This is a genomic window from Heliomarina sp. (assembly GCF_052826185.1).
Genome location: NZ_JBRBUI010000017.1, coordinates 1 through 447538 on the forward strand (window position 1 = coordinate 1; position 447538 = coordinate 447538).

Annotated in this window: 433 protein-coding genes, 2 tRNA genes, 3 pseudogenes and 1 riboswitch (1 of these 439 cut by a window edge); of the genes and pseudogenes, 234 read left to right on the forward strand and 204 right to left on the reverse strand. The window is 60.8% G+C overall.

From position 1 onward, the window contains the following. The 3 genes and pseudogenes from ACU0FH_RS05315 to ACU0FH_RS05325 all read right to left on the reverse strand — a co-directional run. Positions 1 to 651 (reverse strand): annotated as a pseudogene (locus ACU0FH_RS05315) (hypothetical protein); the annotation flags it as partial. Positions 652 to 696: 45 nt separating this feature from the next. Continuing rightward, the gene (locus tag ACU0FH_RS05320) at positions 697 to 1653 is read right to left on the reverse strand and encodes an alpha/beta hydrolase (RefSeq protein ID WP_446193685.1); all 957 of its coding nucleotides are present in this window, start codon (positions 1651 to 1653) and stop codon (positions 697 to 699) included. After that, entirely contained in the window at positions 1650 to 2315 is a 666-nt protein-coding gene (locus ACU0FH_RS05325) for a GntR family transcriptional regulator (RefSeq protein ID WP_446193686.1), read from the reverse strand. Before ACU0FH_RS05325 ends, ACU0FH_RS05320 begins: the two co-directional genes overlap by 4 nt. A gap of 155 nt (positions 2316 to 2470) precedes the next feature. On the opposite strand from ACU0FH_RS05325, the gene ACU0FH_RS05330 reads away from it, so the two are divergent. The 10 genes from ACU0FH_RS05330 (at position 2471) to ACU0FH_RS05375 (ending at position 13833) form a co-directional block, all read left to right on the forward strand. Further along, complete coding sequence (locus ACU0FH_RS05330) at positions 2471 to 3340, forward strand: alpha/beta hydrolase (protein WP_446193687.1); 870 nt, start codon at positions 2471 to 2473, stop codon at positions 3338 to 3340. Next, positions 3340 to 4452 (forward strand): C45 family autoproteolytic acyltransferase/hydolase, encoded by a 1113-nt coding sequence (locus tag ACU0FH_RS05335; protein WP_446193688.1) that lies wholly within the window; start codon positions 3340 to 3342, stop codon positions 4450 to 4452. Before ACU0FH_RS05330 ends, ACU0FH_RS05335 begins: the two co-directional genes overlap by 1 nt. Positions 4453 to 4508: 56 nt before the next feature. Next, positions 4509 to 6065: an ABC transporter substrate-binding protein gene (locus ACU0FH_RS05340; protein WP_446193689.1), complete on the forward strand. Its 1557-nt coding sequence runs from the start codon at positions 4509 to 4511 to the stop codon at positions 6063 to 6065. Positions 6066 to 6091: 26 nt separating this feature from the next. After that, positions 6092 to 7039: an ABC transporter permease gene (locus ACU0FH_RS05345; protein WP_446193690.1), complete on the forward strand. Its 948-nt coding sequence runs from the start codon at positions 6092 to 6094 to the stop codon at positions 7037 to 7039. Continuing rightward, positions 7036 to 7884, forward strand: coding sequence for an ABC transporter permease (locus ACU0FH_RS05350; protein ID WP_446193691.1), 849 nt, complete (start codon positions 7036 to 7038; stop codon positions 7882 to 7884). The genes ACU0FH_RS05345 and ACU0FH_RS05350 overlap by 4 nt, the downstream gene beginning before the upstream one ends. A 1-nt stretch (position 7885) precedes the next feature. Next, a complete protein-coding gene (locus ACU0FH_RS05355; RefSeq protein ID WP_446193692.1) occupies positions 7886 to 9667 on the forward strand; it encodes an ABC transporter ATP-binding protein in 1782 nt (593 codons plus the stop codon). Further along, positions 9664 to 10308: an FMN-binding negative transcriptional regulator gene (locus ACU0FH_RS05360; protein ID WP_446193693.1), complete on the forward strand. Its 645-nt coding sequence runs from the start codon at positions 9664 to 9666 to the stop codon at positions 10306 to 10308. Before ACU0FH_RS05355 ends, ACU0FH_RS05360 begins: the two co-directional genes overlap by 4 nt. Before the next feature lie 1019 nt (positions 10309 to 11327). Then, positions 11328 to 11534, forward strand: coding sequence for a cold-shock protein (locus ACU0FH_RS05365; RefSeq protein WP_238372463.1), 207 nt, complete (start codon positions 11328 to 11330; stop codon positions 11532 to 11534). 169 nt (positions 11535 to 11703) lie between these two features. Beyond that, entirely contained in the window at positions 11704 to 12627 is a 924-nt protein-coding gene (locus ACU0FH_RS05370; protein WP_446193694.1) for a fatty acid desaturase, read from the forward strand. A gap of 567 nt (positions 12628 to 13194) precedes the next feature. Continuing rightward, positions 13195 to 13833, forward strand: a complete 639-nt coding sequence (locus ACU0FH_RS05375; RefSeq protein ID WP_446193695.1) for a transglycosylase domain-containing protein — start codon at positions 13195 to 13197, stop codon at positions 13831 to 13833. A 361-nt stretch (positions 13834 to 14194) separates the two neighbouring features. On the opposite strand, the gene ACU0FH_RS05380 is transcribed toward ACU0FH_RS05375, so the two are convergent. The 9 genes and pseudogenes from ACU0FH_RS05380 to ACU0FH_RS05420 form a co-directional block, all read right to left on the reverse strand. Then, entirely contained in the window at positions 14195 to 14749 is a 555-nt protein-coding gene (locus ACU0FH_RS05380) for an ABC transporter ATP-binding protein (protein WP_446193696.1), read from the reverse strand. An 85-nt stretch (positions 14750 to 14834) separates the two neighbouring features. After that, entirely contained in the window at positions 14835 to 15041 is a 207-nt protein-coding gene (locus ACU0FH_RS05385; RefSeq protein WP_446194148.1) for an ATP-binding cassette domain-containing protein, read from the reverse strand. 81 nt (positions 15042 to 15122) lie between these two features. After that, positions 15123 to 15964, reverse strand: a pseudogene (locus tag ACU0FH_RS05390) (iron chelate uptake ABC transporter family permease subunit); the annotation flags it as partial. A gap of 126 nt (positions 15965 to 16090) precedes the next feature. Beyond that, entirely contained in the window at positions 16091 to 16387 is a 297-nt protein-coding gene (locus tag ACU0FH_RS05395) for an iron chelate uptake ABC transporter family permease subunit (RefSeq protein WP_446194149.1), read from the reverse strand. Between the two features lie 25 nt (positions 16388 to 16412). Then, positions 16413 to 16831: pseudogene (locus ACU0FH_RS05400) on the reverse strand (iron chelate uptake ABC transporter family permease subunit); the annotation flags it as partial. 134 nt (positions 16832 to 16965) lie between these two features. Continuing rightward, a complete protein-coding gene (locus tag ACU0FH_RS05405; protein WP_446193697.1) occupies positions 16966 to 17184 on the reverse strand; it encodes a hypothetical protein in 219 nt (72 codons plus the stop codon). A gap of 105 nt (positions 17185 to 17289) precedes the next feature. Continuing rightward, positions 17290 to 18093 carry a CPBP family intramembrane glutamic endopeptidase gene (locus ACU0FH_RS05410; RefSeq protein WP_446193698.1) on the reverse strand — a complete coding sequence of 268 codons (804 nt, stop codon included), beginning with the start codon at positions 18091 to 18093 and terminating at the stop codon, positions 17290 to 17292. A 150-nt stretch (positions 18094 to 18243) separates the two neighbouring features. Next, positions 18244 to 19239, reverse strand: a complete 996-nt coding sequence (locus tag ACU0FH_RS05415) for an isopenicillin N synthase family dioxygenase (protein WP_446193699.1) — start codon at positions 19237 to 19239, stop codon at positions 18244 to 18246. Positions 19240 to 19320: 81 nt separating this feature from the next. Next, positions 19321 to 20298 (reverse strand): LysR family transcriptional regulator, encoded by a 978-nt coding sequence (locus tag ACU0FH_RS05420; RefSeq protein WP_446193700.1) that lies wholly within the window; start codon positions 20296 to 20298, stop codon positions 19321 to 19323. Positions 20299 to 20397: 99 nt separating this feature from the next. Between ACU0FH_RS05420 and ACU0FH_RS05425 the strand changes: the two genes are divergently transcribed. The 18 genes from ACU0FH_RS05425 (at position 20398) to ACU0FH_RS05510 (ending at position 37505) form a co-directional block, all read left to right on the forward strand. Then, on the forward strand, positions 20398 to 21264 hold the full coding sequence (locus ACU0FH_RS05425) for an ABC transporter permease (RefSeq protein ID WP_446193701.1): 867 nt from the start codon (positions 20398 to 20400) through the stop codon (positions 21262 to 21264). After that, a complete protein-coding gene (locus tag ACU0FH_RS05430) occupies positions 21264 to 22049 on the forward strand; it encodes an ABC transporter permease (RefSeq protein WP_238372472.1) in 786 nt (261 codons plus the stop codon). The genes ACU0FH_RS05425 and ACU0FH_RS05430 overlap by 1 nt, the downstream gene beginning before the upstream one ends. Positions 22050 to 22103: 54 nt before the next feature. Then, a complete protein-coding gene (locus ACU0FH_RS05435) occupies positions 22104 to 23243 on the forward strand; it encodes an extracellular solute-binding protein (protein ID WP_446194150.1) in 1140 nt (379 codons plus the stop codon). A 54-nt stretch (positions 23244 to 23297) separates the two neighbouring features. Then, complete coding sequence (locus ACU0FH_RS05440; RefSeq protein WP_446193702.1) at positions 23298 to 24374, forward strand: ABC transporter ATP-binding protein; 1077 nt, start codon at positions 23298 to 23300, stop codon at positions 24372 to 24374. 1 nt (position 24375) lies between these two features. After that, positions 24376 to 25713: an aminotransferase family protein gene (locus ACU0FH_RS05445; RefSeq protein ID WP_446193703.1), complete on the forward strand. Its 1338-nt coding sequence runs from the start codon at positions 24376 to 24378 to the stop codon at positions 25711 to 25713. Positions 25714 to 25716: 3 nt separating this feature from the next. Next, on the forward strand, positions 25717 to 26649 hold the full coding sequence (locus ACU0FH_RS05450) for a 3-keto-5-aminohexanoate cleavage protein (protein WP_446193704.1): 933 nt from the start codon (positions 25717 to 25719) through the stop codon (positions 26647 to 26649). Beyond that, positions 26643 to 27119 (forward strand): N-acetyltransferase family protein, encoded by a 477-nt coding sequence (locus tag ACU0FH_RS05455; RefSeq protein ID WP_446193705.1) that lies wholly within the window; start codon positions 26643 to 26645, stop codon positions 27117 to 27119. The genes ACU0FH_RS05450 and ACU0FH_RS05455 overlap by 7 nt, the downstream gene beginning before the upstream one ends. After that, positions 27116 to 28141, forward strand: a complete 1026-nt coding sequence (locus tag ACU0FH_RS05460) for a histone deacetylase family protein (protein WP_446193706.1) — start codon at positions 27116 to 27118, stop codon at positions 28139 to 28141. Before ACU0FH_RS05455 ends, ACU0FH_RS05460 begins: the two co-directional genes overlap by 4 nt. Beyond that, positions 28138 to 29235 carry an NAD(P)/FAD-dependent oxidoreductase gene (locus ACU0FH_RS05465; protein ID WP_446193707.1) on the forward strand — a complete coding sequence of 366 codons (1098 nt, stop codon included), beginning with the start codon at positions 28138 to 28140 and terminating at the stop codon, positions 29233 to 29235. The genes ACU0FH_RS05460 and ACU0FH_RS05465 overlap by 4 nt, the downstream gene beginning before the upstream one ends. A 311-nt stretch (positions 29236 to 29546) precedes the next feature. Then, positions 29547 to 29951, forward strand: coding sequence for a hypothetical protein (locus ACU0FH_RS05470; protein WP_446193708.1), 405 nt, complete (start codon positions 29547 to 29549; stop codon positions 29949 to 29951). Next, complete coding sequence (locus ACU0FH_RS05475; protein WP_446193709.1) at positions 29952 to 30524, forward strand: hypothetical protein; 573 nt, start codon at positions 29952 to 29954, stop codon at positions 30522 to 30524. Positions 30525 to 30710: 186 nt separating this feature from the next. Then, positions 30711 to 31550 (forward strand): arsenate reductase/protein-tyrosine-phosphatase family protein, encoded by an 840-nt coding sequence (locus ACU0FH_RS05480; protein WP_446193710.1) that lies wholly within the window; start codon positions 30711 to 30713, stop codon positions 31548 to 31550. Continuing rightward, entirely contained in the window at positions 31547 to 32545 is a 999-nt protein-coding gene (locus ACU0FH_RS05485; protein WP_446193711.1) for an ArsJ-associated glyceraldehyde-3-phosphate dehydrogenase, read from the forward strand. The genes ACU0FH_RS05480 and ACU0FH_RS05485 overlap by 4 nt, the downstream gene beginning before the upstream one ends. Continuing rightward, positions 32542 to 33819 (forward strand): organoarsenical effux MFS transporter ArsJ, encoded by a 1278-nt coding sequence (gene arsJ / locus ACU0FH_RS05490; RefSeq protein WP_446193712.1) that lies wholly within the window; start codon positions 32542 to 32544, stop codon positions 33817 to 33819. Before ACU0FH_RS05485 ends, arsJ begins: the two co-directional genes overlap by 4 nt. Continuing rightward, complete coding sequence (gene arsB, locus ACU0FH_RS05495; protein WP_446193713.1) at positions 33816 to 34823, forward strand: ACR3 family arsenite efflux transporter; 1008 nt, start codon at positions 33816 to 33818, stop codon at positions 34821 to 34823. Before arsJ ends, arsB begins: the two co-directional genes overlap by 4 nt. Positions 34824 to 34887: 64 nt before the next feature. Then, positions 34888 to 35205: an ArsR/SmtB family transcription factor gene (locus tag ACU0FH_RS05500; protein ID WP_446193714.1), complete on the forward strand. Its 318-nt coding sequence runs from the start codon at positions 34888 to 34890 to the stop codon at positions 35203 to 35205. A 55-nt stretch (positions 35206 to 35260) separates the two neighbouring features. After that, complete coding sequence (locus ACU0FH_RS05505; RefSeq protein ID WP_446193715.1) at positions 35261 to 36310, forward strand: permease; 1050 nt, start codon at positions 35261 to 35263, stop codon at positions 36308 to 36310. A 4-nt stretch (positions 36311 to 36314) separates the two neighbouring features. Beyond that, positions 36315 to 37505, forward strand: a complete 1191-nt coding sequence (locus ACU0FH_RS05510; protein ID WP_446193716.1) for an MFS transporter — start codon at positions 36315 to 36317, stop codon at positions 37503 to 37505. 42 nt (positions 37506 to 37547) lie between these two features. Here ACU0FH_RS05510 and ACU0FH_RS05515 read toward each other — a convergent pair whose 3' ends face one another. The 3 genes from ACU0FH_RS05515 to ACU0FH_RS05525 form a co-directional block, all read right to left on the reverse strand. Beyond that, a complete protein-coding gene (locus ACU0FH_RS05515; protein WP_446193717.1) occupies positions 37548 to 38651 on the reverse strand; it encodes an ATP-binding protein in 1104 nt (367 codons plus the stop codon). Between the two features lie 386 nt (positions 38652 to 39037). After that, positions 39038 to 39745: an anti-sigma factor gene (locus ACU0FH_RS05520; protein ID WP_446193718.1), complete on the reverse strand. Its 708-nt coding sequence runs from the start codon at positions 39743 to 39745 to the stop codon at positions 39038 to 39040. Then, a complete protein-coding gene (locus tag ACU0FH_RS05525) occupies positions 39742 to 40314 on the reverse strand; it encodes a sigma-70 family RNA polymerase sigma factor (protein ID WP_446193719.1) in 573 nt (190 codons plus the stop codon). The genes ACU0FH_RS05520 and ACU0FH_RS05525 overlap by 4 nt, the downstream gene beginning before the upstream one ends. Positions 40315 to 40524: 210 nt before the next feature. Here ACU0FH_RS05525 and ACU0FH_RS05530 point away from each other — a divergent pair, with 210 nt between their 5' ends. Next, positions 40525 to 41274: an HpcH/HpaI aldolase family protein gene (locus tag ACU0FH_RS05530; protein WP_446193720.1), complete on the forward strand. Its 750-nt coding sequence runs from the start codon at positions 40525 to 40527 to the stop codon at positions 41272 to 41274. Between the two features lie 182 nt (positions 41275 to 41456). Continuing rightward, positions 41457 to 42134: a TetR/AcrR family transcriptional regulator gene (locus ACU0FH_RS05535; protein WP_446193721.1), complete on the forward strand. Its 678-nt coding sequence runs from the start codon at positions 41457 to 41459 to the stop codon at positions 42132 to 42134. Positions 42135 to 42141: 7 nt separating this feature from the next. Here the strand turns inward: ACU0FH_RS05535 and ACU0FH_RS05540 are convergent, their stop codons facing one another. Continuing rightward, positions 42142 to 44079 carry a TRAP transporter permease gene (locus ACU0FH_RS05540; protein ID WP_238372492.1) on the reverse strand — a complete coding sequence of 646 codons (1938 nt, stop codon included), beginning with the start codon at positions 44077 to 44079 and terminating at the stop codon, positions 42142 to 42144. 77 nt (positions 44080 to 44156) lie between these two features. Continuing rightward, positions 44157 to 45347 (reverse strand): TAXI family TRAP transporter solute-binding subunit, encoded by a 1191-nt coding sequence (locus ACU0FH_RS05545; protein ID WP_446193722.1) that lies wholly within the window; start codon positions 45345 to 45347, stop codon positions 44157 to 44159. 542 nt (positions 45348 to 45889) lie between these two features. Between ACU0FH_RS05545 and ACU0FH_RS05550 the strand changes: the two genes are divergently transcribed. From ACU0FH_RS05550 to ACU0FH_RS05570, 5 genes are all read left to right on the forward strand, one after another. Then, entirely contained in the window at positions 45890 to 47173 is a 1284-nt protein-coding gene (locus ACU0FH_RS05550; RefSeq protein WP_446193723.1) for an ABC transporter substrate-binding protein, read from the forward strand. A 97-nt stretch (positions 47174 to 47270) separates the two neighbouring features. Continuing rightward, the gene (locus ACU0FH_RS05555) at positions 47271 to 48155 is read left to right on the forward strand and encodes a branched-chain amino acid ABC transporter permease (protein WP_238372561.1); all 885 of its coding nucleotides are present in this window, start codon (positions 47271 to 47273) and stop codon (positions 48153 to 48155) included. A gap of 67 nt (positions 48156 to 48222) precedes the next feature. After that, positions 48223 to 49182 (forward strand): branched-chain amino acid ABC transporter permease, encoded by a 960-nt coding sequence (locus ACU0FH_RS05560; RefSeq protein WP_446193724.1) that lies wholly within the window; start codon positions 48223 to 48225, stop codon positions 49180 to 49182. Next, the gene (locus tag ACU0FH_RS05565; RefSeq protein ID WP_446193725.1) at positions 49179 to 49919 is read left to right on the forward strand and encodes an ABC transporter ATP-binding protein; all 741 of its coding nucleotides are present in this window, start codon (positions 49179 to 49181) and stop codon (positions 49917 to 49919) included. The genes ACU0FH_RS05560 and ACU0FH_RS05565 overlap by 4 nt, the downstream gene beginning before the upstream one ends. Next, a complete protein-coding gene (locus tag ACU0FH_RS05570) occupies positions 49916 to 50623 on the forward strand; it encodes an ABC transporter ATP-binding protein (RefSeq protein WP_088632200.1) in 708 nt (235 codons plus the stop codon). Before ACU0FH_RS05565 ends, ACU0FH_RS05570 begins: the two co-directional genes overlap by 4 nt. Here the strand turns inward: ACU0FH_RS05570 and ACU0FH_RS05575 are convergent. The 5 genes from ACU0FH_RS05575 to ACU0FH_RS05595 all read right to left on the reverse strand — a co-directional run bounded on the left by ACU0FH_RS05575 (position 50620) and on the right by ACU0FH_RS05595 (position 56133). Next, positions 50620 to 51618 carry an ABC transporter ATP-binding protein gene (locus ACU0FH_RS05575; protein WP_446193726.1) on the reverse strand — a complete coding sequence of 333 codons (999 nt, stop codon included), beginning with the start codon at positions 51616 to 51618 and terminating at the stop codon, positions 50620 to 50622. The two genes, ACU0FH_RS05570 and ACU0FH_RS05575, sit on opposite strands and share 4 nt — an antisense overlap. Next, positions 51615 to 52619, reverse strand: coding sequence for an ABC transporter ATP-binding protein (locus tag ACU0FH_RS05580; protein ID WP_446193727.1), 1005 nt, complete (start codon positions 52617 to 52619; stop codon positions 51615 to 51617). The genes ACU0FH_RS05575 and ACU0FH_RS05580 overlap by 4 nt, the downstream gene beginning before the upstream one ends. Then, positions 52616 to 53515 carry an ABC transporter permease gene (locus ACU0FH_RS05585; protein ID WP_446193728.1) on the reverse strand — a complete coding sequence of 300 codons (900 nt, stop codon included), beginning with the start codon at positions 53513 to 53515 and terminating at the stop codon, positions 52616 to 52618. The genes ACU0FH_RS05580 and ACU0FH_RS05585 overlap by 4 nt, the downstream gene beginning before the upstream one ends. Beyond that, positions 53512 to 54480, reverse strand: a complete 969-nt coding sequence (locus ACU0FH_RS05590) for an ABC transporter permease (RefSeq protein ID WP_446193729.1) — start codon at positions 54478 to 54480, stop codon at positions 53512 to 53514. Before ACU0FH_RS05590 ends, ACU0FH_RS05585 begins: the two co-directional genes overlap by 4 nt. Positions 54481 to 54549: 69 nt before the next feature. Continuing rightward, complete coding sequence (locus ACU0FH_RS05595) at positions 54550 to 56133, reverse strand: ABC transporter substrate-binding protein (protein WP_446193730.1); 1584 nt, start codon at positions 56131 to 56133, stop codon at positions 54550 to 54552. Positions 56134 to 56267: 134 nt separating this feature from the next. Here ACU0FH_RS05595 and ACU0FH_RS05600 point away from each other — a divergent pair, with 134 nt between their 5' ends. Genes ACU0FH_RS05600 through ACU0FH_RS05610 form a run of 3 tightly spaced genes read left to right on the forward strand, consistent with a single transcriptional unit; the run spans position 56268 to position 59488 of the window. Beyond that, positions 56268 to 56900 (forward strand): helix-turn-helix domain-containing protein, encoded by a 633-nt coding sequence (locus ACU0FH_RS05600; RefSeq protein ID WP_446193731.1) that lies wholly within the window; start codon positions 56268 to 56270, stop codon positions 56898 to 56900. 48 nt (positions 56901 to 56948) lie between these two features. Further along, positions 56949 to 58598 (forward strand): amidohydrolase, encoded by a 1650-nt coding sequence (locus ACU0FH_RS05605; protein ID WP_446193732.1) that lies wholly within the window; start codon positions 56949 to 56951, stop codon positions 58596 to 58598. Then, on the forward strand, positions 58595 to 59488 hold the full coding sequence (locus ACU0FH_RS05610) for a CobW family GTP-binding protein (protein WP_446193733.1): 894 nt from the start codon (positions 58595 to 58597) through the stop codon (positions 59486 to 59488). Before ACU0FH_RS05605 ends, ACU0FH_RS05610 begins: the two co-directional genes overlap by 4 nt. A gap of 71 nt (positions 59489 to 59559) precedes the next feature. Here ACU0FH_RS05610 and ACU0FH_RS05615 read toward each other — a convergent pair whose 3' ends face one another. The 5 genes from ACU0FH_RS05615 to ACU0FH_RS05635 all read right to left on the reverse strand — a co-directional run bounded on the left by ACU0FH_RS05615 (position 59560) and on the right by ACU0FH_RS05635 (position 64586). Beyond that, complete coding sequence (locus ACU0FH_RS05615) at positions 59560 to 60237, reverse strand: TetR/AcrR family transcriptional regulator (protein WP_446193734.1); 678 nt, start codon at positions 60235 to 60237, stop codon at positions 59560 to 59562. Positions 60238 to 60299: 62 nt separating this feature from the next. Then, entirely contained in the window at positions 60300 to 61607 is a 1308-nt protein-coding gene (locus tag ACU0FH_RS05620; protein WP_446193735.1) for a TRAP transporter large permease, read from the reverse strand. Then, positions 61604 to 62113: a TRAP transporter small permease gene (locus tag ACU0FH_RS05625; RefSeq protein WP_446193736.1), complete on the reverse strand. Its 510-nt coding sequence runs from the start codon at positions 62111 to 62113 to the stop codon at positions 61604 to 61606. The genes ACU0FH_RS05620 and ACU0FH_RS05625 overlap by 4 nt, the downstream gene beginning before the upstream one ends. Before the next feature lie 57 nt (positions 62114 to 62170). Then, positions 62171 to 63313, reverse strand: a complete 1143-nt coding sequence (locus tag ACU0FH_RS05630; protein WP_446193737.1) for a C4-dicarboxylate TRAP transporter substrate-binding protein — start codon at positions 63311 to 63313, stop codon at positions 62171 to 62173. A gap of 28 nt (positions 63314 to 63341) precedes the next feature. Next, a complete protein-coding gene (locus ACU0FH_RS05635; protein ID WP_446193738.1) occupies positions 63342 to 64586 on the reverse strand; it encodes a serine hydrolase domain-containing protein in 1245 nt (414 codons plus the stop codon). A 168-nt stretch (positions 64587 to 64754) separates the two neighbouring features. Between ACU0FH_RS05635 and ACU0FH_RS05640 the strand changes: the two genes are divergently transcribed. The 3 genes from ACU0FH_RS05640 (at position 64755) to ACU0FH_RS05650 (ending at position 69650) form a co-directional block, all read left to right on the forward strand. Next, positions 64755 to 66665, forward strand: a complete 1911-nt coding sequence (locus ACU0FH_RS05640) for a flavin-containing monooxygenase (protein WP_446193739.1) — start codon at positions 64755 to 64757, stop codon at positions 66663 to 66665. A 49-nt stretch (positions 66666 to 66714) separates the two neighbouring features. Beyond that, positions 66715 to 68367 carry an AMP-binding protein gene (locus ACU0FH_RS05645; protein ID WP_446193740.1) on the forward strand — a complete coding sequence of 551 codons (1653 nt, stop codon included), beginning with the start codon at positions 66715 to 66717 and terminating at the stop codon, positions 68365 to 68367. A gap of 104 nt (positions 68368 to 68471) precedes the next feature. Next, complete coding sequence (locus tag ACU0FH_RS05650) at positions 68472 to 69650, forward strand: iron-containing alcohol dehydrogenase (RefSeq protein WP_446193741.1); 1179 nt, start codon at positions 68472 to 68474, stop codon at positions 69648 to 69650. A 195-nt stretch (positions 69651 to 69845) separates the two neighbouring features. Here ACU0FH_RS05650 and ACU0FH_RS05655 read toward each other — a convergent pair whose 3' ends face one another. Next, positions 69846 to 70286, reverse strand: a complete 441-nt coding sequence (locus ACU0FH_RS05655) for a c-type cytochrome (protein WP_446193742.1) — start codon at positions 70284 to 70286, stop codon at positions 69846 to 69848. A gap of 176 nt (positions 70287 to 70462) precedes the next feature. Here ACU0FH_RS05655 and idi point away from each other — a divergent pair, with 176 nt between their 5' ends. Next, positions 70463 to 70993 carry an isopentenyl-diphosphate Delta-isomerase gene (idi, locus tag ACU0FH_RS05660; protein WP_446193743.1) on the forward strand — a complete coding sequence of 177 codons (531 nt, stop codon included), beginning with the start codon at positions 70463 to 70465 and terminating at the stop codon, positions 70991 to 70993. Between the two features lie 9 nt (positions 70994 to 71002). On the opposite strand, the gene ACU0FH_RS05665 is transcribed toward idi, so the two are convergent. The 6 genes from ACU0FH_RS05665 to ACU0FH_RS05690 form a co-directional block, all read right to left on the reverse strand. Beyond that, positions 71003 to 71815, reverse strand: a complete 813-nt coding sequence (locus tag ACU0FH_RS05665) for a metallophosphoesterase family protein (RefSeq protein WP_446193744.1) — start codon at positions 71813 to 71815, stop codon at positions 71003 to 71005. A gap of 1 nt (position 71816) precedes the next feature. Further along, positions 71817 to 72590, reverse strand: a complete 774-nt coding sequence (locus tag ACU0FH_RS05670) for an ATP-binding cassette domain-containing protein (RefSeq protein WP_446193745.1) — start codon at positions 72588 to 72590, stop codon at positions 71817 to 71819. Beyond that, positions 72587 to 73561, reverse strand: coding sequence for an ABC transporter ATP-binding protein (locus tag ACU0FH_RS05675; protein ID WP_446193746.1), 975 nt, complete (start codon positions 73559 to 73561; stop codon positions 72587 to 72589). Before ACU0FH_RS05675 ends, ACU0FH_RS05670 begins: the two co-directional genes overlap by 4 nt. Then, the gene (locus ACU0FH_RS05680; protein WP_446193747.1) at positions 73562 to 74380 is read right to left on the reverse strand and encodes an ABC transporter permease; all 819 of its coding nucleotides are present in this window, start codon (positions 74378 to 74380) and stop codon (positions 73562 to 73564) included. Beyond that, positions 74377 to 75321: an ABC transporter permease gene (locus ACU0FH_RS05685; protein ID WP_446193748.1), complete on the reverse strand. Its 945-nt coding sequence runs from the start codon at positions 75319 to 75321 to the stop codon at positions 74377 to 74379. The genes ACU0FH_RS05680 and ACU0FH_RS05685 overlap by 4 nt, the downstream gene beginning before the upstream one ends. 67 nt (positions 75322 to 75388) lie before the next feature. Continuing rightward, positions 75389 to 76879, reverse strand: a complete 1491-nt coding sequence (locus tag ACU0FH_RS05690) for an ABC transporter substrate-binding protein (RefSeq protein ID WP_446193749.1) — start codon at positions 76877 to 76879, stop codon at positions 75389 to 75391. A 337-nt stretch (positions 76880 to 77216) separates the two neighbouring features. On the opposite strand from ACU0FH_RS05690, the gene ACU0FH_RS05695 reads away from it, so the two are divergent. Then, positions 77217 to 77735, forward strand: coding sequence for a MarR family winged helix-turn-helix transcriptional regulator (locus ACU0FH_RS05695; RefSeq protein ID WP_446193750.1), 519 nt, complete (start codon positions 77217 to 77219; stop codon positions 77733 to 77735). Between the two features lie 132 nt (positions 77736 to 77867). Here the strand turns inward: ACU0FH_RS05695 and ACU0FH_RS05700 are convergent, their stop codons facing one another. Beyond that, positions 77868 to 78086: a hypothetical protein gene (locus tag ACU0FH_RS05700; protein WP_446193751.1), complete on the reverse strand. Its 219-nt coding sequence runs from the start codon at positions 78084 to 78086 to the stop codon at positions 77868 to 77870. A 363-nt stretch (positions 78087 to 78449) separates the two neighbouring features. Between ACU0FH_RS05700 and ACU0FH_RS05705 the strand changes: the two genes are divergently transcribed. Together ACU0FH_RS05705 and ACU0FH_RS05710 are read left to right on the forward strand one after the other, a co-directional pair. Further along, positions 78450 to 79061: a polysaccharide biosynthesis/export family protein gene (locus tag ACU0FH_RS05705; protein ID WP_238372523.1), complete on the forward strand. Its 612-nt coding sequence runs from the start codon at positions 78450 to 78452 to the stop codon at positions 79059 to 79061. A gap of 61 nt (positions 79062 to 79122) precedes the next feature. After that, positions 79123 to 80493: a hypothetical protein gene (locus ACU0FH_RS05710; RefSeq protein ID WP_446193752.1), complete on the forward strand. Its 1371-nt coding sequence runs from the start codon at positions 79123 to 79125 to the stop codon at positions 80491 to 80493. A 25-nt stretch (positions 80494 to 80518) separates the two neighbouring features. Here the strand turns inward: ACU0FH_RS05710 and ACU0FH_RS05715 are convergent, their stop codons facing one another. Beyond that, the gene (locus ACU0FH_RS05715) at positions 80519 to 80911 is read right to left on the reverse strand and encodes a DUF3307 domain-containing protein (protein WP_088632173.1); all 393 of its coding nucleotides are present in this window, start codon (positions 80909 to 80911) and stop codon (positions 80519 to 80521) included. Positions 80912 to 81102: 191 nt separating this feature from the next. Here ACU0FH_RS05715 and ACU0FH_RS05720 point away from each other — a divergent pair, with 191 nt between their 5' ends. After that, on the forward strand, positions 81103 to 84117 hold the full coding sequence (locus tag ACU0FH_RS05720; RefSeq protein WP_446193753.1) for a cyclic nucleotide-binding domain-containing protein: 3015 nt from the start codon (positions 81103 to 81105) through the stop codon (positions 84115 to 84117). 121 nt (positions 84118 to 84238) lie between these two features. On the opposite strand, the gene ACU0FH_RS05725 is transcribed toward ACU0FH_RS05720, so the two are convergent. The 9 genes from ACU0FH_RS05725 to ACU0FH_RS05765 all read right to left on the reverse strand — a co-directional run bounded on the left by ACU0FH_RS05725 (position 84239) and on the right by ACU0FH_RS05765 (position 94627). Further along, positions 84239 to 85687 carry an amidase gene (locus ACU0FH_RS05725; RefSeq protein ID WP_446193754.1) on the reverse strand — a complete coding sequence of 483 codons (1449 nt, stop codon included), beginning with the start codon at positions 85685 to 85687 and terminating at the stop codon, positions 84239 to 84241. Beyond that, positions 85687 to 86001 (reverse strand): ArsR/SmtB family transcription factor, encoded by a 315-nt coding sequence (locus ACU0FH_RS05730; RefSeq protein ID WP_446194151.1) that lies wholly within the window; start codon positions 85999 to 86001, stop codon positions 85687 to 85689. Before ACU0FH_RS05730 ends, ACU0FH_RS05725 begins: the two co-directional genes overlap by 1 nt. A gap of 14 nt (positions 86002 to 86015) precedes the next feature. Next, a complete protein-coding gene (locus tag ACU0FH_RS05735; protein WP_446194152.1) occupies positions 86016 to 87254 on the reverse strand; it encodes a mandelate racemase/muconate lactonizing enzyme family protein in 1239 nt (412 codons plus the stop codon). Positions 87255 to 87543: 289 nt separating this feature from the next. Continuing rightward, complete coding sequence (gene ggt, locus ACU0FH_RS05740; protein ID WP_446193755.1) at positions 87544 to 89133, reverse strand: gamma-glutamyltransferase; 1590 nt, start codon at positions 89131 to 89133, stop codon at positions 87544 to 87546. Positions 89134 to 89177: 44 nt separating this feature from the next. Continuing rightward, on the reverse strand, positions 89178 to 90197 hold the full coding sequence (locus tag ACU0FH_RS05745) for an oligopeptide/dipeptide ABC transporter ATP-binding protein (RefSeq protein ID WP_446193756.1): 1020 nt from the start codon (positions 90195 to 90197) through the stop codon (positions 89178 to 89180). After that, positions 90194 to 91159 carry an ABC transporter ATP-binding protein gene (locus ACU0FH_RS05750; protein WP_446193757.1) on the reverse strand — a complete coding sequence of 322 codons (966 nt, stop codon included), beginning with the start codon at positions 91157 to 91159 and terminating at the stop codon, positions 90194 to 90196. Before ACU0FH_RS05750 ends, ACU0FH_RS05745 begins: the two co-directional genes overlap by 4 nt. Continuing rightward, complete coding sequence (locus ACU0FH_RS05755; RefSeq protein ID WP_446193758.1) at positions 91156 to 91968, reverse strand: ABC transporter permease; 813 nt, start codon at positions 91966 to 91968, stop codon at positions 91156 to 91158. Before ACU0FH_RS05755 ends, ACU0FH_RS05750 begins: the two co-directional genes overlap by 4 nt. Before the next feature lie 101 nt (positions 91969 to 92069). After that, positions 92070 to 93020: an ABC transporter permease gene (locus tag ACU0FH_RS05760; RefSeq protein ID WP_446193759.1), complete on the reverse strand. Its 951-nt coding sequence runs from the start codon at positions 93018 to 93020 to the stop codon at positions 92070 to 92072. Then, the gene (locus tag ACU0FH_RS05765) at positions 93020 to 94627 is read right to left on the reverse strand and encodes an ABC transporter substrate-binding protein (protein ID WP_446193760.1); all 1608 of its coding nucleotides are present in this window, start codon (positions 94625 to 94627) and stop codon (positions 93020 to 93022) included. Before ACU0FH_RS05765 ends, ACU0FH_RS05760 begins: the two co-directional genes overlap by 1 nt. A gap of 220 nt (positions 94628 to 94847) precedes the next feature. Here ACU0FH_RS05765 and ACU0FH_RS05770 point away from each other — a divergent pair, with 220 nt between their 5' ends. Both ACU0FH_RS05770 and ACU0FH_RS05775 read left to right on the forward strand, forming a co-directional pair. After that, complete coding sequence (locus tag ACU0FH_RS05770) at positions 94848 to 95489, forward strand: GntR family transcriptional regulator (protein ID WP_238372534.1); 642 nt, start codon at positions 94848 to 94850, stop codon at positions 95487 to 95489. A gap of 51 nt (positions 95490 to 95540) precedes the next feature. Continuing rightward, positions 95541 to 96365: a sulfite exporter TauE/SafE family protein gene (locus ACU0FH_RS05775; RefSeq protein WP_446193761.1), complete on the forward strand. Its 825-nt coding sequence runs from the start codon at positions 95541 to 95543 to the stop codon at positions 96363 to 96365. Positions 96366 to 96373: 8 nt separating this feature from the next. Here ACU0FH_RS05775 and ACU0FH_RS05780 read toward each other — a convergent pair whose 3' ends face one another. The 6 genes from ACU0FH_RS05780 to ACU0FH_RS05805 form a co-directional block, all read right to left on the reverse strand. Beyond that, the gene (locus tag ACU0FH_RS05780) at positions 96374 to 97891 is read right to left on the reverse strand and encodes a tripartite tricarboxylate transporter permease (RefSeq protein ID WP_446193762.1); all 1518 of its coding nucleotides are present in this window, start codon (positions 97889 to 97891) and stop codon (positions 96374 to 96376) included. A gap of 9 nt (positions 97892 to 97900) precedes the next feature. Beyond that, on the reverse strand, positions 97901 to 98527 hold the full coding sequence (locus ACU0FH_RS05785) for a tripartite tricarboxylate transporter TctB family protein (protein WP_446193763.1): 627 nt from the start codon (positions 98525 to 98527) through the stop codon (positions 97901 to 97903). After that, on the reverse strand, positions 98520 to 99458 hold the full coding sequence (locus ACU0FH_RS05790) for a tripartite tricarboxylate transporter substrate binding protein (protein ID WP_446193764.1): 939 nt from the start codon (positions 99456 to 99458) through the stop codon (positions 98520 to 98522). The genes ACU0FH_RS05785 and ACU0FH_RS05790 overlap by 8 nt, the downstream gene beginning before the upstream one ends. Before the next feature lie 44 nt (positions 99459 to 99502). Beyond that, a complete protein-coding gene (locus tag ACU0FH_RS05795) occupies positions 99503 to 100021 on the reverse strand; it encodes a hypothetical protein (RefSeq protein ID WP_446193765.1) in 519 nt (172 codons plus the stop codon). Between the two features lie 21 nt (positions 100022 to 100042). After that, complete coding sequence (locus ACU0FH_RS05800) at positions 100043 to 102007, reverse strand: primary-amine oxidase (protein WP_446193766.1); 1965 nt, start codon at positions 102005 to 102007, stop codon at positions 100043 to 100045. Positions 102008 to 102258: 251 nt separating this feature from the next. Beyond that, complete coding sequence (locus ACU0FH_RS05805) at positions 102259 to 103287, reverse strand: AraC family transcriptional regulator ligand-binding domain-containing protein (protein WP_446193767.1); 1029 nt, start codon at positions 103285 to 103287, stop codon at positions 102259 to 102261. A 48-nt stretch (positions 103288 to 103335) separates the two neighbouring features. Between ACU0FH_RS05805 and ACU0FH_RS05810 the strand changes: the two genes are divergently transcribed. After that, positions 103336 to 103587: a hypothetical protein gene (locus tag ACU0FH_RS05810; RefSeq protein WP_446193768.1), complete on the forward strand. Its 252-nt coding sequence runs from the start codon at positions 103336 to 103338 to the stop codon at positions 103585 to 103587. Here the strand turns inward: ACU0FH_RS05810 and ACU0FH_RS05815 are convergent. The 10 genes from ACU0FH_RS05815 to ACU0FH_RS05860 form a co-directional block, all read right to left on the reverse strand. After that, positions 103577 to 104665 (reverse strand): Zn-dependent alcohol dehydrogenase, encoded by a 1089-nt coding sequence (locus ACU0FH_RS05815; protein WP_238372542.1) that lies wholly within the window; start codon positions 104663 to 104665, stop codon positions 103577 to 103579. The two genes, ACU0FH_RS05810 and ACU0FH_RS05815, sit on opposite strands and share 11 nt — an antisense overlap. 73 nt (positions 104666 to 104738) lie before the next feature. Next, on the reverse strand, positions 104739 to 105986 hold the full coding sequence (locus tag ACU0FH_RS05820; RefSeq protein ID WP_446194153.1) for a TCR/Tet family MFS transporter: 1248 nt from the start codon (positions 105984 to 105986) through the stop codon (positions 104739 to 104741). Next, positions 105970 to 107313, reverse strand: coding sequence for a lyase family protein (locus ACU0FH_RS05825; RefSeq protein ID WP_446193769.1), 1344 nt, complete (start codon positions 107311 to 107313; stop codon positions 105970 to 105972). Before ACU0FH_RS05825 ends, ACU0FH_RS05820 begins: the two co-directional genes overlap by 17 nt. Continuing rightward, entirely contained in the window at positions 107313 to 108026 is a 714-nt protein-coding gene (locus ACU0FH_RS05830; RefSeq protein ID WP_446193770.1) for an alpha/beta fold hydrolase, read from the reverse strand. The genes ACU0FH_RS05825 and ACU0FH_RS05830 overlap by 1 nt, the downstream gene beginning before the upstream one ends. Next, positions 108026 to 108592 carry a protocatechuate 3,4-dioxygenase subunit alpha gene (pcaG, locus tag ACU0FH_RS05835; RefSeq protein ID WP_446193771.1) on the reverse strand — a complete coding sequence of 189 codons (567 nt, stop codon included), beginning with the start codon at positions 108590 to 108592 and terminating at the stop codon, positions 108026 to 108028. Before pcaG ends, ACU0FH_RS05830 begins: the two co-directional genes overlap by 1 nt. Then, positions 108592 to 109302, reverse strand: a complete 711-nt coding sequence (gene pcaH, locus ACU0FH_RS05840) for a protocatechuate 3,4-dioxygenase subunit beta (protein WP_446193772.1) — start codon at positions 109300 to 109302, stop codon at positions 108592 to 108594. The genes pcaG and pcaH overlap by 1 nt, the downstream gene beginning before the upstream one ends. Continuing rightward, a complete protein-coding gene (gene pcaC / locus ACU0FH_RS05845; RefSeq protein WP_446193773.1) occupies positions 109299 to 109679 on the reverse strand; it encodes a 4-carboxymuconolactone decarboxylase in 381 nt (126 codons plus the stop codon). Before pcaC ends, pcaH begins: the two co-directional genes overlap by 4 nt. Beyond that, entirely contained in the window at positions 109672 to 110460 is a 789-nt protein-coding gene (gene pcaD / locus ACU0FH_RS05850) for a 3-oxoadipate enol-lactonase (protein ID WP_446193774.1), read from the reverse strand. Before pcaD ends, pcaC begins: the two co-directional genes overlap by 8 nt. Before the next feature lie 138 nt (positions 110461 to 110598). Beyond that, entirely contained in the window at positions 110599 to 111570 is a 972-nt protein-coding gene (locus ACU0FH_RS05855) for a threonine ammonia-lyase (RefSeq protein ID WP_446193775.1), read from the reverse strand. Positions 111571 to 111615: 45 nt separating this feature from the next. Continuing rightward, positions 111616 to 112305: a haloacid dehalogenase type II gene (locus ACU0FH_RS05860; RefSeq protein WP_446193776.1), complete on the reverse strand. Its 690-nt coding sequence runs from the start codon at positions 112303 to 112305 to the stop codon at positions 111616 to 111618. 180 nt (positions 112306 to 112485) lie between these two features. On the opposite strand from ACU0FH_RS05860, the gene ACU0FH_RS05865 reads away from it, so the two are divergent. Further along, positions 112486 to 112923, forward strand: coding sequence for an FKBP-type peptidyl-prolyl cis-trans isomerase (locus ACU0FH_RS05865; RefSeq protein WP_238372551.1), 438 nt, complete (start codon positions 112486 to 112488; stop codon positions 112921 to 112923). Between the two features lie 360 nt (positions 112924 to 113283). Here ACU0FH_RS05865 and ACU0FH_RS05870 read toward each other — a convergent pair whose 3' ends face one another. Genes ACU0FH_RS05870 through fabA form a run of 3 tightly spaced genes read right to left on the reverse strand, consistent with a single transcriptional unit; the run spans position 113284 to position 115884 of the window. Beyond that, positions 113284 to 114075 (reverse strand): enoyl-ACP reductase FabI, encoded by a 792-nt coding sequence (locus ACU0FH_RS05870; RefSeq protein ID WP_238370709.1) that lies wholly within the window; start codon positions 114073 to 114075, stop codon positions 113284 to 113286. Positions 114076 to 114104: 29 nt separating this feature from the next. Continuing rightward, positions 114105 to 115334 carry a beta-ketoacyl-ACP synthase I gene (gene fabB, locus ACU0FH_RS05875; RefSeq protein WP_446193777.1) on the reverse strand — a complete coding sequence of 410 codons (1230 nt, stop codon included), beginning with the start codon at positions 115332 to 115334 and terminating at the stop codon, positions 114105 to 114107. Positions 115335 to 115371: 37 nt separating this feature from the next. Beyond that, positions 115372 to 115884 (reverse strand): bifunctional 3-hydroxydecanoyl-ACP dehydratase/trans-2-decenoyl-ACP isomerase, encoded by a 513-nt coding sequence (gene fabA, locus ACU0FH_RS05880; protein ID WP_238370711.1) that lies wholly within the window; start codon positions 115882 to 115884, stop codon positions 115372 to 115374. 179 nt (positions 115885 to 116063) lie between these two features. Here fabA and irrA point away from each other — a divergent pair, with 179 nt between their 5' ends. Both irrA and ACU0FH_RS05890 read left to right on the forward strand, forming a co-directional pair. After that, positions 116064 to 116480: an iron response transcriptional regulator IrrA gene (irrA, locus tag ACU0FH_RS05885; RefSeq protein WP_088632143.1), complete on the forward strand. Its 417-nt coding sequence runs from the start codon at positions 116064 to 116066 to the stop codon at positions 116478 to 116480. A gap of 384 nt (positions 116481 to 116864) precedes the next feature. After that, a complete protein-coding gene (locus ACU0FH_RS05890; RefSeq protein ID WP_446193778.1) occupies positions 116865 to 117623 on the forward strand; it encodes a class II aldolase/adducin family protein in 759 nt (252 codons plus the stop codon). A 116-nt stretch (positions 117624 to 117739) separates the two neighbouring features. Here the strand turns inward: ACU0FH_RS05890 and ACU0FH_RS05895 are convergent, their stop codons facing one another. Next, entirely contained in the window at positions 117740 to 118615 is an 876-nt protein-coding gene (locus ACU0FH_RS05895; protein ID WP_446193779.1) for a hypothetical protein, read from the reverse strand. Positions 118616 to 118725: 110 nt separating this feature from the next. Between ACU0FH_RS05895 and miaB the strand changes: the two genes are divergently transcribed. From miaB to ACU0FH_RS05985, 18 genes are all read left to right on the forward strand, one after another. After that, positions 118726 to 120048: a tRNA (N6-isopentenyl adenosine(37)-C2)-methylthiotransferase MiaB gene (gene miaB / locus ACU0FH_RS05900; RefSeq protein WP_446193780.1), complete on the forward strand. Its 1323-nt coding sequence runs from the start codon at positions 118726 to 118728 to the stop codon at positions 120046 to 120048. A 310-nt stretch (positions 120049 to 120358) separates the two neighbouring features. Further along, positions 120359 to 120892, forward strand: a complete 534-nt coding sequence (locus ACU0FH_RS05905; protein ID WP_446194154.1) for an OmpA family protein — start codon at positions 120359 to 120361, stop codon at positions 120890 to 120892. A 10-nt stretch (positions 120893 to 120902) separates the two neighbouring features. Next, positions 120903 to 121202: a hypothetical protein gene (locus ACU0FH_RS05910; RefSeq protein WP_446193781.1), complete on the forward strand. Its 300-nt coding sequence runs from the start codon at positions 120903 to 120905 to the stop codon at positions 121200 to 121202. Positions 121203 to 121345: 143 nt separating this feature from the next. Next, positions 121346 to 122356, forward strand: coding sequence for a PhoH family protein (locus tag ACU0FH_RS05915; protein ID WP_238370717.1), 1011 nt, complete (start codon positions 121346 to 121348; stop codon positions 122354 to 122356). A 67-nt stretch (positions 122357 to 122423) separates the two neighbouring features. Next, positions 122424 to 122924 (forward strand): rRNA maturation RNase YbeY, encoded by a 501-nt coding sequence (gene ybeY, locus ACU0FH_RS05920; protein WP_446193782.1) that lies wholly within the window; start codon positions 122424 to 122426, stop codon positions 122922 to 122924. A 34-nt stretch (positions 122925 to 122958) separates the two neighbouring features. Continuing rightward, positions 122959 to 123861 carry a hemolysin family protein gene (locus ACU0FH_RS05925; protein ID WP_238370719.1) on the forward strand — a complete coding sequence of 301 codons (903 nt, stop codon included), beginning with the start codon at positions 122959 to 122961 and terminating at the stop codon, positions 123859 to 123861. Continuing rightward, a complete protein-coding gene (gene lnt, locus ACU0FH_RS05930; RefSeq protein WP_446193783.1) occupies positions 123858 to 125363 on the forward strand; it encodes an apolipoprotein N-acyltransferase in 1506 nt (501 codons plus the stop codon). The genes ACU0FH_RS05925 and lnt overlap by 4 nt, the downstream gene beginning before the upstream one ends. A 31-nt stretch (positions 125364 to 125394) precedes the next feature. Further along, positions 125395 to 125443, forward strand: a riboswitch (SAM-SAH riboswitch). A 5-nt stretch (positions 125444 to 125448) separates the two neighbouring features. Then, entirely contained in the window at positions 125449 to 126630 is a 1182-nt protein-coding gene (gene metK / locus ACU0FH_RS05935; protein ID WP_238370721.1) for a methionine adenosyltransferase, read from the forward strand. A gap of 57 nt (positions 126631 to 126687) precedes the next feature. After that, complete coding sequence (locus tag ACU0FH_RS05940; RefSeq protein WP_446193784.1) at positions 126688 to 127344, forward strand: ATP-dependent Clp protease proteolytic subunit; 657 nt, start codon at positions 126688 to 126690, stop codon at positions 127342 to 127344. A 43-nt stretch (positions 127345 to 127387) separates the two neighbouring features. Continuing rightward, positions 127388 to 128089, forward strand: coding sequence for a tRNA (guanine(46)-N(7))-methyltransferase TrmB (trmB, locus tag ACU0FH_RS05945; RefSeq protein WP_446193785.1), 702 nt, complete (start codon positions 127388 to 127390; stop codon positions 128087 to 128089). A 137-nt stretch (positions 128090 to 128226) separates the two neighbouring features. Next, positions 128227 to 129588: a 3-phosphoshikimate 1-carboxyvinyltransferase gene (aroA, locus tag ACU0FH_RS05950; protein ID WP_446193786.1), complete on the forward strand. Its 1362-nt coding sequence runs from the start codon at positions 128227 to 128229 to the stop codon at positions 129586 to 129588. Then, a complete protein-coding gene (gene cmk / locus ACU0FH_RS05955) occupies positions 129585 to 130190 on the forward strand; it encodes a (d)CMP kinase (protein WP_446193787.1) in 606 nt (201 codons plus the stop codon). Before aroA ends, cmk begins: the two co-directional genes overlap by 4 nt. A 263-nt stretch (positions 130191 to 130453) precedes the next feature. After that, positions 130454 to 132133 carry a 30S ribosomal protein S1 gene (gene rpsA, locus ACU0FH_RS05960; protein WP_198952215.1) on the forward strand — a complete coding sequence of 560 codons (1680 nt, stop codon included), beginning with the start codon at positions 130454 to 130456 and terminating at the stop codon, positions 132131 to 132133. Positions 132134 to 132489: 356 nt separating this feature from the next. Beyond that, positions 132490 to 132771: an integration host factor subunit beta gene (gene ihfB, locus ACU0FH_RS05965; RefSeq protein ID WP_088632130.1), complete on the forward strand. Its 282-nt coding sequence runs from the start codon at positions 132490 to 132492 to the stop codon at positions 132769 to 132771. Between the two features lie 4 nt (positions 132772 to 132775). Then, positions 132776 to 133117 (forward strand): lipopolysaccharide assembly protein LapA domain-containing protein, encoded by a 342-nt coding sequence (locus tag ACU0FH_RS05970; protein WP_446193788.1) that lies wholly within the window; start codon positions 132776 to 132778, stop codon positions 133115 to 133117. A gap of 49 nt (positions 133118 to 133166) precedes the next feature. Further along, positions 133167 to 133808: a phosphoribosylanthranilate isomerase gene (locus ACU0FH_RS05975; protein WP_446193789.1), complete on the forward strand. Its 642-nt coding sequence runs from the start codon at positions 133167 to 133169 to the stop codon at positions 133806 to 133808. A gap of 73 nt (positions 133809 to 133881) precedes the next feature. Further along, a complete protein-coding gene (gene trpB / locus ACU0FH_RS05980) occupies positions 133882 to 135120 on the forward strand; it encodes a tryptophan synthase subunit beta (protein ID WP_238370728.1) in 1239 nt (412 codons plus the stop codon). 169 nt (positions 135121 to 135289) lie between these two features. Further along, positions 135290 to 136126: a hypothetical protein gene (locus ACU0FH_RS05985; protein ID WP_446193790.1), complete on the forward strand. Its 837-nt coding sequence runs from the start codon at positions 135290 to 135292 to the stop codon at positions 136124 to 136126. A gap of 9 nt (positions 136127 to 136135) precedes the next feature. On the opposite strand, the gene ACU0FH_RS05990 is transcribed toward ACU0FH_RS05985, so the two are convergent. The 4 genes from ACU0FH_RS05990 to ACU0FH_RS06005 all read right to left on the reverse strand — a co-directional run bounded on the left by ACU0FH_RS05990 (position 136136) and on the right by ACU0FH_RS06005 (position 139207). Continuing rightward, on the reverse strand, positions 136136 to 136516 hold the full coding sequence (locus ACU0FH_RS05990; RefSeq protein ID WP_446194155.1) for a DUF2237 family protein: 381 nt from the start codon (positions 136514 to 136516) through the stop codon (positions 136136 to 136138). Between the two features lie 169 nt (positions 136517 to 136685). Beyond that, positions 136686 to 137723: a DUF2332 domain-containing protein gene (locus ACU0FH_RS05995; protein ID WP_446194156.1), complete on the reverse strand. Its 1038-nt coding sequence runs from the start codon at positions 137721 to 137723 to the stop codon at positions 136686 to 136688. Between the two features lie 2 nt (positions 137724 to 137725). Further along, the gene (gene pth / locus ACU0FH_RS06000) at positions 137726 to 138415 is read right to left on the reverse strand and encodes an aminoacyl-tRNA hydrolase (protein WP_446193791.1); all 690 of its coding nucleotides are present in this window, start codon (positions 138413 to 138415) and stop codon (positions 137726 to 137728) included. Positions 138416 to 138562: 147 nt separating this feature from the next. Then, positions 138563 to 139207 carry a 50S ribosomal protein L25/general stress protein Ctc gene (locus ACU0FH_RS06005; RefSeq protein ID WP_238370731.1) on the reverse strand — a complete coding sequence of 215 codons (645 nt, stop codon included), beginning with the start codon at positions 139205 to 139207 and terminating at the stop codon, positions 138563 to 138565. A gap of 101 nt (positions 139208 to 139308) precedes the next feature. Here ACU0FH_RS06005 and ACU0FH_RS06010 point away from each other — a divergent pair, with 101 nt between their 5' ends. Continuing rightward, entirely contained in the window at positions 139309 to 140517 is a 1209-nt protein-coding gene (locus ACU0FH_RS06010) for an MFS transporter (RefSeq protein WP_446193792.1), read from the forward strand. On the opposite strand, the gene ACU0FH_RS06015 is transcribed toward ACU0FH_RS06010, so the two are convergent. Next, positions 140477 to 141097, reverse strand: a complete 621-nt coding sequence (locus ACU0FH_RS06015) for a hypothetical protein (RefSeq protein WP_446193793.1) — start codon at positions 141095 to 141097, stop codon at positions 140477 to 140479. The genes ACU0FH_RS06010 and ACU0FH_RS06015 overlap by 41 nt on opposite strands. A gap of 4 nt (positions 141098 to 141101) precedes the next feature. Continuing rightward, positions 141102 to 142268 carry an alpha-hydroxy acid oxidase gene (locus ACU0FH_RS06020; RefSeq protein WP_446193794.1) on the reverse strand — a complete coding sequence of 389 codons (1167 nt, stop codon included), beginning with the start codon at positions 142266 to 142268 and terminating at the stop codon, positions 141102 to 141104. 130 nt (positions 142269 to 142398) lie between these two features. Between ACU0FH_RS06020 and ACU0FH_RS06025 the strand changes: the two genes are divergently transcribed. Further along, positions 142399 to 142836, forward strand: coding sequence for a MaoC family dehydratase (locus ACU0FH_RS06025; protein WP_238370735.1), 438 nt, complete (start codon positions 142399 to 142401; stop codon positions 142834 to 142836). Positions 142837 to 142839: 3 nt separating this feature from the next. Here the strand turns inward: ACU0FH_RS06025 and ACU0FH_RS06030 are convergent, their stop codons facing one another. The 3 genes from ACU0FH_RS06030 to ACU0FH_RS06040 all read right to left on the reverse strand — a co-directional run bounded on the left by ACU0FH_RS06030 (position 142840) and on the right by ACU0FH_RS06040 (position 144660). Further along, a complete protein-coding gene (locus ACU0FH_RS06030; protein ID WP_446193795.1) occupies positions 142840 to 143187 on the reverse strand; it encodes a hypothetical protein in 348 nt (115 codons plus the stop codon). 95 nt (positions 143188 to 143282) lie between these two features. Then, positions 143283 to 144074, reverse strand: coding sequence for a tryptophan synthase subunit alpha (gene trpA / locus ACU0FH_RS06035; protein WP_446193796.1), 792 nt, complete (start codon positions 144072 to 144074; stop codon positions 143283 to 143285). A gap of 85 nt (positions 144075 to 144159) precedes the next feature. Beyond that, the gene (locus ACU0FH_RS06040; protein ID WP_446193797.1) at positions 144160 to 144660 is read right to left on the reverse strand and encodes an acyloxyacyl hydrolase; all 501 of its coding nucleotides are present in this window, start codon (positions 144658 to 144660) and stop codon (positions 144160 to 144162) included. A gap of 188 nt (positions 144661 to 144848) precedes the next feature. On the opposite strand from ACU0FH_RS06040, the gene ychF reads away from it, so the two are divergent. Next, positions 144849 to 145946 (forward strand): redox-regulated ATPase YchF, encoded by a 1098-nt coding sequence (ychF, locus tag ACU0FH_RS06045; protein WP_446193798.1) that lies wholly within the window; start codon positions 144849 to 144851, stop codon positions 145944 to 145946. Positions 145947 to 146003: 57 nt separating this feature from the next. Here the strand turns inward: ychF and ACU0FH_RS06050 are convergent, their stop codons facing one another. Next, on the reverse strand, positions 146004 to 146312 hold the full coding sequence (locus ACU0FH_RS06050) for a hypothetical protein (RefSeq protein WP_446193799.1): 309 nt from the start codon (positions 146310 to 146312) through the stop codon (positions 146004 to 146006). Positions 146313 to 146627: 315 nt separating this feature from the next. Between ACU0FH_RS06050 and ACU0FH_RS06055 the strand changes: the two genes are divergently transcribed. The 17 genes from ACU0FH_RS06055 to ACU0FH_RS06135 all read left to right on the forward strand — a co-directional run bounded on the left by ACU0FH_RS06055 (position 146628) and on the right by ACU0FH_RS06135 (position 164333). Continuing rightward, positions 146628 to 147398: a GntR family transcriptional regulator gene (locus ACU0FH_RS06055; protein WP_446193800.1), complete on the forward strand. Its 771-nt coding sequence runs from the start codon at positions 146628 to 146630 to the stop codon at positions 147396 to 147398. Between the two features lie 147 nt (positions 147399 to 147545). Next, a complete protein-coding gene (locus ACU0FH_RS06060) occupies positions 147546 to 148499 on the forward strand; it encodes a carbon-nitrogen hydrolase family protein (protein ID WP_446193801.1) in 954 nt (317 codons plus the stop codon). Between the two features lie 65 nt (positions 148500 to 148564). Then, complete coding sequence (locus tag ACU0FH_RS06065; RefSeq protein ID WP_446193802.1) at positions 148565 to 149431, forward strand: amidohydrolase family protein; 867 nt, start codon at positions 148565 to 148567, stop codon at positions 149429 to 149431. Position 149432: 1 nt separating this feature from the next. Then, positions 149433 to 150881: a class I adenylate-forming enzyme family protein gene (locus ACU0FH_RS06070; RefSeq protein WP_446193803.1), complete on the forward strand. Its 1449-nt coding sequence runs from the start codon at positions 149433 to 149435 to the stop codon at positions 150879 to 150881. A 4-nt stretch (positions 150882 to 150885) separates the two neighbouring features. Next, positions 150886 to 152058 carry a serine hydrolase domain-containing protein gene (locus ACU0FH_RS06075; RefSeq protein WP_446193804.1) on the forward strand — a complete coding sequence of 391 codons (1173 nt, stop codon included), beginning with the start codon at positions 150886 to 150888 and terminating at the stop codon, positions 152056 to 152058. 212 nt (positions 152059 to 152270) lie between these two features. Then, positions 152271 to 153293 carry an ABC transporter substrate-binding protein gene (locus ACU0FH_RS06080; protein ID WP_446193805.1) on the forward strand — a complete coding sequence of 341 codons (1023 nt, stop codon included), beginning with the start codon at positions 152271 to 152273 and terminating at the stop codon, positions 153291 to 153293. Continuing rightward, a complete protein-coding gene (locus ACU0FH_RS06085) occupies positions 153290 to 153895 on the forward strand; it encodes a cysteine hydrolase family protein (RefSeq protein ID WP_446193806.1) in 606 nt (201 codons plus the stop codon). Before ACU0FH_RS06080 ends, ACU0FH_RS06085 begins: the two co-directional genes overlap by 4 nt. A gap of 5 nt (positions 153896 to 153900) precedes the next feature. After that, a complete protein-coding gene (locus ACU0FH_RS06090) occupies positions 153901 to 154755 on the forward strand; it encodes an ABC transporter ATP-binding protein (RefSeq protein WP_446193807.1) in 855 nt (284 codons plus the stop codon). Positions 154756 to 154775: 20 nt separating this feature from the next. After that, positions 154776 to 155549 (forward strand): ABC transporter permease, encoded by a 774-nt coding sequence (locus tag ACU0FH_RS06095; RefSeq protein ID WP_446193808.1) that lies wholly within the window; start codon positions 154776 to 154778, stop codon positions 155547 to 155549. Between the two features lie 49 nt (positions 155550 to 155598). Next, a complete protein-coding gene (locus tag ACU0FH_RS06100) occupies positions 155599 to 156447 on the forward strand; it encodes an amidohydrolase family protein (protein ID WP_446193809.1) in 849 nt (282 codons plus the stop codon). A gap of 62 nt (positions 156448 to 156509) precedes the next feature. After that, positions 156510 to 157274: a GntR family transcriptional regulator gene (locus tag ACU0FH_RS06105; RefSeq protein WP_446193810.1), complete on the forward strand. Its 765-nt coding sequence runs from the start codon at positions 156510 to 156512 to the stop codon at positions 157272 to 157274. 68 nt (positions 157275 to 157342) lie between these two features. Next, complete coding sequence (locus ACU0FH_RS06110; RefSeq protein ID WP_446193811.1) at positions 157343 to 157957, forward strand: cysteine hydrolase family protein; 615 nt, start codon at positions 157343 to 157345, stop codon at positions 157955 to 157957. A 52-nt stretch (positions 157958 to 158009) separates the two neighbouring features. After that, positions 158010 to 159278: a 3-isopropylmalate dehydratase large subunit gene (locus tag ACU0FH_RS06115; RefSeq protein WP_446193812.1), complete on the forward strand. Its 1269-nt coding sequence runs from the start codon at positions 158010 to 158012 to the stop codon at positions 159276 to 159278. Further along, the gene (locus tag ACU0FH_RS06120; protein WP_088632101.1) at positions 159275 to 159760 is read left to right on the forward strand and encodes a LeuD/DmdB family oxidoreductase small subunit; all 486 of its coding nucleotides are present in this window, start codon (positions 159275 to 159277) and stop codon (positions 159758 to 159760) included. The genes ACU0FH_RS06115 and ACU0FH_RS06120 overlap by 4 nt, the downstream gene beginning before the upstream one ends. Then, complete coding sequence (locus ACU0FH_RS06125; RefSeq protein WP_446193813.1) at positions 159757 to 160614, forward strand: isocitrate lyase/PEP mutase family protein; 858 nt, start codon at positions 159757 to 159759, stop codon at positions 160612 to 160614. The genes ACU0FH_RS06120 and ACU0FH_RS06125 overlap by 4 nt, the downstream gene beginning before the upstream one ends. A gap of 9 nt (positions 160615 to 160623) precedes the next feature. Beyond that, the gene (locus tag ACU0FH_RS06130) at positions 160624 to 162282 is read left to right on the forward strand and encodes a hydantoinase B/oxoprolinase family protein (RefSeq protein ID WP_446193814.1); all 1659 of its coding nucleotides are present in this window, start codon (positions 160624 to 160626) and stop codon (positions 162280 to 162282) included. Positions 162283 to 162287: 5 nt separating this feature from the next. Beyond that, positions 162288 to 164333 carry a hydantoinase/oxoprolinase family protein gene (locus ACU0FH_RS06135; protein ID WP_446193815.1) on the forward strand — a complete coding sequence of 682 codons (2046 nt, stop codon included), beginning with the start codon at positions 162288 to 162290 and terminating at the stop codon, positions 164331 to 164333. A gap of 383 nt (positions 164334 to 164716) precedes the next feature. Here the strand turns inward: ACU0FH_RS06135 and ACU0FH_RS06140 are convergent, their stop codons facing one another. Together ACU0FH_RS06140 and ACU0FH_RS06145 are read right to left on the reverse strand one after the other, a co-directional pair. Then, a complete protein-coding gene (locus tag ACU0FH_RS06140; RefSeq protein WP_446193816.1) occupies positions 164717 to 165208 on the reverse strand; it encodes an STAS domain-containing protein in 492 nt (163 codons plus the stop codon). Between the two features lie 73 nt (positions 165209 to 165281). Then, on the reverse strand, positions 165282 to 166496 hold the full coding sequence (locus ACU0FH_RS06145) for a cytochrome P450 (protein ID WP_446193817.1): 1215 nt from the start codon (positions 166494 to 166496) through the stop codon (positions 165282 to 165284). Between the two features lie 314 nt (positions 166497 to 166810). Between ACU0FH_RS06145 and ACU0FH_RS06150 the strand changes: the two genes are divergently transcribed. From ACU0FH_RS06150 to ACU0FH_RS06160, 3 genes are all read left to right on the forward strand, one after another. Then, positions 166811 to 168352: an alpha/beta fold hydrolase gene (locus ACU0FH_RS06150; RefSeq protein WP_446193818.1), complete on the forward strand. Its 1542-nt coding sequence runs from the start codon at positions 166811 to 166813 to the stop codon at positions 168350 to 168352. Positions 168353 to 168516: 164 nt separating this feature from the next. Further along, positions 168517 to 172059 carry a hypothetical protein gene (locus ACU0FH_RS06155; RefSeq protein WP_446193819.1) on the forward strand — a complete coding sequence of 1181 codons (3543 nt, stop codon included), beginning with the start codon at positions 168517 to 168519 and terminating at the stop codon, positions 172057 to 172059. A 37-nt stretch (positions 172060 to 172096) separates the two neighbouring features. Further along, on the forward strand, positions 172097 to 175246 hold the full coding sequence (locus tag ACU0FH_RS06160; RefSeq protein WP_446193820.1) for a hypothetical protein: 3150 nt from the start codon (positions 172097 to 172099) through the stop codon (positions 175244 to 175246). A gap of 307 nt (positions 175247 to 175553) precedes the next feature. Here the strand turns inward: ACU0FH_RS06160 and ACU0FH_RS06165 are convergent, their stop codons facing one another. From ACU0FH_RS06165 to trpS, 3 genes are all read right to left on the reverse strand, one after another. Further along, a complete protein-coding gene (locus ACU0FH_RS06165) occupies positions 175554 to 176414 on the reverse strand; it encodes a branched-chain amino acid aminotransferase (protein ID WP_446193821.1) in 861 nt (286 codons plus the stop codon). 141 nt (positions 176415 to 176555) lie between these two features. Then, entirely contained in the window at positions 176556 to 177098 is a 543-nt protein-coding gene (locus ACU0FH_RS06170; protein ID WP_446193822.1) for a VPLPA-CTERM sorting domain-containing protein, read from the reverse strand. 434 nt (positions 177099 to 177532) lie between these two features. Next, a complete protein-coding gene (gene trpS, locus ACU0FH_RS06175) occupies positions 177533 to 178555 on the reverse strand; it encodes a tryptophan--tRNA ligase (protein WP_446193823.1) in 1023 nt (340 codons plus the stop codon). A gap of 89 nt (positions 178556 to 178644) precedes the next feature. Here trpS and ACU0FH_RS06180 point away from each other — a divergent pair, with 89 nt between their 5' ends. Further along, the gene (locus ACU0FH_RS06180) at positions 178645 to 179334 is read left to right on the forward strand and encodes a rhomboid family intramembrane serine protease (RefSeq protein WP_446193824.1); all 690 of its coding nucleotides are present in this window, start codon (positions 178645 to 178647) and stop codon (positions 179332 to 179334) included. A 257-nt stretch (positions 179335 to 179591) separates the two neighbouring features. Here the strand turns inward: ACU0FH_RS06180 and murJ are convergent, their stop codons facing one another. From murJ to ACU0FH_RS06195, 3 genes are all read right to left on the reverse strand, one after another. Then, complete coding sequence (gene murJ / locus ACU0FH_RS06185; RefSeq protein WP_446193825.1) at positions 179592 to 181133, reverse strand: murein biosynthesis integral membrane protein MurJ; 1542 nt, start codon at positions 181131 to 181133, stop codon at positions 179592 to 179594. 98 nt (positions 181134 to 181231) lie between these two features. Next, positions 181232 to 184060, reverse strand: coding sequence for a [protein-PII] uridylyltransferase (locus tag ACU0FH_RS06190; protein WP_446193826.1), 2829 nt, complete (start codon positions 184058 to 184060; stop codon positions 181232 to 181234). Next, entirely contained in the window at positions 184020 to 185195 is a 1176-nt protein-coding gene (locus ACU0FH_RS06195) for a penicillin-binding protein activator (protein WP_238370769.1), read from the reverse strand. The genes ACU0FH_RS06190 and ACU0FH_RS06195 overlap by 41 nt, the downstream gene beginning before the upstream one ends. A gap of 85 nt (positions 185196 to 185280) precedes the next feature. On the opposite strand from ACU0FH_RS06195, the gene rsmI reads away from it, so the two are divergent. From rsmI to gshB, 3 genes are all read left to right on the forward strand, one after another. After that, positions 185281 to 186138 carry a 16S rRNA (cytidine(1402)-2'-O)-methyltransferase gene (rsmI, locus tag ACU0FH_RS06200; RefSeq protein WP_446193827.1) on the forward strand — a complete coding sequence of 286 codons (858 nt, stop codon included), beginning with the start codon at positions 185281 to 185283 and terminating at the stop codon, positions 186136 to 186138. Between the two features lies 1 nt (position 186139). Next, a complete protein-coding gene (locus ACU0FH_RS06205; protein ID WP_446193828.1) occupies positions 186140 to 186511 on the forward strand; it encodes a YraN family protein in 372 nt (123 codons plus the stop codon). A 64-nt stretch (positions 186512 to 186575) separates the two neighbouring features. Then, complete coding sequence (gene gshB / locus ACU0FH_RS06210) at positions 186576 to 187511, forward strand: glutathione synthase (protein ID WP_446193829.1); 936 nt, start codon at positions 186576 to 186578, stop codon at positions 187509 to 187511. On the opposite strand, the gene ACU0FH_RS06215 is transcribed toward gshB, so the two are convergent. Genes ACU0FH_RS06215 through cobU form a run of 4 tightly spaced genes read right to left on the reverse strand, consistent with a single transcriptional unit; the run spans position 187508 to position 190921 of the window. Beyond that, positions 187508 to 189016: a YifB family Mg chelatase-like AAA ATPase gene (locus ACU0FH_RS06215; protein WP_446193830.1), complete on the reverse strand. Its 1509-nt coding sequence runs from the start codon at positions 189014 to 189016 to the stop codon at positions 187508 to 187510. The genes gshB and ACU0FH_RS06215 overlap by 4 nt on opposite strands. Before the next feature lie 58 nt (positions 189017 to 189074). Beyond that, a complete protein-coding gene (locus tag ACU0FH_RS06220; protein WP_446193831.1) occupies positions 189075 to 189764 on the reverse strand; it encodes a glutathione S-transferase in 690 nt (229 codons plus the stop codon). Positions 189765 to 189824: 60 nt separating this feature from the next. Beyond that, a complete protein-coding gene (locus ACU0FH_RS06225; RefSeq protein WP_446193832.1) occupies positions 189825 to 190403 on the reverse strand; it encodes a histidine phosphatase family protein in 579 nt (192 codons plus the stop codon). Next, a complete protein-coding gene (gene cobU / locus ACU0FH_RS06230) occupies positions 190400 to 190921 on the reverse strand; it encodes a bifunctional adenosylcobinamide kinase/adenosylcobinamide-phosphate guanylyltransferase (protein ID WP_446193833.1) in 522 nt (173 codons plus the stop codon). The genes ACU0FH_RS06225 and cobU overlap by 4 nt, the downstream gene beginning before the upstream one ends. A gap of 122 nt (positions 190922 to 191043) precedes the next feature. On the opposite strand from cobU, the gene ACU0FH_RS06235 reads away from it, so the two are divergent. The 6 genes from ACU0FH_RS06235 (at position 191044) to ACU0FH_RS06260 (ending at position 197613) form a co-directional block, all read left to right on the forward strand. Further along, a complete protein-coding gene (locus ACU0FH_RS06235; RefSeq protein WP_238370776.1) occupies positions 191044 to 191922 on the forward strand; it encodes an RNA polymerase factor sigma-32 in 879 nt (292 codons plus the stop codon). A gap of 20 nt (positions 191923 to 191942) precedes the next feature. After that, positions 191943 to 192731 (forward strand): ChaN family lipoprotein, encoded by a 789-nt coding sequence (locus tag ACU0FH_RS06240; protein ID WP_446193834.1) that lies wholly within the window; start codon positions 191943 to 191945, stop codon positions 192729 to 192731. Between the two features lie 87 nt (positions 192732 to 192818). Further along, a complete protein-coding gene (gene coaBC / locus ACU0FH_RS06245; RefSeq protein WP_446193835.1) occupies positions 192819 to 194027 on the forward strand; it encodes a bifunctional phosphopantothenoylcysteine decarboxylase/phosphopantothenate--cysteine ligase CoaBC in 1209 nt (402 codons plus the stop codon). 4 nt (positions 194028 to 194031) lie between these two features. Next, complete coding sequence (gene dut, locus ACU0FH_RS06250) at positions 194032 to 194487, forward strand: dUTP diphosphatase (protein WP_446193836.1); 456 nt, start codon at positions 194032 to 194034, stop codon at positions 194485 to 194487. Beyond that, the gene (locus ACU0FH_RS06255) at positions 194487 to 195539 is read left to right on the forward strand and encodes a HesA/MoeB/ThiF family protein (RefSeq protein WP_446193837.1); all 1053 of its coding nucleotides are present in this window, start codon (positions 194487 to 194489) and stop codon (positions 195537 to 195539) included. The genes dut and ACU0FH_RS06255 overlap by 1 nt, the downstream gene beginning before the upstream one ends. 61 nt (positions 195540 to 195600) lie before the next feature. After that, positions 195601 to 197613, forward strand: coding sequence for a M3 family metallopeptidase (locus tag ACU0FH_RS06260; protein WP_446193838.1), 2013 nt, complete (start codon positions 195601 to 195603; stop codon positions 197611 to 197613). Positions 197614 to 197723: 110 nt separating this feature from the next. Here the strand turns inward: ACU0FH_RS06260 and ACU0FH_RS06265 are convergent, their stop codons facing one another. The 7 genes from ACU0FH_RS06265 to ACU0FH_RS06295 form a co-directional block, all read right to left on the reverse strand. Beyond that, the gene (locus ACU0FH_RS06265) at positions 197724 to 198656 is read right to left on the reverse strand and encodes a 2-hydroxyacid dehydrogenase (protein WP_446193839.1); all 933 of its coding nucleotides are present in this window, start codon (positions 198654 to 198656) and stop codon (positions 197724 to 197726) included. 3 nt (positions 198657 to 198659) lie between these two features. Next, complete coding sequence (gene rodA / locus ACU0FH_RS06270) at positions 198660 to 199811, reverse strand: rod shape-determining protein RodA (RefSeq protein ID WP_446193840.1); 1152 nt, start codon at positions 199809 to 199811, stop codon at positions 198660 to 198662. Next, on the reverse strand, positions 199808 to 201751 hold the full coding sequence (gene mrdA / locus ACU0FH_RS06275; RefSeq protein WP_446193841.1) for a penicillin-binding protein 2: 1944 nt from the start codon (positions 201749 to 201751) through the stop codon (positions 199808 to 199810). Before mrdA ends, rodA begins: the two co-directional genes overlap by 4 nt. Beyond that, positions 201748 to 202287: a rod shape-determining protein MreD gene (locus ACU0FH_RS06280; RefSeq protein ID WP_446193842.1), complete on the reverse strand. Its 540-nt coding sequence runs from the start codon at positions 202285 to 202287 to the stop codon at positions 201748 to 201750. Before ACU0FH_RS06280 ends, mrdA begins: the two co-directional genes overlap by 4 nt. Next, positions 202280 to 203197: a rod shape-determining protein MreC gene (gene mreC / locus ACU0FH_RS06285; RefSeq protein ID WP_088632067.1), complete on the reverse strand. Its 918-nt coding sequence runs from the start codon at positions 203195 to 203197 to the stop codon at positions 202280 to 202282. The genes ACU0FH_RS06280 and mreC overlap by 8 nt, the downstream gene beginning before the upstream one ends. Before the next feature lie 163 nt (positions 203198 to 203360). Continuing rightward, complete coding sequence (locus ACU0FH_RS06290; RefSeq protein WP_273544985.1) at positions 203361 to 204407, reverse strand: rod shape-determining protein; 1047 nt, start codon at positions 204405 to 204407, stop codon at positions 203361 to 203363. A 302-nt stretch (positions 204408 to 204709) separates the two neighbouring features. Then, positions 204710 to 206284 (reverse strand): 2-isopropylmalate synthase, encoded by a 1575-nt coding sequence (locus tag ACU0FH_RS06295; protein ID WP_446193843.1) that lies wholly within the window; start codon positions 206282 to 206284, stop codon positions 204710 to 204712. 548 nt (positions 206285 to 206832) lie between these two features. Between ACU0FH_RS06295 and ACU0FH_RS06300 the strand changes: the two genes are divergently transcribed. Next, on the forward strand, positions 206833 to 208593 hold the full coding sequence (locus tag ACU0FH_RS06300; protein WP_446193844.1) for an ATP-binding protein: 1761 nt from the start codon (positions 206833 to 206835) through the stop codon (positions 208591 to 208593). A 151-nt stretch (positions 208594 to 208744) separates the two neighbouring features. Here the strand turns inward: ACU0FH_RS06300 and ACU0FH_RS06305 are convergent, their stop codons facing one another. Continuing rightward, positions 208745 to 210145: an MORN repeat-containing protein gene (locus ACU0FH_RS06305; RefSeq protein WP_446193845.1), complete on the reverse strand. Its 1401-nt coding sequence runs from the start codon at positions 210143 to 210145 to the stop codon at positions 208745 to 208747. A gap of 159 nt (positions 210146 to 210304) precedes the next feature. Here ACU0FH_RS06305 and ACU0FH_RS06310 point away from each other — a divergent pair, with 159 nt between their 5' ends. Then, on the forward strand, positions 210305 to 211963 hold the full coding sequence (locus ACU0FH_RS06310) for an NAD+ synthase (RefSeq protein WP_446193846.1): 1659 nt from the start codon (positions 210305 to 210307) through the stop codon (positions 211961 to 211963). A 350-nt stretch (positions 211964 to 212313) separates the two neighbouring features. On the opposite strand, the gene ACU0FH_RS06315 is transcribed toward ACU0FH_RS06310, so the two are convergent. From ACU0FH_RS06315 to ACU0FH_RS06325, 3 genes are read right to left on the reverse strand one after another with little or no spacing between them, the layout of a single operon-like run. Then, a complete protein-coding gene (locus ACU0FH_RS06315) occupies positions 212314 to 212955 on the reverse strand; it encodes a DUF3726 domain-containing protein (RefSeq protein WP_446193847.1) in 642 nt (213 codons plus the stop codon). Then, entirely contained in the window at positions 212955 to 214586 is a 1632-nt protein-coding gene (locus tag ACU0FH_RS06320) for a hypothetical protein (RefSeq protein ID WP_446193848.1), read from the reverse strand. The genes ACU0FH_RS06315 and ACU0FH_RS06320 overlap by 1 nt, the downstream gene beginning before the upstream one ends. A 55-nt stretch (positions 214587 to 214641) precedes the next feature. Beyond that, entirely contained in the window at positions 214642 to 215631 is a 990-nt protein-coding gene (locus ACU0FH_RS06325) for a membrane dipeptidase (RefSeq protein WP_446193849.1), read from the reverse strand. Between the two features lie 115 nt (positions 215632 to 215746). On the opposite strand from ACU0FH_RS06325, the gene ACU0FH_RS06330 reads away from it, so the two are divergent. Then, positions 215747 to 216640 carry a LysR family transcriptional regulator gene (locus tag ACU0FH_RS06330; protein ID WP_446193850.1) on the forward strand — a complete coding sequence of 298 codons (894 nt, stop codon included), beginning with the start codon at positions 215747 to 215749 and terminating at the stop codon, positions 216638 to 216640. A 32-nt stretch (positions 216641 to 216672) separates the two neighbouring features. Here ACU0FH_RS06330 and ACU0FH_RS06335 read toward each other — a convergent pair whose 3' ends face one another. From ACU0FH_RS06335 to ACU0FH_RS06365, 7 genes are all read right to left on the reverse strand, one after another. After that, positions 216673 to 217680, reverse strand: a complete 1008-nt coding sequence (locus ACU0FH_RS06335) for a dimethylarginine dimethylaminohydrolase family protein (protein ID WP_446193851.1) — start codon at positions 217678 to 217680, stop codon at positions 216673 to 216675. A 25-nt stretch (positions 217681 to 217705) separates the two neighbouring features. Further along, positions 217706 to 219295 carry an amidohydrolase gene (locus tag ACU0FH_RS06340; protein WP_446193852.1) on the reverse strand — a complete coding sequence of 530 codons (1590 nt, stop codon included), beginning with the start codon at positions 219293 to 219295 and terminating at the stop codon, positions 217706 to 217708. An 18-nt stretch (positions 219296 to 219313) separates the two neighbouring features. Continuing rightward, a complete protein-coding gene (locus ACU0FH_RS06345; RefSeq protein ID WP_088632056.1) occupies positions 219314 to 220108 on the reverse strand; it encodes an ABC transporter permease in 795 nt (264 codons plus the stop codon). Between the two features lies 1 nt (position 220109). Continuing rightward, positions 220110 to 221009 (reverse strand): ABC transporter permease, encoded by a 900-nt coding sequence (locus ACU0FH_RS06350; RefSeq protein WP_446194157.1) that lies wholly within the window; start codon positions 221007 to 221009, stop codon positions 220110 to 220112. Between the two features lie 110 nt (positions 221010 to 221119). Further along, positions 221120 to 222226: an ABC transporter substrate-binding protein gene (locus ACU0FH_RS06355; protein WP_446193853.1), complete on the reverse strand. Its 1107-nt coding sequence runs from the start codon at positions 222224 to 222226 to the stop codon at positions 221120 to 221122. A 28-nt stretch (positions 222227 to 222254) separates the two neighbouring features. Then, complete coding sequence (locus tag ACU0FH_RS06360) at positions 222255 to 223346, reverse strand: ABC transporter ATP-binding protein (protein WP_446193854.1); 1092 nt, start codon at positions 223344 to 223346, stop codon at positions 222255 to 222257. 327 nt (positions 223347 to 223673) lie between these two features. After that, positions 223674 to 224333, reverse strand: coding sequence for a GntR family transcriptional regulator (locus ACU0FH_RS06365; RefSeq protein WP_446193855.1), 660 nt, complete (start codon positions 224331 to 224333; stop codon positions 223674 to 223676). A 184-nt stretch (positions 224334 to 224517) separates the two neighbouring features. Here ACU0FH_RS06365 and ACU0FH_RS06370 point away from each other — a divergent pair, with 184 nt between their 5' ends. After that, a complete protein-coding gene (locus tag ACU0FH_RS06370; protein WP_446193856.1) occupies positions 224518 to 225288 on the forward strand; it encodes a LamB/YcsF family protein in 771 nt (256 codons plus the stop codon). Between the two features lie 4 nt (positions 225289 to 225292). On the opposite strand, the gene ACU0FH_RS06375 is transcribed toward ACU0FH_RS06370, so the two are convergent. Genes ACU0FH_RS06375 through ACU0FH_RS06385 form a run of 3 tightly spaced genes read right to left on the reverse strand, consistent with a single transcriptional unit; the run spans position 225293 to position 227966 of the window. Continuing rightward, positions 225293 to 226573, reverse strand: a complete 1281-nt coding sequence (locus ACU0FH_RS06375; protein WP_446193857.1) for a hydantoinase/carbamoylase family amidase — start codon at positions 226571 to 226573, stop codon at positions 225293 to 225295. Beyond that, complete coding sequence (locus ACU0FH_RS06380) at positions 226570 to 227523, reverse strand: NAD(P)-dependent oxidoreductase (RefSeq protein ID WP_446193858.1); 954 nt, start codon at positions 227521 to 227523, stop codon at positions 226570 to 226572. The genes ACU0FH_RS06375 and ACU0FH_RS06380 overlap by 4 nt, the downstream gene beginning before the upstream one ends. 29 nt (positions 227524 to 227552) lie before the next feature. Beyond that, positions 227553 to 227966 (reverse strand): VOC family protein, encoded by a 414-nt coding sequence (locus ACU0FH_RS06385; RefSeq protein ID WP_238370802.1) that lies wholly within the window; start codon positions 227964 to 227966, stop codon positions 227553 to 227555. 264 nt (positions 227967 to 228230) lie between these two features. Here ACU0FH_RS06385 and pxpB point away from each other — a divergent pair, with 264 nt between their 5' ends. Both pxpB and ACU0FH_RS06395 read left to right on the forward strand, forming a co-directional pair. Next, complete coding sequence (pxpB, locus tag ACU0FH_RS06390) at positions 228231 to 228971, forward strand: 5-oxoprolinase subunit PxpB (protein ID WP_446193859.1); 741 nt, start codon at positions 228231 to 228233, stop codon at positions 228969 to 228971. After that, a complete protein-coding gene (locus ACU0FH_RS06395) occupies positions 228968 to 229921 on the forward strand; it encodes a 5-oxoprolinase subunit C family protein (RefSeq protein ID WP_446193860.1) in 954 nt (317 codons plus the stop codon). The genes pxpB and ACU0FH_RS06395 overlap by 4 nt, the downstream gene beginning before the upstream one ends. On the opposite strand, the gene ACU0FH_RS06400 is transcribed toward ACU0FH_RS06395, so the two are convergent. From ACU0FH_RS06400 to ACU0FH_RS06410, 3 genes are read right to left on the reverse strand one after another with little or no spacing between them, the layout of a single operon-like run. Continuing rightward, positions 229918 to 230709, reverse strand: coding sequence for a dimethylarginine dimethylaminohydrolase family protein (locus ACU0FH_RS06400; protein WP_446193861.1), 792 nt, complete (start codon positions 230707 to 230709; stop codon positions 229918 to 229920). The genes ACU0FH_RS06395 and ACU0FH_RS06400 overlap by 4 nt on opposite strands. A 39-nt stretch (positions 230710 to 230748) precedes the next feature. After that, the gene (locus tag ACU0FH_RS06405) at positions 230749 to 231936 is read right to left on the reverse strand and encodes a pyridoxal phosphate-dependent aminotransferase (protein WP_446193862.1); all 1188 of its coding nucleotides are present in this window, start codon (positions 231934 to 231936) and stop codon (positions 230749 to 230751) included. Beyond that, positions 231933 to 232583, reverse strand: a complete 651-nt coding sequence (locus tag ACU0FH_RS06410; RefSeq protein ID WP_446193863.1) for a TetR/AcrR family transcriptional regulator — start codon at positions 232581 to 232583, stop codon at positions 231933 to 231935. The genes ACU0FH_RS06405 and ACU0FH_RS06410 overlap by 4 nt, the downstream gene beginning before the upstream one ends. An 86-nt stretch (positions 232584 to 232669) precedes the next feature. Between ACU0FH_RS06410 and ACU0FH_RS06415 the strand changes: the two genes are divergently transcribed. The 4 genes from ACU0FH_RS06415 to ACU0FH_RS06430 are packed head-to-tail and all read left to right on the forward strand — an operon-like array spanning position 232670 to position 235802. Continuing rightward, positions 232670 to 233470 (forward strand): ABC transporter ATP-binding protein, encoded by an 801-nt coding sequence (locus tag ACU0FH_RS06415; protein WP_446193864.1) that lies wholly within the window; start codon positions 232670 to 232672, stop codon positions 233468 to 233470. A gap of 20 nt (positions 233471 to 233490) precedes the next feature. Next, on the forward strand, positions 233491 to 234264 hold the full coding sequence (locus ACU0FH_RS06420) for a transporter substrate-binding domain-containing protein (RefSeq protein ID WP_446193865.1): 774 nt from the start codon (positions 233491 to 233493) through the stop codon (positions 234262 to 234264). Between the two features lie 21 nt (positions 234265 to 234285). Beyond that, entirely contained in the window at positions 234286 to 235020 is a 735-nt protein-coding gene (locus tag ACU0FH_RS06425; RefSeq protein ID WP_446194158.1) for an ABC transporter permease, read from the forward strand. Then, complete coding sequence (locus ACU0FH_RS06430) at positions 235017 to 235802, forward strand: ABC transporter permease (protein WP_446193866.1); 786 nt, start codon at positions 235017 to 235019, stop codon at positions 235800 to 235802. Before ACU0FH_RS06425 ends, ACU0FH_RS06430 begins: the two co-directional genes overlap by 4 nt. Positions 235803 to 235848: 46 nt before the next feature. On the opposite strand, the gene ACU0FH_RS06435 is transcribed toward ACU0FH_RS06430, so the two are convergent. The 4 genes from ACU0FH_RS06435 to ACU0FH_RS06450 form a co-directional block, all read right to left on the reverse strand. Beyond that, complete coding sequence (locus ACU0FH_RS06435) at positions 235849 to 237132, reverse strand: peptidoglycan-binding protein (RefSeq protein WP_446193867.1); 1284 nt, start codon at positions 237130 to 237132, stop codon at positions 235849 to 235851. Beyond that, positions 237132 to 237959 (reverse strand): DUF2092 domain-containing protein, encoded by an 828-nt coding sequence (locus tag ACU0FH_RS06440; protein WP_446193868.1) that lies wholly within the window; start codon positions 237957 to 237959, stop codon positions 237132 to 237134. Before ACU0FH_RS06440 ends, ACU0FH_RS06435 begins: the two co-directional genes overlap by 1 nt. Positions 237960 to 238122: 163 nt before the next feature. Then, a complete protein-coding gene (locus ACU0FH_RS06445; protein ID WP_446193869.1) occupies positions 238123 to 239397 on the reverse strand; it encodes a glycosyltransferase in 1275 nt (424 codons plus the stop codon). Continuing rightward, positions 239394 to 240326, reverse strand: a complete 933-nt coding sequence (locus ACU0FH_RS06450) for a GntR family transcriptional regulator (RefSeq protein WP_446193870.1) — start codon at positions 240324 to 240326, stop codon at positions 239394 to 239396. The genes ACU0FH_RS06445 and ACU0FH_RS06450 overlap by 4 nt, the downstream gene beginning before the upstream one ends. A 199-nt stretch (positions 240327 to 240525) precedes the next feature. Between ACU0FH_RS06450 and ACU0FH_RS06455 the strand changes: the two genes are divergently transcribed. The 13 genes from ACU0FH_RS06455 (at position 240526) to ACU0FH_RS06515 (ending at position 252945) form a co-directional block, all read left to right on the forward strand. Further along, a complete protein-coding gene (locus tag ACU0FH_RS06455) occupies positions 240526 to 241572 on the forward strand; it encodes a polyamine ABC transporter substrate-binding protein (RefSeq protein ID WP_446193871.1) in 1047 nt (348 codons plus the stop codon). A gap of 95 nt (positions 241573 to 241667) precedes the next feature. After that, entirely contained in the window at positions 241668 to 242528 is an 861-nt protein-coding gene (locus tag ACU0FH_RS06460; protein ID WP_446193872.1) for an ABC transporter permease, read from the forward strand. After that, the gene (locus tag ACU0FH_RS06465; RefSeq protein WP_238370818.1) at positions 242521 to 243312 is read left to right on the forward strand and encodes an ABC transporter permease; all 792 of its coding nucleotides are present in this window, start codon (positions 242521 to 242523) and stop codon (positions 243310 to 243312) included. Before ACU0FH_RS06460 ends, ACU0FH_RS06465 begins: the two co-directional genes overlap by 8 nt. Further along, positions 243309 to 244370, forward strand: coding sequence for an ABC transporter ATP-binding protein (locus ACU0FH_RS06470; RefSeq protein ID WP_446193873.1), 1062 nt, complete (start codon positions 243309 to 243311; stop codon positions 244368 to 244370). The genes ACU0FH_RS06465 and ACU0FH_RS06470 overlap by 4 nt, the downstream gene beginning before the upstream one ends. A 41-nt stretch (positions 244371 to 244411) precedes the next feature. Then, positions 244412 to 245698, forward strand: a complete 1287-nt coding sequence (locus ACU0FH_RS06475; RefSeq protein WP_446193874.1) for a glycosyltransferase — start codon at positions 244412 to 244414, stop codon at positions 245696 to 245698. Continuing rightward, positions 245695 to 246054, forward strand: coding sequence for a cupin domain-containing protein (locus tag ACU0FH_RS06480; RefSeq protein ID WP_446193875.1), 360 nt, complete (start codon positions 245695 to 245697; stop codon positions 246052 to 246054). Before ACU0FH_RS06475 ends, ACU0FH_RS06480 begins: the two co-directional genes overlap by 4 nt. A gap of 12 nt (positions 246055 to 246066) precedes the next feature. Beyond that, entirely contained in the window at positions 246067 to 246411 is a 345-nt protein-coding gene (locus tag ACU0FH_RS06485) for a cupin domain-containing protein (RefSeq protein WP_088632030.1), read from the forward strand. Continuing rightward, entirely contained in the window at positions 246408 to 247433 is a 1026-nt protein-coding gene (locus ACU0FH_RS06490; RefSeq protein WP_446193876.1) for an aminoglycoside phosphotransferase family protein, read from the forward strand. Before ACU0FH_RS06485 ends, ACU0FH_RS06490 begins: the two co-directional genes overlap by 4 nt. 9 nt (positions 247434 to 247442) lie before the next feature. Beyond that, entirely contained in the window at positions 247443 to 248948 is a 1506-nt protein-coding gene (locus tag ACU0FH_RS06495; RefSeq protein ID WP_446193877.1) for an aldehyde dehydrogenase family protein, read from the forward strand. Positions 248949 to 248961: 13 nt separating this feature from the next. Continuing rightward, positions 248962 to 250455: an aldehyde dehydrogenase family protein gene (locus ACU0FH_RS06500; RefSeq protein WP_446193878.1), complete on the forward strand. Its 1494-nt coding sequence runs from the start codon at positions 248962 to 248964 to the stop codon at positions 250453 to 250455. Further along, complete coding sequence (locus ACU0FH_RS06505) at positions 250452 to 251186, forward strand: NTP transferase domain-containing protein (RefSeq protein WP_446193879.1); 735 nt, start codon at positions 250452 to 250454, stop codon at positions 251184 to 251186. The genes ACU0FH_RS06500 and ACU0FH_RS06505 overlap by 4 nt, the downstream gene beginning before the upstream one ends. Positions 251187 to 251193: 7 nt before the next feature. Next, positions 251194 to 252582, forward strand: a complete 1389-nt coding sequence (locus tag ACU0FH_RS06510) for an NAD(P)/FAD-dependent oxidoreductase (RefSeq protein ID WP_446193880.1) — start codon at positions 251194 to 251196, stop codon at positions 252580 to 252582. 15 nt (positions 252583 to 252597) lie between these two features. Beyond that, on the forward strand, positions 252598 to 252945 hold the full coding sequence (locus ACU0FH_RS06515; RefSeq protein ID WP_446193881.1) for a cupin domain-containing protein: 348 nt from the start codon (positions 252598 to 252600) through the stop codon (positions 252943 to 252945). Between the two features lie 106 nt (positions 252946 to 253051). Here the strand turns inward: ACU0FH_RS06515 and ACU0FH_RS06520 are convergent, their stop codons facing one another. Next, on the reverse strand, positions 253052 to 253969 hold the full coding sequence (locus ACU0FH_RS06520) for an aminotransferase class IV (protein WP_446193882.1): 918 nt from the start codon (positions 253967 to 253969) through the stop codon (positions 253052 to 253054). A gap of 24 nt (positions 253970 to 253993) precedes the next feature. Beyond that, positions 253994 to 254164: a hypothetical protein gene (locus tag ACU0FH_RS06525; RefSeq protein ID WP_446193883.1), complete on the reverse strand. Its 171-nt coding sequence runs from the start codon at positions 254162 to 254164 to the stop codon at positions 253994 to 253996. Between the two features lie 907 nt (positions 254165 to 255071). On the opposite strand from ACU0FH_RS06525, the gene ACU0FH_RS06530 reads away from it, so the two are divergent. The 4 genes from ACU0FH_RS06530 (at position 255072) to gltX (ending at position 258748) form a co-directional block, all read left to right on the forward strand. After that, a tRNA-Gly gene (locus tag ACU0FH_RS06530) sits at positions 255072 to 255145 on the forward strand. A gap of 188 nt (positions 255146 to 255333) precedes the next feature. Next, the gene (locus tag ACU0FH_RS06535) at positions 255334 to 255924 is read left to right on the forward strand and encodes a flavodoxin family protein (RefSeq protein ID WP_446193884.1); all 591 of its coding nucleotides are present in this window, start codon (positions 255334 to 255336) and stop codon (positions 255922 to 255924) included. Positions 255925 to 256022: 98 nt separating this feature from the next. Next, entirely contained in the window at positions 256023 to 257351 is a 1329-nt protein-coding gene (locus ACU0FH_RS06540; protein WP_446193885.1) for an NAD(P)/FAD-dependent oxidoreductase, read from the forward strand. A 74-nt stretch (positions 257352 to 257425) separates the two neighbouring features. Next, positions 257426 to 258748 (forward strand): glutamate--tRNA ligase, encoded by a 1323-nt coding sequence (gltX, locus tag ACU0FH_RS06545; protein ID WP_446193886.1) that lies wholly within the window; start codon positions 257426 to 257428, stop codon positions 258746 to 258748. On the opposite strand, the gene ACU0FH_RS06550 is transcribed toward gltX, so the two are convergent. Continuing rightward, positions 258745 to 259152 carry a universal stress protein gene (locus ACU0FH_RS06550; RefSeq protein ID WP_446193887.1) on the reverse strand — a complete coding sequence of 136 codons (408 nt, stop codon included), beginning with the start codon at positions 259150 to 259152 and terminating at the stop codon, positions 258745 to 258747. The two genes, gltX and ACU0FH_RS06550, sit on opposite strands and share 4 nt — an antisense overlap. A 136-nt stretch (positions 259153 to 259288) precedes the next feature. Beyond that, entirely contained in the window at positions 259289 to 259921 is a 633-nt protein-coding gene (gene parA / locus ACU0FH_RS06555; protein ID WP_446193888.1) for a ParA family partition ATPase, read from the reverse strand. Between the two features lie 139 nt (positions 259922 to 260060). Here parA and ACU0FH_RS06560 point away from each other — a divergent pair, with 139 nt between their 5' ends. Next, positions 260061 to 260738, forward strand: a complete 678-nt coding sequence (locus ACU0FH_RS06560) for a hypothetical protein (protein ID WP_446193889.1) — start codon at positions 260061 to 260063, stop codon at positions 260736 to 260738. A gap of 46 nt (positions 260739 to 260784) precedes the next feature. On the opposite strand, the gene ACU0FH_RS06565 is transcribed toward ACU0FH_RS06560, so the two are convergent. The 3 genes from ACU0FH_RS06565 to ACU0FH_RS06575 all read right to left on the reverse strand — a co-directional run bounded on the left by ACU0FH_RS06565 (position 260785) and on the right by ACU0FH_RS06575 (position 265274). Further along, positions 260785 to 263070: a glycosyl hydrolase family 28-related protein gene (locus ACU0FH_RS06565; RefSeq protein ID WP_446193890.1), complete on the reverse strand. Its 2286-nt coding sequence runs from the start codon at positions 263068 to 263070 to the stop codon at positions 260785 to 260787. 138 nt (positions 263071 to 263208) lie between these two features. After that, on the reverse strand, positions 263209 to 263610 hold the full coding sequence (locus ACU0FH_RS06570) for a DUF4864 domain-containing protein (protein WP_446193891.1): 402 nt from the start codon (positions 263608 to 263610) through the stop codon (positions 263209 to 263211). Positions 263611 to 263699: 89 nt separating this feature from the next. After that, on the reverse strand, positions 263700 to 265274 hold the full coding sequence (locus tag ACU0FH_RS06575; RefSeq protein WP_446193892.1) for a lysine--tRNA ligase: 1575 nt from the start codon (positions 265272 to 265274) through the stop codon (positions 263700 to 263702). A gap of 177 nt (positions 265275 to 265451) precedes the next feature. On the opposite strand from ACU0FH_RS06575, the gene ACU0FH_RS06580 reads away from it, so the two are divergent. Then, positions 265452 to 265820 carry a tellurite resistance TerB family protein gene (locus ACU0FH_RS06580; RefSeq protein ID WP_088632377.1) on the forward strand — a complete coding sequence of 123 codons (369 nt, stop codon included), beginning with the start codon at positions 265452 to 265454 and terminating at the stop codon, positions 265818 to 265820. Between the two features lie 2 nt (positions 265821 to 265822). Here ACU0FH_RS06580 and dacB read toward each other — a convergent pair whose 3' ends face one another. Next, a complete protein-coding gene (gene dacB / locus ACU0FH_RS06585) occupies positions 265823 to 267325 on the reverse strand; it encodes a D-alanyl-D-alanine carboxypeptidase/D-alanyl-D-alanine endopeptidase (RefSeq protein ID WP_446193893.1) in 1503 nt (500 codons plus the stop codon). A gap of 177 nt (positions 267326 to 267502) precedes the next feature. Continuing rightward, entirely contained in the window at positions 267503 to 268111 is a 609-nt protein-coding gene (locus ACU0FH_RS06590; protein WP_446193894.1) for a nicotinate-nucleotide adenylyltransferase, read from the reverse strand. Between the two features lie 200 nt (positions 268112 to 268311). Between ACU0FH_RS06590 and ACU0FH_RS06595 the strand changes: the two genes are divergently transcribed. The 3 genes from ACU0FH_RS06595 (at position 268312) to ACU0FH_RS06605 (ending at position 271628) form a co-directional block, all read left to right on the forward strand. Continuing rightward, positions 268312 to 269091, forward strand: coding sequence for a hypothetical protein (locus ACU0FH_RS06595; RefSeq protein ID WP_446193895.1), 780 nt, complete (start codon positions 268312 to 268314; stop codon positions 269089 to 269091). Between the two features lie 74 nt (positions 269092 to 269165). Further along, positions 269166 to 270821, forward strand: a complete 1656-nt coding sequence (gene ettA / locus ACU0FH_RS06600; protein ID WP_446193896.1) for an energy-dependent translational throttle protein EttA — start codon at positions 269166 to 269168, stop codon at positions 270819 to 270821. 96 nt (positions 270822 to 270917) lie between these two features. Next, entirely contained in the window at positions 270918 to 271628 is a 711-nt protein-coding gene (locus ACU0FH_RS06605; RefSeq protein WP_446193897.1) for a phosphatase PAP2 family protein, read from the forward strand. A gap of 15 nt (positions 271629 to 271643) precedes the next feature. Here the strand turns inward: ACU0FH_RS06605 and ACU0FH_RS06610 are convergent, their stop codons facing one another. Further along, positions 271644 to 272105, reverse strand: coding sequence for an REP-associated tyrosine transposase (locus ACU0FH_RS06610; protein WP_446193898.1), 462 nt, complete (start codon positions 272103 to 272105; stop codon positions 271644 to 271646). 47 nt (positions 272106 to 272152) lie between these two features. Next, the gene (locus tag ACU0FH_RS06615) at positions 272153 to 273130 is read right to left on the reverse strand and encodes a response regulator (RefSeq protein ID WP_446193899.1); all 978 of its coding nucleotides are present in this window, start codon (positions 273128 to 273130) and stop codon (positions 272153 to 272155) included. Positions 273131 to 273563: 433 nt separating this feature from the next. Here ACU0FH_RS06615 and ACU0FH_RS06620 point away from each other — a divergent pair, with 433 nt between their 5' ends. The 4 genes from ACU0FH_RS06620 (at position 273564) to ACU0FH_RS06635 (ending at position 275600) form a co-directional block, all read left to right on the forward strand. Beyond that, positions 273564 to 273770, forward strand: coding sequence for a cold-shock protein (locus ACU0FH_RS06620; RefSeq protein ID WP_238370847.1), 207 nt, complete (start codon positions 273564 to 273566; stop codon positions 273768 to 273770). Positions 273771 to 274070: 300 nt separating this feature from the next. Continuing rightward, entirely contained in the window at positions 274071 to 274628 is a 558-nt protein-coding gene (locus tag ACU0FH_RS06625) for a L,D-transpeptidase (RefSeq protein WP_446193900.1), read from the forward strand. 1 nt (position 274629) lies between these two features. Beyond that, positions 274630 to 275226: a DUF4329 domain-containing protein gene (locus ACU0FH_RS06630; RefSeq protein ID WP_446193901.1), complete on the forward strand. Its 597-nt coding sequence runs from the start codon at positions 274630 to 274632 to the stop codon at positions 275224 to 275226. A 164-nt stretch (positions 275227 to 275390) separates the two neighbouring features. Beyond that, positions 275391 to 275600, forward strand: a complete 210-nt coding sequence (locus ACU0FH_RS06635) for a cold-shock protein (protein WP_088631995.1) — start codon at positions 275391 to 275393, stop codon at positions 275598 to 275600. 79 nt (positions 275601 to 275679) lie between these two features. Here the strand turns inward: ACU0FH_RS06635 and ACU0FH_RS06640 are convergent, their stop codons facing one another. Next, on the reverse strand, positions 275680 to 276321 hold the full coding sequence (locus tag ACU0FH_RS06640; RefSeq protein WP_446193902.1) for an arylesterase: 642 nt from the start codon (positions 276319 to 276321) through the stop codon (positions 275680 to 275682). A gap of 52 nt (positions 276322 to 276373) precedes the next feature. On the opposite strand from ACU0FH_RS06640, the gene ACU0FH_RS06645 reads away from it, so the two are divergent. Both ACU0FH_RS06645 and ACU0FH_RS06650 read left to right on the forward strand, forming a co-directional pair. Continuing rightward, positions 276374 to 277069, forward strand: coding sequence for an ABC transporter ATP-binding protein (locus ACU0FH_RS06645; RefSeq protein WP_446193903.1), 696 nt, complete (start codon positions 276374 to 276376; stop codon positions 277067 to 277069). Continuing rightward, the gene (locus ACU0FH_RS06650) at positions 277066 to 279594 is read left to right on the forward strand and encodes an ABC transporter permease (RefSeq protein ID WP_446193904.1); all 2529 of its coding nucleotides are present in this window, start codon (positions 277066 to 277068) and stop codon (positions 279592 to 279594) included. The genes ACU0FH_RS06645 and ACU0FH_RS06650 overlap by 4 nt, the downstream gene beginning before the upstream one ends. A gap of 6 nt (positions 279595 to 279600) precedes the next feature. On the opposite strand, the gene ACU0FH_RS06655 is transcribed toward ACU0FH_RS06650, so the two are convergent. Further along, positions 279601 to 280071, reverse strand: a complete 471-nt coding sequence (locus ACU0FH_RS06655; RefSeq protein WP_446193905.1) for an RrF2 family transcriptional regulator — start codon at positions 280069 to 280071, stop codon at positions 279601 to 279603. A 95-nt stretch (positions 280072 to 280166) separates the two neighbouring features. On the opposite strand from ACU0FH_RS06655, the gene ACU0FH_RS06660 reads away from it, so the two are divergent. Next, a complete protein-coding gene (locus ACU0FH_RS06660; protein ID WP_446193906.1) occupies positions 280167 to 280745 on the forward strand; it encodes a gamma-glutamylcyclotransferase family protein in 579 nt (192 codons plus the stop codon). Here the strand turns inward: ACU0FH_RS06660 and ACU0FH_RS06665 are convergent. Then, positions 280742 to 281338, reverse strand: coding sequence for a hypothetical protein (locus tag ACU0FH_RS06665; RefSeq protein WP_446193907.1), 597 nt, complete (start codon positions 281336 to 281338; stop codon positions 280742 to 280744). The two genes, ACU0FH_RS06660 and ACU0FH_RS06665, sit on opposite strands and share 4 nt — an antisense overlap. A gap of 204 nt (positions 281339 to 281542) precedes the next feature. On the opposite strand from ACU0FH_RS06665, the gene ACU0FH_RS06670 reads away from it, so the two are divergent. Then, positions 281543 to 281812, forward strand: coding sequence for a GlsB/YeaQ/YmgE family stress response membrane protein (locus tag ACU0FH_RS06670; protein WP_238370856.1), 270 nt, complete (start codon positions 281543 to 281545; stop codon positions 281810 to 281812). 6 nt (positions 281813 to 281818) lie between these two features. Here ACU0FH_RS06670 and uvrB read toward each other — a convergent pair whose 3' ends face one another. Next, positions 281819 to 284017: an excinuclease ABC subunit UvrB gene (gene uvrB, locus ACU0FH_RS06675; protein ID WP_446193908.1), complete on the reverse strand. Its 2199-nt coding sequence runs from the start codon at positions 284015 to 284017 to the stop codon at positions 281819 to 281821. A 79-nt stretch (positions 284018 to 284096) separates the two neighbouring features. Beyond that, entirely contained in the window at positions 284097 to 284840 is a 744-nt protein-coding gene (locus ACU0FH_RS06680; protein WP_446193909.1) for a gamma-glutamylcyclotransferase, read from the reverse strand. Positions 284841 to 285069: 229 nt separating this feature from the next. Here ACU0FH_RS06680 and ACU0FH_RS06685 point away from each other — a divergent pair, with 229 nt between their 5' ends. Then, complete coding sequence (locus ACU0FH_RS06685) at positions 285070 to 285381, forward strand: ETC complex I subunit (protein ID WP_446193910.1); 312 nt, start codon at positions 285070 to 285072, stop codon at positions 285379 to 285381. Between the two features lie 70 nt (positions 285382 to 285451). Beyond that, positions 285452 to 285528: transfer RNA gene (locus ACU0FH_RS06690), tRNA-Arg, on the forward strand. Between the two features lie 22 nt (positions 285529 to 285550). On the opposite strand, the gene ACU0FH_RS06695 is transcribed toward ACU0FH_RS06690, so the two are convergent. After that, positions 285551 to 288769, reverse strand: a complete 3219-nt coding sequence (locus ACU0FH_RS06695) for a reductive dehalogenase (protein WP_446193911.1) — start codon at positions 288767 to 288769, stop codon at positions 285551 to 285553. Between the two features lie 388 nt (positions 288770 to 289157). Between ACU0FH_RS06695 and ACU0FH_RS06700 the strand changes: the two genes are divergently transcribed. Both ACU0FH_RS06700 and ACU0FH_RS06705 read left to right on the forward strand, forming a co-directional pair. Further along, positions 289158 to 289706 (forward strand): carboxymuconolactone decarboxylase family protein, encoded by a 549-nt coding sequence (locus ACU0FH_RS06700; protein WP_446193912.1) that lies wholly within the window; start codon positions 289158 to 289160, stop codon positions 289704 to 289706. Between the two features lie 58 nt (positions 289707 to 289764). After that, positions 289765 to 290229 (forward strand): nuclear transport factor 2 family protein, encoded by a 465-nt coding sequence (locus ACU0FH_RS06705; protein WP_446193913.1) that lies wholly within the window; start codon positions 289765 to 289767, stop codon positions 290227 to 290229. 164 nt (positions 290230 to 290393) lie between these two features. On the opposite strand, the gene ACU0FH_RS06710 is transcribed toward ACU0FH_RS06705, so the two are convergent. From ACU0FH_RS06710 to ACU0FH_RS06745, 8 genes are all read right to left on the reverse strand, one after another. Next, the gene (locus ACU0FH_RS06710) at positions 290394 to 291005 is read right to left on the reverse strand and encodes an amino acid synthesis family protein (protein ID WP_446193914.1); all 612 of its coding nucleotides are present in this window, start codon (positions 291003 to 291005) and stop codon (positions 290394 to 290396) included. Next, the gene (locus ACU0FH_RS06715) at positions 291002 to 291385 is read right to left on the reverse strand and encodes a carboxymuconolactone decarboxylase family protein (protein ID WP_446193915.1); all 384 of its coding nucleotides are present in this window, start codon (positions 291383 to 291385) and stop codon (positions 291002 to 291004) included. Before ACU0FH_RS06715 ends, ACU0FH_RS06710 begins: the two co-directional genes overlap by 4 nt. 18 nt (positions 291386 to 291403) lie before the next feature. Beyond that, positions 291404 to 292183, reverse strand: coding sequence for an alpha/beta fold hydrolase (locus ACU0FH_RS06720; protein ID WP_446193916.1), 780 nt, complete (start codon positions 292181 to 292183; stop codon positions 291404 to 291406). Between the two features lie 57 nt (positions 292184 to 292240). Next, positions 292241 to 293314 carry an LLM class flavin-dependent oxidoreductase gene (locus ACU0FH_RS06725; RefSeq protein ID WP_446193917.1) on the reverse strand — a complete coding sequence of 358 codons (1074 nt, stop codon included), beginning with the start codon at positions 293312 to 293314 and terminating at the stop codon, positions 292241 to 292243. A 40-nt stretch (positions 293315 to 293354) separates the two neighbouring features. Next, the gene (locus ACU0FH_RS06730) at positions 293355 to 294863 is read right to left on the reverse strand and encodes an aldehyde dehydrogenase (RefSeq protein ID WP_446193918.1); all 1509 of its coding nucleotides are present in this window, start codon (positions 294861 to 294863) and stop codon (positions 293355 to 293357) included. Continuing rightward, positions 294863 to 295864 carry a flavin reductase family protein gene (locus ACU0FH_RS06735; RefSeq protein ID WP_446193919.1) on the reverse strand — a complete coding sequence of 334 codons (1002 nt, stop codon included), beginning with the start codon at positions 295862 to 295864 and terminating at the stop codon, positions 294863 to 294865. The genes ACU0FH_RS06730 and ACU0FH_RS06735 overlap by 1 nt, the downstream gene beginning before the upstream one ends. Positions 295865 to 295967: 103 nt before the next feature. Further along, positions 295968 to 297746, reverse strand: coding sequence for a helix-turn-helix domain-containing protein (locus tag ACU0FH_RS06740; protein ID WP_446193920.1), 1779 nt, complete (start codon positions 297744 to 297746; stop codon positions 295968 to 295970). Between the two features lie 4 nt (positions 297747 to 297750). Then, a complete protein-coding gene (locus ACU0FH_RS06745) occupies positions 297751 to 298404 on the reverse strand; it encodes a cysteine hydrolase family protein (RefSeq protein WP_446193921.1) in 654 nt (217 codons plus the stop codon). A 159-nt stretch (positions 298405 to 298563) separates the two neighbouring features. Here ACU0FH_RS06745 and ACU0FH_RS06750 point away from each other — a divergent pair, with 159 nt between their 5' ends. From ACU0FH_RS06750 to proX, 3 genes are all read left to right on the forward strand, one after another. Continuing rightward, positions 298564 to 299691: a quaternary amine ABC transporter ATP-binding protein gene (locus ACU0FH_RS06750; protein WP_446193922.1), complete on the forward strand. Its 1128-nt coding sequence runs from the start codon at positions 298564 to 298566 to the stop codon at positions 299689 to 299691. Then, a complete protein-coding gene (locus tag ACU0FH_RS06755; protein WP_446193923.1) occupies positions 299684 to 300631 on the forward strand; it encodes an ABC transporter permease in 948 nt (315 codons plus the stop codon). The genes ACU0FH_RS06750 and ACU0FH_RS06755 overlap by 8 nt, the downstream gene beginning before the upstream one ends. A 95-nt stretch (positions 300632 to 300726) precedes the next feature. Next, the gene (gene proX / locus ACU0FH_RS06760; RefSeq protein WP_446193924.1) at positions 300727 to 301752 is read left to right on the forward strand and encodes a glycine betaine/L-proline ABC transporter substrate-binding protein ProX; all 1026 of its coding nucleotides are present in this window, start codon (positions 300727 to 300729) and stop codon (positions 301750 to 301752) included. 50 nt (positions 301753 to 301802) lie between these two features. Here the strand turns inward: proX and ACU0FH_RS06765 are convergent, their stop codons facing one another. Continuing rightward, complete coding sequence (locus tag ACU0FH_RS06765) at positions 301803 to 303458, reverse strand: FAD/NAD(P)-binding protein (RefSeq protein ID WP_446193925.1); 1656 nt, start codon at positions 303456 to 303458, stop codon at positions 301803 to 301805. Positions 303459 to 304000: 542 nt separating this feature from the next. Here ACU0FH_RS06765 and ACU0FH_RS06770 point away from each other — a divergent pair. Together ACU0FH_RS06770 and ACU0FH_RS06775 are read left to right on the forward strand one after the other, a co-directional pair. Further along, a complete protein-coding gene (locus tag ACU0FH_RS06770; protein ID WP_446193926.1) occupies positions 304001 to 305644 on the forward strand; it encodes an amidohydrolase in 1644 nt (547 codons plus the stop codon). Beyond that, a complete protein-coding gene (locus ACU0FH_RS06775) occupies positions 305641 to 306510 on the forward strand; it encodes a CobW family GTP-binding protein (RefSeq protein ID WP_446193927.1) in 870 nt (289 codons plus the stop codon). The genes ACU0FH_RS06770 and ACU0FH_RS06775 overlap by 4 nt, the downstream gene beginning before the upstream one ends. Positions 306511 to 306632: 122 nt before the next feature. Here ACU0FH_RS06775 and ugpC read toward each other — a convergent pair whose 3' ends face one another. From ugpC to ugpB, 4 genes are all read right to left on the reverse strand, one after another. After that, positions 306633 to 307643, reverse strand: coding sequence for a sn-glycerol-3-phosphate ABC transporter ATP-binding protein UgpC (gene ugpC / locus ACU0FH_RS06780; protein WP_446193928.1), 1011 nt, complete (start codon positions 307641 to 307643; stop codon positions 306633 to 306635). 67 nt (positions 307644 to 307710) lie between these two features. Continuing rightward, positions 307711 to 308547, reverse strand: coding sequence for a sn-glycerol-3-phosphate ABC transporter permease UgpE (gene ugpE, locus ACU0FH_RS06785; protein ID WP_446194159.1), 837 nt, complete (start codon positions 308545 to 308547; stop codon positions 307711 to 307713). Positions 308548 to 308612: 65 nt separating this feature from the next. Beyond that, complete coding sequence (gene ugpA / locus ACU0FH_RS06790) at positions 308613 to 309494, reverse strand: sn-glycerol-3-phosphate ABC transporter permease UgpA (RefSeq protein WP_238370877.1); 882 nt, start codon at positions 309492 to 309494, stop codon at positions 308613 to 308615. Between the two features lie 48 nt (positions 309495 to 309542). Continuing rightward, positions 309543 to 310850, reverse strand: a complete 1308-nt coding sequence (gene ugpB, locus ACU0FH_RS06795; protein WP_446193929.1) for a sn-glycerol-3-phosphate ABC transporter substrate-binding protein UgpB — start codon at positions 310848 to 310850, stop codon at positions 309543 to 309545. A gap of 319 nt (positions 310851 to 311169) precedes the next feature. Between ugpB and ACU0FH_RS06800 the strand changes: the two genes are divergently transcribed. The 3 genes from ACU0FH_RS06800 to ACU0FH_RS06810 all read left to right on the forward strand — a co-directional run bounded on the left by ACU0FH_RS06800 (position 311170) and on the right by ACU0FH_RS06810 (position 314531). Next, complete coding sequence (locus ACU0FH_RS06800; protein ID WP_446193930.1) at positions 311170 to 312423, forward strand: urate hydroxylase PuuD; 1254 nt, start codon at positions 311170 to 311172, stop codon at positions 312421 to 312423. Between the two features lie 92 nt (positions 312424 to 312515). After that, positions 312516 to 313388, forward strand: a complete 873-nt coding sequence (yghU, locus tag ACU0FH_RS06805; RefSeq protein ID WP_446193931.1) for a glutathione-dependent disulfide-bond oxidoreductase — start codon at positions 312516 to 312518, stop codon at positions 313386 to 313388. 168 nt (positions 313389 to 313556) lie between these two features. Continuing rightward, entirely contained in the window at positions 313557 to 314531 is a 975-nt protein-coding gene (locus tag ACU0FH_RS06810; protein WP_446193932.1) for a calcium/sodium antiporter, read from the forward strand. A gap of 16 nt (positions 314532 to 314547) precedes the next feature. On the opposite strand, the gene ACU0FH_RS06815 is transcribed toward ACU0FH_RS06810, so the two are convergent. After that, positions 314548 to 315183, reverse strand: coding sequence for a GNAT family N-acetyltransferase (locus ACU0FH_RS06815; RefSeq protein ID WP_446193933.1), 636 nt, complete (start codon positions 315181 to 315183; stop codon positions 314548 to 314550). 137 nt (positions 315184 to 315320) lie between these two features. Between ACU0FH_RS06815 and ACU0FH_RS06820 the strand changes: the two genes are divergently transcribed. Continuing rightward, on the forward strand, positions 315321 to 316940 hold the full coding sequence (locus ACU0FH_RS06820) for a GMC family oxidoreductase (RefSeq protein WP_446194160.1): 1620 nt from the start codon (positions 315321 to 315323) through the stop codon (positions 316938 to 316940). On the opposite strand, the gene pdxR is transcribed toward ACU0FH_RS06820, so the two are convergent. Then, positions 316937 to 318415, reverse strand: a complete 1479-nt coding sequence (gene pdxR / locus ACU0FH_RS06825) for a MocR-like pyridoxine biosynthesis transcription factor PdxR (protein ID WP_446193934.1) — start codon at positions 318413 to 318415, stop codon at positions 316937 to 316939. The two genes, ACU0FH_RS06820 and pdxR, sit on opposite strands and share 4 nt — an antisense overlap. Positions 318416 to 318527: 112 nt before the next feature. Between pdxR and ACU0FH_RS06830 the strand changes: the two genes are divergently transcribed. From ACU0FH_RS06830 to ACU0FH_RS06855, 6 genes are all read left to right on the forward strand, one after another. After that, positions 318528 to 319637 carry a mandelate racemase/muconate lactonizing enzyme family protein gene (locus ACU0FH_RS06830; RefSeq protein ID WP_446193935.1) on the forward strand — a complete coding sequence of 370 codons (1110 nt, stop codon included), beginning with the start codon at positions 318528 to 318530 and terminating at the stop codon, positions 319635 to 319637. 26 nt (positions 319638 to 319663) lie between these two features. Then, positions 319664 to 320959, forward strand: a complete 1296-nt coding sequence (locus tag ACU0FH_RS06835) for an NAD(P)/FAD-dependent oxidoreductase (protein ID WP_446193936.1) — start codon at positions 319664 to 319666, stop codon at positions 320957 to 320959. Positions 320960 to 321088: 129 nt separating this feature from the next. Continuing rightward, the gene (locus ACU0FH_RS06840) at positions 321089 to 322162 is read left to right on the forward strand and encodes an extracellular solute-binding protein (protein ID WP_446193937.1); all 1074 of its coding nucleotides are present in this window, start codon (positions 321089 to 321091) and stop codon (positions 322160 to 322162) included. A 96-nt stretch (positions 322163 to 322258) separates the two neighbouring features. Next, entirely contained in the window at positions 322259 to 323326 is a 1068-nt protein-coding gene (locus ACU0FH_RS06845; protein WP_446193938.1) for an ABC transporter ATP-binding protein, read from the forward strand. Continuing rightward, the gene (locus tag ACU0FH_RS06850) at positions 323326 to 324192 is read left to right on the forward strand and encodes an ABC transporter permease (protein ID WP_238370888.1); all 867 of its coding nucleotides are present in this window, start codon (positions 323326 to 323328) and stop codon (positions 324190 to 324192) included. Before ACU0FH_RS06845 ends, ACU0FH_RS06850 begins: the two co-directional genes overlap by 1 nt. Positions 324193 to 324197: 5 nt before the next feature. Further along, on the forward strand, positions 324198 to 325058 hold the full coding sequence (locus tag ACU0FH_RS06855) for an ABC transporter permease (RefSeq protein ID WP_238370889.1): 861 nt from the start codon (positions 324198 to 324200) through the stop codon (positions 325056 to 325058). On the opposite strand, the gene ACU0FH_RS06860 is transcribed toward ACU0FH_RS06855, so the two are convergent. The 4 genes from ACU0FH_RS06860 to ACU0FH_RS06875 form a co-directional block, all read right to left on the reverse strand. Continuing rightward, positions 325055 to 325951, reverse strand: a complete 897-nt coding sequence (locus tag ACU0FH_RS06860; RefSeq protein ID WP_446193939.1) for a transglutaminase family protein — start codon at positions 325949 to 325951, stop codon at positions 325055 to 325057. The two genes, ACU0FH_RS06855 and ACU0FH_RS06860, sit on opposite strands and share 4 nt — an antisense overlap. Next, positions 325952 to 328348: a circularly permuted type 2 ATP-grasp protein gene (locus ACU0FH_RS06865; RefSeq protein ID WP_446193940.1), complete on the reverse strand. Its 2397-nt coding sequence runs from the start codon at positions 328346 to 328348 to the stop codon at positions 325952 to 325954. Between the two features lie 3 nt (positions 328349 to 328351). Continuing rightward, the gene (locus tag ACU0FH_RS06870) at positions 328352 to 331708 is read right to left on the reverse strand and encodes a transglutaminase family protein (RefSeq protein WP_446193941.1); all 3357 of its coding nucleotides are present in this window, start codon (positions 331706 to 331708) and stop codon (positions 328352 to 328354) included. Positions 331709 to 331900: 192 nt separating this feature from the next. Beyond that, the gene (locus ACU0FH_RS06875; protein WP_446193942.1) at positions 331901 to 333274 is read right to left on the reverse strand and encodes an aminotransferase class III-fold pyridoxal phosphate-dependent enzyme; all 1374 of its coding nucleotides are present in this window, start codon (positions 333272 to 333274) and stop codon (positions 331901 to 331903) included. Between the two features lie 260 nt (positions 333275 to 333534). Here ACU0FH_RS06875 and ACU0FH_RS06880 point away from each other — a divergent pair, with 260 nt between their 5' ends. Then, positions 333535 to 334659, forward strand: coding sequence for a PRC-barrel domain-containing protein (locus ACU0FH_RS06880; RefSeq protein ID WP_446193943.1), 1125 nt, complete (start codon positions 333535 to 333537; stop codon positions 334657 to 334659). A 54-nt stretch (positions 334660 to 334713) separates the two neighbouring features. Here ACU0FH_RS06880 and ACU0FH_RS06885 read toward each other — a convergent pair whose 3' ends face one another. Further along, a complete protein-coding gene (locus tag ACU0FH_RS06885; protein WP_446193944.1) occupies positions 334714 to 335964 on the reverse strand; it encodes a DUF2254 domain-containing protein in 1251 nt (416 codons plus the stop codon). 196 nt (positions 335965 to 336160) lie between these two features. On the opposite strand from ACU0FH_RS06885, the gene ACU0FH_RS06890 reads away from it, so the two are divergent. Then, complete coding sequence (locus ACU0FH_RS06890; RefSeq protein WP_088634179.1) at positions 336161 to 336346, forward strand: PLDc N-terminal domain-containing protein; 186 nt, start codon at positions 336161 to 336163, stop codon at positions 336344 to 336346. 40 nt (positions 336347 to 336386) lie between these two features. Here ACU0FH_RS06890 and ACU0FH_RS06895 read toward each other — a convergent pair whose 3' ends face one another. Beyond that, the gene (locus ACU0FH_RS06895) at positions 336387 to 337115 is read right to left on the reverse strand and encodes a Crp/Fnr family transcriptional regulator (protein WP_446193945.1); all 729 of its coding nucleotides are present in this window, start codon (positions 337113 to 337115) and stop codon (positions 336387 to 336389) included. A gap of 88 nt (positions 337116 to 337203) precedes the next feature. Between ACU0FH_RS06895 and ACU0FH_RS06900 the strand changes: the two genes are divergently transcribed. Then, entirely contained in the window at positions 337204 to 337560 is a 357-nt protein-coding gene (locus ACU0FH_RS06900) for a hypothetical protein (protein WP_238370898.1), read from the forward strand. On the opposite strand, the gene ACU0FH_RS06905 is transcribed toward ACU0FH_RS06900, so the two are convergent. The 3 genes from ACU0FH_RS06905 to ACU0FH_RS06915 all read right to left on the reverse strand — a co-directional run bounded on the left by ACU0FH_RS06905 (position 337535) and on the right by ACU0FH_RS06915 (position 339248). Continuing rightward, the gene (locus ACU0FH_RS06905; RefSeq protein WP_446193946.1) at positions 337535 to 337897 is read right to left on the reverse strand and encodes a phage holin family protein; all 363 of its coding nucleotides are present in this window, start codon (positions 337895 to 337897) and stop codon (positions 337535 to 337537) included. The genes ACU0FH_RS06900 and ACU0FH_RS06905 overlap by 26 nt on opposite strands. Before the next feature lies 1 nt (position 337898). Then, entirely contained in the window at positions 337899 to 338225 is a 327-nt protein-coding gene (locus ACU0FH_RS06910; protein ID WP_446193947.1) for a DUF883 family protein, read from the reverse strand. 204 nt (positions 338226 to 338429) lie between these two features. Next, the gene (locus ACU0FH_RS06915) at positions 338430 to 339248 is read right to left on the reverse strand and encodes a response regulator (RefSeq protein WP_446193948.1); all 819 of its coding nucleotides are present in this window, start codon (positions 339246 to 339248) and stop codon (positions 338430 to 338432) included. A 108-nt stretch (positions 339249 to 339356) separates the two neighbouring features. Here ACU0FH_RS06915 and ACU0FH_RS06920 point away from each other — a divergent pair, with 108 nt between their 5' ends. Genes ACU0FH_RS06920 through ACU0FH_RS06935 form a run of 4 tightly spaced genes read left to right on the forward strand, consistent with a single transcriptional unit; the run spans position 339357 to position 343358 of the window. Continuing rightward, complete coding sequence (locus tag ACU0FH_RS06920; protein WP_337926797.1) at positions 339357 to 339524, forward strand: NepR family anti-sigma factor; 168 nt, start codon at positions 339357 to 339359, stop codon at positions 339522 to 339524. After that, on the forward strand, positions 339521 to 340078 hold the full coding sequence (locus ACU0FH_RS06925; RefSeq protein WP_238370902.1) for an RNA polymerase sigma factor: 558 nt from the start codon (positions 339521 to 339523) through the stop codon (positions 340076 to 340078). Before ACU0FH_RS06920 ends, ACU0FH_RS06925 begins: the two co-directional genes overlap by 4 nt. Before the next feature lie 59 nt (positions 340079 to 340137). After that, positions 340138 to 341805, forward strand: a complete 1668-nt coding sequence (locus tag ACU0FH_RS06930; protein ID WP_446193949.1) for a histidine kinase dimerization/phosphoacceptor domain -containing protein — start codon at positions 340138 to 340140, stop codon at positions 341803 to 341805. Further along, positions 341805 to 343358 carry a phospholipase D-like domain-containing protein gene (locus tag ACU0FH_RS06935; RefSeq protein WP_446193950.1) on the forward strand — a complete coding sequence of 518 codons (1554 nt, stop codon included), beginning with the start codon at positions 341805 to 341807 and terminating at the stop codon, positions 343356 to 343358. Before ACU0FH_RS06930 ends, ACU0FH_RS06935 begins: the two co-directional genes overlap by 1 nt. On the opposite strand, the gene ACU0FH_RS06940 is transcribed toward ACU0FH_RS06935, so the two are convergent. The 6 genes from ACU0FH_RS06940 to ACU0FH_RS06965 form a co-directional block, all read right to left on the reverse strand. Beyond that, positions 343322 to 344425, reverse strand: a complete 1104-nt coding sequence (locus ACU0FH_RS06940; RefSeq protein ID WP_446194161.1) for an AI-2E family transporter — start codon at positions 344423 to 344425, stop codon at positions 343322 to 343324. The two genes, ACU0FH_RS06935 and ACU0FH_RS06940, sit on opposite strands and share 37 nt — an antisense overlap. Positions 344426 to 344573: 148 nt before the next feature. Next, the gene (locus ACU0FH_RS06945) at positions 344574 to 345305 is read right to left on the reverse strand and encodes a proteasome-type protease (RefSeq protein ID WP_238370905.1); all 732 of its coding nucleotides are present in this window, start codon (positions 345303 to 345305) and stop codon (positions 344574 to 344576) included. 40 nt (positions 345306 to 345345) lie between these two features. Next, positions 345346 to 346143 carry a transglutaminase family protein gene (locus ACU0FH_RS06950; RefSeq protein ID WP_446193951.1) on the reverse strand — a complete coding sequence of 266 codons (798 nt, stop codon included), beginning with the start codon at positions 346141 to 346143 and terminating at the stop codon, positions 345346 to 345348. Positions 346144 to 346158: 15 nt separating this feature from the next. Then, positions 346159 to 347100 (reverse strand): alpha-E domain-containing protein, encoded by a 942-nt coding sequence (locus ACU0FH_RS06955; protein WP_446193952.1) that lies wholly within the window; start codon positions 347098 to 347100, stop codon positions 346159 to 346161. Positions 347101 to 347104: 4 nt separating this feature from the next. Next, positions 347105 to 348532 carry a circularly permuted type 2 ATP-grasp protein gene (locus ACU0FH_RS06960; protein WP_446193953.1) on the reverse strand — a complete coding sequence of 476 codons (1428 nt, stop codon included), beginning with the start codon at positions 348530 to 348532 and terminating at the stop codon, positions 347105 to 347107. 248 nt (positions 348533 to 348780) lie between these two features. Then, a complete protein-coding gene (locus tag ACU0FH_RS06965; RefSeq protein WP_446193954.1) occupies positions 348781 to 349764 on the reverse strand; it encodes a DMT family transporter in 984 nt (327 codons plus the stop codon). 179 nt (positions 349765 to 349943) lie between these two features. On the opposite strand from ACU0FH_RS06965, the gene ACU0FH_RS06970 reads away from it, so the two are divergent. The 11 genes from ACU0FH_RS06970 to ACU0FH_RS07020 all read left to right on the forward strand — a co-directional run bounded on the left by ACU0FH_RS06970 (position 349944) and on the right by ACU0FH_RS07020 (position 359527). Then, the gene (locus ACU0FH_RS06970; protein ID WP_446193955.1) at positions 349944 to 350453 is read left to right on the forward strand and encodes a CoxG family protein; all 510 of its coding nucleotides are present in this window, start codon (positions 349944 to 349946) and stop codon (positions 350451 to 350453) included. 105 nt (positions 350454 to 350558) lie between these two features. Beyond that, on the forward strand, positions 350559 to 351485 hold the full coding sequence (locus ACU0FH_RS06975; RefSeq protein ID WP_446193956.1) for an ABC transporter ATP-binding protein: 927 nt from the start codon (positions 350559 to 350561) through the stop codon (positions 351483 to 351485). Then, a complete protein-coding gene (locus tag ACU0FH_RS06980; protein WP_446193957.1) occupies positions 351485 to 352246 on the forward strand; it encodes an ABC transporter permease in 762 nt (253 codons plus the stop codon). The genes ACU0FH_RS06975 and ACU0FH_RS06980 overlap by 1 nt, the downstream gene beginning before the upstream one ends. Before the next feature lie 106 nt (positions 352247 to 352352). Then, positions 352353 to 353150, forward strand: coding sequence for a S49 family peptidase (locus ACU0FH_RS06985; RefSeq protein ID WP_238370913.1), 798 nt, complete (start codon positions 352353 to 352355; stop codon positions 353148 to 353150). A 171-nt stretch (positions 353151 to 353321) separates the two neighbouring features. Then, positions 353322 to 354269, forward strand: a complete 948-nt coding sequence (locus ACU0FH_RS06990; RefSeq protein WP_446194162.1) for a calcium/sodium antiporter — start codon at positions 353322 to 353324, stop codon at positions 354267 to 354269. Between the two features lie 14 nt (positions 354270 to 354283). Continuing rightward, entirely contained in the window at positions 354284 to 355063 is a 780-nt protein-coding gene (locus ACU0FH_RS06995) for an SDR family oxidoreductase (RefSeq protein ID WP_446193958.1), read from the forward strand. Positions 355064 to 355361: 298 nt separating this feature from the next. Next, on the forward strand, positions 355362 to 357230 hold the full coding sequence (gene uvrC, locus ACU0FH_RS07000) for an excinuclease ABC subunit UvrC (protein WP_446193959.1): 1869 nt from the start codon (positions 355362 to 355364) through the stop codon (positions 357228 to 357230). A 48-nt stretch (positions 357231 to 357278) separates the two neighbouring features. After that, a complete protein-coding gene (gene pgsA / locus ACU0FH_RS07005) occupies positions 357279 to 357944 on the forward strand; it encodes a CDP-diacylglycerol--glycerol-3-phosphate 3-phosphatidyltransferase (protein ID WP_238370915.1) in 666 nt (221 codons plus the stop codon). Next, the gene (gene moaD, locus ACU0FH_RS07010) at positions 357944 to 358189 is read left to right on the forward strand and encodes a molybdopterin converting factor subunit 1 (RefSeq protein WP_238370916.1); all 246 of its coding nucleotides are present in this window, start codon (positions 357944 to 357946) and stop codon (positions 358187 to 358189) included. Before pgsA ends, moaD begins: the two co-directional genes overlap by 1 nt. 4 nt (positions 358190 to 358193) lie before the next feature. Further along, positions 358194 to 358637 (forward strand): molybdenum cofactor biosynthesis protein MoaE, encoded by a 444-nt coding sequence (locus tag ACU0FH_RS07015; protein WP_446193960.1) that lies wholly within the window; start codon positions 358194 to 358196, stop codon positions 358635 to 358637. Further along, positions 358634 to 359527 carry a DMT family transporter gene (locus ACU0FH_RS07020; protein ID WP_446193961.1) on the forward strand — a complete coding sequence of 298 codons (894 nt, stop codon included), beginning with the start codon at positions 358634 to 358636 and terminating at the stop codon, positions 359525 to 359527. Before ACU0FH_RS07015 ends, ACU0FH_RS07020 begins: the two co-directional genes overlap by 4 nt. A 9-nt stretch (positions 359528 to 359536) precedes the next feature. Here ACU0FH_RS07020 and ACU0FH_RS07025 read toward each other — a convergent pair whose 3' ends face one another. The 3 genes from ACU0FH_RS07025 to ubiA form a co-directional block, all read right to left on the reverse strand. Beyond that, a complete protein-coding gene (locus tag ACU0FH_RS07025; RefSeq protein WP_446193962.1) occupies positions 359537 to 359875 on the reverse strand; it encodes a hypothetical protein in 339 nt (112 codons plus the stop codon). Beyond that, on the reverse strand, positions 359868 to 361856 hold the full coding sequence (locus ACU0FH_RS07030) for an OmpA family protein (RefSeq protein WP_446193963.1): 1989 nt from the start codon (positions 361854 to 361856) through the stop codon (positions 359868 to 359870). The genes ACU0FH_RS07025 and ACU0FH_RS07030 overlap by 8 nt, the downstream gene beginning before the upstream one ends. Before the next feature lie 67 nt (positions 361857 to 361923). After that, positions 361924 to 362886, reverse strand: coding sequence for a 4-hydroxybenzoate octaprenyltransferase (ubiA, locus tag ACU0FH_RS07035; RefSeq protein WP_446193964.1), 963 nt, complete (start codon positions 362884 to 362886; stop codon positions 361924 to 361926). An 11-nt stretch (positions 362887 to 362897) separates the two neighbouring features. On the opposite strand from ubiA, the gene ACU0FH_RS07040 reads away from it, so the two are divergent. The 3 genes from ACU0FH_RS07040 (at position 362898) to ACU0FH_RS07050 (ending at position 365575) form a co-directional block, all read left to right on the forward strand. Continuing rightward, entirely contained in the window at positions 362898 to 363617 is a 720-nt protein-coding gene (locus ACU0FH_RS07040; protein ID WP_446193965.1) for a 16S rRNA (uracil(1498)-N(3))-methyltransferase, read from the forward strand. After that, entirely contained in the window at positions 363614 to 364141 is a 528-nt protein-coding gene (locus tag ACU0FH_RS07045; RefSeq protein ID WP_446193966.1) for a hypothetical protein, read from the forward strand. Before ACU0FH_RS07040 ends, ACU0FH_RS07045 begins: the two co-directional genes overlap by 4 nt. A 63-nt stretch (positions 364142 to 364204) precedes the next feature. Further along, the gene (locus ACU0FH_RS07050) at positions 364205 to 365575 is read left to right on the forward strand and encodes a glutamate--cysteine ligase (protein WP_446193967.1); all 1371 of its coding nucleotides are present in this window, start codon (positions 364205 to 364207) and stop codon (positions 365573 to 365575) included. Here ACU0FH_RS07050 and ACU0FH_RS07055 read toward each other — a convergent pair. The 7 genes from ACU0FH_RS07055 to ACU0FH_RS07085 form a co-directional block, all read right to left on the reverse strand. Beyond that, a complete protein-coding gene (locus tag ACU0FH_RS07055) occupies positions 365569 to 365835 on the reverse strand; it encodes a hypothetical protein (RefSeq protein ID WP_446193968.1) in 267 nt (88 codons plus the stop codon). The two genes, ACU0FH_RS07050 and ACU0FH_RS07055, sit on opposite strands and share 7 nt — an antisense overlap. Before the next feature lie 61 nt (positions 365836 to 365896). Continuing rightward, positions 365897 to 366502, reverse strand: coding sequence for a glycerol-3-phosphate 1-O-acyltransferase PlsY (plsY, locus tag ACU0FH_RS07060; protein WP_446193969.1), 606 nt, complete (start codon positions 366500 to 366502; stop codon positions 365897 to 365899). Next, entirely contained in the window at positions 366502 to 367794 is a 1293-nt protein-coding gene (pyrC, locus tag ACU0FH_RS07065; protein ID WP_446193970.1) for a dihydroorotase, read from the reverse strand. The genes plsY and pyrC overlap by 1 nt, the downstream gene beginning before the upstream one ends. Positions 367795 to 367798: 4 nt before the next feature. Further along, positions 367799 to 368227: a hypothetical protein gene (locus tag ACU0FH_RS07070; protein ID WP_446193971.1), complete on the reverse strand. Its 429-nt coding sequence runs from the start codon at positions 368225 to 368227 to the stop codon at positions 367799 to 367801. Beyond that, positions 368221 to 368754 carry a hypothetical protein gene (locus ACU0FH_RS07075; protein WP_446193972.1) on the reverse strand — a complete coding sequence of 178 codons (534 nt, stop codon included), beginning with the start codon at positions 368752 to 368754 and terminating at the stop codon, positions 368221 to 368223. Before ACU0FH_RS07075 ends, ACU0FH_RS07070 begins: the two co-directional genes overlap by 7 nt. Continuing rightward, the gene (locus ACU0FH_RS07080; RefSeq protein ID WP_238370929.1) at positions 368751 to 369692 is read right to left on the reverse strand and encodes an aspartate carbamoyltransferase catalytic subunit; all 942 of its coding nucleotides are present in this window, start codon (positions 369690 to 369692) and stop codon (positions 368751 to 368753) included. Before ACU0FH_RS07080 ends, ACU0FH_RS07075 begins: the two co-directional genes overlap by 4 nt. A 71-nt stretch (positions 369693 to 369763) precedes the next feature. Then, positions 369764 to 370387 (reverse strand): hypothetical protein, encoded by a 624-nt coding sequence (locus ACU0FH_RS07085; RefSeq protein WP_446193973.1) that lies wholly within the window; start codon positions 370385 to 370387, stop codon positions 369764 to 369766. 53 nt (positions 370388 to 370440) lie between these two features. Here ACU0FH_RS07085 and ACU0FH_RS07090 point away from each other — a divergent pair, with 53 nt between their 5' ends. The 5 genes from ACU0FH_RS07090 (at position 370441) to ACU0FH_RS07110 (ending at position 377360) form a co-directional block, all read left to right on the forward strand. Then, entirely contained in the window at positions 370441 to 371217 is a 777-nt protein-coding gene (locus ACU0FH_RS07090) for a uracil-DNA glycosylase (RefSeq protein WP_446193974.1), read from the forward strand. After that, positions 371214 to 371813, forward strand: a complete 600-nt coding sequence (locus ACU0FH_RS07095) for a metallophosphoesterase family protein (protein ID WP_446193975.1) — start codon at positions 371214 to 371216, stop codon at positions 371811 to 371813. Before ACU0FH_RS07090 ends, ACU0FH_RS07095 begins: the two co-directional genes overlap by 4 nt. Positions 371814 to 371841: 28 nt before the next feature. Beyond that, entirely contained in the window at positions 371842 to 372384 is a 543-nt protein-coding gene (gene moaB / locus ACU0FH_RS07100) for a molybdenum cofactor biosynthesis protein B (protein ID WP_446193976.1), read from the forward strand. Positions 372385 to 372496: 112 nt separating this feature from the next. Continuing rightward, positions 372497 to 373954, forward strand: a complete 1458-nt coding sequence (locus ACU0FH_RS07105; RefSeq protein ID WP_446193977.1) for an efflux RND transporter periplasmic adaptor subunit — start codon at positions 372497 to 372499, stop codon at positions 373952 to 373954. Positions 373955 to 373958: 4 nt separating this feature from the next. Further along, positions 373959 to 377360, forward strand: coding sequence for an efflux RND transporter permease subunit (locus ACU0FH_RS07110; RefSeq protein WP_446193978.1), 3402 nt, complete (start codon positions 373959 to 373961; stop codon positions 377358 to 377360). On the opposite strand, the gene ACU0FH_RS07115 is transcribed toward ACU0FH_RS07110, so the two are convergent. Continuing rightward, complete coding sequence (locus ACU0FH_RS07115; RefSeq protein WP_446193979.1) at positions 377357 to 377776, reverse strand: NUDIX hydrolase; 420 nt, start codon at positions 377774 to 377776, stop codon at positions 377357 to 377359. The two genes, ACU0FH_RS07110 and ACU0FH_RS07115, sit on opposite strands and share 4 nt — an antisense overlap. A 6-nt stretch (positions 377777 to 377782) precedes the next feature. After that, the gene (locus tag ACU0FH_RS07120; RefSeq protein ID WP_446193980.1) at positions 377783 to 378592 is read right to left on the reverse strand and encodes a protein-disulfide reductase DsbD domain-containing protein; all 810 of its coding nucleotides are present in this window, start codon (positions 378590 to 378592) and stop codon (positions 377783 to 377785) included. A gap of 157 nt (positions 378593 to 378749) precedes the next feature. On the opposite strand from ACU0FH_RS07120, the gene ACU0FH_RS07125 reads away from it, so the two are divergent. Continuing rightward, positions 378750 to 379310 (forward strand): YqgE/AlgH family protein, encoded by a 561-nt coding sequence (locus ACU0FH_RS07125; RefSeq protein WP_238370938.1) that lies wholly within the window; start codon positions 378750 to 378752, stop codon positions 379308 to 379310. A gap of 9 nt (positions 379311 to 379319) precedes the next feature. Here the strand turns inward: ACU0FH_RS07125 and ACU0FH_RS07130 are convergent, their stop codons facing one another. Then, positions 379320 to 380273: an L-threonylcarbamoyladenylate synthase gene (locus ACU0FH_RS07130; RefSeq protein WP_446193981.1), complete on the reverse strand. Its 954-nt coding sequence runs from the start codon at positions 380271 to 380273 to the stop codon at positions 379320 to 379322. Between the two features lie 138 nt (positions 380274 to 380411). Here ACU0FH_RS07130 and ACU0FH_RS07135 point away from each other — a divergent pair, with 138 nt between their 5' ends. From ACU0FH_RS07135 to ACU0FH_RS07155, 5 genes are all read left to right on the forward strand, one after another. Then, entirely contained in the window at positions 380412 to 382124 is a 1713-nt protein-coding gene (locus tag ACU0FH_RS07135; protein WP_446193982.1) for an acyl-CoA dehydrogenase, read from the forward strand. A gap of 1 nt (position 382125) precedes the next feature. Further along, positions 382126 to 383178 carry an MBL fold metallo-hydrolase gene (locus tag ACU0FH_RS07140; protein ID WP_446193983.1) on the forward strand — a complete coding sequence of 351 codons (1053 nt, stop codon included), beginning with the start codon at positions 382126 to 382128 and terminating at the stop codon, positions 383176 to 383178. Further along, complete coding sequence (locus ACU0FH_RS07145; protein ID WP_238370942.1) at positions 383175 to 383633, forward strand: DUF6173 family protein; 459 nt, start codon at positions 383175 to 383177, stop codon at positions 383631 to 383633. The genes ACU0FH_RS07140 and ACU0FH_RS07145 overlap by 4 nt, the downstream gene beginning before the upstream one ends. Positions 383634 to 383789: 156 nt before the next feature. After that, complete coding sequence (locus ACU0FH_RS07150; protein WP_238370943.1) at positions 383790 to 383924, forward strand: aa3-type cytochrome c oxidase subunit IV; 135 nt, start codon at positions 383790 to 383792, stop codon at positions 383922 to 383924. A 25-nt stretch (positions 383925 to 383949) separates the two neighbouring features. Then, positions 383950 to 384558 carry a hypothetical protein gene (locus tag ACU0FH_RS07155; protein WP_446194163.1) on the forward strand — a complete coding sequence of 203 codons (609 nt, stop codon included), beginning with the start codon at positions 383950 to 383952 and terminating at the stop codon, positions 384556 to 384558. Here the strand turns inward: ACU0FH_RS07155 and ACU0FH_RS07160 are convergent. Then, on the reverse strand, positions 384544 to 384900 hold the full coding sequence (locus ACU0FH_RS07160; RefSeq protein ID WP_446193984.1) for an AzlD domain-containing protein: 357 nt from the start codon (positions 384898 to 384900) through the stop codon (positions 384544 to 384546). The genes ACU0FH_RS07155 and ACU0FH_RS07160 overlap by 15 nt on opposite strands. Beyond that, entirely contained in the window at positions 384897 to 385613 is a 717-nt protein-coding gene (locus ACU0FH_RS07165; RefSeq protein ID WP_446193985.1) for an AzlC family ABC transporter permease, read from the reverse strand. The genes ACU0FH_RS07160 and ACU0FH_RS07165 overlap by 4 nt, the downstream gene beginning before the upstream one ends. 67 nt (positions 385614 to 385680) lie before the next feature. Between ACU0FH_RS07165 and ACU0FH_RS07170 the strand changes: the two genes are divergently transcribed. The 5 genes from ACU0FH_RS07170 (at position 385681) to ACU0FH_RS07190 (ending at position 390723) form a co-directional block, all read left to right on the forward strand. Next, a complete protein-coding gene (locus ACU0FH_RS07170; protein WP_446193986.1) occupies positions 385681 to 386553 on the forward strand; it encodes a formate dehydrogenase accessory sulfurtransferase FdhD in 873 nt (290 codons plus the stop codon). A 79-nt stretch (positions 386554 to 386632) separates the two neighbouring features. Beyond that, the gene (gene mobA / locus ACU0FH_RS07175; RefSeq protein WP_446193987.1) at positions 386633 to 387253 is read left to right on the forward strand and encodes a molybdenum cofactor guanylyltransferase MobA; all 621 of its coding nucleotides are present in this window, start codon (positions 386633 to 386635) and stop codon (positions 387251 to 387253) included. After that, positions 387250 to 387741 carry a molybdopterin-guanine dinucleotide biosynthesis protein B gene (gene mobB, locus ACU0FH_RS07180; protein ID WP_446193988.1) on the forward strand — a complete coding sequence of 164 codons (492 nt, stop codon included), beginning with the start codon at positions 387250 to 387252 and terminating at the stop codon, positions 387739 to 387741. The genes mobA and mobB overlap by 4 nt, the downstream gene beginning before the upstream one ends. After that, positions 387738 to 389873, forward strand: a complete 2136-nt coding sequence (locus ACU0FH_RS07185; protein ID WP_446193989.1) for a molybdopterin-binding protein — start codon at positions 387738 to 387740, stop codon at positions 389871 to 389873. The genes mobB and ACU0FH_RS07185 overlap by 4 nt, the downstream gene beginning before the upstream one ends. Positions 389874 to 389955: 82 nt before the next feature. Next, complete coding sequence (locus tag ACU0FH_RS07190) at positions 389956 to 390723, forward strand: MBL fold metallo-hydrolase (RefSeq protein WP_446193990.1); 768 nt, start codon at positions 389956 to 389958, stop codon at positions 390721 to 390723. Positions 390724 to 390773: 50 nt separating this feature from the next. Here the strand turns inward: ACU0FH_RS07190 and ACU0FH_RS07195 are convergent, their stop codons facing one another. The 5 genes from ACU0FH_RS07195 to ACU0FH_RS07215 form a co-directional block, all read right to left on the reverse strand. After that, complete coding sequence (locus ACU0FH_RS07195; protein ID WP_446193991.1) at positions 390774 to 392108, reverse strand: TrkH family potassium uptake protein; 1335 nt, start codon at positions 392106 to 392108, stop codon at positions 390774 to 390776. Positions 392109 to 392113: 5 nt separating this feature from the next. Next, positions 392114 to 392794, reverse strand: coding sequence for a potassium channel family protein (locus tag ACU0FH_RS07200; protein ID WP_446193992.1), 681 nt, complete (start codon positions 392792 to 392794; stop codon positions 392114 to 392116). A 72-nt stretch (positions 392795 to 392866) separates the two neighbouring features. After that, on the reverse strand, positions 392867 to 393886 hold the full coding sequence (locus ACU0FH_RS07205; protein WP_446193993.1) for a hypothetical protein: 1020 nt from the start codon (positions 393884 to 393886) through the stop codon (positions 392867 to 392869). Positions 393887 to 393899: 13 nt separating this feature from the next. After that, complete coding sequence (gene greA / locus ACU0FH_RS07210) at positions 393900 to 394370, reverse strand: transcription elongation factor GreA (protein WP_088634117.1); 471 nt, start codon at positions 394368 to 394370, stop codon at positions 393900 to 393902. Positions 394371 to 394559: 189 nt separating this feature from the next. Continuing rightward, positions 394560 to 394958, reverse strand: a complete 399-nt coding sequence (locus ACU0FH_RS07215) for a VOC family protein (RefSeq protein ID WP_238370954.1) — start codon at positions 394956 to 394958, stop codon at positions 394560 to 394562. Positions 394959 to 395062: 104 nt separating this feature from the next. Between ACU0FH_RS07215 and soxR the strand changes: the two genes are divergently transcribed. From soxR to ACU0FH_RS07240, 5 genes are all read left to right on the forward strand, one after another. Next, positions 395063 to 395515 carry a redox-sensitive transcriptional activator SoxR gene (soxR, locus tag ACU0FH_RS07220; RefSeq protein WP_238370955.1) on the forward strand — a complete coding sequence of 151 codons (453 nt, stop codon included), beginning with the start codon at positions 395063 to 395065 and terminating at the stop codon, positions 395513 to 395515. Positions 395516 to 395551: 36 nt separating this feature from the next. Then, positions 395552 to 396397: an isocitrate lyase/PEP mutase family protein gene (locus ACU0FH_RS07225; protein WP_446193994.1), complete on the forward strand. Its 846-nt coding sequence runs from the start codon at positions 395552 to 395554 to the stop codon at positions 396395 to 396397. A 130-nt stretch (positions 396398 to 396527) separates the two neighbouring features. Further along, a complete protein-coding gene (locus ACU0FH_RS07230) occupies positions 396528 to 398177 on the forward strand; it encodes an electron transfer flavoprotein-ubiquinone oxidoreductase (RefSeq protein ID WP_446193995.1) in 1650 nt (549 codons plus the stop codon). Between the two features lie 152 nt (positions 398178 to 398329). Beyond that, positions 398330 to 400042: a tetratricopeptide repeat protein gene (locus ACU0FH_RS07235; RefSeq protein ID WP_446193996.1), complete on the forward strand. Its 1713-nt coding sequence runs from the start codon at positions 398330 to 398332 to the stop codon at positions 400040 to 400042. A 3-nt stretch (positions 400043 to 400045) separates the two neighbouring features. Next, the gene (locus ACU0FH_RS07240; RefSeq protein WP_446193997.1) at positions 400046 to 400831 is read left to right on the forward strand and encodes a 4-(cytidine 5'-diphospho)-2-C-methyl-D-erythritol kinase; all 786 of its coding nucleotides are present in this window, start codon (positions 400046 to 400048) and stop codon (positions 400829 to 400831) included. Between the two features lie 12 nt (positions 400832 to 400843). Here ACU0FH_RS07240 and ACU0FH_RS07245 read toward each other — a convergent pair whose 3' ends face one another. After that, positions 400844 to 401842: a polyprenyl synthetase family protein gene (locus tag ACU0FH_RS07245; protein ID WP_446193998.1), complete on the reverse strand. Its 999-nt coding sequence runs from the start codon at positions 401840 to 401842 to the stop codon at positions 400844 to 400846. Positions 401843 to 401898: 56 nt separating this feature from the next. Here ACU0FH_RS07245 and ACU0FH_RS07250 point away from each other — a divergent pair, with 56 nt between their 5' ends. From ACU0FH_RS07250 to ACU0FH_RS07260, 3 genes are all read left to right on the forward strand, one after another. Next, a complete protein-coding gene (locus tag ACU0FH_RS07250) occupies positions 401899 to 402111 on the forward strand; it encodes a putative signal transducing protein (protein ID WP_238370961.1) in 213 nt (70 codons plus the stop codon). Then, positions 402111 to 402878 (forward strand): tRNA1(Val) (adenine(37)-N6)-methyltransferase, encoded by a 768-nt coding sequence (locus ACU0FH_RS07255; protein ID WP_446193999.1) that lies wholly within the window; start codon positions 402111 to 402113, stop codon positions 402876 to 402878. Before ACU0FH_RS07250 ends, ACU0FH_RS07255 begins: the two co-directional genes overlap by 1 nt. Before the next feature lie 123 nt (positions 402879 to 403001). Beyond that, positions 403002 to 403166 carry a YdcH family protein gene (locus ACU0FH_RS07260; protein WP_088634109.1) on the forward strand — a complete coding sequence of 55 codons (165 nt, stop codon included), beginning with the start codon at positions 403002 to 403004 and terminating at the stop codon, positions 403164 to 403166. Positions 403167 to 403403: 237 nt separating this feature from the next. Here the strand turns inward: ACU0FH_RS07260 and phbB are convergent, their stop codons facing one another. After that, positions 403404 to 404126 (reverse strand): acetoacetyl-CoA reductase, encoded by a 723-nt coding sequence (gene phbB / locus ACU0FH_RS07265; protein WP_446194000.1) that lies wholly within the window; start codon positions 404124 to 404126, stop codon positions 403404 to 403406. A gap of 367 nt (positions 404127 to 404493) precedes the next feature. Continuing rightward, positions 404494 to 405669 carry an acetyl-CoA C-acetyltransferase gene (locus tag ACU0FH_RS07270; protein ID WP_446194001.1) on the reverse strand — a complete coding sequence of 392 codons (1176 nt, stop codon included), beginning with the start codon at positions 405667 to 405669 and terminating at the stop codon, positions 404494 to 404496. A 201-nt stretch (positions 405670 to 405870) separates the two neighbouring features. Here ACU0FH_RS07270 and ACU0FH_RS07275 point away from each other — a divergent pair, with 201 nt between their 5' ends. Then, positions 405871 to 406449: a DNA-3-methyladenine glycosylase I gene (locus ACU0FH_RS07275; RefSeq protein ID WP_446194164.1), complete on the forward strand. Its 579-nt coding sequence runs from the start codon at positions 405871 to 405873 to the stop codon at positions 406447 to 406449. Positions 406450 to 406524: 75 nt separating this feature from the next. Here ACU0FH_RS07275 and ACU0FH_RS07280 read toward each other — a convergent pair whose 3' ends face one another. Both ACU0FH_RS07280 and ACU0FH_RS07285 read right to left on the reverse strand, forming a co-directional pair. Beyond that, positions 406525 to 406950 (reverse strand): hypothetical protein, encoded by a 426-nt coding sequence (locus ACU0FH_RS07280; protein ID WP_238370965.1) that lies wholly within the window; start codon positions 406948 to 406950, stop codon positions 406525 to 406527. 117 nt (positions 406951 to 407067) lie between these two features. Continuing rightward, positions 407068 to 407628 (reverse strand): TlpA family protein disulfide reductase, encoded by a 561-nt coding sequence (locus ACU0FH_RS07285; RefSeq protein ID WP_446194002.1) that lies wholly within the window; start codon positions 407626 to 407628, stop codon positions 407068 to 407070. Positions 407629 to 407650: 22 nt separating this feature from the next. On the opposite strand from ACU0FH_RS07285, the gene argH reads away from it, so the two are divergent. The 5 genes from argH to ACU0FH_RS07310 all read left to right on the forward strand — a co-directional run bounded on the left by argH (position 407651) and on the right by ACU0FH_RS07310 (position 414612). After that, on the forward strand, positions 407651 to 409042 hold the full coding sequence (gene argH / locus ACU0FH_RS07290) for an argininosuccinate lyase (protein ID WP_446194003.1): 1392 nt from the start codon (positions 407651 to 407653) through the stop codon (positions 409040 to 409042). Next, positions 409039 to 409221 (forward strand): hypothetical protein, encoded by a 183-nt coding sequence (locus ACU0FH_RS07295; RefSeq protein WP_446194004.1) that lies wholly within the window; start codon positions 409039 to 409041, stop codon positions 409219 to 409221. The genes argH and ACU0FH_RS07295 overlap by 4 nt, the downstream gene beginning before the upstream one ends. Before the next feature lie 175 nt (positions 409222 to 409396). Then, positions 409397 to 410611 carry a sugar-transfer associated ATP-grasp domain-containing protein gene (locus ACU0FH_RS07300; protein WP_446194005.1) on the forward strand — a complete coding sequence of 405 codons (1215 nt, stop codon included), beginning with the start codon at positions 409397 to 409399 and terminating at the stop codon, positions 410609 to 410611. A gap of 84 nt (positions 410612 to 410695) precedes the next feature. Next, positions 410696 to 411961, forward strand: a complete 1266-nt coding sequence (gene lysA / locus ACU0FH_RS07305; RefSeq protein ID WP_446194006.1) for a diaminopimelate decarboxylase — start codon at positions 410696 to 410698, stop codon at positions 411959 to 411961. A gap of 35 nt (positions 411962 to 411996) precedes the next feature. Then, entirely contained in the window at positions 411997 to 414612 is a 2616-nt protein-coding gene (locus ACU0FH_RS07310) for a TIGR02302 family protein (RefSeq protein ID WP_446194007.1), read from the forward strand. A 16-nt stretch (positions 414613 to 414628) separates the two neighbouring features. On the opposite strand, the gene ACU0FH_RS07315 is transcribed toward ACU0FH_RS07310, so the two are convergent. After that, positions 414629 to 415462, reverse strand: coding sequence for a zinc-ribbon domain-containing protein (locus ACU0FH_RS07315; RefSeq protein WP_446194008.1), 834 nt, complete (start codon positions 415460 to 415462; stop codon positions 414629 to 414631). A gap of 183 nt (positions 415463 to 415645) precedes the next feature. Between ACU0FH_RS07315 and ACU0FH_RS07320 the strand changes: the two genes are divergently transcribed. Genes ACU0FH_RS07320 through ACU0FH_RS07335 form a run of 4 tightly spaced genes read left to right on the forward strand, consistent with a single transcriptional unit; the run spans position 415646 to position 418551 of the window. Then, entirely contained in the window at positions 415646 to 416323 is a 678-nt protein-coding gene (locus ACU0FH_RS07320; protein WP_446194009.1) for a cell division ATP-binding protein FtsE, read from the forward strand. After that, positions 416320 to 417219, forward strand: coding sequence for a cell division protein FtsX (locus ACU0FH_RS07325; protein WP_446194010.1), 900 nt, complete (start codon positions 416320 to 416322; stop codon positions 417217 to 417219). The genes ACU0FH_RS07320 and ACU0FH_RS07325 overlap by 4 nt, the downstream gene beginning before the upstream one ends. Continuing rightward, on the forward strand, positions 417219 to 417959 hold the full coding sequence (locus tag ACU0FH_RS07330; RefSeq protein WP_446194011.1) for a lysophospholipid acyltransferase family protein: 741 nt from the start codon (positions 417219 to 417221) through the stop codon (positions 417957 to 417959). The genes ACU0FH_RS07325 and ACU0FH_RS07330 overlap by 1 nt, the downstream gene beginning before the upstream one ends. After that, the gene (locus ACU0FH_RS07335) at positions 417946 to 418551 is read left to right on the forward strand and encodes a pyridoxamine 5'-phosphate oxidase family protein (protein ID WP_446194012.1); all 606 of its coding nucleotides are present in this window, start codon (positions 417946 to 417948) and stop codon (positions 418549 to 418551) included. Before ACU0FH_RS07330 ends, ACU0FH_RS07335 begins: the two co-directional genes overlap by 14 nt. A gap of 1 nt (position 418552) precedes the next feature. On the opposite strand, the gene ACU0FH_RS07340 is transcribed toward ACU0FH_RS07335, so the two are convergent. The 12 genes from ACU0FH_RS07340 to mdh form a co-directional block, all read right to left on the reverse strand. Next, complete coding sequence (locus ACU0FH_RS07340; protein ID WP_446194013.1) at positions 418553 to 418912, reverse strand: hypothetical protein; 360 nt, start codon at positions 418910 to 418912, stop codon at positions 418553 to 418555. 80 nt (positions 418913 to 418992) lie between these two features. Continuing rightward, on the reverse strand, positions 418993 to 420381 hold the full coding sequence (gene lpdA, locus ACU0FH_RS07345; RefSeq protein WP_446194014.1) for a dihydrolipoyl dehydrogenase: 1389 nt from the start codon (positions 420379 to 420381) through the stop codon (positions 418993 to 418995). A gap of 129 nt (positions 420382 to 420510) precedes the next feature. Further along, positions 420511 to 420900: an MAPEG family protein gene (locus ACU0FH_RS07350; protein WP_446194015.1), complete on the reverse strand. Its 390-nt coding sequence runs from the start codon at positions 420898 to 420900 to the stop codon at positions 420511 to 420513. Between the two features lie 86 nt (positions 420901 to 420986). Then, positions 420987 to 422534, reverse strand: coding sequence for a 2-oxoglutarate dehydrogenase complex dihydrolipoyllysine-residue succinyltransferase (gene odhB / locus ACU0FH_RS07355; protein WP_446194016.1), 1548 nt, complete (start codon positions 422532 to 422534; stop codon positions 420987 to 420989). Positions 422535 to 422537: 3 nt separating this feature from the next. Further along, positions 422538 to 425501, reverse strand: a complete 2964-nt coding sequence (locus tag ACU0FH_RS07360) for a 2-oxoglutarate dehydrogenase E1 component (protein ID WP_446194017.1) — start codon at positions 425499 to 425501, stop codon at positions 422538 to 422540. Further along, complete coding sequence (locus ACU0FH_RS07365) at positions 425498 to 426034, reverse strand: DUF805 domain-containing protein (RefSeq protein ID WP_446194018.1); 537 nt, start codon at positions 426032 to 426034, stop codon at positions 425498 to 425500. The genes ACU0FH_RS07360 and ACU0FH_RS07365 overlap by 4 nt, the downstream gene beginning before the upstream one ends. A 223-nt stretch (positions 426035 to 426257) precedes the next feature. Continuing rightward, positions 426258 to 426665: a hypothetical protein gene (locus ACU0FH_RS07370; RefSeq protein WP_446194019.1), complete on the reverse strand. Its 408-nt coding sequence runs from the start codon at positions 426663 to 426665 to the stop codon at positions 426258 to 426260. A gap of 3 nt (positions 426666 to 426668) precedes the next feature. Next, positions 426669 to 427550 carry a succinate--CoA ligase subunit alpha gene (gene sucD, locus ACU0FH_RS07375; protein WP_088634088.1) on the reverse strand — a complete coding sequence of 294 codons (882 nt, stop codon included), beginning with the start codon at positions 427548 to 427550 and terminating at the stop codon, positions 426669 to 426671. A gap of 16 nt (positions 427551 to 427566) precedes the next feature. Next, positions 427567 to 428610 carry a hypothetical protein gene (locus tag ACU0FH_RS07380; RefSeq protein ID WP_446194020.1) on the reverse strand — a complete coding sequence of 348 codons (1044 nt, stop codon included), beginning with the start codon at positions 428608 to 428610 and terminating at the stop codon, positions 427567 to 427569. A gap of 62 nt (positions 428611 to 428672) precedes the next feature. Beyond that, a complete protein-coding gene (locus tag ACU0FH_RS07385; protein WP_446194021.1) occupies positions 428673 to 428984 on the reverse strand; it encodes a hypothetical protein in 312 nt (103 codons plus the stop codon). A 106-nt stretch (positions 428985 to 429090) separates the two neighbouring features. Beyond that, positions 429091 to 430284, reverse strand: coding sequence for an ADP-forming succinate--CoA ligase subunit beta (sucC, locus tag ACU0FH_RS07390; protein ID WP_446194022.1), 1194 nt, complete (start codon positions 430282 to 430284; stop codon positions 429091 to 429093). Between the two features lie 290 nt (positions 430285 to 430574). Further along, positions 430575 to 431537, reverse strand: a complete 963-nt coding sequence (gene mdh / locus ACU0FH_RS07395; RefSeq protein WP_446194023.1) for a malate dehydrogenase — start codon at positions 431535 to 431537, stop codon at positions 430575 to 430577. A 169-nt stretch (positions 431538 to 431706) separates the two neighbouring features. Here mdh and ACU0FH_RS07400 point away from each other — a divergent pair, with 169 nt between their 5' ends. After that, positions 431707 to 432462 (forward strand): sulfite exporter TauE/SafE family protein, encoded by a 756-nt coding sequence (locus ACU0FH_RS07400; protein WP_446194024.1) that lies wholly within the window; start codon positions 431707 to 431709, stop codon positions 432460 to 432462. Between the two features lie 108 nt (positions 432463 to 432570). Here the strand turns inward: ACU0FH_RS07400 and ACU0FH_RS07405 are convergent, their stop codons facing one another. Next, positions 432571 to 432888, reverse strand: a complete 318-nt coding sequence (locus ACU0FH_RS07405) for a hypothetical protein (RefSeq protein WP_238370990.1) — start codon at positions 432886 to 432888, stop codon at positions 432571 to 432573. A 336-nt stretch (positions 432889 to 433224) separates the two neighbouring features. Between ACU0FH_RS07405 and ACU0FH_RS07410 the strand changes: the two genes are divergently transcribed. From ACU0FH_RS07410 to ACU0FH_RS07480, 15 genes are all read left to right on the forward strand, one after another. Next, positions 433225 to 434079, forward strand: a complete 855-nt coding sequence (locus ACU0FH_RS07410) for an HpcH/HpaI aldolase/citrate lyase family protein (protein ID WP_446194025.1) — start codon at positions 433225 to 433227, stop codon at positions 434077 to 434079. A 51-nt stretch (positions 434080 to 434130) separates the two neighbouring features. Next, complete coding sequence (locus tag ACU0FH_RS07415; protein ID WP_446194026.1) at positions 434131 to 434676, forward strand: NnrU family protein; 546 nt, start codon at positions 434131 to 434133, stop codon at positions 434674 to 434676. Between the two features lie 20 nt (positions 434677 to 434696). Beyond that, positions 434697 to 434900: a DUF1737 domain-containing protein gene (locus ACU0FH_RS07420; protein ID WP_238370993.1), complete on the forward strand. Its 204-nt coding sequence runs from the start codon at positions 434697 to 434699 to the stop codon at positions 434898 to 434900. Continuing rightward, a complete protein-coding gene (locus ACU0FH_RS07425) occupies positions 434900 to 435931 on the forward strand; it encodes a MaoC family dehydratase (RefSeq protein ID WP_446194027.1) in 1032 nt (343 codons plus the stop codon). Before ACU0FH_RS07420 ends, ACU0FH_RS07425 begins: the two co-directional genes overlap by 1 nt. Beyond that, on the forward strand, positions 435928 to 436518 hold the full coding sequence (locus tag ACU0FH_RS07430) for a histidine phosphatase family protein (protein ID WP_446194028.1): 591 nt from the start codon (positions 435928 to 435930) through the stop codon (positions 436516 to 436518). Before ACU0FH_RS07425 ends, ACU0FH_RS07430 begins: the two co-directional genes overlap by 4 nt. A 273-nt stretch (positions 436519 to 436791) precedes the next feature. Further along, complete coding sequence (gene sdhC, locus ACU0FH_RS07435; protein WP_446194029.1) at positions 436792 to 437181, forward strand: succinate dehydrogenase, cytochrome b556 subunit; 390 nt, start codon at positions 436792 to 436794, stop codon at positions 437179 to 437181. Between the two features lie 10 nt (positions 437182 to 437191). Further along, positions 437192 to 437563, forward strand: a complete 372-nt coding sequence (sdhD, locus tag ACU0FH_RS07440) for a succinate dehydrogenase, hydrophobic membrane anchor protein (protein WP_088634076.1) — start codon at positions 437192 to 437194, stop codon at positions 437561 to 437563. A 10-nt stretch (positions 437564 to 437573) separates the two neighbouring features. Beyond that, positions 437574 to 439379, forward strand: coding sequence for a succinate dehydrogenase flavoprotein subunit (gene sdhA / locus ACU0FH_RS07445; RefSeq protein ID WP_446194030.1), 1806 nt, complete (start codon positions 437574 to 437576; stop codon positions 439377 to 439379). Further along, positions 439379 to 439660 carry a hypothetical protein gene (locus tag ACU0FH_RS07450; protein WP_446194031.1) on the forward strand — a complete coding sequence of 94 codons (282 nt, stop codon included), beginning with the start codon at positions 439379 to 439381 and terminating at the stop codon, positions 439658 to 439660. The genes sdhA and ACU0FH_RS07450 overlap by 1 nt, the downstream gene beginning before the upstream one ends. 3 nt (positions 439661 to 439663) lie before the next feature. Beyond that, entirely contained in the window at positions 439664 to 440443 is a 780-nt protein-coding gene (locus ACU0FH_RS07455; RefSeq protein ID WP_238371000.1) for a succinate dehydrogenase iron-sulfur subunit, read from the forward strand. Then, complete coding sequence (locus ACU0FH_RS07460; protein ID WP_446194032.1) at positions 440443 to 440889, forward strand: hypothetical protein; 447 nt, start codon at positions 440443 to 440445, stop codon at positions 440887 to 440889. The genes ACU0FH_RS07455 and ACU0FH_RS07460 overlap by 1 nt, the downstream gene beginning before the upstream one ends. A gap of 116 nt (positions 440890 to 441005) precedes the next feature. Continuing rightward, positions 441006 to 441149, forward strand: a complete 144-nt coding sequence (locus ACU0FH_RS07465) for a hypothetical protein (RefSeq protein ID WP_446194033.1) — start codon at positions 441006 to 441008, stop codon at positions 441147 to 441149. Between the two features lie 43 nt (positions 441150 to 441192). After that, on the forward strand, positions 441193 to 441387 hold the full coding sequence (locus tag ACU0FH_RS07470; RefSeq protein ID WP_446194034.1) for a hypothetical protein: 195 nt from the start codon (positions 441193 to 441195) through the stop codon (positions 441385 to 441387). A 40-nt stretch (positions 441388 to 441427) separates the two neighbouring features. After that, on the forward strand, positions 441428 to 442276 hold the full coding sequence (locus ACU0FH_RS07475) for an urea carboxylase-associated family protein (RefSeq protein WP_446194035.1): 849 nt from the start codon (positions 441428 to 441430) through the stop codon (positions 442274 to 442276). Positions 442277 to 442543: 267 nt separating this feature from the next. Then, entirely contained in the window at positions 442544 to 443200 is a 657-nt protein-coding gene (locus ACU0FH_RS07480; protein ID WP_446194036.1) for a VPLPA-CTERM sorting domain-containing protein, read from the forward strand. A gap of 49 nt (positions 443201 to 443249) precedes the next feature. On the opposite strand, the gene deoD is transcribed toward ACU0FH_RS07480, so the two are convergent. The 3 genes from deoD to ACU0FH_RS07495 form a co-directional block, all read right to left on the reverse strand. Further along, entirely contained in the window at positions 443250 to 443954 is a 705-nt protein-coding gene (gene deoD, locus ACU0FH_RS07485) for a purine-nucleoside phosphorylase (RefSeq protein ID WP_446194037.1), read from the reverse strand. A 21-nt stretch (positions 443955 to 443975) separates the two neighbouring features. After that, on the reverse strand, positions 443976 to 444305 hold the full coding sequence (locus tag ACU0FH_RS07490; RefSeq protein ID WP_088634068.1) for an H-NS histone family protein: 330 nt from the start codon (positions 444303 to 444305) through the stop codon (positions 443976 to 443978). 113 nt (positions 444306 to 444418) lie between these two features. Further along, positions 444419 to 446383, reverse strand: a complete 1965-nt coding sequence (locus ACU0FH_RS07495; RefSeq protein WP_446194038.1) for a protein meaA — start codon at positions 446381 to 446383, stop codon at positions 444419 to 444421. Between the two features lie 357 nt (positions 446384 to 446740). Between ACU0FH_RS07495 and ACU0FH_RS07500 the strand changes: the two genes are divergently transcribed. Next, positions 446741 to 447538: the 5' portion of a 1-acyl-sn-glycerol-3-phosphate acyltransferase gene (locus ACU0FH_RS07500; RefSeq protein ID WP_446194039.1), read on the forward strand. The gene runs 594 nt beyond the window's last position; the window shows 798 of its 1392 coding nt (coding positions 1–798); it begins with the start codon at positions 446741 to 446743; its stop codon lies off the right edge, out of view.

Here is a 447538-nt window from a genome sequence, read left to right on the forward strand (position 1 = left end):
CGCCACTGCAAGCGCGCCGAGCGCTTGAGCAATTTGAGGGCTCCGCGCCCGGCGCGCTTGCCCAAACCGAAACCCATGATTATCAAGATCAAACCCGCAGACTCTCGTTATGAACGAGGGACCGAAGGGGGGCAGGTCAAGAACCTGTCCGAGAGTCGCACTGGCGACGCCCGGCTCCAAACCTGCGTCGGGAAGAAGCGAGGCAATCGTGTCCCCTTCACTCGCCCGGTCTTCGTCGATCGCGAGCAGCGCGAAAAGTCCCGCCAGCGATTTTGTGCAAGACATCATCTGGTGTGGCGTACGAGCGGTCATGCCGTTCAAGTAGCTTTCATGTACGATCGTCTCACCCGATACGACGACAAGGCTGTCTGTAAAGGTTTCGTGCAGGAAGCTGGCAAAGCTGGCGAGGCTGTCGTCAGGTCGACGCACGGCCAGGTTTTCGACCCTCGTGTCATGCGCGATCTTGAGCGGTATAGGTTCGGCCGTGCACCGAATAGGCGCAGTTGGCATCAGCCTGCGCATGTTCTGATAGGCCCAGCGGTTGTAGGGGGCAGTCCAGAAGCCGTTTTCGAGTGTGACCTGCTGCTCCGGTGGGGGCGGAAAACCTTCCATGAGCTTGAGTTCACTGGCAGTCGAATAATCCTGGGTCATGCACACGTCGCTTATTTTCTGATTGAAGCGCAGCTGGTACTGCGGCTATTTTCCCAGATCACCTGCCAGCATTTCGACAATGCGGAAAAAGTGGCGAAGAGCCCGGCCTGAGATACCGCCATGGCACATAAAGCTGTGCAGCATTCCGGGCAGGCATTCGGCCTGCGATTCTACACCGGCCTCGGTCAGAGCCATGGCAAAACGCATGCCCATGTCGCGCAGCGGATCGCATTCGGCGGTGATGATCCTGGTGGGCGGCATCAGATGCAAGTCGGGTTGATGTTCCAGCACATTTTCCGGGTGATCGATGGCGGCGGGATCTTGCAGGTAGTTTGTTACGAACCACTGCATTTCGTCATGTTCGAGATTGGTGCCTTTGCCATATTGCTCAACGGAGCGATAGATTTCCGGCCCGGGCTCGGCGGCGAATGGGCGGGCATCGGTCACCGGGTAGATCAGCGTTGCACCGCGCAGTTCCAGTGCGCCTGTTCGACCTGCGTGAAGGGCGGCATTGACCGCGAGATTGCCACCGGCGCTTTCCCCCATGACCGCAATCCGCGCCGGGTCAATTGCAAGGTCTTTGGCTGCGCTCCCGAGCCATTCGATTGCGTCCTGGGCATCTTCGACCGCGGCGGGGAAGGGGTGTTCGGGCGCAAGTCGATAACCGACGAAAACAACCGCCGCCTCCAGCAGATGGGCCAGAGCGCGTGAGTGGTTGTCATACGTTTTTGCGTCGCCCAGCACATAGCCGCCGCCGTGAAAGTACAATATCGCTGGCAGCGGCCCCTCTGAATGCTCCGGGCGGTAGATGGTCACCGTGAAATGGCCACCCGTTGGCGAAAGTGTCTCAACCCGTGTCGGGTGCACGACCGGGTAACCGTTACCGACAAACATGGCGCGCATGGCGTCGCGGGCATCAAGCAGTGTCATATCCTGCAGGGCTGGGCCACCGGCCGCGCGGTTGCGTTCGAGCAGGCGTTGCAGGTCTGGATGTATGGTCATTCGATTTCGGGCTCTGCGGAGGCGGCACGATTGCCGCTGATATGGTCGGTGATCGCAGACCTCAGCAGCGTAAGGTCACGCTTTTCGATGGCATCAACCAGCTCGAAGTGGCCTTGAGTGGCCTGCTGAAGCTGGTGCATCGTCTGCCATTGGCCGACGGGTGCGGCTGGGCCACGTTGGCGGAGATCCAGCATCAGTTCGCGCAGCACATCGTTGCGGCAAAAGCTGTATAATTTGAAATGAAACGCCTGATTGGCCTCGATCTGGGCAAAGGATGATCCGTGATAGGCGTCGTTTTTGAAGGCTTCGGCGTAGCCGCGCAACTCGGCGATGTCCGCGTCGGTGGCGAATTCAATGACATCGGCGGCTGCCTGGCATTCCAGTATCGCGCGCACCTCGCCAACCTGTTTCAAACGTACCGGGTCGGGCATGGGAACGCGGTAGCCCCGATTCGGGATATGTTCGACCAGACGTTTGGAGTGAAGGTTGGTCAGCGCATCGCGGACCTTGATCCGAGTGCAACCATAGCGTTTCTCCATGTCGATCTGCTTCAGCCACTCACCGGGGCCGAGAGTGCCCTTGTTTATATCGGTGATAATCTGCTGCGAGATCTCATCCAGGGATTGTCTGGCGGGTATCGTCTCTTGCTGTGTAGCGGTCATGAAGGCGTGTCCGGCTGTTATGCGGTTATTCTACGCAGGAAAGAGGCCGCGTTCAATATGTTCTACAAAATTGGCGCCAATTTGTAAAAATATTTTGACGCCACAAATTTGGACCCCTAAGGTCGGCTTAAAATGACGACTGGAGACCATCGCGAATGTTGCCAAGAGTAGGGGATAGCCCCAAGGAACGATTGAGATCGCTTTACCTGACCGGGGATACCACGATCATTGCCTGCAAGGCGGATCCACGCTTTTGCTATACCCTCTACATTCCGGAAAGCGCTTGGGACGAGCCGGAGAGGGACCTGGATCTGCTTGTCGCAGTGCACGGGACGATGCGGCTTCAATCTCTATACCGCGATGCTTTTTCGGGTTTTGGCCGGTTCAACAACTGCGTGATCCTCGCCCCGCTCTTTCCCGTCGGAGTTCTCGGCGACATGGAGTCGGGCGGGTACAAATACATGATTGAAGGCGATATCCGCTATGACGAGGTTCTGCTGGCCATGGTCAAGGAGGCGGGCGATCTACTGGCCCGGCAATTTGAAAAATTCATGCTTTTCGGTTTTTCCGGCGGCGGGCACTTTACCCACCGCTTTCTCTATCTGCATCCCGACCGGCTCAAGGCGGCCTCGATCGGCGCACCCGGCTCAGTCACGCTATTGGATGAAACGATGGATTGGTGGCCCGGCATCCGCAACTTTGCAGAAGTATTCGGGCGGGGCATCGACTTTGACGCACTGAAGCAGGTCAAAGTCCATATGTCTGTCGGCGCACAGGATCTCGAGAGCTGGGAGATCACCTTTCCGGAAGATTCGCCGCGCTACGTTCCCGGGGCAAACAGCGCCGGGAAAGACCGCAATGAGCGCCTGCACAGCCTGCGTGAATCGCTTGAGTCGCGGGGCGTCGATGTATGGCATGACATTGCGCCGGGGGTGCCGCATGACATGCGAGGTGTGTTCCCTTATGTCGAACGCTTTTTCACCGACGTGCTGCAAGACAAGCTTCCCGCACCGGGTGTGCGCTGATGGCTATCGTACCAAAATTGATCGAGCTCGAAGGCCCGCCGCTTGAACGGGGACGCGCCTATGGCCGCGCAGCAGACACCCAGCTGCGTCACGGGCTTGGTGTATATCGCAAGCTGTTTGAGGAGCATCGTCTGGGCTGGGATAGCGTTCTGTCCTATGCGGCAGAGCTGCGCGAAAGCCTTGCCAAGCGGGTGCCGGAGGCGATGGACGAACTCGCCGGCATCGCCGAAGGCGCGGGCGTGCAGCTTGAAGAAGTTCTGGTCATCAATGGCCGCAGCGAGATTATCAATCTCCACGCGCAACGCCCCAAGGATACCTCAAAGCTCGACGATGGCTGCACATCGGCCGTGGTCCTGCCCGAAATGAGCGAGAACGGACAGCTTCTGCATGTTCAGAACTGGGACTGGCTACCGGATTGCGCCGAGAGCACCGTAGTCTTGAAGATCCGGCGCGACAACGGTCCTGACGTACTGACCTTTGTCGAGGCAGGTGGCCTTGCAAGGGCGGGTTTCAATTCGGAAGGGGTTGCGATCACCGGCAACAACCTCGTCTGCGCACAGGACGGGACAGCCCCGTTTGGCGTGCCGCTGTCTGTCATCCGCCGCCGCGTGCTCGAGGCGGGGGGATATTCAAAAGCGTTGACGGAACTCTATCGATTGCCGCGCACCGTCTCGAACAACATGACAGTGAGCTGCGCAAAAAGCGGCGATTGCCTGAATTTCGAGACCACGCCCGACCGAATTTACTGGCAGGCGCCAGAAGGCGGCTGCATCACTCACGCCAACCACTTTACCAGCCCGGCCGCCCGTGTACGCGAGATGGACCTCGGGATCGCCCGCGGGGCTGACACTTTGTTCCGGGATCGTCGCTTGCGGGGCTTGATCGAAAAAAGCGCGTCGAAACACACGCTCGATACTCTGGCCGAAGCTCTGGATGACAGATTTGGTGCGCCCAGGGGGATCATACGCTCGCCTCAGGGCAACGAAGGCGAAACCAATGCCTATCTCTCCGCGACGGTCGCCATGGTTCTGATGAATGCTGGTGCTGGTGAAATGCGCATCCGGCAACTGCCCTACGCTCACAGCGAAACAACGGTTTTCAGTCTCTCGTAGTCTGATCGCGCGGGTCGCTTCAAACATTAACCAATTAAAACAACAGGGAAAATAGCATGACTATGGACAAATTCGGTATCGCGAGGCTCCTCGCAGCAACGGCAATCGGCTGCGCCGCCAGCGGGAGCGTCATGGCAGAGAGCGCGGTCAACATGGCGCTCAATGCCGATATCCGTGGCACCAACCCCGGAGTGACACGGGACGGCAACACCGACATCATTCACTCGCAGTTTGTCGAGGGACTTGTGACCTATGCCGACAACTTTGAAATCATCCCGATGCTCGCCGAAACGTATGACGTTTCCGAGGACGGTCTGACCTACACCTTCAATCTTCGCCACGGGGTCAAGTTCCACAATGGCGAGGAGATGACAGCCAATGAGGTAGAGTGGTCGTGGAACCGGCTGGCCGGGGAAGCGTCGGAAAGTCACTGCAAGAACTACTTCAACGGCGAGAATGGCCTGAAGGTCGTTTCTGCCAAAGCGGTGGACGACTACACGTTCGAAATTACTCTTGATCGGCCCTATGCCGTGTTTCTGGCGACGATGGCGCGGTTTGACTGTGGCTCCATGGGTATCCTGCACCCGGACTCGGTGAATGAGGATGGAAGCTGGAACAAGCCGATCGGCACGGGTCCCTATGTTCTGGGCGAGCACCTTCCCGGCCGCTACGTGGAACTCGAGCGATTCCCCGATTATGTCAGCCGGGACGAGCCGGTAAACGGCCTCGGTGGCGGCAAACATGCAGAGGTGGACACCCTTCATTTTGATTTCGTAGGTGAAGGCGCGGTGGCGAAGACGGCCCTCCAGGCGGGCGATCTAGACATCGTGGCGCTCGACGCAATGGCGGCGGCCGAGCTCAAGGAAGCGCCTGGCTTCAAGGTCGATGCGACACAGTCGGCCGTTTGGGATACCTATTTGCTGAACCCGAACGATCCGGTTCTGGCCGATGTGCGGATTCGTCAGGCCATGGCGCATGCTATTGATCCCAGTCAGATCATGGCCGCGATTACCGAAGGGTTCGGTGAAGCCTCGCCTTCGCCGGTGCCGCCGATGTCGAAGAACTTTACCGAGGTTCAGGCCGAGTACCCGGCCTATGACGTCGAGCAGGCCAAGTCCCTGATGGAAGAGGCTGGCTATGACGGTGAAGAGATCAAGATCATCGCGACCCGCCGCAATGGTGCCTACTACGAACGCGCCCTGATGGCACAGGCGATGCTGGCCGATGCCGGATTCAATGCGACACTCGAAGTGGTGGAGTGGGGCACCCAGCTGGAAGCCTACCGCACCGGTGAAGGCTACACGATGCAGTCTTTCAGCTTTTCGCCACGGCTCCATGCCGGTCTGAGCTTTGAAATGTTCACCGGCGAGGCCAAGCGCAAGGCGTGGCAGGATCCGGAAGCCGTCGCGCTTGTCTATGAATCACTCGAAACCGGCGATCCGGAACGTTTGCAGGAAATCATCGACGAGCTCTCGCATCGCTTCAACAAAGAGGTTCCGGCCATTGGTCTCGGCCACCGGATGCTTTTCACTGGCATGTCTGACCGGGTCTCGGGCTTTGAGAACTGGGGTGCGGGCGTGCTGCGCGGTTGGATGCTGCGGGTCTCTGATTGATCCGAGCAGGCTAGGAGACGGCGACCATGTTCCTTTTCGTTGCAAGACGTTTGCTGATGTCGGTTCCGACACTGATCATCGTCGCCGTCATGGTTTTCTGCCTCGTCCGGGCCTTGCCCGGCGACCCGGCGATCATGATGTTGGGCGGCAATATCGACGACGAGTCGACCCTTGAAATGATGCGCCAGCAACTGGGGCTGGATCAGCCGCTGCCGATCCAGTTCCTCGCGTGGCTGCGCGAGATCTTCTCCGGCAATCTTGGTGTCTCGGTGCTGACCGGTCAGTCGGTCGGCGCACTCCTTCTCGACAGATTCAGCGTCACGGCCACTGTGGTGTTGCTTGCGATCACGACAGCTCTGATTGTCGCCATTCCGGCCGGACTGGTGGCGGCGCACCGGCACAATTCGCGCACCGACTACGCCATCGTCTTCCTGACGATCCTGAAACTCTCGATGCCGAGTTTCTGGGTTGGATTGATGCTGCTGGTCGTGTTCGGCGCTATGCTAGGCTGGCTTCCGACGGTCGGTTACGTGTCGATGTCCCAGGATTTCGGTCTTGGAGTGACTTATCTCATCCTGCCTGTAACTTCGCTGGCCCTGTCCGAGATTGCTGTGATGACCCGCATGATGCGTGCCGGCAGTCTCGAGGTGATGAACCGCGATTACATTACCCACGCCCGGGCAAAGGGATTGCCCGAGAGGCAGGTTCTGTGGCGGCATGTCTTTCCGAATGCCTTTGCTCCGACGTTAACAATGGTCGGCATTGCGCTGGCGGGCCTGCTGGCGGGCGCGGCGGTGACCGAGACGGTCTTTACCCTGCCGGGTATCGGCAAGCTGCTCGTCGACTCGATTTATGGCCGGGACTATCCCGTCCTGCAGGGTGCACTGCTGTTCATTGCGCTGATCTATGTCCTGACAAATCTGTTGATCGACATCGCGTATTCCTTCTTTGATCCCAAGGTGCGACTGACGTGACTTTCCTGTTTCGCCTGCTTGGCAAACCCAATGGCCTCATCGGGGCTATCATGCTTGCCCTAGTTTTGCTCACCGCCTTTCTCGGCGCAGTCTGGACCCCATACGACCCGCTAAAATCCGATCTGCTGAATCGCTTTGCCGAGCCCGGGATGGCCCATCCGTTCGGGACTGATATGTTCGGCCGCGATGTCCTGTCGCGATTGATGCGCGGCGCGTGGGTTTCGGTTTCAATCGGACTTTCTACACTGATCCTTCCGGTTATTCTCGGCACGTTGCTCGGAGCGGCAGCGGGTTACTTCCGAGGCTGGTTCGACCGGCTATTGATCATGATCCTCGATGCGCTGATGGCCTTTCCGGGGCTGCTGATCGCGCTTGGCCTTATGGCTGTCATCGGGGCAAACCGGTTCGGTGTGATCATGGCGCTTTCAGTCGCGTATCTTCCTGCAGTGACAAGGGTGGTACGCGGGTCCGTGCTCTCGATCAGCCAGAACGAGTTCGTCGAAGCGTCGACGGTGATGGGCAATTCCCGCCTCTATACGCTTCTGATCCACATTCTGCCGAATTGTCTCGCTCCGCTGATCGTACTGACCACCATGATGTTTGGTTGGGTTCTTTTGGCCGAAAGTGCGCTGAGTTTTCTCGGACTGGGCGTGCCGCCGCCAGAGCCGAGCTGGGGCAATATCCTGTCGGAGGCCAAGGCACATCTGATGCGCTACCCGCTGCTCGGGCTGCTGCCGGGGGTCTGCATTTCTATTGCCCTGCTCGGCGTAAACCTTCTCGGTGATGCGCTGCGCGACGAACTTGATCCAAAATCCGGGGCAGCGCCCTCGAAGGAGACGATCTGACATGACCCAGCCAAGGAACATAAGCTCAGATGGCGATGTCCTCCTTGCCGTTGAGAACCTGGAGATTTCTTTCGGGCCCGCTGCGGTGGTCAAGGGCGTGAACCTGACTGTCAAGCAGGGCGAAGTACTTGCGTTGGTCGGAGAGTCGGGGAGCGGCAAGAGCATGATCGGGCGCTCGATTCTTGGATTACTGCCCGAACCCGGGCGCGTTACCCAAGGCCATATCCGGTTTGGTAGTGAGGAAATAACTTCTCCAACGAGCCCTGAGGCATTGCGCAAGCTGCGCGGACGTTCCATCGGGCTGATCTTCCAAGAGCCGCTTTCGTCGCTGAACCCGACGATGCGCATTGGTGAACAGATGTTCGAGGCGATGCGGTTGCATACCGACTTTTCCGAGAGCCAGATCCGCGAACGGGCGCTCGACATGCTGCGACAAGTCCGGCTGGACCGGCCAGAAACGCTGCTCAATCACTATCCGCACGAATTCTCGGGCGGGATGCGACAGCGTATCATGATCGCCTCGGTGATGATGCTTCAGCCGAAACTGCTCATTGCCGACGAGCCGACGACAGCGCTCGACGCGGTGGTTCAACGCGAGGTGCTGGATATCATGGAGGAACTTGCCCGGGCCAATGGTACGGCTGTGATCCTTATCTCTCACGATCTCGCTGTCGTGGCGCGCTATGCCGACCGGATCGCTGTGATGGAGCAGGGCGTACTGGTAGAAAGCGGGGTTACACAAAAGGTTCTGACGCGCCCGCAGCATCCGTACACCCAAAGGCTGCTCGAAGCCGCACAACTTGGCGTGCCAGCTCCGGTTGCCGGACGTGAAGGGGAACCGCTCTTGAAGATCGAGAACCTGAGCGTCGATTTCACGGAAAAGGGCTGGCTGGGCCTTTTTGGCGGGAAGGTTCACCATGCGGTCCGGGATGTTTCGTTGACGGTTGCGCCGGGCGAATTTGTTGGTCTCGTCGGTAAATCCGGCAGCGGCAAGAGCACCATCGGGCGTGCGGTCTGCGGTCTGACCCCAAGCGTCGGCGGGCGTGTCACCTTTGACGGGCGTGAATTGGGTAGCCTGTCGTCGGCGGAGGAGCGCAAACTGCGTCAGCGTATTCGGGTCGTTTTCCAGGATCCATTTTCTTCGCTGAATCCCCGGATGCGGATTGGCCGTATCATCCGCGAGGGTCTGCGCCATGACACCAGCCTGAGCCGGGCCGAGCGGCAACGTGCGGTCGAGGAAATGCTGGAGGCAGTCGGCCTGACACGCGAAATGGCAAACCGATTTCCGCATGCGCTCTCTGGGGGGCAACGTCAGCGGGTCGCCATTGCCCGGGCGCTAATTGCGAAACCGGATCTTATCATCGCGGACGAACCGGTTTCGGCCCTCGACGTGACGATTCAGGCACAGATCCTTTCTCTTTTGAAACGGCTACAGGCGGAATTTGGCTTTGCCTGTCTGTTCGTCAGCCACGATCTCCACATCGTCGAGCAGCTTTGCGCCCGGCTCTACGTTCTGCACAATGGCCGCTTAATGGAGACCGCGGCAACTCCAGACCTCTTTGCCGCGCCCCGTCATCCCTATACCCGGCTGCTGCTAAGCGCTTCCCCGCGGCTTCAACAGAGTGAGGACGGGGTTATGCTTGCCGAGACAGAGCTGCCGCAGGACGAAAGTGACGTGACCGACTACTACGATGCGACACGCCCTGACGACCCTTATCATCTTGTTGAGGCCAAAGCAGGCCACATCGTGGCTGTCAGAGCGCGGGAAGCGACCAGCCTATGACACAGTCAATTCGTCGCCCCTATGTTCCGGCGCCCTACAGGATGGGCGAAGATGCCGCGCGAGCGATGATCTTATCCGAACCGTTCTCCTTGCTGGTCACTCAGGGTGAGGCAGGCATCACCGAAGCAACCCACACGCCGCTCTATTTCGAAAACGGACAAGCGGACTGTGGCACACTCGTCGGTCACATCACCCGTGCCAATCCCCAAGCCGCAAGCGTTGGTTCAGAAACTCAGGCGCTCGCGGTTTTTACCGGCCCATCAGCTTATGTGTCACCGGCGTGGTATGTGGAAGATGAGGATGTACCCACGTGGATTTACCAGTCGGTTCAGGTGCGCGGCCCGATAGAGGTGATCGAAACCGAGGAGGAGATGATGGCTCTAATGCTCAACATCGTCTCCCAATCCGAACGTCGCATCGGCGGTACATGGCAGTTGGATCGCATTGAACAGCGCGATATTGATAGAATGATGCACCGGATCGTCGGATTCCGTATTCACATCGAAACGGTTGTCGGGGTCTCCAAGGTCGAGCAGACGCGCTCTGCTGCGAACCGTGCTGCGGTTGCTGCCCAGTTGGAAGGCGGGCGCGAGATTGGTCGCGACCCTCTCCGCGCGCTTCTGGGCGTGTCCCAGATCTGAATCGTTCTCCCTTTTGACGCTGAGGTTAGGTGCCCTTCTGTCCAGGCGTCCAGCCTTGCGTGATACGCCCCACGACGGACCTTTGTAGATCGATGTGGTGTAGCGGTTTGAACCTTTAGAACCATTTGTCGGTCTGCGACCGGCCTCTACGCCCGAATTCGCCTAGGTGTTTTCTAAGCAATGCATCGTCGGCCCAGACCCTAGGTTGGATCTCTCGATATCGTCGATTTGCGCCAATTCAGGACTCGCACCATATTTCTAACAGACATCAAGGCGTGCCAGTAGATTCCCAATCGTGTGGCATTCCTGAAGGGACAGTTACGTGTAAAAGGCTTCGATGAGAATTCGGAAAACGTAACTGAAAAATTTTTTCCGCTCTCTCGCCGTCTCAGCGGCTGCCGCGCCACCGCTACAGCCCACGTCGATTTCCGTCTGGCGTCTTTTAGGCACCACTACAAAAGCATAATTCCTACCTTTGCCTTCGACGCGGCACCCGGAAGTTTATGGTCAACGATTGGCCAATTCCATCGGGCGGAGCGCTCAGCAAATTGTCGTCGGACCACATCTCCGCGACCATGCCATCACAGCACATGGCCACGCGGTGACTGGCACCAGGATAGCCGTCAACTTCCTCGTCCAGGTCCTGCGCATTTATGGCGATTTCGGTTCGTCCCAAACCCTCTGCACGGTTCAGCATGCGCCTGAGGACCCTTTGAAAGTCGCCAGGCTTGGGTACGAGTGCAATCATGAAGCAGCTTTGCACGGCTTTGTTTTCAAAGATACCCTCTTGCCTCAAGGGAACCGTCAGATAATGCGTCGTCTCGTTCAGGCTTTCTCAAAGACACGCTATTTTCTGAAACCGTGTACTTGCTTTTTGCCCTGGAAACATCCACACGAGGTTGGCTAACGTTTTTCTGCGACCCTCTGCCTCCGTTCAACCGGCTTCAGTCGATCACTCAGTCTGATATTGCCGGGCTGCCGCATACTGCGGGCAGCACCAAGAATAGGAGATCACGGATATGGCCAATGGCACCGTGAAATGGTTCAACGCAACTAAAGGCTTCGGCTTCATCGAGCCCGAGACAGGCGGACGTGACGTCTTCGTCCACATTTCGGCCGTCGAACGCGCAGGCCTGACCGGTCTTGCCGACGCTCAGAAGGTTACCTTCGACGTCGAATCGGGCCGCGACAACAGAGAGAGCGCGACCAATCTCGCGCTCGCCTGATCCGAGCATAGCCGGGTGCCCTGACAGGCACCCGGCACACCAATCTCTTCCACACACAGATCCTCGACCAACAGTCCACGGACCGAGTCCGACTCGAGGTTCGGCGCTGGCTTGGAGTCGTCGTCTCGCAGCTTATCGGACCCCGATTCCGTCGCGCAGTCGTTTTGAATTGGTCGCTACAGCACTCCCCTTCGCTTTCATCTTTGCCCTGTCGTGGTGGTCCCTCGCGATCAGCCCGTGGCTTTCGGTCGGCCTGTCGCTGATCAACGCAGCCTTCGTCATCCGTCTCTTCGTGATCCAGCATGACTGCGGACACGGCGCTTTCTTCTCGTCCCGGTTCTGGAACGGATGGTGCGGGCGGGTTATCGGCGTGCTGACGCTAACCCCGTACGCAATGTGGAAACAGAACCACGCGCTTCATCACGCGACGACCGGTAACCTCGACCATCGCGGAACGGGTGACATCCCCACCCTGACGATCGCCGAATATCGCTCCAGGTCGTTGGTCGCGCGTGCCGGATACCGACTTCTACGGAATCCGTTGGTGCTCTTCGGGTTCATCGCGACATTCAATTTCATGATTTGGAACCGTGTACCGCCCAATCCCCTTAAGGCACGACGGGGAGAATGGAAAAGTGCCCTTGGCACCGATGGCGCAATCATCGCTCTGCTCGGATCGCTTTATCTGCTGGGTGGCGTTCCGGTACTGGTCTTCGTCTACCTGCCCATGATGGTGCTCGCGGCGATTGTCGGCACATGGCTCTTCTATGTCCAGCATCAGTTCGAAGAGACATATTGGGATCAGGATACAGAGTGGAGGGTGCAGGACGCGTCGTATCGTGGCTCGTCCCATTACGTTTTGCCGCCAATTCTGACATGGATGACGGGGAACATCGGTGCACATCATATCCATCACCTCGCCAGCCGCATCCCGTTCTACCGACTCCCCGAAGTTCTTCGGGACAACGTTGAGTTCAACGAGGTCGGACGAATTACGTTCTATGAGAGCCTGGGTTGCGCAAAGCTCGCACTCTGGGATGAGGCCGGACGTCGTCTCGTTTCGTTTTCCGAAGCCCGTAAGTTGCCTTCATGATCGCGATTCAAAGGTGCGCGAGAGGAACGGGACGGCTCTCCGAATAACCAGTCTAACAAAGCGAGCGTCAACGTGGGAATAAACGTGCAGTCGATGATGTGCGCACGACCGCCCTAATCTCAGCTTATGGAAAATTTCGTTTACAGTGATCGCCAACTTTTAGGGCGGGCCGGCGTTTGGTGTCGTCTGCGTTTGCGGGGAACTGTTTGCAGTTTCGGGCTTCTAGGTTCAGGGCGCGCGCGTTGCCCGTCGCCTTTGGGCATCTATCCTCTGAGCAGGTGGTTCGGCCATGTCCGTGGTGCCTCCGGCCTTGACGTTGGCGGCTAAAATACTTCTGCGTATAGTCAGAAATCTCTAGGCTAAAAGGCAGAGGTAGGCTGTAATCGGTCACGAGCCGTTTTCATTCAAGAGGTCCGCTATGTGGGACAAAGTTCGCCTTCTCTGCGAATGCGCGAACGGTGACTCTCCGAATGTTGAGAAAAAACTGCAATTGCGTTCCGTGGGTTGACTGGCAATCTGACTTGTTTGGCCTCATTCTGCAAAAAAACCTGTTTGATAAGCTTCCTTATGAGTCCTTCTCAGAAACTACTTTTCAGTATTTTTGTCATCATTGTCGCGGCGGTGGTTGCCAGAGGCGACACCACGGTACCAGAGCTTCCAAGCCCTGATCAAGTACGTAAACACTATCAAGAATTAGCGACCAATTGGCCGACGATACCCCGCGCCGCGCAACTTGCATTTGCCGCGGCAGAGGATCGCTATTTCTTTAAACGTCCACTTCAAAACTCTACCATCACACAGCAGATCGGACGTTGGTACCTTCAACCAAGAGGAGGGAAACTCCAAAGATTAGCACTTTCATTTGTGATAGGTGAAACACTCTCACATGAAGAGGTTTTGAACTGGTATGTGAACCAGATTTTCCTAGGGCAAAATTGCTTTGGCATTCTTGGCGCAGCCTTGGCGTATTTTGGAAAACCTATTGATGATCTGAGACTTGAGGAAATCGCTTACTTAGCAGCACTGCCCAAATCTCCAATCCATTTCCATCCAGTTAGGTCATACGAACGAGCGGTTGAGCGCAGAAATTTCGTGCTGGCGGAAATGTTGAAAGCAGGATTTATATCGCACTATGAAGCCGAAAGCGCCGTTCAGACGGCCTTTATCGTCAGTGACCCATTGGAGCGTTGCAAACCTGAAGAATAGCTGCCAGTTCGCGGGGCATAGCAGACCTCAACTACAACTGTCGCAGAGTTTGTATTAAATAATCGAAGATGTATTATTGGAAGTCGGTATGGTCTGGAAGACATCACGGCGACGACGGTTAACTCGCCAAAAGTTTATAATTCACGAGCCCAGCGATTTTCACTCCTGTAGTAGCCGATCCTGCATTAAATGGAAAAACGGTCGCGATGAGTGGCTTAAAGATCATTAAGATTTTATTCCCGCACGTACACATCCTGAAGCTGACAACATCTTTGATCTTTGCTCTGGCCCAGCAAGAATTATTTCGATGTTATTGATTGCTGCATGAGCTAATTGGCCAGCGTCGCCTTGACCAACTAGATCAAAATTCTCCGTCTATCCGAACTCGCCAGATAGGTGTACAGGCTTTTCTTCTGGCGATAGTTGGGCTTTTATTCGCTTTCAGCGGGACGATCATCGGGCGGCCGCTCACGGGATCGGGTATCACCTGCGATTTTAGGCCATAGGACATTTCCAGATTTTCTGGCGTGATGACCTGTTCCGGTGTTCCGGCGGCGACTAACCCACATTGGCCAAGCAGGATCAGCGTGTCCGAGAAGCGGGCGGCGACGTTCAGGTCGTCCGGCACGCTGATGACTGTCAGGCCATCATCCACGTTCCGCTTGCGAAGCAGGCTGAGCACATCGATCTCATGCACCAGATCCAGATAGGTCGTCGGTTCGTCCAGCAACAAAAGCGGTGCATTCTGTGCCAGAGCTAATGCAATCCATGTTCGCTGACGCTGACCGCCCGACGGTTCCTGCACCGGACGATCCGCCAGTTCGGTCAATCCCACGGCATCCAGCGCATTTTTGAGGCTTGCGAGTCGTGCTCGCTCCACGGGGAGAAAAAACCTCTCCACGGTGTCCGGCCCCATTTGACCAGATCACCAGCATTGATGCCATATAGGGCGAGGGGAGTTTGCGGCAGGATCGCCATCTCGCGTGCCAATGATCGGCTGTTCAGGCGTGGATGTCTCGACCATTCAATGTGACGCGCCCATTCAACGGATTCACCAACCGTGCCAGCGATTTCAGGACAGCCGAATTCCCGCAGCCGTTGGGGCTTAGAATCGTTGTCATATCGCCGCGCTTCAATTCGATGGCCAGATCGTTGATTGCGATATGATCATGACACCCGAGCGACAGGTTTTCAGCTCTCAGAGTCATAATTCGCCCCCTTTCCATTTCTCGGGACAGAAGCCAAAGCAGATACGGTGCCCTGATTAGGCCTGTCATCACGCCTACGGGCAGCTGTATTCCCGGCAGTGCTGCTCTTGCGAAAAGGTCGGCAAGGACGGTGACCCGCGCCCCGGCTGCTGCGGCTGACGTCAGTTTGCCTTTCAAGGATCGGGCTTCCGTGAGGCGGCTGCTAAGCGGGCCGGCCATCAGGGCCAAGAAGGGGATCGGTCCCGCAACGGCGACGCCTGTGGCTGCAAGCAGCCCGCCGGTGACCGCGATGCCCAACGGCAGCGCTGAACATCAATGCCAAGCAGCTCATCGCCTAGTTCAAGCACGGCAAGGGATTTGACCTGTGCTGCGGCTGCGATAGACAGCGAGAGTCCGGGTAACCAGACCTGTAGGACACGGCTCCAGTTGCGAGCCGCGAGCGAACCGACCATCCAGCGTTGTGCGTCAGCCGTTGTCGCGTTCGGCAGGAGTGTCATCAGGAATGTCGTCAGCGCCGAGGCTAAGAACCCTATCCCGAGACTGACGAGAATAAGCGTCAGCGGCTGTGTCGGTCTGCCGGGCTGAAGCGAAGCCAGCGCCACGAGCAATGCAGCAAGCAATCCGCCCAGAGAGGCGACCAACGGCATCGGCAGGTTCAGCCCAAGCGCAATCGTCGCAACCACGGCCAATCCGGCGCACGCAGTGAAGCCAAGGATATCCGGCGCTGCCAGTGGATTTCGGAACAGGGTCTGGAAAAGTGAGCCGGAAAGACCGAACACGGCCTCCGCTCCCAATGCGGTCGCAACTCGAGGGCCGCGAATTGTATCTAGTATCAGCGCGCCGGGACCTTTTCCGGAAGCCAGGAGGGTTAGGAGGTCATGTGCGCCATATCTACCTGACCAATCGATATTGCCGCCAAGCATGAGGCCACTAGGAATATGCTTAGAAGTACAGGGCCTCTCACGCAGTTGCCCCGGGGCGCTGGCTGCGTGCGATGAAGATAAAGACAGGCGCACCGAGCAGCGCCACCATGATGCCGGCGCGAACCTCTAAGGGGTGAGATCAAGGCGACCCAGCGTGTCAGCCAGCAGCAACAGCACCGCGCCGAGGATCGCGGAAGCGACCAGTTCAAGTCGCAGGTTATGGCCCGGAAAGCAGCGGGCAACCGGCGGAATGATCAGCCCGAAAAAAGCGATGAGGGCAGCGACGGCTACGGCCGCGCCGGTTGTCAGCGTCACGGCGACCAGCATTGCGGCCTGAATCTTGCCCGGGTCGGTGCCAAGACCACGCGCAAGCGCTGCCCCAAGGGAAATCGCTTCGAGGCGATGAGTAATTGCCCAAGCGATCCAGCGGTTCTAGTGCGGCCACGCAGGCCATTTCGAAAAGTGGTCTAACCGTGGCCTGCGAAAGAGACCCAGCGACCCAGAAGCGCAGGATTTCGAGTGAATCCTGACGGATCAGCACGACACCCGTCGCTAGTGACAGCAGCAACGCATTCAACGCGGCCCCGGCCAGCGTCAGGCGCACCGGCTCGGCATCCCCCTTGAGCCTGCCGCCAAGGGCGAAGACTGCCATCGCAGCGAGGGCCGCACCGGGAAACGAAAGGAAAGCGATATGGCTCTGGCTTGCCTGCCTGAAGAGATAATAAGGGCAAAGGCTGCGCCGGCATTGACACCAAGCAGCCCGGGATCGGCAAGGGGATTGCGGGTCAGCGCCTGCATCAGGCTGCCAGCCACCTCAAGCGCTCCCCCAGCGATCATTCTCGACAGCCGAATATGAACAATGCTGACATGATCCGGGTCGTACTGATCATAATTGGTGAAAGCCGCGACATAGTCTTAGTCTGAAAAGGCTGGGCTTCTGACGCCGAGGGTCAGGGACACTGCCATGACTGTAAGCAGTCCTAATAAAAGGGCAATCCATTTTACGGGGCGAGACCGGCCAGCTGGGCGGATTGGACTGGCGTTGCCGGATCGCCGTCGATGGCGGCGACCAGATCCTGTTCCAGCTCATTCAGGGCAAAGGGTAGCGACAGGATGCTGCTAAAGGACAACGCTCCTGCGAACACCGGACCTGCAAAGATTTCCCGTCCTTGCCGGTGCGCCGCCAGTGTCCGTCGCATCGGTTCTAGGATAGTATTCATGATTGAAAAGTTGGGAATATGCTCGGGCAATGAGAACTCTCGTAAGTAACGTCTGTTGGGTCAGAACGTTTGGCGAAAACGCAGGCGATCTGTCCGATCTCGCGCTCAAAGGGCCTCCGGGTCGCTCAACGGCAGAGATCGTCCCACGCCCCGTAACAGCCAAAGCGCGTAGAGCGCATTGGGGAGCACCAGCAAGAAGGGAAGGAGCATTACGGCAATGGACGGGGTCGCGCCGACCTGCTTGGGCACCGGCCCTGCAGAGCCAGCAATCCCAACAAAAAGGATCCAGTCCCAGAGGGCGTGATATGCAATCGCAATCCATAGCGATCCGGTGCGCAGCCTTATCGCGATCAACACCAGCCCACTGGCTACTGCCGCGAAAGCCTGAATCGTCGCCGTGCCGAAGTCGCCGGTCACGAATCCATTGAGAACGTGAACAGCACCAAAGGCCACGCTTGTCCAGATGATAGCGGTCCAGATCGGCAGCCTGTCTCGAAGCGCGGAGTAGAAGATGCCGCGGAACATTACTTCTTCGGAAAAGCCCACTAGAAACGTGTTGAGCAGGATCATGACGACGACGGGAACCGGCGGCAGTCCCGAAAGAACCGCCAGGATTCCCATCATCGTCAAGATCAGGAATGGCAGCCAGAGCAGCCTCAGCGTGCCCGCCTGAGGTCCACGCAGGCCTAGATCGCGCCACTTGAAAAACCGAATGACGCAAACGAGGAAAAGCGCCGCTGCAAGGATTTGCCATGCGATGCCGGTCTTCACGACATCGCCCAGCGAGACATCGCCGGAGTAGATCAGCCTCGCCCCGAAAATGGTAATGATTGTCCAGATCACGAGAATGGCGAGGAGCAGGGCAAGGTTCCGGCGCGCGCGGGGTTCAGCAATGTCAGACTGGATCAATGCCTTGGTTCCTTGCCTGTGTCGCGACGCTTAACGCGGGCCTCAATCGGTGCTTTAGGGCACACCATTTACAAAATGGGTCAATCCACGCTGATATTGAACAAAAAGCAGTGCGCCCGACATCTGCCTGTCCTTCGGGGAACCGGGCCATCACGCGGCGCGCTCAACGCCTTGGAATTCGATGAATTTTGACATGTGGTTCCATAGGAAATCACCGTAAGCAAAGGGTGTGAAAGGTTCGCACCCGGCAAGAGGCAGCGGTTCGATGATCGCATCGACTGCCGGCTCAAAGAAGAAGGGGATCGAGACCCTTTCCCGCAGACCGCCAAGCACGCGGTGTCGTGTCGCGCGAACCTGTCCGCCGGTCCACTGTTCCAGCAGCTGTCCGAAATTGACCGCCAGCCCGTTTGCGGTCGCCGGGACATCGATCCAGTCGCCATTATGCGCCTCGGCCTGCAAGCCGCCGTTGTCGTCCTGCCAGAGCAAGGTGACAAAGCCGGAATCCGTATGGGCACCGCCAACCAGCCAGCGCGGATCCCCAGAGCTGACCTGAACCTGTGTAAGATCTTCGGGCAGTGACTCCGCCGATCTTTCCGGGTAACGGATCAGCCGAAGCGTGGAATTCGAGGAGTCGAAAAGCGGCGTCATGAGGGCGGGGTCAAGCGCGAGACCACGGGCAAGCCCGGCAAGTAGCATGCGGCCAAGACCTTCCATCGCGACGTAATATTCGGCGACACTCTCACGCCAATCATCGGCGTTGTCAGGCCACGGAGTTGGCTCGAGCAGCGGATCGCCAAAACTACCTGTACGAGCGCTGTCGACTGCATCCGCCCCGATATCGATCCCCTCCTTGTAGGTGGGTTGGCCGCTCTGCAGCGGAAAATACCCGCGATAAACATTTGGATGTTCGGGGGCGAATTTGCGGCGCGCGAGCTTGCTCTTCTCGGACGTAGGCAGATCAAAGAATTTCAGCAGTTCGGGCCGCAAGTGCGACGACAGCCCCAGCGCCTCGTCGACGTTCGACAGACGCATAAAGCCCGCATCCTTAGCCGCAGCCGCGATTTTCGCGTCCGCTGCCCGGTCTCCCGAGGTGATTTCCCGAGCGTCAATGATCGGAATGGTCGTGTCAGAAATGCCGTTGCCCATGATTGCCCGGATCCGGTTTCGTTATCCCGTGTTCAATTTGAACGCCGGAACAACTTTCAGGTCAACGACGGAAACAGGAATTTACTGATAGGTTCGTTCTTCGATGGGCACCGTTTCAATGGCCTCCAACAATGCCTCAAGCAAAAGCTCTTCCGCCCTGTTCTTGATGGCTTTCGGATTCCAGACCACGTGCACGTCGATTGCCGGTAAGTTATCGAAAGGCGGCACCTGCCACAAATGCCCGTCGGCCACGTCTCGCGCGGCAACATGAACGGGCAGAGGGCCGATCCCCAAACCAGCGACGATCATCCTCCGGACTTCCTCAAGATGGCTCGACAGGCCGGTGATCTTCTGCCCCAGTTCGGCCTGCGCCCGCATGAGTGTCACCGGTCTCAACACATCCTGAAGCCGGTCCGTTTCGAAACTGACCGAACTGTGCCCGGCCAGATCCGCTTGGGTCAGATCGTTCTTTCCGAAAAGCGGATGTGGCGGGCCGCAGAACAGGCCAAAGAATTCCCGGTACAAGCGCCGGTATTCAAGGCCCGGGTTGTGATCCTTTACAAGGCAGACGGCAAAAGAGGCGCGCTTTGCCGCGACCTCGGAAATCGCATCCGCGCTCGATTCAACCTCGATTGTCAGGCTGGCATTGGGGTGCCTGCCGTGGAAATCCGCAAGCACCTGATCAAATAGCGGGCACACCACATGGCTTGCCGCCATCAGCCGAACGTGACCCTGCACCTCGTCTGTAAGCTCGCGCATCAAGGTCGAAAGCCGCAGAACCGATCCGTTGATGTCGAGCGCCTCTCGATATAGCAAACGCCCCGCATCGGTCAGGGTGTAATGCCCGGGTGAGCGATTGATCAGCTTTCGACCAAGCCGATCTTCTAGCCTTTTCAATGCGGTAGAGACAGATGGCTGCTTGAGACTCAGCTTATGAGCCGCTTCGGAAACAGACCGGCTTTCGGCCAGAACGACAAAGGTCCGTAGCAAATTCCAGTCGAGTTCGCGTGCGATCCTGTCCGGTTTCAACTTGGGATCAAGGAACGGTTCTTGACGCATTATAGTTCAGGCCAATATTGATAATACTAATTATCTATTTGATCTATGATCAAGCGTTTCGCAATCCTCTTCTCATTCTGAAATGGAACGCGAGATCACATGTCCGTAGAAGCACGAGAGGCGCGCCAGCCGTGGATCCTGCTCAGCCCCGCACTGACGGCGGTTGCGCTGTTTCTCTTTGTGCCGCTGCTGTTCATTCTGGTTTACAGCTTCTGGCTGCGCACCGCGACAGGGGCGGATCAGGCGGGTTTCTACCTAGACAACTGGCGCGAGGCTCTGACCGACGCCTTCTACCGCGACATACTTCTCAGTACCTTGCGCATCGCGGCCATCACCACGCTCGTCTGCGCACTGATGGGATATCCGGCTGCCTACTTCATTGCCCGGTCCAAGGGCAACAAGGCGATCCTTCTGCTGATGCTAATGCTGCCGTTCTGGATCAGCTACATCATCAGGACGATGAGCTGGATCAACATTCTTGGCGTGTCCGGCGCGTTGAACACCTTTCTGCTTTGGATCGGGATCATCACGGACCCCATCCAGATGCTCTACAATGAAACGACAGTGATTCTCGGGCTGGTTCACTTTCTACTGCCTTTCATGGTGCTGAACGTCTTTGTCAGCCTCGAAGGGATCGATACCAATCTCGAAGACGCGGCCAATTCGCTGGGGGCGACGCGGTGGGAAACCTTTCTGCAGGTGACACTACCGCTGTCCTTACCCGGACTGGCGGCCGGTGGTCTGCTGTGTTTCGTGCTGGGGGCGGGAACCTATATCACGCCGCTGGTTCTGGGCGGGCCACGCGATGCGATGTTCGCCAACCTCGTATTCGAGGCGATTATTACCCAGCTCAACTGGCCACTGGGCTCGGCCCTAAGCCTGATGCTGCTCGCCGTGCTTGGGGTGCTGGTCATGATCTACAACCGCTATCTCGGGATGGCGCAGCTGATGAAGGGGCTGGGCTGATGGGGTGGCAACTGATCCGGGGTTGGGCGATCCTCGTCTACATCTTCATGTTCCTGCCGGTGGCGGTTGTCGTGCTGCTCAGCTTCAACGCCAGCCAGTTCGGCAGCTTCCCGATGACCGGCCTGTCGTTTCGCTGGTTCATCGAACTCGCCAATAACGACGCGATCCTGCGCGCGTTCCGCACGTCGATCATACTTGGCCTTTTGACGGCGATTATCTCCACGACCCTTGGCGTCCTGGCAAGTCTTGCATTGGTTCGCTACCGCGTGCCCGGCGCCAATGCGATTTCAACACTTCTGATTGCGCCGATACTCGTGCCCGAGGTCGTTCTGGCTGTTGCCCTGCTGCTGTTCCTCAACTTCCTCGGGATCAACAAGAGCTTCACCCTGCTTCTGTTTGGTCATGTGATCTTCACGCTGCCCTTTGTGATCCTTGTCGTTCAGGCCCGGCTGATTTCGATCAAGCGCGACGTCGAAGAGGCTGCGATGAGCCTGGGCGCCAGCCCGCGCCAGACCTTCTTTCAGATCACCCTGCCGCTGATGATGCCCGCTGTGCTGGCGGGCGGGTTGTTCGCTTTCACGATCAGTTTCGACGACATCACCGGCACCCTATTCTGGAAGCCCGGAGGCGTGGAAACGGTCCCGACACAGATTTTCGCGATGCTGCGCAACTCGATCAGCCCCGAGATCAACGCGCTGGGCACGGTGATGATCGCAATGACGGTCGGCCTGCCGCTGCTGGGCGCGGCCATCGCAAGACAGATTTCCAAGAAAAGCGGCACGTAGAACCGCAAACACCCAACAAACCATACCGACAAGGAGTGAGAAATGACCAAGAAAATGGACAACACAACCCGATACGAACGGCTGCGCGAACGCTATATGAACGGCGATCTCGACCGGCGCAGCTTTCTGGGCATGATCGGCGCGGCAGGGCTGGCCTATGGCGTTCAGACACCATTTGCCAAATACGCTCATGCGGCGGCCGATCAGGTGCGCTTTGATGGCTGGGGTGGCGTCGTGTCCGAAGCCTTCCGCGAGTACGCCTTTGACCCGTTTACGAAAAAAACCGGGATACCTGTGGTCGATGGTACATTCGGCGGCGGCGACGAATACCTCAGCCGCGTGAAAGCCAGCCAGGAAGGCGAATACAATATCGCGCACCTCTCGGGCGTCTTCGATTATGCCCGGTATTACAACCTCGGCCTCGCCTCGACCCTGAACGAAGACAATATTCCGAACCTGAAATTCGTCATTCCCAAGCTGGTTGACGTCTTCCGCAATGTCTCCGACGGAGCGCTGTCCTGCGTGCCTTATGACTATGGCACGACGGGCCTTGCCTATAATCGCAAGTATATCTCGGACGAAGAGATGAAGGAAAAAGGCGCGAAGATCCTGATCGATGAGGCCTACAAGGGCAAGATCGCGGGTTGGAGCGACTGGCGCACGCGGATCTGGTACGCTTCGCTCCAGACCGGGCAGGATCCGAACGGCGCCACCGATATGGATGCGGTCTGGGATGCGATCCGCACCCATCGCGACCTGTCGCTCAAGTACTGGACCTCGGGCGCCGAGCTTATGAGCCTTCTGGCCGAAGAGGAAATCTATGTCACCGAAGGCTGGTCGGGCCGCATTTACGCATTGCAGGAGCAAGGGCACGACATCGGCTATATGGATCCCCCGAATGGCTTTGGCTGGCAGGAATGCCTGTTCGTCATGAAGGGCTCGCCCATGGAGGCCTGCGAAGAGCTTCTGAACTTCATGCTGGCGCCGGAAACCTCGATCGCCGTGGCCGAGGGGCAGAATTATCCGCCCGCGCTTGATCCGCAACAGGTCGACCTTGGCGACAAGATCCCCACACTGCCCGCCTTTGACCCGACAGGCACCCTGTCAGGCCTGACCTTTGCCGATCCCGATTATTGGAACGGCAACGAAGCTGAATGGTCCAAGACCTTCGGCCGCGTCCAGAAAGGCTACTGAACCCAAAGCCCTTTCCCGCAAGGGAAGGGGCACTTCCATTCGGAGATCATCCACGTGAGTTCTGTCACCCTCAAGAATATCGTGAAGCGGTTCGGCACCTTCACGGCGGTCCATCAGGCCAATCTCGAAATTCCCGAGGGCGACTTCGTCACCCTGCTGGGGCCGTCGGGCTGCGGCAAAACTACCAATCTACGGATGATCGCCGGGTTGCTTGACCCGACCGAGGGCGAAATCCAGATCGGTGGCAAACGTGTCAACGATATCCCGATCCACAAGCGCAATCTTGGTATCGTGTTCCAGAATTACGCCCTGTTTCCCCATAAGACAGTCGCCGAAAACGTAGCCTTCGGCCTAAAATACCGCGATGTGCCGAAGTCCGAGGTCGCTAGCCGGGTACAGGCGGCGCTCGACCTCGTGCAATTGCCGGACGTCGGCGACCGGTATCCCAAGGCGCTTTCCGGTGGGCAGCAGCAGCGCATCGCGCTGGCGCGCGCCATTGTCATCGAACCGGACGTGCTTTTGCTGGATGAACCGCTTTCCGCGCTGGATGCGAACCTGCGCGAAGACATGCGGGTCGAGTTGAAGCGCATTCAATCGAAGATCGGGGTGACGACGGTTTTCGTGACACATGACCAGTCCGAAGCGCTCGCTATGTCAGACAAGATCGTCGTGATGAGTGCGGGACGCATCGAGCAGGTCGGCACCCCCGAAGAGGTCTATAACGCGCCCGCCAGCGAATTCGTCGCAAATTTCCTTGGCGCATCGAACATCCTCCAAGGCACATGTCTCGGGAAGAGCGGCAGTGATGTTGCGGTCGAAACACCTCTCTTTGGTACGGTTCCCGTGCCCGCAAGCAAGGCTTCGGGTCTGGACAATGGCCCCGCGAAACTCGTTCTCAGGTCGGAAAAGCTGACTTTGCTGTCCCCCGGTGCCGATACAACGGGTATGATCACTGCACCCGCGACTGTCGAAACCGTGGATTACCAAGGGCAGACTGTTCGCTATTTCATCCGGATGGCCGATACCCAGTTGCAGGCGATCAACCTGATCGACGAGCGACCATTCCCGGAGGGCACGGAGGTCACAGCAGCCTTCCGCGCCAAGGACTGCGCCGCATTACCCGGAGCTTGAGATGAGCAACCTCTTTTATCAGGGCCGTGGCCGGAAACCCATGCTGGATCAGGCGCGCGGCGTCTATATGTGGGACACGGACGGCAAGCGTTACCTTGACGGGTCTTCCGGCGCGATGGTTTGCAACATTGGCCATTCCAACAGCAATGTGCTGGCGGCAATGCGGCGGCAGATGGAAAAATCCACCTTTGGCTACCGCCTGCATTTCGAAACCGAGGCCTCGGAAAAACTGGCCGCGTCCTTGGTCGAACTGATGCCCGAGCATCTGACGCGGGTGTTCTTTGTCTCGGGCGGTTCCGAAGCCGTCGAAAGCGCGCTCAAGATGGCGCGACAGCACGCCTTGGCAACCGGGCAGGGCAGTCGCTGGAAGGTAATCTCGCGCCAGCCAAGTTATCATGGCTGCACCCTAGGTGCACTCGGGGTGACAGGCTATGCCGCCCTGACTGACCCCTTCAAGCCTATGATGCGCATCATGCCGAAAGTTCCCGCGCCACGGGCCTATCTCGACGGGTTGGATGTAGATGATGAGGCGACCGGCCACCATTATGCCGACATGCTCGAAGAACAGATCTTTGCCGAAGGTCCCGAGACCGTTCTGGCCTTTATCGTCGAACCGGTCGGCGGTGCTTCGACCGGCGCGCTTGTACCACCCAAGGGCTATATGGAGCGCATACGCGAGATCTGTGACCGTTACGACGTGCTCCTGATCATGGACGAGGTCATGACCGGTGCGGGGCGGACCGGGACTTTCCTTGGGTGCGAACATTGGGGAACCCGCCCGGATATCGTTGTGATGTCCAAGGGGATCGGCTCGGGCTATGTGCCGCTGGGCGCGATGATCGTGGATGAGCGTCTGGTAGAACCGGTTCTGGACGCGGGCGGTTTTGCCCATGGCTTCACCTATGCGGGCAACCCGCTTGCCTGTGCTGCGGGGCTGGCCGTCGTTGGTGAAATCCGAAACCAAGGTCTCTGTGACAACGCGGCACGAATGGGGGAAAAGCTCATGACCCGCTTGCAGGCGTTGAAGCAAAAACACGAGATCATCGGAGATGTTCGTGGCAAGGGGCTTCTAACTGCTTTTGAATTCATGTCCGACAGGGATGCGAAGACGCCCTTGCCGCGTCATCTGAATGCCTATCAGCGTTTCGTCGATATCGCCTACGAACGGGGTTTGATCGTCTATTCCCGCCGAACCCATGACGGGTACGAGGGCGACCATATCCTCGTCTGCCCGCCGCTCATCCTGAATGACGGACATCTCGACGAAATCATCGAAGGGCTCGATGGCTCGCTGGAACAGTTCGTCCACGAGCTACACGGCGCGGCGGGAGCCTTCTGAAGAATGTCCAAAATCCTCATCACCTGCGCGGTTACGGGTTCGATTCATACCCCGTCAATGTCGCCCTATCTGCCGTTCAAACCGGATGAGATCGCTCGGCAGGCGGTCGACGCGGCAAAGGCGGGGGCATCGATCCTCCACCTACACGCCCGCGACCCGGAAACCGGTCAGCCTTCTTCAGGCGTCGCCGATTTCATGTCCTATCTGCCGTCGATCCGGAACGCGACAGATGCGGTTCTCAATATCTCGACCGGCGGCAGTGCAGTGATGACGCTGGACCAAAGGCTTGCCGCCCCACGACAGATCGCGCCCGAGATGTGCTCGCTTAACATGGGGACGATGAATTTCGCCCTTTACCCGGCTGTGAAACGCATATCCGAATGGAAGTATACTTGGGAAAGGCCGTTTCTCGAAGGCTCGGATGATCTCGTTTTCAAGAACACGCCACGCGACATAACGCAGATCCTGACCGAACTGGGGGCGGAACGCGGGGCCCGGTTCGAGTTTGAATGCTATGATGTCGGGCATCTCTACATGCTGCGCCATTTCGCAGATCGCGGCCTGATCGAGCCGCCCTTTTTCATTCAGTTCGTCTTTGGCGTGCTGGGTGGCATGGGGGCAGATCCTGAGAACCTCAGCCATATGAAGCGGATGGCAGACAAGCTCTTTGGCGATGACTACATGTTTTCCGTTTTGGCTGCGGGTCGCCACCAGATGCCCTTTGCCGCGATGGCAGCCGCCATGGGCGGACATGTGCGGGTCGGACTTGAAGACAGCTTGATGATCGAACGCGGACAGCTTGCCAGCAGCAACGCCGAACAGGTGCTTAAGATCAGGCGCATTGTCGAGGATCTCGGGCGCAGCGTAGCGACGCCAGACGAGGCGCGTCAGATGCTTGGTCTGAAGGGCGCCGACAGGGTGGTGATGCAATGCTGAGCTACCGGAATGCGACGATCGAAGACGCGGAGGCGCTTAACGAGGCGCTTTCAAACCTGTCGGCTGAGCTGGGCGATACCCACCGGGCCAGCGTGACGGCTCTTCGCGAGCTTGGCTGGGGCGCGAACCCTGTCTGTCGTGCCACCCTTGCCGAAACCGAAGACGAAGTCGTCGGCGTCGCGCTCTTTTCGCCTTATGTCTCGACCGTTTTCGGCAGCGCCGGGATTTACGTTTCGGACCTGTGGACTGCGCCGTCTGTGCGTGGAAAAGGCGTGGGCAAGGGCCTGCTCGCCGCCGCGCTTCGGGACGGCAAACAGGTGTGGAACGCGAAATTCATGAAGCTGGACGTGTACAATTCCAACCTTGATGCACGTCAATTCTACGAACGCCTCGGCTTTCGACCGAGCGATGAACAAACCAAGATGATGTTGGATGAAGCCGGTTGCACGGCGCTGAAAGGAAGAGAATGAAGGCTGTTTTTGATGAACGTCAATGGGGTCATGATCCCAAGCATTTTATGGCCAATGGCGCGATCAAGCCCAACCCGGAGCAACCGCGCCGGATCGAAATTCTGCACGAAGGCGCGTCAAAGGCAGAATGCGATTTTATCACGCCGGAGGATGCCGGGCTGGGTCCGATCGCCGCGCTGCATTCGGCGGAGTACCTCGGTTTTCTAGAGAGCATCTACACCCGCTGGCAGCGCATCGAAGGCGCGGGCGAGGAAGTCATTCCGAACATCCATCCGGGCAATCGAACCGACAGCTACCCGGAGTCGGCTGTCGGGCAGGCTGGCTATCATCAGGCCGATACCGCCTGCCCCATCTCCTCCGGCACATGGGATGCCGCTTATTGGTCGGCGCAGAGTGCGATCACGGGCGCGGATCTGATCTGCAAGGGCGAACGCGGGGTCTATGCCCTCTCGCGTCCGCCGGGGCACCACGCTTTTGGCGATCTGGCCGGTGGGTTTTGTTTCCTGAATAACTCCGGAATTGCGGCAGAACGTTTGCGTGCGGCAGGCCTGCGGCCAGCCATCGTCGATGTCGACGTTCACCACGGAAACGGGACTCAGGGAATATTCTACGACCGCGATGACGTGCTGACCGTGTCCATTCATGCCGACCCAGCCCGGTTCTACCCGTTCTTCTGGGGGCACGCGCATGAACGCGGAGAGGGGCGTGGACTGGGCTATAACCTTAACCTGCCGCTGCCGCGCCAGACACCGGATGATGGTTTCATGAAAACGCTCGATACGGCTCTTGCCCGGGTCCATAGTTTTGGTGCCGATGTGGTCGTGGTTGCCCTCGGATTGGATGCCGCGATCGATGACCCGTTCCAAGGGCTCGCCGTCACGCAGGACGGTTTCGCCCGGATCGGCGCGGCCTTTGCCAAAACAGGTCTGCCAATCCTGTTCGTGCAGGAGGGCGGCTATATCTCCGACAGTCTTGGTATCAACCTGACCCGGACCCTTACTGGGTTTCAGGAGGCGCTGTGACAGGGGCAGAGGCCATTGTCATTGGCGGCGGGATCGCAGGAGTCAGCGCCGCCGCCCAGTTGGCCAAGCATATGTCGGTTATCCTGCTCGAGGCGGAAAAGCAGTTCGGCTATCACTCGACCGGGCGGTCAGCCGCGATCTTTATCCGTAACTATGGCAACGCGACCCTGCGCCAGCTGAACGCGGCCTCGGCGTCTTTTTTCGAGACGCCTGATGAGATCGGAGAGACCAGCCTGCTCACCCCACGTGGGGAAATGCTTGTCGCCGCCGAGGATGAACTGGAAAACCTCGCGGAGTATGCGTCCGGGGCTACGGGGTTGGAGCTGCTGAGCCCGCAACAGGCCGTCGATCTTGTACCGATCCTCCGGCAAGACAAGATTAACGCCGCCGCCATCGAATGGGATGCTCAGGACATTGACGTGGACCGGATGCTTGCCGGATTCCTGCGGCTTTTCAAAACGCGCGGCGGCCGGACGGAAAGCGGCAGCAGGGTGACAAGTATCCTGCAGAAGGACGGGACATGGTCAGTCGAAACCGAATCTGGAAGCTACAAGGCCCCAATCGTCGTGAACGCCGCCGGTGCCTGGGCCAGCCATGTCGGTGCAATGGCAGAGGCCGCCGATATTGATCTGACGCCGATGCGGCGGTCGGCAGCCATTCTTCCTGCGCCCGAAGGGTTTAATCCGGCAAGCTGGCCGTTGTTCGCATCTGCGTCAGAGCGCTGGTATGCCAAGCCGACCGGAGGCAAACTGATGGTCAGCCCGGCCGATGAAGATCAGGTCGTCGCCCATGACGCATGGGTAGATGACATGGTGCTTGCCGAAGGCCTTCACCGCTATGAACAGATGGTAACAGTGCCCGTCACCCGAGTCGAAAACGCATGGGCGGGCCTGCGGACCTTTGCAGCGGATCGAACGCCGGTCGTGGGATTCGATCCCGTCGCACCGGGTTTTTTCTGGCTCGCGGGGCAGGGCGGATATGGCGTGCAGACTGCGCCCGCATTGGCCCAATTGACAGAAAAACTCTGCACGAATGATACGAACCCTTTTTCGGCAGAGACGATGGCAGCGCTGTCGCCCTCGCGCTTTCACTGAAATTTCCAATGATAATTCAGTTGCTTAATCGGCTGCTGTATGACTTAGGGGCAGATCGTCCCTACTCAATCATTCTTCAACTAGTAGCCGATTTTTCTTGCCATCGGCAAGAGAAGCGCTATCTGCAAAAAAATTACCTTGGCGATGGTAGTCGCCAAGGTAGAAGCAATTTTAAATAAAGACGCGACACCACTCACGGAACGACGTCAATTGAAGAATACCACGTCCAAACGTGTAGGCCAAGAATTTATCATAATGATAAATTGGTCGATAACCGAGCCGGTCGCCCGCCATTGACGCGAGCCTCGAAAATGATGAAGGATGCGGGCATGGATAAGTTGAAATCTATTTTTGAATTACGGGAAATGTTGCGCCAGCTTGAAAAGGACATCGGCTTCGATGACCTGACCCGTATTGAAAGGGACGTTTTGCTTGCGGCACATAGTCTGTGTGACAAACCGGGCGATGTGATTAGTTCAGACCAGATCCGCCATCACAAGCTCCTTCAATCGGTCGCGCAGGCGACTTTCTACCGCGCGATTGGGACCCTTCTTGGTCTTGGCCTTCTGGAACGCGCGGCGCAAACCAAGGCTCGATCCTACGTTGTCCGCGATGATCTCGTCGGTGGCGGTTTTGGCACCGATTTTGACATCCGCAGCGCGCTGAAAAAGCGATCAAACGGGTCCGATTCAGGCAGGAAAGCAAACGGGTTCTAGGTGCCGGTACTTCAGAACTGGTTCGTCATCGTTGTCGCATATGTCCTTGCTCATGGGCTGACTGCGATGCTGATCACGCCACTCCAGTCGAGGTTCATTCCCGAAATCACGGCATTCGCCAGTCTGGTATATCTTCCACACGGGGTGAGGGTGCTCTCGACCTGGCTCGCGGGAAGAATGGCGTTCCTCCCATTATTCTTCGGAGCGTTCTTGGCCGAACTGCTGTTCACCCCAGCCGATGTAAGCAGAGTTACCGATCCGGTGATCCTAGTGTCGCTTGTCGTAGGTGCGTCCTCGGCCGTCCTGGCTTTCGAACTGTTGAGGCTTCTGGGGTACAACCTTTATGCTGGGCGCAAACTCCGAATTCACTGGAAATGGCTGCTGCTCGTCGGAATGCTCGCATCCGTTATCAACTCAATCGGGCAATCTCTCGTGTTCGCCGGTCTGATCCTTCCCGAAAGAGTTTTCGCGGTCGTCATGACCTATGCAATCGGTGACCTGATCGGGCTTATTGTCACCACCTTTGTCCTGATGTTCTTTTTCCGTTGGATACGGCTTCGGCCCTGGCGATAGCGAGCCGCCTGAAACCGAGCGAAATCCTTAACGCATCTCCGCAAAATCTTGAACTTGACGGCTGCCGTCGACTACGGTTCGACGATCAGGCGCTCGTCCTTTAACTTTGCATCCCGTTTGCTGACAGAGGCTTTTAACAGCCCGCTGCAGACTTGCGAAACTCGATATTTCGTATATTCATGAAATATGGAAAAAGAAGTAACCCTCCGCCTCTCGACACTTGGACATCCGCAAAGGCTGGCAATCTTCCGGCTTTTGGTCCGGCGGTTTCCCGACCGCGTTCCGGCCGGAGAGCTGGCCGACGCGCTTGATCTCAAACCATCGACGCTTTCCGCCTATCTTGCCTCGCTGATGCAGGCAGGGCTGGTGACGCAGGAAAGGGTTGGCACATCGCTGCGTTACGCTGTCGAGATGACAGCACTACGACAGACTTTCGAATACCTGCTGCTGGATTGCTGTCGTGGCCGTCCAGAACTCTGCTCACCCCTGAACCTCGATCTAGGAGACACCATCATGTCTGATCGTAAATTCAACGTCCTCTTCATCTGTACGGGCAATGCAGCGCGTTCGATTTTCGCGGAAACCCTGCTGCGCGAAACTGCCGGTGATCGTTTCAACGTCTATTCCGCCGGTACCAGACCGCGGTTGGAACTCAACCCTTTCGCGCTTGAGGTGTTGAAGCAGAAAGGCCATGACACCTCGGCCCTGCGCGCCAAGAATATTTCTGAATTTCAGCGGCCGGACGCGCCCGAGTTCGATTTCGTATTCACCGTCTGTAACCAGGCCGCAAACGAGGAATGTCCGGCGTGGTCCGGTCAGCCTGTCAGCGCGCATTGGGGCATGGTTGACCCGGTCAAGGCGACCGGAACGCCCGCCGAGAAAAGCCTCGCCTTCCAGCAGGCCTACGGCAAGCTGCTCAGGCGCGTTGACGCTTTTGCCGCCCTGCCAATCGAATCGCTCGACAGGATCTCACTGCAGCGCGCGGTAGACGATATCGCGCAGACCACATCCGGAGAGCCCGCATGACGGTGTATGCGTTGAACGGACTGGGCCGAATTGGCAAGCTGATCCTAAAGCCTCTGCTCGACAGGGGCGCAAAAATCGCGTGGATCAATGATGCGGTCGGCGATCCGGCCATGCATGCGCATCTGCTGGAGTTCGACACTGTACACGGGCGATGGCAGGCGGGTTTCAGTTACGATGACGACAGCATAACGGTGGACGGCGTGAGCCTGCCGTTCATTGGCAAGAAGGATCTTGGCGATCTGCCGCTCGAAGGCGTCGATGTGGTCATAGATTGCACCGGCGTCTTCAAGACCGAGGCCAAGCTTGCCCCATATTTCGAGGCGGGTGTTAAAAAGGTCGTGGTTTCCGCCCCGGTTAAAGATGGAGATGCGGCCAATATCGTCTTTGGTGTGAATGATGATGTCTACCAACCCGAACGTCACCGCATCGTGACGGCGGCGTCGTGCACCACTAACTGCCTCGCGCCAGTGGTGAAGGTTATTCATGAATCCCTTGGTATTCGGCACGGGTCGATGACGACGATCCATGACGTGACCAACACCCAGACTATCGTGGACCGCCCGGCAAAGGATCTGCGGCGCGCGCGTTCGGCGCTGAATTCGTTGATCCCCACAACGACGGGGAGCGCGACCGCCATCACGCTGATCTATCCGGAGCTGAACGGTCGTCTGAACGGCCATGCGGTCCGGGTCCCGCTGCTCAATGCCTCGCTCACCGATTGCGTTTTCGAGGTCGAACGCGAGACCACAGTCGAAGAGGTCAACGCGTTCTTCAAGGCAGCCGCCGATGCCCCGCTCTCTGGCATCCTCGGGTATGAAGAACGCCCGCTGGTGTCGGCCGATTACACCAATGACACGCGATCCTCCATTGTGGATGCGCCATCGACGATGGTGGTCAACGGGACGCAGGTTAAGATATTTGCTTGGTATGACAATGAGATGGGCTATGCGCACAGGCTGGTCGACGTGGCCTGCATGGTCGGGGACTCGCTTTGATATCTGCTGACGCAAGAGGGCAGGCGCTCTCTGCCTATGTGGCCGTTACCGCCGCCTATTGGGCTTTCATGCTGACCGATGGCGCGCTCCGTATGCTGGTGCTTTTGCATTTCCATACGCTGGGGTTCAGCCCAGTCCAGCTTGCCTATCTCTTTGTGCTCTACGAGATCGCCGGGATGGTCACGAACCTTGCCGCCGGCTGGGTCGCCGCCCGTTTTGGTCTGACCTCGACGCTCTATGTCGGGCTGGGATTGCAGATCGTGGCCCTGATCGCGCTGACGCAGCTTGACCCCTCATGGACGATGGCCGCTTCGGTGGTCTTCGTGATGGCGGTGCAGGGTCTTTCTGGCGTGGCCAAGGACTTGGCCAAGATGTCCTCGAAGTCCGCGGTCAAGCTGCTGGCCCCGGACGAAAAAGGCGGTCTTTTTCGCTGGGTCGCGGTGCTGACCGGGTCCAAGAACGCGGTGAAAGGTGTCGGTTTCCTGCTTGGCGCGGCCATGTTGGGCACCCTTGGATTTCTCTGGGCTGTACTGGTCATGGCGGCGGTGCTCGCCGTAATCCTCGTCGCGCTCTTCTTCGTTATGCCCCCCGGTCTGCCCAAGGGCCGCAAGGGCGCGAAATTTTCCGAGGTCTTCTCAAAATCCGCCAATGTGAACTGGCTCTCGGCGGCGCGGGTGTTTCTGTTCGGCGCGCGTGACGTCTGGTTCGTGGTTGGCATCCCGATTTACTTCTATGCTGTGCTGTCAGACGGTTCCGAAGAGGGGAACCGGGCCGCGTTCTTCATGATCGGCACCTTCATGGCGCTCTGGATCATCCTTTACGGCGGTGTTCAGGCGTTTGCGCCACGCATCCTGCAGGCGGGCATCCGCCCCGAGGGCGAATTGATCCGGTCGGCACGGGACTGGGCCGCCCTGCTGTTCGTGGTGCCGCTTCTGCTGTCGATTGCCGTACTGCTTTCCCCCGGTCCCAGCGACTGGCTGACGATCACGCTTGTCATCGGACTGCTCGTGTTTGGTGCAATTTTCGCCGTCAACTCGTCGCTCCATTCCTACCTGATCCTTGCCTTTACCAAGGCCGAGCGGGTGACAATGGATGTCGGGTTCTACTACATGGCAAATGCGGCCGGGCGGCTGGCTGGCACCGTGCTCTCCGGAGCAACCTACCAGATCGGTGGCCTTGGTCTGACGCTTGGCACGGCGGCTGTCATGGTCGGATTGTCGGCCCTCACCGCAGGCCGCCTGCAGGAAACGGAAGAAACGGTTATCAAGGCATGAGCATTTTTGAACGCTACCTGAGCCTCTGGGTGGCTCTGGCAATAATTGCGGGCATCGCGCTGGGCAGCCTGTCGCCGGGGCTGGTCGGTCTGATCGCCGGTGCGGAAATCGCCAGCGTCAACCTCGTCGTCGCGGTGCTTATCTGGGCGATGGTCTACCCGATGATGATCGGTGTCGATCCCGCCTCTCTCCGCGATGTCGCCCGTCAACCCAAGGGTATCGCCATCACGCTGGCGGTCAACTGGCTGATCAAACCGTTCACGATGGCGGCGCTTGGTGTTTTCTTTTTCGAATTCGTCTTTGCCGATATGATCGATCCGCAGGATGCGCAGCAATATATTGCCGGTCTGATCCTGCTTGGCGCCGCGCCCTGCACGGCGATGGTCTTTGTCTGGTCGCAGCTCACCAAGGGCGACGAGAATTACACGCTTTTGCAGGTGTCGGTGAACGATCTCGTGATGGTCTTCGCCTTTGCGCCCATCGTCGCCTTCCTGCTGTGCGTGGCAGAGATCACGGTGCCATGGGAAACGCTCGTCCTGTCGGTTCTGCTCTTTGTCGCGCTGCCCCTTGTCGCCGGGATCTGGACCCGCAAGAGGCTTGGCACGCCCGCCCGGATCGAGGCGTTTCGCGATCGTGTCAAACCCCTGTCCGTCATCGGCCTGATCGCGACGGTGGTGATCCTGTTCGGCCTGCAGGGGCAGGTCATTCTCGACCGGCCGCAGGTGATCCTGTTGATCGCCGTGCCGATTCTGATCCAGTCCTACGGCATCTTCGCACTCGCCTATGCGGCAGCTTTCGCCATGAAAGTGCCGCACCGGATCGCCGCGCCCTGCGCGCTGATCGGCACGTCCAACTTCTTTGAACTGGCCGTCGCCGTCGCGATAAGCCTGTTTGGCCTCAACTCGGGCGCGGCGCTGGCGACGGTGGTCGGCGTGCTCGTCGAGGTGCCCGTTATGCTGTCGCTGGTCGCCTTCGCAAACCGCACGCGTGATCGTTTCGCTTGAAGTCACTTGGGGGCGCTCAAGAGAATCATCTTTACAAAACTAGTTTTATAGTTATTTTGATTGTATGACCATTAGCAGCCCCCACGCCCGCGCCCTTGCCGCCCTCGGACACGATGTCCGGCTTTCGATTTTCCGCTTGCTCGTCAAGGCGGGCAGGGAAGGCCTTCGCGTCGGCGATATCGGAGAACATCTGAACATCGCCGCCTCGACCCTCGCTCATCACCTGTCCACCCTTGTCGATACCGGGCTGGTCAGCCAGCAAAAGCATGGCAGGGAGGTCTACAACATGGCGGATTATGCTGCCGTACAGGCGGTGCTCGATTTCCTGACCTCGGAATGCTGTACCGGTGTTTCCATCCGGCGGGATGAGGACGCGGCATGACGCGCCCCGATATGCACGCCCTATCCAGACAACCAGTCAAGCCGGAGGAATGGCGATGACCGATGTGACGATTTCCCCGAACGGCCCGCGTATCTGGCTTCGCACCCTGTGGAGGGATCACCGCGTCTGGCTGGCCTCTTTCGCTATCGTGGTTTTGCTGACCATTTTCGACTCTCAGCAGGCAGCCGAAAGCACCGGTTTTGCCGTTGCAGCGCTGCTGCATACGGCTCCTTACTTGCTGCTTTCCATCGCGATCGCCGCATGGGCCGGAGCGACCGGTGCTGATAACCTCATCGCAAAGGCTTTTGTCGGCGCACCACTGTTGATGATTGGGTTAGGCGCGCTTGCAGGCGGGCTTTCTCCCTTCTGCTCCTGCGGTGTCATCCCCCTTATCGCGGCACTTCTGGCGATGGGCGTACCGCTGTCGGCCGTCATGGCCTTTTGGCTGGCCTCACCGATCATGGACCCCTCCATGTTTTTCCTGACGGCTGGTGTGCTGGATATGGAATTCGCCCTCGCCAAGACGCTCGCTGCCATCGGTCTGGGCCTGTTCGGTGGCATCTCCGTTCATCTCCTGTCGAAAAGTGGCGCGATACAGAATCCCCTGCGCGAAGGTGTCAGCAACGGCGGCTGCGGCGGGGCAAAGATCCGCGCGCCAAAACCGGTGGTCTGGAAGTTCTGGACCGATCCGGCACGACGGGCTACATTCGCGCGTACTGCTTGGTCCACGACGATGTTCCTTGCCAAGTGGCTGTTCCTCGCCTTCCTGCTGGAAAGCCTCATGCTGGCATGGGTGCCCGCTGAAACGATCACGGCCTCGCTTGGCGGGACAGGCATTCAGCCGATTGCCATTGCGACGCTTATCGGCGTGCCCGCCTATCTGAACGGCTACGCGGCGCTGCCGCTTGTCGGCGGGTTGATCGAGCAGGGCATGTCGCCCGGTGCCGGTCTCGCCTTCCTTGTCGCTGGCGGAGTTACCTCGATCCCGGCGGCGCTTGCCGTCTGGGCACTGGCACGCCCGCCGGTGTTCGCCCTCTATATCGCTCTCTCCCTTTCGGGGGCCTTCGCCGCCGGATTGCTCTTCCACTTCTGGTCGCTTGCCTGAAATCATGGTCGACATCGCCCGACCAACGCAGGCCTCGAAAGGGGCCGTGATCTCCGCGCTGGGCGTGGTGATGATCTTTACCTGGGGCAGCACCTACTACCTGATGGCGGTGCTTGCCGCACCGATTGCCGCTGACACGGGCTGGCCGCTGTCCGGGATCACGGCGGCGCTCTCGGCGGGGATGCTCCTCGCGGGGCTTGCCTCGCCCACCGTTGGGCGGGCGATAAGCCACCACGGCGGGCGTCCTGTTCTTGCCATCGGTTGCATACTGATCGCGCTCGGCCTCTCGGTGATCTCGATGGCCCCGCATCTCTGGCTGTTCTGGCTCGGTTGGCTGTTGCTGGGCGTAGGCATGGCGGCCGGTCTCTACGATCCGGCCTTTGCGTCGCTGGGCCGCTTATACGGAGCGGATGCGAGAGGCGCGATCACCATGCTGACACTCTGGGGAGGTTTCGCCAGCACCGTCTGTTGGCCTCTTTCGACGGTGATGCTGGAAACATGGGGCTGGCGCGGTGTTGCGGGTGCCTATGCGATCATCCATATCTGCCTGACCCTGCCTCTGGTCCTGATCGTCCTCCCGGCAGAACAGAAACGCCTGGCCGAGACGAGCACCGACAAAACAAAAAAAGCCAAGCTGCTGGGGCAGGAAAAAACTGTCTTTATCCTTATGGGCGTCCTGCTTGTTTTGAACGGGCTGATCGCGGTCAACATCGCCACATGGCTGTTCACCTTTCTGCAGGCGCAGGGCTATGCGCTGGCCGCAGCTGTCGGCTTGGGAACGCTGATCGGTCCGTCACAGGTTGCCGCGAGAGTTCTCGAAATGCTCGGCGGCGGGCGGCATCACCCGATCTGGACCATGATCGCGTCAGCGGTGGGCATTGGAGCCGGCGTCCTCCTGCTCGCGTCGGGCCTGGACTGGGCCGGAATGGCGCTGATCCTCTTTGGCGGAGGCAACGGGCTGTTTTCGATTGCACGCGGGGCGCTACCGCTCGCGGTATTCGGCGTCGACCGTTACCCGGCGATCATCGGACAGCTGGCGCGGCCTTCGCTCATTGCCGCCGCAGCGGCGCCGATGCTCGGCGCCTGGCTGATAAGCGCGGCCAGTCCGGAGTTGACCCTGCGCCTCATTGCCTTACTAGCAGTTTCCAATGGTGTGGTGGTTTTCGCCCTTTGGCGAGTCATTCCGCGCGACTGAAAATACCCATGCTTTGGCCCTAGGATACAGGTGGTCGGTATCTCAGGACGGTCGGCGTTCCTGCGGGAATTCTACCCAAAAGGTTGAACCCTGTCCCTCATTCGAGGAAAAGCCGATCTCGCCCCCCATGCTTTTTGCCAGCTCCTTGCTGATCGCAAGGCCAAGGCCGGTGCCGCCCTTTTTCCGCGTGGTCGATCCGTCCACCTGCGAGAACCGCTGGAAAATCCTGTCGTGGAATTCCTCGGGAATGCCAATGCCCCGGTCGACAACCGATATCCGCACAGAGTCTGTCTTGCGTTCCGCGTAAAGCTCGACCGATTTCTCATCGTCCGAAAATTTCACCGCGTTAGATACGAAGTTCCCTAGGATCTGGAGCAGCCGTTCCTTGTCGACCAGAATGCGCTCGTCCGCCGTCTCCTGCGGCAGGTTGAGCCGGATCGGAAAATCTTCGGACATCGTGAAGTTTTCCTGCAGAACCTGACTGATCAGCTCTTCGATCCGGTAAAGCTGCATGTTGAACTTGGCCCGGCCCGATGATGTCTTTTCGAAATCAAGCAGGTCGTTGATCAGCGACGTCAGGCGCTCGCAGTTACGCATCGCGATTTCGGTGGTGCTCGACACCATCTGGGGCAGCGCGCCAAGCTTGCCGCTGTGGATCAGGGCAAGCGGGGCAGAGATCGAGGTAAGCGGGGTGCGTAACTCGTGACTGACCGTTGCGATAAACTCGGATTTCAATTGCTCGATCCGCTTGCGCTCGGTGATGTCCCGCACCACGCCCACAAAAATCATCTCGTCATTATAGGCGACTTCGGTCAGGGCGACTTCCATAGGGAAAATCTCTCCGGATTTCCGCTTGCCTTCCACCTCGGGCCTGCTGTTCATCAGCTTTGGCTCACGGGTTTTTGCATAGTTCTCAAGATACTCGTCATGGCGTTCGGCATATGATCTTGGCATTAGCATGTTGATCTTCTGGCCAAGGACCTCTTCCGCCGTATAGCCGAATATCTCTGCCGACGCCTTGTTGAAGGTTCGGATTGTTCCGCGCGCGTCGATACAGACGATGCCGTCCGCCACGGTGTCGAGAACGGCTTGATTGTACTTGGCCTCTTCGAAAGTCTTCTGCTGAGTCTGGTCAGTGGCTTGCATTACTTGAGAACCCCCTCGGCATTTATGACGATACCGTTCGAGAAGGGCGGCACCGGCGCAGTCAAAACTCCGACAGGCACGGAGCAAGCGAGACGGTTCATCCGAGGCTTCCTCGGAAACGTCGGAGCCTGAATGATCGGTATCGGGATGCAAATGGTCTCATGCTGCTGCCTGCGTCTCTTGACGAAATCGTCTGCGACCGTTGGATCGGCCTTCACTTAGGTATCTGATTTAATAATCTTTTATCTCTCCCAGGGGATACAACCAACTGTTTCTGTTGGGATTTTGCTTTCTGGACACAATGCTGTGGCGCGATAGCCGCACAATTGATTTGTCAACTCACGCGGGGCGATCAATTTAGGCTCTTAATGTCTCTGACCAACGCCTCAATAGGCCGGCTGCGCAAGCCCCTGACCGATAACTGGTCCGGTCGGAAGTCCGGTCGGCGATCCGCCCTCCGGTTCAACCGAAATGGCAAAGAATTGGTCGGAACGAAGCTGCGGCAGGTCCTGCGCCGACAGCATAGTCCGTGCGCCCTGTTCCATAACTGCGATAGACACCGGCGGGCCGTCCGGGTCGGGTTGGGTCCAGAGTTCCAGAACCTGCGCGTTTTCCGGCGTGATGGGCGCGAGCGGAGTCACCTGCAACCGGGTGTCGCTGAACGCTTCGATTATGGCAATCGACTCGCCCGTGTCATCCACGAGGATGGCAACCATCGTCGGCGGTTTCGCCTGGATCAGCTGCCAGGCAAGCCCCATGGCAAGAACCAGCGCGGCCGCGGTCGCCAGCAGCGCCGTTGGCCGCCAGCGCGTTGCCTGTGCATCGGCAGATTTCGTTCGGTCAATCCGGACCACATTGGACCCTGTCTCCGGTTCCGGCTCATCCAGCGCTTCCTCAATCCGCGCCCATGCCTCGGGGCGCAGCGGAACGGACTCGGCGGTCAGATCAAGTTCATGAAACTTTTCGCGTTCGCCCGCGATCTCTTCGGCCTGCTTGCGCGCGGCGGCAGTGGTCGGGGCGAGCGTGGCTTCGGCCTCGGCCCGGAATTCATCGTCATCCTGTCCGAACAGGTTCAGCAGCTCTGCGCGGGTCATGACAGGCACGCCTTCAATGATTGCAATCCGCGTCTGAGCCAGCTCTTGATTGTGCCAAGCGGTCGGCCCAGCTTGCCCGCGACTTCCTCCTGCGTCAGCCCGGTCACATAAATCAGCAGAACCGCATAGCGCCGGTCATTTTCCAACGCTTTCAGGCAGTGGTAGAGAATACCATTCTTGTCGAGCCGACGAAAAGAAAGATCCACCGCATCCTCGCGCAGCTTGTCGAGATCTTCCGGTTCCGTCACCTGTTCCCTGCCGCGTGCCCGCAGGATGTCTATCGCGCGATACCGGACGATCGTGTACATCCACGCCCGGGGCGAGCCGAGCGCCACGTCATAGCGCGACGCTTTCCGCCATATCTGGATAAAAGCGTCCTGAACCGCATCCTCGGCCTGATCGCGGTTGAAAAGAATACGCATCGCGACGCCGGTCATGCGGCTGGCTTCGGCATCGTACAGGGCCTTGAGCGCGGTCCGATCGCCCCTGCTGCATCCGCGCAAAAGCTCCACGAGGTCCGCACCTTTCTGTGCGTTTTCTGTTCCGCCGCTCGCCGTACCCGTATCCACGCCGGCCTCCCCCCATATCTTTACGCTGACCCGAACCCTAGCACGGCTACCCCACCGCATGCATGAGAATTTCGTGATTTCCATTTCCCTGCGCAAGGTGTTGAAATCTCGCCTGATTGCGGTCTGCGCTAAAGCCGGGTTTTTTTCAGCGGACTTGCTCCCCCGTCTCCGATAGAAGCCGGAGGCGACCCTTTGAAAAGTGAGGCCCTCATGTCCGAACTGCCTGTGAATCGTTTCAAATCCGCGCTGCGCGATGGGCAGCTTCAGCACGGAGTCTGGTGCACGATGAGCGACAGCCTCGCGGCGGAAATGATGGCGGATTGCGGGTTCGACTGGATGATGTTCGACACGGAACATTCGCCGCTGGATCCGATTGGCGTGCTGCCCCTCCTGCAAGCAGTCGCCCCATACCCGGTTACCCCCATCGTGCGCCCAGGTTCGCTGAACCCGGCCGAGATCAAGAAACTGCTGGATCTCGGCGCGCAGACGATCCTTGTCCCCTATGTTCAGAATGCTGAAGAAGCCGCGCTTGCTGCTGCTTCGGTCGATTACCCGCCGTCCGGGATCAGGGGCGTCTCCGGCAGCACCCGCGCTTCCCGGTTCGGCAAGATCGCCGGATACCACCGCAAGGCCCGCGAAGAAATCTGTCTTATCGTGCAGGTCGAAACGCAGGAAGCGCTGGACCAAATCGAGGCCATCGCCGCTGTGCCCGGAATCGATGCGATCTTTGTCGGCCCCGCCGACCTTGCCGCCTCGCTCGGCCATCCCGGAGAGCCGTCGCACCCCGACGTCCGGAAGGCCGTGATCGACGCGATCCGCCGTATCCGCTCGGCTGGCAAGCCGCCTGGCATCCTGACGCTCGACCCGGAACTCTATGAAGACGCCATCGAAGCAGGCGCGCTTTTCGTTTCGCGCAACCTTGATTTGACAGCCCTGCGCAAAGGGTTGGTCGCGCCGTAAATCGCGGGCTCAGATCCGTCGAAAACACTAACAAATTTGGTTAACCGCGAGTCTCGTGTCGCAAGCACGGGCAAACCGGCTTTTTGTATTTACCAACTGTCTCTTATGGCGCGTTTGCCGGTTGTCTGGACCCGATCCGGGCGGTAGCCTTGCGAGGGTGGATCGGCTCGGGGAGTGGCTGCTTGCAAGGCGGACAAGGAATAAAGCGGCTCGATACTGTGCGTCAGCAATTGCTGGAAGAAGCCGAGATAACAAATGTGCAGGACAAGGCGTTGGTCCAGTCCCGGCGCGAACAGATTTGTGATGCGGCGCTTGAGCTGTTCCTCGAAAAAGGATTTGCCTCGACCACGATCCGCGACATCTGCGCTCGCTCGGGGGTCAATCAGGCCAGCATCTACGATTATATCGCCAACAAGAACGATATCCTGCGCCGCCTGCTGAATCAGGTCTGGTTCCGACAGGATGTAAAGACACTGCCGGAAATCCTCGAAGATACCAGCATTCCGCTTGAAGAGGTCTTTGTCGGCTATTTTCGGGAAACATGGAGCAAAAAGCGCAACGGCGCTTTGCTGGCCTATCGCTCGGTGCCGCACCTGTTAAGCGAGGATCGCCATGCGATGCGAATTCGCGAACTCGCGCTGATCAAGGACATCGCGGACCAGTTGCGTCGACGCTCGGGCAGGGAATTGGACGATGCCGAGCTTGAGGTTCTCGCCAATGTTTTGCTTTTCCTGTCGGTTTATGCGCCGATGCGGGACTGGCTAAGCCGTGACATTCCCGAGGAAACCGTGATCCGTACCGTGGCCGTCGGTGCGGCGGCGATGGTGCGCGAGCTGATCGCAGAGACCGGCCCGCGCTGAACGCCCCCTATTCGGCGGGGACGTTCCTTTTCTTGTTATCCGCGATGATCAACCCGACGAGCAGCGCGGAAATCGCGCCGCCGATCAGGGTTGTCATCAACCCTGGGAAGCTGAACGCGAACCCTGCCGCCGCCAGCGGCAGACGCAGGGCAGGGCGCACGTGACCGATCCCCAGCAGGTATCCTTCCAGCCCGCCCGACAGCAGCATGATCCCGATGATGATCGACGGCAGCACGTAGATCAGTGGTGTCAGATCCCCTTGAAGCACCAGCGCAGGCTGGAACAGGAAGAACAGCGGCACGAAGTAGATCACCACCCCAAGACGCATCGCGGTGAAAGAGGTCCGCATTGGTTTCGCCCCGGCGATGGTCGCTGCAAGGAAGGCCGCCGCGCCGACCGGTGGCGTGATCGCTGACAGCATCGCGTAATAGATGATGAAGAAGTGCACCGCGACAGTGTTCAGCCCGCCGATCTCGATGATGGCCGGGGCCAGCGTCACCGCAAGGAAGATATAGGCGACGATGGCAAGACCGGCCATGCCCATGATGAAACAGGCTACGACTCCCAATGCGATGATGAGGAACACGTTGTCGCCGCCCAGCGCGATCAGTCCCGAGGTCACAGAGCCGGTAACGCCGGTAATGGTCAGCGCGCTGACCACATAGGCAATGGGCAGGATGATCGCGGTGGTCTGCGTCACCAGTAGCCCGATCTGGCGCACGGTCTCGATCAGCCGCTGCGGGGTCATCCGCGTGTCGCGGCGCAGAAAGCTCAAGGCGACCATGAGGATACAGGCGTACCACGGCGCGTAATATTCCCAGCGCATGTAAAGCAGGCCCCAGACAAGGAAGACCAGCACCGACATGAAGGGCCAGCCCTTGAGCAGCACCTGCCATGCCGACGGCTGATCCGGGTCGACAACCCCGTCCAGCCCCTTGCGCGCGGCATAGGCATCGACCTGAAGGATCAGCCCGAAATAGAACAGCAGCGAGGGCAGGATCGCCGCGATCATGACGGTTGCGTAATCGACGCCGATAGTGATCGCCATGACAAAGGCAATCGCGCCCATCACCGGCGGCATTACCACCCCGCCGGTCGAGGCGCAGGCCTCGATGGCGCCCGCGTAATGCGGTGGATAGCCAACCTTTTTCATCGTCGGAATGGTGATCGACCCTGTCCCGGCGATATTGGAAAAGATCGACCCCGAGAGCGATCCGAAAAAGGCCGAGGCGACGATGGACACCTTGGCAGGGCCACCGCGATACTTGCCGAAACCAGCATTCGCAAGATTGATGAAAAACTCGCCCGCCCCGGTGGCGATCAGAACACCGGCAAAGACCAGAAAGCCCAGCACGATCTCGGCCACGATCTTGGTGGTGATGCCCATCATGCCTTCGGCGCGAAAGACATGGGCTTCCATCAGCCGGTCGAAACTATAGGGTATGCCCATCAGCAGGCCGGGGAAGTAATCCGCGACCAGCGGGTAAAGCCCAAGGAAGAACACGACCATCAGGAAGGGGATGCCGCCGGACCGGCGGGCCATTTCCAGCATCAGGGCCCAGATCACGATACCCAGCGGGATATTCGTCCATCCCGCCTGCACCATGTCCCAGGCGTGGGTCGAGAAATAGAGGCTGATGGCAAGGATCACCACAGCCGCGATCACGTCGTAGAATGGCACCTTGGTCTGGTTGCGATGCGCGGGGATCGCGATAAAGGCGCAGGCCGAGAAAATGCCGATAAAGACCCAGTAATACTGCCCTTCGAGCAGGCGCTTGCCCAGTATCGGTAGCCCAAAGGCATAGGCGACACCCGTGCCGATCCCTATGGCGACAAGCGCGACAAAGACGAGGCTCCAGAGTGAATAAGTCCCGCCGAGGCGGGTGAAATCCGAGGATTGGGTCGCAGTGTCCTCAGTGGAAGGGGATGAGATGCTGTCAGACATGTACCGGCCCGATAGGTTAAAGATGAAAACGGCAAAAACGCGGGGCGACCAGCGCCGCCCCGCCTTTAATCAGCCTGTCAAAGCCGCGACTGGAAATTCTCCACGCCGGCGGTCTTCTCCTTCATGAGATCAAGGAACTCCTGGTCCTCGAAGTTGATTTCGATCCCTTGTTCCTGCGCCGCTTTCAACGCTTCCTGACGGGCACTGATCCAGGCGTCCATGGTCTCGATGGCCTTGTTGTTCCAAGTATCGTCCTCATCGCTCCACTGGCCGATTTCGCGCAGGTATTTCACCGTGCCCTCGTGGACCGGCAGCGGGGTGCGGTTCAGGTACTTGCGGAACTGGTCCATCGACATGCGTGTGGCCAGCGGGTGCGTGCCCTTGTAGGCGTCAAAGGATTCATGGAACCACTTCGCCATGTTATAGGCGAAATCCACGTCCGTGGTGGCCGGCACGCTGTAGACGAAGTTGGACGTCGCCCCGTTCACGCCGCGCGCGGTCTTGACGCCCATCTCGATCTCGGCGGGGATCAGCATTGGACGTTCGGCGAGATAGGCGTTCCAGCCCTCCTTGTCCGCCGGGTCGAGGTCCAGCCAGCGGATGCTACCCGGCGCGCCTTCCATTTCCGACAGGACCGAGCTGATCGGCGAGCAATATGCGATGTCGGATTTGCCTTCGACCACCGAGCGGCAGTTTTCAGCATAGGACGACGCCGGAACGAATTCGATCTTCTCCGAGACCTCGTCTTCACTCATGCCCAGCATGGCCGGAAGACCGACCGTGACGGCCGAAACCATCGGGGGCGAAAATACGCCCTGCGTGATGCGCACGCCACCGTTCTTGATGTCCTGCACGCTCTTGATCGGCGAGTCGCCCGCCACGACATAGCCCCACGGCGTGTCGTTGTGATGCCATAGGATGCGCTGGGCCACTGGCTTGGTCTGCGAATAGCCGTCGATGCCTTGGATTTGGTAGCGCATTTCAGACGCGGAAACCGATGAGATCGCGATATCTTCCCGATCGGTCAGGCGGCGATAGCGCTGGGTTTCACTGTCTTCGGGAACGATGCGGACGGTGGTGCCGGTTTCCTTTTGCAGGATCGGCCCCCAGCCGTTTGTCGACGCAAAACTGCCGCTCGACGTGCCCGGTGTCCCGATGACAAGCAAGCGCGGCCACTCGAAATCCTCTGCCGCCGCACCGCCTGCCAGCCCAAGTGACAAGACCAGCGCGGTAACCGCGCCGGACGCCAAAGACGTAACATTCTTCATAATTTCCTCCCAAGGATCGTTTGTCGTGATCTGTCGCGCCGGTTCGGAGAATGCCCCGATCCGGTGTCGCTAATAATTGTCAGCAGGGAACGCCCGGACCCGCAGATCGGTAACCGACCCGCGCTGGGCCGTGATTGCCAAAGTCGTGTCTACCAGTGCGAACAAAGAAGCCTCCCCTCTTCTTGTGACGGTCCGGCATTATTCGTCGCAAAGCCAGACTGACACTTGTCAGGTTAAGCGCCCCTTGCCTGTTACGTCAACACTTCCGGCATCACATTCGGGGCGAAACGTACACTGGTGGTTCAGCTTGGGCGGGAAAGCGCGGGTTGAGCGAGATGTTTGATCCCACGCCTTTTTTCCCGAACCGCCCAAATCCGGGCAATCGCATGGAAAAACCGCAGCAAAGGCTAATTTTTCTTTCGAACCGGCGGATGTCGGTTAATCTTTGCCGTGACCGCTATCAAAAGGCGCGGCAACGCCCGGGCAAACCCGGACAGCCCGATACCGGGTAAAGACCAACAGGGACAAAAGGGAGTTACATCATGAGAGTTATGAACAAGGGCCAGAATCGCCGTTCCGTTCTCGCGGGGCTCGCAGGGACAGGCTTGCTGCTGGCCAGCCCGGGGATAATCGGGCGCGCGCGCGCACAGGCGGGTGACGCGATCCGGCTGGGCGCCCCGTTCCACCGCACCGGCATCGGCGCATCCTACGGGCGCTGGTATGAACGTACCGCTAACGCCGCGCTCGAGGTGATCAATGCGGGTGGCGGCATCAACGGTATGCCCGTCGAGATGATCGTCGAGGATGACGGCACCGACCCGAAACGCGGCGTCGAACTGATCGAGAAATTCTCGGCCGAGCACAAGGTCGACGCTGTCTTCGGCCATCTCTTCTCGCACGTCGCGGCGGCAACCGCTCCGCGCGCGGGTGAACTGAAGATGCCCTATTTCCTTTGTTCCGAGGCACATACGCTGGCTGCGGGCGGGTTCAACCGCTATTGCTTCCAGCCCTCAATCTCGGATGTGAAAAGCCAGGTCAGCTCGATGGCGCCGTGGATTTCGGAGAACCTCGGCAAGAAGATCACCCTGATCTACCCCGACTATGCCTTTGGCTATGACCATCGCGACAACATGACCGCCGCGATCAAGGCGCAGGGCGGCGAGGTCGTGGCCGACATCGCCATCCCGCCGACCGAGACCACATTCACCCGCTACATGCCGCGCATCCCGTTCAATACCGAAGTCATCTATCACGTGATGGTCGGCCCCGCCGTGATGACATTCGTCAAGGAACTGGGCGAGCATCTGGGCTCTAACCGTCCGGAAATATTCGGCTTTATCGACAGCTTGGAGGCGGTCGACATCGGTATTCCCCAGCTGGAATACCTTGAAGGCACGCATTTCTGGGAAGGTCATGCACGCTATGCCCAAGCTGACCAGACCGAATTCGACAAGTTCTACCGCGAAAAGGTTGGCGTCGACGAAAACGGTGCCTCGGTGGACGATGCGCGCGACATCTCGACTTATGCGCATATGTTTTCGGTCTGGGAGACGCTGTTCGCGATGAAGCAGGCGATGGAAATGGCCGATTACAAAGGCCCGGACCAGAAAATCGCCTTCCTCGAGGCAATGGAATCCATTGAAGGCTTTGAAGCGTCGAACGAATTCCCGCAGGGCGAAAAGGTCTTCAACGGCAAGACCCACCAGGCCTTTGCCCATCAGAACATCTCCAAGGTCACGGATGGCAAGCTGGAAGTTGTCTATCGTACCTCGATCGAGGAAACCCTCTACGAGGATGAGACGGACTATACCCAGATGTCCTTCTGATCAAACGCATCAGGGCGGCAAGGCATTGACCTGCCGCCCTTTTTCTTGCCTCTTTGCTTTCACCCCCGACACGGCGGGCTGAAGGAGTGACTTCATGATGGATCTTGCGCCCTATCTCCTGCTGGCCGGGCTGGAAGGGCTGGTGATGGCCTCGGTGCTCATGCTGACGGCGCTGGGGCTTTCGCTCGTGTTCGGCGTGATGCGCGTGGTCAACGTGGCGCATGGCGAATTTTACATGCTGGGCGCGGTCGGCGCTTGGGCATGCGCACAATTCGTGCCCGGCCACCCGGCGCTGGCCTTCTGCGTGGCGCTTGTTGTCGCGCCCCTGCTGGTCGGGATGCTGGCCTATCTCGCCGACTGGGCGATCCTCAAGCGGATCAACTACGATCCCGAAGGCACTATCGTTTCTACCATCGGAATGCTCTATATCATTCAACAGCTTACCCTGATGAGCTTTGGCCCCGACGCCCGAGCCGTCGACGCACCGTTCTATTATACGATCCGCACGCCGTGGTTCGGCTATTCCAGTTACAAGCTGTTCACCGTGGTCATGGCGCTGGTACTGGTGGCGGGGCTTTGGGTGATGCTCAAACGCTCGAAATGGGGGCTGGTCATGCGGGCCACCCAGTTCGACCGCGAGACGGCGCAGAATTTCGGCATCCCGGTAAACCGCGTCTATTCCATCGTTTTTGCCATCGGCGCGATGCTGGCGGCGATTGGTGGCGTGCTGGTCGTGCCCAACCAGCAGGCCCATTACCTGATGGGCGGCGACCCGCTGCTTTTGTCCTTCGTCGTGGTGATCGTGGGCGGGCTGGGATCGATCCCCGGCACCATCGCCGCTGCGATCCTGATCGGCATGTCCGATGGATTGCTCTCGGTTTTCTTCTCACCGACGGCGGCCAAGATCTTTTCGACCCTGCTTGTTGCCTTTGTTCTGGTATTCAAGCCCGAGGGTCTGTTTGGAAGGTCAAACCGCGTATGACGCCTGTATGTTTTGCGTACACAACCTGTACACCCCCTGTACATCAGACAGGCGGAAATCACCGGTCATGACCTTGCATAATGGTAAATTGCTGGCGCTCTGCGTCGTCACGGTGATCGTCCTTTTCGGGCTGCAATTCGTGCTGCCGCCCTATCTGACGCTCGCGCTGACCCGCATCCTGATCCTGTCGGTCTTTGCGATGGGGTATAACATGCTGATGGGCTATACCGGGCTGCTCAGTCTGGGGCATGCGATGTTCTTTGCCGCCGGTCTTTATGCGGCAGGTCTGTCGACCTATTACTGGGGCGTGACCCTGCCGGTCGCCTTTCTTCTTGGGATCGTCGGTGCCTTTGCCGTGTCGCTGGTGATAGGTCTGCTGGCGCTGCGTACGCAGGCCGTGTCTTTTATGATTGTCACGCTGATGTTCGCGCAGGCGGGTTACCTGATGACTCTGCAGTTCACCAATATCACCGGTGGCGATCAGGGGCTGACCCTGCCGACCGATGCGCGCAGCTTTGGGCTGTTCGGAATGGTCGTCGACATGACCTCGGACACGGCGCGGTTCAACCTTGCGCTGCTGATCTTTACCGTTGTTCTGGCGGTGCTATTCGCGATCACGCAGGGGCCGCTGGGCCGGTTGTTCGTCGCGGTGCGCGAGAATGAGCCGCGCACCCAGATGCTGGGCTTTGACACTTATGCGATCAAGCTGACCGCCTTTACCGTGTCGGGCACCATTTCGGGTACGGCGGGGGCGCTCTACGGGCTGATGTTCGGCTATATCGGATCGTCCTTTGCCGGGTTCCAGAACTCCATCGAGGCGCTGCTTTATACGCTGATCGGCGGGCCGGGCACGTTGCTGGGGCCGCTCTTGGGTACGGCAGTCATGACCATGCTGATTGATCGCCTAAGCGGGATCACAACGGCCTACCTGATCGTAATCGGTGTCCTGCTGATCGTGGTGAACCTGTGGTTTCCCAAAGGTATTCTTGGCACGATCCGCGACAGATGGCTGGGGTGGCTGAAATGACCTTGCTGCGTACCAAGGGGCTGTCACGCCATTTCGACGGGCTCAAGGCGGTGGATGGCGTGGACTTCGCGCTGGACCCTGGTGAGATCCGCGCCATCATCGGCCCGAACGGCGCGGGCAAGTCCACCTTTGTCAGCCTGCTGTCGGGGCGGATCAAGCCCTCGGCCGGGCAGGTGTTCTTTGAAGATCGCGACGTGACCGGGATGCCCGCGCATAAACGGGTGCGCATGGGGATCGCCTATACGTTCCAGATCACCAATATCTACGGCGCGATGACCGTTCTGGAAAATATCGCAATCGCGGCGCAGAACCGGCTGCGCCCGCATCTGTTTTCGCGCAAACCCGTCAGCGAGGTGGAGATCGCGCGCGCCGCGACCAAGGCAGCGCAGGAGGTCGGGCTGGGCGATCTGCTTTATGAAACCGCCGGAACGCTGGCCTATGGGCATCAGCGCCTTCTGGAGGTGGCGATGGGGTTGGCGCTGCAACCCAAGCTGCTGATTTTGGATGAGCCGACGCAGGGCCTGTCGGATTCCGAGATCGAGAACTTTCAGAAGGTTGTGCGGCGGGTGGCGCAATCGGCCACGGTGCTGCTGATCGAGCATAACATGGATGTGGTGATGGCGCTGGCCGACCGGATCACCGTGCTGGAGACTGGCCGGGTACTGGCCGAGGGCACCCCCGGTGACATCGTGCACAATGACGCGGTTCAGGCCGCCTATCTGGGAGCACCGGCATGAGCGAAATGCGCGTCGAGGGCTATGACGCCTTTTATGGCCGCAGTCAGGCGCTGCGGGATTTCTCGATCACCGTGAAGGGCGGCGAGGTGCTTTGTCTGATGGGCCGGAACGGCGCGGGCAAGACCACCGCGCTCAAGGCGATCATGGGCACGGTGCGGCCTGCGGCGGGGCGGCTGTGGCTGGATGGAGAAGAGCTGACCGGGTTGCCCGCCTCGGAAATCCCGCGGCGCGGGATCGGCTATGTGCCGCAGGGGCGGCGGCTGTTTTCGGAACTCACCGTGGCGGAAAACCTCGAGATCGGGCTGATGACGCGCCATTCGGGGCAGGAGTCGCTGGAGTATGCGCTGGGGCTTTTCCCGGTACTGCGCGAGCGGATGAAACAACGCTCGGGAACGCTGTCAGGGGGTGAACAGACGATGCTGTCGATGGCACGTGCGCTTTGCGTGAACCCGTCGGTCTTGATGCTGGACGAGCCGACCGAGGGGCTGATGCCATCGGCCATTGCCAGTATCCGTGAGGCGGTGGTCAAGCTGCGAGACGATGGCGTGGCAATCCTGTTGGTGGAACAGCGGGTCGATGCGGTGCTGCCGATTGCCGACCGGGTGGCTTTCATGAACCACGGCGAGATCAAGGCCCGCTTCGACATCGAAGAGGTCCGCAGCGACAAGAGCCTGCTGCATCAATACGTGGGCGTCGGGGCCTAGGCGGGAGTGCTGGTCAGCTTGTCCCTCAGGGCCGCGACCTCGGGGTCGCGGGCGCGGAAACAGGCAACCCTGTGGCCATCCGGATCGCCGGAAAGTACCGGGCTTTTCTGACGGCAGCGATCCTGCGCGAACTGGCAGCGCCCGGCAAAGCGGCATCCGTCGGGCGGGGAGATCGGGCTGGGCGGGTCGCCTTTCAGCCGCATCCCCACGTCCATCCCGGCCTCGAGCGTTGGCACAGCCGAGATGAGTGCCATCGTGTAGGGGTGCATCGGGCGCCGGAAAATCGCGCTTCGCGAGCCGATCTCGACGATCTGGCCAAGGTACATAACCGCGATCTGGTCGCAGAGGTGCTGGACCACGCCAAGGTCATGGCTGATAAATAGGTAGGACAGGCCCAATTCGGCCTTGAGGCGACCAAGCAGGTTGAGGATCTGCGCCTGAATGGCCACGTCCAGCGCCGAGACGGGTTCGTCGCAGACAATGAGTTTGGGCCGTGTGGCAAGCGCCCGGGCGATCCCGATGCGCTGGCGCTGCCCGCCAGAGAACTGGTGCGGAAACAGCGCTTTTTGCTCGGCGCGCAGGCCGACGGTCGCGAAAAGCTCATCGACGCGATCTTCGCGTTCCTTGGGCGTGCCGGTCCCCATGAGGTCCATCGGGCGGCGCACGATAGCCCCGGCGCGTTCGCGCGGGTTGAGCGAGGCGTAGGGGTCCTGAAACACCACCTGGATGTCGCGCCGCGCCTGCCGCATCTGGTCGCCGTCCAGATGGGTGATGTCCTCGCCGCTCAGCCGGATCGTGCCGTCGGTCGCATCGTTGAGCCGGGCGCAGGCCATGGCGGCGGTTGTCTTGCCGGAGCCGGATTCACCCACGAGGCCAAAGGCGATGCCGGCGGGGATGTCAAAGCTGATCCCGTCGACCGCGTGGACGACCTTGCCGCCGCCGACCGGGAAATGGACCTTGAGGTCCGAGACGCTGAGGGCCGGTATCTCGCTCATGCGGGGATCTCCTCTTGGCGCAGGCAGGCGACGGCGCGGTCCGGGCCCAGCGGAGTCAGGGCGGGGCTGTGCAACTGGCATTCGCCAATGGCGCGGTTGCAGCGCGGCGCAAAGGCGCAGCCCTTTAGCTCGGCGAGATCGGCGGGGCTTGGCACTACGCCGGGAATTTCGAACAGGGGTTCCGGCGTGTCGCTTGGATCGCGGCTGAGCTTGGGGATGCAGGAGATCAGCCCGCGCGTATAGGGATGGCGCGGGTCGCGGATGAAAGAGCGGACGGGGCCTTCCTCGATTTTGCGGCCCGCGTACATGACCATGACCCGGTCGCACATCTGGGCGACGACGCCGATGTCGTGGGTGATCAGGATGATGGCGGCGCTGATCTTGTGCTGCAACTCGCGGAACAGATCGAATATCTGCGCTTGTACCGTCACGTCGAGCGCGGTGGTCGGTTCATCCGCGATCAGCACCTTGGGTTCGCAGACCAGCGCAATGGCGATCATCACGCGCTGACGCATCCCGCCGGATAGCTGGTGCGGATAGTTATGGGCGCGCTGTTCGGGCGAGGGGATGCCGACCAGCCGCAGCATCTCAATAGCGCGGTCCCATGCTTCGGCGCGCGAGCTGCCGAAATGCGCGCGGGCGGTTTCGGCGATCTGTTCGCCCACCGTGTAGACCGGGTTGAGCGAGGTCATCGGTTCCTGGAACACCATGGAGATTTCATTACCGCGGATGCGGGTCAGCCGGTCTTCGCCCGCGGTCACGATGTCTTCGCCGTTCAGCAGGATTTGCCCCCTGGAGGCCCGGCCCGGCGGGCTGGGCACGAGGCCGATCAGGGACAGCGCCGTGATGCTTTTGCCGCAGCCGGATTCGCCAACGATGCCGAGGGTCTCACCGGCGGCGAGATCAAACGAGAGGTCGCGTACCACGGGGATTTCACGCCCGCCGGTGCGGAAGGAAATCTCTAGATCGCGAACCGAGAGGAGAGGGGAAGAGCTGGTCATCGCTGTCTCAATTTCGGGTTGATGGCGTCGTTCAGCCCGTCGCCGACAAGGCTGATGGCCAGCACGGTCAGGAAGATGGCAATGCCGGGAAAGGTCACGCCCCACGAGCTGTCGAGGATATAGGGGCGGTTGTCGCCGATCATGCGGCCCCAGCTCATCGCGTTGGGATCTGAAAGACCGAGAAAGGAAAGGCCTGCCTCGAACAGGATGGCCGAGCCGATGGACAGGGCGGCGACCACGATAAGCGGCGGCGCGGCATTGGGCAGGATCACCTTCCAGATCAGCCGGGCATTGCCTGCGCCGATGGAGCGTTCGGCCTTGACGTAATCCATCTCGCGGATTTTGAGGAATTCTGCGCGGGTCAGGCGGGCGGTCGAGGTCCATGATACGATGCCGATGGCGATGGCGATATTGATCAGCGAGGGCGAGAAGAGCATCACCACGACCATCGCAAAGAGCAGGTTCGGCAGGACCTGAAAGAACTCGGTCACGCGCATCAGCACGTTATCGACGCGGCCGCCAAAGAACCCGGCCAGCGCGCCGATGGTGACGCCGATCAGGATGGTCAGCACTGCGGCGGAAAACCCGATGGTGATGGTGACGCGACCGCCGTTGATGAGACCGGCCAACAGGTCGCGTCCAAGGTAGTCGGTGCCCAGCAGGTATTCCGACTGGCCCGGCGGGGTTAGCGGCATCCAGACCATATCGCGCGGCGACACCGTATAAAGCGACGGCCCGAAGATAGAGATCACGATGATCGCGAACAGGATGAAAAGCCCGATCATCGCGGAATGGTTCTGGCGGAACATCTGCCAGACCTGCCGCGAGGGCGAGACCGGTTTTGGCAGAGGTTTCAACGGCGTGGCGATGGACGCGGTGGTGTCGGTGACGCTCATGTGGCTTTGATCCTTGGGTCGATCCGGCGATAGATGACGTCGGTCAGCAGGTTCATCACCACGACCATCAGGGCGGAGAAGAACAGGATGCCCAGCAGGGTGGGCGTGTCGCGGCGCAGGATCGATTCAAAGGCAAGCGTGCCAAGCCCGGGCCATGCAAAAACGGTTTCCACCAGCACCGCCCCGGAAATCACCTGTCCGAATTGAAGACCGGCAAAGGTGACGACTGGCAGCACCGCGTTGCGCAGCGCGTGCTTGTAGATCACCAGCCGTTTCGGCAGGCCCTTGGCGCGGGCGGTGCGGACATAGTCTGTCTCGAGCACTTCGAGCATGCTGGTGCGCGACAGGCGGCTGTAAAAGGCAAGGTAGATCAGTCCGAGCGTCAGTGCGGGCAGCACCAGATGATGGGCGACGTCGAGGATATAGCCGATGGTGCTTGTCGCGGTCTCGGTGCTGGTCATGCCCGAGATCGGCAGGATCGGGAAGGCGACGGAGAGCAGCAGGATCAGCATGATCCCGATCCAGAACACGGGGGCGGAGAAGCCCGCCAGCGACAGCACCGTGACGAGGTGCGAGATCCACGAATTGCGGCGCTGGGCGGAAAAGACGCCAAGAATGGTGCCGATCACGATGGCCCAGAGCAGGGCGACGGTAACGAGCAGCAAGGTCGGCCCGATGCGCTCGGCGATTAGGTGGGTCACCGGCTGGTCGTAATACGTGGAATAGCCAAGATCGCCCTGCAAAACGCGGCCCAAGTAATGCCCGATCTGCACATAAAGCGGCTGATCAAGGCCAAAGCTTTCGCGCAGCTCGGCGATAAGTTCAGGGGTCGCGCCGCCCATCTCGCCGACCAGCGCCTCGACCGGATCGCCGGGGGCGATGTGGATCAAAGCGAAATTCAGCACGAGCACGGCGAAGAGCAATAATACAGCATTGGCGAGCTTGCGCAGCAGTCCGGTGAGCACGGGGGCGGTCCCTTTCGTGAGTGGTGGAGGTCGTAAGGGCGGCGAAGAAGGCCGCCCTTCCGGTTGGCTTTACTCTTCGAGGTAGACGTCGGTGAACGGGGCCAGCGCGCCAAAGGGCGACGCGGGCGCGTTGCCGATGCGGTCGGAATAGACCGTCGCCGAGAAATCCTGCGGCATGTAGATGAACACGAGGTCTTCCTGCGCGATCTTCTGGATGTCGGCATAAAGCGCCTTGCGGGCGTCCATGTCGGTTTCCACCGCGGCCGCATCAAGCAGCTTGTCCATCTCTTCGTTGCAATAGCCCTGGGTGTTCGACCAGATCACGTTCTTGATGTTGTCGCAGTCGAAATGACGGTGCACGCCGATGGTCGGATCGGGATAGTTGAAGGATCCGTTCATCGTGGCGTCGTAATCCCAGCTTGCGATGCGCTTGACCCATGTGCCGAAATCCGGGGCCTTGCGCAGTTCGACACTGATATCCAGCTTGGCAAGCTGCGCCTGAATGTATTCGGCCATCGGCACGTGCGCGGCGGGGGCCCAGCTCGGCACGTCGAGCACAAAAGAGAACCGTGTGCCGTCATCGCCGACGGTATAGCCAGCCTCATCCAGCAGGGCGGCAGCCTTTTCCATGTCGGGCTCGTACATGGGTACGTCGGCCGAATAGAACGGGTTGCCCGTGTGCAGCGGACCGGTGCCTGGCTGGGTGCGGCCGCCAAAGATGACCTTGGAGAGGAAATCCGTGTCGATGGCATGGGCGAGTGCTTCGCGCACCGCGTGGTCGTTGAACGGCTTTTCACGCAGGTTCAGCTCGAGGTAATGCACGTAGCCGATCGCGCCGTAGCCGTCGGTCGTGACATTGACGCCATCAGCTTTTTCAAGACGGGTCGCGTCATTCGGGCGGACACCGGCAAAGGGTGCAAAGTCGATCTCGCCCTTTTCCAGCATCAGCACGCGGGTCAGCGGATCCTTGATCAGCGGGAAGACGATCTTGTCGAGATAGGGACGGCCCTCGATGAAGAAATCATCGTATTTCACCAGCGTGAGGCGCTGGGTCGGGTCGTTCTCCTCGACCATGAAGGGGCCGGAGCCGATCACGTTTTCCATGTTGCGGGGGTGGGTCTTCATGTCCTGCCCGTCGTCATAGATATGCTTGGGCAGCACCGGCATCAGCAGCGGTTGCAGCGACATCAGCAGACCCGGCACCGGCTGGTCGAGATGCAGCACGACCTTGTCCGCCTCGGGCGTGTCGATGCTGGTGACATGGCCGAACATGTTCTGGCCAAAGGGGTGGTTCGCCTTGACCACTTCCATCGAGAATTTCACGTCCTCGCCGGTGATCGGTTCCCCATCGTGGAATGTCGCGCCGTCGACAAGATCGAAGGTCACGGTGAGCTGGTCCTCGGACACTTCCCAGGATTCGGCGAGATAGGGTTCGATGGCGTAATCGGCGCCCACGGTGACCAGACCGGCAAAGATCTGCGAGGCTGGCGCGCCGGTGGCGGCCCCCGATTGCACCGCTGCGTTCAGGGTCCGGTAGCCCGAGGTAAAGGCGGTAAGTGTGCCGCCCGCCTTGGGTTCGGCCTGCGCGAGCGAGGCCGCGCCCAGGGTCGCGGCCAGCGCGACGGGGAGCGATTTCAGGAAAGTATCAAGCATCTATGGTCCTCTGTTGGTGATTATTTGCGCGGCTTTTCCGACGTCTTGTGTTTGTAATATTCAGAACTGTTGCAACGGTTATGAAAAAATGCAACGAATTTTTCAGTCCAGTGAAATTAGAAGGGAAAATCCTCGTGACTTCGACAAATATTCAATCGAAGCGGTCGGCTGGACGTGTCGACACGGCCCAAGACGATCTGAACAATGCCAGCGAACCGGTGGGGCGGCAGATTCGCGAATTACGCAGGGCGCGCGGTTTGACGCTCAGCGATATGGCCAAGGCAATTGGCCGGTCGGTCGGGCACCTGAGCGAACTGGAACGCGGAGTGAGCCCGATCACCCTGGATACGCTGGACAAGATCGCGCGGCGGCTTGACGTGTCGATCAGCTGGTTCTTTTCCCACGCGGAGCAGGAGGACTCTGCCGAGAGCGCATATGTGGTGCGGCGTGGGGCGCGGCGTGAGATCAACCTCAGCCAGGCGGGCGTGCGCGAGGAATTGCTGTCGCCGCATCTGAACGGGAGCCTCGAAATGGTGCTGACCACCTTTGCGCCCGAGGCCGGGACCGGCCCCGAGGGCCGTGCCCGCAAGGGGGATGAGGGCGGTTACATCGTTTCGGGCCAGCTTGAGCTGACCATCGACGGCCAGACCCTTTCGCTAAGCGCGGGGGACAGTTTCCAACTGAACGGGACCGGAAGCCATTCCTGCCGCAACCCGGGGCCGGGGGATGCCGTGATCGTCTGGTCCTTTGCGCAGGCGAATTATTAACAACCCACCGGGAAAATCCGGGGACATGCCCAACAGGAGCCATTACAGATGAGCGACATCACCGTTTTCACCGCGCGCAAGATCCGCACGATGACCGGGGCCATGCCCGAGGCCAGCGCCGTCGCGGTGCGCGACGGGCGGATCATCGAGGTCGGCACGCTTGAGACGCTGAAACCCTGGCTGAACGCGCATCCCCACCGCATCGACACGCGATTCGAGGATAAGGTGCTGATGCCGGGGTTTATCGACCCGCACCTGCACCCGACGCTGGGCGCGATCCTGATGCCCTGCCATTTCATCACCGCGATGGAATGGGTACTGCCAGACCGGACCTGTCCGGCAGTCACCAGCCACGAAGACTACCTTGCTCGCCTGTCCGAGATCATTGCCGCCGATGATGGCAGCGAGGAAATCACCGTCACATGGGGCTTTCACCGGATCTGGCATGGCAATGTGGACCGCGAGGCACTGAACTCGGTATCTTCGACCAAGCCGATCTTTGTCTGGCAGCGGTCCTTTCACGAGATCATCGCCAATGATGCGGCCATCGAATGGATGGGCACGGCGCGCGAGGATCTGGAACGGCATCCGCAGATCGATCTGCAGTCGGGGCGGTTCTTCGAGACCGGCATGGCGCTGGCGGCGCAGGCGATGAACAAGGTTCTTCTGGCCCCGCAGCGCTTCATGAAAGGGCTGGAACTGGTCAAGCAGACCGTCCATCTGGGCGGGCACACGACCATCGGAGAACTGGCCTATCCGATGATGAACGACCAGATCGAATGGCAGCTTCTCAAGGGGGCGCTGGACAATGACACAGTGCCTTTCCGGATGAAGATCATTCCCCGCGCCCTGCAGCGCGGCACCTTTGAGGGCAACGCGCAGGAAAACGTCGAGCGGGTGCGCGAATTCGAAGGGCGCGACACGGAACGGCTGTTTTTCGAGAATAGTGTCAAGCTTTTCACCGATGGCGGATTCTTTGCCGAGCTGATGCAGATGCGCGAGCCGGGCTTTATCGACGGGCATCATGGCGAATGGCTGATGTCACCGGAATCCTTTTATGACCACGCCCGCGCCTTCTGGCTTGAGGGTAAGCAGATCCATGTGCATTGCACCGGCGACATGGGCGTCGAACTGGCGCTCGACACGCTGGAAAAGTTGCAGGCGGAAAAGCCGCGGTTCAATCACCGGTTCACCATCGAACATTTCGGGGTCTCGAACGAAGAGCAGGTGCGGCGGATCAAAGATCTGGGCGCGATTGTCTCGGCGAATGTCTACTATCTGCACGAGCTGGGTGAGGCTTATTGGCGGGATTCCATCGGGTATGAGCGGGCCTCGCAGATGGCGCGCATGGGCTCACTGGAACGGGCGGGCGTGACATTCGCGCTGCATTCCGATTTCACCATGGCCCCGGCGCTGCCGCTGAATTCGGCATGGGTGGCGGTGAACCGGATTGCTGAATCCGGCTCGGTGTTGTGTGCCGAAGAGCGCACCTCGCTTGAGGCGGCGATGCGCGCGATCACCATCGATGCGGCCTATGTGCTTGGGATGGAAGACGAAATCGGGTCGATCCGGGCGGGCAAAAAGGCCGATTTCACCGTGCTGGAACAGGACCCGTGGGAGGTCGAGCCGCAAGCGCTGCGCGAGATTCCGATCTGGGGCACGGTGTTCGAGGGCCAGCCCTTTCCTATCGAGACATGAGCCGCCTGCCGATCACCCTGCTGTCGGGCTATCTGGGCTCCGGTAAGACCACGATCCTGAACCACCTGCTGCGCAACGCGTCGGGGGCGCGCCTGGGGATCATGGTGAACGATTTCGGCGCGGTGAACATCGACGCGGGCCTGATCCGCGAGGTGGATGGCGCGGCTGTCGAACTGACGAATGGCTGTGTCTGCTGCTCTATCGGCGATGACATGGGCGCGGCGCTGAGCGAAATGGCGATGTGCCCGAACCCGCCGGACCGGGTCATCATGGAGGCAAGTGGCGTTGCCGAACCGGCGCGGCTGGCGATGCTGGTCGGGAACTGGCCGGGGTTCGAACTGGACGCGGTGATCACCGCCGTCGATGCCGAGACCGTGCGTGAGAGGGCGAAGGACAAGTTCGTCGGGCGGCTGGTTCAAAGCCAGATCCGCAGCGCCGATATCGTGGCGCTGACCAAGCTGGATCTTGGCGGCTCGGCGGATGAGGTGCGGGCCTGGGTGCAGGGGCTTCGGCCGGGACTGCGCGTGGTCGATGCGACGCAGGGTGCGCTGCCGCAGGCGCTGCTGCTGGGGCCGCAGGAAGACGGATCGCGCTGGCAGGTGCCGGGGGCGGAGGTGGGCGGTTTCGTCAGCCGTGCTTGGCGGCCCGTCGGTGCGATGGACCGGGCCAGTTTGGCGGGCGCGTTAACCGCGTTGCCCGAGGCGGTGCATCGGATCAAGGGTCGCGTGCGTGCGCCGGACGGGGGCGGGTTGCTGGTTCAGGCGGTTGGCACGCGGGTCGAGATTTCGCCCATCGACAAGGTGGAGGATCCTTGCCTTGTGATGATCGCAAGCGGCGGGGCCGAGGTGTTCGATCCGGTCTGCGCGGCGCTGGATCGGGCCTGTCATTGAGCGGAAAACGGCAGGCACAAGCCGTACATTAGCTGTACACCCCCTGTACACCGGCCGTGCAGCGAAAGCTGTCAGTTCTGAGGTGCGGTCAGCAGCCCGCAGGCCGAGGTGATCAGGTTTTCAATCGCGTCCGGAGAGCCCCAGAGCTTGCCGCCGGTGGGGTCCTGTTCGAACGCGGCCTCGCGGGCGGCAAGGGTCGAGATCAGCAGCAGGTCCATGAAGATAAGCCGCTGGTTCAGCAGGCTTTTCGGCATGTCCGGCACAAGGTTATAGATATGCTCGATGCAGCGGATGTAGCCCGAGGTGCGATGCCCGGCCAGCGCCTGCATGAAGGCCTTGCGGTGGTTGATCTTGAGCCCGACGACAAACCGCATGTGACCAAGGCTTGAGGCAACCGCGCCGACGCCTTCGACATCGCTGGGCGTGGTTTCGACCTCGACGATCAGGCGGATGATGTCGGCGAGTTCACGCGGACCGCCATTGGCTTCCATCTCATCCAGCTTCTGGATGCGGGCGCTGTCGGAGACATGGGCGCAATCGAGGATCAGCGCATCAACCAGTGCGTCCTTGGAGCCGAAATAGTAGTGCAGCGAGGCATTATTGCGCGCCCCCGAGGCGGTAACGATCTCGCGGACGGTCACACCGTCGACGCCCTTGGAGGAGAACAGCCGCAGGGCCGCGTCCTTGATTTTTTGCGCCGAGGATTCCTCGCCCCTCGTGCTGCGTTCCTGTTTCTGCCGGGTTGCCATGGCCGGTTCCGTTTCCTTGTCGGATCTTGCCGCCGGAAAGGCGGGATGTTGAAACAATCGACTTAGCCGAAGGTCGTCGGAAGATACATCACTAATTGCGGGAACAGGACCAGAATGCCGAGCAAAATCAGGTCCATGAACAGAAACCACCAGATGCCGCGGAAAATCGCGCCGGTCGAGATACTTTTGCCCACAATGCCCTTGATGACAAAGACGTTCATGCCGATGGGCGGGGTGATCATGCCGATTTCCAGCAGTTTGGTCATGATGATGCCGAACCAGAGCAGGTTGAAGCCCGCGCCGTCGATCACCGGAAGCAGGATCGGCAGGGTCAGGAGCATCGCGCCGATGGGTTCAAGGAACATGCCGAGCAGCAGGTAGATGAGGATCACGCCCAGCAGGATCATCGCCGGGGACGCGCCGCTGCCGAGGATGGTGCTGCTGAGGAATTCGCCGGTGCCCGAGAGCGCGAGGAACCGGGTGAGCAGGCTGGCACCCACACCGATGATGATCAGCGCGCCGGTGGTCAGCACGGTTTCCTGTATCGCGGCCTGAAACCGTCCCCAAGTGAGCGTGCCTTTTACCAGCGCCACGAGGGTGGCAAGGAAAGCGCCAACGGCTCCGGCCTCGGTCGGGGTGAAGACGCCGCCGAAGAGACCGGAAAAGATGCCCAGCATGATGAGGATCACCGGCCATGTGTCTTTCAGCGAGTCGATCCGTTCGGCCCATGAGGCCCGGTCATCCGTCGAGGGCGCGAGGGCGGGATTCAGCGTCACGCGGATCATCACCACGAGGATATAGCCAAGCGCAGTGAGGATACCGGCGGCGATCCCACCGAGGAAAAGCTGGGTGATCTCGACCTGTGCGACGATGCCGTAAAGGATCATGATGACAGAGGGCGGGATCAAAGCGCCGATGGTGCCCGCGACGGCGACGGTGCCGGTGGCCAGCTGCGGATGATAGCCGGATTTCAGCATCTCGGGCACGGCGATCCGGCCCATGGTGGCCGAGCAGGCGACTGAAGAGCCGGAGACGGCGGCAAAGCCCGCACTGCCGAGGATCGCGGCAATCGCCAGTCCGCCCGGTAGCACCGAGAGCCATGCGCGGGCGGCGCGGAACAGGCCTTCGGTCAGCTTGGTGTGGTAGGAAATGTACCCAAGCAGCAGGAACATCGGGACCGAACTGAGAATCCAGTTGGCTGCGAATTTATACGGGATCAGCCCGAGCGAGCCCCATGCGACACGCCAGTTGGTCAGCATCCAGAGGCCAAGGATCGATACGCCGATGAGGGCGATGCCGATGGGCATCCGCAGCGCGATCAGCACGATCAGCAGGACGAGGGCGGCAATGCCCAGTTCAACTCCGGTCATTCAGGGGCCTCTTGGGGCGTTTTGCCCGTGACATAAAGTGCAAAGCGCAGGGCGAGGATCAGGGTCATCAGACCGGCGCCGAGGGGCAGGGCGAAATAGGCGGGCCAGACCGCGATCTTGGTCGCGCCGCTGATTTCGGCGGTGCCCTTGGCCATGGCGCTGAGCGCGGCCTCCCATGTGCGCCAGGTCAGCATGGCGGTGACAAGCGCGGTGGGCAGCAGCATCAGCCCGGCAAGGTGGCGCTGGACGCCTTTGGGCATCAGATCGGTGACGAATTCGACCGAAATATGTGCGTCGCGCTGTTCGGCCAGCGCCAGCGGGACAAAGGCGGCGATGACCATGTAGTAGTAGCTGACTATGGTCAGGGTTCCGGGCAGCGGGCTGCCGAAGAGATGGCGCATCGCCACGTCAAGCGTGACCTGTACCATCATCAGCGCCACCGCCGCGCCCGCGAGGACCGATGTGCAGGTCGCGCAGGTGGACAGGAAATTGGAAATACGTGTCATATAGCCGCCTTTTGATCGCCGGGGCGCAGGGTGCGCGCCCCGGTTAAGTCATTTGGCTTAGTTGATGCCGTGCTGAGCGACGTCGACCTTGGAATAGATCTCGTCCCAGTACAGTTTCTCGACCGCTTCGGCACCGTCGGCGTCACCTAAAAGGTCTACCCACTTGGTCAGAAGCGCGCTGAAGTCGTTCAGCATCTCTTCGCCACGGGTGACACCGTAGGTTTCCGCGAAATAGTCGATGGTGTTCTGGCGGTCTTCCTCGATGAACGCCTTGGTGGCCTCGATCACTTCGGGTGCGGCGTCGTGGATTTCCACGCCGTTCTCGCGGGCGGCGGATTCGACGGTTTCAGCGCCTTCCTGATAGGCGACCGAGGTGCTGGCGGCGGCGAAGGCCATTGCCTTGAGGAACTCGGTGCGCTGTTCGGGCGAAAGCTCGTTCCAGCTGTCGCGGTTCACGTTGGAAACCGAGGCGAAATAGGCACCGCCCGGTGCGCCCTTGGTGATATGGGTGACCGAGCCGCCCATGCCGAAGTTATAGATGTCGGGCGTCGACAGGATGATGCAGTCGAGCACGCCCTGATTCAGCGCTTCGAGCATTTCATTGCCCGACATGGTGATCGGCGCGGCGCCGATGGCCTCGGACCAGCGGGCCCAGTTCGCGCCGCCGATGCGCAGTCGCGCGCCTTGCAGGTCTTCCATCGTGACGATGGGCTTGGTGCAGTTCAGCACATAGGGGGTGGTGCCCGCACCGCCGGTGAAGACCTGGTTCTCGGCTGCGAATTCCTCGTTGCATTCCGGGCACTTGGTCATGATGAATTCGACGACCGCGGCGGCAAAAGCGGGGGCTTGTACCTCGGTGGCGCCGGGAATGGTTTCGAGGATCATCGAGGATTCGACGATCAGGTTGGTATGGGGAAACTCTGCCGGGAAATAGGGCGTCATCACGGTGCCCACGTCGGCCAGACCTTCGCGCAGCCCGCCGGGGGTTTCCGCCATGGAAAGCAGGGTGAGGGGGTAGACCTTGAGGGTCATGTCGCCGCCGGTTGCCTCGTTGAACCGTTCGGCGGCGGCTTCGGCGCCCTTGACGAGCGAGGAGACCGGCGGGTGGCCAATGGCGAAGCTGAGTTCGCGGGCTTCGGCTGCGCCGGTCAGCGCTAGCGCGGCCGTGGCGGCGGTTGCAAGTTTCTGATATTTATTCATTTCTTCCTCCCAGTTGAAAAATTTGGCGCTAGCGCGCCCAGTATCCGTAAGTGTCGTTTCGGTAGCCGAGGTAGCGGTAGGTGGCGTCGACAAGGCTTTGGCCACGCGGGTTCAGCAGCAGCCCGCCGCCAAGTTTGTTCATCGAATAGCCAAAGCCGAGACGGCACTCGGGGTCGGCGAAGCCGAGCGAGCCGCCCATGCCCACGTGGCCAAAGGCTTTAAGGCCCATGATCAGGCTTTCGGGGCCTTCCGGAGTCGGGCGACGGCCCATGTTCAGCATGAAACCGGGGCCAAAGCGCGACGGCGCGATGAAAGTCGCGTCACGATGGGTTGCCGCGCTGGCCTGCGAAAAGCTGGCGATATAGTCGGGGTCGAGCCCCAGCGCAGCGCCCCCCGTGGCAAGGGTCGAAAAGAGCTTCGACAGCCCGCGCGCGTTGGTTACGCCATTGGCCGCCGGGATTTCCGCAGCGCGTCCTTCGCGGCTGTTCACGCCCTTTATCGCCCAGTCTCCGCTATTGAAAACAAAGAGATTTGGCACGGTGTCGCGGGTTTTGGCGGCTTTCAGAAAGGGCGTATCCTGTGCTTCTTTGCTTGGGCGATGGGGGATCACCGGCGCGACGCGATCCTCGTCCTTTTCCGGCAGGCCGATGGAAAAATCGAGCCCGAGCGGGGTGGCGATTTCGTCGTGAAAGAACTGGCCGAGCGACTTGCCCGAGACGCGGCGCACGACCTCGCCCACCAGAAAGCCGAAGGTCACGGCGTGGTAGGAAACTTGCGTGCCCGGGGTCCAGAACGGCTCTTCTTGCTGCAGATGTTCGACCATGTAGGACCAGTCGGTCAGGCAATCGGGCTTGAGTGGGGTACGCAGGGCGGGCTGTCCGGCACTGTGGTCCAGCAACATGTGCAGCGTCGTGCTTTCCTTGCCGTTCTGCGCGTATTCCGGCCAATAGGTGGCGACGGGCGCGTCCAGATCGACCTCTCCGCGCGCCGCGAGAAGATGCAGGCACAGCGCGGTCGCGGGCTTGGTGCAGGAAAAGATCACGTGGATCGTGTCCTTTTGCCATGCACCGCCATCGGGGCTGGTCTGACCTCCCCAGAGATCGAGAACAGGCTCACCGTCGAGGTGAATGCAGAGCGACGCGCCGAGTTCGCCGCGTGATCTAAAATTCTCGGCAAATGCCTCGGCCACGGGGCGCAGGTCGTCCCGGCAGATGCCGGACACACCGGGTTCGGAAACCTCTTGCAGGTCTGACGTCTTGGACATGATGGACATACTGACCTCCCCTTCAGTTGACCGGATTCGATGTTAAGTCGAATAATTAAAACAAATGACCTAATCTATTGACTTATGTCAAGTGTTGGAGTCATGTTTAGCCCCGAGATCGCGGCTTTGGCCGGAAAGGGATCGGGAAATACGAGGTCGGGGAGGGCCGTTGAAATCATGGCAGTGGCAGAGAAAAAACCTTTGGGCGACACTTGGGAAGCGCAGCTTGCCGAGGCCGTGAAGCTGGCCAACGTGCCGACTTTGCTGATGGTTCTGGTGCAGCTCACCGGCGATCTGAACTGGATGGAAGCCCCGTATACGCCCAAGCGCGGGCGCGGGCTGGACGATAATGACAGCGGCGGTCTGCCCGAGGAGATTCAGGACGAGATTCGCGCCGCGGCCTTTGGCGAGATTCGCAAATGGCACGAGAATGGGCAGGTTGAACTACCCGAACCCTCGGGCGATCTGGCGGCAACCATGCTGAGCCGGGCGATGGGCGAACAGGTGACACCTGCCTATGGGCAGATCGTGGCGGCGGAACTGGCCGACAAGTCGTTCAAACGGACGCCCGTGGACGCGCCCGAAGGCTTCAACGTGCTGATCATCGGCGGCGGCATGTCCGGCATCTGCGCGGCGATCCGGCTGAAATCGGCGGGCATCCCGTTTGAAATGATCGAGATGGCGCAGGATTTCGGCGGCACGTGGCGCGAGAACCGCTATCCCGGCGCGGGGGTGGATACGCCGAACCATCTCTATTCCTATTCCTTCGCGCAATATGACTGGTCGCATTATTTTGCGCTGCGCGACGAGTTGTTCGACTACTTCCGGACGGTCGCGCGGGATAACGGGCTGTACGATTACGTACGGTTCGGCACCAAGGTGGACCGCGCCGAGTTCGACGAAGACGCTGGCGAGTGGGTCGTGGAAACCTCGGGGCCGAACGGCCGCGAGACTCGCCGCGTGAGCGCGATATTCTCGGCGGTCGGCGTGCTGAGCATCCCGAAAGTGCCGCCGATTCCGGGGCTTGAAAGTTTCCCCGGTCCGGCCTGCCACACGGCGGAATGGCCCGAGGACCTTGATCTGACCGGCAAGCGCGTGGCCATCGTTGGCAACGGCGCAAGCGCCATGCAGGTGGTCCCGGCGATTGCGGACAAGGTCAGCGAGATGGTGATTTTCGCGCGCTCGAAACAATGGGCCGCGCCGTTTCCGCAGTTTCGAAAACCCGTGCCCGAGCCGATCCGGTGGTTGCTGCGCGAGGTGCCGCTTTACCAGAAATGGTATCGGCAGCGGCTGGCCTGGACGTTCAACGACCGTATCCACAGCTCGCTTCAGGTCGATCCCGAATGGGAGGAACCGGCGCGGGCGATCAACCGGACCAATGACCGGCACCGGCAGGCGTTCATCGATTATATGAAAGAGGAGCTGGGCGACCGGCAGGACCTGCTGCCCGATGTGCTGCCGGATTACCCGCCCTTCGGCAAGCGGATGCTGCTGGACAATGGCTGGTACCGCACGGTGGCCCGCGATCACGTGACGCTGGTGCCGGAACACCTGAAAGAAGTGCGTGGCAACAGGCTGGTCGCCGCCGATGGCCGCGAATTCGAAGCCGATGTGCTGATCCTTGGTACCGGGTTTCAGGCAACGGAACTGCTCGCCTCGCTCGATGTGTTCGGGCGCGATGGACAGCGGTTGTGTGATGTCTGGGACGGCGACAATGCGCGCGCCTATCTTGGCTCGACCGTGCCGGGGTTCCCGAACCTGTTCACCCTTTTGGGTCCCAACACGGGTCTGGGGCATGGCGGCAGCGTCATCACCCCGGTGGAATCGCAGATCCACTATATCGTGCGGCTACTGGAACAGGTGTTCGAGAAAGGCGCCCATCTGGTGGAGCCGAAACCCGAGGTCTACGAGAGTTACAACGAACGTGTCGATGCCGCCCATGCCGCGATGGTCTGGACCCACAAGGGCATGGAAAACTGGTATCGCAATTCGCGGGGCCGGGTCGTCGCGCTGACGCCCTGGCGGCACGATGACTTCTGGCGCATGACCCGCGACGCCGATCTTGAGGATTATATTCTCGACGCCTGAATAGCAGGCGTGCGTAAATGAAACACTGGCATTTTCTGGGGAGGAAAAGATGCTGACCGTTGAAGACAGCCCTATTGCACCCGAAACCACCGACCCCCGTGTCCCGCCGCGCAATGGCGTGGTGACACGGTACCTGATTGACCGCTGGGCCGAGGAACGCCCTGACAAGGTTTTTGTCAAATTCGACGACAATGGCGAGGAATGGGATTATTCCTCCTTGCGCGAAAAGATCGTGCAGACGGCGCTTGGCCTGCAAAACCTTGGCGTGGCGCAAGGCGATCACGTGTTGGTCTGGATGCCCAACTGCCGCGAGCAGATCCGTATCTTTTTCGCGCTGAATTATCTGGGTGCGGTCTATGTGCCGATCAATACCGCCTATAAGGGCAAGCTGCTGGAGCACGTGATCGACGTGTCCGACGCCAAACTGGCCGTGGTGGAATCGAGCCTTGTGGAGCGGCTGGAGGGCATCGACCTTGCCGCGCTGGACCAGATCCTTGTGACCGGGGGCACCGTCGACAAGGCGCCCCTGCCTCACAAGCATTATGACGAGGTGCTGGAGCCGGAAAGCGGCTCACTGAAGCCGCTGGCGCGGACCATCGAGCCCTGGGATCCGATGGCGATCATCTTTACCTCGGGGACAACGGGGCCGTCCAAGGGCGTGCTGACCTCTTACCTGCACCTGTTTTCCAATGCGGGTCCGGAAAGCTGGCCCTTTGTCACCGAAGACGACCGCTATATGATCAACGCGCCGATGTTCCATATCGGCGGCATGGGTCCGATGTTCTGCCTGCTTGCGCGGGGGGCATCGATTGCCGTGGTCGACCGGTTCGACACGGCAACCTACTGGCAATCCGTGCGAAATACCGGCGCGACCGTCGCCTTCCTGCTGGGCGTGATGGCGAGTTTTCTCGAGAAACAACCGGCCAGCGAAGACGATACCGACAATCCGCTGCGCACGGTGCTGATGGTGCCGCTGGCCTCGAATGCCGAGGGCTTTGCGAAACGTTTCGGTGTCGATGTCTACACGATCTTCAACATGACCGAGGTGTCCACTCCCATCGTCTCCGAGCCCAACCCGACGGTGCGCGGGTCTTGCGGCAAGGCGCGGCCCGGTGTCGAGGTCCGGCTGGTCGATGAGAACGATTGCGAAGTGCCGGTAGGCGTGATGGGAGAGATGATCATCCGCACCGACCGGCCATGGGCGATGAACAGCGGCTATCACAAGATGCCCGAGGCCACGGCCAAGGCGTGGCGAAATGGCTGGTTCCACTCGGGCGACGCCTTTATCCGCGACGAGGAGGGCAATTACTTCTTCACCGACCGGATGAAGGATTCGATCCGCCGACGGGGCGAGAATATCTCGTCCTTCGAGGTAGAATCCGAAGTTCTGGCGCATCCGGATGTCTTCGAGGCGGCCGCCGTGGCAGTCGACAGCGAACATAGCGAGGATGACGTGCTGATCTGCGTTGCCCCGGTGGCCGACAAGGAAATCGACCCCGGCGCGCTGATCGATTTCCTCAAGGACCGGATGGCCTATTTCATGGTGCCCCGCTACGTGCGGGTGATGGAGAGCCTGCCGAAGACGCCGAGCGCCAAGGTTCTGAAACACGAGCTGCGCAGCGAAGGCGTGACCCCGGACACCTGGGACCGCGAGGCCGAGGGCCGCTCGATCAAGGGCGAGCGATTCCGCACGCCCGCCTGATTTCGAACGATATAACCGGTGGCCTGCCTTGCAGGCCCCGGCGGATACACTGCGGCGCGGAGGAGGCGTGCGCAGCGCATTGGATTTACCAGGAGGAGGAAGACATGTCGGAACTCAACAAGGGCATGGTGGTGCTGACATCGACGGAACGGGTGCGTTTTGGCGAACGCGCGGCCCAGTCGCTCAAGGCCGAAGCCGAGATGATGGACAATAAGCGCGTATTCCTGATCGCCAGCGATTCACTGGTAAAGAATACCGATGAAATCGCCCAGATCGAAGCCGCGCTGGGGGACCGTCACGCCGGCACGTTCAGCGGCGTGCAGCCCCATGTGCCCCGGACCGACGTGATGGCGGCAACCGAACAGGCGCGCGACGCCGGGGCCGACCTGATCGTGTCGGTCGGCGGCGGATCGGTCACCGACTGCGCCAAGATCGTGCCGGTCATGCTGAAACACGACATCCGCAATGCCGACGACATGGAGGCCTATCATATCACGGTGGATGACGCCGGGGCGATGGTTCTGCCGCAGTTTGAGGCGCAGGATATCCGCACGATCTGTGTGCCGACGACGCTTTCGGGTGGCGAGTTCAACCCGCTTTCCGGCTCTACGGATCCGGTCAGCAAGCACAAGCAGGGCTATCAGGAGCGCATGATGGCGCCGGTTTCCCTGGTCCTCGACCCGGCGATGACCGTGCATACGCCCGAATGGCTGTGGCTCTCGACCGGTGTGCGCGCGCTGGATCACGCGATCGAAACCCTTCAATCCTTGCACTCCAACGATTTTAGCGACGGGCAGGCGATGAGCGCGTTGAAACTGCTGATCGAGGGCCTGCCCCGCGTCAAGGCCGACCCGGGCGATCTCGACGCCCGGATGAAATGCCAGATGGGCGTGTGGCAATCCATGCTGCCGATCATCGCCGGTGTGCCGATGGGCGCCAGCCACGCGATCGGTCACGTGCTCGGCGGGCTCTGCGACGTGCCGCATGGCTACACGTCCTGCGTGATGTCGCCCTTTGTGCTGCGCTGGAACGAGAACGTGAATGACCACCGGCAGGCCGCCATCCGCGACGCCTTCGGTCAGCCGAACACCCCGGCCTCGGAACTGGTGGATGAGTTCATCGCCGACCTTGGCATGCCGCGCTCGCTGTCGGCGGTGGATGTCACCGAAGACCGCTTCCAGCAGGTCGCGGAATACACGATGGATGACATCTGGGGCAAGACGAACCCCCGCCCGATTTCCGAACCCGCCGACGTGATGCAGATTCTGGAGTTGGCGAAGTAAACTTCGCCAATTCTATTCTACTCGTCATCCGCCTTCGGCTGCTTCCTCGGATTGCCTCCGGCGGGGATATTTTAAGACCCAAAGAAGCAGGCGAATCCTCAATTTCTTTGGGTTTCAAATATCCCGGGGTGAATTGGCCGTCAGGCCAAGAGGGGCTGGCCCCTTTTTCAGACGTTGCCCTATATGGATTGAGTTCTATTCGGCATCGGGGCCGACTGATACGAGATAGGCCCAGACATTGGCCGCGTCTTCTTCTTTTCTCAGTTTGAAGGTCATCTTGCTGCGGGCGGAACTGTCGCCGGTGTGCTCCTTGAGGTAGGCGGTCGGGTCCATGACGTAATCGGTGAAATGGGCCTCGTCCCAGACGATGCCGGTTTCGCCGAGGGCGACCATACCTTCGGAGTAGTTGTAGTCGTTAACACTGCCGGGCGTGCGGTTCAGGATGCCGTAGAGGTTCGGGCCGACCTTGCCGCCCTTTACAATGGCATCGCCGCTGTCGGAGACGATGGTGTGACAGGACCGGCATTTGTTGAATTCCCGCTCGCCCTTAGTCGCATCGCCCGAGGCGTGGCTGTCGGCGAGGCCCGGGGTTGCGAGGCTCAGGGCGAGGGTGGCGAGGATGGCGGTCGGTTTCATGCGTGGCTCCTTGCTGTAGCGTTTGACTTATGACTAAAGCATCCGGTGCAGAGGAAAAAATGTATTGATGTCGCACCTTGGGGATGTGTCATTCTTGTCTCGCGCGGCGGGGGAGGATAAGGGGCGGGCCTTGATGCGGCGCCCGTAGCGCGCTGGTTCCTGCCGGAGGTGTGGATATGAGCGGATTCAGTGATATCCCGGCCTGGGTCGATGGGGCGCTTGTGCCGGTGGACAAGATCGACGTGCATCGCCGCGGGCTGCGGCATCCGGCGGTTTCCGTTTTCGTCATCCGGGGGCGGGAGGTGCTGATACAGCGTCGTGCGCTTGGCAAGTACCATACGCCGGGTCTTTGGGCTAATACCTGCTGCACCCATCCGCACTGGGGAGAAGACCCGATGGACTGCGCTCATCGTCGTCTGGGGCAGGAGTTGGGGATTCACGGTCTGGAGCCATCGGCGCGCGGGCAGATCGAGTATCGCGCGGATGTGGGCAATGGCCTTACCGAGCATGAGCTGGTCGATCTTTTCGTGGCCGAGGCTCCGGCGGAGCTGGATGTAAGCCCCAACCCGGAAGAGGTCGACCGGGTGCGCTGGATCGACCACGAAGCCCTGATCGGGGAGATTGCGGCGCGGCCGCTGGATTTCACCCCGTGGATGCGGATCTATATGGCGGATCATGCCGGGGCGATTTTCGGCCCCGGCGATTGATCTGAGGTTTTAGAGCAGGCTGAGTGCGCGCAGTCTTTCCTGATCGATGAAGGCGAGCTGCGCGCGGTCGGGGCTTAACGGCACGAAGGTCGCCGTTAGGCCTGAGGGACGCATATCGCAGATGGCGAAACCGGTACCTTCGATGATGCGCATGTCTTTTCGCTCGAGCAGGTCCACGGTGGAGTGATTTCCGTTCGAGACCACGACCGGGATGCCGTGCCAGTGGATCACCTGGTTGATGTGGATATGGCCGCTCAGGATTCCGACGACCTTGTAACCCTCGACGGCATTGGCAAGGAATTCCGTGCTGTCGGTGTCGATGCTGCCCCATGGCAGGCCCTCGGGGTCGATGCGGGGCGGGTGGTGCAGGATCAGCAGTTTTGGCAGGTCGGGTTCCTGCGCGAGCTTTCCGGTCAGGAATGAACGTTGTTCCGCGTCGATGGCGCCCGCGACCTTGCCCGGCACGCCGGTGTCCAGAGTGATGACATGCAGGCCGGCGAGGATCTGGTCATGAAAATACGGCCGGTCCGAGGGGCCGTCCCGGAACACGGCGTTGAAGCCTTCGCGCTTGTCGTGATTGCCCAGCGCCAGCACCACGGGCACCGGCAGGTCGGCGAGAAGTTCCTTGACCAGTTCATAACTCAGCTCGTCGCCGTGATTGGTGAGATCGCCGCTGGCCACCACGAAATCGGGGGCAGGGTCCATCGCAGAGATGACCTCGACCAGCCGGGTCAGGGTGGCGGGCGTGTCGGAGTGGAGGTTGGGATCCTTGAGATCGGGATGCGAGACATGCAGGTCGGTGAGGTGGAGGAAACGGGTCATATCAGGCTCCGGCGGCGGTTAGCAGGGATTTCGTATAGTTATGGGCGGGCGCGTTCAGGATCTGGGTCGCGGCGCCGTATTCGAGGGTCTTGCCATGTTGCATCACGAGAAGTTGGTCGCAGATGCTGGCGACCACGGCAAGGTCATGGCTGATGAAGAGCATGGCAAGCCCCAGTTCTTCCTGAAGGTCCATCAGCAGGTTGAGGATCTGGGCCTGCACCGAGACATCGAGCGCCGAGACGGCCTCGTCCGCGACGATGAGGTCGGGGCGGGTGACGATGGCGCGGGCGATGGCGATGCGCTGGCGCTGGCCGCCGGAAAACTCGTGCGGGTACTTGTCGGCATCGGCGGCGCGCAGGCCAACCTGCTCCAGCGCCTCGGCGGTCTTGTGAGCGGGCGCTTCGGATTGGGTGACGCGGAGGGGTTCGGCGATGGACCAGCCGATCTTGCGGCGCGGGTCGAGCGAGCCAAACGGGTCCTGAAAGATCATCTGGAATCGCTGGCGCATGCGGCGCAGATCGGATGCGCCAAGGGCGTGAATGTCGGTGCCGTCGAAGCGGATTTCGCCGCTGTCGGGGGCTTCGAAGGCCATGACCATCCGGGCGAGCGTGGATTTGCCCGAGCCGCTTTCGCCGACGATGCCGAGGGTTTCGCCCCGGTTCAGGGTGAATGACGCGCTGTCAACGGCGGTCAGCATCTCTGGCGCGCGCAGCAAGTGTTCGCGGGGCATGCGGTAGTGGCGAGAGACCGATTTTACCTCGACAAGGGTGGTCATGCGCTCACCTCCTGCGACAGGACATGGCAGATGGCGCTGCGGTCGGGGCCGGGTTTCGTGAGGGCGGGGCGCTCACTGGCGCAACGGGGCAGTTCCACGGGGCAACGACCGGCAAAGCGGCAGCCTTTGGGGAGATCGGCCATGCCCGGCACGGTGCCGGGGATGGTGGGCAGGCGGGCGCGTTTGCCATTGGCGTCGCGGGGGAGCGCTGTGGCGCTGGGCCGTGCGCCAAGCAACCCGCGTGTGTAGGGGTGCGCGGGGGCGTCGAGAACCGCTCGGGTCGGGCCGCGTTCGACGATATCGCCGCCATACATCACGGCGATGTCGCTGGTGGCGCGGGCGACGGCGGCCAGATCATGGCTGATGAAAAGCAGCGCCATGTTGCGTTCAGCCGAGAGGCGCACCAGCAGGTCGGTGATGCGCAGGGCTACGTTGGCGTCAAGCGCTGTAGTGGGTTCGTCGGCGATGAGCAGGTCGGGGTCGCAGGCGAGCGCGAGAGCGATCAGCACCCTTTGGCGCTGGCCGCCGGAGAGTTCATGGGGGAACTGGCGCAGGCGGGCCGCAGGGTCGGGGATGCCGACCTCGGCAAAGAGATCCAGCGCGCGGGTGCGGGCGGCCTGTTTCGAGAGGCCGAGGTGGAGGCGCAGCGGGTCCATCACCGTATCGCCCACGCGCGAGAGGGGGTTGAGCGCCGCCATCGGTTCCTGAAAGATCATCGCGACGCGGCGGGCGCGCAGGGCTTGCCAGTCCCGCTCGGTCGCGTCTGCCATATCGCGCCCGTCGATGGTGAGCGTGCCCGAAAGCGTGGCGGCCTCGGGCGCCATGCCCATCAGACAGAGGGCGAGCATGGATTTGCCCGAGCCGCTTTCGCCGACGATACCGAGACGTTCACCGGGGCGGATGGTCAGGCTTGCTTCGCGCAGGGCGGTGGCGGGGCCGAAATGGACGGAGAGGTTGGTGAGATCGAACATCTAGCGCTCCCGTACCAGTCGAGGGTCCGTCACGTCGCGCAGCCCGTCGCCCAGCAGGCCAAAGCCCAGAACGGCGGTGACGATGCAGAGGCCGGGATATATCGCCAGTTGCGGCGCGAGGTACATCAGGGTCTGTGCCTCGGAGAGCATCCGGCCCCATGAGGGCGCGGGGGGCTGCGCGCCAAGGCCAAGGTAGGAAAGCGCAGCCTCGGCCAGAATGGCGACGGCGAATTCGATGGTGGCCTGCACGATGATCGGCGCGGCGATATTGGGCAGGATGTGATCGCGCGAGATGGCGGCGCGGGTCAGACCGGCGGCCTGCGCGGCGGTCACGTATTCGCGGGTCCATATCTGGTTGGCCGAGGCGCGGGCGACGCGGGCGAAGACGGGGATGTTGATGAAAGAGATCGCAAGTATCGCGTTGGTGAGCGAGGGGCCGAAAACGGCGGCGAGCATGATCGCGAAAAGCAACGCCGGGAAGGCGAAACCGATATCGGCGATGCGCATCACCAGATCCTCGACCCAGCCGCCGATAGCGGAGGCGAGCAGGCCGAGGGCGGTGCCGATGGAGCCGCCGATCAGCACGGCGGCGAGGGCCACGGCCATGGAATTCCGCGCTGCCGCCATGAGTTGCGAGACCACGTCGCGGCCAAGCTGGTCGGTGCCAAGCCAGTGGACCTCGGAGGGCGGGCCGAATTTACCGCGGATGTTCATTTCGGTGTAGTCATGCGGTGTCCAGATCAGCGACAGGGCGGCGGCCCCGATCACTAACAGGACAAGCGCCGCGCCGATCAGCAGGTTGACGGGCAGCCGTTTCATGCGCGGGCCTTCAGGCGGGGGTCGATCACCACGTAGAGCAGGTCGACGATGAAATTCGCGGTGACAACGATGGCGGCAAAGAGCATCACCAGCGCCTGTACGGTGGGGAGGTCGCGGTTGGCGATGGACTGGAAGATCAGCCGCCCGAGGCCGGGAAGGTAGAACACGTTCTCGATCACGATGGTGCCGGTCACGAGGGCGGCGAATTGCATGCCTACGATGGTGACGATGGGCACCAGCGCGTTGGGCAGCACGTGACGCCAGAGAACGCGCTGACGGGAAAAGCCGGTGGCGCGGGCGGTGCGGATGAAATCCTGCCGCATCACCTCGAGCGCGGAAGAGCGTGTTACGCGGGCCAGCACCGAGGATTGCACGAGACCGAGCGCCACGGTGGGCAGGATCAGCGCGCGCATGGCCGCGACCGGGTCGCTCCAGCCGGGGAAACCGCCGGGGGGCAGCCAGCGGAGTTTGACGGCAAAGAGCAGCACGAGCAGCATCGAGAGCCAGAAGGCGGGGACGGCGATGCCGAGTTGGCTGAGGAACATCACGCCCCAGTCCCCGGCCTTGCGGTGATTGGCGGCGGCACCGATGCCCATGATCAGGGCAAGGATGACGGTGAAGATCATGCCCGCAACGGCGAGCGAGAGTGTCATCGGCAGACGCTCGGCGATGAGTTCCGACACGGGAACGCGGAAGGAGTGGCTGATGCCGAAATCTCCGGTCAGCGCATTGCCTATCCAGCTGAAATAGCGGCTGAGCAGCGGGTCGTTGAGGCCAAGCTGTTCGCGCAGCGCGGCAAGCGCATCTTCTGTCGCGTCGAGGCCGAGAATGGTCAGGGCCGGATCGCCGGGGAGGATGTTCATCACGGCGAACACGACAATGGACACTGCAAGCAGCGTCAGCACGAAGCCGAGCGTCCGGCGGAACAGGAAATAGGCCATATGTCTTCTATCTTGCCTGCCTAGGGGCAGGGGGCCGGGCGCGCGATGCGTCCGGCCCGATCCGTGATCAGTTGACGGTCACACCTGCCAGCGGCTGGAACAGAACCGGCGCGGATTTCCAGAACCCGTCCACATTGGTGCGGATCACGCTGAGGCGCGGCAGCTGGAACAGGAAGCCGTGTACGGCCTGATCGGCGAGGTATTCCTGCCCCTGTTTCAGCAGCGCGTTGCGCTTGTCGGTATCGGCCTCGGTCTGGATGTCGTCCCAGAGCTTGGTGAACTCCGGATCGTCATAGCCGTAGAAATAGTCAGGCCCCTTGGCAAAATTGCCCATGTCGTTGGGGCTGGTATGGGCGATGATGGTCATGTCGTAGTTCTTTTTCTTGTAGACCTCGTCGATCCAGAAGCCCCATTCGACATTTTCCACCTTGGCGTTGATGCCGGCATCGGCCAGCTCGGCCTGAATGATCTCGGCAGAGCGGGTGGCATAGGGGAAGGGGGGCACGCGGATGGTCATCTCGGTGCCTTCGACACCGGCCTCAGTGAACATCGCCTTGGCTTTTTCGGCGTCATGCGGATAGAGGCCGGTTAGGTCCTCGTAGGCCGGGCCATGCGGCGGGTAGAAGCTGCCGATGGGCACGGCCTGACCGTACATCGCGCCGTCGATGATTTCGTCACGGTTGATCGCGGTGGAAATGGCGCGGCGCACCTCGATATTGTCGAAGGGCGGTTTGGAGTTGTTCATCGCGAGGATGACTTCGCCCTCGGTGCTGCCGATTTCCACGTTGAAACGCGGGTCGGCTTCGAACTGGGGCATCATCTCGGGCGCGGGGAAACCGGGGAAGGCGTCGATCTCTTCGGCCATCATCGCGGCGCTGGCGGCAGCAGCATCCGAGATGAAGCGGAATTCGACGCGGTCAAGCTGAACGCTGTCGGCATCGTGCCAGTCTTCGTTCTTGGTCAGAGTGAGGCGGTCGCCACGGGTCCAGCTGTCGAATTTGAAGGGGCCGGTGCCGACGGGTGTCGCGTTGTTCAGATCGACCGATTCCTCGGCGATAATCGAAGCGTCGCCCTGCGCGAGGTTGAAGAGAAAGAAGGCGTCCTTGTTCTTCAGCGTGATGACGACGGTATTGGCATCGGGGGCCTCGACCGTATCGATGGGCTTGAAAATGCTCTTGGAAGGGTTGGTGCTGTCCTCGGCCATCGCGCGGTTGAAGGCAAAGATCACGTCAGCCGAATCGAAATCGGTGCCGTCGTGGTATTTGACGCCTTTGCGAAGTTTGAACGTGTAGGTCAGCCCGTCTTCGGAGATGTCCCAGCTTTCAGCCAGCGCCGGCTCCACTTCGCCGCTTTCGGTCACGGTTGTCAGCGATTCGTAAACATTCGCGGCCAGCATCCCGTCAATCGAGGCGGTGGCGTCGGCGGTGGGGTCGAGCGATGTCGGTTCCTGCTGGAGACCGATGACCAGATCGGTGGCAAGCGCGGGCGCGGCGCAAAGCGTGCTGCCCAGCAGGACCGACAGGGTGACGCGGGATAGGGTGGTGGAAAGCAGTGACATGGAAACTCCTTGGGTCTTTCGGGCATCGAGGATGCACCGGCCGCAGATGGTTCGACATCGAAAGAGTGCCCGAGCCCGCGCGACGGGGTCAACGCTTATATGCGTCACATGACATGCGGGTGACGAAAGAGGCACCGATTGATGAAAGCGTTTCCCTTTGATGGTTCCATGAGTTTACGCGAGGTCAACCATTTGTCACCCGACGTAATGAGCAGATTCCTGAATCTTAGATATCTGCTATAGGTTGTACTAGGCTGGGCGAACTCCTAACCCAATATCAGCATCAAAAACAAGTCGCCAAGAACAAGCCCGGCCTGCGGGTGAAAGGAGAACAAGCGTGACAATAGATCAGACAATGGATGGGACCGGCGCCGAAGTACAGGACGGTAACCGCCTTTCCCGGGAGGTGGGCAGGGCCGCAAGACACTTTACGCGCACGCTTCAGATACGTCTTTCGCAATATGGCGTGAGCATCGGACAGTGGTCGTTCCTGCGTGTGCTCTGGGTGGAGGATGGGCTGTCTCAGCGCGAGTTGAGCAAGCGCGTGGGCTTGACGGAACCCACGACACACAGCGCACTTCAAAAGCTGGAAGAGCGCGGTTTGATCACGCGACGAACGATGACGGGAAACAACCGTAGATTGCATTCATTCCTGACGGAAGAAGGCAAGGCACTGAAGCCCGTGCTCGAGCCACTCACGCTGGAAGTCGATGAGGTCGCCGTGCGCGGGCTTGAGCCTGCACAACAGGTCGCTCTTCAGGAGGCGCTGGAAGCAGTGATCGAGAATCTGAAGGCCGATGAAGCCGCTGCTGCCGAGCGTGGCCTTCGCGTGCCGCCGACGCGCGAGCGCGATTGAAAAGAAAATGGCTGGCGGGAAAACCCGCCAGCCATCGTCCAGTCCAGGGAAAATTCGAAAATGGGCGTTTCGCGTCGGTGTTGACCGGGCGGCGCGGAACGCATTGCTAGTGAAGGGGTGGTAAAGGCCCTATCAGGCCGTTGCGTAATGCTTGATGAGCAGCGGCGGGCGCTCGGAGGCGCTGCGGATCAGGGCGGCAACGTGTAGTACCACGGCCATGCCCAGTGCGGTCGCGCTGCCGGTCAGGGAATACATGCCTAGCGCCATCAGGAAACCCGCGCCTGAAAACAGGGTGATCGCAGCAGCGATGGTTCCGGTAAGTCCGCCGAGAAGCATCAGTCCGAGAGCCATAACATGTACCTTTCACTAAGTTCCGTTCACTGGAGACCATAAGAGCGTTGAAGTTTGACGGAAATAAGGCGGATTTCGGGAGATTGTGGCGCGCTTGAACCCAATTTGGAATCTGTCAATGACCTTGAAAACAAGGGCAAAAAACCGCCGATAGCCCGTGAATGTGTCGAAAAGTGACTGTAAATGCCACAAATTGGGGCGACTCGGGCAGCGGTAAGCGGGCTGGGGGTGTTGCCTGCGCGGCACGAAACTCTTGCCGAAGAAACGGCACAGGTGCATCAAGGTCCTGTTTACTGTAATAAAGTCGAAACACCGCCGGTCCGTGGGGCTGGCGGGAACAGGAAAATGGACAGAGAAGCTGCTATGACGCGTGTTTTCAAAATTGTGACTGTCTTTCTTGCTGCGCAGTTCATGGCGCTCGCCGCGATGGCGCAGGATGGATACAGCATCAAGCCGGGCGACGTCGTCCGTGTCGAAGTTCTCGAGGATTCCTCGCTTAACCGTGAATCGCTGGTTTTGCCCGATGGCCGTATCACCGTGCCGCTGGCCGGGACCGTGGCGGTCGGCGGGCGTACGGTGGACCAGGTTCGTTCTGACGTGACCCAGCGCCTGTCGAGCAATTTCGCAAGCGACCCGACTGTGACCGTTTCGCTGGTTCAGTTGGGTGAGGCCCCCAAGTCGACCGGCACCTATTCCAGCGACATCGAAGTCTACTTTATGGGCGAAATCAACACGCCCGGCCTGGCCAGGGTCGAGAAGGGCACGACGCTGCTTCAGGCGCTTGCCATCGCTGGCGGCTTCTCGCGCTTTGCGGCCACCAAGCGGGTTCAGTTGCGCCGGACCGACAGTTCGGGCGTGCAGAAGGTTTATGCCTTCAACTACGACGATGTTCTCGCGGGCCGGACAAGCATTGGCGGAACAGTTCTTGCCAAGGGCGATGTGATCGTCGTACCAGCACGAAAACTATTCGAATAACCGTTTGCAAAAATCGGGGCGGAGCAGGTTGAAAATCAGGGCGCTGATAGGCGGGACGGCAATGGCGTCCCTTGTCATTTATGCGACACAGCCCGGCTGGGCGCAGGATGACAGCAATGCGGGCTTTCACGCCACGCTGGGTGTCACCCAGGGCTTCACCTATGGCGACAACCTCGGACTGGGCATTCCGGGAAACCCGAATGACCCCGAGGAAGGCACGAGTTCGCTTTCCACCACCGGGCTGCGCCTTGATATGTCCAGCATCACCCGGACGCAGACTTTCAACTTCTCGCTCGGCGGGTCCGGGCGTTATGGCAGCCCGGCCTCGGGCACCACGCTTAGCACCGGTTTTGTCGACCCCTTCATGACAGTTCTTTATTCGCGTGAAGGTGCCAATGCGCGGTTCAACTTTTCGGCGGCGATACGGGAAACGGACGTGTCCGATGTCATCGGCGCCGAGTTCGACGACGATGGCGTGCTTATCCCGCCGACGGACCTTGGCGATCTGACCGGGACCGGCACGCGGCGCACCTATACGGCAAGGGTCGGGTTCGAAACCGGGCTCTACTCGCCGTTTGGGCTGCGGTTTCAGGCTGACAGTTTCAAGGTTGAGTATAGCGATACAACCTCGAACTCGCTGAACGATTTCGAGCGTACCTCTGCCCAGATGACGGCGCTGTTCCGGATTGACCCGATCAACACGGCCGTCGCGGACTTCCGCTATTCGCTTTACAATGATGATACCGGCAGCCCGGATGAAGAGACGCGCACCGTCGAATTCGGGTTCGACCGTGATCTGGTTTCCGGCGGTTCGATTGCGGCGCGGCTTGGTTACACCGACACCGACGACGGGCTTCCAAACACGAATGACAACGGCGGCACGACGGGGCGTTTGGTTTATAACGGCAAACTACCCAACGGCGGCTACAGCGTCGGCTATAGCATCCGGCGCACGAACGATAACGAGATCGACACGCTGCGTATATCCCGCAATCTGGATCTGCCGCTTGGGTCGATCAGCGGCAACATTGGCCTCACCAGTCTTGGCGGCGCTTCGCCCGAGGTCGTGGGCGGGCTGAATTACAACCGGGACACGCAGAAAGGTTCTTATTCGCTGCAGGTCAATCGTGCGGTCACCTCGGATTCGGATGATGAGGACCGGTTCAGCACGCAGCTTTCGGCGCGCTATCGTCATGACCTGACGCCCTATTCGAGCCTTGTCGCCAATATCCTTTACTACCAGCTTGATGGCACGGCCAGTTCCAACGAGGTCAGCCGCTCGAGCCTTGAGCTTGGCTATCAGCATTCGCTGACTGAAGACTGGTTCCTGTCGACCGGCGTGAACCTGCGGATGCGCGAGGAAGAGAATGTCGGCCAAGGAGAGTCGCAGGAGATATTCCTGCGGCTGTCGCGCAGTTTCGACCTGTTCTAATCCAGACAGCCCTATGCGGGTCGGCTCAGACCGCGGAGAATTCCACCCAGATCCACACCATCGCGAGATAGGTCAGGTGATGCAGCGCCTGGTCGAAGCCGCTGGCGCGCCAGTAGCCCGCTTCGTTCGGGCCATAGCCCTTCATCTCGGAATAGCGGGCCTTGCCCCAGTCGATGTTGAAATGCACGATCCATTCAAGCACGGCCATGACGGCGATAAAAGCGGGCGAAGCTCCGACGATGAAAAAGGCGATGACCGAACCAAAGGCATGGACGGCCGCATGTTCGGCGCGTCCGAGGTGGAAATATTCGCCCCTGCCGGACAGCATGCGCGGGGTCTGCAGGAAGTAATCCGCAAACATGTGCTTGATCTGCAAAAGGCTCAGCAGGATCAGGACCGAACTTACGGTTGCTGGCAAGGCGAACTCCGTTACTGCACGTTCAAGGTCAGCTTAGGCGGATCGTGGCGGTACCGCAATCGCTGGTCTTGCAAGCAGGACAAGGGTTTGCGGGTTTGGAGCGTGCCTGCCGCCTTGCTACTCGACGCCGTGGTGGTAATCATGCCGGAACGCATCCTGCGGCATCTGAATGCAAAGCCAGTACCGGGAACATGGCCATAGAACCGACTCTCTTTCGCTATATCTGGAAGTATTCCAAGCGCGATCAGCTTGTGCTGCTGGTCGTGACATCGCTTCTGTTTCCGCTGTTGTACCTGACGCTGGAACTGCCCAAACGGATCATCAACGATGCGATCGGGTCGCAGTCGAGCGAGATCGAGTTTTGGGGCTACAGTTTCTCGCAGGTGCAGTTCCTTGCCCTGCTGTGCGCCGGCTTTCTGTTGGCGGTGCTGGCGCATGGGCTGGTCAAGATGCGCGTCAACACGATGAAAGGCATTCTGGCCGAGCGGATGCTGCGCCGGTTCCGGTATACGCTGATCGGGAGGCTGATGCTTTTCCCACAGCCCTATTTCGAGCGGGTGAGTCAGGGCGAGCTGACGTCGATGATCACCGCCGAGAGCGAACCGATGGGCGGTCTGATGGGGGATGCGATCAGCCAGCCTGTGCTGCAGGCGGGGCAGATGCTTACCATCCTCGGCTTTCTGTTCGTCCAGAGTTTCTGGTTCGGGCTGGCGGCCTGTGCGCTGATCCCCTTGCAGGCGTGGCTGATCCCCAAGCTGCAACGCCAGATCAACAAGCTGAACAAGGAGCGCATCAAGCAGGTGCGCGTGCTGGCGGCGGATATCGGCGAAAGCGCCGTCGGTGCGAGCGCGCTGCGCGCCAATGGTGGCTGGCGGTATCGCATGGCGGTGATCACTGCCCAGCTGGGCCGGATGTTCGACATCCGCTTCGAGATCTACCAGAAGAAATTCTTCATGAAGTTCATCAACAACTTCATCTCGCAGCTGACGCCGTTTTTCTTCTTTTCCATCGGCGGCTATCTGGTTTTGCAGGGCTCGGTTTCGCTGGGTGCACTGGTGGCGGCGTTGGCGGCTTACAAGGATCTGTCTTCGCCGTGGAAGGAATTGCTTACCTATTACAACCAGACGCAGGATATGTCCGTGCGCTGGGAGATCATCATCGAGCGCTTTGCGCCGTCGGGCATGATGGATGAAAAGCTGTTTACCGGCCGCCCCGAGGAAATTCCGGCGCTGACCGGCGATATCGTTCTGGATCACGTGACGATGCGCGATGCGGACGGCAACGCGGTGCTTGAGGATCTGAACGTCACCCTGCCGGGCGGGGCGGTCATCGCCATCGCGGCGCCCAGCACCGAAGACCGAAAGGCCTTTACCGAGCTGCTGAGTCGGGAGGTTCTGCCGAGTTCGGGCGCCGTCACCATCGGCGGGCGTGATCTGAAGGGGCTGCATCACGGGGTGATCGCCGCGCGGATCGGCAGTGCGTCGTCGCGGCCGGTGCTGTTCAAGGGGACGTTCGGCGATAACGTGACCATGCCGATCCGCCAGAGCCCGAAGGGGGAGAGCGAGAACGCGGCCCTGATCGAGGAGGCGCTACGCGCCGGGAACAGCCCGGATGCGCTGGACGTGAACTGGATCGATCCGTCGATTGCCGGTTTCGAGACGCAGGAGGAGCTGCGGGACTGGTGGCTGCGGCTGATAGAGGGGATGGGGCCGGGGAATGCGCTGTTCCGGCGTGGTCTGGATCAGAGCTTCGACGCAGAGCGGCATCCGGATCTTGCAGAGCGGATCGTGGAACTGCGCGGGCGCATCAGGTTCGCGGTGAAAGAGGCGGGGCTTGCCCGTCACGTGCATGCCTTTGATCCGGAACTCTACAACCCCGCGCTGCCGGTGGCGGACAACCTCCTGTTCGCGGTGCCGCGACGGTCGATCACCGCCGAGGAAGTGGCGGCGCAGACCGAATTTCTTGGCCAGTTGCGCAGCCTGCATCTGGATCGGCCGCTGATCGAGGTGACGCAGGAAGTCATCGATGTGCTGCGCCAGATCTTTGGCATGGACGGGACGGATCACCCGCTGTTCCGGAACCTCGGGCTGGAAGCGGCCACCTATGAGACGGCGGTGGAACTGGTCGAAAAGTCCCGCAAGCAGGGCACCAGCGCGCTGAGCCAGGACGAGCTGGCAAGCCTGCTGACCGTGCCGATGCGGATTTCGGCCGAGAAGATCGGCGTCGCCTTTCCCGAAGAGATCCGCGAGCAGGTGCTGGCGCTGCGCAAGAGCCACAGCGCGCAGCTCTTGGAGAGTATGGGCGATCTGTTTGACCCGCTGGACGAGACGCGCTTTGCGCCCGGTCTGACCGTGATGGAAAACGCCCTGTTCGGGAAAATTTCGCAGGATGCCGGGAGCCGGGGAGACGATCTGCGCAAGCTGGTGGCCGCCGTGCTGGTGGAGAGCGGGGCGCAGGAAGGCGTGGTGCAGCTGATCTATGATCTGCCGGTGTCGATTTCCGGCAGTAATCTTCCTTCGATCTTTGCCGAACCGCTGGCGCTGAGCCGGGCCACGATCAAGCGGCCCGATGTGCTGATCCTGAACCAGGTGCTGGCCAGTTACAGCGCCGAGACACGCGCCTCGGTTCATGATAACCTGCGGCGGCACATGCCGGATACGACGCTGATCTACTTGTCGGAACGGCTGGAGGATGTCCCCGCGCATGACGTGGCATTCGAGCTGGTGCAGGGGCGGATCGTGAGCGAGGATATGCAGATCGGAGAGGAAGCGGATAGCGCGGCGAGCGCGGATCTTGGCCGCAAGCTGCGGGCGCTGGAACAGACCGAGCTGTTCTCGACTCTGAACCGCAAGCAGCTGCGGCTTCTGGCCTTTGGTGCGCGCTGGTTCGAAGCCCCGGCAGGCGAGACGGTGTTCCTGAAGAACGACGCGCCGACGGACGGTGCCTACCTGATCCTCGAGGGCGAGGCGGGTATGTACCTGCCGAAGGAAGAGGGGCCGGATGAGCTGATCGTCACCGCCGGGCCGGGCAAGCTGGTGGGTGAGCTGGGGCTGATCCGCAACGAGCCACGGGCCCTGTCCATGGTGGCGGAGAGCGATCTTCGCTGTCTGCGGATCGGGGCCAAGGAATTCCTCGCCGTGGTCGAGCATGACGCGGCGACGGCGTTCAAGCTGTTGCAGGTGGTGGCGGGTTACGTCGGCACCTGAGCCCGGTTGCGCCGGTTGCAGGGGCTTTGCCCCGCCGCCCGTGCCGGGCGACTCCCCAGGATATTTTTAACCCAAAGAAGGGGCGGGCCGGATTTGCAGGCTTTCCGTGCGGCGGGGCCGTTCAATGCCTGCGGATCGGGTCGATCGGGGTCGCGGGCAGGTTCAGGGCCTGTTCGATGAAGAAGGCGGCCTGAAGCAGGGTCGCCTCGCCGCGCGGCGGGCCGATGAGTTGCAGGCTGAGGGGCAGACCTGTCTCGGTGAAGCCAATGGGCATGGCCAAGGCGGGCAGCAGGGTGACGACGGAGAGGAAGGAAAACCGCAACCAGTGTTCGTAGGTCGGCAGTTCCTGACCGTCGACGACGGTGGGGTACATTTCCTCGACCGGGCCGGGGGAGGTGCCGACGGTGGGCAGCGCCAGCACGTCGTGATCCTGCAGGAAGAGCCGCATGATCTCGTAAAGCTGAGAACGGCGGCTTGGCGCGGCAAAGATGTCTTCGGTCGTCATGGCGAGGCCATAGGCGATATTGGCGCTAAGGGTCTTGTCGTAATGTTTGCGGATATTTTCGGGCTGGCGCGCGGTAGTCGAGGCGTAATGCATGCCGCGCAGGGTCAGGAAGGTTTCGTTCAGATAGGGCAGGTCGGGGCAGGTTTCCGTGACCTCGGCCCCGGCGCGGGCGGCGGTTTCCATCGTGATGCGGATAGCGGCGCGGATGTCCTGGTCAACCGGGGAAAAGCCATTCTGGTCTTCGCTGAAGGCGATGCGCGGCGGGCGCGGCGCCTGTTCGACGGCGCTTTGGTATGAGGTTTCCGGTTGCCTGCGCGAGAGCGGCATGCGGGGGTCCCATCCGGTCATCGCATCGAGGAACAGCGCGGTGTCGCGGATGTCGCGCGCCATCGGCCCGGAGAGCGCTTCGCCATTGTAGATGGTGTTGGACGGGCCGCCGCCGGCGCTGCCGGGCGAGGGGCGCAGGCCCACGATGCCGCAATGGGCGGCGGGGGTGCGCAGGGAGCCCATCAAGTCGGAGCCTTGGGATAGCCAGACCTCGCCGGTGGCGAGCGAGACCGCCGCGCCCCCCGAGGAGCCGCCCGCGTTCAGCCGCGTGTCCCAAGGGTTGCGGGTAGAGCCGAAGACGAGATTGGTGGAATTGCCGCCGGCGCCGAATTCGGGCGTATTGGTCTTGCCCATGACGATGCCGCCCCGGGATTCGAGCCGTTCGACCATCGGGTCGCTTGCGGCGGGGACGTGGTCTTTCAGTCCGAGCGTGGCGAAAGTGCTGCGCACGCCGCTGACATTGGAGAGATCCTTTATGCCGATGGGGAGCCCTGCGAGCCAGCCTGCCAGCCGGGCGTTTCGGCCTGCGTGATCGGGCAGGTCAGCGAGGGAGTCGCGGGCGCGGGTGAAACAGGTTGTGACGGTTGCATTAACCGTCAGTTCGACCTGTTCGATCCGCGTGGCGGAGGCGGTGACGAGATCGGCAGGGTCGAGATGTCCCTTGCGCAGCTCGGCGACGATGTCGCGGGCGGGACGGGCGCAGAGTTCGGGGCCGGTAAAGGATGTTTCGGGACGCATCAGGACTCGCAGAAAAGGGAATGAAGTAGGCCGATCACCTGTTCGGTGCGGTGGTCGGCGAGGGCGTAATAGACGGTTTTGCCGTCACGCCGCGTGGTGACGAGGTTTTCGTCGCGCAGGCGGGCCAGCATCTGGCTGACCGCCGCCTGCCGGATGTCGAGGAGGGATTCCAGCTCGCTGACGGAGAGTTCCCCTTTGCAGAGGTGACAGAGGATCAGCAGCCGGCCCTGGTGGGAGAGGGTCTTGAGATAGGCGGCGGCCTCGCCGACCTGGCTGTCGTCGAAGGAGGCTTCGCCGGGATCGATGGTTTCTATGGGTGCGGGTCCGGTCACTGTGTTTGATCCGGTGACGGGGCGCCGCCCTGGAAAGCGTTGCCGTTCACGTAGTCGCAGGGGGCTTCCTGCATTTCGAGATGCAGCCCGGTGCCGGTGTAGGGGTGGGCGCGGGCGAGGTCTTCGTCCACGTCGATACCGAGACCGGGGGCGTCGGAGAGGGTGACATAGCCGTTTTCGACCTTGATCGATCCGCGGATCAGGTCGTTGTGGAAGGGCGTTTCAATGGTCTCCGCCAGCAGCAGGTTGGGGATCGAGGTGGCGAGATGCAGGTTGGCGGCCCATTCGACGGGGCCGGCATAGAGATGCGGGGCCATCTGCGCGTTATAGGCCTCGGCCAGGGCGGCGACCTTTTTCATCTCCCATATACCGCCCGCGCGGCCGAGCGCCGGTTGCAGGATCGAGGCGGCACCGGACTGGAGTAGGGCGGCGAATTCGGCTTTGGTGGTGAGGCGTTCGCCGGTTGCCACAGGGATGTTCACAGCGGTGGCGACCCGGGCCATGCTGGCAATGTCGTCGGGCGGCACGGGCTCTTCGTACCAGAGCAGCTGGTAGGGTTCGAGCGCCTTGCCAAGGCGGATCGCCCCGGCGGGGGTGAATTGCCCGTGGGTGCCAAAGAGCAGGTCGGCCCGGTCGCCGACGGCTTCGCGGATCGCCTTGCAGAACGCGGTGGAGCGGGTGATGTCGCTCATCGCGGGCATATGGCCGCCGCGTATCGTATAGGGGCCGGCGGGGTCGAATTTTACCGCGGTGTAGCCCCGCCGGAGCATCTCGACCGCGCTTTCGGCGGCCATGTCCGGGGAGTTCCAGAAGGCGGAGATGTCATGGCCCGGTTGCGGGTAAAGATAGGTGTAGGTGCGGATGCTGTCGTTCATGCGCCCGCCAAGAAGCGCATGGACCGGGCGGTCGCGGTCCTTGCCGAGAATGTCCCAGCAGGCGATCTCCAGCCCGGAGAAAGCGCCCATGACGGTCAGGTCGGGGCGCTGGGTGAAGCCGCTGGAATAGGCGCGACGGAACATCAGTTCGATATTCTCGGGGTTTTCGCCCTGCATGTGCCGGGCGAAGACATCTTTGATGACAGCTTGCATGGCGTCCGGACCGACGCTTGAGGCATAGCATTCGCCCCAGCCGGTGATGCCGGTATCGGTCGCGAGCTTGACGAGGATCCAGTAGCGTCCGCCCCATCCCGGTGCAGGGGGGCTTGTCACGATGATGTCGAGATCCTGAAGTTTCATGTCTGCCGCTGCCATGCCCTCTTGCCTGGGCGCAGCATTGCGGCTTGTCTTCGATGGTGCAAGCGGGGATCGGTCGTGTCAGACAAGTTTTGTCGGGTTGGGTGAGGGGCCATTTGGTGGGGCTTTGCCCCGCCGCCCTTCGGGCGTCTCCCCAGGATATTTTTGACCCAAAGAAGGGGATTGGGTGCGCAAGGGAAAGGCGGCGTTTCGCGGGATCGAAATGTGATATCCACGAAACGCCGAGGCGCCGGTGTATTCCGTGTGTGGCGGCGGCACCTGTTCGGAGAGATCAGAAACCGAGCGCCATGCCGTCCTTGCGGCTGTCGCTGCCGCCCGAGAGGGTGCCGGTTTCCGCGTCGATGCGGATCGCCTGGCTGCCGCCGATCGGGCTTTCCATCAGTTTCAGCTTGTGACCGCGGGCTTCCAGATCGGCGCGGGCTTCGGGGGAGACGCCGGGTTCGATCTGGAGTTCACCGTCATGGGCGAAGGTACGCGGGGCGTCCATTGCCTCTTGTATGTCCATGTCGAGATCGAGCAAGGCGGAGAGGAAGGCGGCATGGCCCGCTGCCTGGTACTGGCCGCCCATCACGCCGAAGGGCATGACCGGTTTGCCGTCCTTGCAGAGCATGCCAGGGATGATCGTGTGCATGGGGCGTTTGTAGGGGGCGATGGCGTTTGGGTGGTCTTCGATCAGCCGGAAAGAAGCGCCGCGCGAGTGGAAGAGGACCCCGGTGGCCGGATCTAGCCGGGTGGAGCCGAAACCGTGGAAGATCGAGTTGATGAAGGAGAGTGCATTGCCCTCTTTGTCGACAACACAAAGATAGATCGTATCCTTGTGTTCGGGTTCGCCCCAGAGAACGGGTTCCTGTGCACGGGTCATGTCGATGCGGGCCGCGAGCTTGTCGATGACCGCGTCCGAGAGCAGGGTTTCGGTGACGCCGGGACAGGACTCGGGGTCGGCGATCAGCGCGTCGCGGTGGAAATAGCCGAGCTTGGTGGCCTCGGCGTGGAGGTGGATGCGGTCGGCTTCGGACATATCTGCGCCCATGTCGAATTTCGACAGGATGCGCAGGATGACCAGCGCGGCGAGGCCCTGACCGTTGGGGGGGCATTCGACGACGTCATAGCCGCTGTAGGGGGTCGAGATGGGATCGACCCAATGCGCCTGGTCGATGCCCTTGTTGAAATCCTCTTCGGTGTGCAGCCCGCCGAGGGATTGCAGGTGCGCGGCCATTTTGGCGGCGGTTTCGCCCTCGTAAAAACCGGCGGCACCCTTGGTGGCAATCTCGCGGAGCCGGTCGGCGAGGAGGGGCTGGGCATGGTGTTCCCCGGCCATCGGGGCGGTGCCTTTGGGCAGGAAGAGGGCGGCGGCGTGGGTATCCTTGCCGACGATGGCGGCGTTCGCGGCCCAGTCCTGTGCCACGCGGGGCGTTACGACATAGCCGTTTTCCGCATAGTGGATCGCGCGGGCAAAGAGACGGTCGAGCGGCAGGGAGCCGTGATCCTTGTGCAGCAGGCACCAGGCGGAGATTGCGCCGGGAATGGTGACCGCATGGGGGCTGGTCTGGGGGATCTCATCTGTGAGACCGGCGGCTTTCAGCGCCTCGACCGTGGCGGCGGCAGGGGCGCGGCCCGAGCCGTTCAGCGCCTTTACGGGGCCGTCCTTGGGGGCGTAGAGCGCGAAACAATCGCCGCCGATTCCGGTCATCAGCGGATCGACCACGCATTGCACTGCGACGGCGGCGATGGCGGCATCGATCGCGTTGCCCCCGGTCGAGAGGATGTCGAGACCGGCAGCGGTGGAGAGCGGGTGGGAAGTGGCGATCATCGCCTGCGAAGCCAGCGTGCTGGGGCGGCGGGCGGAGAAAAAGTCGAACATTCGAGTGGTCCTGTCGTGAATTTGGCCGTCGGCGGGCGTTGGTGTCAGGTCTCTGGACTCGCCAGAGGATGAAGGCAAGCGACCGCGCGGGCCGGGCCGAAACGGCCAAGCTGCGGGTCGCGGGTCTGGCAGTCGGGCTGCGCGGCGGGGCAGCGGGTTGAGAACCGGCATCCCTTGGGCAGGTCGAGCGGACTGGGGATTTCGCCCGGAAGCGGGTCGGGCATGGGTTCGAAAAACCTTGGAGCGGCGGCGCGCAGGGCGGCAGCATAGGGGTGGGCCGGGGCGTTTAGCACGGCGTCGGTGGGGCCGGTTTCAACGATGCGGCCCAGGTACATGATGGCGATTTCCTCGCAGAGGTAGCTGGCGACGCCAAGGTCATGGGTGATGAAGACGAGGGTCAGGCCCATGTCCTTCTGCAACCTACGCAGCAGCGTTAGCAGTTGCGCTTGCGTGGAGACGTCGAGGCCCGAGACGGCTTCGTCCGCGACGAGGACGGAGGGTTCGGAAGCGAGCGCGCGGGCGATGGCGACGCGGCGGACCTGACCGCCGGAGAGACCGGCGGGGTAGCGTTTGGCGGCATCCGTGGGCAGTCCGACGCGGTTCAGCAATTCGGCGACGCGGGATTTGATTTGGTCCTTCGGGACAATGTTGAAATGCCTCAGGGGTTCGGCGATCAGCGCTTCGATGGTCATGCGCGGATCAAGCGAACCGCGCGCGTCCTGGTAGACCATTGCCACGTCGCGGGCGAAATCTCGGCCAATGGCGCGGGCTTCGCGGATGGGGCGGCCATGGTAGAGCGCGCGCCCGCCTGTCGGGGCGTCGAGGCCGAGCAGCACGCGGAGCAGGGTCGATTTGCCCGAGCCGCTTTCGCCGACAAGGGCGAGGGAGGTACCCTTTTCGACCCGGAGGCGCACACCGTCGAGCGCCTTGAGACCGACGGTTTCGCGGGTGAAACGGCGGCCGGGCGGGCGGATCTGGAAGGTCTTTTCGACTTCGATCAGCTCAAAAACAGCGGCACCGGGGGCCTGCGCGGCTTGCGTCTTGGGTTCGGGGAGTGCGTTCATTCCGGGTTCCAGCAGGCAAATACGTGATCCAGCGCGCCGGTTCTGGCGGGGTCTGCCGGGGTCAGCGGCGGGGCCTCGCCCGCGCAACGGTCGAGGGCGCGGGGGCAGCGGGTGGCGAAACGGCAGCCTTTCGGCATCTGGTCATGCGGCGGCACGGTGCCTTCGGGGGCGACCAGATCGTGGCGGCCGATTTCAACCACGCAGCTTTCGAGCTGGCGGGTATAGGGGTGGCGGTGATGGGTCAGAACATCGCGCGCCGGTCCGGATTCCACGACCTGCCCGGCATAGAGCACGACAATCCGGTCGCAGGACTGGCTGGCAAGCGCAAGGTCATGCAGCACGAAGATGCAGCTAGCGCCGCGTTCGCGGGTCAGCGACAGGATCAGCCGGATGATCTGGGCCTGAATGGTGACGTCGAGCGCGGAGGTTGGTTCATCCGCCAGCAAGAGGTCCGGGTTGCAGGCCAGCGCGATGGCGACCATCACGCGCTGCTGCATTCCGCCCGAGAGCTGATGCGGAAAGGCGGAGAGGCGCGCCTCGGCATCATTTATTCCGACGGAGGTGAAAAGTTCGATTGCCTTGGCGTGGGCGGCGCTGCGCGTGAGTCCCAGATTGCGACGCAGCGTCGTGGTCAGCTGGCGGCCCACCGTATAGGCCGGGTTCAGCGCCGCGCCCGCGTCCTGAAAGATCATCGAGAGGCGGCGACCGCGCAGTTTCACCATCTGGCGGGCGGGGAGGGAGAGCAGATCGCCTGCTTCCTGCAGTTCGGCCCGGCCTTCGACCTCGGCCCCGTCGAGAAGCTGCATCAGGGCGGTGGCGATGGTGGATTTGCCGGCGCCGCTTTCACCGACAAGCGCAAGGGTTTCGCCCTTGGCGATGGAGAGGTTCACGCGGTCGAGGATCTTGGCCGCGCCGCGATGCACGGTCAGATCGCTGACCGTCAGGAGGTTAGTTTCGGTCATGCGCCTCTCCGGCCTTTGGGATCGAACTCTTCCCGGATGCCGTCGCCGACAATGGACAGGGCAATCAGCAGCAGCGCGAGGGCAAAGCCGGGCATGGCCGACATCCACGGGGCGAAGGAGACGAAATCACGACCTTCGGCGATCATCAGGCCCCAGTCGGGGGTCGGGGGCGTGACACCGATGCCAAGGAAGGACAGCGAGGAGGAGACAAGGATCGCCTCGGATATGCGGATGGTGACCTGAACGGCGAGCGGAAAGATCACGTTGGGCAGGACGTGGCGCCAGACCACCTGAAGCGAGGGGATCGACATCAGGCGCGCGGCCTCGACAAAGCCCTGCACGCGGACGCGCATCACGTCGGCGCGGACGGTACGCGAGAAGGGGCCGATCATCGACAGACCGACGGCGATGACCACCTTGTCGACCCCTTGGCCGAGGATTGCGATGAAGGCGACGGCAAGGATCAGCGAGGGCAGGGCAAGGATGGAATCGATCAGCCGCATCAGGCCCCATTCGATCCAGCCGCCGGAAAGACCTGCGGCGAGGCCGATCACCAGACCGCCAACCGCGCCGATGATGACGGAGAAAAACCCGATGATCAGGGCGAAACGGGCCCCGTAGATGGTGCGCGAGAGAATATCCTGACCGTAGCTGTCGGTGCCCATCGGATGCGCGGCGGTAGGCGGCTGCATCATCGCGTCATAGGATTGCAGCACCGGGTCGTAGGGCGCGATATAGGGCGCGAAAATTGCCGCCAACAGGTAGGCGAGCGCGACGATAAGTGAGACCGTGAAGAATGGGCGTCGCATGAAAATCGACCGGCGGCCGCGCCGTTTCGATTTTGGCGGGCCTGCGGGAGGATTTGTTGCCGGGGCGGGAGCCTTGGTTGCCAGTGGCGAGGCCTGCGCGGTCATTTGCGGTCTCTCAGTCTTGGATCGAGGATCGGGTAGGAGAGATCGACCAGCAGGTTGACCCCGATGAAAAGCAGCGCGGTCATCATGACACCGGCCTGCACGACGCCGTATTCGCGGCCCAACACCGCCGAGGTCAGCATCTGGCCGATGCCGGGCAGGTTGAACACGGTTTCAGTCAGAACAGTGCCTTGCAAGAGCGTGCCGAGCTGCAGCCCGAGGATGGTGACAAGCGGCATGGCGATGTTGCGCACGCCGTGTATCCAGATGACCCGCCAGCCCGGTTCGCCGCGCGCGCGGGCGGCGGCGATATAGGGCTCCTCGAGAACTTCGATCAGCGAAGCGCGGGTGAGACGGGTGATCATGGCGATGAAATAGGTCGAGAGCGTCAGGCCGGGCAGGATCATGTGATAGATGCCGGTCCAGAAATCCTCCCACGGGGAGACATAGCCCATGACCGGGAACCAGCCGAGGCGCACGCCAAAGAACCAGATCAGCAGGATGCCCAGCAGGAAGGAGGGGAAGGCGGTGCCGGTCAACGCAAACACGGCCGAGCCCGCGTCGAATGCGGTGTCTTTCTTGACCGCTGACAAGACGCCCAAAGGAACACCGATCAGGATCGCGAAGGAAAGCGAGAAAAAGGCCAGCGTCAGGGTGACAGGCAGGGCCTCTTTGAAGCCATAGGTAAAGATGTCGGTGCGGGCGACAAAGGAAGTACCCCAGTCGCCCTGCACGAAGTTTATGGCCCAATCGGCGTATTGCACCAGAAAGGAACGGTCCAGGCCCATTTCGGCCGTTAGCGACTCGTAGGCTTCTTGCGAGTACTCCGAGCCGAGCATGATTTGCACGGGATCGCCCGGCGCCAGCTTTAGCAAGCCAAAGGTGGCGATCGAGACGATGAACAGAACGACGAGCGTCTGCCCGATCTTGCCGAGAGCCTGGACCAGCATCAGGAGATGCTGACCGTGTGCAGGTTCACGAGGTCGGCGGGGATGTACTGGAAACCCTGCACCTTGTCCGAGAAGACCTTGTAGATCGGCATATGGGCCATGATCCCGATGGGTGCTTCTTCCATCAGAAGGTCTTCGGCCTTGTAGTAGAGTTCCTTGCGCTCTTCGCTGTCGAGGATCACCTGCGCCTTTTTGCAGAGCTCGTCGAACTCGGCGTTTTCCCAGCCACAGAAGTTCCACGCCCCGTCGGATTTGAATTCGGGGTAGATGGTTTCGTCCGGATCCAGGTCAGCCACCCATTCGAAGTCATAGAGGTCGAAATCGCCTTCGTTGCGGCGTTTGACCCATGTGGCGGGCTCGATCAGTTCGAGGTTCACCTTGATGCCGATCTTGGCCAGCATCGGCGCGATGGTCTGGGCGACGCGGGTGCCGACCGGACCACGTTCGGCCATCATGTAAGTGACTTCGATCTCGCCCTGATCCTCGGCCTTGGCACGGAATTCCTTGGCCTTTTCAAGGTCGAACCACTGTCCACGACCCGAGGTGGCGATATCGGGATCGAAAAAGTCGGTCATCGGCGGGGAGATCGGGGTATAGGCCTGCTGGGCACGCCCGAAATACGCCTGTTTCACCAGCGTTTCACGATCCAGCGCCCAGGCAACGGCCTTGCGCAGGTTCATGTCAGTGAAGGGACCCTTTTTGCAGTTCATGCCGAGGAAGGTGTAGTTGCCTTCGATCTCGCCATAGAGATTGGCTTTAGGGAAGGCTTCGACCTGATCGACAAGCTGCATCGGGCAATCGGTCATGCCGTCGATCTGGCCGGACATCAGCGCTGCAAGCGCGGTCGAGGCCTCGTTCATCAGAACAAAGGTGACTTTTTCGAGCTTGGGCATGTCGGGTTCGAAATATTCTGTATTTGCTTCGAGTTCGATGGCGTCATTCTCGCGCCAGGAAACGAACTTGAAGGGGCCGGTGCCGACCGGGTTTCGGCCGTAATCGGTGCCGTATTTCTCGACAGCGGCCGGGGAGACGATGGTGCCCGCGCGACCGGTGGAGCCGTTCAGTGCGACGGGAAGGAAGGCATAGGGCTGCGAGAAGTGCAGTTTGAGCGTCAGCGGATCGACGATCTCGATCTCGTCCAGCAGTGCCAGTTTCCATGCGTGGGGTGATTTCGGCTCGCCTTCCTTGACGCGGAGCAGCGAGAATTTGACGGCCTCGGCATCGCAGGGGGTGCCATCGTGGAACTTGACGCCTTCGCGCAGTTTGAACACGTGGGTCTTGTCGTCTTCAAGATCCCATGTTTCTGCCAGATCGGGTTCGAAAGTGACGTTTTCACCGTCATAGACGATCTTGAGCAGGCCGTTGTGAATGTTGTTGATGATCTGGATCGCCGACAGGAAGCCGGTGAAATGCGGATCGAGCGTGTCGATCACCTTGATCGAAGCGATCTTGAGATGGCCGCTTTGCTGGGCACGGGCGATGGAGGGGAAGCTGCCGCCAGCGGTGGCCGCGACGATTCCCGCGCCCATCCCCTTGAGGATGGCCCTACGTCCGAATCGCGCCGAAAGCCGTTCGGCGAGGATTTTCTTGTGGTCTGTCTCTGTCATGTCCTGGTTTCCCTGTTGGCATGGTCTCCTCCCATTTTTATTCAACGGCGCCAGTGCTTTTGTGTGAGCGGGTTGATCCTGCTTCGTCACATTATGCGCAGTTTGGCGGCGAAATTTTCTGTTTTTTCGTGTTTCCTGTCCGTTGAGATGAATTCAGGTTGTGCGGATATGTATACATATGCAAGATGAAAGTGCATCTTTTAGCAGCTCAGGTCCACGGATGACTAATCGGACAGCAGAAAACATTTTTGACAGGCTGGTTGATGGCATTGTGGCGGGAAAAATGATCCCCGGAGAGCCACTGGCGGAAAAAGCGCTGGCAGAACAGTTCGGCGTTTCGCGGACGCCGGTACGCGAGGCGCTGCACCGTCTCGAACAATCGAATCTTGCCGAACGCGGGTCGCGCCGGGCGTTTTTCGTGCGCGAGATGAAGGCCGAGGATCTTGCCGAGCTTTTCGAGGCGGTGGGCGAGGTCGAAAGTGCGCTGGCCGCGCTGGCCGCGCATCGTCTGACGGAAGTCGAGCGAAAAACGTTGATGGCGATACTGGAGGAAGGTCGGGCCTGTGACGATCCCGAAGCCTATAGTGGAATCAACAAGCATTTTCACAATACCATCAAGGCGGGCGCGCGAAATTCCGCACTTGCTGCGACGCTGGAAGATCTGAACCTCAGGACGATGGCGTGGCGCGCGGCCAACTTTCATGAAAATACCAACCGGCTTGCAACGTCGCGGGTTGAACATCAGGCGATAACCGAGGCTATCCTTGCGCAGGATGCCGAAGCGACCCGAAGCCTGATGCGCAGCCATGTGGCGGGCTCTTACGTCTTGGTGGCCGATATTCTTGCGCGGCGCGAACCGTAGCGGCGGATAATGCGCGACGAGCCGCCCGTCGCATGAATAAAGGAATGCTTCGTGCCCGATCTGACCCTTACCCTTGAACTGCTGGCCTTTCTGATCGTGATCGGGGGATTTGCCGGTGTACTCGCCGGTCTTTTGGGCGTCGGGGGCGGTATCGTTCTTGTGCCGGCGTTCTTTTTCACATTTCAGGCGCTGGGCTATGACGGGCCGCAGGTGATGCAGGTCTGTCTTGCCACCTCGCTTGCGACGATCATCGTGACCTCGCTGCGCTCGGTAATCGGGCACAACCGCAAGGGGGCGGTGGAATGGCCGATCCTTAAAGGTTGGGGGCCGGGCATCGTTTTCGGTGCCATCGTTGGCGTTCTGGCGGCAGCGGCGCTGCGCTCGACCAGTCTTCAGATCATATTCGGTTGTCTTGCGCTGGTGATCGGCTGCTACATGACTTTCGGGCGCAACAGCTGGCGGATCGCGCAGCAGATGCCTAGCGGGATCAAACAGTATCTCTATTCGCCGCTTGTCGGTTTCCTGTCGGTCCTGATGGGTATCGGGGGCGGCAGTTTCGGTGTCCCCTTGATGAGCCTGCACAATGTCCCGATCCACCGCGCCGTGGCGACCGCTGCGGGGTTCGGCGTTCTTATCGCCGTGCCATCGGCCATCGGATTCCTGTTCCTTGATGTCGGGGCCGCTTCGCGCCCGCCCTTGACCATCGGAGCGATCAACCTGCCGGGCTTTCTGATCGTCATCGCGATGACCCTGATCACCGCTCCGCTTGGGGTGCGGCTGGCCCATTCGCTTGATCCGGGACCGCTTAAACGCGCGTTTGGCGTATTCCTTCTGCTTGTTGCTTTGAACATGCTGCGCAAGGCGTGGATGGGCTGAACCCGCGCTTACCGCTGAAAACTGTCGTGCATGTCATGGTCCGGGTTGGGCTGGCGGTTCCGCTGCTCGCGGTAGAGCGAGGCGAAATGGCCAACGATCAGGCATAGAATGGCAAACCCTAGGAACGCGGCGATAGGGCGTTCGAAAAAGTCGGCGAACACGCTGACCCGGTTCATGGCGGGGCGGAATTTGGTCTCCATGATGCCGCCAAGCACAAGACCAAGTACGATAGGCACGGCGGGCAGGTTCTGACGTTTCAGGATCAGCCCGAACCAGCCGAAAGCGGCGGCAATGGCGCAATCCACCACTGAATTGCGCAGTGAATAGACTCCGACAAAACTGAGCGTCAGGATCATTACGCCCAAGAACCGCGTGGGAATACGGATGATCCGCAGCAGCAGGTTCGACGACACCAGCATGAAGAGCACCACGATCACGTTCAGAATGATCATCGCCGCATAAAGTGCGTAGACGAAATCGATCTGGCCCTGAAAAAGCTGCGGGCCGGGGATGACGTTATGAACGTAAAACACGGACAGCATCATCGCGGTCAGGGCCTCTCCGGGGATGCCGAGCGCCAGCAGGGGGATCATCGCCGCTGCGGGCACCGCATTGTTGGCGGATTCCGAGGCGACGAGGCCTTCCGGACTGCCCTTGCCGAAGTCCTCCGGCGTTTTCGATGTTTTCTGGGCATAAGTGTAGCTGAGGAACTGCGCGGTGAATTCGCCAACGCCGGGGATCATGCCCATGAGCACGCCAAAGCCGGAGCCGGATACCGCGAGCCGCTTGTATTTGAAGATGCGCAGCATGGCCCGGCCCATCGAACCCTTGATCGGCGGGGTTTCGGGGGCGCTTTCGGGTTCGCTGAACAGCAAAAACGCCTGGCTAAGGGCAAAGAGCCCCAGAACGATGACGATCAAGTCGAAACCCGAGGCCAGCCATTCCTGTCCGAAGGTGAACCGCTGGGTGTATTTCAGCGGTTCGAGCCCGACGGTACCGAGGAAAACCCCCAGCCCGGCGAGCATACCGGCGGCGAGTGTCTGGCCCCGGTGGGCTATGACGACAAGGACAAGGCCCAGCAGCGCGGCAAGGAAGATCTCTTTCGAGCCGAACATGGGCGCGATCTTGGCCAGCACGGGGGACAGCAGGATCAGGGCGAGGATCGACAGGATGCCGCTGACGAAGGACGCACCGTAGGCGAGGCCGAGCGCGCGCAGCGCTTCGCCACGCTGGGTCATCGGGTGTCCGTCATATGTGGTCAGCGCATTTACGGCTGTGCCGGGCGTGTTGATGAGGATGGCAGGCAGAGCGCCGCCGAACATGGAAGAACCGTAGATGCCAAGCAGCATGACCAGCCCCACCAGCGGAGGCAGGGCAAAGGTTGCGGGCAACAGGATGGCGATGGCGACAGCTGGACCGACGCCGGGTATAGCGCCGATGATTACGCCGCCGATCGACCCGATCAGCAACGCGAGCAGCACGTCGAAGTGCATCAGCATTCCGATGCCGGAGAGCAGCATATCCATCGTCAGCCCCTAGAAATTCGTCATCAAGAAAGAACGGAGCGCGCCCGCGGGCAAAAGCTCGTAAATGTCGCCTGACGGGATGTTCACGCCAAGCAGGCCCTTGAACAGCACCACGACGCCGAGACCGAAAACGGCGGCAAGTCCCATCCAGCGCGCGCCGCGATAGCCCATCCGAAAGCTGAGGGCGCAGGTAAAAGCGATGGTCGCGATCAGGTAGCCGATGATCGGCACCAGCCAGACATAGACGATGAACCACAGGACGAATTCCAGTGCCCGGGCCCATGCGGCGAGTTCTGCGGCAAGACCGGGAAGGCGATTTGCGCAGAGAACGCAGAACAGATGGCCGGCGGAGAAGAGGGTCATCACGATGATCGCGATGCCGGGCCAGAAGGCGGGCTGTGTGAACAGTTTGCTGCGCGGCACCCATTGGGTCTGCCATGGGATCAGGATCAGCAGAAGGACCGAAAAGCCAAAGAACCCGGCGGCAAAGACAAGCTCTCCGGGGCGGGCGTTGCGCTGGAACATGTCCTGAAAGTTCCGCGTTCGGACGAAATTGCGAAACCGGGTGCCGATGCGCTGGCCCGGGCGCGGCGGGATATGCGCGCCCGGAACCTGTTTGCCGTCTGGCTTACTCATCGAGCAGTTTGCCGATTTCGGCGCGCGCCTTGTGATCGGCTTCGATCTGCGCTTTGGATTCGGCGGCGTCCTGCCAGTAGATCAGTGCACCAGTGTCGGCGGCCAGTTTTTTGGCCGCATCCGAGGCCATGACCTTTTCCGCGACGGTGGCGATCTTGTCGCGGGCCTCTTGCGGGACATCGGCTTTGACGAAGAGACCGTTCCAGAGCGCGAGATCAAGTTCGGGGATCATCTCGCCAACGGTCGGGGCATCGGGGGTCAGCGGGATACGTTCCGAACCGATGGAAGCGAGAACCTTGATGTCGTCGAGGCAGGGAAAGACCTGTTGCAGCGTCGTGTTCATCACGTCGACATCGCCTGAGGCGAGCGAATTGCAATCGAGCGCGTCAAAGGCGGCCTCGTAGGCGAAATCGAAGCCCTTGGCCTTGGCCACAGCAAAAGTGATTTGGGTCGGTGTCAGCATCGCGCCGAAATGGCCGAGTGCGACCTCGTTTTCCTTGGCGTAGTCCGCCAGCTCATCAAGCGTGGAGTAAGGCGCATCGCCGGAGGTCGCGAGCACGAAGGGGTAGGTGACAAAGATGCCGATGGGTTCGAACGGATTTGGCGATAGGGCGGGGATGCCGATATCGGGGCCCGAGAGGGGCACGTCAGAGACGAAAGAACCGATGGTATAGCCATCTGCCGCTGCATTCGCGACCTCGACCGCACCGGGGAAGGGACCGCCACCACCGCCGGGCTTGTTCACGACGGCCGCCGCGACGCCGTATTCCTTTTGAAATTCGTCCGCGATCATGCGGGTCAGGATGTCTTCGAGATCGCCGGGCGGGAAGGGGATGATGAATTCGACCGGTTTTTCCGGATATTCCGCCTGCGCGGCAAGGGGTGCTGCGGCCAAGGCCGTGGCGAGTGTCAGTCTGGCGAGGTTGTTCATTGTGGTCTCCTGTTGGGTCTTTTCTTGGTGTTTTCTTGAATTGGTCATCCGAAGCCGACGCCCATGCCCACGGTCGCAAGGGTCATTGGGGCGACTTCGGCTATGACAGCTGGCCGGTTCCTGAGAGCCCCGTTCAGGCACAGCGTCAGCCCGTAGACTGCGTAAGCCGCAAGGCCGAGAACGATGGCGAGCAGGTAGGTTTCGGCAAGGACAGGCATAGGCAGCGATGTCATACCGTCGGGGGTCACAAGCGGTATGGAAGTGCTTGCGCAGATTGCGCCGCCATTGAGCAGGAAGAGCGCAACAAGCACGCCCGCCATGCAAAGATGCGACGCGGCCCGGTGCAGACAAAGCAACGGGGCGGGACCGCGCAGGGCGAACGGGATCAGCATCACCATGACGGTCGCGCCCAGCACTAGACCGGGCAGACCGCCGATCATTGCCAGCAGCATCGCGCCGAGGCCGAGCCAGGCAAAGCCCGCCTGCCAGCGGGTTGCCCCGCCGGTGCAGGCCCATGTGCCAAGGGCCGCGAGGGCCAGCAGGCAGAGGTGATAGGCTGACATGATCCGGCCCCTTTGCTGCGATTATTCGGCCGCCGTCTTGTTAGAGTGGCAGCAATGAGCCCCGTTAGGGTCCTTGGGCACATCCAGCGTCGGATTGCGGTCAAAGAAGTTCTCGGGCCGCAGTTTGAACCCGGCATAGTCGACGGGCATCACGGGCCAGTCTTCGGTACGTGGAAAGTGGGTTAGGCCAAAGCTGTGCCAAACCACGATATCCTCGCCATCGACCGGGCGGTTGGCCGCGCTATAGGCCGGCAGACCGGCACCGCCGGGATGCTGGTTGGGCGTGTATCCCGCGGCCCACATCTCGTCCCGGTCGAACCGGGTGACCCAGAGCGACTTGGTGGCGAAGCCGGCGCGTTTTGTGATCGACGCCTCGTCATCGGCAAGCAGAAGCGGCAGGCCTTCGGGTACGAGAACATAGGCGGTCGGTTCGCCGAGATGGTTGGTCTTTTCCGACGATGAGATGCGCCAGATGCGGCCAAGTTCGTTCCTTGCGACGCGCTTGGCGTCCGCTTCGGTCTTGAGGCGGGTGATCTCGCGGGTAAAGGCGTTTCCGACCGGGTTGCCCTTGCCCATTTGCAGGCGCTTCACGTCGATCTCATCAACCTGATTGCGCAGACCGTCGATCGCAAAATCGAGCCTGGCCGAGAACATGTGCTGGTGTTGCGGTGCACCGAGTCGCGGGGCCAGTTCGGTGGCCCATTCGTAATCGCCTTCGGGACGGCCCGAGGTGAACACGACGCCGGTCGCCTTGCATTCCAGCTCGATCTTACCGTCGAGGTAGAAGTACCAGTAGAAGCCGTAATCGTAATTGCCGACCGTCACGAAGAACGAGACGACCAGACGCCGCTGACGGCGCACATCTGCGCGGCCCGAGAAAATGTCCGTGTGCTTCCAAAGGGTGCCAAAATCTTCTTCGTGGATGCAGATGGCATTGGGCAGGACGACGGGGTTGCAGAAATCGTCAACGACGGTGGCATCGACATAGTGGATCTCTCCAAGGCAGTCGCAGCCCAGAACCAGCGTGTTAGCGAGGCGACCGAACTGGTATTCACCTGCGTCGAAGTAGTTCTGCCATTCGTGTGTCGGCTGCGGTTCGCCATAGGGAACGACCATTTCCGAGACCGAGGCCCGGTTCAAAATCGACCGCTTTTTGGCGCCGTCCTTGAAGGAGATGTCATGAAGGGTCAGGCCTTCACGACCGTTGAAGCCGACGCGGATGGACCAGTTTTCCCATTCGAGCACGTTGTCCTTCATGGTGAAGGACGCGCCCTCGGGCTGGGTGATGTTGAGCGGCTTCATCGTCTCGCGCGGTGTGATCGACGGGTCGAGATAATCGCCGCGCTCCTGCGGGACTTCCATGTAGCCGGTATCGACGAAACGCAGAACTTTACGGTCGGTCAGGTCCACGTGGCAGACGATGCCCTCAATGGGATGCGCCCAGAGTTCGTGGATGGCGTTTTCATCGGGGGCGTAAAAGCTGAGGACACGGAGCATCCGGCGGCCGAGTTCCTCCTCATGCCCGAAGACACCGGCGGAGAGCGGACAGCAGAAAACCTTGTCGAGATCGGTGATGCCGCGCTTGGCCAGCGCTTCGACGAAACGCGGGTCGGCCTTGGAGATTTCCTCGGCGGCGACGTAATCTTCGTCGAGAACGGGGCCCCAGCCGTCCTTGGCCGGGTCGAGCGAACGCTGGTGGATGATCTTGCCAGCCGGAATATCGACGACAATCTCGGTCACTTCGCGGGCAGCGACATCCATGACGAGAACGCCGATTTCCCGGGCAACCGGTTCGCCGGGCTTGAACGTGGCCATGGTTTCGCGGCTCGGTTCGCGCAGCATCACGTAAGAGTAGCGGGTGCTTTCGCCCTTGAAGCCGTTTTCCTCGAGAACAGCCTTGAGGCGGGTGATCTCGATCGCGGAGATCGGGTCCAGCGGGTGCTTTATGCCGGTATCGACCGTTGTTTCCCTGACTGCTTCATTCATCTTTCAACCCTCCGATGATTGGTTGGCCAAGAGGATCAAGGCGAGTTTCAGATGCATCTATTGCAGGATGCGCCAAAGATTCGATAATTTGCGCCAACCTGCCACGGGGGCGTCATAAAACCGGTGATGCCAAACGATGGGCGTCGTATTGGCGCGCGCTGGATTTGCCCCGTGCCGCTTTTCTGGACGCTTCACAGGATCGGATGCGCAAGATCGGGGCGGGCGCGGGACAGCGTGATTCCCTGCATAGGCTACCCGGCATGATTCCTTTTCGATGGCGCATGACCTGTCCAGCTTCGATAGGCGCGCCAGAAGACGGTTTCGTCGGAATAGCCGAGGCTTTGCGCGACGGTCTTCAGACTGGCATTCGGGTCGTCGAGATGAGTTTCGACGATCTTCTGGCGCTGCGCCTGAAGAATAGCGCGAAGCGAGGTGCCTTCGGAGGCGAGATGGCGTTGCAGGCTGCGCGGGGCCTGTCCGAGCTCTTGTGCGATCGTCGCTAAATCGACGGGGAGGTGTCCGAGGTTGCGACTGACGATGACCTGCACCTGTTCTGCGATCGTGCGGCAGGGGTCCTGCGTCAGGACAAGGTCGGCGACATGGCGTTCGATCAGAGCCAGCAGGGCGGTATCCTCAACGCGGTGAAGGGTATCGAGACCGCCCTGACGGAACAGCAGCCGGTTGGCACTTTGCCCGAAACGCACCCGCGCGCCAAAAATACGTTCGAGCAGGTCCGCCCGGCGGGAGGGACCGTGGATGAAGTGCACCTCTTCTGGGGTCCAGCGTGGATCGAACGCGATGTGGACAAGCCGACAGATGCAGGAGAGGGAAAACTCAGCATCTTGCGCGCCGGGCTGAAATCCGGGTGAGCCGAGCTGATAGGACAGGCTGAGCCGGTCCCCGTCCTCAATGAGATGCATCTCGGTCGCGCTTTGCAGGGCGGAGAGGCTGTCGCGAAATCTCTCCAGCCCACGTCGCAGGGTCGAGGAATGCAGCATCAGAAGCCCGGTGGGGCCAAGATCGGCCGGGCTGATCCGTGTACCGAGGCGGGCGCCGAGGATCGGGTCATGGGCATGATGTGCTGCGGCTTCGAACGTTTTCAGATAGGCCGCCAGCGAGATGATTTCATAGGAATCGCGCACGGCTTCCGAGTTAATGCCGTTTTGCCGGAGGATGGACGTGATCGTATCGCTGTCGTTGCCGAAATGGCGCAGGATCGGTGCGAGCGCAGCGGCCCGCAGGGAGGGAACAGGGGGTGGGTTGGCGATGGGCCGTGGCATCTATCGGGTTCACTGGATGAACCTCAAGTATCGGCGGGAGGGCCGATCATGGCAAGTGTCCAGGCTTTTGTCGTGAGTTGGGTGCGCCGAAGCCGGATTGCGGTGCTAATCGGCTTTTCGGTCCGGCGCTATTTCGTGCGAGCAGTTCTGCGGTTGGATTTGAACCGTGTAGTGCTGGGCATGCCCGTTCATCACCGCCACGTCGCGGAACATTGCGACGTGGCGGGGGCTCTGCCCCGCCGCCCTGTCGGGCGACTCCCCGGGATATTTTTTGACCCAAAGAAGCGGGTCAGCGGTTGAACAGGATCACGTTGCGCTTGGCCGCGCCGCCGAGTGTGTCGGCGATGGCTTCGTTGATCTGGTCAAGCTTCCAGCGGCCGGAGATCAGTTCGTCCAGCTTGAGGCGGCCTTGCTGGTAGAGGTCGATCATCCAGGGAATGTCGCGCTTGATGACCACGTTGCCCATCTTCGAACCGATGAAGCCTTGTCCAACATCGGCCATGAACAGCGGCGAGAATTTCGAGAACTGGTCACCATGGGGCATACCGATCATGACCACGTTCCCGCTCGCGGCCAGGTAACGCGGTGCCTGATCGTAGACCTGGGCGACGCCGACCGTGACCATGACGCAATCGGCGCCGCGCCCGAGGATTTTCTTGACCTCATTCCAGGGTTTGGCTTCTTTCGCGGAGACAGTATCGGTCGCCCCGAATTCCTTTGCGATCTCAAGTTTTTCATCCACGAGATCGACGGCGATGATGCGGCGGGCGCCCGCGATGCGCGCGCCCTGGATCGCGTTCAGGCCGACTCCGCCCGCGCCGATCACGACCACGTCCTGTCCGACACGGAGGCGTGCCGCGTTCACGGCGGCGCCGACGCCGGTGATCACGCCGCAGGAGATCAGGGAGGCGACATCCTTGCCGATGTCATGGGGGATGGTCACCACCTGACTTTGATCGACCACGACTTTTTCCGCGAAGGCACCGGTGTCGAGCGCCTGCATCAGGGGCGCGCCATCCTTTGTCTGCAGCGGGTGCTTGCTGCCATCGGTCGGGGTTTCGCAGGTTGTCAGGTGACCGGAGTGACAGGAGGGACAGTTGCCACAGGCTCTGATCAGGGTGACGCAGACGCTGTCGCCGATTTCGATTCCCTGCACGTTATCGCCCAGCGCGGTCACGCGACCGGCGGCTTCGTGGCCGTAGACGGCGGGCAGTTTGCCGCCAAAGCCGCCTTGCCAGAAGGAGATATCGGAATGGCAGATCGCCACGGCGTCCAGTTCGACTTCGACTTCGCCAGCCGCGGGCGGGGCGATTTGAACGTCCTCGATGACCAGAGGTTCATTGAAGGCGTGGCAGACGGCGGCCTTGATGGTTTGCATGGAACTCTCCCTGTTCATTTCCCTTGCACGTTACCTGTATCAGGGCGGGCTTCAAGTGCGAAACAGTATTTCGCTATGCGGGATTGCGATCTTCCTCAGGAAGCCGCCAGATGAGGAAGAGGGCGACCGAAAGGAGGAGCGCGGCGAGAAGAAAGGCTGCGCCCGGAAAATGGAACTCGGCAGCTGGCCGGGTGAAAAAGGCAAATGTCGAGGTCATGAGAAGCGGTGATATGACGGCGGCTAGCGCGTTGACGCTCGTCAGTACGCCCTGAAGTTCGCCCTGCGCGTTGTCGTCGACCTGCCGTGACATGATCCCTTGGAGGGCGGGGGTAATCACGGCTCCGATCGCGGCGATGGGCGTCAGTATGATGGCGACCGTGCCACTGGTCACCACGGCGAGGCTGAGGCAGGCGATGATGTCGAAGACCAGACCGTAGATCACTGTCCGCCTGTCACCCAGACGTCGCAGCATGTGGCGCAGTACCACCGCCTGCATGATGGCGGCGGATATGCCGTAGATGGCCAGAGAAATGCCGATGGTGCGGGAGGTCCAGCCAAAGCTGACCTGCGTGAAATAGGCCCAGATCGCCGGGTAGACGTAAAGGGCGATGCTGTAGAGCAGCGTGGAGAGCAGAAGAGTGCTGATACCGGGCAGATCGGAGAGATGGCGGAACGCGCCGAATGGATTGGCGCGCCGCCATTGAAAGGCGCGTCTGGTCCGGTCCGTTACGGTTTCCCGCAGAACGAACAGTCCAAGCATGAAATTGACGCCGGATAGTAGAGCCGCCGCAAAGAAGGGCGCGCGGGTGCCCATTTCGCCCAGCATACCGCCGACCACCGGACCCAGAACGAAACCTATGCCGAACGCGGCGCCGACCAGTCCGAAATTGGCTGATTTTTCTTCGCGCGTGGAGATGTCGGCCATGTAGGCGCTGGCGGTGCCATGGGTTGCCGCGGTGATCCCGCCGATGAGTCTCCCGATGATCAGCAGCCAGATCGTTCCGGCGAAGGCCATGACGAGATAATCCAGCGTCATGAAGAACAGCGACACGAGAAGGACCGGGCGACGTCCGAACCTGTCGGACAAGCTGCCGACCAGCGGGCCGAAGCCGAATTGCATGAGCGCGAAAACGGTCGAGAGCACGCCACCCCAGAGCGCGGCATTGGCGACGGAACCGCCGCGGACCTCGCGGATCAGATCGGGCATGATCGGCATGATGAGCCCGATGCCCATGGCATCGAGCATGACCGTCACGAGGATGAAGATCATCGGCAGGCGCAGGGAGACCCCCTGCGCCGTCGCTTCAGACCGGTCCGGCACTTTGGCTGCGGACGGCTTTGACAAAGGCACGTGCCTCGTCGGGGGCATGTCCCATTTGATGAAGGGGATCGAAAAGCGCTTGTACGTCGAGCTGCGGGTGATCGCGGGCAACAAGCTGACGCAGGGCTGTGTTCTGCTCTTGTGCTTCGGCGCAGAGTTTTTTGACCAACGCCTGCGCCTCTGGCCGGGGCATGGTTTCGGAAAGCGCAAAGCTCAACGCCTCGGCATGGATCATGTCGAGCCCGTCTGACAAGGCATGTTCCATCTGTTCCGGTCGCGGCGCTATCCCTTTGGCCAAAGTGCTTGCGGTCTTTGCCGACGTGGCCGCGCCCAGCACGATCTGCGGCAGGGAGAGCCATTCGGTGAACCATGCGGCACCATCGCGTTGATAGCGCGGCATGGCGGCACCTTGCAGGGCGGCCAGCAGGGCGGAAGAATGACGACCGAGCGCAACCAGAACAGACGGCCCCACCGGGTTCTGTTTCTGGGGCATGGTCGAGGATGCGCCCGCGCCCCCGAGGCTGATTTCGCCGATGCCGGTCTGCACGAGTTCGGTGGCGTCCTCGCCCAGCTTTCCAAGGCCGAGGCTGACCCGGCAGAACCAGTCCGCAAGCCGCAGGACCGGGGTGCGATCCGTGTGCCAGCTGCGCGCCGGGTCGCCGAGACCGAGGGCAACGGCAAGATCGGCGCGTATTTCAGGGGCCTTCGGACCCAGTGCCGCGCCGGTGCCCGCAGCGCCGGAGAGCGAAACAAGCAAGCAGTCGCGACGCAGGATTTCGAGTTCCGAAAGCAGGCCGAGCAGTGGCGCGCCCCATGCGGCAACCACAGCGCCAAAGCTCGTCGGCGTGGCGTGCTGACCATAGGTACGCGCGGGCATCGGCTGGCGGGCGTGTTTCTCTGCCAGATCGGCCAGCGATGACAGGACGCTGCGCAGGTCCTCTTCGACCAGACCAAGCGCCTGTCTGAGGCGCAGCATTAACGCGGTATCCTGAATGTCCTGACTGGTGCATCCCCAGTGGATGTACTGCGCATGCTCGGGCGCATTCATTTCTCCGCGAAAGGCGGAGACAAGTGCAGGCACGCTGACGCCGTTGCTGCCGGTGGCCTGCGCCAGCCCGCCGGGGTCGATCTGAAGTTCCATCGAGGCGCGGTGGATCGCCTTGGCGCTGAGTTCCGGGATGACGCCGAGTGCACCCTGAACCTTGGCCAGAGCACCTTCGACCAGCAGCATGGCGCGGACCTCAGCGGTATCGCTGAACAGGCGCGCAGCATCTCCCGACGAAAAAAGTTTGCCGTAGAGCGCGCTGTCAAAGACGCTTGCCGCCATCAGAGGCTCCCTGCGATCTGATCCATCAGTTTCGCCAGCCCTTTTGGGTCCGAGAAGAACGGAGAATGCGATGTGGGCATCTCGAAGACTCGCTCGCTTGGCCAGTCCTCAACCATTTCGGCCTGATACTCCGGTGGGATGGTCTGATCCTCGGTGCAGCGGATATAGAATTTCTCGACGCTTTCGTAATCCTGCGATACTTCAAGCGGCGTCTTTTGCGGGAGAATAGCCTGATCGCAAAGCAGGGGAACGGCAAAGTCGATGATCTCTTGCGAGCAATCGCTGTAGAAAAGATCGGCGGCCTGTTCCGGGTCTATCCGCATCGTGGCACCATCCGGGTTGCGGATGACGGCGGGAAGGATCGGCTGGCGCTTGGCCCGTTTGCGCAGGTCGACCATCGACAGCCCGTCGCGGGGGACATAGGCGCAGAGAAAGATCAGCGCCCGCATCGCCTTGGGGTCGACCTCGGCCGCGGCGGCAATGGGAAAGCCGCCCCAAGAATGGCCGAGGATAATGGTATCGGGGGTAGAGGCTGCCAGCACGGCGGCGCCGCATCCCGGCAGTGTCGCGTCGCCGCAAGGGGTATCGTCCTCGCCATTCCCCGGCAGGTCGATTGCCCGGGCGGTGTGGCCCAGAGCTTCGAGTTCGGGGATGAGATCGCGCCAGCACCACGCACCGTGGCACGAGCCGTGAACCAGAAGAAAATCCGCCATTACAGGTCCAGAAAGACGGTTTCGCCTTCACCTTGAAGCCGGATGTCGAACTGGTAGCTGTTGTCGCCGGTCTTTTTCGCGATCAGCGTTTCCACGCGGTTCTGATGCTCAAGCCGGGTCAGCAGCGGGTCGGCGCTGTGATCGTCACCTTCGAAATAGATGCGGGTTTGCAGGCCAATATTTATGCCGCGCGCCACGATCCAGAGAGCGATATGTGGCGACTGTTTTCCGACGCCTGCGGGTTTGACGGTGTTCAGCGTCCAGATACCGGTCGTAAGGTCAGAGGGCATCCGCGCGAAGCCACGCGAACCGGGCCCGAATTTGCCTTCAGCGTTGCATTGCCAGCTCTCCACCAGCACGTCTCGAAGAACTGTGCCGGTGCCATCCTGAATGGTGCCGGTGATAGTGATGTGTTCACCCGGTTCGTCCTTGGGAAAGGGTACGAGTCCGAGATCTTCGTCATAGATTCCTTCGATCCCGACGAAATTCGGTGTGCAGCCGATGTGGACGTAAGGACCCGCAGTCTGCGATGCGGTTTCTGTCAGCGTGTTCAGCGGCTGGACCATCAGAGCCCCTCCATCTTATTTTCAAACATGGTCTGGCGGCTGCCGCGCAGAACGATGTCGAACTTGTAGGCGAGGCAATCGAGCGGCATCGCACGGCTCATGTCGAGCGGCGCAACAAGGCGGTCGACTGCGGACTGGTCGGGGATCGTCTTGATGATCGGGCAGAGCGGGATCAGCGGGTCGCCTTCAAAGTACATCTGCGTGATGAGGCGCTGGCCAAAGCTGTGCCCGAAGACCGAGAAATGGATGTGCATCGGACGCCAGTCGTTGGGACCGTTGGGCCAGGGGTAAGCGCCGGGGCGGATGGTAAGGAATTCATAGGATCCGTCCTCGCCGGTAATGGTGCGTCCGCAACCGCCAAAATTGGGGTCGAGTGGGGCGAGGTATCCGTCCTTTTTGTGGCGATAGCGACCGCCTGCATTGGCCTGCCAGACCTCGACCAGAGCCCCCGGGACAGGACGCGCGTTTTCGTCCAAAACCCGGCCGTGAACGATGATCCGTTCGCCGATGGCGGGTTCGCCGGTGAAATTCAGGATCAGGTTGCTGTCCAGTTCGCCCAGCAGATCGTGACCAAATACAGGTCCGGTCTGCTCGGAGGGCGTGGCCGAGCCAGAAATCAGTGCCAGCTTGGGGCTGCGAGCGACGGAGGATTTGTAACCTGGCGCGTAGGCGACCGGATGGCCGCCCCTGTTGCGGGGAATGAGCGTCATGCCTCGTCTTCCATTTCCTTGTATGTGGCTTTCGCCAGTTTCAATGCATGATTGGCTTTGGGCACGCCTGCGTAGATGGCAACGTGCTGAAACGCTTCAAGAACATCGGACTTGCTGGCACCGGTCCGCGCGGTCGCTCGGATGTGCATGGGGATTTCTTCAAAATTCCCGGTGGCGGCAAGCAGCGCCAGCGTCAGCATCGAGCGTTCGCGGCGGGAGATACCGTCGCTTGCCCAGACAGTGCCCCAGGCGCCCTCTGTGATCAGGGTCTGAAATGGCAGGTCGAGATCCGTCTTGGCTGCTTCGGCGCGGTCGACATGCGCATCGCCCAGAACCTCGCGGCGGACTTTCATGCCCCGGTCAAAACTTTCAGACATGCCCTGTCTCCTTGAGGAAGTCGGTCAGGACCTGCGCGAATTCTTCAGGCTTTTCCACGCAGGGCAAATGGCCTGCACCACGGATCAGATGATACCGCGAGCCCGGGATCAGATCGATGGTCTCCTTCACCACATCGGGGGGAGTCGCGCCATCCTGATCGCCGGCGATGCCAAGGGCAGGGAGCCTCAACCCGCTGGTTGGCGTGTAGAAATCGGTGCCAGCTATGGCGGCGGAACAGCCCGCATACCCGTTGACCGGTTGCCGGGTCAGCATGTTCCGCCAAAGTTCAAGCTCGACCGTGTTTCGGAATTCGCGGGAGAACCACCGTTCCATCACGTTGTCAGCCATCGGTTCGATGCCATCGCGCAGAACGGCGTTCACCCTCTCTTGCCACATCTCGGCCGTACCAATCTTGGCAGCGGTATTGGAGAGGACAAGAGACCGCACGAGATCAAGACGCTTTACCGCGAGGCCTTGGGCAATCATGCCGCCAATAGACAACCCGACAAAGGCGCATTCCTTAACCCCGAGATGATCCAGCAGCAACTCGGCGTCGCGGACCAGTGAGCCCATCGAATAGGGCGGCTTGGGCATCGAGGAAAGACCGTGTCCGCGCTTGTCGTAACGGATGAACTTCAGCCCTGCGGGAAGCAGCGGTAAAACCTTGTCCCAGAGACGCAGATCCGTTCCGAGCGAATTGGAGAAGACGACCGGAGCGCCGTCTGGATCCCCATCGACCTGATAATGAAGCCGGATCTCACCCAGATCAGCAAATTGCATCTAACGCCTCCTCATTTCTGCCGGTCACAATAACCTTGTCTCCAGAAGAAGGTAAAGGCGGTTGGCGTCGGTAGCGGGGCCAATTTTCTTTCAAGAAAATTGCAAAGAAAATGTATGTTTTCTTCGCGCGTGCTTGGATCAGTCTGGGGTGAAACGGTCCATCGCCGACTGGAACACGGCCGGGTCCACGTTTCCGCCCGAGGCGATGGCAATCACCGTGTCGCCTTCTATCTCATCAGGATGGAAGAGAGCGGCGGCGAGTGCGACGGCACCTCCCGGTTCGACGACGATCTTGAGCCGCAGCCAGGCGAGCACCATCGCGCGCAAGGCTTCCTCTTCGGTCACGACCAGACCTGCGCCGCAAAGGCGTTGCATAATGGGGAAGGTGATATTGCCGGGTTGCGGTGTGATGATCGCATCGCACAGCGACCCGCTCAGCCGTTCGTTCCGTTCAATTTTCCCCGATGCGAGAGAGCGGGTGACGTCATCGAAAAACTCCGGTTCCACAGGTCTGGTCGTCATGCCCGGGGCCTGCTCTGCGAGCGCCAGCGCAATACCCGACGTCAGACCGCCACCCCCGCAGCAGACCAGAACCTCGGCTTTATCGATGCCGGCGTCGGCCGCGATTTCCAGCCCGATTGTTCCCTGACCGGCAATCACCTGCGGCTCGTCGAACGGTTTGACGAGTGTCAGCCCGCGTTCCTTGGCAAGTTGATCGCCAATGGCGTCTCGGTCCCCGGTGGCGCGGTCATAGAGAATGACCTCGGCACCCAGCGCGCGGGTATTCGCGATTTTGAGCTGCGGCGCATCCTCTGGCATCACGATCACAGCCGATATACCGTGCCCCCGGGCCGCAGCGGCAATACCCTGCGCATGATTGCCGCTGGAAAAGGCGATCACCCCATGCTCGCGCGCTTCAGGCGCGAGCGCAGAAATCGCCGACCACGCACCGCGAAACTTGAAACTGCCCGTGTGTTGCAGGCACTCGGGTTTGACCAGAACCTTTCGTCCCGCGATGTCATCGAGGAAGGGCGAGCTAAGAAGAGGGGTGCGCCGGGCGTGTCCCTCAAGACGGGTTGCAGCGGCTTTGATCATATCGATTGAAGTCATGGAAATTCCGAAATGCGAGGAAAGAGTGCGGGTTGACGCCGCCGGTTACCCGAGCCCTGCCAACTCGGGAATAGCGTTCAGATCCGTGAGGACATGTCCCGGACGCCAAGGCAGTTGGTCCATCGGCTCACCGGCGCGGTTGACCCAGGCCGTTTCAAAGCCGTAGCCGGCACCTGCCGCTGCGTCCCAGCCGTTGGAGGACACAAAGAGAACTTCGCTCGGTTCACATCCGAAACGACCTCCGACGAGATCATAAACCTGCTTGTCAGGCTTGAAAATACCGACGCTTTCCACCGACAGGACGTCATCAAGATACTCTCCGATGCCAGCCGATTGCACCGCACCTGTCAGCATCGCGGGGGAACCGTTCGATAGGATCGCAACCTGCATATGTCCCTCTTTGAGCCGTTTCAGCATGCCGGGGACTTCTTCAAAGGCGTCCAGTTCCCAGTAAAGATCCAGTAGCCTCTGGCGCAGGTCCGCATCACCATTAAGGCCGGTTTTTTCCAGTGCCCAGTCCAACCCGTTGCAGGTAACTTCCCAGAAATCGGTATGGGCATCCGAGATTGCCCGCAGCCAGGAATATTGCAGCTGTTTTGTGCGCCAGTGGGCGGCAAGTTCAGACCACGTGGTTTCGAGTTGCGGGAAGTTGCCTTCGTTCGCGACCTGCCGGGCGGCTGCGGAAACGTCGAAAAGGGTGCCGTAGGCGTCGAAAACACAGGTTGTGATCGTCATGCTTTGCGCTCTCTTGCCCAGTTCCGGTTGCCTGAACTGTGGCACAAGCGGTCGTCGGGTGAAAGACAGATTGAGCCGGGCGGGTTTACATCAGGGTATGAGGCCTTAGGTTAGGGGGGATTAAAGAACCCGCGATGAATGCGGCCTTTTCAAACTCACCCCAAACAGATCGGATATCTAATGACGCAGGTTAAAAACGGCGACAACGTACAAATCCATTACACCGGCACCTTTCAGGACGGCACCACCTTCGACAGTTCCGAAGGACGTGAGCCTCTGGCATTCGAAGTCGGCTCGGGGCAGATCATTCCCGGTCTGGATGCGGCGCTTCCCGGTATGGAAGTCGGAGATGCCAAGACGGTGAACGTACCCTGTGAAGACGCCTATGGGCCCGTCAATCCCGACATGCGCCAAGCCATTCCGCGCGAAGGTATCCCGGACAATATCCCGGTGGAAATCGGCGCGCGCTTGCAGATGCAGACGGCCGAAGGGCAAGTGATGCCGGTTACGGTTGTCGGTGTTGACGATGAAAGCGTGACGCTGGATGCCAACCACCCTCTGGCCGGGCACGATCTTACCTTTGCAATCGAAGTGGTTGCTATCGACAAGGCGGCCTGAGGTCGTTTCAGGTTTTTTCATGCTGGGGCCAAGCGCCCGGCATGGAAAGCCCACCCCGGACCTCGCCGGTTCGCATAACCTGATTGCGATCCGTCGGCTGTTCGGAGGTTCAGTCATTATAGGCTGAGGAGATGTTCTCCGCCATGTCCGGGTTTGACAGCATGGCTGCGACCATCACCGCGATACCGGAAAGAAAAACTGCGCGGACGCACCAGCGAGCGATCCTGCGCCGCCTTCTGCGTTCAACGCTTAACCTTGTATCTATTTCAAATCCATCCATGCCAAATTTTTGCCGATTAACTATGGCGGCGCAAAGGCGGATCGGTGAAAAAAGCTTGGAAAATCGCGAAGCTAGGCGTGCTACAGGAAATCCGGTTGCGGCATGCCAAGGATGTGATACCCGCCGTCGACGCGGATAATCTCGCCGGTGGTGCAGGCACCTGCATCGGAAGCCAGATAGACTGCGGTACCGCCGACGGCCTCGAGCGTTGCGTTGCTGCGCAGGGGGGCATTCTGATCCGTATGCTTGTAGGTCTTGCGCGCCCCGCCAATGGCGGCGCCGGCGAGAGTTTTCATCGGGCCGGGGCTGATGGCGTTGACGCGAATGCCTTCTGGGCCCAGATCGTTTGCGAGATAACGTGTCGCCGCCTCAAGAGCGGCCTTGGCGACCCCCATCACGTTATAGTTCGGGACGACGCGGTTCGACCCTTGGTAGGTCAGGGTCATCAGCGTGCCGCCATTGTCCTTCATCAGAGGGTAGGCGCGGCGCGCAACCTCGATGAAGGAATAGGCCGAGATATCCATCGAATTCTTGAAGTTGGCCCGGCTGGTGTTGAGGAACCGCCCGGTCAGCTCGGACTTGTCGGAGAACGCGATGGCGTGAACGAGAAAGTCAATGGTCGGCCACTTGCTGGCAAGCTGTTCAAAGGCTGCATCAAGCGAAGCGTCATCGGTCACATCGACATCGACCATAAAGTCCGAGCCGACGCTTTGCGCCAGTGGTTCCAGCCGTTTGCCGAATGCCTCTCCCTGATAGGAAAAGGCCAGTTCAGCGCCTGCTTCGGCCATGGCTTTTGCGATGCCCCAAGCGATTGAGCGGTCATTGGCGACCCCCATGACCAGACCGCGTTTTCCCGACAATTGCTTTGACATTCTCAGCTCACCCAACCGTTTATCGTTTTTTATCCATTGTACCTGGAGAGGATCATCGACCCGTTCGTGCCGCCGAACCCGAATGAGTTGGTCATCACGCTGTCCAAACCGGCATTTTCCACCAGTTCCGTCGCGATTTCCCGGGCATTCAGCTTGGGATCGAGCGTTTCGACATTGATCGAGCGGGCAATAAAGTCGTTTTCAAGCATAAGCAGGCTGAAAATCGCTTCAAGAGCCCCGGCGGCGCCCTGTGCGTGGCCCGTCATCGACTTGGTCGAGCTGATCGGGGGCGTGGTGCCTTCGCCAAACACGCGTCGCACTGCTTCGACTTCGCCGACGTCGCCGACCGGGGTCGAGGTGCCGTGGGCATTGATGTAGCCGACTTTCCGGTCCTCGGGGAGCGTTTGCAACGCAAGACGCATGGCCCGTTCGCCGCCTTCACCCGAAGGTGCCACCATGTCGTGCCCGTCGCTGGTTGCCGCGAAACCGGTCACTTCGGCATAGATCTTGGCGCCACGCGCCTTGGCATGTTCGAGTTCTTCCAGAACGACGATGCCACCGCCGCCGGTAATCACGAAACCGTCGCGGTTCGCATCGAAAGCGCGCGAGGCCTTTTCAGGTGTGTCATTGAACTTGGACGACATCGCGCCCATTGCGTCGAACAGGCAGGACAGGGTCCAGTCGAGTTCTTCGCCGCCACCAGCAAACATGACATCTTGCTTGCCCATCATGATCTGTTCAGACGCGCTGCCAATGCAATGCAGCGAGGTCGAGCAGGCGGAGGTGATCGAGTAGTTAATGCCCTTGATCTTGTAGGCCGTCGACAGGTTGGCGCTGATTGTTGAGGACATGCATTTTGGCACGGCGAAGGGACCAATGCGCTTGGTCGCGCCGGATTTCAGCACGGTCTGGTGCGCGCTCAGCATTGCCGAGGTGCTCGGCCCGCCAGAGCCTGCGATAAGGCCCGTGCGCGGATTGACGACGTCGCCTTCTTCCAGTCCCGCGTCGGCAATGGCCTCGGCCATCGCTATATGCGCATAAGCGGCACCTGGCCCCATGAAACGCAATGTACGCTTGTCCACATGTTCGGACACATCGATTTTCAGCGTCCCGGCGATCTGGCTGCGAAAGCCATGTTCAGCCATTTCCGCACTGGATTCGATCCCGCTTTTCCCGGATTTCAGGGCGGCGAGAACTTCGTCCCGATTGTTTCCGATGGACGAGACGATGCCCAGCCCTGTGACGACGACGCGGCGCATTGGCGGTCTCCTTTTTGGTGATGTCCCGTACAGGAACTCAGGCCTGGGCTGTTGCCAGACCCACCTTCATATCTGTTACGGAATAAATCTCTTCCCCGTCCGCGACAACCCGTCCATTGGCGACGCCAATCTTGAGCTTGCGGTCGATGACGCGGGTCATATCCACGTAATATGTCAGCATCTTGCGATCGGGCTTGACCATGCCGGTCAGCTTGACCTCACCGACACCAAGCGCCATGCCCTGACCCTGCATACCGCGCCAGCCAAGGTTGAAGCCGGTGAGCTGCCAGAGTCCGTCCAGGCCAAGGCAGCCGGGCATGATCGGGTTGCCGGGGAAATGGCAATCAAAGAACCAGAGGTCCGGGGTGATGTCGAACTCGGCGATCACATGGCCTTTACCCGCACTGCCGCCATCATCGCTGATCTCGGTAATCCGGTCCATCATCAGCATCGGCGGAAGCGGCAATTGAGCGTTCCCGGGGCCGAAGAGTTCGCCACGGGCGCATTTCAGTAAGCCTTCTTTGTCAAAGCTGCTTGGGTATTGGGCCATTCTGGCGCGTCTCCTGCTCCTTGTATGGTGAACCCTCTAGCACCCGTCCCGCCGGTCCTGCAAGCCTGCGGCATAGTCGCCTCTGGCCGGGTCGCAAACGGCGGTTGCAAGGAATTTTGTTTGAATGTTCACCTTTGCGACCCTTATATATCATGTAAATCTGTGAGACGAGGATTGGGATGACACCGGACGTTACGGAAACCGCAACCAAATGGTTGGGCACCGCAGGTCTGAGACCGACGCGGCAGCGCGTGGCGCTGGCCGAGTTGCTGATTGGCGACGGCAAGCATCGCCATGTGACCGCCGAAAGCCTCTTTGAATCCGCACGCGCATCCGAGGCACCGGTATCCTTGGCGACCGTGTACAACACGCTGCGGGCCTTTTGTGACGCGGGTTTGCTACAGGAAGTTACCGTGGACGGGTCGAAGAGCTATTTTGACACGAACACGATAGATCACCCGCATTTCTTCTGGGAAGACGAAGGTCACCTGACTGACGCGCCCTCGGATCAGCTTGTCATCTCACGGGTACCCGATGCGCCCGAAGGTGCCGAAATCGCTTCGGTTGACGTGGTGATCCGTCTGCGCCGTCGCTAGGTCGGCAATGTTCCAGATTTTTGCGGTGATTCGCCTTTGGTGACGTAATTCCTGCGGTCAAAACCAGCCTGCAGCAGCTGAACCCTAAATTCAAAGCGAGGAAGATGTACCCGATGAAATTTTGAGCATCTGCTGAAAATTCATCGCAACGCCAGCGTTCGTGGCGCTCGATCAGCGTCTTGGTGGAGGTTGACGCCGTTAATAGCCGGCGGGTGGTTGCAATCCCCGATAGATAGGGCGCATCCAGCAACTGCACTGAGTGCCGCCGCACTGCCCGCGCACAGGGAATTGTGTTAAGTACCCGACGCGAAGTTTCATACGGCATCGCATCGGCGGTCCGACGAAAACGTGAGTGCTGCCGCTTCAAGAGAGCTAGGATAGGATATGAAGAAAGACATTCGCCCCGACCACATGACAGAGATCGAGTGGAAGACGCGTCAGGATCTGGCGGCTTGCTACCGCCTTGCTGCGCTGCACCGCATGACCGACCTGATCTATACCCATATCACGGCACGGGTCCCCGACGAGGATAATGCCTTTCTGATCAACCCCTATGGCTGGCGATGGGAAGAGATCACCGCCTCTTCGCTCGTCAAGATTGACACCGACGGGAACAAGCTGGACGACAGCCCCCATGACGTCAATCCGGCCGGTTTCACCATCCACTCAGCCGTTCACCGCGCCCGCCACGATGCATCCTGGGTGATGCATACGCATACGCGCGCTGGCGTCGCGGTTTCCTGCCTGGAAGAAGGGCTGCTGCCGCTGAACCAGATCGCGCTGCAGTTTTACGGTCGCGTGGGTTACCATGATTTTCAAGGCATCGCACTGGATCTGGCCGAACGGGACAGCATTGTCGAAGACCTTGGCGACAATCCTGTGCTGATCCTCAGAAACCACGGTCTGCTGACCGTCGGCGGCACCGCGGCCGAAATGTACAGCAACATGTTCTATCTGGAACGTTCCTGCGAAATCCAGATGTCCGCGCTGTCGGCAGGTCGTAAAATTCAGGAGATACCCAAAGCTGTCTGCGACCACACTGTGGGCCAGTATTCGCAAGGCTCCGACTCTGCTGGTCTTAATCTCGAATGGCAGGCTCATCTGCGCAGCATCGAGGCGATTGACCCGACCTATCGCACCTGAACGATCCAATCAGTGGTTCCGTGTTCACTGGCGCGGAGCCGCTATACGCCTCGCATCTGAGGCTCGATTTCTCTGGCCTCAGACATCCGGGTTCCAGAAAAGCGGATTGAGACGGGTCAGAACCATTGTCCGGGTTCAATCAAACCCAGTTCCAGCAATTGCCGGGAATGCCATTCGAATTCGATCGAATTGCGCCAGTTGAAGGTGCTGATATCAAAGGAAGAGCCCGGATTGCGCTTCAACGCCTTGGCGGTGCGGAATGAACAGATCGCGGCCGTCAGGTTGTTGTGCCACGGACAGGCGTAGGTATTGAACTCTTCTTCGCTGAGCGTGTGATCCGCCCGTAGCGTCAGCCCCGGTTTCGCCCGGAACAGGCCGATGCGGTCGATGCGGCGCTTGCCGGCCGGAACGTGTTCCTCGAACCGCCATCGCAGCCCGCCAAAAAAGTCCAGTTGGCGGTCAAAGGGTTTGCCGGTGTCCGGATTCGTGCGGGCCAGCGCGTAATAACCGGACTTGTCCAGATATGCATGATCCAGAGAGACCGCGCCCGGGCTGGTCGTGAGATCGCCCGCGTAAAGGTCGATTACGTAGGTCAACATCGCTTCGCGGCGTTCCTCGCGGTGAAACCGCAGCATCTCTTTGACCGAACGCGTTTCACAGAACGGATAAAACAGGTATTCCGAGTTGAAGCAGTAGTAGAGCCATTGCTCGGGTGCGGCGGCGATCAGGTGGTTCATGGCGTCGATGACCGCCATGGCGGGCAGAGGGTCAAAATCGATCCGTTGCACGCGCGACGCGACATCCGGGGCAAGAAGAAAGGTCTCGGGCATCAGCGCCAGAACGGTTTCGAACCCGCATTCCAGATGATGACGGAGGGTCGTGTCGATTTCGACCGTGTCTTCGACAAAGATCGCGGCGATGGGACCGGCTGGTTTGCTACCGCTCCCGAGGTATGCGTCTAGAGAGGAATATCTGCGCTCCGCCCCGTTCATGCTTTCCCTCTGCTGGCAACTTTGCGCAGAATCCGCTAATCGCCCCGACATTGCAAGCCATCAGCGATGCGTCTAGATGATGGCGCTTACCGCGAATCCGGAGGCCCGACATGACTGAGCCGAAAAAGCTGTTTCTCAAGACCTATGGCTGTCAGATGAATGTCTATGACAGCGAACGCATGGCCGAAGCGCTGGGCGGCGAGGGCTATGTCGAAACGGACCGACCGGAAGACGCGGACATGATCCTGCTGAACACCTGTCACATCCGGGAAAAGGCGGCCGAGAAAGTCTATTCAGAGCTGGGCCGTTTCCGGGGGTTGAAAGCGGATAAACCCGATCTGAAGATCGGTGTTGCAGGCTGTGTCGCACAGGCCGAAGGGGCCGAGATCATGCGCCGGCAGCCGCTGGTCGATCTGGTGGTCGGTCCGCAAAGCTATCATCGGCTTCCCGAGATGGAGGCAAAGGTGCGCGGCGGCGAGCGGGCGCTCGACACGGATTTCCCCGAAGAGGACAAGTTCGAAAAGCTCAAATCGCGTCCCAAGGCCAAGCGCGGGCCTACTGCATTTCTCACCGTGCAGGAAGGCTGCGACAAGTTCTGCGCCTTCTGCGTGGTTCCCTATACGCGTGGCGCCGAAGTCAGCCGTCCGGTCGATCGCATCCTGACCGAAGCGCGCGATCTGGTTGAGCGGGGCGTGCGGGAAATCACCTTGTTGGGTCAAAACGTCAACGCCTATCACGGCGAGGCAGCCAACGGCGACTGGACGCTGGCAAAACTGATCTGGGCGCTGGACAAGATCGACGGTCTGGAACGCATTCGTTTCACCACCTCGCACCCCAACGATATGGGCGAGGACCTGATCGAGGCACATGGCGAATGCGCCAAGCTGATGCCCTATCTTCATCTGCCGGTGCAGTCCGGATCAGACAAGATCCTGAAACGGATGAACCGTAGCCACACGGCAGAAAGCTACCTGCGCCTGATCGAGCGTATTCGCGCCGCACGACCCGATATCCTGATGTCGGGCGATTTCATCGTCGGTTTTCCCGAAGAGACCGAAGAGGATTTTCAGGCCACGCTCAATCTGATCGAAGAGGTGCGTTACGGTTACGCCTATTCCTTCAAGTATTCGACCCGCCCGGGGACGCCCGCCGCTGAGCGCGCGCAGCTTGACGAAGATACCAAGAATGAACGCTTGCAGCGACTGCAGGCACTGATCTCTCGCCAGCAACGCGAAATTCAGGACGAGATGGTTGGTCGTGTCGTGAACGTTCTGTTCGAGAGGGAAGGGCGCATTCCGGGGCAGATGGCAGGGAAATCCGAGTATCTGCATGCTGTGCACGTCAAGGATGCCGGGCTCGATATCGGTGAGATGGCACCGATCCGCATCGTGGAGTCCGGTGCGAACTCCCTTGCCGGCGTCCGCGTCGATTAAACACTTCGTTAATCGTAGCCAAATTAAATCAATTGAAAGCGATTCGCTGCTGCTGGCGAGCGCTTGCAAATTGAGTTAACGGCAGTTCGTTTCCAATTCAGGGGCAATGCCTCTTGCGCGTGATGACTGTGTCTGGTCTGTCGCGGCTTGCACGCGATTTGCCGCAATTCTGCCCCATTTGGATTCTGATCGCCTAGGGTTACGTCTGCGGGCTGTCGTGCGAAGTAGGCGGCAGCACGTGTGCCCGGAGAAGTCGGGATGAAGGAAGGGTTCGGAAGTGAAATTCAATGCAAGGTCGGCTGCGGGCTTTATGGGGGCTCTCTTCGCCGCAATCGTCGTGACCCTGACCCCGGTCGCGGCTTTCGCTCAAAGTCAAAGCAAGGGCGAACGCTACATCCCCTCGATCTGGGTCGATCCCGATGGATGTGAGCACTGGGTCATGGACGATGGCGCTGAAGGATACATGACGCCGCATGTCAATCGCGAGGGTCATCCGATCTGTCGGCGCGGCAAGGTCTGCGGCATCATGCCGACCGATCAGTTCTTTGCAACTGACCAATACGCCATCAGCCGCGCGGGTCAGCAGCGCTTGAAAGAGTTCTTTGCGAAAGCCAGCGCGCCTTCGGGATTTATCATCACCGGGCATACGGATAACCGCGCTTCGGACGAATACAACATGCGGTTGAGCGAGCGTCGAGCGGCCTCGGTCGCACGCGTCGCCAAGGCGGTCGGCGTGCGCATCAATGACGTACGGGGCTATGGCGAACGGCAGCCAAGGGCAAGCAACGACACGGCCAAGGGCAAGGCGCAGAACCGGCGCGTCGAAATCATTTGCCTGCGATAGGAATGCGATCATGAAATACGCAAGAATTACCCTCGCATTGCTAGCGACCGCGGGCTTAACCGCATGCGGTGCCAACCTTGGAGAAATGGGCGCGGACCGTGGCATCGATTCCAAAGGTCTCGGGACTTTGCAGGCGGGCATCTGGGTCGATCCTACGGGGTGCGATCACTGGATCATCGATGACGGTCTCGAAGGCTATCTGAGCCAGCGACTCGACCCCTATGGGCGTCCGGTCTGCTCGGGTATCGCGCCGCCGAATACGGCTGTCGGCCCCTTCAAGGCAGGTACGGCCATTCCCGACACGATCTGATACGCGCCAGCCTACGAGGCGTGCGTCGCCAAGGTATGCGATCAGCCTTTTTGATTCAAATTTACGAAATCGCTTGATCTGCGCTTGCGCGGTCGTGGCGAAGTTGGCACCCTTGAACCAGACGTCCAATACAGGAGAGCGGATTGGCCATAGGTGCCCTGAACCCACCGCAGACAACCAACGCAGCTCATGAGGCGTTGATTGAATTTCCCGACAACCGGTTGCTCATCGATTTGTGTGGTGAATACGACCGGAATCTTGCCGAGATTGAAAAGAAGCTGAGCGTACAGATCCTGAGGCGTGGCAACCAGCTCGCCGTGCTTGGTGAAGACGAGATGCGCCGTCAGGCCGTCGACGTATTGCAGTCGCTTTACTCCAGGCTTGAAGCCGGCCGACAGGTCGAACCGGGCGACATCGACCGCGAACTGCGGATGAGTCCTCCGGAAGCGGATGCCTCTACCGGAACACAGCTCGAGATGTTCCGAGGCGGCAAGGTCGAGATCAAAACCCGCAAGAAGATGATCGAACCGCGCACCGACGCGCAAAAAGCCTATGTCCAGTCGCTTTTTGAGAACGAGCTGGCTTTCGGCATTGGTCCCGCAGGTACGGGTAAAACCTATCTTGCAGTCGCGGTTGGGGTGAACATGTTCATCAACGGGCTGGTCGACAAGATCATCCTGTCGCGCCCCGCAGTCGAAGCCGGTGAAAAGCTTGGCTTTCTTCCCGGCGCGATGGAGGACAAGGTCGATCCTTACATGCAGCCTCTCTATGATGCGCTGAACGATTTTCTTCCGGGCAAACAGCTTGCCAAGCTGCGCGAAGAAAAGACCGTTGAGATCGCACCGCTGGCATTCATGCGGGGCCGGACTCTTTCCAACGCGTTTGTTGTTCTGGACGAGGCGCAGAACGCGACCACGATGCAGATGAAGATGTTCCTGACCCGTCTGGGTGAAGGATCGCGTATGGTAATTACCGGCGACCGGACCCAGATCGACCTTCCGCGTGGGACCGCATCGGGGCTGGCGGATGCCGAGCGTTTGCTGAAATCCATTCCGAACATCAGCTTCAACTATTTCACCTCCAAGGACGTTGTGCGTCACCCGCTGGTTGCCGCGATCATCGAAGCCTACGAATCCGATCCCGGACCGAGTTGATCCTGCCCTTGCAACCGGGGCCTTTCCTGCCTAGCTGCCCATCACGGTCGGACGGGAAAGGGTTTGGATGCCTGTAGAGGTGGTGACGGAAGATTCGCGTTGGAATGATCTCGGTCTGGAGGATATTGCGGAGAAAGTGAGCGCCGAGGCGCTGGCTTATCTAGGCCTCGACCCGGATATCTGCGAAATCACGCTGCTGGCTTGCGACGATGCGCGCATTGCCGTGCTAAATGCCGAATTTCGCGACAAGAGCCAGCCCACGAACGTGTTGAGCTGGCCGATTGCGGAACTGGCACCCGAGCGCGAGGGCGAAAAACCTGATTTACCCGAGCCTGACATCACAGGCGAGATGGCGCTCGGCGACATCGCGATTGCCTATGAAACATGTGCGCGCGAGGCTGCGGAAAGCGGAAAATCGCTGAGTGCCCATAGCACGCATCTGGTTCTTCACGGACTTTTGCATTTGTTGGGCTATGATCACATCCGTGACGGGGATGCCACGTTGATGGAAGGCCTCGAAACAACTATACTTGGCAGATTGGGGTTGGATGACCCATATAGCGATTAATTGGGCTTATACGGCCTTTTTCGGATAAGGACAGATGGGCGACATAGAAGGCAGTTCTAACGCGGCGCAACGCGCGCTTCCCGAGACAGATGAAGACCACCACACCGAGGACCAGCCCGAGGAACGGACAGGATTTTTCGGTCGTATTCTCGAGGTTTTTTCACCATCCGAAGAAGAGGAGTCCCTGCTTCTTGCAGGGCGAGGACCGCTTTCCGAGGCGCCACGCGGGCTGATGAATCTCCGCCGGATGCGCGTCGAGGATGTGGCTATCCCAACGGCTGAAATCGTCGCCGTGCCGAATACCATATCCAAGGACGATCTGGTCAGCATCTTCCGCGATACCGGCATGACACGGATTCCGGTCTACGAAGGCACGCTGGATACACCGACCGGTTTCGTCCATTTAAAGGACTTTGCCTTGATCCACGGCTTTAACGGCGGGACGACAGAGTTCGATCTCGACTCCATGCTGCGGCCTCTGCTGTTTGTGCCTCCCTCAATGCCTATTGGCGTCCTTCTGACCAAGATGCAGACGGAACGGCGCCACATGGCGCTTGTGATCGACGAATATGGCGGTGTGGATGGGCTCGTCACCATCGAAGATCTGATCGAACAGGTCGTGGGCGAGATCGAGGATGAGCACGATACCGATGAAGACAAGACCTGGGTCAAGGAAAAGCCCGGTCAGTACATCGCGCTTGCCAAGACTCCGCTTGAGGAATTCGAGGCCGAGATAGGCCAGTCGCTGACCGATCACGAAGAGGTTGACGAGGAAGAGATCGATACGCTTGGCGGTCTCGTATTCATGCTCTCGGGTCGTGTGCCGACGCGGGGCGAAGTCGTGTCGCATCCCGACGGTCCCGAGTTCGAAGTGGTCGACGCTGACCCGCGCCGTATCAAGCGTCTCCGAGTACGGTTGCCTGGCAAGACTGCATGACAATTCTGAAATCGTCGCCTCTGCTGCTGCGCATGGCTTTGGCGGCGATGATCGGTCTCGTCGCGGCGCTGGGGCTTGCACCCTATGAGGTCTGGCCACTGACGCTTGTTTCTGTCGCAGCGGTGCCGTTCCTGATTAAGCACGGCGGTGGATTCTGGCGCGCAGCTTGGATCGGCTGGGCCTACGGCACAGGCTACTTCGCGCTCGCGCTTTCGTGGATTGTCGAGCCGTTCTTTGTGGACGCGGCCCGTGACGCATGGCTCGCCCCTTTCGCGCTGATTTCCATGGCTGGGGGGCTTTCCTTGTTCTGGGCCCTCGCTTTCGGCCTTGCGCAGCTTTTCTCGGGCAGTGGGCCGACCCGGACAGGCTTGTTGATCCTGTTCTGGACGCTGGCGGAAATCGCACGCGGCTATTTCCTCACCGGGTTTCCATGGGCCGCGCCGGCACAGATCTGGGCCAGTACACCCGTGCTGCCGCTGCTGGCTTGGACCGGCCCGCAGGGGCTTACGCTGATCACATTGTTCGTGGCGTTGTCGCTAAGCCTGATTGCCGCTCCGGGGCCGCGTCGGTTCCTCGGGTTACTGCCCGGGCTGGCCTTGCTGGTTGCGACCTTGATCGTCGCGCTGCCACAGGAAACCAAAATGACCGGCAAGACCGTGCGTCTTGTGCAGCCGAATGCGCCGCAGGACCAGAAATGGGATCCCGACTTCATGCCGGTGTTTTTCAACCGGCAGATCGAATATACCGCTGCCGGGCCTCGCCCCGATTTGATCGTCTGGCCCGAGGCGTCACTAAGCAGTTATGTCTATGGTGTCGAAGATCCGTTTGCCGAACTCGAACAGGCAGCGGCGGGTGTGCCGCTTGCCATCGGGCTGTTGCGGCCGGACGAGGTGGGGTTCTACAATTCGCTGGCCTACTTCGATCAGGCTGGCGACATTGCGCAGGTGTATGACAAGCATCATCTGGTGCCATTCGGGGAATATATACCGTTCGGCGGGCTGCTTGACGGTCTCGGGATTCAGGCCATTGCCGACATCTCGGCTGGCGGCATGAAGTCGGGCCCGGGTCCCGAACTGCTCGATTTCGGCAGCTTGGGCAAAGCGCTCCCCCTGATCTGCTACGAAGCAGTATTTCCCCAGGACGTGAACCGCGCAGAGGGCAGGGCGAGTTTCCTTTTGCAGGTCACGAATGACGCGTGGTTCGGGTCCGGATCCGGTCCTTATCAGCATCTCGCGCAGGCGCGCATGCGGGCCGCCGAACAGGGTTTGCCAATGATCCGCGTGGCCAATACCGGGGTTTCTGCCATGATCGACCCTTATGGCAGGATAATCGGAAGCCTCCCGCTGGGGACTGCCGGATACATCGACCTGCCGCTTCCAAATCCGCTTGAACCCAGTTTTTACAGCAGAACCGGAGACTTACTGGCGCTTTTTGTGACGCTTTTGGGGATTGTCGGGGTTTCTATACGAAGTGTCTTTATAAAAGCGCTCAAGAAAGATTGACCGCGCGCTCGCAGCCGCGTAACCCTCTCAAAGCCCATCACAACGGCTTCCTGACGTGATGGTGAATGATCAATGGAGCGCTTTCATGGCACGCGATAACTATATTTTCACTTCGGAATCCGTTTCCGAGGGACACCCTGACAAGGTTTGTGACCGTATCTCCGATGCGGTGCTCGACGCATTCCTCTCCGAGGAGGCCGAAGCGAGAGTCGCGGCCGAAACTTTTGCCACCACGAACCGGGTCGTGATCGGTGGCGAAGTGGGACTGTCCGATCAGGACAAGCTCAAGGACTACATGGAACGGATCGAGGGCATCGCCCGCGACTGTATCAAGGACATCGGCTACGAGCAGGACAAGTTCCACTGGGAAACCTGCGAAATCACCAACCTTTTGCATGAACAGTCTGCGCATATCGCGCAGGGCGTCGATGCGTCCGACAACAAGGACGAAGGTGCTGGCGACCAGGGCATCATGTTCGGGTTCGCGACCAATGAGACCGATGCTCTCATGCCCGCGCCGATCCAGTTCAGCCACGCGATTTTGCGCCGGCTGGCCGAGGTCCGCAAGAACGGCACCGAACCGGCGCTTGGCCCCGACGCCAAAAGCCAGTTGTCCGTTCGCTACGAAAACGGCAAGCCGGTTGGCATTCATTCGCTCGTTCTGTCGACCCAGCATTTGGATCCCGACCTGAACTCTGACGACATCCGCGCGATTGTCGAACCCTACATCACCGAAGTCCTGCCCGATGGCTGGCTGACCGATGAAACGATCTGGCACGTCAATCCGACGGGCAAGTTCGTGATCGGCGGACCCGATGGCGACGCCGGTCTGACAGGGCGCAAGATCATCGTCGACACCTATGGCGGCGCTGCGCCGCATGGTGGCGGTGCGTTCTCCGGCAAGGATCCGACCAAGGTGGACCGATCCGCCGCTTATGCCGCGCGTTATCTCGCCAAGAACGTCGTCGCCGCGGGCATGGCCGACAAATGCACGATCCAGCTTTCCTACGCGATCGGGGTTTCCGAACCGCTTTCGATCTACGCGGAAACGCATGGTACGGGTGAGGTCGCTCCGGCGGATATCGAAAAAGCCGTCCGTAAGGTCATGAGCCTGACGCCGCGCGGCATTCGCGAAAAGCTGCAGCTTAACAAGCCGATCTACCAGCGCACCGCCGCATATGGTCACTTTGGCCGCGAACCGGATGCGGATGGCGGTTTCTCTTGGGAGAAAACCGATCTGGTTGACGCTCTCAAGAGTGCGATCTGACATTGATAAAAAGGTTCGGGCGGGAGATCTGCCCGAACCTCCTCTGAGGTTTTCGCCATGTTGTACCTCGCGCAAATCGCGGTCACGGTCTTCGCGCTCTGGCTTGGCGCGCATCCCGTGTTAGCGGAACAGGCAGAACCAAGTTTCCCGTCCAAATTCACGCTCTCCGACGTAACGCTTATTTATGATACCGAATCCACAGGCGCGGATGAGCCTGCCGGCATCACCTCAGATGACGTAGAGACCCTCCTCAAGATCCTGCGTTCAGATGAATCCATCCGCCGTTTGCAGATCAATTCCTCTGGCGGGTCGGTCTATGCGGCGCAACAGATCAGCGACATCATCATCGATTTTGGCCTCGATACGCATGTTCACGGCGATTGCGACAGTTCCTGTGTGACGATCTTTCTTGCCGGCAAAAACCGGACCATGTCGCGCGGATCGCGGATCGGCTTTCACCAGATTTTCTGGTCGGCCGAGAACATCGCCTCATATTACGACCGCGAAAGGGGGGAGCAAGGCTGGGCTACGCCCTACGATTTCGCGGCGTGGATGTATCTCGACACGCAGGATGAGATGTACGCGCATCTCAAGTACATCACCTCGCGCGGGGTGGATCCGGCCTTTGCCATTGAAACCATCCGCAACCCGCAGGCTGAAATGTGGCGCCCCTACCGGACGGAACTGCTCGAGGCCGGTGTCCTCACCGAATAACCCGTCATTGCCCTGCGCCTGCACCTCGGCTAGAGCAGCGCGCATGACGCATCCCGAACGCCCCCGCCGAAACTTTTATGGTCGCCTGAAAGGCAAGTCTCTCAAGAAGAGTCAAAAGACCTATCTGGACGAAGACCTCTCTGCCCTGTCACCCGGGCCGGTTGGATGGGATGAAAACCCGTCTCGGAACAACCTTGATCTTTCAGCGCTTTTCGATGGCAAACCCGTCTGGCTCGAGGTCGGCTTTGGCGGTGGCGAACACCTCGTCCATCAGGCCAGCGAAAATCGCGATATCGGGATCATCGGGGCAGAACCTTATATCAACGGCGTCGCGATGCTCTTGGGCAAGATTCGCCGCGCAGGTGTCGAAAATCTTGCCGTGCATCCCGGTGATGTGCGTGATCTTTTCGACGTTTTGCCGGATCAGAGCATCTCCAAGGCGTTTCTTCTTTATCCCGACCCCTGGCCCAAGGCACGGCATCATCGCCGTCGCTTTGTCACGCAGGAACATCTTGTCCCGCTTGCGCGCGTACTCAAGCCCGGCGCGGAATTCAGGGTGGCGACCGATATCCCCGATTACGTGCGCCAGACGCTCGAGGAAGTTCCGCAGGCCGGGTTCGAGTGGCTGGCGGAAGCGCCGGGTGACTGGCGAACCCCCTGGGCGGACTGGCTTTCGACACGGTACGAACAAAAAGCCCTGCGCGAAGGCCGGACGCCGCATTATCTGACCTTCCGCAAGACCTGAGCGCTGTCGCCTTTACGCACATCTTCTTCATCTTGGTCAGATTGAAACTTTAGGACTGCCGACATCCCTGACTTCCAGCGATGGACGCTGGATCAAGGGTGGTTTACAACCTCGCCGACAAAACAGGCGAGGTAGGCATGTCCGCACACGGCACCCCCATTCCCATGACATCGGTCCCCTGCGGTCCGCTGGCCGGCACGGCTGATGTGCCGGGTGACAAGTCGATCTCTCATCGATCGCTGATCCTTGGCGCAATGGCAGTGGGTGAAACGAAGATCACCGGCCTTCTCGAAGGCGAAGATGTGCTCGACACGGCCAAGGCCATGCGGGCTTTTGGTGCCGAGGTGACCCGCCACGACGATGGCAGCTGGAGCGTGTTCGGCGTGGGTGTAGGTGGTTTCGCCGAACCGGATAAGGTCATCGACTGCGGCAATTCGGGTACCGGCGTCCGGCTGATCATGGGCGCCATGGCGACCTCCCCGATTTCGGCGACCTTCACCGGCGACGCGAGCTTGAACAAGCGGCCGATGGCACGCATCACAGATCCGATCTCGCTGTTCGGGGCGCAGTCCGTCGGCCGGGCAGGGGGGCGGTTGCCAATGACAATCGTCGGGGCGGCAGACCCCGTACCGGTAAATTACACCGTGCCGATGCCATCGGCTCAGGTAAAATCGGCCGTGCTTCTTGCCGGTCTGAACGCCCCGGGCAAAACGGTTGTCACTGAAAAGGAAGCAACCCGAGACCATACGGAACGGATGCTGGTCGGTTTCGGCGCCGAGGTAACCACCGAGGAAACAGAAAAAGGCCGCGTGATCACCCTCACCGGTCAGCCTGAACTAAAGCCCCAGACCATTGTCGTGCCTCGCGACCCGTCGAGCGCCGCCTTCCCGGTCTGTGCGGCGCTGATCGTTCCCGGCTCGGACGTGCTGATCCCCGGTATCGGTCTGAACCCGACCCGCGCCGGGTTGTTCACTACCTTGCGCGAAATGGGGGCAAACCTGACCTATGAAAACGAACGCGAAGAAGGCGGCGAGCCGGTTGCCGATCTCCGCGCGCGTTTTTCGCCCGACATGAAGGGGATCCACGTTCCCCCGGAACGGGCCGCCAGCATGATCGACGAATACCCGATCCTCTCCGTCGTTGCGGCCAATGCCAGCGGTATCACCATGATGCGGGGCGTAAAGGAGTTGCGCGTCAAGGAAAGCGACCGGATCGACGCGATGGCGACGGGGTTGCGGGACTGCGGAGTCGATGTCGAAGAGGGCGACGATTGGTGGTCGGTCACCGGAATGGGGCCGGGCATGGTCACCGGTGGCGCAACTTGCCAGAGCCATCTGGATCACCGGATCGCCATGTCCTTCCTTGTTCTCGGCATGGCCGCAAAAGCTGCGGTTTCGGTCGATGACGGCGCCCCGATTGCCACGTCCTTCCCGATTTTCGAGCCGCTGATGTCGGACCTTGGCGCGTCCATCCACCGTGTAAACAAGGATGCGGCATGATTTTTACCGTCGCGATCGATGGCCCTGCCGCCGCGGGCAAGGGCACGATCTCAAAGGCAATCGCCGCACGTTTCGGACTGGCGCATCTGGACACAGGGCTTTTGTACCGAGCAGTAGGCGCACGCACGCTTCGCGGTTTCGGCGCCGTGGAGGCAGCGGAGAAATTGCAACCCGATGATCTGCTGGCCAGCAACCTGCGGACCGCCGAGGTCGCGCAAGCGGCCAGCAGGGTCGCGGTCATTGCCGACGTCCGCTCGGCGCTAACCCAGTTCCAGCGCGATTTCGCGCGGCGCGAAGGTGGCGCTGTGCTGGACGGGCGGGATATCGGCACCGTGATCTGCCCCGAAGCCGAGGTGAAGCTTTTTGTCACCGCAAGTGCCGAGGTACGGGCGCAGCGGCGTTTCGCGGAGTTGCAGGATAGCGGCAGCGAAACGACCTATGAACAGGTCCTCGCGGATGTGAAGGCCCGCGATGAGCGGGACATGAACCGCGCCGAGGCGCCGCTGAAACCTGCCGCAGATGCGCTTTTGATCGATACCAGTACGCTCAGCATCGAGGATGCAGTCGCAGCAGCGGCAGCGCAGGTGGAACAGCGTCTCTGACGCGTTCGACCTGACCAAACGCAAATTCTCCGGCAGTTTTCGCCGATACGAGGGCCGCATGCAGCTGGCCCTTGCCAAAACCCGCTAGCATCCTGTATAGCGCGCGGGTCACAAAAGGCGAAATCACGCCGCAGAGCAGAAATACAGGCAGGGTCGGAGACTACCGGCCCTATTTCTCTTTGTGGACCGTCCGACCAATCCCAAGACCGGCGGAGACAACCGCGCGGCCAGTCAAAACCGAAGAAAAGGAAACCTGAGACCACATGGCTCAAGATACATCGATGGAGGAATTCGAAGCCCTCCTTAACGAAAGCTTCGAAATGGACACGCCGGACGAGGGTTCGGTTGTCAAAGGCAAGGTCATCGCGATCGAAGCGGGCCAAGCCATCATCGACGTAGGCTACAAGATGGAAGGCCGCGTCGAACTCAAAGAATTCGCAAATCCCGGTGAAGCACCCGACATCAGCGTAGGCGACGAAGTCGAAGTCTTCCTGCGTCAGGTCGAAAACGCCAAGGGCGAAGCGGTCATCAGCCGCGAAATGGCCCGCCGCGAAGAAGCCTGGGATCGTCTCGAAAAAGCCTATGCAAACGAAGAGCGTGTCGAAGGCGCGATCTTTGGCCGCGTCAAAGGCGGTTTCACCGTCGATCTGGGCGGTGCCGTTGCATTCCTGCCCGGTTCGCAGGTCGATGTGCGCCCCGTGCGCGACGCTGGCCCGCTGATGGGTCTCAAGCAGCCGTTCCAGGTTCTCAAGATGGACCGTCGCCGTGGCAACATCGTTGTGTCGCGCCGCGCGATCCTCGAAGAGTCCCGTGCCGAACAGCGCGCCGAAGTCATCGGCAACCTCACCGAAGGTCAGGCAGTCGACGGGGTGGTCAAAAACATCACCGAATACGGTGCGTTTGTTGATCTTGGCGGCGTAGACGGCCTGCTGCACGTGACCGACATGGCATGGCGCCGTGTGAACCATCCTTCCGAGATCCTGCAGATCGGCGAAACCGTCAAGGTTCAGGTCATCAAGATCAACAAGGACACGCACCGCATCAGCCTCGGCATGAAGCAGCTTCAGGAAGATCCGTGGGATCTGGTCGGCGCCAAGTACCCGCTGTCCTCTGTCCACATGGGCCGCGTCACGAACATCACCGATTACGGTGCGTTCGTCGAACTGGAGCCGGGCGTCGAAGGTCTGGTCCACGTTTCCGAAATGTCCTGGACCAAGAAGAACGTCCATCCGGGCAAGATCGTGTCCACCTCGCAAGAGGTTGAGGTCATGGTTCTGGAAATCGATCCGTCCAAGCGCCGTGTCAGCCTTGGTCTCAAGCAGACCATGCGCAACCCGTGGGAAGTGTTTGCAGAAACTCACCCCGAGGGCACCGAAGTCGAAGGCGAAGTCAAGAACATCACCGAATTCGGTCTGTTCATCGGCCTCGAAGGCGACATCGACGGCATGGTTCACCTCTCCGACCTGTCCTGGGACGAGCGTGGCGAAGACGCGATCCAGAACTATCGCAAGGGCGACATGGTTCAGGCCGTTGTCTCCGAAGTCGACGTCGAGAAAGAGCGTATCTCGCTCTCGATCAAGAACCTCGGCGGTGACAAGTTCGCCGAAGCGGTTGGCGGCGTAAAGCGTGGCTCGATCGTGACCGTGAACGTCACCTCGATCGAAGACGGTGGCATCGAAGTGGAATATGAAGGCATGAAATCCTTCATCCGCCGCTCCGACCTGTCCCGCGACCGTGCCGAACAGCGCCCCGAGCGTTTCTCGGTTGGCGACAAGGTCGATGTGCGCGTGACCAACGTGGACAGCAAGACCCGTCGTCTGGGCCTTTCGATCAAAGCACGCGAGATCGCGGAAGAGAAAGAAGCCGTCGAACAGTACGGTTCGTCCGACTCCGGCGCGTCGCTCGGCGACATTCTCGGCGCAGCGCTCAAGGGCGACGAGTAAGCCTCACACGAAAGCACAAGCTTACGCTGACAAAATCGAACCCCGCTGCCGAAAGGTGGCGGGGTTTTTCTTTGCGCGCCTGCCGTCCTTTCCGGATCGGAAAGGTGTAAATTGGTTAACTTGGTCAAGTATCGCCGCAGCCGAATCGTCTGAACGTGGTTCGCGGAAACGCTGAAATTTCAGAACAACCTGTGCGGAATCGGTCGACGGACCAGCCTCCGCAGGCATCCATTGGTGTTAACCCGCCGAAAATTTCTTTCATATTCTGATAGTTCTGGTCTAAATACATATTCAATGCTCCAATAGATCTTGCGAATCCGACTGCTCGAAAAAGATGCCTTGGGAGGGGCGCAAAAATGATCCGGTCAGAATTGATACAGAAAATCGCTGATGAGAATCCGCACCTCTATCAGCGCGACGTGGAGCGGATTGTGAACACGGTCTTCGAAGAGGTCACCGAGGCGATGGCCCGGGGCGATCGGGTTGAACTTCGCGGTTTTGGCGCGTTTTCTGTCAAAAAACGGGATTCTAGGGTTGGCCGCAACCCGAGAACAGGCGAAACGGTTCATGTAGAAGAGAAGCACGTGCCCTTTTTCAAAACGGGCAAGTTGCTTCGTGACCGTCTGAACGGAAAGTAAATAAATGCGTTACGTCCGCTATATCGTGCTTGCCGCGATTGCGATCCTGCTGATTTCTGTCTCTCTGGCCAACCGCGGTCTGGTCGAGTTGAAACTCATGCCCGACGAACTCGCGACCTTCCTTGGTCTCGAATGGTCGATCACGCTGCCGCTGTTCGTCGTCGTTCTTGGCGGTGTGGTGGCCGGGCTGGTCATCGGTTTCATCTGGGAATGGCTGCGCGAACACAAGCATCGCCGCGAGGCAACTGTGAAATCGCGCGAAGCCCAGAAACTGGCGCGCGAGGTCGACCGCCTCAAGAAAGACAAGCACAAGGAAAAGGACGAAGTTCTGGCCCTGCTGGAATAGCGCCCACCGACCGCTTTCAAATCCCGCCCGGCGCGGATAAGCACGTAGCATGAATACCCGAATGAAATTCTGCGGGCTGCGCACGCCCGTCGACGTCAGCGCGGCTGTAGAGGCCGGGGCCGCTTACGTCGGCTTTGTCTTTTTCCCGCCGTCTCCGCGCTATCTGACGCCCGAGGACGCCGCGCCGATCGCGGCGCAGGTTCCCGAGGGGATCGCCAAGGTCGCGCTTGTGGTTAACGCGGATGACGAGCTGCTGGACCAGATCACCGAAACCGTGCCCATCGATATGTTGCAACTGCACGGCAAAGAGACGCCCAAGCGTCTCGCCGAGATCAAGCAGCGCTATGGCCTGCCGGTGATGAAGGCCGTGGGCGTCGCAGGTCCGGAAGACCTAGAAACGCTCGACACCTACCTCCGTGTCGCCGATCAGGTTCTCGTGGACGCCAAACCGCCAAAAGACGCAACGCTGCCAGGTGGTAACGGGCTTGCTTTCGACTGGCGTCTGATCGCTGGCCGCCGCTGGCCAGTGCCGTGGATGCTGGCCGGAGGGCTGACCGAAGCAAATGTCGCCGAGGCGATGCGTCTGACCGGGGCGCGTCAGGTCGATGTTTCTTCGGGCATCGAAACCGCCCCGGGCATCAAGGATTCCGCCCTGATGCAGTCCTTTGCAGAAGCCGTCCGCACCGCCTGAACGGCCGATTCCCGCTGGCAATGCCGGGGCACGGCGTTTATGTGGAACAAAGCATAGAAATGAGGGTCCGCAAATGCCTGACGATCTTTTCAATTCCTTCATGACCGGCCCTGACGAAAATGGCCGTTTCGGCAAGTTCGGTGGCCGTTTCGTCTCGGAAACCCTGATGCCGCTTATCCTGAGCCTTGAAGCGGAATACGAAAAAGCCAAGACGGACCAGTCGTTCTGGGACGAGATGGACGATCTCTGGACCCACTATGTCGGGCGTCCGAGCCCGCTCTACCATGCAGAGCGTCTGACCGAACATCTGGGCGGCGCCAAGATCTACATGAAGCGGGACGAGCTGAACCATACCGGCGCGCACAAGATCAACAACGTGCTGGGGCAAATCATCCTTGCCCGCCGCATGGGCAAGACCCGGATCATCGCTGAAACCGGCGCAGGTCAGCATGGCGTCGCGACCGCGACAGTCTGCGCCAAGTTCGGTCTGAAATGCGTGGTCTACATGGGTGCGCATGACGTGGAACGGCAAAAGCCCAATGTCTTCCGCATGCGTCTGTTGGGGGCCGAGGTGATCCCCGTCACATCCGGCCGCGGCACGCTCAAGGACGCGATGAACGACGCGCTGCGCGACTGGGTGACCAATGTCCGCGACACCTTTTACTGCATCGGTACGGTCGCCGGGCCGCACCCATATCCGGCGATGGTCCGCGATTTCCAGTCGATTATCGGCAAGGAAGTTCGCTGGCAACTGGCCGAGGCCGAGGGAGAAGGCCGTCTCCCCGATACGGTTGTCGCCGCGATCGGTGGCGGGTCGAACGCCATGGGCCTGTTCTATCCCTTCCTCGACGATGATGAGGTCAATATTATCGGCGTCGAAGCCGGTGGTAAGGGTGTGAACGACAAGATGGAGCATTGCGCCTCGCTGACCGGCGGGCGTCCCGGCGTGCTTCACGGCAACCGTACTTACCTCTTGCAGGACGACGATGGCCAGATCCTCGAAGGCTTTTCGATCTCTGCGGGGCTCGACTATCCCGGTATCGGCCCCGAGCACTCTTGGCTGCATGATGTAGGGCGCGCGCAATACGTCTCGATCACTGACAAGGAAGCGCTTGAGGCGTTCCAGCTTTGCTGCACGCTCGAAGGCATCATTCCTGCGCTGGAACCCAGCCATGCGCTGGCCCACGTGACCAAGATCGCCCCGGATCTGCCTGCTGACCATGTCATCGTGATGAACATGTGCGGTCGTGGCGACAAGGACATCTTCACTGTCGCCGCCGCGCTTGGTTTCGAGATGGAAGAAAAGGACTGATACCCAAGTCCTTTTCCTGAGCAATTCATAGCCCGGCACGCCTGTTGCCGGGCTTTCTTGTTCGTGCCACTTGCTTCGCAGGCAGGGAAAAGCCAGACCAGCCCCCGAATTGCATTTGGCAGAGGATGTGAAGGCCGGTTAACCTAACCTCGACAGCGGGAGGCGAACCATGCGTTTCAATGTTTTCATTCTGTTTCTCTGGGCAACGGTCATTGCTGCCGGTTCAGTTGCCGCGCAAAGCCCCGAAGATACCGTGCGCTGGATCTACACCTCGCTTTCCCAGCCGGGATCGGCCGAGCAGAAAGGGTTCGCGTATTTCCGGGCGCCCGAGCGACGCGCGCAGTACATGACCAATCGCATGGTCACCCTGTTCAATGCGAACGATACATACGGCGACGATCTCGCCAGCGCCTGCATCGATTTCGCCCCCGAGATTCCCGGCAATGATTTCGACGCGGCCGAAATTGCCCGGACCCTCCAAACGACGGCGGAGGGGGATGACCAGGCTCTTAGCGTAACGGCTCAGTTCAGCAATTTCGGAACACCGGCCGAGATCGTCTATGACTTTATCCCCGAGGATGGTTTCTGGAAGATCGACGATATCGCGGGACCGGGATGGCGCCTTTCGCAAATACCCTGCACCGCCGCTTCTGCCCCGTCAGGCGGTGCCCTGACCGGGTATTGCTATGTTACGGACAACGCCTCGCTCCGGCTTCGCGTCGATAATGCGGGACATGGCGAGTTCGAATTCGACAGCCTTGGCGCAAACGGTCATTTCTGCGGGGCGCTCGGTCCGGTAGGTCCGATGCCCGGTGGCTGGGTCTACCAGGAAGATTTCCAGGGCGCGCAATGCCGGATTGAAATTACGGTGACGCCCGAAAGCGGATTGCGCCTGATCGACGTAGATGGCGGTTGCAAGATGTCATTATGCGGCCAGCGGGCAGTTATCGGGGAGAGAGTGTTTTCCCGCGCCGATCAATTGGATTGCGCACAAATTCCCCAGTAATGAATCCCGTTATTTCGATTTTTCGGAACTGTGCATTTCCAGCATTTCCATTGAAACAACCTCAAGCGTGCGCTTGTGCGTGGCTGCCAAATTCACATTTGGTGCGCAGCCTTCGTCGGCCGCTTGCAGGAAGCGCCCAGCGCAAAGACACCACTGATCTCCGGGTTTAAGCCCCTCGAAACGGAATTCCGGACGTGGTGTGGACAGGTCGTTGCCAACATATTTGGAATAGGCAAGAAATTCCTCGGTCATCTCTGCGCAGACCGTATGAATCCCCTGATCTTCCGCACATGTATTGCAATGCCCGTCCCGAAAGAAACCGGTCACCGGCTTGAAGGAACATGGCGTAAGAGGCTCGCCCAATACGTTCAGTTTCTCGTCCGGTTCCATTTCTGCCACCCTCTCAATGAAACAATGCAGCTCGTACCTAGAAATCATAATAACAGCATTAAGTGGCTTCTTAAAGCCGCCCCGCCAAGCGAGAGAAAGAATCAATTAGGGCTTATTTCGAAGCATTAATAATAGTGCGGCCAAGTTTTGCCGATCTACTGGTATAAAGTCAGGTTTCAATCGGATTCCAGTCAATCCAGCGCCCGTGAAAATCGGCGCGCCCAAGGGTGAGGTGCTTGTCGCCTGGCCAGAGGCGAAGCGACAGCAACGCACCGCCGCGCCCTTCCGGATCATCGTCACTCTCCATACGAAACCATGCCAGCGGTTTCGACGCGGTTGCGACTGCTCCGGCCGCCTCGATCATCGCCCGTCCCCGCGCCTGAGCTGCTGCCGGGAAATACTGCCAAGCCACCGTGTGGTAAATCAGGTGAAGACAACCTTCCGGCTGGGCATCCAGCCGGTCGCTCAGCCAGTCGATTGCATCACCACGAGCAACGGTCCCCGACTGCACGCCAATGGCGGCGCGTGTCAATTTGGCGCGATGCGGTTGGTCCGGCCAGAGATAGGCCAGCAACCGTGTGACCTGCTCGGGGTCCTTAACATCAAGCGGGTTGAGATCGACGCCCGCGCGATCCGTAACCTCGATATTCGCGGCTGCGGGAAGGTCTCCCTTCCAGTCGGGTGTTAGCACCAGCGCAGGGTCAGCCGGCCCAAGTCGCCCTTCCGTCACCTCGAGCGCATAGCGATCCCACATCAGGTTCAGCCCCGCGCTTGCGCCCAGCTCGCTTGTCATCAGGGGCAGGGGGTGTTCGCCTCCAACCCAATGTGCGGCGGCAATCATTGCGGCAGAGCGGCGAACTTCGTTGGTCTGAGGCGCGCTCTGCATCCAATCGATGAGAAAACCCTCGTGCCGTTTCATCGCGGCAAGCACCGCGTCCAGCAGCGCCTTGTCGGATACATTGTTCGGCGGATAGGCAGCGCGCAAGGCGTCATCTGCCGAGGTCAGCACAAGCGCATGCAGCCCGCCTGCAAGCCGCAGGGGCAGCGAGGCGGCATTCGGTCCAAGATCATCCGGCCACCCCTCACAAAGCTCGGCGATCTTCCCCTGACTGGGCCAGTTATCGGCAAGCAGGACCAGCATCCGGCCCATGAAATCCGACCCCAGCGCATGGCAGGACCGGGCCTGCGTGCGCAGTGCCGCAGGCATCCTCACCTGAATTTTTCCATAAGCTTCTGCAGCGGCGTTTTTTCGGGCGCCGTGTCCTCGGGTTCGGGAGCTTTCTTGGCGGGGGCGGATTCGACCTTTGGCTTGGCACTATTGGATGACCGGGGCGGTGCGACCCGCAGGGAAACCGCGTTCATGAACTTGCCGAAATCTCCGTCCGCCAGCGACGCCGCGCCATCCGAAATTCCGCGCAGAACATCGTCGAGCCAGTCTTCATCGGCCTTGGCAAAGTCATGCAGCACATAGGCGGGCACAAGTTCCTTGCGGCCCGGGTGGCCTACGCCAAGCCTGACCCGGGCGTATTCGGCGCCAATATGGGCATGGATCGACCGCAACCCGTTGTGGCCCGCATGTCCACCGCCCTGCTTGACCCGCACCTTTGCCGGGGCAAGGTCGATCTCGTCATGCAAAACGATCACATCGTCAGGCGTCAGCTTGAAAAAACGCATCGCCTCTCCGACCGACTGGCCCGAATTGTTCATGTAGGTTTCAGGCTTGAGCAGCAACACCTTGTCGCTGCCCAGCCGACCTTCGGCGATTGCGCCCTGAAATTTGGGCTTCCACGGCGAAAACCCCTGATCCTCGGCAATCCGGTCGACGGCCATGAACCCGATGTTATGGCGGTTGCGAGCGTATTTCGCGCCGGGATTGCCCAGCCCCACGATCAGTTTCATCGCTGTCTCCGTTGACGTTCCACGACCAGTTAATGCCCGGAATTGGCCGGATGTTCCAGCCATTGGGTCAAAGTTGGCCATGCGTCCAAATGAAAAAGGGGCCCCCTATGGGAGCCCCGTGATCGTCCTTACTGTCCCTCGAAAGGATCAATCGTCGTTGACCTCGATCGCTTCGACTTCGTCTGCTGCAACTTCTTCTTCTTCGTCATCCGCGGCACGCAGGCCCGACGGTGCCGAGATGTTTGCAATCACAAAGTCACGGTCGATGGTCGGCTTTGCGCCCTGAGGCAGGTCGACCGAAGAGATGGTAATCGAGTCGCCAATGTTCAGACCGGAGACGTCGATGGTGATGTGATCGGGGATATCGCCCGCGGTCACGACCAGTTCGACTTCGGGACGGACCAGCGACAGAACGCCGCCCTTGCGCAGACCGGGGCAGTTTTCTTCGCCCACGACTTCAACCGGGATGAACAGGTTGATCTTGGTGGTCCGGCGCAGACGCATGAAATCGACATGGGTCGGCAGGTCTTTGACGATGTCCCGCTGAACGTCGCGGCAGATGACGCGCACGTCGTCATGGCCTTCGACTTTCATGTTGAACAGGGTCGCCTTGAAACGTCCGGCTTTGAGCTTGTGAAACAGCTCGTTGAAAGGAATGTTGATGGGCAGCGGGTCGTTGTCGCCACCGAATACAATCCCGGGAACCATGCCATCACGGCGTGCCTGACGAGCGGCGCCCTTGCCTGTCCCCGTCCGTTCCTGGGCTACGAGATCAGGAATCTCTCCAGCCATATCAATTCTCCAATTTGTAAGGGCAGGGTGCCTCCAAGGCTGTCACCCCGCGTGAAGCCGCGCGTATAGACCAGAGTCGCTGTCTTGAAAAGAGCTTTTCCTTGCGCATAGCTGAACCGCGTGACAAGTGGCAGAACATGGGACTTGTCGAAGATATCCGGATCAGCCGCGCGCCCGCGCTCGGCTTTGTGGCGATGGCGCTGGTCTGGGGCTGTTTCGCAGCGCAGGTGCCGGTGATCAAGGCCCAGATCGGGGCGAGCGACGCTGCCTATGGGGCTTCTTTTCTTGTCTCCAGCATCGGCGCGATCAGCGCCATGTGGCTGGCGCCGCTGGTGGATCGCCGGCTGGGTGCCCTGTCCCTCGCGCTCAGCAGCGCGGCGATGATCGCCTGCATGCTGTTCGTATCCTTCAGCAGCTTGATCTCGGTATTCACTTTCGGCATGTTCCTGACCGCCGCCGCTTCGGGAATTGCGGATATCCTGCTGAACACGCGTATCGCCGAATCAGAGGCACAGCGCGGGCGGCCGCTGATGAACCTCAATCACGCGGTTTATTCCTTTTCTTTCGCCGGAGCCGCGCTGGTAACCGGCATGGCGCGAGAGGCGGGTTTCACGCCCGTGCAGGTTTTCTGCATCGTCGCCGCCGTAATCTGGACCTTGTGCTTCCTGATGGTCGCTCCGCATCGCCACACCGCTGGAGAACCCGCGCTGTCGGCGGCAGCGGGCCGGGTGATCGTCTGGCTTGCCGGTCTTGTATTCCTTGCCGGTTTCATGGCCGAACAGGCGGTCGAGGGCTGGTCCGCCCTTCATCTCGAACGCACACTGGGTGGTGGGGCGGCGCAAGGGGCGCTGGGACCGGCCGTGCTGGGCGTGACGATGGGTATCGGTCGGATCATCGGCCAATCCGTGGCGGCGCGTCTGTCGGAAACGGTGATCATCGCCGCCGCATGCACCATTGCGGCCATCGGAACCGCGACGGCGGCGCTCGCGCCAACACTCACCGTCGCTTACCTTGGTTTTGCGATCCTCGGTCTTGGCGTCTCGGTGGTCGTGCCGATCTCCATGGCGCTCATCGGGCGGGTCGTCCCGCAATCCGACCGGGTCGCCGCAATCGGCCGGGCTTCGGTCGTGGGCTATGGGGCGTTTCTCTTCGGTCCCAGCATGATGGGGCTGACCGCCGATCTCTACGGTCTTCGCGCCTCTTTCCTGCTGCTGGCGATAATGCTTTTGCTGGTCGCTGCCGTGCTGGTCCCCGCGATGAACCGGCGGCTCAGGGGAGGGCGCTCCGCAGGTGCCCACCCGCATCCATGACCCGCGCGTAAAGGTCGAACTCCGCCGCCCGCGCGGCACGTAGTTTACGCCGTGTGGCCTCTTCCAGCTCCGCCGGTACCTCGGGCGAGACGTTCTTGACGCCGGGCTTTACCGGTTCGCCGAACCGCTCGGCGAGGAAGTTCAACAGCCCGACCGGCTTTTCATGGGCAAAGAGATCGGTGATCAACACGCGACCCTTCAGCGAGGTCAGCATCGCGAACTGGCTGCCAATCCCCGCATATTCGGGCGGATCGTCCGAGATCACCTCGCGCACGAACTGGTCAAAGCTGATCCCCTCCGTGCTGAATGCGCTGCCCTTCTTCGCCTGTCGAGCGCGATAGCGATACCAGCTTCGGATCTGCTCCTCCGGCTCGCGGATGACCGCGAACCGGTCCGGGCGCATGCCGAATTCGGTCTCGAGAAACGGTGCGATCCGCGCATGGAACCGCTGCGCTGAAATATGCTTGCGCCGCTTGGTAAAGATGATGTCGGCCTTCGGCTTCAGCGCCATCTCGATCGCCGTGGTGCCGGTTTTCGGCACCGCGATGAAAACCAGCGACTGAGGCGAGAAGACCAGCAACGGATCAGTCCTGCCAGCGCCCTTCGAACCCTTCCGGAATAAGCAGGTTATGGCGGCCCAGATTGGCGACATTGGTTTCACCGCAGAGCGCCATGGTCATGTCCAGTTCCTTGCGGATGATCTCAAGCGCCGTGGTCACGCCCTTTTGCCCCATCGCGCCAAGGCCGTAGATGTACGACCGCCCGATCATCGTGCCGTTTGCCCCCATGGCCAGCGCCTTGAGCACGTCCTGACCTGACCGGATACCGCTGTCGAGGATCACCTCGATATCGCCGCCGACCGCATCAAGGATCGGTGTCAGCATCCGGATCGAACTCAGCGCACCGTCAAGCTGCCGCCCGCCGTGGTTGGACACCACAATGGCATCGGCACCCACTTTGACCGCCATTTTGGCATCTTCGGGATCGAGAATGCCCTTGAGGATGACCTTGCCGCCCCATTGCTCCATCAGCTTGCCGATCTTGTCCCAATCAAGCGTCAGATCGAACTGCTCTGCGGTCCACGCCCCCAGCGAGGCCGGATCGTCGATGCCGTCCACATGGCCAACGATATTCCCAAAGGACCGCCGTTTGGCGCTCAGCATCTCGATGCCCCAGCCCCATTTCGTCGCAAGGTTGGCAATTGTCCTCGGCGTCAGTTTCGGCGGGGCGGAGAGACCGTTCTTGAGATCTTTGTGCCGCTGCCCCAATAACTGCAGGTCCAGCGTAATGACGAGTGCGGAACAGCCCGCGTCCTTGGCCCGCTGGATCAGGCGCGAGGTGTAATCCGTGTCCTTCATCGTATAAAGCTGGAACCAGAACGGTCCCGAGATATGCTCGGCCACGTCCTCGATCGAATTGATCGACATGGTCGACAGCGTATAGGGCACGCCGAATTTCTGCGCCGCCCGGGCCGCCTTCATCTCGCCATCGGCGTGCTGCATGCCCGTCAGTCCAACCGGCGCGAGCGCCACCGGCATGGTCATCTTCTGGCCAATCACCGTGCCGGCTGTCGACCGGTTCGACATGTCCACGGCGACTTTCTGGCGCAGCCGGATCTGCTCAAAGTCCGAGGAATTCTCGCGGAAAGTCTGCTCGGTCCAGCTGCCGCTTTCGGTGTAGTCAAAGAACATCCGCGGAACCCGGCGTTCATAGATCCGTTTGAGATCCTGAATATTCGTAATGACCGGCATTTCCGCGCCCTCCTTGCTAAGCACCCGGAAGCAGTACCAACGCGCCGGGGCTTACTCAAGCGGCCAAACGAACTGGTCGAACGATGTGCACTGCGCCATAGTCGCGCAGAACAGGAAGCAGGAGAGTCAGATGTTCTTCGACGATATGCCGCTGGGCAAACGTTACACCACCGGATCCAAAACGCTCACGGCCGAGGAAATCATCGAGTTCGCGAAGCAATGGGACAACCAGCCCTTCCATGTTGATGAAGAGGCTGCGAAGAAATCGGTCTATGGCGGTCTGATCGCCAGCGGTTTCCACACGATACTGACGGCTTTCAACCTGACGCTCGAGGCAAGCGACTGGTCCGAAAGCTCTATGGGGTCGCCCGGTATGTCCGAAGTGCGCTGGATCAAACCCGTCTACGCGGGCGATACCCTGCGGGTCGAGGCGGAGGTTACCGCGTCGAAAGCGTCCAAGTCAAAGCCCGACCGGGGGTTCGTCGACGTGCAGTACAATATTCTCAACCAGAACGACGATCTGGTCTCGTCCTATCATTCGACCCATATGCTCAAGCGGCGCAGTTAGGGCTCAGCCCAGAAAACGCTCGCTGCACCAGTTGTAGTATCGGATCGATTCCTCGATCAGGTCACCCTCGGCGCGCGGCAGTTGCGACAGCACCGCCACAAAGGCTTTGCGCTTTTGCGAATAGGTGCCGCTCACGTGACGACCAAGGATCGTCGTGGCCTGTAACGCGCCTTCTTGGGCGCGGCGTTGCGTGATCAGCCCGCGCCTTTCAAGCACAAGCGACGTATAGGAAAAATAGGCCGCGCATTGCAGGGCCTGTGCCTCTTCATCGAAATAGGCGCGGGTCTGGGCCGAAGCCGGAGCAAGCCCCGCAAGGGTGAGCAATCCGACAAGCCAGGCAACTTTGAACATAGGCATTCCGATCCGGAAACTGTGCAAGCTTCCGCGACAATGCCGGGGCCGAATGGCCTACCGTTGACCCTGAGCGGGTAATTTCAGGGCAATATTCAGGCCGAATGTGCCCCGTCGGCCAAGGACTTAACAAAAGCCAGCACTTCGTTAACGGGCTTGCCCTTTTCGATCTGGTCAACGATGGCCGACCCTACGACCGAGCCATCGGCCACTTCGGCAATCGCCCGCGATTGTTCCGGCGTCTTGATCCCGAAACCCACGATGACCGGCAGATCGGTTCCCGCCTTGATCCGTGCGACTTCGGGCCCGACATCGGCGGACTGCGCCTCGGCCGAGCCGGTGATCCCGGTGATCGACACATAATAGACAAACCCCGATGTGTTCTCGAGCACCTTGGGCAGGCGCGCATCATCGGTGGTTGGCGTGGCAAGCCGGATAAAGTTGAGACCGGCCTTCTGCGCGGGCAGGCACAGCTCGTCATCTTCCTCGGGCGGCAGGTCCACGATGATCAGCCCGTCGATCCCGGCCTCTTTGGCCTGTTCCAGAAAGGTGCTCACGCCGCGTGAATAGATCGGGTTGTAATAGCCCATCATCACGATCGGGGTCGTGTCATCGCCTTCCCGGAACTTGCGGGCAAGCTCAAGCGTGCGGTTCAGCGTCATGCCGCCTTCAAGCGCGCGCTGCCCGGCAAGCTGGATCGTCGGGCCGTCCGCCATCGGGTCGGTAAAAGGCAGGCCCAGCTCGATAATATCCACACCGGCACCCGGCAGGCCCTTCACGATCTCCAGCGAGGTTTCGAAGTCCGGATCGCCCGCCATTACATAGGCCACGAATGCTTTCTTCCCCGCGTCGCGGAGCGTGGCGAATTTGGCGTCGATACGGGTCATGGGCGCGTTCCTTTATCTGTCGGTCTGCCATGCCAAAACTGCAGGGGGAAATCAATGCACCATGTCCCCGTCCGACACCGCCGCGTCAGAATGCAACCGTGTAGCGCAGGCTGAGCGTATTAACACCGGGGTTGAAATCGCGGATCGAGGCATTGGAGATATGCGACAGCCCAAGGGACATGCTGTTGCCTGACTCGAACCGTTTGCCGACACCGATAAGCGAGCGGAAAAAGAAATGCCCGCCAAGCTGGTTCACCGGCATGTCTTCGTCATAATACCCTGGCATAAGGCTGCCTTCGATGAACCAGTCGTTCGCCAGCGACCAGTTGGCGACGATCCCCGCCCCGACAAAGAAATCGCCCGCACCCGTAATCCGGGCGTTGCCACCCCACGAATAGCTGGCGACTTCACCTTCGTAAAACGGGGTGTGGTGGTATTCGAGATCGACGGTAGCCGTATCTCTCGAGATTTCATTGCTGAAATCCGAATAGCCAAGACCGAATGTCACGGATTGGGCGCTGGCCATCGGGGCAAAAAGGATCATGACCGGCAAAACAAGGCCGGATACTCTCAGAACTTTCTTCATTTTCTTGACTTCAATTTGAGTGTTGCGGTGAAAGAGCCCCGATCTGGCATCTGACGGCTATCACCGGCGCTTCCAAAACTCTTAACGCGGTAACGAACCGATTGGTTCAATCTCGTCTTTCGCGCAGCCCTGCTTGCGCTTGCGGCTTGGGCTGCTAGAAGCGGCGCAAATCTGACAGGAGAACGTCAATGGGATTCAAGATGGGTATCGTCGGATTGCCGAATGTCGGCAAATCCACGTTGTTCAATGCGCTGACGCGGACGGCGGCGGCGCAGGCGGCGAACTTCCCGTTTTGCACGATCGAGCCGAACGTGGGCGAGGTCGCCGTACCGGATGCGCGGCTCGACAAGCTCGCGGAGATTGCCAAGTCGAAATCGATCATCCCGACGCGGATGACCTTTGTTGACATCGCCGGTCTGGTGAAAGGCGCGTCCAAGGGTGAAGGGCTCGGCAACCAGTTCCTCGCGAACATCCGCGAAACCGACGCCATTGCACACGTACTGCGTTGTTTCGAAGACGGTGACGTGACCCATGTCGAAGGCCGTGTCGATCCGGTCGCCGATGCCGAAACCATCGAAACCGAACTGATGCTCGCCGATCTGGAATCCATCGAAAAGCGGTTGCAGAACATCGTGCGCAAGGTCCGTGGCGGCGACAAGGAAGCCGTTCAGCAGCAGCGCCTGATGGAAGCCGCCAAGGCCGCGCTCGAAGAAGGCAAGCCCGCGCGCACTGTCGCGGTCGACGAAGAAGACGCCAAGGCCTGGAAAATGCTGCAGCTTCTGACCACCAAGCCGGTGCTCTACGTCTGTAACGTCTCCGAGGAAGAAGCCGCCGAGGGCAACGACCATTCCGCCCGCGTTGCTGAAATGGCAGCGGCACAGGGCAATTCGCACGTGGTTATCTCGGCCCGGATCGAGGAGGAGATCAGCCAGCTCGAAGACGAGGAAGCGCAGATGTTCCTCGAAGAGATGGGGCTCCAAGAGGCCGGGCTCGACCGCCTGATCCGCGCGGGCTACGAACTCCTGCACCTTGAGACATATTTCACCGTCGGTCCGAAAGAGGCGCGCGCCTGGACGATCCGCAAGGGCACCATGGCGCCGCAGGCTGCCGGTGTGATCCACGGAGACTTCGAGAAGGGTTTCATCCGGGCCGAGACCATCGCCTATGACGATTTCGTCTCGCTCGGAGGCGAACAGCCCGCAAAAGAAGCGGGCAAGATGCGCGCTGAAGGCAAGGGATATACCGTCAAGGACGGCGACGTCCTGCACTTCCTTTTCAATAACTGAAAAAATTATGCACACAGCCCGTATGGGCTATGTGCATGCCTGTGGGTGGGGCCGGAATTACCGGGGGCCGTATTCCACGGGGTTACGGGTGGTGTCGATCTCCAGGGCGGAGTCGGACTGGTCGAGCCCGCGTCGGAACGGCTGCTGGGATTCGGGAACTTGCACCCGGGTCGCATCTTCGATCGAATTCCGCATAGCGCTGTCACTTTCGTACGAGCGATCCTGATCGTGGCTCTGCCCTGCTGCGGCCGGATCACCGGCGTTGTAGCGCGAGTGTTCCGCGATGGCATCTGCCTGTGCGATACCGGTCGACGCTGCGATTGCAGTGATACCTGCGAGGGCGGCAATTTTCAGATTCGGTTTCATCTTCGTTTCCTTTCAATTCGTCTGCCAACGTGTGCTGCATCAGCCCCGCTGGCAGGAAATGAACGGATTCCAGTCTCAAAAGTTTCACATTTCACGTTCACATAAAATTGCCCAAGCATTTACTATAAAACATAAATTTTCGCGTGAGCGGCTATTGAATTCGCACGCAGAACTCTTAAAGGGCGTGTGCGATGTAATCGTGTTTGATTTTTCCCGGCGTCATTCTGCGGCACAGCGGAGATGAAAAATTCGCTCCGGGGTTGCGTCATCTGCTCAACGGGCGAAAAATGATGCATCCGCAGCAGGGAATGTCATATGACGCCGACACAGGATATCGTCACGCCACTCTACCACCAGATCACGCTGGTGCTCCGGCAGCGCATCGAGGCGGGCTATTACGGTCCCGACGGCCGCATCCCGTCCGAGCAGGACCTCGCCCGCGAATTCAGTGTCTCCCGTATTACCGTGGCCCGCGCGATCAACGATCTCGCGCAGGCGGGTCTTGTCGAAAGACGTCGCGGCGCAGGAACCCGCGTGGTCGGCAGCGCCCTAAGCCGCCCTGTGACCGCGGGCATCGGTTCGCTGTTGCAAAGTCTTAACGACATGGGCAGCCGCACACAGGTCAAGGTTCTGGAATTCGGGTTTACGGCTCCGTCCCCCGAAGTGCAGGCGGCGCTGGATCTGGATGCCGATGCGCGGGTGCAGCGTGCCGTTCGCGTGCGCAGCTACAAGAAAGAGCCGTTTTCCCACCTCACATCCTTCCTGCCGGATGATATCGGCAGCCAATTCGATGCGGATGACATGGGCAAACACCCCATCATGGACCTGTTGAAACGCGCCGGTATCAACGTCGGCAGCGCCGAACAAAGCTTTTCGGCGGCCCTTGCCGATCCGCAGACCGGCGCCGCGCTCGATGTGGTCGTGGGGACGCCCCTGCTCGCCATCGACAGGGTCATCCGCGATGGCAGTGGCCGGGGCGTGGAGTTTCTCAAGATTCTCTACCGCACGGATCGGTATCAATACCAGATGACGCTTGATGCCGCGGGCGAGAATGGCGCGAATACTTGGTCCACCACCGAAAACTGATCGCCCAGGCTTGATGAAACGGCAGGCAATCAACGCCAGTTGATCGCGTTCCTTCCGGCGCGGGGTTTACCTTCGGGCATCTTTGCGTATTGCTATATCAATAGATCAAATTCTGCGCTGCCCAGTCTGCGCGAAACGGAGGGCTGAATGGCTATCCATCGCATCGCCGCCGCACATGCGGCCTCAATCCTTCTGGACAAGGCCGCGTCCATCGCACTCGCCTGCGACATGATCGAAGAGGCGGGGAGCAAAGGCATCGAACTGCTGTGCTTTCCCGAAACCTTCGTGCCGGGGTTCCCCTACTGGATCAACCTCTACCCGCCGGGCAACCAGCACGGCATCCATTTGAAATACCTCGCGCAGTCCGTCGATATCGCGGCGGGCGATCTCGATCCCGTCTATGCGGCGGCGCGCAAGGCCGGGGTCTCGGTTGTGCTGGGCATCAGCGAGCGCGACGGCGGCACCATGTATAATGCGCAGGCCTTCATCGGGCCCGAGGGCGATCTGCTTGGGCTGCATCGCAAGCTGCAACCCACTTTTGCCGAACGTATGCTCTGGGGGCAGGGCGACGGTGCCGGGCTGATCGTGGCGGATATGCCGGTGGGCCGGGTAGGCGGGCTGATCTGTTACGAGCATATGATGAACCTCGCCCGGCAGGCGCTGATTTCCGACCGGATGCAGATCCACTGCGCCAGTTGGCCCACCTTTGCGACGCTCGCGAAACGCGGTGGCGCCTACGACGAAACCGTCGAAATCCTCATGCGCTCCCATGCCATTACCGGCCAGTGCTTTGTCATCCTCGCCGAGAATTTCGTAACCCAGCAATATCTCGACGTGATGGAGGAGGAGCTTGGCCCGCAGGCCGAAATCACAGCAGGCGGCGGTTGTTCCGCGATTTACGCGCCCTCCGGCGCCGTTCTTGCCGGCCCGCACAAAGGCGCGACCCAGGCGATCATCCACGCGGATGTCGAACTGGACGATATCTATCGCTCCAAGGTGCTCGCCGATACTGCCGGACACTCCTCCCGGCCCGAGGTCCTGCAACTGCAGGTCAACCGCAGCCCGGCGGAAACGCTGGTGGAGACAGGCCGCGCCAAATGATCTTGCCCGCGGGCAATCATTATGACATATTGATATAGCATTATACTAAGTCGGATGGCCGGACAGTGACCCAAAGAGACTATGGCGCAATCGACGCAGTTGCGAATATCTGGACCGCCGAGGCGCTCGCCGGGCGGCCCGACCGCGAGGATTTCTACACCGGCAAGATGAAGGTCGACCAGCAAACCTTTGAGGGCATTTCCCTCGAGGAAATGCTGGGCCGCATGGATAGGGCCGGGATCGAAAAGGCTTTTCTCATTGCCGCCAAGGTCGGGCCCCGTTTGCACCGCTCCTGCTACCATGTGCCTTACAGGCTGGTGGCCGACGCGGTGCAGAAATACCCCGACCGTTTTCTTGGCCTCGCGGGCATTGACCCGACCGAGGGGATGAACGGCGTCCGTGCCCTGGAAACGGCGGTGCGCGATGACGGATTTATCGGCGCGCATCTCTACCCGCACTGGTTCGAACTGGCCCCCGATCACGCGCGTAACTATCCGTTCTACGCCAAGTGTATCGAACTCGACGTGCCGATCCAGCTGCAGGTGGGCCAGTCGATGGTCTATGACAAGAGTTACCCCCGTCGCAGCGTAGGCCGCCCGATCACGCTCGACGCGGTGGCCTGCGACCTGCCCGAACTCAAGCTGATCGGCATTCATGTCGGTATACCGTGGACGGATGAGATGATCGCAATGGCGTGGAAACACGAAAACGTCTTTATAGGCTCCGACGCGCATTCCCCGAAATACTGGCCCGAAGCCTTTGTGAAATACATCAACTCCTACGGTCAGGACAAAGTCATCTTTGGCACCGACTTCCCGGTTCTGGATTTCGAACGCACCATGCGCGAGATCGACGATCTTAACCTGCGCCCTGGTCCCGAGCGCAAGTTCCTTCGCGACAACGTCCTGCGGATCTACGGGCTGGAGGGCTGACATGAACCTCGCCGAGTCGCTGGAAATTCACGCGGTCGCACGGCCCGACCACCCGGCTGTCATTTCCGGCGACACGGTTCTGACCCACGCCGAATTCGCCGCCCATGTCCGCGCCCTCGCGGCAGGGCTGGCCGCGAAGGGCATCGTCGCGGGAGATCTCGTCGGTGTCTGTCTCAAGGATACCATCGACCATCTCGCCGCGAATTACGCGGTGGTCCGGCTGGGCGCGATCCTGCTGCCGATGGATTGCCGTTGGACGCAGGAAGAAAAGGAACGGCTCGCCGAACATTTTGGCACCCGTCTTGTCCTCATCGAGGAGGACGCGGCCACGTTGAGTGCGGGCCTCACGGCGACCATCGCCGAAACCCTCTCGACAGGTGATGTGCCAGAAATCGCCCCCGGCGGCGGGGCCGGGTTGCTGCTGTCGCTTTCCTCCGGCACCACCGGGCGGGCCAAAGGCCCCTGTATCACGCACGATCACATGCTGCGCCGGTTCTGGACGCATTGGATCAATCTCGGCCTGAATGCCTCGGATCGCTATGTCTCGGCCACGCCGCTCTATTTCGGCGGCGGACGGACTTTTGCGATGTCCGTCCTCTTTGCGGGCGGCACGGTTATCCTCTTTCCGCCGCCGTTCAAGCCGGACCAGTTGGTCGATGAAATCGCGCGGGTTGATGCCACCAGCACTTTCCTAGTCCCGACCCAGCTGCGCAAGCTGATGGAGATGGACGACACCGCGCTTGCGCCGGCCCGCAACCTACGCACGCTGATTTCCAGCGGCGCCCCGCTGGACCCGGATGAGCGCATTAGCCTCTGCAACCGTGTCTGCGCGAATTTCATCGAATATTACGCCTCGACGGAAGGCGGCGGCGTGTCTATTTCCACGCCCGAAACCCGCCTGCGCGCGCCTGATTCCGTGGGCCGTCCGGTATTCGCGGTCGAAGTGCAGGTCGTGGATGACGATCACGCCCCTCTGCCCGCCGGTTCTGTAGGACGGTTCCGCTATCGCGGGCCCGGTGTTGCCGACAGCTATTACAAGGATGATGCCGCCAGTGCGGACGCCTTCCGCGACGGCTGGTTCTACCCCGGTGATCTGGCCGAGATCGATGAAGGCGGTCACATCCACCTGCGCGGCCGCACCAAGGATCTGATCATCCGAGGCGGTGTAAACATACACCCCGGCGAGATCGAAACGATCCTGCGCGAACACCCTTCGGTTTCCGAAGCCGCCGTGCTTGGTCGCCCCTCCAAACGCCTCGGCGAAGAAGTCGTGGCCTTCGTCACCGCAAACCCGCTGGACGAGGACGCGCTGACCGCATGGTGCAAAGAAAGACTCGCGCCCTATAAATGCCCGGTTGCCTTTATCGGTATCGACGACATGCCCCGCAACAGTGCCGGCAAAATCCTCAAGACGGAGCTCGCCGCGCAATTGCCGCAGGGCACGGCCTGATCCGATGACCCGCTTCGCTCCTGTCTTCAGCGCCCTAAGCGCAGCAGTCGAGAGGGGCAAGATACCCGGCGCGCATCTTCTTCTCTCGCGCCGGGGCGAAAACTTTGACTGGATGGGCGGCTATCGCGACCGTCAATCAGGCGATCCGCTGACCGCCGACACGCTTTACCGGCTCGCCTCGCTGTCCAAGATCATGACTTCGGTTGTCGCGCTGACCTATGTGCAGGAGGGGCGTCTGGACCTTTCCGATGAGGTCTCGCGCTATTTTCCCGCGCTTGCCGATATGAAGGTGGCTATCGAACGCGAAACCATCAGCGGCGAGCGGGCGATCAACCTTGTCGACCCCGAACGCCCGATGCTGGTGCATGACCTGTTCCGCCATACCTCGGGTCTCACCTACGGCCAGTTTTCCGACTCGCCGGTGCCGGCCGCGTACCGCGCGGCGGGTATGTCCGATCACGACCAGAGCCGCGACGACATCATCGCCAAACTGGCGACGCTGCCGCTCGCCCATCACCCCGGCACGACATTTGCCTATGGCATGTCGACGGATGTGCTCGGCTGGATACTCGAGGTAATCGAAGGCAAATCGCTTGAGGACATCTTTCGCGCCCGCCTCTTCGCGCCGCTGGGAATGGAGGAGGCCGCCTTTCGCCCCGCGCCCGACCGGATCGGTCGTATCGCCCAGCCTCAGCCCGATCCCGAAACCGGCGAGATACCGGTGCTCGGGTCGCGCAATTTTTACGAGGCCGGGTGGCTCTCCGGTGGCCACGGACTCTTTATCACTGCCGGGGATATGAAACGCTTCATGGCGATGCTCACCGGGCGGGGCAGTCATGGTCAGGCGCGTATCCTTTCCCCGGCGATCTTTGACTGGATGACCTCGAACCATCTGCCCTCGGATGTCCATTTCGATCCAGATTGCGACCTGCTCGGTCCGATGGCCCCGTATTCGGATCAGGGTCGGGGGTTCGGTCTTGGTGTGCTCGTGCGCACCGCGCCGGGACTGGCGTCCCTGCCGGGAACGCCCGGCGATTTTTCATGGTCTGGCCTCTCGGGGAGTTATGCCTGGGTCGATCCCGAACAGGACCTCTCCTGCGCGTTTCTCATGCAATCGCCGACCAATCGGCGCGAATTCATCACCCTGCTGCGGCGCCTCGTCTACGGCTGCCTGTAACGCTTGCAAAATGATCAATCGGCAAGGGCATGAGAGGATTTTCCCAAGAATCTATTGATCGACAGGCAAAGTTAGATCTAATGTTATATTAATATGACAAATAGCCTAACCGACTCGGATAGAATCTGTAAGAGACACCGGGCACGGAAGATCACCCAGAACCTGCGACGGGAAACGCAGGCATCCAGCAAAACGCAAATAGGGAAGATACAATGTCGAAACTAATCATGAACCGCCGGTCTTTCGTTGCCGGTATGCAGGGTCTCGCGCTCGGGACCGCGCTGACCGGTCTGCCGCGCCTCGGTAGTGCACAGGACCTCAAGAATGTCACCTATCTGACGCCCTTCGGCTACCTGATCAACTTTGCCGCCGCCATGTACGGCGACACCAGCGGCATCTTTGAAAAGCACGGCCTCAACGTCACTGTCGAAGGCGGTCGCGGCTCCTCGATGGCGGTTCAGCAGGTGACCGCAGGCCGCGCGCTGGTCTCGAGGACGGGCGGTACCGACCTGATCAAGGCCTATGCCAAGGATCCTTCGGTCGTCGCGATTGCCGAAATCTATGAACGCGATCTTTTCTACGTCATCAGCGCCGAAGACGGCGCAATCAATTCGCCCGAAGACATGGAAGGCAAGACCATCGGTATCGTCTCTCCCTCGGGCGCGACGGAAAACATCCTCGACATGATGCTCGCCGCCAAGGATATTCCCGCCGACGCGGTCAGCCGTGAAGTCGTTGGTAACGCGCCTGCCGCGTTTGAACTGGTGAAACAAGGCCGGATCTCTGCTTTCATCGCCACCAGCGATACCGATTTCCAGCTCCGTCAGGCAGGTGAACCGATCGTTTCCTGGTCGACCGACGACGTCGCGCTTTGCCCGGGTCAGGTTTACATGACCTCCAAGGCACCGCTCGAGGAAAGCAAGGAAGAACTCGCAGCCTTCCTCTCGGCTATTCAGGAATGTCTCGGCGTCATGCTCGAAACCCAGGACAAGATGGAAATCATCAATTCGATGGGTGCCAAGTACGACCTCGCCGAAAAAGGTCGCCCCGATGGCGGTCTGGCCGTTCTCGAATTCGGTATGCCGAATTACCAGCGTGCCTATGACGAGAAAATGGCCTCGGAACAGGAAAGCTGGGACAGCGCCTATAAGCTGATGGTCAAGGCTGGTCTGATCGAGGAACTCGAAGACCGCGACTTCTTTGACGACTCCATTCGTCAGCTTGCCTTCTCGTGACAATCGACCCCCATAAGACCGCTCTGATCGTGATCGACCCTCAGGTGTCGTTCTGCGATCCGGGCGGGTCCATGGACAGGCAGGGGCGCGCTCTAGCGCCCCTGCAACTTGCCGTGACGCAGTGTGTGCTGGTCGCCGACCGCGCCCGCGCCGCCGGGGCCACCATCATCTGGACCCGCATGGTTTTTGCGCCTGGCTATACCGATGGCGGAGAGCTGACCAACCGCATCCGTCCCAATCTCGCAAAGATCGGCGCGCTGGAACGCGGCAGCGGGGACGAGGAACTGTCGATGCTGGTCTCTCCGGCGCCCGAGGACGTGATCATAGACAAGCCCCGGTTCTCCGCGCTCATCAACACCGGGCTGGAACAGGTTCTGAAAGACCGCGGCATCAATACGGTGATTGTCGGCGGAGTCACGACCTCGATGTGCGTCGAGAGCACCGTGCGCGATATCGGTCAGCGCGACTATCAGACCTTTGTGCTTACCGATGCCTGCGCTGATTTCGATACCAAGGTGCACGAGGCGTCCCTTGCCGCCATGCAGTTCGGTTTCGCCAAGGGACTCAGCGTGGATGACGCCCTGACGCTTCTGAAAGGATGAATGTAATGACCCCAGCCAAGGCCGAAATGAACCCGGCGCCAGAGCATCAACCGGCCGACCTGTCGGTGTCGGCCGCAAAGGACGCGATGATCCGCCTCACCGGCGTCGAGCAGCGTTACAAGACGAAAGACCACGATGTTCTCGCCCTGACGGACGTGAACCTGAACATCGGCAAAGGCGAGTTTCTCGTGCTGCTGGGGCCATCGGGCTGCGGTAAGACAACCCTGCTGCGCATCATCGCCGGGCTGTTGCAATCAACCTCCGGCACGGTCGAAATCGACAACAAGCCGCTTTGGAACAAGAAAACCCGCAACGACGCCGCAATGGAGGAACTCGGTGTCGTCTTTCAGGAAGCGAACATGTTCCCGTGGATGACCATCGAGGACAATATCGCCCTGCCGCTGAAACTGCGCGGTGTGCCCAAGGCAGAACGCCGCGCCCGTGCGGCTGAGCTCTGCAAGATGGTCGGCATTGAAGGTTTTGAGAAACGCTGGCCGCGTCAGCTTTCGGGCGGTATGCGCCAGCGCGCCGCCATCGCCCGCGCGCTTTCGACGAAACCGCAGATCCTTCTGATGGACGAACCCTTTGGCGCACTCGACGCGATGACACGCGATGCGATGAACCTCGAACTTCAGCGCATCTGGATGGAAAGCGGCTGTACCATCGTGCTGGTCACCCACTCGATCCGCGAAGCGGTCTTCCTCGCTGACCGCATCCTTCTTTTGTCGCCGCGACCGGGCCGTATGGACACGATCACCGATATCAAGATCGAACGCCCCCGCGACACCTATGTTCAATCCACCCAAGGCTTCCAGGACTACGAGCTCAGCCTCCGTCAGCGCCTGGATTCCTTCGCCTGATCCCGCAAGGAGCCGATAAGATGGGAAAATACGCCGCCTGGGTCGCCACCCCTCTGGTTCTCGCCCTGCTGGTCCTGATCTGGCAGTTCTACGTTGTCGTTTTCGAGGTCTCGCCTTTCATCCTGCCGCCCCCGCTCGCGGTCTGGCACGCGACGGTCGAGCTGCTCTCCGAGCCCAAGACCTATTCGCATATTGCGATCACCGTTTATGAAACCGTCGCCGGATTCCTCATAGCGGTTGTCATCGGCATCGTCTTTGGCGGTCTGCTCGGCAAGATCCGCTGGCTCGAGCGTACCCTTAACCCGCTGATCGTTGGGCTTCAGGTTATGCCCAAAGTGGCGCTGATCCCGCTGTTTATCGTCTGGTTCGGTTTTGGTCCCACCTCCAAGGTCGTCCTTGCGGCGGTGATCTCCTTCTTCCCGATCATGACCAATACGATCCTTGGCATGAAATCCGTGGAAACCGGCCATCGCGACGTGATGCTCGCCCTGAACGCCTCGCGCTGGCAGACCTTCAAAGAGGTCGAATTGCAGAACGCGCTGCCCTTCATCCTTACCGGCATGGAAGTCGGCATCGTCCTTGCGACCATCGGCGCGATCGTCGGGGAATATCTCGGCGGCAGTCAGGGTCTCGGTTACATGGCCGTTGCCACGCTCAACGCCTTTGACGTGACCTCGATGTTCGGCGTGATATTCCTGCTGACCATCCTCGGTCTCGTTCTCTACTTCTTCGTCGTCATGCTGCGCCGCTTCGTCACCCCGTGGCACGAGGCCGTCACCTCGACCCGCGACTGACCACCCAGGCTGCCGATCAAGGAAATACACTCAGGAAAGGACCACATTCATGGGCCGCATCATCGACATCAGCACCAATTTCAAACCGCATACCGAGCTGAAGCTTTATGACGTGCTCGGCATCGACAAGGAAAACGCCAAGGCCATCGACCCCGAGGCCTACATCGCCGAGATGGACCAAAACGGCGTTTCGATGACGGGCATCATCTCGAACACCGTGCAAAACGGCGTCAAGGGCGAGCTGCTGATGACCCACGCGGACGAGGTCTATCCGGTGCTCCAGAAATACCCCGACCGGTTCTTCGGCTGGGTCGGGATCAACCCGCTCGGCGGGATGGAGACGCTGCGCTACATTGAATACGCGGTCAAGGAACTGGGCTTCAAAGGCGTCCACGTCTACCCGCACTGGTTCGGCGTACCGATCAATGACCGCACCTACTGGCCGATCTACGCGAAATGCTGCGAACTCGACGTGCCGATCACACTTCAGGTGGGCCGCCAGTCGCCCCGCTCTGGCGGCAAGCTCTGCGCGCGGCCCGAATGGATCGAGGACGCGGCTTTCGATTTCCCGGAACTGACCCTGATCGGTCTCCACATCGGCGTGCCTTACGACTTTGAAATGACAAGCGCCGCCATGTGTCACGAAAACGTCTACATCATCGCCGACGCTCATCCACCCAGCACATGGACCCAGCACTTCATCGACTACTGCGCCGGTCGCGGCTTTGCCACGATGGATGGCGACAAGAAGGTGATGTGGGGCACGGACTGGCCGGTGCAGACCATCACCCAGTCGCTCAAAGAGTTGCGCGAGCTGGATATCCCGCCTGCCGCAATGGAAAACCTGATGGGCGAAACCGCCATCAAGGTTCTCAAACTCGACGTACCGGCAGCCTGAACAGGCACGCGCTTCCGGCCCCACAGGGGCCGGATCAAGACTAGGATCTGGGAGACATATTAATGGTAAACGATGTCGTCACGCCGCTCTATCACCAGATCACCCTGATCCTGCGCCAGCGGATCGAGGCGGGCTTTTACGGGGCAGGGGGCCGCATCCCGTCCGAGCTTGAACTGGCCGGGGAATTCAACGTCTCGCGCATCACCGTCTCCCGCGCGATCAACGATCTGGCGCAAGCCGGACTGGTCGAACGGCGTCGCGGTGCCGGCACGCGGGTCATCGGCAGCGCCCTGAACCGCCCCGTCGTGGCCGGGATCGGCGACCTGCTGCAAAGCCTCAATGACATGGGCAGCCGCACGCAGGTCAAGGTGCTCGAATACGGTTTTGTCTCCCCCGCGCCCGATGTGCAGGCCGCGCTCGACATTGCCGCCGACACAAAGGTGCAGCGCGCCGTCCGGGTCCGGAGCTTCAAGGACGAACCCTTCTCCTACCTCACCTCTTTCCTGCCCGAAGAGATCGGCGCGCAATTCGACGAAAAGGCGATGGGCCGACATTCCATGATGGAGCTCTTGCGCATGGCCGGAGTCCGCGTCGGCAGCGCCGAGCAAAGCTTTTCCGCCGCCCTTGCCGATCCCCAAACCAGCGCCGCGCTGGATGTCGTTGTCGGGACGCCGCTACTGGCGATCAACCGCGTCGTGCGTGATGACGCCGACCGCCCAGTCGAATACCTGCGCATCCTCTATCGCACCGACCGCTACCAGTACCGCATGACAATGGATGGCGAGGCCGAAGGCGCCGCGCAATCCTGGTCCACGACCGAACATTGATCCAAGGGCCGCGCCCCGGAACAGCAAGACCGGGCCAACCCGCGCCCGCCAAGACAAAGGAACCTCACATGTCGGCTTCCCTCGCTGAAACCGCCCTGCTGATCGTCGATCTGCAAAACGACTTCATCCACCCCGACGGCGCTTATGGCCGCGCTGGCCAGTCAAGCGCAGACATCGCCGCGCTCCCCGAGCGTATCGCGCCGCTTGCCAAGGCGCTGCGCGCCGCCGGTGGCTCGGTCGTCTCCACCCAGTTCACCCTTGTTCCCGGCCGCCACGGCGAACCGCTCATCGCGCCGCATCTCAAGAAGCTGCGCCCTTTCCTTGGCGCGGGCGATTTTGAACCGGGCAGCTGGGGCAACGCGCTTGTCGACACGCTGCAACCGGCTGATTTCGCCGTGGAAAAAGTCGCCTATTCCGCCTTTTACATGTCGCGGCTCGAACTGGTGCTGAACCGCGCCGGTCTCAAGCGGCTGATCATTTGTGGCATCGTCACCAATGGCGGAGTCGCCGCCACGCTTCGCGACGCCCATGTGCGCGATTTCGAAACGATCCTGCTCAGCGATGGCTGCGGCGCGTTCAAGCGCGAAACCCATGACGTGACCATTGCCTCCCTTTCCACCGTCAGCCCCGTGATGACCTGCGCCGAAGCGCTCGACATGGTGGAAAGCGAGGCCAACGCTTGACATTAGTATGAATGACATATCAATATAACATTTACGACAAGCAAGGTACCAAATGACCTCTCCCGCCACCCTCACCGAAAAGATCATGGCCCGCGCCGCCGGCAAGGATCGCGTCAGCGCCGGAGAGATCGTCACGGTGGACGTCGATCTGGCGATGATCCACGATTCCGGCGGCCCGCGCCGGGTGAAACCGATGCTCGAACAGCTCGGGGCAACGGTCTGGGATCCGGAAAAAGTCGTGGTCGTTTCCGATCACTTCGTGCCAGCCGTCGATGTGGAAAGCGCGCAAATCCTTGATCTGACGCGCAAATGGGCGCGCGAAACCCAGGTGCGCCGGTTCTTTGACATGAAGGGCATCTGCCATGTCGTCCTGCCGGAAAACGGGTTGATCCAGCCCGGTATGATGGCGGTCGGCGGCGACAGCCATTCCTGCACCGGCGGCGCATGGGGCGCGGTCATGGTCGGCATCGGCGCGACCGACATGCTCGGCGTCCTCGTCACCGGCGAAATCTGGCTGCGTGTACCCTCGACGGTGCGCTATTCCTGCACCGGCAGCCTGCCGCCCGGCGTCAGCGCCAAGGACATCATGCTGCACCTCTGCGCCACCGTCGATCCGGTTTCGATGAACTACCGGGTCGCGGAATATGCCGGCCCGGCGGTCGAGACGATGGAAATGTCCGAACGCATGACGCTCTGCAACATGTCAGCCGAACTCGGGGCCAAGACCGGCATCATTGCCCCCGATGCCACCACCCACGAATGGCTGGAACGGGTCGGCGCCCGTGTGGGCGAGCGCGAACTGCACGGCGACCCTGACGCCGAGATCGAACGCGAAGTGGTGATCGACACGCCCAACCTCGCCCCGCAGGTGGCCGCGCCGCATTCCCCTGCGAACACCCATGCCGTCACCGACAGTATCGGCACGCGAGTATCGCAGGCCTATATCGGGGCCTGTACCGGGGCCAAGTTGAACGACCTTCACATGGCCGCCCGCGTGCTCAAGGGTCGCAAGGTCGCCGACGACGTGCGCCTGCTGCTCGCCCCGGCCTCGACCAAGATCACCGCCGAGGCGACCCGCGACGGCACCCTCGAAATCCTGACCGAGGCGGGGGCGATCCTGCTGCCTTCGGGCTGCGGTGCCTGTGCCGGTATGGGCGCGGGCATCCTTGCCGACGGCGAGGTTTGCATCGCCTCGACCTCGCGCAACTTTCAGGGCCGCATGGGCTCGGCCAATGCCGAAGTCTGGCTCGCCTCGCCCTACACGGTGGCCGCCGCCGCCGTCGCTGGCGAAATCGCAGACCCACGGGACATGCTGACATGAAGATCGACGGCAAAACCCACGCTTTCGGCGACAAGATCGACACCGACCTGCTGTCGCCCGGCGCCTATATGAAAGGCCCGATCAACGAGATGGCGAAACACTGTCTCGAAGCGGTCGATCCCGATTTCACCAACCGCGCCGAACCGGGCGACATCGTGACCGCCGGTTTCGAGTTCGGCACCGGATCGTCGCGCGAACAGGCCGCAAGCTGCCTGATCCTGAACGGCATCGGCTGCGTGCTGGCCCGGTCCTTCGCGCGGATCTTCTATCGCAATGCGCTGAACCTTGGCCTGCCGGTCATGGTCTGTCCCACTGCCCATGAAATCGCCCCCGGCACCCGGCTGACTGTCGATCCGCTGGCCGGCACCGCCACCGAAGAAGGCGGCCGCGTCCACGACTGCGAACCGATCCCGGAACGGCTGATGGACATGGTCGCCGCCGGTGGCCTTATCCCCTATCTAGAAAAGACGAGGATTACATGAACCTGCGCGAACGGCTGCAACAGCCGGAAATCCTCGTGGCTCCGGGGTGTTATGACGGGCTGTCGGCCATGCTGATCGAACAGGCCGGGTTCGAGGCCGCTTATGTCTCGGGCGCTTCGGTCTCCTACACCCGCTTTGGCCTGCCCGATATCGGCCTCGTCGGCATGTCGGAAATGGCCGATACGGTGCGTGCGCTGTCGCAACGCATCACCCTGCCGCTGATCGTCGACGGTGACACCGGTTTCGGCAACGCGCTCAACGTCCAGCGCACCGTGCATGCCTATGGCGACGCCGGGGCCTCGGCAATCCAGCTCGAAGACCAGACATTCCCGAAACGCTGCGGGCACCTTGATAGCAAGACGCTGATCTCGGCCGATGCGATGGCAGGCAAGATCCGCGCCGCTGTCGATGCACGCCGGGACGACAACATGCTGGTGATCGCCCGCACAGACGCGGTCGCGGTCGAAGGCCTCTCCGCCGCGCTCGACCGGGCCGAAGCCTATGTCGAGGCCGGGGCAGACATGCTCTTTGTCGAAGCCCCGCCAACCACCGACGCCCTGCGCGAAGTGGGCGAGAAACTGGGGGGACGCATCCCGCTCATGGCCAATATGGTCGAAGGCGGCAAGACGCCCCTGTCCTCGGCCGCCGATCTTCAGGCCCTGGGCTATTCGATGGTGATCTTCCCCGGCGCCTTCGTGCGCGCGCTGGCGTGGATGGGGCAGGAATTCTTCAAATCCCTGCGCGACAACGGCACCACCCGGCCTTTCGCCGACCGGATGCATGATTTCAACTCGCTGAACGATGTGCTTGGCACGCCCGGTTTCATCGCGCGCGGCCACAGCTATGACGAATAGGATCTACGCATGAGCGATATGGACCCGATCACGCTGGCGGTTCTAAAAGGCCGCCTCGAACAGATCGCCGACGAGATGGACGCGACCCTGTTCCGCTCGGCCTTCAACCCGATCATCGCCGAGGCACATGACGCCAGCCACGGTCTCTACCATGCCGAAACCGGCGAGACCCTGATTCAGGGCAAATCCGGCCTGCCGATCTTTGTCGGTGCGATGGCCTATGCCACCAAGGCCGTTATCGACAAGGCCCGCGAAGACGGCAACCTTTCGGATGGCGATGTCTATATCTTCAACGACCCTTATGACGGCGGCACCCACCTGTCGGACTTCAAACTGATCCGCCCCTATTTCCGCGACGGCGCGCTGTTCTGCTGGATCGCCTCGGTCGGTCACTGGCATGACGTGGGCGGTAACGTGCCCGGCAACTACAACCCCGTCGCCACCGAGAGCTTTCAGGAGGGGATGCTGATCCCGCCGGTCAAGCTCTACTCGGGCGGCAAGCTGAACCCCGATATCGTCACCATCCTCAGCGCCAACAGCCGCCTGCCGCGCAGCGTCTATGGCGACATGAACGGGCAGGTGAACGCGCTGCAACTGGGCATCCGCCGCCTCGACGCGCTGCTTGATGAATACTCCGGCGCGACGGTGCAGCAGGCGCTCACCACCCTGCGCGACCGTGGTGCGGTGCTGATGCGCGCCCGGATCGCGGGCCTGCCCGATGGCACGTGGAGCGCGACCGATTACCTCGACAATGACGGCATCACCGACGAGCAGATGCAGATCACGCTCAAGGTCACGGTCAAGGGTGAGGAACTGACCCTCGATTTCACCGGCACCTCCGCGCAATGCATGGGCCCGCTGAACATCTCGCGCTCAACCGCCGAGGCCGCTTGTTACGTGGCGCTAAAGCACGTCTTCCCGGATGTGCCCGCCAATGGCGGCGTGCTCGAACCGGTGCAGATCGATCTGCCCGAGGAAAGCCTGCTCTGCGCCAAGGCCCCGCGTCCCGTTGGCGGCTATACGGAAACCATCCTGCGCCTGATTGACGTTGTGTTTCAGTGCTTTGCACAGGCAGCGCCGGAAATCGCACCGGCGCCCGCCTATGGCACGATCAACGCGCTCTCGATCTCGGGGCATAACCCCGGCGGTCAGCGCTGGGTCATGTTCTCTTTCTTCGGGGGTGGTCACGGCGGCCATAGCGACGGTGACGGCCTGAACCACGGCAACGCGCCGATCTCCACTGCCACCATCCCGCCGCTGGAAATCCTCGAATCCGCCTACCCGGTGAAGTTCACCCAATGGGCGCTGCGCCCCAATTCCGGCGGCGAGGGCGAATATCGCGGCGGTCTCGGCGCAATCTATGAAATCGAGCTGCTGGCCGATGATGCGCAGGCGTTCCTCTTTGGCGAACGCGGTAGGACCCCGCCCCCCGGCGTCAACGGCGGCGGCGCGGCCTTGCGCAACCGCTTCACCTTCCCCGACGGGCAGGGCGGCTGGGCCGAACCGCCGATGACCTCCAAGATGACCGGGCTGAAACTCACCAAGGGCCAGCGGGTCCGCTTAGAGACGCCCGGTGGCGGCGGCTGGGGCGACCCAGGCAAACGCGCGCCCGCCCTGACCGAGCAGGATCAGCGGCTGGGCTATGTCGAGACGAAAGATAAGGCGTAACAATCATGACGGATAAATCGACCGTAATCGGCGTCGATGTCGGCGGCACGTTCACCGATCTCTTTTTCCTCGACGAATCCACCGGTGCCATCGACGTGGTCAAGGTGCCCTCGACCCGGGGGCGCGAGGCTGACGGTTTCCTCGACGGGCTGTCGCGCAACAACACAAAACTGGCCGAGGTCGGCACGATCGTGCACGGCACCACGGTCGGCACCAACGCGCTTCTCGAACGCAAAGGCGCGAAATGCGGACTCATCACCAGCGAAGGTTTCCGCGACGTACTCGAAATGCGCCGCCGCGACCGCCCCGCCACATGGGGTCTGCGCGGTGAATACACGCCCGTGATCCCGCGCGATATGCGTATGGAGGTGCCCGAACGCGTCCTTGCCGACGGCACCATAGACACGCCGCTCGATCACGACGCCCTGCGCGCCGCCGCGCAGACCCTGCTTGACCAAGGGGCCGAGGCGGTTGTCGTAGCCTTTGTGAACGCCTATGCGAATACCGCGCATGAGGAAGAGGCGCTGAAGGTTCTGGCCGAAATCTGGCCGAACGAACACCTGACCGCCGCCACCCGCCTCCTGCCGGAAATCCGGGAATTCGAACGGACCTCTACCGCCGCTCTGAACGGCTATCTGCAACCGGTCGTGGCCTCCTATCTCGACCGGCTCAATACCCGTCTGGGCGAAGAGGGCTTTGGCGGCGATCTCCTGATCGTGCAGTCGAACGGCGGCGTGATGACCGTGGACACGGCGCGTCAGCTGCCCGTGCGCACCGCGCTCTCCGGCCCCGCCGCCGGTGTGATCGCCTCGGCTGAAATCGCCGCTGCCGCCGGGTTCGAGAACGTGATCACCTGCGACATGGGCGGCACCTCCTTTGACGTTTCCCTGATCGCGGGCGGCGAAACCCACCTCGCCGCGCAGACCTCCATCGACTTTGGCATGGTGGTGCGCTCCCCGATGATCGAGATCTCGACCATCGGCGCGGGCGGCGGTTCCATCGCCTGGGTCGACGATGCGGGCATCCTCCAGATCGGTCCCGAAAGCGCAGGCTCGATCCCCGGCCCGGTCGCCTACGGGCAGGGCAATGACTGTCCCACCGTGACCGACGCCAACGTGGTACTGGGCCGAATCAACGCCGACCGCCCCATCGGCGGCAAGCTTGACCGGCTGGATGTCGAGGCCGCCAAGGCCGCAATCCTGAAACACGTGGGCGAACCGCTCGGCCTCGATGCAATCGAAGCTGCCGCCGCGATCCTCAAGGTCGCCAATGCGCGGCTTGCCGGTGCCCTCCGTCTCGTCTCCATCGAACGCGGCTATGACCCGCGCGATTTCTCGGCACTGCCCTTCGGCGGCGGCGGCGCGCTGCACGCGGGCGCGCTGATTGGCGAAGTCGGTCTGAAAAGCGCTCTTGTCCCGCGCTATCCCGGTGTCGCCTCGGCGCTTGGCTGCGTGATTGCCGACATGCGCCACGATCAGGTGCGCACAGTCAACGGCATCCTCGGCGCGCTCGATACCGACGCGCTTGCCGCACAGGCCCGCGCCATAGGCGACGAAGGTCTCGCCCTTCTCGGCGATGGCGGCATCAGCTTTACCGGGCGCGATCTGCTGGTCGAACTCGACATGTCCTATCTCGGCCAGACACACACGGTCGCCGTTCCCGTCGCGCTCGAGGCACTCTCGGACCGCGACCAGATCAAGGCCGCTTTTGAGTCGACCTATGACACGGCCTTTGGCAGCCACCTCGAAAACGTCGCGATCCGGGTGCTGAACCTGCGGGTCTCGGCCATCGGGCGGCGTCCGAAATTCGACTTGCGGGTGCTGGCGCCGACAACGGATACCAAACCCGAGGACGCCATCGCCTCGCGTCGCCAGATGTATGCCGACGGCGGCTGGCATGACACGCCGGTCTATGACCGGCTCGCGCTCGCGGTCGGCAGTGTTGTCGCCGGTCCGGCCATCCTCGAACAGCTCGACACGACCATCATCGTCGAGCCGGGGCAGACCGCCCGCGTGGATGATTTCGGCAATATCGTTCTGGCCGCCGAATAGGCCACGCAAACAAAGGGCCGGAAAATATCCGGCCCTTCATACTAATCAAAAAGAATACTATGCGCCTCCGAGCGCCGCCGTCTCTTGTATTCAGAGCGGGCGGAGTCATGGCTAAGTCCCACATCCTGCCGAAGATGATCGGGCAGGATCTGGTAGTCCCGGTTGCGTCGCCGTCCGCCCGGGTTAGAGCGGTTACGCTCCTTGCGGACCTGATCAACACCGCGGCTGGCGGGAAGGCGGATGATGCTGGGCATTTCAATGATTGCCCGAAAGAAACTATCAGTAAACATTTAACAAATTCCTCGAATAGAAGGGTACTGGTCAGTTTGAATAGGTGGTCTGAATAAATATTCACGGCGCCGAACAGGTGTTGAAATTCCCGTTCATCCTGTCATGGCAAGGGCCATCACATGTTCGGCCTTGGGCTTCCCGCAGCGCCGCGACGCAGGTGCTACACCCTGTTTCCAGGCCGTCCTAGTCAGGAATTCCACCAGAGAAACGGCCATCGGATCGGACATGGCAACAACCTGCTCATCCTCCGCCGGATGCGCTTCCTCGACCGGTGTTCCCACCGGACGGATATGCAGCAGGTGGCGGTATCCAAGCGATTTGAGAAAGGTCTCGCAGGTGGCATTGGCCCCAATGACACACAACTTGCCGCCCGTCTGTTGTAGCAACTTCCCTGCGACGATGATGCCGCGGCACCCGGCGCGGGTCAGCCCCTGCAGGCGGGTCAGATCCAGCGTGATATGTTGCCAGCCCGCCCGGACCTGCTCGACAAGCGTGTCGAACAAAAGGCCGGACGAACTGGAGTTTATCTTGCCCTCAATCGTAACAAACAACTGATCATCATGGGCGATACTTGTTACATGCACAGCTAAAGTCCTTTCGATAATAGATATGACTTGGTCGCCGGAATGGCGCTCTTGGTTCAAAAAAATGTTCAAATTAAATTATTGTTGTGGGCATTGGTGTTACCCGCCGCAGCCCGCCATAGCCGATCAGCTCTGGCATCTTTTCCAACCGAAGGGTCGGCGCCGCGTCCAGCAGGGCGGCCAGCCCTTCTTCCATTTCGATCCGGGCCAGCATCTCGCCGATGCAGCGATGCGGGCCGCGCCCGAAAACCATGTGCAACTTCGGGTGGTCGCCCCGGCGGATATCGAACCGCGTGGGATCGCGATAGATCGCCGGGTCGCGCATCGCCGACATGGTCGACAACCGCAGTATGGACCCGGCAGGCAGAACCGCGTCCCTGATGGTCACCGGGACCGAGGTGAAACGCGGAATCGACCCGACCGCCGGTTCATACCGCAGCGCCTCGTTGACCGCGCCGGGGATCAGCGCGGGATCGGCCCGCACCTCGGACCACTCCCCGCTTTCAAGCAGCAAGGCCACCAGCATCGCAAACCCCGAACGCGTCGTATCGCTCGCCGCGACGATCATGCCGAGAACCTGAAGGATCAGGCTCTCAAAACTCAGCTTCGGCTCTTCCTGCCAGTTCGACACAAGCATCGACAACAGATCGTCGCGCGGACGGGTCAACCGCGCTTTCAACTGGTCATCGACATAGTCGAACAGCTCGCCCGTCGCATTCTCGATCCTGTCATGGAGATGATGCGGATAGACGGGATCGACCGCCCGCGAAATCTCATAGACGCAGCGCGTGAAATACCGGGTATCGGCACGCGGCAGGCCAAGGATCGCCGAGATCATATGCGCCGGCACCGGTGAGGCCATGTGTTCGACGAAATCGAACGTCTCGCCCCGGGGCAGATCGGCCACGATCCTGTTCGCCACGTCACGCACGATTGGTCGCGACTGTTGCATCAGCCGATGGGCAAAGCTGCGCGCGAACATGCCACGTTTCTGGCGATGCACCTCGCCGTTCGACAGCAGGAAAAAATCGCGCAGCAGCCGGGCGGTAACACCCTCGGGCACCCTGTTCATCTCGACATAATCCGGACCCGGGCATTGCAGGATCGACGGATTGCCCAGCAGGGAAACAACATCCTCTCCGCGCAGCACAAGATACTGGCGCGGTGCCGTCTGAACCGCCGCATGATCTTTCCGCAATCCGGCCAGCACGCCATGCGGATCACCGGCGAAGATGGCAGTGTCGATTTGCACGGGGGCACGGAGGCTCGGGGTAACTTGTTCGGTCATGGCTCGGGCTTTCGATTGACTGTCTTGTTCCCCGATGCTTCGGGATACCGCCCTTTTCGCGCCTTCTCGTTGTGGCAAGCGTGGTAACGAGTGTTGTATTCGTACTCTTTTGCCGTGGTTTCCGCATTCTTGCTCTCGCACAGGCAGCAGAATTGACCTAGGGGAAGGCGCAGAACGACTCACCTCAAGGCCGCATTCCCTGGCTCGGTTGGAGAGCACAGAATTTGTGCTGCCGGACCGCCTTGAAACCGAAAACGAACTCAAACGGCATGGCTTTCCTCCATGGCCGAGTGAAACTGTCAGGGTTAATCGATATGGTTCTCAGCAAACCGGGTTCTCCGACCTGCGGCGAAAAGATGATCGACGGAATTGAAATAACGCTTTTGGGTGAACTGAAGGTTGTGCGGGACGGGCAGGAAATGGCTCTGCCGTCGTCGCGCAAGGCGCGCGCGCTTCTTGCCTTTCTGATTACCACCCAACGTCCCCACCGTCGCGAGCGGCTGTGCGAGCTGTTCTGGGATCTGCCCGACGACCCAAAGGCGGCGCTGCGTTGGTCGCTTAGCAAGCTGCGCAAGGTGGTCGACAGCACCGGTCACCCCAGGATAATCGCCGACCGGGAAAGGGTCTCTATCGATACCTCCGGTATGGATGTCGATGTCCACCGGCTGAGCGCCCGGATGCGCGACGCACAGGGCGCCATCCCGCTTGCCGAGCTCGAAACCATGGCAGGCCAACTCAACGCGGTCTTTCTCGACGGGCTCGATAGTGCCGGGGACGAGGCATTTACCTCTTGGTTGATCGCCGAACGTGAAGATATGCTGGCCCTTCAGGCCAATGTGCTCCGGCAGCTTGCCACCCATCCCGAAGCAGGGATTTCCGCCCGCAAATGGCTCCGGCTCTTGCACGAAATCGACCCCGAAGGCGCCGAGGATTACGAGGCCAGGCAGGGTGATACCGATACCCCCGCGCCACCGCCCCGCGCCCCGGAACCCCCCGAATCCAAGGCCCTGCGCACCCAGCGGATCGGCTTTTGCAACGTACCGGACGGGACGAAAATCGCCTTTGCGACATTGGGCGAGGGTCCGCCCCTACTCAAGGCCGCGAACTGGCTGACCCATCTGGAATTCGACTGGGGCACCCCGATTTGGGGCAAGTGTTTCGGTGAACTGGCCCGCTCGCGCAGTTTCATCCGTTATGACGAACGCGGCTGCGGCCTCTCGGACTGGGAGGTCGAAGATCTCAGCTTTGACGCCTTTGTCGAAGATCTCGAGACCGTCGCCGACAAGCTGTCACTCGATCGCTTTCCGCTGCTCGGCATCTCGCAGGGCGCCGCCGTCTGCGTCGAATACGCGGTACGTCATCCCGAACGGGTTTCGGGCCTTATCCTTGTCGGCGGCTACGCGGCCGGCTGGCGCCATCTTTCCAGCCCCGAGGAACAGGCCCGTCGCGAGGCCGTGCGCAGCCTGACCGAGGTCGGCTGGGGAACGGATAACCCCGCCTACCGACACATCTTTTCTCAGACCTTCATGCCCGACGCCCACCCCGAGGATCTCGCATGGTTCGACGACTTCCAGCGTCGCACCACCTCGGCGGAAAATGCCGCACGGTTCCAGGATGCCTTTGGCTATATCGACGTGCGCCACCAGCTCTCCAAGGTGCAGGCCCCGACCATCGTGTTGCACTCGCGCCACGACCAGCGCATCCCCTATGAGGTCGGCCGCGCCATGGCCTCGGACATTCCCGATGCCCGCTTTGTCACGCTGGAAAGCCGCAATCATGTGCTGGTGGATTACGAACCGGCCTGGGGTGTCTGCATGAACGCCATCCAGGATTTCCTTGTGGAGCAAGGAATTTAAAGAAAGTGCAAAACCCCGAAAACACGCATTCGGGGAAAAATGCCGCGCGTCAGATATGCAAGTTGACTCGACCTTCCGTCGCGGAAACACTGCGCGCGGATACGGCGGCGCGTCAATTTTTCCGCCTTATCAAGCCTTTTTAAGACCGCGGGAGGACTGTTGGTATGTCGGATCTGTCTTTGGTGCAGCTCAAATTTCTGGCCACCTATCTCCATGTGGTACCTAATCCAAAGATCTTCAAAGGCAAGAAAAAGAAGGAAATCGATTACAACAACCGGGTCACGGCCGAATACGAGGCCTATCTCGAAAAGAAGGCCGAGGCCGATGCCCTGCTGGCCGAAATCGCCGCCAGCCTCGAAACCTCCCGCCAGCTTCAGCGCAGCTCGCCCAAGGACGGTCTGACCGACGCGGCTAAGCTGTTCTTCGACCGGGTCTCGCGGGCGGGCAAGGAATACGACGCCTATAACCGCGAATGCGTGCAGATCAACGTGACCGTGGTCAGCGCCGATGCGAACAACCCCGGTTTTGTCACCGGGCGCAACGCGCTCGACATCCTTATCTTCAACCTGAACCAGTTGAAAAAGCGCGTCCCCGATACCCCGCCCAGCCTTCAAAGCGGCGCGGTCGGCGTGCTCTTTACCCGTAAGCGCGACATTGGCGCGCTGTCGCAGTTCAAAAGCGCGGGCATGCTGAACGACAAGGTGGTCAAGATGCCTCTGCCCGATGATGTCGAGGACCAGAAACGCATCAACCTGCTCAAGCAGCATGGCGATGCCTGCAAGTCCGCGATGACCCGGCTCGACGACCTGCTGACAGCGGCCAAAAAGCCGGAAAACGCTGGCAACAGCGCAGCCTACGTGGACCGCTCCGATGCCATCGTGTCTGATCTGCGCGACGATCTGGGCGGTATCGAAAAAGACCTGCTCGCGGTCATTGGCGGGAGCGCCCGCGAAAAGCTGTCCGAACTCGTCACCGGCAATGACGACGTCGCCAAGCGCGAGGTCGAGCGGCTCAACATCATCACCGACAACACCGCCCGGCTCGACACGCTGCTCACCGCGCTCAAGGACAAGGTGGACGAGCTGAAAGACGCGCATGCAAACGCCGAGACCCCCTCGGCCAAGCGCGAGGCCGCCAAGGAATACCGTGAAGTCAAAGAGCGGATAGAGCAGCTCGAAACCCGCAAGAGCCAGCTGAAGGCCTACGAAGACCAGCTTGTCCTGCGCACCGCCAAGATCGACGAGGCCCGAAGCGAGCTTCTGGTTTGGTCCGACGATCCCGCGCAGGCCATGCAGGACAACATGCCAAACCCGCTGACAGACCTGTCGCGCGACCCGAGCGAGATCCTGATCCTTGGTGGCAAGGACAAGAACGATCCCACCAAGATGCTGCCGGGCCAGATCGACAACCTGCGCGCGCAGTACGACAACGAACGCCATCGCCTGCGCCTCGACGCCAAGCTGTTCCCGAATGAATCCGACCTCACCTATCTGAACGAAACCCAGCATGTGACGCTTATGGCGATGCTGGACGAGGCCGAGAAATTCGCCCGCGCCGGGGCACTGGACAAGGCGCAATATGCCATCGACCGCACCGTGGCGCTGCATGCCAAAATCGACAATGCCGCCCGCTCCGCGCTGCCCGACCCCGTCGCCAAGGTCCCCTCGGACGAAGAAAAGATCGCCAGACGTCTCACCGAGCTCTCCGTGAAACTTGACCGGTTCTGGGGGCAGGGCGGCGATGCGGACAACGCGCTGCGCACGCTGCTGAACCGGGTGCAGGGCGTTTACGACAAGGAACTGGCCAAGGACGCGCCGCTGCGCGATTTCACCCGGATCGGCGAAGCGGTCGATGCCTATGAAAAGAAGCTGAACGCAGAGATTTCCGCCTTCAACCCGCAGGTCGGCGACATGCTGACACGCGACAAGGCCAAGGCCGCCCGCAACAAGCTGATCGGCGGTCTGCTCGACATCTATAACACTAAGGAACTGCAGGAATCCCAGCTCGATTCCGTCCCCGAGGACAAGCTGCTGATCCTCGAAAAGGACGGCACGACCCATTACTATGAAATCCAGACCAAGCATGACGGCACGGTGGACCGGCGCGGCGATCACAAGATCCCGCGCGAAGCGATGCAAAACCTGCTGCAACAGGCCAATATGCTGGAAATGCTGGCAAACAGTTCGGCGCCCGATTGCGTCGAGGCAATCAACGAGGCAACCGCCAAAGCCGAGGCCGATTTCGCGGCCATTTCGGCGGGAAGCGACGATTACGAGCACGTCAGAAAGACGGTCATCAAATGCGACACGCTGATCGCCGACAAGCTTTTCGCCACCTGGATTCCCGACGGCTTCTTTGAAACCCGCACCAAGTTCGACAGTTTCAAGGACAGCTACAAACGCGATCTTCTGCCCGCCGAGGCAAAGCGCCGCGTTGATGTCTTCCACACCGATCTGACCAACCACAAGACCAACGCGGAAAAGCTCAAGAAGGACTTTGAAGAGGTCGAGAAGCTTGTCGAACAGGTGGAGTCAACCCTGCGCAATGGCCGCCGGGGCGACAAGCCGAACCTCGTTCAAAAGCTTCAGGAAATCGTCGACGGTGCACCCGGGTCGCTTCAAGGGACCTATGTTGCCGCACCGGGGGATACGGCCGAACTCGCCCCGTTGATCGCGGAGATGAAAACCAACCTCGACAAGATCTCGCCTGCGCTGAAAAAGGACGGGCTCGAAGGGCTGTTCAAGGACCGGATCAAGGCTGCCCGCACCAAGCTGGAAACCAAATCCGGCACCGGGATCGAAGGCGCGCGCATCGATGTGACCAAGATCAAGCAGGACATGCAGGACAAGCTGACTGAACTGGGCACGCTCGACAGCATGGCAGCCATCAAAAAACTCGCCGCTTTCCTCAAGACCGAAGGCGCGGGGCAGGACAAGATCACCACCGCCCAGACAGCGGTTGGGGCCGACACCAAGACAATCGAAGACGATCTGGACAAGGTGAAAAAGATCCTCAAGGACAGCAAGCGCACGCTGGCCACCTATGAAGAATACATGGATGTGGAAAAGGCACTGAAATCCCAGCTCGATGTGCTGAAAAAGAACAAGGATCCCGTCGACGCCGCCGACCAGCTTCGCCAGCTCAAGGTGCAGGCCGCCCAGCTCAAGGAAGAGGTAAGCAACCTTAGCAATATTGCGGCCGGCAAGGGCGAAGGGGTCGATTTCGCCAAGTGGGAAAGCGCGCTGAAATCGAAATTTGCCGATGTCAGCAAAGAGGCCGCCGCCGTCGCGGCCGAAATCCGCAAAAAGGCGGCCGAGACCACGGTCGAACCCCAAGACGGGATGGATCAGACCGAGGCCGACCGCCAGACGACCGAAATCCGCGACGCCGCCGAGGCCGCCGCCAAGACGCTCGATCTCATCACCACGGGCAATTTCGACCAGATCCTGACGCTCAATGCCAGCCTCCCGCAAGAGGCCACCAATGCCCTGCGGATCACGGATGATGCCGCCGCCCGCAAAGCGGCGCTGGCCACTGTCCGCGAAAAGGCGCTCGCCGAAATCAGGCGTATCCGCCAGCAGATAGACAGCCACCCGGCGCTGGGCGTCTATCGCAACAATCCCTTCTCCATCAAAAGCTGGGCCCCCTTCCTTGGGGCGATGCACAGCTTTGATGTGATGGTCCTGACGAAACTCAAGCCGGTCTGATCGACCCGGGCAATAACCAGTTAAGCGAGGAAAACAGATGGCTTTGAGTGAACAGCAGATCGAATGGGTAGGTTGGGTCGCAGGCAAGAAGATCGACGCGAATGCCATATCCGCTCAGGCGGTACAGGACGAGAAAAAGCAGGCGATCCTGAACGACACGATCCGGAAGGCGCTGGGCGACCTGCATGACGACATCGACGAGGCGCAAAAGATTGTCATCCAGCGGCAGGACGATCCCAACGCGGTCAAGGCGCTCTGGCGCAAAATCGCGGGCACCAGCAACACGCAGGACCTGATCTGGCGCGCCACCGACGAGGATACGAACAAGAGCATCCTGTCGAAATACGAACTCCGCGCCGATGTCGAGGTCGACACGGTCGACGATATCGACGATTCCGTCCTGAACATCGACCCGGGCCAGCTGAAAAAGCTGCACGACAGCTTTACCCAGATCCTGAACCTTCAGAAGTCCATGCAGATGCAGCTGGATGAAAACGGCGAACGGCTATTCTCTGACGAGGAAATCCGCAACGAACTCTGGACGCCGATGGTCCGCTCGGGGCTGATCCCCGACAACATGGTACCCGACGATTTCTCGGAACATGCGATTGCCTTCAAGGGTGCACAAAAACTCTATGCAGACAGGATCGACGCTTATAGCAAGACCCATACCAAAACCCAGGACGCCTGGGCCTTTGGCTTGCGCATCGCCAAGGAAACCGTAACCGTGACCGGCGCTATCGTCTCCGGGTCCTTCACCATGGCCAATTCCGTCGAAGTCGCTGGCAAGCAACAGGAAATGAATGACCTGAAACTGGAAAAAGAGCAGCTGCTCAAGGCGGATCCCAACGCCGATACCTCGGCGCTCCAGACCCAGATCGACGCTAAGGACCAGCAGGTCCGCGAATTGCAGAACATCCCGAAATACATCGACGCGGGCACCGCGCTGTTGAACGGCGGTATTTCCCTCGTCGAGCTTGGGGTCGAACACCACTACGCCCCCAAGGATCAGGACAACTGGACGAAATGGACCAAGACCGTCGGCAAGGGTCTGGAAATCGCGCAGGGCATGGCGATTTCGGCGGCCTCCACCTCGATCCTCGCGGGTTCCAGCGATAACGGCAAGTCCGAGGCTGGACTGATCACCTGCGTCACCTGTTCGCTTCAGGCTGGATTCACCGCCGCGCGTCTGGTGCCGGCGGTCCACGCGATCTGGAAAGAACCGGACGAGGCCAAACGCGCCCTGATGATCGCGAAGGCGGTCGGGGATCTTGCCACCTGCGTTGCCAGCTCGATCACCGCCGCGGCCTCGCAGATCAACACGGTCGACAAGAACGCCAGCGAAGAGGAGCAGAAAGCTCAGAAACAGGCCGACACGGATGCCAAGGCCGAATTCGCGCAGCTTGCCAGCGCGTTGAAACTGGCGATTTCGCAGGCGGGTAACGGTGTTGCGATCTACGAGGCAGTCAAGCGCGGCGACATGAAAACAGTCGGGATGCTGCTTGGCGGCATGGCCGTCGCCACCGTCTTTGGTGCCACCTCAGAGGTCATCTATGACGCGGTCCGCGAAGACGTGGACAGCGTCGAAGGCGCGCGCCGCGCAAGCGAGGAGGCCCCGGTCGTCGGCTCCCATACGGAAACCACCGGCAGCGATCAGGAGTCGGGTCAGGACAAGGGATCTGCGGCCACGCTCGAGGCGCTGCAGAAATCCATCGGATCCACCGAAGGCGTCGCCATCGGCCAGATGAAGGCCAAGGTCCCGCCGATGAGCGAGGAAAGCCAGAAACTGCTGGAAAGCATGATCAGCACCGAGGTCGAAGGCGCGCAGCAGAAAGAGGCTGAGGAAGAGCTTGAAAAGGCAATGGATCCCGAAGTCATCAAGGCGATGATGGAGGATATCGATGGCGCGATGGGCGACTTCGAGGCCCAGTATTCCAAGGCCTTCCCAGATCCGGGCCTGACCGACCGCACCCCCGAAGAGGTGATCGAGGCACAGGCCGCGATCGACCGGGCGATGGCCAACACGGCGGCGCTCCGGGCCAAGGTCGCGCTGATTAACAGCCTGTCGGGCGGCGCGGCTGGCGTTATCTCTGCCCTCGTGCCGGGGGCGAGCGCCGCCGCTTCAGCCCAAGCGCTCGCCCGTGACATCTATCTCCTCGTTAAATGTGTCGAGGTTCACAACACATGGTGCGACAGCATGGACGTCGCGATGGCCGGGCAGGGCGGGGCAGCGGCGGCGATCCATAACGCCGTTCGCAATGCGCGCATTCACCTTTCGCAGGCAGCGATTGTCGCGATCCTCTCGGCGCTCAAGGCCTCTGCCGAAGTGGCCAAGATGTTCGACCCGACCGGCGCGGCCGCCGGTGTATCCGCCGGTGCCAGCATGGCCTCGGCCGTCGTGAACTACGGCTACAAGATGCAGAAAGAGGCCGTCATCAAGAACGGCTGGAAGGTCTATAAAGAGGCCCGCTCCAACCCCGGCAACCGCAAAAAGGCCCGCAAGGCGCTGCGGCTGAACTCGACGCTGGCCAAGTGCTGCATCGCTTATGGTGCGGCGATGATGAACGACACCGCCGCGAAACAGGCAATCAAGGCAACCGGTCTGACCGTCGCCGCGATCCAGAATGATCAGGACATCTGCGTCCGTCTCGTCGCCTATCTCGAAAACGAACTCGCCGACGATCCGGTCGTCATGGCCGTCGAATACAAGAAAGACAACAAATGGGCGCCCGGCGATCCGGCGCTGGATCTTTCCGTCTGGACCAGTTTCAAGGCCGCTGCCGCCAAGTCAGCCCAGCCGCCGCTCGCCGAAGGCAGCCTTTCAACCCCGGCCATCGACCGGTTGCTCGGGGTTATCGCGCAGAACCCCGGCTGGGATGACACCTCGGCCTTCAAGGCTGCCCGCGAAAAAGCCGCTGAGGACGGCCCCCCGGATGATAACGCGCCGGTGCCGCAGATCCCGGACGATGTGCAGCGGATTCTCGACAAGCAGCTCGAGATCAACGACTACCTCGACCGCCTTGGCGAGGCCTTTGCCGCCTACCAGCCGATGGCCGCCACGGGCAGCTCGGCGCACAAGCCGATGGCCGATGCCGCCGCGATCTTTGCCACGATGGCGCGCGCTGGGGCGAGGGTTACGAGCGACAATATCAAGGTGATCCGCAGCTATCCCGCGCTGGTCGCCTGAGCGTAAACCGCCTCCAGCGGTGCCCCTCCGATGCACGGGGGGTGTACAGGGGGTGTACATCAGGTGCCCCCCGTTTTCGGCGAGTGATTGCTTTTTCGGAATGCCGCCGCAGGGGTCTGACGCCCCACCTGCCGCAAGGTTCGCGCCGCTTTCCGAAAGCCTGTTCAATAGACATGCCTGGCTGCAATACGGTTAAATAACAGCACGTTAGGTGGTGCGTATCTCGCTTGCGGCTCCAGCCCGCACGTCAAGGAAATCCCAAATTAACCGACGCGCGATAGACCCTCCGCGCGCCGAAATCTGCGCCTTACTTTACCGAGCTCGCCCAGTCCCAGTACATGTCGCGCACTTTTCGCGTGATCGGCCCGATCTGGTACTGGCGGTCGTCAAAGGCGCTGACCGGCGTGACCTTGTTCATGTTGCCGGAAAGGAAAACCTCGTCCGCCGTGTCAAAATCTTCGAATGTCAGCACGGTTTCATGCACCACCATCCCCTCGGCCCGCATGTTCGACATATGTCGCGCACGGGTGATCCCGGCCAGAAATGTGCCATTCGCAATCGGGGTGAAAACCTCTCCGTCCCGCGCCATGAAGACATTGGCCGTGGCGGTTTCGGCGACATTGCCCATCGCATCGGCCACCAGCGCGTTGCTGAACCCCTTGCGTCGCGCTTCGGCCAGCATCCGGGCATTGTTCGGGTAAAGGCAGCCCGCCTTGGCATTGACCACCGCGTCCTCTTGCACGGGACGGCGGAAACGGGTCCGGGTCAGGGTGGCGCTGGCGGTCTCGGGGGCCATCGGGATCTCTTCGAGGCAGAGCGCAAAGCCTGTCTCGCCCTGCGGGATGATCGCGGTCTCGTCCCCGTCGATGCCCCAATACATCGGGCGGATATAGACAGCGCTGCCCTTGTCATAGGCGGAAAGACCCTCGTGGGTGATCGCCATCATCTCCTCGACCGAGACGGTCGGGGTCAGCATCAGCGCCTCGGCCGAGCGGTTCACCCGTGCGCAATGGGGTTCAAGATCGGGGGTCAGCCCGTTGACGTACCGCGCGCCGTCAAAGACCGAAGACCCAAGCCAGGCGCCATGATCCGCCGCCCGCATGATCGGCGCGTCCCCGTCATGCCATGTGCCGTTGAAATAGGTGCGGATGTTTTTGCCGGTGGCCATCTTGCTCTCTCCCGTCTGCTTCGGGCGGACTGTACGGGCGAAGCGGGGGCAAGGTCCAGAGCGCGGGGCCAGACCGATGGCGCAAAAAGAAAGAGCCCCGATAACGGGGCTCTTTCAGAAATTCTTGTCTGATCGGAAAGATCAGGCGGCTTTGCGACGACGACGTGCAGCTGCCAGACCGCCCAGACCGGTGATCAGCATCAGGCCAGCGGCCGGAACCGGAACCGGAGTGGTCGTGGTCGAGGAGAACGATACGAGAGTTTGACCGTTCTGCGTGGTGAACTGCATGAAGCCAGCACCGTCTTCCAGCACACCATCGGTGTCCGAGATCGTGCCAACAGCGGTGAAAGCGTTTTCAGCCGTGTCGATGGCAAAGGAGGTTGCCGTGAAGACAAAGTTTGCCACTTCCCAGATCACGCCGGGTGCATCGAAGTCGATGTCAAACAGCGAAACCGACTGGCCAAGGAACAGGCCAGCAAAGGACTCGGTGCCGATTACGACGAAACCCGGGTCGTTCAGGTCGACGTCTGCAACGCCAGCATCGCCGGCCATGAAGTCAGAGTTGTCGAGGTTCACGGTGCCGCCGATATCGATTTGGCCCGAAATAGTCGCTGCGGATGCCGCGAGGGGCGCCGCAACGGCGAAAGCTGTGGCGAGGCCCAGCATTTTAATTTTTTCGATCATATCTATTTTCCCATTTCCTTGTTACCCGACCTACCAGATACAACACAGCGCAGATCGTCGTACTCTGTTAACAAATTAGGCAGGGGCGCTTCAACGATTTTATCGCAAAAAACCGCCTATTCGCCAAGATTTTGCCACTTTTCCTGCAATGCAACGGTGGCTAACACGTTTAAATTGTTTCCGAATACTGTGAACAACTCTTTGCTTTGCGTGATCATTGACAAAATGGAAACAAACGTCGGGTAAACGCAGGTTTCTTGCGGTTTTTCGACGGGTGATTCTCTCCGACGAAATGTGGCGAAAACCTGAAATGTGGCGAAATTTTGGCTACTTATGGTTGTGCGATTCAACGTAAGCGGGTTGCCGCGCGTGGCCAAAACCACCGCTTTAACCAGTTAAAAGCTTTCGGTTTGACAGAACGGTACGGTCGGGCGTCAGGCGCCGACCATACCCACGATGTCATAGGTTTTCTGCAGGATAGGGCTGGCAATCGCCCGTGCCCGTTCGGCCCCCTGGGCAAGGATGCGGTCGATCTCGGACTGGTCGTCCATCAGCCGCGACATCTCGGTCGTGATCGGCGAAAGCCGCGACACGGCCAGTTCCGCCAGCATCGGTTTGAAGGTGCCGAACTGCATCCCGCCAACCTCGGCCAGCACCTGATCGACGCTCTGATCGGACAGGCCCGCATAGATGTTCACGAGGTTGCGCGCATCCGGGCGGTTCTCCAGCCCCGCTGCCTCGGAGGGGAGCGCCTCGGGGTCGGTCTTGGCCTTGCGGATCTTCTTGGCGATGGTGTCCGCATCGTCGGTCAGGTTGATCCGGCTGGCGTCCGACGGGTCCGATTTGCTCATCTTCTTGGTGCCGTCGCGCAGGGACATGACCCGCGTCGCGGCGCCCTCGATGACCGGCTCGGTGATCGGGAAGAAATCGACCTCATAGTCATGGTTGAACTTGGTGGCGATGTCGCGGGTCAGCTCGATATGCTGTTTCTGGTCCTCGCCGACCGGCACATGGGTCGCGTGATAGATCAGGATGTCCGCTGCCATCAGCGCGGGGTAGGCGAAAAGCCCCAGCGAAGCCGCCTCGGCATTCTTGCCCGCCTTGTCTTTCCACTGGGTCATGCGGCCCATCCAGCCCATCCGCGCGACACAGTTGAAGATCCAAGCAAGCTGCGCATGCTCCGGCACCTGGCTCTGGTTGATGAGGATGGATTTCGTCGGGTCGATCCCGGCGGCGATGAAACCGGCGCAAAGCTCGCGCGTCTGACGCTTGAGATCCGCCGGGGATTGCCAGACCGTGATCGCGTGCAGATCGACCATGCAATAAACCGTCTCGGCGCTGCCCGCGTTCTGGGTATCGACGAACCGCTTGAGCGCGCCCAGATAATTGCCCAGATGCAGGTTGCCCGATGGCTGGATCCCGGAGAAAACCCGTGGCGTAAAGGTCGTTTCGCTCATGTCTTTGACACTCCCGGCTGGAAAACTCGGCCCGCCTCGCTTACCCATGCACCAAAGCGGCGTCAAGAAGCCGGACAGGAGCCTTACCCATGACCCCATCCAATCCCAACAATGCGGTCAATCCGCTGCCACCGGTCGTGGTTGCGCTGTTCCTCGTCCTTCTGGCAATCGAGCTGTATTTTCAGGCCGGAAGCAACGGGCTGGCCGGCGGACCCTCGGCGGTTGGCTGGCGGCTGACCGCGTTGCAACGCTATGGGTTTTCGGGCGAAATCCTGCGCTGGATGTGGGACACCGGGCAATGGCCTGCGGAACACCTGATCCGCTTTGTCAGCTACCCCTTCATCCATGTGAGTTTCACGCAGACGATCTTTGCCGGGGTCATGATGCTGGCGATGGGCAAGATGGTCGCCGAAGTCTTTGGCCCCATTGCCTTTCTCGCGGTCTATTTCATTTCGGCCATCGTCGGCGCGCTGGCCTATACTGTGCTGACCGACGGGGCGCTGCCGCTGATCGGGTCGTTTCCGCCGGTTTACGGGCTAATCGGAGCCTTTACATGGCTGCTCTGGCGCAAGATGTCGCTGGTCGGGGAAAACCAGTTCCGGGCCTTTACGTTGATCGGTTTCCTGATGGGGATCCAGTTGATTTTCGCCCTGTTCTTCGAGGTTTCCAAGGATTGGGTCGCCGATCTGGCGGGCTTTGCAACGGGCTTCATGCTGTCCTTCCTGCTGGTGCCCGGCGGCTGGGCAAAGATCCTCGCGAAACTGCGGCAGGAAAAGTAAAACCGCCGCATTCCCGGAGGAAGCGGCGGCGAACTGATTAATTTGAGCGTATGATAACTCGAGGGGTACTAAACTATTGGTATCAGGGCCAGATCAGGCCAGTCCGATAAAGGACAAAATGGCCAGAACTACGACGACAAGCCCGACGATATAGATGATGGAACGCATGTAATCTCTCCTTTTGGGGCCAGGCAGATGTGTCGCCGCAGCCATGATTTGACCACTAACGCCCGCGTGATCGAAAAGGTTCCAGCGTATTAGCGTCTTGTAAGCGTTCGCTTGAAATCCGAGAGTTTTACGCCGCCAATTGCCTGTGCGATGGCAAAGAACAGGACGATGCCAAACACCACCAGCCCGGCCAGCGCAAGATAGCGCCAGCCAGCGGTGAACAGATAGGGTTCCAGCAGTTCGGCCCCGCCCCAGAGCGCCGCGCCCATCAGCGCGGCAGCAAGGCAGATCCGCCAGAGCCGCGTGTGAAACCGCGCGTCGAACCGCGCCACGTCACCCATGTCCCGCGCGCCTCGCATCAGCAGCACAACCATCGCCCAGCCCGCCAGCGTCGTGGCAATGGCAGGCGCCAGCCAGCCGACAATCGGCGCAAGACCCAGCGCCGCCACCGCGTTTATCACCATCGAAACAACGGCATAGCGAAAGGGCGAGCGGGTGTCTTCACGCGCGAAATAGAGCGGTTGCAGGATCTTTTGCAGAACGAAAGCGGGCAGGCCCAGACCATAGATCGCAACCGCGCTGGCAATGGCGGTGCTGTCCGCATAGGTCGCCTCGCCCCGCTGAAACAGGACCGACACGAGCGGCAGCGGGATCACAATCAGCGCCACGGCCGAGGGGATGGTGAGCGCCAGCGACACTTCGGCAGCCCGGCTGAGCGCGGCCCGCCCGCCGGCATCGTCCTTGGCGGCAAGGCGGCGGGAAAGGTCGGGCAAAAGCACCACGCCTATGGCAATGCCCACCACGCCCAGCGGCAGCTGGTAGAGCCGGTCCGCCGCATACAGCCAGCCCACGGCCCGGTCGAAATAGCTGGCCACCTGTTGTCCGACGAGCAGGTTCACCTGCACGACGCCCCCGGCCAGCGCGGCTGGCACGGCGACCCGCACCAGCCGTCCCAGCTCGGGCGAGAGACGCGGTCGACGCAGGCGCAGCGGGAAACCGGCGCGGCGGGCGGCGACCCAGACCAGCACCATCTGCGCGACGCCTGCGACCGGAATGCCCCAGATCAGCGCGCGGGCCACATCGGCCCCGGCCCATGCGGTCAGGGCCATGGCGGTGATGAGGATGACGTTCAGCAGCACCGGCGCGGCGGCAGCGGCGGCAAAGCGCCCGGTGGCGTTCAGCACGCCCGAGAGCAGCGCGGCGATCGACACGAAAAGGATGTAGGGAAAGGTGATCCGTGCGAATTCCACCGACAGATCAAAGGTTTCCTCTCCGGCAAAGCCGCTGGCCAACGCAAGGATCAGCCAAGGCATGGCTGCCTGGGCGATCAGCGTCAGCACGATCAGGATGCTGGCTAGACCGGCCAGGGCCTGCTCTGCGAAATCCTGCGCGTCACTGCCCGATTCCAGACGCTTGGAGAACATCGGCACAAAGGCCATGTTGAACGCGCCCTCGGCAAAGAAGCGGCGGAACATGTTGGGCAGGCGAAAGGCCACCACATAGGCCTCATAGAGCGGTCCCGTGCCCAGAAAGGCGAGGATCATCGCATCGCGCACAAAGCCGAGGATACGGCTGAGCAGGGTCCAGACGCCGACGGTCAGAAAGCCGGACATCAAGCGGATCGGTTTCATGGTTTGCCTGTAGAAAAGGGCGCCCCTTGCGGGGTCTGTTCGGGCCAGATTACCGGCTTTCCGGGCGCAGGGAAAGCCGGTCTCTCGTAAGGGCTGCGTTACTTGTCGGCCCGTTCGACACCTTCGATGATCGCATGGCGCAGCTTGGCCTCAAGCGAGCGCTGCTTGGATTCAGAATGGTATTTCAGGCCGAACATGTCCTTGACATAGAAGGTGTCCACCACCTGTTCACCAAAGGTCGCGATAACCGCATTGGCGATATAGACATTCGCCCCGGCCAATGTGCGCGCCAGATCGTAGAGCAGGCCGGGCCGGTCGCGGGTGTCGACCTCGATGATCGTGTAGATATCCGAGCCTTCGTTGTCGAAGGTGATATGGGTCGGCACGTCAAAGGCCTTTTCGCGCTTCTTGATCTTGTCCTTGGACTTGAGCGCCTCGCGGGCGAGAACCTCGCCGCGCAGGGTCTTTTCGATCATCTGGGTCAGGCGCGGCAGGCGCGACGTCTCATAGGGTTTGCCGTCGCTGTCCTGTATCCAGTAGGCGTCGGTGACGTACCCGTCCTTGGTCGTATAGCTGCGCGCATCGACCACGTTCGCTCCGACCAGTGCCAGCGCCCCGGCCAGGCGGGCGAAGATGCCCGGGTGATCGGCCATCACGAAACAGGCCCGGGTCGCATCGCGATCTTCGTCCGGGTGCAGGTTGATGAGGATTTTGCTCGGATCGTGCAATGATTCCAGTTCGCGCAGCATACGCGCGAAATCGACATGCGCCGTGGTATGCAGCCCCTGCCAGTAGGGCGGGTAGTGACGGCTGGTTGCCAGTTTGAGCGCTGATTTCGACCAGTCGGGCAGGGCCTCGCGCAGCGCCTTGCGCGCCTCGGCACCGCGGTTCTCGCGGTTGAGATCCTCCATCCCGGTTTCCAGCGCGCGGCGGGTCTGGCGATAGAGGCTGCGGATCAGCGTCGCTTTCCAGTTGTTCCAGACATTCGGCCCAACACCCCGGATATCGCAGACCGTGAGCACCGTCAGCAGGTCGAGCCGTTTGACGGTCTGCACGGCCTTGGCGAAGTCGCGCACCGTGCGCGGATCGGCGATATCGCGTTTCTGGGCCATGTCCGACATCAACAGGTGATAGCGCACAAGCCATTCCACCGTTTCACTGTCCTGTTTGTTCAACCCCAGACGTGGCGCAACCTTGCGCGCGATCTGCGCGCCAAGGATCGAATGATCCTCTGGGCGGCCCTTGCCGATGTCATGCAGCAGCAGAGCCGTATAGAGGATCTTGCGGTTCACCCCGTCCTTGAGAATGCCGGTGACGATGGGCAGGCTTTCGACCAGTTCGCCCTTTTCGATCTGGGCAAGGTTGGCGATGCACTGGATGGTATGCTCGTCCACCGTATAGCTGTGATACATGTTGAACTGCATCATCGCGACGATGGGTTCGAATTCGGGGAGGAAAGCGGACAACACGCCAAGTTCGTTCATCCGGCGCAGGGCGCGTTCCGGATTGCCGTGGCGCAGGAGCAGGCCCATGAAAATCTGCCGCGCTTCCTTGTTGTTGCGCATCTCGTCGTCAATCAGGTCGAGATTGGCCGTGACCAGCCGCATCGCGTCCGGATGGATCAGCATGCCGGTGCGCAGCGCTTCCTCGAACAGACGCAGCAGGTTCAGCTTGTCGGTCAGGAATTGATCCGGGTCTTCGACCGCCAGCCGGTTGTTGATCATCACATAGCCGGGTTTGACCTTGCGCTTGCGCCGGAAGATCCGCTCGAGCAGGGGTTCGGACTTGACGTGCAGCGCCTCGAGTTTGGTCAGGAAGATGCGGGTCAGGTCGCCCACCGCCGTGGCATGGCGGAAATACTCCTGCATGAAGATTTCGACACCGCGCCGCCCGGCCTTGTCCTTGTAGCCCATCCGCTCGGCCACATCGACCTGAAGGTCAAAGGTCAGCTGCTCGGTCGCGCGCCCGGTCACCAGATGCATGTGCGAGCGCACGGCCCAGAGGAAATCCTCGGCCCGGATGAAACGGTCATATTCGCTGGGGCGGAACATGCCGAGTGAAACCAAATCTGAACTGCGTTCCACATTGTGGAGGTACTTGGCGATCCAGAACAGCGATTGCAGGTCGCGCAGCCCGCCCTTGCCCTCTTTGACATTGGGTTCGACCATATAGCGTTCACCCTGCCGCAGGTGGCGCCTGTCGCGCTCTTCCAGCTTGGCCTCGGTGAATTCCCGCTCTCCTGATGAGAACAGGTCTTTTTTCAGCCGACGATCAAGGTTGTCGTAAAGCGCCCGGTCCCCCGCAAGGAAGCGATGTTCGAGCAGAGCCGTGCGGATGGTGAAATCATCGGAGCCGAGGCGGATGCAGTCGCGGATCGTGCGGCTGGAATGACCGACCTTCAGCTTGAGATCCCAGAGAATGTAGAGCATCGATTCAATGACGCTCTCGGCCCAGGCGGTGATCTTGTAGGGCGTCAGGAACAGCAGGTCGACATCCGAGAATGGTGCCATTTCGCCCCGTCCATAGCCGCCCACCCCGATCAGCGCGATCTTTTCGCCCGAGGTCGGGTTGGAGATCGGATGCAGATGGGTCTGCGCCACGTAGAGCGCCGTGGTCACAAGCCCGTCGGTCAGATGGGAATAGGATCGGGTGAGGGGGCGCGCCTCGAACGGGCTGGCCTCGAAAGCGGTGGCGATGGCGGCGCGGCCAGTTTCATTCGCGTCACGCAGAATACGCACGACCTCGTTACGGAATTTGCCCGGCTCAAAACCATTGCCCGCAAGTTCGTCGATGCGGGCAATGATGCTGTCTTTGTCGAATATGTCCTTGGGGTCGCAGATCAGCGCCCCGGTTTCAACGGGGGCCGAATTTGCAACCTGCGCGGCGCTAGAGGCCAGCGCCTGAGAAACTTGCCGGGGCTGGGTCAACTACAACAACCTGTCTGTTCTGAATCGTCGCGACCGCCAGGCCGCGCTGGTTCGTACCATCAGGCAATAGTCTGAAGATACCGCCAACACCTTGGAAACCCGCGCCCTGTGTCAGGCTTGCACCGCTCAGCGCATTCGGGTTGCCGGAACCGACGAGCGCACCGATGGCGGCTATCCCGTCGTAGGCAAGGCTGCCGATCGGGTGCGGAGCATTGCCGAACGAGGACGTATAGCGGGCGCGGAACTGATCGGATTTCACCGGATCGGGCAGCGCGAACCAGCCCCCCTGCACACCGGGCAGTTCCAGCGTCTGCGATGGAATATCCCAACGGGTCAGGCCGATGAACTGGGTAGCAGGGCTGGAGACGCCTGCCTCGGGCAGAAGCTGCGTCAGAAGCGGCAGCGCCCCGGCGGTATTTGCCGTGAGAAACATCGCATCCGCGCCGGTGCTCTCGATCTCGCTCTTGATGCGCGGGATCGCCGCGATTACGCCCTGTTGCGACTGTTCGTAGGCGACGGTACCGACCGAGGATGCGGCCGACCGCGAAAGCGCTCTTTGTACCGCGTCACGCCCGGCCTGCTCGGCAAGGTCGCTGCCATGCACCACGAGCACGTTGCGCTTGCCCTGACGGGCCGCGTAATTGGCCAGCCGCGAGGCCGTGTTGTCGAAGGTCGGCCCGAGGATGAAGACGTTGCCGCCCGCGATTGTCGGGTTGTTCGAAAAGCTGAGCACGTTGACGTCGCGATTGGCAACCGCAAGACCAACCGCGTTGGCGGATTCCGCATAGACCGGCCCGAGGATGATCTTGGCGCCGTCGTCCACCGCCTGATTGGCGACATTCGCCGCGGTCGCCGCATTTCCGGCGGTATCGTAGACCCGCAGGTCAACCTGCACGCCGTTCAGGTCCGAAATCGCAAGACGTGCCGCGTTTTCAAGGCTTTGCGCAAGGATCGCATCGCCCGACTGGGCCGACCCGCGCGGCACGAGCAGCGCGACGGGCACCGGGGCCGAGGTATCGATCCGCGGACCGCCAGAGCCGACACCGGCGGTGTCACAAGCGGAAAGAACAAGGCCGGCAGCCAAGGTTACACAAAGAAGGGCTGCCTTGCGGGCCCCGGCAAAAACGGCGAACATGGTCTTGTCTCTCCCTCGAAACGGCGGATTGGCTCCGCACCTCACTTGGTGGGGATAATAGACTTCATCCAAGGCGGGTCCAGAGTTGAATTACAGAACGGTAAGTTTGGCGCCAGGGTTGTATTTTGTCGCCACCCCAATCGGCACGGCCCGCGACATCACGCTGCGGGCGCTGGATGTCCTGGCCTCGGCCGATGTGATCGCCGCCGAAGACACCCGCAGCCTGCGTCACCTCATGGAAATCCACGGCGTGCCGCTGAACGGGCGCCGGATCATCGCCTATCACGATCACAGCGGCAAAGGCGTGGAGGAGCGGCTCTTGAGCGAGCTGGCCGAGGGCCGGTCGCTTGCCTATGCCTCGGAGGCGGGCATGCCATTGATCGCCGATCCCGGCTACGAGTTGAGCCGGGCCGCCGCCGAAGCCGGGCACCTTGTGACGACCGCACCGGGGCCATCGGCGTTGCTGAGCGCGCTGACGCTTGGTGGCCTGCCGACGGATGCTTTTTTCTTTGGCGGTTTCCTGCCCAATAGCTCTACGGCCCGGAAGAAACGGCTCGAAGCGCTGAAGAATATCCCCGGCACGCTGGTATTTTATGAATCACCCAAGCGGGTTTCGGCAAGCCTTGCCGACATGGTCGAAGAACTCGGCAGCGAACGACAGGCCGCCATGTGCCGGGAATTGACCAAGAAATTCGAGGAGGTGCGCCGCGCCACGCTCGGCGAACTCGCGACCGAACTGGCCGGGGCAAGCCTGAAAGGCGAGGTGGTTCTGCTGGTGGACCGGGCGCGTTCGGAGAAAATTAGTGAAACTGACATAGAAGAGGATCTGCAAAGGGCGCTCGGGGAACATTCGGTCCGCGACGCGGCGGATCTGGTGGCCCGATTGCACGATGTCCCGCGTCGCAAGGTCTACCAGATGGCGCTCAACATGGGAAAGAAGTGACATGAACCAGTTGCAGATTCGCGGACGGGTCGCTCATGCCTCGGGGATATCGGCGGAAAACAGGATCGCGCAGGACTACGAGCGCCGCGGTTTCGCGCTCGCCCGGCGCCGCTGGCGCGGCAAGGCCGGGGAAATCGACCTGATCGCGCAGCGGGGCGACGAAATCATCTTTGTCGAAGTCAAGAAATCCTGCACGATTGCCCGTGCCGCCGAGAGGCTCAGCCGCCGCCAGATGGAACGGATCTATGCCAGCGCGGCGCAGTTTCTCGGCACCCAGCCTCTCGGGCAAATGACGCCGTCGCGCTTTGACGTGGCGCTTGTCGATGCGCAGGGTCAGTTTGAAATCATCGAAAACGCCTTTGGCGCGTTCTGAACGCCATTGCACCTCCTGCTGAGACGCGCCATGTATTCGGAGCAGTCTAACAGGGGAAGTGCCCATGAAAATCGCGTTCCAGATGGACCCGATCACCGAGGTCAACATCAACGCCGACAGCAGTTTCCGCCTTGCCGAAGAGGCACAGGCGCGCGGGCATGAACTTTTTTACTACAGCCCCGATCACCTTGCGTTCGAAGAGGGCCGGGTAACCGCCCGGGGCCATGACATGACCGTGCAGCGGATCGATGGCGACCCGGCTGTGCTGGGCGAGCGCCGGACCGTGGATCTGGGTGATTTCGACGTGGTCTGGCTGCGGCAGGATCCGCCCTTTGACATGCATTACATCACCGCGACCCATCTGCTGGATCGGCTGAAAGGCGAAACGCTGGTGGTGAATGACCCGTTCTGGGTGCGCAACTATCCCGAAAAGCTGCTGGTGCTGGATTTCCCCGACCTCACGCCGCCTACGACCATCGCGCGGGATCTTGAAGTTATCAAGGCATTCAAGGCGAAACACGGGGACATCATCCTAAAGCCGCTCTACGGCAACGGTGGCGCCGGGGTGTTCCGGCTGGACGAGAATGATCGTAACCTGTCGTCGCTGCACGAGCTGTTCACAGGCTTTTCGCGCGAACCGCTTATCGTGCAGAAATTCCTGCCGGATGTGAGCAATGGCGACAAGCGTGTGATCCTTGTCGACGGTGAGCCGGTGGGCGCGATCAACCGGGTACCCGCCAAGGGTGAGACAAGGTCGAACATGCATGTGGGTGGACGTCCGGAAAAGATCGCGCTGAGCGACCGCGACCGTGAAATCTGCGCGGCGATCGGACCGCTGTTGCGCGAGAAGGGGCAGATTTTCGTCGGTATCGACGTGATCGGCAATTACCTGACCGAGATCAACGTGACCTCGCCGACCGGAATTCAGGAACTGGAAAGGTTCGACGGGATCAATGTGGCCGCCAAGATTTGGGAAGCTATCGAGGCGCGCTGCGCCTAGGTCTTTGTGGAGAGCCGAAAACTGATGGCTTCGGCGACGTGGTCACGTTGCACTTCGGGCTCTTGCGCAAGGTCGGCGATTGTTCTGGCCGTACGCAGAACCCGGTGATAGCCGCGCGCTGACAGGCCGAAACGTTCGGCCACGCGGGTTAAAAGCGCCCGGCCCTCGGCATCGGGTGTTGCGACGCTCTCTAGCAGATCGCCCTGTATATCCGCGTTCTGGCGGATTGTGGGGTGATCGGCAAAGCGCTGACCCTGAATTTCCCGTGCCGCCTTTACGCGAGCGGCGACAGTTGCCGAACTTTCACCGTTGGCAGGCAGGTCGAGGTCGGTGAAACGCACCGGCGGCACCTCGACCCGAAGATCGAAGCGGTCCATCAGCGGTCCGGAAATCCGGCCAAGATAGTCCTCGCCACATTGCGGCACACGCGAACAAGCGCGCTCGGGATCGCTAAGATAACCGCATTTGCAGGGGTTCGCGGCGGCGACCAGCATGAATTTGCAGGGGTACTTCACATGGGCGTTGGCGCGCGAGACGATCACCTCTCCGGTCTCGATCGGCTGGCGCAGGGTTTCCAGCACGGACCGGGGGAATTCGGGAAATTCGTCCATGAACAGCACGCCGTTATGAGCAAGGCTGATTTCGCCGGGGCGCGCATTGCGGCCTCCGCCGACAATCGCGGCCATCGAGGCGGTGTGATGCGGATCGCGGAAAGGGCGGGCGCGGTTGATACCGCCCGCGTCCAGCATACCGCAGAGTGACTGGATCATTGAGGTCTCCAGCGCTTCGCCCGGGGTAAGCGGGGGCAGGATGCCCGGTATCCTTGCCGCCAGCATCGATTTTCCCGATCCGGGTGTGCCGACCATAATAAGGTGGTGACGCCCGGCGGCGGCGATTTCGAGCGCACGTTTGGCACGTTCCTGGCCTTTCACCTCTTTCAGGTCAGGCCCAAAGGCGGTCTGCGATACTTCGCCCGGCTCGGCAGGGTCGAGCGGGCGCTGACCGGTCAGATGGCGCACGACCTCACCAAGACTGTCGGCGGCGATGACGCGGGTCGCGCTTACCCATGCTGCTTCGGCTCCTGAGGCGCGGGGGCACAGCAGGGTGCGGTTTTCCTCGGCGGCGGTGAGCGCCGCAGGCAGGGCGCCTATCACCGGGACCAACGTCGCATCGAGTGACAGCTCTCCTAGGGCCACGATATCTTCGACCGCATCGGCGGGCAGGATCTGCAGGGCAACCAGCAGGGCCAGCGCGATGGGCAGGTCGAAATGGCTGCCTTCCTTGGGCAGATCGGCGGGCGAAAGGTTTACCGTGATACGCTTGGACGGCAGGGCGATGGCCATTGCACTGAGCGCGCTGCGGACCCGGTCACGCGCCTCTGAGATTGCCTTGTCCGGCAGGCCGACGATGGAAAAAGCGGGCAAGCCGGGCACGACAGCGCACTGAACCTCGACCAGTTTGGCGTCGATGCCCTGAAACGCGACCGAATAGGCTTGCGCCACCATGAGTTTGTCCCGGATTGGTTAACAACTCATGGCTAACGGCGCACCGGTTTAGGAAGTGTTAATGGGCCGAGGTCATGAAGGGGGTGCTTGGCAGATCGAGCTTATAGGGTTCAGGGTCGTATGATACCTGTGCACCTTCTGTACACCACCTGTGCACGGAATCGTCGCCGACCAGCGCCTCGCAATAGTCTTTCGCAGCGGCGCTGACGGGCAGGCCGTAGCCAAGGATGCGTGCGGCGACCGGCGTGTAGAACACATCTGCGAGCGAATAGGTGCCAAAGAGGCAGCCGGTTTTCGCACCCGAAACCATCCGTGCGTGGTCCCACAGGGTTTCGATCCGGGACAGATCGGCAAGCACCTTGTCCGACGGCTGGAATCCCTGATAGCGGCGCAAGAGCTGCATCGGGCAATCGCCGCGCAGGGCGGAGAATCCGCCCACCATCTCGGCGCAGAGCCAGCGGGCCGTGGCGCGCTGAGCAGGATCGGTCGGCCAGAGACCAGCGTCCGGGTGGCGCTCGGCGAGGGTTTCGGCCATCGCGAGGCTTTCGCCGACCACTGTGCCTTCGGGGGTGCGCATCGCTGGGACGAGCCGCGCGGGGGCGAGCGATGCCATGTCCTGCGCCATGGTGCCGGAATAAAGCCCGATCATATGCGGGCGGACGGGGATTGCGAACTTGTCGAACATCAGCCAGCCGCGCAGAGACCAGCTGGAGAAGGAACGGTCGCCGATGTAAAGGTCATATGTCATGTCCGTGAAGCTATGCGGATCCGGGAAATCCAGTAAAGCGACCTTTTGTGCGCGGGGGCATCACGGCAGGTGATTGATCGCGCCGACGGACCATTGGCCGTCGTGAAGAGAGATTTCGGTGACGGACAGGTTGTCGATGCGCTGGCCGAGCACCTCGTAGGCCGAGATGCCATGGGCCCGCTGAAGCTGGGTCAGGATCACGCCGAAATGGACAACGACAACAAGATCGCTGCCCGCATGTTCGGCGATGAGGCGGTCGATGCCCGGGTCTATACGCGCACGCGCGTCATTCCAGCTTTCGCCGCCGGGCGGTCGGATATCGCCGGGCGTTTCCCAGTAGGCGCGGGCGAGCGCGGCATCTTCGGCTTCGATCTCAGCGGCGCTGCGCAGCTCCCATTGGCCGAAATGGATCTCGCGCAGTTCCGGGCGGTGGTTCAGCCGCTGCCGCCTGCCCTGAATGGCATCTGCCGTGGCGGTGGAACGTAGGAGATCGGAGGAAACGACAAGCCCGTCGTCTGGCAGGTAGCCGGACAGACGGTCAATCTGGGCCAGATCGCTGAGATCGGCGGGCAGGTCGGACCATCCCACCATCGACTTTGCATGGGTCGGGCCGTGACGGACCAGAAACAACCGCGTCACAGGTCGTCGCCTTTGAGCGTCCGGGGGATGCCTGCAACCACGTGGACGACCCGGGCGGCCTGCGCCGCAAGGGCGATGTTCAACCGCCCCTGTGCCTCGCGAAAGCGACGGCCAAGCGGAGTGTCGGGGACAATGCCCTGTCCGACCTCGTTGCTGACGATGACGACCGGCACGGCGGAGGTGTTGAGGGCGGCCAGCAATCTTTCCTGTTCATAGGCGATGTCGTTTTCGGCAAGCATGTGGTTGCTGAGCCAGAGCGTGGCGCAGTCAAAGAGACAGACCTGGCCCGGTTCAAGCGCGGCGATGACGTCGGCAGCGGCCAGAGGTTCCTCGATCGTGGTCCAGCGCGGGCCGCGCCGGGCGATGTGAATGTTAACCTTCTCGCGCATCTCGTCATCGTAGCATTCAGCCGATGCCAAATAGATTAGTTCTTCAGGGCATTGATTTAAAAGGGTTTCTGCATGCGATGATTTTCCGGAAGCGGCGCCTCCTAGTACGAGAGTGTTTCCTGACAACATTTTTTTAACCCTTCGAGGAAACCAAATCGCCGGTTGCTGCGTATTTAATACAAGCCCGCCTTACAAGTCTTTCACTGGGGTTGCTTCGTTGGGCAAATGTATTTTTTCAGGGGAAAATTCACATGCCGTTGGATATCTCGAACGACAGAGCGATGTCACGCCGCGCCATGAAAGCAGAGCTTTTGGACGCGGAAACCGAACTGAGACTGGCCTATGCCTGGCGGGACCAACGGGACGAAGAGGCGCTTCACCGGCTGATCAACGCCTATATGCGTCTGGCGATCTCGATGGCCTCCAAGTTCCGTCGTTACGGCGCCCCGATGAACGATCTGATCCAGGAAGCCGGGCTGGGACTGATGAAAGCGGCAGAGAAATTCGACCCGGATCGCGGCGTTCGGTTTTCGACCTACGCAGTCTGGTGGATCAAGGCCTCTATCCAGGATTTCGTGATGCGCAACTGGTCGATGGTTCGCACCGGCTCGACCTCTTCCCAGAAATCGCTGTTTTTCAACATGCGCCGTATTCAGGCGCGGCTGGAGCGTGAGGCATCGGCGCGGGGCGAAACCCTGCCGCGTCACGAGATGCACCAGCTGATCGCAGGTGAAATGGGTGTGCCAATTCATGATGTTGAAATGATGGAGGGCCGTCTGTCGGGGTCCGATTTCTCTCTGAACGCGGTGCAGTCTGCGGATGAGGATGGGCGCGAGTGGATTGATGCGCTGGAAGACGACAGTGCGCAGGCGTCTGAAACGGTCGAGGATCGTCTGGACACAGCGCAGTTGCGGGAATGGTTGCTGATCGCGATGAATGCGCTGAACGATCGCGAACGCTTTATCGTGACGGAGCGCAAGCTGAAACCTTCGTCCCGGACGCTGGAAAGCCTTGGAGATGAGCTGCACCTGTCCAAGGAACGCGTGCGCCAGCTTGAGGCAGCAGCATTCCAGAAAATGCGCAAGACGCTGTCTACGCAAAGTCAGGAAGTGTTTGAGTTTCTCAACTAGGCCGGTCTAAGACCATCGTTATGAGATTTGTTTTGATGATGGTCCTCCTCTGCGCCGGGATGGCGCAGGCGCAGGAAATTTTACCACATCCCCCGGCCTCGGCGGATGTGGTTTTTCTTGGTGAGGTTCACGATAACCCCCGCCATCACGAGGTTCAGGCCGAACTTGTGGCGCAGATCGCGCCCGATGCGCTGGTGTTCGAAATGCTGACGCCGGAGCAGGCCGCAGCGGTGACCCCTGAAAATCGACAGTCTCAGGCAGATCTCGATACGGCGCTGGGGTGGTCGGAGTCCGGTTGGCCGGATTTCGCGATGTATTACCCGATCTTTGCCGCCGCACCCGATGCGGTTGTGATCGGCGCGGCGGTTCCGCGCGATCGGGCGAGGGCGGCGATGGAGACTGGCATTGCCGAGAGTTTTGGTGCCGGGGCGGAATTATACGGGCTGGCCGCGCCGCTTGCCGGTGATCAGCAGGAGGCGCGCGAAGCCCTGCAAATGACCGCCCATTGCGATGCAATGCCCGAAGATATGCTGCCGGTCATGGTCGACGTCCAGCGGTTGCGGGATGCGGTTCTGGCTCGGGCGGCGGTCGACGCGGTGATGCAGACCGGCGGCAAGGTTGCTGTCATCACCGGCAATGGCCATGCGCGGCTGGACTGGGGCGCGCCGAGCCTGATTGCGCTGGCCCGGCCCGATCTGCATGTGTGGTCGCTGGGACAGGCCGAAGCCGACAATATCTCGGGCAATTTCGATGCGGTCTTGTCGGCAGAGCCCGTAGACCGCGGCGACCCTTGCGCTGAATTCAAGTAAGGCGCTGTCGGGTAACAACTATTCCGCTATGGCAGATCCTGCGCCGGACGCTTATGGTCGGGACGGATCGGAACAAAGGGCACGCCCATGCTGGCCTCGAAAAATATCCTTCTTATCATCGGCGGCGGGATCGCGGCCTATAAGACGCTCGATCTTATACGGCGGTTGCAGGATCGTGGCGCCAGTGTGACGCCAGTGCTGACCAAGGCGAGCGAGGAATTCGTGACCCCGCTTTCGGTTTCTGCGCTGGCCGGACGCAAGGTCTATCGGGACCTGTTCGATCTGACGGACGAGGCCGAGATGGGCCATATCCAGCTGTCGCGCTCCGCCGATCTGGTCGTCGTCGCACCGGCAACGGCAGATATGATGGCCAAGATGGTCTCGGGGCTGGCGAATGACCTGGCCTCGACCCTGCTGATGGCGACGGATACGCCGGTTCTGATTGCACCCGCGATGAATGTTCGCATGTGGCATCACCCGGCGACGCAGCGCAATCTGGCGCAGTTGAAAGCAGACGGTATTTCTGTTGTCGGCCCGGATGAGGGCGGCATGGCCTGCGGCGAATACGGGCTGGGCCGCATGTCGGAAGTGCCTGACATCATTGCGGCTATCGAGGCAAGGCTTTCGGATGGTCCGCTGAAAGGCAAGCGGGTGCTGGTGACCTCGGGGCCGACGCATGAGCCGATTGACCCGGTGCGCTATATCGCGAACCGGTCGTCCGGCGCGCAGGGAACGGCGATTGCCCGGGCGCTGGTGGCGCTGGGGGCCGACGTTGTATTTGTCTCGGGCCCCGCTGACGTGCCGCCACCGGAGGGGGTGGAACTGGTGCGGGTCGAAACCGCGCAGCAAATGTCGGATGCGGTGGATGCGGCGCTGCCCGTCGATGCGGGCGTCTTTGCGGCGGCGGTGGCCGACTGGCGGGTGGCCTCTGCCTCGGATCGCAAGCTGAAGAAGACGCGCGACGGGATGCCGACGCTGGAATTTGCCGAAAATCCCGACATCCTTGCGAGGGTGTCTAAAATGACCAAAGGCCGCCCCGGCCTGGTCGTGGGCTTTGCGGCAGAAACCGACGATGTGGTCGAGCACGCCACCGCAAAACGGGCGCGCAAGAGCTGTGACTGGATCGTGGCGAATGACGTAAGCCCGGCGACGGGGATCATGGGGGGCAGCGAAAACGCCGTCATTCTGATTTCGGACGACGGGGCGGAGGAGTGGCCGCGACTGGGCAAGGCCGAGGTCGCTACACGACTGGCGGCACGGATCGCGGACGCCCTAGGCACTCAGTACAAGGAATAAAGCATTGGTTCAGATCCAGGTAACGCGCGATCCGGATTTCGATGAAACGGTCGCTTTGCCCAGCTATGAAACCGCCGGATCGGCGGGCGCGGACTTGCGCGCGAACTTTCCCACGCGGGGTGAGGTTGTGCTGGCCCCGGGCGAGCGTGTGCTGGTGCCGACGGGCCTACGGGTTGGGATTCCCAAGGGGTATGAGATCCAGATCAGGCCACGCTCGGGTCTTGCGCTGAAACACGGGATAACCCTGCCGAACAGCCCCGGCACCATCGACAGCGATTACCGCGGACCCTTGGGGGTGATCGTGATGAACGCGGGGCAGGAGCCTTTCACCATCGCGCATGGGGATCGCATCGCGCAGATGGTCGTGGCGCCGGTTGTTGTCGCGCAGTTCGATCTGGTCGAAAGCCTTGATGAAACGGTCCGTGGAACGGGTGGTTTCGGGTCGACCGGGCGCGGCTGATGCTGTCCGTTCTACTTCTTGGCGGGGTGCTATTGGGCCTCTGTGAATTGGTCGGGGCACCGAGAAAATGGCGCACAGCGACGCTGGTTGTGCTCTTTGCAACCGTGCTTGCCTTGCAACTGATCCTGCCCGATGGCCATCCCGTGCGGGAAAACACTGGCGAGTCTCCGGTGCTTTGGTTGATTGTTGGCAGCTTCACCGCGATTGCACTTGGTTACGCCCGGTTGGTGCAGATGCTTAAACGGCGTGCAAGGCAAGATGAACCCGATGCGGTAAAGCCGGTGGCGGGGAGCTTTAGCGAGACAGAGCTTGAGCGTTACGCGCGCCACATCGTGTTGCGAGAGCTTGGCGGGCCGGGGCAGAAACGCCTGAAGCAGGCGCGGGTGCTGGTGATCGGTGCCGGGGGCCTGGGCGCGCCTGCCTTGCAGTATCTGGCGGCGGCGGGTGTTGGCACGATTGGCGTGATCGACGATGACGTGGTGGAGAACGCCAACCTGCAACGGCAGGTGATTCATCGCGACGCGGATATCGGGATGCCCAAGGTGTTTTCGGCCGAGGCGGCGATGAAAGCACAGAACCCCGGCGTTGAGGTGCGGCCCTATCACCGGCGGCTGGAAGAGGGGATCGCGGCAGATCTGTTCGCCGATTACGACGTGATCCTTGAGGGCAGCGACAATTTCGAGACGCGATACCTTGCGAACCGGGTGGCAGTTGCTCAGGGCAAGCCGCTGATCTCCGGGGCCTTGTCGCAATGGGAAGGACAGCTGAGTGTGTTCCATCCCAAGGCGGGCGGGCCGTGTTATCAGTGCATTTTCCCCGAGGCACCTGCGCCGGGGCTCGCACCCTCCTGCGCCGAGGCTGGGGTTGTGGGGCCGTTGCCGGGGGTTGTCGGGTCGATGATGGCGGTGGAGACCGTCAAGCAGATCACCGGGGCCGGGCAGGTGTTGCGCGGCGAGATGCTGATCTACGATGCGCTCTATGGCGAGAACCGCAAGATCGCGCTGAAAAAGCGCGCGGATTGTCCCATATGCGGAAGTTCCGAACCGGCCTAACCTGTCGAGAGATTGAACCGGGTCGCGGCCGTAATTAGGTCGCACCCAAAGGAGATCCTGAATGACCAACCCCCTTCTGAGCGACTGGAATACCCCCTTTGAACTGGCCCCGTTCGATGCGATTTCGGACGAGGATTTCGCCCCCGCGCTGGACGAGGCGCTTGCGGCGAACGAGGCCGAGATTGCCGCGATTGCCGGGAATGACGCAGCGCCGACTTTCGCCAATACGATCGAGGCGCTGGAAGCGGCGGGGGACGCGCTCGACAAGGTGCTGTCGGTGTTCTTTACCGTGGCCGGTGCGGACAGCAATCCGAAGCGGGAAGAATTGCAGCGGGAATTCTCGCCCAAGCTATCGGCGCATTTTTCCGAGATTTCGTCGAACAAGGCGCTGTTCCGGCGGGTGGCGGAACTTTGGGAGAAACGCGACGATCTAGATCTTGCCGATGAGCAGGCGCGGGTGCTGATGCTGACCCATCGCGGCTTTGTGCGGTCCGGCGCGGCGCTTGAAGGGGCCGAAGAGGCCCGCATGAAAGAGATCAAGTCCCGGCTGGCAAGTCTGGGTACGGAGTTTACCCAGAACCTGCTGGCGGATGAGCGCGAGTGGTTCATGGAACTGGCTGAGGCCGATCTTGAAGGTCTGCCGCAGTTCGCCGTGGATGCGGCGCGTAGCGCGGGTGAGGAGAAAGGCGCGAAGGGGCCGGTCGTGACCTTGTCACGTTCGATCATCACGCCGTTCCTGCAATTCTCGCCGCGCCGCGATCTGCGTGAAAAAGCCTATGCCGCATGGGCCGCGCGAGGGGCGAACGGGGGCAAGACCGATAACCGGGCAATTGCGGCGGAAATCCTGACGCTTCGGGAAGAACGGGCCAAGCTGCTCGGCTATGATAATTTCGCGGCCTACAAGCTGGAAACCGAGATGGCGAAGACACCGGACAAGGTGCGCGAGCTGCTGATGGCGGTCTGGGGACCGGCCAAGGCACAGGCCGAGGCGGATGCCGAAGTGCTGACGGCGATGATGCGGGCGGATGGGGTGAACGGGACGCTGGAGCCCTGGGACTGGCGCTATTACGCGGAGAAGCGGCGCAAGGCCGAGCATGACCTCGATGAGGCGGCGCTGAAGCCCTATCTGCAGCTTGAACGGATGATCGAGGCGGCCTTTTCCTGTGCCAACCGGTTGTTCGGGCTGGAGTTCAAGCCGCTGGACCTGCCATTGTACCACCCGGATTGCCGGGCCTGGGAGGTGACACGCGAAGGGAAGCACATCGCGGTGTTCATTGGGGATTACTTTGCGCGCGGGTCGAAGCGGTCGGGCGCCTGGTGTTCGGCGATGCGGTCACAGGCGAAATTCCCCGAAGAGCAGCGCCCGGTGGTCATCAATGTGTGCAATTTCGCCAAGGGCGATCCGGCGCTGTTGTCCTATGACGATGCACGCACCCTGTTCCATGAATTCGGTCATGCGCTGCACCAGATGCTGTCGGATGTGACTTATGAGTCGGTCTCGGGCACGTCGGTCGCGCGGGATTTCGTGGAATTGCCGAGCCAGCTTTACGAACACTGGCTGGAAGTGCCGAGCGTGCTGCAGGAATTCGCAACCCATGCGGAAACCGGCGCGCCGATGCCCAAGGCGATGCTGGACAAGGTGCTGGAAGCCGCGAATTTCGATCAGGGGTTCCAGACGGTGGAATATGTTGCTTCGGCGCTTGTCGATCTGGAGTTCCACGATGGCGCGGCACCAGCGGATCCGATGGCGCGGCAGGAAGAGATCCTGACCGGTCTTGGTATGCCCCATGCCATCGGGATGCGCCATGCCACGCCGCATTTCGCGCATGTGTTCTCGGGGGACGGCTATAGCTCGGGCTATTACAGCTATATGTGGTCGGAAGTGATGGATGCGGATGCGTTCGAAGCCTTTGAAGAGGCGGGCGATGCGTTTGATGCGGCGCAGGCGAAAGCGCTGGAAGAGAATATCCTGTCCACCGGCGGGTCGCGTGATGCGGCGGAGCTTTACGTGGCGTTCCGTGGGCGGCTGCCGGGGGTTGAGGCACTTTTGAAAGGGCGCGGTCTGGCGGCATGACTTGGATGCGCCTTTGGCGCGTGCCTCCGGCGGGGATATTTTAAGACCCAAAGAAGGGCGGAATGCTGGATTTAGAAAAGGCCCGGTGTGTTGCCGGGCCTTTTCTTGTTTCAGTAGCCGCGGCTGCGGTCGACCAGATGCAGGAAAGGCTCGCCCGACTCGCCGCGCCGGATGTTTTCCGCGATGACTTCGCTGGCGGTGTCCGGCCGGGTTTCCGATGCGATATGCGGGGTGACCGTGACCTTTGGGTGTGTCCAGTAGGCGTGATCGGCGGGCAGCGGTTCGACCCGGAAGACATCGAGCGTGGCGTGGCCCACCTGCCCCGTATCGAGGGCCGAAAGCAGGGCGGCGTCATCGATCAGCGGGCCGCGACCGGGGTTCAGGATGATGGCACCGCGGGGCAGCATGGCAATGGTTTCCGCGTTCAGTGTGTTTTCGGTTTCCGGCGTGTTGGGCATCAGCAGGATGGTGATTTCGCCATGCGCGAGGGCCTCCTTGAGGCCTTCGGGGCCGTGGTGACAGGTGACGCCGGGCATGGATTTGGCGCTCCGGCTCCACCCTGCGACATTGAAGCCCAGGGACGCGAGCGTTGTGGCGCAGGCCGAGCCGAGCGCGCCGAGGCCCAGCACGGTGACGCGGCGGTTCTTTGCGAGCGGCGGGGCGACGGGGTACCATTCGCCCGGTTTGGCGAGGATGTGCCTGTCCATGCCGAGGTGGTGGCGCAGGGTGTGGCCGGTCACCCATTCGACCATGCCGCTGGTCATGCCGGTGTCGACCATGCGCGCGAGCGGGACGGTGAGGGATTTATTGCCGACGATGCCTTCGACCCCGGCCCAGAGGTTCAGCACTGCCTTGAGGTTCTTGTAGGGGGTGAAGTCCTGCAGCGGGCTGTTGGAGGCATAGACGATGTAATCGACGGCTTCGGGGTCGAATTCATTGCGCAGGTCGAAATTGAGACCAGTGGCTTGCAGGGCTTTCTTCAAGGTCGGCTGGTAGGTTTCCCATTTACCGGGCGTGGCGGCGTAGAGGATATTGACGGGCATATTTTAACGGGATCTCCCTCGGGGACGGTGAATATGGGCGCTTTGGACGAGGCCGAAGGCGACCATGAGGACCAGCATGGCGGAGCCGCCATAGCTGACCATGGGCAGAGGCACGCCGACTACGGGGGCAAGCCCCATGACCATGGACATGTTTACGGCGAAGAACAGGAAGAAGGTGATCGCGACGCCCAGCGTGAGCAGCGAGGAAAAGCGGTCGCGGGTGGCAAGCGCGCTGGCCACGCAGAAGAGGATGATCAGCGCATAGACCGAGAGAAGGGAGATGCCGCCGACAAAGCCGAATTCCTCGGCCAAGGTGGTGAAGATGAAATCGGTATGTTTCTCGGGTAAGAAGTTCAGCCGGCTTTGGGTGCCTTGCATGAAGCCGCGCCCGGTCCAGCCGCCCGAACCGAGCGCGATCTTGGACTGGGTGATGTGATAGCCGGCACCAAGTGGGTCCGATGCCGGGTCGAGGAAAGTGTCGATCCGTCGGTACTGGTAATCCTTGATCAGCTGCCAGGGGGTGCCGCGGCTTTCGAAGACGGCGGTGACGAGGCCGACTCCCGAGGCGATGACGGCGGCGAAATAGGCCCAATGCACACCGGCGAGGAACATCAGCCCGCCGCCTGCGGTGACCAGCAGGATCGAGGTGCCGAGATCGGGCTGACGCAGCACGAGATAGGTTGGAAAAAGGATCATCATCACCGGCACCAACACCCAGAAGGGATGTGAGGTGCGACGGGCGGGCAGCCAGTCGTAATAGGCCGCGAGCAGCATGATCAGCGTGATCTTCATCAGCTCGGAGGGCTGCAGGCGCATGAAACCGACGTCAATCCAGCGCTGGGCGCCCTTACCCTCGATCCCGACGAGTTCCACCGCAATCAGCAGCACCACTGACAACAGGTAGGCAACCACTGACATGTTGCGCCAGAACCAGATCGGGACCATCGCGACGACAAGCATCGCGGTCATGCCAAGCGCGAAACGTTTCATCTGCGGTTCGGCCCATGGCGAGAGCGACCCGCCGGCCACCGAGTAAAGCTGCAGGAAGCCGACGCTGGCGACAGTGATCAGCAGAAGTGTCAGCGGCCAGTTCAGATAGAGAACCTTGCGCAGCCCGGTAGGCGTCGATTTGACGTTATACTCAAGATAGCTCATGCGCGGTCACTCTGGCTGATCTCGCGTTCATCCTGATCGCGCTGAAGTTCTTCCTGCTGCGCCTGAATGCGGTCGCGGTCGCCCGTGGGATAGGCCTCGAGCGGGGGCGTGCCGTCGTAAAGCGCCTGCAGCATCACGTCGCGTACGATAGGCGCCGCTGCGGATGAGCCGCCGCCGCCATGTTCGACGACAACCGCAACCGCGTATTTCGGGTTGTCTGCCGGGGCATAGGCCACGTAGAGCGCGTGGTCGCGTCGTTCCCAAGGCAGGTCGGCGTTGCTGATGACACCGGCGGCGCGTTCCGCCTTGGTGATGTTGCGGACCTGACTGGTGCCGGATTTACCTGCCATGCGCATGGTTTCTTCGATGATGCGCGAGCGATACCCGGTGCCGCGCCGGTCGTTGGCGACAGCGAACATGCCTTTCCGAACCTGCCGGAGGTGGTTTTCGTTCAGACCGAGCGGTTCCGACGAGAGGTTGGGCTGTTCGACGCCGTCGACCGATTTCACCAGCCGTGGCGTGACCTTGCGGCCGGTGGCGATACGTGCGGACATGACCGCCAGTTGCAGCGGCGAGGCAAGGATATAGCCCTGACCGATAGAGGCGTTGGCAGTGTCGCCGATCTGCCAGTTTTGGCCGTAGGTTTCCTGTTTCCACGCCTTGTCGGCGGCGAGACCGCGCGCCACGGCGGACATGGGGATATCATGGCGCACACCGATGCCCAGCTTGCGGGCCATTTCGGCGATGCGGTCGATGCCGACCTTGATTGCCACGTCGTAATAATAGACGTCGCAGCTTTGCTTGAGCGAGTTCAGCAGGTCCATGTGTCCGTGGCCGCCCCGTTTCCAGCAGTGGAACCGGCGGCCCGAGATTTCCATGTGACCGGGGCACCAGACCGTATCGTTGGGGGAAACCGAGCCCGCTTCGAGCGCGGCAAGGGCGGTAACCATCTTGAAGGTCGAGCCGGGCGGATAGACGCCCTGCACCGATTTATTGGCGAGCGGGCGATACTTGTCATCACGCAGGCGACTGTAATCGGCGACCGAGATGCCCTGAACAAAGAGGTTCGGATCGAAGCTTGGCGAGGACACGATGGCGCGCAGGTCGCCTGTCTCGCAGTCGATTACCACGGCGCTGGCGCTTTCACCCTTGAGCCGGGCCTGCGTATAGGCCTGTAGTTCAGCGTCGATCGTTAGCTGGATATCGGCGCCTTCCTGACCTTCTTGCCGATCGAGTTCGCGCATGACGCGGCCCGTGGCATTGACCTCGACCCTTTTGGCGCCCGCCTTGCCGCGCAGGAGGTCCTCTTCCTTGGCTTCGAGACCGACCTTGCCGATGTGAAATCGGGGGATGCGCAGGACCGGTTCCGGATCCTCGATCTTTTCGAGATCGTAATCACTGACCGGGCCGACGTAGCCGACCACATGTGCGAGGTCGGGGCCGCGCGGGTAGACACGGGTCAGGCCGACCTCGGGCGTGATGCCGGGCAGGGCGGGGGCGTTGACCGCGACGCGGCTCAGATCCTCCCACGTGACGCGGTCGGCGAGGGTTATGGGCAGGAAGGGCGGGCTGCGCCGCATTTCTACCATCGCCTGTTCCAACTCGCCCGGGTCAAGCCGGACAAGCTTGGACAGGTTGGCGATGACCTGATCCACGTCGCCTGCATCCTCCCGCACGATGATGAGCCGGTAGCTCTGGACGTTGCGGGCCAGTACCTTGCCGTTGCGATCGAACAGTTCGCCGCGCGTCGGGGCGATCAGGCGGATGTTGATGCGGTTTTCCTCGGCGAGCAGTCGGAACTGGTCGGCCTGATCCACCTGTAGGTGCCGCATCCGCAGGCCAAGCGCGCCGACAAAGGCCAGCTGCAACCCGCCCATCACCGCTGTGCGGCGGGTCAGCTTGCCCTGCGAATGGCCCTGATCCTTGGTTTTGCGTTTCATGCGCGGCCCCCTAGCGTTCCCGCATCACTCGGGGCCGGTCGCCGCACGCCCAGAAGGAATTGGGAAACGAGAACGATGAGCGGATAGATCATCACGGTTAAGATCATCTGTATCAGGCTGGGGGTCAATGCCGGTGGCGGCACCAGCACCAGCCCGAGGATCAGGCGGTTGAGCAGCGTCACGCCCACCACGACGATGCAGACAGCGGCCCATTCGCCGAGGAAACTGGCATCGCTGAGGCCCTGCGTCCGGTATTTCAGATACTCGCCGCCTAGCACCACGAGCAGCGCAAACAGACCCGGCGGGCGCTGGAACATAAGGTCGGCCATCAGCATTACGCCCGCCATCAGCAGCAACGGCACGTAATCCGGGCGGCGCAGCGCCCATGCATAGGTAAAGGCCAGCAGCAGGTCCGGCGGCGCCCAGCGGCGCGGCTGGGTATCGAGCGGTAGCAGGTGAAAGAAGATGATCACCAGCGCCAGCGCCACGTAGGCAATCCGCATCGTCCAGATATGGGGAGTGTTCCGCTCAGCCATCGGCGGGATTTCTCGGCTCGGGCAGCATGAGTGGGTTCGTATCGGTCGAGAGCATTGGTGCAACCACGTCGCCGGGGTTTTCGACCCGCTCGGTGCCGTGATGGCGCAGGACACGCAGGAATTCGAGACGTTCATAATCGGCGGCAAGGCGAACGCGCAGCCGGCCAGACGGGGCGGCGGCGACCTGTCCGATCAGGAGCCCGGCGGGAAAGACGCCACCATCGCCCGAGCTTACCACCCGGTCGCCGGGCCGTACGAGATCGGGGTTCTCAAGAAAATCAACAACCGGCGCGACCGTGTTGTCGCCGCGGATCAGCGCGGTCTGGCCCGAGGGCTGGATCACGGCCGGGATCGAGCTTGCCGCGTCGGTCAGCAGGATCACCCGGCTGGTGGTGTCGCCGGTGCCGGAAATGCGACCGACGAGGCCAATGCCGTCCATTGCCGCCCAGCCATCCATGATGCCGTCGCGCGCGCCGACGTTCAGCAGCACCGACTGGCGGAAAGGCGAGCCTGAATCGGCCATGACGACGCCGGTAACATAGGTCAGGCGCGGGTCGAGACGGACGTTGTTGAGATCGAGCAGGCGGGCGTTTTCCTGTTCAAGCTGCAGCGCCGCCTCTTTCCATGCCTGCATCTGGCGGAGCTCGCTGCGCAATTCGCGGTTCTGCTCTGCCAGACGCCGGTAGCTTTGGAAATTGCGGAACAGGTTGATCGTGCCGGTGACCGGGACCATCGCCCATTCCATGTTGGGCACCACCATTTCCGTTACCTGTGCGCGAAAACGTTCAACGCGCGGGCTGTCGATGCGCCAGACGAGGAAGATCGCGAGCAGGCACAGGCAGACAACGCCGAGCAGCATGCGCCGCAGCGGGCCTACGTAGTCATCGCGTTGTGACCGGTCCTTGGCCAAGTCTCGCCCTTCGTGTCGGTTGCGCCGGGGCAAGCGACCCCTTTGCCTGTAAGCCGGGGCAGGGGAATGCCCTCTGGTCAACGGATCGGGGACGTCTTGGCGCCCCTGAGTTGCGATCCTGATCTTTCACTGACAACCGGCGGGGCCGGGATGTCAGGTGGTGTCAGCTGTCGTAATCGATCGCGTGACGCAGCTGTTTTTCGTATTCCAGCGCCTTGCCGGTGCCAAGCGCCACGCAGTTCAGCGATTCATCGGCGATTGAAACCGCCAGCCCGGTCTGCTCGCGTAGCGCCAGGTCGAGATCGCCGAGCAGCGCACCACCACCGGTGAGCATCACGCCCCGGTCGACGATGTCGGCGGCGAGATCCGGCGGCGTCGCCTCGAGCGCGGCCATCACGGCCTCGCAGATCTGCTGTACTGGTTCGGCCAGCGCTTCGGCCACCTGGGCCTGGCTGATTTCGATTTCCTTCGGCACGCCATTGAGCAGGTCGCGCCCCCGGATCTGGATCGAGCTGCCGCGCCCGTCGTCGGGCATGCGCGCCGTGCCGATCGAGGTTTTGATGCGCTCGGCGGTCGATTCACCGACAAGCAGGTTCTGCTGGCGGCGCAGGTAAGAGATGATCGCCTCGTCCATGCGGTCACCGCCGACGCGGACCGAGCGGGCATAAACGATATCGCCGAGCGAAAGGACCGCCACTTCGGTGGTTCCGCCGCCGATATCCACAACCATGTTGCCGGTCGGGTCGGTGATCGGCATCCCCGCGCCGATCGCGGCGGCGATGGGCTCGGCAATCAGGCCGGCGCGGCGCGCACCTGCCGACAGAACCGACTGGCGGATCGCGCGCTTTTCAACCGGGGTGGCGCCATGCGGGACGCAGACGATGATTTTGGGCTTGGAGAAAGTCGAGCGCTTGTGGACCTTGCGGATGAAGTGCTTGATCATCTCTTCGGCGGTGTCGAAATCGGCGATGACGCCTTCGCGCATGGGGCGGATCGCTTCGATGGAACCGGGGGTACGACCAAGCATCAGCTTGGCGTCCTCGCCTACGGCCAGAACCTTTTTCACACCGTCCTTGACGTGATAGGCGACCACGGAGGGCTCGCTTAGGATGACCCCCCTGCCTTTGACATATACGAGCGTATTCGCAGTGCCGAGGTCGATTGCCATGTCCGACGTGAACAGGCCACCGAATATGTCAAAGATTCCCATGAAGTCTGGATCCTGTAAAAATCTACTGCCTATTGGCCCTCGACTCGTGTGAGACGACAGGCGTGGTTGTTATAGGCTTGGTGAACGATGTGTGAAAGGGTCGTTTCAGCGCTACCTAGCGCCAATCCGCCAAATTTGCGGGGTCTGCTTAGCCAGTGTGCCTATTTCCACGCTGTGAACCTGCGTCGAAGCAAGCGGGTCATAAGACGAGTCTAGAGATATTCATCTGACTTGGGAAGCGGTCGTTTGATGCCGCACCAGCGATTTTCGGGGCGCGATCAGCCGACCGCGCCCCTTTCGTGTCAGGACACGTCCTTGTAGCTGATTTCGCGCTTGTCCTCGCCGGGGGCGGATTTCTCGCGCCGGACGATGAGGCGGTTGAGCGCGTTTACATAGGCCTTGGCCGAAGCGACAACGGTGTCGGTATCCGCCGACTGGCCTGTGACGACGCGGCCGTCTTCCTCCATGCGGACAGAGACCGTTGCCTGCGCGTCGGTGCCTTCGGTAACGGCGTGCACCTGATAGAGCTGCAGCCGCGCGGAATGCGGGAAGAGTGCCTTGACCGCGTTGAATGTCGCATCCACCGGGCCGTCACCGAATTGGGTGGTGGATTGCGGCGCGCCGTCGATGATCATGGTCAGCTCGGCTGTCTGAGGGCCGTGCATGCCGCAGACGACCTTGAGGTCGGTGATCTTGAGGCGGTCGTTCTCGGGGTCTTCGCCCACGCGCATCAATGCGATGAGGTCTTCGTCATAGACCTCTTTCTTGCGGTCGGCGAGTTCCTTGAACCGGACGAAGACGTCCTTGAGCTGGTTGTCCCCGACCTCGAACCCGAGGTTCTTGAGTTTATCGCGCAGCGCGGCGCGGCCCGAGTGCTTGCCCATGACGAGGTTGGATTCCGTCAGGCCCACATCCGCGGGGCGCATGATCTCGAAGGTTTCGACGTTCTTGAGCATGCCGTCCTGATGGATGCCGGATTCATGCGCAAAGGCGTTCTTGCCGACGATGGCCTTGTTGAACTGCACCGGAAAGCCCGACACGGTCGCGACCCGGCGCGAGATGTTCATGATCTTGGTGGTGTCGACGCCGGTGGTCCAGGGCATGATGTCATGGCGGACCCTGAGCGCCATGACGACTTCTTCCAGCGCGGTGTTGCCCGCGCGTTCGCCAAGACCGTTGATGGTGCATTCGATCTGGCGCGCACCGCCCGCCACTGCGGCCAGCGAGTTCGCCGTCGCCATGCCAAGGTCATTGTGGCAGTGCGTGGCAAAGACAACGTCTTCCGCGCCGGGAACTTCGGCGATCAGGCGTTTGATCAGATCGGCGGATTCGGCGGGCGCCGTGTAACCGACGGTGTCGGGAATGTTGATCGTGGTTGCACCGGCCTTGATCGCGATTTCCACGACGCGGGCAAGGTAATCCCATTCGGTCCGGGTGGCATCCATCGGAGACCATTGCACGTTGTCGCAGAGATTGCGTGCATGGGTCACGGTTTCATGGATGCGCTCGGCCATCTGATCCTGCGTGAGGTTCGGGATGGCGCGGTGCAGCGGCGAGGTGCCGATAAAGGTGTGGATGCGCGGTTGGGCGGCGTTCTTGACGGCCTCCCAGCAGCGGTCGATGTCGGGGAATTGCGCGCGGGCAAGGCCGCAGATCACGCTGTTCTTGGAGTTCTGCGCGATTTCGCTGACCGCCTTGAAGTCGCCTTCGGAGGCGATGGGAAACCCGGCCTCGATAATGTCGACGCCCATTTCATCCAGCAGCCCGGCAATTTCGAGCTTCTCTGCGTGGGTCATGGTCGCGCCGGGCGATTGTTCACCGTCACGAAGGGTCGTGTCGAAGATCAGAACGCGATCTTTGTCGGTTGCTTGTGTCATCTGAGTATCTTTCCGTATCTGTCCTAATGCCAATGGCGCGCGGGCTGCCTCCTCTGAGCGGGCGCGCCGGATGGCACGCTCAGAGGCGGGTTAGGATCAGTAGGCCACGCAGGACGGCGCCGCAAAAAGCGGGCAGGGTCGCGATATGTGCGTGTCGTGTCATGGGGGCGATTTATATCGCCATCTTGGTAAATGGAAACCCCCGATTTTCCCGCTGCGCCTACTTTTGGTGGGAACTGCAGAGCCTTGAGAGGCGAAGCTCAGTGCCAAAGGGACTTTCGATAATCCTTTAAGAGTAGTAGTTTTTCCCGCTTGCCGCATTCGGTCAGGGAATGGCGAAGTAATTTTAGTTACAAAATATAATCGAAGGTCTCAATACCTGCGCTAAAAGTGAGACATTAAAATTCTTCTTTTCTGATTTTCTTCGCGCACGGGTGGATTCTTTATATTCGTTAAAGTACCCAATCCGAAAATCAGGGTACTGTTCCGGTTACTCCGGGCAAAAAATGCCCGGGGCAGTCGGTAATGGGTACTAAGGTTCAATTGAATTGAGACAGTCTTGCCTGCAGCTGAACGTCAGCGACCCGGCGGTTATTGTCCTTTTGGTGACCTGCGGTTTTGTCGCCTGGGTGCTTGTCGCGCTTAACCGGTATCCAAACACGCGCGGGCATAAATGGGCGAGGCTAGCGCTTTACGGCTGCTTTTTCTGGCTGATCTGCCCGATGTTCGAAGCGTCGAGCCAAACCTCCGAATGCGCTCAGTTCTGGGGCGAAGCGGCCTGGCCCCCCATCGTCGTGACCATTTCGGCTTGGTCTTTCTTTATCTACGAATACGCGACGCGCAAATCCGTGCCTTTGCTGGTCTGGGTGAAATGTATCCTGATCACGCCAGTTGTGGTGTTCGTCGCTGCGAGTGTTTCCCCGACGGCAGAGCATTTCTATACGTATGTTCGTCCGATCCAATCCGGTGCCGAGCGTGGCTATGAATTCGGACATGGGGCGGTTTTCTACTTTTTCATGGTTTTCATCAATGCCGTGTTGTTTGCGTCGCTGTTCCTTGCGGTACGCGCCGCGCTGAAAGCACCGGTCGTTGTGCGGCGCTTCGTGGAGAAATTGCTGATCGCGACGGCATTTCCCTGGCTGGGGAACGTTGTTTACCTAACGTCGGACGTGACGATCCTGGGGCTTGATCCCACACCGATGCTTATTTCGCTATCGGCCGGGGTGGTCATCTGGCTGATGCTGGACAAACGCTGGATGGACATGAAATCCATCGGGCGGGATTATCTTTATCTCAATTCCCGCGATCCGATCCTGTTCATCACCGATGAAGGCAAGCTTTTGGATGCGAACCCGGATGCAAAACGGGTTTTCCACCTTGAGGGGCTGTCTCGCAGTCAGAGTGTCGTCAATCACCCGCAGCTTGGCACAATGGTGTCACAGCTTGGCGAAAACGGGGATGATGGCGATATGCGCATCATCGAGGCCGGCGGGCGGAAGTTTGCGCCACGTGTGAATCCGCTGGTGCTGCCGCATGTGGGCAAGCGCTTTGGCTGGCTTCTCACCCTGATGGACGTGACCGCACGTGAAGAGGCGGCTGCGAGGACAAGGGCGGCCGATCTTGCCAAGAGCCAGTTTCTTTCGACCATCACGCATGAATTGCGGACGCCTCTGACGGTGATCAAGGGATCGGTCCAGCTGATGTCCCGGATCAAGGACAAGGGGGACGTCGAAAGTTTCGAGCGCCTCCTGACTCTCGCCGAGACCAACGCCGAGACCCTGTCGCGGCTGGTGAACGACTTGCTCGCGGTTCAGAGGTTCGAGAATTCCGAAGAGGACATGAAATTCGACCGGATCGTTCTGGACGATCTGGTCAAACGCGTGGCCGACCGGGTGCAGCAGGAGCGCCGCAGCAAGACTGTCACGATCGAAACGCATCTGCCCGATCTGCCGCTGGCCGTAGAAGGTGAAAAGCAAGCGCTGGAACAGGTCATGGAAAACATCCTTTCCAATGCGATCAAGTTTTCGGGGGACCCTGTAAAGATCGTCGTCACGCTGGACCGCGACGAGGACAATGCCCGGATCCGTGTGAGCGATAATGGTCACGGCATTCCCGAAGGGTCCGAAGAGCAGGTCTTTGGCATGTTCACCCAGCTCGATTCATCGGATACGCGCATGGGCGGCGGTTCGGGGATCGGCATGCATATCAGCCGACGCATCGTCCAACGCCATTCCGGCAGACTTTCATACGAAAGCGTGCTGGGCGAAGGGACGACCTTCACGGTGACGTTGCCACTGGCGGCGAAGTAGCCGTTCAGGATCTTGCTCCGCGTCTTCCGGTTCTGATTTTACGGTGTTGGGCCGGTTCCAGTCTGGGCTTGATGGTGGCCCGACGGGTGACGTGATGCCACTGCCCCGGCCAATTCAGTAAGATCCTCGGCCGTGGCAGATGCTTACCGCTTCAGCCGTCCTGCTTGCTCAGTGCGCCGTTTTCCCATGTGCCCGATGCTTCCTGTCCCGAGGAATAGCGCATCGTGCCCTGACCCTGCCGCTTGCCGTCGACAAAGGTTCCTTCGTAGACATCGCCATTTGCATAGGTCGCGACGCCTTCGCCGTTGATTTCGCCGTCTTCCCAGTTGCCTCGGTAGACAAAACCACCCGTCATGGTGATTGAGCCTTCGCCCTGACGTTTGCCGTTCACGAATTGGCCGGTGTAGACCGAGCCATCGACATAGCTAGCGGTTCCCTGACCGTGCCGCTGCCCGTCCTGCCATTCGCCTTCGTAGCGATAACCGTCGGGGTAGGTCATGACGCCCTGTCCGTGATTGCGAGCGTTCTTGAATTCGCCTTCGTAGACCGTTCCATTGGCGAAATGCGCGATGCCTTCGCCCTCGATTACGCCGGCAACCCAGTCGCCCTCGTAGGTCGAGCCATCGGGATAGGTGATCTTGCCCTTTCCATCGGCGAGGTCCGAGCGGAACTGGCCTTCGTAGACGGAACCGTCGGGGTAGGTGACCTTGCCGTCTCCTTCGATCTGACCGGCAACCCATGAGCCGGTATAGACATAGCCATCGGTGCCCGTGAATGTCCCTTGACCGTTGCGACGGTCATCGACGAATTCGCCCTCGTAGACATCGCCATTGGCATATTCGACGCGGCCCTTGCCCTGACGTCGACCGGCAACCAGTTCGCCTGTGTAGACATCGCCGTTGGGCTGGGTCAGCGTGCCGGTGCCGTCGATCTGGCCGTCTTTCCACGACCCGACATAGGTGAGTCCGTCCGGTAGGGTCAGCTTGCCTTGACCGTTGCGCTCGCCTTCACTTACCTCGCCCTCATAGACCGCGCCATCGGGGTAGGTGATGGTGCCTTCGCCCTGTTTCTGGCCCTTGTCCCAGCCGCCCTTGTATTCATAGCCGCCGGGGCTTTGCATGGTGCCGGTGCCGTGGTGCTGGGCATCGACGAAATCGCCCTCGTAGCGCACGCCGTTGGCATAGATCGCTATGCCCTTCCCGTTGATCTTGCCGTCTTTCCATTCGCCTTCGTAAGTGCCGCCGTCCGAGAGGATGATCTTGCCGATCCCCTCGGGCTTGCCCTTGGCGAATTCGCCTTCATAGACGGACCCGTTGGGAAAATGGGCCGTGCCGACGCCCTTCATTTCGCCATCGACCCATTCGCCGGTGTATTCATAACCGTTGGGAAGCGTGTAGGTGCCGGTGCCGTGCTGCAAACCGTTGCGGAACGTGCCTTCGTAGACCCCGCCGATATCGTCCTGAGTCACCATGACCTCGGAGGATTGAGCGTTGAGAGCGCCTGCCAGAGAAATCGCTACGACCGTGGCGAGTGATAATCTGGTTCGTTTCATAATTTGTCCTGTCAGCCCGTTGTGCCGCCGGTATTCAGTGCGGTCACAGGTGAAATTAGGCGAGGTGGTCCCTTGGGGCAATGTCTTTTGCCGCAAAGCGCTTTTCCCCGGCGGGTGATCTGGTAAAGACGTCAAAGCACTGAAATGGCAGGGGGCCGTATGAGCGACCGTTTCCGCATAACCTTGGCGCAACTCAATCCGACCGTCGGCGATCTGGCGGGCAATGCCGCGATGGCGCGCGACGCATGGGAAAAGGGGCGAGAGGCCGGGGCCGACCTTGTGGCGATGACCGAGATGTTCATTACCGGCTACAACGCGCAGGATCTGGTGCGTAAACCTGCCTTTTATACCGCGGCCATCGAAGAAGTGCGTAAGCTGGCGGTGGATTGCGCGGAAGGCCCGGCGCTGGCGGTTGGCGGGCCTTGGGTTGAGGGCACCGAGCTCTACAATGCCTATTTCATCCTCAAGGGCGGCAAGATCGCCAGCACGGTTCTGAAGCATCACCTGCCCAATGAGACGGTGTTCGACGAGGTTCGGATTTTCGACTCCGGCCCTCTCGGCGGTCCATATTCGGTCGGAAATACCCGTATCGGCTCGCCAATTTGTGAAGATGCGTGGCACGAGGACGTGGCCGAAACGCTGGCGGAAACCGGGGCCGAGTTCCTGCTCGTGCCGAATGGGTCGCCCTATTACCGGGGCAAATTCGAAACACGACTGAACAAGATGGTGGCGCGTGTAATCGAAACCGGCCTGCCGCTCATCTATCTGAACATGGTTGGCGGGCAGGACGACCAGGTGTTCGACGGCGGCACCTTTGGTCTCAATCCCGGCGGCCGGCTCGCGTTCCAGATGCCTCTCTTCGATGAAGAAATCACGCATGTCGATCTTGAGCGCGGATCTGAGGGCTGGCGCATTGTCGAGGGCAAGGAACACCCGCACCCGGACGATTACGAACAGGATTACCGTGTCATGGTGCAGGCACTGCGCGATTATATGGGCAAGACAGGTTTTAAGAAAGTTCTGCTTGGCCTGTCTGGCGGCGTGGATTCTGCGATTGTTGCCGCGATTGCGTCGGATGCGCTGGGTCCGGAAAACGTGCGCTGCGTGATGCTGCCCTCGGAATATACTTCGCCGGAGTCCCTGGAAGATGCCGAGGCGGTCGCCAAGGCGCTGGGCTGCCATTACGACTATGTGCCGATCAGCAAGGGCAGGGCGGCGATCACCGAAACGCTCGCGCCGATGTTTGAGGGGCGAGAACCCGATCTGACCGAAGAGAACATCCAGTCGCGCTTGCGGGGCCTGTTGCTGATGGCGATGTCGAATAAGTTCGGCGAGATGCTTCTCACCACCGGCAACAAGTCCGAGGTCGCCGTGGGCTATGCCACGATCTATGGCGACATGGCGGGGGGCTATAATCCGATCAAGGATCTCTACAAGACGCGGGTCTTTGAGACTTGTCGCTGGCGCAACGCCAATCATCGCGACTGGATGATGGGGCCCGAAGGCGAGGTCATACCTGTCCGCGTGATCGAGAAACCGCCTTCGGCCGAGCTTCGCGCCGACCAGAAGGACAGCGACAGCCTGCCCGATTACCCGGAACTTGATGCTATTCTTGAAATCCTTGTGGATCAGAATGGATCGATTGCGGATGTCGTTGCGGCGGGCTTTGAACGCGAGGTCGCGAGAAAGGTCGAAAAACTGATTTATATCAGTGAATACAAGCGGTTCCAGTCCGCTCCCGGGGCCCGGTTGACCAAGGGGGCTTTCTGGCTCGACCGGCGCTATCCGATTGCCAACCAGTGGCGCGATCCGTCGTGATTTCAGGCATGTTGTCGAAAAAATACCGCCCGACAATTATGTCGGGCGGTTTCGTTTCTGCTCGACTGCTTTCTCGCGCTGAACTTTGCAATGAAGTCCTGCTAACCTATTATAATTTCACGGCTAATCCCAAATAGCGCGTGATTGGTTCGCATGTCGATTGGTCCCGGCGAGTCCTTTGTGAGTGGCTTTCATCTCAGTTGAGTTTGCCTGTTTTCATGCTATTGATCGGCGAGTCATTCTGTCAACCATTAACTCGTGCAGTTTTTTGTTCTAGGCGGAAATTCATGGCTATATATTCAATATCAAAGGAAAAGTTTTTTCCCCAAGAATTGGCAATTTCAGGTGGATCAGTTTCCAGGCCCTGCTCCCTTCAGGCGTGAGCGCTCGGAGTCGGTTACTAGGGTAAAACTGGCCAGTGTTGTCAGGCTGGTGGCCGTCTCGGGTGAGATCTGCACGGTTCCATAAGCGGGTATTTTGCTTGTTGGGTGTGCCGAAACACTTTGGCTTTCGATAACAAACTTGTCGGGCTGCATGTCGGCCTCGGAGTTTTTCATGATGACAGCGCCGTCACACGTCGTAGCGATCACCTTACCATCTGGCTGCCTTATCGCATAAGCCTTGCCGCTGGCACGGGTACAATACGCGATCGCCGCGAGCAGCCAGCGGGCGTCATCGGGCGTGCTACCTTCGATGCGTCGCCCGTCGCCTCCGGCAAGCCAATACGCCGCGCCTATACCGGAGGCAAAAGTCGAAAGCGGCTTGTCAGCAGCCAAGAACAGGGTCTCTCCACCGATCCTGTGATCTGCTTTTACAGAAGCTCCGTTCGCAAAACTTGTGAGAACATGGGCGGCAATTTCCGCAGCTGGAAGACCGGCGGTGAGAAGGGGTGCGACGAGAGCGGCGTTCTGTCGGGCGAGGCCGTCCGGAAGCCCCGCGCCGCGCGCGGCCTTGGTTAGCAGGGCGGCGAATTCCGAAAGGGCGAGCTCCATCAGTGCTCTTGCCCGATATGCGTAAAGATCCAGTCGTCAGGTGTCTCTTGCAGGTCGGCGATGGAACTGGGTGCCCCCTGAAACAGCGTCACGCGGAGCCATTTGTCGGAAAGCGGGTCAAACTTGGCGGCGCCGAAAAAGGCCAGCTTGCAGCGTAGCAGCGCAAGCGGCACAAGATCCGGCCCCACAAGGTTTTCGCGAATTTCGGCAAAGGGCTGGGACTGCTGAATCTCCAGCCTTTCGACAATGTCGAGCAGTTCCGGGTGGTTCAGGAGCAGGCTGCCCAGATCCGCATTGGGCGGAAGGCTGTCGATGGCCGCCAGCAGAGACTGGGACTGGAAAGCGTAGTCGAAGGCAAAGGCCTTGTCGTCGCCTTCGTCCACTCCGATTTCACCAAGACGGGGTTCCTGCTTGGCGGCGGAGACATACCAGAAATGACGCCTCTGCTCTTGCGACACGTCTGACCCCAACGCCCAGCCGTAGGTCGCCACGAGACGGCGGCGCAGGTCCGAGAGGGTCTGATCTGCACGGATCGGGGTACCATCGTGTAACGACATGCTCTCTTCCAGATCGTCGATCAGATCGCCGTAGGGTTCGAGGATCAGGCTCAGCGTCATTTCTGCGCCGTCGGGTGAGAATTTGGCCAAGGCATGGCATGCGATTTGATCCCACAGGCAGGTCGGATCGGTGATCGACCTTAGCCAAGTGATCACGCCTTCGATTTCATGGATCGTGATTCGGATGCGAGAGGCGTATCCGCTATCCTCGACCTGCCATTCGCCAAGATACGACAGGGCGCGTTCGGCGCATCGAAGGAACGTCCCGATCTCGGTTTGCGTGGGTTTGGCGATGGCGCGGACCCGTGCGATGGCGGTTTCGCGCGCTTCGATCCAGCGACCGATCAGTTCGGGGTGATTGATGAGGAAGGGCGCCATACCCAGCCCCGTTGCATTTCCGATGCCGATGAACCGCCGGATACGCCCGGCAAGGGAGGCCGCGGACGCGCCGCCGCGATGCCGCGCGACATGTTCGACAAGGTCGAGCGTGAAGAGACGGATCAGCCAGACGGTCAGCATTTCAGCCTGAAAAGGCGCCTGGAACTCCGCGCGATCCGAGATCCAGCTGCGATCTGCGATGCCGAACTTGCCATTGCCGTAAACGGCGGTGGTCCGCATCAGGTAGCCCACGCGGCGCAGGTCGGCCAGCGCGGGTTGTTGCCCGCTGGCCAGTTTATCCGCCACGTGTTCGAACATCCGCATGCTTTTGTTTGCGCGCGACAGAACCAATTCGCGGGGCGTGAAACGCCCGGCCTCTTGCAGCGGGACGCAGTTTGACAGCCGGTCCATTTCGGCTTGATCGGGAATGCCGTCGTAGAGCACATAGGTAGTGTCCCAGACCTCGGCGATGACCCGATCGGTACGACGCTCATCGGGGATTTCTTGAGAGAATGCTACGAGGCTATAGGCGCGTTGAGGTGTCCGGATGGTGTAGATCGCCCTGCCGTAACCCTGCGCATCAAGAGAAAGCCGCGGCGGATCCATCTTCCATTTTTCGCGGGCCACCCGCCGCAGCAGGAGCCGCATGAAGCTGAGGCGTGTGGGAAACATCGCGCCAAGCGATGTGAGGGTCATGACCTCATCCGGGGTGCGCCTTTTCAATGCTGGACTTGCGCTGTCCATGCGTCTGCTACCCCTGTAACACGGCGGGTTGGAATGTGCTTTTGAAAAACCGCATCCAGTTACCGCCCATGATACCGTTCGTTTCGGTATTGGAAAACCCGGCGTTGCGCAGCCCGTCGGCGATGCCGGGAAAGTCGCTGATTCGGTTGAACCATGCCGGCTGTTCGGGGAAGGCGACCGGCTGCCTGTCCTTGCGCCACATGCCGTTGCGCATCCAGGCCACTGCGCTGTCGGGTCGGTTCTGACAGAGATCGCTGCCGATGCCGATGTTTTCAGGGCCTATGATCTCGGCGGTTTTCGCGACCATTTCGCAGAAATCGCTAAGCGTGCAGTCGGCGCCGTTGCGCAGGTGGTGGGCGTAGAGCGAGAATCCAAGCATGCCGCCAGTCTGTCCGAGCGCGCGCAGGATGTCATTGCTCTTGCCGCGAGCGGAGTCGTGCCAGAACAAGGGATTGGCATGGGTGATAGAAATAGGGCGCTGCGATAGGTCGATGGCCTGCAGGGTCGAGATCGGGCCGCTGTGGCTCATGTCGATCAGCATCCCGAGCCGGTTCATTTCGGCGATGGCTTCGCGACCCATGAGAGAGATGCCGTTATCGGTGGGTTCGAAACAGCCAGAGCCATATGCGCTTTGCGTGTTGTAGGTCAGCTGCATGACGCGCAGACCCATGTCATGGGCAACCTCGAAAAGCCCGAGGTTGTCCTCCATTGGCGACGGGTTCTGCGACCCGAGAAAGACGGCCGTTTTGCCCGAGGCCTTGGCCGTGAGGATGTCTGCGGCGCTGCGGCCTTTGATGATGTATTGCGGATAGGTTTCGAACAGCCGGTTCCATTCGATCACGTCCTGTACAAACATCTGGAAATTGCCGTGGTAGGTGACAGTGGCGTGGATTGCGGTCATGCCGGTTTCTACCAACTCTCTGAAGACGTCTTCGGACCAGTCGCAGTACTGAAGGCCGTCGATCAGAAGCGACGGAGTTTCGGCTGTGTCCTGCATGATCGCGTCCCGGGATGACTAAGGTTGCGTCCTCAGTTGACGCCATGGGTTGACTTGAGGCAAATCGAAACTTCTGGCATTTGTTTCAAGGAACTTGAAGTGGAGATGGCTGGCCATGATCAAGCACGAAGCGCTTAAAATGTTCGTCGCGGTAGCCGAGGCGGGCAATATCCTGCACGCGGCAGAGCGGCGCGGGCGTTCCCCGGCGGCGGTTTCCATGAGCCTGAAGCAACTTGAAGAGCACATCGGCGGTGCCCTTTTCGACGGCGACCGAAAGGCAAAGCTGAGCAATTTGGGGGAACACGTTTATGCCATCGCGCGTGCCGAGATCGACTCTTTCGAGCGGGCGACGGAGTCTATCCGGGCCTTTGCGCGTAACGAGGTAGGTCGCGTGAACCTTGCCACGGTGCCGTCCATTGGCTACCGGATCATGCCCCGGGCAATCTCCAGTTTTCTGGAAACGCGCCCCGAGGTCGAACTGGACCTGATGGACGCAGATACGAAAAGTATCGTGTCGCTGGTTGAAACCGGGGCCATCGATTTTGGCGTGGGCGGACGACCGCGTCAGGGGGCGCAGGTAGAGTTCGAGAGGCTGGTTTCGGATCGGTTCGTGGTTCTGTGCGGTGAGGGGCACAGGCTGGCCGAGTTGTACAAGCCTATAACCGTCGCGGATCTAAAGCACGAAACGGTGATCGCGAACGGGTCCACGGCCGTCATTCCGGGCAGTGATCTTTTGGCGGCCCGTACCGGCCCCCGATTGATGGTTCGGAACATGACATCGCTGATCGCGCTGGTGAGACAGGGGATCGGCGTGACGATCCTGCCGGAACTGGCGGTACCGCTGGAAACGGGGCTGACCAGCCTGCCGTTTCATGGCGCGGAGGGTGCGATTTGGCGGGATATCGGTTTGCTGCAAAAGCGCGGCGCCTATCTGGCGCCAGCGGCTGTCGCGTTTCGGGATCATCTGAAAGAGATTGTCCTGAGCGACGCGGGGACCCTTGATGGGTGACGGGTGGCGCCGTAAGCGCCACCCGGTAGTCTTCAGAGCGGATCGCGGATCAGCGGGCCGGTCGAGCAGTGCAGACCGCCGCCGCCTTGGGCGACCTTGTCGTATTCCACGTAACGGGTCGAAATACCTGCCTTTTCCAGCTTTTCCTGCGTGCGCTCGGAAATGCCGTGACCGACGATCACGCGACCGGGGCGGGTTGCCAACACGTTCAGAACACCAGGGTGATCGTCAGGGCTGACATCGACCATCTTGATGCCCAGTTCTTCCAGCGTTTCGAGAAAGGTAAAGGGCAGCAGCGTGGGGTTCAGGAAAGCTGTATGCGTGTCGACCATGACGAAATTGCCATCGATGTGCAGACGGTAACCGGTCAGTTGGACACGGTGCAGGGTAACGCCCTGCGGGGCGAGTATTTCCTCGACCTGCCGCGCGCCTTCCTCGTTCACCCGCGAGGAGATGCCGACAACCGCATTGGTTGGATTGAGGAAGGCAAAGCTGCCGCCTTCCATCAGTCCGGTGCCGGATATGGTGCGCAGGATCGGCATGCCGAGATTCGCGAGCGTCCGCGTGACGGGCAGTTCTTCGCCCCGGCGGATCGGCGGGCCCATGCGGGTGACGATCGCGCCGCCATCGACGGCAATCACGCTGTCGCGGCAATAGACCGACTTCATCTTACCCTCGGCGCATTTGTCGAGATAGACGACCTCGGCGCCTTCCTCGCGCAGCACCTTCACGTATTCGTCATGCTGGGAACGCATTTCGTCGAAATCGGGAAGTTCCGGCCCGCGCCAGTACCAGCCCGCCTTGACGTCGCCCCAAGCGCCGATGTCATTCAGTTTCTTCGACGGGTCGACGACGTTCATCTCGTCGCCCGGGCGGTGCATGAGCACCATGCGAAGCTGGCCGACATCGTTGTTGCAGCCCCAGCGGCGGCCCCAGACGTTGACCTGTTGCTCTTCGCTTTCAAAGGCCGGTTCGGCCTTTGATCCGAATTCCTTGATCAGGTTGTTATACCGATACTCGTGTTCGGTGATGATCGACATGTGTGTCTCCGTGCGTGTCTAGGGATCAGCTGAAAGTGTAGGGAATGGACCATTCCTCGCCGCGAACGGTTTCGACGTATTCGGGCCATTTGTAGAAGACCGGCGGTTCGTAATCGGCGGGCAGCAGGGGCGCGACCCATTTGTCGCCGCCGATGCCGCCTCCGGTACGCTCGCGGAATTCGGCCTGCGCCTTGTCGAGTGTTTCGCCGTCGGTGAGCAGGTCGATGATGGTGGCACCGATCACCTTGCCAGCGGTGATCCACATCGGGTCGATGCAATCGGCAACCCCGCCCATCGCAAGCCGCGCCCATTCCGGGCAGCGCGCACCATCGGGCATCTGAAGCGTCGGGCGACCGATGTAAAGGCGGACGGTTGGCGCGTGCCATGTATAGTCGACGTAATCGTCCGCTGCGAGATGCATCTGCCACGATGGAAGCTGCTTGCGGAACACGGCCTCGCCATCCTGCGGGCTGGTGAGTTTCTGGATCTCGGGGACGAAGGGGTCTTCGACGTTTTCATAGCCGAGGCCAGACAGGATCTCGCGGGCAAAGTCACGGGCCTTTTCGTTCCATTGTGGCGCGCCGACCTTTTGCAGGTTTTCCCATGTGACGCTGGCCATCGCATGGTTGGGAAGACCGGCCCGGGTGCGGGTGACCCATACCTTTTCGACGGTGCAATGTGCCATCGCGGCGCAATGCTCGGCATTGCGGTCGAGCACTTCGAAGACGCTTTCGCACATGTCGAGTAGCGGCGCGCGCAGGGAATACTGGATCTGCGAAAAGCCCGGCGCGATGTTGTCGGCGGTGGCCTGACCGGCTTGAACGATGAATTCGTTAAGGCTCCAGCTGCCTTGGTGGGGAAGCATGGATTCCTTCATATACTTGCCGGAGGTGTACATCATGCAGACCGCGTCGATGGCGCCGGGCGCGCGGGCGGTAAAGTGTTTGTGGGCGAGCCCACCGTCGGCCTTGCTGGATTGCCATGTTTCCGGTTCGTCGCAGCGGAAGGTGTAGATGCGGCTCCAGTAGGGGGCGCTGTGAGTGTCCCAGAAACAGCTGTTGCCCATGTTGGCAAAGCTGTGCGGGTGAAAGCTGATCGCGGCGTCGAGATCGTTGTAATAGCCCTTGGTCGCGTGGACCGGTTTCGATCCGCACATCTTTTCCGCCGGTTCACCAAAGAACTTCAGGCGGCCCTTGATGTCATGCTTTTCCATCGCATGCTTGGCCGCAAGGAAACCCGCGAACGACCCGATTCCGAGACCGGAGTGCGGATCCGTATGGCCAGCGGCATAGCGGTTGGTGCCGGGGCGCGGCGCGCGATAGGGAACCGCGTCCTGCGACATGCCGGGCACCGCGTCATATTCGGCATAGCCCCCGATGGTCGGACCTTCGCCATTGGACCATTCCGCGCAAAAGGCGGTGGGCATCCCGCCCGATCCTTCCTCAACCGTGAAACCCTCGGCGCGCAGGCGCTCCACGTACCACTTGGCGGATTTGTATTCGCGCCACGACGGTTCGTGGAAATCGAAGATCGTCTTGTGATCGAGGGACAGCTGGGGCGTGTTTTCTTCCACCCAGTCGACGGCTGTCTGTTTCTGCGGCGTATCCATGGACATCGGGGTCTTTCCTGTCAGTTACTTCTTGGCCCGGCCACGCAGGAGCAGTTCCAGCGTCAGCAGGGCGACGGTGATCACGACCAGAACGGCAGCGACGGCGGCCATCGTGGGGTCGAGCGCTTCGTTGATGCCGTCCCACATGCGGCGGGGAAGGGTAAACACGGCGCGCCCGGCAATAAAAAGCGTGATGACCAACTCGTCCCAGCTGTGGATGAAGGCAAAGATCAGCCCCGAAACGACGCCGGGCATGATGTTGGGCAGGATCACGAGGCGCAGGGTCTGACCCATGCTGGCGCCAAGGCCAAGAGCGGCGCGCTCGAGCTTGCCGTCAAATCCGGCGAGCGAGGTGGATACGGTAATCACCACGTAAGGTAGGCCGGTGACGGCATGGGCGATGATCAGCCCGAGATAGGTGTCGAGCAGGCGCAGTTCGGCAAAGAATTGATAGATGCCAAGCGCGTAGACGATGGTGGGCACCATGACCGGCAGCAGCATGAAAACGCGGACCAGTTCGCTTAGCCGGTTTGAAATGCGCCAGCAGCCGATGGCACAGAGCGTGCCTAGCAGACCGGCGATGGCGGTCGAGACAAAGGCGATGACAAAGCTTTGCCAGATGCTGTGGAGCCATTCGGGCGAGGTGAACAGGTTGGCGTAATGCTGGAAAGATATCTCGTCGACCGGCATGGCGAGGTAATCGCGGTCGGTGACGGCGACGGCAAAGACGATGGTGATCGGCAGGACCAGAAAGGCGATGATGGCCCATGCGGTCGTGCGGGTTGCCGGTGAGATCGGTTGAGAGCTGAAACCGTCCATTTCATTTGCCTCCGAACAGACCGCGCAGGTCGATGATGCGGCTCATCACCCCAAGGAGCAGCAGGATCGTAACCAGCAACGTGGTGGCGAGCATCGCGCCGCGTCCCCAGTTCACGAGGTCCATGATCTGAAGCTGGATGTATTCGGCGATCATCAGTGTCTTGCCGCCGCCGAGCAGGGCAGGCGTGACGTAAAAGCCAAGCGAATAGATGAAGACAAGGATGCCTGCGCCGATAACGCCGGGCATGGAGAGGGGCAGGAAGACCTTACGGAAGGCCACGCCTCGTGAGGCACCAAGACCCCGGGCCGCAGCAACGCAGCGGGTGTCGATATTTCGCATATTCGCGTAGATCGGCAGTACGCCCAGCGGCAGCATGTAGTGAACCATGCCGATGACCACGCCCAACTCGTTCCAGATCAGGTCGAGCGGCGTGTCGATGATGCCGGTACTGATCAGCACATCGTTGATGGTGCCTTCTCGGCGCAGCAGGATGAACCATGAAAAACCGCGCACAAGAGCCGAAATCCAGAGCGGGATCAGCACGCCAAGGAACATGATGCGTTCGACCTTGGGCTTGGCATGTACCAGCACGTAGCTGATCAGGTAGGCGAATATCAACGTCAGGCCGGTGGTGATCACGCCGATGCGTGCGGTGGTGATCAGGGTCCGGTGCACCGAGGCATTGTCGATCAGGTCCTCGTAATTGCCAAGGCCGGGGGTTGGAAAGGTAAAGCTCATCCAGAGGACGCGGGCGAGCGGATAGAAGTAGAACCCGAGCATCAGAAGGACGGCAGGTGCAATTAGCAGCCAATAGCGGCCTTCGCTTCCCATTATGCTGTTAACGGTCAGCCTGCCGGGGGAGTTTTGCGCATGTGCCGCCGAGGTGCCGGTCGTTGCCATCGTCAAGCGGTATCCTTTGTTGAGGCCAGGTTCTGCCGGAAAAGAAAAGCACCCCCGGTTAAGGGGGTGAAGGTAGAGCCGGGCACCGGGAAGCGCCCGACGGGGGAGTGTCAGGAGGTGATGAAATCCAGGTATTCCTGCATCGCATCCGCATAGTGTTCGGCGTACCAGTCGGCCGAGATACGGGCTTGCTTCGCGACGTTTTCAGCCGAGGCCGGGTTGGACGCGGCCAGATCTTCGGGAACGAGTTCCGAAGCGGCAGGGTTTGCCGGCCCGTTGCCCATGGCTTCGAGAACCATGACCTGACCTTCGGGCGCCTGCATGGAGGCGATGGCTTCCATCGCGGTCTGCTTTCCGGCGGGGTTGCCTTTTGGCACGGCCCAGAGACCGGGCTGAAGGAGGCCACCCTCGAACGTGTACTTGATGCGGCCGTCGGTTTCCTTTTCGAGCACGTTGGCACGGGTGTTCCAGATCATGCCCATGACGCATTCGCCTTCGCGCAGAAGGCTCTGGCTTTCCGAGCCGGAGCCCCAGAACAGCAGGTCGTCCTTGATCGTGGCCAGCTTGGCCAGCGCGCGTTCCACGTCGAGCGGGTAGAGATCCTCGATCGCGACGCCATCGGCGAGCAGGGTGAGTTCCAGCATCGCCTGCGCATCCTTGCGGAGCAGACGGCGACCCGGGTATTTCTCTAGATCGAAGAAGTCTGCCAGTGTTGGCGTGCCTTCGACCTTTTCGCTGTCCCATGCCAGAACGCTGGAGAACATGTAGTTTACAACGCCGTAGTCATAGGCGAATTCAGGGATGACCTTGGATTTGTCGACGATGGAATAGTCGATTTCTTCAAGCGCGCCCTGCGGGCCAAGCTGGGTCAGCCCCACGATGCCGGAATCGACGATGTCCCAGGTGACGTTATTCGCCATGACCATGTTGAGGATCTTGCCGGTGCCGGGGCCGGAACCATCGATGACCATTTTGCCGCCCTGCGCCTCGTAGGGTTCGGCAAAGGCTTTCTCGAATACTTCGAGTGCCACACCGCCCCAGTTGCAAAGCACGACTTCTTTCGCGTTGGCCGCAAGGGCCTTGCGGGTCATACCCGGAACAAGTGCCATCGGGATGCCGATGCTGGCGGCGAATTTCAGCAGATCCCGGCGGGACATGCCTTTGTTTTCTTCGGTGCCGATCAGATCGGCGCAGTCTTCTTCGAAACTTTGTGTCACTTTTCTTCCTTCCTGTTGCAGTTATTGCTTATTCATCGTCTTCCACGATCACGCCCGCCGAGGCGGGCCAACCAAGGCGGATCCTGCTGCCGACAGCGAGGTCATGAGACAGCTGGGCCGCGGGCATCGTGAGTTCGAACGTGCCGAAGTGATCGGTTTCGGCCGTGATGGAGAAATTCGATCCGAAGTAGTTTGAATCGCTGACGGTCGCCTCGATCACATTATCGGCCTGCGTGTCGCCTTCGATCAGGCTGACAGCCTCGGGGCGCAGCGCGATGAGCGCCGTGTCGCCGGGTTCAAGCGTAGCCGTGCCTGCATGTTGGCGCAGCGTGATGTCACCATTCCTGATCGTAAGCTCCTCGCCCTCACGAGAGATGACGTCGCCGCGCAGGAAATTGCTCCGGCCAAGGAAACCGGCAACGAAACTGGTGCGCGGGGTCTTGTAGAGCTCATCCGGACGGCCCTGCTGCACGATGACACCGTTGCGCATGACTACGACCCGGTCCGACATCGACAGGGCTTCGTCCTGATCGTGTGTGATGTAGATGAAGGTGAGGCCAACCTTACGGTGCAGACGTTTCAGCTCTTCCTGCATCTCGGCGCGCAGCTTCTTGTCCAGCGCGCTGAGCGGTTCGTCGAGCAGCAGCAGGTTGGGGCGGAATACCATGGCGCGGGCAAGGGCGACGCGCTGCTGCTGGCCGCCCGAAAGCTGTTTCGGCATCCGGTCGCGCAGGTTGCCAAGCTGCACCAGGTCGAGCGCTTCTTCGACGTGCCGGGCGATCTTGTCCGACGACCATTTGCGTACCTTCAGTGGAAAAGCGACGTTGTCGAAAACCGACAGGTGCGGGAACAGGGCGTATCCCTGAAAGACCATGCCAAAGTCGCGGGTTTCCGGTGGCAGGTGGGTGATGTCCCGATCACCCAGGGTCATGGTGCCACCATCGGACTCCAAGAACCCGGCGACCAAGTTCAGAAAGGTCGTCTTTCCCGAACCCGAAGGGCCGAGGATCGTGAGAAACTCACCTGCCCGGATCGTCAGCGAGATACTGTTGATTGCGCGGAAATCGCCAAAGGATTTCTCGAGGTTCGTGACGCGCAGATCGCGATTGGTCGTGTTCATTCCGGTTCCGTTCTGTCCCGCCATTGGCGGGGTTGGGGCAGTGGTTCCTTCATGGTGGAGCGCGTTGAGACCAACTTAGGGATACAGACGCCGAACCAACCAGATGGCAGTGATATGGAATTGGTATGGCGTTGGTATGCCAAAGGTCAACCCAAAGCATATAGATGGTTCGGAACTGGACCGAACGCTGCGTAAATTTCAGGCGGGTATATCAGAGTAATTTCGGCTACTGCAGGAGGAATGACTTCGCCGTAGCAGCAAGGTGTTGATTTAAATGATTAGTATGAAAACGGTTGCAGGGCGGCAGGTGGATCGAGTGGCCACAAATCAGCGGGACGCCAATGTCTGCAAGATGCTGCCCTGAACGTTGTCGAGGTGATTCCGCATCGCCTCGGAGGCTTTCTGGGCGTCGCCCTCCAGCAGCGCATCGATAATCGAAAGATGCTCGGCACAGGTTTCGTCGAACCGTTGGGGGATCGAGCGCAGATCGAAAATCTGCGTGCGGCGGCGCACCGTCCTTATGATATCAGCCAGTTGTGGATTGCCTGCGGCTTTGGCAAGGCTTCCGTGCAAGAGGTCATCCACCGCGCGCACCTTTTCGCGGTCGGGGCGTTCGCCGGTCGAGGGCTTGGAGTCGACGAGTTCGACCAGCTGATCGCGGATTGCTTGCAGGTCCTCGCGGCTAATTCGACCCTGAGCCAGTCGGGCCACTTCGGGTTCGAGAATCTGGCGGATGTGCAGCGCATCCATGTACTCTTCGATCCGCATCTGGCGAATCTGGAGGCCGCGTGTTCCCTGCCGTACAAGAAGGCCTTCGGCTTCGAGCATGAGCAGGGCATCACGGACAGGCGTACGGGAAATGCCGAGCATCTCGGCAAGGCGGCGTTCATTGATCATCTGACCGTGCGCCGCTTCGCCCGACAGGACCATCTGGAGGATCTGTTCATAGGCGTTGAGCGCCAGCCGCTCTTCGGACGTTTTCAACATGACTGTGTCTCTCCCTAACCCGCCCGGTATCGTTGTATTCCTTAGGTGTGTCGCTGGTATACATAACAGGCACAATGCTGAACCCCAATAACCAAGGCGGCTGGACTTCGATGTTTCAAGGTGCTTTGCCTTGAAAACAGGCTTGGCCCAGAAATGGCCTTAATGAACCGACAGGAGCGACAGGATGAGCCATCGTATCGACCTCAATTGCGACATGGGGGAAAGCTTCGGTGCCTGGACGATGGGCGACGACGCGGCGATGTTGGATCTGGTGAGCTCTGCAAATATCGCCTGCGGCTTTCATGCGGGCGACCCGGACGTGATCGCGCGGACCATCGAGGCCGCGCAGGCACGCGGCGTCGCGATTGGCGCGCACCCTTCCTTTATGGACCTTTATGGATTTGGCAGGCGTCGGATCACCGGGGACACGCCGCAAGCGCTCAGGGCGCAGCTGATCTATCAGATCGGAGCGGTCAAGACGATGGCCGAAGCCGCCGGGGCCAAGATGACCCATGTCAAAACCCATGGCGCGCTAGGCAACATGGCGGCCGAAGATATCGAACTGGCACGCGTTTGTGTCGATGCGGTCAAATCTGTCGACCCGTCCTTGTTCTTCGTGGCTTTACCCTACAGCGAAACCATGCGGGCCGCGGAAGAGGCGGGGCTGTCCGTGGCCTGCGAAATCTACGCGGACCGGAGCTATACGGATCAGGGGCACCTGACGCCCCGCAGCCAGCCCGGCGCCGTCATCCACGATCCGGAGGAAAGCCTGAAACAAGTTCTGCACATGGTGGTGGACGGATATATTCCGACGACCGGCGGCAAGAAGCTATCGGTGAAGCCGGATACGCTTTGCATTCACGGAGATACGCCTACGGCGGTTCAGATCGCATCGCGCCTGCGAGAGGCGCTTGAACGTGAAGGCGTGACAATCGGGCCGTTTCACATCCGTTGATCTGTCAGGTCGGAGTGGCCTCAACGTCACTTGGGTTGGCGAACATCGGGTTTTCCGTCAGAGTCGCGGCGATGCAGCGCACGGCTTCGGCAAGATCTTTCGAGTCCATGCCTTCGTCCGGCGTATGGCTGCCGTTCCAGTTGCGCAGGAAAACCATGGCGGATTGCCATCCGGCATCGGCGAAAGCGGCGGCATCATGCCCGCCGCCCGAGGCCAGCGTCGGGACATCCAGGCCACGGGCTTTGGCCTGAGCATGAAACGCATCGCGCATTTCGCCGTCTAGCCGCGCAGGGCGGCTGCGCGACTGCGGGCCGAAATCGAAGCGCACGCCCCTCTCCTGTTCTATATGCGCGGCGAAGCCCTTTAGTCTGGCGTCCATGTGTTCAAGTAGCGCGGTCGAATCGCTTCGCAGGTCAAGACAGAACTCGACCTGTCCGGGGACCTTTGCAAAGGCGTGGTCGGGGGTGGCGGCATCAATGCGACCTACGGTGATGGCGAGATCTTTGCCATTTTCTTCGATTTCGGCCCAGTCCCTGTCCAGCATTCCGATGAGGTCGGCGAGCCCAAAGACCGTGTCCGATCTGAGGTGACGCGGCACGCCCCCTGAATGGCCCCACGCTCCTTCGATCCGGGCAAAGCGGTAGCGGAGGCTGCCACGAATGCCGTCGACAGTGGCAAAGGCGTGACCGGCTTCGTGAAGGACCGGGCCCTGTTCGATATGCATCTCGAGGAATCGCGCAGTCTTAAGGCCGCGATGGCCGATCACGGCGTCTGGGTCGCCCCCCTGTTCGCCCATATGGTCGGCCAGCGTCCGGCCGGTATCGGCACGGCAAATTGAGAGCTCGGGCTCCTCAAGTCGCGCAAGCGCCGCGCGCGATCCTATGTAGGAGGCCGGGAACCAGACGCTTTCTTCGGCCCTGATGACAGATACGACCAGATCGAAAGGAAGGGTTTCGCCGCGTTCCACGAAATGGGCGGCAAGCGCAATCGCTCCGGCCACTCCGGCGACACCGTCAAAGGCGCCTCCGCTTGGGACCGTGTCGAGATGGGAGCCGCTGTAAAGATCAGGGAGTCTCTTTTTAGCGCCAGGCAGGCGGGCGAAGAGGTTTCCGCCAGCATCGCGGGAAACATGGAGGCCGAGGCGGCCGGCTTCATCGGCAATGACTTCGTGGGCCTGCGTTTCTTCAGCGCTGTAGCTCGGGCGGGTCCAGCCGGGGTTTGACGCGCCGATCCGGTTTACCCGGTCTAGTACTCGCGCAATCATATCGCTGACGGAATCCGTCATTCCTGTGTGCTTCCGGGATTGTTAACGGTCGCTTCTGGGCGTTGTTTGCGGCACAGTACGTCAAGCAGGTTCTCGACCGCCCTTTCAGCGACGCGGATCATCGATTCTTCGGTGGCGCCGCCGAGATGCGGGGTCAGTATCACGTTGTCCATCTGGCCAAGCGGACCTACAGGCGCCGTATCTGAATAAACATCAAGGGCCGCGCTGTGGAGCTTGCCTGTCTGCAATGCCTGAACCAATGCCTCTTCATCGACAAGACCGGCACGGGCGACGTTGACGAAGATCGCGCCGGGTTTCACACAGTTCAGGATTTCGGTTGAGACCAAGTGCTGCGTTTCCGGACGTAGATTGGTGTGCAGAGAGATGAGATCGGCCTGGGCCGCGGCTTTGCCAAGGTCGGTGCTGCGGTGAAAACCCGGATCAATCTCGGGGGAGCGGGGTGAGTAGACGGTGACCGTCATGTCAAAACTGTCGCGCAGGATCTTACCGACTCCTTTGCCCGTCGCGCCCCACCCAACGATAAGGGCGTTCTTGCCAAAGAGTTCGCGGGTCAGGGACCGATCCCTGAAGCCTTCGTCATGCAGGCGGGCGGCCCGATCTGCGGGCAGGATCAGTCGCGCAGCTGCGAGAGCCAGCCCAATGGTCAATTCGCTGACCGAACGTGCGTTGGCACCCGGGGCATTGCAGACAATGATGCCAGCCTTGTCGGCGGCGGGTTTGTCCACCTGTTCGTGCCCGGCGCCATGCACCGAGATGACGCGCAGGCGCGGCGCCGCGCTTATCAGGTCGGCTGGCAGGCCAAAGTTCCGCGTGATGACACCATCGCAATCGGCGATCAGGTCTCGCAGCACTTCGACTTGGGTTGAGCGGGCAATAATCGGTTCGATCCCTGCCAATCGCAGCTTTGCCAGACCGGATTCATGAATGGGCTGCGTGACGAGGCATTTCATCGGCGGTACCGTGTCTTCAGGCCCTGAGTTCACTTGGCAAAAACGGAGTCGAAATCCGCAAATCCCTTGATTTCAATAGGGTTTCCCGAAGGGTCGAAAAAGAACATGGTGCGCTGTTCGCCGGGTTCACCTTCGAAACGAATGACCGGAGGAATGTCGAATTCGATGCCTGCCGCGCCAAGTCGGTCAGCGACAGCTTTCCATTCGTCCAGCGGCAGGACGAGCCCGAGATGGGGCATCATCACCATGTGATCGCCGACCTTGCCGGTACGGGTCGTTTTGAACGGCTCCCCGAGATGCAGGGAAATCTGGTGCCCGAAAAAGTCGAAATCGACCCAGGTCTCGGTGCTGCGGCCTTCGGTGCAGCCCAGGATGTCGCCGTAAAATCGGCGGGCAGCATCCAGATCCGTTACGTGGTAGGCGAGGTGAAACAGTGAAGGCATAATCTCTCCTGCCGCTGGCAAGGTTTGGGGACACCACCGAGGGTGACATGGTTTCGACCTTGGTATACCAATGGTATCCGGCTGGTTTCAAGGTTTTAGGGTGCCTAGGAGCCAAATCTTTTTTCAGGTGCTTAAACATTGGTTGCGGCTGACACCTCAAGACGTTTTTCTGATGGTCGCTGCGCGCCTTTAGCGGATCTGAATGCAGCGCAAGACTGAAATGAAACCGGGGAACGTATTGGGCAAAGTTAAAAGGAGCTGGTATTGATTTCGGATATGCTGCGCGATGCCCGGTTCTTGAGCTGTGGCGACAGCGCGATTTGTGTCGAGTTCTCACGCGATGTGGATGAGCAGGCGAACACAGTCGCGCTGGCACTCGCATCGGCCTTGGATGCCGAGCCGCCGGAAGGAATGCAGGAGGCGCTGCCGACATATCGTTCGGCGCTGGTGGCCTATGATCCGCTTGTGACCTCTGCGCGGGAGATGACCGCTCATATTCGGACTTGTCTGACCCGGATCAGACCCTCGGATCAACTGGGACGCAGGATCGAAATACCTGTCTATTACGGTGGCGATGCTTGCCTAGATCTGGACGACCTGGTCGAGACCAAGGGTATGGATCGCGAAGAACTGATCGCACTGCACATGTCGGTTGAATATCGAGTTTACATGATCGGCTTCGCCCCGGGGTTCGCCTATCTCGGCGGCTTGCCCCAGCAGCTTGCAATGCCGCGCAAGCCGGTGCCCCGCCAACTCGTTCCGGCAGGGGCCGTCGGAATTGGTGGCAAGCAAGCCAGCGTCAATTCGGTTGCCGGCCCGAGCGCGTGGCATTTCATTGGCCAAACGCCGCTTCGGCTCTTTGACCCTCGGCGATCGGACCCCTTTCTGCTGGACGCGGGCGACAGTCTCTGGTTTCGCCGCATAGACGAGGTCGAGTTCGAAGATCTGAGCGCCCGGGTGTCCCGGGGAGAGAGCCCGGACGTGATCCGGGAGACCCCCGCATGAGCAGGACCATGCGCATCTTGAACGCGGGTCCCATGATGACCGTTCAGGATGGTGGCCGACGCGGTTTTTTGCGTTTCGGCGTGTCCGGATCTGGGCCGATGGACCGCGACGCCTTCGAGGCCGCAAATGCGCTTGTCGGAAATGTGCCCGGTGCAGCCGGGGTGGAATTCGCTTTGATCGGCGGCCGGTTTTCTTTAGCTGATGAATGCTTGATCGCGGTTACCGGAGGCGACGTGCCGGTTGCGCTGAATGGCAAGCCGATCTCACCTTGGTCTTCATGGCGCGCGCCTGCGGGAAGCGAACTTGAGATCGGTGCGATGCGCAGTGGCGTTTGGGGCTATATCGCCATAGGCGGAGGCGTGACCTGCCCGCCTGTCATGGGGAGCCGGTCCACTCATCTGCGCAGCGGTGTTGGCGGCCTTGATGGGCGGGTCTTGCGAACCGGTGATGTCTTGCCGCTTGGCTCCGACACCGGGGCCGAGCCGAAAAAGCTGGTCAAACCGATAAGGCTGCGGGGCGGACCGATCTCGCTGGTTCCGGGGCCACAGGACGATTGTTTCGATGCAGACGCTTTTTCGCGCCTCTTCGGTCGAGAGTTCCAGGTTTCGCAACAGCGGGACCGGATGGCGATGATGCTAGACGGGCCGGAAATTCACGCCGCCGGCGGTCATGATATCGTGTCTGACGGAACGCTTATGGGATCGATACAGGTGCCGCCATCTGGCCGTTTGATCGTGTTGATGGCGGATCGACAGACAACGGGCGGCTTCCCAAAGATCGCCACCGTTGCCAGCGCCGATCTGGGTCGTCTGGTTCAAACACCTTCGGGCAAGGCTGTCAGGTTCCGGGCTGCTACGGTCGAGCAAGCCGAGGAAATGGTGCGCGAAGCGGCCGAAATGCGCCGTTCGGCGCTGGAAAACCTCGCGCCGAACGATCCCTTGCCGGGTTAGCTCGGGGTAAAACGCAGGGACAGGCAGGACATGCCGCCGTCGATCTTGGCGCACTCGCTGTTGGCAATTTCTCGGACTTTGTAGCCAGCCTCGCGGACAGTTTCTGCCGTGCGCGGGAAGCCTGCGGGCATGATAACTAGGTCGTTGAACCGGATCGCATTGGCAGCGGCTTCTTCGCCTTCGGCGACGTAAATAATGCTATAGCCCTCAAAGCAGCCGGAGTCCGCCAGCCGCCGGGTTGCCAGCACAGTTTCTGCGTCGAGCAGGGAGCAGTCGGTTTTGAAGTGGAGCACGCCTTCGGGCGTGAAGACTTCCCGCAGGGAATGGCCCCAGTCCGACAGGATCGCGCGCAGTTCGGCAACGCCTTCGGCATCGGTGCGGGCCGAGCGTCCCACGAGCACTTCGCGTCCGGTGACGAGGATGTCGCCACCTTCGATATGCCCCGGACCCTTGATTTCGCGGATGTCGGAGTAGAGGTCGCGCAGGGTTGGGGCCATTTCGGACACTTCGCCCATGCGCGATGGCGCGCCGGGCCGCATCAGGATCGCGCCCTGCGGCAGGCAAAGTGCAGTGTCCTCGACGAACAGCGCATCGGGGTAGTCCTTCAGCGCATCGAGTTCGATTACGGTTGAACCGGTGGATTTCAGCGTCGCCACATAGTCGGCATGGGCCGCGAGCATGTTTTCGAGATCGGGCGTGCCGGAGTCTTCGGCGCGCAGCCCGTTCACAACGCTTTGCGCGGGACGGCGGGTGATGGCGTGGGTAAATTCGGTCGAAGGGCTTGGCATTCGGTATATACTCTTGCTGGGTTCTTTTGGTGAAAGGTGTCAGGCGCTGACAGCGTCGAATTGCCGGGCAAAGGCGATCAGTCTTTCGACGCCTTCGTAGAAACGCTCATCCTCAACGGTCAGTGCGATGCGGATCCAGTCACGGACGGTGTCACCAAAGGAGCTTCCGGGCATGACGGCCAGCCCGGCCTCGTCCAGCAGGCGCTGGGCAAAAACATCGCTGGGAATGCCGGTGGCGGCGATATTGACCATGATGAACATTCCGGCCTGTGGTGGATGTGCCCAGAGTGCGGTTTCATCCGAAAGACGGCTGGCAAGCGTGCGGGCGCGTGAGGCATAGCGATTGCGCATGCCTTCGGCCACGGTGGAACCCTGACGGATGCCCAGTTCTGTCATGTCGGCAATGAATGGCTGGCTGCCAAACAGCATCGTTTCGGCAAGTGGAAGCAGGGTTTCGACGAACTCCGGGGATCCGACGCACCAGCCGCTCCGAAAACCGGGCGCGGCGTGGCTTTTCGAGATCGAGGATACGACGATCACGCGTTCTGCCAGTTCCGGGAGCGAGAGTGGCGAGCAAAAGGTGGCATCGTCAAAGACCAGATCTTCGTAAACTTCGTCCGATATGATCCAGAGATCATGCGCGCGGGCGACCTCGCCTATCGCGGCGATGTCCGCGGCGGTCAGGATCGCACCCGTCGGATTGTGCGGGGTGTTCAGCAGGATGACGCGGGAGCGCGGGGTGATGCGCGCCTCGATATCGCTGGCTTGCAGGCGAAAGCCGTTTTCAGCCAGCAATGGAACTTTCACCAGGTCGGCGCCGCTGGAGCGGATAACTCCTTCATAGGTGGCATAGTAGGGATCGCCGACCAGCACCTCGTCGCCTTCCTGCGCCAGTCCGAGCAGCGCAAGGTAAAGAGCGGTCTGGGTGCCGGGCAGGCAGATCATTTGATCGGGCGTGATTTTGCGTCCGGAGGTGCGGGAATATCTTTCGGCCAGCGCCGCCGTCAGGCCCGGTTCGCCGCGACCGTTCGAATAGGTGTAGCGACCGGACCGCATCGAACGCACGGCCTCTTCGATCATGTCATCTGCAACAGGCACGTCCGGTTCGCCGATGCAAAGCTCGACGATATCCTCGCCTTTGGTCACGCGGGCGCGGGCCTGCCGGTGAATGGCCCATTTCGCGCCACCAAGGTTGGCGAGCCGGTCGTTGATCGCTGCGTATTTCATGTGTCTATCGCCTTTCTGTGCAGGTCCAGCCCCGTCAGGGCTGCAACCGAATCGAGTCCTATTTTTGCGAGTTCGCCGGTTGCGAATTCCTGTGGCAGCGCGCCGCCTTCCAGCCAGAGTCCGTCGATCACCCCGTTGCTCGCTATAGCAAGTTGGCGCAGCCGTTCCGGGGTCGCGGGCTGATCCGTCTCGCGCAGCGCTTCTGCAATCAGCGCCTCAAGCTGGTCGCGGAAGTGGTGGTAGGTGCGCTGGTGGATCTTGTTGAGATCGGCATCATGCAGTGCCTCGTTCAAAAAGCCGGACCAGAGCGCAACCCAGCCCGGGTTCACCACAGGGGGCGAGAGCGACGCCATGACGAAACCGGCCAGCCTGTCGCGGGCAGTGCCTGCCGTGACATCCTTGGCTGTCGCGACCGCATCGGTCATCTGCGTCATGTGATGTTCATAGGCCGCGGCGATCAGGTCTTCCTTACTTGAGAAGTAGTGGCGGATCAGCCCCTGCGTCACCTCTGCCCTTTCGGCGATGGTGCGCACGGTCGCCGCCCTGACGCCCGATTCGGAAATCACCTGCAAGGTGGCCGCAATAAGATCGTCCTTGCGCTGCGACGCAGTTTCACGCCTGAATTTTCGGCGGGGAGGGGAAGACATGGTGGCAGCTCGCAGCGAATATAATTATACGCTTGAATAATTACTGGACTGTGTGCCTACTACAAGAAAAATCGGACAGGGAAAGAATGGATTCTTTTTCAGGGGGTGATCCGGCTTCTGCGTCTTCGGGGCGCGATAAGGAAGCCGTTCGCATCGAAGAACTGCACAAGTCTTTCGGAGAGCTGGAAGTACTCAAGGGCGTGAACCTAACGGCGCGCAAGGGTGACGTGGTCGCGATCATCGGCGGCAGCGGGTCGGGCAAGTCCACGATGCTGCGGTGTATCAACTTCCTCGAGACACCAACCTCCGGCCGAATTTATGTTGGCGGCGAGCATATCGCGATGCGGGACGACGGCACGCCCTCGAACCGCCGCCAGCTTGAACGTATCCGCACCCGTCTGGGCATGGTTTTCCAGTCTTTCAATCTATGGACGCACCGGACGCTGCTGGAAAACGTGATCGAAGTGCCGGTGCACGTGCTCAAGCAACCCCGCGCCGAGGCAATCGAAAAGGCGCAGAGCCTGCTGAAGCGTGTCGGGCTGGGGGACAAGGCCGATGTCTATCCGGCCTATCTGTCGGGCGGACAACAGCAGCGCGCCGCAATTGCCCGTGCGCTGGCGGTTGACCCAGATGTCATGCTTTTCGACGAACCAACAAGTGCGCTTGACCCTGAACTGGTCGGTGAGGTTTTGACCGTAATCCGCGACCTTGCCGCCGAAGGGCGTACCATGCTGCTGGTTACACACGAGATGAAATTTGCCCGCGAGGTGGCCGACCACGTGGTTTATCTCTACCAAGGCCGGATTGAGGAACAGGGTGCGCCCGCCCAAGTTTTTGATGCGCCCAAGTCCGAACGGCTTCAACAATTTCTCATGTCAATCAACTAACCAACTAAGGGAGACTACCGATGACATTCCTGAAAACTCTTGCCGCAACCGCGACAGCCGCCATGCTGACCGCCGGTGCGGTTGCCGCTGACCCGATCAAGGTTGGCGTTGCGGCTGAACCTTACCCGCCGTTTTCCTCGGTCAACAGCGCCGGTGAATGGGAAGGCTGGGAAATCGAGATCATCAAGGCTGTCTGCGATGCGGCCGAACTGGAATGCGAAATCACGCCGACCGCCTGGGACGGGATCATTCCCGCGCTGACCGGCAAGCAGATCGACGTGATCATGACCTCTATGTCGATCACCGAAGAGCGTCAGAAAACGATCGATTTCTCGGACCCGTATTACAACACGCCGACCGTGATCGTGGCCGACAAGTCGATGGATATCGAACCGACGCCAGAATCGCTGGCGGGCAAGATCCTTGGTGTTCAGGCATCGACCATCCACCAGAACTATGCGCAGAAGTATTTCACCGATGCGGCTGAAATCCGTATCTATCAGACGCAGGACGAAGCAAACCAGGATCTGGTTTCGGGCCGTATCGACGCGACACAGGCCGACAGCATCGCGATGAGCGCATTCATCGAATCCGATGCCGGTGCGTGCTGCGAAATCAAGGGTGCGGTGGCCGACGATCCGTCGATCCTTGGTCTCGGCGTCGGCGCAGGCGTGCGCAAGGGCGAAGACGAACTGCGTGAAAAATTGAACGCGGGCATCGCCAAGATTCTCGAAGACGGGACGCATGAGGAAATCACCTCCAAGTACTTCTCCACGAGCATCTACGGCGGCTGATCCGTGTCTGATCTCCTGAACATGCTTGGTCTGGCCCAAAGCGCGGAGTTGCTTTCGCTGTCTCCGCCGGGCTGGGGCGGCAATCTGGTACGCGGTCTGCTGAATTCCCTCCAGATCGCCTTTGGCGCCTTTGGCATGGGGCTGGTGATCGGGCTGTTCGGGGCCTATGGAAAACTGTACGGCGGGCCGATCCTTCGCGATCTGCTTGCCGTATATACAACCGTGATCCGGGCCGTTCCGGAGTTGGTTCTGATCCTGATCCTTTATTATCTGGGCAGCGACCTGATCAACAAGGTCTCGGAGGCGATGGGCTATGGCCGCGTCGAGATTTCCGGTGTCGTTGCGGGGATCTGGGTGCTGGGCGTCGTTCAGGGCGCCTATTCCATCGAAGTTTTACGCGGTGCCATTCAGGCGGTGCCGCCTGGGCAGATTGAGGCCGCGCGGGCCTTTGGCATGCCCCCGCTGATGCTGATGCGGCGGGTGACCATTCCGGCCATGATGTCCTTTGCGACGCCGGGTCTGGCCAATCTCTGGCTGATCGCGACCAAGGATACGGCTCTGCTGGCTATCGTCGGCTTCAGCGAATTGACGCTTGAGACGCGTCAGGCCGCTGCAAGTACGCGGGCCTATTTCACCTTTTTCCTCGCAGCAGGTGTGCTTTATCTCATCGTGACGCTGTTTTCACAGGTCATTTTTGGCCGTATCGAGCGATGGGCAAGACGCGGGCAACCCTCGCTCAGAGGGGGTCCACGATGATCGGGCTGCGTGATCTTCTCAAACCGCATCGGATCGTGCTGATCCTTCTTTTTCTGGCCTTTGTCGTTTGGTGCGCTTTGTCGCTGCGCTGGGACTGGCTGCCAAAGTATGCGCCGCTCGCACTGGGAGGGTTATGGCGCACCATCTGGCTGTTGGTCGTCACGACGATACTCGGGTTTCTCCTCGCGATTCCGCTGGGTTTGGCGCAGGCGGTCGGGCCTTGGTATCTGGCGGCACCGGCCCGCGTCTTTTGTACCGTGATCCGTGGCACACCGCTGCTTTTGCAGATCTGGCTTCTGTATTACGGCCTGGGGTCGCTCTTTCCGCAATTCCCGGCGATCCGGCAGAGCGAACTCTGGCCATATCTGCGGCAAGCTTGGCCCTATGCGGTTCTGGCGCTGACGCTGTCCTACGCCGGTTACGAAGGCGAAGTGATGCGGGGTGCCTTTTCCGGCGTCGGTAAGGGACAGCTTGAAGCGGCCAAAGCCTATGGCATGCGTCCGTTTGCGGTGTTCCGACGCATCTGGCTGCCACAGGCTATCCGCAACGTACTGCCTACGCTGGGGGGCGAAACGATCCTGCAGCTCAAGGCGACACCGCTGGTGGCCACGATCACCGTCATCGACATCTACGCGGTTTCTTCCCGTGTCAGGGCCGATACGCTGATCGTCTACGAACCGCTGTTGTTGCTGGCGCTGGTCTATCTTGTGATTGCCGGGATCATCGCCTTTTTCTTCCGGCGGATTGAACAGCAAGTGCCAAGCGCCATTCAGCGTCGATAACCTGCGAAAGCCGCGCGCTTTGCTTGCATTGCGCGGGGCTTTCCTTTCAGTCGCTGGGAGGCGGCACGGGCACCGGTAGCGGGTTGGCTTCCTCGGTCGATGGCTGCGCGGCCGGAGGGGCTGTAGAAGTTTGACCGCTATCGGCAGCGGGTGCCTCTTGCATCGCCTCGACCGGAGGCGTGGTTCCAGCAGCTTCGGGCGATGCTGCCGGGACGTTGGTGGGGGCCGCCGGAGAGCTGTAACCAAGGGCGGCGGCGGTTGCCGGATCGACAACACCGGTCGTGTCCAGCCCGTTGTCGTACTGGAACCATTGCAGCGCCGTTTCCGTCCCGCTGCCAAATATCCCGTCCGCGCCGCCTGTATCATACCCATAGTCGGTGAGCAGCAGTTGCAGGTCACGTACCACTTCGCCGCGCGTCATCGGCGAAGTCAGGGCAAGCCCGATAACGCTTTGGGGTTCCATGGGCGCCGCTGTCTCACCGGGGGGATCGGAAACTATCTCGTAGACCTGCTCATCCTTATAATAGGTCGAGCGGTAGAGCTTGCCGTCGCATTCATAGAGCGTTTCACCACTGTCCGAGACCTTGTTGCAATCGTTATCCGGCAGCGACGAGACAAAGGCCATCGTTCCACCGACCATCGCGGCGGTAAAGAACCATCCCCAGCCATCGTTGTAATGATAGTCGCCCCAGTAGTTATGAGGTGGGCGGTAGTAGGGCGGTGGCACATAGGGTGGGCGCCAGCCGGGCGGATGATGGTGCGGCGGGTGCCAGCCCGGTGGGCGCGGACGGTTGGCTATGGGAGGTCGGTTGCCGGGAGGACGCGGGCGCGCACCGGGAGGGCGGTTGCCCGGCGGGCGTACCGCTATCGGTGGGCGGTTGCCGCCCGGGCGTGTAACCGGTGGCCGATTGCCGGGCCGGTTCGAGGTAATCGGGCGGTTGCCCGGCGGTTTGGCAATCGGCGGACGGTTCCCGGGTGGCTTCAGCCCCTGCGGCTTGTTCGCGGGGCGTGCAAGGTTGCCACCGGGCGCAATTCCGGGCCGCGTGGCGGGTTTCGCTGCTGGTCGTGTCGATGGCCGGTTGGGGAGCTTGATCGCTGGTTTGCTGGCAGGACGTTGTACAGACGGGCGAGGTCGGGGCGCACTTGCACCGGCTCTCGCGGGGCGGGTTTTCGCGCCTCCGCTCCTTTTCGGCACGCCATGAAATCCGCCCGCGCGGCCATTGCCCCGCGCCTCGGCGCGATCAAGGCTGAAGTCGAACCGGATGACGGCTTCGGGAGAGGTCATGAAGGCCAGTTGAAATGACAGCACCCCCACGAGTAACCGTTTCATCACTGATCCTCCCGATTTGCATCCGCCTCGGGATCATCCGATGGCAGGCTGTCGGCCTGACCGAGGAACTCAGTGCTGACCTTGGGCCAGACCATGCGGTCACTGTTTTCGCCCGGGACGTATTGGAAACTCCCGGTTTCCACCTTGGGCGCAAAATCCCAGTCCATGAAATAGGCCCGGTACTGTGGCCAACCCTGCGCATAAGGGTCCGTGCCGACGATCATCATCAAGACCGGAAGTTCCGGGTCGGTGGATATCCATATCTGCCAGTCCCGCTCGTAGCTCGCGAAGGCAAGGTGATGAGCGGGATGACCTGCAATCGAGGTCGTGCCCAGATAGGCTGCGGCGCTTGCGTCGCGCAGTAAGGCTGCGCCCGGATCGACGCTCATGATCTCCCAGATCGGCAGGTGCAGATCGTATTCAAGCGCGATGCGATCGACCAGCGCGTCAAAATCGCCATCGAATGGCGCCATGACATAGGCATCCTCTTCGACATCGGCGATCACCACCGTGGACCCGTCAAAGAAATATTCGCGCGAGTCCTCTCCGGTCTGCGAGAAAGAATAGAACCCCTCGTCACGCGACATCAGGTTTGAACCGCTGCGGGTAAAAGTCAGCTTTTCCCGTCCGTCGATGACGTCGTCGTAGGATACGAACCAGTCAAAGGAAAACACGGGCTGCGCCGCGAGAAAGTCGGCGGCACTTGTCAAAAGTTCCACGGCTTGCGGATCTATCGGCGGTTCCGCTTCCTGCGCATCGGTCTGCGCCCAAACGGCCTGTGCAAGGAGAATGCTGGTGATTACGGCAAGGGGTCGAAATGGCGACACGGTAGAGATTACTCCGTCATCGGCTCTCGCATTAAAGCGCGGGAAAAATCGATTCGTGTCAAAAGGTTAACACAACCCTAAATTGAAGTCTCCAATTGTGGTGATCTTCAGAGGTTGCGAGGGTGCGCGTGGTAACATGCCACGTCTATCGATCTGCTCAGCGTTAAGGGCGCAGCACACGCATGATATGATCCGCGGCTTTTTCTGTGCCAAGATCCGACTTCATTCGGGCCGATATGTCGGCAAGACGGGCGTGTATCTCCTGATCGGAAAAGAGCGTAGTCATGGCGGTCGCCAATTCCGCATCTTCCCATTTCGAGCGGTTCATATGGATGCCCGTGGCGGTTTCCGCAGCCCGAGCCGCGTTATCGTGCCCATCCCAGCAATAGGGCATGACCAGCGAAGGAACGCCAAAGTACAGCGCCTCGCAGAAGCTGTTGTTGCCGCCGTGATGGATAAAGAGATCGGCCTGCTCGACAATCGAAGGTTGCGGGAACCAGCTGCCGAGGTACACGTTGTCGGGCACTTTGGTGTAGTATTCGAGAAATCCGCCGACATTCACGAAGAACCGGGCCGGGATCGCAGAAAAGACCGAAATCATGCGGCTTATCAGATCGGTGTCAATTGCGCCGAGGCTTCCGAAACTGACATAGACAAGCGGGCCATCGTTGACTGGCAGGGGCGGCGTGTCAAAGCGCGCTTCTTCTCTGACGCAGCCTTCGAGGAAAACGAAGAGGTCATCGGGCAGCGGATTTGCGCGGTCGTACCTCACTGCCGATGGCGAAAGAAGAAGGTTCAGATAGGGCGAGGTTTCAAGAAACAGCCCGTCCTCGACAGCTGGCAGGCCACGTTTCTTTCGGAAACTGTTGTATCGCCGATGCGCCGCCGCCGTGGTTCTCAGATATTCTTCGTGAAATGGCGCGCAAGCCGGATCGCTGGCGGTCAGGCCGGACAGGTAGGGCGGCACGTTGACGTCTGGCAATTCTGTTTCAGCGCAGGATACAACCCTGATCCAAGGCACGCCCGCGTTCGCGATGGCTGGGAACATGATGACATTGTCAAGCACGATGCCATCGGGCTGGATGCGCTTCAGCAGTCTTTGTAGGCCGTCTTCGGCCTGAATCGCGGTGTCGACAATCGCTTCCCAAGTCGGGGCGACATAGGTCGTCAACTGCGCCTTAGGGTCGAGATCGAAGTGCTCCAGGTGGGTAGTCACGAAGGATTGCCAGGTTTCTTCGGTCTGCTGGCTCGTCGCCGCGCCCTGCGTCAGGTGGTATTCCTTGAACCCGTATTCGGCAAAAACACCGGTGAAACCCGGGTGACAGATGAACACCGGCACGGCACCGGATCGCTGCAACTGTTGCGCGATGCCGACGCAATTCAACGCAGAGCCAAAGCTTGCTTCGGGGAAAAAGGCGATTACCGGCGCTTCGCTCATCTCAGCGCTCCGCGTCCCAAAGGCATGATACCCCTATTGGCCGCTTTGGGCCGACGGATCTGGGATCGGCGCAGGTGTAACACCATCTGATCGGCAGCAAGATCCAGTTGCATCCGCTCAAGACTGTCCAGAATGTCGAGGTGTTCTTCTAGTGACTGACGCAGGCGGTATTCCGGCAGGGCCATGTCTTTTTGGGTCGTCTGGCGAAGTCTTTGATGCGCCAGAAGCGCGCCGCGAACGAACCTGTTCCCAGAGCTTTCCGCGATAAACGCGTGAAAGTCGCAGTCGAGCTTCAGAAAGCCTGCCGAACTCATCCGACCGTTGGGCCGATCAAGGAAATCCTGCATCTGTTGGCGCACAAGTCCGACCTTCTGGCTGTCCATCGAAAATCCCGGAGCCAGGATGGCCTGCGGTTCCAGCATCAGCCGGAAGTCGAGACTTTCGCCGATTGCATTGGGGGTATCAAGCATCGGCTGGAAAGCCCATGTCCGACCAGGCAATTGTGCAACTATCCCTTCCGATGTCAGTATTTTTAGAGCATTTAGTACCGCCGAGCGCGGAACCGAATAACGCCGCACGAAAGCGCTGACAGATTGAACATCTCCGATGCGGCGTTCTGCCCGATCAGACAGTATTCTTGCCGCCAGAGAATCTTCGACCTCTCCAATCTGCGACGGTTGTTCCGCAAGCCCCTGTTCTGGCCCTACAACAAGAAAGAAACCTTCTTCCTCGCGTCTTGTGACAATTTCTTTATTTTCCAGTATCTTGAGGGCTGATCGGATGGGCGTTCGAGAAACGCCGCAGGCCTCCGAGAACACCTTTTCCGGCAGGTGATCGCCCGCACTCATACCCTTTTCAAGAGCGACCTCAATAATCTGACGGGCAAGCAGCAGGTGGTTGCGTCTCGTGTTGCTGCGGGTCCGGGGCATGGCTTGGTCTCTTGTCCGGGGATTTTATAAGCAATTTCGGTTCGTCCGGCATCCATTTGTAAAAGGACAGCAAATACAAATTGACGTTTTTTTGGACGTATTAATACTGACCCTATCGTGATCGGTAAGAATCGCAAGACTAAATCGGCCGGACCATCAGGAACCGGCGCTGACAATAAAACGACATGGAGGTCTGTTAATGACACAACGTATTATCGGTGCCGGCCTGTGCCTGAGCGCCGCGCTGGCCACTCTCGGCTCTACCGCATTTGCCGAGCCGCTGACGGTTTCAAACTGGGATGGTTACATGGCAGCGGACGCCATCGACAATTTCAACGAGGCAACCGGCAACGAAGCTGAACTGGTTCTGCACGCCACCAACGAAGAGATCATGGGCAAGCTGATCGCCTCGGGCGGAGAGGGATATGATGTTGTATTCGTATCTTCGCCTTTCGCCGAAGTGCTGAGCAAGCTGGGCCTTGCCGAAGAGCTCGACCATTCCAAGCTGCCCAACCTTTCGAACCTGTACGCCGAGGCAACCGAACTGCCGCATGATCCGGGTAACAGTTTCTCGGTGCCTTACGCATGGGGCACGACGGGGCTTTGCTATCGTTCCGATCTCGTTTCTGAGCCGACGTCGTGGAATGATCTGCTGAAACCGTCTGACGACGTTTCCGGCAAGACGACCATGCTGGCAACCGACCGCTGGTTGCTGGCTGCGGGTCAGCTTGCGCTTGGTTATTCGGTGAACGAAACCGATGCCGACAAGATGGCGGAGGTGCGCGATCTTCTCATCGACGCCAAGGGCACGCTGCTCGCCTATGATGACACGACGTTCTACGCCAAGCTGGTATCCGGCGAGGCCGAGTTGGTGCAGGCATGGGACGGATGGTGCAACTACGGCATCGCCGAAAATGCCGAGATCAAGTACACCATCCCCGAAGAAGGTTCGGACCTCTGGGTCGATACGATGGTAATCATGAAGGCGTCCGAGAACAAGGATGCGGCCTATGACTTTGTCGATTACATCCTCGACGCGGACAACCATCGCTGGGCCGCCGAGAATATTCTCTACAAAGTGCCCAATCAGGCGGCGATGGAAGGTCTCGACGCCAGCCTGATCGAAACATTCCCCAACATGGGCATGAAACCTGCCGACATGATGGAATACGAACAGCTGCGCGACGTAGGTGAAGCCCAGCGTGACTACTCGCGCGTCGTGTCCGAAATCAAGGCTGCCAACTAAGCCTTTGACTCCCCCGGCCGTATCGTGCCGGGGGAGCCATCCCCTCCAATTCGAACTGACCGCAGAACCGGGCACACCCGGGAATGACAGGACCCATGACCACAGACCGAAGACCCATATTGCTGATGTCCCCGGCCCTGCTGTGGCTGTTCGGCCTAATGGTGGTGCCCTGCCTGCTAATCCTCGTGCTCGCCTTCTTCCGGCGCGGGATGTACGGCGGTATCGAATATACCTTTACGCTCGAAAACATTGCGCTGGTTTTCGACCCGCTCTATGCCCAAATCTTCCTAAAATCCGCGTGGATCGCCGGACTGGCCGCCGGGATCGCCTCTATCCTCGGATACGCGGCTGCCTATGCCATCGCGGCCATGCCGCGCCATCGTCAGTCGGCCCTGCTGTTCTTCGCCGTACTGCCGTTCTGGTCCAACTATCTTGTGCGGACCTACGCGTGGATCGTGCTGCTGAACCGCGAAGGATTGATCGTCAACCTTGCCCGATGGGTCGGGTTCGAAGGTGAATTGCCCAGCATGCTCTATACTGAACAGGCCGTGGTGATCGGTTTGATCTATAACTACCTGCCGTTCGTGATCCTCAGCTGCTACGCACCTCTGTCCCGGCTGAACCCGGAAATTTCCGAGGCGTCGCGCGATCTTGGCGCTTCGGGCTGGACCACGTTCCGACGCGTCGTTTTGCCGATGACCGTGCCGGGCATCGCAACGGGTTTTGTCTTTGTCTTCGTTTTGTCGATCGGGAATTTCGTCACCCCGGCGCTGCTGGGCGGCGGACAGTTCCAGATGATCGGCAACCTCGTTTATGCGCAATTCCTGACAGCGAATGACTGGCCGTTCGGCGCCGCTCTTTCGATGGTTCTGATAATGGTCATGCTAGGGCTTTTGATGGCACAGGCGACGGTTTCTGACCGTGCCTCGGGCGGAAAGGCAGGCGACAATGGCTGACCGGAACACCTTTCGCCTGATGCTGCTGATCCTCGGGCTGGTTTTTGCCTTTCTCTACCTGCCGATCTCGGTGCTGGTCGGGCTTTCCTTCAACGAAGGTGGTCTGCCAACCGCATGGACCGGCTTTTCGGTGAAATGGTATGGCGAGTTGCTGGCCAACAAGGACATCCTTCGGGCCGCCGGTAACACCTTGATCGTGGCAATTTTCTCGACCCTCCTGTCAACGATCCTTGGCAGCTTGCTGGCTGTCGGCGTCGAGATACGCCGCCGCAACGGCAAATGGCTGGAAACCATGATTTTCGCGCCGATGATCATCCCCGACATTGTACTTGCCATCGCGTTGCTCAGCTTTTTCTCACTGCTTGGCGTGAAGATGGGGCTGCATACAATCATCGTGAGCCACGTGGTGTTCAACCTTGCGTTCGTCAGCGCGGTGGTCCGCGCCCGGTTGAAAAGCTTCGACTGGTCCATTGTCGAGGCGTCCAATGATCTTGGCGCGACGACCGCGACGACGATGCGCCGGGTTGTTCTGCCGGTGCTGATGCCCGCGATCCTTGCGGGTGCGCTTCTCGCCTTCACCCTGTCGGTCGATGAATTCATTATCGCCTTTTTCACAGCCGGGGCAGGGCGGTCTTCGATCACGCTCCCGATGCAGATTTTTTCGATGATCCGATTTGGCGTGACCCCTGAAATTAATGCGCTGGCAACAGTGGTGATGGCGGTTTCCGTCGTCGCGCTGGCCCTGTCGCAACGGCTCAACCGCGGAGGTCTGCCGGGACAATGACCACTCCTCTTCTTTCACTTCGGGATATCAAGAAAAACTTCGGCTCGGCGCAGGCGGTGGCCGGGGTCACGATGGACATCCATCGCAACGAGTTCTTTGCGCTTCTTGGCGCATCTGGCAGCGGCAAGACGACCCTTTTGCGCATGCTGGCCGGTTTCGAAGCACCAAGCGGCGGTGATATTCTGCTTGAAGGCGCGTCGATCGCCGCGATGCCACCGAACAAGCGACCGGTGAATCTGATGTTCCAGTCCTATGCGCTTTTCCCGCATATGACCGTAGCGCAGAACATCGCCTATGGGCTGGAAATGGATCGGCTTGCCAAGGCCGAGATTAAATCCCGCGTATCGGAAATTCTTGAGGTTATCCAGCTGGGCCATCTGGGCGGGCGCAAACCTGATCAGCTTTCCGGCGGGCAACGTCAGCGGGTGGCCCTTGCGCGCGCGCTGGTGAAACGGCCCAAGGTCCTGCTGCTCGACGAACCGCTCGGTGCGCTGGACAAGAAGCTGCGCAGCGAGATGCAGCTTGAACTCAAGCGGCTTCAGCATGAGTTCGGCATTACCTTTATCGTCGTGACCCATGACCAGGAAGAAGCGCTGGTCATGGCCGACCGCGTCGCCATCATGAAGGATGGGGCACTGCTTCAGGTCGGGACGCCGCGCGAGATTTATGAATACCCCGAAACCCGCTTTGCGGCGGATTTCATCGGGGTCATGAATTTCCTGCCGGTGTCGGTGGCATCCGGCGGGTATCAGGGCAAGGAGGGGCCGCTGATCCGCGCCGCCGACGCGCCCGAACTGGCCGGGGGAAGCGCGGCTGTCGCCGCCATCCGACCGGAACGTCTGGGTGTCGAAACCCAAGGCGAAAACAGCCTCGCGGGCGAGATCACGGATATCGCCTATCACGGGCTGGATCTGCTTTTGCATGTCAAAACGCCCCTTGCCGAAACACCGGTCATTTCACGCCTGACGGCTGATGTGGCCGAACGGCTTTCGCCCCAAGTCGGGCAGAGGATCACGCTGGGCTGGTCTGCCCGGGACACACGCATTTTCCCTGCATAAAACACAGCGCCGCAAACGGTGCCTTTCCAACAGGAGAACACATGGAACAGAAGACTTTCGCCCTTTTCCCCGAAGCCGCCTTTGGACCGGCGCTCAACTCTGTTGGTATCGCTCAGGCCCTGACCGCGATGGGTCACAAGGTGGTATTCCTGTCGGATCCGGGTTTCGTCGAAGTCTACGAAGGCTACGGTTTCGAAGCGCATCCTGTTGCGCTCTCCGAGCCGATGCCCCCCGAGCAAATGGCAAAGTTCTGGGAAGACTTCATCAACGGCCACATCCCTAACTTCCGCAAGGAGCCGATCGACCAGATCGACAACTACGTCAAGGAATGCTGGGAAGCGATCGTCGACAGCGCCAAGTGGGCGCAAAAGGATCTGCCGGGCGTGCTCGACAAGATCAAACCGGACGTGATCGCGGTCGATAACGTGATCCTCTTCCCGGCGATCAAGCAATATGGTGTGCCTTGGGTGCGGATCATTTCCTGCTCCGAGAACGAAATCGAAGACCCTGCCATTCCGCCGCACCTGTCAGGCATGGCCGAGAACGACACCGAAGGCCACGCGGCGTTCCGCGCCCGTTTCGAAGAAGTCATCAAGCCGATCCACGACGATTTCAACGCCTTCCTCGCCGAATGCGGCGAAGACGCCTACAAGATCGGTGAGTTCTTCGAGGCCTCGCCCTACCTGAACCTGATGCTCTATCCCGAGCCGCTGACCTACAAGCGGGACAATCCGCTCGATCCGGCGCGTTTCCAATACCTCGAAGGCTGCGTGCGCGAAGATGCGCCTTATGAGGTGCCAGAGTTCAAAGCCAACAATGATGGCCCGTTGCTCTACGTGTCCTTCGGCTCGCTCGGTTCCGGCGATACCGACCTGCTCAAGCGGTTGATCACCCTGATCGGCAAGACCCGCTATCGGGCGCTGGTGAATGTTGGGGACTACAAGGACGAATATTCCGATATTCCGCCCAACGTCATCATCGACAGCTGGTATCCGCAGCCATCGGTCATCCCGCAGGTCGATGCCGTCATCCATCACGGTGGCAACAACTCGTTCACCGAATGCCTCTACTTCGGCAAGCCCGCGATCATCATGCCCTATGTCTGGGACGGCCATGACAATGCGATGCGCGTGCAGGAAACCGGCTATGGGTTCAAATCGCACCGCTATGACTGGGAAGACGAGGAGCTGATCGCCAAACTCGAAACTTGCCTGACCGATCCCGACATGAAGGCGCGGCTCGAAAAGATCTCGACCCATATGCAAGGGTGCGAAGGCCCGGTTAAGGCCGCACGCCTGCTGACCGGCCTGCTGGACGGTGACAAATGACGGACTTAAACGCCTCGGCCCCTCATATTCACGAGGCCTGCACTTATGACGACCTTGTGGATTGGGGCCCCCAGCCCGACGCGCTTGAGGGCGCGTCGCACTCCACTGGGCGGCTATTGTACAAAGGGCCGAACAACAGCCCTGAATCCGGGATCTGGGTCTGCACGCCCGGTCGCTGGCGCATCTCTGTCCCGCGCGACGAATTCTGCCATTTCGTTTCGGGGCGGGCGCAGTACCGCTCTGACGATGGCGAGGTCATCTACGTGACGGCGGGAACCTGCGTCCTCTTTACGGCCGGATGGGAAGGCGAAGCCGAGATCTTCGAGACCATCCGCAACATTTACATGCTCAGCTAAGGAAGCGATGCGATGAAAACGCCTGTGATGAACAAACCTCTCGAGGTCACGGATACCGTCGACTGGGGCGTGATCCCGACGATGATCGAAGGTGAATCCCGCACCAGCGGCAAGGTTCTGCACAAAGGGCCGGATGGCCAGTCGGAATGCGGCTTGTGGATCTGCACGCCCGGCAAATGGGAATGCCACGTGACCAAGGACGAATTCTGCCATTTCCTTGAAGGACGTTGTACTTATGTCCATGAGAGTGGCGACGTTATCGAGATCACGCCGGATACTGCGGCCTTTTTCCCGCAGGACTGGAAGGGCGTCTGCACGGTCCATGAGACCGTCAAAAAGGTCTACATGATCCGATGAACCTCGCTCTGGCCCCTTTACAGCTGGAACCGCCTGTCGCGACTTTTCTGGCGCGGCATGGACATGCCCGGGCAAGCATTGCTGCGCTGCCGGGTGATGCCTCGGCGCGCCGTTATCTGCGGCTTAAAGGGGCCGAGCTACTGCTTATGGAAGATCGCACCGATCCAGTCGGGTTCGCGGCCTTCCTGCGCATCGCGCGGCATCTGAATACGCTGGGTCTAAGCGCTCCGCGCGTGATCGGGGCGGACCCGGCAGTCGGTCTTGCCCTGATCGAAGATTTCGGCCTGACGACCTACAGCGCCCAACTGGCGCGCGGCGTTGACGAGGAAAAGCTCTATCGTCTTGCCACGGATGCGCTTCTGCATCTGCACGGGCACCCTTTGGCCGCCGATGTTACCGCACCTGAATACGATCTCGCGACCCTGCTGGACGAGCTTTCTATCTTTTCCCAATGGTTCCTTGGGGCGCTAAGGCCGGATGAGGACGTGGCTGGTTTCGATCAAGAATTCCGGACGCTCTGGGCCAAGGCGCTCGAGCCGCTGAAAAACGCTCCGCAAACCCTCGTTCTGCGTGATTTTCACGTGGATAACTTGATGGAACTTGAAGGGCGCGGAGGTATTCAACGCTGCGGTCTGCTCGACTTTCAGGACGCGGTTCTCGGCCCTGCGGAATACGATCTGGTGTCCCTCCTGCAGGACGCACGCCGCGATCTTTCCAATGGGATCGAAGCGAAAATGCTGGCGCATTACATCGAACGTGCTCTGGAACAGGCGGATGGCGCTGACACGATCGCCCATCGCTATCATTTGCTGGGCGCGCAGCGTCACACGCGGATCGCCGGAGTGTTCATGCGACTCGCAAAGCGTGACGGAAAGCCCGGTTATCTCACTTTCATGCCGCGCGTCCTGCGCCAGATGCAGGCGGCTTTCGCTGCGGCGCAACTGCACGAAATAAAACAACTTATCGACAAGACAATCCCCGAATGGCGCGATGCCGGTGCGGCGATTGCCAAGCATACCTAAGGATACCAGATGTCTGATTTGAACATCGCCCGTTACTTTCTTTTGCCCGGTTTCCGCAAGAGCCGGGGCAGGACGCATGAAGTGATCGACCCCGCGACGTTGGAACCCGTTGGCACCCGCGTAGAGGTGACGGGTGATGAAATGCAAACGGTTCTCGAGGCTGTCACCAAAGCACAGGCTGGATGGAAAATGGTCGATGCGAAATCGCGGGCCAAGCATCTTCACGATCTGGCCAACCGAATCGAGAATGCCGACCTTACCGAATGTTCGATCATCATGAGCCGGGAAATGGGCAAGCCATATCCCGAAGCCATCGGGGAACTGGCCAATTGCGCGCCCATCTTCCGCTATTACGCCGAAATGGCCCGGGACGAGGCAGGCAAGATCGCCGGTACGACGCAGCTCGGCTCTTTCCAGTTCGCCAAATACGAACCGCTTGGCGTATCGGTCCATATCATGCCGTTCAATTTCCCCGTCCTGCTGATGTGCTGGACCGTTGCCGCATCGCTTGCAGCCGGAAATGGCTGCGTTATCAAACCGGCCGAAGCGACAACCTTGTCGACCCTGGAGTTCATGAAAGTTTTCGAGGGGCTGCCTGAAGGTCTCGTCGCGTGTCTTCCGGGCGGTGCCGAGGTTGGCAAAGCACTGGTGGAGAGTCCGATGACCCATGCGGTGGCCTTTACCGGTTCGGTCAAGGCCGGACAGGCCGTGGCCGCCGCTGCCGCCGCCAAGATGAAACCGGCGGTCATTGAGGCTGGTGGATCCGATCCGATGATTATCACCGCGTACGCACCCATCGAGGTCGCCGCCGCCGGTGCGGTGACCGGCGCGTTCCACATGTCCGGGCAGGTCTGTACCTCGACCGAACGCATGTATGTGGTCGACAGCGTGCATGACGATTTCGTCAATGCCTTCGCAGCCGAAACGGCCCGGCTGAGGATAGGTAACGGGTTGGACAAATCCGAAATAGGTCCGCTGGTCAGCAAGGCAGCCCGTGAGAAGGTCGAACGCCTCGTCGCCGATGCCGTCGCTAAAGGCGCGACCGTGGTTTGCGGCGGTCGCGTTCCCCCGGCACAGACCAAAGGCTGGTTTTACGAACCCACTATCCTGACCGATTGCACCGATGACATGGATATTTTGCACGAGGAATGCTTTGGCCCGGTTGCTGCCATCGTCCGCGTGCCCGATTTCGACGCAGCAATCGAGGGTGCGAACAATTCTGAGTTCGGGCTTGGCGCTTCGGTCTTCACGATCTCGCTGGAGGAAGCACACGAAGCGCATGAAAGGCTCGATTCCGGAATGGTCTGGATTAACAACCCGATGATCGACAATGACGCATTGCCCTTTGGCGGCTGGAAGAGCTCCGGCATAGGGCGTGAGCTTGGGCGGCAGGGGCTCGACGCTTTCCGCCGGTCCAAGATGGTCATCATGGATCATAAGCCGGTGCGCCAGGACTGGTGGTATCCGTATCCGGATGACTGGTTCCTGGAAGCTGGCGGGCGGAAACTTTCGTAAGAGAGGTTAGAGCATGAAGATCACAGAGCTTTATATCGACGGTTCCTTTGCCGCGCCTGTCGCCGGCGGCAGTTTTGACGCCGTGAACCCCGCAACCGAAGAGGTCTTTGCGCATATCGCGGCAGGGCAGGCGGAGGACGTCGACAAGGCCGTGCGTGCCGCGCGGCGCGCTTTCGACGAAGGACCATGGCCGCGCATGCCTGCAGCCGAGCGAGCCGCGGCGCTGCGCCGGATCTCGAAGGGCATATCGGATCGCCTTGCCGAGATTTCCGCTTTGGAGACAGCCGACAACGGCAAGCCGCTCCCCGAGGCGGAATGGGACATCGGCGATGCCGCTTTCGTATTCGAATATTACGCCGATCTCGCTGAGACCGACGCGGCCAACGGCCCGACCCCGGTCGACGTAGGTGATGCGCGGTTTGAAAGCACCGTCAGCACCGAACCGCTCGGGGTCGTGGGCGCAATCACGCCGTGGAATTTCCCGCTTCTTATGGCGGTCTGGAAAGTCGCGCCCGCGCTCGCGGCGGGCTGCTGCATCGTTCTGAAACCGTCCGAACATTGCTCCGTGACCTGCGCGATCCTTGCAGAAATCATCGATGCCGCAGATCTTCCTGCAGGTGTTTTCAACCTGATCACAGGCACGGGCCCAGAGGCCGGGCAGGCGTTGACGGATCATCCGCTGGTGGACAAGCTGGCCTTTACTGGTTCGGTTGCCACCGGTCGCAAGGTGATGACAGCAGCGGCGGCGGGCATCCGCACCGTTTCGCTGGAGCTTGGTGGCAAATCGCCCTTTATCGTCTTTGACGACTGTGACATCGACAAGGCGGTCGAATGGATCGTTTTCGGGATATTCTGGAACAAGGGCGAGGTCTGCTCGGCCACGTCCCGCGTGCTGGTTCAAAAGAACCTTTATCCGCAACTGATGGCACGCCTGACCGAGGTCACGGAAGCAATCAAGATCGGCGCGGGCGACGAAGACGGCGTCAAGCTGGGACCGATCGTGAACAAGCTTCAATACGACAAGGTCATGGCGGCAATCGACTCCGGTAAGTCCAGCGGTGCAAAGCTGGTAACCGGTGGCGGGCGTCCCGATGGGATGAACACCGGGTATTTCATCGCGCCGACGATCTTTGCCGATGTGCCGACCGATGCGGAAATCTGGCGCGAAGAGATTTTCGGCCCGGTCGTCTGCATCAACGCCTTTGATACCGAGGAAGACGCCCTGACACTGGCCAATGACAGTGCCTATGGGCTTGCCGGTGCGGTGATGTCGGATGATCTCGATCGCTGCGAACGTGTCGCGGCGAAGCTGCGGGCAGGGATCATCTGGATCAACTGCTCACAGCCGACTTTCACGCAGGTGCCGTGGGGCGGGTATAAGTCATCGGGCATTGGACGCGAACTGGGCACGGCCGGTTTTGCCGCCTTCCGCGAGACCAAGCAGATCACCCGGTTTGACCATTCCGAAAGCTGGGGCTGGTATATCGAACCGGAATCTGCCGAATGACGCAGGAACAACCGATTGCCGCCGTCGTTCTGGCAGCGGGCAAGGGCACGCGGATGAAATCCGATCTTCACAAGGTTCTGCACCCGCTGGCCGGGCGCCCTATGCTGGCACATTTGCTTGAAAGCCTCGACGCGCTGGGCGCTACACGATCAGTTCTGGTCGTCGGGGCGGAACGCGAACAGATCCGCGCCGCCTTTCCCGATCTCGAAACCGTGGTGCAGGATCCGCAACTGGGAACCGGGCATGCGGTGCTCATGGCCGAGCCGGCGCTGAACGGTTTTGCCGGTGTCGTTCTGGTCCTTTACGGCGACGTCCCGCTGGTCACCGCGACAACCATGCGGCGGCTGGCCGAGGCCGTGCAGGGCGGCGATGCGCTTGCCGTGCTTGGGTTCCGTCCGGAAGATACCCGCAGCTACGGTCGCCTTCTCACGGATGCGGAGGGACGGCTTGAGCGCATAGTCGAACATGCGGATGCAAGCCCGGAAGAACGGGAAATCGATCTTTGCAATTCCGGCATCTTGGCCGCACGGTCGGAGTTGTTGTTTCCCTTGCTGACGCAGGTTGGTAACGACAATGGCAAAGGCGAATATTACCTCACCGACATTGTTGCTCTGGCGCGGGCGGAGTCGCACGGTATCGCCGTCGTTGAAACTCAGCCCGACGAGGTCGCCGGCGTGAACTCGCTCGAAGAATTGGCCGAGCTTGAAAATCGTTTTGAGGCCGCCCGGTGAGAACGTCATGGAAGTAAAAGAGAAACTTGCAGGAGCGGTCACGACCCCGTTCTGGTTGTCCACGGTCGAGCAAGGCCCGGCCTGCCCGGCGCTGAGCGGCAGCGTCGATTGCGACCTGGCCGTGATCGGCGGCGGCTTTACCGGGTTGTGGAGCGCGCTCAAGGCCCGGGAGCGCGATCCGGGTGCGCGTATCGTCCTTGTCGAGGCCGCGCGCTGCGGCGGTGAGGCATCTGGCCGAAACGGTGGCTTTTGCGCTCCTTCAATCTCGCATGGTGTGTCCAACGCGCTCAATCGCTGGCCCGACGAAGCCGAAAGACTGATCCGGCTCGGACGGGAAAATCTCGACGAGCTTGCCCGTGATCTGGATGACTATCAAATTGACGGCGGGTTCGAGCGCAGCGGCAAGCTGAACATCGCGGCCACGCCCTGGCAGGCGGACGGGCTGAAATCCATGGCCCGGAACTATGACCGGTTCGGAATTGAGTATAGTTTGCTCGAAGGCGACGCCCTGCGTGAGAGATTTGACAGCCCTGTCTATAGCACGGGCCTTTTCGAGCCGAACTACGCGCTCGTGAATCCGGCCATGTTGGTCGCGGGGCTGCGCGACTGCTGTATCAACCGAGGCGTAATGCTTCACGAGAATACGCCGGTGACAGCCCTGAAACAGGAGAGCGGCGGGATCAGCCTGCAAACCGCAGGGTGGCAGATCCGTGCTTCAAAGGTTATCCTCGCCACCAACGCGGCCGTGCCGCTTATCCGGCGTCTGCGGCCGACGATCATCCCGATCTTTGACTACTCACTGGTGACCGAACCGCTGAGTGACGCTCAGTTGGCCGGGATCGGCTGGACCGGCCGCTACGGTGTTGCCGATAGCGGCAACCAGTTCCACTACCTGCGCAAGACAGCGGATAACCGGATGCTCTGGGCCGGCTTCGATGCGATCTATCACTATGGCAGCAGCCGCGAACGAAATCTGTTGTACCGTGAAGAGACGTTCGACCTGCTGGCGCGCCAGTTTGCCGAGGCTTTCCCTTCCCTGTCGGACGTGAATTTCGCCTATGCTTGGGGTGGCATCATTGACACCTCGGCCCGGTCGACCTTTTTCACCGGTACCGCCTGTGGTGGACGCGTCGCCTATGCGCTTGGCTTCACGGGGCAGGGCGTATCCGCGAGCCGTTTCGCAGGCCTGACCATGCTGGATCTGCTGGAAGGCGTGGAAACCGAACGCACCAGCCTCTCGATGCATCGCCGGATGCCGGTACCTTTCCCGCCCGAGCCGTTCCGTAGTCTTGCGGTCAGCATGATGCAAAAGCGGCTGGCCAAGGAAGACGCGACCGGCAAGCGCGCCATGCTGCTACGCGGATTTGATGCCTTTGGCATCGGCTTTGATTCATAAGGACACCTGAATACCATGCCCGCCAACGTAATCGCATTCGACACGGCAACCGCCCCGCGCGAAACCGTTACCGACGACCCGGCTGCCGTCGATACACCCTATACCAGCAAGAGCTGGCGCTGTTTCGAGGCGACGGAAAAGGGAGCGATCAGCGGCATCTGGGAGGCCGGCCCGCATCTGGAACGCTGCACCTGCGACTATGACGAGATGTGTCACATCCTCGAGGGGAAGGTTCGTCTGACGGATGCCGACGGTCAATCTGAGGAATTCGGACCGGGGGACAGCTTTGTCGTGGCTGCCGGGTTCTCGGGGACATGGGAAAACCTGACCCATGTCCGCAAAGTGTTCTTCATCCTGAGCTGACGGGACCACCAGTTCTGTCTCTACCATGCGAGAACGCGTCTTTTCGGGGCAAATAGTACGTACTCCGCGCATCCTCTGGCAAGTGCACAGGCCCCTAGCCGGTATCCTAAGCGCAACTGTCCCGAACCCAGTCCCAATAAGTTTGCGCGGCGCGTTTCGTCAGTGGCCCGGGTTTGCCATCGCCGATCACATGCCCGTCGATTTTGGTTACAGGGGTAATCCCGCCAAGCGTGCCGGTCACAAAAACCTCATCTGCGGAATAGGTCTGGGCCAGCGTAAAATCTCTCATATGGGCCGCGCCGATCTCTTGGCCCCAGAGGTCGAAAACATGCTGACGCGTGATTCCGTTGAAGGAATAGAGCCCCGGCGAGGTCCAGAGTTCGCCCTTGCGGATGATGAAGAAGTTGGTGGAGTTGCAGCTTGCTACCATGCCGCGCTGGTCGAGCATCAGTGCTTCGTCCGCGCCCGCAGCAATGGCCTGTATCAGCGCCTGAATCAGGTTCAGACGGCTGTGCGAGTTAAGACGCAGATCGAACACGTCGGGTGTCGAGCACCGATAGGTCGCGGTGAACAGCGACAACCCGGTTTCTGCAAAGCTTGCGCGTGGCTTCTTGAGCTCGGCCACGATCACCACCGTCGCGGATGAGGCCATGAAACGCGGGTCCTGATTGGGCGTGGTCTTGCGGCCGCGCGTGATCATCAGTCGGATATGTGTGTTGTCGGTGAACCCATTCTTGTCACAGGTGTCCATAATCGCCTGTACGACCTCTTCGCGGGTCATCCCGATATCCATCGAGATCGCCTTGGCGCCCTCGAATAGCCGGTCCATATGCAGGTCGATGGACAGCAGCTTCCCGTTGACCAGCCGGACACCTTCCCAGATGCCGTCACCAAGCACAAAGCCGGCATCGAAGACGGAGACGCTGGCCTTGTCACGGTGCACGAAATCGCCGTTCACATATACAAGCACATCTTCATTGCGGGGATCGCCGTCATAGGCCTGTGCGCTGGAAGCGGAAGTCATTATTGTCCCTTTCTCAGAGGTATTTCAAAGATAGAATTCGGAGAAACGCAGTAAAAGCGCAGTTTTTCTCTTTTTTCGCGGATAGCGGAATACCTGTTCGGCTGCGCCGGTCCCATATGCCTCGCCGTCATAGAGATAGATGACATAGGGGGCAAAGCGGTAGGGAAAGCCGAATTGATGCGTCACGAGAAGCAAGGAGCGCACTCATTGATCGAATGCAAAAGTTTTCTCGACTTGCTCCCGGCGGTCCAATTGACTGATAGCAGGTTGATCTCCATCAGGTCAGTGTACAGCGCCGTCCCCATGATACGAAGATCATTCTTCGGGGTAAGAGCTTGATATTGTCAGGATTCTGAGCTGGTAGATGGCGATTGCCAAGTGAGATGGCTAAATGAAAAACCTTTGGACAATGAGCACAACGGGCAGCCAGGCCTGGCCAACTCTCGGGCCTGCCGAACATGAAATCGAGCACTGCCCGTCAGTGAAGCAGGCGGCCAAGTCCCCTTTTCGGCGGCCACGCTGGTCGCGATAAGGTGCGCATATCTATTGCCACGATTGTTTGCTCGACGTCCCTGCGCCGCGTTGCGCGATTTACTCAAGGCGAACAGGTTCTGGAACGCTCGTGTCACGTGCACCAGTAGATAATCGAGATGATTACGCAAGATCGCATAGACGACGCCTGATGTATTCTTCGGGATAATATTCAGAACCGCAAGAACCGGTTCATGCAAAGCCTGACGAGGGCGGACGCCCAGAGATGATTACGGATCCGGATTGCACGGCTGGCGCTATTGGCCGCGTTTGCAGCCCATTGGAACCGCGAGCACCGCTCGGTTCGCAATTGTCATAGCAATCTCGCTGGCAAGACCTTCTTGCAGCCGATGAAACTGATAGGCATCAAACGGCACACATCTGTGTTCCATAGCAGCGCAAATCCAAAGTGCAAACGAACGAAAAACGGCATACTTCGTGCTTGGGAGATTGGCGGTAAAGGCGAGCCTACACTGTGGACAATCGCATTACGGCCAAGGCGCGCTTGGCCGGTGAATTTGACTTCGAGCTTGACCCCCAAACCTCATTGGAATATCTCGGGCAGCGCAGAGCGGGCGTTGTGTAGTGGTAAGACCTTAGCCTTCCAAGCTAATGACGCGGGTTCGATTCCCGCCGCCCGCTCCAGAAAATCTCTTATGAAACTGTTGTTCTGCCGTTATGCGCTGCGGTTGTTGCCGTGCTGTGCCGACGACTCTTTGACGGCAAATCATTTTTCTGTGCATCGGCGCAGGATTCATGTGCTTTCCTCGGCATGGCGGGATGAAACCTAGGCCCCACATCATGGGTTGAGTGTCTTTGAAAAGGAGCATCCTATGAGCACCGTGAAACTTGTCATCCCATTCTATACGACCTACGGCACTAACCATCAGATGGCGCAGATCGCAGAGGAAGCCGCAAAAGAAGCTGGCGCCGAAACCCGGCTGCGTCGCTTCGCTGAAACCGCGCCTGACGAGGTGGTTAACGGTCAGGATGCGTGGAAAGAGCAGCTTGAAAAGATGCAGGGCATTCCCGAAGTGTCTCATGATGACATGAAATGGGCGAACGCCTATCTGATCTCCGTGCCCACGCGTTATGGCAATATGCCAAGCCAGGCGGCGGCGTTTATCGACACCCTTGGGCCGCTTTGGCAAAACGGTGATCTCGCAAACAAAGCTTTCAGCGCGATGACCTCGACCAGCACGATGCACGGCGGGCGTGAGACCACGTTGCAGGCGATGTACGTTATGGCGATGCACTGGGGTTCGGTCCTTGTTGCGCCGGGTTACACTGGTGAAATCATGTTCGAAACCGGTATGCCCTACGGCATTGCGCCGACCGGTGGCGACATCAAAGATGCCGAGAAAAAAGCCATTCAGCATCAAGCCAAGCGCCTTGTGAAGATGGCCGCCAAACTGGCCGCCTGATCGGTCAAGTGTGTGCGAAATGTCGTGGTTTCCCGCGACGTTTCATTTAAGGGCTTTCCTCACTGGACCGGGTATTAATGCGTTGTCTAGATACGCGCATGCCCGGTCCTACGCTGCCCCCGTTTGAAAGTGATCATCGCCTGCCCGAAAGGGTCGATGTCGTCGTTATTGGCGGCGGCATCATTGGCGCATCAACTGCCCTTGAACTTGCCGAGAGCGGGGTTTCCGTTCTCTTGTGCGAAAAGGGTCAGATTGGTGGAGAACAATCCAGCCGTAACTGGGGCTGGGTCCGCATGGCCCAGCGTGACCGGCGCGAAATTCCACTCATGCTCGAGGCGATTCGTCAGTGGGAGAGCTTCGAGACCCGGCTGAAGGACAAGACCGGCTATACAAAATCCGGTATCTTGTTCACCTCGTCTACCGCCAAGAGCATGGCGGAAAACGAAAACTGGGCGAAACACCTCGACAGTTACGACTTCGAGCACCGGTTGGTATCCGGTCGGGAGCTGGATGACATGCTGCCCGGCCATCGCATGAAGCTGAAAGGCGCGCTGTACACGCCCACGGACGGGCGGGCCGAGCCGCAATGGGCGGCTCCTGCGATCGCCGAAGGCGCGCGCGCGGCGGGTGCGACGGTCATCACGAGTTGCGCCGTGCGCAGCCTCGACCTTGAGGCTGGAAAAGTTGCGGGTGTGATCACCGAAAAGGGCAGGGTCAAATGCGGCGCGGTGGTTCTGGCCGGGGGCGCCTGGTCGCGGCTCTTTGCTGGCAATGCCGGGATCGGTCTGCCGCAGCTCAAGGTGCTGAACACCGTGCTTCGTACGACGGTGGTGGACGGGCCGACGACATCGCTCTGGACAGACAGCGTGTCGATGCGCAAACGGGTCGACGGCGGGTATACGATTGCCACCGGCACGCAGAACGTTGTCGATCTTGTGCCAGACAGTTTTCGCCTGGCCTGGGCGTTCCTGCCCGCGTTCCGCGCCGAGTGGCGGTCTCTGCGCTTTCGCCTGTCGGATCGCTGGCGGACAGAGTCGGCGCAGTTGCGGCGTTGGCGGCCGGATCAGCAGACCGCTTTCGAAGAATGTCGCGTGCTTGATCCGGCCCCGTCCCAGCGCCTTTTACGCAAGGCATGGGCGGATGCGCAGCGTCTTTTCCCGGTATTCGAAAAGGCCGATATCGTGCAAAGCTGGGCAGGCATGATCGACGTGACGCCGGACGCCGTTCCGGTGATTTCGCAAGTGGACGCCATCCCGGGTTTTCACATCGCGACCGGCTTTTCCGGCCATGGCTTTGGTATCGGTCCGGGGGCAGGGCGGTTGATGGCCGATCTGGTCACCGGTCGGACACCGGTTGTCGATCCAGGCGACTTCCGTCTCAGCCGGTTCAGCGATGGCAGCAAAATCACCCTCGACAGCGGCTATTGAGCCCGTCTCGGGGCTTCTCCAACTGGACAAAGCGTATCTTGTGTGACAAGTCAGCGCCCTGACTGGAGACGCTTATGACCACCACCCGTTTTGCCCCGTCGCCCACGGGCTATATCCATATTGGCAACCTGCGCACGGCGCTGATGAACTTTCTCATCGCGCGACAGTCGGGTGGCGAATTCATTCTGCGGATCGACGATACCGACCCGGTGCGCTCCAAGGAGGAATATGTCGAGGCGATCAAGGAAGACCTGACCTGGCTGGGCCTCCACTGGGACCGGATAGAGCGCCAGTCACTGCGGCTTGACCGCTATGCCGAGGCCGCCGACAAGTTGCGCGATATGGGGCGGTTCTACGAGGCGTTCGAGACGCCGACCGAACTGGACCTGAAGCGCAAGAAGCAGCTGAACATGGGCAAGCCGCCGGTCTACGACCGTGCCGCGCTGAGCCTGAGCGATGCAGAAAAGGATGCCCTGCGCGCCGAACGTGGCGACGGGGTCTGGCGTTTCAAACTCGATCAGGAACGGATCGAGTGGAAGGACGGCATCTTGGGCGACATTTCCATCGATGCGGCCAGCGTATCCGACCCGGTTCTGATCCGGGGTGACGGTCAGGTGCTTTACACGCTTGCGTCCGTTGTCGATGACACGGAAATGGGTGTGACCAACGTTGTGCGCGGCTCGGACCACGTAACCAACACCGCCACACAGATCCAGATCATCAATGCGCTGGGGGGCAACGTCCCGGAATTCGCGCATCACTCACTGCTGACCGGGCCTCAGGGGGAATCCCTGTCCAAGCGGCTCGGAACCTTGTCACTTCGTGATCTCCGGGCCAAGGGCGTCGAGCCGATGGCACTGCTAAGCCTGATGGCGCGTCTCGGCTCTGCCGATCCGGTCGAATTGCAGACTCAGATGGCGCAGTTGATCGATGGTTTCGACATTTCGCGCTTTGGCGCGGCGCCGACCAAGTTCGACGAGGCGGATCTCTATCCGCTGACGGCACATTACCTGCAGTCGCTGCCGCTCGAGGCGGTGCGAGATCGCGTTGATGCGCTCGGCGTGCCAGCAGACCTGGCCGAACCCTTCTGGTTGATGGCGCGGGACAATATCACCACGCTGGAAGACCTTGGCGGCTGGTGGGCGCTGTGCCGAGACGGGGCGGAACCGCTAATCGCGCCGGAGGACGAGGAATTCGTGGCGCAGGCCATGTCGATGCTGCCCGCGATGCCATTCGATGAATCCAGCTGGAGCACTTGGACCGGGACGGTCAAGGATGCCACCGGGCGCAAGGGCAAGGGGCTATTCATGCCGCTGCGCAAGGCGCTGACAGGGCAGGAACGCGGGCCTGAAATGGCAGCGCTCATGCCGCTTTTGCAGGTGGTTCGGGGCCGCTAACGAACGACGTGCACCGCGCAGGAGGCGTGGCGCACGACCTGCGTAGCCGTCGATCCCATGATGACTTCCTGCATACCGGGACGATGCGATGCGATGATGATCAGATCAGGGTTGTGCTCGCTGGTCCAGTCAAGAATGCTGCGCCCCGAGTGACCCTCGATCACTTCGCCAACCGCGTTCGGCAAGGCGGCGGCCATCTCGTTCAGTTGCGCCTCGATCGCCTTGCGCGTTTCGTTGGCGTAATCGGGGGGCATATAGGAAATCGCATAGGCTGGAACATGTTCGATCACATGCAACAGCGTTATCCGAGCGTCGGGTGTCGCAAGCATCCGGGCCAGTTTCAATGGCGCGGTCGTGTCATGGTCGGTGTCGAAAGCGATCGGAACAAGAATATTGTGATACATGGGCGACCTACCTTTCCTGATCTTCACGGCGATCTTGACGTGGGTGCGTCAGGCCCGCCTTGATTCAGGTCACGCCGTTTCCTGACGCCATCCGGATTAAATGACGCAAATTACCGGCTCGGCAAGAGGTTTAACACTATAGCGCGTCAAGCGCCGACTGGATTTCTTCAACTAGGTCGGCAACTTCCTTGTGCGCGGGGCCCGTCCGCGCCTCGATGGCGGCTTTGCCCTGACCAAGCGTTTCCGCATAGACGATCCGGTTGGCCATCGTCGTCTTGGCAACGGCCGCGTCCATTTCAGCAACTTTTTCGGCCACATCCTGCGCCAACCGCGTTCCGGCGCGGGCGCGAGTCATCACCATCATCGTCGGTTTGCTTTCCCGGTCTGCAAGGTAGAGCACGACCTCGACCGCCCACAGGTCGAGATGAGAGGTCGCCACGGGAATGAGGACGAGATCCGCCGCGCGCAAGGCCGGACGCAGATCGCTGTCGGCTTTGGGCGGCGTGTCGATGATGACGATGTCGTGGTTGTCTGACAGCTTGCGGCATTCATAGGGAACACCCCAAGCCGAAGCGGTTGAAAAATCGATGCCCGGATCTTCCAGTGCCTCGACTCTGGTCATGAACCATCGACCCGCGCTGCCCTGCGGATCGGTGTCCATAAGGGCAACTGATTTCCCCGCTTTTGCAAAACCGATTGCTAGGTTGACGGCCAACGTCGTTTTACCGGCGCCACCCTTTTGCTGCGCTATGCTGATGACGTGTCCCATTCAGGTCCCCTGTCTCGCTGCAATGCAGCATAGCAGGCGCGTATCCCATTACAACGGAGAATTATGAACGGAGCAGAGCGGCGGTAACGTCGCCTTAACCATGATTAACCAGTTTGGGTGGCGCAAAAGGAGTGCCAATGTGCGTGTCGAACTGGTCTTGATTGGCATCATGCTTGCGCCGACCCCGGCGACCGCTGGCGCGTGGCTAAGAGAGAAAGGGACCGGATTCGTGTCGGTGCAGACCAATCTGCGACGCGACGCGCTTGGCACCGCGCTTGAGACCGACAGCTACGGTGACTACGGTCTGACCCCGAACCTTTCCCTTGGCTTCAGTATTTTTTCATCGGGGCGGCAGGCTGGCAACGCGACTATATTCTTGCGCTTTCCGCTGGGAGATCAGGGGGCCGAGAACAAGTGGTCGGTGGAAACTGGCATCGGCGCATGGTGGGCGCCTGATATGGTTAACGGCTTGGCCAAGCTGACCGTGTCCTATGGGCGCAACCTTGCCTGGGGCGAGGCAAATGGCTGGCTCAGCGTTGAAAACACTGTCGAAAAGCGGCTGGGGATTTCGTCCATGGTCTGGAAACTGGATGCAACGGTCGGGCAATCGACAGGCAGAGGAGGGCACGCTCCAGTCATCAGGCCCATGGTGAAACTGAACACGACAAAAATCACTGGCCAGCCGCTGATCTGGTCGGTATCGGCAAACATGCTGATCGACAGCAAGAACGGCACGACATGGCTCGTGGGGGTTGAGCGAAAACAACTGCGCGAGCCGAGTTACGCGCTGACCGTGGGCTTATGGCGCAGGTTCTGACAGTCAGGTCACAGACGCCAATAAACGATCCCCGCGATCTGCAAAATCACTCGTCGATGCGCACAGACAAAAGCACGTCGCCCTTCACCTCCTCTGCCCAGAACAGGTCGATCCGGTCATTGTTGCCACCCTGCCGGGTTTTCACATAAGGCATGCCATAAACAGTCTGATTGCTGCCGTTCTTAATCGGTCCGACCGCGACGATGGAATCGACCTGTCGCGCCTCGCCAGAAAACACTAGTTCTCCCCCCAGATCGACTCGCCAGCTTTGACTGGTGGAATTCTCGCTGTGCAGTATCGGCATCGGGTTGGATACCTGTTTCGAGACTTGATGATAGGTATTACCGGTGAATGTGACGTTCTTGTTTCGGCTGAGGTCGAGCGGCGAAAAGCTGTCGTCGACCCGTTCGGCCCGCTCTATGGTGCCGTTGATCGAACGAAACTTGTTTCCGGTGATCGTCACGCCGTTCAGGAAATGCCCGCTGCCGCAGGGTTTCACGACGATATAGCTGAACCAGCTCGCCGTATCGCTGCAAAGGCAGATGTTATCCGTGATGCTCAGCGCGCTGAAGGAAAAACCGCTGACGAAATCCGGCTTGGCATCATGCTCGTTGGTCCATTCTATCGAACAGTTATCGATGTAATTCGCGGTAATCGTGCTGCTGTTGTAGCCGCTGGTAAGCACGATGCCGGCGCTGCGGACGCCGTTCGCCACGGTGTCGCCCTGAAAGAAGTGATTGCCCGAGATGATATGGTTCGAACCGCCGAATACGGCGAAATGGCGGAAACGCGTGGCCCTGTTATTCCGCAGCTTGATGTCGTTGGAATTGCCGTTAAGTGCGATGGAAACCCGATCTTCGACATCCTTGGAATCCTCATCCGACAGGAACTGGCAGTTGTCGATCAGCATTCCCTGACACCCGTCGCCAATTGATGTGATCCCCCGATCCTTGGGACGGGTGACAAAGCTGTTATGGATCAAGAAAGCAGTACCGCTGGGCGCAAGCCGGATACCGCTGGCAAGCCCGTTACATTGAAGTTCGAGTTCCGAAATCTCGAACTTGCTCAGTTTCTCGAACCGGGAGAAATCGAGTATGTATTTGAAATCATGAAAACTATAGGTTTGGATTCCTTCGGCCGCAAAGAGTTGCGCGCTTAAGGTAACCTCTTCGGCGCCGATGTTCTTGTCCTTGACATAGATTTCGCGCCCGACCCCGTTGCCCTCGACCAGCGCGCCCACGGGAATATTGGCGATGTTGGTGACATTGGTCAGTTTTGTCGGGTTGTTTGAATCGTAATGAGCCTGCGACGTGACCGTGTCGGTATCCCATGCCGAAGAACCGGTAGCATTAAGCTGGCCATTGCGAATGACGCGGCGGGTGGCATAGCTCGACTTGTTCGGGACAGCGCCCTGCATGTCGATAGGGCCATCGATGTTGACCTTCCGCCCGCCAAGGTCGAGCGAGTCATGGTCGGCGTTGTTCAAAAGCGCTTGAAACGCCTTGCGAAAGGCCAAGTCTTCATCCCCGAAGGCCGCGATATAGCTTGGCAGATCGTAGTTCTTCGTCAGCAGCAACTGTCGACCGTTTGGCATTGTCACAGTGCCTTCGAAATGAACCGGAACATCAAAGGTCACGTCGTCCTCAAGGAGGTACGTACCGGACGGCACCAGCACCCTGCGCCCGGCAGCGGCGTCGTTGGCGGCGGCAAAGGCAGGCGCGTCGTCGGTGATCCCGTCACCCACCGCGCCGAAGTCGCGCACATCCACAAGGCTCAGCATGTCGCGAATGAAATAAGAGGTCACATCCTCGATCTGGATGTCGTCGATCCGCACCACACCGCCACTCGGTCCGGTCAGATCGATGCCGAAGTGACCATAGAGCGCCTCGGTTCCCCACGGCATGTCGACGCCGCCCCGGACCCCGGCACCCACGATGGCGCGGACTTCGACCACGCTGCCATAGGTGGTCAGGTTTGCCGAGCTTCCTCTTTCCGTCAGGCCGGTGACATGATTGCCGCCCGCGCCACCCGCCCATGCGGCGATCCGCACATTGGGAAGATTGCCGCTGATCGCTTTCACCCGCGCCCGGATTTCCAGATAGCAGCCCGGCAACAGCGGGGTTTCCCCCATATAGCGTAGCTTCTGCGTTGAATTGGTTTTGACCAGTTCGAGACAACCGGCGAAATCCGGGTCCGACGGGACAAATGCCGCGTTCGCGTCGTTGTCATAGGTATCCGAGCCCGGTGTGCCGTTGCCGCTGGACCAGACATCCAGCCCGTTCTCGAAAGCTGGCGGCGTCAGCAGAACACCGTCGGTAATCGCCTTGTTCATCGAGTTCCCCTTCCCGAAAGAGTCGGCCCCGGGATCATGGTCATTGCCATGTGGCATGCAGGCCGGTTCCGATTGCGGGTCCGGACCTAGGGAAAAAGAATTAAAGGCGGTTCACAGCACCGTTACGGTACCGTGGTCTCAGGCATTTGCCTGCGGCAGTTTCACAAGCTCTACAGCGTTGATCTTCCAGCCGTTTTCCTGCTGGATCATCTGGTAGTCGAGCATGTGCAGGCGACCTTCGCCATCTGTCACCTGAACCCGCTGCCATAGGGCGCCGTTTTCTTCGTGCAGATCGAGATATCGGATATCGGCCGGTCGATGCACCATCGGATAACCGTTGGTGACCATGCGGCCAAAGTTCTCGGGCGTGCGAAAGATGTCTTGGATGCCAGGGCTTGCAAAGGAAAAGGCCCGGTTGAAATCATCGGCCTTGAAAGCATCGAACTGGGCACCAATGGTGGCCTCGATGTCGTTGTTCTGGGCGGCCAGTGGACTGGCAAGCCCGATGACAAACCCGATCAGTATCAGGAAATAGCGCATATCGTCCTCCTTGTCGGTAAGAAGGATACGCCCGGCGGCAGGACATGGATCAGAATCCGGTCCGCGATGCCGCCGGTACCTGTGTCAGATCAGGCCAATTCGCCAGTGAGAGCCTTGTCGATCAGCGCGATGGTTTCATCGACACCGTACAGCGCGATGAAACCGCCAAAGCGCGGTCCCTGGCTCGCACCCAGCAGGACTTCGTAAAGCGCCGTAAACCAGCCGCGCATCGGATCGAACCTCTCGCGACCGACGGAATAGACAATCGACTGCAGCGCCTCGTCATCCTGCGGACCTTGATAAGCGGCGAGTTCGGACCGAAGCGCTTCAAGCGCCTCGCGTTCCTGATCTGTCGGCGCGCGGTACTTGCGCGTGGGTTTTACGAAGTCATTGAAATAGCGAATGGCAAATCCAGCGGCATTATCCAGATCCGGATGGCTTTCGGCGGACGCCTCGGGCGCATAGCGGTTGATAAAGCCCCAGAGCTGCGCCTTGTCCTGCGCACCGGAAACCGAAGCGAGGTTAAGCAGCATGGCAAAGGGTACAACCAGCGTCGATTCCGGGACATTGCCGCCATGGATGTGCCAGACCGGGTTGTTCAACTGCGCCTTGAGATCCTGCGTCGGGTAGGCCCGCAGCTGCTGGTGATATTCGTCCACCGCTTTCGGGATCACGTCGAAATACATGCGCTTGGCCGTCTTGGGCTTTTGGTACATGAAATAGGACAGGGATTCCGTGCTCGCGTAGGTCAGCCACTCGTCGATGCTGACGCCGTTGCCCGAAGACTTCGAAATCTTCTGGCCGTTTTCGTCAAGGAACAGCTCGTAGGTGAAATGCTCAGGCGCCTTAGCGCCCAGCGTCCGGCAGATGCCATCATAGATCGGCGTATTGGTCGAGTGATCCTTGCCATACATCTCGAAATCGACGCCAAGCGCGGCCCATCGGGCACCGAAATCCGGCTTCCACTGCAGTTTCACATTGCCGCCAGTGACGGGCAGGGTCCATTCGCGCCCTTCCTCGTCGTCAAAGGTGATCGTGCCGTTCTTGGCGTTCACCTCTTTCATCGGCACGTAAAGCACCCGGCCGGTTTCCGGATGGATCGGCAAGAAGATCGAATAGGTCTGCTGACGCTCTTCGCGCAGCGACTTCAGCATGATTTTCATCAGGTCATCATAGCGCTCTGTCGCAAGCAGCAGCACCTCGTCGAACTGACCGGAGCGATAGAATTCGGTGGCTGAAATGAATTCGTATTCGAACCCGAAAGTATCGAGGAACCGCCGCAGCATCGCGTTGTTATGATGGCCAAAGCTTTCGTATTCGCCGAACGGGTCGGGGACCGTGGTCAGCGGTTCCTGCAGGTGTTCCTTCAGCTTTTCCTGATTGGGCACGTTGCCCGGCACCTTGCGCATCCCGTCGAGGTCGTCGGAAAAACAGATCAGCTTGGTCGGGATGTCGGAAATCTCTTCAAAGGCGCGCTTGATCATGGTCGTCCGCGCGACTTCGCCAAAGGTGCCGATATGGGGCAGACCGCTTGGGCCATAGCCTGTTTCAAACAGCACATAGCCCTTTTCGGGCGGCGCTTTTTCATACCGTTTGAGCACCCGGCGTGCCTCTTCAAAAGGCCAGGCTTTCGAGGCAAGTGCCGCGTCGCGTGTCTCAGACATGGTGCTCTCCGGGTTCTGCGGTCGCACACCCCGCGCGACCTGACGCCGCTACCTATTGTGCTGGACCAATGGCGTCAATATTCTGCATCACAGCGAAAACCGCGTATCAAGGAATGCATCACCGTGGACAATTCTGAAAACCACCCGCTCAGTTCGCAGGACTGTCTGCTCGCCCTGATGATCGCAGTCTCAGCGTCGGACGGGAACATTAGAACGGCAGAACTGGTCAAGATCCAATCTGCGGTGAACCTCTTGCCGGTCTTTTCGGGCTATGACGATGACCGGATCAATTCGATCACCCAGATCGTCTTTGACCTCTTCGAGCAGGAAGACGGGCTTGATGCCCTGTTTGGCCTGATCCGCGACAACCTGCCGGAACGCCTGTTCGAAACCGGTTACGCGCTGGCTTGCGATGTGGCGGCGGCAGACGGCACCCTTGCCGAACCGGAACTGCGCCTGCTTGAGGAAATGCGTTATGAACTCAATATCGACCGGCTGCACGCGGCGGCCATCGAACGCGGTGCGCGTGCCCGTCACCTGACCTAAAGTCAGCTGCTTCCGTAGAGAGCGCCCCAGCGGGCGATCAGCTTTTGCTGGAACATGCGCGCGCGACCGTTCCAATGGCGCGCGCCTCTGGGCCTTTCACGCTCTTCCCGCGACAGACTCGCACGTATCTTGCTGTCTGCGGCAAAGATTGCGAATGCCAGCTCGGTGCCGTCAGCCGCGGTAATGAACCCGCCCAGTCCCGAGACGAAGTTCAGTGTGCCGGTCTTGGCCTGCACCTTGATCGGGGAGGATTTGACCTGCCGGCCCTTGGAATCGAGCACCGGTATCGACTTCAGCAGCGGTAGCAGAATTCCCGTGCGCCGCGCCTCGACCAAGGCGGCGACAAGATCCTCGGGCGTCATGCGTGAATCGTCGCCCAGACCCGAATGATCCTCGAGCATTGTGTTCTTCATGCCGAAACGCTCAGAGGCCCATCGGCTCATCTTATCGGCAGAAGCTTTCATTGAGGCTGGCGGTTTGCCCAGCAACTGCGCACTCGCCGTCATCCCGATCATTTCGGCGGTCAGGTTGTTGGAATACTTGAGCATGTTGCGCAGCAGCAGCGGCAGGGGGGCGCTGCTGTTCTCGGCCAGAACCTCCGTGCCTTCCATGCCGATTCCCGCGATCCGCGCAGGTGGCAGGACAATGCCATTGGCGCGGGCGAGTGTGCGGAACACATCCCCGGCATAGGCACCCGGTCGACGAACCGGCAGCCAGCGCGCACCACCTTTGCCAAGCGCCCCGCGCGCGACCGTCCAGCTGTCTTTGCCGTCACTGTCGGCATAGGTGTAGACAGGCAGGGACCGGTCGACCACTTTCATCACCGCCATCTGGACATCCGGGCGATATCGCTCGGTGCGGGCATCCATCGTGACGTTGTATCCACCCGACACCGCTTTCCATTCAAAATGCACCCGGTTGAAATTCAGTGCGATCCCCGACACGGCAGGACTGTACCCCACCTGATCGGGCTGTCCTTCGTCTATGCTGCGTGTATAGGGCAGGGCGGTGTCATCGACGACGAACTCGCCCCGAACCTCGCGCAGTCCCAGCTTTTTCAGATCGGCCGCAAGACGTGCCAGCGCATCGGTCGTCAATGTCGGATCGCCGCCGCCGCGCAGGACCAGATCACCGGTCAGAACGCCGTTCTCAAGCCTGCCCCGGGCGAGAATTTGTGTCTTGAACCGATACTCGGGCCCAAGCGTTTCCAGCGCGTAAAGCGTCGTCAGCGCCTTGGCGACACTGGCAGGCGGCAGCCCGGTGCTGCCCTGTACCGATTCAAGGATCAGTCCGCTTTTCACATCCGCAACGGACCACGCCAGATCGCCGCTGATGCCTGCGGTTTCCAGCAAGTCCTCTGGACGTTCGAAATAGGGCAGCCGATCTTTCTGACCGCGCAAATGCGGGCGAAGTGAGCGCGCCGGCGCACCGGCAAAAGCCTGTCCGGTCGCCGCCACGGCGCCAAGACCGGCAAGAAGGGATCGACGCGAAATATTCCTCAGCATGCCGATACTTAACCTCACCATTTGTTCCGGGACAAGCAGGATATGTTTGCTTTTTTAACGGCTGTGACCCGCGGTCATCGCCACCGCCGAGCGCTGTGGGTAAACGTCCTGACATCCAGCTTGCCTCAAAGCTTTAAACTATTGACGCGAAAAGCTTAAATTCCAAATCACTAAAGGCTAAGATGCCGACGACCAGTCGCCTCTTGCACGGATCGCGCTGGAACTCAGCGCCATCATCGGCACGTTCACGAAACACCAGGCTGGCGGCAGCGAATGGGCAAGCAAATGGCTTGCTGCCGGGCTGATCCGATACTGCGCATAGATGCGCGCGGCGGGCGACATCCGGGCCGAAATCCGGTCACCGGGGCGGGCGAGCACACCCACTGGCACCGTATCCATGATCTGCCGCCAATCCTGCCAAAGGTGGAATTGCGCCAGATTATCCGCCCCCATCAGCCAGACAAAGCGCACGCCCCGATACTGGCTGCGCAGGGCGGTCACGGTCTCGGCGGTTGCGCGGGTGCCCAGTTTTGCTTCGATATCGGTGATATCGACGCGCGGGTGTTTCATGATCGCTCGACACGCGGCCATTCTTCGATCCAGCGGTGCAGGACCGCGCGGCTTGAGAGGGTTGCCCGGCGAGACAAGCCACCAGACCCGATCCAGCCCAAAGCGCGTCAGAGCTTGCCGCGTAATATGCACATGGCCTTCGTGCGGCGGATCAAAAGATCCCCCGAACAGGCCGATGGTCTGGCCCGGTCTCGCGAAAGGTTTCGATGTGGACACGGCGTTCCCCGGATGAACGTCCCCTGTTCTGGCGTGGCGCGTAGGATTGTCAATGGGTTGAAAGCGGTATTGCTAACGCCCTTCGAAATTCCGATACGCTTCCGACGGTTGAATTTGGGGTTTTGACGCCTCGCCATGATCCCGGTAAACTTCCGGCACGCCATGAGTGTGGCGCGAGACCGCCCAGATCGGAGCCCGTAATGGACACTGCCGCCGACAATTCCGCCGACCTCGCGATACGAGATTCCGCCTGCGATGACCTGATCGTCAGGCTGGAGGAAGAGGCTGCGGCGTCCGATGCGGAAACCTCCGAAATCGCGCCTTTCGTAAAAGAACTCTTTGCGCGCTATTTCGACGCCAGCCAGAAAAAGAACGAACCGGCCGAGGTCGCAAGCGCCAAGATATCCAAGATGGTCGGCAAACAGGCGCGGAAGAAATTCTCGATCTCCTCGGAACCCGCGCCGACGCCTGAACCGGTACCCGAAACCGTCTTTACCGGGCAGGTGGCGGGCAAAACCTCTGGCATTGACCGCAAGATATTGAACATCCTGACAGAGGTCTCGGCGCATTTCGGCGAACCTATCACCATTCTGTCGGGCCAGCGCAGCAAGCCGCAGCAGGTTCAAGCCCTGTACACCAACTGGCAAAGCCATCTGCGGCGCGGCAAGGACAACGCCTATCTCGCCAAGAACGAAAAACTGCGCGAACAGCTCGACATCCTGAAACAGGAAAAGAACAAGGAAAAGTTCGTTGCCCTGCTAAACAAAAGCGCTGATTTCTCGTCGCTCAGCCGGCATATCGACGGGAACGAAGTCGATCTGGCTGCGAATGCCGACCCCGATATCGTCGCGGCGCTGGCAACTTGTCTCAACCACAGCGCGGGGCGCAATTCCGAAGGGGCGCGGTGCCACCACTTTGACAACAGCAAAGCGGTCTGGCCGATCACCGAAAGCACCCGCGCCAAGTGGAAGACCCCATAGCAAGCCGCGTTGCAGGGGCGCTCGATATCCACTAGAAGCGCGCGAAACCTCATTCAAACGAACGGAATCCAGTCATGGCAGCCTATCAATATGTCTACCACATGGAAGGCGTATCAAAGACCTATCCGGGTGGGAAAAAGTGTTTCGAAAACATCCATCTGAGTTTCCTTCCGGGCGTCAAGATCGGTGTTGTCGGCGTCAACGGCGCCGGTAAGTCCACCCTGATGAAGATCATGGCCGGGATCGACAAGGATTTCACCGGCGAAGCCTGGGCCGCCAAGGGAGCCAAGGTCGGCTACCTGCCGCAGGAACCTCAGCTCGACGAGAGCCTGAACGTGCGCGAAAACGTCATGATGGGCGTCAAGGAAAAGAAAGACATCCTAGAGCGTTACAACGAACTGGCGATGAACTACTCGGACGAGACCGCCGAGGAAATGGCCGAACTGCAGGACAAGATCGACGCCGAGAACCTTTGGGATCTCGACGCCCAGATCGACGTTTCTCTCGAAGCGCTGCGCTGCCCGCCGGACGACGCGGATGTGAAATCGCTCTCGGGCGGTGAACGTCGCCGTGTCGCGCTCTGCAAGCTGCTGCTCGAAGCGCCCGACATGTTGTTGCTCGACGAACCGACCAACCACCTCGACGCTGAAACCATCGCGTGGCTGCAACAGCACCTGATCGACTACAAGGGCACGATCCTGATCGTCACCCACGACCGGTATTTCCTTGACGATATCACCGGCTGGATCCTCGAACTCGACCGGGGACGCGGCATTCCCTACGAGGGCAACTACTCCGCTTGGCTCGAACAGAAAGCCAAGCGGCTGGAACAGGAAGCCCGCGAGGACAAGTCCAAGCAGAAAACGCTGGAACGCGAATTGGAATGGATGCGCCAGGGGCAGAAGGCTCGTCAGGCGAAATCCAAGGCGCGTATCCAGGCCTATAACGAACTCGCCGACCAGTCAGAGCGCGAAAAATTGACGCGCGCTCAGATCGTCATCCCGAACGGTCCGCGCCTTGGCAGCAAGGTGATCGAGATCGAAGGTCTCAAGAAAGCGATGGGCGACAAGCTCCTGATCGAGGATCTGAGCCTTGCCCTGCCGCCCGGCGGCATCGTCGGTGTAATCGGCCCGAACGGTGCCGGTAAGTCGACCTTCTTCAAGATGCTGACCGGGCAGGAAAAACCGGACGCGGGGACCATCGAATACGGCGATACGGTCGACCTGTCCTACGTCGATCAGTCGCGCGATGACCTGAATGCGACCGACACCGTCTGGGAAGCCATCTCGGGCGGGGCCGAAGTGATCGAACTGGGCGATGCCTCGGTGAACTCGCGGGCCTATTGTTCTTCGTTCAACTTCAAGGGCGGCGACCAGCAGAAAAAGGTCGGCCAGCTTTCGGGCGGTGAGCGCAACCGCGTGCACATGGCGCGGCTTCTGAAAGAAGGCGGCAACGTGCTGCTCCTCGACGAACCGACCAACGACCTCGACGTCGAAACCCTCCGCGCGCTCGAAGACGCGCTGGTCGATTTTGCCGGGTGCGCCGTGGTCATCTCGCACGATCGTTTCTTCCTCGACCGTATCTGTACCCACATCCTCGCCTTCGAAGGCGAAGCACATGTGGAATGGTTCGAAGGCAACTTCGAAGATTACGAAGAAGACAAGAAACGTCGCCTTGGTGATGACGCGCTGGAACCCAAGCGTCTGAAACATAAGAAATTCGCCCGATAACGCGAATGCGGGATGGCGGAAAAGCCGTCCCGCCCTAACTGGAGGGCTGAGTGCTGGTCGGCCCGCCCGCGCAGCCCAATCCAGAGGTTCCTTTCATTGATTTCTTTTCTGCGCGACATTTTCCACCGCTTCGAAGCCGTTACGCTTGCTTCCCTTGTGATAATCGCTGGCGCCATCTGGGCCTTTGGCGCACTGGCATCCGAAATGATCGAGGGCGACCTCGAAGCGTTCGACCGCACGATACTGGTCGCGTTGCGCAACCCGGCTGATCTGTCCGATCCCATCGGCCCTCGCGCGGTCGAGGTGATGATGCGCGATCTGACCGCGCTCGGCGGCATCACCGTGCTCAGCATCCTCACGATCTCCGTCATCCTGTTTCTGGCGCTCAAGGGCAATCGGCGTTCAGCCGGTATCGTCGCGGTAGCGATCGCCGGCGGTCAGGGGCTGTCACATCTGTCAAAGATGCTGTTCAGCCGCCCGCGTCCCGATCTGGTGCCTCACGGGGTCGAGGTCGCGACCGCTTCCTTCCCATCGGGCCATTCGATGATGGCGGCAGTGACTTATCTGACGCTGGCGGTGATGTTGGCGCGGGTGGAACCCCGACCCAAGATCAAGGTGCTCTACGTGGCGCTGGCCGTGTGCCTCACTGCTGCGGTCGGATGCAGCCGCGTCTATCTGGGGGTGCACTGGCCCTCGGACGTGCTTGCCGGGTGGGCCGCTGGCGCAGGCTGGGCGCTTGCTTGGCTTATGCTGGCAAGCTGGTTGGCGTCCAAAGGCGAAATCGAACCGGACCGGAAATCCGCCTGAGAACGCGGCCCCGTTTCAGGCCGCCATCTGCGCTTCGGCATCTTCGCGGTGGATGGAGGAATACGCCCAATCCTCGGGCGTGATGGCAAGATCCCGCTCAACTGGTGCAAACCAGCAACGACGCACGGCATCGGCATAATCGACGATGCTGGTGAGCTCCTGCATGTTAGCGCCCGGAGTCCAGATGTTGCGTGTCTCGGTTTCGATATCCAGAACGGCCGAAGCAAAGCGGTTCTTGATGGTCTGCCAGCGGATCGCAAAATTGCTGTCATCAGCGGGCAAGGTCCAGACGCAGAGCAATTGATTTGGTAGCGCGACGCAAGCATCTGAATAAAATGGCATTTTTTGCCCGGTAAAGCGGATGGCTGCGCGCAGCGCATCATACTTGTCGGTCAGCGTGAAGCCAGCGTCGCCCCGCAAGGTGAACGTCAGGGAGGCCGTTTTACCGGCGGGGGAGGGGCGCGTAAGCTGCATCATCACTAGAATCGTCCATGTTGATAGTTAAAGATAGGTTAATTTTTCACTCAGCCCGGCAGGAACATGCGCTTTCGCATCGCCGCAAACAGGTTCGCCTCTTCGGCATGATCGACGGTTGGTACCCTTTTCCGCTTGTCGAGATAGGCCTTGAGCGTGTCGCTTGCGGCCAGACCCGACCAGAGCCGGTTCGTCGATATCTCGACCGTACGCAGATGCGGTGCGCCGCGCGCCGTGTCACTGAGCGGATGCCAGATAGAGTCAAGGTTGCGGGCAATCTCGGTTTCGAGCGTCTTTACGTCGACTCGTTTGCGACCGTGCTGGATGGCGATAAATACGCCGCGACCGGCATAGGCGATGCGGGTACGATCCGCGGGCATGCTCTCGACAATGGCGCTGCCGACAGACTGGATGTCGTGCCGGAACTGCGCCGGGCTGACCGAATTGAAGTGGATCTGCGCGCCGGTCATTTCGACCGCGATCAGGCTCATGGCATAGCATGCACCGGTACTGCGCAGCAGCTGGTTCTCGATTTCCAGCATGTCGAGGAAACCGTCGACATTTCCAAGCGCGAGCCGATCCTCGAACTCGATCCGGGTCAGGCGGTTGAGTTCCTCAAGCTGTCGCTGGCTGCGCTTGTCGCGCTGCATTGTCTCGTTCAGCATCGCCGCGAGCTTGACCCGCGTGCTCAGTTCAAGACTGTCGAAGGGCTTGGTCACGTAATCCGTGGCACCGGCATCAAAGGCGCGTTGCATCTGTTCCGGCTGACGGCTTGCGGTGATCATGATGATGGGCGTCGTGCGATGTTCATCAAGCGCCCGAATATCGCGGCAAAGCTCGATCCCGTCGGTGCCCGGTAGCAGAATATCAAGAAGGAATGTGTCAAAAGGCTTTTCAGCGCCCTGCAGTACCTCAAGCGCATCTTCGGCGCTCTCGACGCAGGTCAGGTCGATGTTACTCTGTGACGCCAGCCCGTCCCTGAGCAGGTCATGGATGATCGGATCGTCATCAACTGCGAGAATACGCATTCTTCTGCCCAAGGCTCCTGTGATCCCGACGTGCTTGCGCGGCGGGATTTCTCAATTCTGTTAACCATGTGCCCGTGAAAAGGGGCCGGAATTGGACAGGAAGTTGACCTTTTGCGGCGGCGAGCAGATGGGGAAGACATTAGAGCTTCCCGCTCTGACTTCTCTCCGGGGTATGCCGGTTCTAAGAAGTCCGATCTGTGAACTCGGCCACAGGACTGTGCTTTTTCATCCATCAATTCGGCTGTAGTTCGCCGTAAAAATGGCTTTTCGAAAAATAACTTGCCAGAAATCCACGTCTCTGCCATATGCGAGCCGCTAACGTTTTTCTATATCGACCCACTGTCTCCCCTAATTCGGTTTTCAGTCTTCGATCCAGACCGACTACGCCGAGTTGCCGCATCAAGCGGGCAGCATATCAAAAGGAGACACGGATATGGCTACTGGCACCGTGAAATGGTTCAACACCACTAAAGGCTTCGGCTTCATCGCACCCGATGGCGGCAGCAAGGACGTTTTCGTCCACATTTCTGCCGTTGAGCGCGCTGGCCTGACCGGCCTGAAGGACGACCAGAAGGTTACCTTCGATATCGAAGCAGGCCGTGACGGTCGCGAGAGCGCGACCAACCTGGCACTGGCCTAAGATATATCTGCCGGGCGTGTGCATTGCATGCCCGGCACCTACGCAAACTTGCGTAGCTGCGGACCGTTACAGTGTCTGCCCCTTGATCTGCACGTCGAACCGCTGTTTCTACCGTGCCGTTCCCAGCGCTTTCCCCAATATGTTCGTGACCGACCCTCAGCGTAGGGAAATCTTTCGCACTCGTGGAAAGACTTCGCAGGACCCTGACCCACACTCACATTTTTGCGAGGCGATTGACCGCTTGGCCGGGCCGCCGCAACAATAATGATTGTTAAGGTATGGCGATTAATGAGACCCGCGATGTTTTCAAGACGCACCTTCCTGTCCGCTCTCGCAGCCACTGCCGCCGCGCCTCACGCCATTCAGGCACAAACCGGAGAAGCGTTTGATCCGACACCGCAAGAGGTCCGCATCAAGAAGCTTTACGTGCCGGGGCAATTACTGGTGCTGCCAAGGTCCTTTTATCTCTACCTCGTGACCGAAGAGCGAAAGGCGATCAGGTACGGCGTCGGTGTCGGCAAGGCCGGGCTTGAATTCACCGGCACTGCCGTGATCCAGGTCAAGAAAGAATGGCCCACCTGGCGACCGACGCAGGAAATGATCGAACGCAGCCCGCGCGAATACGCCAAGTTTGTAGATAACGACTATGTGCAGCCAGGCGGCCCCGGCAACCCGCTGGGCGCCCGGGCGCTCTACCTGTTCCAGAACGGCGTCGACACTTATTTCCGGATCCACGGCACAACCCAGCCATCGACCATCGGGCACGCTGTTTCCAACGGCTGTATCCGCATGCTGAACGAACACGTGGTGGATCTATATAATCGGGTGCCGATCGGAACCGTGGTCACGGTGCTTTGATGTGGGCGACATCTCTGCAAAACGACGTCTCGATCAAAGCCGGTTCGCGGGCGTAGGTCTGATGGTGCTGGTCATGCTGGCACTTATGGCGGTCGGTATGATCGACTATCCCGACAGGCGTCCGGTCGACCCTGACCCCGACGAACTGGCGCGCGTCCTCGCCGCCTTCGCCCAGCCGCAGCTCCGGTCATTTGAAACGGATCGCGAATATTGCGGCTACCTCATGCAATACCGCAATGGAGAGCTTGGCTTCACTGAAATGATCCAGGGCGGGTATGACGGCTGCACGCCCTACCTGCCGATGGGAGATTCTTTTCCAATCGCCTCGATGCACACCCATGGCGCCTATTCGAAAGATGTCCCTGCCGAGTTTCCGACCGTGCTGGATATGGACAGCGACCGGATCGAAAACGTGAACGGCTATGTGGCCACGCCGGGCGGACGTCTCTGGTATATCGACTCGCGCGCCGGAATGGCCCGGCAGCTCTGCGGCATCGGTTGTCTGCCGAAGGATCCCGATTTCCGCCCGGGTGACGATGGTTTGATCGCGGAATCCTATACATATGAAGAACTTGTGAAACTTGAGGCGCGACCGTAATGGGCAATACGAATCCCTTGCATTAAAAACGGGTTTCGCTTTTTACTGAGGGTGCGACGTTATGCTATCGACCTCACTGCTCCTTAATACGGCTCAGTTCTCGATCTGGTGACTTTGCCGACCTGCCACATACCGTGGGCAGACTGACTATAGGAGAAACGACGATGGCTACTGGCACCGTCAAGTGGTTCAACACCACCAAAGGCTTCGGCTTTATCGCCCCCGATGGCGGCAGCAAGGACGTTTTCGTCCATATTTCCGCGGTCGAACGCGCGGGTCTGACCGGACTGGCCGACAATCAGAAAGTGACTTTCGATGTCGAACCCGGTCGCGATGGCCGCGAAGCTGCGGTTAATATCGCGCTGGCCGACTAAGCCCGATCCAAGGGATTTGCTCTTCAACAGAGCCTTGAAAGCCGGGCTAAAAAGGTCCGGCTTTCTTATCTGGACCCGGTCAATCGGTGCTGGTGCGTTCGATCAGCTGGAGAACTTCGGGTCCGATGGCCGCCACGATGCGTGAAACGCCTTGGGCATTCGGGTGAATCCCATCGGCCTGCATATAGGCGCCAAGGCTTGCCGGATCCGCACCCTCACCCGCCAGCCCGCCAAGAAAACTAGGTATGAAAAGCGTGCCGTAGTCGTCTGCCAGCTCTGCGTAATTGCTCTCGAATTGCTCTTTGTAGGCGGCGCCGAAATTGCCCGGCGCTTCCATTCCTATCAAAAGCACTTCGACCCCGGCCCCCTCGGCGGCCTGAAGGATGGTCTCAAGGTTGCGGCGCGTTACGGCTGGGTCGATCCCGCGCAAAAGGTCATTGCCGCCAAGTGTGACGATCATGCCATCCACCTCCGGCGTGAGGGTCCAGTTTACCCGCGCGGCTCCGCCCGCGCTTGTATCGCCCGAAACGCCCGCGTTGATCAGCGTCACCTCGGCGCCTTGATCGGCAAGCCATTTCTCAAGCTGGGGCACAAGCCCGTCGCCCTGCGCCAGCCCATAGCCTTGCGTCAGGCTGTCGCCCAATGCCGCAATCGTGACCGGCTCGGCACGGGCGAGTAGGGCGTGGCAAATAAAAACAATGCTCAGCAGTATCTTGTGCATCGCGCTATCCACTCCATATCAATTGGAACCGACTTGAATCGATCCGAGGCTCATGACCGAAGCAGTCCTTTCCCTCCAAAATGCGGCTTTGTCGCTGAATGGCAATGCCGGTCGGGTGGATATCCTGCATGGTATAACCCTTGATGTTCTTCGTGGCGAAACGCTGGGCCTGATTGGTCCGTCCGGCTCGGGCAAATCCTCGCTCTTGATGTTGATGGGCGGTCTGGAACAGGCGACCGGCGGGACAATCACCGCGCTGGGCCGGGACCTGACCTCTATGAACGAGGACGCGCTGGCACGGTTCCGCCGCGATCACATGGGCGTCGTATTCCAGTCCTTTCACCTGATCCCCACGATGACCGCGCTGGAAAACGTGGCAACGCCGCTGGAACTCGCCGGCAAGCGCGACGCTTTCGACCGCGCCAAGGCCGAGCTTGAGGCCGTGGGGCTGGCGCATCGCGCCGATCATTACCCGGCGCAGATGTCCGGTGGCGAACAGCAGCGCGTGGCGCTTGCGCGCGCTTCGGCGCCGCGTCCCGACATCCTTCTGGCCGATGAGCCTACCGGAAACCTCGACGAAACCAACGGGGCGGCGATCATGGAAATGCTTTTTGGCCTGCGCGACCGCCACGGCGCGACGCTGGTCCTTGTCACCCATTCAGGCGACCTTGCCCGCCGTTGCGACCGTGTCATCCGTCTGCGTGACGGTCAGATCGCGCCAGAACACCAGCAGGACGCCGCGGAATGAGCCTGCGCACGGCGCGGGTCTTCGCCCGGCGAGAGCTGCGCGGCGGTCTGCATGGATTTCGCATCTTTCTTGCCTGTCTCGCCCTTGGCGTGGCCGCCATCGCGGCGGTCGGTACCGTGCGGTCGAGTATCGAAGGTGGTTTGAAACGCGAAGGTGCTGCGCTGCTCGGCGGCGATGCCGAGATGGAATTCACCTACCGCTTTGCGTCCGACGCCGAAATGGCGTGGATGGAGGAAAACGCGCTCGCCATTTCGGAAATCGTCGATTTCCGGTCGATGGCCGTGGTTGGCGAAGGCGATGAGACCGAACGCGCGTTGACACAGGTCAAGGCAGTCGATGATGCCTATCCCTTGATCGGCACGCTGGAACTGACCCCTGCCATGCCGGTGGAGCAGGCGCTGGCCGGAGAAGATGGAACGCCCGGCGGCGTCATGGAACGTGTCCTGGCCGACCGGCTCGGGCTCTCCGCCGGAGACCGGTTCCGGCTGGGCGAGCAGGAATTCATCCTCTCGGCCATTATTGCGCGCGAGCCCGACAATGCCTCGGCCGGTTTCGGTCTGGGGCCGCGCACCATCGTGGCGACCCGCGCGCTTGACGCGTCCGGCCTTCTGGCGCCGGGCACCCTTTATGAGACCAACTATCGACTCGACCTGCCGCCGGATACGGATCTGACCGCAATCGCCAGCGATGCCCAATCCCGGTTCGGCGAAACCGGCTTGCGTTGGCGGGATTCCCGCAACGGTGCACCCGGGACCGCGCGTTTCGTCGAACGCATGGGGGCCTTTCTCGTGCTGGTCGGTCTTTCGGGGCTGGCCGTGGGCGGGGTAGGCGTGGCCGCGGCGGTTCGGGCCTATCTCAACGGCAAGACCAGCGTGATCGCCACCTTGCGGACGCTGGGTGCGGAACGCTCCACGATCTTCCTGACGTATTTCATCCAGATCGGCGTACTGTCGCTGATTGGCATCGGCCTCGGGCTTGCGCTCGGGTCGATGGTGCCGCTTCTGCTTGGCCCACTGGTCGAAGCGCAGCTGCCGGTTCCCGTGGAATTCGCGATTTACCCCAGACCGCTGATCGAGGCCGCGATCTATGGTCTCTTGACCGCTCTTATTTTTACCCTCTGGCCGCTCGCCCGTGCCGAGGAGATCCGCGCCGCGACCCTGTTTCGCGATGCGCTGTCCTCCGCCCGGCTCTTGCCGCCGATTCGCTACCTGATCGCGATCCTGCTGGGTATAGCGGCGCTCATCGGTGTCGCGATCTGGTTCAGCGGCACGGCATTTCTGACGCTCTGGACGGCGGGCGGGCTGGTCGGAGCGCTGATGCTGCTGACCTGCGCCGCGCTGTTGATCCGCTTTCTGGCTCGTAGCGCAAGCGGTCTGGCGCGGGGTAGACCGGCCCTGCGCTGGGCGCTTTCAGCGATTTCCGGCACCCGCGAAGGGGCGGTTTCGGTCGTGCTTTCCCTTGGGCTCGGTCTTTCGGTGCTCGCGGCCATTGGCCAGATCGACGGCAATCTGCGCAACGCGATCTCGGGCGAATTGCCGGATATCGCGCCGTCCTACTTCTTTGTCGATATCCAGCAGGACCAGATGCCCGGCTTTATGGAGCGGCTGGAATCCGACCCGGCGGTGTCGCGGATCGATACGGCTCCGATGATGCGCGGCGTCATCACCCAGATCAATGGCCGCCCCGCAAGCGAGGTCGCCGGATCACACTGGGTCGTGCGGGGGGATCGCGGTATCACCTATGCCGGTGAACTGCCCGACCGGACCCGTGTCACGGAGGGCACTTGGTGGGGTGGCGATTATGACGGACCGCCGCAGATCAGCTTTGCCGCCGAAGAGGCGGCCGAGATCGGTCTGAACCTTGGCGATACCCTGACGGTCAACATTCTTGGCCGGGACATCACCGCGACGATCACCAGCTTTCGCGAGGTCGATTTCTCGAACGCGGGCATGGGGTTCGTGCTGACGATGAACCCCGGTGCCGTTGCCGGAGCGCCGCATACTTTCATCTCGACCGTATATGCCGAGGAAGCTGCCGAAGCGCAGATCCTGCGCGACCTTGCCACCGCCTATCCGAACATCACCGCGATCCGGGTGCGTGATGCAATCACGCGTGTCTCCGAAGTGCTGGGGAGTCTCGCCGCCGCCACTTCCTATGGCGCGGGTGCGACCCTGTTGACCGGTTTCCTCGTGCTGATCGGCGCAGCGGCGGCAGGTGAAACCGCCCGTACCTACGAGGCCGCGGTGCTCAAGACATTGGGGGCCGGGCGGTCGCGGATCATGGCCAGCTTCGCCTTGCGCTCGGCCTTGCTCGGTCTGTCGGCAGGGGTAGTGGCGCTGGCCGCCGGGATCATCGGCGGCTGGGCGGTCAGTCGGTTCATCTTTGACACCGGCTATACGGTGATCTGGGGCTCGGCACTGGGTGTCATTCTTGGCGGTGTGCTCGCAACATTGCTGGCCGGGCTCCTATTTGCATGGCGACCGCTCGCCGCCCGCCCGGCACAGGTGCTTCGCGCGCGCGAATGACCCGCTTCAGACCGGGCAGGCCTGTCGCCGCTCGGAAAGATGCTCAAGCGGACGCAGCATTTCCTGCAAGGGCGCGTTCCCGTCGATCAGCTGGCTGAGCTTTATCGTATCGAGATGGGAAAAGAACGCCTCGGTCGCGTCCCGCAGGGCGGTTCTCAGCCAGCAAGCATCGAACAACGGGCAATTCTCATCCTGACCCGCAAGGCACACCATCGGTGAGCTTTCACCCTCGATCTGGCGGAATACTTCGCCCACGGTGATCTCGTCCGGCCCGCGTGACAGCGTAAAGCCCCCATTGCGCCCGCGCCGGGTATCCAGAAAATCAAGCTGGCTCAGCTGGTTGACGATCTGCGCCAGATGGTTTTCGGACACGTGGCAGCAAGAGGCCGTTTCGTGTTTCGTTACCAGGCGCCCCGGATTAGCCGCGCAGTGCATCAAGACGCGCATGGCGATATTGGTTCTTTTTGTAATACGCACGTGATTCAACCTTTCTGCAATACGGCTCATGGTTGCACATCAGGCGAAAACATTATTTGACATGCATCAATTGAGAACAGGACAGGCAGGAATTTATGGCAGGTGCAGACCCCTACTTCTTTGGCTACGGCAGTCTCGTGAACTGTGCGACCCATGACTACCCCCATCCCGCCCCGGCACGTCTGAAAGGCTGGCGGCGCGCATGGGGGCAAACGGAGCTGCGCAAGGTGGCTTTTCTTACGGCGGTGCCCGACCCGGACTGCGAGATCGAGGGGCTGATCGCGCGCGTGCCCGGTAGCGACTGGCAGGCGCTGGACGAGCGCGAATGGGCTTATGACCGGGTCGACGCCAGCGAGACCGTCACCCATGAGGCCAAGGATGTCGCCGAAATCTCGGTCTACGCGGTGCCGGATGAACGCCAGTCGAAATCAGCCGACCGGTTTCCGATCTGGCTCAGCTATATCGACGTGGTGGTACAGGGTTATCTCAGGGTTTTCGGGCCTGATGGCGCCGACCGGTTCTTTGAAACCACCTCGGGCTGGGATACGCCGATCTATGATGACCGAGCAGAACCGCGTTACCCACGTCACCAGCAGCTAAGCGAGGAAGAGCGTGAGTTCGTTGATTCCCGGCTGAAACGGATCGGGGTGAACTGGGCGCAGGAGCCTGACTAGCTCCGCGCCAGTACGGCGATCTGCTCATAGATCATAGCATCCGCGACCCGGAACGCTTGCGGCGCGCCAAGCATGGCAGAACGCAACAGCACCTTGTTGGTGTTGATCGCCTGCGCAATGCGGGCGAAATGTGCGTCACCGTCATCGGGCGATCTGAGCAGTTTGGTTTCGGCATCGTCCAGCGCCGAGAGGAATTCCCGTTTCGCCTGCGCAACCGACTCCTTGCGGATCGCGCGATAGGTCTGACCCTGCTGGCGAATCTCCGGTTTCGAGTTGTCCACTTTGCGGTCGATGGTTTCGTTCAAACGGGTTTCGACGTCTCGCAGCGCCTGTGCCGCGTCTGCATAGGCCGAGTTGCGCTCAAGATCACGGGCCACATTGCCATAAGTTTTGCTGTAGCAGTCATAGCGATAGGCCCATCCAAGCTTATGGCAGGTCGCGACACCTTCGGTCAGGTTGCGCACGGCCTGAGATGTGGTTGACCGTGAAAAACCCTTGTTGGCGCCGAAGGTCTGGCCGCCGGCACCCCATGCAAGAACTTGCAAGGGCGTCGAGACAACAAGCGCAAGAACAAGAGAAAACAACAACCGCATTTGACGTCTCAGTTTCCGTAGCAACAAGGTTTAGAGGGCCACTCTATCACCCAGCTCGGTCAGAACAATGAACTAGGTCACACAGATGACCGGGCCAAGGCATAAACATGATATGCCTTGTTCCCTAATGACTTGGCCCGAATCTGGGCTAGATTGTCCATCAAATGAAACAGCTATACCGGTTCGTCCGGACGAGAGGGCAAGATGGAAGGTTTCCTTGATACGGTCGGCGCGATGACATTGATCATCCTCGCGATCATCGGATTGGTGGCAGGCTGGATCGCCGGACGGCTGGCCGGGCGCAACACCGGCGCCTATATGGCGCTTGGCGTGGCGGGCGCAGTTTTGTTGCCATTCATTCTGGCAGCACTGGGCGTTACGATCCTTGCAACCGGCGGGCTGCTCGCCATCATCGCGGTGGCGGTGCTGGGCGCGATCATCCTGCTGGTGCTCGGCAAGATGATCTTTCGCTGACCCGGCCTAGCGCTTGCGCCGTTTGACATTGCCGCCGTGCTGGCCGGGCCGGCCGGCGGTGGAACGGCCCTTGCTCTTTACGGCAGCCTCGCTGGCCTGTTCCACGGCGGATTGCCGGGCCAGAGGGTCGTCATGCACGGCGAGGTCGACAGCTTCAAGCCGCTTGACCTCGTCCCGCAGCCGCGCGGCTTCTTCGAATTCGAGATTTTCGGCCGCCTTGCGCATGTCCGTGCGAAGACCGTCGAGAACCGCCTGAAGATTGCCGCCCGCGAGCTTGGTGTCGATCTTGGTGGTGACGCGGTTCATGTCCACATCGCCCTGATAGAGACCGGCCATGATGTCATCGACATTCTTGCGCACGGTTTCCGGCGTGATCCCGTGTTCCTCGTTATAGGCGATCTGCTTGGCGCGGCGGCGATCGGTTTCAGACAGCGCCCGTTCCATCGAACCGGTAATGCGGTCGGCATACATGATCACACGTCCGTCGGCATTCCGCGCCGCCCGGCCGATGGTCTGTATCAGCGAGGTTTCCGAGCGCAGGAAACCTTCCTTGTCGGCGTCGAGAATGGCAACCAGCCCGCATTCCGGGATATCGAGCCCCTCGCGCAAAAGGTTGATCCCGATCAGCACATCGAAGGCACCCAAGCGCAGGTCACGCAGAATTTCTATCCGCTCAAGGGTGTCGATATCCGAATGCATGTAGCGGACCTTTATGCCCTGCTCATGCAGGTACTCGGTTAAATCCTCGGCCATGCGCTTGGTCAGCGTGGTCACCAGCGTGCGATAACCCCGTTCCGTCACCTTGCGGATTTCGTCCAGCAGATCGTCAACCTGCGTTTCCACGGGCCGGATTTCGACCTGTGGATCCAAAAGACCGGTCGGGCGGATCACCTGTTCCGTGAATACACCACCGGTCTGCTCGATCTCCCATTTCGACGGTGTTGCCGAAACAAAGACCGACTGCGGCCGCATCGCGTCCCATTCTTCGAACTTGAGCGGACGGTTATCCATGCACGAGGGCAGGCGGAACCCGTGTTCGGCCAGCGTGAACTTGCGGCGGTAGTCGCCCCGGTACATACCGCCGATCTGCGGCACCGAGACGTGGGATTCATCGGCAAAGACGATCGCGTTGTCGGGAATGAATTCGAACAGGGTCGGGGGCGGCTCGCCCGGTGCGCGGCCCGTCAGATAGCGCGAATAGTTCTCGATACCGTTGCAGACGCCCGTCGCCTCAAGCATCTCCATATCGAAATTGGTGCGCTGTTCCAGCCGTTGCGCCTCGAGCAGTTTGCCTTCGCCGACAAGCTGATCCAGCCGCTGGCGCAGCTCCTTCTTGATCTCGACAATCGCCTGCTGAAGCGTCGGCTTGGGCGTTACGTAGTGCGAATTCGCGTAAACCCGGATCTGGTCGAAGTTACCGGTCTTCTCCCCGGTCAGGGGATCGAATTCGGTAATCGCCTCAAGCTCTTCGCCAAAGAAGGACAGCTTCCAGGCGCGGTCTTCGAGGTGGGCGGGAAAGATTTCAAGACTGTCGCCGCGCACCCTGAACGACCCGCGCTGGAACGCCTGATCGTTGCGCTTGTACTGCTGGGTCACCAGATCGGCCATCACCTGCCTCTGGTCGTAATTTGACCCGACCTTGAGATCCTGTGTCATCGCGCCGTAGGTCTCGACCGAGCCAATACCATAGATACACGAAACCGAGGCGACGATGATCACATCGTCCCGCTCCAGAAGCGCCCGCGTGGCCGAGTGGCGCATCCGGTCGATCTGGTCGTTAATCTGGCTTTCCTTCTCGATATAGGTGTCGCTGCGCGGCACATAGGCCTCGGGCTGGTAGTAGTCGTAGAAGGACACGAAATACTCGACCGAGTTCTCGGGAAAGAAGCCTTTGAACTCCCCGTAAAGCTGCGCGGCAAGCGTTTTGTTCGGGGCAAGGATGATCGCCGGGCGCTGGGTTTCCTCGATGATCTTGGCCATCGTATAGGTCTTGCCGGTGCCCGTGGCCCCCAGAAGAACCTGATCCTTTTCGCCGGATTTGATCCCCTGCGACAGCTCCGCAATCGCGGTCGGCTGGTCGCCCGCCGGTGCGAATTCGCTGTGCATGACGATCTTCTTGCCGCCTTCAAGCTTTTCACGCCGCCGCACGTCGGCCTGCGGTGTGTTCATCAACGGCATGGATTTGTCGGAATTTGCAAAGGGCATCGAGGCAGCTCGCTCTGAGGGGCAGAGTTCCAGATTTGTTCTCTTTTATCCGGGTTTCAACCCCGGATCATGGCATGTCTCAGCTTTTCTTGCTGCTCGCCCTGACCTCGCAGGCCTGCCGGTACAGCGCCTCGAGCCCGACATCCCTGATGCCCAGCTCGTCGAGATGCTCCATCAGCGATTCGAGATACTCGAAGTTGGGCCCGAGATTGCCCTCGGCAGTGGCAATCCGTTTTGCGGCTTCCTGCAGCCCGAGCGAGGGACAGTAGCGTTCGTTGTCGCGATCCATGACGAAGGTCAGTGCCTCGATGTCGCCCTGCGGCGTGGTTACGTCGAGGAACACCGGACGATAAGAGCCCGAGAACATCTCGCGCATCCACATCAGCTCGGTTTCCTGATCGACCAGCCGGGCTGGAATACGAAAGGCAAGCGCGTCGCAGCGTCCCCCTTCGTCCAGCGCCGCCATCAGGCCGGGGCAGTCATAGGTGCCGCGTCCGCTTGTCAGGTTCATGCAGAACCGGCGCGACCACCCGATCAGCGTCGCCCGTCGGATTTCATCGAAATAGACCGCCGGGTTCCAGATCAGCGAGCCATAGGCAAACACCCATAGATCCTGGTCCAGCCTGTCTTTGAGCACCTCGCGCCGGTTCGCCTCGCGGTCCTCGTGGCTCATCCGCCAGCCCGGTGGCCAGGCTTCGATCCGCGCCTGTTCGTCCAGCTCTGCAAAGCGGTCATAGCTGAATCGCATCGGCGAGGTTTCTGGTGGCAAGATCCGGTCCCGAAGTGATGGGACATGCTGAAAGGCGTTGGCCCCGAAGGACATATAGCTGCTCCTGTCGTCTTGACGTCCGCATAATGTGGGACAGTCGCGGCGCGGCTTCAATGGCCGTTTCAGCATCGGCAGGGGCAGGGCGATTAAATCTTTCCCCGGCCAGCGCCCTCCGCCACGCATTTACGCAGATGCCCGCGTCATGGCGCCGCCCGGGCCGAGCAAGAGCTTGCCCCGGCGCGTGAAATCCACGATAAAGCCAGCGATCAGACGGAGTCATGCAATGCGCGCACGCATCTACAAACCTGCCCGAAACGCGATGCAGTCGGGAACCGCCAGAACCCGCAACTGGGTGCTTGAATTCGCGCCCGACAGCGCCCGTTCGGTCGACCCCCTGATGGGCTGGACGTCCTCCGGCGACACGCAGAGTCAGGTCAAGCTGCGCTTTGACACCAAGGAAGCGGCGCTCGACTATGCCGAGGATCATGGCCTCGAGGTACAGGTGATCGAGCCGAAGACCCGCAAACCCAATATCCGCAAGGGCGGTTACGGCGAAAATTTCGCGACCAACCGCCGTGGTGCCTGGACCCACTAGGCGATCCGGCCGAATTCAGATGCGCTTGGCTCTTGAACCCGGGGCCAAACCGCGCAAGAACAGGCCCAGCGGTCCCGTAGCTCAACTGGATAGAGCACCTGACTTCTAATCAGGATGTTGGGGGTTCGAGTCCTCCCGGGATCGCCAGTTTTCAGACACAACCAGCCTGTCAAAGGTCCAGCACGATGACGCCGTTCGGCGCGGCGGCGCGGGACTTGCAGGTCACGATTTCATGCGCGCGCTGGGCTTTTGACAGGACGAAATCGCGATGCTCGACCTCACCCTCGAGCAGCCCGCATTTGCAGACCCCGCAGATCCCGTCCGAGCATTTGACGTCGAGCTTCACACCGGCGTCCTGAAGCGCGTCGGACAGGCTCTGCTGGGCGGCAACCGCGATTTCGCGTCCCGAACGCGCCAGCCGCGCGGTAAAGTCGTGGTCCACGTACTCCGGCTCTTCGGGGACCGAGAAATATTCCAGATGCCGGGCAGAGTCGGGGAACCCCAGTTGCGTCGCGGCCTCCATCACGCTGTCCATGTAGCGCAAGGGTCCGCAGGCATATACGTGCAGTCCCGTCTGGTAGGGTCCGAGGATCGTCGCAAGGTCCGCGCGGTTGCCCTCATCCGAGAAATAGGTGCTGACCCGGGCAGACCAGGGGACCTCTCGCAGATCGCTAAGGAAACCGGCATCGGCCTTTCGGCTGGCCGAGTAATGCAGTTCAAAGTCGCGGCCCAGAGCGTGCAACCGGTGGGCAAAGGCGATCATCGGCGTGACCCCGATACCACCGCCCATCAGGAAAGTCTTTTCCGCCTCTTCGACAAGGTCGAAGTGATTGATCGGTTTCGAAATAAAAACCCGGCGCCCTTCGCTGAAGATCCGGTGCAGCATCCGCGAACCGCCGCGCCCCTTGTCTTCGCGCAGCACGCCGATCTGGTAGCTGCCGGTATTCGCCGGATCGCCTGACATGGAATACTGGCGCAGGTATTCCGGGGTGACCACCACGTCGAGATGCGCGCCCGCCGTCCAGTCAGGCAGCGGGCTGCCGTCCCATGCCGTGAATTCGTATTTCGTCACGCCCGCCGACATCTGCTCGACGCGCGATACCCGCGCCATGATCACGGGCGCGTCGGGGAAATCCTGCCGTTCATGGGCCAGACCATCCGTCTCGCCGCGTGCCAACCGGTCGCGGTATTCCGATGCAGAAATCATCTCGCGATAGGCCTTGATGCCGGCCTCGCGGTCCATCGGAAAGGGATAGGGCCATGGCCAGGGCGCAAGGTTTGCCGGGTAGACGGCGAGCGTCTGATCCTTGTATTTCAGGTCGAGATCGCGTTGTAGATCGCGCCGGTTCACTGGCTGTTCCGGCGCGCGATAGCCGCCGTCGGGTTTCAGCTCGAGATCCCACCACCATTTCTTCGCGTCGTTCAGCCCGCCGTTCCCCACCATGTCGTCCAGCCGTGCCAGCGCTGGGGCGGCAGCGGGAACGTTGGAGGCCACCCAGCGAAAAGGTTTTTCGGCGAACAGCCCTTCGAGGTTCCACGGGCAGGTTTTCATACAGCGACCGCACATGGCGCCGTTCTCGGTGGTGACCCGGTAAGTGGTGCATTTCTGGCTGTCGGATTTCCAGATCTCGTAGCCGTTGAACATGCGCTTGGGCCCGGCGGTGATCGCGCCCGCGGGACATTCACGCGCGCATTTGTTGCAGCTCTCGCAGAAGTTCTGCAGGCCGAAATCGATGGGCTTGTCATGGGCAAGCGGCATGTCGGTGGTGACCACGCCGGATTTCAGGCGCGGCCCGAGCAGCGGGTTAAGGATCACCTCACCGATGCGGCTGACCTCGCCCAGCCCCGACAAGAGCAGAAGCGGCGGTTGCAGCACTTCGCCATCCAGCACGCTATGCGCCTTGGCGGAATAGCCGAGGTTGCGGATCTGCTTGGCGATGACCCCGCCCAGCAGGGAAAACCGCAGGTAGGCCCGCATCGATTGGGATACGGCAATCCAGTCGTCGCCGCTCGCGCCTTCCATCGTCTCGTAGCCCTGATCGATGATCATTGAGATCGCCTGATCGTGCGGCGGGACGATCTCGGCGCCGGTCGCGTCGTGGCTGTACCATGTCCAGTCCGGGCAACGGGAAATGCCGACCGCATCGACGCCAAGGAAATACGAGGCCGCCTTGACGTTGGCGGCATTGCGCTCGGCCTCTGTAGGGCGCGGCGCATTCGCAGCAGGGTCACCGTCCTGAAGCAGGACAAACGCGCCAAGCACCCGCCGCTGCGCAAAGGAATGGGCGCTCTTACGGGCGTACCAGCCGCCAGCTGCCTGGGATTGGACCTTTTTGCCAAGATCGCCGAACTGGGACCGTGCGAACATGTCCGTCCGCTTGGGCACGCGGGCAACCCGCGCCTCGTCGATGAAGGTTGTCGGTTCCTCGACACGTTTCAGTTTCTCAAACGGCAGGGCGCCGTCGGCATAGTTGCGCCGCGCATAAGGGTCGCGGTTCATCGCGCTTTTGACGGTGCCCTTGCCAAGCCACCACGCGGGCCCGTTGGTGCGGAACCAAGGTTGGTCGCGCAGGGCCGCCAGCGGCCTGTCCGGGGCGATCTCCATATCGGTGGTGATCGCGGCAAGACCAAAACCTGCCCCGATCCATGGGGCGATCAATGCGCCGCCTTCATTCGTGGCGAGCCCCGCCGCCACGGCCAGTCGGTTGAGGTCGACATCGGAGGATGTTGCGGTATGGGCGCGCGCCTGAAAGCCCAGTAATTGCAGGTAGTTGCTCAGGATCACGGCGGTCTCTGCCGCGCGCAGGGCCGCCCGGTGATCCTGCGCGTCCGTGATCCACTCCGCGCCCGGTTCATCCGCTCTTGGCGCACGGTGGTGCTCTACCAGCACGACGATCGCATGGCTGTGTTCTTCGATCGAACAGGGGGGCCGCTCGATGGAATCCTTCAGGCCCGCCATGATCTCATCAATGCCCGAGGCCAGCGTCTTGGTCTGCTTGTTGCGGATGTCATCGGCCAGCCGGTCGATATCGGGGTTTCGGCGTGGTTCCGCCAGCAAAGCGGCCCGGGGCAACCGACAGACCCCCATCATCGACGCGTCCTGAAAATAGCCAAAGGCCTTCATGTGCCGCGCCCGTTCTTCCGGGTCGGTCGGCGCCGCGGACAGCGCCGGGTTCACCAGCCCGTCGCGGATCACGTCGAGCATGGCCTGATATTCGCCCATCGCGTTGACGAGGGAATGCGGCGTTTCGAGATTTCGGAAATCCAGCGGGGCATCTGGTTCTACTCTGCTCAGATCCGGCAGAGCGTCGATCCGCGACAGGCGTTCCAACGGGTAGGGACCAAGGTGCATCTCCCGGTTCTTCGTTGAAAACAGTCGAATGCCCATGCGCTACCTTTCCTACGTTTGGCTGCCCAAGGCTAAGGGCAGGGCTAGGTTGCCACCAACTGATCGTTGCTGAATTGCTGGGCGGCGGCAACCTGTATCCGCTTGCACGTAAAGTCCGCATGGTTGGAACGCCGGACAGCATGGTGCGGAATGGCCATGTCAGGCGGCGGGCGAGTAAATGCCTGACCGCGTCGCCAATGGCCCTGCCGCCGATCCTGCGCCAACAGATGGTTTCGGAGGGCATCGGGCTTCCCTTGTCAATCCGAAAGCTTCGTTGTCCCGCCCGCCCTCTCAAATGGTGAGAGGGTAGCTCTCTGTTTAAGGGTATCCTTTCCGGAATTGAGCGTTCCTAGCTTTGGGGTTCAACACAATCTCAAAGGAGAACACCATGTCCCGTATCCCTACGCCCGCCACCATCAACGACGCCCCCGAAGCCTCGAGACCGCTGCTGGAGCAGGTTTCCAAGCAACTGGGCAGCGTGCCCAACATGTTCCGGCTCGAAGCGCAAAGCGCTGCCGCGCTTGAAGGGCACCTTGGCCTGTCCGGCGCGCTTGCCAAGGGCAGGGTGCCTGCCGCAACGCGGGAACGCATCGCGCTGGCTATCGCCGAATACAATGGCTGCGGATATTGTCTTTCCGCCCATAGTTACATTGCGGCAAATCTTGCCAAGCTTTCCCCGGAAGAAATCGCCGCCAATCGCAGCGGTCGCTCGACCGATGCAAAAGCCGATGCCGCCGTCGTTTTCGCGCTGAAAGTCGCGCAGCTGCGTGGGCGCGTGACCGACGCCGATCTCGCCGCTGTACGTGAGGCTGGCTATGACGAGGCGCAGATCGTCGAGATCGTTCAGCATGTCGCGCTGAACGTCTACACGAACTACCTGAATGAGGTCGCTCAGACAGAAATCGATTTCCCCGTCGCGACAGGTGTCGCGGCCTGATCGAGCCAATCGCGGCGGCGGCCCGGGGCTGCCGTCGCCTCTTCTCAAGGAGATCGATATGATCCGACCGCCGCTTCCCCCATTCACCGCTGACACCGCCGCGCTCAAGGTCCGCAAGGCCGAGGATGCGTGGAATTCTCGCGATCCGCGCGCCGTCTCGCTGGCCTACACGCCCGACAGCCGCTGGCGTAACCGCGACAGCTTTCTCACCGGGCGCGAGGCCATCGTCGCCTTTCTCACCGCGAAATGGGAACGCGAGCAAGAATACCGGCTCGTCAAGGAGTTATGGGCCTTTTCAGGGGACCGCATCGCTGTCCGTTTTGCCTATGAATGGCATGATACGGCGGGGCAGTGGTTCCGGTCGCACGGCAATGAGAACTGGCGGTTCGACAACGACGGGCTGATGGCCGCGCGTCACGCCAGCATCAATGACCAGCCGATCAGCGAGAACGACCGTCTGTTCCACTGGCCGCCGGGCAGGCGTCCGGACGACCACCCGTCATTGAGTGAGATGGGACTGTAAGGTTCTGTTATTCGGATGCGTCTGACCAACGCGTTCCGAGATAGTCGATCCGCTGTCGAGGTCAGGCGCGATACCTGAACGTGTTCGCGGCGGAATCGCTGGCCCGTCTTGATCAAAGAACTGTCGCCCGGCGCCTCATGGGACTGTCAGCGCCGGGCAGGGGATCAGGCAGAAAGGGGGCGGCCTGCCTGATCGACTCCCATGAGTTTCATGTCCTGAAACCGGTCGCCGATGCGGGGATGCGGGCGACCGCCGCTCGACGCCCCAAGCGCCACGACGATTTCGTCATGGGCTGGCGCATCGGGGATCGAGAATTCCAGCGTCACGAAATGCGTCCGGGCGCCTTTGTTTTCCAGCGATTTATGGGTCATCGGGAGGGTGATGGCCGTGCCTGCCCCGGCGCGCTTGTTGGTAAAGGGGAGGAAGGAATCCGCCTCGGCGGCGATGCGGTAGGCATTGCCGAAATGCAGCGTGTGGATCAGACCGGCGGCGTGTTCCACCTCGCCCGAGGTGCCGGTGACGGCGGCCTTGCCGAAGGCCTCGATCCGGTCGGGTCCGCCCATCAGCGCGATCAGGCGCGGCACCAGCGCATCGGCAAGCGCGACCGCATGTGCCATGATCTGCGGCTGAAGATCCTCGACATATTCGTTGCCCCACGGATTGCGGATGATCGCGGCGCAGGCGGCCATGCGGATCGGGGTCTCGACCTCGCGGCCGCCTTCGATCAGCGTGTCTTCGGTATAGTCGACGATCTTGCGGATATGGACGTCACTCATATTTCGTCGCCCTGCTCGGCCAGCACTCGGTTGGCGATGCGGTGACATTCGACGCCCACGGGCACACCGCAATAGATGGTGATCTGGGTGATCATCGCCTTCATTTCATCAAGCGTCACGCCATTGCGCAGCGCGCCACGAAAGTGCAGCTCCCATTCGTGCATTCGGTTCAGCGCCGCGATCATCACGATGTTCAGCATGCTCCGCGTCTTGGATGGCAGGGTTTCATCGCCCCAGCCCGCACCCCAGCAGTATTCGGTGATGAAGCTTTGGAAATCCTTGGAGAACTCGGTCGCGTTGTTCAGCGACTTTTCCACGTATTCGGCCCCGAGCGTTGCCTTTCGCTGTGCCAGTCCCTTGTCGTAGAGCGCCTTGTCCATTGGCGTTCCTTTCTTCTTTCAGAGTGGTTTATTGAGGAACGCGGCAATGCGTTCCGCGATAAGGTCGGAGGCTTCGAGCAATACGCTGTGCTTGAGCCCAGGCAAGATCTCAAGCTCTGATCCGTCGATCAATTCGTGCATGGTCCGCGCCATGCGCGGGTTCGAGCCTTGATCGAATTCCCCGGTCATGATCAGCGCCGGATGTGTGATCCGGTGCAGGGTATCGACCAGTTCGGTCTGCCCGAACACACGGTATGCTTCGAGGTATGAGGGCACATGGGCGGCCTCCATCTCGGCGATGCGGCGGGTGATGAGATCGGGATTGTCGCGGGCGAATTTTTCGGTGAACCAGCGTTCGCGCGCGGCGCCGGTGATCGCTTTCATGCCGCCGTCGCGGATCATGCCGAGCCGGTCGGTCACCTTGGCGCGTTCCTCGGGCGTGCGGCCCGCGACTGCCGAAAGGATCACGATCCGCCGGAACCGGTCGGGCCAGCCCACGACCAGCCTTTGCGCGATCAGCCCGCCCAGGGAAAATCCGGCGAGATGCGCGCTCTCGACACCCTGTTCGTCCATCACCCGCAGAATGTCTTCGGCAAAGGTATCTATGGTGATAGGGTTGTCGATGCGGGCGGACTCTCCGTGGCCGCGCAGGTCGGACCGCAGGATGTCGAACTCACCCCTCAGCCTTTCGGCAACGCCGTCCCAGCTTGCTAGATTGGCCCCCACGCCATGAACAAGCACCAGCGGGTCGCCGGTGCCTTCGCGCGAGTAATGTATGAGGTCGTCGGTTGTCCGCACCCTTGTCTCCTTATCAGGGCAAAGGCCGGAGCCTCTCGGCTCCGGCCCGTCTGCCTTTTATTTCGCGCCTGCCATTTCGGGGCTCGCGGCATTTTCCTGCTTGCGGAAGTGTGGGATCACCTTGTCGCAGAACAGCTCCAGCGAGCGGCGCGCGTTCTGGTGCGGCACGAAGAAAGACGCGCCGTAGATGAACTGATCGACACCCGCCGCCTTGTAGCGCTCGAGCTTTTCGATCACCTGATCCGGGCTGCCCAGCATCATGTTTTCCAACAGGTTCTCACGGTCGTACTCGTCGCGGTTGGCAACCGTTTCAAAATCCACCGCCTCGGGATAGCCGTCCTTGACCTCGCCGATGCCCTTGAAGAGGTTCTCGAAGGCGCGACCATAGTTGATGACGGATTCATAGGCGGTATCCTCACCGGCCTTGTCCTCGAACAGGCAGGTGCTGCGCAGGGTCGCGTGCTGCAACTGGCCCTTGGGCAGATCCTTGGTCACAGCGTTGAACTTGTGTTGCAGATCCACGACCTCGGCAAAGGGTTTGCGCAGCGCCGTAGACATGATGTTGCAGCCATTGTCGGCGGCGAACTGGAACGTGTTTTCATCCCGCGCGGCGATCCACATGGGCACTGATTTCTGAAGCGGTTTCGGCACGCTTGTGGTGGCCGGGAAATTCCACAGCTCGCCCTCATGCGCATATTCCCCGGCCCAGAGGGCCTTTACCACGGGGATGATCTCGCGCAGATGCTTGCCGCCTTCCTGCTGCGGCATGCCGCCCGCCATCCGGTCGAATTCATACTGATAAGCGCCACGGCCAAGCCCAAGCTCAAGGCGGCCGTCCGTCAGGATGTCGCAAAGCGCGGCCTCACCGGCCAGCCGGATCGGGTTCCAGTACGGCGCGGCGACAACGGCCGTGCCGAGGCGGATGTTCTTGGTATGCGCGCCCCAGTGGCTGAGCAACTGGAACGGGTTGGGCGAAACGGTCAGCTCGATCGTGTGGTGTTCGGCGGTCCAGACGATGTCGAACCCACCCTGATCGGCGATCTTCACCAGTTCCAGCGCTTCGTCCGCGATCTGGCGCATATCCGTCGTCGGGTCGAGTCGACCCATGTTCACTGCGATGGAAAACCTCATCACCTGCTCCTGTCCTGAAATTCTGTACCTGTCCGACTGATCACTTCTGGACCCGCATCACGAAAGGATCGTGGGTCTTGCCGGAGTAGTCGATCACCACGGTCTTGATCCGGGTGAATTCGTTGATCGCGGCAAAGCCGTTGTGCTTGCCATAGCCCGAGTCCTTGTAGCCGCCCGAAGGGGCCATGACCGAGGGGCTGCGATAGGTGTTGACCCAGACCATCCCGGCATTGATCCGGCCCATGAAGCGCATCGCGCGCTCCATGTCATTGGTCCAGAGACCGGCGGCCAGCCCATAGCGGGTGTCATTGGCCTTGGCGATCATGTCCTCGTCGTCGCTGTAGCGCATCACGCCCAGCACGGGACCAAAGATTTCGTTGCGTGCGATGTCCATCTCGTTGGTGACATTGCCGAAAATCGTCGGCTGCACGTACCAGCCATCGCCCATGCCGGGCACCCTGTCACCGCCCGCCAGCAACTCTGCGCCGCCGGTCTTGGCGCCTTCGACAAAGCGGCCGACCTTTTCGACCTGCGACCAGAGCGCAAGCGGTCCAAGCTGGGTCGCGTCATCGTCGGGCGCGCCGATCCGGATTTCGGCGGTGCGGGCGACGAGACGGTCGATCACCTCGTCATAGATGCTGTCATGTACAAGGCAGCGTGAGCCTGCGACGCAGGTCTGGCCCCCGGCGGCGAATATGCCCGAAATCACCCCGGTCACGGCGCGATCCAGATCGGCATCGGCGCAGATGATATTGGGCGATTTTCCCCCAAGCTCGAGGATCGAGGGCGTCAGGTTGGCCGCCGCGCTTCCGGCGATGATGCGGCCCGTCTCCGGCCCGCCGGTAAAGTCGATCTTGTCGACGTCTGGATGACGCACCAGCGCGTCGCCGACGCTTTGGCCGTGCCCGGTGACCACGTTGAAGACACCGGCGGGAAAACCCGCTTCGGCCACCAGCTCGGCAAAGGCCAGAAGCGAGGCCGAGGCGTGTTCCGACGGCTTGACCACCATCGCATTGCCTGCCGCGATGGCCGGGGAAAAGGCGCGGTTCAGCAGCAACAGAGGCGAGTTCCACGGCACGATGGCGGCAATCACCCCGATCGGTTCGCGCAGGGTGAAATTGAGCATGTCGGGCTTGTTGACCGGGATCGTGGTGCCCTCGATCTTGTCGGCCATGCCCGCGAAATAGCGCATCCCCGTCGCAACAGCCTGCGTGAGCGCCGTCATTTCCTTGAGCAGCTTGCCGTTGTCGCGGGTTTCGAGCCGCGACAGGCGATCGGTGTCGCGCTGGACCAATTCCGAAAGCTTGTACAGCAGCGCTCCCCGGTCGCTTTGGGACATGTTGCGCCATGCCGGGTTTTCCATCGCGCGGCGGGAGGAACGCACGGCACGGTCGACCTCTTCGCTGGTGGCGTCCGCGATTTCCGACCATTGCTGGCCGGTCGCCGGATCGTAGCTGGCAAACGGCTTGCCCTCGGAGGCGACAAATTCGTTGTCGATAAAGATCGGAAGGCAGGTGTTTTCCAGCGCCTCGGGGGTGAACTGCGTCATTACACGATTTCCTTGTCCTGAATATTGCGGGCATAGGGGGCAGGGCGCAGCGCAAGCGGCTGCACGGTGCCGCGGGGGCCGGGGGAATCGACGTAGATCCCGAAGCGTTGCTGCCGGTGTTCATCGACATAGCGGCGCAGCATGGCGCGATGAGCCGAGATCGGGACGTCCTCCATCGGTAGCTCATCCATCGGAAACAGGCGGCACTGGCTTGGAAGCTCTTCGCCTGCCTCGAGTGAGCCGTGGAAAAAGGCGAGCGTATCGGCATCGCCCGGCACCGCGTCGCTGTCGCCATCGAAGATCGCAAACAGGAAACCCCAGTCGACGCTGGCCCCTCCGGCGGCGAAGAACCCGTCAAGGTCGGCCCGTGCGCTGCGCAGGCCCGGTTTCGCGCCGGAAAGCGGCAGGTGCCAGTTTCCCTTGCCGTCGGACCGCAGCAGGATCTCTTCATCACGGGTGAGGATCGCACCCAGCCGGACCGAGCCGCGCACCTGCGGCGTGTCGAGGTCAATCGGCGCGAGATAGCGGCCCTCGGCGAAGATCAGCGGGTGGCGTTCGTGGCTGTCGAACCGTTCGATCCGGCCCATCAGGATCACGTGATCGCCGGCGTCGATACATTCATGCACGCTACAGTCGAAGCGCGCGGCGCAGCCTTCGATCAGCGGCGCGCCGTCCGGCGCGGCCTGCCAGTCGATCCCGGCAAAGCGGTCCTTGAGACCCCGGGTCGCGAAACGGGTCGAGATATCGGTCTGATCGGACGACAGGATATTCACCCCGAACCGGTCGGCGGAGGTGAATGTCTCGTAATTCGATGACGTTTTGCCAAGGCATACCAGCAGGATCGCCGGGTCGAGCGAGACGGATGTGAAGGAATTGGCCGTGAAACCGACCGCGCGGCCCGATTTATCATAGGTGGTCACAACCGTGACCCCGGTGGCAAAACTGCCAAAGGCGGCGCGCAGGGCCTTTGGGTCGAAAGGGACGGCGTCGATGGGGCTCACGGGGGACCTTCGGTCTGATTGCACATTGGACATGGATCGACCTTAGGGGCGGTCGCCTTGGCCGGTCCTCCCGTGAAAGCTGCGAGGCCGCAGGAAATGTTTCCTACTTTTGATAGGAAATTCTGAACTTGTGGATGCGCAGGGCCAGTTCCAGCTCGAAACATTCGTCCGGATCGTTCAGGTCGATGCCTGATTTCTCGGCGATGCGGCCCAACCGATAGCGCAGGGTAGAGACATGGATGCCCAGAACATCTGCCGTTTCCTGCGGCCTCCGCCCGGTGGCAAGATAGGCCTCAAGCGTTTCCAGCACCGTGTCGCCCTTGTCGGACCCGGTTTCGGCCACACGGGCTATGGTGTCGTTCAGGAACTGGTCCGCGACCCGGTGGCTGACCGAGGCCATGAGCGACGGAAACGATCCCACCGTGCGCCGGGTGACCCAGTCGCGTGCCCCCATCGCCTCGGCCACCTGCAGGTTCCAGCGGCAGGCTTCGCGGGCAGGGGCGACGTCTTGCAGGCGGTCGATCCGGTCGGACATGACAGCCACGGTTTCCGGCATGATCGGGCGGATACGTTGCAGGAACCGGTCGCGTAGCTTGCCATCCCGGATCGCGTCGTCATCCAGCACCAGCAGATAGACCTCGCGCCCGTCTTTGTAGGACAGCACCTGCCCGAAAAGCGTTTGCGCACTGCGCTGCACGAAACTGTGCGAATCCTCTTCTACAGAAGCCTCGCCGAGGCTGCGCAGGCCGATCAGGTACATCGGACGGTCGAGGTCAAAGCCAAGAAGGCGGGCTTCTTCGCGCAGCTCTCCCAGATCCCGAAGGTCACCCTGGCAGAGCTGTCCGATCAACCGACGCGAGGCATGTTCGCGGGTCTTGAAGGCCATGTAGTTACGCAGGATCAGTGACGACAGCGCCAGCCGCCCGGCATCGGCGGCGACCTGTTCGCTTGCGGCGAGTGTTTCCACGTTCAGCAGGAACAGCGCGCCGACGCGGGTGCCGTCGATCACCAGCGGGCGCATCAGGGCCGAGAGGGTTTCGTCCTCGACCAGCAGGCGCACGGTCTGATCGCCCCGCGCAGCGTCGGCCCTCATCGCCGTGCGCACTACGGATTCGGGCAGGCGGTCGCACATCTTTTGCAGCAGGGGCGATGCCCCGGCACGATCAAACAGCATCTGCCCGGTGGTCAGATCGATGGCGAACCAGCCGGTCGTGAACAGTCGCGACAAACCGCCGTAAAGATCGCTGGCATGGTCCGGGTCGAGCGTGGTGGTCAGAGCCGAGGTGAGGCTCACGGTGATCTCGCGCAGCCGCTCCGCCTCGGCCGTTTCCTGCCGCAGGATCTGCATCCGGCGCACCGCGATATCGGCGAGATCGGCGAGACATTGCAGAAAGCTCAGCTCGGTTTCCGAGACTTCCACCACCTCGTCCGCCAGCACGCAGAACACGATGGGGCGCCCCTGTTCGTCGGGAAACCGGAGGGGCACGAGGACAACGGTGCGATAGCCGCGCAGCCGGGCGTCTTTCTGGAAGGCCGGGTATTTATCCTGCTCTGACGCATCCGGCATGATCATCGGCCGCCCCTTGGAGACGATTTCGATAATTGGGCTGCCCATCAGGTCCCATTCGAATCCCGCGCCTTGGCGCTTGAAGGTCAAAAGCGGATCGTAGCGTGCCGCCGAGACCGACATCTGCCGCGCCTCGTCCATCACCAGAACGCTGCTGATCGACCAGTCGGAATGGCGGCAGACGGCCTCGGTCAGGCGGGTCAGCAGGTCATTGAGGTCGATGCCTTCGTTGATCAGTTTCGAGATTTCCGAGATCTGGCGGAACCGGTCGAGCCCCTGCTTGATCTCGCTGTCGGACTGTAGGCTCTCTGTCATCCTGTCATTCCCCGGCAACGGGTGTTGGCAGCTTCTTCGCCATGTCATCCGCCCTCGCGACCCAGCCGAAGTTCTTGTCGAACGCCGCCAGTGTGGCAGTCGCGGCCTGAGGATCGCTGCTGGCGACAAGGTCTTGCAGGATCACCGTGGGATAGCCGTGATGGACCGCGTGACGGGCGGTGTCCTCGACGCACATCTCGGTGATCAGGCCGGTGATGCACAAGGAATGAACACCGGCCTTCTGTAAACGTGCGTGCAGGTCGGTTTCGTGAAAACCGCTGTAATAGGTCTTGTCGATCACGATCTCGCCCGCCGCCGGGGCGAGGTTTTCGACGATGGCAAACCCTTCGCGTTCCACCCCGTCGGCAAAACGGCGGAGATGACCGGGTTCGCAGGCCCGCACCGGGGGCGCCATCGTGGAGATCCAGCCGAATTTTTCGGCCAGGTGATCATAGCGCCGGTTCCCCATGTAACGCAGGAAAACAACGGGCCTGCGTGCGGCGCGAAAGGCGGTGATCAACAGGCCCAGACCGGGCAGGATATCGAGCGCACCGGCGACCTCCATCGGGGCGCCGGGATGGACGAAGTCGTTCTGCATATCCACCACGATCAAGGCGGGATCAGGCAGCGGGGGCAGGGGGTTTGGGGGTGTTGTCATCTGTTCTCGCTACCGGCGCATCCTGCCCCGATCATGGTGCAAAAAGCCGGAGAATACCAACCGGCTTTCCTTCGAAACATAGGAAGACAGAAAAGACGCACCTCGCATTAATCAAATGCAGTATCCGCGATGAACTGAACTGACAGGGGTTAATGCAGCGTGACCAACAGGATCGAAATCAGGGGTCTGTACAAGATCTTCGGCAGCCATCCGCAAGAGGCACTCAAGCTGGTCCGCGAGGGCAAAAGCAAGGCCGAGATACTGGAGGAAGCCGGTGCGGTTCTTGGGGTAAACAACGTATCGCTGAGCATCCCCAAGGGGTCGATCTCGGTGATCATGGGCCTGTCCGGGTCCGGCAAATCCACGCTGGCGCGTTGCGTCAATCGTATCCTCGAACCCGATGCGGGCCACGTCCTGCTGGATGGCGAGGATATCACCAAATGCGACCAGAGCACGCTGCGCGAAATCCGTCGTCGGCGCATGTCGATGGTGTTTCAGAACTTTGGCCTGCTGCCCAACCAGACGGTGATCGACAACGTGTCCTTTGGCTTAAAGCTGCGCAAGGTGCCGCAGGCCGAGCGTTACAGAAAAGCGGGAGAGATGCTCGAAACCGTCGGGCTGTCGCCTTGGGCGTCGCACCTGCCGGGAGAGCTTTCGGGCGGGATGCGCCAGCGGGTCGGGCTGGCCCGGGCGCTGGCGACCGAGGCGGATGTGCTGATCATGGACGAGGCGTTCAGCGCGCTCGATCCGCTGATCCGCACTGACATGCAGGACGAATTGCTGCGGCTTCAGCATTCGCTGCACAAGACGGTGCTTTTCATCACCCATGATTTTCAGGAAGCGCTACGGCTAGGAAGCAAGATCGCGATCATGGCCGATGGCGCGGTGATCCGTGACGGTACCCCGCAGGAGATCGTGCTTGATCCGCAGCATGAATATGTCGCCGCCTTTACCCGCAATGTCGACCGGGCGCGGCTCTTCGATGCAAGCTCGGTGATGACGGCGGAGCCTGTCGATCATCCGGGCGGGGCGGGTTTCGTCATCGATGGCGACGGGCGGGTGACCGGCTGGCGCGGGGCCGAAAGCGATCCGCCCTCGCCGGATTTCATCAGCGTCAGCCCGGACACAGTGCTACTGGACATCGCGGCCAAGGCGGCCGGTCGCAAAGGCCCGGTGGCCGTCGTCGACGATAGCGGTCGTTTCCAGGGAAAAATCACGGAATCCGCGTTGCTTGCGGGGATCGCCGGTACGTCGGAACCCCAGAATAAAGGCCGCGCTCATGCTTGATGCCGATACAGTTTATATCCCGCTGGACCGGTGGATTCAGACTGCCATCGAATGGATCGCCCTGCATTTCCGTCCGGCCTTTCGCACCGTGCGCTGGCCGATTGACGAGCTTTTAAACCTGATCGAAGGCGGCTTGCAGGCAACGCCGCCGCTACTGTTCATCCTGATCTTTGCGCTGCTCTCTCTGTGGCTGGCGGGACGACGTACCGGGATTTTCACTGTCGTCGCTCTCTTCGTGATCCTGCTGCTTGGCATTTGGGAACCGACGATGACGACGCTGGCACTGATTGCGACGGCCATCGTGATCTGCGTGATCATCGGTATTCCCATCGGGATCCTTTGTGCCCGCAGCGATAAGGCATGGCGCATCGTGCGCCCGATCCTTGACGTGATGCAGACCACGCCCAGCTTTGTCTATCTGATCCCGGTGGTGATGCTGTTCGGCGTTGGCACCGTGCCGGGCGCTGTGGCGGTGATCGTGGTTGCCGTGCCGCCGCTGATCCGGTTCACCAATATCGGCATCCGCGGCGTCGACCGTGAGCTGATCGAGGCCGGGATCGCCTTTGGCGCGACGGACCGGCAGTTGCTGTGGGAGATCCAGTTGCCGCAGGCGCTGCCGACCATCCTTGGCGGTCTTAACCAGACGGTTCTGATGGCGATGGTGATGTCGGTGATCGTTGCGATGATCGGGGCCGAAGGTCTGGGGCTTGTGGTGCTTCAAGGGCTTGGCCGGCTTGACGTGGGCCGCGCCGCGATCGGGGGCATCGGCATCGTGCTGATGGCGATCATCCTCGACCGGCTGACACAGGCCGTGGCCGAGCGTGACCCCAAGAAAGCCTCGCCCTTTGCCCGCCTTGCCGGGGCCGGGCGTATGATCATGGGTGGCAGGTCCCGGGGTGCGAAAACCGCGACAGCCACGCCTGCCGACAGCAAGAACTAACGGTAAACCAAATGCCCTGCCGCATCGGTGGCAGGGAAGAAAAGCGGTCGCGTCCCTCCATGGCCGCATCGAACCAACAGAAGGAGAACCATGAAATGAAACGGAAATTCCTCTTATCCCTTGGCGCGGCCTGCATGGCTGCTGCCCCTGTCCTTGCCCAGTCCCTGCCGGGCGAAGGCACCACGGTACGCTTTTCGCGCAGTGACAGCCTTGGCGCGCAATACATTCAGGACGCGATCCTGATGCAGGCGCTGACCGATCTTGGCTATGACGTGGAACTGACCACCGTCGGCACGGCGGCCTTTCTTCAGGCGGCGATGCAGGGCGATCTTGATGTCTCGGGCGACGTGAACATGCCGCAGCGCCAGCTGCAATATGTCACCGTTGAGGACGATGTCGCGCTGCTGGGAGAAGGCACCATCGAGGGTGGTGGCATCAACGGCTACATGATCGACAAGGCGACCGCCGAGGAATACGGCATTACCGATGTCGGCCAGTTGAAAGATCCCGAAATCGCGGCGCTGTTCGACTCGGACGGCGATGGCAAGGCGAACCTCATGAACTGCGACCCGGGCTGGAGCTGCGGTGACGTGGTGGACTACCAGCTTGAGGATTTCGGCCTGATGGACACGGTCCAGTCGGTGCGCGCGAAGTATGAACCGTTGCTGGCCGAAACCTTCAGCCGCTATCGTCAGGGCGAGCCGATCCTGTTCTACACGTGGAGCCCGTCCTTCGTGACGCAGGTTCTGGTGCCGGGCGAGGACGTGGTCTGGCTGCCGATCCCGCATGACTCTGCGCCCGAGAGCGTGAGCGTGCCGAACGGCCATGTGGTCGAAGGCGTGGTTGGCTGTGCCGGGGACGCGCCCTCCTGCCGCATGGCGACCGGCTCATGGAACTGGGAGATCGCCGCGAACCGTGACTTCCTTGCCGAAAACCCGGTTGTCGAAACGCTTGTTTCCACCGTTCAGTGGCCGCTTCAGACGTGGTCGAACTGGGAAGGTGAGATGAAGGAAGACAATTCCGACCGTGCCATCGAGCGCATCGCCGCCACCTGGATCGAAGAGAACCGCGAGACCTATGAAGGTTGGCTTGAGACGGCAAAGGCTGCCGCGGGCGAGTAAGCCATTCATAGAATGACGGACCGGGCCGCGCCTGTCGCGGCCCGGTTTTTTCATGCCGGTTCTTTGTCCGATTTCTGTTTCAATCGCTCGGCTACGCCTCTGGCCCAGCGGTTGGCGGCCTCGCCAAAGCAGTCGTGCAGGGAATCCGCCGCGATCACGCTGCCCAGCGACATCCGGCCCAGAAGGCAGAGATGCGGGATGGGGGTGCCGTCGACGTCGATCACGGTGCCGTCGGGTGCGGTGCGGGCGCCCATGCCCTTGGCGATTTCAGTCAGCTTGCCATTTTCCATAAGGCCGCAGATCAGCGGATCGGTGGTGATCGACAGATTGGGCGAGGGCAGGACAGAATCCACCATGACCGAGACCTCGGTTTGCCGGTCACCCGATGTCAGCTGCCAGCCCGACGGGGTGAGGTCGATTTGCGGGTCGGCTGCATGGCCAAGATCGACGATTCCGGCCTCGATCAGCGCCTCCATTTCGCGGGCCGAGCTGATTGGCTGACCGTAGGAATAGCGTTTGAGTCCCTCGTCGAAACCGACTATTTTCTCGGCCGTGTCCGGAGGCGTTTCGATGGGGTTATAGGCGGCGCGGATCTCGTCCTGCCACTTGCGCCAGATCTGCCCAAAGGCAAAGCCGATATCGGGGGCGCGCTGTCCCGAGGCGAGTTCGATGCCTGCCTTCAGCGTTTCACGTGGGCCGTCCGAAGATTGCGATCCGGGATCGACCCATTCTTTGTCCAGCCAGTCGGCGATGTCCTTATCGGATTTCGTTACGCCGTGCTGGTCGAGCACATGTCGAACGGCGGGGATGGTCGCCGCGTTGAGCAGCTCTCTCGCCTTGTCGGTGGCGGAGCTTGAAGCTATCGCCATCGCCTTGCAGAAGGCTTCGGTATCCGCTTTCTGCGGGGTGAAGCGCGCGTCGAGATCGCCGGTCTCGGGCTTGGGGAAGGGCGGTTTCCCGTCGAGCGAAAATGGCAGGATGCGGGCGGGTTCACGGCCCGAGGCGATGTATTGACCATTTTCGAAACGCCCGCCAAGGCCGGTTGTCAGAACCCGCAGAACGTCGAAGACCGAGAGGCCCATGCCCCGGATCGCGACGGTCTTGTCGCCCCATTGTTCGGCCGCACGAGCGAGGTTGCGGGCGGGGTAGGCATTGGCGAGGATCGCCCCGCTTCGTGCGGCGTGGTTCTGCCAGTCGGAGAGCTGATCGTCGGGGGTGCTGGCGGGTTGTCCGGGCGTCAGGAGAACTTCGTCATAGGGGCCAAGCCATTGGCCGTGAAGACTGATTTCCCATCCGTCGCCATTTGGGCGCAGGTCGTCCGCCCGGCCAAAGACACGGGTGATCGTCGGGTGGCCCTGTGCGGCGAGATCGGTGTGTCGCGCTTCGAGATAGCGCCCCAGATCGGCGCGGAGCGGAAAGCTGTCAGGGTCGGGATCATGGGCGAGCCAGTCGGCGAACGCGCCACAGTTGGAGCTTTGCGGCGCGCGGATGTCGATGTCGCGCATGGCCGTGTTCAGCAGGCAGAGCGGGCTTTCCTCGGGGTCGAAATTCGGGCCGGCGGCATTGGCCGGGAACGGGTCGAACGTGTCGATCTGCACCGCGCGCTGTTCCTCGCGCAGGTCGGCGGCAAGGGCTTCGAGTGCGCCAAGGCTGCGAGGGCCTGCGCCGATGACCGCGATGCGCAGGGCGGGGTGGTCGGTTTTCATATTGTTGCTTTCATTGATACCCGGTTCACCATTCGTTTACGTGTAATGGGGGGAAAAGTTCCCCTTTTGCCGTTTCGAGGGCCGGTCGCGTGGGCGGTGCGGACTGCGGTTGTACTGCGGTTCGCAGTGCAGCGATTTTTTCAGCGGAGTAGTGTTGTCTTTGCGTGGCGGTGGGCAACTCGGTGAGTATTATATCCTTTGTTTCCATTATATTATTTCTATTTTTGGTGCGATTGCGGTCAGTCCACAGGGGTGGCACCGGCTGTACACCCCCTGTACACCCCCCGTACATCGGCGCGTGCACCTCAGCGGGAAAATCGTTCCGGAGCGCGTTGCTTGGGTCTTGTGGGCAACCGGGCAAGATGCCGGAACAAGTTTAGTGAAACATTTCCTGAGCGCACGGGCGAAAACCCTTGTCGTTGAAGGTGATCAGAGCCGCAGCATGTGTCTTTTTTCCGTGCATTGCGCGGGCCTTTGCGGTTTCCAGTGCGGGAGGAATTCGCCTAGGTTCGGCGCGAGGGAATACCTGAGGGTACAGCGACATGTCAGACATCACCATCTATCCGGCGCGCAAAATCATCACAATGAACCCCGCGCGGCCCGAGGCGAGCCACGTGGCCGTGCGTGACGGGCGCATCCTGGGTGCGGGCACGCTGGAAGAGCTGGAGGGCTGGGGCGCCTATGACCTTGACGCGCGCTTTGCCGACAAGGTGCTGATGCCCGGCATGGTCGAGGGGCATGCGCATACGATGGAAGGCACGCTTTGGGGCAAGGTCTACGTGGGCTATTTCGACCGGATGGATCCGGATGGCACGGTCTGGCCGGGGCTGACATCCATCGACGCGGTTTTGGCGCGGCTGACCGAGGCCGAGGCGGCGCTGAGGGATCCGGAAGCGCCGCTGTCGGCGTGGCAGTTCGATCCGATCTACATGGACAACCAGAGGGTCAATCGCGCCCAGCTGGATGCGGTATCGGCGAAGCGCCCCATTGGTGTGCTGCATGCCTCGGTCCATATCATGAACGTGAACACCCGCGCGCTGGAACTGGCCGGGCTGATGCGGCAGGGCATCGAGCATCCCGGCATTCCGCTGGGCGAGGACGGCTATCCCACGGGAGAGCTGAAAGGGCCCGAGGTGATGGGGCAGGTCGGGGCGCATGTGGGCTATGCGCAGGCCCTGACCGATTGCGACGAACCGGGCTTACGCGCCTTTGCGAAGCTTTGCGTGCGGCAGGGGGTGACCACCGTGACCGATCTGGCCGCCGGGCTGTCGCCGGAGGCGGTCGAGATGATGCTGCGGGTCACCGGGGAAGTCGGCTTTCCGGCGCGGGTGGTGCCCTTGCGTTATTTCATGGGGCTGTCGCCTGCCGATCTGGTGGCTGAGGTGGTGCGGCTGCGCGACATGTCCACGGACCGGCTGCGGATGGGACGGATCAAGGTGGTGGCCGATGGCTCGATCCAAGGGTTCTCGGCGCGGATGCGCTGGCCCGGCTATTACAACGGCGCGCCGAACGGGATGTGGTATATCGCGCCCGAGCAGATGGAAGAGATTTACGAGCGCGCGCTGGAGGCCGGGGTGCAGATCCACACCCATACCAATGGCGATCAGGCGACGGAACTTGCGCTGGAGAAGATGGAGGCGGCGCTGGCGCGCCATCCCCGTCGCGATCACCGGTTCACCTTGCAACATTGTCAGCTTGCGGATGCGGCGCAGTTCCGCAAGATCGCGGCGCTGGGCATGTGCGTGAACCTGTTTGCGAACCATCATTTCTACTGGGGGGACGCGCATTACAACCTGACAGTCGGGCCGGAACGGGCGGAGCGGATGAACGCCTGCCGCACGGCGCTGGCGTCTGGCGTGCCGATGGCGATACATTCGGATGCGCCGATCACCCCGCTTGCGCCGCTGTTTACCGCCTGGTGTGCGGTGAACCGGCTGACCGCCTCGGGCCGGGTGCAGGGCGAGGCGGAGCGGATTTCCGTGGATGAGGCGCTTTATGCCGTGACGTTGGGCGCGGCCTATACGCTGCATCTGGATGGCGAGGTCGGATCGATCGAGACCGGCAAACGGGCGGATTTCGCGGTGCTCGAAGAGGACCCGACCACTGTGGATGCAATGGCGCTGAAGGATGTGCCGGTCTGGGGGACGGTGCAGGGCGGCCGCGTCTTTGCCGCGGGGGATCTGTGAGCGCAGCGCTGCCCGTCACGGTGATTGGCGGCTATCTAGGTGCGGGCAAGACGACGCTGGTGAACCATCTGCTGCGCCATGCAGAGGGGCGGCGGCTTGCGGTGCTGGTCAATGAATTCGGCGAATTGCCCATCGATGCGGACCTGATCGAGGCCGAGGGGGACGACCTGATCTCGATCTCGGGCGGCTGCGTCTGCTGTTCCTTTGGCAGCGATCTGACGGCGGCGCTGCTGCGGCTGGCTACGCTGGAGCCGCGTCCCGATCACGTGGTGATCGAAGCCTCGGGCGTGGCGATACCGGGGGCGATCCTGTCGAGCGTGTCGCTGCTGGCGGGGTATCGCGCGGATGGGGTGGTGATCCTGGCAGATGCGGCGGGACTGCGGCGCAGTCTCGACGATCCATACGTGGGCGATACGGTGCGCGCGCAGGTGGCGGGCGCGGATATCATCGTTTTGAACAAAATGGACCTTGTGTCGAAGTCGGCGCGGGGAGGCTTGGTGGACTGGGTGGCCGCAGAATGGCCGGGCGCGGCGCTGCTGCCGGTCACCGACGGCGCCGCGCCGGTCGATCTGGTGCTGGGTGTCGGCGGGACCCGAGGGGGTGGTGCCGCGCTGGGTCATGCGGACGGTTTGTTCGAGAGCATCGTGCTGGAGGTATCGGCGGAGGTCGATGCGGCGGCTCTTGCCGAGGCGATCGCCACCGGGGGCTATGGGGTCGTGCGGGCGAAAGGCTGGGTTGGCGGGCAGCTTCTCCATGTGGTGGGCCAGCGGTGGGCGGTGACGCCGGGACGCGGGGCAATGGGGCTGGTCTGTATCGGGTTGAAGGGGCAGTTGCATCGGGACGGACTGGCGGCGCTGGTCGGGTGATTGGGGTTTTAGGGGGTTAGGGGGCGCTGCCCCCGTCGGCCTTTGGCCGACTCCCCCGGGGTACTTTTGGGCAAGAGGAAAAGGGGGGGCGGCGCTCTTTCGGAGGCGGCTGGTGGGGCTGGTCAGAGGCGTTTGCCGGCCTCGTCGAAGTCGAGTTCGCGGCTGTCGGGCCAGTCAATACCGCAGGCGGTGCCCTCGGCGGGGACCGGGGCGGTGCCGTCCTGCCGGATGGTGAAGCTTTCGCCGGTGTCGAGGCGCAGGTGGAGCAGGGTTTCGGCGCCGAGCGCCTCGGTAAAGAGGATTTTGGCGGGCAGGCGGCCGCTGCCTGCTGTCGTGAGGGTGGCGTGTTCGGGGCGGATGCCGATGGTCTTGATGCGGGCGTCGCGGGGGGAGAACAGGCGCGCGGGCAGGAAGTTCGTGGCCGGTGAGCCGATGAAGCCCGCGACGAATTCGGTGGCCGGATTTTCGTAGACCTCGAGTGGTGCGCCGATCTGGTCGGCGACGCCGCCGTTCATCACGATCATGCGGTCGGCGAGGGTCATCGCCTCGACCTGATCGTGGGTGACGTAGAGCGAGGTGATGCCGAGCTGTTTCTGCAGGTCCTTGATTTCGAGCCGCATCTGCACGCGCAGCTTGGCGTCGAGGTTGGAGAGCGGTTCGTCGAAAAGGAACAGGCTGGGTTTGCGCACGATGGCGCGGCCCATGGCGACGCGCTGGCGCTGGCCGCCGGAAAGCTCGCGCGGCTTGCGGGCGAGGTAGGGTTCGAGCTGGAGCATTTTCGCGGCGGTGGCGACGCGGTCCTCGATTTCGGATTTCGGCGTCTTGGCGATCTTGAGGCCGTAGGCCATGTTGTCGAAGACCGTCATATGCGGGTAGAGCGCGTAGTTCTGGAACACCATCGCGATGTCGCGGTCCATCGGTTCCTCTTCGTTGACCCGGCGGCCATCGATCAGAATCTCGCCTGAGGTGACGGTTTCCAGACCGGCGACCATGCGCAGCAGGGTGGATTTGCCGCAGCCCGAGGGGCCGACGATGACGATGAATTCACCGTCCCTCACGTCGATATCGACCCCGTGGATGACCTCTGTCTTGCCGAAGGTCTTGCGGATCTGGTTCAGGGTCAGGGTTGCCATTGGGTCGGTTCACATTCTTGAAGTCTGTTGGTTTGCGGATCGGTCGGGGCCGGACGGGCGCGCGGCCTCATTTCTCGCTGTCCACGAGGCCGCGGATGAAGAGTTTCTGCATCGAGATGACCACGATCACCGGGGGTATCATCGCGAGGATCGAAGTGGCCATGATCACCGGCCAGTCGGCGATGTCGTCGCCACTGGGGAACATCTGTTTCAGCCCCATGACGATGGTGTTCATCGACGGGTCGGTGGTGATCAGCAGCGGCCAGAGATACTGGTTCCAGCCGTAGATGAAGAGGATGACGAAGAGCGCGGCCATGTTGGTGCGGCTCATCGGCAGAAGGATATCCCAGAAGAACCGCATCGGGCGGGCGCCGTCGACTCGGGCGGCCTCGGCCAGTTCGTCCGGCACGGTCATGAAGAACTGGCGGAACAGGAAGGTGGCGGTGGCCGAGGCGATCAGGGGAAAGATCAGCCCGGAGTAGCTGTTGAGCATGCCGAAATTGGCGATGACCTCGTAGGTGGGAACGATGCGTACCTCGACCGGGAGCATCAGGGTGAGGAAGATCAGCCAGAAGAACAGCTTGCGCCCCGGGAAGCGGAAATAGACGATGGCGAAGGCCGAGAGCAGCGAGATCACGATCTTGCCGATGGAAATGCCAAGCGCCATGACCAGCGAGTTGAAGAGCATCCAGGCGACCGGCGCATTGACGCCGGAAAACAGCGCCTTGGTATAGTTCTCGAGGAACCGGTCGCCGGGCAGCAGGGGCATCGGCGGCCGCACGATTTCGGGCTGGCTGACCGTCGAGGCGACAAAGGCGAGCCAGATCGGGAAGAAGATCACGATCACGCCGAGGATCAGGCCGGCATGGGTGAACCAGAGGCCGATGCCGCGTTTCTCGACCATGCCCTCGGCGGGGATGCGGGCGGATTTTACCGGGGCGGTTTCGGCGGCCAGCGCGTCACGGGCGGTCAATAGTGCACCCTCCGTTCGATGTATTTGAACTGGATGACGGTGAGCAGGCCGACGACCAGCAAGAGCACGACCGACTGGGCGGCGGAGCTGCCGAGATCCTGCCCGACAAAGCCGTCCTTGTAGACCTTGTAGACGAGGATCGTGGTGGCCTGCTGCGGGCCGCCCGAGGTGATCGTGTGGATCACGCCGAAGGTCTCAAAAAAGGCGTAGACGATGTTCACCACCAGCAGAAAGAAGGTGGTGGGCGAGAGCAGCGGGAAGACGATGGTGCGGAAGCGGGTCCAGAAGCGGGCGCCGTCGATGGCGGCGGCTTCGATCACCGAGCGCGGGATCGCCTGAAGCCCGGCGAGGAAGAACAGGAAGTTGTAGCTGACGCGGCCCCAGCTTGAGGCGACCACGACGAGGCCCATCGCCTCGGTTTCGTTCAGCACGTGGTTCCAGTCATAGCCCAGGAGGCCGAGGTACCACGAGATCACGCCGACGCGGGTGTTGAACATGAAGAGCCAGAGCACGCCGGCCACGGCGGGGGCAACCGCGTAGGGCCAGATCAGCAGGGTGCGATAGGTGCCCGAGCCCTTGATCAGCCGGTCGGCGAGGACGGCGAGATACAGCGCCATGCCCATCGAGACCACGGTGACAAGGCCGGAGAAAACGGCGGTGGTGACGAAGGAGGCGCGGTAATACGGGTCCTTGGCGAGATATTCGAAATTGCCAAGCCCGACATATTGCATCGAGAGCCCGAACGGGTCGGGGATGAACAGCGACTGATAGATCGCCTGCCCGGCGGGGTAAAAGAAGAAGGCAGCCGTGATGAAGACCTGCGGCAGCAGGAGCAGCATCGGCAGCAGCCAGCCTTTGAACGTGACGCGTTTTTCCATGAAACAAGGCGGCCGGGAGCGCGGGCTCCCGGCCTTGGTCTTTCGGTCTTAGTTCGCGGCTTCGAAGCGGCGCAGCAGCTGGTCGCCCCGCTCTTTCGCGCTGTCGAGCGCGGCCTGGGCCGATTTGTCACCGGACCATACGGCTTCGAGCTCTTCGTCGATGATGCCGCGGATCTGGTCGAAAGAGCCAAGGCGCAGACCCTTGGAGTTGGCGGTCGGCTCGTTGGTGGTCATCTGCTTGACGGCCACGTCGGTGCCCGGGTTTTCTTCGTAGAAACCCTGTTCGCGGGTCAGCTCACCGGCGGCGGCGGTGATCGGCAGATAGCCGGTGTCCTGGTGCCATTTCGCCTGGATTTCCGGCGAGGAGAGGAAGTTCAGGAATTCGGCAACGCCTTTGTATTCCTCGTCCGACTGGCCTTCCATGACCCAGAGCGACGCGCCACCGATGATGGTGTTCTGCGGGGCGCCTTCGACACCTTCCCAGTAGGGCAGCGGGCGCACGTCGAAGTCAAAGCTGGCTTCGGACTTGATGCCCGCGTAGCCGGCGGAGCTTTCGGTGAAGAGCGCGCATTCACCGGCGCGGAAGTTGGCACCGCCTTCGTTGCGGCGACCGGCATAGATGAATTTGCCGTCCTTGGCCCATTCACCCATGGTTTCGATATGCTTGACCTGCACCGGGCCGTTCAGCGCCAGTTCGGTGTCGAAACCGGCAAAGCCGTTGTCCTGCGTCGCGAAGGGCACGTTGTGATAGGCCGAAAGGTTCTCGAGATGGATCCAGCTTTGCCACGCGGTGGTGAGCGGGCATTCGTGGCCAGCTTCTTTCAGCTGGTCGAGCACGTCACCGACGTTCTGCCAGGTGGAGAGATCGGTATCGGGGTCGATGCCGGCCTCGGACAGGGCGTCGCGGTTGACCCAGAGGACCGGGGTGGAGGAGTTGAAGGGCATCGAGAGCATCTCGCCCTCGGTGGTGGTGTAATAGCCTTTGACCGCGCCGATGAAGGCATCCGCGTCAAAATCGGCGCCCGCGTCCGCCATCACTTCGTAGACCGGCTTGATCGCGCCCTTGGCGGCCATCATCGTGGCGGTGCCGACTTCAAAGACCATCAGGATGTCGGGTTGTTCACCGGCCCGGAATGCGGCGATCCCGGCGTTCAGCGTTTCAGAGTAGTTGCCCTTGTGCGTGGCGACAACGGTGTAGTCCGACTGGGAACCATTGAAGGTTTCGACCTGCTCGGCAACGAGTTCGCCAAGGCGTCCGGTAAAGGCATGCCAGAACTGGATTTCCGTTTGCGCGTAAGCGCTTGTGCCAAGTGCCAGCGACAGCGCCGCACCGCCCAGAAGGGTTCTGATTGTCATGTTCATCTCCGATTCACATTCTGCTGAATTATTAAGCATAGGCATGGCTATGCGATTCTCGCAAACTGTATGGGTTCTGTGACAGGCCGGTGACAAATCAGGTCTGTCCACAGGATTATTTCAACAAGCAAATATCTTTGGTATCTTATTGTTTGCAAACGCATTTACCGGATTGTGGCGGCTGTTCGCCGGTCGGCGCGCGCCATGGGTGTGGGTGATTGTCTGGGGATTTTTGAAACTGCCGGGGGATTTTCTCGATGGATGAAATGCGGGACGGCGCGATAGGGTGGCGCCGAACAGCACCCGAGCGGAGAAACACATGCTTGACCTAGCCATTACCTGGGAATGGATCGCCTTTGCCGTACGCTGGCTGCATGTGATCACGGCCATCGCGTGGATCGGGTCTTCGTTCTATTTCATCGCGCTGGATCTGGGGCTGCAAAAGGCGGCGCATCTGCCCAAGGGCGCGCATGGCGAGGAATGGCAGGTGCACGGGGGCGGGTTCTACCACATCCAGAAATATCTCGTCGCGCCCGAGATGATGCCCGAGCACCTCACATGGTTCAAATGGGAGAGCTATGCCACGTGGCTTTCGGGCGCGGCGATGCTGATGATCGTCTACTGGGTGGGCGGAGAGCTTTACCTGATCGACGCGAACAAGGCGGATCTGGCGCTTTGGCAGGGGGTCCTGATCTCGGCGGCGTCGCTGAGCATTGGCTGGCTGGTCTACGACGCCTTGTGCAAATCGCCGCTGGGCGAGCGGCCGACCGTGCTAATGGTGCTGTTGTTCGTGCTGCTGGTGGTGATGGGCTGGGGGTATAACCAGATCTTTACCGGCCGGGCGATGATGCTGCACCTTGGCGCGTTTACCGCGACGATCATGACGGCGAACGTGTTCTTCATCATCATGCCGAACCAGCGCATCGTTGTGGCGGACCTCAAGGCCGGGCGCACGCCCGATCCGAAATACGGCAAGATCGCCAAGCTGCGGTCGACCCATAACAACTACCTGACCTTGCCGGTCATCTTCCTGATGCTGTCGAACCACTATCCGCTGGCCTTTGGCACCCAGTACAACTGGCTGATCGCGGCGCTGGTGTTCCTGATGGGGGTCACGATCCGGCATTATTTCAACACCACCCATGCGCGCAAACCTGCACCGCACTGGACGTGGTGCGTGACCGCGCTGCTTTTTATCGGGATCATCTGGTTGTCGAGCGCGGGCTACAGCCGCGACGTGCCTGAGGAGCAGGCCACGCTGAGCCAGAGCCAGCAGGTCTTTGCCAGCGCCGAGGGCTATGACGAGGTGCGCGACATCGTGCTGGGGCGCTGTTCCATGTGCCATTCGCGCGAACCCTTCTGGGAAGGCATGCTCTGGGCACCGAAACATGTCTACCTTGAGACTGACGCGGACATCACGGCGCACGCACGGATGATCTATGTGCAGGCGGGGATATCCTCGGCAATGCCGCCTGCGAACGTGTCCTTTATCACCGAGGAAGAGCGCGACAAGATCGCCGACTGGTTCCGGTCGGCGCGTGAGGCGGGAGGCATCGCGCTCGCACTGCAGTGAAGCGCGACGGGTTGACGGCGGCGGCAGGGCGCATAGCTTGAGCGGCAACGCGTGACCATTGGGTGCGCGGCCTCAGCACAAAGAGAGAGCCTATGACCGATACCTATACGCCGCCGAAGAAATGGACATGGAACAAGGAAAGCGGGGGCAAGTTCGCCAGCATTAACCGCCCCATCGCAGGTCCGACCCATGACAAGGACCTGCCGGTCGGCAAGCACCCCCACCAGCTTTATTCGCTGGCCACGCCCAACGGCGTGAAGGTCACGGTGCTGTTTGAAGAGCTTCTGGCCGCCGGTCATCCGGACGCGGAATACGACGCATGGCTGATCAACATCGGCGAGGGCGACCAGTTCAGCAGCGGGTTTGTCGATGTGAACCCGAATTCGAAGATCCCGGCGCTGATGGACCATTCGACCGGCGCGCCGACGCGGGTGTTCGAATCCGGGGCGATCCTGTTGTACCTCGCGGAAAAGTTCGGATCTTTCCTGCCCACCGATGCCAGCGCCCGGCCCGAGATGCTGTCGTGGCTGTTCTGGCAGATGGGCAGCGCGCCCTATCTGGGCGGTGGCTTCGGCCATTTCTACGCCTATGCGCCGGAGAAATGGGAATACCCGATCGACCGTTTCGCGATGGAGGTGAAGCGCCAGCTTGACGTGCTGGACCGTCGCCTGTCGGAGAACACCTATCTCGTGGGCGAGGAATATACGATTGCCGATATGGCGAACTGGGCGTGGTACGGCCAGCTTGCGTTGGGCCGTCTGTACGAGGCGGGCGAGTTCCTTGACGTGGAAAACTATGAGAACGTGCAGCGCTGGGCCAAGGAGATCGACGCGCGCGAACCGGTCAAGCGGGGCCGCATGGTCAACCGGACCTTTGGCGATGCGAAGTTCCAACTGCACGAACGCCACGATGCGGGCGATTTCGAGACAAAGACGCAGGACAAGCTGGAACCCGAAGAGGGGTGAAGCTGAGAGAGGCGGCCTGCGGGCCGCCTTTTTCGTTCGTGGGATGTTCAGCGGTGATGCGCACGATGGCATCGGGTGAAATATTCCCGTCCGTGCCGCTTGTATAGATGGCTTGGCCACGCCACTTGTCGTCACACGCGCTGGATGCAGCGCGCGAGGAGAATTTTCATGATCGAAACGTGGTTGCCGCTTTTGGGTGGCCTGATCCTGCTTGTGGCAGGGGGCGAGTTGCTGGTGCGCGGGTCGGTTGAAGCTGCCGAAAGACTTGGGGTTTCGCCGCTGGTGATCGGCCTGACCCTTGTGGGGTTCGGCACCTCGATGCCCGAGCTTGTCACCTCGGTTCAGGCGGGGCTCAAGGGCTCGCCGGGGATCGCATATGGTAACGTCGTCGGATCGAACATCGCCAATATCCTGTTGATCGCCGGTGTCTCGGCGCTGATCTGCCCTGTTGTCGTGGCCCGGTCGGCGCTGCGCCGGGATGCGGTGGTGATGTTGTCGGTCGCGGTGATGTTTGCCCTGATGGCGGTGTTCGTTCCCATGGCGCAGGCGGTGGGCGTTGGATTTCTTGCCTTGCTGATCGGCTATATCCTTTTCGTGATCCGGCAGGAGCGAAACGCCGGGGCTACCGGTGCCTTGCATGACAAGAGCCTTGCCCTTGCAGAGGTCGACACTGCGCTTTCCCAGCCGCATGGCCAGCGGCATATCGCCATTCCTTTTCTCATAACCCTTGCCGGTCTGGCGCTTGTGATCGCGGGAGGCTCCTTGCTGGTCAGCGGGGCCGTGGCGCTGGCGCGGGGTTTTGGTATTTCGGAAACGATCATCGGCCTGACGATCGTCGCTGTGGGTACATCCATGCCCGAGCTTGTTACCTCGGTGGTTGCCGCGGTGAAGCGGCAGGGGGACGTGGCATTCGGCAACGTCATCGGGTCCAACATCTACAACATTCTCGGCATCGGGGGCGCCACGGCGCTTATCGCGCCATCGCAGGTTCCGGATGAAATCGCGCGGTTTGATGCGCCGGTGATGGTGGGCGTCTCCCTGCTTCTTGTCCTGTTCGCTGCAACCGGGTTTCGGATCGCGCGCTGGGAGGGAGCAGTGCTGGTTGCCGGGTACGCGGTTTATGTCTGGTCGATATGGCCTTGATGGGGGGCGGGCTGGATCACGCCGTATTTCCAAACCGCGCGACCCATTCCTCGCGCGTGATTTCGAAACCGCTGCAATCGTCCTCGGCATAGGCGCGGCGGGGGCCGGTGGGGCGGAGGCCGCATTTTTGCAGGACGTGCTGGGAATTGGCGTTACCGGGGTCGGTGACGGCGATGACGCGGGGAAGGGCGGTTTGCTCGAAGGCAAAGCGCAAGAGGCGGGCGCAGAGTTCGGTGGCAAAGCCCTGTCCCCAGGCGGCGGGCACCAGCAGGTAGCCGATTTCGATCTCATCACGCGGGTAGCTGTCGGGGGTGAGTTGATCCCAGTCGATATCGCTGGAATCGATGGGCAGCGGGGTCAGAACGCAATCGCCGATCTTTTCGCCCGTGTCCTTGCGGGATACGCACCAGATGCCGATGCGCCCGCCCGCGCCGCGACGGATGGCGTTGGCCATGTGATCCTCGACCTCGTCACGGGTGAGCGGGTCGGCCACGTAGCGCATCACCTCCGGATCGCCGAGCAGGCGATGTGCGATATCCGCATCCTCCGAGGAAAACGGCGTCAGGCGCAGGCGGTCAGTTTCGAGGATCAGGGACTCGTGTGGCAGGGCGGTAATCATGGGGGCCTCGGCGGGTATTTCACTATTTTCCATGCTAACCGGTTTTCGCGAGAGCCTGCCAGAACCGCCTGTCATAATGGTATCACATTTCGCCAAAAATGGACCCGTGCAAAGGCCGCGATCCTGTTTTAGATGGGCCGCTACAGAACAGGACTCCATCGGTGGCAGACATGCAGGGCGCGACAGCGGATTATATCATCATCGGGGCCGGATCGGCGGGCTGCGTGCTGGCCAATCGACTCTCGGCGGACGCGCGCAACAAGGTGGCGGTGCTTGAGGCCGGGGGATCGGATCTCAACTTTTGGGTGCGGATGCCGATTGGCTATGGCGGGGCGTTCTACCACCCGCGTCTGAACTGGCGCTACCAGTCCGAGATCGATGCCGGTACCGGCCGCGCCCATTACTGGCCGCGCGGCAAGGTCGTGGGCGGGTCAAGCTCGATCAACGCGATGGTGTTCATCAGGGGGCAAAAAGAGGATTACGACGGCTGGGCGTCGATGGGCAACGCGGGCTGGTCCCATGACGATCTGCTACCGTATTTCAAGAAGCTGGAAAACAACCTTGCCGGGGCGGATGAATGGCGCGGGACGGGCGGGCCGATCACCGTGTCGCGGATCGATGACGGGGTGCATCCGTTAAGCCATGACTATGTCAAATCCGCCGTGGCGGCGGGCTGGCCTGCGAACCCGGATTTCAACGGGGCGACGCAGGAAGGCGTGGGGCTTTACCAGATCAATACGCGGAACGGTTTCCGCTGTTCGGCGGCGACGGGCTATCTGAACCCGGCGATGAACCGGCCTAACCTTGAGCTGCACAAGAACGCGCAGGTGATGCGGCTGATTTTTGAGGGCCGCCGCGCGGTGGGCGTGGAATACCGTCAGGGCGGTGCGGTCAAACGGATGATGGCCAAGCGCGAGGTGATCCTGTCGGCGGGGGCGGTGAATTCGCCGCAGATCCTGCAGCTTTCCGGGATCGGCGACGGGACGATGCTGCGCGACAAGGGGATCGAGGTGCTGCATGACGCGCCCGAGGTGGGGCGCAACCTTCAGGACCATATCGGCTGGGACCTGATCTATGAGACCACCTCTCCGACGCTGAACAACGTGCTGGGACCGTGGATGGGGCGCATCCGGCTGGGGATGACCTATGCGATGACCCGCAAGGGGCCGCTGTCGCTGAGCGTCAATCAGGGCGGTGGGTTCATCCGCACCTCACCCGAGCGCGACCGGCCGAACCTGCAGCTGTATTTCTCGCCGATGAGCTATACCAAAGCGACGCCCGGCAAACGGCGGCTGATGTCGCCGGACACCTTCCCCGGTGTGCTGATCGGGTTGTCGAACTGCCACCCCAAAAGCCGGGGCCATGTCGGGCTGCGTTCAGGCGATCCGATGGACACGCCGGAAATCCATCCGGGCTATCTGAGCGCGCCCGAAGACCTTGAGGAACTGGTGGATGGCGTGCAGATCCTGCGCGATATCATGGCGCAAGAGCCGATAGCCTCGTCGGTCAAGCGCGAGATTCTGCCGGGGGCAGCGGTGACGGATCGCGATGCGCTGCGCGAAGATATGCGCAAGCGTTGCGGCACGATTTTCCACGCCTGCGGCACCTGCGCGATGGGGCCGGAGGACAGCGCCGTCGTCGATGAGCGGCTGCGGGTCAAAGGGGTCGAGGGGCTGCGGGTTGTGGATGCGTCGATTTTCCCGCGCATCACTTCGGGCAACCTTAATGCGCCGGTGATGATGGTGGGAGAGAAAGCCTCGGACATGATCCTTGAGGATGCAAAAGCCTAGAGCGACCTGAGACAATCGGCGAGCGCCGCGACGCTGCGCGAGATTTGCGCGGGGGGCACGGCGCTGAAGCCGAGGGTGATGGCCTGCCGCTGGACCGGATCGATGGTGAAGCGGCTGAGCGGTTCGGTGGCGATGCCCGCCGCCTTGGCCGCCTGCGCCAGCGTGGTGTCTTTCAGATCAGGGTTCAGCAGGTCGGCCACGGTGTGAAACCCGGTATCGGTGGGCTCGACCGCAAGCAGCCCGTCAAGATGGCGGGCGGATTCACGCATCAGGCAATCGCGCCGTTCGGCATAGACATCGCGCATCCGGCGGATATGCGCTGCGAAATGGCCCTCGTTGATGAAATCTGCCATGATCGCCTGCATCGATGTCGGCGCGCCCTGCATGGTGGCCCCCGCGATGCGGTGGAACATGGGCGCGAGTTTCGGCGGTGCCACCACATAGCCAAGCCGCAGGGCGGGGAACATGGATTTGGAGAAGGTGCCGACATAGATCACGCGGCCCGAAGTATCCATGCTCTTGAGCGGGGATGGGGCATGGGCGCCATAGTGGAATTCGCCCACGTAATCGTCTTCGATAATCCACGCGCTGGCGTTTTCGGCCGCTTGCAAGAGATCGAAACGGCGCGAGACGCTCATGGTGGTGCCAAGCGGGTGCTGATGCGCGGGCGTAACAAAGGCGAGCCGGAAATCGGGGGCGCGGCGCAACCCGGCTTGCACGTCCATGCCCTGGGCGTCGACCGGGACGGGCACGAGTTTCGCGCCGCTGGAAATCAGGCTGTTGCGCGCGCCGATGGCGCCGGGGTTTTCGAACCAGACGAGGTTGCCCGGGTCGATCAGTGTCGCGCCGATCCGGTTGAAGGCATCCTGCGCCCCGTTAAAGATGAAAACCTCGTCCGCGGTGCAGCGCAGGCCGCGGTTGGCGCGCAGGTGTTGCGCGACGGCCTGGCGCAGTTCGAGCAGGCCCGAGGGGTCGGGATAGCGCATCACATCGGCGCGCGAATTGCGCCAGTGGCGCGCGGCGAGCCGCGACCAGAGCGCCATCGGAAAGACGTCAAACGCGGGCATCCCTGTGACAAAGGCGCGGGGCGCGTCCGGGTGGGCGAGACGCGTGAAATACTGGTCCGAGGCGCTGCTGGAGAGGTTCGCAAGGCGCGGCATCGGCACGTCCTCGCGCGGCTCGGGCGGGGTTGGGGCGGGGATGGGAACGGTTTCGCTGACGTAGGTGCCGGAGCCGACCTGACTGTGGATCAGACCCTCGGCGGTGAGCTGTTCATAGGCGTTGATCGCGGTGGTGCGTGACACCGCCTGATCCTGCGCCAGCGTGCGCGAGGCGGGCAGGCGTTCGCCGGCGCGCAATTGGCCTGACAGGATCAATTCGCGTAAGCTTGTCACAAGCTGGACGGTGATGGTGGCGCTGTCCTTGCGGTCGATACTCAGCGTGGGGATCAGGGCGCCGCCCGCATATTTGGTCAAATTCCGCGACTCCGTTGATTGGTCTGCCACACATAACAGAGTGGACCTTATCAACGGACCACTTTGCAATCACTTTTATCCCAAACACTCACGGATCAGGGGCGCCGCGCGCATGAAACTCAGAAGCATCGAAACCTTCAGCAATCCCTTTGTCGGGTTCGTCCGCATTACGGACGACTCCGGCGCACAGGGGTGGGGGCAGATGTCGACCTATCATTCGGACATCACCGCGCAGGTGCTGCACCGGCAGGTGGCGCCCTGGACGCTGGGGCGCGATATCGAGGACATGGACGATCACCTAAATTACATTCAGGAGCGCGAGCACAAATTCCCCGGCTCTTATGTCTGCCGCGCGATGGGGGGACTTGAAACCGCGGTCTGGGACATGCGGGGCAAGCTGGCGGGCAAGCCGGTGGTCGAATTGCTGGGCGGGACACCCGGCAAGATCCGCGCCTATGCGTCATCGATGAAGCGCGACATCACCCCCAAGGACGAGGCCGAGCGATTCCGCAAGCTGCGCGGTGAGTTCGGGTTTGACGCGTTCAAGTTCCGCATCGGGTCCGAGGCCGGGCGCGGCAAGGACGAATGGGAGGGGCGCACCGAAGAGATCGTGCCGACGATTGCCAATGCCTTCAAATCCGAGGACGTGGCGCTGCTGGTCGATGCCAATTCCTGCTATGCGCCGCAGCAGGCGATCGAAGTCGGGCGGATGCTAGAAGCGAACGGGATCAGCCATTACGAAGAGCCTTGCCCCTATTGGGAGTTGGAGCAGACCCAGGAGGTCACCGAGGCGTTGGATATCGACGTGACCGGCGGCGAGCAGGATTGCCAAATTCCGATCTGGAAGCGGATGATCGATATGCGCGCGGTCGATATCGTGCAGCCCGACGTGATGTACATGGGGGGCATCGGGCGCACGATGGAAGTAGCGCGCCTCGCCGAGGCGGCGGGCTTGCCGGTGACGCCGCATTGCGCGAATCTTTCGCTGGTGACGCTTTTCACGATGCATGTGCTGCGTTCGATCCCGAACGCGGGCAAATATCTTGAATTCGCCATCGAAGGAGATGACTACTATCCGTGGCAGCGCGATCTTTTCGTGAACGACCCTTATACCATCACCGACGGTCAGGCCGAAGTGACCGATGCGCCGGGCTGGGGTGTCGAGGTCAATCCCGAATGGCTGGCAAAATCAATATACCAGATCAGCGAGATCGACCGCTGATCTGAAAGACCACGGATCATAAGACCATGAGCGACATCTTCACGACGGATTTCAAAGCGGCATCCTACTGGTGGGATCGCTCACCTCTGGCGGACGATCCGGTGCCTGATCTTCCGGCCAAGGCCGATGCGGTGGTGATCGGCGCGGGCTATACCGGGCTGCACGCGGCGCTGCGCATCGCGCGGGCCGGACGTTCGGTCGTGGTGGTCGAGGCCGGGGCGCTGGGGCAGGGATGCTCGACAAAGAATGGCGGGCAGGTCAGCCAGTCTATCAAGCCGGGATTTGATGCACTGGTGCGCAAATACGGAAAGGATATTGCACAGCGTATTCTGGGCGATGGCCATGCCTCGCGCGCTTATGTGGAGGATTTCGTCCGAACCGAGGGGATCGACTGCGATTTTCGAGTGAGTGGACGATTCCACGCGGCCCATAGCGACAAGGCTTTTGCCGAGCTGGAGCACGATGCCGCCAACCAGCCGGCGGGGTTGGAAGTGCCGGTGCGGATCGTGCCACGCTCCGAGCAGCGGAGCGAGCTGGGATCGGATTTCTATCACGGCGGTGCTGTTTTCGAGGATCACGCGGTGCTTGATCCGGGGCGGTATCATGCGGGGCTCTTGAAGCTGGTGCGCGAGGCAGGGGCGGTGCTGGTGCCGCAGACGCGCGCGACGGGGATCAGTTCAGATGCGAACGGGGCGACGGTGAAGACCTCTCGCGGGACGATTACATGTCGCGACGTGGTGATGGCGACGAATGGCTACACGGATGCGGCCTCGCCTTGGCACCAGCGGCGGATCATTCCCATCGGCAGCTATATCATCGCGACCGAGGAATTGCCCGAGGCGCTGATGGACGAGCTGTTCCCGACCGACCGGATCGCGTCGGACAGCCGCAAGGTGGTTTACTATTACCGCACCTCGCCCGACCGGAAGCGCATCCTGTTTGGGGGCCGGGTCAGCGCAGGCGAGACCGACACGACGTTTAGCGCCAAACGGCTGTACGAGGATCTGGTGCGGATCTTTCCGCAGATCGAAGGCCATAAGGTCAGCCATTCGTGGATGGGTTTCGTCGGCTATACGTTCAACCAGCTGGCCCACACCGGGCAGCGCGACCGGGTGCATCACGCGATGGGCTATTGCGGGTCGGGCGTTGGCATGGCGAGCTATCTCGGCATGAAAACCGGCCTGCGGGTGATCGGTGATGCGGGTTCGACCACGGGGCTGGAGCACGGGGATTTCAGCACGCGTCCGATGTACCGGGGCAAGCCGTGGTTTTTGCCCGCAGCGGTTGAGTTTTATCGTATGAAAGACCGCATGGGCCTGTGATTTGGCCCTAATTGGCTTTCTATTCGTACGGAAATGGACCTTTCTGGCAAACCAAATGAGGGTTGTAATCGAACTGCCATAAAACAAACATAACAGAGCAAGAATAAATTCACCCAAGGGAGACGACATATGAAAACTTCGTTGAAACTGATGCTTGCGGGCACGGCGATGGGCCTGACCGCAGGCTCGATGGCCTCGGCGGAAACGCTGCGCCTGCTCACATGGGGCAGCTACGCGCCCGATGAGCTGATCCAGAAGTTCGAGGAAGAATACCCCGACATCGACGTCGAAGTGACCTTTTCCAACAACGAGGAAATGATCGCCAAGCTGCGCGCCACCGGCGGGTCGGGCTATGATCTTGCCCAGCCGAGCCATGACCGTATTTACGCGGCGCAGCTCGAATACGACATCTACAAGCCGCTCGACCTGAGCCAGATCAACACCGATGCGATGTCGGCGAACCTGCTGGATGGCGTCAAGGCAAACACCACCATCGACGGCGAAGTCTATGCCGTGCCGCACCAGTGGGGTACCTCGGGCATCATGGCCAATATCAAGGAAGCGCCCGATGCCAGTGGCTGGGCAGATCTTTGCGACCCGGCCTATCAGGGCAAGACCTCGATGCGTCTGCGGCGTACGATCCTGCTGGGCACCGCCTTTGGCATGGGGATGAACCCGTTCGAGCTTTATGCCGACAAGGACGCCTATCAGGATATGCTGGATCAGGTGACCGCCAAGCTCATCGAATGCAAATCCAACATCAAGACCTATTGGAGCGGCGGCGACGACCTGTCGGGCCTGATGCTGTCGGGCGAAGTGGTGCTGTCGGAAACATGGGATTCGACCGCGTATAAGCTCTATAACGAGAACCCGGACATCGTGTTTGTGCCGCCAGAAACCGGCGCGCTCGCGTGGATCGACACCTTTGCCATCCCGAAGGGCGGCGAGGCGGATGACGCAGCTTACAAGTGGATCAACTTTGTGCTGCGTCCCGAGAACGTGACGATCATGTCCGCGTCGACCGGTGCGATTGCTGCCGTGCCGAACGGCATCGAGCTGCTGCCCGACGACAAGCGTTCGGCCGTACAGGCGGCGTTCGACCAGAGCGATCTCGACAACCTGAAGTTCTTTGCCAACATCCCGCCGGGTCTGGAAGACATGGAAGGTCTGGCGCTCGAGCGGATCAAAGCCGCAACCGAATAGGCACTCTCGCCTTGGCAGGTTGATAGAGCAGAGACAAAGGCAGGGGCGTGCACGACACGGCCCTGCCCAAGAAAACAAGTGTACTGGGGGCAGAGCGTGTACGATCTTGAGAGCAAAAGCGTAACCAAGCGGTTCGGCAGTTTCACCGCGGTGGATTCGGTTTCATTCGGGGTGCCCAGCGGGTCGTTCTTTTCGATCCTCGGGCCTTCGGGCTGCGGCAAGACCACGCTGATGCGCATGATCGCGGGATTCGAGAACCCGAGCGAGGGTGACATCCTGATCAAGGATCGTTCGGTGCTGAACGACGCGCCGAACAAGCGTAACGTCAAGATGGTGTTCCAGCACCTCGCGCTGTTCCCGATGATGAATGTGGGCGAGAATATCGCCTATGGGCTGCGCTGCCGGGGCGATGCGAAATCCTCGATCGGGGACAAGGTGAAGGCGGTGCTGGATCGTGTCGGCCTGCCGGGGGTCGAGGAAAAACAGGTGTCGCAGCTGTCGGGGGGGCAGAAACAGCGGATCGCGATTGCGCGCTGCATGGTGCTTGAGCCGGATGTGCTCTTGCTGGACGAACCGCTTGGCGCGCTGGACCTGAAGCTGCGCGAGCACATGAAGATCGAGCTGAAGCAATTGCAGCACCAGTTCGAGACCACATTTCTTTACATCACCCACGATCAGTCCGAGGCGCTTGTCATGTCCGACAACGTGGCGGTGATGAATGCGGGCCGGTTCGAACAGATCGGCTCTCCGAAAGAGTTGTACGACCGGCCGGTGTCCGGGTTTGTTGCCGGGTTCGTGGGCGATGCGAACCGCTGGGCGGGGCGGATCGACCGGGTGTCGGACGGTATGGCGCGGGTGCAGCTTGAGGGCGGCGATACGGTTGTCGCCTCGGCCGAAGGTGGCGGCGATGGCAGCTCGGTCGAGGTCTTCGTGCGCCCCGAGGTCATCAAGATCGGCGCGGGCCCCGAGGGATCGACCCTGAGCGGGAAGGTGGACAGCCTGCTGTTCAACGGGGCGAACAGCCGGGTGCTGGTCAAGACGCCGTCCGGCAAGCTGATCGAAGTGGCGGACCCGTCGGGTGCGAGCACGCTGGCCGAAGGGGACGAGGTGCAGATCCATTGGGATCCGAAACGCGCGCTCGCCTTTCCCGGCGAGGCGGCCTGATGCGCAGCGATACAGGCAAGCTGTCGCTGATCCTGTTGATGACGCCATTCGCGTTGTGGATCGTGCTGCTGATCATCCTGCCGCAGGCCGGGATCGGCTATGTTTCCTTGCAGGAAAAGGTCGGGCCGCGGCAGTACGAGTTCGGGTTCAAGAACTACATGGATTTCCTGGGCGAGCCGATCTACTGGAACACGCTGCTGCGCACCGCGTGGATGTCCATACTGGTGACGATCCTTGCGCTTCTGATCGGGTTTCCGGTCGCCTATTACATTGCCAAGATCGCCAAGAAACAATCGCGGGCAGGGCTGTTCCTGTTATGCCTGATCCCGCTGTGGGTGAGCGACCTTGTGCGCGCCTTTGGATGGATCGTGCTGCTGCGCGAGACCGGGATCATTTCCGGCGCCTTGCAGTGGCTGGGCATCATCGGCGAACCGGTCGAGCTGCTTTATAACGACATGACGGTGATCATCGGGCTGGTCTATACGGTTGTGCTCTTCATGATCGTGCCGCTGGTGTCCACGCTGGACGGGATGGACGATGCGCTGCTTGAGGCGGGGTATAACCTTGGCGGCAGCCGGTTCACCGTGTTCCGCCGGATCATCGTGCCTTATGCCATGCCCGGGATCGTGTCGGGCTGCATCATCACCTTCATGCTGACGGCAGGGAGCTACCTGACGCCGATCCTGCTGGGAGGCAAGAATTCGAGCTGGTTCACCGAGCAGATCTATAACCAGTTCATCACCCGCTATAACTGGGAGGCGGGGGCGACCTTTGGCGTGCTTCTGCTGTTGTTCACCTCATTCGTGGTCTGGGCTGGTTTGCGGCTCACGGGGCAAAGCCTCGCGACCACCGTGGCAAAGGAGTAGGCGCGATGAATTCTGGCAACCGCTCTCCGTTTCTCGGGTTCGTATATCGTGCCTATGTGGTGATCTTTTTCATCTATCTGGTCGCGCCGCTGCTGGCGGCGGGCGTCTTTGCCTTCAACGACTCCATGTTCCCGTCGCTGCCGTGGCAGGGGTTCACGCTCGACTGGTTCTTTAACGATACCGAGCCGAAGCTGGGCATGTTTCACGATGACCGGCTGATGCGGGGATTGGGTAATTCGCTTTACATCGGGGTGATCGTGTCGGCGCTGGCGGTGCTTGCGGGGACCTGCAATGCGTTTCTGTTCGTACGCAAGGAGTTTCCGTTCAAGAACGCGCTGTATGTGCTGATGGTGGTGCCGCTGGTGATCCCCGGCGTGATCGTCGGCATCGCGATCCTCGTCTTTGCGAGCATGATCGCGAACGGGATAGACAACGTGTTCGATTTCAACCCGACGTGGCTGCGCCCCGGAATTCCCCTGATCGTTCTGGGGCAGTTTTCCTTTCTGACGACGATCACTTCGCTGGTCATTGCCGCGCGGCTACAGAAGTTTGATGAATCGCTGGAAGAGGCGGCGCTGAACCTTGGGGCGAGCCGGGGGCGGGTGCTGGCCACGGTAACGTTGCCCTATCTGGTGCCAGCGCTGTTCTCGGCCTTTGTGGTCGCGTTCCTAGTGTCGTTCGAGAATTTCAACACGACGCTGATGTTGGTGGGGTCGGACGCGCCGCTCACGATCACCATGTATGACCGCATGGTCAAGGTCGGCTCGACCCCGGTGCTGAACGCGGTGTCGGTGTTCCTGATGATCGGGTCCGGGCTGCTGGCGCTGCTGAGCGTCGTGGCGCAGCGCAACAAGGAAGACGCCTAGGGTGCGGGCGCCGGGCTGACCGAGACCATGTCGACCTCGTGCCGGGTGGTCTGACGGCCAAAGGCGCGCATCGAGCCCTTGACCGGCGAGACATCGGCATAGTCGCGTCCGATGGCGACGATAACGTGGTCGTTGCCTGCCATCATGTCATTGGTGGGGTCGATCTGGACCCAGCCTGCGTCGGCGCCGCACCATGCCCTGACCCAGGCGTGCATCGCATCTGCGCCTTCGAGTCGTTCCTTGCCCTCGGGCGGGATTGTCCGGATGAAGCCGCTGACATAGCCCGCCGGAATATCGACAGCGCGAAGCGCGGCGATCATGATATGGGTGAAATCCTGACAGACGCCGCGTCGCTTGCGAAAGGCATCGAGCGGGTTGGTCGAGACCTCGGTCGACTCCGGGTCGAATGTCATTGTGCCATGCAGGGCGTGGGAAATGGCCTGCACGGCGGCCAGCGTCGACATGTCGGAACGCACGGTGTCGCGGGCGAAATCTGAAATCTCGGCGCCGGGGGTGACCCTTTCGCTGGGGCCGAGGAAATGATGCGGCGAGGTCGGGTCGATCGAGCGTATCGCGTCGGTTTCCTGCCGGATCGCCGAAAGCCCGCGCGACAGATCGAAAGAGACCAGATCGGCGCTGCGCCGCACCCGCCCGTCAAAGCGGAAGGTGATCCGGGAGAGGGACCGGTCATGGGCAAGTTCGGTGGTGCGGTTGCCGAAAAAATCGGTGGAATCTCGGCGGAAATCGCTGGGCGGATCGCAGGACACCGCGCCTGAGATCAACTGCTGGTCGGGCAGGTTCAGCGGCATGATGCGCAGCAGGCTGCGGCCCGCGGCGGCGGGGTATTCGTAGCGGTAGCTGATCTTGAGCTTGATGTCGTAAAGGGTGCTCATCTAGTTCAGGTACTCTGTGGTCATCGCGTCCGAAATGCCGATGATTTTCTTGCGGATGGCTTCCAGTCTTTTGCGGTCGATTTCCTCGGGGATGGCGGTGGTGATTTCCGTATGCAGCCGCAGGATGCGGCGTGATAGGGTGGTCATCTGATCGGTGTTGTCGGGGGCGCGGACCTCGGCCTCTTGCTCGCAGAGCTGTTCGAGCTGGGCAAGGATCGAGCGAGGGTTGGCCTTGTCGAGCACCATCATGTCGATCACCGTGTTGCGGTTCGAACTGACCGAATAGCGGCGGCGATGGGTCATGGTGCTGTCGCCCACCTCGACCGCGATGTCGAAACTGCCTGCCGGGGCGCGGGCATCGGCGAAATCTATCAGCAAAGCGGCGATGTTTTCCGCCCGTTCGATGGCGCGGCCCATGGTGAGAAAACGCCATCCGGCAGAGCGGAACATGTTTTCATGGACGAGTCCCGAGAAGCCGGCGAGCTTGCGCAGCAATACCGTCATGGCGCGGACGGTTTCGTCGCCCGCCTGTTGCAGATCGCTCATCTCGCGGACGGAAGTTTCGAGATCGGCCACCGCATGCCAGCCATCGGTCGAGAACCGGTCGCGCACCTTGCCCGCGCAGCCGCGCGCAAGCTGGAACAGGCTGAGCAATTGACGTGGAACGGGGTGATCCACATCCATGCCCTGCCGTCCGATGAAATCGCCAAGGTAGGCCACAAGCGGATTGGTCTTGTCGCCCGCGTCTTCGAGCCGCAGGTGATAGGCGCGCAGCTTGCGGACCTGGCTTTCGGCGCGTTCCACATAGCGGCCAAGCCAGAACAGGTTGTCGGCGGCGCGGGTCGGCAGCTCTCCGGGGGTGCGGCGCACAAAGGGGCCTGCGGCCTGCTTGGTCAGGCTGTCGGCGACCACGGGTTCGTCGCCGATGACCCAGACATCGGCCACCGATCCGCCGCTTTGCATGGCAAGCGCGGTCGGGTCCTCGGTGCGGCCGATCCGGGCATAGCCGCCGGGCATAACCGTCCAGCCGTCGGCGGTGCGGGCGGCAAAGACGCGTACCACCATCGGGCGCGGGACAAGCTGGCCGTCGATCATCGCGGGCGTGGTCGAGAGCGACACGGCCTCTTGCCCGACGAGATTCGCGGCGTCCTCTTTCAGCCAGTCCTCGACCGGTCCCTGCGCGCCGTCGCGGAATGATCCGCCGAGTGCCGTGGCGGCATCCATGTCGAAGGGCAGGCTGGTCGAGAGCGCCCGGCCGATCATCATGTCCGATAGGTTGTTGCGCACGTGGTTCAGCTCGTTCGGCTGACCGCACCACCAGGTCGCGATATTGGGCAGCTTGAGCGGCTCGCCCGTCCAGGTGCGGGCGATACGGGGCAGAAAGGCCATCAGCGCGCGGGCCTCGAGTACACCTGAGCCGAGGCAGTTCAGCATGGTCAGCGCCTCGTTCCGGAGCGCGGCAACCATGCCCGGCGTGCCGAGCGCCGAGCCTTCATCGAGTTCGAGTGGATCGGAGAACCGGCTGTCGAGCCGCCGCCAGATCACGCTGACCGGTTGGGGACCGTGGATCGTGCGCACCATCAGCTCGCCTTTTTCGACGCGCAGGTCCTCGCTTTCGAGCAGCATGAGGCCAAGATAACGGGCGATGTAGGCGTGTTCGAAGTACGTGTCAGTGTGCTGGCCGGGGGTGAGGATCGCGACGCGTCCTTCACTGGTGCCGCGCAACTCGTTCAGCGCGTCGCGGAAACCCCGGAAGAAACTGGCCAGCCGCGCCACGTTGGCGGTCGGGAAGTGATCGAAGAACACCCGGCTGGTGGCCATCCGGTTTTCCAGCGCGAAGCCGGGGCCGGAGGGCGCCTGGGCGCGGTCGCCGAGGACGAACCAGCTGCCATCGGGCGAGCGGCCAATTTCAAAGGCAAGCAGGTGCAGGAAATGGCCTGAGCGGGGTTTGGTGCCGACGACGGGGCGGAGCCATTCTGGGTTGCGGGTGATCAGCTCGGGCGGCAGGAGGCCGGAGCTGACCAGTTCGCCGGGGCCATAAAGATCGGCCATCACCCGTTCGAGCAGCTCGGCGCGCTGCACGATGCCTTCGCTCAGGGTTTTCCATTCGTCGGGGCCGATGACCACCGGGATATGGCTGAGCGGCCAGTTGCGTTCGGTCGAGCCGGTATCGGTGTATTGACGGAAATAGACGCCCGCATCCTGAAGATACTGATCGCCCCGCGCAAAACGCCGCGCAAGATCCTGTGGCCCAAGCCCGGCAAGGAAGTTGATGAAGGGTTCCCATACCGGACGAATCCGGCCATCGGCCTGCATCAGCTCATCGGCAATGCCGTTTTGCGGGTGGTAGCCTGCGAGGAGATCTCCTGTTTTGCGGGAATGGGCGGCGTTGTTCATGCATCAAAGTCCGGGAGGCCGCCTGAGGTCGAGGGTCAGGGGGAATTCAGGATGGGGATGTTCCGGCTCGGGCCAGTAGCTGCCGGGGGTGTGCCCCATCTTTTCGAACCGCGCAAGGCGGCGTGCCTCGGCCTCGTTGCCGTTGACCGGGAAGGTTTCGTAATTCCGACCGCCCGGGTGGGCCACGTGATAGGTGCAGCCGCCAAGCGCATGGCCTGTCCAAGTGTCGAAGATCTCAAAGGTCAGGGGCGCGTTGACCGGCAGCACGGGATGCATGGACTCCGCCGCCTGCCATGCCTTGAAACGCACGCCCGCGACGCTGACACCGTTTGTGCCGGTTGCTGTGAGGGGCACGGCGCGCTTGTTGCAGGTCACGATATAGCGGGACGGATCGCCGCCCGAGAGCTTGACCTGCATCCGTTCCACCGAGCTGTCGGTGTAGCGCACGGTGCCGCCGATCGCGCCGCGTTCGCCCATCACGTGCCAGGGTTCGAGCGCCTGTCGCAGTTCGAGGTGAACGCCTTCGTATTCTACCTCGCCGCAGAAGGGGAAGCGAAACTCGGCCTGCGCCTCGAACCATTCGGGCCGGAAGGTGAAGCCGTGATCACCCAGATCGCGGAGCACGTCCATCAGGTCCTCCCAGACGAAATGCGGCAGCATGAAACGGTCGTGGAGCGTCGTGCCCCAGCGCACCGGTTTGCCTTTCACGGGCGATGTCCAGAACCGGGCAATCAGGGCGCGGATCAGCACCTGTTGGGCAAGGCTCATCTGGGCGTCGGGCGGCATCTCGAAGCCTCGGAATTCGACAAGGCCAAGGCGGCCGGTCGGGCCATCGGGCGAGAACATCTTGTCGATACAGATTTCGGCCCGGTGGGTGTTGCCGGTGACGTCGACGAGGATGTTGCGCAACAGCCGGTCGGTGAGCCATGGCGCGGGGGGCGTGCCTTCGCCCGGCGCGTGGATCTGGTTCAGCGCGATCTCAAGCTCGTACAGGCTGTCGTGGCGAGCCTCGTCAATGCGCGGGGCCTGACTGGTGGGGCCGATGAAGAGGCCCGAAAACAGGTAGGAGAGCGAGGGGTGGCGCAGCCAGTGCAGCACCAGCGAGCGCATCAGGTCGGGTCGGCGCAGGAAGGGCGAGTCATTCGGGGTTTCGCCTCCGACAACCACGTGGTTGCCGCCGCCGGTGCCGGTGTGCTTGCCGTCGATCATGAACTTGTCCGCGCCGAGGCGGCAGAGCTTGGCCTCTTCGTAGACGGCCTTGGTGGTGGCGACGCAATCGTCCCAATTGTCGGCAGGATGGATGTTTACCTCGATCACGCCCGGGTCGGGCGCGACGCGGATTACGTTCATGCGCGGATCATGCGGCGGGGCGTAGCCTTCGATGTGGACGGGGAGGTCCAGTTTCTTGGCCGCTGCTTCGGCGACGTGGATCAGATCGAGATATTGCTCGAGCGATTCAACCGGGGGCATGAAAACGCAGAGCCGCCCGTCGCGGGGTTCGACCGAGAGCGCGGTACGGACCGCGCCGCCGACCGCGTGCAATTCTTGCGGGATAAGCTCCTGCGTTGCGCCGGTCGCGCTGGGCGCGCTGACCGGCTGGCTGCGGCCTTCGGTGGCCTCGGGTCCCCCGAAATCGGAGGGTTCCTCGGCGAATTCGGGCAGCGGGCCGCGCGGCTCGGTTGGGTCGGTCGGGTAGGTATAGGGGAATTGCGCGGGCGGCACGTAAGGCAGCGTGCCGAGCGGGATGCGGTAGCCGACCGGGCTGTCGCCGGGCACGAGGTAGACATGGCCGCGCCGCAGCTTCCATTTCTCCGACCGCCAGCGGTGACCGCTAGCCTTGGACTGCCATGCCTGCACCGGCAGGACATAGCCCGAGGGTTCGGTCAGTCCGCGCTCGAATACGCGGGCGATGCGGTGACGTTCCTCGGGGTCTTTTAGCTTGGAATTCTCGGGGGTGACGTTTTCGGGCAGGTTGCCTTCCTTGATGATCCATTCGGCTGGATCCTCATAGGCGGGAACCACGTAGTCGGGTTCGATGCCGAGACCGCTGGCGATTTCGCCAAGCAGCTTGCTGGCGTCTTCCTTGCTGGCACCGGTTTTGGCGCCTTCGCGGGCGATGAGGGCGTCGTCTTTCCAGATCGGCTTGCCGTCCTTGCGCCAGTAGAGCGAAAAGGTCCAGCGGGGAAGGGTTTCGCCCGGGTACCATTTGCCCTGACCGTAGTGCAGAAATCCGCCGGGCGCGAAACGCTCGCGCAGCCGTCGGATCAGGTCATCAGCAAGGCCGCGTTTCATCGGGCCGACGGCGGCGGTGTTCCATTCGGGGGATTCGAAATCGTCGATAGAGACGAATGTCGGCTCGCCGCCCATGGTGAGGCGCACGTCTTCTTCCTTGAGCACCGCGTCGACCTTGTGGCCGAGCTCGTCCAGCGCCTCCCATGCCTCATCCGAGAAGGGTTTGGTGATGCGCGGGTGTTCGGCGGTGCGCGTGACGGTCATGTCGAAATCGAAATCGACCTGAGGCGCGCCTGCGGAGGAGAAACCGCCGACGATGGGCGCGGCGTTGGAATAATGCGGGGTCGCGGCGAGCGGTATATGGCTTTCCCCGGTCAGAAGGCCCGAGGTCGGGTCAAGCCCGATCCAGCCTGCGCCAGGCAGGTAAACTTCGCACCAGGCGTGGAGATCGGTGAAGTCGTGATCGGTGCCAGCAGGGCCGTCGAGCGCGACCAGATCGGGTTTCAGCTGGATCAGGTAGCCCGAGACAAAACGCGCGGCAAAGCCGAGGTTGCGCAGGATCTGTACCAGCAGCCAGCTTGTGTCGCGGCACGAGCCGCGTACGGAGCCAAGGGTTTCCTCGGGCGTTTGCACGCCCGGCTCCATTCGGATGACATAGTTGATTTCATTCGAGAGCCGCGCGTTCAGACCGACGAGAAAATCGACGGTGCCGGTCTTGTCGCGGGGGATCGATTTCATGAAATCGGCCAGCAGTGGCCCGGGCGTTTCGGTCTTGCGATAGATCGACAGGTCTTCGACGAGTTCGGCGGGGTAGTCGAAGGGCCACTCCTGCGCGGTTTCATCGACGAAGAAATCGAACGGGTTGTAGACGGTCATATCCGCGACAAGATCGACCTCGATGCGGAATTCGGTGACGGGTTCGGGAAAGACAAAGCGCGACAGCCAGTTGCCGTAGGGATCCTGCTGGTGATTGACGAAATGGTTTTCCGGGCTGACCTTGAGCGAATGCGAAATCACCCGTGTCCGGCTGTGCGGTGCGGGCCGCAGGCGGATGACCTGCGGGCCCAGCGTCACGGGCCGGTCGTACTTGTAATGGGTCAGGTGACGGATGCTTGCGGTGATGGCCATGTAACTGTCTTTTCCTTCCTGGAAAGCTGCGATGCAGCAAAGACGGTTTGCGATCACATGTAAAGGGAAAGGCCCGAAGCGGGCTTGGCACGGCCCCGGCTTGCGGGGCGGATGCGCGGGAAAACGGCGCGGCGGATTGCGTCGTTCACCGGGGTGCCGTGCCCGTATTTGCGGGCACGGCGATATTGTTTATCAGCTGAGGACAGCTTCGACCGCGCGCTGGGTCGCACCGACGATCTTGTCGGCCTCTTCGCGGGTCAGGCAGAAGGGCGGAGCAAAGCCGATGATGTCGCCCTGCGGCATGGCGCGGGCGATGACCCGGTCCTGTTCCAGCATCTTGGCCGAAACCTGCGGGCCGATCTTCTTGGCGGGATCGAAGAATTTGCGCCCGTCGCGGTCTTCGACGAATTCCACGGCGCAAAGCATACCTTCGCCCCGGATGTCGCCGACATTGGGGTGATCGCCAAGTGCGGCCTTCATCTGCTGGTTCAGGTAGGTGCCGACATTGCCCGCGTTCGCCACCAGACCCAGCTTGTCGAGCAGGTTGAGGTTCGCCACGCCCGCAGCCGCCCCGATCGGGTGGGCGGAATAGGTCCAGCCGTGGCCGATGGGGCCGTTTTCATCGGTGCCCTGTTCCAGAACCTTCCACATCTTTTCGCCGACGATAGAGCCGGAGAGCGGCGCGTAGGCCGAGGTAAGACCCTTGGCGATGGTGATGAGATCGGGTTTCAGACCGTAGTGATCGGAGCCGAACATGGAGCCGAGTCGACCGAAACCGGTCACGACCTCATCCGCGATGAGCAGGATGTCATGCTTGTTCAGAACCGCCTGAATGGCTTCCCAGTACCCGGCGGGAGGCGGAACGATGCCGCCGGTGCCAAGGACCGGTTCACCGATGAAGGCGGCGATGGTGTCCGCGCCTTCACGCTCGATCAGCGCTTCGAGCTCGGACGCGCAATGGGCGACGAATTCGGATTCGCTTTGGCTGAGGTCTTCGCGGCGGAAATAGTCCGGGGCGATGGTGTGGGTGACCTGCTCGACCGGCAGGTCGAATTTCTTGTGGAAAAGTTCCAGTCCGGTCAGCGAGCCGGTCACCAGCCCCGAACCGTGATAACCGCGCCAGCGCGAGATGATCTTTTTCTTTTTCGGCAGGCCGCGGATGTTGTTGTAGTACCAGACCAGCTTGACGTTGGTTTCGTTCGCATCCGACCCGCCGAGGCCGAAATAGACTTTGGACATGTTATCGGGCGCGCGATCGAGGATCATCTTGGAGAGGGTGATCGACGCTTCGGTGCCGTGGCCGACGTATGAATGGTAATAGGCCAGTTCGCTCGCCTGATCGGAAATGGCCTGGGCGATTTCCTGACGGCCATAGCCGACGTTCACGCAGTAAAGCCCGGCAAAGGCATCAAGCAGCTTCGTGCCGTCGCGATCTTCGATGTGGACACCCGATGCCGTCCGGATCACCCGGTTGGCGCTTTCCCCGCGCGCGTGCTGGGCAAGATGAGTCGAGGGGTGAAAAAAGTTTTCTCTATCCCATTGATCCAGTTGATCGTTCTTCAGCATGTCGGGTCCTTTTCTTGCGAATTCCGGGTGACACCTACGGGATTCGCGGCCGATCAACCATCCCTTTACCGGGATTTCCTGTGGCCGAAGCCCCCTGCAATGACCGCTATTGGCGCAATAATCGTATCGGCGGCACTTGGCCGAGCGCCGAAAAATTTCGCGACTTTCGCAAACCTAAAGGAACCGGAAGCCCCGTTGGGCTGTTTGATATCCGAGAGCCAGACGGAAACTCTGGCCGAGTAATTGGTAGGAGAGAAATGATGAAACGCCTTTTGATGACTACTGCCCTGATTGCGGCGAGCGCAACCGGTGTATACGCCCAGACCAACACCGAAGCTGCTGCTGAATCCGACGCTGCCGCACCGATGCATAACGGTTCCGACAGCATGTTCCGCAGCGAACCGGGCCCGATGGAAATCCACGCGTCGAACTTTATCGGCATGCGTGTCTACACCAGCGAAAACGAAGTTGACCAGGAAGGCTACGAAGGTCTTCAGGACAACTGGGAAGACATTGGCGAGATCAACGACGTCGTGCTGAGCCGTGATGGCAGCGTAGACGCCGTTCTGGTCGACATTGGCGGCTTCCTCGGTATTGGCGAGCGCCAGATTTCCGTCGACATGAACGCCATCAAGTTCGTTTCCGATGATGCGACTGCCGAAGACGAAGGCGATTTCTTCCTCGTGATGAACGCCAGCCGCGCGAGCCTTGAAGAAGCGCCCGAATATAGCTGGGACCGCGCCGAGAACGACGCTGAAATGGCTATGAACGACGCTGAAAACGCAGCCGAAAACACCGCCGACGACGTTGCCGTCGCTGCTGATAACGCAGGCGACAAGATGGAGAACGCTGCGGAAGAAACCGGCGATGCGATCGAGGACACCGCTGAAAATGCCGCTGAGGAAACCGACGAAGCCATCGACAACGCTCAGGGCGAGCTTCAGCCGATGACTGATGACGTCGCAAGCGACGAAGCTGCTGATCCGGCCGCAACCGGTGCCGCGACTGGCATGGCCGCGAACGAGACCATGAACTCCGACTCGGAAATGGCCAATAACGACGCTGCGACCAACGAGATGGTTGCCGACGAAGGTTACACGATGGTTCGTGCTGACGAGCTGACCGCCGAAGACCTGACCGGTGCGCGCGTTTACGACTCGACCGACCAGTGGATCGGTGAAGTTTCCGAACTGCTGCTGGACGGTTCGTCGAAGATTGACCGTGCGGTTGTTGACGTAGGCGGCTTCCTCGGCATTGGCGAAAAGCCGGTTGCCCTGGCATCGGACGAACTGAACATTCAGCGTGAGAACGATGGCGACGACATCCGGGTCCGCGTCAACATGACGAAGGAACAACTCGAGTCGCTGCCCGAATACGAAGATTAATTCGTAACTGAGTACACTCCAAACTTTGGCCCGCCGTTCAGGCGGGCCATTTTTTTATGTGCGCAGGTTACGTGGCGTGCTGTCGAGCCTTGAATGGAATTGACGGAGCGTTTCGCGGTCCTGCTCGTTCTCGAGGTCTTTCTGCATCCGGCTTAGGAGCTTGTGGACATGTGCGTCGCAAAGCGCATCCGTTTCCGTATAGGGCCGCGAGTTGCCAAAACCCTGTTCCAGCAGGTCGAGAAAGGTGAGACTGCCAGTTCTCACACGGCCGCTTCGGTCTTCGCGCAGACCTGATTTGTAGTTCGCGGCGGTCAGGCTGGCGGCGAACATCCAGTTAAGGCAGTTGATCGCGGTGAAGGGGTCATTTACTCCCGGCGAAAGAGCGCGGGCCGACATTTCGACCAGCTCATCGACAAGGAACAAGAGGTTCTGATCCTCGGTGCGGCTGTGGCCGATGGCAAAACAGCCGCGCAGTTTGCCAGAGGTTTCCTCGTCAGGTTTTTCGCCCCAGATGTGAAGGGCAGGTGTCTCTTCACTCACAAAATCGCCTGGCGGGGCGACCACGTAGATCAACAGATCATATTTCTCTGAAATCTCTGTCATCAGCGACTTGTCGAAGGCCTGAACATAACCGCTGGTGCCGAGATACAAGATGGTGTCCGGGTCTCGCTCGGGCCAGTCGTGGTCTTTGTCTTCATCTTTTTCATCGTCTTCGATGAGGCTCTTGATGGCTGCGACCAGCTTGTTGCCGAGATCGGCCGTTATGTTGCCGACGTTGATTGTTTCGGGAATGTGATGGACAAAGAAGATCACGGTAAAGACCGAGACACCCATCAATCCCATGGAAACCATGATCGAGAGATGAGGCACATAGGCCTCGATCGGATCTTCGCCGCCCGCATCGGCCGGGTCCTGGATGGCGCGGGCGACCATCACGGCAAAGACGAAAGTGGCGATCAGGGTGCCGAGGCTGAGCTGGTTGCCCCGGTCGCGCATGAAATTCCCGATCAGACGCGGGCCGAAATTGCCCGACGCAAAGGACACGGCGACCATCGTCATGGAGAACATGACGCCGGCGACCCCGAAAGCAGACTGGGAAATGATGCTCATCAGCGAGCGCGCACCGTCCACCTGGGTGTTCGAGAATGTCTCGGGCAGCGAGAACGGCATGTCATCCATGTGCCGATCGACATAAAGCGTTGCCAGCGCCAACAGGACCGACAGCAGAACCAGCGAGGTTGGAAGAAACCAGTAGCTCGCCCGGATGTCCTGAAGCAGCTTGGCGATTTTTGCGCCTGAATCCAAAATCTTGCCCTTTCCAGATATTGAGGGCAGCCCGGTTTTGCCCCGTCCCAGACTTAAGCCACGCGGGGCGCAAAGCAAATGCAAAGGCAGGATTCGGGAACCTGGGACGTCTTCAGGCGTTAGTTGGCAGACGCCCCGCAACGGTTAGAACGTATCGGAACGGGACAAGTAAATTGCCAAAACAAGGAGCGTTGAAATGCTGGAAGGACTTGGCGGACTAATTATTCTCGTGCTGGACATCTGGGCGATCATCTCGATCATCGGGTCGGCCGCAAGCACGGGTAAAAAAGTATTGTGGGTTCTGCTCGTGCTGATCCTGCCTGTCATCGGCTTTATCATCTGGCTTATCGCCGGGCCGAGATCGGGACAGAAGATCGCGTGACGAGACAAGGAAAACGGGCCATCGGGCCCGTTTTTCGTTTCTAAAGCAAGGGGCGCGGGTTAGGCAGCGATGCGTCCGATTTGGCCATCTCGGCGAGCTTTTCGATGTCGTAGACCTTGAGACTGTCGCTCGACCAATTGGCGAGCTGACTCGCCCGCAATTTCGCCAGCGTCTTGTTCGTGTGAACCAGCGACAGCCCCAGCGCATCGGCGAGATCTTGCTGACGATAGGGGAGGTTCATCGCCCTGTTTTCCACCAGACCAAGCGTTTTTCCACGAAGAAAAATTTTGAGAAGCGCCCATGCGATGGCCTGTGAGGCCGAGCGCTGGCCGAGAGAAAGCAATGTTTCGCCGAGAAAATGTTCTTCGACAGCAGCGAGCCAGGTCAGATCGAATGCACGCTCTGGTTGAGATTTGAAAAGTGTCCATATACCTGAGCGATCAAAGACGCAGAGGGTCATTTTCGTGGTCGCTTCGACGGAATGACCCATTTCCCGCATGATGCCTGCCTGCAAGCCTATGAAATCACCGGGAAAAATGAAGTTGATAACCTGTCGTTTACCATCTTCGGTGGTTTTATAGCGTAGGCCGAGGCCGCGCAGCACGGTAAAGAGCTGCGGACTGTTCGAACCTTCCATAAGGATGGGCGCGCCGGCGTCGACGGTGAGTTCGCCAACCTTGAAACGCTCCATGAACTTGATCTCCTCCGGGGTGAGATCAATGTAGGCATCCTTGTTTCGCAGGGGGCATCTTTGACATTTGATTGGCATGCTGCGGTCTTAACCTTGTATGTCATAGTTTAATGCGAAGAATTCGCAGCGTCGTTAAATGTCTCCTAAAATACGGAGCTTTTCCTCGATGCCAAATCTTTTCGTAGTCGATCCTGACCCTGTGATCGCTTTGGACCTGTCCGAAGCGCTCGCAGAGTTTGTGCCCGACGGCGTCGTACATGTTTTTTCGTCGATTGCAGATGCACATGACGCGTTGGTGCGCATCGCCAAGCCATGGCTGACCATCGTCAGCGTTCCCTCGTCGGAGCTACGTAGCCCTCGGGTGAAGGAAACCCTTCACGTCCTTTCGGAGCGCACCGTCGTGGTGGCCGAGCAGCCGGAGTACAATAATCTAGCCGTTCCCAACTCGATCCTTGTTCAACGGCCATTCACGACGGACATGATCTCTAGCGCGATCGTCAATCTCGGCGCGCCCCGGCGTTGAGCCCAGCCTGCATTCCATAGAGAAACGCCTGTACAAGCGGCGGAGATTTCGGTGGGACGGATGAGGCTGCTGCCTGAACCCGTTGTTGCTGACGCACGGCGTGACGTCGACTGCTGCCGTTGCTCATCAGCGCGACCGCGATGAATATCAGGCCTACGCCAGCGTAACAGCATCCGATGATCAGCGAAGCCGTAAGCGCGTCATAAGTAATGGAAAGATAGATCCAGGCGGCGAGTGTTAAAAAGCCTAGGCCAACGAGTAAAATCAGCAGTCCCACGGAAAGCAGGGCTGCTGTTCGGGCAGCATCTGCCGCCGCTTGCTTTACACCATTAAGCATATTAGCGGCGGCTGGTCAGGCAACCAATGAGAAAGCCGATACCGGCGGCGATGCCGAGGGCGGTGGCGGGTTGCGTCGATACGAACTCTGTCGCCTGATCGCGCGCGTCGCGTGCCTGTGTCGTGATATAATCTTCGGCTTCGGCTTTCTTGCGGCGAGCGGTGTTCGTCAGTTCGGATTTCTTTTCGCGGCCGATTTCGGTGATCGTTTCCGTCAGCGACGACAGGTCCTTGCGTAGCGTTTCAATCTGCGCGCTGAGTTCGTCGACAGTTTTCTGCTGAGTGCTGTCGGAAGCGCCGGGGTTCAGTTTCGTTGTAGTATTGGCCATTTCGGTCTCCTTTAAAGAATTGCTGTGGGAGCTTGATGGGCTAACGCGCCGAATGGATTAAAGTTTCGCGATCATTAAGCAAGCTGACCAGAAAAATTGAAACATGCATTTCATCCACATGTTTTGATGGGCATCGGCTAAGGATGAAAATGAAAAAACCCGGCTGGAGGAGCCGGGTTTCTCGAAAGCGTTTTGCCGGTTAATTCACGCGTTTTTCAGCGTTTCGGTCGAGGCAAAGAACATTGCCTGGCTCACGGCCGATTTAACCTGATCTTCCTTGTAGGGTTTGGAGATCAGGAAGGCCGGTTCGGGACGTTCGCCGGTGAGCAGACGTTCCGGGAAGGCGGTGATGAAGATCACCGGTACATCCCCTATTGCCTTGAGTAGGTCGTTTACCGCGTCGATTCCGGAAGAATTGTCTGCGAGCTGGATATCCGCGAGAATCAGGTCCGGCTTTGTTTGCTTGCCCAATTCCACAGCGCTTGTCCGGGTGCGACCGACGCCAGTGACCTCGTGGCCAAGATCGGTCACGATGGCGCTGATATCCGCTGCGATGATCGGTTCATCCTCGATCACCAGAACCCGCCCGGAAATGGCGCTTTGCATGTCCATACGGGCCACGTTGATCAGGTGACGCACCTCATCACGGCTGATCTGCATGATCGTGCTGATGTCCGCGATGGAAAATTCCTCGACGGTCGAAAGCAGCAGTGCTTCGCGCGTGTTTTTCTCAAGGTTGCCAAGATAGGCCTGAGCCTTTGCGAAAGTGGATTCCTGCTCGATCTCGGCCATGGGAGCACCGCTGCTCGACCAGATGGCATGGAAGCATTTGAACAATCCGACCCGGACGGAAACGTCGTCGGCAAAGACGGAACGATCCTGTAGAATCGTTTCGAGCGTCGCAACCGCATATTTGTCACCGCTCGATTGAGCGCCCGTCAGAGCACGTGCATATCTTCTCAGATATGGAAGCTCCCCGGCTATCTGGTCGGAGAGGTCAGGTGTCGTGTCACCATCTGACATATTATTTCGCCTTTTTTTCATATCAGTCGGAACCGAACGTCTGATCATTGCGTTTGGTTCCTGATGTAGCATAGGTTTTTTGGACGGCAGTGGGAATAGCAGAGAAATATGATGGCGACAGAAAACAATAAAGGATCGGATCGGGTTGCAGCGATAATCGATCAAAATCTGAAGCTGGTCTATTCGGATCTCGTGCAAGAAGACCTGCCGGACAGGTTCAAGGATTTGCTCGCAGTACTGAAAGCTCAGGAAGCGGAAGAGAAGTCCAAGAAATGAACAAAACTGATCCTCGCGACGGTTTGGTCGATCATCTTCCTGCGCTTCGCGCCTTTGCGCTTAGCCTGACCCGGAATGGTGCTACGGCGGATGACATGGTGCAGGACACCGTGGTCAAAGCCTGGACCAACATCGACAAGTTCAAGGAAGGCACGAACATGCGTGCCTGGCTGTTCACCATTCTTCGCAACACTTACTATTCAAGCCGCCGCAAGCTGAACCGCGAGGTTGCGGACGTTGACGGTGCTTTTACGTCGACACTGTCCGTTAAACCCGACCACGACGGTCGCATGCAACTCACCGACTTCAAGAAGGCATTCGAGACCCTGCCTGACGAACAGCGCGAGGCGCTGATTCTGGTCGGGGCCTCGGGTTTTTCCTACGAGGAAGCCGCGTCGATGTGTAAGGTAGCAGTCGGCACGATCAAAAGCCGCGCCAACCGGGGCCGGGCCAAGCTGGCTGAGATACTGCAATTGGAAGATGATGGACCGATGGAACTGACCGACCAGGCGACAATGGCTGTCGTTGCTGGCGCCGGTTCCACCACTAGATGAGTTCAGAAGTGCCTAAAGAGCATCGTTGGTGGAATAGTCTTCGCGCCAGGTTGATCGTGATGATCTCCCTGGCGCTTCTGCCTGTTGGGCTGATGGCTATTCTGCAAACAAGGAACGTCACCGAGAAAGCACGACGCAATGCCGAGCTTGCGCTACTGGCTATGGTCGAGCAAGCAGCGCTCCGTGAACGGCTCGTGATACAGCGCGCCTATGGCGTGGCCGACGGGATCGCCGAGCTCGCTCAGGATCTGGAAAACGACCCAGAGAGGTGTACTGAGCATCTGGCGGGAATCGTCGAGCGGACACAGCGTTTCAGCTTCATTGGTATCGTGGACCCTGAGGGGCAGATGGGATGTTCGTCGAGTGGCATCCAGATGAACGTCAGGGAGTTTGAAAACTACTACGGGTTTCTTCAGTCCCGGTCGCCGTCGATCAGTGTCATTTCCCGCCCTATGATCAGTGGCACGCCAATTATCTCGGTTGCCGTGCCCGTTATGGATGGCGAGCAAATTTCCGGGCATGTGCTGATTTCGATCCCGCACCATACGCTTTCGCCGCCCGAGCAAGACGACAAGGAAGCGGCGATGGCGTTGAAGGATATCGTTACCTTCAACAGCAAGGGCGATGTTCTGTCGTTTCGTGGGGGGGAGGAGTTCCGCCCCGAACGGCTTCCGGCGGGGTTGAACCTTACAGCCCTGACGACGGATACGTCGAACGCGTTTTCAAGCCTGAACCGTCTGGGTCAGGACCGTATTTACAGCGTTGTACCGATACAGAACGGTCAATTGTTCGTGCTGGGGATATGGGATGCGCAGTCGGGGCTCGCCGAACAGATCGTCGGGCGCTATCCGCAACTTATCTTTCCTATCCTGATGTGGCTGGTCAGCCTTGCCGTTGTTATCGGCGCCATCCATCACCTTGTTCTGCGCCATGTGCGCAGCCTGCGTCGCCAGATGGTCCGCTTTGCGCGCGACCGTGCCTTGCAGGAGCCGAAGACAGTAAATGAAATGCCGACGGAACTGAGAGAGATACAAACAAGTTTCAGTACCATGGCTTATTCAATCATGCAGGACGAAGCTAATCTCGAAGATGCAGTGCGTGAGAAAAACGTGCTGATCCGAGAAATTCACCATCGGGTGAAGAACAATCTTCAGCTCATTTCGTCGATCGTGAACATGCAGATCCGGAATGTGGACAGCCCGGAGGCTAAAGAGATACTCCGCCGGGTGCAGGATCGCGTTCTGAGCCTCGCGACTATTCATCGGGATCTTTACCAGTCCAATTCTGCGGGGCTGGTGAATGTTGGGAATCTGATCAACGAGGTCATCGAGAAAAGCGTCCACATAGGTTCGGACCAGAGTAAGCCGGTTCAGATTGAATCCGATATCGAGGATATCATGCTTTACCCGGATCAGGCGGTGCCGATGTCGCTTTTGGCGGCCGAAGCTGCGACCAATGCAATGAAGTATGTCGGTGCAGCCAACGGTGGTGACCGCTGGATCAAGGTGTCGTTCGTTGCGGGCGAGGGCAAGACTCGTGTGTTTCATCTGTCAAACTGCGTGGGCGACGAGCCGGTCATACAGGGCACGGGCATGGGCACCAAACTGATCAAGGCCTTTGCCATCCAGCTTGACGCCAAGCTGGACGTGGAAGATCAGCCCGACGAGTATGCCCTTACCGTGACGTTCGATGCGGCGGATTTCATGGCACAGGCGGAAAGCTACTGATGAGACCGGTCCCGCAAACTGCGGCCTCTCGGGATTTTCAGGTTTTTATAACCGCCGGCGAGGCCTACCCCGAATTCGAACGCATGTTTCTTAGTGCCCGCGAGAAGGTCACGCTCGCGTTCCGGATTTTCGACCCGTGGACAAAACTGCATTCGCCCGAAGCGCTCGAAATCGGCGACACCTGGATGGACCTGATTGCGCACACCCTAAGCCGCGGTGTGTCGATCGACCTGACCATCACTGATTTCGACCCTGTGCTGCGCCCCGACCTGCATCGTGGCACATGGTCTTCGATTCGTGCGATTGCCGCCGCCGGTGAACTGTCTACGAACCCGGATCTGCTGCGCGTTCATGCGTCGATGCATCCGGCACGCGTCGGGGCGATCACGCGCCTTGCGCTTTGGCCGCGAACCTATCTTGAAATCCGAAAGACGGTTTCAAAGATCAACACCGACGAGCATGCGCATATTGATCGGTTTATGTCCGAAGTACCGTTTCTGCGGCGTAACCTTCGGCGCTTAAAAGATAAGCTTGGCGCGCGGCTGCTGCCGCTGCCTTTCCTTGTCCCGGTTACCCATCACCAAAAACTCGCGGTTTTCGACCGGGATCTTTTGTACATCGGCGGGCTGGACCTGAACGACAGGCGTTACGATACGCCGGCGCATGAACGAGCGGCCGACGAGACGTGGCATGACATACAGGTCAGCGTGAAAGGTCCCGAAGTGGAAGATGCGTTGCGGCATCTGGAGACCTTCGAGGATGTCACTCTGCGCCGGATTGACCCTCCCGAGTTGCCAAACCTGATGCGGACTCTGTCTCGCAAACCGAAACTGAACTTGTTCCGGCTGTCGCCGAGCGTCTGCGTAACGGAATTGTCGGATTTTCATCACGCTGCCGTCGCGCGGTCGGAGAACCTGATCTACCTCGAAAGCCAGTTCTTTCGGGATGTGAAATTGGCCAAGAGTTTTGCCAAGGCGGCCAAGAAAAACCCGGCATTGAAGCTCATACTGATTCTACCAGCCGCCCCGGATGACGTCGCCTTTGAGCAATCCTCCGCAGGAGATGCCCGCTACGGAGAATATCTGCAGGCCAAAAGCGTCAAGATTCTGCGCGAGGCTTTTGGCGACAGGATTTTCATAGGGTCCCCGGCGCGACCCGTGCCCAGCGACACACCCGACCGAAGCCGGATTTACGGGGCACCGATCATCTACGTGCATGCGAAGGTGTCGATCTTCGACCACCGTGAAGCCGTCGTTTCCTCGGCAAACCTGAACGGTCGATCGCTGAAATGGGATACCGAGGCGGGCGTGAGAATATCTGAACCCGAGCACATCTCGCATCTGAAAAAGAAATGTTACGAGCACTGGCTGGTCGAGGGAATAAACGAATCGTTCTTTGACCCGGATCAGGCGGTCGAAGCATGGCGCAACCGTGCCCGCGAGAACGCGCGCGCCAAGCCCGAGGATCGCAAGGGGTTCATCGTGCCCTATACCTCGGCCCCGGCGCGGCGGTTTGGTCATTCCTTGCCGGGGATCCCCGAAGAAATGGTCTGACCCAGAGAGGCCTCGGCGATGGTGATCAACCAGATCATCAGGGGCAGGGCGATGATGCCGCCGAGCGGTCCCCAGAGCCACAGCCAGAACACCAGGGACAGAAAGACGAGCAGGGGGCTGACTTTCATCTGCTGACCGACAAAGGCCGGGGTGACGAACTGGCCCTCCATCATGTTCATGCACATGTAGAGCGCGGCGGGCGCGACACTGATCGGCCCGTCGAAGACCACGAGGCCTGTCACCAAGAGGGTAAAACCCATGACGATGGGGCCGAGATAAAGGATAAAGTTCAGCAGAAAGGCGAGCATTCCCCAAAAGATCGGGGCAGGCATGCCGAACAATTGCATAGCCCCCGCGACAAGGCAGCCGAAAACAAGATTGATCGAGGTGATGGTTAGCACGTAACGCGCGACCTGCTGTTCCGCGAATTCAAAGTCATGCTCGGTCAGCTTTTTGAGCGATGCGCCGATCCAGGAATAGACCTCGACACGGACGAGCAGGAAGAAATAGAGCGTCCCGGCGAAGATCATCACCTGACCCAGAACCTGCGGTGCGTAGAAAAGCGCATCCGAGGCGCTGGGCATGTTCATCGAGCCTTCCGAGGCGGCCTCACGCGGGGTTTCGGGATCGACCGAGGCGGCAACATCCTTGGAGATCTCGTCCAGACCCTGCAGCATCTGGCGGGCGCCTTCGATGGCTTCGCGGAATTCTCGCCAGATCATGGGCGCGCGGTCCAGCGCCTGACTGACGTAGGGTTCAAGGACCAGCACGATCGTGGCGAGCGCAAGAAGTACGATGACCAGCGTCGCAAGTGCAGCAAGCGCCGGACGAAGGTTCAGCCGCATCCAGAGACGTGAGACCGGCGAAAGCACGATGCCCAGAACAAAGGCCGCCAGCACGGGGCCGAAGAAATTCTGGGCGTAATCCAGCACCGCGAACACGGTGACAACGGATACAAGAATGACGGTGAACCGGATAAGCGCCGAACTTTCCCGGACGGGGGTGCGCAGCAAGCTGGTTTTTTCTGTGATTGGATTTTCGGTGGTCGGAGAAATTTCGTTGTCCATCAAGCGGTCAAAATCCATTTAAAACAGTCAATTAGCCAAAGGCCGAAATTGTGCGAGGGGAGCCGCTTTTTTGCCACCGATGCCAGCGGCACTTCACCTAACTCCTGAACCCGGCGCTGGGTTCCAGAAAAATGTAGATTTCCGAAATTTAAAGTTCGTAGGAGGGCAGGAGATCGAAGGCCGCGCGGAGGGCATCGCCCCAGCCGGTGGAAATCGAGTGATACATCGGGTCGTCCTGCTCGATCCGGATCTTCTTGTGAACCTGAAAAGTGTCCTTTTCATAGGTGATCAGGTCGAAAGGCAGGCCAACCGACAGGTTCGCCTTAACCGTTGAATCGAACGAGACGAGCAATAGTTTGGCGGCATCGTTAAAGCTCATGCTGGGGTCATAGGTCCGCACAAGGATCGGCTTGCCATACTTGGTTTCACCGATCTGGAAGAATGGCGTGTCCTCGGTCGCTTCGACGAAATTGCCCTCGGGGTAGATCAGGAACAGCCGGGGCGGGCCGCCTTCGATCTGGCCGCCGACGATCAGCGTGGCGCGGAACCCAGCATCCGAGGTCTGGCCTTCGCTGGTGCTGTCGCTGATGACTTCCTTGAGCGTCGCGCCGATCAGCCGGGCGACCTGAAACATCGACGGCACCTTGAGGATCGTCGGGTCGCGATCCGAGGCCGCCTTGGAGCGTTCCTCGAGCAGGCTGATCAGGGCCTGCGTCGTTGCAAGGTTTCCGGCGGTCATGATGGTGATGAACCGCTCGCCCGGAACCTCGAAGGTGAACATTTTGCGCGTTACGGAAAAGTTATCGACGCCCGCGTTAGTGCGGGTGTCGGACATGAAAACAAGTCCCCGATCAAGGCTGAGGCCAACGCAGTATGTCATGAAATTTCCGACAAGGATTAGGAGGCGCGTGGACCGTTTATTACTGTTGGACTTGCAGCGACACAATCATTGATTCATCGCCAGAGCCCTGACGCAATCCTGAAATCGGCGCCGCGTCCAGATAATCCCGCCCGGTTGCCACGTTGACATAGTGCTCGTCGGGAGACTGGGCGTTGGAGACGTCGAACCCGACCCAGCCGAGTGTATCCAGATGCGCCTCGGCCCATGCGTGGGTCGCGCTTTGCTCGACCCGGTCCTTCATCATCAGGTATCCGCTGACATAGCGGGCTGGGATGCCCGCCGCGCGCGCGGCGGAGATAAAGATTTGCGCGTGGTCCTGACAGACGCCCTTGCCGCCTTTCAGCGCCTCTTCTGCGGTGGTTCCGGCATAGGTCTGGCCTAATCCGTATTTGACCGCGTCGGCGATCCGTGCGGACATGTCGTGCAACCCTGTAAGCTTGTCCTGCGCCGCCTCGAGCCTGGCCGCGATTTCGCGGATGCCGTCGCCGGGTTTCGTCAATTTGCTGTGCTGAAGGTAAAGCCACAGTGGGATGGAGCCGTAGACCTTGCCGAGAATCCCGGCGGTATCGCGTGTTTCCACGCGACCAGAGGCAGTGATAGACACCTCGGTCGCGCCGGGGTCGATCTGCATCAGCTCGGTCACGTTGCCATGCTGGTCGTGGTAGATCACTTCGCGGTTGCCGCCGGTGATCTGCACCTTCCAGTCATTGATCCGCTGCTGGGGTGTGTCGCGTGGAATCAGCCGGATTTTCTGAAGCGCGTAATGGACCGGAGTTTCGTAGCTGTAACGCGTTGTGTGGGTGATGGTCAGATGCAAAACGTCGGTTCCGTTCTAGCCGCCAAACCGGAAATCGCTTTCGATCTGCTGGCCGAGCGAATTTATATCCCGAATGAAAGCGGTGATGAATTCATGCAGACCTTCGTCGAAAATCGACTCGATGTCACGGTTTTTGAGCCGGGACTGAATCTTTTCAGCCATCTCGTGGCAGGCATGACGTTCGCCGTAATCCTCGGCCAGATAGTCCAGATTGCTGACGATCTGGCTGATGCAGAAGGAAAGCGAACGGGGTAGGCGGCGGTCTAGGATCAGGAAATCGGCAATGCCAGAAGCGGTCATTTCGCTTTCGCCGAGCCATCGGAACGAGCGGTGCGCCGAGACTGAACGCAGCACGGTTTCCCACTGCACGTTGTCGAGCGATGATCCGACAAAACTCGTGTTCGGCAGGAGGGTGTAATACTTGACGTCGATGATCCGCGCGGTGTTGTCCGCCCGTTCGATAAAGGTGCCGATGCGTGAGAAATCGTAGATGTCATTGCGCAGCATCGTGCCGTGAAGCGCGCCCCGGACCAGCGCGCTTTGCTGGCGGATCGTGTTCAGAACCGACGGCAGTTCGGTTTCGCGAACCGGGTTTGCCAACAGCTCTGTCAGCGTCATCCAAGTCTCGTTGACGGCTTCCCAGACTTCGGTGGTCAGCGCGGTGCGCACCAGCCGCGCATTGTCGCGGGCCGCCCCGGTGACCGAGGTCACGCTGGAAGGGTTGGACGTGTCGCGCAAAAGGTAGTCGACTACGTTGGTCGCGGTGTAATTGTCGTATTTCGCCGCGTATCCGGCAGAAACGCCCGAGGTCGTCACGACCGATTTCCATTCGGATTCGGCGTCTGTCGAGCGGGTCAGCGCAATGCGGAATCCGGCCTCGATCAGGCGCGCGATATTTTCCGTACGCTCAAGGTAGCGGAACATCCAGTAGAGGCCGCCGGCTGTCTTTCCTAGCATTTTCTCAGTCCTCCAGCACCCAGGTGTCCTTGGTGCCGCCGCCCTGGCTCGAGTTGACGACAAGCGATCCTTTGGCGAGCGCGACGCGGGTCAGGCCGCCGGGCACGATATTGATGCCCTGTGGCGATACCAGCACGAAGGGCCGCAAATCGACGTGACGCGGCGCGAGTTCCGATTCCGTGAATATCGGGACCGTGGAGAGCGAAAGCGTGGGCTGAGCGATGTAATTGCCCGGCTTTGCCTTGAGCTTTTCGGCAAAGGTAGCGAGCTCTTTCTTGCTGGCGGCGGGGCCAACGAGCATGCCGTAGCCGCCCGAGCCGTGCACCTCTTTGACCACCAGATCCTTGAGGTTGTCGAGCACGTATTGAAGCGCGCCGGGTTCGCCGCAGCGCCATGTCTCTACATTCTTCAAGATGGCCTTTTCGCCGGTGTAAAACTCGACGATATCCGGCATGTAGGAATAGATCGCCTTGTCATCTGCGATGCCTGCGCCGGGCGCGTTGGCGATGGTGATGTTGCCCGCGCGGTAGACATCCATGATGCCGGGGACGCCCAGCATCGATTCCGGATTAAAGGTCAGCGGGTCTAGAAAATCGTCGTCGATCCGGCGGTAAATCACGTCGATCCGCTTGTACCCCTGGGTCGTGCGCATCGCGATATGGCCATCGACCACGCGCAGGTCATGGCCTTCGACCAGTTCCGCGCCCATCTGGTCGGCGAGGAAGGAATGTTCGAAATAGGCCGAGTTGTAGATGCCCGGTGTCAGCACGGCGATGGTCGGCTTCGATCCGGCCGAACTCGGCGCGCAGGCGGCAAGCGAGCGACGCAGGTTCTTGGGGTAGTCGCTGACCGGCTGAACCTTGATCTTGGAGAACAGCTCGGGGAACATCTGGAGCATCGTTTCGCGGTTTTCCAGCATGTAGGACACGCCCGAGGGTGTCCGCGCATTGTCTTCGAGAACAAAGAAATCGCCTTCGCCAGTGCGCACGATGTCGGTGCCGACGATGTGGGTGTAGACTTGGCCCGGCGGGCTGAAACCCAGCATTTGCGGCAGAAAGGCTTCGTTCCCTTCGATCAGGTGCTTGGGCACGCGTCCGGCGCGCAGGATTTCCTGACGGTTATAGATGTCATGCAGAAAGGCGTTGATCGCGGCGACCCGCTGCTCGATGCCTTTTGCCAGCTTCGTCCATTCCCGTTGGGCAAGGATACGCGGAACCAGATCAAAGGGGATCAGCCGTTCTTGCGCCTCGCTCTGGCCGTAAACGTTAAAGGTAATGCCGGTCCGCCGGAAGAATGTCTCGGCATCCTGCGATTTCTTTGCGAGACGTTCGGCGTCCTGCTCAGCGAACCAGTCATGATAGGCCGCATAGGCATCACGGACAGTGCCGTTGTGGCCGCTCATCTCGTCGAAAAATTTGTTTTCACCAACCATGACTTAACCATAGTGGGATTCTTTGTTTCGACAACAGAAGACAGTGCCGGGAATATGCCGCCGTCTGTCGGACGGGCTGGCCTGCCTGTTTCTTAGGCTTGTATTTCCTGTCTGTTTTCAAACGATTGGGCCCCATGCTGGTCGGTGGCCCGGTCGAATGCCGGGCTTTCCGTCAAAAGGTTAGACGGCAGCGCGCGGCGTCGCAACCTAAAGTGGTTTGGCGGCGTGCCGTTCGTATGAAACGGGCGTCAGGCGCGGGTTCTGATCCTGACGGATCTGGCAATGGCGCGCGACTTTTGCTTTTCGCGCAGGAATACGAAAAGACCCGATCCGATGATAAGCGCCATGCCAATCCAGATTGTCAGATCCGGCAGGTCGGACCAGAAGAGCCAGCCCCACAACACGGCCAGCGGCAGGCCAGCATATTCGAACGGGGCAAGCGTCGCCGCGTCGGTCATGCGGTAGGCCTGGCTCACGCAATAGCCGATGATCGCCGAGTTGAGTCCCAGCCCGATCAGCGGCCCCCAGTCGCCATCCTGCGGCCAGACCCAGGCGCGCAGGAGGAAGAGCAAACTGGGATTGTCCACGCCTTCGACGAAGTGACCGTCGCCTGCGACGAGGTAAAACCCTATCGAGACGATCATGAACGTCCCCTGAATATACACGGAAAGGGCCGAGGCCTTGCTGGTGGCGCCCAGCCTGCGGGTCAAAAGCTGCATCAGCGCATAGGTCAGCGCGGCGAACACCGGCAGGAGCAGAATGATGCGGCTGACCTCAAGCGATCCAGCCGACGCCCAGGGGCGCTGCATGATGACGACGCCGATAAAGCCGACGAGCACAGCCCCCATCCTAAGCGGGCCGACTTTCTCGCCCAGCAGGGGGATCGACAGCACCGTGATGAACAGCGGCGCGACAAAGAACAGCGCGGTGGCATTAGCGAGTGGCAGGGCCGCGATGGCAACGAAATAGGCCATGTTCGATACGACAACCAACAAGGCCCGGCAAAGCTGCAACCAGGGCGCCTTGGGCTTGAGGATCGACCAGCCGCCTTCAAGCTGCACAAGTAGCAGGCTGAAACCGATGCCGATCGCTGAGCGGATAAACACGATCTGGTGCAGGGGATAGCCGCCGGACAGGGATTTGATCAGCAGATCGTTGATGGACATCGCAAGAACGCCCGCCAGAATGAAAAAGATGCCCGAGGCAGCATGGTTTGTCGGCATCAGTTTCATGGGGTTCCTTCGACTTCTCTCCGGCGCGCTGCCACGACCGGTACACGACTGTGCTACCATGGTCGGTATTTGCTGCAAGGTCTGTTTCCGACATTTCCTTGCAGAGTTCGTATTGGCGTAACGGCAAGTTCTCGTTTAGAAATCAAGGCCACGGGTATTCATCAAGAGGAGCCACCCCCATGCAGATGAGCGATCAGCGCGAGATCAAGGCAGACCCCGCAACGGTTTACGCAGCCCTTCTTGATCCCGATATGCTTAAGAACTGCGTGCCCGGCGCGCAGGAAGTCACCGGCAATCCGCAGGATGGCTATGAGGCAACGGTCGTTCAGAAGGTCGGGCCTGTCAAAGCGACGTTCAAAGGTCAGGTCACGATGACCGACATGGTCGAAAACGAGAAGATGACCATCACCGGCGAGGGCAAGGGCGGCGCGGCCGGGTTTGCCAAGGGCGGAGCGGTGGTCACGTTGGAGCCAACCGACACCGGTGGCACGCTGCTGAGCTATGATGTCGAGGCCAAGGTCGGCGGCAAGCTCGCGCAGCTGGGCAGCCGGTTGATCGACGGCTTCGCTAAGAAAATGGCCGATCAGTTCTTTTCCAACTTTGTCGAGCAGATCGAAGGCCCCGCCGAAGAAGGCGAGGCCGTGGCGGAAGAAGCGCCTGCGAAAAAAGGCTGGTTCAGCAAAACCTGAGCTTCGCCATCGCTTTGAAAACAGGCCGCACAGGTACCTGTGCGGCAAAATATATTGGCCTCTGACCCGGATCGGCATAGATCGCTGCTGAAAAAGGAGGCAGAGATGGCCGCAATTCTCAGCGTAAAAAATCTGCGCAAAGTTTATGATGGCGGGTTCGAGGCGCTGAAAGGCGTTTCGCTCGACATCGAAGAGGGGGAAATCCTTGCTCTTCTCGGACCGAACGGTGCAGGAAAAACAACTCTCATTTCCGCGGTCTGCGGTTTGGTGACCCCGTCTTCGGGGTCGGTGACGGTGGGTGGGCATGACATCCTGCGTGACTACCGGGCCGCGCGGTCACTGATCGGACTGGTGCCGCAGGAAGTCGTCGTGGAACAGTTCGAGACCGTCCGCAACACCGTGCGCCTGAGCCGTGGTCTTTTCGGCAAGCCGCGCAACGATGCGCTGGTCGAGGAAATACTCCGCAAGCTCTCGCTCTGGGACAAGCGCGACAACCAGATCAAGGAACTGTCGGGCGGCATGAAGCGCCGGGTGCTGATCGCCAAGGCGCTGGCGCATGAGCCGCGCGTGCTCTTTCTTGATGAGCCGACCGCCGGTGTCGACGTGGCGCTGCGCAAGGACATGTGGGACATCGTTGCCGAGATGAAGGCCGATGGCGTGACCATCATCCTCACAACCCATTACATCGAAGAGGCCGAAGCAATCGCCGACCGGATCGGTGTCATCACGCGCGGAGAGCTTCTTCTCGTGCAGGAGAAAGCCGAACTGATGCGGCAGATGGGGCGTAAACAGCTTGAGGTGCAGCTGACCGCACCGATTGAAACACTTCCCGCCAGCCTCGCGGATTTCGGTCTCGAGATCGGGCAGGGGGGCGAGACGTTGATCTATTCCTACGATACCCATGCGGAACGCACCGGCATCACCAAGCTGTTGAACGCCATTTCCGACGCGGGGCTGACGCTGCGCGATGTTCAGACGCGGCAGAGCAGCCTTGAGGATATCTTTGTCAATCTGGTCGAGGAGGACGCGTAATGAACTGGATTGCTATCGCCGCCATCTACCGGTTCGAGATGTCACGTTTCTTTCGGACGATCATGCAAAGCTTTGTCTCGCCGGTGATCTCGACCTCGCTGTATTTCGTGGTCTTCGGCGCCGCCATCGGCAGCCGGATCGATCAGGTCGAAGGAGTCAGCTATGGGGCTTTCATCGTGCCGGGGCTGATCATGCTGTCGGTCATCACCCAGTCGATTTCCAACGCGGCTTTCGGGATCTATTTCCCCAAGTTCATCGGCACGATCTATGAACATCTGTCAGCGCCGATCAGCTTTTTCGAGATCGTGCTAGGCTACGTGGGGGCGGCAGCGACCAAGGCGTTGTTCATCGGTGTCGTGATCCTGATTACCGCGAATTTCTTCGTGGATCTGAATATCGCCCACCCGCTGGCGATGGTGGCGTTTCTGGTGATGACATGTCTCAGCTTTGCGCTTTTCGGGTTCATCATCGGGATCTGGGCGAAGAATTTCGAACAGTTGCAACTGGTGCCATTGCTGATCGTCACGCCGCTGATCTTTCTGGGGGGGTCGTTTTATTCCGTGTCGATGTTGCCGCCGGTCTGGCAGACCATCACGCATTTCAACCCGGTTCTGTATTTGATCTCGGGGTTTCGCTGGGCGTTCTTCGACATGGCGGATGTGCCGATTGGCATCAGCCTGCTAGCAATCGCCTTGTTTACCGGGTTGTGCCTTGGCGTGATCTGGCTGATCTTCCGTACCGGCTGGCGCATCCGGAGCTGATCCTGAGTGATATTTTTGCTGGCGAGGCCTGAATTCGTGCCTTGCCCGCAAGTCAAGTTGGCCCCACACCTTGTTTAGGGGCAGTCGCCAATCTACATCCGTCTTCATGATGTTACGGCTGCCCTTTATCAAAAAACCGCCGATTGTATCGGTCGTGCGGATGAGCGGAACTATCGGGATGGCGGGGCGTGCCTCGCTGACCGATGCGGCATTGGCCCCGATCCTTGAAAAAGCATTCAAGCGCGGCAAACCCGTCGCTGTGGCTCTTGAGATCAATTCGCCCGGCGGATCGCCGGTGCAATCCTCACTGATCGGCGCGCGCATCCGCCGCCTGTCCGAGGAAAACGACATTCCGGTATTCGCCTTTGTAGAGGATGTTGCTGCGTCTGGCGGCTACTGGCTCGCCGCGGCGGCGGACGAGATCTATGGCGATGATTGTTCTGTGCTCGGATCCATCGGGGTAATCTCGTCCGGGTTCGGCGCCCATGTATTCCTTGCCCGGCAGGGGGTTGAACGACGCGTATATACGGCTGGCAAATCGAAATCCATGCTCGACCCGTTCAGCCCTGAAAATCCCGAAGACGTGGCGCGTCTCAAGACCCTGCTGGACGACATGCACGGCAACTTCATTTCCTACGTTAAATCGCGCCGGGGCGAGAAGCTTGATACCAAGCATGATCTTTTCACTGGGGAAATCTGGCTGGCGCGGCGCGCCGCCGAACTTGGCCTGATCGACGGGATTGGACATCTGAAACCCAAGATGCTTGCCCGGTTTGGCGAAAAGACCAAATTCCGCCGCTATGCGATGAAGCGGCCCTTCCTATCGCGCTTTGGCGCGTCACTGGCGCAGGACGCCATCGGAAGCATCGAGGAGCGGGCGGAATTCGCCCGTTTTGGCCTTTGACGTGATCCTCAAGATTGTACTTCTTTTCCTTATCGTGATGGGCGTGCTGGCGATGTTCGGGCGGTTGAGACTTCCGGGCGCGAAACGACTGAGTGACGCGAAATGCCCATCATGCGGGCGCTACAGGATCGGCAAGGGGCCATGCGCGTGCGGGGGGAGTAAGAAACGTTGATCATGCCTTGGATCCTGACGGCGCTGGGGCTGGTTATCCTGCTTCTGGCTGGCGATGCTCTTGTGCGCGGTGCGGTGAACCTGTCTTTGCGGCTGGGTATCCCGGCTCTGATCGTCAGCCTGACAATCGTCGCCTTCGGCACCTCCGCGCCGGAACTTCTCATCTCGATCAGCGCGATCCGGGACAACCTGCCGGGCATCGCGCTTGGGAACGTGGTCGGGTCGAATACGGCGAACGTTTTGATGGTGCTTGGCATCCCGGCGATTCTCGCGCGGATGCACACGAGCGAATGCGATACGCGCAAGACCTATGTTTTCATGCTCATGGGGACTGTCCTGTTCATCGGGCTGGCGTTCTTTGGCACCTTCACGGTCTGGTCCGGTCTGATCCTGCTGGCCGGGATAGCGCTGGTGCTTTTCGATCAGTTTCGCGATGCGAGGGCCCACCGCCGGGCCTGTAAGGACGATGAAGATGATCTTCCGGAAGAGGCAGATCCGAACATGCCGTACTGGCGGATCTGTCTTTACCTTGCGCTGGGCCTGATTGGCCTGCCGCTGGGTGCCAATCTGCTTGTCGAAAACGCCAGTGTGATAGCGCGTGCCTATGGCGTGAGCGAGACCGCGATCGGTCTGACACTGGTGGCGATCGGGACGTCCTTGCCAGAGCTGGCAACGACGGTCATGGCCGCCCTCCGGCGGCAGGCCGATGTGGCGCTGGGCAATGTGATCGGGTCGAACGTCTTCAACCTGCTGGCCATCATCGGCATCGCGACATTCTTCGGACGCATCCCGGTCGACCCGGAGTTCCTGTATTTCGATCTTTGGGTGATGCTCGGTGCCTCGCTGGTGCTGATCCCCTTTGTCTTTTTCGGGCGTGATCTCACCCGGCGCTGGGGCGTTGTATTGACCGGCCTTTACGCGGCCTATCTTGTCATCGTCCTCACCTGATACGGAGGCACGGCATGAAACGGGCAATGGTCACAGGAGGCGGAAAACGACTGGGCCGTGAGATGGCGCTTTATCTCGCGGGTCGGGGTTTTGACGTAGCGGTTCACTACGCGGGCTCTCGGAACGGGGCGCAGGAGGTTGTTTCCGAGATTGAGAAGATGGGGCGCAAGGCGGTCGCGGTGCAGGCAGACTTTCTGAACGAAGACTCAGTCGCGCAATTATTCCCCCAAGTTGTCGAAGCGTTGGGCGGCGCCATCACCTGTCTCGTAAACAACGCCTCCATTTTCGAACAGGATGATGTTGCATCGGCCAGTCGCGAGAGTTGGGACCGTCATTTTGAAAGCAACCTGCGGGCGCCTTTCGTTCTGACCCAGGCGATGGCCGCGCAAGGCCTGCAACCCGAAATCGACGCCGCTGGCGAACCGGTTGCAGTGGGGCTGATCCTGAACATGATCGACCAGCGGGTGCGAAAGCTCACGCCGGATTTCATGAGCTACACCCTCGCGAAATCTGCCCTCTGGACGCTGACACAGACCACGGCGCGGGCACTTGCCCCGGCGATCCGGGTCAATGGAATCGGTCCCGGCCCGACCCTTCAGGGCGAACGGCAAAGCGCGGAAGGATTCGCGGAGCAAAGATCGCGTACAGTGCTGAAACGCGGTTCGAATCCCGAGGATATCACCGCGGCGCTGGGCTACTTTCTGGACGCGCCGGGGGTTACCGGACAGATGCTTTGCGTCGATGGCGGGCAGCATCTGGCCTGGCAGACGCCGGATGTGCAGGGCCCTGAATAGCAAATTCGCAGAAAGTTTTGCACGCAGAGCCAAGTCGTTACAAAAGTGTAAAAATTTATCGTTTGATATCATCGTTTTGGGCGCTAGCAGAAAAAGAATGCCCTAAAATCAGTAAATTGTCGCCGCGCACAAATATTGGGCAAATCAGCGAACCCGCCCGAAACTAATGAAAATTTCCGCATGCCCCAAAGTTATCATCGTAGTTATCCACAGAAACCGTGGATTTGTTTCGGGTTGATCCCGCGCGCGCAAGATTGCAGCCAGCGCGCGGGAATCATATCTGTGGAGCATGAGTGAAATGCCCGATACCGATACGCGAGACGATGTGACCGGTTATGCCTGCATTCAGGGCTATCTGAAGACAATCGACTCATCCCCGGGCGTCTACCGGATGCTGGATTCGCAGGCGCGGGTTCTCTACGTCGGCAAGGCGCGGAACCTGCGGGCGCGGGTGTCGAACTATGCGCGCCCCGGCGGGCATTCGCCGCGGATCGAGCGGATGATCCGCGATACGGCGGCGATGATGTTCCTGACGACGCGGACGGAAACCGAGGCGCTGCTGCTTGAGCAGAACCTGATCAAACAGCTCAAGCCCAAGTACAACGTGCTGCTGCGCGACGACAAAAGTTTCCCGAATATTCTTGTGGCCAAGGATCACCCCTATCCCCAGATCAAGAAGCACCGCGGCGCCAAGAAGGAGAAGGGGGCCTATTTTGGCCCGTTTGCCAGCGCCGGGGCAGTGAACCGGACGTTGAACCAGTTGCAAAAGGCGTTCCTGCTGCGCAATTGCTCGGATTCCATGTTCGACTCCCGCACGCGCCCCTGCTTGCTGTACCAGATCAAACGCTGCTCTGCGCCCTGCGTCGATTACATCTCGGCCGAGGATTATGCGGCCTCAGTCGCGGATGCCGAAAAATTCCTGAGTGGCCGTTCGACCCGCGTGCAGGAAGACCTTGCCAGCCAGATGGCCGCTGCCTCGGAGGCGATGGAGTTCGAACGCGCTGCCGGGTTGCGTGATCGAATCCGGGCCCTGACGCAGGTACAGACGAGCCAGGGGATCAATCCGAGGGGCGTGACCGAGGCAGACGTGATCGCGCTGCACATGGAAGGCGGGCAGGCCTGCGTTCAGGTTTTCTTTATCCGGGCCAACCAGAACTGGGGCAACAAGGACTTTTACCCGCGAGTCGGTCCGGATGTCGCCCCGGCCGAGGTCATGGAGGCATTTCTCGGTCAGTTTTACGACAACAAGGAACCGCCCCGTCAGCTTATCCTGTCCGACGGAATCGAGAACGAAGACCTGATGGTGCAGGCCTTGAGTGACAAGGCCGGTCGCAAGGTCGAGATCCTCTTGCCGCAGCGTGGCGAAAAGTCCGAACTGGTTTCGGGTGCGCTGCGCAACGCACGGGAATCGCTTGCCCGACGGATGGCGGAAAGCGCGACACAGGGCAAATTGCTGAGCGGTCTGGCCGAGGCCTTTGGGCTCGAAGGGCCGCCGCAGCGCATCGAGGTTTATGACAACAGCCACATTCAGGGCACCAATGCCGTCGGGGCGATGATCGTCGCCGGGCCTGAAGGGTTCATGAAGAACAGCTATCGCAAGTTCAATATCCGCGGGGACGACCTGACGCCGGGTGACGACTTTGGCATGATGAAAGAGGTGCTGAACCGGCGTTTCTCGCGCCTGATCAAGGAAGACCCGGACCGTGACAAGGGCATGTGGCCCGATCTACTGCTCATCGACGGTGGCGCGGGGCAGGTCAGCGCCGTGGCCGAGATCATGCGTGAGCACGGCGTCGAGGATATCCCGATGGTCGGCGTCGCCAAGGGGATCGACCGAGATCAGGGCAAGGAAGAATTCCACCGGATCGGCCAACGCCCCTTTGCGCTGCGCCGCAATGACCCGGTGCTGTATTTCGTGCAGCGCATGCGGGACGAGGCGCACCGCTTTGCCATCGGCACCCATCGCGCCAAGCGCGCCAAGGCTATCGGCGCGACGCCGCTGGACGATGTGCCCGGTGTCGGGGCCACGCGCAAACGGGCGCTGCTGGCGCATTTCGGATCGGCCAAGGCGGTATCCCGCGCAAATCTTGCCGATCTCAAGGCAGTCGATGGAATTTCCGACACGCTTGCGGAAACGATCTATGATTTCTTTCACGATCGCGGTTGAGGCAGGGTAGTGCTTTTCAATGCCGTGCCTTCCTTGTAGGTGAAACATATGAAATGGACGCTGCCTAATATCCTGACCACGCTACGTCTTTTGGCGGCACCCTGCCTTGCCGTCATGTTCCTTTATTTCGAACGCCCCTATGCGGACTGGATCGCGCTTATCCTGTTCATCAGTGCGGCCGTCACGGACTGGTTTGACGGCTATCTGGCGCGAAGCCGGAAACAGGTGACGAAACTGGGCGCGATGCTGGACCCGATTGCCGACAAGGCGATGGTGGTCATCGCGCTGATGGTCATCGTCGGGTATTCCTCGATGTCGCCCTGGCTTGTGCTGCCTGCAACGGTCATCCTGTTCCGCGAAGTGTTCGTATCGGGCTTGCGTGAGTTTCTTGGGGATACGGCGGGCACGCTGAAAGTGACCGCGCTTGCCAAATGGAAAACGACAGCGCAAATGATCGCCATCGCGGTGCTGTTCTCTCAGGGGATTTTCGAGCATTTCCTGGTGATTTCCTTGACCGGCATGGAACAGGAAACCATCAATGGGGTCTTCGCGGGCGACGTTCGTGACACGAACGGGTTGCTTTGGAAATCGGCTGGCGAAGTCTGGGCGGGCCGCATCGGTCTTTGGCTCTTGTGGGTCGCGGCCGGGCTGACGCTCATCACCGGGTTCGACTACCTGCGCAAGGCATTGCCATTTCTGCGGGAGGTGAATTGATGGATGTACTTTACTTCGCATGGGTCCGTGAGCGGATCGGCGCGCCGAAGGACAAGATCGAGACCAACGCAGCGACCGTTACAGAACTGGTCGATGAACTGCGGGCGCGTGAACCCCGTTATGAGGCCGCTTTCGCTGATCTGAGCGCTCTAAGGGTGGCTGTGGATCAAGAACTTTCGGATTTCGACGCGCCGCTGGCCGGCGTGCGCGAGGTCGCCTTTTTCCCGCCAATGACCGGGGGCTGATCCCGTGCGGGTGGCGATCCAGTCCGACAGCTTTGATTTTGCGTTCGAGGCGGAGGCCTTTGCCCGCGATCTAGACGGTGCAGGCGCGGTGGTCACCTTTACCGGAATCGTCCGCGATGTGTCCGGCGGGCTTGAGGCGATGGAGATCGAGCATTACCCCGGCATGACCCAATCCGCCCTCACCGCCATTGCCGAAGAAGCGATGGAACGCTGGTCGCTGGCTGATGCGCTGGTCATTCATCGTCACGGACGCCTCGCCGCGGGCGAACAGATCATGATGGTCGCCACCGCCGCGCCGCATCGCGGAGATGCATTTGAGGCGGCGCAATTCCTGATGGATTACCTGAAATCCCGCGCGCCTTTCTGGAAAAAGGAAATCACGCGCGACGGGGCCGAATGGGTCGCGGCTCGCGAAGATGACGAAGCCGCCTTGAATCGCTGGAAATGAATCCCTCTTTCAAAGGCAAGCTGGTGGCACTTGTCGGCGTGCTCGTCCTGACGCCTGATACGTTGTTCATGCGATGGTCCGAGTTTTCCGGACCGGCGATGGTGGGCTGGCGCGGATCGCTGATGGCGGCTGTCTTCCTGTTGATATGGGCCATCACCAGCCGCGACCGTCGCGCCGACACGCGGCTTTTGTTCAGCCTGCCGGGGATCACCGCCATACTCGCGCAGTCGCTGAATGCATGGGGCTTTTCGACCGGCGTGGCGCTTGCGCCAGTCTCGGTCGTGTTGATCGCGGTGGCCACCGTGCCGATCTGGGCCGCCTTTTTCAGCCGCGTCATCATCGGCGAACATACCCGCCGGGCGACCTGGGTGGCCACGGCGCTTGTGCTTGTTGGGATCGTCATCGCTGCGGTGGGGGACGGGTTCGACATCAGCGGCAGAACCGAAATCATCCTTGGCGCGGGCTGCGGATTGCTTGTGGCGGCCATGCTCGCGCTGAGTTTCGTGGTGTTCCGCTTGCGTCCTGACCTTCCGATCCTGCTAAGCGTAGGCAGTGGCGCCGCACTGGCCGGATTCTGGGGTATCATGAGGGCGGGGCCCGAGGGCATGGCAGATGGACACCTCTGGCCGATCCTTGTCTGCGGTCTGCTTATCCTGCCGTTTTCCTTCTTTGCGATGTCGGCAGCGTCCCGGCTGACTCAGGCCGCGAACGTCAGCCTGATTATTCTTCTCGAAACGATGCTCGGCCCGGTCTGGGTCTATTACGGCATCGGAGAAGCACCGGGGCCGGCCATGTGGATCGGGGGCCCGCTGGTGGTGCTGACGCTGGCGGTCTACATTGTCTGGACAACGCGGCATCCGCTTGAGCAGGCGTCGCTCGCTACCGGATAGCGTGCAGGCTCAGACCTTGGTATGCTGCGCCTGAATATGCTCGACGTAACGGCGCATCTCTTCGGCCTCGTGCCGGGCCTCGCGCAGCCCGTCCATCGCGGCGCGCAGCTCGGCCTCGGTCTGGCTCAGCTGGTTCGACAGTTCAGATTCGCGCTGCTGCAGGTAGGCAATCGCCTGATCCCGGGTCTCTTCTGCCTCGTGCAACTCCTGGCTCATGCGGTCCAGCTCATTCACATCCTGTGGGCTGACACGGGTAAACCTGTGCACCAGCCAGTTCGCGAACCAGCCCGCCGCGAAGGCGACGAACAGGACGATAGCCGTCGGGATGATGAATTCTATTCTATTCACTTTCTGATCCTTCTTCGGGCGATTCCGCCTTTTCCTCCGTCTCGGCGTCGGGCGTGGATTCCGCCGTGTCCGCAGCGTCATCGACCGAACTGTCTTCTTCCGTCGCACCATCCTCCGCGGCGGCCTCGCGCGCGACGGCGTCGAGCGTTGACGGTGTCTCTTGCGTCGGTTCAGGCAGGATCAGGCGGAATTCGATCCGCCGGTTATTCTCGCGCCCGGCCTCGGTACCATTATCCGCGATGGGGTTTGCTTCGCCATAGCCTTTTGCAGTGTAGCTTGACGTCAGGATCCGGCGGGCGCGCAATTCATTCAGCACCGATTGCGCGCGGTCCTGGCTGAGACGCTGGTTCATCGATTCCCGGCCCTGGCTGTCCGTGTGGCCCTGAATTTCGATCCGCAGGTCGCCGCATTCCGCAAGGATGTCGGCAATCGCGTTCATCGTATCCAGCGATTCTGCCGCAATGGTGGCAGAGCCCGGTTCGAAGGTGATCTTGCCGGTCGACCGCTGAACCTCGGCAATATCCGCTTCACACATCTCGGGTGTCTTCGGCTCATCTGCCGGCGGCGGCGGCGGCTGATAGGCGACTTCGAGATCATAGGTTTCATTTTCGCCCAGACGGTCGGCCAGCAGGCCGGAAATCTCGGCGCTGGCGTTCTCGTCATTTGCGATACCGCGCAGCTTGAGGCTTTCCGGGGTCACGACCACGACACCCTGAACAAGACGCGACAGCGCCTCGATTCCCGAAAGCACCCGCACGGGCCAGTCGCCGGGCAGCCCCTCGGCAGTCCGGGCAGCGGAATAGACGCTGGCAGAGCCGAACCGCGCCTTGGCATAGCTGTCGGCCATACGCTGCAGGTTTTCGTCGTTGAGACGCCCACGCAGCTGGACAAGCCCTTCGGGGCTGAGTGTGGCAGTGAATTCCGGCGTGATGTTTTCGTCTTTCGACTCGGGCTCCGGCAGCACCGCATGCAGCACGAAGACCGACGGCAGGTCGGCCTCCAGCTCGCCCACGACGCGGTCGAACAGGGCGGGATCGGTACCTTGCTGCGCCACGAGTGTCACGTCCGCATCGGCAAAAGTGACCGAGCCCGCACCAAGTTCGCCCACCGCGTTCAGGGCCTGAACAGCAGCTTCGGCCCAGTTCGGCGAGGGCACACCCAGACCGATGACACAGCGCGCACCAGTCGTATTCCCGGCGGCCTCGGCGGCCACGAGAATCCTATCGCGTGCCTCTTCGGTATCGGCGGAGCAGGCATCGAACCGGCCGCCTTCGTCGTCGATGATATACCTAAGCGTAAAGGGCGTTATGACCGGGCGCGGGGCCGAGATTTCCAGCCGGACATTAAGACCGGGATGTGCTGCGCGATTCAGGGTATCTTCGAGTTTCTTGCGCGCCTCGGGGCTGTCGACCACGGCGTTGATCGTGACCTGCCCGACACCGATGGACACCTTTGAACGCGGCAGCTGCGACAGGGCGGAAAGCGTATAGGCCATCGCGTCTTCCCAGCCATCCGGCACGGGGTAGTCGGCAACTTCCATCAGGTCGCTGACCGGTGCGGGTTTGGCGATATCCTCAAGCCGTTCCACGAGCGCATCGCGATCGGTGGCGGCAGGGATCAGGCCGATCATCGAAATCCCGCTCGCGTTTCGCAGGATTTCGACAGAGAAACGCGGCGGCGCAAGCGCCTTGCTAGCCTCGACATCCATCTGGTCGACGATCCGGGTGGTATCCACAACCTCTGCCACCGTGGTGACGGCGTTGAACCGGGTGGCTTCGTCCGGGGCCGTTCCGGTCAGGATGACACGCAGACCATCGGCTTCGACCTCGGTCCAGTCGTGCCCGTGCGAATCGAGCGCCCCGCGTACCGCGATTTCCGAGGATTCTTCGACGGCCGTTGCAATGAAACCCGAAGCGGCGAGGCTAATTCCAGCAGCTGCTACAAAGGTCAGACCGCTGATGAAGAGAACCGATAAACGCATTGAACTCGGTTTGCCTTCCTTCTTGTGAAACTGGCGAATTCATAACGGCACGGGACTAGGGGATCAATCAAACGCACAGGGCAAATGCGAAGAAGATAAGCGGAATAAGGCCGGTATCGCGATTTGCGTGAAACAGTCGAAGCATCTTCGCATTGTCCTCGGGGTCGAAGCCGCGCAATTGCCACGCCATATGCCATCCCATGGCCCAGGGGCCTGCAAGCGCGAGGACCAGTGCAAGCACCGAAACCTGACCCAGAAGCGCCTGTATGATCGCCAGCCCCATCAGGGTGACACAGATCACGAGAAAGTATTTCAGGTAGCGTGGCGAGTCGGCCCCGAACAGGCGCGCGGTGGATTTCACGCCGATCAGCGCGTCGTCTTCGGTATCCTGATGGGCATAGATCGTGTCATAGAAAAGCGTCCAGGCGATCCCGGCGAGGTAGAGCGTGATCGCAGGCCAGCCCAGCGATCCGCTATGGGCGGTCCAGGCCAGCAGCGCACCCCAGTTGAACGCCAGCCCCAGAAAAACCTGCGGCCACCAGGTAAATCGCTTGGCAAAGGGATAGACCGCCACCGGCAACAGGCTGAGGATGCCAAGTCCAATCGCGGCGGTGTTGAAGGTCAGCAGGATGCAAAAGGCAACCAGCGACTGGGTGACCAGATAGGCCAGTGCCTGTTTCACAGTCACCGCGCCCGCCGGGATCGGACGCGACCGGGTCCGCGCCACCTTGTCGTCGATGTCTCGGTCCGTGATATCGTTCCACGTACAGCCCGCGCCCCGCATCAGCCAAGCACCGATACCGCAGCCGACAAAGATCCAGAGATCTTCCCAGCGCGGATCCTGTCCGGCCAGCATGGCCAGCGCCAATCCCCACCAGCAGGGCAGCAGCAAGAGCCATGTGCCGATGGGCCGGTCGGCGCGCGAAAGTCGCAGATAGGGACGCGCCGCTGCAGGAGCGTAAAGATCGACCCAGTTGCCGCGTGCCGCATCCGCAACCTGTCCATCTGGTGTCGGGGCGTTGCCTTGCATATATCCATTCCATGAATGCGAAAATCAGACTGTATGTAGATCACCCTCTGGGGCAGGGGCAAACGGTTCCTTTGGAACGCGATCAGGCGCATTACCTGTTCGGGGTCATGCGGCTGGGGCAGGGGGCGCAGATCCTGCTGTTCAACGGGCATGAAGGCGAATGGCTGGCCGAGGTGGTCGAGGCTGGCAAGCGCGGCGGATTGCTGAATATTCTCGAGCAGACCGCGCCGCTGCAGGAACCGCCCGATCTCTGGCTGCTCTTCGCGCCGATCAAGAAGGCGCGCACCGATTTCATCGTGGAAAAGGCGGTGGAACTGGGCGCGGCGCGGATCGTCCCGGTGCAGACCGAATTCACCAACTCCGAGCGAATCCGGCAAGACAGGTTGCAGGCCCATGCGGTCGAGGCGGCGGAGCAATGCGGCGCGACGGTGGTGCCCGAAGTGACCGATCTGAACAAGCTAGACCGGCTGCTGGCCGACTGGCCAGAGCGCCGGACGCTCTATTTCTGTGACGAGGCGCAAGCCGGTACACCCAGCGGTTTCGCCGATGACACCGGGCCCGCCGCGATCCTGATCGGACCCGAAGGCGGGTTTTCCGATGCAGAACGGGCGCGTTTGTCATCAAAGCCATTTGCCCGCACGCTAAGCCTTGGTCCGCGCATCCTGCGGGCGGATACGGCTGCGGCAGCGGCGATCACGCTCTGGCAGTATCACAGGGGGGATTGGAGATGAGTTTTATCCGGCCCGAGGCGCGCGACGCGATCTGGCGCTGGCGCGAGGTGCTGACCGGCATCGCCGTCGCCCTGGTGGGTCTGTCATGGGTGCTTGGCCCGCGCGGGCTGCTGGGCCTAGTCGGCTGGGTCGCCATCGCCATTGGTATCGCCCTGGTCGTGATCGGTGCGCAACGGGCCCGGTTCCGCAAGACCGAGGATGGCCCGGGCGTAGTGACGGTGGATGAAGGCCAGATCGCCTATTTCGGACCGCTGACCGGCGGTGCCGTGGCGCTTGGAGATATCGAACGCCTGACGCTTGATCCGACGGCCCGCCCGCCGCATTGGGTGCTTAGCCAAAAGGAACAGCCCGCGCTGAACATCCCGGTGAACGCTGCCGGGTCCGAGGCGCTTTTCGATGCGTTTTCAGCGCTTCCCGGTATCCGGACGGAACGCATGCTCAGCCATCTTCAGGGTAAAACCCTTCACCCTGTCGTGATCTGGGAGAGGGTGCCACTGCGCCCAGTGAACCAAAGGCTGCATTGACACTCCGGCGAATTCGTCCCACTTCTGGCCGCTACGGTACAACGAGAACGGAACCTATCTCTCATGTCCATTCCCCAATCCGGCGGTGGCCCGATCGAGCGGCACGAACAACTGGCCCAATACCTGGCCGATGGCTGCAAACCCAAGGCCGATTGGCGGATCGGAACCGAGCATGAAAAGTTCGGGTATTGCAAGGATACGCACAAGCCGATTCCCTATGAAGGCGAACGCTCTGTCCGCGCGGTCCTGGAAGGTCTGCGCGATGTGCACGGCTGGGCGCCGGTCACGGAACAGGGCAAGCTGATCGGGCTTGAAAAAAACGGTGCCAACGTTTCGCTTGAGCCCGGTGGGCAACTGGAGCTTTCCGGCGCGCCGGTCGAGACCATCCATGAAACCTGCGACGAGGTGAATGACCACCTGCGCGAAGTCAAGGATGTCGCGGACAAGGTCGGTGTCGGTTTCATCGGTCTGGGCGCGGCGCCCGAGTGGAAGCACGAAGATATGCCGCTGATGCCCAAGGGCCGCTACAAGCTGATGGACGGCTATATGCAAAAGGTCGGCACGATGGGCCGGACTATGATGCGTCGCACCTGCACGGTTCAGGTCAACCTCGATTTCTCCTCCGAGGCGGACATGGTGCAGAAACTGCGCGTCGCGATTGCGTTGCAGCCGGTTGCAACCGCGCTGTTTGCGAATTCGCCGTTTTTCGAAGGTAAGCCGAACGGGCTGAAATCATGGCGTTCTCGGGTCTGGCGCGATCTGGATGCGGATCGCACCGGCATGGTGCCGTTTGTTTTCGACGAAGGTTTCGGGTTCGAATCCTGGGTGGAATACGCGCTCGATGTGCCGATGTATTTTGTCTATCGCAACGGGCAGTATATCAACGCGCTGGGCCAGTCGTTCCGCGATTTCCTGAATGGCGAACTGCCCGCGCTGCCGGGTGAGACGCCGACGCTTTCGGACTGGGCCGATCACCTGACGACGCTGTTCCCCGAGGCGCGGATCAAGAAATTCATCGAGATGCGCGGTGCCGACGGTGGCCCGTGGCGGCGGCTTTGTGCGCTCCCGGCGTTCTGGGTTGGGCTGACCTATGATCAGTCGGCGCTCGACGCGGCCTGGGATCTGGTCAAGGGCTGGGATGCCCCCACCCGTGAAGCGCTCCGCGTGGCGGCAGCCGATCAGGGGCTTCAGGCAAAGGTCGACGGTATCGACATGCACGAACTGGCCCGCGAAGTGGTGGCAATTTCCGAAAGCGGGTTAAAGGCACGGGGCCGCAAGGGTGCGGGCGGCATGGTGCCGGATGAGACTCATTTCCTGAACGCGCTGAAGGAAAGCGTCGAAAGCGGCAAGGTGCCCGCCGATGAACTGCTTGAGCATTACAACGGTGACTGGAACGGTGATCTCAGCCGGATCTACGGCGAATACAGCTATTGATCTTCGGGTTCCGGGCGCAGACCCAGAATGAAATCGCAGACCTTGGATAGCGACATCTCGCAGGGCCGGATCACGGTCCGGTCCTGCAGTGCGTACAGGTTAAGGCTGATGTAATTGGACCCGTCCAGTTGCTCGGCCACCAGTTTCCAGCTTTTCCCATTGGCAAAGCTCGTCTTTGAAAAGACGTAGCGCGCGCCCTGATACTTCGCGGTATGTGTGCCTGACGGTAGCGCATGGAAGGCGGCGATGACGTCGGGCAAGGGGGAACCTTTCACTCGTTACGAAAGGTTGAACGCATGTGGCCGGACTTTCCGTCGCAAACTATTTGCTGCCGATCCGGGGTTCGGTGCCGTTCATGAGCCGGGCGATATTGCTGCGATGGCGCCAGAAGACCAGCGCTACCACAAGCGCGCCCAGCAATAGCGTTTCAGAGCGGTCGAAGACTATCGCCCAGACCAGAGCGCTTGCGGCAGCAACCAGCGCGGACAGCGACGAGATGCGCGTAGTCAGCGCGGTCAGCAACCAGACGGCGCAACAGGCGAGCCCGACGGGCCATGCGAGCGCCAGCCACAGGCCAAGGAAAGTGGCAACGCCCTTGCCGCCCTTGAACCCAAGCCAGACCGGGTAGCAATGACCGATGAAGGCGGCGAGGCCGGCGATCTGTGCCGCGTCCTCTCCACCGATCTGACGCGCGATCAGAACGGCAACAGCGCCTTTGGCGCCGTCAAACAGCAGCGTCAGCGCCGCCGCGAGCTTGTTGCCGGTGCGCAGAACATTCGTGGCACCGATATTGCCTGAACCGATGCTGCGCAGATCGCCAAGGTTCATGACGCGGGCGAGGATCATTCCCGAGGCGATCGACCCAAGCACATAGCCCATCACGGCGCAAAGCAGCAGGAGAATCGGCGCGGTATCCAGAACGGGCATCAGTCTCTCCGGTAAACGGGCTGGCCCGCCACATAGGTGGCCAGCACCCGGCCCTGAAGCCGTGCCCCGTCAAAGGGCGTGTTCTGCGATTTCGAATGCAGCGTGTAGCGGTCCAGCACAAAGGGTACGTTCGCGTCGAACAGCACCAGATCGGCCGGAGCGCCCTGAGACAAGCGACCCGAGTCCAGCCCCAGCCGACGCGCGGGGTTCAGCGACATGGCGCGGAACAGTTGCGGAAGGTTCAGCTGGCCCGAGTGGTACAGCCTCAGTGCAGCGGGCAGCAGTGTTTCCAGCGCAACCGCGCCGCTGGCGGCCTCTTCAAACGGGCGACGTTTGGATTCCTCATCCTGCGGGGTGTGCATGGACGAGATGATGTCGATCAGGCCGGAGGCCACAGCCTCGATCACCGCCAGCCGGTCGTCCTCGGCGCGCAACGGCGGCTTGATCTTGAAGAAGGTCCGGTAATCGGCGACGTCCAGCTCGTTCAGTGTCAGATGGTGGATCGACACACCGGCGGTGATGTCGAGCCCATTCTTCTTGGCGCGTTCCAGCGCGGGAAGCGCGCGGGCGGTGGTGATCTGATCCGCGTGGTAGCGGGCGCCGGTCATCTCAATCAGGGCGATGTCGCGGTCCAGCCCCATGCGTTCCGCCATAGGGGACACGGCAGGCAGGCCGCGAAGGCTGGCGAACTTGCCCGAGGTCGCGGCGGCGCCTTTGCTTAGTCCCGGTTCCTGCGGGTGGGCGATGACCAGCGCGCCGCAGGACCGGGCATAGGTCAGCGCACGGCTGAACACCTTGGTATCGCGGATCACGTTGTCGCAATCGGTAAAGGCGACCGCCCCGGCATCCAAAAGGAAGGAAATCTCGGTCATCTCGCGCCCTTCGCGGGCCTTGGTCAGCGCGGCCATCGGCAGCACGTTGACGGGCGCGGCCTCGTTCGCGCGGCGACGGACGAATTCCAGAACCTCGGGCGTGTCGATGGCGGGAGTCGTATCGGGGCGGGTGACCATCGTGGTGACCCCGCCCGCTGCTGCAGCCAGCCCTGCCGAGCGATAGCTTTCCTTGTGCCGCTCGCCCGGTTCGCAGACCTTCACGCCGATATCGACGATCCCGGGCGCGAGGCATTTGCCATTGCACTCGACGATGTCCAGCCCGGCACGGTCGATGTCTTTAGGGACCTCCGCTTCCTCGCCAGATGCAAGAATCTTTCCGTCGTGCACCAGAAGCGCGCCGAGTTCGTCGCTGCCGGCCTCGGGATCGATCAGCCGGGCGTTTTTAAAAAGGGTTGTCATACTGTCAGGTCCTCCGGGGCGCTGGGGCATCCTGTCCGCAGACGGACTGGGCGCGGCGCAGCGCAGCGATGGTGGCGGCGGGATCGGCCTGATACTTGATCAGATGCTTTTCCCCGGTCATGGTGACGATCTGGACAAAGCTGCCCATCGTCCTGAATTTGCTGATTTCGTCGAGTTTTACCTCGCGCCCGCCGGGACCGATCAGGCGCGAACCTCGCACCTCCCAGACGACGGGCAGTTCCTCGGAGGCGAGGAACCAGCCGCGAAAGGCGATGGCGGCCAGACCGGCGACAGCGCCGACCCAGACGTTGGGATCGTCCAAGAGCCAGAGCACGCCCATCGCGCCACCCATCGCCAGCGCCGCGACCTTGGTCTGGCTGTGGAAATAGGCCGCCCGATCAACGCGGAAACGAAGGGGGGCCGCTGTTACCATAGCACCATCGCGAAGGTGAGCAGGACCAGCGCCACGAAGACGGCAAAGACGATCGCACCGATGCGGCGGGCCTGACCACGCGCCTCTCTGGGCGAGGGCGGTCGTGCCTGTGGCTTCGCGCTTTCGGTTTCAATCGGCGGGCCGCTCCAGTCCGTCGCCGGGCGTCCGAAGGTGGCGATAAGCCGTAGGCGCGACGCGGGATGCAGCTCGGCCGGGCGATCATGAAAGGCACGGGAGTGCAGGATCAGAACATGCCCATAAAGCGCGTCGAGCTTTTCGCGCGCGGCTTCGACCTCGGCGGCATCGACGCCGCTGCCTTCGGTGAGGTAGCCGGCAAGCCCGACCTCGTCGAGATCGGAGATCTTGAGGATGACCACGTGATCGGGATCAAGATCGCCATCGCCAAGCGCATCGGCTATCGCGCCGGGTTCTTCGCGCAGGAACCGCACCTGTTCCGGGCGCATGTCCAAGGCAAAAACCCGAACGACGCGGCGCTCGCCTGCCGGGACTGAAATCGTTTCACTCATGCGGCGGTTCTCTGTCGCAGGTTACGGGCAAGCAGGTCCATTGCGGCCATCCGCACGGCGACGCCCATCTCGACCTGATCCTGAATGACGGATCGGTTGATGTCATCCGCCAGCGTGCCGTCGATTTCGACGCCCCGGTTCATCGGACCGGGGTGCATGACGATGGCGTCTTCCTTGGCCATGCCAAGCTTTTCGCTGTCGAGCCCGTAGCGGAAGTAATATTCGCGCTCCGAGGGGATAAAACCGCCATCCATGCGTTCTTTCTGAAGCCGCAGCATCATCACGACATCCACGTCGCGCAGGCCCTCGTTCATGTCCTCGAAGACTTCGACACCGAATTCGCCGATGCCCGAGGGCATCAGCGTCGGGGGACCAATTAGGCGGATGCGGTTCTCCATCTTGCCGAGCAAGAGGATGTTGGAACGTGCCACGCGCGAATGGGCGATATCACCGCAGATCGCGATGTTCAGACGGTGCAGCCGACCCTTGGCACGGCGAATCGTAAGCGCGTCGAGCAGGGCCTGCGTCGGGTGTTCATGACGCCCATCACCTGCATTCAGCACCGCGCAATTGACCTTTTGCGCAAGCAGATCGACGGCCCCCGACGACGGGTGCCGCACCACCAGCAGATCGGGATGCATCGCGTTCAGCGTCATCGCCGTATCAATGAGGGTTTCACCCTTTTTGACCGAGGAGGTCTGCATCGACATGTTCATGACATCGGCGCCAAGCCGCATCCCGGCCAGTTCGAAACTGGCCTGCGTGCGCGTCGAGTTTTCGAAGAACATGTTGATCTGCGTCATGCCAGCCAGCGCATCGCCATGTTTCTGTGGCTGTCGGTTCAGATCGGCATAGGTGTCGGCAAGGTCCAGCACGGCCGTGATATCCGACGGGGCCAGATGCTCTATTCCCAGAAGATGTCGGTGGGAAAAGGTCATGTGGGCCTCGCTGTCTTGTGATCATCTGCTTATTGCATCTGGACGGGGATGCATCAACCGGGATTAAGGGCTCAGCGCGAGCCGGGGCGGATCGGCGGGCGCTGCGTGGGCGAGCAACTGCCGGTGTCGGTGCACCTTGTGCCGGGCGCGCAGATCGTGCCCTCGGTGCAGCGGGTCGCCCCGATGGCCGAACATCCGCCTGCCTCGAGACATAGGCTGTTGGCCGGGCAATACCGCCCCTGTCCGCAATCCGTCGCGTTGGCCGGAATGCACCCGCCGCCGATGGAACAGCGGCTGCCCGGCGCGCAGGTCAGACCGTTCGAGCAGATCTCTGCCCCGGGAATGCAATTCGACGCCAGACCACCGGATTCACCGGGCAGGCAGCGCCGGTCGGGCAGGTTCAACTGGGGCGGCTCAATCCGCGGAAAGGGTTTCAGCCCTCCCGAGAGGTCAGGCAAAGCGGGTTCGGGAATCGGCGGGATGCGCCCGGAACGGGTCATGCCGTTTGAGGGGGGCAGCGGGTTGAGGCTGCCCGGGGGGCGCTGCTGTCTCAGGCTTCCGGCGGGCGGGTCAAGCAGGCTGCCCTGCGCCCCGGCATATTCGGCAAGGAATACAGCGGTGAAAAGCACCAGCAACGCGCCTAGATGCAGGTTGCGAATCCATCGGGACAGGCTGGGTCGGAAAGCGGGGGACATCTTGTATCACTTGGCACTGGAACCTGAATTGTCCAGATCATAGGGTGCTGGGAATGGAATCATATCAGGAATTCGAAGCAGCGCGGGCGATGCTGGAATGGCAGATCGAACTTGGCGCGACCGAGGCGATCTGCGATGCACCCATCGATCGCTACAGCCTGCCAGACGCTTTGCCGAAACCGGCGCAACCCTCCGGCGTCTCGCAGGCCGTGGCCCAGATCGAGGACGTCGAGGTGGATGCCGTGGCCGAAGCGCGCGCGGCGGCAAAGGCGGCCGCTTCGCTGGACGCCCTGCATGCCGCGCTGGCCGCGTTTGAGCATTGCGATCTCAAAAAAGGCGCGCGCAGCCTTGTGTTCGGTGACGGTACACCGGGCGCACGTGTCATGATCATCGGAGACGCGCCGGACCGCGACGAGGATCGCGCTGGACGTCCGTTTGTCGGCAAGCCGGGGGAATTGCTCGATGCGATGCTGGCGGCCATTGGCCTCAGCCGATCCGAGAGCGTTTACGTCACCACGGCGCTGCCATGGCGTCTGCCGCAGAATCATGAACCACGGCCCGACCAGCTTGCGATGCTGCGCCCCTTTCTTGAACGTCATGTCTCGCTGGCGGCACCCGAGTTCCTCATCGTGATGGGAAACACGGCCTGCGACGCGGTGCTGGAAAAGCGGGGGATTTCGCGGCTGCGCGGCCACTGGGCCGAGATATGGGGCCTTCCGGTGCTGCCGATGCTGCATCCAGCGCAGCTTCTCGGACGGCCGAGAGACAAAAAAATGGCATGGGCAGACCTGCTGGAACTGAACGCCCGGCTGAAACGGAGTACATCATGAGAATTCTGGCCTTTTCCGATCTGCACCTCGATACGGCGCGGGCCGCCGAACTGGTCGAAGCGGGCAACAGCGCGGACCTGGTCATCGGTGCCGGCGATTTCTGTAACATGCGGCAGGGTCTGGACTTGGCGATGGACATGCTGGGTGAGATACGCCGCCCCACAGTCCTTGTGCCCGGCAATGCCGAGAGCGCGGACGAATTGCGCGCGGCGGTGCCCGAGGGTTTCGCGGTGCTGCACGGTCAGGGCATGACGATCTCGGGCCTGCGGCTCTTCGGGCTTGGCTACGGGGTGCCCGAGACTCCGTTTGGCGACTGGTCCTGCGACCTCGACGAAGAAACTGCCGCCGACATGCTGAAGGAATGCAAAGCGGCGGACATCCTGATCCTGCATTCCCCGCCAAAGGGCGTAGCGGATTCGACCTCTAGCGGTCTCTCTGTCGGGTCCGTGGCGATCCGTGACGCGATCCGGCGCATTCAGCCCCGGTTGGCGGTCTGCGGTCACATCCACGACAGTTGGGGAGAAACGGGCCAGATCGGCGAGACGCCAGTGGTGAACCTTGGACCGATGCCGAACTGGTTCGAAATTCCGGACTGACCCACAATCACCCCCAAGGAGACGCAAGATGCCCGAGAGCGCGCAGGTCAGGGAGTTCATGCCGGTACGGATTGCTGTGCTGACGGTTTCGGATACCCGCAGCATGGAAGATGACCGCTCGGGGCAGGTGCTTGTGGACAGGCTGTCCGAGGCGGGGCACGTGTTGGCCGACCGGCGGATCGTCGAGGATGACCGCGCGGCGATCGGCGCCCATCTGCGCGACTGGATCGCCAACCCTGACGTGGACGTGGTGATTTCCACGGGCGGCACCGGTCTCACCGGGCGCGACGTGACGGTGGAAGCGCATCGCGACGTCTATGAAAAAGAGATCGATGCCTTTGGCACGGTCTTCACCATTGTGTCGATGAAAAAAATCGGCACCAGCGCGGTTCAATCACGCGCCACGGGTGGCGTGGCAGGCGGAACCTACCTCTTTGCGCTGCCCGGTAGCCCGGGGGCTTGCAAAGATGCATGGGACGAAATTCTGTGCCATCAGCTCGACTATCGTCACAAACCCTGCAATTTTGTCGAGATTTTTCCGCGCCTAACGGAAAATCAGCGACGGAAATAGGCGTTCCCGGCGTATAAGGGAATGTGACCCTGTCTGTGCCGCGCAAGCGGCAGCCGGTATCCTTGTGCCGGACAGGCCAGGTCACGGTGGAATAAGGGTACGTTGATCAAGCATGAGATTCCTGCGTCAAACACTGATCGGCCTGTTTCTGTCGGCGCTCGCGCTGGCACTGGTGATTTATGCCGTGCAGAGCGTTTTCCTCGCGGTGCAGGACAGGATGTCTCAGGAGGGGCGCGAGATGCCCCCGAACGAACGGGTCTTTGCAGTGAACCTGCAAGAGGCCCGGCTGGAAACCGTTGTCCCCGAGCTGGAAGTTTTCGGTCAGGTACAGAGCCGTCGCACCCTTGAAATCCGCTCGCCCGTGGCCGGTCGTGTCGTCGAACTCGCCGCGTCCTTTGAAGAAGGCGGCGTGGTCGAACAGGGCGACATGCTTCTGCGGATCGACCCCAAGGACGCACAGTCGGCACTGGAAACGGCGCGCAGCAATCTTCAGGACGCAGAGACAGAGCTGCGCGATGCAGAGCGCTCGCTTGACCTTGCCCGCGACACGCTGGCCGCCGCCGAGGAACAGGCGGAGCTTCAGGAACGTGCCTACCAGCGGCAGATCGATCTGGAAACGCGCGGTGTGGCAACATCGGCGACGGTGGAAAGCGCCGAGCTTGCGGCGGCCTCGTCCCGGCAAGCCGTGCTGGCCAGCCGCCTGTCGCTGGCACAGGCAGAGCTGCGCATCGATCAGGCAAAGACCGATCTTTCCCGGATGCAGCTTGCCGAACAGGACGCGCAGCGCGATCTTGAAGATACGGTGATCACGGCGGAGTTCGCCGGTACGCTCAGCGATGTGAATGTCGTCGAGGGCGGTCTGGTTTCCGTGAACGAAATGCTGGGCAATATCGTCGATGGCACCGCGCTCGAAGTGTCGTTTCGCGTCTCGACTTCGCAATACGCGCGGCTGCTTGGTCGCGACGGATCGCTGATCAAGGCACCGGTGCGGGTGACGCTGGATGCCAATGGCGCCGACCTACAGGCCGAAGGGCAGATCAGCCGCGACAATGCCCGCGCCGGGGAGGGCCAGCTTGGCCGAATGCTCTATGCGCAGCTCGATCCTGCACCCGGTTTCAAACCGGATGACTTCGTGATCGTCAAGGTGGACGAACCGCCGCTGGCGGAGGTCGCGCTCTTGCCCGCATCGGCGCTGGATTCAAGCAATACGGTGCTGGTTCTGGAGGATGGCGACCGGTTGCAGTCGCTATCGGTCGAGCTTGTGCGCCGTCAGGGCGATGACGTGCTGGTGCGGGGCCAAGGCCTTGCCGGTCAACTGGTCGTGGTTGACCGCACGCCGGTTCTGGGACCGGGGATCCGGGTGCGTCCGCTGAACCTGCCACCGTCCGACGATGAGCCGCCTTCGGATCTACTGGAATTGAGCCAGGAACGGCGCAGCAAGCTGGTGGCCTTTGTCGAAGCGAACGAAGGCATGCCGGCCGAGATGAAGGCGCGTATGCTGGCGCAGCTCAGCAGCGATAAGGTGCCGGCAGGGCTTGTGGCCCGTATCGAATCTAGGATCGGGGGCTAGGACAATGGCCCGGAATATTCCGCGCTCGGCGGGCGGGTTGCTGTCCTACTTTACCCGCCACCGGACGGCGGCGAACCTTTTGCTGGTGCTGCTCTTGGTGCTGGGCGTGGCGGCGATGCCCAACATGCGCACCCAGTTCTTTCCGGACGTGGTGTCGAGCAACATCAACGTGAACGTTGTCTGGGAGGGTGCGGGTCCCGAGGACGTGGACAGCGCCATCATACAGGCGCTCGATCCGGCGCTGCTGTCGGTCGAGGGTGTCGAAAACACCTATGCCGTTTCGCATGAGGGATGGGGGCAGGTCACTGTCGAGTTCGAGCCGGGCTGGGATTCAGGACGCGCGGTCGAGGACATCCAGAGCGTCATCGACGGTATTTCAACCTTTCCGGACGAGGCCGAAGAGCCAACGATACAAAGGGCTGTCTGGCGCGACCGGGTGACCGATGTGGTCATCAGTGGTCCGCTCGATGCGCAGCAACTGGCCCTGCTGGCCGACGAACTTGTCGCGCGGCTCTTTGCCAGCGGCGTGACGCGAACGACACTGCGCGGGGTGGCCGCGCCCAATACGGTGATCGAGGTGCCGTCGTCACGGCTGGTGGGCTATGACGTGACCATGTCGGAGATCGCGACGGCGGTGCGGGCCGAGGTTTCGGCCAACCCCGCTGGCGACGTAGAGGGCGCCAATGCGCGGGTACGGGCCGGGACCGAAAAACGCACACCCGATGATCTTGCGAACATCGTCCTGCGGTCGAACGCTGATGGCTCTACCCTGACCATTGGCGATGTCGCCACCATTCGTGTCGAGGGAACCGACCGGTCGCGCACCTATTTCGTCGGCGACAACCCGGCGGTTTCGATCCGTGTGGATCGTTCCGATCAGGGCGACGCCGTGGGCATCCAGCATGCGGTCGAAGAAGTCGTGGCGCGGATGCAGACCACCGCGCCCGAAGGGGTCAAGATCGATCTGATCCGCACCCGGGCCGAGGCCATTACCGGTCGTCTCAACCTGCTGGTCGATAACGGGTTGATGGGGCTGGCGTTGGTTGTAGGCCTGCTGTTCCTTTTCCTTAACGCGCGCATCGCATTCTGGGTGGCCGCCGGGATTCCCGTTGCCATGTTCGCGGCGATCGCGCTGATGTACGCCTTTGGGCTGACCTTCAACATGATCAGTCTCTTCGGGCTGATCCTGACACTGGGCATCGTGGTCGACGACGCAATTGTCGTGGGCGAGCACGTGGATTTTCGCTCCCGACGGCTGGGCGAGCCGGGTGTCGTCGCGGCGGAAAATGCGGCCCGGCGCATGGCAATGCCGGTCTTTGCCGCAACGGTCACGACGGTCATCGCCTTTTTCGGCCTGACGTCCATCGGCGGTCGGTTCGGCGACATGATCAAGGACATTCCCTTTACCGTGATTGTCGTGCTGATCGCCTCGCTGGTTGAATGCTTCCTGATCCTGCCAAATCACATGAGCCACGCGGTCACCCATTCGGCGCGCCAGCACTGGTATGACCTGCCGAACCGTTACGTGAACTGGGGCTTTGTCTGGGTGCGTGAGAACCTGTTTACGCCGCTGATGCGTGGGGTCGTGAAAGCCCGCTACGTGGTGCTGGCCGGAGCAGTGGCGCTGTTGGCAAGCCAGGTCGCCATTTTCATTCGTGGCGATATCCAGTGGCGGTTCTTCAGCGGCCCCGAGCGCGGCTCGGTGACCGGCAACTTCATGATGGCCGAGGGGGCGACCCGCGCCGATTCAATCGCGATGATGCGGGAATTGCAGCGCGCCACGGACGAGGTTGCCGCTGAATATGAGGCCGAATATGGCATCAGCCCGCTGGATTACGTGATCGCCGAGCTTGGCGGCAACGCATGGCCCGGACTGAACGGCGCCGACAACAAGGATCCGGACCAGCTTGGCGCGATCAGCATCGAACTGATCGATGCGGACCTGCGGCCCTATTCTGCATCGGCCTTCGTAAAGGACATTCAGGAAAAGGTCGTCAATCACCCGATGGCCGAAACCGTGTCCTTTAGAAGCTGGCGGTCCGGACCGGGGGGCGATGCGCTTTCGGTCCAGTTCTACGGGGCGGATGTCCAGACGCTCAAGGCCGCGAGCGAGGCGCTCAAGACCGAACTGGCCCGGTTCCCCGAAGTTTCGGGGATTGAGGACAACCTTGCCTATGACAAGGAAGAGCTGGTGCTTGACCTGACCCCGCAGGGGCAGGCGGTCGGCTTTACCATCGAAGCCCTTGCGCCGGCGCTGCGCTCGCGGCTGAACGGGATCGAGGCCGCGACCTATCCCGACGGGCCGCGTAGTGCCAAGATCCGTGTGGAACTGCCCGAATCCGAACTGACGGCGGACTTTCTCGAGCGCACACAAATGCGCATGCCGGGCGGTGGTTACGTGCCGCTTGCCGACATCGTCAGCGTCGAGCAGCGCACCGGCTTTTCATCGGTTCGTCGTGAAAACGGGGTTAGGGTCATCAGCGTGACCGGGGACATTTCCGAGGATGACCCGGAACGCGCCGCCGAGATCAACACCGAGCTGGAAACCGAGATCCTGCCAAGGATTGCCAGCGTGCTGCAAGTGGAATGGTATCTGGCCGGTCTCAGCGAGCAGGAGGACGAATTTCTCAGCGACGCCATGACCGGGCTGATCCTCGTTTTGACGGGTATCTACCTGACGCTGGCTTGGGTCTTTTCAAGCTGGACCCGTCCGCTGGTGGTGATGGCGATCATTCCCTTCGGTCTGGTGGGGACGATCTGGGGTCATGCGCTTTGGGAGACACCCCTATCGATGTTCACGGTCGTCGGGCTTCTGGGGATGACCGGGATCATTATCAACGACTCCATCGTGCTGGTCACGACCATCGACGAATACGCGCGTGACAGGGGGCTTGTTCCCTCTATCGTCGCGGGCGCGGCGGACCGGCTGCGACCTGTTCTCTTGACCACGCTGACGACGGTGCTTGGTCTGGCGCCGCTGCTCTACGAGCAATCCACCCAGGCCCAGTTCCTCAAGCCCACGGTGATCACGCTGGTCTATGGGCTTGGCTTTGGCATGGTTCTCGTTTTGCTCGTGGTGCCTGCGCTGATTGCCATACAGGCCGATTTCATCCGGCCGCTTGCCTCTTTTCGCCGCGCCCTCGGGCCGCGTAGCGGGGCGATGCGGGGCGTCGCCGGCGGTATGTCAGTCGTATTGCTGGCATGGCTGGCGGCGACGATGGGGTGGGTGCTGGTGACTGGGGCGCTTGCGCAACCGCTTGCGGCCCTGATGCCCGGCTTCGCGGCGACCGCACCTTTGCAGGCCGCGCTGACACTTTTCGTGGCAGGCGCGCTGGCAGTGCTTCTGGCGGCCTATCCAGTTGCGGTCATGTTCTTCCGTCGCTCTGGCCGGATGCGCCGGGCCTAGATCCGTGCCTGCGCCAGCCGGACCATCTCATCCACCGACTCGCTCATCTCGATCTTGCGCGACAGGACGTCGTCCACCGGGAACCAGTCCGCGTCGCTCACGTCATCGGCCGCAACCGGCGTGCCCGAGACATAGGCGCAGCGCACCGCCGTCAGCAGGAAATGTACCGCTGTGCCGCCCCTCGCATCGGGCAGGATCACGTCCACATTTGTCAGGTATTCCTGCGGTTTCGCGATGACGCCGGTTTCTTCCTGCACCTCGCGTGCAGCCGCGTCGAGAGCGGTCTCACCCCATTCCACATGGCCACCGGGAAAGCCCCAGAGCCCCGCGTCGGGCTGCTTGATCCGCCGCACCAAAAGCACCCGGTCCTGATGAAGGATGACGGCAATGGCACCTAGTATCGGGGATCTGGTCATGCCCCGTTATCGGGACTCGCACCCTCGGATGTCAACCGCGCGGCTGCTGCCAAGCACCGTCAGGCGCAGGGCCGACCGGTCGAGCGCATAGGGCTTGCCTTCGACATGAACCAGTTCACTCGTTGCCCGCAGCCGGTTGCCGGACCGGGTCACAACCGGTTCGGAGGCCCAGAGTTTCGGATTGCCGGTTTCGATCACGGCGACTTCGGTGCCGCCAGTCGGGGGCAGGTCGATCTCGGCGGTGACTTCCATGCCGTTCACCGTCGGTTTCAGGGCGCATCTGGCTTTTCCGGCACCGGCCTCGTTCGCGGAAAGCGGACGCGCGGCCATCGCCGCGGCAATTGCCGGGTTGCGCTTTGCGCCCGGTTCCAGTGCGCTGTCAAAGCTGAGCGAGGCAGGGATGCAGACATCGCTGCAGACGCCGAAATCGATCCTGCCTGAAAGACGGATGGGCTGGCCCGGCTCTTTTGGCGTGACGATCACCGGGAGCACAAGCTGGTGCTTGTAGCCGATGCTGCGCAACCCACCGAGGTGAAATACCTCGGGCGTTGGCCAGACCAGCGCGGCGGCGGTGATATTGCTCGACCCGCTCCAGTCGAACTCGGGTGGAATGCCCGCATCTCCGGGGGCGCGCCAATAGGTTTTCCAGCCGGGCGCAAGCGTGAGTTTCAGCGCCGCCTGTACCTTGCCGTCGGCCATTCGCCCGCCATCGAGCACGTCGACGCGCACGATCTCTTCCAGAGATCCCTGAGCGGTGAGGGGCGCAGGCGTCTGCAATAGGCCAAGTATGGCGATAATGGCTATCAGTCTGATCATCGATACTAGATGGCCGCAAAACGGTGAAATGCCAAGTCACGTTGCGGTCAGGTCAAGCAAAAGGGATGTGTCCCTTGCCCTTCCCGGCAGCGAGGGCCATGCTGTCATGGAACCGCTGCCGGATCGGAGCGTTCGGAATTAAAGGAAGTAACTCTAAATGGACCTGACCGGAAAGCTACTGATCGCAATGCCGGGCATGGGCGACCTTAGGTTCGAACGATCCGTGATCCTGATGTGCTCTCACGATGATGACGGGGCCATGGGGCTGATCATCAATAAGCCCGCCGAGGATGTTCACCTCTCGGATCTGCTTGCCCAGCTTGAAATCGAAGGCCGCAAGGATGCTGCGGGCAGGGATCTGCCCGTGCATTTCGGCGGCCCTGTGGAGGGCGCGCGCGGGTTCCTGCTGCACAGCAATGATTACGAGTCGCCGCTTCAGACCCTGCGGATCAGCGACACACTGCGGATGACGGCGACGCTCGATATACTTGAGGATATCGCTAGCGGCACCGGGCCATCGAAATTCCTGATGGTACTGGGCTATGCGGGCTGGGGGCCGGGGCAGCTGGAACAGGAAATCGCCCATAACGGCTGGCTGACCGCCGAGGTCAATGAGCAGATCATCTACGATCTCGACAATGACGCGAAATGGGGTGCGGCGCTGGCCGAGATCGGGGTCGACCCGCTGACGCTTTCGGCCAGTTCCGGCAACGCCTGAGGCGCGGTTCTAGTCGCGCGGTGCCGCCGCGCGGGCCAACCTGTCATTGATGGCAAGCCCCAGACCGGTCTTCGGGATCGGAGCGAGGGCGATAGGACGACCGTCTCGGTCGGCAAGATGCAGGTGGCCGAACAGGTTCGCCGCCGCCTCGGCCAAATCGCCCTCGGGCGACAGGTTCAGGTCACAGGGCATCTCGCCGAACCCGATCAGGATTTCACCCCGCTCCGCAGACGGTGCATCAAGGCGGATCGCGGCCTTCGGCGCGTAATGCGAAAGCATCTGCCCCGGCGCGTTCAGCGTGGCAGAGGGCGCGCGCCGCTGTACCGGTCCGCCCAATACGCCTTCGATCTCTTCCACCCCCAGCCCGCCGGGCCGCAGCAGGACCGGTTTACGATCCTCACCGAAACCGAGGATCGTCGATTCCAGCCCAACCTCGCAGGGGCCGTCATCGACAATGGCGGCGATACGTCCGCCCAGCCCGTCCCTCACATGGTCCGCTGTCGTGGCGCTGATCCGCCCCGACGGGTTGGCCGAGGGCGCGGCGACCACGCCGCCAAACTCTTTGAGCAATGCCCGCGCGGTCGGGTGCGCCGGAACGCGGATCGCCAGCGTATCAAGACCTGCGGTGACAAGGGGTGACACATCCGCATCGGCGCGCAGCGGCAGCACCAGCGTAAGAGGTCCGGGCCAAAAGGCGCGGGCGAGCGTTTCCGCCTCATCTGACCAGTCCACGTACCGCTGCGCCGTGGCCACATCGGCGGCATGGACGATCAGCGGATTAAAGCTTGGCCGTCCCTTGGCCTCGTAAATGCCGGCCACCGCCCGCCCGTTGGTCGCATCAGCCCCCAGCCCATAGACGGTCTCGGTGGGGAAAGCGACGCAGGCGCCTTGCCGCAGCAGATCGGCGGCCCGGGCGAGGTCCGGGGCCGAAGGGCCGAGCATGAGAGCTGACGAAGAGTTCATTAGGCGTGACGCGGCGTTTCAGTTGCGTGGATCGGCAGACTGCTCTGGAATGCCGGGGACTGCTGTCCCATAAAGGCGGCCCGGGCAGAATCCAAGCCCGTCCGTAGTCTTAAGCCATTGACCAGCGAGGAGTAAGCAATGCCTTATCGTGCCCCCGTATCCGATTATGAATTCATGCTGCGTCACGTCGTCGGTTTTGACCGCGTCTCTGGAACCGAGCGTTATTCGGAAGCCAGCAGCGACGTGGTTTCGGCGATTCTGAACGAAGCGGGCAAGATGTGCGAAGAGGTCATGGCCCCGCTGCAACGCAATGGCGATCTTAATCCGGCCCGGCTGGAAAACGGCGTCGTGCGTACCTCGCCCGGATTTGCCGAGGGCTGGAAAGCGATCGCCGAAGGCGGCTGGATCGGGATCAGTGCGCCCGAGGAACATGGCGGCATGGGCCTGCCTGTGACGCTGCTGACCTCGGTCAACGAAATGATGTCGAGCGCCTGCCTGTCGCTGGAACTGGCCCCGCTTATGAGTATGGGCCAGATCGAAGCGCTGGAGCATCACGCCAGCGATGATATCAAGGATCTTTACCTTCCCAAGCTGATCTCGGGCGAATGGTCCGGCACCATGAACCTGACTGAACCGCAGGCGGGATCGGACGTGGGGGCTCTGTCGACCAAGGCCGAGCCGCTGGACGACGGCACCTACGCCATCACCGGGCAAAAGATCTATATCTCTTGGGGCGACAACGATTTCACCGAGAATGTTTGCCACCTTGTCCTCGCGCGCCTGCCCGATGGCGTGGCGGGTACAAAGGGGATCAGCCTGTTTCTCGTGCCCAAGAACATCCCCGATGAAAACGGCGCGCCGGGCGTGGCGAACCAGCTCAAGGTGGTCTCGCTTGAGCACAAGATGGGCCTGCACGGCTCGCCGACCTGCGTCATGCAATATGACGGCGCCAAGGGCTGGCTGATCGGCAAGGAAAACGGCGGCATGGCGGCAATGTTCACCATGATGAACAACGCGCGGCTTGGCGTTGGCGGTCAGGGCGTCGGTTCGGGCGAGGGCGCCTACCAGCACGCGCTGGCCTATGCGATGGAGCGCAAGCAGGGCCGTACCGCCGAAGGCTCCTCGGGCACCATCGCGGAACATGCGGATGTGCGCCGCATGCTGATGACGATGAAGGCCGAGCTGTTCGCCGCCCGCGCCATTATCCTGTCCTGCGCGGTTGCCATCGACATGCAGAACGCCACCGGCGAGGCGGACTGGGCCGCCCGTGCGGCTCTGCTGACACCGATTGCCAAGGCCTTCGGGACGGACACCGGGATCGACGTCTCTGAAATGGGCGTTCAGGTGCACGGCGGCATGGGCTTTATCGAGGAAACCGGCGCGGCGCAGTACTATCGTGACAGTCGCGTCACCGCGATCTACGAGGGCACAAACGGGATCCAGGCGATGGATCTTGTTGCGCGCAAGATGATGGACGGCGGCGAGGCCGCGATGCACCTGCTTGATGAAATCGAGACGCAGGCGGAACAGGCCAAGGCGACATTCCCGGACATGGCCGACGCGGTCTGGCAGGCGGCGGAAACCCTGCGCGAGGCGACCGAATGGTTGAACGGTCAGAGCGACATGAACGACCGGTTCGCGGGCGCGGTGCCTTACTTGCGCGGGTTTGCGCGGGTGCTCGGGGCGCATTTCCACCTTTCCGCCGCACTCGCGGAACCGGGATCGGCACGCGAAACGCTCGCCCAGTTCTATATAACCTGCTTGCTGCCCGAACATGGCGGTCTTCTCGCCCATGCGCAGGCCGGGGCGAAGGATCTCTACGAGATGAGCCTCGAAGACCTGGTGGCCTGATATGGATACGGAAAGACCGATGGTGCTGAATTACCCCTGGGATACACCACCGGAACACGGGGGCGCCATCGAGGTCGCTCCCGGGATCCTCTGGATCCGCATGCCGCTGCCGATGAAGCTGGATCACGTTAACCTCTACGCATTGGATGACGGAGACGGCTGGACGGTGATCGACACCGGGTTCGGATCACGCAAGACGCGTGAAATCTGGACCGAAGTGCTGAACGGGCCGATGGCGGGCAAGCCGGTGAAGCGCGTGATCATGACCCATCATCACCCGGATCACATGGGCAACGTGGGCTGGTTCCAGACCGAACACGGGGCCGAACTGGTGTCGACCCGCACCTCGTGGCTCTTTGCACGGATGCTACATCTGGACGCGCAGGAGAGACCGCCCTCGGAAACGCTGGCTTTCTGGAAAAGCGCGGGCATGGATCCCGAAATCCTTGATCAGCGGGCACAGGAAAAACCGTTCAACTACGCGGATATCGCCGTGCCCATGCCGCTTGGGTTCAAGCGGATAAAGCAGGGCGACGTGATCGAGATGGGCGGGCGCACGTGGGACATCCACATCGGTAACGGCCACGCGCCGGAACACGCGACTTTCTGGAGCCGCGATGACAATCTGGTGATCTCTGGCGACCAGATCCTGCCCTCTATCAGTCCGAACATCGGCGTTTACGTGACCGAACCCGAGGCCGATCCGCTTGAAGGATGGCTCGAGGCCTGCGAGCGTTTCCTGCCGCTGGCACGCCCCGATCATCTGGTTTTGGGCGGGCACAAGCTGCCTTTCACCGGGTTGCCGGTGCGTCTGCGGCAGTTGATCGACAATCATCACGGCGCGCTGCGGCGGCTGATGAAGCATCTGGCCGAACCGCACAGCGCGGCGGAATGCTTCTCGGTTCTGTTCAAGCGTAACATCGGTGCCGGGGAATATGGGCTGGCGCTGGTTGAATCCGTGGCCCATGTCAATCATCTCTACCTGAAAGGTGACGTCACGCGCGAAAGACGCGCGGATGGCGCATGGGTCTATCAGGCGAAAGGCCAGGGATGAGCGACGAGATCAGGACGACGGCAGAAGCCGCCGAGGCGGATGTGCTGCCGCGCATGAAGGAAATCCATACCGACCCCGCGCGCGCCGAAAAGGCACCGGTGCCGGACAGCTTGAAGCAGCCGCTGAAAAACAAAAGCGCCGCGCAATGGGCTTATGAGCGGCTGATTGTCTATATCCGCAATTTCGAAGCGCAGCTTGATGGCGAGCACGAGGTCGCAGTCGGATTGACCGGGGGCGATGCGGGTGTTTTGCGCATCGAGGGTATGGGCTATTTCGACCCGGATATCGTGACTTTTTACGGCAGCGATGGCCGTGGCTCGAAGACCCAGTTGATCCAGCATGTCACCCAGTTGAACGTGATGCTGCGTGCCATCGCAAAGCCGCAGCCCGAAGAGCCCGCGCATCGTATCGGGTTCAGGCTGGTCCGGGATATCGAAGAGCCTGAGACACCGTGAAAATTCTGCGAAGAATTTTCCCAAGAAAATTGAATTTTCTTGGCCGCACCGATGGATAGGACACCCCTGAGTGACGGCTGCGCGGTATTGACCGCGTGACACCGTCTTTCGAATCCGGTACTTCCCCCTGCAAGAGTCACGAACAGGATCAGACTTATGGCTGAACACAAGCACGGCGAGATGGACATCAAATCGCAAACCGAAACTTTCGAAGGCTTCATGAGCTTTGTCACATGGGCCGCGGGCATCATCATCGTGCTGCTCATCCTGATGGCAATCTTCATCACCTGATCCCAATCGGAGCCTTTCCTTGAATATGCGTATCCTGTGCCTGCTGGCGCTGCTGCCTCTGCTGTCCGGTTGCGTCACGGGAGGGCACTATTCCGAAGATGCAGTTGTGGAAGCGGCGCGCTATCGCAGTAGCGAACCGCCGCGCATGACGCTCTACACGATGATCAACAATCGCTCCGGCAAGGGGGCGCATTCCTCCCTGCTGATCAACGCCTCGGAAACCGTGATCTTCGATCCGGCGGGGTCGTTCTATGCGGATGTCGTGCCCGAGCAGGACGATGTGCTGTTCGGGATCTCCCCAAAGATCGAGGAAGCCTACAAGGGCGCCCACGCACGGGAAACCTTCCACGTCGTGCGCCAGCACGTGCCGCTAACCGCAGAACAGGCCGAAACCGCCTATCGGCTGGCCCTTGCCAACGGACCGGTTGCGGGCGCTTTCTGTGCCAATGCCACCTCTCAGCTGGTGCAGCAGATCCCGGGTTTCGAAAACGTCCAGACCACCTTTTATCCGGTCAAGCTGCAGGAACAATTCGCCAAGCTGCCCGGCGTCGTCACGGACACCTATTACGAATACGACAGTGCCGATCTTCAGGAAGGTCTGCGCAAGGGCAACGAAGCGCTAAACACCAACTAGGTAGAGCAGCGCGTAAAGCGTGACCGCGCCGCTGCCGATGGCCATTAGCACATTCTTGGTGACGTAGCCGACGGCCAGCGTCACGGCGGCGGCCGCCATGCGTGGCAGATCTGGCTCGCCACCTGTTGCGCTGGGCCAGACGACCAGCGGCGCGACCAGCGCGGGCAGCATTGCGACAGCGGTGTAACGCAGATGGCGCAAGAGCCATTCCGGTAGGGGCCGGTCCCCCACGATCCCGATAAAAAAGAACCGCAGGGCAAAGCTTCCTAGCGCAAGGCCAAGGATCACGATCCAGAGGGTCGGGGTTTCGAAACCGGTGGTCGATGTTGCAACGTCGTTCATATCTTGACCCCCCGGCTTATGAGAAACTGTTCCGCCCGCGCCCCGGCCATCATGCCGGCCGTGCCGGCCACCAGCAGGCCAAGGTTATAGGGGATGGAAACGCAGAGCAGCGCCACGACGATCGACACGAAGGCCGCGACGATATGGGCGGGGGTGCGCAGCATCGGGCCGACCATGGCGAGAAAAGCGATGGGCAGCGCGAAATCGAGCGCGAAACTCTCGGGGATGCCGGTGCCGAGGATCGCTCCCACCAGCGTGCCGGTATACCAGAGCGGCGCGATGATGGCGTTTGTCCCGAAGAAATAGGCAAGCCGCTCGGAGAGCGTCATTTCCGGCACCAGTTCGTATTGGGCCACGGATAGGGAATAGGACTGGTCCACCGTGAAATAGGCGACGATGGCCCGCGTCCAGAGCGGGGCTGCGCCGAGGTAGGGGGTCAGCGAGGCGGAATACATGCCGACCCGCAGGTTCACGGCGAGCGATGAGGCAAGAATGATCAGCGTCGGGGCATCTTCGCGCAGCAGTTGCAGCGCGGTGAACTGGGCCGATCCCGCATAGACCGAGGCGGAAAAAGTCAGCATTTCGTAAAGCTTGAGCCCTGCTTCGGTTGCGAGTACCCCGAACAGGAGCGAGAAGGGGCCGGCGACAAAGATGAAGGGCAGGCTGTTCCGGCATCCTTTCCAAAAGTACGATTTCGCGGTGGTACGTGGCATGGCTTGACCCTAGACTGACCGAAACTGCACTATCGGTGATGGGGAGGGGTTGCAATTGGTGACGCGCATGAATGACGACGCATTGCTGATCGCGCCGGACGGGCAGGCGCCGGGCCTGACACGGAAAATTCGCGGCACGGATCATACCGGTGCCGAAACTGAGATTTCGGTCGTCGAAGAGCGCCCGCTCACGATTTTTCTGAACAGCCAGGAGATCGTCACAGCGATGACGATCGGCGATTACCCGGAATACCTTGCGCTCGGTTTCCTGCGTAACCAGGGCATGCTGCGCGGCGATGATGAACTTCTGGGCGTCGACTACGACGATGAACTTGAAACCGTCGTCGTTCGAACCCGGCGCGAGACCTCTTACGAAGAAAAGCTGAAGAAAAAGACCCGCACCAGCGGCTGCGCGGTGGGAACGGTTTTCGGCGACATGATGGAGGGTCTGGAGGGGCTGCACCTGCCCGCCGCCGAAGTGCGCAGCTCGTGGCTCTACGCATTGTCGGCGCAGATCAACCGGATGCCGTCGCTTTATCTGGAGGCCGGGGCGATCCACGGCACGGTGCTTTGCCGACAGGACCAACCGTTGGTCTACATGGAAGATGTCGGGCGCCATAACGCCGTCGACAAGGTGGCGGGATGGATGCTGAAGCATGGCGAAGGCGCGTCGGACAAGATCCTCTACACCACCGGCCGGCTGACCTCGGAAATGGTCATCAAGACCGCCCATATGGGGATACCGGTGCTGGCCTCGCGCTCCGGGTTTACCGCATGGGGAGTCGATATCGCGCGGCAGGTTGGATTGACGCTGATCGGTCGGTTGCGCGGCCAGCGGTTCGTCTGCCTGGCGGGCGAAGAGCGCCTTATCCGCGATGCGGACCTGTCCTCGGCGCAAGCCGAAGAGCGCCGCGCGATCCGCAAGGGAGCAGAGGTATGAACCGGGCGGCAATTTTCTGGTCAGAAAATTCCCAAGAAAATTCGAATTTTCTTGGGCGCGGGTTCGGGATGCGTTGCCAATGAAACAACCGGTCGGCGTTATTCTCGCGGGCGGGCTGGCGCGCCGCATGGGCGGAGGTGACAAACCGCTACTTGCTCTTGGCGGACAGAACCTGCTGGATCATGTGGTCGAACGGCTCGAACCGCAGGTCGCGGCGCTGGCGTTAAACGCGAATGGAGATGCCGAACGGTTCTCGCACTACGGTCTGCCGGTGATTGCCGACAGCATCGAGGGGTTCGCCGGTCCTCTGGCAGGGGTGCTTGCAGGCCTCGATTGGGCCGCGACGCAGGGGGCCGATACGCTGGTCACCGCGGCGGGGGACACGCCGTTTTTCCCCTGCGATCTCGTTCCCCAGCTTTTGCTCGCGGGTGAGGACATGGAGAACCCGCTCGTCCTTGCTGCAACGCCGGATGCGGACGGGCAGGTGCGTCGCCACCCGACCTTCGGCCTGTGGCCGGTGTCCCTGCGGGACGACCTGCGCGCGGCCTTGCAGGGCGGTTTGCGCAAGGTGGTGCAATGGACCGATCATCATCAGGGCCGCGAGGCGGTTTTTCCCGCGCCGATGTTCGATCCGTTTTTCAACGTGAATACGCCCGAAGACCTGACCCGGGCCGAAGAAATACTGGCGGGGAACGCGTGAGAATATACGGCGTTGTCGGATGGAAGAACGCGGGCAAGACCGGATTGATGGAACGGCTTGTGACCGAGATCACCGCGCGCGGGATCAGCGTTTCGACCATCAAGCATGCCCATCACAGCTTTGACGTGGATCACGAAGGAAAGGACAGCTTTCGCCACCGCCAGGCGGGCGCGACCGAGGTGCTGCTGGCCTCGCGAAATCGCTTTGCATTAATGCATGAGCTGCGGCAAGAACATGAACCAAGCCTCGATGACCTGCTACCGCGACTCTCGCCCGTCGATCTGGTCCTGATCGAAGGTTACAAACGCGACCAGCACCCCAAGATCGAAGCGCATCGCGCGGAAACCGGTAACCCGCTTATTGCGCCGGACGATCCGACCATTCGCGCGGTGGCCAGCGACACGCCGCTCGATCTCGACCGGCCGGTCTTCGATCTGGATGATACCAAGGCAATCGCGGATTTCGTACTTGCCGAGGTGGGCCTGTGAAGTTCGACACCCATGTGGTGGTCGACTGGTCGGCCGGCAAGCGCGCGCCCGCCCGACCGTCGAAGGATTCTATCTGGATCGGGATATCGCGCGGGACCGGCGATGATGAACCGGTCTATTGCCGGTCCCGTCAGGATGCCGAAAGCCATCTGGCCGCGTTGATCGCGGCCGAACGCGATGCGGGCCGGCGCATGATGATCGGATTCGATTTCCCGTTTGGCTATCCCAAGGGGCTCGCCCGAAAGATCACCGGAACGGATGATGTGTTTGCCCTGTGGGCATGGCTGGAAGAGCGCATCAGCGATCTGCCGGACGGGGCGAACAACCGCTATGATGTGGCCTCGGAAATGAATGGCTTTTTCGACGGTCCCGGCCCCTTCTGGGGCAAGCCGAACGAAAGGGACTGGCCGGAGATTCCGTACCGCAAAGCCGGGATCGTCTTTGACGAGGTGGCCGAGAAGCGCCATTGCGATCTGGCGGGCAAGGCATCTTCGAGCTGTTTTCAGCTGGCCTTTCCGCCCACGGTGGGTGGGCAAGTGTTGATGGGACTGCCGGTGCTCTCTCGGCTGCGGCGGCTTGACGGGGTGGCGGTATGGCCATTCGAGGATACCTCGGACGCCGCTGTCGTGGTGGTAGAGATCTGGCCGGGGTTGATCGAACCGGCAGTCAAAGAGGTCAAGGTGCGGGCCTCCGGGGAAATCCGCGACCGGGTTCAGGTTCGCCTCCTCGCGCGGGCACTGTCGCGGCTGCCTCATGACGAGCTGGCAGAGTTGATGGCCGCGCCGCCGCAAGAGTCCCACGAGGAAGGCTGGATACTGGGGGCTGGGCATGTCGCGCGCCTGAGCGAATTGGCGCTGGGGGCGCCAGATACAGGCGAGGGGCCAGAGCCGCCACCGCTCCGCAACGATTGTTTTGCCCTGCCTGCGGGCGTCAACTGGACGCCCGTCGATCAGGCGCTGGACCTTCTGAGAACCCGGCTGAACCCCATCGCAGGCGCCGAGAAATCGCCTGTCCGATCCGCGCTTGGTCGGGTTCTGGCAAGCGATGTGATCGCCGAAAGGTCGAACCCGCCTGCGGCCAATTCTGCCGTCGATGGCTTTGGGTTCGCCGGCGGTGCATCCGAGGGCAAGCACCGGCTGCAACTGGTCGAGGGACGGGCCGCTGCAGGTGCGCCTTATGACGGGAAAGTGCCGTCGGGCCGCGCCATACGCATCCTCACCGGCGCGCCACTGCCCGAGGGTGTCGACACGGTGATCCTAGAAGAAGACGTCACGGTTGCCGATGGCCAGATCGCTTTTCGCGGCCCGCTGAAACGCGGCGCCAATGCCCGCAAGGCCGGGGAGGACGTGGCGGCAGGTGATGTGGTCCTGCCGGCCGGGCGGCGCCTGACACCGGCCGATCTGGCTCTTCTTTCGGCAGTTGGTCCTGCACGGGTCGATCTGCGGCGAGCGCTGCGTGTGGCGGTGATTTCGACCGGGGATGAGCTGGCCGAACCGGGCAAGCCGTTGAACCCCGGCCAGATCCATGACGCGAACCGGCCCATGCTGCTCGCGATGCTTGCCCGCTTTGCCTTTGAGCCGGTGGATATGGGGATCGTGCCCGACGACCGGCAGGCGCTGCGCGCGCGGCTCGATGCGGCGGCAGAGCAGGCGGATGTGATCCTGACGAGCGGCGGGGCCTCGGCGGGGGACGAAGACCATGTGAGCGCGCTGCTGCGCGAAGCGGGCGCAATGCAGGAATGGCGGATCGCGGTCAAGCCGGGCCGCCCGCTGGCGCTGGGCCTCTGGGCGGGGAAACCGGTGTTCGGTCTGCCGGGCAACCCGGTGGCGGCGATGGTTTGCACGCTGGTCTTTGCGCGTCCCGCGCTTTGCCTGCTGGCGGGCGAGGGCTGGCAGGAACCGCAGGGCTTCACCCTTCCGGCGGCCTTTGAGAAACGCAAGAAACCGGGGCGGCGCGAGTACCTCAGGGCGCGCATCCGCGAAGGCCGCGCCGAGGTGTTCGCCTCGGAAGGATCGGGCCGCATCAGCGGGCTGAGCTGGGCCGAGGGGCTGGTCGAACTGGAGGATGGCGAACGCCACATCCGCCCCGGAGACCCGGTGCGCTATATACCCTTCGGCAGTTTCGCGCTTTGATCGCGCACAGGCCTGCACGGGAAATTGAATTGATCTGACGCCGGTCTAAGTCCCCTAATGACGCGAAACAGGAGGATTTTCCATGCAGTCCCGACGCCAGTTCTTGATATCTACCGCCGGCGCCGCCGGTACGGTTACATTGCTGCCCTATGCCGCGATGGCTGCCGGTCATCTCGCGAACGAGTTCAAGACCCCCGGTGGCATGATTACCGTACACCCGGTCTCTCATGCGTCCTTCGTGATGGAAACGCCAGTAGGCGTGATCTACGTCGACCCGGTCGGCGAGGCCTCGGCCTATGGTGATTTCCCCGAGCCCGACCTGATCCTGATCACCCATGAACATGGTGACCATTACAACGCGGAAACCTTGGCCGCGCTGGTCGGGGAAGAGACGCAGCTGATTTCCAACCCTGCCGTCTACGAGATGATGCCAGAGGACCTGCAAGGTAAAACCATGCAGATCGCCAACGGGGAAATGTCGCAGATGGAAGGCGTCCAGATCGACGCGATCCCGGCTTATAACACGACCGAAGAGCGGCTGAACTTTCACCCGCAGGGCCGCGACAACGGCTATGTGCTGAGCTTTGACGGCTTTCGCGTCTATATCTCGGGCGATACCGAAGACATCCCCGAGATGCGCGAGCTTGAAGATATCGACCTTGCCTTTGTCTGCATGAACCTGCCCTTCACCATGGATGTGAACGCGGCGGCGTCGGCGGTGTCCGAGTTCCAGCCGACCTACGTCTACCCCTACCATTACCGTGGTCGCGATGGTGGAACGCAGGACCCCGAGGAATTCGCGAGCCTCGTTGAGGGTGTCGAGGTCAAGCTGGGCGCCTGGTACGAATAAGCCTTTGTTGAATCGGCGAAACGGCGGGGATCTTTCCCGCCGTTTTTCGTTTAGCCTAGATATATCTGACCGCCCGGGTATTTGACCCGAGGCACGCTTCGGGTTGCAAGAAAGAACCCGAGCGTCAGCGGGCCGACCCGACCAAGGAACATGATCAGCATCAGCATCGCTTCGCCATAACCGTCGAGCTGGGGTGTCAGACCGCGTGACAGGCCCACGGTGCCAAAGGCCGAGGTAACCTCGAAAGCGAGGTCGATGAAATCGACGTGGTTGGTGATCGAGGTAAAGAAGATGCCGCTGAACACCAGCAGCATGGAAATCGTGGTCAGCGCCATCGCTTTCATCACCTCTTCAAGCCCCAGACTGCGGCCAAAGATATTGATCTGTTTCTGGCGCCGGAAAAAGGCGACGGTCGCAAGCAGCATGACAAAGAGCGTCGTCACCTTGATCCCGCCCGCGGTCGAAGTACTGCCCGCGCCGACCAGCATCAGCGTCATGGTCATCAGCGACGACGAATTGTGCATCGCGCCGGTGTCCAGCGTGTTGAAACCTGCGGTACGGGGTGTCACAGCCTGAAACCAGCTTGCCCAAAGCCGGGCGGCGGTCCCGTCCAGACCCCCCAGCGTGCCGGGGTTGTTCCATTCCAACAGCGCGAAACAGATCCAAGCCCAGAGGATAAGCGCGATGGTGCCCGTGATCATCAGCTTGCTGTGCAGGGTCAGCTTGCGCCAGTTGCGCTTTTCATAGACGTCGCCGACGACGATGAACCCCAGTCCGCCAAGGATGAACAGGGCGGGGATCACGATGTTCACGATCGGATTGGCCACCCATTGCGACAGGCTGTCGGGGTAGAGCGCGAACCCCGCGTTGTTAAAGGCGGAAACGCTGTGGAAAAAGGCGTGCCACAGCCCGGTGTGCCAGCCGAATTCGGGTACGAAAACCAGCGACAGGGCGAGCGTGCCAACCAGCTCGCAAAGCACGGCCACGTAGAGGATGACCTTTACCAACGTGGTGACGTTGGAAATGCTGGTCTGGTTCAGGTCCTCGCGCAGAATCAACCGGTGCGGCATGCCGATCGGAATGTTGAGCGCCAGCAGCAAAAGCACAGCAAAGGTCATGAGCCCAAGCCCACCCAACTGGATCAGCAGGGCGATGACCACCTGCCCGAACAGCGTATAGGCCGAGCCTGTGTCCACCACGGCAAGGCCGGTCACGGTGACGGCCGATGTTGAGGTGAACAGCGCCTCCCAGGCGCCAACCGACCCGTCATGCGCGACAGGCAGGCGCAGGAGGATCGCGCCGATAATGATGAAGACGAGGTACAGAAGCGCCAGTGCCGCCGGGGGCGGCAGCTGGATCAGGCGCAGAAACAGGATAGGGCGCATTGGCGTCAGAGGCTTGCCGCGAAATCGCGCAGGTCGCTGCGACGGCCCAGCAGCAACAGCAGGTCATCCTTTTGCAGCACGCAGGTCGAACCGTCATGGCCGAGGAAGTCGGTGCCCCGCATCACGCCGATACAGCGCAGGTCGTAGTTTTCCGCATGGGCCAGCGTGTCGAGCGATTTGCCCTCGAGGCTTTCGGGAATGCGAAAGTTCACCACGTGGAAGCCGTTGCCAAGGCTCACGTAATCCCGCACCAGCGGGTTGTGGAGAACCTGTGCGATATGCTGGCCGACCTCGACCTCGGGGTGGATGATCCGGTCGACCTTGAGCTTGGAGAGGATACGGTGGTGCGTCTTGGTCGTGGCCTTGGCCCAGACCAGCGGCACGCCGAGGGTCTTGAGATTGATCGCCGCAAGGATGCTGGCCTCAAGGTCCGAGCCCATCGCCACAAGCGCGGCGTCGCATTCCGCGACTCCGGCTTCGCGCAGGGCAAGGTCGTCCTTGGCATCCACAATCATTGCCTGTGTCAGGATCTCGGCATGGTCCGAAACCCGTTTTTCGCTGGTGTCGAGACCGATCACATAATTGCCGTACTGGGTCAGGTCCTTGGCGACGGTACTGCCGAAATTGCCAAGCCCGATAATGGCAAAGGTACGTTGCTTGGTCTTGCTGCTGGAGGAGCCCAACATATTTTCCTTTCACGGTCTAAGAATGCCGCAATCACAGAACTTTACCGGCTCCCGAAGGTTCCCGGCCCGGTATCAATCGAATGTGCCGGCCACCCGGCCGACCAGCATAAAGGCCCGCGCCGTGCGGGTGTCGGCAAGCGCGGAGATGTCCGCATCGCTCGCGGTTTTCTCGAACTCGGCGAACATCCGGTCGAAGAGCCGCAGGAAGTGGTGCGCGGCGTCGCGAAAGATCGGGTCCTGTTTCATGCGCCCGGCGGTCAGCGCGAGAGATGTCCGGTCGCGCACCCCGCCAAGCGGGGCAACGGCACGTCCGCGCGCGCCCTGCGCGAACTGGCGCCAGATTTCGGGACGGGCCCGATCAGGGCGCAGATCGTCCATGTAGATCCCGTCCTGGCTAAGCAGGGTCAGCACGTCCTGGCTCGCCTGAATGATCTGCGCGGTCTTGCGGTCGCGCAGTGCGCGGCGCAGGGCGACGAAACCGGCCTGATCCTCGGCGGTTTCCGGGAAGTTCAGGGCGCGGATGAATTCTTCGCTCGGTAGCGGCGGGGCCAGTTCCTCGGCCGGTGTGCCAAGCGCGAGAGAGCCCTGATCGCCGGTGTCCGGTACGGAAACGGTTGAGTTCTTGCGCGGGTTCGCCGGATCTCGCCGGGTCGAAAAGGTCGCCAGCGCGGTTTCCGTCTTTTTCGCGGCGGCGGCGATTTCATCGAGCTTGCGTGCCACCGTGCCGTCGCTCGACATGTTGCCGCGCTGCTGCAGCGACACATAGGATTGCCGGATGCCGTCGATGGCCGCCTGAAGCCTTGCGCTTTCCTCGCGCATCACCCGGTTCGACCGGGCGGCGGTGGCCGCGACCCAGATCATCGCGATGGGCATGAAAATCCCCATCAGCGTCAGCAGGAAACTGTTGCCGTCGATGCCGGACTGTTCGTCGCCCGGCACGAAAACAAAGAAAACAAGCGCCGCGATCAGCCACAGCACTGTAAAGGCGATTGCCGTGACCTCGATCCCGGTAATCGCTTGATACTGCGGCCGATCGTAGATCCCGAGCGGCGTGGTATGGCTGTCCTGAGGCTCGCGGCTGGGGGAGGACATGGGCGGCGCTCCGTCAGGAATAGACGATTTTCAGCACTTCGTAGGATTTCTCTCCGCCGGGCGTTCGTACCTCGACGCTGTCGCCTTCGTCCTTGCCGATCAGGGCACGGGCGATGGGGGATTTGATGTTGAGCAGACCTTTTTCAATATTGGCCTCGTGCTCGCCCACGATCTGCCAGGTCTTTTCCTCGTCCGTGTCCTCGTCCACCAGCGTGACCTTGGCGCCGAACTTGATCGGGCCGCTCAGCTTGGCCGGGTCGATGACCTCGGCAAGGCTGAGCACGCCTTCGATTTCCTTGATCCGGCCTTCGATGAAAGACTGCTTTTCACGGGCCGAATGGTATTCCGCATTCTCGGACAGGTCGCCATGCTCACGCGCTTCGGCAATCGCCTTGATGATGGCCGGGCGTTCGACGGATTTCAGCTGTTTCAGTTCGCTGTTCAGCGCACTGTTCCCAGCCGGTGTCATCGGTATTTTGTCCATTTCTTCGTTCCATCAAAAATGTCAGCGCCCCGCCGCAAGCTGCGCCGGGGCGAGAGTTCGGATCAAAGCCTAACCGAGACCAAGCCTTTATGGAAGAGCCACAAAATGGCGTGCACAACCTGTGCATTTTCCGTACACGTCCCGTACACCCCCTGTGCACCTCCAACGTACGCCGGGGTTAAGGAGGCGTTAACTCTGGTGACTCGCGACCTCCCATTCGATTCCGTCTGTATCGTGAAAATAAAACCGGCGGCCCGGCGCGTAGTCCGAATGATTCACCGGTTTGAAGCCTGCGCGTTTCACTGCCTTCTCGGCCGCGTCGATGTCATCGGTGAAGGCGGCAATGTGATTCAGCCCGCCGACGGTGCGATAGCTGTCGCCCTTGGCCTCAGCTTCGTCCCCGTAGGAAAACAGCGCGATGTAGCTGTCGTCGGTGCCGACGTGAACCGTATAGCCGGTCTGCATCGCCGGCCCTTCCCAGCGGATTTTCCAGCCAAAGATGTCGTTCATCCAGCGCGCCGTGGCATGGGCGTCGGAGACGGTGATATTTGCATGTTCAAGCCGTGCAGTTGCAGTCTGTTGTGACATGGTGATTTCCTTTCCAGTCTGATTTTCCATGTCCCAAGGCTCCGATATCAAGTAAGGTTGAGGTCAAGCGAAAAGAAGTTAACAAAATCATAAGGCTACGTTTTATGCACAAAGGGTTGAGCATCGGCTATGTCGCCCGGCGCACCGGTTTGGCGGTTTCGGCGATCCGTTACTACGAGGAGGAGGGGCTGGTGCAGCCGGGCCGCGACCGGGGCGGCCGGCGGGTGTTTCAGCGTGGCGATATCCGGCGGTTGTCCTTTGTGCTGATCGCGCAGCGTCTGGGGTTCGCGCTGGCGGATATCCGCGCCGCGCTGGACGATCTGCCGCAGGGGCGCAATCCGACCCGTGCAGACTGGGCGAGGCTGGCGGAAGGGTTCCGGCAAGAGATCGATTCCCGCATCGAGGGGCTGACCCTGCTGCGCGGGAAACTGGACGGCTGCATCGGCTGCGGATGCCTCTCGCTTGACCGCTGCGCACTTTATAACCCGCATGACAAAGCTGCCACACGCGGCGAGGGACCAAGATACCTGATGGGTGACAGATCGGACGAGTTCTGAAAAAGAGGTTTCAAGGGTATGATATCGGGGTGAGGGATGAGCGAGACACAGCAGGAAAAATACGACCGCTTCGCGGCGCTGCATCGGGGTGAGGGCGCGTTCATCGTACCGAACCCATGGGATGCGGGCACCGCGCGGGTGCTGACGCAGATGGGGTTTCAGGCGCTGGCGACCACGAGCGCGGGATATGCCTTTTCCGTCGGCAAGCGTGATTCCTTTGCGGGTCTCAGCCGTCAGGAGATTCTCGACAATGCGCGTGAAATCGCGGCGGCGACGCATCTTCCGGTGACCGCCGACCTCGAAGACGGGTTTGGCATCATGCCCGAGACCTGTGCCGAGACGGTGATTCTGGCGATCGCCGCGGGTCTGGTCGGCGGATCGATCGAGGATGCGACCGGCCATGCGGATGCTCCGATCTACGAACAGGCGCTGGCGGTGGACCGGATCATGGCAGCCGCCGAGGCAAAGCGGGACAAGCCGTTCCTGCTGACCGCTCGGGCCGAAAACTACCTGTGGGATCGGCACGATCTGGATGATACGATCCGTCGGCTTCAGGCCTACTCGGCGGCGGGGGCCGATGTACTTTACGCGCCCGGCCTGACGGATCTTAACGATATCCGTACCTTATGTGCCGAGCTCGACCGTCCGGTGAACGTGGTGATGGGGCTTGTCGGGCCGTCGATTTCCGTCGCCAACCTTGCCGAGGCCGGGGTCAAGCGGATTAGTGTCGGCGGGTCATTTGCCCGCGCGGCCTATGGCGCGCTGATGCGCGCCGCCGAGGAAGTGCTTGAACAGGGCTTTTTCAATTACGCGCGCGAAGCGGTGCGAGATGGGGCCCTGAGCGACATGATGTCCGATTCAAAAGCAACGAATCGAACCTGAGCGCGTTTGGACCTATATAACGTCGCAATGACGCAGAGTTGCGATTGACCGAAGCGGGTGCCAAAAGGTACTCAGCCACGAAATATAATTGCGCGCGGAATGCGCCAGCAAGACAGATGAGGAGCCAGGCATGGCCGAAGTTGAACGCGAAGCGATGGAATACGATGTTGTCATTGTCGGGGCAGGGCCTGCCGGGCTCTCTGCGGCGATCCGGCTCAAGCAGCTGGATGCGGACATCAATGTCGTCGTTTTGGAAAAGGGCTCGGAAGTGGGCGCGCATATCCTGTCTGGGGCGGTTCTTGACCCCTGCGGTATCGACGCGCTGATCCCGGACTGGAAAGAAAAAGGCGCCCCGATCACCGTTCCGGTGAAAAAGGACAATTTCTACATGCTGGGCGAATCGGGGCAGGTGCGCGTGCCGAACTTCCCGATGCCGCCGTTGATGAATAACCACGGCAATTACATCGTTTCGATGGGCAATGTCTGCCGCTGGATGGCCGAGCAGGCCGAGGAGCTGGGGGTCGAGGTCTTTCCCGGCATGGCTTGTTCCGAATTGGTCTATGGCGAAAACGGCGAAGTCAAAGGCGTGGTCGCCGGTGAATTCGGCAAGGAAGCCGATGGCAGCCATGGCGCCAGCTATGAGCCGGGCATGGAACTGCACGGCAAGTATGTCTTCCTTGGCGAAGGCGTGCGCGGATCGCTCTCCAAGCAGGTGATCGAAAAGTTCAAGCTGGGCGAAGGCAAAGAGCCGCAGAAATACGGTCTTGGCATGAAGGAGATCTGGGAGATCGACCCGGCCAAGCACAAGGAAGGCACCGTGACCCATACGATGGGCTGGCCGCTGGGCAAGAATGCGGGCGGTGGTTCGTTCATCTACCACCTTGATAACAATCAGGTTTACGTGGGCTTCGTGGTCCACCTGAACTACAAGAACCCCTACCTGTTCCCCTACATGGAATTCCAGCGGTTCAAGCACCACCCGATGGTTGCCGACCTTCTGGAAGGCGGCAAGCGCGTGGCCTATGGCGCGCGGGCGATCACCGAGGGCGGCTGGCAGTCGATGCCGAAACTGGTCGCACCGGGCGTGGCGCTGCTGGGCTGTTCGGCGGGCATGGTCAACGTGCCGCGTATCAAGGGCAATCATAACGCGATGCTCTCGGGCAAGGCCGCAGCCGAGGCAGCCTACGCCGCGATCAAGGAAGGCCGCAGCGCCGATGAGCTGACCGATTACGAGGTCGACGTGCGCGAGGGCGCCATTGGGGCGGACCTGAAAAAAGTGCGCAACGTCAAACCGTTCTGGTCGAAATACGGCCTCACGGCGAGCCTTATGCTTGGCGGTCTCGACATGTGGACCAACACATTCGGATTCTCGCTGTTCGGCACGCAAGGCCACGGAAAAACCGATGCGGCCGCGACCGAAGAGGCGAGCAAGCACGAACCGTTCGACTATCCGAAACCGGATGGCAAGCTGTCCTTTGACCGGCTGACCAACGTATCCTTCTCGATGACGAACCACGAGGAAAGCCAGCCGCCGCACCTGACCCTGAAGGACCCGGAAGTGCCGGTAAAGGTCGACTACGCCCAATACGCGGGGCCGTCGTCGCGCTATTGCCCGGCGGGGGTTTACGAGTTCGTCGAGGATGACGCGGGCAAGCCGAAGTTCGTGATCAACTTTCAGAACTGCGTGCACTGCAAGACCTGTGACATCAAGGATCCGGCACAGAACATCGTCTGGACCACCCCGCAGGGCGGGGACGGTCCGAACTATCCGAACATGTGATCCGTTACAAAAACGAGGAAGCGCCGCAAAAATGCGGCGCTTCTTTTATAAAATATGCGGCACTTCCCCGCCTGACCGGGTGCGCCCCATTGCGATCCTTGCGCCACAGGCCTAGCTTGAGATGCACCATTCTCGGCAAACAGGGATCGCTCGTGTCTTCAGTCTTTCCAAAACTGGCAGTTGCTGCTGTCGTCGCATCGCTCATTCTTCCGACGGGGCTGACGGCTCAGACCGGGGCCGGCGCTTATCTCGCGGGACGGCAGGCGTTGTTCACCAGCGACTTTGACGCTGCCGCCAAGTATTATGGCATGGCGCTGAATTACGACCGCAAGAACCCCAAGCTGATGGAAAACGCGGTGCTGGCGCAGCTGGCGCTGGGCCGGATTGAGCGGGCCCTGCCGGTGGCCCGCACGATGGAAGAGCTGGAGCTGTCGAGCCAGACCGCCCATATGGTCGTGGTGGCGAACCTGATCGCGCAGGAAGATTACGAAGCACTCGCCGCGCGGAATCCCGAAACCCATGGTGTCGGGCCGCTGGTCGACGGGCTTGTCCGTGGCTGGGCGCTGGTGGGTCTTGGCGAGCGTGACGAAGCGCTGGCGGCCTTTGACAGGCTGAGCGAAGAAAACGGGCTGCGGGCGTTCGGGCTGTACCACAAGGCGCTCGCGCTTGCCTCGATGGGCGAACTTGAGGATGCGGCCGAGATTTTCGCCGCCGATCAGGGCGTACTGTCGCGGATCAGTCGCCGCGCGGCAATTGCGCGGGTCGAGATCCTGTCGCAGCTTGGCCGTAACGAGGATGCTCTGGAAAGCCTGTCAGATGCGTTCGGCGCGACCGTCGATCCGGCGCTGCTTGAACTGGCGGACCGGCTGGAGGCCGGGGAAACCCTGCCCTTGCAACAGGTCCGCAACCCGCAGGACGGGTTGGCCGAGGTGTTCTTTTCCATCGCGCTCGCGCTTAAGAGCGAAGCCTCGGACGATTACGTGCTGGTTTATGCCCGCGTCGCAAGTTTCCTGCGCCCTGACCATGTGGACGCGATCCTGCTGAACGCGGAACTGCTCGACAACCTCGGGCAGTATGATCTTGCGGTTTCGACCTACAAGCAGGTGCCGCAAGACAGCCCTGAATATTCCGCCGCCGAACTAGGCCGGGCCGAGGCGCTGCGCCGTGCAGCTAAACCGGATGCCGCGATTGAGGCGCTGGAAAACCTCGCCAAGACTTACCCTGACATGCCGATGATCTATTCCTCGCTGGGTGATCTGCGCCGTCAGGAAGAGGAATACAAAGAAGCGGTGAAAGCCTATGACCGCGCCATCGAGCTGACCGAAGAGGGCGCGCAGGCGACGTGGTTCCTGCTATATGCGCGGGGCATTTCGCACGAGCGTCTCAAGGAGTGGGAAGAGGCCGAGGCGGATTTCCGTCAGGCGCTGGAGCTGAACCCGGAACAGCCGCAGGTGCTGAACTATCTTGGCTATTCGCTGGTCGAGCGGCAGGAGAACCTTGAAGAGGCGCTATCGATGATTGAGCGCGCTGTCGCGGCACGCCCTGACAGCGGCTATATCGTGGATTCGCTCGGCTGGGTGCTTTACCGCATGGGCCGCTATGACGAGGCCGTCGAACACATGGAAAAAGCGGTCGAACTGATGGCCGTGGACGCGGTGGTGAATGACCACCTTGGCGATGTCTACTGGGCGGTCGGGCGCTATCGCGAGGCCGAGTTCCAGTGGCGCCGGGCGCTGTCCTTTGTCGACCCCGAGGATGAAAACAGCGAGGCTGATCCAGACCGTATCCGCCGCAAGCTTGAAGTCGGGCTGGATCAGGTGCTGGCCGAGGAAGGTGCCGAACCGCTGAAGGTCGCCGGCGAGTAATTCGTGGCTGACACTCCGGTTCTGGCACCGGCCAAGATCAATCTTTCCCTGCATGTGACGGGCCGTCGGGATGACGGCTATCACCTGCTGGATTCGCTGGTGGTCTTCGCGGATATCGGCGACCGGCTGTGGCTGAGCGATGCGGATGAGATGTCGCTGTCTGTCACTGGACCTTTTGCCGAGGGCGTGCCCGAGGACGGGCGCAACCTCGTCTGGCAAGCCGCTAAGCTGGCCGGGCGGGTGCTCTCGATCCGGCTTGAAAAGAACCTGCCGCATGGGGCCGGGATCGGGGGCGGGTCATCTGACGCGGCTGCGGTTCTGCGCTGGGCCGGGGCAGGGGAACATGCGCTGGACCTTGGCGCGGATGTGCCGGTCTGCTTGTCGCACACCCCGCAGCGGATGCGCGGGATCGGAGAGCAGCTTCACCCGGTTGCGGTGCCGGAGTGCCATCTGGTTCTGGTCAATCCGGGCGTGCATGTGCCAACCCCGGCGGTGTTTCGGGCGCTGGAGCGGCGGGATAATGCAGCCATGACGCTGATGGCGGATGATTTCATCGGCTGGCTGGGCGATCAGCGCAACGACCTCCAAGAAGCCGCGATCCGCGTGGCGCCAATGATTGCCGAGGCGCTTGCCGCGCTGGACGGGGCGCTTGTGGCGCGGATGTCCGGCTCGGGCTCGACCTGTTTTGGTCTCTACCCGGATGCGAATACGGCCAAGGCGTCGGCTGAACACATTGCGGCGGCCCGGCCGGGTTGGTGGGTCCGCGCCTGTCGGAGTTTTGCCGGGTAGTCCTGTCGCTGTTCAGTTGAGCCGGGCGACGACGAAATCCGCGAGATCGGCGAGCAAGTCGCGCAGCTCTCCCTTGGGGAGTGGGGCGAGCGCCTGTCTTGCCTTGTCGGCCCATGACAGCGCGTCCTGACGCGTCGCCTCGAACGTGTCGTGACGGGTCATGATTTCGAGCGCGGTGTCGAGATCTTCGGGCTTTTGGTGGCCTTTCTCGATGGTGCGCTGCCAGAAGGCGCGTTCGTCCGCATCGGCAAGGGCGACCGCCTTGATGACCGGCAGGGTCAGCTTGCGTTCGCGGAAATCGTCGCCGATGTTCTTGCCGGTGGCCGAGCTGTCGCCCTGATAGTCGAGCAGGTCATCGGCGATCTGAAAGGCGATCCCGAGCGCGTCGCCGTAATCAAAGAGCGCCTGAATGTGGCTTTCATCCGCGCCGGAGATCACGCCGCCTACCTGCGTTGCCGCCGAGAAGAGCGCCGCCGTCTTGCCACGCACCACCTTGAGATAGACGGATTCATCGGTCGCAAGGTTGCTGGCCGCGCTGAGTTGCAGCACTTCGCCTTCGGAGATCGTGGCGGAAGCGCCGGCGAGGATGCTGAGCACCCGCAGAGATTCCGTTTCGACCATCATCAGGAAGGCGCGCGCCAGAAGGTAGTCGCCGACCAGGACGCTTGAGGAATTGTCCCAAAGCAGGTTGGCGGTGGGCCTGCCGCGCCGCTGCTCGCTTTCATCCACCACATCGTCATGCAGCAGGGTCGCGGTGTGGATGAATTCCACCGTCGCGGCGAGCTTGACATGATCGCTTCCCTCGTAGCCACAAATCCGCGCCGCCGCGAGCGTGAGCATCGGGCGCAGTCGCTTGCCGCCGGCCTCGATCAGATGCGCCGTCACCTCGGGGATACGCGGGGCGTGTTCAGAGACCATTCGTTCACGGATCAGGGCATTCACCGCAGCCATTTCATCGGCCAGAAGTTCGGCCAGGCGGTCCTGCGGTTTGGGATTGGTGGCGATGTCCATCACTCTCCTGCAACAAGGCTCGACAAGGGTACGAGCTTGCTCTTACATCCAACGTTATGAAAGAGCTTCTGCGTAGTACCGACCCGACGATCCTGGCCTTTGCTTCGGCTCTTTTGCAAGGCGAGGATATAGACTGCTTTCAGATGGACGTAAACATGAGCATCCTTGAAGGCGGCATCGGAATTTTCCCGCGCCGGATGATGGTGCGCGAGCACGATTACGACCGGGCGGTGCGGGTGATGACCGACAATGAAATCCCGCTGAGGTGATGAGCCGCTTCGAGGAGGACGCGCTGAGCTGCGACGCCTTTCTGGGCGGGCGGCTGCGGATCTGGCAGCCAAGGGCCGGATATCGCGCGGGTATTGACCCTGTGATGCTGGCGGCGGCGGTGCCCGCGCGGCCCGGTCAGAGCGTGCTGGAGCTGGGCTGCGGGGCAGGGACGGCGAGCCTGTGTCTTGCCGCGCGGGTACCTGACCTGACGCTGACGGGGGTCGAGCTGCAGGCCGAGTATGCCGCCCTTGCAGAGCGCAACGCCCGCGACAATGTGAAGCCGCTAGAAGTGGTCGAGGCGGATCTCGCGCAGCTGCCCGCAGAGCTGCGGCAGCGACGATTCGACCATGTGCTGATGAACCCGCCCTATTACCGGGCGGGCGCGCATAGTTCTGCGCGCGATGCGGGGCGTCAGGTGGCGCTGGGAGAGATCACGCCGCTGTCGCTCTGGATCGAGGTGGCGGCACGCCGTCTGGCGCCCAAGGGCTATCTCCACGTGATCCAGAATGCCGAGCGTCTGCCCGACCTTCTGGTCGCGGCAGAGGGGCGGCTGGGGTCTGTCGAAGTGCTGCCGCTGGCCGCGCGGGAGGGGCGCGAAGCGGACCGGGTGATCCTGCGGATGCGCAAGGGCGGGCGGGCCGCGTTTCGACTGCATGCGCCGCTGATTCTGCATGAAGGAGCCGTTCACCAGCGCGATGGCGAGAGCTACCGGACCGAAATTGACGGGATTTTGCGAAAAGCAGCCGAATTGGACTGGCCTGCATAGCCCAGAAATTAAGAGAAACTTCACGCTTCTTTGCCGATGATAGCCGACCAAGGTTAACGTTACGTGACAGACGCTTTGGAATATGCTGAACTGAAAATGCAACTTATTCAGAGGAGGATTGCCATGAGCTTGAGCTCGCATCTTACGGAACTGAAAAAGAAGCACCAGAATTTGAGCTATGAAGTCGAGCAGGCGCAGCGCGCGCCAAGCATCGACGGGCTTGAACTGGCCGCCATGAAAAAGCAGAAGCTGAAGCTAAAGGAAGAAATCGAGCGCCTGTCTGCGTGACCCGCTCTTTTGCTTTCCGAGCAATCATATCCTGATCACATTCGAAGAAACTGGCGGGTTGTCCGGATCATCCGGCGGACACGCAAGTGCGTGAGGGCTTTTGTCTTTGCGCCAGATCTCTGCGGCCAATAGCGCCGCGCGCGGTGATACGACCCGTGATGACGACGGGCGATCATACGCAAAAAGAAAAGGTCGGTCCGATCGGACCGACCTGTTTTTTGTTCGCCTGTTCCGGGCTCAGACGAAGAACTGACCGCCATTCGCGGAAATCGTCGAGCCGTTGATGAACCCGGCGTCGTCCGACGCAAGGAAGACCACGCAGCGCGCGATTTCCTCGGGCTCGCCCAGGCGTCCGGTCGGGATCTGCGCGATGATCGAGTCCCGCACCTTTTCCGGCACCGCCATCACCATGTCGGTCGCGATGTAGCCGGGGCAGATCGCGTTTGCGGTGATGCCTGCGCGCGCTCCCTCCTGTGCCAGCGATTTGACGATGCCCAGATCGCCCGCCTTGGTCGCAGCATAGTTCACCTGTGCGAACTGGCCCTTCTGGCCGTTGATCGAGCTGATGACGATGACTCGGCCGAACTTGCGCTCACGCATGCCGGGCCAGACCGGGTGGACCGTATTGAAAACACCTGTGAGGTTTGTGTCTACCACCTCTTTCCACTGCTCGGGAGTCATCTTGTGGAAGGGGGCGTCGCGGGTGATGCCCGCATTGGCGACAACCACGTCGATGGGGCCTAGATCGGCTTCGACCTTGGCCAGTCCTTCCTTGCTTTGCTCATAGTCCGCCGCGTTCCACTTATAGGTCTTGATCCCGGTCTCATCGGTAAAATCCGCCGCGGCCTGATCGTTACCGGCGTAGGTGGCGGCGACGGAATACCCGGCGTCCTTGAGTGCTTTTGAAATTGCAGCCCCGATTCCCCGGGAGCCTCCTGTTACAAGGGCGACGCGTGACATTAATGTTTTCCTCCAGTATCCTATTGAAACGTTGTTACGTTAACGATGTCGTGTGCGCAAGAATGTTGCGCGCTGAATTCGTAAAAATTTCACGAAACCCGGCACTTCCCATTATCTTGCGGCACGATTTGCCGTTCCGGTCGTTCCTCCCTTGGACCGGGGTCGCGTCATTGATGGCAGAATCGCCGGTCGGATCACGACCGGATCGAGTGTGCCATAGTTCTGATTATAAAGCGAATTTCAGGTGCTGGCAGGGGTTTCGCCCTGATCGGCACGAGATTGCCGGGAGGTGCCTGAATATGTGGCGGCGCTGCCGGGCCGCGTCCGGTGGGGAGGGGCGGCGTCAACGCCGCCCCTCCGGAAATGATCAGGGCCGTTCGACGCACATGGCAACGCCCATGCCGCCGCCGATGCAGAGCGTGGCGAGACCTTTCTTGGCGTCGCGGCGCTGCATTTCAAACAGCAGGGTGTTGAGGATGCGGCAGCCCGAGGCACCGATAGGGTGGCCGATGGCGATGGCGCCGCCGTTCACGTTCACGATGGACGGATCCCAGCCCATGTCCTTGTTCACGGCGCAGGCCTGCGCGGCAAAGGCTTCGTTCGCCTCGACAAGGTCAAGATCCTCGGGTTTCCAGCCGGCCTTTTCCAGCGCCTTGCGCGAGGCATAGATCGGACCCGCGCCCATGATCGAGGGGTCGAGCCCGACGGTGGCGTAGGAAACGATACGCGCCAGCGGGGTGATGCCGCGTTTCTCGGCGTTATCCGCGCTCATCAGCAGAACGGCGGCGGCACCGTCGTTCAAACCGGATGCGTTGGCCGCGGTAACCGAGCCGTCCTTGGTAAAGGCAGGGCGGAGTTTCTGCATCGCTTCGATGGTGGCGCCGTGGCGGATGTATTCGTCGGAGTCGACCACGTTCTCGCCCTTGCGGGTCTTGACCGTGAAGGGCGTGATCTCGTCCTTGAACTTGCCGGCCTTTTGCGCGGCTTCGGCCTTGTTCTGGCTGGCGACCGCAAATTCGTCCTGCGATTCACGATTGATCTGCCATTTCTCGGCGACGTTCTCGGCGGTCTGACCCATGTGGTAGCCGTTGAACGCATCCCAAAGACCGTCACGGATCATGGTGTCGATATAGGACATGTCGCCCATCTTGTGGCCCTGACGCAGGTTCGCGGCATGGGGGCTCATCGACATGTTTTCCTGACCGCCGGCGGCGACGATATCGGCATCACCAAGCTGGATGTGCTGAGCGCCAAGCGCCACGGCGCGCAGGCCCGAACCGCAGACCTGGTTGATGCCCCAGGCCGCGCTTTCGATCGGCAGGCCGGCGTTGATATGGGCCTGCCGGGCCGGGTTCTGGCCCTGCGCGGCGGTCAGCACCTGACCGAGAATGGTTTCGTTCACATCGGCCTTGTCGATCCCGGCGCGTTCCACGATCGCCTCGAGAACCGCTGTGCCAAGGTCATGCGCGGGGGTGTTTGCGAATGAGCCGCCAAAGCTGCCGACCGCCGTACGAGCGGCGGATGCAATTACTACGTTGGTCATGACTGTCTGTCCTTTGCCAAGATGCGGGTGGCAAGAAAAAACGCCTGTCCGAGCGGGCATGCGTCTTAACCTTACGTCCTCCGAGGGTGAACCTAATGCTTTGCGCGGGGGGCTGCAACTCTGCTCGGGCGCCGCCCCGCGCTTGCTGGCAGGGGCGGTTTGCCGCTAGACCCATGAGCGGACGCGAGAAGGGGACGGATGATGGAACGATGTGGCTGGCCGGGGGATGATCCGCTTTACGTGGCCTATCACGACACGGAATGGGGCGTACCGGAATATGACAGCCGCGCGCTGTGGGAAAAGCTGATCCTCGACGGGTTTCAGGCGGGGCTAAGCTGGATCACGATCCTGCGCAAGCGCGACAATTTCCGCGAGGCTTTTGCCGGGTTCGATCCGAACGTGGTGGCCGATTGGGGCGAGCCCGAGGTGGCGCGGTTGTTGCAGAACCCCGGCATCATTCGCCATCGCGGCAAGATCGAAGCGACGATCACCAATGCCCGGGCGTGGCAGGAGATCGAGGCGCAACAGGGCTTTGACCGCTTTTTATGGGATTACGTCGGCGGCGAGCCGATCCAGAATGCATGGGCCACACAGCAGGAAGTGCCAACCCAGACGGCGCTGTCAGAGCAGATCTCAAAAGATCTGAAAAAGGCGGGTTTTCGATTCTGCGGGCCGACCATCGTCTATGCTTTCATGGAGGCGGTGGGCATGGTGAACGACCATATTGTTACGTGTCATCGCCACGGGCCTGTGGCGGAAATGGGAAAGTCGCGCGGTTAGAGAAGCCCGGTCTTTAAAGGAGCGCCTTCGGCGCATTCGATGCATTATTCGGGGCGTGTTGCCGGGCCTTCGCGCTTAATGCACGGGCCCATAGCCAAAGCGGCCCCCGTGGCGGTTCGGGTCGAGACCGACAAAGCGCAGGGCGGGAGAGGGGGCGCGGAAACGTTCGAAAACCAGCGGCGATTCAAGCGTGGTCTGATCGACGATTGTTCCGGCCATCGCCCAGACTGGCTCTCCATCGGCGATCAGCGCGCAGCTCCGGGGGAGGCCTGGCCAGTCCTCGAGCGCCGCGAGATAGCGGAACATGCGCCATTGCGAGTTGATGTCGATGTCAAAACGGGTGACGTCCAGAAAGTCGGCGATCACGTTGGTGCCGTCCTCATGCCGGGGTTCGGCGCCTGCGCGCTCAATCATGTTAAGCGCGTCCCGCATGTTGAACCGGCCGCTGAAGCGGCAGTGCAGGGTCGCGAGATCAGGGTAGAGCGCGTAGGTGCAGGGCATGGCGAAATCTGGTTCTGTATATACTCTTGATTGAAACGTGTATCTGTCCGGGCGGGTTCCCCCGCCGCGCGGGGCAGCAGATGCGGCGCGCCCGGTGCTAAAATGCGTGGCGGCGCGTCAGCTTCCGCCGGAAACCAATGCGCCGATGATCGCGCGGGCGCTGTCGGAATGCCAGTCCGCATCGCCGATCAACCGGGCGACTTCCTGCCCTTCGGGGTCGATCAGAACCGTGATCGGCAGGCCGAGAATGCCCATGTCGCGCGCTACGGCCTGTTTTTCATCGCGGTATTGCGGCAGGTTCGAGATATTGTTTTCGCTGAAGAATTTTTGGATGCCCTGCGGCGAGTTGCGACCGGTCGCCAAGGTCACCACCTGAAAGCCGTCGCCGCCGAATTCATCCTGAAGTGCTGCGAGGGTTGGCATTTCCTCGCGGCAGGGGGCGCACCATGTCGCCCAGAAATTCAGCAGAACATAGCCGCCCTGGAGGTCGGCCAGCGTCATGGTGCCGCCGTCCGGCGTGGTAAAGGCGATGTCCGAAACCGGCTTGGGCTCTTCATGCAGCGTCAGCTTTTTCATGTCGCCATCGCGCAGGTCGGCGACTTCGGCAAGCTCGGCCATGGCGGTGTTTGCACCCAGCGCGAGGGCCATATAAAGGAGCAGGAAATGAACGCGACGCATGATTTCTCCAAGGGTTGGCAAGATGACCGATAAAAGCGCAAACCAGATGTGGGGTGGCCGTTTCGCCGCCGGACCGGACGCCATCATGGAGGCAATTAATGCATCCATCGGGTTCGACAAGCGGATGGCGGCTCAGGATATCGCCGGTTCGCGCGCCCATGCCGCCATGCTGGCCGAAACGGGCGTCATAAGCGATAGCGATGCCGAGGCGATCAGGGAAGGGCTGCTCACCGTTTTGTCAGAAATCGAAAGCGGCGAATTCGCGTTTTCGACGGCGCTGGAGGACATTCACATGAATGTCGAGGCGCGGCTGAAAGAGATCATCGGCGAGCCTGCCGGGCGTCTGCACACGGGCCGGTCGCGCAACGACCAGGTGGCGACGGATTTCAAACTCTGGGTGCGGGATCAGCTGGACGCGGCTGAAACCGGGCTGTTGGCGCTGATCGGTGCGCTGCTGGAACAGGCCGAAGCCGGCGCCGCCTGGGTGATGCCCGGTTTTACCCATTTGCAAACCGCGCAGCCCGTCACCTGGGGCCATCACATGCTGGCCTATGTGGAAATGTTCGGCCGTGATCTGTCCCGTGTGCGCGATGCTCGGGCGCGGATGAACGAATGCCCGTTGGGCGCGGCGGCGCTGGCCGGGACCTCTTTCCCCATCGACCGGCACATGACCGCCAAGGCGCTGGGTTTTGATCGGCCCTCGGCCAATTCGCTGGACGCGGTGAGCGACCGTGACTTCGCGCTGGATTTCCTGAACTGCGCAAGCATCTGCGCCATGCACCTGAGCCGGTTCGCCGAAGAGTTGGTGATCTGGTCCTCGGCCCAGTTCCGGTTCGTGATCCTTTCGGATCGGTTCTCGACCGGGTCGAGCATCATGCCACAAAAGAAGAACCCCGATGCGGCAGAGCTGATCCGCGCCAAGGTGGGCCGGATCTTTGGCGCGAATACCGCGCTGATGATGGTCATGAAGGGGCTGCCGCTGGCCTATTCCAAGGACATGCAGGAAGACAAGGAACAGGTGTTCGACGCCGCCGACAACTGGATGCTGGCGCTGGCCGCGATGACGGGCATGGTCAGCGACATGAGCGCCAACCGCGAGGCGCTGGCCGCCGCCGCCGGTGCAGGTTTCTCGACCGCGACCGATCTGGCGGACTGGCTGGTGCGGGTGCTCGGGCTGCCGTTCCGCGATGCGCATCACGTCACCGGTTCGCTTGTCGCTCTGGCCGAGAAAAAGGGCTGCGACCTGCCGGATCTGACGCTTGAGGACATGAAATCGGTCCACGCGGATATAACCGAAGATGTCTTTGCTGTTCTCGGCGTCGAAAATTCGGTAAACTCGCGTACATCCTATGGTGGCACCGCCCCTTCGGGCGTGCGCCAGCAGGTCGAACGGTGGAAGAAAGCGCTGAAATGAACCTGACCCGAACCTTTGCCGCGTTGCTGTCCCTGAGCATCCTTGCCGCCTGCGGCGCGGATGGCGAACCGGTGCAGCCGACCGTCAGCGGCGGGGTCTCGGTGTCGCGCAGCGGGGTTCATGCCACCGGTGGCGTGGGGCTGAACCGCGGGCCGTTTTCGGTCTTTCTGGGGCTTTGAGCCACCTGCCGTAAGGTCATCGACAACCCCTGCCTGAAACGGTTGATTTGACCGCTTTGGGAAACAATCGCGCCCCATTTCAGCCGTTTTTCATTGTTACCTGTCAGGACAGAAAACCGACATGGCCCCGGCCATGCTGACCCTGTCCAACGCTGATCCTGCCAGGAGACCCGACATGACGACCGCAGTGATTGATGAGGTTCAAGACAAGGCCCTGCTTGCCGTTCCGGAACGTCCGCCTTCACCGCCTGCGGCGATGATGGTCGAGGTGGCCCGCAAATACGGGGTCAGCCCGCTGCGCCAGATGCGTGAAAGCTTTGGCCTTGCGATGGGAAAACAGCGGTTTCACCTGCATGAATATTACACGGCCGGGCTATATGATCCCGAAATCAGTGCCGAGGAAAAACGCCAGTATGTCGGGCTGCGCGCCAGCTACAAGCTGAACACGCGGCTGGGCGCCAAGGGGCTTGTCACCATGCGCAGTTTTGCTGCCGACAAGGTCCTGTTCACTTCGCTGATCCGGCAACTGGGTTTTGGCACGACGCAGACGCAGGCCGTGGTTTCGGCGGTTTCGCGGTTCGGTTCGATCCCGACGCTGGAAACCGTCGAGCAACTGCGCAGCTTCCTCACGGAAAAGGCGCAATACCCGCTGTTTGGCAAGCCGCAGAGCTTCAGCGGCAGCTACGGCTCGGCCCTGCTGCTTGGCGTCGAGGGCGACATGCTGTTGCTGGGTAATGGCAAACGCGTCGCGCTTGATGGGTTCTGCAAGGAAATCATCGATCAATACGGCTCTGGCTATTTGCTTCAGAGTGCGCTGGTGCAGCACCCCGAGATGGTCGCGGTGACCGGCAAGGCGGTGGGCAGCCTGCGCGTGGTCACGGTGCGCGACAGCAACCGTCCACAGGTTCTTTACTCGGCGTGGAAAATCCCCGCGCCCGACGCGATGTCGGACAATTTCTGGCAGAGCGGCAGCATGATTGCGCCGGTCGATGCGATGACGGGCAAGGTTGGGCAGGCGCGGATCGGTACCGGGCTCGACGCGCGAGACATCGACGATCACCCGGTTTCCGGCGCGAAGATCACCGGCAAGCAGCTTCCCATGTGGGACCGCGTGCGCGAGATGGTCTGTGAGGCCCATGCGGTGGTGCCCGAGTTCGGCATCGTCGGCTGGGATGTGGCGATCGGCCCCGATGGCCCGATGATCATCGAGCATAACGCCAACCCGTTCCACACGCTTTACCAGCTTTCCCATCGTCGGGGCATCAACAACCCGGACTTCATGCCGATATTCGACCGGGTTTCGGCCTATTCCAAGGAACTGCTGGAAGGACGCCGGGCGCTGGAAAAAGCCCGCACCAAGGAAATCCGGCGTACCAAGAAACGCGCCTGATCGAGATCCCGGGCAGGGCGCGAGGCCGCCCGGGAAAAAGGGAAATCAATTGATCTGTGCCGCCGTTTCCGTCTAAAGCGCGGCATGGATCATTTTCTTTACAAAAACGGCGCCTTGCACGCCGAGGATGTGCCCCTTGCCGATATCGCGGCCGAGGTCGGCACACCGTTCTACGTCTATTCCTCCGCCACGCTGCTGCGCCATTTCCGTCTGTTCGACGAGGCGCTGGAGGGGATGGACCATCTTGTCTGCTACGCGATGAAGGCCGCCAGCAACCAGGCGATCCTAAAGACGCTGGCCGAGGCGGGCGCAGGCATGGATGTCGTATCCATCGGGGAATACCTGCGCGCCAAGGCGGCGGGGGTGCCGGGCGACAAGATCGTGTTCTCGGGCGTGGGCAAGACCGTTGAGGAAATGTGCATTGCCGTCGAAGGGGGGATTCGCCAGTTCAACGTCGAATCCGAGCCCGAGATGGAGCTGTTGAGCGCGGTTGCTCAATCCTTGGGCAAGGTCGTGCCGATCACCGTGAGGGTCAATCCGGACGTGGATGCCAAGACACATGCCAAGATCGCGACCGGCAAATCCGAGAACAAGTTCGGTATTCCGATTTCCCGCGCGCGCGAGGTCTACGCGATGGCCGCCGCTCTGCCGGGACTCGAAGTGATCGGGATCGACGTGCATATCGGCAGCCAGCTGACCGAGCTGGAACCGTTCGAGCTTGCCTACAACAAGGTGGCCGAACTGACCGAGACGTTGCGCGCCGATGGCCATGACATCCGGCGGCTGGATCTTGGCGGGGGCTTGGGCATTCCCTATGAGCGGTCAAACACCGCGCCGCCGCTGCCCACCGAATACGGGGCCTTGATCAAGAAAACATTGGGACATCTGGGCTGTGAGATCGAAATCGAGCCCGGTCGCCTGATCGCCGGGAATGCCGGTCTGCTGGTTTCTTCGGTGATTTTTGTCAAATCCGGCGAGGGGCGCGATTTCCTGATCCTCGACGCGGCGATGAACGACCTGATCCGTCCGGCGATGTACGATGCATGGCATGACATCGTTCCGGTGATCGAACCGGAGGCGGGCGTTGAGCAGCAGCCCTATGACGTGGTCGGCCCGGTCTGCGAATCCGGCGATACCTTTGCCAAGCAGCGAAACCTGCCGCCGCTTGCCTCGGGCGATCTGGTCGCGTTTCGCAGTGCGGGGGCTTACGGCGCAGTAATGTCCAGCGAGTACAATACGAGACCGCTGATTCCCGAAGTTCTGGTCAAAGACAATCAATTCGCGGTTATCCGCCAACGTCCGAGCTTTGAAGATATGATAAATCGCGATACGATCCCTTCGTGGCTTTGACGTGAACCAGCGGTCATTGCCGACTGGAGAGCTTTATGGCCCAACGACATGGCATTGAAACCGCCCTTCTGAAACTGCGCCTGCCTGTCTTCCTGACCCAATGCGGTCTGGTAGCCGAGCGCACCCTGCGCGCGTTCTGGCCCGCCGGGTCGGTTCTGATGCTGGGCGCCGCCCTGCTGATGCTGGGCGTTCAGGATCATGTCGGGGTCGAACTGGTCTGGGCCGCTGGGGCGATTTTCGCGCTGGCCCTGCTCGCGACACTTTATATCGGCATCCGACGGTTCCACTGGCCAAGCCGGGACGAGGCGCTGGTGCGTCTGGACGAAACCCTGCCGGGGCGACCGATTCAGGCGCTGCTTGACGAACAGGCGGTCGGCGCGGGCGATTCCGCCTCGGCGGCGGTCTGGGCCGCGCATCAGCAGCGCATGGCAGACCGTGCCTCGCGCGCCCAACCGGCGCGTCCAGATCTGCGCATTGCCCGGCGCGATCCCTTTGCGCTGCGCTACGTGGCGATGCTGGCACTGGCTGTGGCGCTGGTGTTTGGCTCTATCTGGCGGGTCAGTTCCGTGACCGAAATGACGCCCGGTGCGGCGCAGGCGGCGGTCGGCCCTACATGGGAAGGCTGGATCGAACCGCCACGCTACACCGGCAAGCCGACGCTCTACCTTGCCGATATGGATTCCGACGTGATCGAAGTGCTTCAGGGCAGCCGGATCACCCTGCGGCTCTATGGTCAGCCCGGCGAGCTGTCGCTGGTCGAATCCGTTTCCGGCCGCGTGGGCGAGCTGCCACCGGCGGCGGACCAGATGCACGAATTCGACGTCAACCAAGACGGCGATTTGCGCATCGAAGGCAGCGGTGGGGCCGAATGGACCATCGCCCTGATCGAGGACGAACTGCCCGGTGTCGAAGTGACCGGCCCGCCCGATGCCGAGGCACTTGGGCAGATGACGCTGCCCTATTCGGCGCATGACGATTACGGGGTCGTCGCTGGCGAAGCGGTGATAACTCTGGACCTTGGGGCGGTGGATCGTCGCTATGGGCTGAGCAGCGAGCCGCAGCCGCGCGACGATATCGCAGTGCCGCTGCCGATGCCGATTGCGGGCGACCGGGCGGCATTCGACGAGAACCTGATCGAGGATTTTTCGCAGCACGCATGGGCCAACCTGCCGGTGACCTTCTCGCTGGTGGTGGAAGATGCGGCGGGCCAGAAATCGGCCCCTGCCGAGTTCAAGGCGGTTCTGCCCGGTCGTCGGTTCTTTGATCCGATGGCGGCGGCGGTGATCGAGATGCGCCGCGACCTGCTCTGGACGCGGGAAAATGCGCCGCGCATTTCGCAGATCATGCGTGCCGTGTCGCACCGCCCGGACGAGGTGTTCCGCTCGGAAACCGCTTACCTGCGGTTCCGCACCATCCTGCGTCGTCTTGAAACGATGATGGATTATGGTCTGAAGGCCGAACAGCAGGCTGAGCTGTCGCAGGCGATGTGGGATCTTGCCATCCTGCTGGAAGAGGGCGATCTGAGCGACGCGCTGGAACGTCTGCGCCGGGCGCAGGAACGGCTGGCCGAGGCGATGAAGAACGGCGCCTCGGACGAGGAAATCGCCGAACTGATGGACGAATTGCGCCGCGCCACCGATGAATACATGCGCCAGCTTGCCCAGCAGCAGCAACAGAATGGCGAAGAGGGCGAACAACAGCAGATGTCCGAGAATTCCATGCAGATGTCGCAGGACGATCTGCAACGGATGATGGACCGTATTCAGGAGCTGATGGAACAGGGCCGCATGGCCGAAGCCCAGCAGGCGCTGCAGGAATTGCAGCAGATGATGGAGAATATGCGCGTCACGCAAGGTCAGGGCGGTCAGTCGCCGGGCGAGCAGGCGATGCAGGGGTTGTCCGAGACGCTGCGCAAGCAGCAGGGTCTGTCGGATCAGGCGTTCCGCGATCTTCAGGAACAGTTCAACCCGAACGCCCAGAGCGGACAGAGCGAGAACAACGAAGGCCAGAGCGGCGGTCAGGGCCGGGGCCAGAGCCATCAGGGTCAAAACGGCCAGAACCCCGGCGAAAATCAGGGTCAGGGCCAAGGCCAAAATCCGGGGCAGAACCAAGGCCAAGGACAGGCGGAGGGCGATCAGCAGGGGCAGGGCGGCATGGCCGAGAACCTTGCACAGCGCCAGCGTGAGCTGCGCGATGAACTACGCCGCCAGCAGGGTAATCTTCCCGGCGGCGGCACCGAGGAAGGTCAGGCCGCGCGGGATGCGCTGGACCGGGCGGGCCGTGCAATGGAGGGAGCCGAGGACTCCCTGCGCCGCGACGATCTGGCCGAGGCCATCGATCAGCAGTCCGAAGCGATGGAGGCGCTGCGCGAAGGCATGCGGGCCCTTGGCGAGGCAATGGCCCAGCAGGAGCAGCAATCGCAGCCCGGGCAGGGCATGGCCGAGGGGCAGGAACGCGCCCGCAACCGTGATCCGCTTGGCCGCAACGCGGGTTCCAACGGGTCGATCGGGACAGACGAGAACCTGTTGCAGGGCGAGGATGTCTATCGCCGCGCGCGCGAATTGCTGGACGAGATCCGCCGCCGCACCGGCGAGGGCGAGCGTCCGCAGATGGAACTCGACTACCTCGAAAGGTTGCTGGACCGGTTCTGAGGGCCGGGGCGTCCGGTCAGGGCGTCAGCTGCCGGATCTGGGTGTCTAGCCAGATCCGAGCATCGTTGATGAATGCCACATAGGTATCGAGCGTGGGGCGCAGCGCCGGCAGGTTCGTCGCGATGCGGTCGGCATTCACATAGACCAGCACGAGGATCGCGGCCAGCAGCAGCATCAGCGTAAAGCCGCGCCCGAAACCGCGTCTCGATTTTTCGCTGGACTGGTGGCGCACCGGCAGATCGGCGGTCTTGCCACCGGGGCCTTCGGCCCGCAGGCTTGAATTCAGCTCGTCTATATCGGGCAGGAACTGCTTGCGTGACGGGGCTTCGTCCGGTGTCAGGGTGGGCTGGGCATCGGGGGTCTTGCCGCGCATCAGGGCCATGCGCTCGCGGGCTTCGCGTACCCGGCGGACGGTGTCCGTGGCCGGGGCTTCTTCCAGTCCCAATTCTCCCTGGCTTTCGAAAACGCTGCTTTCGGCCTCGCGCAGACGCGCTTCGTGTTCGGCTTCGGCGCGGAGAATGTCGGCAACATCCGGGCTCAGCTCGCGGCGTGGCTGGCCCGCACGTTCGCGCAGCACATCGGGCACCTCGTCGATATCGGATTCCATGTCGAGCTCTTCCTCGATCTCGGTTTCCGTTTCGAACTGGGGCGGCGCGGGCATGGACTCGGGTGCCGTTTCGGGCAGCCCGTCGCTGTCATCGCCTGCGAGCTCCTGATCGAGCATGGCGTCGGGATGGGTCTGGTACCAGGTATCGCCACAATTGGAGCATTGCACGTCGCGCCCGTCGAGAGGGATGACCTCATCGGGCACCTCATATTGCGCGCCGCAATTGGGGCAAATTATTCGCATATGGCGCTCAGCTCCTCGGGAAATGCCTGCCGATTTTTCGTTTTCGCTATCATAGGCCGTGTTGAGTCGCTGCGCAAAGTCGAATTCTCAACGAAACCAGAGCGATGAATCGACCGTGTCCAATCGGCATTGAATCTGCCGGGACAGTCAGGCAAAAGACCCGGGGCGTACAGGGGGTCTTACGTGATCGAGCTGGAAAATGTGGGCTACAGCTATGGCGGTGGCGAGCTGCTGAGCGATGTATCCGTGCGCCTGATGCCCGGGTCATTTCATTTTCTGACCGGCCCCTCGGGCGCGGGCAAGACCACCCTGATGAAACTGTGCTACGGGGCGCTTTTGCCGACCCATGGCACCGTCAAGGTGTTCGATGCGGACATGCGCCGCCTTGATCGCGACCAGACCGCGCTGATGCGCCGCCGGATCGGTGTCGTGCATCAGGATTGCAAGTTTCTCGACCATTTACCGGTTGCCGATAATATCGCGCTGCCGCTGACCGTTTCGGGCCGCGACAAGCGTGCCGAGAGCGAGAACCTTGCCGAATTGATGAAATGGGTCGGGTTGGCCGGGCGCGCGGATGCCCTGCCGCCGGAACTGTCGGGGGGCGAAAGGCAGCGCGCAGCACTTGCGCGGGCGGTCATCATGTCGCCCGACGTGGTGCTGGCGGACGAGCCGACCGGGAATGTGGACTGGGAGATGTCGCAACGCCTGCTGCATCTGCTGGTGGAGTTGAACAAGATGGGCAAGACCGTGCTGATCGCGAGCCACGATCTGGCGCTGATCCGGGCCGCCAAGAGCCAGGTTCAAGCGCGGGTGCTGCGGATTTCCAACCGCAGGCTGCAACTTGCGGGGTCGGACCTGTGAGCAATGGCCGTATCCGTTCTCTTTTGCTCGGTGATGCTCAGGCCGACCGGGTTGTGCCGCCTTCGGGTTTTACCGCGCATCTGACGTTGTTTGCATCGGCCGCGATGGCCTTCCTTGCGGTTTTCGCGCTGGCCCTGTCACTGGCGGCGGGGAGGCTGGCGGATCGTTGGTCGGATGAGCTGGCCCGCAGCGCCACGCTGCGCATCAGCGCACCGGCAGATCAGAAAGCGGCGCAGACCAGTGCGGCACTTGCGGTGCTGGAGCAGACGCCGGGCATCGCCAGCGCACGGGCTCTGAGCGACGAGGAACAGGCGGCCCTGCTGGCCCCGTGGTTCGGGGCCGATCTGCCGCTCGACAGCCTGCCGGTGCCGCAGCTCATCGAGGTGATCGAGGATGACGAAGGCTATGACGCTGAAGGTCTGCGCCTGCGTCTTGCCGCCGAAGTGCCCGGTGCGGTGCTTGACGATCATACACGCTGGCGGCGTCCGCTGGTCGAGGCGGCGAACAGCCTGCGACGGCTGGGGGTGTTCTCGATTCTGCTGATCGGGGGGGCGACGGCGGCGATGATCACGCTGGCGGCGAATGCGGCGCTGGCGGCAAATGCGCAGGTGATCCTTGTGCTGCGGCTGGTCGGTGCGCGCGACAGCTATATCGCGCAGGCTTTCGTGCGCCGTTTCACCATCCGGGCCTTGCTCGGGGCGGCGGCGGGGGTGGCCTTTGGCATGGCCGGTGTCCTTTTGCTGCCCGAAGCGTCGGATGCGGGCGGGTTCCTGACCGGGCTTGGCTTTCAGGGGGCGGGCTGGTTCGCACCGCTGCTGATCCCGATCCTTGGCGCGCTGGTGGCCTTTGCCGCTACGTGGTTTGCGGCCCGGCGCCGGCTTGAGGAGATAAGCTGATGTCCCATGCGTTCCGCTGGCTCCGCTCGGTGATGTTCATCATCCTGACCTATGCGGGGATGGCGGTGCTGGGACTGGTTTTCGCGCCTTTCGCGCTCTTTTCGCGCAAGGCCGCGCGGCGCGCCTGCAAGCTGTTCTGCGTCTGGACCCGCTGGCTGGCACGGGTGCTGGTCGGTATCCGCAGCGAAGTGCGCGGCACGGTGCCCACGGGTGAAGTCATCATCGCCGCCAAGCACCAGTCGTTCCTTGATATCATCCTGATCTTTCAGGCGGTTCCGCAGGCCAAGTTCATCATGAAACGCGAGCTGCTCTGGACGCCGGTCATCGGGCTGTATGCCAAGCGGATCGGCTGTATCCCGGTGGATCGCAAAAAACGTGGCCGGGCAATCGCGCAGCTGGTCAAGGATGTGGCGGCCGAATTCGTCGACCCCGGTCAGCTGGTGATCTATCCGCAGGGCACAAGGGTCACGCCCGGCGCGCGGCTGCCGTACAAAGTCGGGGCGGCGCTGCTCTATGACGGGCTGGAAGAGCCATGCTATCCGGCGGCGACCAATGTCGGCCTGTTCTGGCCGCGTAAAGGGATCATGCGCTATCCGGGGCTTGCGGTGGTCGAGTTTCTCGATCCGATCGCGCCGGGCATGCCACGGGCCGAGTTCATGGCCGAGCTGGAAAAACGTGTCGAGACAGGTTCAAACGCGTTGATGAAAGAAGCGGGGTTTGATCTTAATGAACTGGATTGACGATATCGCCTCGCTCGAGGCGCTGTATGGCACGCCCCCAAGCGCGGCGATCCGCAAGGTGGCGCGGCAGATGACGCCCCTTTATCGCAAGTGGATCATGTCCTCGAAGCTTTGCGTGCTGACCACGGTGGGCGAAGGCGGCACCGACGGCAGCCCCCGGGGCGACGATGGCCCCTGCGTTCTGGAACTGGACCCCGGCACGCTTGCGATGCCCGACTGGCGCGGGAATAACCGTCTGGATTCGCTCAGGAATATCGTGACGGACGGGCGGGTGTCGCTGATGTTCATGGTGCCGGGATCGAACACGGTGGTGCGGGTGAACGGGACCGCGCGACTGTCGGCGGATGCGGATCTGCGGCAGCGTTTTGAGAAGAAGGGGCGGTTGCCTGCGACGGTGATCGTGATTTCCATTGCCGAAATCTATACCCAATGCGCGCGCGCCCTGCTGCGCTCGGGCCTTTGGTCGGGTGAGCCTGCGCCCGAAGACCTGCCAAGCCCCGGAGACATCCTTGCCGAGATGACCGAAGGAGAGGAGGGCGGGGCTCCCTATGATCAGGCATGGCCCAAGCGGGCGGCGGAAACGCTCTGGTGAATCAGGGCCTTGCGGTTCTGGCGGGCTGTTCGGGCGGCAGAACCGGACGCTCGGGAGGTGGTGCCAGCTGGGCGTAGGCGATCAGCAGGATCAGCCCACCGGAAAGCAGTCCGGCCAATATAAGCGGCAACCGAAGCAAGAGGCGCAGGGCGCGCCCGGGGCTGTGTTTGCGCCCGACGAACCATGCGGTAAAGCCGATGATCGCGGCCAGCAGTTGCCATGACAGGAAGGCCATGATCTGGTTGAGGCCGCGAGTGAACCCTTCGCCGCTGGGCTCAATGAACAGGAATTGCAGCACCGAGGCCGCATAGACTCCGGCCCAGACGGCCAGCAGGCTTTTCGCGATGCCGGTGCCGGACATGGCCTCCCCCCTCATAAACTCAAAACCCCGGCGGTGATACCGGGGTTCTGACTGTCTTGGCAATCTGCGCCTGCGGGGCGTCAGGAATGGATCGGCCCGTCGCCACAGGCAAGCGCCGCCTCGCGCACGGCCTCGGAATAGGTCGGATGCGCGTGGCATGTGAGCGCCAGGTCCTCGGCGCTGGCGCCGAATTCCATCGCGACGCAGATCTCGTGGATCAGGTCGCCTGCGCTTGGCCCGATGATATGGGCACCAAGGATGCGGTCTGTTTCCTTGTCGACGATGATCTTGACGAACCCGTCAGCGGCGAAATTCGCCTTGGCGCGGCCGTTGCCCATGAAGGAGAACTTGCCGACCTTGTAGGCGCGTCCCTCTTTCTTCAGTGTCTCCTCGGTTTCGCCGACATTGGCGACCTCGGGGTGGGTATAGATCACGCCCGGGATCACGCCGTAGTTCACATGACCATGCTTGCCCGCAACCTGTTCGGCGGCGGCCATGCCTTCGTCTTCGGCCTTGTGGGCCAGCATCGGGCCGTCGATGCAGTCACCGATGGCATAGATGCCCTTGACGTTGGTCTGCCAGTCCTTGCCAACCTTGATCTGGCCGCGCTCGGACATTTCCACGCCCAGAGAGTCGAGGCCGAGACCTTCGGTATAAGGGCGGCGGCCGGTGGCCAGCAGAACCACGTCCGCGTCGATTTCGTGTTCGCTGTCGTCCTTCTTGAGCTTGTAGGTCACCTTGGCCTTGGTCTTGGTCGCCTCGGTCTTTTGCACGGCGGCGCCCATGACGAATTCCATGCCCTGCTTTTTCAGCAGACGCTGGAAGGACTTCTGCACCTCGCCGTCCATGCCGGGGGTGATCGCATCGAGGTATTCAATAACCGTTACCTCGGCGCCCAGTCGTTTGTAGACCGAGCCGAGTTCGAGCCCGATGACACCTGCGCCGATCACCACCATCTTTTTCGGCACCTTGGTCAGTTCCAGCGCGCCGGTGGAGGTCACGACGACTTTCTCGTCGACCTCGACACCCTTGAGCGGGGAGACTTCGGACCCCGAGGCGATGATGATGTTCTTGGCTTCGTGCACGTCGTCGCCGACCTTGACCTTGCCCGCCTCGGGGATGCTGGCCCAGCCTTTGATCCAGTCTACCTTGTTCTTTTTGAACAGGAATTCGATGCCTTTGGTGTTGGTGTCGATGGTGTCCTGCTTGTAGGAGAGCATCTGTTTCCAGTCGACCGAGGGGGATTTGCCCTTGAGGCCCATCGCGGCGAAATTATGCTCGGCCTCGTGCAGCATGTGGCTGGCGTGAAGCAGGGCCTTGGAGGGGATGCAACCCACGTTCAGGCAGGTGCCGCCAAGCGTTTCACGACCTTCGACACAGGCCACCTTGAGACCCAGTTGCGCGCAGCGAATGGCGCAGACATAGCCGCCGGGGCCGGAGCCGATGATGATGACGTCGTAGCTGGACATGTGTTCTCCTTTATCCGAGACGTGGCCGGAAATGGGGGGGGGGTGATTTCCGTACACAGGCTGTGCAGCATGTGTACACCGGTCGTACAGCGGCCGGGATTTGATCGGGTATGGGGTTGGGGGTGCGCATCAGACCAGCGCCGCCAGCAGCATCAGCACCGTCGCACCAATGCCAAAGGTCCAGATGACCGAGCGCCAGGGCGAAAGTCCCATGAGATAAGCGGGCACATAGAAGACGCGCGCGATGAGGTATACCCAGGCGCAGCCTTGGGTGAATCCGGTGGACTGACCGCCAAGGGTGACGACGACAACCGCGATGGTGAAGAGGATCAGACCCTCGAAATGGTTGTTCAGCGCGCGCTGGGCGCGGCCCGCATAGCCTGAGAGTTCGATCTTGGTATCGCGCGGCCCGAGCGCCTTTTTCGGCCCGACCTGCTTGTTGGCAAGCGCCGAGTAGATCAGGAACTGCGCGAACTGGAGCAGCGCCGCAAGCGTCAGGACGGTGAGTTCGGTGGTCATGCTGGCTCCGGTTCCGGGGGCGGCGGGCGAAAGTCGTGCCGCCCGCCAAGGTTTCTTTCATGCGCGGTCAGGTCACGCGGGAGAGATCACAGATCCATCAGCAGGCGACGGGGGTCTTCCAGCGCTTCCTTGACGCGGACGAGGAAGGTCACGGCGCCTTTGCCGTCGACGATGCGGTGATCGTAGGAGAGCGCGAGGTACATCATCGGGCGGATCTTGATTTCGCCGTTGATGACCATCGGACGGTCCTGGATCTTGTGCATGCCGAGGATGCCCGACTGCGGCGGGTTCAGGATTGGCGAGGACATCAGCGAGCCATAGACGCCACCGTTGGAGATGGTGAAGGTGCCGCCCTGCATTTCCGCCATCGAAAGCTTGCCGTCGCGGGCGCGTTTTCCCTTTTCGGCGATGGCTTTCTCAATTTCCGCGAAGGACATGGAATCCGCGTCGCGGATGACCGGCACGACAAGCCCGGTGGGGGTGCCGGCGGCGATGCCCATGTGGACGAAGTTCTTGTAGACCACGTCGGTGCCGTCGATTTCGGCGTTGACCTCGGGCACCTCTTTCAGCGCGTGGCAGCAAGCCTTGGTGAAGAACGACATAAAGCCGAGACGCACGCCGTGCTTCTTCTCGAACAGGTCCTTGTATTCGTTCCGCAGCGCCATGACCTCGGTCATGTCCACCTCGTTATAGGTGGTGAGCATGGCGGCGGTGTTCTGCGCCTCTTTCAGGCGGCGGGCGATGGTCTGGCGCAGGCGGGTCATCTTGACCCGTTCTTCGCGGTCTGCATCGGCTGCCGGGGAAGGCGCGCGCGGGGCCTGTGCCGCCGGGGCGGGTGCAGATGCGGCGCTGGTGCCTGCGGCAAGCGCCTTTTGCACGTCTTCCTTCATGATACGGCCATCACGGCCCGTGCCGGTGACCTGATCGGCGCTGAGACCGGCCTCGGCCATTGCCTTTTGCGCGGAGGGCGCGTTTTCAACGTCTTTACCCTCGGTGTCGGCCCCTTTGCGGCCACCGGGCTGTTCGGTGGTTTCCGGTGTACCGGCAGGCGTCGAGGAGGGCTGACCTTGTCCGCCGCGGGTCATCACCGCGAGCTTGCCGCCCGCCTCGACGGTTTCGCCTTCGCCCTTGAGGATTTCCTGAAGGACACCTGCTGCGGGGGCGGGGACCTCGACCGAGACCTTGTCGGTTTCCAGCTCGCAGAGCATCTCGTCCGCTTCGACGCTGTCGCCGGCTTTCTTGAACCATGTGGAGACGGTGGCCTCGCTGACCGATTCACCAAGCGTCGGCACCATCACGTCGACGGTCTGGGCCTCTTCCTCGGATGGCGCATTCTTTTCCGCATCGGCCTTTTTCTGCGAGGGGCGTTCCTCGATCGTTTCGGAGCCTGCTTCGCCCGAGGCGGCGATATTCGCGAGGAGCGCATCGACGCCCACGGTGTCGCCTTCGTTGGCGACGATATCGGCGAGGACACCGGCGATCGGGCTGGGAACCTCGACCGTTACCTTGTCGGTTTCCAACTCGCAGAGCATTTCATCGACCGCAACCGGGTCGCCCGGTTTCTTGAACCAGGTCGCCACGGTCGCTTCGGTCACGGATTCGCCCAGCGTCGGGACGCGTACTTCGGTGGTCATGGGTTAGTTTCCTTCGATGGTCAGCGCCTCGTTCACGAGGGCGGCTTGTTGGGCTTTGTGTTGGCTGGCGAGCCCGGTTGCGGGCGAGGCGGCGGTGGCACGACCCACATAGACGGGGCGCTGGTGCGTGGCGCCGATGCGGTTCAGCACCCACTCGATATTGGGTTCTATAAAGGACCAGCCGCCCTGGTTCTTGGGCTCTTCCTGGCACCAGACCATTTCCGCGCCCTTGAACCGTTCGAGTTCCTTGACGAGGCTGATCGCCGGGAAGGGGTAGAACTGTTCGATCCGGAGCAGGTAGACATCGTCGATCCCGCGGGCATCGCGTTCCTCGAGCAGGTCATAATACACCTTGCCAGAGCACATGACGACGCGCTTGATCTTGTCGTCCTTGGCCAGCTTGGTGTCCGAGTTGCCTTTTTCGGCATCGTCCCAGAGCACGCGGTGGAAGCTCGACCCGGTGGTGAAATCCTCGGCCGTGGAGATCGCCAGCTTGTGACGCAGCAGCGATTTCGGCGTCATCAGGATGAGCGGCTTGCGGAAGGACCGGTGGATCTGGCGGCGCAGGATGTGGAAGTAGTTCGCCGGGGTGGTGCAGTTGGCGACGATCCAGTTGTCCTGACCGCACATGGTCAGGAAGCGTTCCAGACGGGCCGAGGAGTGTTCGGGGCCCTGACCCTCGTAGCCGTGGGGCAGCAGGCAGACGAGGCCCGACATGCGCAGCCATTTGGATTCACCCGAAGAGATGAACTGGTCGAACATGATCTGCGCGCCGTTGGCGAAATCGCCGAACTGGGCCTCCCACATGACGAGCGCGTTGGGCTCGGCCAGCGAGTAGCCGTATTCGAACCCGAGCACAGCGTATTCCGACAGCATGGAATCGATGACTTCGTACTGGGCCTGACCGTCACGGACATGGTTCAGCGGGAAGTAACGCTCTTCGGTTTCCTGGTTGATGAAGGCCGAGTGGCGCTGCGAGAAGGTGCCGCGCGTGGAGTCCTGCCCGGCGAGACGGACCGGGTAACCCTCGGTCAGGAGCGAGCCAAAGGCCAGTGCCTCACCGGTAGCCCAGTCAAAGCCCTTGCCGGTCTCGAACATTTCCTTCTTGGCATCCAGCAGACGCTGGACGGTGCGGTGCAGCGGGAAGCCATCGGGCGCGGTGGTCAGCGCCTTGCCGATTTCCTCGAGTGTTTCCGGCGCGATTTCGGTGGTGCCGCGCACATAGTCTTCTTTGTTGTGGTCGAGGTGGGACCAGCGCCCGTCGAGCCAGTCGGCCTTGTTGGGCTTGTATTCCTTGCCGGCCTCGAACTCTTCGTTCATCTTGGCCTGGAAGGCCGCCTTCATATCCTCGATCTCGCCCTCGGGAATCAGGCCATCCTTGACCAGCCGCTCGGTATAGAGCGACAGGGTGGTCTTGTGGGTCTTGATCCGCTTGTACATGACCGGGTTGGTGAACATGGGCTCGTCGCCCTCGTTGTGACCAAAGCGGCGGTAGCAGAAGATGTCGATCACCACGTCCTTGTGGAACTTTTGCCGGAATTCGGTGGCGACCTTGGCGGCGTGAACCACCGCCTCGGGATCGTCGCCATTGACGTGGAATATCGGCGCCTCGACCATCAGCGCGATGTCCGTCGGGTAGGGCGAGGAGCGCGAGAAATGCGGCGCGGTGGTGAAGCCGATCTGGTTGTTCACCACGATATGCATGGTGCCGCCGGTGCGGTGGCCTTTCAGCCCCGAGAGACCGAACCCTTCGGCCACCACGCCCTGACCGGCAAAAGCCGCGTCGCCGTGCAGGAGTATCGGCAGCACCTTGGAACGGTCGTGGTCGTGGGACTGGTCCTGCTTGGCGCGGGCCTTGCCCAGCACCACCGGGTTTACCGCCTCGAGGTGAGAGGGGTTCGCGGTCAGCGACAGGTGGACCTCATTGCCGTCGAATTCACGGTCGGAGGAGGCGCCGAGGTGGTATTTGACATCGCCCGATCCATCGACATCCTCGGGCTTGAAGCTGCCGCCCTGGAATTCGTTGAAGATGGCGCGGTAGGGTTTCTGCATCACGTTGGCGAGCACCGAAAGACGGCCCCGGTGCGGCATGCCGATGATGATGTCCTTTACGCCAAGCGCACCGCCGCGCTTGATGATCTGTTCCATCGCGGGGATCAGGCTTTCGCCGCCGTCCAGACCGAAACGCTTGGTGCCCATGTATTTCACATGGAGGAATTTCTCGAAGCCCTCGGCCTCGACCATCTTGTTGAGGATCGCCTTGCGGCCTTCGCGGGTGAACTTGATTTCCTTGTCGAACCCTTCGATGCGCTCTTTCAGCCAGCCGGCTTCTTCGGGGTTGGAAATGTGCATGTATTGCAGCGCGAAGGTGCCGCAATAGGTGCGCTGGACGATGTCGACGATCTGGCGCATCGGCGCGACCTGAAGGCCGAGCACGTTGTCGATAAAGATCGGACGGTCCATGTCCTCTTCGTTGAAACCATAGCTTTTCGGATCAAGCTCGGGGTGCGGGGTCTGGTCGCGCATGCCCAGCGGATCGAGATCGGCCACAAGGTGGCCGCGGATCCGGTAGGCGCGGATCAGCATGAGCGCGCGGATCGAATCCAGCACGGCGCGTTTGATCTGGTCGTCGGTGACGGAGGCACCGGTTTCCTTGGCTTTGCTTTCGATTTTTTCCTTGGCGGCCTTGGCTTCGGCGGGGGCGGGCGCCCATTCGCCCGTCATCGCGCCGGTCAGGTCGTCGTCGGGCATCGGCGGCCAGTCGGGGCGCGCCCAGCTTGGTCCCTGTGCCTCGGCCCGGACATCCTGACCGTTGTCGCCCAGAGCCTTGAAGAATTCGGCCCATGCCGTGTCTACGGCCGAAGGGTCACCGGCGTATTGCGCGTAGAGCTGTTCGAGATACTCGGCATTATGCCCCTGCATGAATGAGGAGGCATGAAACTGCGCGTTTGAGGATTGGTCGGTCATGGGGTTACCTCGTGAGGGTTTGGACCAAATGTGTTCGTGCCGGGCTGGGAGGGGCGGGTCAGCCACCAAAGGACCAGGAGCGGAGAGATGATGAGGACGATGACGGCGATGAACAGGATGACGGAGCTTGTACCGCCGATGATGCCGCTGAAATCGCCGGCCATGAGGGCCGGGAAGCCGGAGAGGAACCCGACAAAGGTAAAGATGCCGATCATGACGATCAGCGGGTAAAGCAGGAAAAAGCCCGAACGGCCGGTATCGTGCATGCGACGCCAGCCTGCCGAGAGCGAGGGCAGCAAGGTGGCAAGCGAAAAGATCGCGTTGATCGGACCGTTGCTCGAGGTGCTGGCACTGAATTCGCCGGGGACGGTTTCAACCATTGCCGAGCCGAACAGGATCGTGTCGAGGATGCTGCAGGCGATGCTGCCAAGGATCACGAAGAGCACGAAGTACCAGTATTCCGAGCGCGAAGCGCGGCCCGAGAAGGTGACATACTTGGAAAAACAGGTGCGGACGGCTTCTTTGAAGGTCATGCGGTACCTCCCGCCAGAGGGGCCTCGGCACGGGGGCGCAGGGCGATTTGCGCCGCTTGTCCGTCCTGTTCTCTGCCCTGTCGGGTCATTTGGTTAGCCTTTGATTCCAAAGTCGTTCCCGAATTGACCGGGAGTCTGTGCGGCGGCCTCGTAGGCCGCTTTTTGCCCTTCGGCAATGGCCAAAGTTGGGCCGGTGTAAGGCAAGGCGGAAAAGCGCATGGGTCTAAGCCTCGTCCTCGCAATATATGTATGTATGGATACGCGCCCTGGCGCCATCGATGTGGTTTCGCACGACCGCGCGCTGCGTATCGGTGCCTTCTTCGCGGCACCATTCCAGACCTTCGATTTCAAGCTCGGCGTTCGTTTTTCTTGGTTTGGAGGCGTCTTCATAACCGTGACGGACGAGGATCACATCGAAATCGCCTTGGAAAAACAAGGTGTAGGAACGCTTGTATTGCGCGACTTCGGGCAGAAACGGCAGTTCCGCTTCGGTCACGTATTTTCGTTTCTTCGTCACCGGGTCGATGACGGTCACCTGCTTTTCGGGATCGAAGAGGCTGCCGCCCGGGTGTTCAGCACACCCGGGAAGAGCCGCGATCGCCCCCGCAATTATGAGGTGACCGGCCTGCATGTCTTAGCCGATCGCTTTCAGCACGGCTTCGCCCAGTTGGGCGGGGCTGTCTGCCACAACGATGCCTGCTGATTTCATCGCTTCGATCTTGTCCTCGGCGCCGCCCTTGCCACCGGCGACGATGGCGCCGGCATGGCCCATGCGGCGTCCCGGAGGGGCGGTGCGGCCCGCGATGAAACCAGCGGTCGGCTTCCAGCGGCCTTTCTTCTTTTCGTCGGCGAGGAACTGCGCGGCTTCTTCTTCGGCGGAGCCGCCGATTTCACCGATCATGATGATGCTTTCGGTTTCGTCATCCGCGAGGAACCATTCCAGCACGTCGAGGTGCTCGGTCCCCTTGATCGGATCGCCGCCGATGCCGACGCAGGTGGACTGGCCGATGCCGACGTCGGTGGTCTGCTTGACCGCCTCGTAGGTCAGGGTGCCGGAGCGCGAAACCACGCCGCAGGAGCCGCGCTTGTGGATGTGGCCGGGCATGATGCCGATCTTGCAGGCGTCGGGGGTGATGACGCCCGGGCAGTTCGGCCCGATCAGACGCGATTTGGAGCCTTCCAGCGCGCGCTTGACCTTCATCATGTCGAGCACCGGGATACCTTCGGTGATGCAGACGATGACTTCCATTTCGGCGTCGATGGCTTCCATGATCGAATCCGCCGCGAAGGGGGGCGGCACGTAGATTACGGTCGCGTTCGCTTCGGTCTTGGCCTTGGCTTCGTGGACAGAGTTGAAGACCGGCAGGTCGAGGTGGGTCTGGCCGCCCTTGCCGGGGGTGACGCCGCCGACCATCTTGGTGCCGTAGGCAATGGCCTGTTCCGTGTGGAAGGTCCCCTGCGAGCCGGTCAGGCCCTGGCAGATCACCTTGGTGTTTTCGTCGATAAGTACGGCCATGATGGTCCCTTTGTGGTTATCCTGGAATTTCGAAATAGATGCGGCTCGAGCCGTCTTCTACACATGTTCGCCGGGCATCGTTATCGAGGTTTTCGACATTGACGATGATCGGCATGTTCGGGTTGGCGTGGCTGATGAAGCTTTGGCAGCCACTTCCATCGCTCGATTGCATGTCGCTGAACTGTCCCGGGTACGCTCGATTAAGCGTTTCCCGAACAAGCTGTCGTGCCTCGGCCACACCCATGTAGTGAGTGTCGATTTCGCACGTGTACGAGTTGAATTTTACGGATAGCGAGTTGTCGGGCAGGAAATACACATGGCCGTTCGATGCGGGCCAGCCGTATTCCAAACCGCTGTTATCGAATGCAGAACGCAACCAGTCACTGTCGGCAATATTCTGGGCGCAGGTTTGTAAGGCCCAGGCGGAGTAAGCACGCAGCGTTTCGCGAGATGCCGGAGCCTGGCCAACTGTCAACTGGCGGGCATCTTCCACCTTGTCGAGACCTGCAAAGGTCATCCCTACGATCTGTCCGAAACCGGGCGCTTCGTAGGCCACGAGTTCAAGAGAGAAAGGCAAGCCCTGAGCGACGTAGCGGCGTGACATGTTCTGCAGGGGTTCGGCGGCGACGAACCCTCCGCCCTCGGGGAAACCTTTAAGGGTGCCAAATTCCACGAATTTATCTGCTGCGCCAGCGGCCTGACCTGCTGACATCGCGGGACCGTAGACGAGACATGTGGCATTCCCGTTCTCATCAGGCAGGCGGATTTCAGCGGTCAGGCCAGAGGGCTGGTTGCGGGTGATCCTGTAGACCCCAGTCTCTACCTGATTGACGGACCATATCTTCTCGTTCTGGAACCGGTCGATGCCGAGCTGCAATTCTCCGGCTCTGGGAGCACTGCGAATTCCGCCCTCTTCCCAGAGGCATACGCGAAGTTCGTTTGCAGCCTTTATATCACCGGGAGTTTGCGCGTTTACCGTATCGGGGAAGAAGAGAGATGCGGATATAGCCAAGGCTGCCGCGCCTAAGGCTGTGCTCAGCTTCGGCGTGATGCCATTCATATGAACAAAAGGCCCTAGGCGCTCGGTCGGTCCATTGCCAGCAGATTTCGCGACTAGTGCCGTCAGTCCTTGGTGCCGGTGAGCTCGTCCAGAATGCGTGTCAGCACCAGGGCCAGCCCGCCGATGACCATAGAACGGCCCAGAGAGATGCTGAGATTGCTGGGAGCCACATGGCTTACCCCGTCGCGGGTCTTGCGCAGGGCGCGGCGCGAAAAGCTGTCGTCCGGTTCCTTGCCCAGCGGCAGAGGGTCGGGCATGTCGAGCAATGATGGCTTGGTTTTCCACAAGAGAGCCCCGACGGCGAGCAGGCCAACGCCCACTGCAATCGGTGTGATCCTGTCGTTGTCCAAGTAATCCTTGCCAGATAAATCCATTGTTCCGTCCATTTTTGTCCTGTTGCAGATCAACGGCCAAAACCACCGTCGGTTCCCCGACGGTGTGCTTTAACCTCTGCCAGACCTGACGGACGGGAAACATGGATCAGCCTTTGACCGCTTTCACGATCTTTTCCGCGCCGTCCTTCAGATCATCGGCGGCGATGACGTCCAAACCGCTTTCGTTGATGATCTTCTTGCCTTCCTCGACATTGGTGCCTTCGAGACGAACAACCAGCGGCACCTTGAGGCCAACCTCTTTCACCGCGGCGACCACGCCTTCGGCGATGACGTCGCAGCGCATGATGCCGCCGAAGATGTTGACGAGAATGCCTTTGACCTGCTCGTCCGAGGTGATGATCTTGAACGCTTCGGTCACTTTTTCCTTGGTCGCGCCGCCGCCCACGTCGAGGAAGTTGGCCGGTTCCGCACCGTAGAGCTTGATGATGTCCATCGTCGCCATCGCAAGGCCTGCACCGTTCACCATACAGCCGATCTCACCGTCGAGCGCGATGTAGTTCAGGTCGTACTTGGAGGCTTCGAGTTCCTTGGGGTCTTCCTCGGTCGTGTCGCGCAGTTCGGAGACCTCGGGCTGGCGATACATTGCGTTGCCGTCAAAGCCGAGCTTGGCGTCGAGCACCTTGAGCTGACCGCCGGGCATCAGGATCAGCGGGTTGATTTCCAGCATCTCCATGTCCTTCTCGATGAAGGCCTTGTAAAGGATGCCCATGAGCTGAACGCATTGCTTGACGGCGGGGCCTTCGAGACCCAGCGCGAAAGCGACGCGGCGGCCGTGATAGGGCTGGTAGCCGGTGGCGGGATCGACGCTGAAGCTGAGGATCTTTTCAGGGGTCGAGGCGGCGACCTCTTCGATGTCCATGCCGCCTTCGGTCGAGCAGACGAAAGAAACGCGGCTGGAAACGCGATCGACCAAAAGGGCGAGATAAAGCTCACGCTCGATGTCCGAGCCGTCTTCGATATAGATGCGGTTGACCTGCTTGCCCGCGGGGCCGGTCTGGTGGGTCACAAGGGTCTTGCCAAGCATCTTCTTGGCTTCCTCGGCGGCTTCCTCGACCGATTTGGCAAGACGGACACCGCCTTTTTCGCCTGCTTCGGCTTCCTTGAACGAGCCCTTGCCGCGGCCGCCGGCGTGGATCTGCGCCTTGACGACCCAGAGCGGTCCATCAAGTTCGCCGGCCGCGTTTTTCGCGTCTTCCGCGCGGAGGATGACCTTGCCGTCGGACACCGGGGCACCGTAGCTGCGAAGAAGGGCCTTGGCCTGATATTCGTGGATGTTCATGAAAGTCGTTCCCGTCTGCTTGCGTTTGCTCGGGGCTATACGCCCTGTCTTGATAACGGGTTAACCCAAAAATGGGGTGTGGCCACAGGTTTTGACAAAAAAAACGACATTTGTGATCACAGGCCAAAAAGCTGTGATCACAAACGGCGGCTGTGCGGGGGAATTAGGCGGAAAACGGCAAAGAGTCGTGCGCCGCTTTGGCGGCTTGACCCTTGTGAAAGGGCGTTGCGCCACGAAAAACGCCGCCCCGGATGGTCCGGAGCGGCGTAAAAGGTCGAAAATCGCCCCGATCAGGCGAGCGAGCTGTCGATTCCTTTGCAGGCTTCGACGAGGCCTTTCACCGCGTTGACCGAGTTGTCGAACATGGCCTGCTCGTCCTTGGTCATCTGGATGTCGATGACCTTTTCAACGCCACCGGCACCGATCACGGTCGGAACGCCGACATACATGCCCTTGAGACCGAGAGCGCCGTCCACATAGGCGGCGCAGGGCAGGACACGCTTCTGGTCCTTGAGATAGGCTTCGGCCATTTCGATGGCGGAGGTCGCGGGCGCGTAGAAGGCCGAGCCGGTTTTCAGCAGGCCGACGATCTCGGCGCCGCCGTCACGGGTGCGCTGGATGATGCTGTCGAGCTTGTCCTGCGTGGTCCAGCCCATGCTCACCAGATCGGGGAGCGGGATACCGGCAACGGTAGAATAGCGGGCCAGCGGCACCATGGTGTCGCCGTGACCGCCCAGAACGAAAGCGGTAACATCTTTCATCGACACGCCGAATTCGAGGCTGAGGAAGTGACGGAAGCGGGCCGAGTCGAGAACGCCTGCCATGCCGCAGACTTTCTCATGCGGAAGGCCGGAGAATTCGCGCAGCGCCCAGACCATCGCGTCGAGCGGGTTGGTGATGCAGATGACAAAGGCGTCGGGCGCGTGGTCGCGGATGCCTTCGCCCACGGATTTCATGACCTTGAGGTTGATGCCCAGCAGGTCGTCGCGGCTCATGCCCGGCTTTCGCGGCACACCGGCGGTGACGATGCAGACGTCGGCGCCCGCGATATCGGCGTAGGACTGCGTGCCCTTCAGCGATGCGTCGAACCCTTCGGACGGGCCGGATTCCGCGATGTCGAGCGCTTTGCCTTCGGGCGTGCCTTCGGCGATATCGAAAAGGATGACGTCGCCAAGTTCTTTGATCGCGGCGAGATGGGCGAGCGTGCCGCCGATCTGACCTGCCCCGATCAGGGCGATTTTGGGTCTGGCCATTGGAAAGTTCTCCGGTCCTTGTGAATTTGCGGGTTGCGTAGTGCGTAACACGCGGTTGTGCAAGAGTCCTGCACGTGTTCAGTGCAACTCCAAACGTCGCGGGACGGTCTGCCGGAAAGATTGACGATCGGTTAATCCCTAGGCAAACGAGGTGCTTAGGGGGTGGCCAATGCTTGAGTTGAACGGCGCTTTTTTCGCGGTGGCGGTGCCTGCGGTCTTGTTTGCGGGCATCTCCAAGGGCGGATTCGGATCCGGGGCAGCCTTTGCCTCTTCGACGATTCTGGCGCTTTTTCTGACGCCGGGACAGGCGCTTGGGGTCATGTTGCCGCTGTTGATGCTGATCGATGCGACGACGCTGCGGCCCTATTGGAAGACATGGAGCTGGCCGGATGCGCGGCTGTTGATCCTTGGTGCCGTGCCCGGAGTGGTTCTAGGCGCGTTGCTTTACAAGGTTGCCGAGCCGGACGTGTTCCGGGTGCTGATCGGGGGAATTTCGCTTGCCTTTGTCATTTGGCAGGCGGGGCAGCGCATGGGGCTGATCCGGGCCGGGGGCACCCGGCTGTCAGCCTGGGTTGGGGGGCTTGCCGGTCTGGTCGCGGGGTTCACCAGTTTCGTGAGCCATGCGGGCGGCCCGCCTGCCGCCGTCTACCTGTTGTCGCGGAAGCTCGACAAGACAAGCTTTCAGGGCACGACAGTGCTGGTCTTCTGGGTCATCAATATCGTGAAGTTCGTGCCCTACGCGTATCTGGGCCTGTTCACGGCCGAAACCGCGCTTGCCAATCTGGCGCTTGCGCCGGTCGCGATAGTGGGAGCTCTGGTCGGGGTAAAGGCGCACCGGATCGTGCCTGAAAGGCTCTTTTTCGGTCTGACCTATGTGCTGCTGGTCGTGACCGGTGTAAAGCTGATCTGGGAGGGGCTTACCTGAAAGTCCTCTTTTGGAAAGCCTGTGTGGAGTGAACTTTCAGCGTGGGGTGTCGTGTGGAGTTCCGCTGGCGACGCGCCAGAGCCGCGCCAGCCGGAAGGAAAGCCTGTTTCAGGCATCATTGCCTTTCGGGGGAAGCGCCTCGGCCAAAGCCTCGAATGACTGGCCGGAGGCGACGAGGCAGGTCACGCCGGCCGGGTTGGTCACGGTAATCGTCCACGTGCCGGTCTCGTCTGAGGCAAAAACTTCGACCACGGAACCGCGCGCGGCGAGTCCCATGCTTTGGCGGGTTTCGCCATACCCACCTGCAAGGCGGCCTACGACTACCTCACGCGGCGCGCAATTACGGGTTTGTTGCGCCTGGGCGGTTTCGGCCGCCGACGCCAAGGTGATGGCGGTGATCGCCAGCGGGAAGAATGCGTTTTTCATCTTCTATACCTATCCATGAGTCGTGCCGATCCGGACTGGCACGCCGGTCGCCCGGTGTGCCGGGCGGAAAAGCCCAGTTTGTATGCTTTTGAATCCGTTGCCTGTTCAAAGGGGGCAGGTCAGCCGATGCCGAGTTCCCGGATCCGATAAGAAAATCTAGGGCGAGTCGGGCTGAGAAATGGTTAATCGAGCGCCCGTTCTTTTGAATTCCGGCCGGCCAGACGCATTCAAATACGAAGAATTTGGTTCAATTGCTGCGTCGCGGCGCATTTCACCTTGAACTTTCCGTAAAAAAATGTCCCTTTCCACGCAATATTATGACCTTTGGAGGCCAGTATGGACCCGATGAACCGCCCCTATCGTTCCGTTCTTTATATTCCGGCGTCGAAAGAACGCGCGCTGGACAAGGCGCGGGGTCTGGCGGTGGACGCGATCATCTTCGATCTTGAGGACGCGGTGACACCCGAAGAAAAAGTCGCCTCGCGCGCGGTTCTGGCCAAGGCGATTGCAGACGGCGGCTATGGCAACCGGGCGCGGATCGTACGGATCAACGGGCTCGACACGCCGTGGGGCAAGGCCGATGCGGAAGCCGTACGTAAAATGGATGTCGACGCGGTTTTGTTGCCCAAGGTGAACAGTGCCGCCGATCTGGACGCTTTGGCGGAGATCACCGGCGATCTGCCGATCTGGGCAATGATGGAGACGCCGCGCGGGATGCTGCGTGCAGCCGAAATCGCCGCGCATCCGAAATTGCAGGGCATGGTGATGGGCACCAATGACCTTGCAAAGGAATTGCAGACGCGGTTCCGGGCCGACCGTGAACCGATGATTACGGCGCTGGGGCTTTGCCTGCTGGCGGCCAAGGCCGAAGGGCTGATCATCGTGGATGGCGTGTTCAACGCCTATCTCGACGAAAACGGGCTGGAAGAAGAATGTATCCAAGGCCGTGACATGGGCTTTGACGGCAAGACCCTGATCCATCCGGCGCAGGTCGATGTGACCAACCGGACCTTTGCGCCTTCGGAAGAAGAGGTCGACCTCGCTCGGCGTCAGATCTCGGCCTATGAGGAAACGCATAAATCGGGGCAGGGCGTTGCCGTGGTCGACGGAAGAATTGTCGAGAACCTGCACGTGGAAACCGCTCAAAAGACACTGGCCAAAGCCGAGGCTATTGCGGCGATGGCGCAATAAGGGCTATGTGAAATAGATTCACATTTTCCCAGCCGCTTTACGGAGTAAGCCATGCTCATCCTCATTCTCGGTGTCCTTCTCTGGGCGCTAGCACATCTGTTCAAGTTCATCGCGCCTGAGGCGCGGGCGCGCATGGGGGAAAAGGGCAAGGGTCCGGTTGCAATCGCGCTGCTCCTGTCGGTCGTGCTGATGGTGATTGGGTATCGCGCCGCGGATGGCGCGTTCTATTGGGGGCGCAGCCCGGCGATGACCGGCATCAACAACCTGCTGGTTCTGGTGGCGTTCTACCTTTTCGCGGCCTCGGGCATGAAAACGCGCGTTACGCGCCTGACGCGGCATCCGCAGCTCATCGGCTTTTCTCTCTGGTGCGTGGGGCATTTGCTGGTCAACGGGGATACGCCGTCCTTCGTTCTCTGGGGTGGGCTGCTCGTATGGGCAATTGTGACGATGGTCCTTATCAATCGCACCGAACCCGCGTGGACACCGCCGGCACCCGCACCGGTCCGCAAGGAAATCATGGCTGTCGTGGGCGGTGTGGTGGTCTTTGCCGTCGTCGCCGTGATCCACATGCTGCTTGGCTATAACCCTTTCGGGTGACCCGAAATCAGGAGATCTGAATGAAACTTTACCGCTTTCTCAGCGAAAACGACACGTCGGCCTTTTGCCACAAGGTTACTGACGCCTTGAACAAGGGGTGGGAGCTCTACGGCTCTCCGACCTATGCGCATGACGCGGCGACAGGGTCGATGCGTTGCGGTCAGGCGGTGACGAAAGAGGTGGACGGGACCTATACGCCGGACATCAAGCTGGGAGAGCAGTGATGGCCAAGACCAATTCGGGCCGTTTCTTTGAGGATTACCAGCTTGGTCAAGTGCTGACCCACGCGGTGCCGCGTACTGTTTCGGGAGGGGAGCGCGCTTTGTATCATGCGCTCTATCCGGCGCGGCATGCGCTTTATTCTTCGGATGAATTCGCCCGCGCCAGTGGTTTGGCGGCAAGCCCCATCGACGATCTGGCCGCGTTTCACGTCGTGTTCGGCAAGACCGTGCCGGATGTGTCGCTGAACGCGGTGGCGAACCTTGGCTATGCCGAAGGGCGCTGGCTGAAACCGGTTTGGGCGGGGGATACACTGCGCTCGGAATCCAAGGTAATCGGGCTCAAGCAGAACTCGAACGGCAACACCGGGGTGGTTTACGTGCGCTCTCGCGGTGTGAACCAGCGGGACGAGACCGTAATGGAATATGTTCGCTGGGTGATGGTGCGCAAGAACGATCTCGACGCGCCCGCGCCGGAGGCGGTCGTGCCGGAATTGAGCAAGGTGGTGGCGCCGGAGGATCTGGTGATTCCCGAGGGGCTGGATTTCAGCGGCTATGATTTTGCGCTGGCGGGTGAACCGCACCGTTGGGGCGATTACGAGATCGGCGAGCAAATCGATCATGTGGACGGGGTGACCATCGAGGAAGCCGAGCACATGATCGCCACACGGCTGTGGCAGAACACGGCCAAGGTGCATTTCGACGCGACCTTCCGGCCGGACGGGCAACGCCTGATCTATGGCGGGCACGTGATTTCGATGGCGCGGGCGCTGTCCTTTAACGGTCTGGCCAATGCGCAGATGATCGTAGGGCTGAACGGCGGCGCCCATGCCAACCCCTGTTTCGCGGGCGATACGGTCAAGGCGTGGTCCGAAGTTCTGGACAAGGCCGAGACAAGCGCGCCGGGTGTCGGTGCGATCCGGTTGCGGCTGGTCGCGACCAAGGGCGGAGAGCCGTTCAAGCTGAAAGGCGAGGATGGCAAGTACCTGCCCGAGGTGCTGCTTGATCTCGATTACTGGGCGTTGATGCCGCTGTGAGCAAAGGGTTCCGGGCGATCTATCTGAGCCACCCGGAAGTCGAAATCGACCCGGGGCGAGAGGTGACTGACTGGTCTCTTTCCGCCGTTGGTCTGGCGCGGGCCGAAGCGCTTGCCGCCCGGTTGCGGGGCTTGTCGGGCGCGCAGGTGGTGTCTAGCGCCGAGCGAAAGGCGCTGGAAACCGCCGCACCGCTGGCTGTTCGGAGCGGTAAGCCTGTTATCACGCGCCCGAACATGCACGAAAACGACCGCTCGTCGACAGGGTACCTCCCGCGCGAGGAATTCGAGCAGGTTGCGGATCAATTCTTTGCCCGGCCCGGAGAGTCTGTGCGCGGCTGGGAAACCGCCGAGGCGGCGCAGCAACGTATTCTGCGCGAAGTGGATGAGGTCGTGCGCGTGGTCCCGGAGGGGCCGCTTGTCTTTGTCGGACATGGGGCGGTGGGGACGCTTTTATGGTGCGCGCTGGCCGGGAAACCAATCAGCCGGAGCCATGATCAGAAGGGTGGCGGTAACTGGTACAGGTTCGATCCCGAAAACCGCGCGGTAAGGGCTATATGGGCGCCGATGGAGCAGTTGGATACGCTCTGATCGGTGGTGGTTTCGGGGAAAGGACAGGCGAGGTTTGAAACTGAACATCTTCCGTCATCCTGCGTAATTCTCAGATTTTCAGTAAGAATTTAGCGAGTCGCCTCGAAACCGGCGCAATTCGCTCTAGTGTGATCACACCGGAAAACTTCGTGATCACAAAATGTGGAAACATTGCCAGCCGCGCCAAAAAACCGCGCCTTTTATGGATGCAGCCGCGTGACACGGCGCAAAAATCCATTATTAACGGGGGCAGCCAACCTGAAAGGAGCCAAGATGGCCGATGTCAATCGGGGCAATCGCCCGCTGTCACCCTTTATGTTGGGGAAATACTACAGGCCTCAGCTCAACTCTGTCACTTCCATCCTGACCCGTATCACCGGAAATGCGATGATCGTAGCCGCGCTGATGATCGCCTGGTGGCTGATCGCCGCCGCCACGTCCGAGACCGCTTTTAATCGGGCTGACTGGTTCGTCACGTCGTTTATCGGCGATGTCATCATGTTCTTCTCGGTGCTGGGGCTTTGGTACCATTCGCTGGCGGGTCTCCGGCACCTGATCTGGGATCAGGGGCTGTGCCTTGAGATGGAAACCGCCGACAAGCTGGGCTGGGTGGTCATTGGCGGATCCGTTGTTCTCACGCTCTTGACCGTCATCATCGTTTAAGGAGGCCCAGATGCGTTATCTTACCGACCGCAAGCGCGCCGTTGGCCTTGGTTCGGCCAAATCCGGCACCGAACATCACTGGCACATGCAGATCAGCTCGATTGCGCTGATCATTCTGGTTCCGCTGTTCGTCTTTACCTTTGGCTCGGCGCTGGGCGGCACCTATGAAGAGGTCACCGCCTATTACAGCCGTCCGTTCCCCGCCATCGTCGCCGCGCTGACGATCTGGGTCGGGATGCTTCACTTTAAGTCCGGCGCCCAGATGGCGATCGAGGACTATGTTCACGGCTTCACGGGCCGCATTACGATCATCGCCGTTACCTGCGTGGCCTATGCCATCATCGCAGTGTCCGTCTATGCGCTGATCAAGCTCGCCCTGTAAGGAGACTAAAATGGCCGCATACGAATACGAGACGCATGAATATGACGTCGTAGTTGTCGGCGCCGGTGGCGCGGGCTTGCGTGCGACGCTTGGCATGGCCGAGCAGGGGCTGCGCACCGCCTGCGTGACCAAGGTTTTCCCGACGCGTTCGCACACGGTTGCGGCGCAGGGCGGGATCGCCGCTTCGCTGTCCAACATGGGTCCGGACAACTGGCAGTGGCACATGTATGACACCGTCAAGGGCTCGGACTGGCTGGGCGACACGGATGCGATGGAATACCTCGCCCGCGAAGCGCCCAAGGCGGTGTATGAACTGGAACATTACGGTGTGCCGTTCTCGCGTACCGAAGAAGGCAAAATCTACCAGCGCCCGTTCGGCGGCCACACCACCGAATTCGGCGAAGGCCCCCCGGTGCAACGGACCTGTGCGGCGGCAGACCGGACCGGCCACGCGATCCTGCACACGCTTTACGGCCAGAGCCTGAAGCAAAAAGCGGAATTCTACGTCGAGTATTTCGCCATCGACCTGATCATGTCCGAGGACGGGCAGTGTCAGGGCGTCGTCTGCTGGAAGCTCGACGATGGCACGATGCATGTCTTCAACGCCAAAATGGTTGTGCTGGCGACCGGCGGCTATGGCCGAGCCTATTTCAGCGCGACCTCGGCCCATACCTGCACAGGTGACGGTGGCGGCATGGTGGCGCGCGCCGGTCTTGCGCTGCAGGACATGGAGTTCGTGCAGTTCCACCCGACCGGCATCTACGGTTCGGGCTGCCTGATTACCGAAGGTGCTCGTGGCGAAGGCGGCTATCTGACCAACTCGGAAGGCGAGCGTTTCATGGAACGCTATGCGCCCACCTACAAGGATCTTGCGCCGCGCGATTATGTCTCGCGTTCGATGACGATGGAGATCCGCGAAGGCCGGGGCGTTGGCGAACATGGCGACCACATCCACCTGAACCTGAGCCACCTGCCTGCCGAAGCGCTGGCGGAACGGCTGCCGGGTATCTCGGAATCGGCCAAGATCTTTGCCGGTGTCGATGTGACCAAGGAACCGATCCCGGTTCTGCCCACCGTGCACTATAACATGGGCGGCATTCCAACCAACTACTGGGGCGAAGTGCTGAACCCGACCGAAAGTGACAAGAACGCCATTGTGCCGGGTCTGATGGCCGTAGGTGAGGCGGGATGTGCCAGCGTGCATGGCGCGAACCGTCTCGGCTCGAACTCGCTGATCGACCTTGTGGTGTTCGGCCGCGCGGCTGCGATACGGGCCGGTAAGGTCGTCGATCCATCGAGCAAGAACCCGGTGCTGAATCAGGCGAGCGTGGATGCGGCCTTTGATCGGTTCGATCATTTCCGCAACGCCGATGGCGCCGTGCCGACGGCAGAGCTGCGGCTTGAGATGCAGCGGACGATGCAGGCGGATGCGGCGGTGTTCCGGACCTCGAAAACGCTGTCCGAAGGCGTCGAGAAGATGGATGCCATCGCGGCGAAGCTGAACGATATCAAGGTCACGGACCGTAGCCTTGTCTGGAACTCGGACCTGATGGAAACGCTGGAGCTGACGAACCTGATGCCAAACGCGCTGGCGACCATCGCCGGGGCCGAGGCCCGCAAGGAAAGCCGCGGCGCCCATGCGCATGAGGATTTCACAGCCCGCGACGACGAAAACTGGCGGGTGCACACGATTGCGCATCTCGACGGCAAAAACGTCAAGCTGACCTACCGCGACGTGATCAAGGATCCGCTCAGCACCGAGGCCGAAGGCGGCATCTCGCTGAAAAAGATCGCACCCAAAGAAAGGACATTCTGATGAAGATCCAATCTCTGGTTCTTGATACAAAACGCGTTTCTCTTCTTGGCGCATTCGTGCTGGCTGGTATTGTTTCGGCCTGTGGCTCTTCGCCGGAAAGCGAAGCAAAAGCAGCCGCATTCCGTGCCTGCGTTGCCGAGGCGGGCATCAGCGGCCCGGTTACCACCAATCTGGTGAGGAACAGCGCTGGCGCCCTCTCGGCAGAGGTTGAAGCGTCGGACACGGTGACACAGGCTCAGGCGGATAAAGCCAACGCCTGCGTACGTGCGAAAGGTTTGTAGGACATGGTACAACTGACACTTCCCAAGAATTCGCGCATGAAAAAGGGCAAGACATGGCCCAAGCCTCAGGGCGCGACGAACGTGCGCAAGTTCGACATCTATCGCTGGTCGCCCGATGACGGGGAAAACCCGCGGGTCGACACCTATTTCCTTGATATGGACAAGTGCGGCCCGATGGTTCTGGACGCGCTCATCAAGATCAAGAACGAGATCGACCCGACGCTGACCTTCCGCCGGTCCTGCCGCGAAGGTATCTGCGGCTCCTGCGCGATGAACATCGACGGGATCAACACGCTGGCCTGTATCTACGGATTGGACGAGGTGAAAGGCGACGTAAAGATCTATCCGCTGCCGCATATGCCGGTGGTGCGCGACCTGATCCCGGACCTGACGCATTTCTATGCCCAGCACGCCAGCATCATGCCGTGGCTCGAAACAAAGACGAACCGCCCCGCGAAAGAGTGGCGGCAGTCCATCGAGGACCGTAAGAAGCTCGACGGGTTGTATGAATGCGTGATGTGCGCCTCGTGCTCGACCGCCTGCCCGAGCTACTGGTGGAATGGCGACCGTTTCCTTGGGCCAGCAGCGCTGCTGCACGCCTATCGCTGGATCATCGACAGCCGCGATGAGGCCACGGGCGAGCGTCTGGACGGGCTGGAAGACCCGTTCAAGCTGTATCGGTGCCACACGATCATGAACTGCGCCAAGACCTGCCCCAAAGGGCTGAACCCGGCCAAGGCCATCGCAGAGATCAAAAAGATGATGGTGGAGCGCGCCGTCTGATGTTGACGCGGGGAACGCTGGCAGGACTTTTGCTGGCGTTCTCCCTTTTTTCCGGTCCTGCTCTCGCGCAGGACTGGAGCTTTATCTCTCCGCTGACCGCACAGGTGCTGGATGTCCGGCCCGGCGACAGCGCCCCGATCCTGTTTTCGGATAATCCCGACCCCGGCGTCGCGGAAACCGCACTGATCTTTCATTACTTTGACAACCGCGACGGCGGCAACGCGACAATGCTGAATGTCGGGCTTTTCCGGCGTAAACCCGATGGATGGCATTTTACCGGCCCTGTCGAGGTTTTCGGCACCAGCCCGCGCGAGGCGAATTTCTACCCCGGTCAGGTGCGGCTCAAGACGACGATGCCGGGGCCAAATGATCCGCGCTGCTGCCCGACGCTAATAGTGGATTGGGTGGTCGATACAGACACCTTGCAGGTCTGGCGACTGAACTAACCTCGGGTAAGCTTTGCGCCAATTGCATGGCGTGTTTTCGGTATCATCGGAGGTCATTCGCACGCTGTAGGATTACATCGGGGGCAGGGAGGAAAATACGTCTAGGAGAGACTCCCATGCTGGAAGACCATCAGAACCAAACCCCCGCCCAACGTGCGCTCGCATTGCTTGAAGATACCTGGGGCTATTTCACCCCGGTCGAGAAAGCCGAGGCTGAAACACGCGAGCCTGACCTGTTCGATTACGCCGAAGTTGCCTGATCCAGGTTTTGCAATTCGGGCAGGAAAGGGGATAGGAAAGGACATGATCTATCCCATTATCTTTATCGTCGCCCTTGTTCTGATAATGATTTATTCGCGCCCCGAAACCCGCAGTTGCCGGTGGCGCATGGACAAGCGGCGCGACACGGAAGAGCAAAGTTTTTTCCGCTGCGTGGCCTGCGGTGCCGAAGTCATGAGCGACACGGGCAAACCGCCGCAAACCTGCATGAAAACGTGACGGGCTTGCGGTGCCGGCTGTTTCGACGCAACCTGCTGGCATGAATGATATACCTGATGATGCAGAGGCCCGCCGCGCGATTGCGCCGGTGATCTGTTACCCGACCGAGACCGTGCCGAAGCCCGACCTCGCGCTTTATATCGCGGCAAGGGCAGGGGCTGTGTCAACGGGCGAAGTTCTGGTGCCGCCGCGGGACGCGCGCTGCTTTCGGGTTCCTGCTGGGCACTTCTTTCGGATCTCTTCGGTGGAGGGGCCGCAGGTCGGCGATCTCAACCTCTGGAACGCGAATGACCTTTCGGAAAGGTTCTATTCCGGCAAGACCCGCGCGCTGCACGGCACGCATGTCAGCACCGGGGATCGTCTTTGGTCGAGCTTTCCGCACATGCGACCGATGGCGACGATCATCGAGGACACGCTGGACTGGTACGGTATCGATCAGTTCGGTGGTTCTGTTCATGATGTGATCGGAACGCGTTGCGACCCCTATACCGGCGTTCTGCTGTCCGGGAACTCTTATCATCACTGCTGCCATTCGAACCTGACGCGCAGTCTGTCGGCCTTTCTGGATATGCCCCCGGAGGTCGCAGAGACCCACGTGCACGATGTGCTGAACGTTTTCATGTGTACGGGGTTCACCCGGGATACTGGCCAGTACTTCATGAAAGCCAGCCCGGTGCGGCCCGGCGATTACCTGGAATTCTTTGCCGAGATCGATCTGATCGGATCGCTCAGCGCCTGTCCCGGCGGAGATTGCAGCGCGGAACATTCAAGCGACACCGCAGCGTGCCATCCTCTACATGTCGAGATATTTGCTCCGGCTGCCAATGACTTGGCTGGTTGGGAGCAACCTGCGCCAAGCGCCTATGAGGGCGGTCACGGAATCAGTTAGCGCCCACATTTGGTCTTAAAATCGGGTTCTGATTCAAATTTGCTTTGAATTGTTAGCTTCGCGAGGGCAGGGCCGAGCGGGGGCAAGAAAAAACTTATTACCCTATTTTTCGTCAACAGCTTGAAATCATTGTTTTTATTTTTCCCTCAGGGTTGTGTGAACGCTCTGTGCTATGTCTGAACGCGGGAAACTATTTTGAATTCAGGCAAAAATAAGGCAAGCTGCGCGTGCTTGTGACCTAATATTGTACGTTTTCGGAGTTTTAATATGATGAAGTTCAAAGTAACTCTAGCTGCCCTCCTGGCCACGACATTGTCGGCAGGCATGGCAAGCGCCGCAGTCGATACTTACGACTACACGGACGCGGCCGCTCTGGTCGACTTCGGTGGGTCGAGTTCGAACTCCAACTATTTCATCCCGCCCGGCAATTCGCCAACCGATAGCCCGTATTACCGGGGCTCAGGTGAGGACTGGGGCTGGATGCATGATGCCATTCCAGGGGCGAGTTCCTCTAGCGAAATCAAATTGAACGTCTCGAATTATGACGTTGATGACGCTTGCGGCAGTGGTCCCTGTGAAGTTGACAATATCTTCGGGTATGACGCTGCGGGTAATGGCGGAGCTGGTGAGTGGCTGCTGATCGGGGCGCTGACCGGTCAGGATAACGCCTATTCTTTCACCGAGTTTACCCTTGATACGGCACTCTACGACGATGTCGAGACCGGTCTGAAACTCTGGATGGACATCGACGTGCTGACCGCTGGCTGGATCGTGACCCTCGCCAAGTCGGTGATTACGACAGCGGGCGAAAGCCCGGGCAACCCGAACCCGGGAGCTCAAGTGCCTCTTCCGGCGGCAGGTTGGCTGATGCTGGCTGGTTTCGGCGGGTTGGCAGCGATGCGACGCCGCAAGTCGAAATCCTGATCGGCAATAAATGCTCGTGATGACAGCGACCCATTTGGGTCGCTGTTTTTTATTCAAACGCTGATTGCAGGGCGATCTCGACCATATCGCCAAAGCTGGTCTCACGCTGATCCGAGGGCAGCGCGTCACCGGTCAGAAGATGGTCGGAAACCGTAAGCACCGCCAAGGCGCGCCGTCCGTAGCGCGCTGCGAGCGTGTACAGCTCCGCCGCTTCCATTTCGACGCCGAGAATACCGTGGCGGGTCATTTCCTCATTCAAGTCCGGTCTCTCGTCGTAGAATGTGTCAGAAGAATAAATGCCGCCTACATGGGTGCGGGTGCCCTTGGCCTCGGCAGCCTTGGCTGCGGCTGACAGAAGGGACCAGTCAGCGCAGGGCGCGAACTGCAATTCGCGGAAGATTCCGCGTGACGGCGTGCTTATCGTGCTGGCCGTCATTGCAATAATGACATCGCGAACCTTCACCGAATTCTGCATAGCGCCGCAGGACCCGATCCTGATCAGGGTCTTAGCGTCATAGTCGCGGATGAGTTCATTTACGTAGATTGACAGGGAAGGCATTCCCATGCCGCTTCCCTGTATGGTGACGGGGTTCCCTTTCCAGGTGCCGGTATAACCCAGCATACCCCGCACATCATTTACCAGGCGCGCATCGTCAAGAAACGTGCTGGCTGCCCATTTGGCCCTGTAAGGATCGCCGGGCAACAGCACTGTCTGTGCAATATCGCCCGGTTGAGCGCCGATGTGTATCGTCATTTCGAAATCCGAATATTATTATCAGATTTCAAGGTCTTTCATGTCGACACCATTTGCAAGCGCATCATGGAACCATTGCGGCTTCCGGCCTAGTCCCGACCATGTCTGTTCGGCATCATCCGGGTTGCGGTATTTCGGCCCGGTTTTGGAACGTTTGCCTTTGCCGCGGCCTTTTTTGCCAGCCGCTTCGGCGAGTTCCGAAAGGGAATAGCCGTATTGAGCTGCCACATCCTGGGCTGCTTTCAGTGCCTCTTTGCGTTCGCGCTCTTCAACAAGCGTCAATTCCTTCTCGACATCATCGCGCAATTTCAAAAGTTCCTTGCGCGACATCGTCGTTAGATCAATAGCCATGTAACCATCCTTAACTCTGTATTGACGCTAATTGGCGTCAATACTTGACACATATGACGTTAATATAACGTTCAATCGCGGGATACACGTCTTTTTTTACGATCTAAGAAATATTATGCCGCAATTAACGAATGGTTAACCAAGCCAACAATATCCATCATGATTGTATTCAGCTCGAAATTCTTGGGCGTATAAACTTTTGAAACTCCCATTTTGATAAGTTTCTCGGCATCCTCATCGGGGATAATGCCGCCCACGATCACAGGAATGTGGCTCATTTGTTTGGCTTTGAGCCGCTCAATTACATCCTCAACCAAAGGAAGATGGCTTCCTGACAGAATTGATAAGCCAATTACGTGCGCATCCTGAGTTGACGCAGCGTCAACTATTTCCTCCGGCGTCATTCTGATGCCGTCATAGGTGATATCCATGCCACTGTCGCGGGCTCGAACGGCGATTTGCTCGGCGCCGTTTGAATGTCCGTCGAGGCCGGGTTTACCCACAAGAAATTTGAGGCGGCGCCCGAGCGTGTCGCTGATCGCATCCACGGCCGCGCGGATTTCATCCAGCCCTTCGGTCTTGTTGGAGGGCGACGCAGAGACCCCAGTGGGTCCGCGGTAGGTGCCAAAGGCCCGGCGCATCTCTTCCGCCCATTCGCCAGTGGTAACGCCAGCTTTGGCTGCGATAATAGAGGGTTCCATGATATTCGCGCCAGATTTCGCAGCCGCCCTGAGGCCTTCAAGAGCGCTCTTCACAGCGTTCTCGTCACGGGTTTCACGCCAATCATTCAGCCGATCGATCTGGTCCTGTTCGGTAGCTGGATCGACGGTCATGATCCCGCCGTCCTCGCTCATGAGCGGGGAAGGCTCGCTTGTGGTGAACTTGTTGACGCCAACGACCGTTGTCATGCCGGATTCGATCCGGTTCAGCCGGTCCGAGTTGGAGTCGACGAGACGCGATTTCATGTATTCGATCGAGGAGATCGCGCCGCCCATGCCTTCGAGATTGTCCAATTCAGCACGAGCGTTCTTCTTCAATTCGGCAACTTTCGCGTCAATTGCGGGGTTATTGTCGAATAAATCGTCGTATTCGAGAAGATCTGTCTCATAGGCGAGAATTTGCTGCATTCGCATAGACCACTGCTGGTCCCAAGGACGCGGCAGACCTAATGCTTCGTTCCACGCTGGCAATTGCACCGCGCGGGCGCGCGCGTTTTTGGACAATGTCACCGCAAGCATTTCGATCAGTATTCGATAGACGTTGTTTTCTGGTTGTTGTTCCGTCAACCCGAGCGAATTAACTTGAACCCCATATCGGAATCGCCGCAGTTTGGGATTCGTGACGCCATATCGCGTCAGGCAGATTTCATCCCAGAGGTCCACGAAAGCTCGCATCTTGCACATTTCGGTGACGAACCGAATCCCGGCATTCACGAAAAACGAAATGCGCCCGACAACCGTAGGGAAATCTTCTTCGGGAACGATTTCCCTCATTCCGTCAAGAACGGCCTGTGCGGTGGCCAGCGCAAAGGCCAATTCCTGCTCCGGCGTCGCGCCCGCCTCTTGCAGATGATAAGAACAAACGTTCATCGGATTCCATTTCGGAACATTCCGATAACAATAGGCCGCGACATCGGTGATCAGTTTCAGCGACGGTTTCGGCGGGCATATGTAAGTGCCGCGCGACAGATATTCCTTGATGATATCGTTCTGCACGGTTCCCTGCAGCTTGGAGATATCCGCGCCTTGTTCCTCTGCCACGGCAATATACAGCGCCAGCAGCCACGGGGCGGTGGCATTGATTGTCATCGAGGTGTTCATTTGTTCCAGAGGAATGGAATCGAAAAGCGTGCGCATGTCGCCGAGATGAGCGACGGGAACGCCCACTTTACCCACTTCGCCCCGAGCAAGAACATGATCGCTGTCATAGCCCGTCTGCGTCGGAAGGTCGAAAGCAACTGACAGGCCGGTCTGTCCCTTTGCGAGATTGCCGCGGTAAAGGGCGTTCGATGCTTTGGCGGTGGAGTGGCCCGCATAAGTCCGGATCAGCCAAGGACGGTCTTTTTCAGTCTGGGTCATGAAGTGCCTCGCGAGTCGGGTGAGTAATAATGTTGCGTCAAAACCGTCTAAACAGAAATTTTCGACTTATGTCAATTCGCCGCGCTGCGGCATCCCGTCGATTGGTTCGACTTCAAAAGCTGTGCTGGAAGATAGGGCGCCGGGTGGAGACTGCAAAAATGAATCCGCAGTATTGATTGAAATTGGCAAGTGTATTCCTGCGTTAGTTAAATTTCCTCGCACCGGCTCGTCGAAATTCCTGATTGCCTGCCTTTTGGCCCTTGGGCGCGTGTCGCAACGGCATCTGACGCCCGGCTAATCCGTTTCCTTAAACTAAAACCTGTTTACCGATGCGAAGGGGAACGGCAAGAATTTCCTATGTCTACCACCGTCAGTCTGCCGCTTTGGCTGTTCATCCTGATCCTGCTCTTTGCGGCGGTGACGTTTGCATCGCATTTTCTGTTTCCCTCGGTGCGCTGGTTTTTCCGGTTGCGACTGGAAAGAGCGGTGGCGCGTTTGAACCAACGGCTGGAAAGACCGATCCAGCCATTCAAGCTCGCACGCCGCTATGACATGATTCAGCGCCTGACTTACGATCCCGATGTATTGCGGGCGGTCACGGCCCATGCGGCAGAAGAGGGCATTCCCGAGAATGTTGCCGCTGAAAAGGCCCGCAGATATGCGCGTGAAATCGTGCCAGCCTTTTCAGCAACAGCCTATTTCGGCTTTGCGATCCGCGCGGCGCGCTGGCTGAGCAACGCTCTGTTTCACGTCCGCCTGGGCCATTACAATGCCGGCCCTCTTGGGGATATCGACCCGGATGCGACGGTGGTTTTTGTGATGAACCATCGCTCGAACATGGATTATGTGCTGGTGACATACCTTGCGGCCGAGCGGTCGGCGCTGTCCTACGCGGTCGGGGAATGGGCGCGGATCTGGCCGCTTTCCTGGCTTATCCGGGCGATGGGGGCGTATTTTATTCGCCGCGCTTCCAGCAATGATCTCTATCGGATGGTTCTGGCCCGCTATGTACAGCTTGCAACGTCGGCGGGCGTGACACAGGCGATGTTCCCGGAGGGCGGGCTTTCGCGAACCGGTGCGCTGTCCTCGCCAAAGCTTGGGTTGCTCAAGTATATCACCGATGGCTTCGGACCCGAGAGCAGGGACGTGGTTTTT

What these genes read in the sequence shown, in the direction of transcription:
- ACU0FH_RS06170 (WP_446193822.1), bottom strand. Translation starts at nt 177,098, where the DNA reads ATGATCGAAAAAATTAAAATGCTGGGCCTCGCCACAGCTTTCGCCGTT.
- ACU0FH_RS06400 (WP_446193861.1), bottom strand. Translation starts at nt 230,709, where the DNA reads ATGCCAAGCCCTTCGACCGAATTTACCCACGCCATCACCCGCCGTCCC.
- pth (WP_446193791.1), bottom strand. Translation starts at nt 138,415, where the DNA reads ATGAAACTGATCGTGGGGCTGGGCAATCCCGGCGCGAAATACGCTCGC.
- ACU0FH_RS06485 (WP_088632030.1), top strand. Translation starts at nt 246,067, where the DNA reads ATGAAAACGCCTGTGATGAACAAACCTCTCGAGGTCACGGATACCGTC.
- ACU0FH_RS05335 (WP_446193688.1), top strand. Translation starts at nt 3,340, where the DNA reads ATGGCTATCGTACCAAAATTGATCGAGCTCGAAGGCCCGCCGCTTGAA.
- ACU0FH_RS05545 (WP_446193722.1), bottom strand. Translation starts at nt 45,347, where the DNA reads ATGAAGAATGTTACGTCTTTGGCGTCCGGCGCGGTTACCGCGCTGGTC.
- ACU0FH_RS06640 (WP_446193902.1), bottom strand. Translation starts at nt 276,321, where the DNA reads ATGCACAAGATACTGCTGAGCATTGTTTTTATTTGCCACGCCCTACTC.
- ACU0FH_RS07190 (WP_446193990.1), top strand. Translation starts at nt 389,956, where the DNA reads ATGCAGTCCCGACGCCAGTTCTTGATATCTACCGCCGGCGCCGCCGGT.
- sucC (WP_446194022.1), bottom strand. Translation starts at nt 430,284, where the DNA reads ATGAACATCCACGAATATCAGGCCAAGGCCCTTCTTCGCAGCTACGGT.
- ACU0FH_RS07135 (WP_446193982.1), top strand. Translation starts at nt 380,412, where the DNA reads ATGCCTTATCGTGCCCCCGTATCCGATTATGAATTCATGCTGCGTCAC.
- ACU0FH_RS06850 (WP_238370888.1), top strand. Translation starts at nt 323,326, where the DNA reads ATGCGCAGCGATACAGGCAAGCTGTCGCTGATCCTGTTGATGACGCCA.
- ACU0FH_RS06570 (WP_446193891.1), bottom strand. Translation starts at nt 263,610, where the DNA reads ATGCGCTATTTCCTGATACTGATCGGGTTTGTCATCGGGCTTGCCAGT.
- ACU0FH_RS06855 (WP_238370889.1), top strand. Translation starts at nt 324,198, where the DNA reads ATGAATTCTGGCAACCGCTCTCCGTTTCTCGGGTTCGTATATCGTGCC.
- ACU0FH_RS06205 (WP_446193828.1), top strand. Translation starts at nt 186,140, where the DNA reads ATGAACCAGTTGCAGATTCGCGGACGGGTCGCTCATGCCTCGGGGATA.
- parA (WP_446193888.1), bottom strand. Translation starts at nt 259,921, where the DNA reads ATGGGACACGTCATCAGCATAGCGCAGCAAAAGGGTGGCGCCGGTAAA.
- ACU0FH_RS06550 (WP_446193887.1), bottom strand. Translation starts at nt 259,152, where the DNA reads ATGTATCACAATATTCTTGTTCCGATCGCTTTCGACACCGACCATGAC.
- ACU0FH_RS06335 (WP_446193851.1), bottom strand. Translation starts at nt 217,680, where the DNA reads ATGTCGATCATCACCGAACACGAGTATCGGTATAACAACCTGATCAAG.
- ACU0FH_RS07455 (WP_238371000.1), top strand. Translation starts at nt 439,664, where the DNA reads ATGGTACAACTGACACTTCCCAAGAATTCGCGCATGAAAAAGGGCAAG.
- ACU0FH_RS05670 (WP_446193745.1), bottom strand. Translation starts at nt 72,590, where the DNA reads ATGACCACCCTTGTCGAGGTAAAATCGGTCTCTCGCCACTACCGCATG.
- ACU0FH_RS06255 (WP_446193837.1), top strand. Translation starts at nt 194,487, where the DNA reads ATGCTGTCCGTTCTACTTCTTGGCGGGGTGCTATTGGGCCTCTGTGAA.
- ACU0FH_RS05910 (WP_446193781.1), top strand. Translation starts at nt 120,903, where the DNA reads ATGAAATACGCAAGAATTACCCTCGCATTGCTAGCGACCGCGGGCTTA.
- ACU0FH_RS06115 (WP_446193812.1), top strand. Translation starts at nt 158,010, where the DNA reads ATGACCTCTCCCGCCACCCTCACCGAAAAGATCATGGCCCGCGCCGCC.
- ACU0FH_RS05625 (WP_446193736.1), bottom strand. Translation starts at nt 62,113, where the DNA reads ATGACACGTATTTCCAATTTCCTGTCCACCTGCGCGACCTGCACATCG.
- ACU0FH_RS05865 (WP_238372551.1), top strand. Translation starts at nt 112,486, where the DNA reads ATGACGCAGGTTAAAAACGGCGACAACGTACAAATCCATTACACCGGC.
- ACU0FH_RS07050 (WP_446193967.1), top strand. Translation starts at nt 364,205, where the DNA reads ATGTCCATTCCCCAATCCGGCGGTGGCCCGATCGAGCGGCACGAACAA.
- ACU0FH_RS06105 (WP_446193810.1), top strand. Translation starts at nt 156,510, where the DNA reads ATGGTAAACGATGTCGTCACGCCGCTCTATCACCAGATCACCCTGATC.
- ACU0FH_RS05360 (WP_446193693.1), top strand. Translation starts at nt 9,664, where the DNA reads ATGACACAGTCAATTCGTCGCCCCTATGTTCCGGCGCCCTACAGGATG.
- ACU0FH_RS05610 (WP_446193733.1), top strand. Translation starts at nt 58,595, where the DNA reads ATGAGCCGCCTGCCGATCACCCTGCTGTCGGGCTATCTGGGCTCCGGT.
- ACU0FH_RS07330 (WP_446194011.1), top strand. Translation starts at nt 417,219, where the DNA reads ATGTCCCATGCGTTCCGCTGGCTCCGCTCGGTGATGTTCATCATCCTG.
- ACU0FH_RS06895 (WP_446193945.1), bottom strand. Translation starts at nt 337,115, where the DNA reads ATGCCAATCAAATGTCAAAGATGCCCCCTGCGAAACAAGGATGCCTAC.
- ACU0FH_RS05650 (WP_446193741.1), top strand. Translation starts at nt 68,472, where the DNA reads ATGTCGGAACTCAACAAGGGCATGGTGGTGCTGACATCGACGGAACGG.
- ACU0FH_RS06075 (WP_446193804.1), top strand. Translation starts at nt 150,886, where the DNA reads ATGACCCGCTTCGCTCCTGTCTTCAGCGCCCTAAGCGCAGCAGTCGAG.
- ACU0FH_RS07490 (WP_088634068.1), bottom strand. Translation starts at nt 444,305, where the DNA reads ATGGCTATTGATCTAACGACGATGTCGCGCAAGGAACTTTTGAAATTG.
- ACU0FH_RS06345 (WP_088632056.1), bottom strand. Translation starts at nt 220,108, where the DNA reads ATGGACGGTTTCAGCTCTCAACCGATCTCACCGGCAACCCGCACGACC.
- ACU0FH_RS05795 (WP_446193765.1), bottom strand. Translation starts at nt 100,021, where the DNA reads ATGTCAGCCTATCACCTCTGCCTGCTGGCCCTCGCGGCCCTTGGCACA.
- yghU (WP_446193931.1), top strand. Translation starts at nt 312,516, where the DNA reads ATGACCGATACCTATACGCCGCCGAAGAAATGGACATGGAACAAGGAA.
- ACU0FH_RS06385 (WP_238370802.1), bottom strand. Translation starts at nt 227,966, where the DNA reads ATGCCTTCACTGTTTCACCTCGCCTACCACGTAACGGATCTGGATGCT.
- ACU0FH_RS05780 (WP_446193762.1), bottom strand. Translation starts at nt 97,891, where the DNA reads ATGGATATGCTGCTCTCCGGCATCGGAATGCTGATGCACTTCGACGTG.
- idi (WP_446193743.1), top strand. Translation starts at nt 70,463, where the DNA reads ATGAGCGGATTCAGTGATATCCCGGCCTGGGTCGATGGGGCGCTTGTG.
- ACU0FH_RS06490 (WP_446193876.1), top strand. Translation starts at nt 246,408, where the DNA reads ATGAACCTCGCTCTGGCCCCTTTACAGCTGGAACCGCCTGTCGCGACT.
- ACU0FH_RS07460 (WP_446194032.1), top strand. Translation starts at nt 440,443, where the DNA reads ATGTTGACGCGGGGAACGCTGGCAGGACTTTTGCTGGCGTTCTCCCTT.
- ACU0FH_RS06725 (WP_446193917.1), bottom strand. Translation starts at nt 293,314, where the DNA reads ATGAGGTTTTCCATCGCAGTGAACATGGGTCGACTCGACCCGACGACG.
- ACU0FH_RS06870 (WP_446193941.1), bottom strand. Translation starts at nt 331,708, where the DNA reads ATGGCCATCACCGCAAGCATCCGTCACCTGACCCATTACAAGTACGAC.
- ACU0FH_RS05805 (WP_446193767.1), bottom strand. Translation starts at nt 103,287, where the DNA reads ATGCCACGGCCCATCGCCAACCCACCCCCTGTTCCCTCCCTGCGGGCC.
- ACU0FH_RS07380 (WP_446194020.1), bottom strand. Translation starts at nt 428,610, where the DNA reads ATGAATGGCATCACGCCGAAGCTGAGCACAGCCTTAGGCGCGGCAGCC.
- ACU0FH_RS06925 (WP_238370902.1), top strand. Translation starts at nt 339,521, where the DNA reads ATGAACAAAACTGATCCTCGCGACGGTTTGGTCGATCATCTTCCTGCG.
- ACU0FH_RS05985 (WP_446193790.1), top strand. Translation starts at nt 135,290, where the DNA reads ATGCGTTTCAATGTTTTCATTCTGTTTCTCTGGGCAACGGTCATTGCT.
- ACU0FH_RS06765 (WP_446193925.1), bottom strand. Translation starts at nt 303,458, where the DNA reads ATGAAAACCGACCACCCCGCCCTGCGCATCGCGGTCATCGGCGCAGGC.
- ACU0FH_RS05645 (WP_446193740.1), top strand. Translation starts at nt 66,715, where the DNA reads ATGCTGACCGTTGAAGACAGCCCTATTGCACCCGAAACCACCGACCCC.
- ACU0FH_RS06745 (WP_446193921.1), bottom strand. Translation starts at nt 298,404, where the DNA reads ATGACAACACCCCCAAACCCCCTGCCCCCGCTGCCTGATCCCGCCTTG.
- ACU0FH_RS06495 (WP_446193877.1), top strand. Translation starts at nt 247,443, where the DNA reads ATGTCTGATTTGAACATCGCCCGTTACTTTCTTTTGCCCGGTTTCCGC.
- ACU0FH_RS06290 (WP_273544985.1), bottom strand. Translation starts at nt 204,407, where the DNA reads ATGGGAATCTTTGACATATTCGGTGGCCTGTTCACGTCGGACATGGCA.
- ACU0FH_RS05720 (WP_446193753.1), top strand. Translation starts at nt 81,103, where the DNA reads ATGGCCATAGAACCGACTCTCTTTCGCTATATCTGGAAGTATTCCAAG.
- ACU0FH_RS07225 (WP_446193994.1), top strand. Translation starts at nt 395,552, where the DNA reads ATGAGCGAGACACAGCAGGAAAAATACGACCGCTTCGCGGCGCTGCAT.
- ACU0FH_RS06130 (WP_446193814.1), top strand. Translation starts at nt 160,624, where the DNA reads ATGAGCGATATGGACCCGATCACGCTGGCGGTTCTAAAAGGCCGCCTC.
- ACU0FH_RS05570 (WP_088632200.1), top strand. Translation starts at nt 49,916, where the DNA reads ATGAGCGAAATGCGCGTCGAGGGCTATGACGCCTTTTATGGCCGCAGT.
- ACU0FH_RS05830 (WP_446193770.1), bottom strand. Translation starts at nt 108,026, where the DNA reads ATGGCGGATTTTCTTCTGGTTCACGGCTCGTGCCACGGTGCGTGGTGC.
- lnt (WP_446193783.1), top strand. Translation starts at nt 123,858, where the DNA reads ATGACAATTCTGAAATCGTCGCCTCTGCTGCTGCGCATGGCTTTGGCG.
- ACU0FH_RS07030 (WP_446193963.1), bottom strand. Translation starts at nt 361,856, where the DNA reads ATGCGTTTATCGGTTCTCTTCATCAGCGGTCTGACCTTTGTAGCAGCT.
- ACU0FH_RS05815 (WP_238372542.1), bottom strand. Translation starts at nt 104,665, where the DNA reads ATGCAAACCATCAAGGCCGCCGTCTGCCACGCCTTCAATGAACCTCTG.
- ACU0FH_RS05620 (WP_446193735.1), bottom strand. Translation starts at nt 61,607, where the DNA reads ATGACCGGAGTTGAACTGGGCATTGCCGCCCTCGTCCTGCTGATCGTG.
- ACU0FH_RS06755 (WP_446193923.1), top strand. Translation starts at nt 299,684, where the DNA reads ATGCTTGATGCCGATACAGTTTATATCCCGCTGGACCGGTGGATTCAG.
- ACU0FH_RS06260 (WP_446193838.1), top strand. Translation starts at nt 195,601, where the DNA reads ATGACCAACCCCCTTCTGAGCGACTGGAATACCCCCTTTGAACTGGCC.
- ACU0FH_RS05785 (WP_446193763.1), bottom strand. Translation starts at nt 98,527, where the DNA reads ATGAGTAAGCCAGACGGCAAACAGGTTCCGGGCGCGCATATCCCGCCG.
- ACU0FH_RS05870 (WP_238370709.1), bottom strand. Translation starts at nt 114,075, where the DNA reads ATGTCAAAGCAATTGTCGGGAAAACGCGGTCTGGTCATGGGGGTCGCC.
- ACU0FH_RS06910 (WP_446193947.1), bottom strand. Translation starts at nt 338,225, where the DNA reads ATGGCCAATACTACAACGAAACTGAACCCCGGCGCTTCCGACAGCACT.
- ubiA (WP_446193964.1), bottom strand. Translation starts at nt 362,886, where the DNA reads ATGCAAGGCAACGCCCCGACACCAGATGGACAGGTTGCGGATGCGGCA.
- ACU0FH_RS07365 (WP_446194018.1), bottom strand. Translation starts at nt 426,034, where the DNA reads ATGACCTTCAAAGAAGCCGTCCGCACCTGTTTTTCCAAGTATGTCACC.
- ACU0FH_RS07095 (WP_446193975.1), top strand. Translation starts at nt 371,214, where the DNA reads ATGAGAATTCTGGCCTTTTCCGATCTGCACCTCGATACGGCGCGGGCC.
- sucD (WP_088634088.1), bottom strand. Translation starts at nt 427,550, where the DNA reads ATGGCCGTACTTATCGACGAAAACACCAAGGTGATCTGCCAGGGCCTG.
- ACU0FH_RS06005 (WP_238370731.1), bottom strand. Translation starts at nt 139,207, where the DNA reads ATGGCTGGAGAGATTCCTGATCTCGTAGCCCAGGAACGGACGGGGACA.
- ACU0FH_RS07075 (WP_446193972.1), bottom strand. Translation starts at nt 368,754, where the DNA reads ATGAGTGAAACGATTTCAGTCCCGGCAGGCGAGCGCCGCGTCGTTCGG.
- ACU0FH_RS06325 (WP_446193849.1), bottom strand. Translation starts at nt 215,631, where the DNA reads ATGCAGGACACAGCCGAAACTCCGTCGCTTCTGATCGACGGCCTTCAG.
- ACU0FH_RS06370 (WP_446193856.1), top strand. Translation starts at nt 224,518, where the DNA reads ATGAGCCATCGTATCGACCTCAATTGCGACATGGGGGAAAGCTTCGGT.
- ACU0FH_RS06025 (WP_238370735.1), top strand. Translation starts at nt 142,399, where the DNA reads ATGTTCTTCGACGATATGCCGCTGGGCAAACGTTACACCACCGGATCC.
- ACU0FH_RS06380 (WP_446193858.1), bottom strand. Translation starts at nt 227,523, where the DNA reads ATGAAATGCCTCGTCACGCAGCCCATTCATGAATCCGGTCTGGCAAAG.
- miaB (WP_446193780.1), top strand. Translation starts at nt 118,726, where the DNA reads ATGACTGAGCCGAAAAAGCTGTTTCTCAAGACCTATGGCTGTCAGATG.
- ACU0FH_RS06050 (WP_446193799.1), bottom strand. Translation starts at nt 146,312, where the DNA reads ATGAAACCGAATCTGAAAATTGCCGCCCTCGCAGGTATCACTGCAATC.
- ACU0FH_RS07310 (WP_446194007.1), top strand. Translation starts at nt 411,997, where the DNA reads ATGGCCCAACGACATGGCATTGAAACCGCCCTTCTGAAACTGCGCCTG.
- ACU0FH_RS06915 (WP_446193948.1), bottom strand. Translation starts at nt 339,248, where the DNA reads ATGTCAGATGGTGACACGACACCTGACCTCTCCGACCAGATAGCCGGG.
- uvrC (WP_446193959.1), top strand. Translation starts at nt 355,362, where the DNA reads ATGCCCGATACCGATACGCGAGACGATGTGACCGGTTATGCCTGCATT.
- ACU0FH_RS05420 (WP_446193700.1), bottom strand. Translation starts at nt 20,298, where the DNA reads ATGCGTCAAGAACCGTTCCTTGATCCCAAGTTGAAACCGGACAGGATC.
- ACU0FH_RS05380 (WP_446193696.1), bottom strand. Translation starts at nt 14,749, where the DNA reads ATGGGGCCGGACACCGTGGAGAGGTTTTTTCTCCCCGTGGAGCGAGCA.
- ACU0FH_RS07480 (WP_446194036.1), top strand. Translation starts at nt 442,544, where the DNA reads ATGATGAAGTTCAAAGTAACTCTAGCTGCCCTCCTGGCCACGACATTG.
- ACU0FH_RS06410 (WP_446193863.1), bottom strand. Translation starts at nt 232,583, where the DNA reads ATGTCTTCCCCTCCCCGCCGAAAATTCAGGCGTGAAACTGCGTCGCAG.
- ggt (WP_446193755.1), bottom strand. Translation starts at nt 89,133, where the DNA reads ATGTTCGACTTTTTCTCCGCCCGCCGCCCCAGCACGCTGGCTTCGCAG.
- trmB (WP_446193785.1), top strand. Translation starts at nt 127,388, where the DNA reads ATGACGCATCCCGAACGCCCCCGCCGAAACTTTTATGGTCGCCTGAAA.
- ACU0FH_RS07405 (WP_238370990.1), bottom strand. Translation starts at nt 432,888, where the DNA reads ATGAAAAACGCATTCTTCCCGCTGGCGATCACCGCCATCACCTTGGCG.
- ACU0FH_RS06815 (WP_446193933.1), bottom strand. Translation starts at nt 315,183, where the DNA reads ATGGAAAATAGTGAAATACCCGCCGAGGCCCCCATGATTACCGCCCTG.
- ACU0FH_RS06430 (WP_446193866.1), top strand. Translation starts at nt 235,017, where the DNA reads ATGATCGGGCTGCGTGATCTTCTCAAACCGCATCGGATCGTGCTGATC.
- ACU0FH_RS07475 (WP_446194035.1), top strand. Translation starts at nt 441,428, where the DNA reads ATGAATGATATACCTGATGATGCAGAGGCCCGCCGCGCGATTGCGCCG.
- ACU0FH_RS06835 (WP_446193936.1), top strand. Translation starts at nt 319,664, where the DNA reads ATGAGCGACATCTTCACGACGGATTTCAAAGCGGCATCCTACTGGTGG.
- ACU0FH_RS06945 (WP_238370905.1), bottom strand. Translation starts at nt 345,305, where the DNA reads ATGACATACTGCGTTGGCCTCAGCCTTGATCGGGGACTTGTTTTCATG.
- ACU0FH_RS07115 (WP_446193979.1), bottom strand. Translation starts at nt 377,776, where the DNA reads ATGACCAGATCCCCGATACTAGGTGCCATTGCCGTCATCCTTCATCAG.
- ACU0FH_RS05615 (WP_446193734.1), bottom strand. Translation starts at nt 60,237, where the DNA reads ATGGCAACCCGGCAGAAACAGGAACGCAGCACGAGGGGCGAGGAATCC.
- ACU0FH_RS05435 (WP_446194150.1), top strand. Translation starts at nt 22,104, where the DNA reads ATGGACAACACAACCCGATACGAACGGCTGCGCGAACGCTATATGAAC.
- ACU0FH_RS06500 (WP_446193878.1), top strand. Translation starts at nt 248,962, where the DNA reads ATGAAGATCACAGAGCTTTATATCGACGGTTCCTTTGCCGCGCCTGTC.
- ACU0FH_RS05520 (WP_446193718.1), bottom strand. Translation starts at nt 39,745, where the DNA reads ATGACCCGCGCAGAGCTGCTGAACCTGTTCGGACAGGATGACGATGAA.
- mobA (WP_446193987.1), top strand. Translation starts at nt 386,633, where the DNA reads ATGAAACAACCGGTCGGCGTTATTCTCGCGGGCGGGCTGGCGCGCCGC.
- ACU0FH_RS06060 (WP_446193801.1), top strand. Translation starts at nt 147,546, where the DNA reads ATGGCTATCCATCGCATCGCCGCCGCACATGCGGCCTCAATCCTTCTG.
- ACU0FH_RS06715 (WP_446193915.1), bottom strand. Translation starts at nt 291,385, where the DNA reads ATGGACAAGGCGCTCTACGACAAGGGACTGGCACAGCGAAAGGCAACG.
- ACU0FH_RS07245 (WP_446193998.1), bottom strand. Translation starts at nt 401,842, where the DNA reads ATGGACATCGCCACCAATCCCAAACCGCAGGACCGCCTGGCCGAACTT.
- ACU0FH_RS07125 (WP_238370938.1), top strand. Translation starts at nt 378,750, where the DNA reads ATGGACCTGACCGGAAAGCTACTGATCGCAATGCCGGGCATGGGCGAC.
- ACU0FH_RS07200 (WP_446193992.1), bottom strand. Translation starts at nt 392,794, where the DNA reads ATGTTGGGCTCCTCCAGCAGCAAGACCAAGCAACGTACCTTTGCCATT.
- gltX (WP_446193886.1), top strand. Translation starts at nt 257,426, where the DNA reads ATGACCACCACCCGTTTTGCCCCGTCGCCCACGGGCTATATCCATATT.
- ACU0FH_RS06265 (WP_446193839.1), bottom strand. Translation starts at nt 198,656, where the DNA reads ATGCCCGTCAATATCCTCTACGCCGCCACGCCCGGTAAATGGGAAACC.
- sdhA (WP_446194030.1), top strand. Translation starts at nt 437,574, where the DNA reads ATGGCCGCATACGAATACGAGACGCATGAATATGACGTCGTAGTTGTC.
- ACU0FH_RS05800 (WP_446193766.1), bottom strand. Translation starts at nt 102,007, where the DNA reads ATGAATGAAGCAGTCAGGGAAACAACGGTCGATACCGGCATAAAGCAC.
- ACU0FH_RS06315 (WP_446193847.1), bottom strand. Translation starts at nt 212,955, where the DNA reads ATGGAGCTCGCCCTTTCGGAATTCGCCGCCCTGCTAACCAAGGCCGCG.
- uvrB (WP_446193908.1), bottom strand. Translation starts at nt 284,017, where the DNA reads ATGCCCTTTGCAAATTCCGACAAATCCATGCCGTTGATGAACACACCG.
- dacB (WP_446193893.1), bottom strand. Translation starts at nt 267,325, where the DNA reads ATGCTGAGGAATATTTCGCGTCGATCCCTTCTTGCCGGTCTTGGCGCC.
- mdh (WP_446194023.1), bottom strand. Translation starts at nt 431,537, where the DNA reads ATGGCCAGACCCAAAATCGCCCTGATCGGGGCAGGTCAGATCGGCGGC.
- ACU0FH_RS05825 (WP_446193769.1), bottom strand. Translation starts at nt 107,313, where the DNA reads ATGGCGGCAAGCGTCTTTGACAGCGCGCTCTACGGCAAACTTTTTTCG.
- ACU0FH_RS06955 (WP_446193952.1), bottom strand. Translation starts at nt 347,100, where the DNA reads ATGCTAGGAAAGACAGCCGGCGGCCTCTACTGGATGTTCCGCTACCTT.
- ACU0FH_RS06680 (WP_446193909.1), bottom strand. Translation starts at nt 284,840, where the DNA reads ATGTCCTTCGGGGCCAACGCCTTTCAGCATGTCCCATCACTTCGGGAC.
- ACU0FH_RS05895 (WP_446193779.1), bottom strand. Translation starts at nt 118,615, where the DNA reads ATGAACGGGGCGGAGCGCAGATATTCCTCTCTAGACGCATACCTCGGG.
- ACU0FH_RS06145 (WP_446193817.1), bottom strand. Translation starts at nt 166,496, where the DNA reads ATGACCGAACAAGTTACCCCGAGCCTCCGTGCCCCCGTGCAAATCGAC.
- ACU0FH_RS07415 (WP_446194026.1), top strand. Translation starts at nt 434,131, where the DNA reads ATGCTCATCCTCATTCTCGGTGTCCTTCTCTGGGCGCTAGCACATCTG.
- ACU0FH_RS05855 (WP_446193775.1), bottom strand. Translation starts at nt 111,570, where the DNA reads ATGACTTCAATCGATATGATCAAAGCCGCTGCAACCCGTCTTGAGGGA.
- ihfB (WP_088632130.1), top strand. Translation starts at nt 132,490, where the DNA reads ATGATCCGGTCAGAATTGATACAGAAAATCGCTGATGAGAATCCGCAC.
- ACU0FH_RS06830 (WP_446193935.1), top strand. Translation starts at nt 318,528, where the DNA reads ATGAAACTCAGAAGCATCGAAACCTTCAGCAATCCCTTTGTCGGGTTC.
- ACU0FH_RS06520 (WP_446193882.1), bottom strand. Translation starts at nt 253,969, where the DNA reads ATGACTTCCGCTTCCAGCGCACAGGCCTATGACGGCGATCCCCGCAAT.
- ACU0FH_RS07275 (WP_446194164.1), top strand. Translation starts at nt 405,871, where the DNA reads ATGGAACGATGTGGCTGGCCGGGGGATGATCCGCTTTACGTGGCCTAT.
- ACU0FH_RS06305 (WP_446193845.1), bottom strand. Translation starts at nt 210,145, where the DNA reads ATGAAACGAACCAGATTATCACTCGCCACGGTCGTAGCGATTTCTCTG.
- ACU0FH_RS06360 (WP_446193854.1), bottom strand. Translation starts at nt 223,346, where the DNA reads ATGAACACGACCAATCGCGATCTGCGCGTCACGAACCTCGAGAAATCC.
- ACU0FH_RS06505 (WP_446193879.1), top strand. Translation starts at nt 250,452, where the DNA reads ATGACGCAGGAACAACCGATTGCCGCCGTCGTTCTGGCAGCGGGCAAG.
- ACU0FH_RS06865 (WP_446193940.1), bottom strand. Translation starts at nt 328,348, where the DNA reads ATGAACAACGCCGCCCATTCCCGCAAAACAGGAGATCTCCTCGCAGGC.
- ACU0FH_RS05790 (WP_446193764.1), bottom strand. Translation starts at nt 99,458, where the DNA reads ATGAACAACCTCGCCAGACTGACACTCGCCACGGCCTTGGCCGCAGCA.
- ACU0FH_RS05635 (WP_446193738.1), bottom strand. Translation starts at nt 64,586, where the DNA reads ATGTCCATCATGTCCAAGACGTCAGACCTGCAAGAGGTTTCCGAACCC.
- ACU0FH_RS05355 (WP_446193692.1), top strand. Translation starts at nt 7,886, where the DNA reads ATGACCCAGCCAAGGAACATAAGCTCAGATGGCGATGTCCTCCTTGCC.
- fabA (WP_238370711.1), bottom strand. Translation starts at nt 115,884, where the DNA reads ATGGCCCAATACCCAAGCAGCTTTGACAAAGAAGGCTTACTGAAATGC.
- pcaG (WP_446193771.1), bottom strand. Translation starts at nt 108,592, where the DNA reads ATGGTCCAGCCGCTGAACACGCTGACAGAAACCGCATCGCAGACTGCG.
- ACU0FH_RS07195 (WP_446193991.1), bottom strand. Translation starts at nt 392,108, where the DNA reads ATGCGCCCTATCCTGTTTCTGCGCCTGATCCAGCTGCCGCCCCCGGCG.
- ACU0FH_RS06235 (WP_238370776.1), top strand. Translation starts at nt 191,044, where the DNA reads ATGCCGTTGGATATCTCGAACGACAGAGCGATGTCACGCCGCGCCATG.
- ACU0FH_RS05555 (WP_238372561.1), top strand. Translation starts at nt 47,271, where the DNA reads ATGGATCTTGCGCCCTATCTCCTGCTGGCCGGGCTGGAAGGGCTGGTG.
- ACU0FH_RS07145 (WP_238370942.1), top strand. Translation starts at nt 383,175, where the DNA reads ATGAGCGACGAGATCAGGACGACGGCAGAAGCCGCCGAGGCGGATGTG.
- ACU0FH_RS05595 (WP_446193730.1), bottom strand. Translation starts at nt 56,133, where the DNA reads ATGCTTGATACTTTCCTGAAATCGCTCCCCGTCGCGCTGGCCGCGACC.
- ACU0FH_RS07450 (WP_446194031.1), top strand. Translation starts at nt 439,379, where the DNA reads ATGAAGATCCAATCTCTGGTTCTTGATACAAAACGCGTTTCTCTTCTT.
- ACU0FH_RS07315 (WP_446194008.1), bottom strand. Translation starts at nt 415,462, where the DNA reads ATGCGAATAATTTGCCCCAATTGCGGCGCGCAATATGAGGTGCCCGAT.
- ACU0FH_RS06595 (WP_446193895.1), top strand. Translation starts at nt 268,312, where the DNA reads ATGGACACTGCCGCCGACAATTCCGCCGACCTCGCGATACGAGATTCC.
- ACU0FH_RS06340 (WP_446193852.1), bottom strand. Translation starts at nt 219,295, where the DNA reads ATGTCCATGGATACGCCGCAGAAACAGACAGCCGTCGACTGGGTGGAA.
- ACU0FH_RS05700 (WP_446193751.1), bottom strand. Translation starts at nt 78,086, where the DNA reads ATGGCTCTCGGACTGATGCTTCTCGGCGGACTTACCGGAACCATCGCT.
- ACU0FH_RS06055 (WP_446193800.1), top strand. Translation starts at nt 146,628, where the DNA reads ATGACGCCGACACAGGATATCGTCACGCCACTCTACCACCAGATCACG.
- ACU0FH_RS05575 (WP_446193726.1), bottom strand. Translation starts at nt 51,618, where the DNA reads ATGAGCGAGATACCGGCCCTCAGCGTCTCGGACCTCAAGGTCCATTTC.
- ACU0FH_RS05770 (WP_238372534.1), top strand. Translation starts at nt 94,848, where the DNA reads ATGACTAATCGGACAGCAGAAAACATTTTTGACAGGCTGGTTGATGGC.
- ACU0FH_RS07495 (WP_446194038.1), bottom strand. Translation starts at nt 446,383, where the DNA reads ATGACCCAGACTGAAAAAGACCGTCCTTGGCTGATCCGGACTTATGCG.
- ACU0FH_RS07150 (WP_238370943.1), top strand. Translation starts at nt 383,790, where the DNA reads ATGGCTGAACACAAGCACGGCGAGATGGACATCAAATCGCAAACCGAA.
- mrdA (WP_446193841.1), bottom strand. Translation starts at nt 201,751, where the DNA reads ATGAAACGCAAAACCAAGGATCAGGGCCATTCGCAGGGCAAGCTGACC.
- ACU0FH_RS06450 (WP_446193870.1), bottom strand. Translation starts at nt 240,326, where the DNA reads ATGCCCCGGACCCGCAGCAACACGAGACGCAACCACCTGCTGCTTGCC.
- ACU0FH_RS07155 (WP_446194163.1), top strand. Translation starts at nt 383,950, where the DNA reads ATGCGTATCCTGTGCCTGCTGGCGCTGCTGCCTCTGCTGTCCGGTTGC.
- ACU0FH_RS05325 (WP_446193686.1), bottom strand. Translation starts at nt 2,315, where the DNA reads ATGACCGCTACACAGCAAGAGACGATACCCGCCAGACAATCCCTGGAT.
- ACU0FH_RS05860 (WP_446193776.1), bottom strand. Translation starts at nt 112,305, where the DNA reads ATGACGATCACAACCTGTGTTTTCGACGCCTACGGCACCCTTTTCGAC.
- ACU0FH_RS05455 (WP_446193705.1), top strand. Translation starts at nt 26,643, where the DNA reads ATGCTGAGCTACCGGAATGCGACGATCGAAGACGCGGAGGCGCTTAAC.
- ACU0FH_RS06155 (WP_446193819.1), top strand. Translation starts at nt 168,517, where the DNA reads ATGTCGGATCTGTCTTTGGTGCAGCTCAAATTTCTGGCCACCTATCTC.
- ACU0FH_RS06700 (WP_446193912.1), top strand. Translation starts at nt 289,158, where the DNA reads ATGTCCCGTATCCCTACGCCCGCCACCATCAACGACGCCCCCGAAGCC.
- ACU0FH_RS06445 (WP_446193869.1), bottom strand. Translation starts at nt 239,397, where the DNA reads ATGAGCGAAGCGCCGGTAATCGCCTTTTTCCCCGAAGCAAGCTTTGGC.
- pcaD (WP_446193774.1), bottom strand. Translation starts at nt 110,460, where the DNA reads ATGCAATTTGCTGATCTGGGTGAGATCCGGCTTCATTATCAGGTCGAT.
- ACU0FH_RS05540 (WP_238372492.1), bottom strand. Translation starts at nt 44,079, where the DNA reads ATGTCTGACAGCATCTCATCCCCTTCCACTGAGGACACTGCGACCCAA.
- ACU0FH_RS07470 (WP_446194034.1), top strand. Translation starts at nt 441,193, where the DNA reads ATGATCTATCCCATTATCTTTATCGTCGCCCTTGTTCTGATAATGATT.
- ugpA (WP_238370877.1), bottom strand. Translation starts at nt 309,494, where the DNA reads ATGGAAAAACGCGTCACGTTCAAAGGCTGGCTGCTGCCGATGCTGCTC.
- irrA (WP_088632143.1), top strand. Translation starts at nt 116,064, where the DNA reads ATGACACCGGACGTTACGGAAACCGCAACCAAATGGTTGGGCACCGCA.
- ACU0FH_RS06960 (WP_446193953.1), bottom strand. Translation starts at nt 348,532, where the DNA reads ATGGTTGGTGAAAACAAATTTTTCGACGAGATGAGCGGCCACAACGGC.
- metK (WP_238370721.1), top strand. Translation starts at nt 125,449, where the DNA reads ATGGCACGCGATAACTATATTTTCACTTCGGAATCCGTTTCCGAGGGA.
- ACU0FH_RS06695 (WP_446193911.1), bottom strand. Translation starts at nt 288,769, where the DNA reads ATGGGCATTCGACTGTTTTCAACGAAGAACCGGGAGATGCACCTTGGT.
- ACU0FH_RS06740 (WP_446193920.1), bottom strand. Translation starts at nt 297,746, where the DNA reads ATGACAGAGAGCCTACAGTCCGACAGCGAGATCAAGCAGGGGCTCGAC.
- ACU0FH_RS06995 (WP_446193958.1), top strand. Translation starts at nt 354,284, where the DNA reads ATGAAACGGGCAATGGTCACAGGAGGCGGAAAACGACTGGGCCGTGAG.
- ACU0FH_RS05925 (WP_238370719.1), top strand. Translation starts at nt 122,959, where the DNA reads ATGGGCGACATAGAAGGCAGTTCTAACGCGGCGCAACGCGCGCTTCCC.
- ACU0FH_RS06620 (WP_238370847.1), top strand. Translation starts at nt 273,564, where the DNA reads ATGGCTACTGGCACCGTGAAATGGTTCAACACCACTAAAGGCTTCGGC.
- ACU0FH_RS06565 (WP_446193890.1), bottom strand. Translation starts at nt 263,070, where the DNA reads ATGAACAAGGCGATTACCGACGGTGTTCTGCTGACGCCGCCAGCTTTC.
- ACU0FH_RS05500 (WP_446193714.1), top strand. Translation starts at nt 34,888, where the DNA reads ATGACCATTAGCAGCCCCCACGCCCGCGCCCTTGCCGCCCTCGGACAC.
- ACU0FH_RS05450 (WP_446193704.1), top strand. Translation starts at nt 25,717, where the DNA reads ATGTCCAAAATCCTCATCACCTGCGCGGTTACGGGTTCGATTCATACC.
- ACU0FH_RS05755 (WP_446193758.1), bottom strand. Translation starts at nt 91,968, where the DNA reads ATGCGACGCCCATTCTTCACGGTCTCACTTATCGTCGCGCTCGCCTAC.
- ACU0FH_RS06860 (WP_446193939.1), bottom strand. Translation starts at nt 325,951, where the DNA reads ATGAGCACCCTTTACGACATCAAGCTCAAGATCAGCTACCGCTACGAA.
- ACU0FH_RS06800 (WP_446193930.1), top strand. Translation starts at nt 311,170, where the DNA reads ATGCTTGACCTAGCCATTACCTGGGAATGGATCGCCTTTGCCGTACGC.
- ACU0FH_RS06125 (WP_446193813.1), top strand. Translation starts at nt 159,757, where the DNA reads ATGAACCTGCGCGAACGGCTGCAACAGCCGGAAATCCTCGTGGCTCCG.
- ACU0FH_RS06905 (WP_446193946.1), bottom strand. Translation starts at nt 337,897, where the DNA reads ATGCTTAATGGTGTAAAGCAAGCGGCGGCAGATGCTGCCCGAACAGCA.
- ACU0FH_RS05745 (WP_446193756.1), bottom strand. Translation starts at nt 90,197, where the DNA reads ATGAACGCACTCCCCGAACCCAAGACGCAAGCCGCGCAGGCCCCCGGT.
- moaD (WP_238370916.1), top strand. Translation starts at nt 357,944, where the DNA reads ATGGATGTACTTTACTTCGCATGGGTCCGTGAGCGGATCGGCGCGCCG.
- ACU0FH_RS06110 (WP_446193811.1), top strand. Translation starts at nt 157,343, where the DNA reads ATGTCGGCTTCCCTCGCTGAAACCGCCCTGCTGATCGTCGATCTGCAA.
- ybeY (WP_446193782.1), top strand. Translation starts at nt 122,424, where the DNA reads ATGCCTGTAGAGGTGGTGACGGAAGATTCGCGTTGGAATGATCTCGGT.
- ACU0FH_RS06095 (WP_446193808.1), top strand. Translation starts at nt 154,776, where the DNA reads ATGGGAAAATACGCCGCCTGGGTCGCCACCCCTCTGGTTCTCGCCCTG.
- ACU0FH_RS06195 (WP_238370769.1), bottom strand. Translation starts at nt 185,195, where the DNA reads ATGTTCGCCGTTTTTGCCGGGGCCCGCAAGGCAGCCCTTCTTTGTGTA.
- ACU0FH_RS06935 (WP_446193950.1), top strand. Translation starts at nt 341,805, where the DNA reads ATGAGACCGGTCCCGCAAACTGCGGCCTCTCGGGATTTTCAGGTTTTT.
- ACU0FH_RS06415 (WP_446193864.1), top strand. Translation starts at nt 232,670, where the DNA reads ATGGATTCTTTTTCAGGGGGTGATCCGGCTTCTGCGTCTTCGGGGCGC.
- ACU0FH_RS06135 (WP_446193815.1), top strand. Translation starts at nt 162,288, where the DNA reads ATGACGGATAAATCGACCGTAATCGGCGTCGATGTCGGCGGCACGTTC.
- ACU0FH_RS06100 (WP_446193809.1), top strand. Translation starts at nt 155,599, where the DNA reads ATGGGCCGCATCATCGACATCAGCACCAATTTCAAACCGCATACCGAG.
- ACU0FH_RS07250 (WP_238370961.1), top strand. Translation starts at nt 401,899, where the DNA reads ATGAAAGAGCTTCTGCGTAGTACCGACCCGACGATCCTGGCCTTTGCT.
- ACU0FH_RS05385 (WP_446194148.1), bottom strand. Translation starts at nt 15,041, where the DNA reads ATGACTCTGAGAGCTGAAAACCTGTCGCTCGGGTGTCATGATCATATC.
- pcaC (WP_446193773.1), bottom strand. Translation starts at nt 109,679, where the DNA reads ATGTCTGAAAGTTTTGACCGGGGCATGAAAGTCCGCCGCGAGGTTCTG.
- coaBC (WP_446193835.1), top strand. Translation starts at nt 192,819, where the DNA reads ATGCTGGCCTCGAAAAATATCCTTCTTATCATCGGCGGCGGGATCGCG.
- ACU0FH_RS06330 (WP_446193850.1), top strand. Translation starts at nt 215,747, where the DNA reads ATGATCAAGCACGAAGCGCTTAAAATGTTCGTCGCGGTAGCCGAGGCG.
- ACU0FH_RS07385 (WP_446194021.1), bottom strand. Translation starts at nt 428,984, where the DNA reads ATGGATTTATCTGGCAAGGATTACTTGGACAACGACAGGATCACACCG.
- lysA (WP_446194006.1), top strand. Translation starts at nt 410,696, where the DNA reads ATGGATCATTTTCTTTACAAAAACGGCGCCTTGCACGCCGAGGATGTG.
- ACU0FH_RS06040 (WP_446193797.1), bottom strand. Translation starts at nt 144,660, where the DNA reads ATGAAGAAAGTTCTGAGAGTATCCGGCCTTGTTTTGCCGGTCATGATC.
- ACU0FH_RS06395 (WP_446193860.1), top strand. Translation starts at nt 228,968, where the DNA reads ATGAGCAGGACCATGCGCATCTTGAACGCGGGTCCCATGATGACCGTT.
- ACU0FH_RS06215 (WP_446193830.1), bottom strand. Translation starts at nt 189,016, where the DNA reads ATGGTGGCGCAAGCCTATTCGGTCGCGTTTCAGGGCATCGACGCCAAA.
- ACU0FH_RS07205 (WP_446193993.1), bottom strand. Translation starts at nt 393,886, where the DNA reads ATGTCCTCCCCCAGCCGCGAGCCTCAGGACAGCCATACCACGCCGCTC.
- ACU0FH_RS06810 (WP_446193932.1), top strand. Translation starts at nt 313,557, where the DNA reads ATGATCGAAACGTGGTTGCCGCTTTTGGGTGGCCTGATCCTGCTTGTG.
- ACU0FH_RS05640 (WP_446193739.1), top strand. Translation starts at nt 64,755, where the DNA reads ATGGCAGTGGCAGAGAAAAAACCTTTGGGCGACACTTGGGAAGCGCAG.
- rpsA (WP_198952215.1), top strand. Translation starts at nt 130,454, where the DNA reads ATGGCTCAAGATACATCGATGGAGGAATTCGAAGCCCTCCTTAACGAA.
- ACU0FH_RS06980 (WP_446193957.1), top strand. Translation starts at nt 351,485, where the DNA reads ATGAACTGGATTGCTATCGCCGCCATCTACCGGTTCGAGATGTCACGT.
- ACU0FH_RS05990 (WP_446194155.1), bottom strand. Translation starts at nt 136,516, where the DNA reads ATGGAACCGGACGAGAAACTGAACGTATTGGGCGAGCCTCTTACGCCA.
- ACU0FH_RS07085 (WP_446193973.1), bottom strand. Translation starts at nt 370,387, where the DNA reads ATGTCCCCCGCTTTCCGACCCAGCCTGTCCCGATGGATTCGCAACCTG.
- ACU0FH_RS06150 (WP_446193818.1), top strand. Translation starts at nt 166,811, where the DNA reads ATGGTTCTCAGCAAACCGGGTTCTCCGACCTGCGGCGAAAAGATGATC.
- ugpB (WP_446193929.1), bottom strand. Translation starts at nt 310,850, where the DNA reads ATGACAATCAGAACCCTTCTGGGCGGTGCGGCGCTGTCGCTGGCACTT.
- ACU0FH_RS05460 (WP_446193706.1), top strand. Translation starts at nt 27,116, where the DNA reads ATGAAGGCTGTTTTTGATGAACGTCAATGGGGTCATGATCCCAAGCAT.
- ACU0FH_RS06920 (WP_337926797.1), top strand. Translation starts at nt 339,357, where the DNA reads ATGATGGCGACAGAAAACAATAAAGGATCGGATCGGGTTGCAGCGATA.
- ACU0FH_RS06420 (WP_446193865.1), top strand. Translation starts at nt 233,491, where the DNA reads ATGACATTCCTGAAAACTCTTGCCGCAACCGCGACAGCCGCCATGCTG.
- ACU0FH_RS05510 (WP_446193716.1), top strand. Translation starts at nt 36,315, where the DNA reads ATGGTCGACATCGCCCGACCAACGCAGGCCTCGAAAGGGGCCGTGATC.
- ACU0FH_RS06840 (WP_446193937.1), top strand. Translation starts at nt 321,089, where the DNA reads ATGAAAACTTCGTTGAAACTGATGCTTGCGGGCACGGCGATGGGCCTG.
- ACU0FH_RS07340 (WP_446194013.1), bottom strand. Translation starts at nt 418,912, where the DNA reads ATGTCCGGCACCGGCATCGCGAAAAGCCTGCTGGCCGTCTGGGCCGGA.
- arsB (WP_446193713.1), top strand. Translation starts at nt 33,816, where the DNA reads ATGAGCATTTTTGAACGCTACCTGAGCCTCTGGGTGGCTCTGGCAATA.
- ACU0FH_RS06540 (WP_446193885.1), top strand. Translation starts at nt 256,023, where the DNA reads ATGCCCGGTCCTACGCTGCCCCCGTTTGAAAGTGATCATCGCCTGCCC.
- trpS (WP_446193823.1), bottom strand. Translation starts at nt 178,555, where the DNA reads ATGAGCGAAACGACCTTTACGCCACGGGTTTTCTCCGGGATCCAGCCA.
- ACU0FH_RS06770 (WP_446193926.1), top strand. Translation starts at nt 304,001, where the DNA reads ATGTCAGACATCACCATCTATCCGGCGCGCAAAATCATCACAATGAAC.
- ACU0FH_RS05505 (WP_446193715.1), top strand. Translation starts at nt 35,261, where the DNA reads ATGACCGATGTGACGATTTCCCCGAACGGCCCGCGTATCTGGCTTCGC.
- deoD (WP_446194037.1), bottom strand. Translation starts at nt 443,954, where the DNA reads ATGACGATACACATCGGCGCTCAACCGGGCGATATTGCACAGACAGTG.
- ACU0FH_RS06985 (WP_238370913.1), top strand. Translation starts at nt 352,353, where the DNA reads ATGATGTTACGGCTGCCCTTTATCAAAAAACCGCCGATTGTATCGGTC.
- ACU0FH_RS05425 (WP_446193701.1), top strand. Translation starts at nt 20,398, where the DNA reads ATGTCCGTAGAAGCACGAGAGGCGCGCCAGCCGTGGATCCTGCTCAGC.
- ACU0FH_RS06880 (WP_446193943.1), top strand. Translation starts at nt 333,535, where the DNA reads ATGAAACGCCTTTTGATGACTACTGCCCTGATTGCGGCGAGCGCAACC.
- ACU0FH_RS06625 (WP_446193900.1), top strand. Translation starts at nt 274,071, where the DNA reads ATGTTTTCAAGACGCACCTTCCTGTCCGCTCTCGCAGCCACTGCCGCC.
- ACU0FH_RS07465 (WP_446194033.1), top strand. Translation starts at nt 441,006, where the DNA reads ATGCTGGAAGACCATCAGAACCAAACCCCCGCCCAACGTGCGCTCGCA.
- ACU0FH_RS07160 (WP_446193984.1), bottom strand. Translation starts at nt 384,900, where the DNA reads ATGAACGACGTTGCAACATCGACCACCGGTTTCGAAACCCCGACCCTC.
- ACU0FH_RS07165 (WP_446193985.1), bottom strand. Translation starts at nt 385,613, where the DNA reads ATGCCACGTACCACCGCGAAATCGTACTTTTGGAAAGGATGCCGGAAC.
- ACU0FH_RS06875 (WP_446193942.1), bottom strand. Translation starts at nt 333,274, where the DNA reads ATGCTGAAGAACGATCAACTGGATCAATGGGATAGAGAAAACTTTTTT.
- cobU (WP_446193833.1), bottom strand. Translation starts at nt 190,921, where the DNA reads ATGTTGTCAGGAAACACTCTCGTACTAGGAGGCGCCGCTTCCGGAAAA.
- ACU0FH_RS07285 (WP_446194002.1), bottom strand. Translation starts at nt 407,628, where the DNA reads ATGCGTCGCGTTCATTTCCTGCTCCTTTATATGGCCCTCGCGCTGGGT.
- ACU0FH_RS06460 (WP_446193872.1), top strand. Translation starts at nt 241,668, where the DNA reads ATGACCACAGACCGAAGACCCATATTGCTGATGTCCCCGGCCCTGCTG.
- ACU0FH_RS05970 (WP_446193788.1), top strand. Translation starts at nt 132,776, where the DNA reads ATGCGTTACGTCCGCTATATCGTGCTTGCCGCGATTGCGATCCTGCTG.
- ACU0FH_RS07410 (WP_446194025.1), top strand. Translation starts at nt 433,225, where the DNA reads ATGGACCCGATGAACCGCCCCTATCGTTCCGTTCTTTATATTCCGGCG.
- ugpE (WP_446194159.1), bottom strand. Translation starts at nt 308,547, where the DNA reads ATGGTCGAGAAACGCGGCATCGGCCTCTGGTTCACCCATGCCGGCCTG.
- ACU0FH_RS06425 (WP_446194158.1), top strand. Translation starts at nt 234,286, where the DNA reads ATGCTTGGTCTGGCCCAAAGCGCGGAGTTGCTTTCGCTGTCTCCGCCG.
- pyrC (WP_446193970.1), bottom strand. Translation starts at nt 367,794, where the DNA reads ATGACAACCCTTTTTAAAAACGCCCGGCTGATCGATCCCGAGGCCGGC.
- ACU0FH_RS07400 (WP_446194024.1), top strand. Translation starts at nt 431,707, where the DNA reads ATGCTTGAGTTGAACGGCGCTTTTTTCGCGGTGGCGGTGCCTGCGGTC.
- ACU0FH_RS06940 (WP_446194161.1), bottom strand. Translation starts at nt 344,425, where the DNA reads ATGGACAACGAAATTTCTCCGACCACCGAAAATCCAATCACAGAAAAA.
- ACU0FH_RS06160 (WP_446193820.1), top strand. Translation starts at nt 172,097, where the DNA reads ATGGCTTTGAGTGAACAGCAGATCGAATGGGTAGGTTGGGTCGCAGGC.
- ACU0FH_RS06435 (WP_446193867.1), bottom strand. Translation starts at nt 237,132, where the DNA reads ATGAAACGGTTACTCGTGGGGGTGCTGTCATTTCAACTGGCCTTCATG.
- ACU0FH_RS07260 (WP_088634109.1), top strand. Translation starts at nt 403,002, where the DNA reads ATGAGCTTGAGCTCGCATCTTACGGAACTGAAAAAGAAGCACCAGAAT.
- ACU0FH_RS05485 (WP_446193711.1), top strand. Translation starts at nt 31,547, where the DNA reads ATGACGGTGTATGCGTTGAACGGACTGGGCCGAATTGGCAAGCTGATC.
- lpdA (WP_446194014.1), bottom strand. Translation starts at nt 420,381, where the DNA reads ATGTCCAGCTACGACGTCATCATCATCGGCTCCGGCCCCGGCGGCTAT.
- trpA (WP_446193796.1), bottom strand. Translation starts at nt 144,074, where the DNA reads ATGACCCGTATCGACGCCAAATTCGCCACGCTCCGCGACGCGGGGAAG.
- ACU0FH_RS06470 (WP_446193873.1), top strand. Translation starts at nt 243,309, where the DNA reads ATGACCACTCCTCTTCTTTCACTTCGGGATATCAAGAAAAACTTCGGC.
- ACU0FH_RS05550 (WP_446193723.1), top strand. Translation starts at nt 45,890, where the DNA reads ATGAGAGTTATGAACAAGGGCCAGAATCGCCGTTCCGTTCTCGCGGGG.
- ACU0FH_RS05480 (WP_446193710.1), top strand. Translation starts at nt 30,711, where the DNA reads ATGGAAAAAGAAGTAACCCTCCGCCTCTCGACACTTGGACATCCGCAA.
- ACU0FH_RS05375 (WP_446193695.1), top strand. Translation starts at nt 13,195, where the DNA reads ATGAGTCCTTCTCAGAAACTACTTTTCAGTATTTTTGTCATCATTGTC.
- ACU0FH_RS06220 (WP_446193831.1), bottom strand. Translation starts at nt 189,764, where the DNA reads ATGACATATGACCTTTACATCGGCGACCGTTCCTTCTCCAGCTGGTCT.
- ACU0FH_RS05430 (WP_238372472.1), top strand. Translation starts at nt 21,264, where the DNA reads ATGGGGTGGCAACTGATCCGGGGTTGGGCGATCCTCGTCTACATCTTC.
- ACU0FH_RS06730 (WP_446193918.1), bottom strand. Translation starts at nt 294,863, where the DNA reads ATGACGCAGTTCACCCCCGAGGCGCTGGAAAACACCTGCCTTCCGATC.
- ACU0FH_RS07215 (WP_238370954.1), bottom strand. Translation starts at nt 394,958, where the DNA reads ATGTCACAACAGACTGCAACTGCACGGCTTGAACATGCAAATATCACC.
- ACU0FH_RS05530 (WP_446193720.1), top strand. Translation starts at nt 40,525, where the DNA reads ATGTCCGAACTGCCTGTGAATCGTTTCAAATCCGCGCTGCGCGATGGG.
- ACU0FH_RS05665 (WP_446193744.1), bottom strand. Translation starts at nt 71,815, where the DNA reads ATGACCCGTTTCCTCCACCTCACCGACCTGCATGTCTCGCATCCCGAT.
- pcaH (WP_446193772.1), bottom strand. Translation starts at nt 109,302, where the DNA reads ATGACGCTCATTCCCCGCAACAGGGGCGGCCATCCGGTCGCCTACGCG.
- ACU0FH_RS07040 (WP_446193965.1), top strand. Translation starts at nt 362,898, where the DNA reads ATGAATGCGAAAATCAGACTGTATGTAGATCACCCTCTGGGGCAGGGG.
- argH (WP_446194003.1), top strand. Translation starts at nt 407,651, where the DNA reads ATGACCGATAAAAGCGCAAACCAGATGTGGGGTGGCCGTTTCGCCGCC.
- ACU0FH_RS05760 (WP_446193759.1), bottom strand. Translation starts at nt 93,020, where the DNA reads ATGCTGGTCCAGGCTCTCGGCAAGATCGGGCAGACGCTCGTCGTTCTG.
- ACU0FH_RS06670 (WP_238370856.1), top strand. Translation starts at nt 281,543, where the DNA reads ATGGAAGGTTTCCTTGATACGGTCGGCGCGATGACATTGATCATCCTC.
- moaB (WP_446193976.1), top strand. Translation starts at nt 371,842, where the DNA reads ATGCCCGAGAGCGCGCAGGTCAGGGAGTTCATGCCGGTACGGATTGCT.
- ACU0FH_RS06685 (WP_446193910.1), top strand. Translation starts at nt 285,070, where the DNA reads ATGCGCGCACGCATCTACAAACCTGCCCGAAACGCGATGCAGTCGGGA.
- ACU0FH_RS05995 (WP_446194156.1), bottom strand. Translation starts at nt 137,723, where the DNA reads ATGCCTGCGGCACTGCGCACGCAGGCCCGGTCCTGCCATGCGCTGGGG.
- ACU0FH_RS06575 (WP_446193892.1), bottom strand. Translation starts at nt 265,274, where the DNA reads ATGTCTGAGACACGCGACGCGGCACTTGCCTCGAAAGCCTGGCCTTTT.
- ACU0FH_RS07425 (WP_446194027.1), top strand. Translation starts at nt 434,900, where the DNA reads ATGGCCAAGACCAATTCGGGCCGTTTCTTTGAGGATTACCAGCTTGGT.
- ACU0FH_RS07230 (WP_446193995.1), top strand. Translation starts at nt 396,528, where the DNA reads ATGGCCGAAGTTGAACGCGAAGCGATGGAATACGATGTTGTCATTGTC.
- greA (WP_088634117.1), bottom strand. Translation starts at nt 394,370, where the DNA reads ATGGACAAAATACCGATGACACCGGCTGGGAACAGTGCGCTGAACAGC.
- ACU0FH_RS07130 (WP_446193981.1), bottom strand. Translation starts at nt 380,273, where the DNA reads ATGAACTCTTCGTCAGCTCTCATGCTCGGCCCTTCGGCCCCGGACCTC.
- ACU0FH_RS06375 (WP_446193857.1), bottom strand. Translation starts at nt 226,573, where the DNA reads ATGACGGATTCCGTCAGCGATATGATTGCGCGAGTACTAGACCGGGTA.
- sdhC (WP_446194029.1), top strand. Translation starts at nt 436,792, where the DNA reads ATGGCCGATGTCAATCGGGGCAATCGCCCGCTGTCACCCTTTATGTTG.
- pgsA (WP_238370915.1), top strand. Translation starts at nt 357,279, where the DNA reads ATGAAATGGACGCTGCCTAATATCCTGACCACGCTACGTCTTTTGGCG.
- ACU0FH_RS05810 (WP_446193768.1), top strand. Translation starts at nt 103,336, where the DNA reads ATGGCAAGTGTCCAGGCTTTTGTCGTGAGTTGGGTGCGCCGAAGCCGG.
- soxR (WP_238370955.1), top strand. Translation starts at nt 395,063, where the DNA reads ATGCACAAAGGGTTGAGCATCGGCTATGTCGCCCGGCGCACCGGTTTG.
- ACU0FH_RS06535 (WP_446193884.1), top strand. Translation starts at nt 255,334, where the DNA reads ATGAGCACCGTGAAACTTGTCATCCCATTCTATACGACCTACGGCACT.
- ACU0FH_RS05685 (WP_446193748.1), bottom strand. Translation starts at nt 75,321, where the DNA reads ATGGCCTATTTCCTGTTCCGCCGGACGCTCGGCTTCGTGCTGACGCTG.
- ACU0FH_RS05750 (WP_446193757.1), bottom strand. Translation starts at nt 91,159, where the DNA reads ATGACCGAAACTAACCTCCTGACGGTCAGCGATCTGACCGTGCATCGC.
- ACU0FH_RS06320 (WP_446193848.1), bottom strand. Translation starts at nt 214,586, where the DNA reads ATGACCCTCACATCGCTTGGCGCGATGTTTCCCACACGCCTCAGCTTC.
- ACU0FH_RS05975 (WP_446193789.1), top strand. Translation starts at nt 133,167, where the DNA reads ATGAATACCCGAATGAAATTCTGCGGGCTGCGCACGCCCGTCGACGTC.
- ACU0FH_RS07270 (WP_446194001.1), bottom strand. Translation starts at nt 405,669, where the DNA reads ATGACCAACGTAGTAATTGCATCCGCCGCTCGTACGGCGGTCGGCAGC.
- ACU0FH_RS05415 (WP_446193699.1), bottom strand. Translation starts at nt 19,239, where the DNA reads ATGGGCAACGGCATTTCTGACACGACCATTCCGATCATTGACGCTCGG.
- ACU0FH_RS07300 (WP_446194005.1), top strand. Translation starts at nt 409,397, where the DNA reads ATGACGACCGCAGTGATTGATGAGGTTCAAGACAAGGCCCTGCTTGCC.
- ACU0FH_RS05725 (WP_446193754.1), bottom strand. Translation starts at nt 85,687, where the DNA reads ATGCGTCCCGAAACATCCTTTACCGGCCCCGAACTCTGCGCCCGTCCC.
- ACU0FH_RS07350 (WP_446194015.1), bottom strand. Translation starts at nt 420,900, where the DNA reads ATGACCACCGAACTCACCGTCCTGACGCTTGCGGCGCTGCTCCAGTTC.
- ACU0FH_RS06710 (WP_446193914.1), bottom strand. Translation starts at nt 291,005, where the DNA reads ATGAGTGACGTCCATATCCGCAAGATCGTCGACTATACCGAAGACACG.
- ACU0FH_RS05405 (WP_446193697.1), bottom strand. Translation starts at nt 17,184, where the DNA reads ATGAATACTATCCTAGAACCGATGCGACGGACACTGGCGGCGCACCGG.
- ACU0FH_RS05565 (WP_446193725.1), top strand. Translation starts at nt 49,179, where the DNA reads ATGACCTTGCTGCGTACCAAGGGGCTGTCACGCCATTTCGACGGGCTC.
- odhB (WP_446194016.1), bottom strand. Translation starts at nt 422,534, where the DNA reads ATGACCACCGAAGTACGCGTCCCGACGCTGGGCGAATCCGTGACCGAA.
- ACU0FH_RS06475 (WP_446193874.1), top strand. Translation starts at nt 244,412, where the DNA reads ATGGAACAGAAGACTTTCGCCCTTTTCCCCGAAGCCGCCTTTGGACCG.
- ACU0FH_RS05710 (WP_446193752.1), top strand. Translation starts at nt 79,123, where the DNA reads ATGGCGTCCCTTGTCATTTATGCGACACAGCCCGGCTGGGCGCAGGAT.
- ACU0FH_RS07170 (WP_446193986.1), top strand. Translation starts at nt 385,681, where the DNA reads ATGAATGACGACGCATTGCTGATCGCGCCGGACGGGCAGGCGCCGGGC.
- ACU0FH_RS06455 (WP_446193871.1), top strand. Translation starts at nt 240,526, where the DNA reads ATGACACAACGTATTATCGGTGCCGGCCTGTGCCTGAGCGCCGCGCTG.
- ACU0FH_RS07110 (WP_446193978.1), top strand. Translation starts at nt 373,959, where the DNA reads ATGGCCCGGAATATTCCGCGCTCGGCGGGCGGGTTGCTGTCCTACTTT.
- ACU0FH_RS05320 (WP_446193685.1), bottom strand. Translation starts at nt 1,653, where the DNA reads ATGACCATACATCCAGACCTGCAACGCCTGCTCGAACGCAACCGCGCG.
- ACU0FH_RS06480 (WP_446193875.1), top strand. Translation starts at nt 245,695, where the DNA reads ATGACGGACTTAAACGCCTCGGCCCCTCATATTCACGAGGCCTGCACT.
- phbB (WP_446194000.1), bottom strand. Translation starts at nt 404,126, where the DNA reads ATGTCACGCGTCGCCCTTGTAACAGGAGGCTCCCGGGGAATCGGGGCT.
- ACU0FH_RS07370 (WP_446194019.1), bottom strand. Translation starts at nt 426,665, where the DNA reads ATGCAGGCCGGTCACCTCATAATTGCGGGGGCGATCGCGGCTCTTCCC.
- ACU0FH_RS06890 (WP_088634179.1), top strand. Translation starts at nt 336,161, where the DNA reads ATGCTGGAAGGACTTGGCGGACTAATTATTCTCGTGCTGGACATCTGG.
- ACU0FH_RS07360 (WP_446194017.1), bottom strand. Translation starts at nt 425,501, where the DNA reads ATGACCGACCAATCCTCAAACGCGCAGTTTCATGCCTCCTCATTCATG.
- ACU0FH_RS07295 (WP_446194004.1), top strand. Translation starts at nt 409,039, where the DNA reads ATGAACCTGACCCGAACCTTTGCCGCGTTGCTGTCCCTGAGCATCCTT.
- ACU0FH_RS07020 (WP_446193961.1), top strand. Translation starts at nt 358,634, where the DNA reads ATGAATCCCTCTTTCAAAGGCAAGCTGGTGGCACTTGTCGGCGTGCTC.
- ACU0FH_RS05585 (WP_446193728.1), bottom strand. Translation starts at nt 53,515, where the DNA reads ATGAGCGTCACCGACACCACCGCGTCCATCGCCACGCCGTTGAAACCT.
- ACU0FH_RS05365 (WP_238372463.1), top strand. Translation starts at nt 11,328, where the DNA reads ATGGCCAATGGCACCGTGAAATGGTTCAACGCAACTAAAGGCTTCGGC.
- ACU0FH_RS06965 (WP_446193954.1), bottom strand. Translation starts at nt 349,764, where the DNA reads ATGAAACTGATGCCGACAAACCATGCTGCCTCGGGCATCTTTTTCATT.
- ACU0FH_RS06705 (WP_446193913.1), top strand. Translation starts at nt 289,765, where the DNA reads ATGATCCGACCGCCGCTTCCCCCATTCACCGCTGACACCGCCGCGCTC.
- ACU0FH_RS06090 (WP_446193807.1), top strand. Translation starts at nt 153,901, where the DNA reads ATGACCCCAGCCAAGGCCGAAATGAACCCGGCGCCAGAGCATCAACCG.
- ACU0FH_RS06650 (WP_446193904.1), top strand. Translation starts at nt 277,066, where the DNA reads ATGAGCCTGCGCACGGCGCGGGTCTTCGCCCGGCGAGAGCTGCGCGGC.
- ACU0FH_RS07070 (WP_446193971.1), bottom strand. Translation starts at nt 368,227, where the DNA reads ATGGTAACAGCGGCCCCCCTTCGTTTCCGCGTTGATCGGGCGGCCTAT.
- ACU0FH_RS05940 (WP_446193784.1), top strand. Translation starts at nt 126,688, where the DNA reads ATGTTGTACCTCGCGCAAATCGCGGTCACGGTCTTCGCGCTCTGGCTT.
- ACU0FH_RS06310 (WP_446193846.1), top strand. Translation starts at nt 210,305, where the DNA reads ATGAGCGACCGTTTCCGCATAACCTTGGCGCAACTCAATCCGACCGTC.
- ACU0FH_RS06665 (WP_446193907.1), bottom strand. Translation starts at nt 281,338, where the DNA reads ATGCGGTTGTTGTTTTCTCTTGTTCTTGCGCTTGTTGTCTCGACGCCC.
- ACU0FH_RS05580 (WP_446193727.1), bottom strand. Translation starts at nt 52,619, where the DNA reads ATGACCAGCTCTTCCCCTCTCCTCTCGGTTCGCGATCTAGAGATTTCC.
- ACU0FH_RS05560 (WP_446193724.1), top strand. Translation starts at nt 48,223, where the DNA reads ATGACCTTGCATAATGGTAAATTGCTGGCGCTCTGCGTCGTCACGGTG.
- ACU0FH_RS06645 (WP_446193903.1), top strand. Translation starts at nt 276,374, where the DNA reads ATGACCGAAGCAGTCCTTTCCCTCCAAAATGCGGCTTTGTCGCTGAAT.
- trpB (WP_238370728.1), top strand. Translation starts at nt 133,882, where the DNA reads ATGCCTGACGATCTTTTCAATTCCTTCATGACCGGCCCTGACGAAAAT.
- ACU0FH_RS05690 (WP_446193749.1), bottom strand. Translation starts at nt 76,879, where the DNA reads ATGTCACTGCTTTCCACCACCCTATCCCGCGTCACCCTGTCGGTCCTG.
- murJ (WP_446193825.1), bottom strand. Translation starts at nt 181,133, where the DNA reads ATGAAACCGATCCGCTTGATGTCCGGCTTTCTGACCGTCGGCGTCTGG.
- ACU0FH_RS05890 (WP_446193778.1), top strand. Translation starts at nt 116,865, where the DNA reads ATGAAGAAAGACATTCGCCCCGACCACATGACAGAGATCGAGTGGAAG.
- ACU0FH_RS07045 (WP_446193966.1), top strand. Translation starts at nt 363,614, where the DNA reads ATGAGTTTTATCCGGCCCGAGGCGCGCGACGCGATCTGGCGCTGGCGC.
- ACU0FH_RS06120 (WP_088632101.1), top strand. Translation starts at nt 159,275, where the DNA reads ATGAAGATCGACGGCAAAACCCACGCTTTCGGCGACAAGATCGACACC.
- fabB (WP_446193777.1), bottom strand. Translation starts at nt 115,334, where the DNA reads ATGCGCCGCGTCGTCGTCACAGGGCTGGGCATCGTCTCGTCCATCGGA.
- ACU0FH_RS07080 (WP_238370929.1), bottom strand. Translation starts at nt 369,692, where the DNA reads ATGACCTTTTCCCACCGACATCTTCTGGGAATAGAGCATCTGGCCCCG.
- ACU0FH_RS06030 (WP_446193795.1), bottom strand. Translation starts at nt 143,187, where the DNA reads ATGTTCAAAGTTGCCTGGCTTGTCGGATTGCTCACCCTTGCGGGGCTT.
- ACU0FH_RS06510 (WP_446193880.1), top strand. Translation starts at nt 251,194, where the DNA reads ATGGAAGTAAAAGAGAAACTTGCAGGAGCGGTCACGACCCCGTTCTGG.
- ACU0FH_RS05765 (WP_446193760.1), bottom strand. Translation starts at nt 94,627, where the DNA reads ATGACAGAGACAGACCACAAGAAAATCCTCGCCGAACGGCTTTCGGCG.
- ACU0FH_RS05470 (WP_446193708.1), top strand. Translation starts at nt 29,547, where the DNA reads ATGATGAAGGATGCGGGCATGGATAAGTTGAAATCTATTTTTGAATTA.
- ACU0FH_RS06070 (WP_446193803.1), top strand. Translation starts at nt 149,433, where the DNA reads ATGAACCTCGCCGAGTCGCTGGAAATTCACGCGGTCGCACGGCCCGAC.
- ACU0FH_RS06515 (WP_446193881.1), top strand. Translation starts at nt 252,598, where the DNA reads ATGCCCGCCAACGTAATCGCATTCGACACGGCAACCGCCCCGCGCGAA.
- ugpC (WP_446193928.1), bottom strand. Translation starts at nt 307,643, where the DNA reads ATGGCAACCCTGACCCTGAACCAGATCCGCAAGACCTTCGGCAAGACA.
- ACU0FH_RS07280 (WP_238370965.1), bottom strand. Translation starts at nt 406,950, where the DNA reads ATGCCCTGCACCTACGCGCTCTACCCTGATCTCGCGACCCTGCACTGC.
- sdhD (WP_088634076.1), top strand. Translation starts at nt 437,192, where the DNA reads ATGCGTTATCTTACCGACCGCAAGCGCGCCGTTGGCCTTGGTTCGGCC.
- ACU0FH_RS05675 (WP_446193746.1), bottom strand. Translation starts at nt 73,561, where the DNA reads ATGTTCGATCTCACCAACCTCTCCGTCCATTTCGGCCCCGCCACCGCC.
- ACU0FH_RS05705 (WP_238372523.1), top strand. Translation starts at nt 78,450, where the DNA reads ATGACGCGTGTTTTCAAAATTGTGACTGTCTTTCTTGCTGCGCAGTTC.
- ACU0FH_RS06820 (WP_446194160.1), top strand. Translation starts at nt 315,321, where the DNA reads ATGCAGGGCGCGACAGCGGATTATATCATCATCGGGGCCGGATCGGCG.
- ACU0FH_RS06020 (WP_446193794.1), bottom strand. Translation starts at nt 142,268, where the DNA reads ATGCCGGTCATTACGAATATTCAGGATCTCAAACGGATCTATGAACGC.
- ACU0FH_RS05630 (WP_446193737.1), bottom strand. Translation starts at nt 63,313, where the DNA reads ATGAATAAATATCAGAAACTTGCAACCGCCGCCACGGCCGCGCTAGCG.
- plsY (WP_446193969.1), bottom strand. Translation starts at nt 366,502, where the DNA reads ATGCCCGTTCTGGATACCGCGCCGATTCTCCTGCTGCTTTGCGCCGTG.
- ACU0FH_RS07105 (WP_446193977.1), top strand. Translation starts at nt 372,497, where the DNA reads ATGAGATTCCTGCGTCAAACACTGATCGGCCTGTTTCTGTCGGCGCTC.
- ACU0FH_RS06080 (WP_446193805.1), top strand. Translation starts at nt 152,271, where the DNA reads ATGTCGAAACTAATCATGAACCGCCGGTCTTTCGTTGCCGGTATGCAG.
- ACU0FH_RS05330 (WP_446193687.1), top strand. Translation starts at nt 2,471, where the DNA reads ATGTTGCCAAGAGTAGGGGATAGCCCCAAGGAACGATTGAGATCGCTT.
- ACU0FH_RS05735 (WP_446194152.1), bottom strand. Translation starts at nt 87,254, where the DNA reads ATGAAACTTCAGGATCTCGACATCATCGTGACAAGCCCCCCTGCACCG.
- ACU0FH_RS07420 (WP_238370993.1), top strand. Translation starts at nt 434,697, where the DNA reads ATGAAACTTTACCGCTTTCTCAGCGAAAACGACACGTCGGCCTTTTGC.
- ACU0FH_RS06350 (WP_446194157.1), bottom strand. Translation starts at nt 221,009, where the DNA reads ATGGCAACGACCGGCACCTCGGCGGCACATGCGCAAAACTCCCCCGGC.
- proX (WP_446193924.1), top strand. Translation starts at nt 300,727, where the DNA reads ATGAAACGGAAATTCCTCTTATCCCTTGGCGCGGCCTGCATGGCTGCT.
- ACU0FH_RS06660 (WP_446193906.1), top strand. Translation starts at nt 280,167, where the DNA reads ATGGCAGGTGCAGACCCCTACTTCTTTGGCTACGGCAGTCTCGTGAAC.
- gshB (WP_446193829.1), top strand. Translation starts at nt 186,576, where the DNA reads ATGAAAATCGCGTTCCAGATGGACCCGATCACCGAGGTCAACATCAAC.
- ACU0FH_RS07120 (WP_446193980.1), bottom strand. Translation starts at nt 378,592, where the DNA reads ATGATCAGACTGATAGCCATTATCGCCATACTTGGCCTATTGCAGACG.
- ettA (WP_446193896.1), top strand. Translation starts at nt 269,166, where the DNA reads ATGGCAGCCTATCAATATGTCTACCACATGGAAGGCGTATCAAAGACC.
- ACU0FH_RS07255 (WP_446193999.1), top strand. Translation starts at nt 402,111, where the DNA reads ATGAGCCGCTTCGAGGAGGACGCGCTGAGCTGCGACGCCTTTCTGGGC.
- ACU0FH_RS06610 (WP_446193898.1), bottom strand. Translation starts at nt 272,105, where the DNA reads ATGATGCAGCTTACGCGCCCCTCCCCCGCCGGTAAAACGGCCTCCCTG.
- ychF (WP_446193798.1), top strand. Translation starts at nt 144,849, where the DNA reads ATGGGATTCAAGATGGGTATCGTCGGATTGCCGAATGTCGGCAAATCC.
- ACU0FH_RS06180 (WP_446193824.1), top strand. Translation starts at nt 178,645, where the DNA reads ATGACCCCATCCAATCCCAACAATGCGGTCAATCCGCTGCCACCGGTC.
- ACU0FH_RS07090 (WP_446193974.1), top strand. Translation starts at nt 370,441, where the DNA reads ATGGAATCATATCAGGAATTCGAAGCAGCGCGGGCGATGCTGGAATGG.
- cmk (WP_446193787.1), top strand. Translation starts at nt 129,585, where the DNA reads ATGATTTTTACCGTCGCGATCGATGGCCCTGCCGCCGCGGGCAAGGGC.
- ACU0FH_RS06295 (WP_446193843.1), bottom strand. Translation starts at nt 206,284, where the DNA reads ATGACACAAGCAACCGACAAAGATCGCGTTCTGATCTTCGACACGACC.
- ACU0FH_RS07335 (WP_446194012.1), top strand. Translation starts at nt 417,946, where the DNA reads ATGAACTGGATTGACGATATCGCCTCGCTCGAGGCGCTGTATGGCACG.
- ACU0FH_RS05445 (WP_446193703.1), top strand. Translation starts at nt 24,376, where the DNA reads ATGAGCAACCTCTTTTATCAGGGCCGTGGCCGGAAACCCATGCTGGAT.
- ACU0FH_RS06165 (WP_446193821.1), bottom strand. Translation starts at nt 176,414, where the DNA reads ATGGCCACCGGCAAAAACATCCGCACCTATTTCAACGGCACATGGCAT.
- ACU0FH_RS06280 (WP_446193842.1), bottom strand. Translation starts at nt 202,287, where the DNA reads ATGGCTGAGCGGAACACTCCCCATATCTGGACGATGCGGATTGCCTAC.
- rodA (WP_446193840.1), bottom strand. Translation starts at nt 199,811, where the DNA reads ATGAGCTATCTTGAGTATAACGTCAAATCGACGCCTACCGGGCTGCGC.
- ACU0FH_RS05340 (WP_446193689.1), top strand. Translation starts at nt 4,509, where the DNA reads ATGACTATGGACAAATTCGGTATCGCGAGGCTCCTCGCAGCAACGGCA.
- ACU0FH_RS06405 (WP_446193862.1), bottom strand. Translation starts at nt 231,936, where the DNA reads ATGAAATACGCAGCGATCAACGACCGGCTCGCCAACCTTGGTGGCGCG.
- ACU0FH_RS06930 (WP_446193949.1), top strand. Translation starts at nt 340,138, where the DNA reads ATGATCTCCCTGGCGCTTCTGCCTGTTGGGCTGATGGCTATTCTGCAA.
- ACU0FH_RS05605 (WP_446193732.1), top strand. Translation starts at nt 56,949, where the DNA reads ATGAGCGACATCACCGTTTTCACCGCGCGCAAGATCCGCACGATGACC.
- ACU0FH_RS06900 (WP_238370898.1), top strand. Translation starts at nt 337,204, where the DNA reads ATGCCAAATCTTTTCGTAGTCGATCCTGACCCTGTGATCGCTTTGGAC.
- ACU0FH_RS05680 (WP_446193747.1), bottom strand. Translation starts at nt 74,380, where the DNA reads ATGAAACGGCTGCCCGTCAACCTGCTGATCGGCGCGGCGCTTGTCCTG.
- ACU0FH_RS07140 (WP_446193983.1), top strand. Translation starts at nt 382,126, where the DNA reads ATGGATACGGAAAGACCGATGGTGCTGAATTACCCCTGGGATACACCA.
- ACU0FH_RS06580 (WP_088632377.1), top strand. Translation starts at nt 265,452, where the DNA reads ATGATCGCAGTCTCAGCGTCGGACGGGAACATTAGAACGGCAGAACTG.
- ACU0FH_RS05905 (WP_446194154.1), top strand. Translation starts at nt 120,359, where the DNA reads ATGGGGGCTCTCTTCGCCGCAATCGTCGTGACCCTGACCCCGGTCGCG.
- ACU0FH_RS06465 (WP_238370818.1), top strand. Translation starts at nt 242,521, where the DNA reads ATGGCTGACCGGAACACCTTTCGCCTGATGCTGCTGATCCTCGGGCTG.
- ACU0FH_RS05345 (WP_446193690.1), top strand. Translation starts at nt 6,092, where the DNA reads ATGTTCCTTTTCGTTGCAAGACGTTTGCTGATGTCGGTTCCGACACTG.
- ACU0FH_RS06975 (WP_446193956.1), top strand. Translation starts at nt 350,559, where the DNA reads ATGGCCGCAATTCTCAGCGTAAAAAATCTGCGCAAAGTTTATGATGGC.
- ACU0FH_RS05655 (WP_446193742.1), bottom strand. Translation starts at nt 70,286, where the DNA reads ATGAAACCGACCGCCATCCTCGCCACCCTCGCCCTGAGCCTCGCAACC.
- ACU0FH_RS06970 (WP_446193955.1), top strand. Translation starts at nt 349,944, where the DNA reads ATGCAGATGAGCGATCAGCGCGAGATCAAGGCAGACCCCGCAACGGTT.
- ACU0FH_RS06635 (WP_088631995.1), top strand. Translation starts at nt 275,391, where the DNA reads ATGGCTACTGGCACCGTCAAGTGGTTCAACACCACCAAAGGCTTCGGC.
- ACU0FH_RS05515 (WP_446193717.1), bottom strand. Translation starts at nt 38,651, where the DNA reads ATGCAAGCCACTGACCAGACTCAGCAGAAGACTTTCGAAGAGGCCAAG.
- ACU0FH_RS06365 (WP_446193855.1), bottom strand. Translation starts at nt 224,333, where the DNA reads ATGTTGAAAACGTCCGAAGAGCGGCTGGCGCTCAACGCCTATGAACAG.
- ACU0FH_RS06615 (WP_446193899.1), bottom strand. Translation starts at nt 273,130, where the DNA reads ATGCGTATTCTCGCAGTTGATGACGATCCGATCATCCATGACCTGCTC.
- aroA (WP_446193786.1), top strand. Translation starts at nt 128,227, where the DNA reads ATGTCCGCACACGGCACCCCCATTCCCATGACATCGGTCCCCTGCGGT.
- ACU0FH_RS06240 (WP_446193834.1), top strand. Translation starts at nt 191,943, where the DNA reads ATGAGATTTGTTTTGATGATGGTCCTCCTCTGCGCCGGGATGGCGCAG.